Annotated in this window: 341 protein-coding genes, 2 tRNA genes and 2 pseudogenes (1 of these 345 running past the window's edge); 166 read left to right on the top strand and 179 right to left on the bottom strand. The window is 35.4% G+C overall.

The window, feature by feature from the left end; genetic code table 11:
* The 3 genes from V4538_00495 to ligA all read right to left on the bottom strand — a co-directional run.
* A protein-coding gene (locus V4538_00495) for a response regulator transcription factor (GenBank protein MES2379487.1) crosses the window boundary here: on the bottom strand, positions 1 to 225 show its 5' end (the start). It extends 456 nt beyond the left edge of the window; 225 of the gene's 681 nt are visible here — the first part of the coding sequence; it begins with the start codon at positions 223 to 225; its stop codon lies beyond the left edge, outside the window.
* A 74-nt stretch (positions 226 to 299) separates the two neighbouring features.
* The gene (locus V4538_00500; protein MES2379488.1) at positions 300 to 1,577 is read right to left on the bottom strand and encodes a hypothetical protein; all 1,278 of its coding nucleotides are present in this window, start codon (positions 1,575 to 1,577) and stop codon (positions 300 to 302) included.
* A 48-nt stretch (positions 1,578 to 1,625) separates the two neighbouring features.
* Entirely contained in the window at positions 1,626 to 3,716 is a 2,091-nt protein-coding gene (gene ligA / locus V4538_00505; GenBank protein MES2379489.1) for an NAD-dependent DNA ligase LigA, read from the bottom strand.
* 162 nt (positions 3,717 to 3,878) lie between these two features.
* Here ligA and V4538_00510 point away from each other — a divergent pair, with 162 nt between their 5' ends.
* From V4538_00510 to rfaE2, 5 genes are all read left to right on the top strand, one after another.
* Positions 3,879 to 4,358, top strand: a complete 480-nt coding sequence (locus V4538_00510; GenBank protein MES2379490.1) for a DUF2062 domain-containing protein — start codon at positions 3,879 to 3,881, stop codon at positions 4,356 to 4,358.
* A gap of 126 nt (positions 4,359 to 4,484) precedes the next feature.
* A complete protein-coding gene (locus V4538_00515; GenBank protein ID MES2379491.1) occupies positions 4,485 to 5,144 on the top strand; it encodes a DUF2461 domain-containing protein in 660 nt (219 codons plus the stop codon).
* Between the two features lie 64 nt (positions 5,145 to 5,208).
* Positions 5,209 to 5,556 (top strand): aspartate 1-decarboxylase, encoded by a 348-nt coding sequence (gene panD / locus V4538_00520; protein ID MES2379492.1) that lies wholly within the window; start codon positions 5,209 to 5,211, stop codon positions 5,554 to 5,556.
* A 1-nt stretch (position 5,557) separates the two neighbouring features.
* Positions 5,558 to 6,547 (top strand): lysylphosphatidylglycerol synthase transmembrane domain-containing protein, encoded by a 990-nt coding sequence (locus tag V4538_00525; GenBank protein ID MES2379493.1) that lies wholly within the window; start codon positions 5,558 to 5,560, stop codon positions 6,545 to 6,547.
* 30 nt (positions 6,548 to 6,577) lie between these two features.
* Positions 6,578 to 7,069 (top strand): D-glycero-beta-D-manno-heptose 1-phosphate adenylyltransferase, encoded by a 492-nt coding sequence (rfaE2, locus tag V4538_00530; protein MES2379494.1) that lies wholly within the window; start codon positions 6,578 to 6,580, stop codon positions 7,067 to 7,069.
* Positions 7,070 to 7,079: 10 nt separating this feature from the next.
* Here the strand turns inward: rfaE2 and V4538_00535 are convergent, their stop codons facing one another.
* Entirely contained in the window at positions 7,080 to 7,436 is a 357-nt protein-coding gene (locus V4538_00535; protein MES2379495.1) for a hypothetical protein, read from the bottom strand.
* 122 nt (positions 7,437 to 7,558) lie between these two features.
* On the opposite strand from V4538_00535, the gene V4538_00540 reads away from it, so the two are divergent.
* A complete protein-coding gene (locus tag V4538_00540) occupies positions 7,559 to 10,198 on the top strand; it encodes a tetratricopeptide repeat protein (GenBank protein ID MES2379496.1) in 2,640 nt (879 codons plus the stop codon).
* A gap of 32 nt (positions 10,199 to 10,230) precedes the next feature.
* Positions 10,231 to 12,411, top strand: a complete 2,181-nt coding sequence (locus V4538_00545; GenBank protein MES2379497.1) for a transglycosylase domain-containing protein — start codon at positions 10,231 to 10,233, stop codon at positions 12,409 to 12,411.
* A gap of 19 nt (positions 12,412 to 12,430) precedes the next feature.
* On the opposite strand, the gene V4538_00550 is transcribed toward V4538_00545, so the two are convergent.
* The 18 genes from V4538_00550 to V4538_00635 form a co-directional block, all read right to left on the bottom strand.
* Positions 12,431 to 13,135 carry a sulfite exporter TauE/SafE family protein gene (locus V4538_00550; GenBank protein MES2379498.1) on the bottom strand — a complete coding sequence of 235 codons (705 nt, stop codon included), beginning with the start codon at positions 13,133 to 13,135 and terminating at the stop codon, positions 12,431 to 12,433.
* Positions 13,136 to 13,141: 6 nt separating this feature from the next.
* Positions 13,142 to 13,591: a FixH family protein gene (locus V4538_00555; GenBank protein MES2379499.1), complete on the bottom strand. Its 450-nt coding sequence runs from the start codon at positions 13,589 to 13,591 to the stop codon at positions 13,142 to 13,144.
* Between the two features lie 19 nt (positions 13,592 to 13,610).
* Positions 13,611 to 15,032 carry a cytochrome c oxidase accessory protein CcoG gene (gene ccoG, locus V4538_00560; protein MES2379500.1) on the bottom strand — a complete coding sequence of 474 codons (1,422 nt, stop codon included), beginning with the start codon at positions 15,030 to 15,032 and terminating at the stop codon, positions 13,611 to 13,613.
* A 10-nt stretch (positions 15,033 to 15,042) separates the two neighbouring features.
* Positions 15,043 to 15,924, bottom strand: coding sequence for a cbb3-type cytochrome c oxidase N-terminal domain-containing protein (locus V4538_00565; protein ID MES2379501.1), 882 nt, complete (start codon positions 15,922 to 15,924; stop codon positions 15,043 to 15,045).
* A gap of 25 nt (positions 15,925 to 15,949) precedes the next feature.
* Complete coding sequence (locus V4538_00570) at positions 15,950 to 16,105, bottom strand: CcoQ/FixQ family Cbb3-type cytochrome c oxidase assembly chaperone (protein ID MES2379502.1); 156 nt, start codon at positions 16,103 to 16,105, stop codon at positions 15,950 to 15,952.
* Between the two features lie 8 nt (positions 16,106 to 16,113).
* Positions 16,114 to 18,240: a cytochrome-c oxidase, cbb3-type subunit I gene (gene ccoN, locus V4538_00575; protein MES2379503.1), complete on the bottom strand. Its 2,127-nt coding sequence runs from the start codon at positions 18,238 to 18,240 to the stop codon at positions 16,114 to 16,116.
* A 127-nt stretch (positions 18,241 to 18,367) separates the two neighbouring features.
* Complete coding sequence (ccoS, locus tag V4538_00580; GenBank protein ID MES2379504.1) at positions 18,368 to 18,532, bottom strand: cbb3-type cytochrome oxidase assembly protein CcoS; 165 nt, start codon at positions 18,530 to 18,532, stop codon at positions 18,368 to 18,370.
* A gap of 14 nt (positions 18,533 to 18,546) precedes the next feature.
* Positions 18,547 to 20,955, bottom strand: coding sequence for a heavy metal translocating P-type ATPase metal-binding domain-containing protein (locus V4538_00585; protein MES2379505.1), 2,409 nt, complete (start codon positions 20,953 to 20,955; stop codon positions 18,547 to 18,549).
* A 12-nt stretch (positions 20,956 to 20,967) separates the two neighbouring features.
* On the bottom strand, positions 20,968 to 21,846 hold the full coding sequence (locus V4538_00590) for a hypothetical protein (GenBank protein MES2379506.1): 879 nt from the start codon (positions 21,844 to 21,846) through the stop codon (positions 20,968 to 20,970).
* Positions 21,847 to 21,980: 134 nt separating this feature from the next.
* Entirely contained in the window at positions 21,981 to 23,174 is a 1,194-nt protein-coding gene (locus V4538_00595; protein MES2379507.1) for a THUMP domain-containing protein, read from the bottom strand.
* 500 nt (positions 23,175 to 23,674) lie between these two features.
* A complete protein-coding gene (locus tag V4538_00600) occupies positions 23,675 to 24,391 on the bottom strand; it encodes a DNA-deoxyinosine glycosylase (protein ID MES2379508.1) in 717 nt (238 codons plus the stop codon).
* Positions 24,392 to 24,467: 76 nt separating this feature from the next.
* Positions 24,468 to 25,835, bottom strand: a complete 1,368-nt coding sequence (locus tag V4538_00605; GenBank protein ID MES2379509.1) for a hypothetical protein — start codon at positions 25,833 to 25,835, stop codon at positions 24,468 to 24,470.
* Between the two features lie 116 nt (positions 25,836 to 25,951).
* Positions 25,952 to 26,959: an STM3941 family protein gene (locus V4538_00610; GenBank protein ID MES2379510.1), complete on the bottom strand. Its 1,008-nt coding sequence runs from the start codon at positions 26,957 to 26,959 to the stop codon at positions 25,952 to 25,954.
* Positions 26,960 to 27,154: 195 nt separating this feature from the next.
* The gene (locus V4538_00615) at positions 27,155 to 28,714 is read right to left on the bottom strand and encodes a hypothetical protein (protein ID MES2379511.1); all 1,560 of its coding nucleotides are present in this window, start codon (positions 28,712 to 28,714) and stop codon (positions 27,155 to 27,157) included.
* Positions 28,689 to 29,045 carry a hypothetical protein gene (locus tag V4538_00620; GenBank protein MES2379512.1) on the bottom strand — a complete coding sequence of 119 codons (357 nt, stop codon included), beginning with the start codon at positions 29,043 to 29,045 and terminating at the stop codon, positions 28,689 to 28,691. The genes V4538_00615 and V4538_00620 overlap by 26 nt, the downstream gene beginning before the upstream one ends.
* Positions 29,046 to 29,234: 189 nt before the next feature.
* Positions 29,235 to 29,849: a class I SAM-dependent methyltransferase gene (locus V4538_00625; protein ID MES2379513.1), complete on the bottom strand. Its 615-nt coding sequence runs from the start codon at positions 29,847 to 29,849 to the stop codon at positions 29,235 to 29,237.
* Entirely contained in the window at positions 29,846 to 30,106 is a 261-nt protein-coding gene (locus V4538_00630; protein MES2379514.1) for a hypothetical protein, read from the bottom strand. Before V4538_00630 ends, V4538_00625 begins: the two co-directional genes overlap by 4 nt.
* 4 nt (positions 30,107 to 30,110) lie before the next feature.
* Entirely contained in the window at positions 30,111 to 31,115 is a 1,005-nt protein-coding gene (locus tag V4538_00635; protein MES2379515.1) for an NAD(P)/FAD-dependent oxidoreductase, read from the bottom strand.
* Positions 31,116 to 31,229: 114 nt separating this feature from the next.
* Here V4538_00635 and V4538_00640 point away from each other — a divergent pair, with 114 nt between their 5' ends.
* Both V4538_00640 and V4538_00645 read left to right on the top strand, forming a co-directional pair.
* Entirely contained in the window at positions 31,230 to 31,604 is a 375-nt protein-coding gene (locus V4538_00640) for a transcriptional repressor (GenBank protein MES2379516.1), read from the top strand.
* 237 nt (positions 31,605 to 31,841) lie between these two features.
* Entirely contained in the window at positions 31,842 to 31,985 is a 144-nt protein-coding gene (locus tag V4538_00645) for a hypothetical protein (GenBank protein MES2379517.1), read from the top strand.
* Positions 31,986 to 32,306: 321 nt separating this feature from the next.
* On the opposite strand, the gene V4538_00650 is transcribed toward V4538_00645, so the two are convergent.
* The 26 genes and pseudogenes from V4538_00650 to xerA (V4538_00775) all read right to left on the bottom strand — a co-directional run bounded on the left by V4538_00650 (position 32,307) and on the right by xerA (V4538_00775) (position 58,197).
* On the bottom strand, positions 32,307 to 34,193 hold the full coding sequence (locus tag V4538_00650) for a cation-translocating P-type ATPase (protein MES2379518.1): 1,887 nt from the start codon (positions 34,191 to 34,193) through the stop codon (positions 32,307 to 32,309).
* Positions 34,194 to 34,205: 12 nt separating this feature from the next.
* A complete protein-coding gene (locus tag V4538_00655; protein ID MES2379519.1) occupies positions 34,206 to 34,892 on the bottom strand; it encodes a DUF1345 domain-containing protein in 687 nt (228 codons plus the stop codon).
* A gap of 38 nt (positions 34,893 to 34,930) precedes the next feature.
* Positions 34,931 to 35,314 (bottom strand): DUF3703 domain-containing protein, encoded by a 384-nt coding sequence (locus V4538_00660; protein MES2379520.1) that lies wholly within the window; start codon positions 35,312 to 35,314, stop codon positions 34,931 to 34,933.
* Positions 35,311 to 36,507, bottom strand: a complete 1,197-nt coding sequence (locus V4538_00665; protein MES2379521.1) for a M20/M25/M40 family metallo-hydrolase — start codon at positions 36,505 to 36,507, stop codon at positions 35,311 to 35,313. Before V4538_00665 ends, V4538_00660 begins: the two co-directional genes overlap by 4 nt.
* Positions 36,494 to 36,655: a hypothetical protein gene (locus V4538_00670; protein MES2379522.1), complete on the bottom strand. Its 162-nt coding sequence runs from the start codon at positions 36,653 to 36,655 to the stop codon at positions 36,494 to 36,496. The genes V4538_00665 and V4538_00670 overlap by 14 nt, the downstream gene beginning before the upstream one ends.
* 34 nt (positions 36,656 to 36,689) lie before the next feature.
* Complete coding sequence (locus tag V4538_00675; protein MES2379523.1) at positions 36,690 to 36,890, bottom strand: GDCCVxC domain-containing (seleno)protein; 201 nt, start codon at positions 36,888 to 36,890, stop codon at positions 36,690 to 36,692.
* 66 nt (positions 36,891 to 36,956) lie between these two features.
* Positions 36,957 to 37,298 (bottom strand): annotated as a pseudogene (locus V4538_00680) (MerC domain-containing protein).
* A gap of 11 nt (positions 37,299 to 37,309) precedes the next feature.
* Positions 37,310 to 38,584: an efflux RND transporter periplasmic adaptor subunit gene (locus V4538_00685; GenBank protein ID MES2379524.1), complete on the bottom strand. Its 1,275-nt coding sequence runs from the start codon at positions 38,582 to 38,584 to the stop codon at positions 37,310 to 37,312.
* Positions 38,585 to 38,595: 11 nt separating this feature from the next.
* Complete coding sequence (locus tag V4538_00690) at positions 38,596 to 42,957, bottom strand: CusA/CzcA family heavy metal efflux RND transporter (protein MES2379525.1); 4,362 nt, start codon at positions 42,955 to 42,957, stop codon at positions 38,596 to 38,598.
* A gap of 101 nt (positions 42,958 to 43,058) precedes the next feature.
* Positions 43,059 to 43,370, bottom strand: coding sequence for a DUF6660 family protein (locus V4538_00695; GenBank protein MES2379526.1), 312 nt, complete (start codon positions 43,368 to 43,370; stop codon positions 43,059 to 43,061).
* A 227-nt stretch (positions 43,371 to 43,597) separates the two neighbouring features.
* Positions 43,598 to 43,756 (bottom strand): hypothetical protein, encoded by a 159-nt coding sequence (locus V4538_00700; protein MES2379527.1) that lies wholly within the window; start codon positions 43,754 to 43,756, stop codon positions 43,598 to 43,600.
* Entirely contained in the window at positions 43,753 to 44,076 is a 324-nt protein-coding gene (locus V4538_00705; protein MES2379528.1) for a YnfA family protein, read from the bottom strand. Before V4538_00705 ends, V4538_00700 begins: the two co-directional genes overlap by 4 nt.
* Before the next feature lie 12 nt (positions 44,077 to 44,088).
* A complete protein-coding gene (locus V4538_00710) occupies positions 44,089 to 44,448 on the bottom strand; it encodes a hypothetical protein (protein ID MES2379529.1) in 360 nt (119 codons plus the stop codon).
* A 481-nt stretch (positions 44,449 to 44,929) separates the two neighbouring features.
* Positions 44,930 to 47,179, bottom strand: coding sequence for a multicopper oxidase domain-containing protein (locus tag V4538_00715; protein MES2379530.1), 2,250 nt, complete (start codon positions 47,177 to 47,179; stop codon positions 44,930 to 44,932).
* 81 nt (positions 47,180 to 47,260) lie between these two features.
* The gene (locus tag V4538_00720) at positions 47,261 to 48,070 is read right to left on the bottom strand and encodes a hypothetical protein (GenBank protein MES2379531.1); all 810 of its coding nucleotides are present in this window, start codon (positions 48,068 to 48,070) and stop codon (positions 47,261 to 47,263) included.
* The gene (locus tag V4538_00725) at positions 48,070 to 48,564 is read right to left on the bottom strand and encodes a heavy metal-associated domain-containing protein (GenBank protein MES2379532.1); all 495 of its coding nucleotides are present in this window, start codon (positions 48,562 to 48,564) and stop codon (positions 48,070 to 48,072) included. Before V4538_00725 ends, V4538_00720 begins: the two co-directional genes overlap by 1 nt.
* 20 nt (positions 48,565 to 48,584) lie before the next feature.
* Positions 48,585 to 49,293 (bottom strand): annotated as a pseudogene (locus V4538_00730) (MauE/DoxX family redox-associated membrane protein).
* A 91-nt stretch (positions 49,294 to 49,384) separates the two neighbouring features.
* Positions 49,385 to 49,945: an AraC family transcriptional regulator gene (locus V4538_00735; GenBank protein MES2379533.1), complete on the bottom strand. Its 561-nt coding sequence runs from the start codon at positions 49,943 to 49,945 to the stop codon at positions 49,385 to 49,387.
* Between the two features lie 128 nt (positions 49,946 to 50,073).
* Positions 50,074 to 51,456, bottom strand: a complete 1,383-nt coding sequence (locus V4538_00740) for a T9SS type A sorting domain-containing protein (GenBank protein ID MES2379534.1) — start codon at positions 51,454 to 51,456, stop codon at positions 50,074 to 50,076.
* Between the two features lie 28 nt (positions 51,457 to 51,484).
* Positions 51,485 to 52,588 (bottom strand): cytochrome c peroxidase, encoded by a 1,104-nt coding sequence (locus tag V4538_00745; protein ID MES2379535.1) that lies wholly within the window; start codon positions 52,586 to 52,588, stop codon positions 51,485 to 51,487.
* Positions 52,581 to 53,606, bottom strand: a complete 1,026-nt coding sequence (locus V4538_00750) for a cytochrome c peroxidase (protein MES2379536.1) — start codon at positions 53,604 to 53,606, stop codon at positions 52,581 to 52,583. Before V4538_00750 ends, V4538_00745 begins: the two co-directional genes overlap by 8 nt.
* Position 53,607: 1 nt before the next feature.
* Complete coding sequence (locus V4538_00755) at positions 53,608 to 54,558, bottom strand: MbnP family protein (protein ID MES2379537.1); 951 nt, start codon at positions 54,556 to 54,558, stop codon at positions 53,608 to 53,610.
* Positions 54,559 to 54,562: 4 nt separating this feature from the next.
* Positions 54,563 to 55,390, bottom strand: coding sequence for a choice-of-anchor V domain-containing protein (locus V4538_00760; GenBank protein ID MES2379538.1), 828 nt, complete (start codon positions 55,388 to 55,390; stop codon positions 54,563 to 54,565).
* Between the two features lie 5 nt (positions 55,391 to 55,395).
* Positions 55,396 to 56,238 (bottom strand): DUF3347 domain-containing protein, encoded by an 843-nt coding sequence (locus tag V4538_00765; protein ID MES2379539.1) that lies wholly within the window; start codon positions 56,236 to 56,238, stop codon positions 55,396 to 55,398.
* A gap of 82 nt (positions 56,239 to 56,320) precedes the next feature.
* The gene (locus V4538_00770; GenBank protein ID MES2379540.1) at positions 56,321 to 56,710 is read right to left on the bottom strand and encodes a hypothetical protein; all 390 of its coding nucleotides are present in this window, start codon (positions 56,708 to 56,710) and stop codon (positions 56,321 to 56,323) included.
* 449 nt (positions 56,711 to 57,159) lie between these two features.
* Positions 57,160 to 58,197 carry a site-specific tyrosine recombinase/integron integrase gene (gene xerA / locus V4538_00775; protein ID MES2379541.1) on the bottom strand — a complete coding sequence of 346 codons (1,038 nt, stop codon included), beginning with the start codon at positions 58,195 to 58,197 and terminating at the stop codon, positions 57,160 to 57,162.
* A gap of 2,518 nt (positions 58,198 to 60,715) precedes the next feature.
* On the opposite strand from xerA (V4538_00775), the gene V4538_00780 reads away from it, so the two are divergent.
* The 9 genes from V4538_00780 (at position 60,716) to V4538_00820 (ending at position 72,187) form a co-directional block, all read left to right on the top strand.
* Complete coding sequence (locus tag V4538_00780) at positions 60,716 to 61,105, top strand: helix-turn-helix transcriptional regulator (GenBank protein ID MES2379542.1); 390 nt, start codon at positions 60,716 to 60,718, stop codon at positions 61,103 to 61,105.
* Positions 61,106 to 61,430: 325 nt separating this feature from the next.
* Entirely contained in the window at positions 61,431 to 63,767 is a 2,337-nt protein-coding gene (locus tag V4538_00785; protein MES2379543.1) for a S8 family serine peptidase, read from the top strand.
* 12 nt (positions 63,768 to 63,779) lie between these two features.
* The gene (locus V4538_00790) at positions 63,780 to 64,748 is read left to right on the top strand and encodes a hypothetical protein (protein MES2379544.1); all 969 of its coding nucleotides are present in this window, start codon (positions 63,780 to 63,782) and stop codon (positions 64,746 to 64,748) included.
* A gap of 53 nt (positions 64,749 to 64,801) precedes the next feature.
* Positions 64,802 to 66,907 (top strand): M4 family metallopeptidase, encoded by a 2,106-nt coding sequence (locus V4538_00795; GenBank protein ID MES2379545.1) that lies wholly within the window; start codon positions 64,802 to 64,804, stop codon positions 66,905 to 66,907.
* Between the two features lie 5 nt (positions 66,908 to 66,912).
* Positions 66,913 to 67,659: a hypothetical protein gene (locus V4538_00800; GenBank protein ID MES2379546.1), complete on the top strand. Its 747-nt coding sequence runs from the start codon at positions 66,913 to 66,915 to the stop codon at positions 67,657 to 67,659.
* Positions 67,660 to 67,935: 276 nt separating this feature from the next.
* The gene (locus tag V4538_00805; GenBank protein ID MES2379547.1) at positions 67,936 to 68,934 is read left to right on the top strand and encodes a hypothetical protein; all 999 of its coding nucleotides are present in this window, start codon (positions 67,936 to 67,938) and stop codon (positions 68,932 to 68,934) included.
* 89 nt (positions 68,935 to 69,023) lie between these two features.
* Entirely contained in the window at positions 69,024 to 69,203 is a 180-nt protein-coding gene (locus V4538_00810; protein MES2379548.1) for a hypothetical protein, read from the top strand.
* The gene (locus V4538_00815) at positions 69,163 to 70,719 is read left to right on the top strand and encodes a recombinase family protein (GenBank protein ID MES2379549.1); all 1,557 of its coding nucleotides are present in this window, start codon (positions 69,163 to 69,165) and stop codon (positions 70,717 to 70,719) included. Before V4538_00810 ends, V4538_00815 begins: the two co-directional genes overlap by 41 nt.
* Before the next feature lie 178 nt (positions 70,720 to 70,897).
* Complete coding sequence (locus tag V4538_00820; GenBank protein MES2379550.1) at positions 70,898 to 72,187, top strand: tyrosine-type recombinase/integrase; 1,290 nt, start codon at positions 70,898 to 70,900, stop codon at positions 72,185 to 72,187.
* A 51-nt stretch (positions 72,188 to 72,238) separates the two neighbouring features.
* On the opposite strand, the gene V4538_00825 is transcribed toward V4538_00820, so the two are convergent.
* Together V4538_00825 and V4538_00830 are read right to left on the bottom strand one after the other, a co-directional pair.
* Positions 72,239 to 72,364 (bottom strand): hypothetical protein, encoded by a 126-nt coding sequence (locus V4538_00825; protein ID MES2379551.1) that lies wholly within the window; start codon positions 72,362 to 72,364, stop codon positions 72,239 to 72,241.
* Between the two features lies 1 nt (position 72,365).
* Complete coding sequence (locus V4538_00830; protein MES2379552.1) at positions 72,366 to 72,629, bottom strand: hypothetical protein; 264 nt, start codon at positions 72,627 to 72,629, stop codon at positions 72,366 to 72,368.
* 163 nt (positions 72,630 to 72,792) lie between these two features.
* Between V4538_00830 and V4538_00835 the strand changes: the two genes are divergently transcribed.
* Positions 72,793 to 72,951: a hypothetical protein gene (locus V4538_00835; protein MES2379553.1), complete on the top strand. Its 159-nt coding sequence runs from the start codon at positions 72,793 to 72,795 to the stop codon at positions 72,949 to 72,951.
* Complete coding sequence (locus tag V4538_00840; protein ID MES2379554.1) at positions 72,941 to 73,240, top strand: hypothetical protein; 300 nt, start codon at positions 72,941 to 72,943, stop codon at positions 73,238 to 73,240. Before V4538_00835 ends, V4538_00840 begins: the two co-directional genes overlap by 11 nt.
* Before the next feature lie 73 nt (positions 73,241 to 73,313).
* On the opposite strand, the gene V4538_00845 is transcribed toward V4538_00840, so the two are convergent.
* Positions 73,314 to 73,787 carry a hypothetical protein gene (locus tag V4538_00845; GenBank protein MES2379555.1) on the bottom strand — a complete coding sequence of 158 codons (474 nt, stop codon included), beginning with the start codon at positions 73,785 to 73,787 and terminating at the stop codon, positions 73,314 to 73,316.
* 267 nt (positions 73,788 to 74,054) lie between these two features.
* Between V4538_00845 and V4538_00850 the strand changes: the two genes are divergently transcribed.
* The gene (locus tag V4538_00850; protein MES2379556.1) at positions 74,055 to 74,471 is read left to right on the top strand and encodes a hypothetical protein; all 417 of its coding nucleotides are present in this window, start codon (positions 74,055 to 74,057) and stop codon (positions 74,469 to 74,471) included.
* Positions 74,472 to 74,473: 2 nt separating this feature from the next.
* On the opposite strand, the gene V4538_00855 is transcribed toward V4538_00850, so the two are convergent.
* A complete protein-coding gene (locus V4538_00855) occupies positions 74,474 to 75,559 on the bottom strand; it encodes a hypothetical protein (GenBank protein MES2379557.1) in 1,086 nt (361 codons plus the stop codon).
* Positions 75,560 to 76,424: 865 nt separating this feature from the next.
* Between V4538_00855 and V4538_00860 the strand changes: the two genes are divergently transcribed.
* Positions 76,425 to 76,955 carry a hypothetical protein gene (locus tag V4538_00860; protein ID MES2379558.1) on the top strand — a complete coding sequence of 177 codons (531 nt, stop codon included), beginning with the start codon at positions 76,425 to 76,427 and terminating at the stop codon, positions 76,953 to 76,955.
* Between the two features lies 1 nt (position 76,956).
* Here the strand turns inward: V4538_00860 and V4538_00865 are convergent, their stop codons facing one another.
* Both V4538_00865 and V4538_00870 read right to left on the bottom strand, forming a co-directional pair.
* Positions 76,957 to 77,793 (bottom strand): hypothetical protein, encoded by an 837-nt coding sequence (locus V4538_00865; protein MES2379559.1) that lies wholly within the window; start codon positions 77,791 to 77,793, stop codon positions 76,957 to 76,959.
* Positions 77,794 to 78,222: 429 nt separating this feature from the next.
* A tRNA-Val gene (locus V4538_00870) sits at positions 78,223 to 78,297 on the bottom strand.
* 242 nt (positions 78,298 to 78,539) lie between these two features.
* On the opposite strand from V4538_00870, the gene V4538_00875 reads away from it, so the two are divergent.
* From V4538_00875 to V4538_00900, 6 genes are all read left to right on the top strand, one after another.
* Positions 78,540 to 81,026, top strand: a complete 2,487-nt coding sequence (locus V4538_00875) for an AsmA-like C-terminal region-containing protein (GenBank protein MES2379560.1) — start codon at positions 78,540 to 78,542, stop codon at positions 81,024 to 81,026.
* Entirely contained in the window at positions 80,998 to 81,828 is an 831-nt protein-coding gene (locus tag V4538_00880) for an outer membrane beta-barrel protein (protein MES2379561.1), read from the top strand. The genes V4538_00875 and V4538_00880 overlap by 29 nt, the downstream gene beginning before the upstream one ends.
* A complete protein-coding gene (locus V4538_00885; protein MES2379562.1) occupies positions 81,825 to 82,268 on the top strand; it encodes an NUDIX domain-containing protein in 444 nt (147 codons plus the stop codon). The genes V4538_00880 and V4538_00885 overlap by 4 nt, the downstream gene beginning before the upstream one ends.
* Positions 82,269 to 82,312: 44 nt before the next feature.
* A complete protein-coding gene (locus tag V4538_00890) occupies positions 82,313 to 82,684 on the top strand; it encodes a DUF3127 domain-containing protein (protein ID MES2379563.1) in 372 nt (123 codons plus the stop codon).
* A gap of 117 nt (positions 82,685 to 82,801) precedes the next feature.
* A complete protein-coding gene (locus V4538_00895) occupies positions 82,802 to 84,046 on the top strand; it encodes a geranylgeranyl reductase family protein (protein ID MES2379564.1) in 1,245 nt (414 codons plus the stop codon).
* Positions 84,047 to 84,084: 38 nt separating this feature from the next.
* A complete protein-coding gene (locus tag V4538_00900; protein ID MES2379565.1) occupies positions 84,085 to 84,618 on the top strand; it encodes a hypothetical protein in 534 nt (177 codons plus the stop codon).
* A 2-nt stretch (positions 84,619 to 84,620) separates the two neighbouring features.
* On the opposite strand, the gene V4538_00905 is transcribed toward V4538_00900, so the two are convergent.
* The 7 genes from V4538_00905 to V4538_00935 form a co-directional block, all read right to left on the bottom strand.
* Complete coding sequence (locus V4538_00905) at positions 84,621 to 84,965, bottom strand: translation initiation factor (GenBank protein ID MES2379566.1); 345 nt, start codon at positions 84,963 to 84,965, stop codon at positions 84,621 to 84,623.
* Between the two features lie 88 nt (positions 84,966 to 85,053).
* Entirely contained in the window at positions 85,054 to 85,932 is an 879-nt protein-coding gene (locus tag V4538_00910; GenBank protein MES2379567.1) for a diacylglycerol kinase family protein, read from the bottom strand.
* A 15-nt stretch (positions 85,933 to 85,947) separates the two neighbouring features.
* Positions 85,948 to 87,288: a DNA recombination protein RmuC gene (gene rmuC, locus V4538_00915; GenBank protein MES2379568.1), complete on the bottom strand. Its 1,341-nt coding sequence runs from the start codon at positions 87,286 to 87,288 to the stop codon at positions 85,948 to 85,950.
* Positions 87,289 to 87,437: 149 nt separating this feature from the next.
* Positions 87,438 to 89,708: a DNA helicase RecQ gene (recQ, locus tag V4538_00920; protein ID MES2379569.1), complete on the bottom strand. Its 2,271-nt coding sequence runs from the start codon at positions 89,706 to 89,708 to the stop codon at positions 87,438 to 87,440.
* A 247-nt stretch (positions 89,709 to 89,955) separates the two neighbouring features.
* Complete coding sequence (locus V4538_00925; protein ID MES2379570.1) at positions 89,956 to 90,702, bottom strand: FkbM family methyltransferase; 747 nt, start codon at positions 90,700 to 90,702, stop codon at positions 89,956 to 89,958.
* Positions 90,703 to 90,705: 3 nt separating this feature from the next.
* Positions 90,706 to 90,927 carry a hypothetical protein gene (locus tag V4538_00930; protein ID MES2379571.1) on the bottom strand — a complete coding sequence of 74 codons (222 nt, stop codon included), beginning with the start codon at positions 90,925 to 90,927 and terminating at the stop codon, positions 90,706 to 90,708.
* A 160-nt stretch (positions 90,928 to 91,087) separates the two neighbouring features.
* Positions 91,088 to 91,894 carry a glycosyltransferase family 2 protein gene (locus V4538_00935; protein ID MES2379572.1) on the bottom strand — a complete coding sequence of 269 codons (807 nt, stop codon included), beginning with the start codon at positions 91,892 to 91,894 and terminating at the stop codon, positions 91,088 to 91,090.
* Between the two features lie 188 nt (positions 91,895 to 92,082).
* Here V4538_00935 and V4538_00940 point away from each other — a divergent pair, with 188 nt between their 5' ends.
* From V4538_00940 to V4538_00980, 9 genes are all read left to right on the top strand, one after another.
* Positions 92,083 to 92,316 (top strand): AtpZ/AtpI family protein, encoded by a 234-nt coding sequence (locus tag V4538_00940; GenBank protein ID MES2379573.1) that lies wholly within the window; start codon positions 92,083 to 92,085, stop codon positions 92,314 to 92,316.
* Position 92,317: 1 nt separating this feature from the next.
* Entirely contained in the window at positions 92,318 to 92,734 is a 417-nt protein-coding gene (locus V4538_00945; GenBank protein ID MES2379574.1) for a hypothetical protein, read from the top strand.
* Positions 92,718 to 93,887, top strand: coding sequence for a F0F1 ATP synthase subunit A (atpB, locus tag V4538_00950; GenBank protein MES2379575.1), 1,170 nt, complete (start codon positions 92,718 to 92,720; stop codon positions 93,885 to 93,887). Before V4538_00945 ends, atpB begins: the two co-directional genes overlap by 17 nt.
* A 45-nt stretch (positions 93,888 to 93,932) precedes the next feature.
* A complete protein-coding gene (gene atpE, locus V4538_00955; GenBank protein ID MES2379576.1) occupies positions 93,933 to 94,148 on the top strand; it encodes an ATP synthase F0 subunit C in 216 nt (71 codons plus the stop codon).
* 82 nt (positions 94,149 to 94,230) lie between these two features.
* Entirely contained in the window at positions 94,231 to 94,725 is a 495-nt protein-coding gene (atpF, locus tag V4538_00960) for a F0F1 ATP synthase subunit B (protein ID MES2379577.1), read from the top strand.
* A 4-nt stretch (positions 94,726 to 94,729) separates the two neighbouring features.
* Positions 94,730 to 95,281 (top strand): ATP synthase F1 subunit delta, encoded by a 552-nt coding sequence (gene atpH, locus V4538_00965; protein MES2379578.1) that lies wholly within the window; start codon positions 94,730 to 94,732, stop codon positions 95,279 to 95,281.
* A 15-nt stretch (positions 95,282 to 95,296) separates the two neighbouring features.
* Positions 95,297 to 96,874, top strand: a complete 1,578-nt coding sequence (gene atpA, locus V4538_00970; GenBank protein MES2379579.1) for a F0F1 ATP synthase subunit alpha — start codon at positions 95,297 to 95,299, stop codon at positions 96,872 to 96,874.
* A gap of 81 nt (positions 96,875 to 96,955) precedes the next feature.
* Positions 96,956 to 97,837 (top strand): ATP synthase F1 subunit gamma, encoded by an 882-nt coding sequence (gene atpG, locus V4538_00975; protein MES2379580.1) that lies wholly within the window; start codon positions 96,956 to 96,958, stop codon positions 97,835 to 97,837.
* A 121-nt stretch (positions 97,838 to 97,958) separates the two neighbouring features.
* Positions 97,959 to 99,224, top strand: coding sequence for a T9SS type A sorting domain-containing protein (locus V4538_00980; GenBank protein ID MES2379581.1), 1,266 nt, complete (start codon positions 97,959 to 97,961; stop codon positions 99,222 to 99,224).
* 50 nt (positions 99,225 to 99,274) lie between these two features.
* Here the strand turns inward: V4538_00980 and V4538_00985 are convergent, their stop codons facing one another.
* Together V4538_00985 and V4538_00990 are read right to left on the bottom strand one after the other, a co-directional pair.
* A complete protein-coding gene (locus tag V4538_00985; protein MES2379582.1) occupies positions 99,275 to 99,769 on the bottom strand; it encodes a hypothetical protein in 495 nt (164 codons plus the stop codon).
* Positions 99,770 to 99,857: 88 nt separating this feature from the next.
* Positions 99,858 to 100,274, bottom strand: coding sequence for an SET domain-containing protein-lysine N-methyltransferase (locus tag V4538_00990; protein ID MES2379583.1), 417 nt, complete (start codon positions 100,272 to 100,274; stop codon positions 99,858 to 99,860).
* Positions 100,275 to 100,427: 153 nt separating this feature from the next.
* On the opposite strand from V4538_00990, the gene V4538_00995 reads away from it, so the two are divergent.
* The 4 genes from V4538_00995 to V4538_01010 all read left to right on the top strand — a co-directional run bounded on the left by V4538_00995 (position 100,428) and on the right by V4538_01010 (position 104,204).
* On the top strand, positions 100,428 to 100,976 hold the full coding sequence (locus V4538_00995; GenBank protein MES2379584.1) for a sigma-70 family RNA polymerase sigma factor: 549 nt from the start codon (positions 100,428 to 100,430) through the stop codon (positions 100,974 to 100,976).
* Positions 100,963 to 101,622: a hypothetical protein gene (locus V4538_01000; protein MES2379585.1), complete on the top strand. Its 660-nt coding sequence runs from the start codon at positions 100,963 to 100,965 to the stop codon at positions 101,620 to 101,622. The genes V4538_00995 and V4538_01000 overlap by 14 nt, the downstream gene beginning before the upstream one ends.
* Positions 101,623 to 101,644: 22 nt before the next feature.
* On the top strand, positions 101,645 to 102,688 hold the full coding sequence (locus tag V4538_01005) for a hypothetical protein (GenBank protein MES2379586.1): 1,044 nt from the start codon (positions 101,645 to 101,647) through the stop codon (positions 102,686 to 102,688).
* Positions 102,689 to 102,803: 115 nt separating this feature from the next.
* Positions 102,804 to 104,204: an MBL fold metallo-hydrolase gene (locus tag V4538_01010; protein MES2379587.1), complete on the top strand. Its 1,401-nt coding sequence runs from the start codon at positions 102,804 to 102,806 to the stop codon at positions 104,202 to 104,204.
* Positions 104,205 to 104,312: 108 nt separating this feature from the next.
* Here V4538_01010 and V4538_01015 read toward each other — a convergent pair whose 3' ends face one another.
* The 19 genes from V4538_01015 to V4538_01105 all read right to left on the bottom strand — a co-directional run bounded on the left by V4538_01015 (position 104,313) and on the right by V4538_01105 (position 123,993).
* Positions 104,313 to 104,981 (bottom strand): hypothetical protein, encoded by a 669-nt coding sequence (locus tag V4538_01015; protein ID MES2379588.1) that lies wholly within the window; start codon positions 104,979 to 104,981, stop codon positions 104,313 to 104,315.
* Positions 104,902 to 105,855: a DUF4157 domain-containing protein gene (locus tag V4538_01020; protein ID MES2379589.1), complete on the bottom strand. Its 954-nt coding sequence runs from the start codon at positions 105,853 to 105,855 to the stop codon at positions 104,902 to 104,904. Before V4538_01020 ends, V4538_01015 begins: the two co-directional genes overlap by 80 nt.
* A gap of 322 nt (positions 105,856 to 106,177) precedes the next feature.
* The gene (locus tag V4538_01025; GenBank protein MES2379590.1) at positions 106,178 to 106,660 is read right to left on the bottom strand and encodes an SRPBCC domain-containing protein; all 483 of its coding nucleotides are present in this window, start codon (positions 106,658 to 106,660) and stop codon (positions 106,178 to 106,180) included.
* A 156-nt stretch (positions 106,661 to 106,816) separates the two neighbouring features.
* Positions 106,817 to 107,284: a DinB family protein gene (locus V4538_01030; GenBank protein MES2379591.1), complete on the bottom strand. Its 468-nt coding sequence runs from the start codon at positions 107,282 to 107,284 to the stop codon at positions 106,817 to 106,819.
* Positions 107,285 to 107,401: 117 nt separating this feature from the next.
* Complete coding sequence (locus tag V4538_01035; protein ID MES2379592.1) at positions 107,402 to 108,082, bottom strand: hypothetical protein; 681 nt, start codon at positions 108,080 to 108,082, stop codon at positions 107,402 to 107,404.
* A gap of 53 nt (positions 108,083 to 108,135) precedes the next feature.
* Positions 108,136 to 108,705 (bottom strand): DUF5946 family protein, encoded by a 570-nt coding sequence (locus V4538_01040; protein MES2379593.1) that lies wholly within the window; start codon positions 108,703 to 108,705, stop codon positions 108,136 to 108,138.
* A 187-nt stretch (positions 108,706 to 108,892) separates the two neighbouring features.
* Positions 108,893 to 110,035 carry a hypothetical protein gene (locus V4538_01045; protein ID MES2379594.1) on the bottom strand — a complete coding sequence of 381 codons (1,143 nt, stop codon included), beginning with the start codon at positions 110,033 to 110,035 and terminating at the stop codon, positions 108,893 to 108,895.
* A 67-nt stretch (positions 110,036 to 110,102) separates the two neighbouring features.
* Positions 110,103 to 110,198: a hypothetical protein gene (locus V4538_01050; protein MES2379595.1), complete on the bottom strand. Its 96-nt coding sequence runs from the start codon at positions 110,196 to 110,198 to the stop codon at positions 110,103 to 110,105.
* A gap of 235 nt (positions 110,199 to 110,433) precedes the next feature.
* Positions 110,434 to 110,907 carry a phage tail protein gene (locus tag V4538_01055; protein ID MES2379596.1) on the bottom strand — a complete coding sequence of 158 codons (474 nt, stop codon included), beginning with the start codon at positions 110,905 to 110,907 and terminating at the stop codon, positions 110,434 to 110,436.
* 176 nt (positions 110,908 to 111,083) lie between these two features.
* Positions 111,084 to 111,566 carry a hypothetical protein gene (locus V4538_01060; protein MES2379597.1) on the bottom strand — a complete coding sequence of 161 codons (483 nt, stop codon included), beginning with the start codon at positions 111,564 to 111,566 and terminating at the stop codon, positions 111,084 to 111,086.
* A 290-nt stretch (positions 111,567 to 111,856) separates the two neighbouring features.
* A complete protein-coding gene (locus V4538_01065) occupies positions 111,857 to 112,477 on the bottom strand; it encodes a dihydrofolate reductase family protein (GenBank protein ID MES2379598.1) in 621 nt (206 codons plus the stop codon).
* Positions 112,478 to 112,661: 184 nt separating this feature from the next.
* Positions 112,662 to 113,978, bottom strand: coding sequence for a hypothetical protein (locus V4538_01070; protein ID MES2379599.1), 1,317 nt, complete (start codon positions 113,976 to 113,978; stop codon positions 112,662 to 112,664).
* Between the two features lie 171 nt (positions 113,979 to 114,149).
* Entirely contained in the window at positions 114,150 to 115,097 is a 948-nt protein-coding gene (locus V4538_01075) for an alpha/beta hydrolase (protein ID MES2379600.1), read from the bottom strand.
* Positions 115,098 to 115,272: 175 nt separating this feature from the next.
* Entirely contained in the window at positions 115,273 to 115,731 is a 459-nt protein-coding gene (locus tag V4538_01080) for a hypothetical protein (GenBank protein MES2379601.1), read from the bottom strand.
* A 192-nt stretch (positions 115,732 to 115,923) separates the two neighbouring features.
* Positions 115,924 to 116,835, bottom strand: coding sequence for a hypothetical protein (locus V4538_01085; protein ID MES2379602.1), 912 nt, complete (start codon positions 116,833 to 116,835; stop codon positions 115,924 to 115,926).
* Positions 116,836 to 116,980: 145 nt separating this feature from the next.
* Complete coding sequence (gene xerA, locus V4538_01090; GenBank protein ID MES2379603.1) at positions 116,981 to 118,018, bottom strand: site-specific tyrosine recombinase/integron integrase; 1,038 nt, start codon at positions 118,016 to 118,018, stop codon at positions 116,981 to 116,983.
* A 474-nt stretch (positions 118,019 to 118,492) separates the two neighbouring features.
* Entirely contained in the window at positions 118,493 to 120,919 is a 2,427-nt protein-coding gene (locus V4538_01095) for a DUF5723 family protein (protein ID MES2379604.1), read from the bottom strand.
* Positions 120,920 to 120,971: 52 nt separating this feature from the next.
* Positions 120,972 to 123,041: a hypothetical protein gene (locus V4538_01100; protein ID MES2379605.1), complete on the bottom strand. Its 2,070-nt coding sequence runs from the start codon at positions 123,039 to 123,041 to the stop codon at positions 120,972 to 120,974.
* Positions 123,042 to 123,138: 97 nt separating this feature from the next.
* Positions 123,139 to 123,993 carry a UDP-2,3-diacylglucosamine diphosphatase gene (locus V4538_01105; protein ID MES2379606.1) on the bottom strand — a complete coding sequence of 285 codons (855 nt, stop codon included), beginning with the start codon at positions 123,991 to 123,993 and terminating at the stop codon, positions 123,139 to 123,141.
* 104 nt (positions 123,994 to 124,097) lie between these two features.
* On the opposite strand from V4538_01105, the gene V4538_01110 reads away from it, so the two are divergent.
* Complete coding sequence (locus tag V4538_01110) at positions 124,098 to 124,502, top strand: VanZ family protein (protein MES2379607.1); 405 nt, start codon at positions 124,098 to 124,100, stop codon at positions 124,500 to 124,502.
* A 20-nt stretch (positions 124,503 to 124,522) separates the two neighbouring features.
* Here the strand turns inward: V4538_01110 and V4538_01115 are convergent, their stop codons facing one another.
* On the bottom strand, positions 124,523 to 126,115 hold the full coding sequence (locus V4538_01115; GenBank protein ID MES2379608.1) for a S41 family peptidase: 1,593 nt from the start codon (positions 126,113 to 126,115) through the stop codon (positions 124,523 to 124,525).
* Between the two features lie 73 nt (positions 126,116 to 126,188).
* Here V4538_01115 and murQ point away from each other — a divergent pair, with 73 nt between their 5' ends.
* Positions 126,189 to 127,007 (top strand): N-acetylmuramic acid 6-phosphate etherase, encoded by an 819-nt coding sequence (murQ, locus tag V4538_01120; GenBank protein MES2379609.1) that lies wholly within the window; start codon positions 126,189 to 126,191, stop codon positions 127,005 to 127,007.
* Positions 127,008 to 127,010: 3 nt separating this feature from the next.
* On the opposite strand, the gene V4538_01125 is transcribed toward murQ, so the two are convergent.
* From V4538_01125 to V4538_01135, 3 genes are all read right to left on the bottom strand, one after another.
* On the bottom strand, positions 127,011 to 128,327 hold the full coding sequence (locus V4538_01125; GenBank protein MES2379610.1) for a saccharopine dehydrogenase C-terminal domain-containing protein: 1,317 nt from the start codon (positions 128,325 to 128,327) through the stop codon (positions 127,011 to 127,013).
* A 202-nt stretch (positions 128,328 to 128,529) separates the two neighbouring features.
* On the bottom strand, positions 128,530 to 128,664 hold the full coding sequence (locus V4538_01130) for a hypothetical protein (protein MES2379611.1): 135 nt from the start codon (positions 128,662 to 128,664) through the stop codon (positions 128,530 to 128,532).
* Positions 128,665 to 128,857: 193 nt separating this feature from the next.
* Complete coding sequence (locus V4538_01135) at positions 128,858 to 129,463, bottom strand: superoxide dismutase (GenBank protein MES2379612.1); 606 nt, start codon at positions 129,461 to 129,463, stop codon at positions 128,858 to 128,860.
* Between the two features lie 240 nt (positions 129,464 to 129,703).
* Here V4538_01135 and V4538_01140 point away from each other — a divergent pair, with 240 nt between their 5' ends.
* Positions 129,704 to 130,648, top strand: a complete 945-nt coding sequence (locus V4538_01140; protein ID MES2379613.1) for a flagellar motor protein MotB — start codon at positions 129,704 to 129,706, stop codon at positions 130,646 to 130,648.
* A gap of 7 nt (positions 130,649 to 130,655) precedes the next feature.
* On the opposite strand, the gene V4538_01145 is transcribed toward V4538_01140, so the two are convergent.
* Complete coding sequence (locus V4538_01145; protein ID MES2379614.1) at positions 130,656 to 132,104, bottom strand: hypothetical protein; 1,449 nt, start codon at positions 132,102 to 132,104, stop codon at positions 130,656 to 130,658.
* Positions 132,105 to 132,160: 56 nt separating this feature from the next.
* On the opposite strand from V4538_01145, the gene V4538_01150 reads away from it, so the two are divergent.
* The gene (locus V4538_01150) at positions 132,161 to 133,477 is read left to right on the top strand and encodes a hypothetical protein (protein ID MES2379615.1); all 1,317 of its coding nucleotides are present in this window, start codon (positions 132,161 to 132,163) and stop codon (positions 133,475 to 133,477) included.
* Entirely contained in the window at positions 133,470 to 134,336 is an 867-nt protein-coding gene (locus V4538_01155; GenBank protein ID MES2379616.1) for a pyridoxal-phosphate dependent enzyme, read from the top strand. The genes V4538_01150 and V4538_01155 overlap by 8 nt, the downstream gene beginning before the upstream one ends.
* 1 nt (position 134,337) lies before the next feature.
* Here V4538_01155 and V4538_01160 read toward each other — a convergent pair whose 3' ends face one another.
* Positions 134,338 to 136,617: a T9SS type A sorting domain-containing protein gene (locus V4538_01160; protein MES2379617.1), complete on the bottom strand. Its 2,280-nt coding sequence runs from the start codon at positions 136,615 to 136,617 to the stop codon at positions 134,338 to 134,340.
* Between the two features lie 70 nt (positions 136,618 to 136,687).
* On the opposite strand from V4538_01160, the gene murF reads away from it, so the two are divergent.
* The gene (murF, locus tag V4538_01165; GenBank protein ID MES2379618.1) at positions 136,688 to 137,992 is read left to right on the top strand and encodes a UDP-N-acetylmuramoyl-tripeptide--D-alanyl-D-alanine ligase; all 1,305 of its coding nucleotides are present in this window, start codon (positions 136,688 to 136,690) and stop codon (positions 137,990 to 137,992) included.
* Here murF and V4538_01170 read toward each other — a convergent pair.
* The 3 genes from V4538_01170 to V4538_01180 are packed head-to-tail and all read right to left on the bottom strand — an operon-like array spanning position 137,989 to position 139,974.
* Positions 137,989 to 138,807: a phosphatidate cytidylyltransferase gene (locus tag V4538_01170; GenBank protein MES2379619.1), complete on the bottom strand. Its 819-nt coding sequence runs from the start codon at positions 138,805 to 138,807 to the stop codon at positions 137,989 to 137,991. The genes murF and V4538_01170 overlap by 4 nt on opposite strands.
* Positions 138,808 to 138,815: 8 nt before the next feature.
* Positions 138,816 to 139,028, bottom strand: a complete 213-nt coding sequence (locus V4538_01175; protein MES2379620.1) for a hypothetical protein — start codon at positions 139,026 to 139,028, stop codon at positions 138,816 to 138,818.
* Complete coding sequence (locus V4538_01180) at positions 139,021 to 139,974, bottom strand: CPBP family intramembrane glutamic endopeptidase (protein ID MES2379621.1); 954 nt, start codon at positions 139,972 to 139,974, stop codon at positions 139,021 to 139,023. Before V4538_01180 ends, V4538_01175 begins: the two co-directional genes overlap by 8 nt.
* A 42-nt stretch (positions 139,975 to 140,016) precedes the next feature.
* Between V4538_01180 and dusB the strand changes: the two genes are divergently transcribed.
* The 4 genes from dusB (at position 140,017) to V4538_01200 (ending at position 145,534) form a co-directional block, all read left to right on the top strand.
* Positions 140,017 to 141,012, top strand: a complete 996-nt coding sequence (gene dusB / locus V4538_01185; protein ID MES2379622.1) for a tRNA dihydrouridine synthase DusB — start codon at positions 140,017 to 140,019, stop codon at positions 141,010 to 141,012.
* Between the two features lie 151 nt (positions 141,013 to 141,163).
* Positions 141,164 to 142,453 carry a T9SS type A sorting domain-containing protein gene (locus V4538_01190; protein ID MES2379623.1) on the top strand — a complete coding sequence of 430 codons (1,290 nt, stop codon included), beginning with the start codon at positions 141,164 to 141,166 and terminating at the stop codon, positions 142,451 to 142,453.
* Positions 142,454 to 142,515: 62 nt separating this feature from the next.
* On the top strand, positions 142,516 to 144,531 hold the full coding sequence (locus tag V4538_01195; protein ID MES2379624.1) for a TonB-dependent receptor: 2,016 nt from the start codon (positions 142,516 to 142,518) through the stop codon (positions 144,529 to 144,531).
* 4 nt (positions 144,532 to 144,535) lie between these two features.
* Positions 144,536 to 145,534: a hypothetical protein gene (locus V4538_01200; GenBank protein ID MES2379625.1), complete on the top strand. Its 999-nt coding sequence runs from the start codon at positions 144,536 to 144,538 to the stop codon at positions 145,532 to 145,534.
* Here V4538_01200 and V4538_01205 read toward each other — a convergent pair.
* From V4538_01205 to V4538_01240, 8 genes are all read right to left on the bottom strand, one after another.
* Positions 145,531 to 146,502: a hypothetical protein gene (locus V4538_01205; protein MES2379626.1), complete on the bottom strand. Its 972-nt coding sequence runs from the start codon at positions 146,500 to 146,502 to the stop codon at positions 145,531 to 145,533. The two genes, V4538_01200 and V4538_01205, sit on opposite strands and share 4 nt — an antisense overlap.
* A 10-nt stretch (positions 146,503 to 146,512) precedes the next feature.
* Positions 146,513 to 147,988 carry a P-loop NTPase fold protein gene (locus tag V4538_01210; protein MES2379627.1) on the bottom strand — a complete coding sequence of 492 codons (1,476 nt, stop codon included), beginning with the start codon at positions 147,986 to 147,988 and terminating at the stop codon, positions 146,513 to 146,515.
* 104 nt (positions 147,989 to 148,092) lie between these two features.
* Entirely contained in the window at positions 148,093 to 149,064 is a 972-nt protein-coding gene (locus V4538_01215) for a polyprenyl synthetase family protein (GenBank protein MES2379628.1), read from the bottom strand.
* A gap of 72 nt (positions 149,065 to 149,136) precedes the next feature.
* Positions 149,137 to 151,395, bottom strand: a complete 2,259-nt coding sequence (locus V4538_01220; GenBank protein ID MES2379629.1) for an NADP-dependent malic enzyme — start codon at positions 151,393 to 151,395, stop codon at positions 149,137 to 149,139.
* A 122-nt stretch (positions 151,396 to 151,517) separates the two neighbouring features.
* Entirely contained in the window at positions 151,518 to 153,467 is a 1,950-nt protein-coding gene (locus tag V4538_01225) for a response regulator (protein MES2379630.1), read from the bottom strand.
* A 25-nt stretch (positions 153,468 to 153,492) separates the two neighbouring features.
* Positions 153,493 to 153,921, bottom strand: a complete 429-nt coding sequence (locus V4538_01230; protein MES2379631.1) for a response regulator — start codon at positions 153,919 to 153,921, stop codon at positions 153,493 to 153,495.
* A gap of 88 nt (positions 153,922 to 154,009) precedes the next feature.
* A complete protein-coding gene (pnuC, locus tag V4538_01235; GenBank protein MES2379632.1) occupies positions 154,010 to 154,582 on the bottom strand; it encodes a nicotinamide riboside transporter PnuC in 573 nt (190 codons plus the stop codon).
* Entirely contained in the window at positions 154,579 to 157,044 is a 2,466-nt protein-coding gene (locus V4538_01240) for a M1 family metallopeptidase (GenBank protein ID MES2379633.1), read from the bottom strand. Before V4538_01240 ends, pnuC begins: the two co-directional genes overlap by 4 nt.
* A gap of 130 nt (positions 157,045 to 157,174) precedes the next feature.
* On the opposite strand from V4538_01240, the gene V4538_01245 reads away from it, so the two are divergent.
* The 3 genes from V4538_01245 (at position 157,175) to V4538_01255 (ending at position 163,377) form a co-directional block, all read left to right on the top strand.
* On the top strand, positions 157,175 to 161,287 hold the full coding sequence (locus V4538_01245) for an immunoglobulin-like domain-containing protein (GenBank protein ID MES2379634.1): 4,113 nt from the start codon (positions 157,175 to 157,177) through the stop codon (positions 161,285 to 161,287).
* 114 nt (positions 161,288 to 161,401) lie between these two features.
* A complete protein-coding gene (locus tag V4538_01250) occupies positions 161,402 to 162,454 on the top strand; it encodes an RluA family pseudouridine synthase (protein ID MES2379635.1) in 1,053 nt (350 codons plus the stop codon).
* Positions 162,455 to 162,456: 2 nt separating this feature from the next.
* Positions 162,457 to 163,377, top strand: a complete 921-nt coding sequence (locus tag V4538_01255; protein MES2379636.1) for a lytic transglycosylase domain-containing protein — start codon at positions 162,457 to 162,459, stop codon at positions 163,375 to 163,377.
* Between the two features lie 55 nt (positions 163,378 to 163,432).
* Here V4538_01255 and V4538_01260 read toward each other — a convergent pair whose 3' ends face one another.
* Together V4538_01260 and V4538_01265 are read right to left on the bottom strand one after the other, a co-directional pair.
* Positions 163,433 to 164,707: a pyruvate dehydrogenase complex dihydrolipoamide acetyltransferase gene (locus V4538_01260; protein ID MES2379637.1), complete on the bottom strand. Its 1,275-nt coding sequence runs from the start codon at positions 164,705 to 164,707 to the stop codon at positions 163,433 to 163,435.
* Positions 164,708 to 164,793: 86 nt separating this feature from the next.
* On the bottom strand, positions 164,794 to 165,786 hold the full coding sequence (locus V4538_01265) for an acyl transferase (protein MES2379638.1): 993 nt from the start codon (positions 165,784 to 165,786) through the stop codon (positions 164,794 to 164,796).
* Here V4538_01265 and V4538_01270 point away from each other — a divergent pair.
* The gene (locus V4538_01270; GenBank protein ID MES2379639.1) at positions 165,776 to 166,339 is read left to right on the top strand and encodes a hypothetical protein; all 564 of its coding nucleotides are present in this window, start codon (positions 165,776 to 165,778) and stop codon (positions 166,337 to 166,339) included. The two genes, V4538_01265 and V4538_01270, sit on opposite strands and share 11 nt — an antisense overlap.
* Positions 166,340 to 166,358: 19 nt before the next feature.
* On the opposite strand, the gene V4538_01275 is transcribed toward V4538_01270, so the two are convergent.
* Together V4538_01275 and V4538_01280 are read right to left on the bottom strand one after the other, a co-directional pair.
* Positions 166,359 to 166,610 carry a hypothetical protein gene (locus tag V4538_01275; protein ID MES2379640.1) on the bottom strand — a complete coding sequence of 84 codons (252 nt, stop codon included), beginning with the start codon at positions 166,608 to 166,610 and terminating at the stop codon, positions 166,359 to 166,361.
* Between the two features lie 211 nt (positions 166,611 to 166,821).
* A complete protein-coding gene (locus V4538_01280) occupies positions 166,822 to 167,727 on the bottom strand; it encodes a histone deacetylase (GenBank protein MES2379641.1) in 906 nt (301 codons plus the stop codon).
* Positions 167,728 to 167,822: 95 nt separating this feature from the next.
* On the opposite strand from V4538_01280, the gene V4538_01285 reads away from it, so the two are divergent.
* The 4 genes from V4538_01285 to V4538_01300 all read left to right on the top strand — a co-directional run bounded on the left by V4538_01285 (position 167,823) and on the right by V4538_01300 (position 172,006).
* Positions 167,823 to 168,923: a Re/Si-specific NAD(P)(+) transhydrogenase subunit alpha gene (locus V4538_01285; GenBank protein ID MES2379642.1), complete on the top strand. Its 1,101-nt coding sequence runs from the start codon at positions 167,823 to 167,825 to the stop codon at positions 168,921 to 168,923.
* Positions 168,924 to 169,010: 87 nt separating this feature from the next.
* On the top strand, positions 169,011 to 169,304 hold the full coding sequence (locus V4538_01290; protein ID MES2379643.1) for an NAD(P) transhydrogenase subunit alpha: 294 nt from the start codon (positions 169,011 to 169,013) through the stop codon (positions 169,302 to 169,304).
* 89 nt (positions 169,305 to 169,393) lie between these two features.
* Positions 169,394 to 170,812, top strand: a complete 1,419-nt coding sequence (locus V4538_01295) for an NAD(P)(+) transhydrogenase (Re/Si-specific) subunit beta (GenBank protein ID MES2379644.1) — start codon at positions 169,394 to 169,396, stop codon at positions 170,810 to 170,812.
* A 21-nt stretch (positions 170,813 to 170,833) separates the two neighbouring features.
* Entirely contained in the window at positions 170,834 to 172,006 is a 1,173-nt protein-coding gene (locus tag V4538_01300) for a hypothetical protein (protein MES2379645.1), read from the top strand.
* Positions 172,007 to 172,086: 80 nt separating this feature from the next.
* Here V4538_01300 and V4538_01305 read toward each other — a convergent pair whose 3' ends face one another.
* Positions 172,087 to 173,214: an acyloxyacyl hydrolase gene (locus V4538_01305; GenBank protein MES2379646.1), complete on the bottom strand. Its 1,128-nt coding sequence runs from the start codon at positions 173,212 to 173,214 to the stop codon at positions 172,087 to 172,089.
* Between the two features lie 379 nt (positions 173,215 to 173,593).
* On the opposite strand from V4538_01305, the gene secA reads away from it, so the two are divergent.
* Genes secA through V4538_01320 form a run of 3 tightly spaced genes read left to right on the top strand, consistent with a single transcriptional unit; the run spans position 173,594 to position 178,031 of the window.
* Complete coding sequence (secA, locus tag V4538_01310) at positions 173,594 to 176,917, top strand: preprotein translocase subunit SecA (protein MES2379647.1); 3,324 nt, start codon at positions 173,594 to 173,596, stop codon at positions 176,915 to 176,917.
* 54 nt (positions 176,918 to 176,971) lie between these two features.
* The gene (gene deoC, locus V4538_01315) at positions 176,972 to 177,619 is read left to right on the top strand and encodes a deoxyribose-phosphate aldolase (GenBank protein ID MES2379648.1); all 648 of its coding nucleotides are present in this window, start codon (positions 176,972 to 176,974) and stop codon (positions 177,617 to 177,619) included.
* A 1-nt stretch (position 177,620) separates the two neighbouring features.
* Positions 177,621 to 178,031, top strand: a complete 411-nt coding sequence (locus tag V4538_01320) for an SPOR domain-containing protein (protein ID MES2379649.1) — start codon at positions 177,621 to 177,623, stop codon at positions 178,029 to 178,031.
* Here V4538_01320 and truA read toward each other — a convergent pair.
* The 3 genes from truA to V4538_01335 all read right to left on the bottom strand — a co-directional run bounded on the left by truA (position 178,028) and on the right by V4538_01335 (position 189,199).
* Positions 178,028 to 178,759 carry a tRNA pseudouridine(38-40) synthase TruA gene (gene truA / locus V4538_01325; GenBank protein ID MES2379650.1) on the bottom strand — a complete coding sequence of 244 codons (732 nt, stop codon included), beginning with the start codon at positions 178,757 to 178,759 and terminating at the stop codon, positions 178,028 to 178,030. The two genes, V4538_01320 and truA, sit on opposite strands and share 4 nt — an antisense overlap.
* Positions 178,760 to 178,831: 72 nt before the next feature.
* Positions 178,832 to 187,582 (bottom strand): PKD domain-containing protein, encoded by an 8,751-nt coding sequence (locus V4538_01330; protein ID MES2379651.1) that lies wholly within the window; start codon positions 187,580 to 187,582, stop codon positions 178,832 to 178,834.
* Positions 187,583 to 187,681: 99 nt separating this feature from the next.
* Complete coding sequence (locus V4538_01335; GenBank protein ID MES2379652.1) at positions 187,682 to 189,199, bottom strand: OstA-like protein; 1,518 nt, start codon at positions 189,197 to 189,199, stop codon at positions 187,682 to 187,684.
* A gap of 87 nt (positions 189,200 to 189,286) precedes the next feature.
* Between V4538_01335 and tilS the strand changes: the two genes are divergently transcribed.
* Positions 189,287 to 190,615, top strand: a complete 1,329-nt coding sequence (gene tilS, locus V4538_01340; GenBank protein ID MES2379653.1) for a tRNA lysidine(34) synthetase TilS — start codon at positions 189,287 to 189,289, stop codon at positions 190,613 to 190,615.
* Here the strand turns inward: tilS and V4538_01345 are convergent.
* From V4538_01345 to V4538_01355, 3 genes are read right to left on the bottom strand one after another with little or no spacing between them, the layout of a single operon-like run.
* Entirely contained in the window at positions 190,612 to 190,884 is a 273-nt protein-coding gene (locus V4538_01345) for a hypothetical protein (GenBank protein ID MES2379654.1), read from the bottom strand. The genes tilS and V4538_01345 overlap by 4 nt on opposite strands.
* Positions 190,885 to 190,892: 8 nt before the next feature.
* Positions 190,893 to 192,020, bottom strand: coding sequence for a glycosyltransferase (locus tag V4538_01350; protein MES2379655.1), 1,128 nt, complete (start codon positions 192,018 to 192,020; stop codon positions 190,893 to 190,895).
* Positions 192,017 to 193,000: a lysylphosphatidylglycerol synthase domain-containing protein gene (locus V4538_01355; protein ID MES2379656.1), complete on the bottom strand. Its 984-nt coding sequence runs from the start codon at positions 192,998 to 193,000 to the stop codon at positions 192,017 to 192,019. Before V4538_01355 ends, V4538_01350 begins: the two co-directional genes overlap by 4 nt.
* Positions 193,001 to 193,088: 88 nt before the next feature.
* Here V4538_01355 and V4538_01360 point away from each other — a divergent pair, with 88 nt between their 5' ends.
* The 7 genes from V4538_01360 (at position 193,089) to V4538_01390 (ending at position 199,678) form a co-directional block, all read left to right on the top strand.
* Positions 193,089 to 193,487 carry a hypothetical protein gene (locus tag V4538_01360; GenBank protein ID MES2379657.1) on the top strand — a complete coding sequence of 133 codons (399 nt, stop codon included), beginning with the start codon at positions 193,089 to 193,091 and terminating at the stop codon, positions 193,485 to 193,487.
* A 1-nt stretch (position 193,488) separates the two neighbouring features.
* On the top strand, positions 193,489 to 194,097 hold the full coding sequence (ruvC, locus tag V4538_01365) for a crossover junction endodeoxyribonuclease RuvC (GenBank protein ID MES2379658.1): 609 nt from the start codon (positions 193,489 to 193,491) through the stop codon (positions 194,095 to 194,097).
* A 27-nt stretch (positions 194,098 to 194,124) separates the two neighbouring features.
* On the top strand, positions 194,125 to 195,936 hold the full coding sequence (locus V4538_01370; GenBank protein MES2379659.1) for a tetratricopeptide repeat protein: 1,812 nt from the start codon (positions 194,125 to 194,127) through the stop codon (positions 195,934 to 195,936).
* A 3-nt stretch (positions 195,937 to 195,939) separates the two neighbouring features.
* Entirely contained in the window at positions 195,940 to 196,245 is a 306-nt protein-coding gene (locus V4538_01375; GenBank protein MES2379660.1) for a DUF4286 family protein, read from the top strand.
* 157 nt (positions 196,246 to 196,402) lie between these two features.
* Positions 196,403 to 197,605 (top strand): glycosyltransferase family 2 protein, encoded by a 1,203-nt coding sequence (locus tag V4538_01380; GenBank protein ID MES2379661.1) that lies wholly within the window; start codon positions 196,403 to 196,405, stop codon positions 197,603 to 197,605.
* Between the two features lie 135 nt (positions 197,606 to 197,740).
* Complete coding sequence (locus V4538_01385; GenBank protein ID MES2379662.1) at positions 197,741 to 198,736, top strand: sugar phosphate nucleotidyltransferase; 996 nt, start codon at positions 197,741 to 197,743, stop codon at positions 198,734 to 198,736.
* Between the two features lie 3 nt (positions 198,737 to 198,739).
* Positions 198,740 to 199,678: a DUF2167 domain-containing protein gene (locus tag V4538_01390; protein MES2379663.1), complete on the top strand. Its 939-nt coding sequence runs from the start codon at positions 198,740 to 198,742 to the stop codon at positions 199,676 to 199,678.
* Between the two features lie 74 nt (positions 199,679 to 199,752).
* On the opposite strand, the gene polA is transcribed toward V4538_01390, so the two are convergent.
* Together polA and V4538_01400 are read right to left on the bottom strand one after the other, a co-directional pair.
* On the bottom strand, positions 199,753 to 202,617 hold the full coding sequence (gene polA / locus V4538_01395) for a DNA polymerase I (protein MES2379664.1): 2,865 nt from the start codon (positions 202,615 to 202,617) through the stop codon (positions 199,753 to 199,755).
* Positions 202,618 to 202,659: 42 nt separating this feature from the next.
* Complete coding sequence (locus tag V4538_01400) at positions 202,660 to 203,973, bottom strand: hypothetical protein (GenBank protein MES2379665.1); 1,314 nt, start codon at positions 203,971 to 203,973, stop codon at positions 202,660 to 202,662.
* A 266-nt stretch (positions 203,974 to 204,239) separates the two neighbouring features.
* On the opposite strand from V4538_01400, the gene V4538_01405 reads away from it, so the two are divergent.
* Entirely contained in the window at positions 204,240 to 207,227 is a 2,988-nt protein-coding gene (locus V4538_01405; GenBank protein MES2379666.1) for an amidohydrolase family protein, read from the top strand.
* A gap of 13 nt (positions 207,228 to 207,240) precedes the next feature.
* Here V4538_01405 and V4538_01410 read toward each other — a convergent pair whose 3' ends face one another.
* The 9 genes from V4538_01410 to V4538_01450 all read right to left on the bottom strand — a co-directional run bounded on the left by V4538_01410 (position 207,241) and on the right by V4538_01450 (position 218,044).
* Positions 207,241 to 209,343: a T9SS type B sorting domain-containing protein gene (locus V4538_01410; protein ID MES2379667.1), complete on the bottom strand. Its 2,103-nt coding sequence runs from the start codon at positions 209,341 to 209,343 to the stop codon at positions 207,241 to 207,243.
* A gap of 70 nt (positions 209,344 to 209,413) precedes the next feature.
* Positions 209,414 to 210,046: a carbonic anhydrase gene (locus V4538_01415; GenBank protein ID MES2379668.1), complete on the bottom strand. Its 633-nt coding sequence runs from the start codon at positions 210,044 to 210,046 to the stop codon at positions 209,414 to 209,416.
* A gap of 53 nt (positions 210,047 to 210,099) precedes the next feature.
* Positions 210,100 to 211,623: a SulP family inorganic anion transporter gene (locus V4538_01420; protein MES2379669.1), complete on the bottom strand. Its 1,524-nt coding sequence runs from the start codon at positions 211,621 to 211,623 to the stop codon at positions 210,100 to 210,102.
* Positions 211,624 to 211,687: 64 nt separating this feature from the next.
* Positions 211,688 to 211,996, bottom strand: coding sequence for a hypothetical protein (locus tag V4538_01425; protein MES2379670.1), 309 nt, complete (start codon positions 211,994 to 211,996; stop codon positions 211,688 to 211,690).
* 192 nt (positions 211,997 to 212,188) lie between these two features.
* Positions 212,189 to 213,058 carry an FKBP-type peptidyl-prolyl cis-trans isomerase gene (locus tag V4538_01430; protein ID MES2379671.1) on the bottom strand — a complete coding sequence of 290 codons (870 nt, stop codon included), beginning with the start codon at positions 213,056 to 213,058 and terminating at the stop codon, positions 212,189 to 212,191.
* Positions 213,059 to 213,112: 54 nt separating this feature from the next.
* Entirely contained in the window at positions 213,113 to 213,964 is an 852-nt protein-coding gene (locus V4538_01435; protein MES2379672.1) for an FKBP-type peptidyl-prolyl cis-trans isomerase, read from the bottom strand.
* A 4-nt stretch (positions 213,965 to 213,968) separates the two neighbouring features.
* Positions 213,969 to 214,847, bottom strand: coding sequence for an FKBP-type peptidyl-prolyl cis-trans isomerase (locus tag V4538_01440; GenBank protein MES2379673.1), 879 nt, complete (start codon positions 214,845 to 214,847; stop codon positions 213,969 to 213,971).
* A gap of 22 nt (positions 214,848 to 214,869) precedes the next feature.
* Positions 214,870 to 215,880: a DHH family phosphoesterase gene (locus tag V4538_01445; protein ID MES2379674.1), complete on the bottom strand. Its 1,011-nt coding sequence runs from the start codon at positions 215,878 to 215,880 to the stop codon at positions 214,870 to 214,872.
* A 145-nt stretch (positions 215,881 to 216,025) separates the two neighbouring features.
* Positions 216,026 to 218,044 (bottom strand): dehydrogenase E1 component subunit alpha/beta, encoded by a 2,019-nt coding sequence (locus V4538_01450; GenBank protein ID MES2379675.1) that lies wholly within the window; start codon positions 218,042 to 218,044, stop codon positions 216,026 to 216,028.
* A 193-nt stretch (positions 218,045 to 218,237) separates the two neighbouring features.
* On the opposite strand from V4538_01450, the gene miaA reads away from it, so the two are divergent.
* The 4 genes from miaA (at position 218,238) to nudK (ending at position 221,983) form a co-directional block, all read left to right on the top strand.
* On the top strand, positions 218,238 to 219,164 hold the full coding sequence (gene miaA / locus V4538_01455) for a tRNA (adenosine(37)-N6)-dimethylallyltransferase MiaA (GenBank protein MES2379676.1): 927 nt from the start codon (positions 218,238 to 218,240) through the stop codon (positions 219,162 to 219,164).
* A gap of 57 nt (positions 219,165 to 219,221) precedes the next feature.
* Positions 219,222 to 220,220, top strand: a complete 999-nt coding sequence (locus tag V4538_01460) for a zinc-binding dehydrogenase (protein MES2379677.1) — start codon at positions 219,222 to 219,224, stop codon at positions 220,218 to 220,220.
* A gap of 170 nt (positions 220,221 to 220,390) precedes the next feature.
* The gene (locus V4538_01465; GenBank protein ID MES2379678.1) at positions 220,391 to 221,368 is read left to right on the top strand and encodes a YitT family protein; all 978 of its coding nucleotides are present in this window, start codon (positions 220,391 to 220,393) and stop codon (positions 221,366 to 221,368) included.
* Between the two features lie 36 nt (positions 221,369 to 221,404).
* Complete coding sequence (gene nudK, locus V4538_01470) at positions 221,405 to 221,983, top strand: GDP-mannose pyrophosphatase NudK (protein ID MES2379679.1); 579 nt, start codon at positions 221,405 to 221,407, stop codon at positions 221,981 to 221,983.
* Here the strand turns inward: nudK and V4538_01475 are convergent.
* The 5 genes from V4538_01475 to V4538_01495 all read right to left on the bottom strand — a co-directional run bounded on the left by V4538_01475 (position 221,980) and on the right by V4538_01495 (position 227,475).
* Entirely contained in the window at positions 221,980 to 222,885 is a 906-nt protein-coding gene (locus V4538_01475; GenBank protein ID MES2379680.1) for a 1,4-dihydroxy-2-naphthoate polyprenyltransferase, read from the bottom strand. The genes nudK and V4538_01475 overlap by 4 nt on opposite strands.
* Positions 222,886 to 222,890: 5 nt before the next feature.
* Positions 222,891 to 223,577 (bottom strand): hypothetical protein, encoded by a 687-nt coding sequence (locus tag V4538_01480; protein ID MES2379681.1) that lies wholly within the window; start codon positions 223,575 to 223,577, stop codon positions 222,891 to 222,893.
* A 4-nt stretch (positions 223,578 to 223,581) separates the two neighbouring features.
* Complete coding sequence (locus V4538_01485) at positions 223,582 to 225,225, bottom strand: S8 family serine peptidase (protein MES2379682.1); 1,644 nt, start codon at positions 225,223 to 225,225, stop codon at positions 223,582 to 223,584.
* 21 nt (positions 225,226 to 225,246) lie between these two features.
* The gene (hutI, locus tag V4538_01490; GenBank protein ID MES2379683.1) at positions 225,247 to 226,500 is read right to left on the bottom strand and encodes an imidazolonepropionase; all 1,254 of its coding nucleotides are present in this window, start codon (positions 226,498 to 226,500) and stop codon (positions 225,247 to 225,249) included.
* Between the two features lie 72 nt (positions 226,501 to 226,572).
* Positions 226,573 to 227,475 (bottom strand): CorA family divalent cation transporter, encoded by a 903-nt coding sequence (locus V4538_01495; GenBank protein MES2379684.1) that lies wholly within the window; start codon positions 227,473 to 227,475, stop codon positions 226,573 to 226,575.
* Positions 227,476 to 227,550: 75 nt separating this feature from the next.
* On the opposite strand from V4538_01495, the gene V4538_01500 reads away from it, so the two are divergent.
* A complete protein-coding gene (locus V4538_01500) occupies positions 227,551 to 230,184 on the top strand; it encodes a T9SS type A sorting domain-containing protein (protein MES2379685.1) in 2,634 nt (877 codons plus the stop codon).
* A 310-nt stretch (positions 230,185 to 230,494) separates the two neighbouring features.
* Here V4538_01500 and dnaA read toward each other — a convergent pair whose 3' ends face one another.
* From dnaA to V4538_01550, 10 genes are all read right to left on the bottom strand, one after another.
* A complete protein-coding gene (gene dnaA / locus V4538_01505) occupies positions 230,495 to 231,931 on the bottom strand; it encodes a chromosomal replication initiator protein DnaA (protein MES2379686.1) in 1,437 nt (478 codons plus the stop codon).
* A 258-nt stretch (positions 231,932 to 232,189) separates the two neighbouring features.
* Entirely contained in the window at positions 232,190 to 233,137 is a 948-nt protein-coding gene (locus V4538_01510; GenBank protein ID MES2379687.1) for a metallophosphatase, read from the bottom strand.
* The gene (locus V4538_01515; protein ID MES2379688.1) at positions 233,112 to 233,768 is read right to left on the bottom strand and encodes a 5'-nucleotidase; all 657 of its coding nucleotides are present in this window, start codon (positions 233,766 to 233,768) and stop codon (positions 233,112 to 233,114) included. The genes V4538_01510 and V4538_01515 overlap by 26 nt, the downstream gene beginning before the upstream one ends.
* A gap of 158 nt (positions 233,769 to 233,926) precedes the next feature.
* Positions 233,927 to 234,646 carry a (Fe-S)-binding protein gene (locus V4538_01520; protein ID MES2379689.1) on the bottom strand — a complete coding sequence of 240 codons (720 nt, stop codon included), beginning with the start codon at positions 234,644 to 234,646 and terminating at the stop codon, positions 233,927 to 233,929.
* 16 nt (positions 234,647 to 234,662) lie between these two features.
* Positions 234,663 to 236,120 (bottom strand): MFS transporter, encoded by a 1,458-nt coding sequence (locus V4538_01525; protein MES2379690.1) that lies wholly within the window; start codon positions 236,118 to 236,120, stop codon positions 234,663 to 234,665.
* Between the two features lie 339 nt (positions 236,121 to 236,459).
* Positions 236,460 to 236,759 (bottom strand): hypothetical protein, encoded by a 300-nt coding sequence (locus V4538_01530; protein ID MES2379691.1) that lies wholly within the window; start codon positions 236,757 to 236,759, stop codon positions 236,460 to 236,462.
* Positions 236,756 to 237,484 carry a hypothetical protein gene (locus tag V4538_01535; GenBank protein MES2379692.1) on the bottom strand — a complete coding sequence of 243 codons (729 nt, stop codon included), beginning with the start codon at positions 237,482 to 237,484 and terminating at the stop codon, positions 236,756 to 236,758. The genes V4538_01530 and V4538_01535 overlap by 4 nt, the downstream gene beginning before the upstream one ends.
* Position 237,485: 1 nt before the next feature.
* The gene (locus tag V4538_01540) at positions 237,486 to 238,073 is read right to left on the bottom strand and encodes a hypothetical protein (GenBank protein ID MES2379693.1); all 588 of its coding nucleotides are present in this window, start codon (positions 238,071 to 238,073) and stop codon (positions 237,486 to 237,488) included.
* A gap of 26 nt (positions 238,074 to 238,099) precedes the next feature.
* Positions 238,100 to 238,399 carry a hypothetical protein gene (locus tag V4538_01545; GenBank protein MES2379694.1) on the bottom strand — a complete coding sequence of 100 codons (300 nt, stop codon included), beginning with the start codon at positions 238,397 to 238,399 and terminating at the stop codon, positions 238,100 to 238,102.
* A 5-nt stretch (positions 238,400 to 238,404) separates the two neighbouring features.
* On the bottom strand, positions 238,405 to 238,863 hold the full coding sequence (locus V4538_01550; protein MES2379695.1) for a helix-turn-helix transcriptional regulator: 459 nt from the start codon (positions 238,861 to 238,863) through the stop codon (positions 238,405 to 238,407).
* A 104-nt stretch (positions 238,864 to 238,967) separates the two neighbouring features.
* Between V4538_01550 and V4538_01555 the strand changes: the two genes are divergently transcribed.
* The 34 genes from V4538_01555 (at position 238,968) to V4538_01720 (ending at position 257,014) form a co-directional block, all read left to right on the top strand.
* Positions 238,968 to 239,222, top strand: coding sequence for a hypothetical protein (locus tag V4538_01555; GenBank protein ID MES2379696.1), 255 nt, complete (start codon positions 238,968 to 238,970; stop codon positions 239,220 to 239,222).
* A 40-nt stretch (positions 239,223 to 239,262) separates the two neighbouring features.
* Positions 239,263 to 239,577, top strand: coding sequence for a hypothetical protein (locus V4538_01560; GenBank protein ID MES2379697.1), 315 nt, complete (start codon positions 239,263 to 239,265; stop codon positions 239,575 to 239,577).
* A 29-nt stretch (positions 239,578 to 239,606) separates the two neighbouring features.
* On the top strand, positions 239,607 to 239,978 hold the full coding sequence (locus V4538_01565; GenBank protein MES2379698.1) for a hypothetical protein: 372 nt from the start codon (positions 239,607 to 239,609) through the stop codon (positions 239,976 to 239,978).
* 14 nt (positions 239,979 to 239,992) lie between these two features.
* The gene (locus tag V4538_01570) at positions 239,993 to 240,289 is read left to right on the top strand and encodes a hypothetical protein (GenBank protein MES2379699.1); all 297 of its coding nucleotides are present in this window, start codon (positions 239,993 to 239,995) and stop codon (positions 240,287 to 240,289) included.
* Positions 240,290 to 240,291: 2 nt separating this feature from the next.
* Positions 240,292 to 240,606: a hypothetical protein gene (locus tag V4538_01575; protein ID MES2379700.1), complete on the top strand. Its 315-nt coding sequence runs from the start codon at positions 240,292 to 240,294 to the stop codon at positions 240,604 to 240,606.
* Positions 240,593 to 241,696: a DNA (cytosine-5-)-methyltransferase gene (dcm, locus tag V4538_01580; GenBank protein MES2379701.1), complete on the top strand. Its 1,104-nt coding sequence runs from the start codon at positions 240,593 to 240,595 to the stop codon at positions 241,694 to 241,696. Before V4538_01575 ends, dcm begins: the two co-directional genes overlap by 14 nt.
* A gap of 10 nt (positions 241,697 to 241,706) precedes the next feature.
* Entirely contained in the window at positions 241,707 to 242,642 is a 936-nt protein-coding gene (locus V4538_01585; GenBank protein MES2379702.1) for a hypothetical protein, read from the top strand.
* Between the two features lie 34 nt (positions 242,643 to 242,676).
* Entirely contained in the window at positions 242,677 to 242,898 is a 222-nt protein-coding gene (locus V4538_01590; GenBank protein ID MES2379703.1) for a hypothetical protein, read from the top strand.
* Positions 242,895 to 243,338 carry a hypothetical protein gene (locus tag V4538_01595; protein ID MES2379704.1) on the top strand — a complete coding sequence of 148 codons (444 nt, stop codon included), beginning with the start codon at positions 242,895 to 242,897 and terminating at the stop codon, positions 243,336 to 243,338. Before V4538_01590 ends, V4538_01595 begins: the two co-directional genes overlap by 4 nt.
* Complete coding sequence (locus tag V4538_01600; GenBank protein MES2379705.1) at positions 243,338 to 243,994, top strand: hypothetical protein; 657 nt, start codon at positions 243,338 to 243,340, stop codon at positions 243,992 to 243,994. Before V4538_01595 ends, V4538_01600 begins: the two co-directional genes overlap by 1 nt.
* Positions 243,995 to 244,009: 15 nt before the next feature.
* A complete protein-coding gene (locus V4538_01605) occupies positions 244,010 to 244,603 on the top strand; it encodes an MT-A70 family methyltransferase (GenBank protein MES2379706.1) in 594 nt (197 codons plus the stop codon).
* Between the two features lie 30 nt (positions 244,604 to 244,633).
* Positions 244,634 to 247,201: a primase-helicase family protein gene (locus V4538_01610; GenBank protein MES2379707.1), complete on the top strand. Its 2,568-nt coding sequence runs from the start codon at positions 244,634 to 244,636 to the stop codon at positions 247,199 to 247,201.
* A gap of 44 nt (positions 247,202 to 247,245) precedes the next feature.
* Positions 247,246 to 247,449: a hypothetical protein gene (locus V4538_01615; GenBank protein MES2379708.1), complete on the top strand. Its 204-nt coding sequence runs from the start codon at positions 247,246 to 247,248 to the stop codon at positions 247,447 to 247,449.
* Between the two features lie 19 nt (positions 247,450 to 247,468).
* A complete protein-coding gene (locus V4538_01620; protein ID MES2379709.1) occupies positions 247,469 to 247,948 on the top strand; it encodes a hypothetical protein in 480 nt (159 codons plus the stop codon).
* A 3-nt stretch (positions 247,949 to 247,951) separates the two neighbouring features.
* Positions 247,952 to 248,455, top strand: a complete 504-nt coding sequence (locus V4538_01625; protein ID MES2379710.1) for a hypothetical protein — start codon at positions 247,952 to 247,954, stop codon at positions 248,453 to 248,455.
* Positions 248,452 to 248,856: a hypothetical protein gene (locus V4538_01630; protein MES2379711.1), complete on the top strand. Its 405-nt coding sequence runs from the start codon at positions 248,452 to 248,454 to the stop codon at positions 248,854 to 248,856. Before V4538_01625 ends, V4538_01630 begins: the two co-directional genes overlap by 4 nt.
* 74 nt (positions 248,857 to 248,930) lie before the next feature.
* A complete protein-coding gene (locus V4538_01635; GenBank protein MES2379712.1) occupies positions 248,931 to 249,140 on the top strand; it encodes a hypothetical protein in 210 nt (69 codons plus the stop codon).
* A 29-nt stretch (positions 249,141 to 249,169) separates the two neighbouring features.
* Positions 249,170 to 249,478, top strand: a complete 309-nt coding sequence (locus tag V4538_01640; GenBank protein MES2379713.1) for a hypothetical protein — start codon at positions 249,170 to 249,172, stop codon at positions 249,476 to 249,478.
* A 2-nt stretch (positions 249,479 to 249,480) separates the two neighbouring features.
* Entirely contained in the window at positions 249,481 to 249,735 is a 255-nt protein-coding gene (locus V4538_01645) for a hypothetical protein (GenBank protein ID MES2379714.1), read from the top strand.
* 34 nt (positions 249,736 to 249,769) lie between these two features.
* On the top strand, positions 249,770 to 250,636 hold the full coding sequence (locus V4538_01650) for a phage Gp37/Gp68 family protein (protein ID MES2379715.1): 867 nt from the start codon (positions 249,770 to 249,772) through the stop codon (positions 250,634 to 250,636).
* A 3-nt stretch (positions 250,637 to 250,639) separates the two neighbouring features.
* Positions 250,640 to 251,257, top strand: coding sequence for a DUF1643 domain-containing protein (locus tag V4538_01655; GenBank protein MES2379716.1), 618 nt, complete (start codon positions 250,640 to 250,642; stop codon positions 251,255 to 251,257).
* Between the two features lie 4 nt (positions 251,258 to 251,261).
* Positions 251,262 to 251,537 (top strand): hypothetical protein, encoded by a 276-nt coding sequence (locus tag V4538_01660; GenBank protein MES2379717.1) that lies wholly within the window; start codon positions 251,262 to 251,264, stop codon positions 251,535 to 251,537.
* 11 nt (positions 251,538 to 251,548) lie between these two features.
* Positions 251,549 to 251,731 (top strand): hypothetical protein, encoded by a 183-nt coding sequence (locus V4538_01665; protein ID MES2379718.1) that lies wholly within the window; start codon positions 251,549 to 251,551, stop codon positions 251,729 to 251,731.
* A gap of 4 nt (positions 251,732 to 251,735) precedes the next feature.
* The gene (locus V4538_01670) at positions 251,736 to 252,173 is read left to right on the top strand and encodes a hypothetical protein (protein MES2379719.1); all 438 of its coding nucleotides are present in this window, start codon (positions 251,736 to 251,738) and stop codon (positions 252,171 to 252,173) included.
* A 5-nt stretch (positions 252,174 to 252,178) separates the two neighbouring features.
* Positions 252,179 to 252,730, top strand: a complete 552-nt coding sequence (locus V4538_01675; GenBank protein ID MES2379720.1) for a hypothetical protein — start codon at positions 252,179 to 252,181, stop codon at positions 252,728 to 252,730.
* A 2-nt stretch (positions 252,731 to 252,732) separates the two neighbouring features.
* On the top strand, positions 252,733 to 253,227 hold the full coding sequence (locus tag V4538_01680; GenBank protein ID MES2379721.1) for a hypothetical protein: 495 nt from the start codon (positions 252,733 to 252,735) through the stop codon (positions 253,225 to 253,227).
* Complete coding sequence (locus V4538_01685) at positions 253,220 to 253,630, top strand: hypothetical protein (GenBank protein ID MES2379722.1); 411 nt, start codon at positions 253,220 to 253,222, stop codon at positions 253,628 to 253,630. Before V4538_01680 ends, V4538_01685 begins: the two co-directional genes overlap by 8 nt.
* Before the next feature lie 7 nt (positions 253,631 to 253,637).
* Complete coding sequence (locus V4538_01690) at positions 253,638 to 254,171, top strand: hypothetical protein (protein MES2379723.1); 534 nt, start codon at positions 253,638 to 253,640, stop codon at positions 254,169 to 254,171.
* 2 nt (positions 254,172 to 254,173) lie between these two features.
* A complete protein-coding gene (locus V4538_01695) occupies positions 254,174 to 254,452 on the top strand; it encodes a hypothetical protein (GenBank protein ID MES2379724.1) in 279 nt (92 codons plus the stop codon).
* A 23-nt stretch (positions 254,453 to 254,475) separates the two neighbouring features.
* On the top strand, positions 254,476 to 254,703 hold the full coding sequence (locus V4538_01700; protein ID MES2379725.1) for a hypothetical protein: 228 nt from the start codon (positions 254,476 to 254,478) through the stop codon (positions 254,701 to 254,703).
* Between the two features lie 27 nt (positions 254,704 to 254,730).
* The gene (locus V4538_01705) at positions 254,731 to 254,991 is read left to right on the top strand and encodes a hypothetical protein (protein MES2379726.1); all 261 of its coding nucleotides are present in this window, start codon (positions 254,731 to 254,733) and stop codon (positions 254,989 to 254,991) included.
* Positions 254,988 to 255,344, top strand: a complete 357-nt coding sequence (locus V4538_01710; GenBank protein ID MES2379727.1) for a hypothetical protein — start codon at positions 254,988 to 254,990, stop codon at positions 255,342 to 255,344. The genes V4538_01705 and V4538_01710 overlap by 4 nt, the downstream gene beginning before the upstream one ends.
* Positions 255,345 to 256,279: 935 nt before the next feature.
* Positions 256,280 to 256,504: a hypothetical protein gene (locus V4538_01715; GenBank protein MES2379728.1), complete on the top strand. Its 225-nt coding sequence runs from the start codon at positions 256,280 to 256,282 to the stop codon at positions 256,502 to 256,504.
* A 24-nt stretch (positions 256,505 to 256,528) separates the two neighbouring features.
* Complete coding sequence (locus tag V4538_01720) at positions 256,529 to 257,014, top strand: hypothetical protein (protein ID MES2379729.1); 486 nt, start codon at positions 256,529 to 256,531, stop codon at positions 257,012 to 257,014.
* 101 nt (positions 257,015 to 257,115) lie between these two features.
* Here V4538_01720 and V4538_01725 read toward each other — a convergent pair whose 3' ends face one another.
* On the bottom strand, positions 257,116 to 257,847 hold the full coding sequence (locus V4538_01725) for a hypothetical protein (protein ID MES2379730.1): 732 nt from the start codon (positions 257,845 to 257,847) through the stop codon (positions 257,116 to 257,118).
* Between the two features lie 276 nt (positions 257,848 to 258,123).
* Here V4538_01725 and V4538_01730 point away from each other — a divergent pair, with 276 nt between their 5' ends.
* From V4538_01730 to V4538_01840, 23 genes are all read left to right on the top strand, one after another.
* Complete coding sequence (locus tag V4538_01730) at positions 258,124 to 258,453, top strand: hypothetical protein (protein ID MES2379731.1); 330 nt, start codon at positions 258,124 to 258,126, stop codon at positions 258,451 to 258,453.
* A 27-nt stretch (positions 258,454 to 258,480) separates the two neighbouring features.
* Complete coding sequence (locus V4538_01735; protein ID MES2379732.1) at positions 258,481 to 259,041, top strand: hypothetical protein; 561 nt, start codon at positions 258,481 to 258,483, stop codon at positions 259,039 to 259,041.
* 19 nt (positions 259,042 to 259,060) lie between these two features.
* Positions 259,061 to 261,403 carry a hypothetical protein gene (locus V4538_01740; protein ID MES2379733.1) on the top strand — a complete coding sequence of 781 codons (2,343 nt, stop codon included), beginning with the start codon at positions 259,061 to 259,063 and terminating at the stop codon, positions 261,401 to 261,403.
* Positions 261,390 to 262,205: a hypothetical protein gene (locus V4538_01745; GenBank protein MES2379734.1), complete on the top strand. Its 816-nt coding sequence runs from the start codon at positions 261,390 to 261,392 to the stop codon at positions 262,203 to 262,205. Before V4538_01740 ends, V4538_01745 begins: the two co-directional genes overlap by 14 nt.
* 22 nt (positions 262,206 to 262,227) lie before the next feature.
* Positions 262,228 to 262,767, top strand: coding sequence for a hypothetical protein (locus V4538_01750; protein ID MES2379735.1), 540 nt, complete (start codon positions 262,228 to 262,230; stop codon positions 262,765 to 262,767).
* 136 nt (positions 262,768 to 262,903) lie between these two features.
* Positions 262,904 to 263,590: a hypothetical protein gene (locus V4538_01755; protein MES2379736.1), complete on the top strand. Its 687-nt coding sequence runs from the start codon at positions 262,904 to 262,906 to the stop codon at positions 263,588 to 263,590.
* Between the two features lie 84 nt (positions 263,591 to 263,674).
* Entirely contained in the window at positions 263,675 to 264,049 is a 375-nt protein-coding gene (locus V4538_01760; GenBank protein ID MES2379737.1) for a hypothetical protein, read from the top strand.
* A 27-nt stretch (positions 264,050 to 264,076) separates the two neighbouring features.
* Entirely contained in the window at positions 264,077 to 264,367 is a 291-nt protein-coding gene (locus V4538_01765; GenBank protein MES2379738.1) for a hypothetical protein, read from the top strand.
* A 24-nt stretch (positions 264,368 to 264,391) separates the two neighbouring features.
* Entirely contained in the window at positions 264,392 to 265,138 is a 747-nt protein-coding gene (locus V4538_01770) for a hypothetical protein (GenBank protein MES2379739.1), read from the top strand.
* Positions 265,139 to 265,160: 22 nt separating this feature from the next.
* Complete coding sequence (locus V4538_01775) at positions 265,161 to 265,454, top strand: hypothetical protein (protein MES2379740.1); 294 nt, start codon at positions 265,161 to 265,163, stop codon at positions 265,452 to 265,454.
* 12 nt (positions 265,455 to 265,466) lie between these two features.
* Entirely contained in the window at positions 265,467 to 265,649 is a 183-nt protein-coding gene (locus V4538_01780) for a hypothetical protein (GenBank protein MES2379741.1), read from the top strand.
* 63 nt (positions 265,650 to 265,712) lie between these two features.
* Entirely contained in the window at positions 265,713 to 266,516 is an 804-nt protein-coding gene (locus tag V4538_01785) for a hypothetical protein (GenBank protein ID MES2379742.1), read from the top strand.
* 4 nt (positions 266,517 to 266,520) lie between these two features.
* Positions 266,521 to 267,234, top strand: a complete 714-nt coding sequence (locus tag V4538_01790) for a putative peptidoglycan-binding domain-containing protein (protein ID MES2379743.1) — start codon at positions 266,521 to 266,523, stop codon at positions 267,232 to 267,234.
* A gap of 1 nt (position 267,235) precedes the next feature.
* A complete protein-coding gene (locus tag V4538_01795; protein ID MES2379744.1) occupies positions 267,236 to 267,427 on the top strand; it encodes a hypothetical protein in 192 nt (63 codons plus the stop codon).
* Positions 267,428 to 267,540: 113 nt separating this feature from the next.
* Positions 267,541 to 267,951 carry a hypothetical protein gene (locus tag V4538_01800; GenBank protein ID MES2379745.1) on the top strand — a complete coding sequence of 137 codons (411 nt, stop codon included), beginning with the start codon at positions 267,541 to 267,543 and terminating at the stop codon, positions 267,949 to 267,951.
* A 1-nt stretch (position 267,952) separates the two neighbouring features.
* Positions 267,953 to 268,228, top strand: a complete 276-nt coding sequence (locus tag V4538_01805) for a hypothetical protein (GenBank protein ID MES2379746.1) — start codon at positions 267,953 to 267,955, stop codon at positions 268,226 to 268,228.
* Positions 268,229 to 268,230: 2 nt separating this feature from the next.
* A complete protein-coding gene (locus tag V4538_01810) occupies positions 268,231 to 268,845 on the top strand; it encodes a hypothetical protein (protein ID MES2379747.1) in 615 nt (204 codons plus the stop codon).
* A 25-nt stretch (positions 268,846 to 268,870) separates the two neighbouring features.
* On the top strand, positions 268,871 to 269,062 hold the full coding sequence (locus V4538_01815; GenBank protein MES2379748.1) for a hypothetical protein: 192 nt from the start codon (positions 268,871 to 268,873) through the stop codon (positions 269,060 to 269,062).
* Between the two features lie 6 nt (positions 269,063 to 269,068).
* Positions 269,069 to 269,404, top strand: a complete 336-nt coding sequence (locus V4538_01820; GenBank protein MES2379749.1) for a hypothetical protein — start codon at positions 269,069 to 269,071, stop codon at positions 269,402 to 269,404.
* Between the two features lie 27 nt (positions 269,405 to 269,431).
* Positions 269,432 to 269,833: a hypothetical protein gene (locus tag V4538_01825; GenBank protein ID MES2379750.1), complete on the top strand. Its 402-nt coding sequence runs from the start codon at positions 269,432 to 269,434 to the stop codon at positions 269,831 to 269,833.
* Between the two features lie 250 nt (positions 269,834 to 270,083).
* Positions 270,084 to 272,597, top strand: a complete 2,514-nt coding sequence (locus V4538_01830) for a hypothetical protein (protein ID MES2379751.1) — start codon at positions 270,084 to 270,086, stop codon at positions 272,595 to 272,597.
* Positions 272,598 to 272,697: 100 nt separating this feature from the next.
* Complete coding sequence (locus tag V4538_01835; GenBank protein MES2379752.1) at positions 272,698 to 273,822, top strand: hypothetical protein; 1,125 nt, start codon at positions 272,698 to 272,700, stop codon at positions 273,820 to 273,822.
* Between the two features lie 30 nt (positions 273,823 to 273,852).
* Positions 273,853 to 274,227: a hypothetical protein gene (locus tag V4538_01840; protein MES2379753.1), complete on the top strand. Its 375-nt coding sequence runs from the start codon at positions 273,853 to 273,855 to the stop codon at positions 274,225 to 274,227.
* 52 nt (positions 274,228 to 274,279) lie between these two features.
* Here the strand turns inward: V4538_01840 and V4538_01845 are convergent, their stop codons facing one another.
* Both V4538_01845 and V4538_01850 read right to left on the bottom strand, forming a co-directional pair.
* Positions 274,280 to 275,473 carry a tyrosine-type recombinase/integrase gene (locus V4538_01845; protein ID MES2379754.1) on the bottom strand — a complete coding sequence of 398 codons (1,194 nt, stop codon included), beginning with the start codon at positions 275,471 to 275,473 and terminating at the stop codon, positions 274,280 to 274,282.
* A 115-nt stretch (positions 275,474 to 275,588) separates the two neighbouring features.
* Positions 275,589 to 275,660 (bottom strand) — tRNA-Met (locus V4538_01850).
* Between the two features lie 139 nt (positions 275,661 to 275,799).
* On the opposite strand from V4538_01850, the gene era reads away from it, so the two are divergent.
* Positions 275,800 to 276,687: a GTPase Era gene (gene era, locus V4538_01855; protein MES2379755.1), complete on the top strand. Its 888-nt coding sequence runs from the start codon at positions 275,800 to 275,802 to the stop codon at positions 276,685 to 276,687.
* 2 nt (positions 276,688 to 276,689) lie between these two features.
* Here the strand turns inward: era and V4538_01860 are convergent, their stop codons facing one another.
* Positions 276,690 to 277,364 carry a DUF2459 domain-containing protein gene (locus V4538_01860; protein MES2379756.1) on the bottom strand — a complete coding sequence of 225 codons (675 nt, stop codon included), beginning with the start codon at positions 277,362 to 277,364 and terminating at the stop codon, positions 276,690 to 276,692.
* Positions 277,365 to 277,469: 105 nt separating this feature from the next.
* Between V4538_01860 and V4538_01865 the strand changes: the two genes are divergently transcribed.
* Both V4538_01865 and V4538_01870 read left to right on the top strand, forming a co-directional pair.
* On the top strand, positions 277,470 to 279,212 hold the full coding sequence (locus tag V4538_01865) for a pseudouridine synthase (GenBank protein ID MES2379757.1): 1,743 nt from the start codon (positions 277,470 to 277,472) through the stop codon (positions 279,210 to 279,212).
* 10 nt (positions 279,213 to 279,222) lie between these two features.
* Positions 279,223 to 279,804, top strand: a complete 582-nt coding sequence (locus tag V4538_01870) for a tRNA-(ms[2]io[6]A)-hydroxylase (GenBank protein MES2379758.1) — start codon at positions 279,223 to 279,225, stop codon at positions 279,802 to 279,804.
* Between the two features lie 13 nt (positions 279,805 to 279,817).
* Here the strand turns inward: V4538_01870 and V4538_01875 are convergent, their stop codons facing one another.
* Positions 279,818 to 280,336 (bottom strand): GtrA family protein, encoded by a 519-nt coding sequence (locus V4538_01875; GenBank protein MES2379759.1) that lies wholly within the window; start codon positions 280,334 to 280,336, stop codon positions 279,818 to 279,820.
* Between the two features lie 53 nt (positions 280,337 to 280,389).
* Here V4538_01875 and V4538_01880 point away from each other — a divergent pair, with 53 nt between their 5' ends.
* The 3 genes from V4538_01880 (at position 280,390) to V4538_01890 (ending at position 287,358) form a co-directional block, all read left to right on the top strand.
* Positions 280,390 to 283,140 (top strand): alpha-amylase family glycosyl hydrolase, encoded by a 2,751-nt coding sequence (locus V4538_01880; GenBank protein ID MES2379760.1) that lies wholly within the window; start codon positions 280,390 to 280,392, stop codon positions 283,138 to 283,140.
* Between the two features lie 150 nt (positions 283,141 to 283,290).
* Positions 283,291 to 286,641 carry a lamin tail domain-containing protein gene (locus V4538_01885; protein ID MES2379761.1) on the top strand — a complete coding sequence of 1,117 codons (3,351 nt, stop codon included), beginning with the start codon at positions 283,291 to 283,293 and terminating at the stop codon, positions 286,639 to 286,641.
* Positions 286,642 to 286,650: 9 nt separating this feature from the next.
* Positions 286,651 to 287,358, top strand: coding sequence for a methyltransferase (locus V4538_01890; protein ID MES2379762.1), 708 nt, complete (start codon positions 286,651 to 286,653; stop codon positions 287,356 to 287,358).
* 116 nt (positions 287,359 to 287,474) lie between these two features.
* Here the strand turns inward: V4538_01890 and V4538_01895 are convergent, their stop codons facing one another.
* The 7 genes from V4538_01895 to V4538_01925 form a co-directional block, all read right to left on the bottom strand.
* Entirely contained in the window at positions 287,475 to 288,770 is a 1,296-nt protein-coding gene (locus tag V4538_01895; GenBank protein ID MES2379763.1) for a T9SS type A sorting domain-containing protein, read from the bottom strand.
* Positions 288,771 to 288,866: 96 nt separating this feature from the next.
* Positions 288,867 to 289,298 (bottom strand): hypothetical protein, encoded by a 432-nt coding sequence (locus tag V4538_01900; GenBank protein ID MES2379764.1) that lies wholly within the window; start codon positions 289,296 to 289,298, stop codon positions 288,867 to 288,869.
* 6 nt (positions 289,299 to 289,304) lie between these two features.
* Positions 289,305 to 291,233 (bottom strand): cytochrome c peroxidase, encoded by a 1,929-nt coding sequence (locus V4538_01905; protein MES2379765.1) that lies wholly within the window; start codon positions 291,231 to 291,233, stop codon positions 289,305 to 289,307.
* Between the two features lie 82 nt (positions 291,234 to 291,315).
* Positions 291,316 to 298,986 (bottom strand): choice-of-anchor I family protein, encoded by a 7,671-nt coding sequence (locus V4538_01910; protein MES2379766.1) that lies wholly within the window; start codon positions 298,984 to 298,986, stop codon positions 291,316 to 291,318.
* Between the two features lie 214 nt (positions 298,987 to 299,200).
* The gene (acs, locus tag V4538_01915) at positions 299,201 to 301,117 is read right to left on the bottom strand and encodes an acetate--CoA ligase (protein MES2379767.1); all 1,917 of its coding nucleotides are present in this window, start codon (positions 301,115 to 301,117) and stop codon (positions 299,201 to 299,203) included.
* Between the two features lie 41 nt (positions 301,118 to 301,158).
* Positions 301,159 to 301,533, bottom strand: coding sequence for a DUF779 domain-containing protein (locus V4538_01920; protein ID MES2379768.1), 375 nt, complete (start codon positions 301,531 to 301,533; stop codon positions 301,159 to 301,161).
* A 90-nt stretch (positions 301,534 to 301,623) separates the two neighbouring features.
* On the bottom strand, positions 301,624 to 303,129 hold the full coding sequence (locus tag V4538_01925) for an aldehyde dehydrogenase family protein (protein ID MES2379769.1): 1,506 nt from the start codon (positions 303,127 to 303,129) through the stop codon (positions 301,624 to 301,626).
* A 169-nt stretch (positions 303,130 to 303,298) separates the two neighbouring features.
* Between V4538_01925 and V4538_01930 the strand changes: the two genes are divergently transcribed.
* The 3 genes from V4538_01930 (at position 303,299) to V4538_01940 (ending at position 307,899) form a co-directional block, all read left to right on the top strand.
* Positions 303,299 to 304,216, top strand: a complete 918-nt coding sequence (locus V4538_01930) for an AraC family transcriptional regulator (protein MES2379770.1) — start codon at positions 303,299 to 303,301, stop codon at positions 304,214 to 304,216.
* Between the two features lie 185 nt (positions 304,217 to 304,401).
* Positions 304,402 to 306,816, top strand: coding sequence for a TonB-dependent receptor (locus V4538_01935; GenBank protein MES2379771.1), 2,415 nt, complete (start codon positions 304,402 to 304,404; stop codon positions 306,814 to 306,816).
* Between the two features lie 36 nt (positions 306,817 to 306,852).
* Positions 306,853 to 307,899, top strand: a complete 1,047-nt coding sequence (locus V4538_01940) for a DUF4249 family protein (GenBank protein MES2379772.1) — start codon at positions 306,853 to 306,855, stop codon at positions 307,897 to 307,899.
* Positions 307,900 to 307,959: 60 nt separating this feature from the next.
* On the opposite strand, the gene V4538_01945 is transcribed toward V4538_01940, so the two are convergent.
* From V4538_01945 to V4538_01955, 3 genes are all read right to left on the bottom strand, one after another.
* Positions 307,960 to 309,045, bottom strand: a complete 1,086-nt coding sequence (locus tag V4538_01945; protein ID MES2379773.1) for a BamA/TamA family outer membrane protein — start codon at positions 309,043 to 309,045, stop codon at positions 307,960 to 307,962.
* Positions 309,046 to 309,134: 89 nt separating this feature from the next.
* Positions 309,135 to 310,178, bottom strand: a complete 1,044-nt coding sequence (locus V4538_01950) for a DUF4421 family protein (GenBank protein MES2379774.1) — start codon at positions 310,176 to 310,178, stop codon at positions 309,135 to 309,137.
* A gap of 27 nt (positions 310,179 to 310,205) precedes the next feature.
* Positions 310,206 to 311,729, bottom strand: a complete 1,524-nt coding sequence (locus V4538_01955) for an amino acid--tRNA ligase-related protein (protein ID MES2379775.1) — start codon at positions 311,727 to 311,729, stop codon at positions 310,206 to 310,208.
* 177 nt (positions 311,730 to 311,906) lie between these two features.
* Between V4538_01955 and V4538_01960 the strand changes: the two genes are divergently transcribed.
* The 7 genes from V4538_01960 (at position 311,907) to V4538_01990 (ending at position 316,844) form a co-directional block, all read left to right on the top strand.
* On the top strand, positions 311,907 to 312,497 hold the full coding sequence (locus tag V4538_01960) for a LemA family protein (protein ID MES2379776.1): 591 nt from the start codon (positions 311,907 to 311,909) through the stop codon (positions 312,495 to 312,497).
* A gap of 120 nt (positions 312,498 to 312,617) precedes the next feature.
* Positions 312,618 to 313,067: a TPM domain-containing protein gene (locus tag V4538_01965; protein ID MES2379777.1), complete on the top strand. Its 450-nt coding sequence runs from the start codon at positions 312,618 to 312,620 to the stop codon at positions 313,065 to 313,067.
* Complete coding sequence (locus V4538_01970; GenBank protein MES2379778.1) at positions 313,057 to 313,824, top strand: TPM domain-containing protein; 768 nt, start codon at positions 313,057 to 313,059, stop codon at positions 313,822 to 313,824. Before V4538_01965 ends, V4538_01970 begins: the two co-directional genes overlap by 11 nt.
* Before the next feature lie 99 nt (positions 313,825 to 313,923).
* Positions 313,924 to 314,685 carry a DNA alkylation repair protein gene (locus tag V4538_01975; protein ID MES2379779.1) on the top strand — a complete coding sequence of 254 codons (762 nt, stop codon included), beginning with the start codon at positions 313,924 to 313,926 and terminating at the stop codon, positions 314,683 to 314,685.
* A 44-nt stretch (positions 314,686 to 314,729) separates the two neighbouring features.
* Positions 314,730 to 315,449 carry a 3'-5' exonuclease gene (locus tag V4538_01980; protein MES2379780.1) on the top strand — a complete coding sequence of 240 codons (720 nt, stop codon included), beginning with the start codon at positions 314,730 to 314,732 and terminating at the stop codon, positions 315,447 to 315,449.
* Between the two features lie 25 nt (positions 315,450 to 315,474).
* Complete coding sequence (locus tag V4538_01985) at positions 315,475 to 316,344, top strand: AraC family transcriptional regulator (GenBank protein MES2379781.1); 870 nt, start codon at positions 315,475 to 315,477, stop codon at positions 316,342 to 316,344.
* 80 nt (positions 316,345 to 316,424) lie between these two features.
* Positions 316,425 to 316,844, top strand: coding sequence for an ester cyclase (locus V4538_01990; protein ID MES2379782.1), 420 nt, complete (start codon positions 316,425 to 316,427; stop codon positions 316,842 to 316,844).
* Between the two features lie 315 nt (positions 316,845 to 317,159).
* Here V4538_01990 and V4538_01995 read toward each other — a convergent pair whose 3' ends face one another.
* The 5 genes from V4538_01995 to V4538_02015 form a co-directional block, all read right to left on the bottom strand.
* Complete coding sequence (locus V4538_01995) at positions 317,160 to 317,873, bottom strand: CPBP family intramembrane glutamic endopeptidase (GenBank protein ID MES2379783.1); 714 nt, start codon at positions 317,871 to 317,873, stop codon at positions 317,160 to 317,162.
* A gap of 77 nt (positions 317,874 to 317,950) precedes the next feature.
* Positions 317,951 to 318,526: a Crp/Fnr family transcriptional regulator gene (locus tag V4538_02000; protein MES2379784.1), complete on the bottom strand. Its 576-nt coding sequence runs from the start codon at positions 318,524 to 318,526 to the stop codon at positions 317,951 to 317,953.
* A gap of 400 nt (positions 318,527 to 318,926) precedes the next feature.
* Positions 318,927 to 319,856, bottom strand: a complete 930-nt coding sequence (locus tag V4538_02005; protein MES2379785.1) for a hypothetical protein — start codon at positions 319,854 to 319,856, stop codon at positions 318,927 to 318,929.
* 329 nt (positions 319,857 to 320,185) lie between these two features.
* Positions 320,186 to 320,323 carry a hypothetical protein gene (locus tag V4538_02010; GenBank protein ID MES2379786.1) on the bottom strand — a complete coding sequence of 46 codons (138 nt, stop codon included), beginning with the start codon at positions 320,321 to 320,323 and terminating at the stop codon, positions 320,186 to 320,188.
* The gene (locus tag V4538_02015; GenBank protein ID MES2379787.1) at positions 320,310 to 320,789 is read right to left on the bottom strand and encodes a hypothetical protein; all 480 of its coding nucleotides are present in this window, start codon (positions 320,787 to 320,789) and stop codon (positions 320,310 to 320,312) included. The genes V4538_02010 and V4538_02015 overlap by 14 nt, the downstream gene beginning before the upstream one ends.
* A 335-nt stretch (positions 320,790 to 321,124) precedes the next feature.
* On the opposite strand from V4538_02015, the gene V4538_02020 reads away from it, so the two are divergent.
* Both V4538_02020 and V4538_02025 read left to right on the top strand, forming a co-directional pair.
* A complete protein-coding gene (locus tag V4538_02020; GenBank protein ID MES2379788.1) occupies positions 321,125 to 321,604 on the top strand; it encodes a GyrI-like domain-containing protein in 480 nt (159 codons plus the stop codon).
* Positions 321,605 to 321,609: 5 nt separating this feature from the next.
* Positions 321,610 to 321,903 (top strand): RNA polymerase alpha subunit C-terminal domain-containing protein, encoded by a 294-nt coding sequence (locus V4538_02025; GenBank protein MES2379789.1) that lies wholly within the window; start codon positions 321,610 to 321,612, stop codon positions 321,901 to 321,903.
* A 4-nt stretch (positions 321,904 to 321,907) separates the two neighbouring features.
* Here V4538_02025 and V4538_02030 read toward each other — a convergent pair whose 3' ends face one another.
* Entirely contained in the window at positions 321,908 to 322,618 is a 711-nt protein-coding gene (locus V4538_02030) for a DUF6261 family protein (protein ID MES2379790.1), read from the bottom strand.
* 702 nt (positions 322,619 to 323,320) lie between these two features.
* Between V4538_02030 and V4538_02035 the strand changes: the two genes are divergently transcribed.
* From V4538_02035 to V4538_02070, 8 genes are all read left to right on the top strand, one after another.
* Entirely contained in the window at positions 323,321 to 323,806 is a 486-nt protein-coding gene (locus tag V4538_02035; GenBank protein MES2379791.1) for a hypothetical protein, read from the top strand.
* A gap of 54 nt (positions 323,807 to 323,860) precedes the next feature.
* The gene (locus V4538_02040) at positions 323,861 to 324,457 is read left to right on the top strand and encodes a hypothetical protein (protein MES2379792.1); all 597 of its coding nucleotides are present in this window, start codon (positions 323,861 to 323,863) and stop codon (positions 324,455 to 324,457) included.
* Between the two features lie 57 nt (positions 324,458 to 324,514).
* A complete protein-coding gene (locus tag V4538_02045) occupies positions 324,515 to 324,979 on the top strand; it encodes a DinB family protein (GenBank protein MES2379793.1) in 465 nt (154 codons plus the stop codon).
* Between the two features lie 147 nt (positions 324,980 to 325,126).
* Positions 325,127 to 325,510: a VOC family protein gene (locus tag V4538_02050; GenBank protein MES2379794.1), complete on the top strand. Its 384-nt coding sequence runs from the start codon at positions 325,127 to 325,129 to the stop codon at positions 325,508 to 325,510.
* A 12-nt stretch (positions 325,511 to 325,522) separates the two neighbouring features.
* Positions 325,523 to 325,870 carry a YciI family protein gene (locus V4538_02055; GenBank protein MES2379795.1) on the top strand — a complete coding sequence of 116 codons (348 nt, stop codon included), beginning with the start codon at positions 325,523 to 325,525 and terminating at the stop codon, positions 325,868 to 325,870.
* A gap of 57 nt (positions 325,871 to 325,927) precedes the next feature.
* Positions 325,928 to 327,163 carry a DUF6596 domain-containing protein gene (locus tag V4538_02060; GenBank protein MES2379796.1) on the top strand — a complete coding sequence of 412 codons (1,236 nt, stop codon included), beginning with the start codon at positions 325,928 to 325,930 and terminating at the stop codon, positions 327,161 to 327,163.
* A 429-nt stretch (positions 327,164 to 327,592) separates the two neighbouring features.
* The gene (locus V4538_02065) at positions 327,593 to 328,009 is read left to right on the top strand and encodes a DUF3830 family protein (protein ID MES2379797.1); all 417 of its coding nucleotides are present in this window, start codon (positions 327,593 to 327,595) and stop codon (positions 328,007 to 328,009) included.
* An 88-nt stretch (positions 328,010 to 328,097) separates the two neighbouring features.
* Positions 328,098 to 328,730, top strand: a complete 633-nt coding sequence (locus V4538_02070; protein MES2379798.1) for a uridine kinase — start codon at positions 328,098 to 328,100, stop codon at positions 328,728 to 328,730.
* Positions 328,731 to 328,745: 15 nt separating this feature from the next.
* Here the strand turns inward: V4538_02070 and V4538_02075 are convergent, their stop codons facing one another.
* Positions 328,746 to 329,147 carry a biopolymer transporter ExbD gene (locus V4538_02075; protein ID MES2379799.1) on the bottom strand — a complete coding sequence of 134 codons (402 nt, stop codon included), beginning with the start codon at positions 329,145 to 329,147 and terminating at the stop codon, positions 328,746 to 328,748.
* Positions 329,148 to 329,171: 24 nt separating this feature from the next.
* Positions 329,172 to 329,798, bottom strand: coding sequence for a MotA/TolQ/ExbB proton channel family protein (locus tag V4538_02080; GenBank protein MES2379800.1), 627 nt, complete (start codon positions 329,796 to 329,798; stop codon positions 329,172 to 329,174).
* A gap of 473 nt (positions 329,799 to 330,271) precedes the next feature.
* Here V4538_02080 and secDF point away from each other — a divergent pair, with 473 nt between their 5' ends.
* The gene (secDF, locus tag V4538_02085) at positions 330,272 to 333,217 is read left to right on the top strand and encodes a protein translocase subunit SecDF (protein MES2379801.1); all 2,946 of its coding nucleotides are present in this window, start codon (positions 330,272 to 330,274) and stop codon (positions 333,215 to 333,217) included.
* A gap of 128 nt (positions 333,218 to 333,345) precedes the next feature.
* Here the strand turns inward: secDF and V4538_02090 are convergent, their stop codons facing one another.
* The 3 genes from V4538_02090 to V4538_02100 all read right to left on the bottom strand — a co-directional run bounded on the left by V4538_02090 (position 333,346) and on the right by V4538_02100 (position 336,470).
* Positions 333,346 to 334,365, bottom strand: coding sequence for a fumarylacetoacetate hydrolase family protein (locus tag V4538_02090; protein MES2379802.1), 1,020 nt, complete (start codon positions 334,363 to 334,365; stop codon positions 333,346 to 333,348).
* 42 nt (positions 334,366 to 334,407) lie between these two features.
* The gene (locus V4538_02095) at positions 334,408 to 335,760 is read right to left on the bottom strand and encodes a deoxyguanosinetriphosphate triphosphohydrolase (GenBank protein ID MES2379803.1); all 1,353 of its coding nucleotides are present in this window, start codon (positions 335,758 to 335,760) and stop codon (positions 334,408 to 334,410) included.
* Positions 335,761 to 335,837: 77 nt separating this feature from the next.
* A complete protein-coding gene (locus V4538_02100) occupies positions 335,838 to 336,470 on the bottom strand; it encodes a methyltransferase domain-containing protein (protein ID MES2379804.1) in 633 nt (210 codons plus the stop codon).
* A gap of 100 nt (positions 336,471 to 336,570) precedes the next feature.
* On the opposite strand from V4538_02100, the gene V4538_02105 reads away from it, so the two are divergent.
* A complete protein-coding gene (locus tag V4538_02105; GenBank protein MES2379805.1) occupies positions 336,571 to 337,446 on the top strand; it encodes a lipid A biosynthesis acyltransferase in 876 nt (291 codons plus the stop codon).
* Positions 337,447 to 337,459: 13 nt separating this feature from the next.
* Here the strand turns inward: V4538_02105 and V4538_02110 are convergent, their stop codons facing one another.
* From V4538_02110 to carB, 3 genes are all read right to left on the bottom strand, one after another.
* On the bottom strand, positions 337,460 to 338,395 hold the full coding sequence (locus tag V4538_02110) for a M28 family peptidase (protein MES2379806.1): 936 nt from the start codon (positions 338,393 to 338,395) through the stop codon (positions 337,460 to 337,462).
* Between the two features lie 16 nt (positions 338,396 to 338,411).
* Positions 338,412 to 339,038, bottom strand: a complete 627-nt coding sequence (locus tag V4538_02115; protein ID MES2379807.1) for a peptidylprolyl isomerase — start codon at positions 339,036 to 339,038, stop codon at positions 338,412 to 338,414.
* Positions 339,039 to 339,112: 74 nt separating this feature from the next.
* Positions 339,113 to 341,932, bottom strand: coding sequence for a carbamoyl-phosphate synthase large subunit (gene carB / locus V4538_02120; protein ID MES2379808.1), 2,820 nt, complete (start codon positions 341,930 to 341,932; stop codon positions 339,113 to 339,115).
* Between the two features lie 189 nt (positions 341,933 to 342,121).
* Between carB and V4538_02125 the strand changes: the two genes are divergently transcribed.
* A complete protein-coding gene (locus tag V4538_02125; protein ID MES2379809.1) occupies positions 342,122 to 342,661 on the top strand; it encodes a hypothetical protein in 540 nt (179 codons plus the stop codon).
* An 11-nt stretch (positions 342,662 to 342,672) separates the two neighbouring features.
* Here V4538_02125 and V4538_02130 read toward each other — a convergent pair whose 3' ends face one another.
* The 10 genes from V4538_02130 to V4538_02175 all read right to left on the bottom strand — a co-directional run bounded on the left by V4538_02130 (position 342,673) and on the right by V4538_02175 (position 354,565).
* A complete protein-coding gene (locus V4538_02130) occupies positions 342,673 to 343,173 on the bottom strand; it encodes an energy transducer TonB (GenBank protein MES2379810.1) in 501 nt (166 codons plus the stop codon).
* A complete protein-coding gene (locus tag V4538_02135) occupies positions 343,166 to 344,104 on the bottom strand; it encodes an isoaspartyl peptidase/L-asparaginase (protein MES2379811.1) in 939 nt (312 codons plus the stop codon). The genes V4538_02130 and V4538_02135 overlap by 8 nt, the downstream gene beginning before the upstream one ends.
* 70 nt (positions 344,105 to 344,174) lie before the next feature.
* Positions 344,175 to 345,956 carry a hypothetical protein gene (locus V4538_02140; protein MES2379812.1) on the bottom strand — a complete coding sequence of 594 codons (1,782 nt, stop codon included), beginning with the start codon at positions 345,954 to 345,956 and terminating at the stop codon, positions 344,175 to 344,177.
* 9 nt (positions 345,957 to 345,965) lie between these two features.
* Positions 345,966 to 346,724 (bottom strand): LytTR family DNA-binding domain-containing protein, encoded by a 759-nt coding sequence (locus V4538_02145; protein ID MES2379813.1) that lies wholly within the window; start codon positions 346,722 to 346,724, stop codon positions 345,966 to 345,968.
* Between the two features lie 6 nt (positions 346,725 to 346,730).
* Positions 346,731 to 347,822, bottom strand: a complete 1,092-nt coding sequence (locus tag V4538_02150; protein MES2379814.1) for a histidine kinase — start codon at positions 347,820 to 347,822, stop codon at positions 346,731 to 346,733.
* A 32-nt stretch (positions 347,823 to 347,854) separates the two neighbouring features.
* Entirely contained in the window at positions 347,855 to 348,247 is a 393-nt protein-coding gene (locus V4538_02155; GenBank protein MES2379815.1) for a hypothetical protein, read from the bottom strand.
* A 169-nt stretch (positions 348,248 to 348,416) separates the two neighbouring features.
* Positions 348,417 to 349,235: a DUF4249 domain-containing protein gene (locus tag V4538_02160; protein MES2379816.1), complete on the bottom strand. Its 819-nt coding sequence runs from the start codon at positions 349,233 to 349,235 to the stop codon at positions 348,417 to 348,419.
* Positions 349,236 to 349,246: 11 nt separating this feature from the next.
* Positions 349,247 to 351,616 carry a TonB-dependent receptor gene (locus tag V4538_02165; GenBank protein ID MES2379817.1) on the bottom strand — a complete coding sequence of 790 codons (2,370 nt, stop codon included), beginning with the start codon at positions 351,614 to 351,616 and terminating at the stop codon, positions 349,247 to 349,249.
* A gap of 415 nt (positions 351,617 to 352,031) precedes the next feature.
* A complete protein-coding gene (locus tag V4538_02170) occupies positions 352,032 to 353,180 on the bottom strand; it encodes a helix-turn-helix domain-containing protein (GenBank protein ID MES2379818.1) in 1,149 nt (382 codons plus the stop codon).
* 155 nt (positions 353,181 to 353,335) lie between these two features.
* A complete protein-coding gene (locus V4538_02175; protein ID MES2379819.1) occupies positions 353,336 to 354,565 on the bottom strand; it encodes an isocitrate dehydrogenase (NADP(+)) in 1,230 nt (409 codons plus the stop codon).
* Between the two features lie 258 nt (positions 354,566 to 354,823).
* Between V4538_02175 and V4538_02180 the strand changes: the two genes are divergently transcribed.
* Complete coding sequence (locus V4538_02180) at positions 354,824 to 356,293, top strand: NADP-dependent isocitrate dehydrogenase (GenBank protein ID MES2379820.1); 1,470 nt, start codon at positions 354,824 to 354,826, stop codon at positions 356,291 to 356,293.
* 59 nt (positions 356,294 to 356,352) lie between these two features.
* Here V4538_02180 and V4538_02185 read toward each other — a convergent pair whose 3' ends face one another.
* Positions 356,353 to 356,823 carry a DUF255 domain-containing protein gene (locus V4538_02185; GenBank protein ID MES2379821.1) on the bottom strand — a complete coding sequence of 157 codons (471 nt, stop codon included), beginning with the start codon at positions 356,821 to 356,823 and terminating at the stop codon, positions 356,353 to 356,355.
* A 13-nt stretch (positions 356,824 to 356,836) separates the two neighbouring features.
* A complete protein-coding gene (locus V4538_02190) occupies positions 356,837 to 357,526 on the bottom strand; it encodes an alpha/beta hydrolase (GenBank protein MES2379822.1) in 690 nt (229 codons plus the stop codon).
* Between the two features lie 131 nt (positions 357,527 to 357,657).
* Between V4538_02190 and V4538_02195 the strand changes: the two genes are divergently transcribed.
* The 3 genes from V4538_02195 (at position 357,658) to V4538_02205 (ending at position 359,870) form a co-directional block, all read left to right on the top strand.
* A complete protein-coding gene (locus tag V4538_02195) occupies positions 357,658 to 358,344 on the top strand; it encodes a DUF4468 domain-containing protein (protein ID MES2379823.1) in 687 nt (228 codons plus the stop codon).
* A gap of 93 nt (positions 358,345 to 358,437) precedes the next feature.
* Positions 358,438 to 358,872, top strand: a complete 435-nt coding sequence (locus V4538_02200) for a hotdog fold thioesterase (protein MES2379824.1) — start codon at positions 358,438 to 358,440, stop codon at positions 358,870 to 358,872.
* The gene (locus V4538_02205; protein MES2379825.1) at positions 358,872 to 359,870 is read left to right on the top strand and encodes a chorismate-binding protein; all 999 of its coding nucleotides are present in this window, start codon (positions 358,872 to 358,874) and stop codon (positions 359,868 to 359,870) included. Before V4538_02200 ends, V4538_02205 begins: the two co-directional genes overlap by 1 nt.
* A gap of 106 nt (positions 359,871 to 359,976) precedes the next feature.
* Here the strand turns inward: V4538_02205 and V4538_02210 are convergent, their stop codons facing one another.
* Positions 359,977 to 364,071, bottom strand: a complete 4,095-nt coding sequence (locus V4538_02210; protein ID MES2379826.1) for an immunoglobulin-like domain-containing protein — start codon at positions 364,069 to 364,071, stop codon at positions 359,977 to 359,979.
* A gap of 280 nt (positions 364,072 to 364,351) precedes the next feature.
* Positions 364,352 to 365,904, bottom strand: a 1,553-nt coding sequence (locus V4538_02215) for an immunoglobulin-like domain-containing protein (GenBank protein MES2379827.1), incomplete at its 5' end; no start/stop codon positions are given.

Here is a 365,904-nt window from a genome sequence, read left to right on the forward strand (position 1 = left end):
AATGGGTGATTTTAGCCCTTCTGCTCTTAACTGTTTACACAAGTCAATTCCATTTATGTATGGAATCAATAAATCTAAAACTATTACATCGTAATAATTTTCTAAAGCCATTTTTTTACCAAAATAACCATCGTAAGCAACTGTTACTTCGTACGACTGTTCTTCAAGACCTTGCTTTAAAAAGGCCGCTACTTTTGGTTCGTCTTCTACTACTAATATTTTCATAAGGATTAATTATTTATCAAACGCTAATATTAAGAAAGAGGTAAGTTTAATATTAATACCAAATTAATATGTGATTAATTTTTATGTATCAATTGATTTAAATATTCTTCCGGGCTCATTCCGTATTTAATAACCTTGCGTCTTTTGCCTACTAATAATGTTTGCGGAAGTCCTCTTATACCAAGCCTTTTGTTAATTAGTTTATGTCCTAAAGCTACGGTATAATTTGCCTTTGACTGGCTTCCAAAAATGCGAACGGTAAAACTTTTATTGGTATACAAAAACATAATTACCCTGATATTACATGAATCAATGGCTGCTATTTGTCGGAGAATGGCGGTATCCTTCTCAAAGTTTTTAGAGGTAAGCGATGTAAAATACATAAACACTTGGTGACGGTTTAATTTCTTTAAATTTTTCTTTTCGCCTTTGTGTGTAGTAATAACAAGCTTTGGTATTTTTTTTCCTATGGCTATTTTACCAAAAAGCATATCGCTAGTCGATAAAACTATTTTAACAAAACTGCCTCCTGCATCTGCTTCTAACAAATGAAATATCTGTCCGTTTTTTTCAAAATAGTTTTGCGATTTATCCTTTGATAGTTTAACAGTAAATAAATCGTTGGTGGTATCGAAAATAGAATCGTTGTAATTAATAATAACTACTTTATCGGTATCTGCATCGTTAAACAAACCGTTTGAGTTAGCATCGTGCAAGGCTATTCTAAAGCTATCGCCATTTATTTTAACTATACCGCTTTTGGCTAAATACCTTTGTTCTCTGTAAGTAAAATCAAGGCCAATAAAACTTCTGTCTTTGTAATAATATTTATAGTACTCATCTTTATACTTGCGTAAATCTAACTTACCAAACAAAATAGTACGTGTTAATACTATTTTATTGCCCCCTTCTTTGTTGTGTTCATTGGTTAAAACAATTTCTGCTCCTTTTTGATAGTAATAAGGCAATATTTGTTTCTCATCATCAGTAAAATCAAAGTTTTGGTTTTTATCTACCCACAAGGTTGGGTTTTGGCTAAAGTAATCGCCTACTAATACGGTTACATATCCATCATTTTGGGTACTATGCGAGCCTGTAAAAAACAAAAAACCATACGCATAATTTTTATAGCCTTTTGGCTTTTTTATAATAATTGGTTTCGCTGGTTTCAGGTCTTCAAAACCTAAACTCAATATGGTATCGCCTTCTACTTTAAATAAAGCCAAAGTGTTTTCATATTTGTGAAACCTATCGTCCTTTCCCCAAGTATTTAATGGTATGGTTAAAGTATCGGCTTGCGCAAATACTGATACTAACTTGAAAGTAAATACTAGTAAAAAAAACGTTCTCATAGATAATCTGAATAAAATATAAAGTTAGGGCTTCGGTAAAACCAAATACTAAGTGGAAGCTATCATATCGTAAAATTCTTGTTCACTTATAATAGTAATATTTAATTCCGTTGCTTTTTTCAATTTTTCCGGCCCCATTTTGTCACCTGCAATTAAATAATTTAAATTCTTAGATACACCAGCAATATTTCTACCTCCGTTTATTTCTATTAATTTCTTCAAATCGTCCCTGCCAATACTGAAAGAGCCGCTTACTAAAAAAGTTTTCCCTTCCAGTTTATTGCTTCGTTCCACACCAACTTCTTCTTCCAATGCCAGCTTTAAACCATGATGCTTCAACTTCTCTATCATTTGTATGTTTTCTGCATCGCTAAAAAACTGGGTTAAATGTTCGGCTATCTTATCGCCAATTTCATAAATATGGGCTATTTGTTCTTTGCTGGCCACTATCATATTGTCGATAGTTAAAAACTGTTTTGCTAATTTTTTAGCTACGGTTTCACCTACCATTCTAATACCTAAACTAAACAGAACTCTTTCAAACGGAACTGCTTTTGATGCTTCAATTCCGTTTATAATGTTTAATGCTGACTTTTCTTTTATGGAACGTTTCTTCGTTTTTTCTTCTTCGCCCTCCTCAGCCGTTTCAATACTTAAATTTAAAATCTGCTCGTACTTTAAATCGTATAAATCAGCATAGGTTTTAATTAAACCTAATTTGTAAAATGCTGCTACGGTTTCGCCACCCAAACTATCTATATTCATGGCTTTTCGGCTCACAAAATGTTCTATGCTGCCAATAATTTGTGGCGGACAATGGTTTATATTGGGGCAATAATGTATAGCTTCTCCTTCTTTCCGTATCAGCTCCGTTTTACATTCGGGGCAATGTGTTTGGTATATTATTTTTTGTGCATCCGTACTTCGTTTACTTACATCAACACCCACAATTTTCGGAATAATTTCGCCTCCTTTTTCTACAAAAACGGTATCTAAAGCATGTAAATCTAAACGTTCTAACTCATCGGCATTATACAAACTGGCGCGCTTTACAGTTGTACCTGCCAGTTGAACCGGCTTTAAATTGGCTACGGGTGTAATAGCTCCCGTGCGGCCTACCTGATAAGTTACTTTTTCTAATTGAGTTACTGCAGTGGCTGCTTTGTATTTATAAGAAATAGCCCAACGTGGATTCTTAGCTGTAAATCCTAAATCTTCCTGTTGTAAGTAATTGTTTACTTTTATAACTATTCCATCTATTTCGTAGCTCAAATGATGACGCTCTGTTTCAAAATATTTGATGAAATCAAAAACCTCGTCAATATTGCTGCATAATTTAGAATGCTTGCTTACCTGAAAACCCCAGCTCTCCGCTAATTTTAAACTATCGTAATGGGTTTCGCTCAGTTTATTATCAGCATATAAAAAATATAGAAATGCATCCAGCGGACGTTTAGCCACTTCGTTGCTATCCTGCATTTTTAAAGTACCACTGGCAAAATTGCGGGGGTTCTTATATAGCTTTTCTAAAATTTGTGTTTCGTTATATATTTCTTTGTCTTCTAATTCTTTTCTGTAATCAGCATTGAGCTTTTCAAAGGTTTTTTTATGCATAAAAACCTCTCCGCGTATTTCAAAACTAGGCGGGTAATTATTTCCCTTTAACTGGTGTGGTATGGATTTAATGGTTTTAACATTATTGGTTACATCATCGCCTTGCGTTCCATCGCCACGGGTAACGGCACGTACCAGCTTTCCATTTTCGTAACTTAAACTAATGGCTAAACCATCAAACTTTAACTCACATACATATTCAAAATGGGTTCCAATGGCTTTTTTTATACGCTCATCAAAATCACGTAAATCTTCTTCGTTATAAGTATTACCCAAACTCATCATCGGGTATTTATGCTTTACTGTTTCAAAATCTTTGGTAATGGTTCCACCCACTTTTAAAGTAGGCGATTGGGCATTTTGCAAATGAGGAAACTGTTTTTCAAGTTCAATCAATTGTTGCAGTAATTCATCAAATGCAGTATCGCTAATAGTAGGATTAGAAAGGGTGTAATAATTATAGTTATGCTTTTCAATCTGATTGCACAAATCATCAATCAAAATTTTGGCCTCTAATTCATTCATGCTGCTAAGTAAACAGATAAATGTTTTAGTACATAATTTTTCAATAGTTTTTTATACTGCTACCAATTATTAATGAACAAGACCAAGCATTTTCAAACATTTATCATACTTAACAAACAAGTAACAGCATGCTTTTACATTTGTAGCAAAAAAATAAGCAGCGTGCGAAAATTATTGCAGTTATTTAAAACAAAGTTTTCCCAAATTTTAGCCTATGGATTAAGTCCCTTTCAACTGGCTATTACCTTAAGTTTTGGCATTACCCTAGGCTTGTTCCCTTTTATTGGCTTAACTTCCATTCTGTGTTTTGTATTTGCATTTGTATTCAGGCTCAACTTAATTGTTATTCAATTGGTAAATTGGGTAGTAGCTCCTTTACAACTTGTGTTATTGGTACCCTTTTACCAAATAGGAAATTATTTTAACAGTTACTTCTCCAACGCTTCCCTTGTTACTAATACGGCAACAGTAAACGTGATAGGATCCAACTTTTTTCAAAAAATATTGCTCTTAATCGACTCGCAAATACTGGCCATATTAGGTTGGGCTGTTATTTGTGTTCCGTTTGCACTGTCAATACATTTTATCAGCTTATTTTTCTATAAAAAGTACTTGCACAAAAAGTCAAAGATGGCTGCATAAGTGAGCTTCTATTAGATTATAAACCTTCCCGTAAAACACCTTTTTAAAATAATTTTCAGGCAGCTAAACAATTAGCCCTTTTATTGCTTTTAAGTTTTTATATAATTGTACTAAAATAATAACCTTATGGATATTCAGGCACTAACTGGTTTTTTAAAAAAACTTAGCAATAACAACAACAAAGAATGGTTTGATTTGCATAAAAAGGAGTACGATAAGCTACGTGCTGATTGGATTGAGATGGCCAGTAAAGTAATTAAACAAACGGCTGTTTTCGATGCAGGCATTGGGGATTTAGATCCTAAAAAATGTATTTTCAGAATTAACCGTGATGTACGTTTTTCGGCCAATAAAGCACCTTATAAAAACAATTTTGGAATGAGCTTAAGCAAAGGCGGCAAAGCGTCTGACTTTTGCGGTTACTATGTTCATATTCAATCAGGCGAAGCTTTTATTGCTGGAGGCTCTTACCAACCTATGCCTGATAAGTTAGCTGCCATCCGACAAGAAATCGACTACAATTTTGAGGAATTTAAAAGTATTGTAGAGCACAAAGACTTTATAAAACATTTTGGTGCACTTTCTGGCGACAAATTACAACGTCCGCCTAAAGGTTATGATGCTGAAAATCCTGCTATTGAATACATTAAACACAAAGGTTTTTTAGCGTATGCAAAAATTGACGATAAAAATTTAACCGAAAAAGAATTACTAAAACATTGTCAAAGCCTGTTTAAGGCTATGAAACCACTCAATGACTTTTTAAACAGAGCTATTTTGGCCTAAGCTAAAAACCTTATTTTTTTGCATATCAATTAAATTGATTTAGCTTCGCGCCAGTTTTATTGCTATGCAAATACAATTATTAAAATCAAAAATACATCGCGTAAAAGTTACGCAAACCGAGTTACACTATGTAGGTAGCATTACCATTGACGAAGATTTAATGGATGCCGCCAATATGATAGAAAACGAAAAAGTTCAGGTAGTGAACGTAAACAACGGAGAAAGACTTGAAACTTACATCATTAAAGGCGAAAGAGGTTCCGGAGTTATATGCCTAAATGGCCCTGCTGCACGTAAAGCGGCTGTTGGCGACCCTGTTATTGTTATATCATACTGCATTATGGATTTTGAGGAGGCAAAAAAATATACTCCTATTGCTATTTATACCGACAACAACAACAAACTAAACTAGTTTGAATACTAGCCTTAAAAAAATAATTCAATATGCAATAATCATTGCCGTTGGCGGTGGTTTTATGTATTATGTTTTTAAAAACCAAGACTGGGCAGAACTTTGGTCAAAAATAAGTTCGGCTAATTTGCTTTGGTTGGGTATTGGTATGTCGGTTTCCGTTTTTAGCCATTGGCTAAGGGCTTACAGAGCTATATTGATGTACGATGCCATGAATTACAAAATAAAAACCGACAATAGTTTTTATGCAGTAATAATTGGTTACATGATGAATTATTTTATTCCCCGTGCCGGAGAAGTGGCTCGTTGTGCTTCCCTTAACAAATCAGATAATTTACCCATTGAAAAATCGTTGGGCAGTGTAATTACCGAGCGTTTATTCGATTTACTGATTATGGTATTTCTATTAGCCCTCGTATTTTTTATTCAGTTTGATTTAATATGGGGTTTTATTCAAAAAACCATTGCCACTAACCAAACAGCCAGTACTGGCACATTGCCACTTAAATGGATTGTTTTAGGTTTATTGGTTGCAACAAGTGCTTTTATTTATTTGCTGCGTCATAAAATAAAATCTTTAGCTATTTACAATAAAATAGCCTCATTACTCAAAGGTTTTATGGATGGTTTACTCAGTATAAAAAACGTAAAACAACCTGTTTTATTTGTATTCCTTTCATTTGGTATTTGGGCTTGTTACATATTAATGATGTACTGCTGCTTTTTTGCATTAGTAAGCACTTCTTCTTTGAGTTTTACAGCCTGCTTAACGGTATTTGCCATTGGAACCATTGGTGTTGCTTTACCTGCTCCGGGAGCAGGAGCCGGCACTTACCATTATTTTATTTCGCAAAGCCTATTATTATTTGGCGTTGCTGAAGCCGATGGCGTTGCTTATGCCACCATGGTACATGGCGCACAAATGATACTGATAATTGTATTAGGACTTTTAAGTAGCTTAATTTTGTTGCTAAAGAAAAAAGCACAATAACTTTGTATAATTTTAATTTCTACCCTAACAATGACACATATTAAAGCCATTCACGATAAAATACATACTTGGGAAAGTCTTGCCGAACAAGTTAAACAATGGCAACAGGAAGGGAAAAAAGTAGTTTTTAGCAATGGCTGTTTTGATTTACTGCACAAAGGCCATGTTGATTATTTAAACCATGCGGCTGATTTGGGTGATGTATTGGTAATGGGTTTGAATACAGATGCATCGGTAAGTGAATTAAAAGGACCTCACCGCCCCATTCAAGACGAGCAATCGCGTTTATTGATTATGGCAGCTTTACAATGTGTAAGCGCGGTAACACTATTTGCAGAAGAAACCCCTTACGATTTAATAAAACTGGTACAACCTGACGTATTGGTTAAAGGAAGTGATTACAAACCGGAAGACATAGTTGGCTACGATATAGTTACCGCTAAAGGTGGCGAAGTAAAAACCGTTCCTTTTCTACCGGGCTTTTCAACCAGCGGTATCGAAAAAAAAATAAAGTTATCTTAAAGGTGAAAATTTATTGAATAGAATCGCTCAGCCCGCTTCCACCATTCAAAATATCTATCTTATTTTTCATAAAAGCATCTTTGGCTTTAATGGCCTGGCTCAATGAATCTGTTTTAAACATTAGCTCTTCCAAGTTGCGTTTACTGTCAGAATCGCTATAACCGGGTACCAACTCGCGAAAAGGTGTGGTAAAAACTAAAAAAATTATTATTACTGTAAATAACACTACAAAAGAACTCAACCCAACGAAAACGTTCATGGGAGTAAGCTTAAACGAAAACTTCTCTTCAAACGTTTCGTCATTAATTATTACTAAACGTAAGGGTAATTTTAACTTACGTAAAAACTTTTGTCGTTTTGATTCCAAATTAGCCGATAATGATTAAAATTGTAAACTCAGATTTTCGTCAAAAATATAAATTTAGATTGCTTTTGAACTATTTTAATAATAGATATTTTTATAAAACTACAAGTGCCTTATGTATAGCTATGGTATTGTTTTTTTCATGTAATCCTACTCGGGACAGATGGATTAACCGAAAATGGCACAGCATGACGGGGCATTTCAATATTTATTTTAATGGTGAACAAAAGCTAAATGATGCCATTAGCAGCTTGAAAGCAGGTCATGTTAACGACTTTAATAAAGTATTGGATGTTTTTCCTTATGGTGATGAAGCTGCGGCTAAAGGGGTAAGCAATGTGCTGGACGAGGCCATGAAAAAGTTTTCGGGCGCCATACAATTACACCAAGTTGGCTCTTATACTGATGAAGCCTGGTTTGCCATAGCTAAAACCCATTTTTTTAAACGCGATTTTTATGCAAGCCAAGAAGCTTTGCAATTTATGATTAGCAAATACCCCGCTGAATATAAAAACATTTCGACTGCGTGGTTAGCCAAAACCTATATAGGCTTAAAGAAAACACCTGAAGCGGAAGCTGTTATTGGCTTGGTGCTTTCCAATAAAAATATCCAGAAAGAAGATATAGCTGAAATATATGCTACTGCTGCCGATGTAAATATTAGATTAGAGAAATACAAATCGGCCATTGAAAATTTAAACAAAGTTTTAAATGAAGGTAAAGTAGATAAGGAAACTAAAATACGATACCGTTACATATTGGGCCAGTTGTATATTATAGCTGATGATAAAAAAAATGCACTGGTTAATTTCAATAAAGTAATTGGTTTAGTACCTGCTTACGATTTTGCCTTTAATGCTACTATTAATATTACAAAACTATACGATGTAAATGATAAGACGGCTGTAAACAAAGTAAGACGCAACTTGCGCAGAATGGCCAATGACGATAAAAATATTGATTACCTTGATCAAATTTATTTTGAGTTAGGCAAATTAGAATTATCGCAAAAAAATAACGATGCAGCTATTGCTGCTTTCAAAAAATCAACTTTCAAAAGCACCAAAAATAAAGAGCAAAAAACCAAATCGTATTACGAATTGGCTAAGCTGTATTTTGATTTAAAAAATTATAAAAATGCTAAATTGTATTACGACTCTACTGCTGCTTTAATTAGCAAAACAGATAAACAATACAATACCATTACAAGCACCAAAGCGGTATTAAGTGAGTTGATTAATAATATTACTGTTTATGAAACAGAAGATAGTTTACAAAAGCTAAGCACGCTGAGTAAAGCTGATTTAAATAAAAAAGTAACCGATTGGATAAGCAATTATAACAAACAAAGAGAACTGGCTGCCAAAGAGGCTAAAAAGAATAAATCAATTGAGTTAAGCAATCAGGCCAATCAGAATAATATAGCAAATCCAAGTACACCGGGTATTGGCGATGCTGCAAACCAATGGTACTTTTACAATACGGCTTTATTAACCAATGGCTCCGCTGAGTTTTTTAGCAATAAAAAATGGGGTCAGCGTATTAATGAAGACTTTTGGAGAATAGCTTCAAAAGAGAAAAACAATAAAGTAACTCCGGATGCAGGCAAAGACAGTAGCGATGAGAAAAAATTAAGTCCGGAGGAACAAAAGAACAAAGACAACCAACAAAAAGACATAGCGGATAAAGAAGAAAACAAACCTGTTGTTAAATTTTTTGGCGACTCGTTAAAAGATGCGTGGATACGAAATGTTCCATTCACCAAACAGGCGCTTGAAAACTCCAACTTAAATTTAATGGAGGCGTTGCATAACCTAGGCTTGATTTATTACAGTAAAATAAAAAATTATAAAGAAGCCATCGGTTACTTTAATATGTTGGAAAGTAAATTCCCTAAAAGTGATTATGAGCCTGAAGCATGGTATTATTTGCATAAGTCGCATGAGGAGTTGAAAGAAAAAAACAATGCTAAAGTTTATAAGGACGATTTGTTAAAACAATATCCTGATAATCCATACTCGTTACTATTACAAGGTAAGTCGGCCAATACAGTAGCTACTGACCAAAATAAAGACTTAGTAGCCTTATACGATCAAACGTTTGAAGCTTATAAAGCCGAACAATATGAAACCGTAAAAAAACTAAAAGCCGAAGCTGATAAAAAATATCCTGGTAATAATTTTAGGCCTAAGTTTGAGTATATAAACGCATTGGCTATTGGAAAAACTGAAAAAGTAGAAAACTTTAAACAGGCATTAACTAATATAACAACCGAGTTTGCTAAAACCGATGTGGCTGACCAAGCCAAAGAGATACTTGATATTTTAAACCGATCACAAAAACGCAATGAAATAATAGGTAAAGATTCAACGCTGGCGGAGTTCAGGGTTGAAATGGAACCGGATGCCCCGCATTATTATATCATGGCTATTAAAAACGAAAAAGCCAATTTTACCGAATACGTAGAAGCTATTTCAACCTATAATGATGCTTTTGCATCGCTTGATAATTTAAGGGTAAATGCCATAATGAGTAATGAAGGTTACCAGATTTTAATGGTAAGAGAATTCAGCACTCAGAAAAAAGCAGAAGATTATTATAAAGGTATTACAGCCAATAATGTTGTAACAGCCCGTTTAAAAGTAAAAGAACCTTATATTGACTTTATTATATCGACCAATAATTATAAAAAAATATTGCGCGATAAAGAGATTGAAAAGTACAATACATTTTATAAAAAAGCACAGCTAAAACAGACCCCATGAGTTTTCTACAATCAATTTTCGACAAAAATGCAATGAAGTATATCAAATGGCTTTGGATAGGCGCATTTGGAGGTATCGCTATTTTTGCTTTATTGGTTAGCATATTATGGTTTGACTGGGTACCCGCTACCTACAAACTACCTCCTTTGGAAGAGCTGGAAAACCCAAAAACTTTATTGGCCAGTGAAGTATATAGCAGCGATGGTGTAATGCTTGGCAAATACTATTTACAAAACAGGAGTAATGCCAGCTTTGAAGACTTAAGTCCTCAATTGGTGAATGCTTTAATTGCTACTGAAGATATTCGTTTTTTTAAGCATAGTGGTATTGACAACAACCGCTTATTTACCATTATTATTTATAATTTAATTGGCAAACGCCAGGGTGGTAGTACCATAACCCAACAGCTAGCCAAAAACTTATTTCCCCGCAAACGATTTAAACATTTTCACCAAAAGGTACTAACCAAGCTACAAGAATGGATTACCGCCATTCGTATTGAACAACGTTATACCAAAGAAGAAATTTTAACCATGTATTTTAATACGGTTGAGTTTGGGGGCAATGCTTTTGGTATACGCAGTGCGGCAAAAGTATTTTTCGGGAAATCGCCTAAAGACTTAAATGCTCCCGAAGCGGCTATGTTGGTAGGTATGTTAAAAGGTATTACCAAATTTAATCCCAATAAAAACCCGGCCAATGCTTTAAACAGACGCAATACTGTATTGAATCAAATGCTGAAAAGTAATTTTATATCAGCAGCCGATGCAGCCAAATTTAAAAAGGAAGAAATAAAACTGAACTATCAGGAAGATGACCACAATGAAGGTTTAGCTACTTATTTCAGGGAGCATTTGCGCTTGGAACTGATGGAATGGGCGGAAGAAAATGGATTTAACTTATACAAAGACGGGTTGAAAATTTATACCACCATTAATGCTAAAATGCAAGCACAAGCTGAAACAGCCGCACAAGAACATTTAAAAGTAATGCAGGCTAAATTTTATAAGCATTGGAAAGGCCGTGACCCTTGGGGTGTACATAAGGAATTATTAATAACTGCCATGAAACGCAGTGACCGTTATAGAATTTGTAAGCTGCAAAACTTAAGCGACAGCGAAATAGAAAAACAATTTAGCACACCTGTAAAAATGAGCGTTTATACTTACGAACGCGGTGTAATTGATACCACCATGACTCCTATGGACAGCATTAAGTATTATAAATATTTTATGCAATGTGGTTTGTTAAGTATGGACCCACAAACAGGGCAAATAAAAGCCTGGGTTGGCGGACATAATTATAAGTATTTTAAATACGACCACGTAAACCAAAATTCGAAACGCCAGGTAGGTTCAACTTTTAAACCTTTCGTTTATACTTTGGCTATTGATAACGGTGTTTCACCTTGTACTATTTACCCGAATAAACCTGTGCAGTTTGAAGGTTATCCTGACTACAAACCAGGCAATGCTGACGAAGCTTATACCACAGCTGAAATGACCATGTACCGTGGTTTACAGTTTTCAGTAAACTTAATTGCTTTAAATGTTTTAAAAAGCTTAGGCCCAAATGCCATTAAACAGGTAATAAACATTGCTAAAAAAATGGGTGTAGAAAGTAATATGGGCCCCTACCCGGCTACAGCATTGGGAACGGCTGATATTTCTGTTTTTGAAATGACCGGAGCCTTTAGCACTTTTGCCAATAAAGGTGTTTGGATAAAGCCACAATATTTACTGAAAATAGCCGATAAAAATGGTAATGTTATTTTTGAACAACGCCCTGAAAGCAGAGAAGCATTAAGCGAGCAAACCAGTTACGTAATGTGTAAAATGTTAGAGAAAGTTACCATGCATGGTACTGCTGCTAAAATAAAATACCAATACGGAATAAAAGGTGCAGTGGGTGGCAAAACAGGTACTACTCAAAACTATAGCGATGGCTGGTTTATTGGTATTACACCAACACTTACAACCGGTATATGGACAGGGTTTGAAGAACGTGCTATTCATTTCCGTTCTATGGATTTAGGTAGTGGCTCAGCTATGGCAATGCCTATATTTGGTAATTACATGAAAGCATTACAAGCACAAAAATTAGTAAATGTGGTGGAGTATTGGGAAAAGCCCAAAGCTGATTTAACCATTGAATTGGACTGCGATGCTTACCAGCCTGACAACAAAACAAGCGATCCTTTTACAGAAGAATAAAGCAGTAGGTTTTGTACAACTACTTTGGTGTGCAACACATTTTTACTGTTTGTGTTTCATTATCTATATGAGGACTTAAATAGGGTATACCTAAGTTCATTCCTCTTGCAATAAAAACCAAGGCTATAATAATGGCAAATACAGGTGTTAAAGCACTTGCTTTGTGCCTTATGCTTGGCTTAACTATTTGGCCAAGCATGGATATACTAAACATAATAGGGAAAGTACCCAGTCCAAATAAAACCATAAACAAGGCTCCATAAAAAACAGATTGTGTAGCCAGTGATGCTATTAAAGCTACATACACAAAACCACAAGGCAATATGCCATTGAGTGCACCAATTAAAAAAAAGGAAAATAAATGTTTACTCCTGAATAATTTTCCATACCATTTATTGCCCCAAAAATTAAACTCCAGCTTGCTTAATATTTTTGGAAGAAACAATTTCATTAACGTTACAACCAAAATTAACACACCGGCCAAAATACTGATGGACTGCTGCCATCCGGCTATTTTTAAACCAAAGCCTAATGAACCTATAATGGCTCCCAACACTGCATAAGTAAAAATTCTGCCTAAGTTATAGGTTAAGCGTGAAACGAATAAATGGCCTGTTGTACTGCTATGTTTGGGTAAAGCAAAAGCAATGGGCCCACACATACCTGCACAATGCATACTACCTACCAAGCCTGTTACAAATGCCGTTAAAAACAATAATTCCATATCCGGTTATATATGTAAATGTTCTTCTAAATAATGGATTCCTTGTTCATCATTCCATATTATTTTAGCTGTCCAATTGCCTTTTGCAAAATCAATTAAACCAACGGAGCAAGCATGCTCTTGGTTGTTCAAATCAATTGCTATCCGTTTGTCAAAAGATTTATTGGCCAGGCAATAAAATTGAATATATGCATTACTGATTTTTTTAAGTTGTGTGTTTTTAATATGTAAGACTTGAGTATTTTGGTTGTTATTTAACCATATAACTGTCACCTCTAACAAACTATCTGCTCCCTTATTGGCATCAATAGTAGTTTGGTAAGCTTCACCTTTTTCATAGTAATCATTCTCAACCAATACCACATCCTCATTTATCATTTTTACAGTCATTGTTATAATAAAAGCCATAAATAGTGCAGCTGCTACAACTAGTTTTGTTCCCCAATTCAGTTTCATGTTATTACTTTGTTTTATACTAATTAACCGGTGCTAAAAAATTCGATTTCATTTGCTCAATAATTTCACCATTGATTTTTACATTAATAAGCACTTCGTTTTGATTACTTGATATGAGTTTAGGATCTATCTCTATAAAAAAACTAGTCTTAGCTAATTCATCTTTAGGTATATTTATTTTATTACGGTCAATTAAAATAATTTTCCCTCCTATGGGCTTAATTAATTCTAACTCTATTGGTACCGCATTAAATGTTTTATTCACAACTTCTATATTGTAAAGATTACTTATATTACCATTAGTCTGTGTTTGGTATAACATACCAGCCGTTCTGTTCAGTGTAGTTTCTATTTCTTTCCTGCTTGCTACCAAATAAATTAATAGTCCAAATAATACAATCAATACTGATGAGTAACCCACATTTCGTAAGGTAAATTTAAAGGTTTCATTTTTATCAATCCCATTTTTTGAATTAAAGCCAATCAACCTTTTTGGTTTATTTATTTTTACCATTACCTCATCGCAGGCATCAATACAAGCTGTACAGTTAATGCATTCCAGTTGTGTACCATTCCTTATATCAATGCCCGTAGGACAAACCTGCACACATAATTTACAATCAATACAATCGCCTTTAAGAGTTGTTTCTGCTTGTTTTTTTACCGCCTTACCTCTTGGTTCCCCTCTTAAATAATTATAGGCCACTACAATAGAATGTTGGTCTAACATTAAACCTTGTAAGCGGCCATATGGACAAATAATTACACAAACTATTTCGCGTAAAAAGGCAAAAACAAAATAGAAAACTGTTGAAAATACTAATAAAGAAATAAGCTTACCTAAGTGAGCTATTGGACCTTCTATGATTAACAATTTCATTTCATCAATACCTATAATGTATGAAAGGAATGTATTGGCTATTAAAAATGACAACAAATAAAACACCACATGCTTAGCTGTTTTCCTTACTATTTTATTAGTTGTCCAGGTTTGTGCAGCTAACTTTTTTTGCTGGTTAAAATCGCCTTCAATTAAATACTCAACCTTACGAAAAAGCATTTCCATAAAAATGGTTTGAGGGCAGGCCCACCCGCACCATACCCTGCCAAACAATACCGTAAATACAATAATAAAAAGAATAAAAGTAAGCATGAGTAAAGCAAACAGGTTTAAATCCTGTGGCCAGAAAGGCATACCGAAAATAATAAACTTGCGCTCTAAAATATTAAATAACAACATGGGGTGTCCATGCATTTTAATAAAAGGGCTTACAAAAAACAGCGCATATAAAAACCATGCAAAAAGCGTTCTGTAGAGGTATAAACCACCTTTAGGCTTTCTTGGAAAGATCCAAAGGCGTTTACCCTCCTTATTTACATTTGACAAGCTATCCCTGTAATGGGCCTCATCTAATGCCGTAGCCGCTTCAACTTCCTGCATGATTTTAAAATTATTGTAACGCGGTTATTAAACTATCCTTTGCAATTACAGCTTGTGTTGAATCAGATTTTGTCGATTCCATTTTAGTACCTTGTGGTGCTAATGCACCCGGAGGGTTTGTACCTTGCAGTGTGGTAATATAACTTGTGAGTTCAGCCATTTGCAATCCATTTAACGACTTTTCCCAAGCTATCATACCCTTACCTGTTACACCATATTTAATGGTTTTAAAAATATTGTTTACTTCGCCTCCGTGTAACCAGTATTCATCGGTTAAGTTAGGCCCTACCTTACCTTCACCGGCAGCACCATGGCAAACAGCACACTTAGCTATAAACATTTCTTTTCCTTCATTAATTTGCTTGCTATCAGCCAATAGTTTAACATTATTCTCATCTATAGTATTGCCCACTTTTTTCAGGTATTCAACCTTGGCTATTTCTGCATCAGCTAACTGTTGCTCATACTCTGCCATTTGCAATTGACCATAACCCAAAAAGTGATACCAAAAGGCATAAATGATAGCAAAAACAATAGTGCTATAAAACATAAAGTTAAACCAGGGTGGTGTAGGATTATCTAACTCAACAATACCATCAAAACTTTCGTCCAGCATTAATTCTTTCTCATGTTTTAATGAGTGCAATGAAAATAATTTTTCAACGGTTGTTCTTTCTTCTAATGCTACCACAACAGGTTTATTAATATTCCTGACTGCTTTTAACATAATGTATGTTAAGCCTAATATAATCAGCACCAAAAGACTAATTAAAATGGCCATCACTTTTAAATACAGCATGTCAAAATCACCAAAGTTAAATGCAGACTCTGATGCCATTACTGAACCTGATAACATAACTATACTCGCGGCTACAAATATTTTTGCTTTCATTTTTCTATTGATTAAATATTAAACTTTATTGAAGTGGTTTATTACGCATTTCTTCTATGTAGCTCTTTTTAGCTTTAAACAACCAAATAGTAACCAATACAAAAAACGAGGTAAACACTAGCAGAGAAAACATTTGATAAATATTAACTCCACTTATTTCATGTAATAAATTGCGAAACATATTTTTAATTATTTAGTGGTTGTATTACTTAATTTAATATCGGTACCTAAGCGTTGTAAATAGGCTATAATAGCAATCAACTCTTTATCACTTTCCAGTTTTATTTTTTCAACAGCTAAGTTTTCACTTATTTGTTTTGCCTGATTTTGTAAATCAGCTACAGCCTGGTTTTCATAACCTTTTTCATAAGGCACGCCTAATGTGCGCATGGCATTAATTTTATCTTTGGTATTTGAAATATCCAACACTTGTTCAGCCAACCAAGGGTATGCTGGCATAATAGAACCGGGCGACATTAAACGAGGGTCAATCATATGATGATAATGCCAACTATTAGGATACTTACCACCTTCGCGTAATAAATCAGGACCGGTACGTTTTGAACCCCATAAAAATGGATGATCATATACATATTCACCAGCTTTTGCATATTCACCATAACGTTCTGTTTCACTTCTAAACGGACGAACCATTTGTGAATGACAACCTACACAACCTTCGCGTATGTACAAATCGCGACCCTGCAACTCAAGCGGAGTATAAGGTTTAACACTGGTTATAGTTGGTATATTTGATTTAATTAAAAAGGTTGGCATCATTTCCACCAGACCACCAATAGCAACCACCACAATAGCCAATACCATAAAAGTAATAGGTTTGCGTTCTAATGCTTTATGCCAATAAGAGGCATGTCCAACCGGTTGATAATTGCTTTCCAAAGCCGGGGCTTCTGCATTTTCATTGGCTACCAGTTTACCTGAAGCCATAGTTTTAACAAGGTTATAAACCATTACTAAGGTTCCTGCTAAATAAAGAGTGCCACCAATAGAACGAAATATATGTAATGATCGAATTTGTTTAGTCGTATCTATAAACTCATATTTTAATTGCCCTGCTTCTGTGAACTCTTTCCACATTAAACCTTGTGTAAATCCGCTCCAATACATAGGCACTGCATAAAATAATATACCTAATGTACCAATCCAAAAATGAAAATTTGCTAATTTACCAGAGTATATTTTGGTATTATATATTCTGGGAATTAACCAATATAAAATACCAAAAGTCATAAATCCATTCCAGCCTAAAGCTCCAACATGTACATGGGCTACTATCCAATCAGTAAAATGTGCAATAGCATTTACGTTTTTAAGCGATAACAGAGGCCCTTCAAACGTAGCCATACCGTATGCTGTAATAGCTACAGCAAAAAACTTTAAAACAGGTTCATCACGAACTTTATCCCAGGCACCTCTTAATGTCAACAATCCATTAATCATACCTCCCCACGAAGGAGCAATAAGCATAATAGAAAAAACAACACCTAATGACTGAGCCCAGTCGGGCAAAGAAGTATAAAGTAAATGATGGGGCCCTGCCCAGATATATAAAAATATTAAACTCCAAAAATGCAGGATAGACAATTTATAAGAGTAAACAGGTCTGTTAACTGCTTTAGGCAAATAATAATACATCAATCCTAAAAATGGAGTGGTTAAGAAAAAAGCCACTGCATTATGTCCGTACCACCACTGTACCAACGCATCTTGCACACCGGCATACCACGAATAGCTTTTAAATAGTGAAATAGGTAATTCAAATGAATTAACAATATGTAATACTGCTACAGTAACAAATGTGGCTATATAAAACCAAATGGCTACGTACATATGGCGCTCCCTGCGTTTAAAAATGGTACCAAACATGTTCCAGCCAAACACAACCCAAATTAAAGTAATAGCAATATCAATAGGCCACTCTAACTCTGCATACTCTTTTGATGTGGTAAGACCTAAAGGTAAAGTAAGTGCAGCAGCCACAATAATGGCCTGCCATCCCCAAAAGTGTATGCGACTTAAAACATCGCTAAACATTCTGGCTTTACATAAACGCTGTAACGAGTAATACACACCCATGAAAATAGCATTACCTACAAAAGCAAAAATGATAGCATTGGTGTGTAATGGTCTGATGCGACCAAATGAGGTATACTGATTGCCAAGATTAGCTGCCGGCTCGTATAGTTGAATAGCAACGAGCAAACCTACAATCATTCCTACAACTCCCCATAACATGGTAGCTATGGCAAAGTTTTTTACGATTCGGTTATCGTATTGAAATTTTTCTATTTGCATAAGGTGAGTATATTATTTACTCAACAAACCTACTATGCCTTTATACTATATAATATGACCAACTACAAACAATAGTGTGACATATTATATTATAAATACTGATGCATGTCATTATTACGAAGCAAAATTATTGAATGTCTTGTTCAGTTTTTGTTCCATCTTCAAAAAGCATGCGAACAGAAGGAGTATAATCATCATCAATCTGACCACTTTTCACCATCCATATAAAAGCTATTAAAAAACCAACAGCTAATACAAAACTACATCCTATTAAAATCAACATTATTTTCATGGCTTCTGGTTGCTTTATTGTTTATTCATTTTCCTTGCTAATATATAAGTAGCACAAGTGGTAAAACCTATTACTGTAAAGGAGCTTATAGGCATTAGTATAGCAGCAATTACAGGAGACAATGTGCCACTTACTGCATACGACAAACCAATAATATTATAGCTTAATGAAAGTATAAAACTTACATAAATAACTTTCATGGTGTTTCTGCAATACGTTAAATAGGAAGGCAAGTATTCAAATTGACTGGCATCCATAATTACATCGCTTGATGGAGAAAAGCTGGAAGTATCCTCACTTAAACTAATACCAACAGCAGCCGCCTTTAAAGCACCCGCATCATTTAATCCGTCACCAACCATCATCACCTTTTTATTATTATCCTGCAAACTATTTACAAATAACAATTTGTCGGATGGGCTTTGTTTAAATAATAATTGAGCCTGATCAGGAAACACCGTTTGCAGGTAAGCTTTCTCACTTTCATTATCGCCAGATAAAACACTTAGTGAAAATATATTGGCAAGCTTATCAATTACGTTTTTTAAACCGGTTCGGTATATATGATTAATTTTAAACCGCCCTTTCAACTCTTCATTTATTTTCACATAAATAAAAGTATTCAATACACTTTCATCTGTTGTGGTAATGTTTAAAAACTTAGCTGAGCCTAATTTAATTTCATTTCCTGCTACATCAGCCTGTATACCTTTTCCTATATACTCATTAAATACATTTAACGACATACTTGTATTAACCTGCAAATACGATACAATACGTTTACTTAAAGGATGTATGGAGTTTTGAGCAACTGCCACTATCAACTCCTTATCCAAATCACTTAACTCACTTCCTTCAAATACTATTTGCGACTCATTGCTTTGTGTAATGGTACCGGTTTTATCAAATACTATGGTATCTATATTGGCAATATGTTCTACCACACCTGCCGATTTCAAATAAAATTTTTGCCTGCCTAAATTACGCATGGCATTACCCAATGCAAAAGGGCTTGATAAAGCCAATGCACATGGGCATGCAATAATGAGTACAGAAGTAAAAGCATGAATTACTTTATGACTATCAAAAACCATCCAAAACAAAGCTGAAGAAACAGCTACTGCTAGTAAAACAACAGTGAAATACTTACTCACCCTGGTTTGAAAAGTTTCTACTTTACTATTAACTGCTTTGGAAAATATATCGTTATTCCATAATTGTGTTAAATAACTTTGTTCCGTTAACTTACATACCTCCAACTCCAAATTACCGCTGGTTTGTTTACCTCCTGCATAAATTATTTCACCCAATTCTTTTTTAACAGGTTCTTTCTCGCCCGAAACAAAGCTAAAATCTATATTAGCCTGTCCTTTTAGTAATATACTATCAGCAGGAATTATCTCATTGTTTCTAATTAATATTCTATCGCCTACTTTCAATTTATTAATGGCAACTGAAGCAGTAGCGCCATTGCTAATTGTCATAACTGATATGGGAAAGTATGATTGGTAATCGCGCTCAAAGGAAAGCGACTCGTATGTTTTTTGTTGAAACCATTTACCTATGAGTAAGAAGAAAACCAAACCGGCTAAAGTATCGCAATAACCTAAGCCTGTATGACTCAATATTTCATAAAAATTGCGTACAAACAAAACCACTAAACCAATGGCCAAGGGTACATCTATGGTAATTAATTTTTTACGTAATCCTTTGTAAGCTGCTATTAAATAATCTTGCCCACTGAAAGCAAAAACCGGTATGGATAATGCCAGGTTAATATAACCAAATGCAGCCGACAAATAGTTCTTAGTGGTCATATCCAGTCCAAAATACTCCGGAAAACTAATGAGCATAATATTACCAAAACAAAAACCAGCCACTCCAATTTGAAACAAAAGTTTTCTATTGGTATGATTGCGTTTCTTGTCCTTCATATCGTGCATACTTAAGGTGGGTTCATAACCTATACTGGCTAATAAAGTAACCAACTCTCGCAATGTTATTTTATGTGGATCGTATACAACGCTGGCTGTTTGTTTTAAAAAATTAACCCTTACAGCCACCACTCCAGCATGTATTTTATATAAATTCTCAAGCAAATAAATACAACTGCTGCAATGAATAGTAGGAATAGTAAATTGGAGTCTAGCTATTTTATCGTCTTTATAGTCAATCAACTTTGACTGTACTTGGTTATCGTCCAAGTAGGCAAATTTATTTTGCTGCAAACTTTTTAAAGACTTACCAGGTGTTGTTTCAATGGTATAATAATCCATTAAATTATTTTCCGACAAAAGCCTGAATACATTTTTACAACCTATACAACAAAAGCTTTTATCAGCGAATGAGATTATCCCGTCCTTACAATCATCGCCACAGTGGCAACAAGTTGTTTTAGCTTTTTCCGATTTTAATTCACCCATGTCAATCTATTATTAAGCCATAAAAACACTATTGCCTTCCTTTAAAAAGTACGATTCCTTGTCTTTCATTAAATCGTAAATAATATCCTCTTTATTATGGCCGGCTACCAGCAAAAAATGATGGTACGTATTTAACAACATCAATAAATCATGTTGAAATGCCTCTAGGTATATACGACTAATAGAAAAATGTAAACAATACGATTTAATATAAGCAATTAAATACCGCTCTTCATCCAAAGCTTGATTAGTGGCTTTAATAATTAAATGTACGGAGGCCTGCTTTATTTGCGCTCCCATTAAATAAACAAATAGTTTAATGGTTTGAAATGAATCTAACGACCCATCAAATAACAAAACAACATGCTCAATTATTAACTCCTTTGAAGGAATCAATAGTATAGGGCATTGGCAAGTGGTAAGCAATTGATAAATGTTATCAGCCCCCTCTTTGCTATCCAAATTTTTTGTTATTATTTCTTTCCCAATAATTAAGGTATCGCTGTATTTTGATTCCACCACAAAAGAGGTTGCCAGTAAATTGGCTTTTTCAAAAAACACATCAATTTTAAGCGACAGTAACTTACATTTTCTAATTACTCGCTCTATTGTTTCTTGGCTATTAAGTGGGTTATTGTGCAATATTTTTGAAATCAATTCATCATATTCATATTGCGATACTTCATTTACACTATTATTAAACAAGTTACCAATATCATGATGACTGATTCCATCAACAAAAACACCCGTTGAAGAGGTAATGGTACCAGCATTAAACATGCTCTTACTTTGCTCTATTAAAGCTTCAGTATTATCATTATCATCTAATAATATCAGTAAATTTTGGGCCATAGCATCTTTGGTAATACAATACACTTTATGTTGTACCAAAGGTATTCTTATGAATACCGCAACCCTATGACTTGACTCAATGTAAAAACTGATGATTAGGGTATTTATAACTGACAAGTGTCAGCAAACCATCATTTAACAATAAGCTATAAACAGAAAGAGTGACAAGGAAACTATTGCGCAGGTTCTTCTGCGGCAGTTCCTTTATCGGTGCGTTTAGTGCCTAAATACATTTGGTATTGGTGAAACTTACACTCCAACGGACCATTGTAAACCAGTAAGCGTTGCGATGTTTTTAAACGGATACTTTTCATGGCTTCCTGGTTTGATGAAAGTACCCATGCCTGCCAACCGTTAAAATCTTTCTTAAATTTATCGCCAATCATTTTATAAAACTCACCTGCTTCTTCCAATGAAAGTCTTTCCCCGTAAGGTGGGTTAATAACCAAAGTACCTTTATCAGCAGGCACTTTTGCATATTCAAAAGGCACTTTATCCAATCTTATTACATCACTTAAACCTGCGTTTTTTATATTTTCTCTGGCTATTTCAAGTGTGGTGCCTGATATATCCGAACCATAAATTTTCAGGTTCCTATCATGTACTATATTCGCTTTGGCTTCTTGTTTTATGCTTTGCCATAGCTGATGGTCGTAATCTAACCACGATTGAAAACCAAAACGTTTACGTAAATAATTAGCCGGAATATTTTTAGCTAACATAGCTGCTTCAATCACTATAGTTCCACTACCACACATGCCATCCATAAAAGGCTCTTTTAAATCCCAACCGCTCATTTTTACAATAGCTGCTGCGGTTACTTCATTTAAAGGCGCTCTGTTGGTTTCTTCCCTATACCCTCTTTTATGTAATGAATCGTTACTCGCATCTAATGAAAGGGTGACATCATCTTTAAAAATATGTATGTTTAAACGTAAATCCGGATTAATAATATCTACATCAGGTCTTCTGTTAAATTTTTCTCTGAACTGATCTACAATAGCATCCTTTGTTTTTAAGGCAATGTACTGCGAGTGGTTAAAAAAGTCGGAGCGTAAAAGCCCGTCAATAGCTAAAGAGCCATCAACATTCATAAATGTGGACCAATCAATTTTACCAACCGCATCGTATAGCTGTTTATCATTACGGGCTTTAAACTGGTAAAAAGGAACCAATATTTTTAAAGCTAAACGGGCATATAAATTTGCTTTGTACAATAAGGCCTTATCGCCTTCAAAGCTTACCGCTCTTTTTAAACGTTGTGTATTTTGTGCGCCTAATTGTTGTAGTTCTTTTTCTAAAAGAGGCTCTAAACCCTGTTGGGTTTTGGCAATCATTTTAAATTGCCCTTCTGTAATATTTTTCAAAACTTATTTGTATTTGCTTTACACATTGGTCATTACCAAATTAACAACCATGCATTTATGAGGGCGCAATATAACTATTTAAACAGGAAGCCCTATTCAATTATTTTTTGCATTAGTAAAACCCATCAGAAAATAGGTGGCGTGAGTACTTTCATTACCGGTAACAAAAGCCATCAAATACAGTACTATTTTAATTGCCGTGCTCGGCTAACCACTTTATGCAAATGCATGTAACAAAAAGCAGGAAAGACAAAACAAGCATTCTAGGGTTAGTGTAACTGGGTCTATATTTTTTAGCTTCCATCTGTCTATGATTTTATGGTTAACTCAAAAATAAGTTTTCGGTGCTTATATTTTCAGCAAATTGAAAAAACAGGAAAAAAGTGGGGTTTTTACTACTAATTTCCTTTAACTACATCTTAATAACTAGAGGGCTGACTACGAAAAAAGAGCATACTTATTACAAATGTACTCTGCTGACAAATAGTGATTCTCGGCCATCAGTCAATTATTAATATTTGATGCCATTGTTTACAAATATTGCCAAAGTTAATACCTGCATTTGCAGGACTTGTGCTTGGTAAAGCAATATATTTAATGCCACTTTTTTTATCAAAATACTTATTGAAAAGTGCCTGAGATTTTGCTCCATTAAAACCGATAACTTTTAAATGCTGGTGGCCATCTATAAAGCTATCCAAATCATTTGGTTCTTCGTCTTTAATTGCACTATCAAGACTACCTTTTCTATTTGCTTTATGGGCTACATCCCAAACACCAATTTTATTTTTTAGTAGCAGTTCTTTTTTATCAGCATAAGTAAGAGGCAAATCGTTGTTGGTAATTGTCGAAATAATTTTCCAAAATCGGTTTCTTGGGTGTCCATAATACTCATTAAGTTCAATTGATTTGTCGCCAGGTATTGACCCTAAAATCAAAAAGGTAGTATCAGCGTTAGCAATTGGACCGAACGACATTTTAGTATGTACCTCATCAGCTTTTGATACTTGTTTTACCCCCTTCGATTTTTCTGTTGGCATTGATTTTACTTTAGTTAAGGGTTGCCCAATTAAAGAAACTGCTGAACCATTACAACTGAAAATATTTGTATAATTTCTTGTCCTGCCATGAATTTGAAATGCTTGAATTGGAGAGCCGTCCTTTTTTTGATACCATCCATTTTTATTCAACTCATCAGCAATTTGAAGAGTCGTCATTGAATGTTTCGTTTGCTGTAAAAGTTTTTCTATTGCCTCGTGAAGCGTCATTTGTTTTTTATTATGCGTAGTATGTTTAGTTAAGCTTTTCAAGTTCTTGTTTCAGTTCCGCTAATGTCGTTTCCTTAAAAGCTAAATTTTCTAAGGGTTTGTCTGCAATAGTCAGTTTTTGAAATGCCGTCTGAAATTTTCCATCTGCGTTTTTAATAGCTACAATTGTAACTTGTCTGCCAACTGGAACTTTTGAAAAAACATGCTTGCCGTCAACCAGTTTTGCCATTAGTACACCGTCAATGTCAGTAAACACCATTTTTATTTTAGTGTCGGTGACTGTCGGTGATTGCACAATATAATCAATCAACTTTTCTGAGTCTAAAAAACGGTCACAATTTATCCAGCCTAATTTCGCTACGCTAAAAATATAATATTCAAGTTCTGCGTTGTCAATATTTTTAATTGGTTTCTTTTCAAAACATGAATATTTGTTGTCAAATGACCTCAAATATTCTTCTCTCGATTTGTATAGAGGAACAATATTTCCACCTTGGATGAAAAGCAGCCCACTTCTTTCAACGATTTCACCTTTTTTGTTCTTTCCTGGTTCCAATTGAGGAAGATTTTTTAAAAATTGAATGATTTCTTTTCTAGTCGACTGGGTAACCTTTGAATTTACACGTGGATTTTTTATAAATCCTTCTTTCGTAATAGACATTTCACATTCAATGCCGTAGTCATTCCATGAATTCAGGGTAGGGTATACCGTTTTATTCAGGTTTGATTCAATTTCTTTTTTTGTCTCATTGGAAAAATTATAGGCATTTAAATATAAATCTAATGGATTCCAGTAATAACCAGTATCAATCTGCTTTTTAGGGATAAAGTCATATGAAGTAGAGTCGTCCCACGGGTGGTGCCAAGCATACGAACCAATCTCAAGCGTTCTTTTTACAAGGTTGACCGTATCAATATCCCAATTAGTTACCGAAGAATCAGTTGCACTTTTATCTGCGAAAAATAGATTCATTTGCTTATAACTGTCTTGGGGCTTCGGAAAATGCACCACAATTCTTTTGTCTCCCTTTATTTCAATTTCTTGTCCTTTTGATGTAGCGGTAATCTTCAACATTCCTCCAGTCTCAAGAAGTTTCCCATCTGATTCAGTCGAAAGATCAGCAAGTATTATATCAGATTTTTGATAAAATTCTTTAATCTTTATTTTTATTGAATCCGTCACAGGAGTTCCGTCTGCAAATTGAAATGTGCCTTTTTCTATAAATACGCGAGTTCCTTGCTCTCCGAAGATTGTAGTATCTAATGACGCAGATATTGTAAATTCAACAGTCGGAAAATTAATTTTGCCAGAAGTTGCTTTGTCAGAACTGCAACTCGCAATAAGAGTTGCCAAAAGTCCGATGATTGTTATTCTAAAAAGTTGTAGTCTCATTTTTTTATATTACCCATAACGGTTTTTCAGATTTGCGATGGATGGAATTTTTACCACAAATATTTATGCGGAGCACTGAACCGCCACTTTTGCCAAACCCGTGTTGGCGGTAGTATTTATTTCCATTCACTGTTGTTTTTGTCATACTTTCTTCGCTTTCCGAAAAGCATATTCGCTTCTAATTCATAGTCATTGTCACGTGTCTTATAGTTAATTTGGTTAGCAAAATAGCGTTCTATGAAATTAAGCTCTAATTTTTCATTGATTGATTTAATGTCAGTCGGGAAAGTTGTATTTAGCTTTTGGAACTCTTCAATTTTAATTGTCACTTGTTCAGCCACGTCTTCTGTTATGCTGTCGTATATCTTGATTGTTCCTAAACACAAAACCATATTAATAAATCCAAGCCAAGTTGCAATGCCTGCATACTTTCTAAGAGTTGAATTGTCGGGTCTCCAACGTGCAGTTAGAGCCGAAACTCCCATTACTATCATAATTGTCATAAATGCTGCAAAACTTGATAGTGTTAAAAGTATAAGCAATACTGATATAAAAACGTAGATAATAACTTTCTGTAAATCTGTTGCAGAGAAATTGGTTTTATTGATTTTAAATGTCTTAATAAGTTTTCTTCGTTCTTCTAAACTTGCTTTGCTTACTTTATTTATAAAATTGGTCAGTTCAATTTCGTCAATATTTATTTGTCCTAAATGTAAATTGAGATTTTGTGCTCCTACAAAATCATTGATTTTTGTAGCCCATTTATATGGTTTTTTCTTGAAAACAAAAGTGTCGTCTGTTACTACTGAAATAAATTTTTGACCGTGAATGTCTATCGGATAGGCTTCAACAATTTGTTCCCATCTTACTTCGTCTTGATTTGTTGTCCTGTCCCAAATGCCGTTTTCTGTGATTACAATCTGTGGTCTTTTGTCGAACGTCTGGAAAAGTCCAACTGGAATTCCAAGCCCAAAAAAACAAGTGCCAACCCATCCCATAATATATTCAGTGGTTCCATAAGGATTGTCAGTTATCATCCATAGTCCAATTGCAACAAACGGTAAACACATACCGATAATTTTCAGTCCTTTTGTTGTAGTCTTGTATAGTTTAAATTCTGTCATTAACTATTTCTATGTCTTTACGGTCGGGTCTGTTAATATTACCGCCAACGTTTTGCAACTACAAGAAGTTGGCGATTTCGGAGACGAAAACTGTCTGCCAGCATTGCACTTGATACGAAGCACAAAGCTTCATGTAACCACAGAACCGCCAATTTCTTGTAGGTGCTGTTATGCGTTCGTCTTTATTCTGGAAGTCTAATAAAACTCGTATTTAAATAAATATTGACTCCCTTCACTCTTTTTGATTTTCCATATTAGTCCGTTTTCATAATGTGTGTAATAATTTTCAAATTTGCTCGCATTTAAATGTTCATAACCCAACCCCAAATTGTCGCTTTTGCCATAGAAGCTAAATGAATATGTGCTTAACCCAATTTCGTTAACTTTCCGAAACTTCTGGTAAAATAGCGTTCCCTCTGGGTCAATTTGACCTATTCCACAATACTCTCGATAGTCCGTTTGTTCCCCAAATTCATTGTATTCATAATAATATAATGTATCTGATATAACAACATTTTCGCTTGCTGAATTACTTCCTTTGATACAACTTAAATTACCTATTTCATCTCTGTCAATTGAAGAATTACATTGGCACTCTGAGGGATAAACTTTGAATATTTGTTTCCTCTTAAGAATACCCTTGGTATCGTATTCATAGGTTGTCCGCAAATAACAAGTCCTAAGATTATTAAAAAAAGTCTTTACTTCAATTAAACGATTATTCTTATCATAAATATTCTCATATCGGGTTTCCCTGTTTTCACCTATGACTTTATTGCGGCTGTTATTTTTGCTAATATCTCCGCTATTAAATGTAATCCTATAGGTTATTTGGTTCCGTTTGTCATATGCAAATGAATCGTCAATGAAAATTACTGAAGTAGGGTCGGTTTTCTGTCGGATAATATTTCCTGATTTGTCAAGAGTATTGTAAACTATCCATGAACAAGATGGCGATTTATTAATAATATTTTTCTTTGGAATCAATTCAACATAAACACTCCCGTCAGACCGCTTATCATTTTCTATAATTGAATCTATTTTAGGAGGAAAAACAGAACAATAGGAATTAGATGTTAACTGTCCTTTTGAATTATATGTCATAGTTTCAACCTGATATTGGTGATTTCTTATTTTGTCGAAATCTTTTAAGTGAATTTCATGATACTGCAATCCATAATTGCGGGTCTCGGTCAGCAAGTCTTGCCTAAAGATATATTCCTTAATTTCTGTTATATATCCTTCTTCGTCTATCTTATATTCAAATTTCAAATGCCCGGATGAATCGAAGATATATTGTGTCCAGGTATGATATTCATCCGACAAACTACCTAATCGGTGCAGCACTAAATGTCCGAACTTATCAAATTTATCAACTTTAAATAGTGTAGTATCGGGTTTAGGAGATTCGACTTTTTCAATTTTCCATATGGATAATTCTTTTATTGCATATTTTGAGATAATTCGCTGCGGAATTTCAAAATCATTTTCACTTTGTGCAAATGAAGTCAAAGTAAAACTTAGTGCAAACAGAAAGGATACAATATTTTTCATTAGGTCTTTTATTACAAAATCTTGTTTAAGCTGACGCATAACGTTTCGCGGCCTTGCGCTGTTGCCCACTGCGTAACGATTAATTGTCACGCTAAGATAAAAATAAAAGCGAAACGCAATGCTCAAATTTAGCGAGTTAACAGCAATAGCGCTAGACCGTTGTAAGCAGTAGCCATTATTTTTTCCATTCCACAATTTCATAACTTTTAACTACGCTATCTATCGCTAGTTCTATTTTTAAATGTTTTGAGTAAGTTGGATCAATGTCAAATCCATAATCTATTTCAATGTTATATGTCATTGTGTTATACTCTTCATCAGAATAATTTTCTGGCAAACCCAATAGTTCTATTAATTCTTTATATTTAATTCCTTTTAACTTATGATTTTCGATTAAATCATTGAGCATACTTTTTCTCTTTGGATAACTTCCTAAATCACCTTTTTCATTCCAACCAATTTTGTCAAACTTAGATTTTTCACACGATACTAATAAAATGCAAGTTGATAAAAAGATAAGTTTCAATTTCATTGTTTCTATTTTTATGCGAAGTTGAGGAATGTTTACTACTAACGGTTTGCGGCTTGGCGTAGTGGGGGCTTTTCAGCACTATACTTGATACGAAGCACACAGTTCAAATTTAGCAAAAATGTTCATACGAAGAATGTCCGCCCCCCATTACGCCAAACCGCTGTTAGGTGCAGTTTTTTTTCGGGTTCATCAATTTTCTGTCGAGTTCTTTTTGCATTTTATTAAGTGGAAAGGATAATTCTCTGTTACTTCTGTAATTTCAAAAAGTCCAAACTGTCCAAATTCTTTTTCTATGGTTTCTCTGTCGTAAAAGAATATTTTAACGCCACCAAACATTTCAAATCTGTCTTTGTCTATGGTTGTTCCTTGTCCATAGGTTACGGCTTGCTTTGTTATTGCCGTAAAAACCATAAATCCATTTTCTGTGAGTTGATTATAACAGTCTTGAATTAGTTTTGTTCTTTCGCTTTTGTCTAACAAGTAAATTAATCCGTAACAGAATATTCCGTCATACAAATTGTTGTCAAAAGGCATTTCTGTTACAGAGCCGTGATAAATTTTCATTTCGTTTCCAAAATGTTTTTTACCTAATTCAATGGCAGTTTCTGAAATTTCAATTCCTGTTACGGTCATTCCGTTGTCTCTGAAAATTTGTGCATTTCGTCCGTAACCAATGCCTGGAATTAAAACACTTTTTGCTTTTTGCTCAACAAAAAAGTCCTTTGTAATTACAGTTGATTTTGCAGGGTTTAAACCCCACATTTCTTGTTTGTCCTTAAATGCTTCTTCCCAAAATTCTGTCATAAATGCCCTGATTGTGTGCAAATTTTATCTTCTAAAATTTCACAATTAAATCCTTGATTTCTTACAGTTTCCATAATTTTATCTGAATTGATTTTATTGCCTTCAATTCTTAAAATAGTGTGTCCGCAAGGAAAAGGAAATTCAGTTTCGTTAAGGTCATAGTTAATTTTCAATTCAAGATTTTCGGTTTGAATTGTGTTTAAAATTCTTTCTGCTTGTATTGCGTACTGAATGTCTGTAATAAAAACTTCTACCATAAAATTAAAATTGTTCTTGTACTAATTCGCCATTCGCTACTGCTCCTGCTATATTTCCACTTGAAACAGCATTAGCAACAGAACGCATCATATTGGAATTGTCGCCACAAACATAAATATCTGGTACAGTTGTCTTTTGAAAAGCTACAATTTTTACATAGCCTTGTTCAGTAAGTTCGCAACCAAGTGAAACTGGAATATCAGAGTGTTGTGTAAATGGAATTGCACCATAGGCAACGTCAAAAGGGATTTTATTTCCGTCTTTAAAAATCAGATTTTTTAGTTGCCCGTTTTTGTGTTCAATTTCTGAAATTTTGGTTTCAATAATTTTTATATTGTGGTTGTTAAGTTTCTCTAATTGTTCTGAACTAAAGTCTGCTTTTCCATTGGTCAAAATCGTAACCTTGTCGCTTAGGTTATTTACCATTGATGCAAGGTGAAACGCTTTTTGTCCGTTTGCTATAATTCCTGTATTTCGGTAACGATGTTCATAACCGTGACAGTAGGGACAATGAATAATCGAAATTCCCCAACATTCCGAAAAACCTTTTATGTCTGGCATTGTGTCTTTTATGCCTGTTGCAAAAATCAATTTCTTTGCTGTGAATTTGTCGTTTGTGTCTGTTGTTATTTCAAAACCATTTTCTGTTTTTACACCACTTGTGGCAAGTCCTTTGTAAAATTTTACGGTTTCGTATCTTTCAACTTCTTGTTTGGCAAGTTCAGAAATTTCTTTTGGTGTTTTGCCGTCTTGCGTTAAAAAGTTGTGTGAATGTGGTGTTTGGATATTACAAGGTTGTCCGTTGTCAATGATTAAAACATTTCGCAAAGAACGTCCTAATGCCATTGCAGAAGAAAGCCCTGCATAACTGCCACCAATTATGATTACGTCAAAATTTTTGTTATCTGTCATTTTGTTATATTTTGTAAATGCTGTCAATGGAAAAGGCAAAGCCAAGGCAGTTAATGCCAAACTACTTTGTTGTATAAATTTTCTTCTTGAAGTCATTTTTTTGCTATTCCGTTCGGCAAAGATAGGATATTTTTTCGTTAATGCGATAAAGTCGCATTAAATTATTGCAAGTTTGTCGCATTAGTATTTTTTGACTAATTTTGTACTATGATGAAACGTAGAAATACCGAAACACAAGAGGCTGTTTTGTCTGTTTTGACAAGCAAAAGAAGGGCAATGAGCCAAGATGCTATTGTAAAGCAAATGGATGTTAATGCTGACAGGGCTACTATTTACAGAATTTTAAACCGTTTTTGTGAAGATGAGATTGTCCATAAAATTGTTGCCGATGATGGCAAACAGTATTTTGCTGTCTGTGTGAAATGTGATGAGATACCTGTTTCAGGAAATCATTTTCATTTTCGTTGCACAAAATGTGAGACTATTGAATGTCTGCCAACACTTGTAGAATTTTCTGTTCCCGAAAAATATATTGTCCAACAAATGAACTGTGTCCTTGTTGGTGTTTGTAAAGATTGTTCGTAGTAGGGTGTCGCTCTAAAATTGCACCTAACTTGCTTATATGTGTAATAAAATTACATAAAGCCTACCCATTTGTGTTGGCTTTTTATAACTGTTGTCACACGAATATAATTTTTTACACTAAAATCATCAAATGGGCTTTTATCAGTTAGCCTATGCTGGCAGGTAGCAGTTGCTTGGTTAAAGAGATAGGGGGACAAGCGTTTATGTGTATGAAGATTGTTTTTATGACAACACAATATGCATAAAACAAAAAAGGCTTCAATAAAATTATTGAAGCCTTTGAGTGTGGAGGACACGGGACAAAAGTCGAACCTTGAAACCTTGTTAAGAGACTTAAACATTATAAATGATTCCATGCACAAAGTAACTAATGTAATTTAGGTATAACGGTTTGCGGCTTGGCGAAGGTGGCGATTTTACCACTGAACTTTCATACGAAGCACACACTTCAAATTTACGATAAACTGTCATACGAAGCACTGAACCGCCACTTTTGCCAAACCGCTGTTATCAGCTGCCCTTCTGTCCGTCCGAAGTGTTGTCGGTCGTGTTTGCATGGTCTGTCTGCGGTGAACTGGTGCGGTTGCTTGCACTCTCTTTTGCTTTTGCTGCGTCTGCCCGTGCGTTGAGGCAAAAGCAAATGTGAGTGCAAATGCGTTGGCTTTAGATGCAGTCGGTTTTGAGTTTGCAGGTCTCTCCATTTTATCCTTTGTAATTCATCAGTCGTAAACTTGTCAAAATTACAATTAGTGTTACTCCTACGTCTGCTGCTATGGCGAAAACCAAATTGCTGTAACCAATAAATGCAAGTGTTATGAATATCAATTTTACCGCTATTGCTCCGATGGTGTTGAATTTTATTCTTCTCAATGTTTTTTTACTTAACTGAATGAGAAACGGAATGAGTGAAAGTTTGTCGTTCATCAATGCAATATTTGCGGTTTCTATTGCTGTGTCGCTACCTGCTGCTCCCATTGCTATTCCTACAGTGGATTGTGCTAAAGCTGGTGCATCGTTTATTCCATCGCCTACCATTGCTACGAATTTATACTCCTGTAAAAGTTCTTTGATTTTGTCGGCTTTGTTTTCGGGTAACATATTGCCGAATATTTTTTTGATGCCTACTTGCTCGGCTACATAGTTTGCTGCTTTTTCGCTGTCGCCTGTTAGCATTATGGGTTCAATATTCATTGCTTCTATTTCTTTTAATGCTGCTGCACTGTCGGGTTTTATTTCGTCCATTAAACCTATAATACCTGCCACACCATCACCAAAACTCACTACTACACTTGTTTTGCCTTGTGCTGAAAGTTCTGCTACAATTTTCTCGGCTTCTTTGTCAACGGGTTGATGTTCTTTTATGAAATCTAACTTGCCTACATAAATTGTTTCGTCTTCACACACCAAACATTTTGCAGTCGCACCTTTGCCCATAATGCTTTTGAAACCTTCGGTTTTGTGCGGTTCAAATCCTTCTTTTTTACTTGCATCAACAATGGCTTGTGCTAATGGGTGTTCTGAAAATATTTCTGCTCCTGCGGTGCAAGCCAAAAGTTCTTCACGGCTTGTTCCGTTTAAAGGAAACACATCTGATACGATTGGATTTCCGAAAGTGATGGTTCGTGTTTTATCTAATGCAATTGCTTTTATTGATGCCAATGCTTCGATGTATTTTCCGCCTTTTACTAATGCTCCTTTTGCTGATGCGTTGCCTATGGCTGCATAGATGGCAACTGGTGTAGATATAACCAATGCACAAGGACAAGCGATAACCAAAAGTGTAATTGCCTGTTGTAACCAATGATTAAAATCTAATTGCATTACAAATACTGGAATAACAAAAACTAAAATTGAGAGCAAAAGCATTACTGGTGTATAATATTTTGCAAATTGCTGAATGAATTTTTGTGTTTCGCTTTTGTTTGCCGATGCTTCAAAGGTGAGGCGAATGATTTTTGAGAAGGTGGTATCAACAGAAAGTTTGGTGGTTTCCATTTCTATGAAGCCATTCATATTAAGAGTTCCTGCAAAAAGATTGTCTCCTTTTCGTTTGTCTTTTGCAATGGGTTCGCCTGTGATGGCGGCTTCATCAACCATTGTTTCGCCTGAAATAATTTTGCCGTCAAGCGGTATCATTTCACCTGCTTTCACCTGAATGATTGTTCCGACTGCAATTTTATCAATGGTAACATTTTCATTTTGTGATTTGACAAATGCGGTCTTTGGTGCTTTGCTTACTAATTCATCTAATGCAGATTTTGAATTTTCTATTCCAATATCTTCTAAGCGTTCACCCAACACATACAACACAACCAAAACTGCTGCTTCGGGAAATTCTTTAAGATAGAATGCCCCGATTACTGCAATTAGCATGAGTAAATTGATGTTGCTGAATTGGAGTTTGAAGATTGCTTTTACTCCGTTCCATAAAACATTATAACCAATTCCTAAAATGAATATGGCGAAAACGAAAGGTGCATACGGCATTGGTATGTGTATGCCGATGATTGATAAAACTTCTAATGCAACTACTATTGTGATTGCTGAAAGAAGAAAAATAAATTTTTTGTCGTTGATGGGTAATTTCATTGTTTTGATTATTTAATTGTTTGATAAATTTGAAAGTATACTTATTGAAAGTGCCACAATAATGGTGTTAAAAAAAAATGAAATTAAACTATGCACCAATACAAATCTTCTTATTGTCTGAGAAGAAATAGTAATATCGGAAACTTGAAAAGTCATGCCGATAACAAATGAAAAATAGGCAAAGTCTAAATAATCTGGTTTTGTTTTAGTAGGAAATTCAATTCCGCCAACATTACTTCCTGTATTTAATGTATTATGGTCGTGATATAGGTGTGCATAACGAATCGTAAACATAGTATGCAATAAAAACCACGATAAAAAAACAGGAGATAGCAAAATAATAAATTGTATTATTTTGTTGGAGGAATATTCATTTTTATGAGTTACAAAAATTAGAGTGCCTAATATAGACAAGCACACTGCGATTATTACAATAAAAAATATTGTTTTAAGTCCGTCATCTTGTTTTTCTACCACCGTGCATAAATCCTCGGAAGTTGTAGAAAAAAATAATAACCACCCTAAAATAATCATTGAAAAACTAAAAGTATTCCAGCTTAGTATTATCCTAAATGGAATTTCAGTTTTAAAAAATGATAAAATTGCAAAAACAATAATTGAAGAAAGAAGACAAATGAGTAATTTTTTTAGCCCACTTAATTTTGCAATTGAAGATAACTTTTTGGGTTTATTTCTCATGAGATTAATATAAAAGTAGAAAGAGAAATTTTTTGTCGTTAATTGGTAATTTCATTGCTTGTATGTGTTTGAATAATGATTAATAAATCTTCGGGTATTTCCATTGGATGCAAAGGTGGAACATTTGCACCACCTGTATTGCCAACAGGTATTTTACCAACGAACGATTTTACTCCACCAAAAATAAGCCTTGGAATTTGCCCAATTATTTCTTTACTGTTTTTTGTTTTTATTCCAAAAAGTAACATTTTCCAGTGGATAAATGAATGTGCAAATGGGTACGGTTGACCAAGTATATGTGCTCTTTCCAAATGTTGCCAACTTTGCTGAAAATGATTTTGTTCAAAATCATTTTCAGCATCTGTTAGTTCTTTTTGGTAAAACGGTTTTAGTGCTAATGGCATTTTTGTGTAGAGTTTCATATCTTTATTATTTTAAGTGGTTTTTTTGATTGAGTACCACTAATTAAAGTTAAAAAATAGGTACCTTGATTTAGACCTGATAAATTAAGAAAAGATAGATTAGAAATATCAGTAAAATTTAAAACTTTTTTACCTGTTACATCTGTTATTATCGCAGAATTGTATTTTATTTTTGATGTACTCAAGTTAAAAAAAAGTATATCTTCAACAGGATTTGGGTAAATAAATAATGGGTCTTCATATTCGATTTCTTTAGCACTTAATATGCCATTTGAATCTAAAGCTATATCCATAAGAGTAGCTATTGATAGTTGTACCATTTTGGAGTAATAAGGTATATTGAATTTACTCAATGAGTCATTTATTTTATGCCAGTTAGGGTTAAAATCATCATTATATTCTTCATTGATTCCAATTGCTGTTAAATTTAAATCCCAAAATGATTTGTGGTCGGTTGCAGGGTCTCCTGGGTTCACAATTTTATACTGCAACCCAATATTGTATAATTTTAATACATTCATGACCCTTTCAGATAGTAGATTTGAGTTTGAAATATTACGAGTATGTATTTCAATTAAGCTATCATTGTTTCCGTCCCAAGCAATCATGTCTAAATTTATATATCCCACAAAATCTCTTACATCATCAGGTGGCCCAAATGCTCTACTCCCAAGTAAACCCTGTTCTTCTTCGTCCCAAAGTGCAAATTTAATTGTGTAAGGAAATTCAAATTGTGAAATAACTCTAGCAGCTTCTAATACTCCTGATGTTCCACTTGCATTATCATCAGCACCTGGATAATGAAATGCTGGATTTCCTGAGCCAACTGCGTCATAATGTCCACCTAAAAGTATATATTTGTTAGATTTGTAACCTTTTTTAGCAGCTAATAAATTTTTGCCAGTTATGCTAAATTGCTGTGAATCTATGTTTAAATTCCAACTTTTAAATAATTGTTTAGCATATTGAAAGGCCAGTTCGTTACCTGAGGTTCCAGATAATCTTGATTTAATTGTGTCCTTTTCGTTTATTCCTTTCATTCCAGTCAAAACTTTGGTGTAATTCACTAAAGAGTCTGAATTAAATAAATTTAAAGCCTCTTGGATTTTTGAAATTTGGCTAAAGGAGTTAACCGAGAATATGAAATTACAAATAGTTATAGCAAAAATTTGTTTAAGTTTACTTGTGGTCATGTGCTCCTCCTTTATTATTAATTCCTAATAAAACAATTGGATCATGGTGTATGTAAATGCCGATGATGGTTAAAACTTCTAAAGCTACTTTTGTTGTGATTGCGGAAAGAAGAAAAATAAATTTTTTGTCTTTGATTGGTAGTTTCATTGTTTGTAATTTTTTGTTTAACTTATAAATAATTTTAACAGCAATCTTTTCCTGTTTGAATAGAAGGACATTTTACTGTGCCATAACTGCAATAAACACAACAGTCGCCTTGTTTCGGTTTTAAAATCTTTTTACAGTTTTCACATTCATAAAAAAACTGGCAGGCATCTGTTGGCATCATTTCTTTTTTCTTGTGTCCGCAGTTTGGGCAAGTAATTTCACTTTCAAGTTCCACTGTCTTACCATCAATAACCTTGCAAGTGTCGCAAGAGCCGTGAAGTTTGTTACGTTTGTAATTCCAAAGTGTGGCGACAAACAAGCCGAACATTCCTGCATACAAAAAGTAAGTCCAGTGGTCGGAGTTGTTGAAATGATAGCCATAGAAAACTAAAAGTCCGCTTGGAATTGCAACAAACAACGGATAAGTGCAACGATGTTTGCGATACGAAAAGTAAAGCCCTGCCACGGAAACTAAAACCATTGCCTGAAAAATCCACATTGTCCATCCTCCAAAAAGTTCGGCACTTCCAAAACCTAATGCTGATGCGACAAACGCAAATAATGGAAAACAGCAAGGAGAAAGTAATGCAGTAAGAAACAGCCCTGCTGTTCCGAATTTGTCTATGTTGTTAGTAAGTTTCATTTTCGTAAATTTTAATGTGCGTGTGCTTCGCCTTTGTTATTCATTTTAGCCAAAATGAAAAATGCTCCATTTACAACTACCTTGCTGTTGGCAGGAATTTCTTTGAGCAAAGTAATTTCACTGTAACCTACATCGGTTGTGCCTTTGCGAACTGGAATTTTTTCAAAAGTTGTTCCTTCTTCTTTGTGTTTAGGTTCTTCTTTTTCACTATGCTGATGTCCGCTTTCATCGTGTTTGTGTTCGGCTGTTTCAGCTTCGCTGTGGTGTTCTTCTTCGCTATGAGCATCGGTAACAATAAAAATATAGTCCTGCCCTTCGTGGTTTACAATGGCGTTGGTAGGCACGGCATCAACGGTGGCATTTTCTAAACTTACCAATGCTGTTATGCTCATTCCGTCAATCAATCCTTGTTTGTTGCCTTTTACCATTGCGTGAACAGCAACAGCTTTGGTGTTTTGCTCAAAGGTGTTACTAATGGCGTAAACATCTGCATCATATTCTTTGCCAGGATTATTGGTAAGGGTAAAATGTATTGTTTGCCCAACTTTTAGTTTTTGCAAATCTTTTTCATACACATACAAATCCAAATGCAGTTGGCTGTTGTCCACTATTTCGGCAATGGGGTTGTTTGCATCTACATAGCTGCCGATGTTTACCATTACATTGCTTATTGTGCCGTTTATGGGGCTTGAAATATTTACAACTGATTGGATATTTTCGCTTGTGAGTGAAGCGGTTTTGATACCAATAAGTTCTAACTGCTTTTGCAAACTCGCTTTTCGGGCTTTCAAAGTTTTCAGTTCTGCATCGGCTGACTGCAAATTTTTCAATGCTCCTGCATTGCCTTGTTGCAATTCTTTTTGTCGGGCAAATTCCAATTGTGCCAACTCTGTTTTTGAAGAAACACTTAAAAATTCCTCTTGCATTGTGATAAAAGAATTGTTTGAAATGGTGGCAATGGTTTGTCCTTTGCTCACCGAATTACCTGTTTGAATCAAAATAGATTTTATTACACCGCCCAATGATGCTGTGGCGTTTGCCATGTTTTGATTTGGCACTTTTAATAATCCATTAGCTTTTAACGAAGCGGTTAATTGTTTTTTCTCGATGCTGCCCAACTCTATTTTTATAGATTTCATTTGCTCGGCTGTAAGCATTGCCGTGTTGGTGTTTTCGTGTTCATCGTGATGCTCTGTTTCTTCTTCCTTCGTTTCGGTTTTATTGCTAGTGCAGGATGCAAATACTATGGATATTGCAATGGCTGCTATGAAGATTAATTTTTTCATTTTTCTAAAATTTATTTGTTGATTAAGAAATTGATGTTGATGATTGATTGATTGATTTGATTGATGGATTGCAGATAACTTAACTGCACATCGGTAGCTGTTTGTAATGCTTGTAAATACTCAATGTAACCAATGTCGCCACTTTTAAAGCCAACCTTTGCTGTGCTGATAATTATTTCGGCATTGGGCAAAGCAGTTGATTTGTAATAGTTGTATTGCGACAAATTCTGGTTGTATTGCTGAAAGGCATTTTGCAACTGGTTTTGTAAAATCAGTTTTCCGTTGTCTGCTTCTTTCTGTAAAGCTTGTTGTTTATAATTAAGCGATTTTATTTTAGAAGCAGTATTGAAAAAAGTAAGTGGAACACTTACCCCTACATTAAAACCTTGAAAGCGTTTGCTACCGTCAAAATTTACATCTGCTCCATTGATGTTTTGCACTCCGATTAACGACTGGTTGAAATAACCCACATTAAAATCGGGCAATGTAGAAGCCGTTTCTAACTTTTTGTTTTGTTCTGCAATTACTGATTGCTGATACAATACTTTAAGCGATGGATTATTTGCAATTAGGGTTGTGTCAAACGAACTGCTTAAAACAAGCGGTTGCCAATTTTCATTTACGGTTATTGTAAAATCTTCGCTTGTATTCATTAGTGTTTTAAGGGAATTGTAAGCCGTTGCAAAATCTGTTTCGTTTTGTTTGAGCAACTGTGAAAGTTGTCCCCGCTTGGTTTCGGCTGTGGTTTTCTCCAACAAATTTGTTTCACCTGTTTTGTATCGCAATGCTGCTGCACTCACAAAATCATTATACAAACTGTCTAAAGATTGCAGTTGCTTTTTAGTTGTTTGAAAATACTGCAACTGATAAAACCAATATTGAACCTGTGCTTTTATTTCGTTGGCTGTGGCTTGCTGTTGCAATTGGCTACCTTGCAACTCTGCTTTATACAAACTTGATTTTGCGGAATAGTAAGTAGGGAATGGAATACTTTGCGAAACCTGAAAAGCCTTGTCCTGATTAATGCTGTTGTATTGCCCAAACTGGAAATTGACATTTGTTTTAGGTAATTCAAACACTGATTTTTTCAAGATGGTAGAAGATTGTACATTGAGTTGTTGCGATTGTAATTCCAAATTGTTTTTCAACGCTGTGCTTATTGCATCATCAACCGAAATGGTTTTTTCAGCAGGTGTTTGAGCATTGGCAGTATTGAATGAAAGCAACGCAAAAACTAAAATAGCTGTTGTATAAATTTTGCTTTTTGACTTTCCAATTTTAGAGAACATTAAATATAACAATGGCAAAACAAAAAGTGTAAGGAAAGTAGCTGAAAGCAAGCCCCCAATTACAACGGTTGCCAAAGGTTTTTGCACTTCTGCTCCAGCACCGTGCGAAAGTGCCATTGGCAAGAAACCAAGAGATGCAACGGTGGCAGTCATTAGCACAGGTCGCAAACGGATTTTTGTTCCTTCTTTTATGCGTTCTAAAATGTCCGTCATACCGTCTTTTTCTAATTGATTAAAAGTTCCAATCAGCACTATTCCGTTTAAGACTGCTACACCAAACAAAGCAATAAAACCGATACCTGCCGAAATGCTGAAAGGCATATCACGAATGAGCAAAGCGAATACACCACCAATTGCACTCATTGGAATGGCGGTATAAATTAGAGCTGCCTGTTTTACTGAACTGAACGTGAAATAGAGCAACATAAAAATGAGTGCTAAAGCTACTGGCAAAGCAATCATTAGTCGCTTGGATGCTGCTTGTAGGTTTTCAAATGTTCCTCCATAGGTGTAATAATAACCTTCCGGTAATTTTACTTTTTCATTCAGTTCTTTTTGTATGTCGGTAACTACACTTTCTACATCTCTGCCTTTGATGTTGAAGCCCACCACTATTCTACGTTTGCCATCTTCACGGCTAATTTGTGCAGGCCCCAATTCCATTTTGATTTCTGCAACTTGGGATAATGGAATTTGCGTTCCGTTGGTAGTTGGGATATACAAATGGCTCACATCGTCAATGTTGTTGCGGTGTGTGCTGTCAAGACGAACTACTAATTCAAATTTGCGTTCGTTTTCATATACAACTCCTGCACTTCCTCCAGCAAAAGAAGTAGAAACAATGTGGTTGATGTCCTCAATATTCAACCCGTAATTGGCAATTTGAGAACGATTGTATTTGATTACGATTTGCGGAAGTCCTGCCACTCGTTCAACACTTGGTTCTGTTGCACCGTCCACACTTTGCACAACTGAATTTACTTTATTGGCATAGTTTAAAAGTGTGTCCATATTTTCACCAAATATTTTTACTGCAACGTCTTGGCGAATACCTGTCATCAATTCATTAAACCGCATTTGTATGGGTTGGTTCTTTTCAAAGAATACCCCAGGGATTGTGTTTAATCTTTCTTCAAACTCTTCTGCCAATTCATCATAAGAAACATCACGTTTCCATTCGCTTTGTGGTTTCAAAATTATCATCATATCCGTTGCTTCGGGTGGCATTGGGTCGGTGGGAACTTCGGCAGCACCTGTTTTGCCAACTACCATTTTTACCTCGTCAAATTCTTTGATAAGTCTTGATGCTTGCATTGAGGTTTCTAAACTTTGTGAAAGTGATGTGCCTTGCGGTAATATGCAATGAAAAGCAAAATCGCCTTCCTGTAAGGTTGGGATAAATTCACCGCCCATTCTTGAAAACAGGAACACGGAAACCACAAATACGGCAACTGTTACACCTACAATTACTTTTTTGAAACGGATTGCTTTTTCCAAAAGTGGTGCATAAATGCGTTGGAAAAAGTTCATCATTCTATCGCTCAATGTTTTCTTGTGCGAAACGTTTTTAGAAAGGAACGCTGCACACATCATTGGAATATAGGTAAGTGATAAAATCAACGCCCCAATAATGGCGAAAGAAACCGTTTGAGCCATTGGGCTAAACATTTTGCCCTCGATACCTACCAAGGTAAGAATTGGAATGTAAACAATAAGGATAATTATTTCTCCAAAAGCGGCACTGCTTCGGATTTTAGATGCGGAAACGAAAACTTCATTATCCATTTCTGATTGTGAAAGTTTGCCGATGGCTTTTCGCATTCCTAAATGGTGCAAAGTGGCTTCTACAATAATTACTGCACCGTCCACAATTAGACCAAAGTCAATTGCTCCTAAGCTCATTAGGTTTGCACTTACGCCAAATACATTCATTAAGCCCAATGCAAACAACATTGATAAAGGAATGGCAGAAGCTACAATCAATCCTGCACGAAGATTTCCAAGAAACAAAACCAAAACGAAGATTACTATTAATGCTCCTTCAATCAGGTTTTTCTCAACTGTGCTGATAGCACGGTTTACCAAATCTGTTCTGTCTAAGTAGGGTTCAATTACTACATCTTTTGGCAATGATTTTTGAATGGTTGCCATTTTATCTTTAATACGGCTTACCACATCGGCACTATTTGCACCTTTCAGCATCATTACAACTCCACCTACTGCATCTACTTCACCGTTGTAAGTCATTGCACCATATCGCACGGCACTACCTAAATGCACTTCGGCAACATCTTTTATTAAAATAGGAATGCCATTAGGATTTGTCTTTACCACAATGTTTTTGATGTCGTCAAACGAACCAATCAAACCAACTCCACGAATAAAATAGGCATTTGGCTTTTTGTCAATGTAAGCCCCGCCTGTATTTTCGTTGTTCTTTTCTAAGGCGGTAAAAATCTCTGGAATGGTTATTCCCATTGCAATAAGTCTGTCGGGGTTTACGGCAACTTCATATTGTTTGAGTTGTCCGCCAAAACTATTCACCTCTGCAATACCGGGTGTTCCATAAAGTTGTCGGGCAACAATCCAGTCTTGCATTGTCCGCAAGTCCATAGCGGTATATTTGCTTTCGCTGCCTTTTTTTGGATGAATGATGTATTGATACACTTCTCCCAAACCTGTGCTAACGGGTGCTAATTCGGGTGTGCCAACACCTTTGGGGATTTTGGTTTCGGCTTCCTTTAGTCGTTCGTTAATCAGTTGTCGGGCAAAGTAGATGTCCACTTTATCGTCAAACACAACGGTAATTACAGAAAGTCCGAAACGGGAAATGCTTCGCAACTCTTCCAAGTCGGGAAGGTTTGCAATGCTTTGTTCGATGGGGTAAGTTACCAACTGTTCAACCTCTTGTCCTGCAAGGGTTGGGCAAACCGTAATGATTTGCACTTGGTTATTGGTGATGTCGGGAACTGCATCAATAGGCAGTTTTGTTGCACTCCACACTCCCCAAACAATGAGTGTAAGTGTCATCAATGCGATGAAGAATTTGTTTTTTATGCTGAACGCAATTATTTTGTCTAACATTTTTTTAATCAGTTTAATGAATGAATACACGATTACTTGCGGTGCGTTAGCACCGTAAGTAGGTTTGTTTTGTTCCGCGTTAGCGGAACATCAGAAATTCATTAACTGATTTTTGGCGGTTGCCAAATAGACAAATACACTTCTGAAACGAAGGAAGCGTTGTAAACTGGGAATTTTTCTAATGAAACAGGAACGTGAAGCGATAAGCTGTAATGCGAAAATGGACTGCTAAAAGATTGTCCGCAGCAAGCACACATACAAAAAGGTGAGCAATTCTCGGTGTCGTTGTCGTGGTCGGAATGGTCGGTTGTGGCAAATGTGGTTTGTTCTCCACTCGGATATTTACAGTCGTCCTTGTCGCTGCACGGCATAACCGCCAAAGCCAACAAGTAAAAACTAAATAAGAGTGTCAAAACTTTTTTCACGGGGCAAATGTAAGGAAAAAATTTGTCGGTTTAGCACAAAACTGTCGGGTGGCACTGGTGCGATAGGGCAAAATAAAATGTGCTGCAAAAGCGGGTCTGCTTGTGGGTGGCTTTGCAGCTCTTTTTATTTTGCGAAGGGATAGCCAAACGGCTTTGCCGAAAATTGCATTGTCGGTCAGTTTATGTCGGTCGGTTAATGGTCGCACTGTCGGGTTTTAGGGTTGCTGATAACGTTTTGCAGATTTGCGATGGGCGGGATTTTTAGCACAAATGTTTATGCGGAGCACAAAACTTTCGGCTACCACTAAACTGTCTGCGGAGAACGAAACCCCGCCTATTGCAAATGTGCTGTTATGTGCTGCCCTTCTTCTCATTGTCGTGGTGCGTAATAAATAATGCAAACACCTAACAACGCAATGGATGCTCCAATGATGTCGTATTTGTCTGGCGTGTAATTGTCAAACTTATAAGCCCAAAGCAATGACATTACAATAAAAATTCCTCCGTAAGTTGCATATACTCTTGCAAAGTTTGCTGTCTGCCAAGTCGCAACAACACCATAAAGAACAAGAATAATAGCACCTACAAGTCCATACCAAAGTGGTTTACCTTCCTTGAGCCAAAGCCACATTAAGTATCCACCACCTATTTCACAAAGGCCAGCAAGAAGAAAAATTGGGATTGATTGTATCATAGTCGTTGAATATTAAAGTCCAAGTTCAGTTGAAATAAAATCTTTTGCTCCGTCTGCACCTGTCAACTCTAACCACGCTTCACTTTTGTCGCCACTTATGGAAAGATTGAAAGTAAAGAAGTCGCAACATTCTCTTTCTGTTTTAATAAATTCGGTCAGTTCGTCAAGCATTTTGTCTGTGCCGGGAAACTTAAAAGCATAACCGTCTTTAAGTTCTTTCTTCTCCGTCATTTGTTCTTTTAAACTGGCAAGAACTGTCTCTTTACGTTTTTGAAGTTCGGGAGTTGTCAGCTTACAAGAAAGTTCGCCTGATTTACTTTTTGCTTTGCAGTCGTCTGAACAAACTGAAGTCGCTTTATTATCTGTTGTCATTTTGGTGTCTGCTGAATTGTTGCAACTTGAAATTGTCAAAGCTGTCAACGTGATTAAAATTATAGTTCGTGTCATTTGTCAAAGTTATTTTTTTCTGTCGTTCGATGTTTGCACTGTCGTCTGTTAGGGTTGCACATAACGTTTTGCAACCTTGCGCAGTTGCCGTGTACGTATCGTAAATCTGTCAACCAAGATAAAAAATAAAAGCGAAACGAAATACTGTATTTAAAGATTATAACGGCAATTGCGCAAGATTGCTGTTATAGCCAGTGGTTCTTTGCTCGAGCTTGTCACCAGTTGTCTTTGTTGAGTTGTCGTGACATTGAGTGTCGGCTGTGCGTTGCGTTTTTTATTTTTTTTGAAGCGTTGGGAATTTTTTAAAAACAATTTTTCTTTTGGTCGGCTTTGCAAGCTCTATTAAAAACTTTGGTCGTGTGTTGGTTTGTGCGGTTTTTAATTGTGCTTGCAAATTGCGTTGGGGTTAATAATTCAAAGTTAGTCCAATACCAAAACCCATGTCGCTGTCATAATGGGTTCTTACGCCCATATTTTTATTTACAATATAACGTAAGTCAAACATAAATTCTTTGTCTGTGTTTACCATAAAACCTGCTCGAAGTCGTTTCGTAATAGGTATATCTTCTCGCATTAACTGAAAACGAATATTTCCGTCTTGATACACTTCTGCCTGTGCTATTATAAGCATTGGTAAAGTGTAGTTTACACCTAAACTTACTTGTGTTCTGTTGTCTTTAGTATTGGTTTGACCAAAAAGATTTTGTTCAATTTCATTATGTCCTAATTTTCTATAACGCCAATCAAAACCGATAAACGGCATTAGCCATTGCATTTTTCCTATGTATCGTCCAATGTGAGTTTCAGTTTCGTAGCCGTGTATGTCGTGATAACCTAATCGCCATTCTGAACCGATGCTCCAACGTGTATTTTGAAGCATAAACATTCCGTCATTACCATTAGTGGCAAAGTCGTTTTCTGCCATAAAATGTGGTTTTCTATCATCGGCAAATAGTTGGCGTTGTGCTAATTTTGGATTTGGTATTAATGGATTGGGTGCTTGATTTTCGTATGTAAAAACCTTGCCCATTCCACTCATCATATGGTATAAAATATGACAATGAAAAAACCAATCGCCTTCTACATTTGCGTTAAATTCTAAAGTGTCGGTTTCCATTGGCATAATGTCCACAATATTTTTTAATGGTGCATTTTTCCCTTGTCCGTTTAACAATCGAAAGTCGTGTCCGTGCAAGTGCATGGGGTGTCGCATCATGGAGCCATTGTAAATAACAATTCGTATGTTTTCGCCTTTTTTAATGAGAATTTTATCGGTTTCTGAAACTACCTTATTGTCCAAGCTCCATACATATCGGTTCATATTTCCAGTAAGTTCAAAACGCAATTCTTTTACTGGTGCATCTTTGGGAAGTTCAGTTTTGGTTGTAGATTTTAGCATTGAGTAATTTAATGTAACAATATCAGTCAAAGCATTTGCATTGTAACGATTGGGGTCGTTATCACTTTGTTTTGGTTTGCTATTGCCTGTTATTTCAGGATACATAACCACATTCATGTCCATTTGATTTAAACTCATGAACATCCCCATATCATCAAGTTCGCCATTCATTTTCATCATGTCGTTCATCATCTTCATGCCTTCAAAATACTTTAATCTTGGTTGTGGTGATTTCAGTTGTTTGATACCGTTTCCTAAGTATAATGATGCCGAATTGGTGCGGTCTTCGGTGGTTGCTAAAAATTCAAAGGCAGTATTTTCTGCTGGAATGGTTACGATAATATCATACGTTTCAGAAACGGCAATAATTAATCTATCCACTTCCACTGGCTCTACATCGTTACCATCACTTGCAACGACTGTAATTTTACCACCTGCATAAGTAAGCCAAAAGTAGGAAGATGCACCACCGTTAGAAATACGAAGTCGAACTTTGTCGCCTGCTTTTAATTGTTCTCCACCAAAGTTTTTAATTTCAGAAATTTGCTTGCCATTAATTAAAATTTTGTCGTAGTAAACATCGCTCACGTCCATTGCCAACATCCGTTTCCATTCATTTTTGAGTTTGGTTTTAAAATGTCCTGCTTTTATTGCTTCGGCATAACTTTGAGTTGCGTTTTTTTTAATAGCGAACCAGTCTGTTGCGTTGTGCAACATTCGGTGTATGTTTTCGGGTTTGTAATCTGTCCACTCGCTTAGTACAATTGGAACAGTAGGTAAATCATCAATGCCTTTTCTGAAATTTTTATCATTTACCTTTTTAAGCATTACAAAGTTTCCATACATTCCTATTTGCTCCTGCAAGCCCGAATGACTGTGATACCAATGTGTACCGTTTTGAATAATTGGGAAACGATAAATATGTGTTGTATTTGGTTTGATGGGCATCTGTGTAAGATTAGGAACGCCATCTTCTTTGTTGGGTAAAAACAATCCATGCCAATGCAATGAGGTTTCTTCCTTTAGCAAATTGTGAACGTGTATTTCTGCCGTGTCGCCTTCGGTAAAAGTGAGGGTAGGCATCGGAATTTGACCATTTACGGCAATTGCTCGTTTTCCTTTTCCTGAAAAATTTACAATGGTGTCTTTTACATAAAGGTCGTAACGAACTATTTTTTGAGCATATATAATCTGAGTTGTTGATAGCAATAATACTATCGGCAACAGTTTTTTATAAATATTTTTTTGAAAATCCATTTTATCAGTTTCATTTTAAAAATGTACTTAATTGTTTTTGCATGTAAAGGCTTGATTAAGCATTTTAAATATTTTGGGCTATCATTTTTTTAAATTAAAAAAGGTATAGTACAGATTGAAATATACGCCATTTGGAGCTGAGCGAATCATAGAGCTAAATAGCTGTTGACGATAGGCTAAATCTACCCGAGCTTGACTATTAAAAATAAATTGTATAGCAGGAACAATATCCAAAAATGATTTCCCATTCTCGTTAATCGTTTGTCCAACAAACTCTACCATCAAGTTTATGTTTGTTTGTTTAAAACTTGTGTATTTTGGGGGATACATAAGTCTTCCAAACGATAATGTATAATTAGTTGCATTGTTTCCAATAGTATTTGGAAAGGGGTAATTCGGTTTGTTATCCTTCGCTTTTTCAAAACTTATACTTGAACTTATAGCCAGTTTCTTTATCAACTTGGTCGCAATAATTCCGCTCTCGACTCCAGTGTTGTGTCCTAAAATTTCTATTTGTTCTTGGTGAATATCAGCCCTATTAAAGCTATATCTTAAATAAGCTGCCATTCTGAAATGACTTTGCAAATCATCAGACGAAAAGAACCGATACTTTGTCATAAAACTGCCACCCTCGGTATATAATTGATTACTGCGGTTACTGATAAATGCTGACCCTCGAAACATCAAATTCTTATTAAGCCCAAAAGTTATTTCGGGCATTAAATGGTAATTATATCCAGTTTTAATTTGCTCTTTAAAAAGCAATTGCATTACATTTATCCCAAGGGAGTTAGCAGGCACATTACTAGCGGGGTCTGTAACTACAAACAACTCTTGACAGTACATATTTTGAAAACAAAATAGTAGTAATATAAAAATTACAATCTTCATTACTTCAACAGTTTAATATGAAAATCATCTTCATTACTTTCTACATATGTTAGTATATCTCTATATGTTTTTGATAATTTTTTGAATTCTTTATCTGTTATATATCCTTTGTCAAGTACTTGAAAGCGTATCGTTGCATCATTGATTGGCTTATCATTTAGCGAAACATAATTTTGTTGGTTAATCGTTTGGGGCATTGCAGTAACAATGAATAGGCCAACAAAAAATCCCGCTTTCTCCACCCTTTCTTTAAAGATTTTTGGAGTTAGATTATTTTTCTTTTTCAGTATAACAATAAAGGTATTTGTATTCAAATCCGTTTGTAAGCTATCAACCCCAGCAATTGATTGAAGTTGTTTAAAAATAGCATTTGAACACATTGAGCAAGTAAGCCCTGTTGCTCTTATTTCAATTTTTAATAGTTGAGCATTACTTTTAATTGAGAATAATAGTATAAGTGTAGATGCGAGTAATATATTTTTTATAAAATTCATTTTTAGTAGTTTATTTATTTTTAGATTAGCACAAAAAGCATTGATGCGCTCATTACAATCATCAAGGCATCTTCAATAATAGTGACAGTACTCATTGGCAAATTGAAAACTACACCCAAACAGGCACATTGTATTTTCCTTTTGTTTAAAACACTTTGTAGAACACCAATGATGCTGATGCTCATTACTATTAATGTTGTGAGGTTTGTAATGAATGGATTGAAGTTGACAGTGTAAGCAATTGCTAAACCCAACTCAACAAAAGTGTAAGCATAAGCCCAAATAGGAATACGCTTTGCCAACACATCGTACATGACATAACTTTCAGCAAAGCCGTTTAGGTTTAGCATTTTGAAAAATGAAAAAACCAAAAAGAAACCTGCCATAAAATGTCGCATCCATTGCATCAAACCTATCATTGGCGAGCTGCACCAAAACTGCATTCACTGTGATATAGAAGAATATCAACAAGATTGGCTTGTAGGTGGCTAACCAACCCATTGTTTGTTCAGCCAATTCGTTGTGATGCAATACCGAAATTTGATATTTTTCGGGCAATGCTTTTTGTAAATATGATAAAGCAATATGCTTATCCATTGTAATTATAGCAGAATTTTCATTTTTAGAAACTTCTACATTAGTTATATTTTCTACCGCTAACAAAGCTGATTTTACTTTTGCTTCGCAACTTGAACAGGTCATTCCTGTTACTTGATAAGTATGTACCATAAATTGAATTTAAAGGTTAAAAACTATGGCACAAAGTTCCGAAGCTATGAGAAAATCGTTGTTGTGTTATTTTGGGTCTGGGTTGTAACATTTATAAGTATTCAATTTGTCTTCGTTTTTTGTCTTTCAATTGTTTGTAATGCGAAGGCGAAAAACCCGTAACTTTTTTGAACTGATTGCTCAAATATGCTACACTGCTGTAATTCATCTGAAAAGCGATTTCACTCAAAGTCAATTCATCATATAGAAGCAATTCTTTTACCTTTTCAATTTTTTGGTAGATAAAGTACTTTTCAATTGTCGTATCTTCTAATTCTGAAAACAAACTGCTTAATGTTGAATAGTCTTGTACCAATTTGTTCGACAAATAATCAGAAAGATTGATAATTAGTTGCGCATTTTGTTGATGTACCAATTCAATTATTAATGTTTTAATTTTATCTATAATTCGACTTTTCTTATCATCAATTAACTCGAAACCAAATTTTTTCAGGTGCTCGCCAATGTTGCTTTTTTGTTGGGATGTAATCTGATCTATGATTTCTACTTCACCCAAATCAACCACTAGTATTTTAAATTCCAGTTTTTCCAACTCAGACTTCACCACCAACTTGCAGCGACTACACACCATATTTTTGATGTATAGTTTCATTTTATTTTTTTATCAATTAAAAGAAATGCATATGTTATTATGTTGGAAACTCTCATTAGTGTATCAAGAAAAATACAAATGAAGAAATGACAACAAAAGCTGTTTTGAATAATTTATTTCCATAATTCCTACTCCTTAATAAATTTTTGATTATAGAATTTGTTATTTGCTAGCACTTGCACAAAGTACACCCCACGGGTTAATGCTTCAACATCGAGGATTAAACTATTTGTATTATTGGCGTGTTGCTTTTTTACAGTTTCACCTAATGCATTTGTAATTATTATTTCGGCATCCTTTAATTCAATATTTGTTTGCAATGATATTTGCGAATTTGTTGGGTTTGGATAAAGCTCAAATTTATGGGTAGGTACCAAAATTGGTTTAATAGCTGTTGGGAGAACTAAACTATTATCAATCATATAAGCCATTTTATTGGCTTTATCTACAAAATAAATTTTTCCGTCAGGGCCTACCTTAACACCCAACGGGTCGGGAGAGGCAATATATTTTAATTTTATTCTTCCAACCTCTCTATAATTATTAGAAATGTTGTAAATAATAATCTCATCGGTTAAATTATCAGTTACAATTAATCTGTCACCATAAACATCTATTCCAATTGGGCTTCCTAATCCGCCAATTAATGTATCTATTTTCGTCAATCCAGAAAATGTGAAATATCCTAAACTCAAATTTTCGCCATTAATCTTAGTCCTTGCCCCACTATTTGAGCCTGTTGTTATATCAATCCGAAATACTCTTTTGCCAACAGGATCGCATCCGTATAAATATTTGCGGTTACCATCAATTACTATGTGTCCGGGAAGTGATGCGTGTTTCGTAAACTTAAAATCCGGATAAACCTGCACTCCGCCTCCGCTATGGTCATCACCTCCAGGCTGATGGGGATTACCAAAATCATATCGCTTTATATTACCCTCATAGCCATCAAGCACCCAATAAATATTATCCTTTTCAAATGCTATACCTTTACCGTATGGGGTTTGATGTATCATACTTAAATGACTTCCATTTTCTGTTTGTGTAGGAGGATTACCAACCACTCCATAAATACTTAAGTCTCCAGGCCAAAGTGTGGCTCCAGTATAAGTTCCTCCTTGTCTGTTGGCATCTACAATATCTTGGGAGGTTGCAAAATTACTTTCTCCAAAAGCCATTGCACTTGCCATTGCCATAAAATGCCAAGAGTTACCATCTTTAACATACTTGAAAGTGCGGCTGCTGCTTTTGGCATTGCTAACAATAAGAGTTGAACCACCTGTGTTATTCGTTCCTTGGTTTAAAATCCAAAGTTCGTTGGGGCGGGTGCTTTGATTTGGGTAAAAATCCAAATCAACAGGAGATACAAGTGAATTGGCTGAACCTGCAACTAAAGTAAAAACATTTTTGGTTGAATCGGTTACATAAGCATCAATGCTTTGCTGCGAAAAAGCAGCGGTGTTGCATAATCCTAACAGAACTAGGCAACTGATTTTTATCTTTTTCATGTTGAATTTGTGTTTTAAATATTAGTTATTAGAAAGGATTGCTGTATTCTTGATTACTTAATAAGGCGTCATCTGTAAGCGTGTGTAAAAATTTTATCAAAGCAGCTTTGTCCGCTTCTGTTAGCATCAACCCTTTTTCGCGCGTTTGTTCTAATGCAGGATCAAGTGTTGACGATACTTTTAAACCATTGTTATAATGATTAATTACTTGTTCTAAAGTTTTCATGCTGCCATCAGACATGTAGGGTGCGGTTAAAGCAATGTTGCGAAGTGTTGGAACTTTAAACTTTCCTTTGTCTGCTGAGTTATTGGTTACTTTTTGCCTGCCAATATCAATTATTTCACTTTCGGCTTTAGTTCCATTATTCATGTATTGATCGTTTTCAAAATTATCACCACCATGGCAATGGGCACAATCAGCCCCCGATTCTTGCGGAAAAAATGGATTATACTCTGTAAAGAATAATTTTCGTCCTCTTTCTTCTATCGAATCTAAAGTAACTTCGCCTCTCAGATATCTGTCGTACTTGGCATTGTTTGATACTATGCTGTTCATAAACTGTTCAAGCGCAAGCGATATTTTTTCAGCCGTTATTTCTGATGAACCAAAAGCACGTATAAATTGATCTTTGTACATCTGCGAAGCTTTCAATTTAACTACCACATTGTCTAAAGTTTCATCCATTTCTAATTCATCTTGTATAGGCATCAGCGATTGGTGACGCAACAAATTTGCCCGCCCATCCCAAAAAAACCCGTTGGTATTCCAAGCCATATTGAAAGCACTCATGGCATTGCGCTTACCCTGTAAGCCTTTTATTCCAATTGAAAATTGTGCAGTATCATTAAAAGCAAATTGCTGCTGATGACAACTGGCACACGATTGAGTGTTGTTTCTCGAAAGTTGTGTTTCGTAAAATAGCATACGTCCTAATTTTACCCCTTGCATGGTTAGCAAATTATCTTTGGCAATGGGTGGTTCTGGAAATTTTCCATAGTTTAAAAAATAGGGAGTTGCATCATATGTTGCTATTGGTTGTTGGTTGTCAACAGGCGTATCTTTTTTACAAGCAATTGTAAAAAGCACTACGGAAATGATGCAGGATAAGCCTACTCTGATTAATTTATTCATGTGTAAATTTTTTATTTTGTAAAAACTCGTAATCTGTTAATGTTTCTAAAAATTGAACAAGGTCATTTATTTCTTTTTCACTCAATCCTAGCGGTTTTATGAATGTGCTTTTATTGGGATGTGGCTGCCCACCGTTATTGTAATGCTCCACTACCTTAAAAAGATTTGGCATAGAGCCATCGTGCATGTATGGTGCTGTTACCGATGCGTTACGTAAACTTGGCACTTTAAATTTACCTAAATCAAAGGCATTATTGGTAAGGCGCATCCTGCCAATGTCTTTATAATTTTGGTACAAGCCATTGTTTTGAAAAGCATAATTGGTAAAATTAAAGCCAGCATGGCATGCAATACAATTTGCTTTGCCCAAAAATAAGTTTAAACCATTTAGTTGGCTTGTATTTAGGCTTGCTTGCCCATTCTTATATCTGTCATAAAGTGCGTTCCCACTCAGTAATGAGCGTTGAAAATTTGCCAATGCCCTGATAATTACATAATAATCTAAAGGTCTATCGTAGGCTGCATTACTCATTTGTTGGTAGCCTTGATTTGATTTAAGTCGCGCCTCAATTTCTACAATATTAAAATCAAACTCATTATGCTCTTGTATAGGCACTAAGGCTTGCATTTCCAATGTGGGCACACCACCCTCACGGGTAAAATAAGGATGGTATGCAATGTTGGCAAGTGATGGAGTATTTCTAGCATTTAGCCTTTTTTCAACACCTTTGCTTGTTATTTCATTATCAGCCATACTAAATGCCAACTGGTGGCACGAACCACAACTTACCTCATTGGTACGTGATAATGCCTTCTCATAAAATAACTTTTTTCCCAAGCTCCAACGCGCAAACGTGTAATAATTGTCTATTGGATAATTAATTTTTGGAAAATGTGCAGGTATTATAAAGCTGGTATCCTCCCGAACGAGTTCATTCTTTACCTCTTCACTTTTTGTGCAAGCAGTAAAGGTTGCCATCAGCAATAAAAAAATAAATGAACTTGTTCGTTGCATCATGCTACTCTACAACAAGTTTGCGAGTTCCAACTAAATTATTGTTATCAAAAAGTGAAACAATGTAAATGCCTTTAGCTGTCAAGTTAATTTCACTGGACGATTGGCTTTTTTGCTCCAAAACATTCTGACCTAAAATATTATTAACAACAATTTTGTTGACCTGCGGTAATTGGCTTAAATCAATGCTAAATTTACCTGTGCTTGGATTTGGATAAACAACAAAAGGTGTATTTAGATTTTGTTCAAACATACCCGTTACAGAGCTTGCTTTAAATACATTGGTTTTAAAATTAGTAAGTAATGTTGCTGCTTCTCCTGTTTCGCCATGAGAAATAACGCCCTGCGAAATTGCAATTCCACGTAAACTTTGCGCATAATCGGCATACACATTAATAATCCATTTTCCATTTTCTTGCGTGGCAGTTGTATTTATGGTTTGCTCAAAGTAGTTTACGTTACCCAAGGCATGTATTTCAAAAACCGTATTAAGATTAGTTCCTGTTTTACCTTCCATAGCTACAAATCGGTAACCTGCTGTCCAACCCCAATGCATAGATGGTGACTTTGGGGCAAGAGGATGTCCTGATGCCCATTGTGTTGGGTCTTGGTTGTTTTGTGGCGCGTTAACACCAATGCTAAATGCTATACCTTCAATAGTATTAACTGATAATGAACTTAGGTCAATATCAGTAGAAGTTGAATTAGCTTTTACTAAAGCATAAACATCAGTGGCATTCATAGTCATACCTCCATCATGTTTTACTTTAATAGATGATACATAATACTCTAACCTTGATAAGTTAAAACCATTCCCTAAATTGTTACTCGAAGCTTGATTAAAAGCGAATGGTTGTCCAGCTAAGAGGTGGTGTACTCTTAGTACCACATTTTTTTGTGCAAATGCAACAATAGTTGTTGCAATAAATACGATTGTTAAAATTTGTGATTTCATTTTTTTATTGAATTAAAATTTTGTGATAAATTGATGAGTTCGAATTGGTAATCTTTAAAAAATAAATACCTGCTTTGGTATTTGGTTCAAGTAAAATTGTTTGATGTCCTGATGCAAGCTGTTCATTAAATAGTTGTCCGTAATACTTACCGTCCAATCCATATAAACTTATTTCTACAATACCACTGAGTTTATTTATAAAACTTAGTTGAGTTTGGCTATTTAAAGGATTTGGAAAAACAGATACACCACTAATTACACCATTTTCTTTCACCCCAGTAAAACCTGTTTTAAAAACTCTTAGCTGTGATAAGTATGTGTTGTCACCATCTTTGTGTCCTTCAAAGTTTGAATTGAATGCACCATAAAAAATCACTTCATTTACACTATCTGGAGCAATCCAATCAAAAGACCAAGTTTTGCTATCCACGCCATCAACTCCTGCTGCCCTATAAGTAACATATTTATTATCTCCAACTAATTTTGTTGTAGTTGTATCAGAGATTATAAGGGTACCTAGCAGTTTTCCTGTGATGGATTGTGGCGAAATGGAGAAACCGAATCGAGTTCCGCCAACTTCGGTATTTTTTGCAGTAATAGTATATTTGGTATTGGGAACAAAGCCTGATACAGGTATTGTTGATGTTATCCATCCATCAACATTAGTAGCATTACCACCATGGCATACAGTACAATTTTTTAGTGAATCGCCAGGAGAACCCGTAAATCCGGGTTCTGTTCCGTCACGTTTACCAAGTATTGCTGGGCCAAATGATTGTATTAATATTACAACTGGTAATACTAAAAGGCATTTTAAAATAAGTTTTTTCATAGCTTTTATTTAATTGTTTCTACTGTTTTGCCACAAGTGAGCATTTGCGAACCGTAGTAAGGATTTTTAATGGAAATATCTTTGCTTAACCAATTTGCACCTTTACCATTGTTGTACATTGGGCAATTTTGATAGTAAATAGTCACTTCTTGCTTTGAAACTTTAATTAACAAATACATATTTTTTGAAAGTGTTGTAAAGTGATCTCTTTGGTGGCTTGCATCTTTTGTTTCTGCTATATGTTCTGTGTCGAAAGCCAAATCTTTCATTACCTTCATCCAAACAGTGTGTCCTTCTGTAGTTAGCTTATCCATCTTCACCGAATTGATACTTAAAAGTAAGTCTTTAGCTATCGAAGATGTCAATGTCCCATCTGATTTTACCAACGCATCTTTCAATAAAAAATAGTTGTCTAAAATTGCTTGTAATTGATTTGATTCTTGTTTCGTTGCCGTTTTTTCTTGGTGGTTTTGGGCTGTTTCAGGCTTAACAATAGCATTTTTTTTCACTCTATCATACTGGCAGCATTCATGCAGGTTAGCATAAGCATCGTCTGGAGCAAGAAATTTATCACTATCATAGCCTGCTAAAGCTATGCGTTTCAATATTTCATCTTGGTTGGTTAATGTGCTATCGTATGTTAGATTAGCCATTTTAGTGTCTTTGTTCCAATCAACTTTAGCCACATTTTTTACATTACCTGCAGTTTCAATTGTGGTTTCACACATGCCACAGTTTCCGTATATTTTTACTGCTTCGGATTTAGCATTTTTCACTTTTGCTTCACAACTAGTGAGCAAACTGGATGCAATGCAAAGCATCAATATTGATTTATTAAGTATTTTCATTTTTGTTATTTTCTAAATTATTGTAAAACAGAAACAGCCGAACAGTTTTAGAAACTGTCGGCAAATAAAAAGCACCTATAAATCAAATACGGAAAACTCGGTTGAGAATGTAGAGAGTTGAACTTCCTTTGTTGGGAGGATGAGCGGAGCAATCTAACACTTTTAGGCTTTGAGATGAGTAATTAGGAAGTAATAGTGGCTGCCCTAAAAGTGTAGGAAAATATGTATATTTAGCTGTATTGTTAAAGTCTTGTTTTAGTTGGATTTGTTCATCATCAATTTGCAAATAAATCGTTTCATCTTTACAACAGTCTTTTTTCATTTTCTTGCCATCACAACCACAAGAGTCTGTGTCAGCAATGGCAATTGAAATAGATGAAATCTTACCCCCACAATAATGCACAAATATATTTGCACCAAATGCAGGCACTATGTATAAGAGAAGCAATGAAATTACTTTAAACTTTTTCATTTTTCCAATATGCAATATATAATTATTTCTTTAAAAAGAAGATAATTGCAACTTTTTCTATGATTATAGGGAGAAGTGGCTCTTTTGGTTTTTACCGAAGGGTTGGCTTTGTGTGTCGGGGCAAAACCAAATGTGCCACTTGTGCGGCTGGCTAAAATTGTTTTTAAAAAAGTGCGGTGGGGAAAAAAATAAAAAACATTGGGTCGCCTGGAGTGTCGGCTTACTAGTTGTCGAGTTGAAATATGGTCTGTATGTTGGTCACCTGTCAAAATGGTTTGTCTTTGGTTTTATGTTTAAATTTTGGTCGGTCTATTGTCTTTGGAACGGTCGCCCTACCATTGGCTATAACTTACATATATGTGCCATAAAATGGCACATATCTACCCCAAATAGGTTGGATTTGTGCCATAACTAATTGTACATATTTATAATTGCAATGTATTAATAATTTATAAATCATCAAATGGACTCTTTATTTGCTGTAAACTCTTTGTACTTACGTGGGTGTATATTTCTGTTGTTTTACTGCTTTTGTGTCCTAAAATTTCTTGAATATATCTTAAGTCAGTTCCTGACTCCAACAAGTGAGTCGCATAACTATGTCTGAGCCAGTGTAAACTTACTGGTTTTGTTATCTTACATTTTTCTAGAGCTTGTTTTAATACATTTGAAAGACTTCTTTCATCATACTGTCCTTGATTATTTTGTCCCTCAAAAAGCCAATTTTTAGGCTTGTATGCTATAAAATATTCTCTTAAAATTATCAGTATTTTTTCAGATAAAGGTGCAATTCTATCTTTTTTTCCTTTTGATTGCCTAATTATGATAACACCTCTTTTGCTATCAATGTCGGCTAATCTTAAATTTATTAATTCACTCCTCCTTAAACCACAACTATAGATTAAACTTAGCATGGCTTTATGTTTAATGTTTGAATGTGCGTTTAGTATTTGTTTCACTTCTTCTTTGCTAAGTATGTTGGGTAATAACTTTTCTCTTTTGGGTCTATGCACAAAATCCACATTTATATTTGTGCTTTCAATTTGCCTAAAAAATAATTTAATTGCATTTACCACTTGGTTCTGATAGGATGAAGATAGTTTGTTTTTTAGTATAAATTCATTGTTAAAAGCAATCACATCTTCATTATTTATTAAAGTAATTTCTTTATCATTATAATGTTTTAAAAATGTATGTAATGCTTCAGTATATGTTTTTATGGTATTAGGGCTGTATCTTTTTGAACTTAGCCATCGTCTAAACTGTTCTATTTTTTGAAGCTTGGTTTCACTTATTACAACAGGTAAGTCAATTTTAAATCGCTCTCTATTTTCATTCGTATCGGGCAAATGCCAAGCCCTTAGGCTTGCACTCCAGCGGGCATCGTCTAGTTTTTTTATACGCGTTATCCATTCCGCATTTTTCTCAAAATAAACGGCAATTCTATTTTCGCCCTTATGTCTAATACATGCTGCTTTCCAAGTCATATTAATTTTAATGTTATTATTGTAGGGTAAGTTTCATATGAATATTAATGATTCAACCAACAAATCATTTTTCATGTGAAAATAGGCAGAAAATAGCACAAAATGGCAACTTGCATCTGCTAAATTATACTCCCAAACATCCGACTTTGGCGGTGCTGTGCATTAAAAACATATAGTAACTGAAATTATCACCACATCCGATATTGGTTAGGGTGGTTACATGGTTATTAACCGACAGGTCACCTATAGTTAACCAGTAGTAACCGCCAATTGTAACCGCTAACTAATACTCCACCACATCCGACTTTGGCGGTGCTGTGCATTAGAAACATATAGTAACTGAAATAACCACTATAACCGATATTGGCTAGGGTGGTTAAACGGTTTTTTTACGTGCAAAAAGCAGCAGAAAATGGCAAAAAACAGCAAATTCATACCACTAAATCATACTCCAACACATCCAACCTTGGCGGTGTTGTGCATCAAAAATATATAGTAATAAGAGTTACCAACATATCCATTATTGGCTAGGCTGGTTAAATTGGTAATTAACCGATTAGTTACCGATGGTTAACCAGTAGTAACCACCACTTGTAACCGCTTAATAATACCCCACCACATCCAACTTTGGCGGTGCTAGACATTAAAAGCATATAGTAATAAGAATAACCACCATATACGATATTGGCTAGGGTGGTTAAATGGATTTTCGATTGCAAAAAACAGCAGAAAACGGCAAAATTTGGCAAAAAACGGCAAATTCATACCGCTAAATCATACTCCAACACATCCGACTTTGGCGGTGCTGTGCATTAGAAAACATATAGTAACTGAAATTACTATCACATCCGATATTGGCTAGGGTGGTTACATTATAATTAAACTATTAATTACCTATAGTTAACCAGTAGTAACCGCCACCTGTAACCGTTAAATAATAGTCCAACACATCCAACCTTGGCGGTGTTGTGCATTAAAAGCATATAGTAACAGGAATTACCGCCACATCCGATATTGGCTAGGGTGGTTACATTATAATTAACCGATAATTAACCAGTAATAACCGCCACTTGTAACCGCCATATAATACCCTAACACATCCGACTTTGGCGGTGCTGTGAATTAGAAAACATATAATAATTGGAATAACCGCCCCATCCGATATTGGCTAAGGTGGTTACATGGTTGTTAACCGATAAATTAACCAATAGTAACCGCCACCTGTAACCGTTAAATAATAGTCCAACACATCCAACCTTGGCGGTGTTGTGCATTAAAAGCATATAGTAACAGGAATTACCGCCACATCCGATATTGGCTAGGGTGGTTACATTATAATTAACCGATAATTAACCAGTAATAACCGCCACTTGTAACCGCCATATAATACCCTAACACATCCGACTTTGGCGGTGCTGTGAATTAGAAAACATATAATAATTGGAATAACCGCCCCATCCGATATTGGCTAAGGTGGTTACATGGTTGTTAACCGATAAATTAACCAATAGTAACCGCCACCTGTAACCACTAAAATACTCCAACACATCCGACTTTGGCGGTGTTGTGCATTAAAAGCATGTAACAAGAATAACCACCATATCCGATATTGGCTAGGGCGGTTACATGATTATTAACCGATTATTTACCGATAGTTAACCAGTAATAACCGCCACCTGTAACCGCTAAATTATACCCTAACACAGCCGACTTTGGCGGTGCTGCGAATTAAAAGTATATAGTAACAGGAATTACCACCACATCCGATATTGGCTAAGGCGGTTACATGGTTATTAACCGATTAATTACCGGTAGTTAACCAATAATAACCGCCACTTGTAACCGCTAAATAATAGTCCAACACATCCAACCTTGGCGGTGTTGTGCATTAGAAAACATATAGTAACTGGAATTACCACCATATCCGATATTGGCTAGGGCGGTTAAACGAATTTTGAAAGTGCAAAAAACAGCAAATAATGGCAAAATTGTGCAAAAACGGCAAATTCATACCGCTAAATTATGCTCCAACACATCCTACTTTGGCGGTGCTGCGCATTAAAATCATATAGTAAATAGGAATAACTGCCATATCCGATATTGGCTAGGGCGGTTAAATGGATTTTCAAGTGCAAAAAACAGCAGGAAACGGCAAATTCATACCGTTAAATTAATGTCTACCATAGTCAGCTTCGGTAGTGCTAAATTTAACCAAAATTGTAATTCATCATAAAGCTATTAAATTTGTAGTATTGAAATAAAATATAGACTATAAAAAACATATAACCCGATAGCATATTTATTCTGTCTCCAAACCAGCCAAGTAAAAGAACACAGAACTAAGTAATGGCTCTCTATGCAAGATATGCGTGGGGCCTTCTTATTCTGTGTTGCGCTCTTGGCTGGGCGTGGAGAAAGGTAAGTTGGTTTCCACGCTACTTTTTTGCCCTTTATTAATCGGTATTTCTCATAAAAAATAGTGAAAACAAATGCTTGAAGTTATTAAACTCAAACAAGCATGAAACATCTTTTAGCCTACGATATCAAAACAGGTATTATCATTAGAGCATTGCGTGAAATTAAAGGTATTAAACAAAGTGAGGTAGCAGAAGCTATTCAAATGAGCCAATCTACTTATAGCAAATTAGAAAAAGGTAAAATAGCTATCAGTATAGGTCAATTACAAATAGCTGCTACCACCATTGGTTTTACCAGTTTTGAAATATTCACAATTTTATATGTGTATGATAAACCAGTAGATGAAAAATTTACTTTGTATTCATGCATTCTCCATGAGTTTAGCCAAGAAAAATATGATGTAGATGCTTTTACCTTAAATTTAAAGAAAGAAGAGTTTTACTTTATCCTATTAATCGTCCGCAATAGCCTGAAAAAACTAAGGGCTTAGTATTTTATTCCTATCGTGCATAAAATACTCTTTTATACTAAACACGTGAGAATATGGCTTATTACGTCATGTTTTAAGGGACACACACCCTATTTTTCTATCATTTAGATAATTAAACTATCAAAAAAGGCTCATAAACCATAATAAAAGCACTTGGGTTATGTTTCTCTCACTCTTGAAAAAAGAGTATTTATACTACGAAAAAAGGGTATTTCCCCTCTTGCAAGTACACCCCTAAATCTGTCTTTTTGTAATGCACCGTTTTAGTAGCTACAAAACCAAGCAGATTCAATTAGTTATTACACCTCATTAACCCCAAACATTGATGAAAAAACATTTATTATTAATGGCTGTGTTATTATTATATAACATTTTAAGCCCTCCCTTACAAGCCCAAACAAGCGACCCCTATTATGCAGTTCAATATGATGAAGCGGGTAAACCTCTACTTTTAAAACACCAGTTAATTATCGCTTTTAAACCTGAATTACTTAATAAAAGTGTTATCGACAACAAGGAAATTATAACAGGTCAGTTACAAGATTTTTTTAGCGAAGAGGGCATTTACTTAGCCCAGCAACTAGGGATATGGAATGATGATATTGCCAGTGCGCCTACTCGTAAAATATATGAGTATTTAAGTACCAAAGATTCAGTATCAATCACCCGAACAGGTGAAACAATCAACATACCTAAATATTGGGCTACTTTATTGGTGTTTTGGCCTCTAACAGAATCCAAACCAATAACCCAAGTTTGCGATTCATTGCGGAAGTTTTATCCATATATTGAGTTTGCGCACCCCAATTATTTATACAAACAAAACGGTGTGCCCAATGACCCTTATTATGCTACTGACCAATTTAACTTGCATCCTTCGGGTAACCCACAAGAGGGAAACATAGACATTGAAAATGCTTGGGATATTGAAACAGGTAGCCCAGATATAAAATTGGGAGTATTTGATAGCCCTATTATGTATAACCATGAGGATTTTGGTGGTGGTACACTAGCTACCTCCAAAATAAAAGGTGGTAAAGTATATTTTCAAACTTTTGGTATAAAGGATATTTCCTTATTTCCAATAACTACTACTATTGACAATCATGGAACTTGTGTTGCAGGTGTGGCTGCCGCTATTCGAAACAATGAAAAAGGGGTGGCAGGGGTGGCAGGGGGAGATTTTAATACAGGCAATATGGGTGTTTCCTTATATACCTTTGGTTTATTTGGCGACCCAAGACAAACCAATACGCCAAATGGTTATTGCACCGATGCAATGGCGGCAACTGCTATTACCGAGGGGGCTAATTATATACCTCAACCCAATGGGACTTATTCGGGCTATGGTTTACATATAGAAAACCATAGTTGGGGTGGCCCTGCTTTAACAGATAATGTACGCAGAGCCATTAAAGGAGCAGCTAGAAATAAATGTGTAGTGGTTTGCTCAAGGGGAAATGATGGAGATGACCTGAGCGTACCGCAAGAAGGAACGGATAATGACAATTACCCAGCCGTTTACAATGATGAATGGGTACTTAGTGTAGGTGCTAGTGGAATGAATAAAGAAAGATTAAATATTAAGGCTAATAATACAGGTATTATTTCTAATACAGGTCTTTCTCTTTGGTCTTCACAATATGGAAAAAAAATGGATGTATTGGCTCCTGCTGCTCAAGAACTAATGATAACCACCAAAGATGATAATACCGTTACTCCCATATTTACGGTTTGTCAATACCCGAATTATTGTTATTTTGTGGGTACTTCTGCGGCTGCGCCTCATGTATCAGGATTATCTGCTTTATTGTTGAGTAAATACCGCTTTCAAAATGGTTTTACCACAGTATTAGAACCCGAAGACATTGAAAATTTAATTGAACAAAATGCTTCACATAAAGCTATTCCACCTAATTTGTATGATGATAAACAAGGTTGGGGTTTAATTAACCCTGACAATACTTTAACCCAAATCAAGGATAATAGGTATAAAGTGTATCATTTTACCAATGGTGGTGGGGTTACTTATCAAAATAAAGGCAATATTACTTTAACGGTTCCAAGTACAGGTGCTTTTGGTTTGCCCAGTGGCACGTATACGGCTGAAAAATGGCAAGTTATCTATACCCAAACCAATACTTTTGCTCCAAGCGAACAAATACTTGGCTACTGGCCACGATTAAATGCTTCCGAAGGCTCTAATAGTTTTAACAGTTTACCAGTAAGCGAAGACGATTGGGCTAATTTTAGTTTTAGTGTAAGTGGCAATACATTGAATGTAACTGCTTACTCACATGCTTACTATATTCCAGCACGCAATCAATGGTTATACAAGGATAAAGTAGATATAAAAACGGCTTATAGTGTACATACATTTAATCCACTGGCAAGTGCTGTTAATGAAGTAAACATAAAATCAGCTATCCTAAAGGCTTATCCTATCCCAGCACAAAACAAAATAACCATAGAATTGGCAAATAACACTTTACAATCATTGGCAGTGTATGATATGAAAGGTAATTTAATCCCTATTGATTATACTATTTTAAGTAAAAATATAGTTTTAAACACCACAAACTTAGCCGAAGGTTTGTATGTTTGTAAGACTTACTTAAACAATGGAAGTATAGCCACTAACAAAATAATCATTAGCAAGTAGTCACTACCAAACATGAAAACAAGAAACATAATCATTTTATTATTGGGTATTGCGTTGTTTTTGGCTTGCGGTAAAGACAACCAAATAAACTTGTCGGGCTGTCCAACGGTGGAAGAAGTGGGAAAAGATATCCCTCCCTATAGGGGACCAGGTTGGGGTTTTAAATATGTGCAGTCAGATACTTTTTTGGGTTATGTGCCTTGCACCAATCCCAATAACAAAGATGAGTTTGTGTTTTGGTTAGCTACTCCTAGTTACAGTGGTATATATACCTATAATTTAAAAACAAAAATACGTTCATTGGTTTTGGCTGCTACAAACAAAAAAGGTATTCCACAAAGCCAACCACGTTGGAGTAGAAAAGGGTGGATATTGTTTGATGACCGTGACCACAATATTTACAAAATAAAAGCCAATGGAGATAGTTTAACCCAATTGACCCAGACTAGTGGCGAGTTTGTGCCTGAATGGAATTATGAGGGAACTATGTTCTGTACTGAATATTTAAGCAGAACGAATCAATATTATACCATGTTTAGGGACGAAAACGGAAACATCATTGATTCGGTGCAATATCAGGGAAGGGATTTATTCTTAGGACAACCTGACTGGCAGCATGGGCAATATATAATAGGTAATAGCAATAATGATGGTGTTTTACTATATGACTATAAAAAGAAAACTACTACTGAAATAGATAATAAAGATGTGGCATTTCCAAGATGGATAAATGAAAATGAATTTATTTATGCTGGCTTCAAGGTAATTTCAATCATGAATATCAAGAATAGACAGATAAGAATTATTCGTAAACCTAAAAATTCTTATCAAAGTTTTAATTTGCTTGATAACGGTCAAATATTATGTTGTCGTACTACTCAATACTTACAAGATTCAATCATGGAAGTTATTGCCACCAAAACAGGTGTCTTTTTAATTAACCAATGCGATACCAACACCATTGAATTAAATTTAAGGTAAAGGGTTTAGCACCCTTTGCCATTTCAAAAACAATTATTAATTACAATCAAAAAATGAAACATTATATTTCTGAATGGACTACGTCCGTTCGCAAACAAACAATCAAAAAAACAGTATTCTCCCTGTTTACAGTTGTGGCTTTACAATACAGTTTACAAGCCCAAACAACTCCGAAATTACAAGACCCAAGCAATACATTTATTGTAAACAAAGCCCTTGACATAGATGCAGGTGGAGGGGTTATTTACTTCAAAGACCATGAACTATTACAAGGTCAATTATTTTCCCAATACTTTAGTATTACTGGTTTAGGTGCTTACGATTCTATGCACTTAGTAGAAACAACCCATGATTCTATTTTAGCAGATGAAAACAGCCCTACACCTAATTTAACCCATAACCTATACCAACAATACTATAAAGGTGTGCCAGTAGAGGGTGCATTGTATACCGAACATTATGAAGCCATTGATGGCAATGTACTTTCAACAAGTGGTTTTGTAGTAGAAAACTTAAATTTAAGTGTAACACCTCAAGTAAGTGAATCAGCAGCTTTAGCTATTGCCAAATCTTACAAAGAGATTGAGCATTTATTTCAAGAAACTGCGGTAGGAAAATTAATTATTATTCCAAAAACAGGGGTATCAGAAATTACTGCGGAAGACTATGTGTTGGCATGGCAGTTTACTTTAATTGCTGATACACCTCATTGCAATACCAATGTTTATATTGATGCCACCACTGGCAGTTTTATCAAAGAAATAAACAATATGCATGCAGATAACTTTAACCACCTGTACTATGGGCGTTATTGGGATTTGGATACCTATGAAATAGCTAGCTGGCTCTTTGCAAGTAACTATTACTTATTTGCCAACGACAATGGGCGAAATATTTATACAAATAAAGATTATGGTCTTAACTATAAGACTGGTGCATGGGATATAAAAGGTATGCCTATGAATTCAGGTTCTACTTCATGGCATAGTAATGAGCAAGAAGCAACCTCCTCGCATTATTCTGCCACCAAAGCATGGGATTTTTTTAAAAACAACCCTTTTAACAGAAACGGTATAAGTGGTTGGGGTAACCATATTAGGGTTCTTTCTAGTTATGGATTTACAGATAATTTATATGAATCAGTAGGCAATGAAGATTATATTTTAGTGGGAACAACTGGAGGTAGCAGATTAGCCACCCATGATTTAATAGGGCATGAATTTACGCATGGTATTATTAATAGAACAAGACCATTGCCAACAGAAAGAACATCAGGAGCAATCAATGAATCATTTGCTGATATTTTTGGTTTTATGGTGGAGCGTTATGTATTTGGAAGTGTGCAAAACTGGACAATTGGGGAAGCGGTATCTACTTACAGAAATATGCAGTTTCCTACTACTACTGCCATACCAAGCGCATCTTATTATTTAGACAATTACTGGGTAACTCAAAATATGACTACTGTACCTACTCCAAGCAATGATTATGTAGGTATTCATAAAAACAGTGGGGTGCAAAACAAATGGTTTTATTTATTGAGTATGGGTGGTAGCCAACCTATTTATATTAATAATGTATTGCAGCCAACTAGAACGGTGAGCGGCATTGGTATTGACAAAGCAGCCCGCATTGCCTATTACGCCATGACCAATTTAACCAATTACAATGCAGCCAAAAACACTACTTTCGATGCGGTAAGAGCTAACACCATAACAGCAGCCAAAATATTATACGGCTATTGCAGCAATGAGTATATACAAACTTGCAGAGCATGGTATGCTGTTAATGTAGGTACAAGTTGTGACCCTTGTTTAATTGTTCCCAATTGGTATAGCCGTAACTTTCCTTACCAACAAGTTGGCGATTTAATGGGTACAGGTTTAAAAGAAAGAGAAAATCAAATAAGTAACTTGAGGGTATTTCCTAACCCTGCAAGCAATAAGGTAAAAATTGTGGTAGAAGAAACCAATGCAGATTTAGGGAATAACCAGTATGACATTAACATAGTAACAGTGGACGGGAAATTGGTTTATAGTCAAACGTATAATAGCTTAAATAATGTAGAATTAGATATAGCCAATTTACAGGCTGGGGTGTATTTTGTACAGGTAAAAACCGCTACATGGACAAAAAACAGTAAGTTTGTTAAGCAATAATATACATGTACGTTTTTAATAAAGTCATATTGTTTTTTTTTATTCTCCTTGGAGCATGTCAAAGCCATGCCCAAGGAGATAAAAAAAAATTTAGCTTTAAAAACCAATTGGAATATGGCACTAATTATACCCAATACTTTGGCAATAGAAGTGAGTTAAGTGGAATGGGAAATGCCTATGAGAAATCAAACACTTACAAACATTGGTACTTATACGAAAACTTTAAATTATTTTGGAGAGATAATACATATAGGTGTTATAAAGCCATTATCAATGATAAACATTTGATTAAGTTTAGCTATGAAACAAATGTTTCTAATTATATGACTATTAAGTCTAATCAAGGCATATTGGGTAATTTCTTTTACATGAAAAGCTTAGGTTACGGTTATATTATTCCTTTCAAAAAAATACATACTTCATTGATAGGGCAAATAAGCGAAAGAACAGGTGGGGAAACTGCAATAATTGGTAATTCTGGTTATCATGCTTACAAGGCTGACTTAGATTATGATTCCTATGGGTTAGGACTAGGTGCAGAATGCGAGTATTTTTTTACCAAAAATTTCTCCATAGGTGCTAATTTATATTACCATACCTTTCCGTTTGAAGATGCTAAACTATATGGTGAAGATGTTCAGTATGTAGATAAAAGTATTATAGATGCCTATAAACCCATTACCAATTTTGTCAATATCAACTTTAGGTTAGCTTATAAATTTTCGTTTCCTAGTTTTAAAAAGAAAGAATAAATACTCTCTTAATTATCTTTTGAAAATCGTTATCTAATGCAGATAGCGATTTTTTTCGTTCCGAACGGAGCGTTCGGGGTCAATTCCGAACCGTTCCGAACGGTTTATTTGTATTCATACTTTATTTTTGCTAACAGAATATTTAACGTTAATAGGTTCTACTAATTTAGTTAGCTTTTATGTTCTCTGGGCATTTAAACGAACAATAGTTTGTTTTAAATATCAAAAAAAATATAACCTATTTGTAATTTTTATAAATAATATTACATTTGAGTAATGAAAATGAACGCTGAAAATGCTAAAAAAGCTTTTAACCAATTATTTAGTAACTCAAATTTTATACATCAATTTGATTTAAATTCAATTGATTTTGAGCGGTTTCAATTGTATATGCCTAAACTAAAAGATGCGGTTGTACCTTTATCTTTTACGGGGGTATCACCCAGAAACTTTCATGCTTGGAAAGAAAATGGATTAATTGAATTAAGCATTCATGAAAATGAAGAGGATAAAAATAAAAAGGTAAAGCTAAATTTAACCGAGTTTGTTTGGGTTAAGATGATACAGGCAATGAGGAATTTTGGACTGCCTTATGATATGATTAGGCAGTTAAAATATCTTTTATATTCTGATATAATAGAACTGTTTAGGGGTTCTTGGGATTTAGTAGAACAAGAATTAATAAACTTAAATTTTGATGAAGAACAGATGTTGGCAGCAAGAATAACATTTGATGAAGTCGTTAGCGGAATGGATTCATTACGTGCCAATATAGATATGACCGAATCCGAAAAGACAATGTTATTTGCTTTGGTATTAATGGTTATTTTTACAGGTGCTACTATGGCTGTTTTGATTGAAAAAACGGAGTTTGAAGTTAAATTAGGTATAACCTCTTACAATAAAGTAGAAATGATTCATAAGGCTTCTTTACCTACTTTATTAAAACCTCATTTTCAAATACCAATTACTGGAATAATCAACGACTTTTTTAACGAACCACAAAGCGAAAAATACGCTGAAAAGTTTGGATTTTTAAATGCCAAAGAATTAAAGGTTTTGGAGGCTGTAAGGAAAAAAGATTTTTTAGAAATCAACATCAAGTTAGACAAAACCAATGAAATTAATATTGATGTGGTAAAGGACGGTACAATTACCGATGAACAGGCTAATAAGATTAGGAAAATTTTAGGTTTAAATCAGTATGAAGAAGTATTGGTAAAGTATAGAAATGATAAAAACTTATACTTTAGAAATAAAAAAAGAATACAATAAAAAAGACCCGTATTGGTTACGGCTCTAACGAAAGCAATAATTGAAACCTTGAAGCCCAAGCTTTCAGTTGCACAGCCCACAACGCTGTTATGTTAAGTTTAGAACAATGTAAAACCATTTTACAACAACAAGGAAACAAGTACACAGAAGAAGAAACAAAACAAATTAGAGATTTATTACTGGAGTTAATCGAATTCCAAAACATTCACGTAAACAAAAATTTTGACTATGATAAAGAAAGCGGCATTAATGGCGAGGGTTTCGAGTGATGAACAAGCCAAAGGATATTCATTAGATGTACAATTAGATAGCTTAAACAAGTATTGTGAACGCAATACAATAGCCATTGCCAAAGTGTTTAAAGAGGACTATTCCGCTAAAACATTTGACAGACCCGCTTTCAAGGAATTTATTACTTATTTAAAAAAGAATAAGGGTGCAATTGATGTACTCTTATTCACCTCATGGGATAGGTTCTCTCGCAATACTGCCGAGGCTTATATGATGATTAGTGAGTTAAAAAAGCTAGGAGTACAAGCACAAGCCATTGAACAACCCCTTGATATGGCTATACCCGAAAATAAAGCCCTTTTAGCTTTCTACTTAGCACTACCCGAAATTGACAATGACAGGCGTTCTATTAAAATAAACGGAGGTATCAGAGGCGCGAGAAAACAAGGGCGTATTACTTGTTCTGCACCTAGAGGGTATTCAAACAAAAGGGATGAACAGAACAAGCCTATTATTGTTCCTAATGAGGAAGCTGCACCCATTGCCAAAGCTTTTAGAGAAATAGCCAAAGGAGTGGCTATGCCAATAATAAAAGAACAGTTAAAAGAGCAAGGAGTAATTGTATCAAGAACGCAACTTTATGTAATGTTTCGTAACCCAATGTATTATGGTTATATAAAAGTCCCCGCAGGAGAAAATGAAAACGAATACCTTACAAAAGCAGTACACGAGCCTATCATATCAGAGGACGTATTTAACCAAGTACAAAACAGATTATACAAAAGGAGAATTGAAACCAATAAGCATAGTGTAATAACTCAAAAGGATGAATTACCATTAAGGGGTATTTTAGTTTGTAACCATTGCGGAGGTCATATTACAGGTAGTGCTTCACGAAGCAGAACAGGTAAAAGACATTTTTATTACCATTGTAATAGCTGCAAAAAACAAAGGTACAAAGCCGATTTAGCCAATGAAGCAATGGAGAAAATTTTAGCAGACTTTAAATTTTCAACTGACATACAAAATTTATATCAGGCATTACTCAAAGATACCATAGGTATCAATACCAATAGAGATGTAAAGAAAATAAAGGATTTAAAGGAGCAAATTAGTCAACAAGAAACACGTTTACAGAACTTACAAGATATGTTAGTAGATAACAAAATAACCCATTCGGATTATGCTAACATGAGAAAGAAATATGAGGAACTAAAAAGCGATTTAGTACAGCAACTTGATACGCTGCAACAAAACGATACTTTGCTAATTCAGAAAATAGAAAAATCAATCAAATGGGTATCGAATCTTGAAAATATCTATCAAACCTGCGATGTAAGGGGTAAAGGGCTTTTATTAGGTTCGATATTCCCCGAAAAGTTGAGTTTTGATGGTTTTAAATGTCGAACCACAAAAGTAAATGAATTTGTGAGGCAAACACTCAATATTGACAAGGGTTTCAAAGGGACAAAAAAAAGACAACTCTCAAATAATTTGGAGTTGTCCTGTCTGGTGGAGGCAACAGGATTCGAACCTGTGACCCTCTGCTTGTAAGTTGGTAATCAGATATTTATGAAAATACGGAGAAGTTTCCTAATACTCCCAATTACTAACAACCATAACTATGTTTATCATACATTTAAGCTATATGCTAGTAACTTAGTTATGACTACCTGACTTATAAAAATTATACCGGTTATCTTTTGGTTATATCAAACTTATAAACCAGAATATGAACCAATTATCGGTATTTAAAAACACAAAAGTAGGGATTAAAATAGTCCTCTACACAAGCAAGAAAAACAAGCAGAACCTTTCACCAATAATGCTTCGTTTAACTGCTGATGGAAAACAAAAATATATTTCCTTAAAACTACAAATTGAAGAAAACGATTGGGACTTTAAAAATTCTAAAGTAAAAAGTTCACACACTAATTCAAATGAATACAATGCAATTATAGCCAACGCCTATAATGATGCCGAACAGAACTATTTAAAGTTATTTAATAAAGTAGAATCAAGTTTATCAAATGTTCAAAATGCAATAAGAGTAAAAGCAGATAAAAAAACGGTAGAAGATGTAATTAAAGATAGAGTAAAACATTTTGAAAAACTATCAAAATTTAGTTCAGCAGAAATATTGAGTTACACCCTGGTAATAATGTCTAGACCATTGAGAGAATGTAAAATTGATAAAATAAGCGAAGATTGGGTAAAGAAATTTATAGAAAACATAACAACACAATATAATTTTAAAGGTAATGGTGTTTCAATCTATTTACGTTCTCTTAAAGCGTGTTTTCGTGACTACTATGGAAAAGAATCTCACTTAGTTAGTGAATACTTTAAATTTAGTAAATTAACTTCCACAGATACACCAAAACGAGCCATTACAACTGATAGAATAAAGAAATCTGTTGATTTAAAATTTGAAGCTGATACCAATTTAAATAAAAGAGGTTTAGGAATATATCAGCAAGAACTTTCATTAGCGGCTTTAGAGCGTTCAAGAAATGTTTTTATTCTATCTATATTATTAAATGGAATAAATTTTAAAGATTTAGCATTACTCAAAAAAACAGATGTTATTGATGGCAGAATAGAATGGTGCAGAAATAAAACCGGTTCAATTCATACAGTAGTAATAACAGATACGATAAAAAAATTATTAGACAAATTAAAAACTGATAATGAAATGTTGTTGCCAATTATTACTGATACAAAATATATAAATAACTTTGAAACTAAGGCATTTTACGTTTACTATAAAACTAAACTCAAAAGGCATAATGCTAATTTAAAAAAGTTAGGTAAATTAATTGAAATAGATACACCACTTACAACTTATGTAGGTCGTCATTCATTTGCTACTATGTTAAATGATAATTCGGTGAGTTTATCTGTTATACAACAAGCCTTAGGCCATTCAAATATAAAAACAACACAAGCATATCTATCAAAAATTGATAATACTAGAATGGACGAAGCAACAAATAAAATAACCGAGTTGATTGGAATGTAAATAGACTTATTAAAATAAATAACGTATAATAAATGTTGTACTGTTATTACTTTATACATTTTTGTTTATACCTAAAGTTTTTATTTCACCATCAGCATCTGTAATTATTTTTAAATCAAATTTATTTTTTGATAATTCAATTATTTCTTCAGATATATTTATTACTTCATAATTCATTTTAATTGTTCTCGCTTTCGTTTTTATTTTTTATATCATAAAGGTCTATCTGTGCTATATGAGTTTCATTATTATAGTATTCTCCTACATCTTCAAGAGATTTAATTTTACTGTTGTAAAATTTTTTTAAAGCCTCACTATATAGTTCTGATTGGCTGATTGGTTTAGAATTATTCCAACTTAAATCGTTTAACATTTTCTGTACTAAAGAATTGATATAAGCTGGAATTGATACCAATATTTTTATTTTTTTATCGTTGTTCATCTGTCATTCTCTCTCTATTTTATTTTTTTACTTCTTTATCTATCATAATTGTTATGTTGTTTTAGATATATAGTATATCTCGTATATCTCCACCCAGTAAAGCGGCTGCTTTTTATTTAAAAATATTTGCTTAGTAAAATATTATGTTGTACTTTTATGATATATGATAAAGAAAGAAACGAGCTTTGAAAAATACAAGCGTATCCAAACTAAAATGAATAGCAATAACACACCTAAAAACATTGCTAAGTGTGATAGAGGATTAAATCAATTTAGCAGGAATGATAAAATAGAAATTCTACTAGAAATAATTGAACAATAAATTTTTAAAAATAAAAACCTACCCTATGAAACCAGAAAATGCAAGACCCCAAAATTTTAAAGTTGACAAAGTAATTTACACTTCGCCTGATGGTCATTTCTCCATTGCTAAAGGAGAATGGACAGAAGATGAAATGACTCGTTTTGCTATGCGATGGAATGGAGATATAAACGACCCTGATGATAAAGGCTATCCATCAGTTTTTTCTCACCCTATGTGGTTCCAATTGCCTTACGATTTGAAAGATATGTTGACAGTGCTAACGGCACATAGTAATGTATTGATATAACAAGTTATCAATTAGATTTAAATAAAAAAGCCAACTATTAATAGTTGGCTTTTTTGTTACTTATATTTTTAATTTATATAATGATATTTTGTGTTTTAGATTCAATTATCTTGAATTTATAAAGAATACTATCCTTTATAAAATCATATTGTTCATTTTTTATTACTCTATATTTTTCTAGTTCAAATATTCCTACTTTACTTGTATTATAATTTTCATAACGAATTAAAATTTTTGTTTTATATAAAATGCAATTTTTATTAGAAAAAATATTCTTTTTAAATTGAAAATATAAAGTATCTTTTAAATCTATAACCCTGTATAGTGAGTCTACTATCATATCAGTATTCATTTTATACTCTGTTTTAGTATTCAAGTCATAATATTTATAAGTATGTGTTAGACTGTCATAACTAGCTATTGAATGGCTAAGAAAAATTTCTTCTACAGTTTGTTGTTTTTGAATTTCTTTTTCAACTGTTTCTTTTTTACAGCTACCAAATATTAAACTTGATGCGATTGCTATTACTAAAAATATTCTTTTCATAATGTTTTAATTTTATTTATATATATTAATCGTAAATATAAATAATATACTAATCCACTGGCTATTTACAGCTTATTATTCAGCGTTTTATGGCGAAAATCAGGTTTGAACTTTTACTTTTGTTTTTACAAAACATTAATAAAACTATTTATTTATTAGTTGTAGCCATTACTTACTAGCAAATCGAAAGATTTAACTGTCGTTGTTGAAAGATTTCTTTTAGTTACTTTAATGTTTTTCATAATTTTGATACATAATATTAAAAGTATGAGCACTATTATAAAATTTGGAGATTGGATTGTCGATGAAGATGGAATAAGTAATGAATTATATGATTATCACATTCCAAAAGATGATTTGTGGGACTCTAAAGAATTTGAATATACTGGCCCATTAATATGGGATTGGTTAATTCATATAACTGAAAAAGCTTGGATTACAAAAGATAATGTAAAAGATTTAAATACTGCTTTTGTTTTTGCTCAAGATTATTTCAAATCTTTGAAATTGTCTAACGTAGATGATGTGTCATTAGCACAAACATTATATATTCAACAACAAATTATTGATATAAAGGAAGATGAAACACCAAATGATAAAGGAACTAAATTAGTATCCGGTTCTCCTAATGAATCAATTAAAAAATATCTTAATGCTAGAAATAATATTAAATATTTACCGTAATTTTATTTCCAAGCATTCAAATAATCTTCTTCACTGATACCTTCTGGTAATTCATCATCAAAATCATTATCCTTAATCAATTCAATATTCAAATTGACTGTTATACTATCAATACTTTCTTTTTCCTTTTGTATTCTGTTATTAGTTATTTCATCAAACAATTCTTTTTGTTTTAATTGTTGTTCTTTTTGTTGTTCAAATCTTTCGTTGATTTCTTTCAAATTGTTATTATCACTATTGTTATTTTTAACGATATAGCTGGCTATATCAACTGTTTTCGCTTTGTTTAAGGAGTTTGTTTTGTTTTTGCGCAGTTCTATATCCTTTTCGTATTTTAATGCCTTATAATCGACATTTAATAAATCATTTTCATTATCAACTTCCATTGTATTTTCTACTTTAAATAAATCCGCTTTTGTTACTTTAATTTTCTTAGGTGAAATGGTTTTGATGCTATTGTTTTTGATTTCCTTGTTATATCTTTTTACTGTTATTTCGGATATGTTAAGTTGTTTAGCTATTTCTTTTAATTTAAGTCCTAAATTTTTAAGTTCAATTACTTTATTGATTTGACTTTGTTTAGCTATTGATTTTAAATTATTATCTACACCCAGGTTAAAGTATTTGTGTGATTTCTCTACTTGTAAAATGGTTGTAGGTTTCTCTGGATAGAATGCAAAGTTGAAGTTATTTATGTTAACCGGTTTAGTTGAATTATCATTTATATTTTTTAAATAAAAGTTGTATTCAAATGTTAATTCTATTTGTACATCTGATTTATTTACTACAGTGTATTTATTTGGTGATAAGTAAGTATTTATTGTTTCGTATTGTTTTGTTTCTATACCTTTTTTATTTACTAGGATTTCTCTTGGCCCAATATTCCTTTCGGTTTTTATAATTTGAGCAGTTTCTAAAATAGTAATGATTTCGTAATACTTTTGATAAATATTTTTTAAGTGTAGTGAATTGATTGCTACGTTTTTTGTAGCAGCTAATTCAATTAGCTTGTAAATAATAACGATGTAAGGATTTTTAAATTTTTCTTGTGTAGTTAATAGTAAGAATAGATTTTGTGGTATTTTCATTGGTTGTTTTTGTTGTGGTTTATTTTTTAAAGCTGGTGTTATAGTTTTCGAACGCTATAACACCCTAAAGAACCACTAACTTTAGTTGCTTATCTTATATACTGGATATTAAAAGGCGAGTTTTTAACTATTTGAAAAATAATTTATAACTAATACAAAATCAGTTAAATAAAATTAAAAGGTATCAAAAAGTATCACATAAAAGGTATCAGATAAATTAGTTAATTGACTTAAGTATCGGATAAACAAGAAACAAGGAAACACAATTGAAGTTAAAATTTAAAAGCGCTTGCGCAAAAAAGGTATCAGATAAATCATCTAATTAATATAATATATAAAATCAATTAGCTACTTTATGTGATACTTTTTTACAATTTAGCCCTACAGGGCACTTATGTAAATACTATCAATATTTATTTTTCGGTGTAGATGCTATTTAAATATATTTAAGCTATCAATTAGATATTCTTGCATATCATATTAAACTCATTATACATCAGCGTAAGCAATCATTTATTATAATTTTATTTTTGATTAATTTAATTGATGTATTAAGTTGATATAGCAATCTATATCTTATTTAAACTTTTAATTGATTTGATAAAATAATTGTTTAAACTATTATACATAGGCGTAAGCAATAATTTATTATGATTTGATGTATTATATTATTTAAATAGTTTATATCATTATACACCGATTAAATATATTAAGCCATTATACATCAGCGTAAGCAATAAATTATATTATCTTATTTGTTTTTGCACAAGTGCGTTTAAATTTTAACTTCAATTGTGTTTCCTTGTTTATTATTTATCTGACCCTTTATAAGTGAGATAGCATAAATATTACTATAAATAATTGTATGATTAAACGAATATCAATATTTGTTATAGCAATTGTTTTGATTTTACTTGTTATTAGTTGTCCAAACAATAAAACAAGCCGATATAACCTGTTATATCAATATAATACAAGTAATTTTAAGCAAAAAGAGCTTAAACAAACCTCACCAACTACATATACTAAGCAAATTTCGACAATAGAGGCTAAAAACGGCTCATCTGGAGCAACTTTACAAGTAAATAGTACAATAAGCTATCACAAGGTAATTAAACGCGATACGGGTCAAATAAGGCGATTTATCGATAAAAAGGCCAATTTTGAGGCTATTTTGGTCAATGATTCAACCCTAATTGTAAGCAAAATAACAGTTGATAGCTTAAATATTGAGCTCAAAAACGATGTAATAACAGTCAATACACAAGATACATCAACTGTTATCACAAAGATTGAAGGAATTGTTATTAAAAAAAGAAATAACTGGTTCCAACGTAACTCATTTTACTTAGGGTTAGTAGTTGGGCTTGTAACAACAATTATTTTAGTTAAATAAGTTATTTAATTAATGAATAGTAGTGTTCATCAATACCTATATTACTGATAGCTTCACTAAACTGTACAAATTCACATTCATCGATTTGTCCACTTTCTAATCTCCAAGCAAACCTTCCTAAATGGTTTATAAAAACTTGGTCTAATGGGTAAAAACTAAAATCTCTTGCACTCCTTGCAAGAAATACAACTAAATAAGGGAAGTTATCGTAAACACCATTTGTATAAACTAAATAATCTAGATAAGCTTTGTAAAAAGGAGCTTCCATAGTTTTACCTTCTTGTAAAGCATTAATAAAACTATTTTTTGTTTCATTTACACTTTCATTATGACTGTAAATATATTGATTATACATTTTAACTTTATCAGCTTCTGTAAAACTAGGCTTTACATAGGGTTCAGAGCCACCAAACAATGAATTAACATTAGTAGTTATAGGTTGAACAGGAACATAATTTATAACTCTATTAGCACCTTCAATAAGTTTAATTAAACCACTTCTAATACTATTATCGTAATCATCATTAACATCTTCAATTTGCCTTTTTTCTATATCAACTAAATCATCATCTTTTCTATCAGCAATTTTTAAAACTTCACTGTTTAAAAAAGCAGCACATAGGTTTAAAACTTGTCCAGGACTATATACACCTGATTTCATAAACGAAATAATAACTTTTACTTCATCGAATTTTTTTGATGCTAATATTAACTCAGTCAGTTCTTCTGTACTTTTTGTTAAATAGCTTAAATGTAAACTACTTGTTGTAACCTCACTGTTACTTTTGGTTTGAGCCGGAAATGAATCAACAGCTTTTTTTGGATTTTTATTTTCCATTTTTAAATAACCCTTATTTTATGGGTTGTGCCCGAACCAGGAACATTTAACCAGGGACGACCATTTTAATATAGTGAGTGAGCACTACAAGCAGGATGTTTATATCATAACATTTTAGAACTACAAAATTATGGTCAAGGTCTACTAGTACCAAAAATTTGTGTTGAATTGATTGCTGCATTTTTATAATTAAAGATAATCAACAGATACACTGATTATTAAAATTATCAATAAATATTTTAATCGTAAAATAGTACAGTTAACGGTAAAAAATCGTTTGAATTTATGCTAGTATTTAGAAACAGAAGTAGAGGTTAGGCGGTATATGTTTCATTTAGCCTTTCAAGTTATATGAACTAGGATATAACCAGTTAATTTTTGACATAAAAAAAGCACTTATATTTTAGTATAAGTGCTTGATTACCAAAGTGGAGGCAACAGGATTCGAACCTGTGACCCTCTGCTTGTAAGGCAGATGCTCTGAACCAGCTGAGCTATGCCTCCATTTCCGTTTGGGGAGTGCAAATATAAAATTACCCTTAAATAACACAAGTGTTTTTTTATATTTTTTCAAAAAAAGTGTTCTACTTCCTAGTAATCTTAGCAATACAATATAGTACACTTTGGTAAAAGTGTGCATTTCCTGCTAAAATTATATCAATTTAATGCTGCTATTTTGCAGGTAAACACCAAATGTATTGAAACCCGTATTTAAAATATTACTCATTTCGTCCCTCGTTATTGCTATGCTCATAACGGCTGCCGGAGCGTATTTAATCAATAACAAAAAAATACTGACTGCTTTTGTACTGGAAAAAATCAATAAAAACTTAACGGCCGAATTACAAATAGAAGGCAGTGATGTAACCATATTCAAAAACTTTCCCAATATTAGTTTGGATTTAATTGGTGTATCCATTAATGAAAACAACAAAACCCTGTTTAAGGCTAACCATGTGTATTTAGGCTTTAATATTGAAGACATTATTAATAAAAAATACCATATACAAGTTATTAAAATAGATAGTGGTTTAGCCAACCTGGCTATTGATGAAAACGGAGTTTCTAATTTCGATATTGTTAAAAAAACAGAAGCTACCGGAAGTGGAAGTAGTGATACCACTCAATTTTTATTGGAATTAGCCCAGGTAAATATGGAGAATTTTGAACTGAAGTTTCAAAACAAACAAAGCAAGCAAATAACCCATTGTTTTATTCACGAAGCCAATTTTAAAGGAAAACTAAGTGCCGATGTTTTTGAGCTACAAATAAGCTCCAAGGCTATGGTGTATAAAATAAGCAATGATGGACTTAATTTTATAAAAGATAAAAACACCGAGATAGAAGCCCGCATCAAGATAGACAATACAAAAAAAACGTATGCATTTACCGATGCTAAGCTAAAAATAGATGAACTGGACTTACTGTTAAACGGTCGTTTAAAAGAAACCGAAAAAGGCAATGATATAAGAATGGATTTCAATGCAAAAAAAATAAGCATTACCTCACTCCTATCCATTTTACCTATTCAATTACCTGCAGAGGTATTGGCTTATAAAACGAGTGGCAATGTATATTTTAAAGGTGGTATTAACGGACTGATATCAGCTACCGGTATGCCAAACATAAAGGCAAGCTTTGGTATAAGCAATGGCAAGCTGAACAACGAAAAGTTAAACATAGCCTTAAACAATATTTCGCTGGTAGGTGAGTTTAACAACGGTGCTAAACAAACCATGGAAACAAGCACCTTAACTTTAAGAAACATAAAAGCGCAATTACTCAACGACCAGTTAAGTGGCGATATAATCATTCATAACCTGAGCAAACCACAATTGGACCTCAGCTTAAACGGCAACTTAAATTTAGAAAATGTATTTAAGCTGTTACCTAACAAGAGCATTGAAAAAATTAGTGGCTCTGTTGTTTTCGACACCAAAATAAAAGCCAACTTACAAGAGACTGATGCCAGCAGAATATGGAAACAAGCAGGCAACTATGGTAAATTTGATTTAACCTTAAATGAATTAAAGCTAACCGGTCTTGATAAAACCATTAGTAACTTAAAAGCCAATTTTGCTTTAAACGGAGCTAACTTACAGGTAGAAAACTGCTCGCTTAATTTAAACCAGACTGATGTAAGTATAAAAGGAAATTTAATGAATTTCTTGGGTTATTTATTTACAGCCAACGAAACACTGAATGCAGAGATTAGCTACAAAAGCAACTATGTTGATTTAGCCCACGTGGTGTTTTTACCCACCAATAATAACAAGGATAACAAAGAGAAAACCAACACCGTTGCCAGTAAATACAACTTGCCTAAAAACATTAAACTAACGCTTACAGCCAGCATTACTAAACTTAAATACAATCAGTTTACGGCTAGTAACGTAGAAACAAAATTGCAAATTTTGCCCATGCAAATAATTATAGAAAACACAAGGTTTAATGCCTTTAACGGCACACTTAGCTTGCAAGCAAAAATTGTAAATAGCGCACAGGGCAACTATTTTATTGAAAGCAAATTTGATATAAAAAATATAAACTTAACTGAAGCTTTTAAACAATGTGATAACTTTGGGCAAAACAATATTACCCATCAAAACATAAGTGGAACTTACAGCGGAAGCATTGATATGGCCAGCGTTTGGGATGAAAACCTAAACTGCAAAAAGGATAAAATTTTAGCTTTTGTAAAAGTACAAATAAAAAATGGGCAGCTAATTAATTACAAACCAATGGAAGCGCTGAGCAAATACATAAGCCTTTCTGATTTGCAAAATTTAAAATTTGCCGACTTAAACAATACGCTGGAAATAAAAGACCAAACCATTTTGATACCTAAAATGCAAATTGATAACAATGCATTGAACATAACCTTAAGTGGCAGTCAAAACTTCGATAATTTTTTAGATTATAATTTAAAACTTAATTTAACCGAGTTATTAAAGAAAAAACTTAAGCCTAAAGACAATGCTTTTGGCGAAGAGGATGAGAAAACAAAAGGAATTAATTTGTTTCTGAATATGCGCGGACCTATTGACCAGTTAAAAATTACGTACAACAAAACGGATGTTAAAACCAATATAAAAGAGAATATAAAAAAAGAGGGACAGAGTATAAAGGAATTAATTAAAAAAGAATTTGGCACTCCTACCGACAATAAAAACACCGACAAACCAAAAGAAAAAAGCAATGACAATGATGACCTTGAATTTGAACAAGAATAAAGCCCTTTTACTCACATTATTTATAGCCAGTACCTATATAGCGCAAGCACAAAAAAACACCGTAAGCAAATACAATTTTTATGCTACCCTTGGCGCTGTATTCAATGGTTCTATTAACTCTTCAAGCAGCAGTGAAATGGCTAACCAGGGACAAACCTATAAACAATACCAGGACTCTGTAACCAAACTGGAAACATGGCGCTTAACCTTCAGCGTTTCAGCCGGTATTATTTATAAACTGAATCGTGATTTATCGTTACAGGCAGGATTAAGTTACCTGGTATTGGGCCATCAAAGACAATTAAACAATTTAAAATATTTAGATGCTACTTATCCGGGTATAGGAAGTGGTTTAGGTAATGGCCGCGTTATAGACCAAACCAATACAGAACGTAGTATTGATTTAAACTACCGTTACCAATACCTGCAAATTCCTATTATGTTTAACTACCAGTTTGATGCACGCCATTCGCATAAATTAAATACATCAATTGGTTTAGGTTTAGGTATCAATACGCTGTTAAAACACGACATCAATGCAGTATTAAGTAAAGGCTATACCATTGATTCGGAAAAGGAGTTTTTTATTGACAGCACAGGTTACAAAGCCAGTACTTTTACGGCCAATTTATTAGTAGGTATGCGTTTCGATTACAACTATACCAAAGACTTAAAATTTATGTGTCAGCCACAACTGGCTTATTACCCGGCTTCGGTTAGCAGTAATCAAATGGAAGCAAATCCTTGGTACTTTAATTTTAACGTAGGTATTATTTATACGCTTGATAATTTAAGTAAGTGATTAACCGCTTAAACATACGTGTTTATGGCCTTTTGCTCAATGACCAGCAGGAAATACTGGTTGTTGACGAACAAATAAATGATTTTAAATTTACCAAATTCCCGGGCGGAGGATTAGAGTTAGGCGAAGGTATTGCAGATTGTTTACAAAGGGAATTTATGGAAGAGTGTGAGTTGGCTATCCAAGTCGACAAGCATTTTTATACCACCGATTTTTTTCAGGTAAGTGCTTTCAGACCCACTGATCAGCTAATATCTATTTATTATTGGGTAAACCCGCAAAACAAACCTTTTCATATCAATCTCAACACCATTACTTTAAACCTGGATGGCAAAATAGAAATACTCCAGTTTAAATGGATAAAGCTGGCTGATTTAGATGAAAACATTTTCACTTTCCCAATAGATAAGCTAGTTTGCAGTATGTTAAAAAAAATGTAATAAATTATCATTAAACTAATTGGGTAAATTTGTTTATTTGCTTCATGGATTTAAAAGGAAAAATATTGCAATCATTGCCTTTAGTTACTGGGCAAGGCAAAAATGGCCCATGGCGTAAACAAGAATTTTTAATAGAAACATTAGATCAATATCCTAAAAAAGTACTTTTTAGTTTATGGTCAGATAAAATTGATCAAAACCCATTTAGTATAGGTCAGGACGTTGTTGTTTCATTCGATGCAGAGTCGAGAGAATACAATGGCCGTTATTATACTGAATTACGTGCATGGAAAGTAAGTGCAGGTGGTCCTGCTAACAGCAACCCGGCACCACAAAACACAAATACCAACGATGATATTCCGGTAGGTATGTCGTTTAGCAACGATGATAACGCAAGTGATGATTTACCTTTCTAAAAAATATTACTAATACCTTAAAAACCATTGCCCGAAAGCAATGGTTTTTTGTTGCATTTTACTTTCCATTTCAACTATTCATAATAAGCATTTAATTTTTAACTTGCACCGCATTACATGAAACCAAACGATATAGTAATTATTGGAGCAGGACCTGCAGGCTGTAGCACTTCTCTTTTCCTTGCCAAACATAAAATACCCCATACCATAATAGATAAAGCTGTTTTCCCGCGCGATAAAGTGTGTGGCGATGCCTTAAGCGGCAAAGTTGTTTACGTAATGAAACAACTTAACAATAGTATGATTTATGATTACAACAATAATCCCAACCAGTTTTTACCTAGCTGGGGAGTAAAATTTGTAGCACCCAATGGCAAGTCTATTGATATTCCTTTTAAGTCGGATGTAAGCAAAGAAACGCATGCGCCTGGTTTTATCAGTAAGCGTATGGATTTTGATGCAAGCTTATTTAATCAGTTGGATAAAGAATATGCTACTGTTATTGAAGGAGCAGAAGTAAAAGAAATAGTAAAACACAGCGATGGTATTGATATAGAATATGTAAAGGATAACTTAACCCATACTATACAAAACATAAAACTAGTTGTTGGTGCAGAAGGCGACAGATCGATAGTAGCGAAGAAACTAGCCAATATAAAAAAAGAGAATGACCATTATTGTGCAGGTATCAGGGCGTATTACACAGGTGTAACGGAACTGCATAATCAAAACTTTATTGAGTTGCATTTTTTAGAAGAATTGCTTCCCGGTTATTTCTGGATTTTCCCTTTACCTAACGGACAAGCCAATGTAGGAGCTGGTATGTTAAGCTCATCGGTAAGTGCTAAAAATGTAAATTTAAAAAAGGATATGTTACGCGCCATTGCCAACAATCCGAAAATAAAGCACCGTTTTGCCAATGCTGAATTGGTAAGCCCTATACAAGGCTGGGGATTGCCTTTAGGCAGTAAGAAACGCGTAATCAGTGGCGATAACTTTTTACTGACAGGCGATGCTGCCAGCTTAATCGACCCTTTTACTGGTGAAGGTATTGGCAACGCCATGTATAGTGGCATGTTAGCCGCAGCACAAATTAAAAACTGTATAGCACAAAATAATTTTACTGCTCAATATAACCAGGCTTACGATACTGCTTTTTACGACAGGCAATGGGATGAATTAAAGTTAAGCCATACCATGCAAAAGTTATGTAAATATCCGTGGCTGTTTAATTTTGTAGTGAACAAAGCCCATAAAAACAAAGCCTTGCGCGAAACCATCAGCTGTATGTTTGAAGATTTGGACTTGCGTGCAAAACTTCGCAATCCGCTGTTTTACGTAAAGCTGCTCATTAACGATTAATTTGTATATTTGAATACCATTTTCAATCAATACGTGCCATGTTTGAACAACTGAGAAATTATTGGGGTAAGTTTATTTTAAGACGCAACTTAAAAGCTAAACAAACGCACCATTCTTTTATGCCTTTTGACAAAGCCAACGAAATTGGTATTATTTACAATGCGGAAAACATTGCAGACGAACAAAAGGTACAACAGTTTGCCAATGATTTAAGAGGCGAAGGAAAAAAGGTGTTTTTATTGGGCTTTATCAATCAAAAAGAATTACCCGCTAAACGCAAACCTCATATCAGTTCAGAATTATTTTGGCGCGAAAATTTAAACTTTTTCAACTTACCCAATCCTGATAAAATAGGTCGTTTTATTGATACTAAATTTGATATTTTATTCAATGTGTACCACGAAGAGCTATTGGCATTACAAGGCATTTCATCGTTGAGCAAAGCCAAATACCAATTGGGTGCACAAATGAGTTTAGCTACTGATTTGTTTGATATAACTATTGACACTGGCAGCAATAAAGATTTATATTATTTAGCCAAGCAAATGGAGCATTATATTAAGTCGTTATAAAACTAACCTCCGGCCTTTTTTACTTTGTAGTTTTCTTTCATTAAGTAGGCCAATATTTTATCCCTAAAATCGCCTTGTATCAGTATTTCGCCTTCTTTTACACTGCCACCTACACCACATAACTTTTTGAGTTTAGAACCCAGTTCGTTTAAATCGTCAGCCGTACCAATAAAACCTTTTACCACTGAAACAGCTTTACCAGCACGGTTTTTCTTGTCTAAATGTATACGTAAGTCTTGTTGGTTATTAGGCAATGTTTCTGCAGCTTCCTCTTGCTCAAAATCGTAGTTAAAATTATTATCGGTACTAAATACCACACCATTTACTTTTTTGTTTTTATTGCTCATAGGTTGCTTAATAAATGAAATACTTGGGCTTTAAACTGGGAAGCAAATTTCGCAAGTAAATTTAAATTTCAAAACAGTAAATTTTAGTTTAGCCTGCTATTACTTTTAGGTTTTGTTTAAAAATTTTAAAGGTAATTTTATCATCCAGCCAAATGGCTTCACCATCAATATTGGCTACTTCGCGCTCCGGCCTGCTTATGGTAATATCGCTGGTTTTAAAGGTGCTTACAAAAGGCAAATCACTTACATCGCCTTTAAATAGTTTATAGGCTATCAGCGGTACTTGCCATAACTTAAACGAACTAAATACGACCACATCAAACAAACCATCGTTATAAATTGCTTTGGGTGCAGCATAAGCATTGTTACCAAACTGGGTGCCATTACAAACACATATCATAAAAGCAGTAGCTGTATCAGTAGTGCCATTATAACTTAATTGATAGGCCCTGTTTTTATAGCTAATAAACTCCTTTAAAGTTATTTTAGCATAGGTTTTAAATCCGCGAGAGCCGGCAGTGGCAAACAAATTAGCTATATGTGCATCAAATCCTACTCCTGCTATATTGATAAAAAACTGGTTATTGGCTTTACAGGTATCTATGCTTTTTATTTTTTGTTCATTGATTAAAGCCAATGCTTTTTCGGGATTGGTTGGTATGTTTAACTCACGTGCTAAACCATTGCCACTACCCATGGGTATTACTGCAAAAATTTTATTGGTATTGGCTACATATTGTGCCACATTGTTAATGGTGCCATCGCCACCAACAGCTACTATTACATCGGCTTCCAATGCACTGGCTGCTGCCAAATGGTGGTTGCTTTCCTGACCCTGTGTATAAAATATTTTTATATCGTACACATTCTTATCTAATATTTTAAATATTAAATCAGGAATATGGGTTTTGCTTTTTCCACCCGATATTGGATTAATGATAAAATGAATTTTTTGCTTAACTATCAAAATACAATCTATTATTTATTGCCCGGCCCTGTCAAGTAATTGTGGAGGTAATTGCTTAGAGGCTTTAGCTCCCAATTGTTTTAAAGTCTCAAAACGACTAATAATATTTCCTTTTCCATCCACCAGTTTATTCATGGCATCAGCATAACCTGCTTTTGACTGATCAATTTTTTTTCCTACTTCAATCATGTCCTTTACAAAGCCTTCAAACTTATCGTATAAATCACCTGCTTTTTGGGCTATGTCTAATGCATTAGCACTTTGCCTTTCATAACGCCAAATACTTGAAACGGTACGCAAAGTAGCCAGTAAGGTTGAAGGACTTACTATGACTATATTTTTTTCAAAGGCATCGTTAAACAAACCTGCATCGTTTTGCACCGCTAAAGCAAAAGCGGGTTCAATGGGTATAAATAACAATACAAAATCGAGTGTTTTTATCTGGTGTATGTTCTGGTATGATTTATCGCCTAAGCCTTTTATGTGGGCACGTAGTGAAAGTAAATGCTCTTTGGCTGCTACTACTCTTACTTCATCATCTTCGGCTGAATAAAATTTTTCATACGCGGTTAACGATACTTTACTATCTATAATCAATGTTTTATTATCGGGTAAACTAATAATTACATCTGGCTGTAAACGCCTGCCTTCTTCGTTGGTATAGCTTTCCTGTACTTTGTACTCGCTGCCTTTTACCAGTCCCGATTTTTCTAAAATATTTTCCAGTATAAACTCGCCCCAATTGCCTTGTGTTTTGTTTTCGCCTTTTAATGCTTTGGTTAAGTTATTGGCTTCTTTGCTCATTTGCTGGTTAAGCTGCTGCAACATTTCCAACTGGTTTTTTAACGAAGCGCGTTCTTTGCCTTCGCTTATATAAACTTCGTTTACTTTCTTCTCAAAATCTTTTATTTTTTCGCCTAAGGGGTTTAACAACTCTCCTAAATTGTTTTTGTTTTGTTCGGTAAATTTTTGGCTCTTATCGTCAAATATTCTATTGGCTAAATTTTCAAACTCTTTTGTAAAACGTTCATTTAAGGTTGTTATTTCTGCTTTATGCTCTTCTAAACGTTTGAGTAAATTATGGCTTTCACTTTTTTCTGCTGTTAATTGGTTTGACAGTACAACGAGTCTTTCCTGCGCTTCTTTATAATCCATTCGCAATCCCATCAGCTCTTGCTTCACTATATTATTTTCTGATTGTAATGATGATTTGGCATTACTTTCTGTTAATACTTGTTGTTGTAATCCACTTATTAAATCGGTATTTTCAGTAGTTTGACTGCCCTGGCTTTTTTTAAACAGCCAACCGGCAAAAAAGCCTACCAACAAACCAATCACTAAAAATATAATATCCATATGCTGCCAATTAAGAAAGGGCAAATTAAATGTTTAAAAATGGAAGTTTGTTATGCTGTATATATTTAATTATTGGTCCATTTTTATAGCATAAAAAATCCCTTTACGTTTTCACGCAAAGGGATTCTTTTTAAAATTATTGATTGAAATTAATTAGCCATTTCGCTTACAAAGTGAATATGCATTAAATGCAAATCGTTTTTGGTAAACTCATCGCCAAACTCGCCCATAGCGGCTTCCAATACGTTTTCGTTGGTTTCTTTAAAGAAATCCATTACGTAACCTACGTTTTCTTCATCGGCTAAATCGTTTACATATTTTTTCAAGCTTAGTTTGGTACCTGAATATACTATGTTTTCTATTTCTGACAGTAAATCGTCCATAGTCATGTTCTGGCTACGGGCTATATCTGACAAGGCTATTTTTTTATCGATATTGGTAATAATAACTACCTTTTTAGCTGATTTATTAACTACTGATTTGATAACTACATCTTCGGAACGTTCTATTTCATTTTCCTTCACGTATTTATCAATCATCTCTAAAAATGGCTTACCATATTTTTGAGCTTTACCAATATTAACACCGGTAATTTTGCTCATTTCATCCATGGTAATAGGATACTTAAATGCCATTTCCTGCAATGAAGTTTCCTGAAAAATAATGTATGGTGGTAAGCCTTTGGCTTTGGCTTCTTTTCTACAAAGGTCTTTCAGCATGGCTAAAAGCACTTCATCGTAAACCATTTCTATTTGCCCACTGTCATCATCGTCATCCGTGTATCTTTCAAACTTGGTATCAAGCGCTATATCAAACTTGGTTGGGTTTTTAATAAACTCTTCGCCCTTTTCGCTTACACTTAATAAACCGTAGGTTTCAATGTTTTTACTTACTTGTCCGTTTAACAACAAACCTCTTATTACCGATTTCCAGAAATTTTCTTCTTTGTCTTTTCCTTTGGCAAAATAAGGCGACTTATCTAAGCCACCCAATTGTACTTCGTGGCTTTTTTTGCCCACCAACATATCAACGGTGGTTTTAAGTATATGCTTACTTTTGGTTGAGTTAATGGTTTGTAATGCTAAAACAGCTTCTGCTCTGGCATCCGTTTTTTCTTTCGGATGTTTACAGTTATCGCAACGGCTATTGCATTTACCATCATCGTATTCTTCGCCAAAATAGTTCAGCAAAAACTTACGCCTGCAAGCGGAGGTTTCGGCAAATGCCTGCATTTCAAATATTAAAAGCTCCCCTATTTCTCTTTCGGCTACGGGTTTATCTTTTAAAAATTTTTCTAATTTTTCTGCATCGGCCGGGTTATAAAACATAACACATTCGCCATCCAAACCATCTCTACCCGCTCTTCCTGTTTCCTGGTAATAGCCTTCTATACTTTTTGGAATATCATAATGGATTACAAACCTAACATCGGGCTTGTCTATACCCATACCAAAGGCAATAGTTGCTACTATTACATCGGAGTCTTCCATCAAAAACTTATCCTGATGGCTTGCTCTTACTTTAGCGTCTAACCCGGCATGGTAAGGTAAGGCTTTGATGCCATTGGCCTGTAAAATACTCGATATTTCTTCTACCTTTTTACGGCTTAAACAATATATAATGCCTGATTTGCCTGACATACGTTGTTTAATGTAAGAAACTATTTCTTTCATTGCTTCGCCCTTTTTACCTTTTGAGCGAACATCGTAATATAGGTTATTTCTATTGAATGACGATTTAAAAACAATCGCATCAAGCATTTGCAAATTTTTCTGAATGTCTTGCTGTACTTTTGGAGTAGCTGTAGCGGTTAAAGCCATTACCGGAACATCTTTTATTTCCTTAATCATAGCCTTAATTCTGCGGTACTCCGGTCTAAAATCATGACCCCACTCTGAAATACAATGTGCCTCATCAACAGCCACAAATGATATATTGATTGATTTTAAGAAATCTATCGTTTCGTCTTTCTTTAATGTTTCGGGTGCTATATAAAGCATTTTGGTTTTACCCGCAGTAATATCGCGCTTTACGGTAGCTATTTCTGTTTTATTGAGTGATGAATTTAAAAAATGAGCTACCTGCTCGCTGCCAAGTGATCTGATTGCATCTACCTGATTTTTCATCAAAGCTATTAATGGAGAAATAATAATAGCTGTTCCTTCTTTAATTAAGGCCGGTAATTGGTAGCATAACGACTTACCGCCACCGGTTGGCATAATAACGAACACATCGTCACCATCCATTAGGGTTTGTATAATTTGTTCTTGCTCGTCTTTAAAGCCCTCAAATCCAAAATATTTTTTGAGCGCCCCTTTTAAGTCAACAGTACTTTTACTCTTACTTGCCTTTGCAGGACTTTTGGCCTCTACTTTTTTTGCACTTGTTGCCTTTTCTTTCACACTTTTCTCTGCCTTCATTTTTTGTATTATTAATTAATAAAAAAGTACGCTAATTTAATACAGGTATTTGATTTATCGAAATTATTATTGATAAAATATTTGTCATAAAAAAAACATGTCAGCACTGCCAACAAATAGCTAGTTATAAGCAAATTATGCCTTAAATTAAATGTTTACTTGAGTCAATGTTTAACCAAATTTTAAAAGGAATTATGATTGTGTTTACTATAAAGTTTATTTTGTGTGCAGTTATTTTGTAATGGGCTTATGCTTTAAAATACAAATCGCCTTGTTCGTAGCTAATGCATTCATTTTCGGTTAGTAAAGTCAATTGGTCGTTTTTTAACCCATAAGGTTTATAGTTTAACGGACTTAATAAATCAAGTATTGCTTTTCTGTTTTCGCCATTGCTTATTTCTATTTGAATAAGGGGCTTAAATTTGGCAATGGTATTCATTAAATCAGGGAACAGGTAAACTTCGTACCCTTCTACATCGCATTTTATAAAATCTAGTTTGGTAATGGAAGCAAATAACTCGTCCGGTATTTTCATTTCTGCTTCAAAGGTTTCTAAACCTGTACCATTTTCTTTTTCGGCTAAAACATGGGTTAAACCATGTCTGAAAACACCATCAATAATGGGTGTTCCCATTGTTATTTTTTTATTCTCGGCTCCTAACGCTACCTGGTGTAATTGAATATTTGGTAATGCAAACTTATGTGCATTGCGCTTAAATACATTGGCAAATAAAGGTACTGGCTCAATGGCAAATACTTTTCCTGTTTTGCCACAAAGTCTGGAAATATTGGTACTGTAATAACCAACATTGGCCCCTATATCAATACAAACCCAGCCTTCTTTCACCATTTTTTTCAAATAAAACAGCTCGGGGTACTTTGCTTTTAATAGTCCGGCATTGGTTGCTCTTAAATACACATCGCTTACAATGGAAAGGTAAGCTTCTAAACCAAGGGTTTTAAGTAAAAATGTACGGATTGTTTTTTCTATCATCTTTTATTTAATTTCTTCAAAGTCAACATACTCTCCCATATTGGAGCTATTTCCTTTAGTTTTTTTGTTGGCTGTTGAAGGTCCATTTACTTTTACTTCACTATCATCTGTATCCTGATCAAATTTGGGCGCTGCTGTATATGATTGTTTAAAATTAAACAAAGTACCAAATATAAACCTGGATGCTGCATAAAATATAAATAGATAAATAAGAAATTTAAACATGACCTTATTTTATAATAGATGAGCAAATATTATTTCAAAAATGATGCTAAAAAAGAAAAATGCTTATTAATTTAATTTGTTAGTTCACAACGCATTGATTAAAAGATAACTTAATTTCATTTAAACACTCTCTTTTATACACGTAATCGTGTCATAATTATTACACGTTATTGTTCTTAAACTTTAATTTCCGGTAATATTTAAAAATACCGGTATTGGTCAATACTCTTATTAGCTTTACTTTAGTCCATATAACCGGGTACATAGCTAAATTTTTTAATGCTATTATAAATGGAAAAGTGGTCCACCCAAAATGGATGTACTCACTGTAACCTTGCATACGCTTGTGGTAGGAGGCTCCCTGAACATCGTAATAGGCAATAATGGTATCTATATAGGTTGTTTTAGCTGCAAAGCTTTTAAAGTACTTGGCAAACCACATATTATCGGCCAGTAGTTTATATTGTGTATCGTACAAACCTATGCGTTCAAATGCTTTTTTATGGGTAAATGCCGCCTGATGGCAAATAGCGTATCTGCTAAAAAAATCGCTGTATTGTACGGGCTGTCCGTTTAAATAATTAACTCCTGTAGGTTCATTAATGGTTTGCACTTTACCATAAATAAGCTCCTTGTCAGCGTACTCTTTATTTTCGAAAATGTTTTTGAGTACGTCTTTATTGTATAATAAATCGCCTGCATTTAAAAAGTATATCCACTCGCCTTTGGCTGCTTTTATGCCTTTGTTCATGGCATCGTAAATGCCTTTATCGGGTTCTGATATAATGGTGCCTGTTTTACTTTGAAACTGTTTGGCAACGGTTAAGGTATTGTCTTTTGAGTTTCCATCAACCAACACAAACTCGAAATTCTGATAGCTTTGCTCCATGGCTGATTGCCATGTTTTAGCCAACAATTTTTCTGCATTAAAAGTAACGGTAACTAAACTAATTAAGGGGTTTGCCATTTCTTGCTCCTAGAATTTAGGGCAATTGCACTTTTTGTTACGGGCAATTCCCTTTTTACTACTGCACGATGTTACAGTGCCTAACAAGGCTATAACGACTAGTATACAAATAGTTAATTTATAATATTTCATACTGCAAATTAAAAATAATTGCTTTAACTTAAAAAAATTACTTTTGCCAATATACTATGAGTGAACAAGACGACAATAAGGAAATTCAGAAAAGTTATGCAAAATATGCAAAATTTATGGCTTTACTAGTAGGTGCTATTGTAGTAATGCTTGTATTTACTTATTTGGGTAATTGGGCTGACAAGCACTGGCAGTTTAAAAGACCCATTTTAACAATGGTTGGTTTGTTTATTGGTTTAGCCATTGGGTTTTACAATTTAATTAAGGGTATTCAAAAGGAAAGTAAGTAATATGAAAATTGTTGTGCAGTTTTGTTTGCTAAGTATTGGCATAAGTATTCTTATTGGACTGGGAACTAAATGGGCTATAAAGCAGTTTGCCATTAACTTAAATGTAAACGATGCATTGATATGTGTGAGTTTTTATTGTTTGGTTACTTGCCTAGTATTTTTCATAAGCTATTTGGGTAAAACACAAGGAAACCAACAATTTGTGCTTTTTAGCTATGCCGCTTTAGGGTTACGGTTTGTGAGCAGTTTGTTTTACGTTTTGTATTATGCGCTAACACACAAAACATACCAATTGGCTTTCATTTTTTATTTTATGCTTCTGTTTATTTTATTTATTGTGTTTGAAATTTATATCCTTACAACTAAATTGCGCTCCGATTCAGGAAGAAATGAAGCAACCGATGAACAATCTAACTAACATAAAATCAATAACTAAAAAGGCCAAAATATCTTTATTAACGATTATATTTTCATTCATTTCAGTATTTTTATTTGCTAATCATGAGCACCAAAATGCAACAAATGATACTTTAAACAGCATTTCTTCTGACTCAAACACTGCCAAAGAGGCGCAAAATGCCACACATGAGGAAAATCATGGAGCTGGACACGGAGAAGAAAAGTTTGATGCGAATAAAGCCATTATGGAACATATTGCCGATGCACACGATTGGCATTTATGGGGACATACTTCGGTTCACTTGCCTATTATATTAAAAACCGACAAAGGTTTCGAGTTTTTTTCAAGTGGTAAATTTAACCACGGACACGATGCTTACCAAGGTACGCATTACACTTATAAATTAATACACGAAAAAGTAAAAGTTGTAGATGCTACAGGTAATGTTGACGAAGCTGCTTCTAAAGGTGTGCTTGACTTTTCTATCACTAAAAATGTTTGCTCATTGCTATTATCTGTTTTGGGCTTAATGATTATATTTACAGTAGTAGCTCAAGGATATGCAAAAAGAGGTATAGGCTCGCCAAAGGGATTACAAAGCTGGTTGGAACCTATTATTATATTTGTGCGCGATGATATTGCTAAACCTAATTTAGGTGCTAAATACAGCAAATTCATGCCTTATTTACTAACCGTATTTTTCTTTATCTGGTTCAATAATATTTTAGGCTTGGTTCCCTTTTTTCCGGGTGGAGCTAATGTAACTGGTAATATAGCTTTAACAATGGTTTTAGCGGTTATTACTTTTTTAATAACAAACTTAAATGGAAACAAAAATTACTGGAGTCACATATTTTTACCGCATGTGCCTTGGTGGTTATATCCATTAATGATACCTGTAGAGATTATCGGTATCTTTACTAAACCATTTGCCCTAATGATTCGTTTGTTTGCTAACATTACCGCAGGACATATATTGGTATTAAGCTTAGTATGCTTAACCTTTATATTCAAGTCTGCTTTGGTGGGAACGGTAGCAACTCCACTAATCGTTTTCATTAGTGCCATCGAATTACTGGTTGCTTTTATTCAAGCGTTCATTTTCACCATCCTATCGGCATTGTTTATAGGTATGGCTGTTCAAGAACCTGAACATGATGCACACCATTAATAAAAAATAAAAACCATTGTTAAACTTAAAATAAACTAAACTAAAATGACAGGAAGTATCGCTGCAATCGGAGCTGGCTTAGCCGCAATTGGTGCCGGCTTAGGTATCGGAAGAATCGGGGGATCAGCCATGGAAGGTATGGCTCGTCAACCAGAAGCTGCCAACAAAATTCAAACTGCAATGCTTATTGCTGCTGCTTTCGTAGAAGCGGTTGCTTTATTCGCAGTGGTGGTAGCTTTGTTAGGTAACGGATCTAACTAATTAGCACATAGCCCGATTGGATTTACTTTAAAATCGGGCTATTTTTTAATTTTACAATTAACAACATAGCATATATAAAATAATGGAATTAGTAACCCCAAGTATTGGATTAGTTTTTTGGAGCACATTGGCTTTTGGCTTGTTATTTTTCTTTTTAGGAAAATTTGCATGGAAACCTATCATGAAAACTCTTCAAGAGAGAGAAGATAGTATAGATGAAGCTTTAAAATCAGCCGAAACTGCCCGCTTACAATTAGAGGCTTTAAAATCAGACAACCAACGTTTATTAAATGAAGCACGTGCTGAGCGTGATAAAATGTTGAAAGAAGCGAATGAAATTAAAGATCAGATTTTAGCTAAAGCAAAAAACGATGCCAAACAAGAAGGCGATAAAATGATAGCATCTGCCAAAGAAGCTATTGAAAATGAAAAAGTAAATGCCATGAACCAGTTAAAAACGCAAGTTGCTGTTTTAACTGTTGATTTAGCTGAAAAAGTGCTTCGCAAGAAAATGGAAGACAGAAGCCAACAAGAAGCTTTTATAAACGACAATTTAAAAAACATTACACTGAACTAACAATATGTCTGAATTCAGAGTATCAAGCCGCTACGCGAAATCACTAATTGATTTATCTGTTGAACAAAATAGCTTAGATGTGATTTGTTCAGATATTAAATTATTGCTTTCCACTATTCAAAACAATAGTGAGCTTTCCAACTTATTGAAAAGCCCGGTAGTAAAAGGTGATCAAAAAATGGCGGTAATGACCAAAATATTTGGTACTACTTTCAACAAGTTAACTATGTTGTTTATTGCAACAATAACACGCAAGAAACGCGAAATGTTATTGGAACCGATAGCTGAAAGTTTTGTAACTCAATACAACGAAATTAAAAAAATAGCTACTGCTACAGTTAAAACTGCGGTTGAAGCAAACGCTGAAACAATAGCCGAAATAAAAGCATTTTTAACACAACAAAGCGGTAAAAATGTTGACCTAAAATTGGAAGTTGACCCTTCGTTAATAGGAGGAGTAATGATACAAATGGAGGATCGCTTGTACGATGCAAGTATTAGCGGCAAATTGCGTAAAGCTAAACAAGAATTATTAAACACATATATCTCAAAATAAACTAAAAAAATCAGTATGGTAGAGATTAGACCTGACGAAGTATCGGCAATTATAAGAGAGCAATTGAGCAACTTTAAATCGGATGTTGAATTGCAAGAAGTAGGAACGGTGCTTCAAGTGGGCGATGGAATTGCCCGCATTTACGGATTAACTAAAGTTCAATCTGGAGAATTAATTGAATTTGCTAATGGTGTTCAAGCCATTGTATTAAACTTAGAAGAAGATAATGTAGGAGCGGTATTATTAGGCTCTAGCGATTCTATTATAGAAGGTGACACTGTAAAAAGAACAGGACGTATTGCATCTATAAAAGTAGGTGAAGGTATGGTTGGCCGTGTTGTTAATACTTTAGGATTGCCTATTGACGGTAAAGGACCTATTAGCGGTGATTTGTATGAAATGCCTCTAGAGCGTAAGGCTCCAGGTGTTATTTTCCGCGAGCCGGTTAAAGAACCTCTTCAAACTGGTATTAAAGCTATTGACGCCATGATTCCAATTGGACGTGGTCAACGTGAGTTGGTAATTGGTGACAGACAAACCGGTAAAACTGCTGTTTGTATTGATGCTATCATTAACCAAAAAGAATTTTACGAAGCTGGTAAACCAGTTTATTGTATATATGTAGCTATTGGTCAAAAAGCATCAACGGTGGCTCAGGTTGTAAAAACTTTGGAAGCTAATGGTGCTATGAAATATACTACTATTGTTACGGCTACTTCATCTGATCCGGCTCCTATGCAGTTTTATGCTCCTATGGCTGGTGCTGCAATTGGTGAGTTTTTCCGCGATTCAGGAAGACCTGCTTTGGTAGTTTATGATGATTTATCGAAACAAGCTGTAGCTTACCGCGAAGTTTCATTGTTATTACGCAGACCTCCTGGACGTGAAGCTTATCCTGGTGATGTATTTTATTTACATAGTCGTTTATTAGAGCGTGCTGCTAAAATAAATGCAACTGATTCTATTGCACAAGCAATGAATGATATTCCTGATTCAATTAAACACTTGGTTAAAGGTGGTGGATCGTTAACGGCTTTACCAATTATTGAAACGCAAGCGGGTGACGTTTCTGCTTATATTCCAACCAATGTAATTTCTATTACTGATGGCCAGATATTCTTAGAATCGAATTTATTTAATGCGGGTATTCGTCCGGCTATTAACGTAGGTATTTCGGTATCGCGTGTGGGTGGTAATGCTCAAATTAAATCAATGAAAAAGGTAGCAGGTACTTTAAAATTAGATCAAGCTCAATACCGTGAGTTAGAGGCTTTCTCTAAATTTGGTTCTGACTTGGATGCTGCTACTAAATCGGTATTGGCAAAAGGTGCCCGTAACGTGGAAATATTGAAACAAGGTCAATTCTCTCCTTTACGTGCTGACCAACAGGTTGCTATTATTTATTTAGGTACTAAAGGTTTATTATCAAAGGTGCCTGTTAATAAAGTGATTGAGTTTGAAAAAGAATATTTAAATTTCTTAGAAAGCAAACACAAATCTACTTTAGATGAATTGAAAAAAGGTTTAAGTGATGATGCTGCTGCTGTACTTGAAAAAGTTTGTAAAGAGTTATCAGCTAAATACGTAGATTAATAATAGTAAAAAGTTAATAGGTTGATTGAGGTTGTTTAGGCAATACCGCAATCAACTTATTGACCAATCAACTAAATAAAAATGGCAAATTTAAAAGAAGTAAGAATAAGGATATCGTCTGTTTCATCTACGCAACAAATAACCAAAGCCATGAAATTGGTTTCGGCTACTAAATTACGTAGAGCGCAAAATGCTATTACATTAATGCGTCCGTACGCTACTAAATTAAATGGTATTTTAGCCAACTTAACTGATAGTATTGATATTGATGCTTTGAAGGTATATTTTGATGCCCGCCCGGTTAAAAATGTATTATTGGTTGTTATTACCAGCGATAGAGGACTTTGCGGTTCGTTTAACGCTAACGTAATAAAAATGGCTAACAAGACTATCAATGAAAAATATGCCAGTCAAAAAGCTGCCGGTAATGTAACGGTATTGGGTATTGGAAAAAAAGGACATGACTTTTTCTCTAAACAAAACGTAAAATATATTGATGCTTTTAAAGATGCATTGTTAACGCCTAATGCTGAATCGAGTTTTGCAATTGGTGAGTTTATTTTAAATAGCTACACCTCTGGTAAATTTGATGCGGTAGAGATTGTATACAATCAGTTTAAAAATGCGGCTACGCAAATATTAAGTGCTGAACAGTTTTTACCTATTAACACGGCTACTTTTGCCCAAGAGTCGAACAAGAAGAGTGATTATATTTTTGAACCTAACAAGGAAGAAATTTTATTAGCATTAATTCCGCGTATTTTAAAAACGCAATTGTTCAGAAGCATGCTTGACTCATTGGCATCGGAACATGGAGCCCGAATGGTGGCCATGGACAAAGCTACTGATAATGCAGGTGAATTATTGAAAGCCTTAAAAATTGAATACAACAGGGTTCGCCAAGCTGCTATTACTACTGAAATTTCAGAAATTGTAGGTGGAGCTGCTGCTTTGAGCGCTTAACCCTAATAATAACCTATTATACAAAAACGGCCCGTAATATTAATTACAGGCCGTTTTTTTTGTAACCTTTCTTTATTGGTTGTCGTTTCATACTCAAATTTATTAAAAACAACATACCATTATGAAACAACATTTTTTACTATTATGTACGCTTACATTGTTAAACGTGTACGGTCACGCTCAATCTTTTTTTCCTTCTGTATTTGATGAACCTTTAACAGGTTTAAATTTGTTACGGGATGAAAATCCTTATATTTTAAAGCAGTTAAAAACGAGTAACCCTGCATGGACTAACAGCAAACTGTTTGTTAAGAAAAGAGCACCAAATACGAATTACCTAATACTTGACAGAACTGCCAACTGGGTAAGTGCGAATTGGAAAGATGAACAACTGACAAAGGATAGCTTTGTATTGGATAATAATAACCGCATTGCTACCATTTTTGAAGAAGCCAAAAATATTTATAATGGCACTACTTACTACAATAAAAACAAATACTTTTATAGTTACGATAGTGAGAATCGTTTGAAAAAAATCAATGTACAAACTGCCAGCTCTCCTACTTCAACTAATTACGCAGACAATTATGTGTATGTAATTAATTATACAAATGGTGTAAGAACAAGTGATAGTATTTATGTGGTAGCCAACGAAGCCAGCTATGTGCGTGCTTATTCATATAATAACACCGGTAAACTAATTACTGAATCGGGTATTCAAAGCGGTGATACGGTGGCTAGGACTGACTATAATTATGAGGCTGGTTTACTAAAATCTATCATAGCCAGTGAGTTTAGTGAAACGGCTGACGCATGGGAAATAAACCAGACTGACTCTTTTGAATACAATAGCAATAACCTGATTGTGCAGCATACTATATGGAGCAGCTATACAAGTAATAGTGTTTTTAGCCCTATAGTAAAGGAGAAATATGGGTATACAAGCAATAACAAACTGAATGAAATTATTGTACTGCTGGACACCAACAGTGTATGGAAAAACAAAAGTAAAATAGTAGTAACTTATGATAATACGAACAAGGCTACTATTGCTTATGGGTACAATGCCATTGATGAAAACACCTGGGGTACGGAAGCGACTGAAAAGTATATTTTTGATGAGGTGGCAACGGGTATTGATGTAGTTGCCAAGCCTGCTCACGTATTGAATGTATTTCCTAACCCTGCTGCCAATGAAATAAACATTGCTGCTTTACCTAACTCTATTTTATATTTATTTGATGTAAGTGGTAAACTGGTTTTATCTACCGAGGTGGGTAATAGTATAGTGGATGTATCGGGTTTGGATAATGGTATTTATACTGCTCAACTCGTTAACGCTTTATATAACACCAGTGCAGTTAGTAAGATAGTAATTAGTAAATAGGTTCATTTTATTAAAAATAAAAAAGCCAGGTCTGTATGGACTTGGCTTTTTTACTTGGCGCTTCGTATCATATAACGCACCAGATTTTTGCTTCTGCGTAAATCTCTGTTTTCCATGTTAAAGAAATAGAGTTCGTTTTCATTGGACCATAATTTTCCCCTGTTTTTTTGGTCGAACATAAAGCACTCAAACATGATGGATAAAACTTTGCCGTTATAGCCGTAACTGTTGCGATAAAAATCGCCCACATAACCCATTCCTTTTACGTAAAATGAATCGACTTTTACCACTAAGCTGAACTCGTATTTTGGATTTTTCTTGCTTACTATATAACCCAGTTTGGCAAGCTGTTGCTCGCAGGCTTTTTGTATTTGTTCTTCAAATCGCTTGGAAACAAAAAAAGGGCTTTCGTTTATTATTTTAATTTTAATGGGGTAATTGGGTTTGCTATGTGACCAAACTACTGCCCTATACCAATAGCGTTGCTGGCAAGAAACTGCCGACAATGCAAAGAGTATTAAAAGTAAGTATGCCTGTGGTTTCATTTGCGGTATAAAATTAAAACTTTTAATTTTATACTCATAGTCAAATTTATAGGTGGTATAGATGCCTGAATGGATTGTTTTTTATAAGCTACTGCTTATTGAAATGTGCCCAGTACTTTTTACCGTAACTGCAAAATATTTCCTCACCTGAGGCTATATCGCGCAGGGCTTGCAAACAAACTTTGTTATTGGAGTCGAGAGTTATTTGAGCATTGTTTTTATTTTTACTTAGGGCATCGTTGGCATACTTGGCAAAACATTTGGTGTTTCTGGAGTCCATAATACTGCCGTTTACCATATTAATAAAATAACCATCTAATTTTGCCTCGGCTAATTGCCGGGCTTGTTGGTTGGAAAGTATTTTGCCTTTGAAAATGGCTATTACTTCGTTTTTATAAATGGGCATGGCGGTAAATAAACCATTGCCTGCCTGTTGAATGGTGGAGACTTGGGTGTATAGATAGCTGGCTTCTTTTGCTTCAATTATTTCGGGTTGGCTATCCATTTTTGTTTTTATGCTTTGGGCAACATACTACTTTTAAGGTATGTGGTTAATACAATTAAATATTTTATCTATAAATCAGTTAATTACAATATAATTATAGGTGCCGGGCAACTTTACGGATGTGCTGTGCATTTAAGCATATAGAAAACCAACATGCAACTAAACGCTGTACAACTTAAACACTTAAAACAAGGTGATGCTGCTACTCAAAAGCTGGTATTTGAGCAGTTGTTCAATACCATGTTCAGGGTATGCCAGCGTTATGTAAACAGAATTGATGAAGCGGAGGATTGTGTAATGAAGGGTTTTTTAAAGGCTTTTCAGCAAATAAAGTCATTTGAAGGGGAGCATGAAAACAGTTTTATATTTTGGCTTAAACGCATTATGGTGAATGAGGCTTTAATGGCTTTACGTAAGCAAAACAATTTTAGTCTGGTAAATATTGAGGAGGTAACGGATATTGCTTTTGACGATGCTTACCTGCAACAAATAGATGCGCAATATTTATTTGATGCAATTTTGAAATTACCTACTGGTTATAGAACGGTATTAAACTTATTCATCATTGAGGGTTATAGTCACCAGGAGATTGGGAAAGAACTGGGTATTACGGAAAGCACGAGTAAAACACAATTGGCTAAGGCTAAAGCCAAGCTTAAAAATATAATTACGCATAAACAGTATGGTTATGGAAATGTATAGCAATAATATAATTAAAGCGAAAATTGATTCGGTAATTGATTTACCTGATGGCTATACTCCTAACCTGGATAATAAATGGGAGTTATTGGAGGCAGGTCTTGTAAAACAAAAGGAGAAAAAACCGGTATTGTTTTATGTGAGGCAAACGGCTTGGATTGCGGCTCTGCTTTTATTGTTTGGTGGGGTTGGTCTGTTTTTAATTAAGCAGGTGCAAACTACTCTGGTAACAAAACCGGCAAGCAGTTTTAATGTTACCAAACAAACGGAGAGAAAGGATGTGGTAAAACAAGAAACGGGTAAACAAAATACTATTACACCGGCTTCGCAAAATGACTTTCAAATTAAACCCGCTGCTGTAAAAAAGAATATGGTATTGGAACCTAAAGAGATTATAGAGGAACCTCTTATTGTTTTTATCGACTCACCAAAGGTAATACAAATAGTAGCTGTGGAACAGGTAACGGCTAAAGCCAAACGTTTTGTAGAGATTGACTTTAACGAACCTATTGTATCGGCTAAAACATCGATGGAAAATGTAGTGGCCTCACAAAAATTTAAATTTAAAATTGGCTTTTCTGCGCAGAGTAATGCAGCTGCCGCTACTAACAAAGGCTCGGGCATTGGTCTGGTAAAACAAATTAATTAAACAACAATCAAATTTTATAACTATGAAAAAATGTATGCTTTTAGCTGTGTGGCTTTTTATTGCCTCTACTCAAACGGTATTATGGGGCCAACAGGCAGCCATGTACTTTGTACACCTGAACGAAAATGAAGTAATTAAAACGGATACTTTGGTAATTAAACTAGTGGGTAACAATAAAATTTTATTTATTGGCGATGGTTTTAAAAACATGATGAAATACGCAAAGGCTGACTCGTTAAAAACGCTTTTTATTAATGATTTGGAAGCAGCAAGGGCTAATAAAACGCTGGCTATAGATGCACAGAAGGTATTCTATTTTGTTAATGAATCTGGCAAGCGAAGAATTAAAGCGGAGAATGCAGAGTATAATAATAACTCGGTAGATGTTGGGTATGAAATTAAACGCCTGCAACTGGACTTACCTAAATATGAATACCATATTTATGATTTAATAAGTGGTTACCGAATTGAAATTTATTTGAGCGACCCGCAGGAGCTAAAGAATATATTGGGTAGTATTAGCTTAAACGAGGCTATTAACTATACTTATAAAAATGCTGGTGATGAATTAAAGCGTTCGTATAAAATAAATTTAAATGCGGATAATGGTTACACTATAGCAAGTAAAACGCGTGGTCATGCGGATGCGATTGAATTGGCTCCATCGTTTGGTGTGGGTTTACTTGGTAATACTTTTGCACCTATTGTGGGTTTTGATTTATGGTTAAGGTTGACGGATAAGTATTCGGTAGCTAAATATAAAATGGGTTTGGGTTTAACGGCTTTTCCTTTTGCTAATACTAATCAAGGGGAGATAACGGGTATATCGTTGGTAAATTCGTACGAAGGGCGATTTGCTTTTAATTTGTATGCACAAAACAGGGGTAAAACAACTTGGCTTGGCTTACAGGCGGGCTTAATGAAAAGCAATGATATTAAAACTTTTGACAATGCCTTTAAGTTTGGGTTTTTGTATGAGGGTAATGGTACTTTTAATTACTCGTTTGATATTATAAAGGGTAAGGATTTGTATATATATGGCCTAACTATTAAAATGCCTTTTTAGGGGTTTAGCTCAATAACTTATCTATAACTAAGGCTACGTTTCGGTACACTGGAACGTAGCCTTCTTTTTTAATTGGTAAATAAACTTATGTTTGTTTCTAAAAGTATATTGATACATGAAGGTTAGGTTTATTGGTGCAGCGCAAACGGTTACGGGTAGCAAGCATTTGCTTACTACTGTTAACAATAATAAAATTTTATTGGATTGTGGTTTTTTTCAAGGCAAGGGAAGCGAGGGCGAGGCTTTAAACAGGCATTGGGGATTTGACCCTGCCAGCATTGATTATTTAATTCTTTCGCATGCGCATATTGACCACTCGGGTAATATTCCAGGGCTGGTTAAGGGCGGGTTTAGTGGACCTATTATTTGTACGCCTGCCACGCTTGACTTATGTAAAATAATGTTGAGTGACAGTGCGCATATTCAAATAAGTGATTTAAAGTTTGTAAATAAAAGGCGTGTTAAAAGGGGCGAAAAACCGCTTGAGCCTTTGTATGATTTAATGGATGTTGAAAAGTGTTTGCAACAATTTGTTGCGGTTCCGTATAACCATATTTATACGGTGTGTAAGGGTGTGGAATTATGTTTTACAGATAGTGGACATATATTGGGTAGTGCCGCTGTTAATTTAACTTATACGGAGGATAAACATACTAAACAGTTGTGTTATACGGGTGATATTGGTAGGTATGGTGGCTCTATTTTAAAAGACCCTGAGCCTTTTCCTCAGGCTGATTATATTATTTGTGAATCGACTTACGGGGACAGGCTGCATAGTGATAACTCGGTAAGTGAGGAGGAGCTATTGGGGGTTGTACATAATACTTGTGTTGTTAAAAAGGGTAAGTTAATTATTCCTGCATTTAGCTTGGGTCGTACGCAGGAAATTGTATATGCGCTTGACCAAATGGCTCACAAAGGGTTATTACCTAAAATTGATGTTTTTGTGGATAGTCCTTTGTCTATTAATGCTACTAATATTATGCGTAACCATCCCGAGTGCTTTAATGATGGTATTCTTGCTTATATGCAACATGATGATGATCCGTTTGGATTTGATAAACTTACTTATATTCGGGATGTGGAGGCTTCTAAAAGATTGAATGAAAGAAAGGAGCCTTGTATTATTATATCGGCTTCAGGTATGATTGAGGCTGGCAGAATAAAACACCATGTGGCTAATTCTATTGCTAACCCTAAAAATACTATATTGATAGTGGGTTATGCGGAACCGCACTCGTTGGGTGGTAAAATAAGGAATGGAGATAAGCTGGTAAAGATATTTGGCGAGGAATACGAGGTAAGGGCTGATGTAGTGGTGATGGATTCGTATAGTGCGCATGCTGATTATCAGGAAATGATTGAATACTTGAGTTGCCAGGATAAGAAGGCAGTGAAAAAAATGTTTTTGGTGCATGGCGAATACCCTACACAAGTGCATTTTAGAGATAAATTAACGGAGGCCGGTTTTAGCCATATTGTTATTCCTGCCAAAGGGGAAGAATATGTGATTTAAGATTTGTGATATTGGATTTATGAGAATTGGTACGAGCTGACGCTCGCACCAGCGCGGGTTCTCGACTGCAATAGTTTTAAGACGTTGCGTGCAACGTCTCTACGGGGTTCATTTATTTCTCTTAGGCAGGAATTTTACTTCTGAGAAGTATATATTTTTCTCTGAGAAAATATCTTCTCTTTCTTTGCTTTTACAGCTCATTCGTATATCAAGGCTCAGGCTATTTTGCTCATCTATATCGTTAAACATAAATTCAAACGAACAAGTATCAGCATTATCATTGTATTGCGGGAAAAAATTTAAATGGTTCGGGCCATTATTTTCTTTTGACAGCACATATCCTGCCTTTAAAACAGCGGTACCCTCTTTTGAGTTCACAACAATACTATCATTGTTAACTTGTATAAGCTTATAAGTAAAATTGGTATAATTGGTTCTTTTAATGGATAAAAAAAACTGCTCTTTATGACTATCTGCCATTCCCTGTAATATTAAAGCACTGTTGTTTCCCTGAAATATTATTTCTTTATTGATGGGCAATTGCTCTGGCGGATATACAGTGTCTTGTTCTACTAAAATATAATGGTGGGTTAGCTTATAGGGTTTTTCAAATACTTCATCAAGCCCGGCAATAAAACTAGAGTCGTATTGTAATTTAACGGCCGATGCATTTTGAATGGGGTCTTTAGCTTTTTGCTTACTCTTTTTTCCCGTTGTCTGAGCAGTACAAGTTATAAATCCAGCGCCTAATAGTAGTGTAAAAATTATCTGTTTCATTGTTTTTTAAAATATTAATTGGAACGAGTGGCACGCTCACACCAGCGGGGAACACCTTACCTCCCATCATATCAGCTTCTTTTTCCAAGCCACCATCATCATTTACATTCACTTTGCCATACATCTGCATAGTGGGCTTTACACGCCCTTGCTTTTGCTCCACCACATGCCAAGCTTCGTGTGGAAGATGTTTTTCCTCCCCTGGCCCTAAATGAATATCTGTTCCTTGTGCATGAGCATGTAATTGAGCAGGCTTCGAATTATAATGCACTTTTACATCATCCATTGAATAGCCGGAAAGGTTTTCCATTCCTGAATTCAAGTTATCAGGTAAGTGAGCATTATTTCTCTTTGTTTTAATAGACTTATTTTGCAATGAATAACCATTGTCAACGAATTCTTGGCTTTTATTTTCCGAGAGGTCTTCGTACTTGTAAGAGTTTGTCGTCAACGTTTTGTCTTTTAAATAGCCCCAAAATGTATCCTGACGATTGGGGTTCGTAATGTATTCTATACCACTTACACAATCATCTGTATCAAATTCAAATGTCACATTACCTTTTGCATATAATTTTAAGTCACAGGCCCCATAAGGGAAATAGATTGATGTATCAAGCCAATACTCATAACTGTCATTGTCTATGTTTTCCAGTGTCCATTCTCTTCTATATTGTATTTGTTTACCTGTTTTGTCTTTTAAAAATTCCTTGCTATCGTAAGGAGAAATGCAAATTTTACCTGCCACCACATTGTTAAATGTTAAAGTTCCGAAACCCTGAATAGTAATTTCATTACCAAACGATTTCTGTAATATTGATTTGATATAAATTTCTTTATCTAAGTCAATGTATTTAGCCCAGTCAAAATCTGGCATTAGCCCTGCGCCCCATACTTTAAATATAACTGTCGAAGGTAGAAGAGTTGTCGGGTCAAAGAATATTGTCTTACTGTCGTAAAAGCTAACACTTTTAACGTCATCAAATATTTCTCTTGTCAAGTCAATGGATATTTTCATGCGACTTCCTTTAGTTCTTCATTCCTATTAACAAAAGTATTCTATTATTTAACATCGCAAAAAATTGCTTTGGTTTTGTATACCTATTATATACTCATTTGCAAGATGCGAGCGTGTGCTAATAAAAAAAAGATGCCTCTCAGCATCTTTATATTATTTATGGTATATGTTCGTAATTTAACTACAGCGCACGTTCTAATTTATCAAAACAAGAGTTCCACCCTTGTTTACAATCATCTGCCACTTCAATGGGTAAACCTTCATGCTGCAGCTTCATTTTGGTTTTTCCATCCCATTCTTCAAATTCTACTGTTACCCTCAATTCTAAATCCCAATCTCCGGGCATTCCATAGTATGAAGCCGGGACTATATTTCCCTGCGCATCTGCAAAGCTGTCTGAATACACAATCTTTTTAAGAGGTACAATTTCTTTATAGGTACCTGTTGACCAAGTTACTTTTCCATCGGGGGCTTGCATGGAATTAAAGTATTTACCTCCAACTGTAAAATTAATGGTACTGTTTGGTGCGGTGTATTCTTCGGGACTAAACCATTTTTTAAGGCTTTCGGGTTCGCTCCATGCTTTCCATACGGCAGCAAGTGGACTATTGAAAGTCCTTTCAATGGTAATTGTCTTTTTGTTTTCTTTATTTAAATTTTCCATTGTTTTTATTCTTTAATAGTTACTATTTATAAAAGAATAAAATTCCGGATATTGAACATTAAAAGTGTATCAAAACTTTTGAAAAATTTTACAAAATTCACAGAATTGGTTTGTGTTAATTAAGTACTAATTGGAACCAGCAAAGTGGTTGCTATTTCAGTCATTTGCCAAGAACGCTTTCATTTCACTTGGTTTCGGATAGTGTCCAAGTTGTCGCCTGATGAGAACAATTTCTCCTAAATGAAATGATAAATGAACGCTTACGTCCTGAATGGTTTTTAACTTTTTTTCTATGTCCTTGTCAGTTATTGATAGCTGACTTACTTCCATTTTTATTTGTTCAATTTGTGTATGAAACAAAGCTATTCTTTCCTTTAACAATTTCTCATCGGTCACATTTTTCTCTTCTGCCCAGGTGTTAGCCTCTTGAATATCTACTGAGGCAATACCTTTTAGATTTTTTAATTGAAAGTCTTGCCAAATTGTTAAATGATTTAGTATTTGCCAGATGCTGCTTGGGGTACCGGAGCTTGTTTCGCTCGCTTGCGTTGTGCTTAAATTATTAAGCGCTTTAAAAGTGTCAAAAGAGTCTGAAAACACTTTATTAAATTCAATATTTATCATGGCTGTTTTTGTTGGTAGTTATGTTTTGATTGGCACGAGCATATGCTCGCTCCAGTGTGGCTTTTGAAACCGAAAACTGTCTGCCAGCACTAACGCAAAACCCGTGTTAGTGTTGTTTTATATTATGTTCTGCCGCCTGTTTCTACACTGATTGATTGTTTTGCTAAAATTGTCTTGAACGTCATTGCTATCGATGCTTGTCCATTGCATAATATTAAACTTGTCTTCATACATTGCTTTGCACTTGGCTAGGCTTTCAAAATGATTGTAATAAATATTTTTGTTGTACTCACCAACCAGCCAATAGTAGTCAAAATGATAGGAGTGCACGCAATAGTCGAATTCAAAAAGTTTGATATGGTAAGGCGCGGGATCTAATATATACCTGTTGTCTGCTCCAATAATTCTGTGCTGTTTGTGCTTGTTGTCTTTGGAATAATAAAAGGCAAAGTTATCAGCGGCAAGTTCTGCTACAAAAACGTTCTTTGATTTTAAAGCAATGAATTCGTCAAGTAATTCGTAAAATTTCCAAAAGGCTTTTTCTTCATCATGGTTACAGCTCTCTAAAATCGCAAGCGTCCAATTATATTTTGAACCGAATTTATTTAGTTTCCATTTTGTCCAATAGTTGAAATATTGAAATGGAATTACACTTTCTTTTTGTGAATTTAAATTAAAACTCCAAAGCATGTTGTCCAAATTGGAAAGCTTAATGTCTTTTCCAAAATACATAGAAGGTCTTGTCCTGATTTGTTGGGCAAGGTCAACTACTGATAAATTTTTAAAGTCGTTATACATTTTACTCTTGCTAATTGTGTCTTTGGGTCGTCCTTACAATGACCGCTCGTGTGTTAGTGGTTCGCTGTTTCACTGTCATGTGCTTTACGACTGCCATTATTGTCTAAAAAACCGTCTGCGATTTGTGAAACTATTAAATAATTTACAGCCCACGCCTGATAAACTTCTTCTGCCCATTTTTTTATAAGTTCAACACACTCATTTGCTGTTGTCGCCTTTATCAAATCTTTTGTAGTCATATTTCCCCTTTCGAACGGCTTCGGTGCAGTAAGACAATCGTTGGGTCTGCTTAATTTATATTGGTTCAAATAGTCGCTAAGTAGAGGTGATTTTTTGTAGTCCCATTTTAGCTTTTTGTCAAGTATTAAATTCAGCCGTGTCAAGTGAAAATGGTTACTCCACCGTCCGTGAATTTCCGGGTGTTGCAAAGCGTGAGCGTCAACGCTTAAAAACCTAAACAGGTGATTTTCCGAATTATTAAAGTCCAAAAGGTCGAGTCCATTATTGTAGTTATCCATACATTCAAATATGCCTCTCTGAAAGTCCGCACCACAAAATTGACACTTCCCTTTGTCGTAAAGTTCTATTCCATTTTTCGCTGCCTGGTCTATGAAATTTTGCATTTTTCCTTTGTCTTTCTATGGTTGCTGTGTCTTATACAGTGACCGCTAACGTTCCGCTTTGTTGTAAAGATATGTAAATTTACGGCTAAGGAAAATAAAACCAGCCATTGCGCAGAAGGGAAGGTTGAATTGAGCCACTATTTTTTTACATTACCGGAATGAGCGGACGCTCGCACCATCGGTATTTTTAATCCTCATCTTCTAAATGTTCTTTTAGTTCTGTTTCGGTAAACAGTATTTTGTGATTTGGATTTTTAGGGTAGTTGTTTTGTTTGCTTTCATAAACTTCTCCTTCATCAATCGTCCAACAAATTTGATTATACTTAATGTGATTGTTTTTCCCCTCTTCTCCTTCGTTCCATCTATTTTTATACCTTGTCCAGGTATCATTTTCACAACATTCACATTCGCCAAAATAAACAGCTTTGTAACCACAAATTTCGCAATACGCTACATTTATAAAATGCTTATCAATGTAACTGTAATCAATACTTTCAAAAGATTTTGGAAAATTATTTAATAGGTTTCCAAACCCTATAGTATTTTTTGAAACATATAATTTGTTGTCGGTCCAGCCTTGGTGATTAACTTTGGCTTTCCTGAATTCTATTGTCAAAAATTTATACCTTTCATTGGTGTCTAAATCTTCCAATGAAGCGTGTTTTATTTCTTTCCACTGATAAAAATGGCTGTTATGGTTAAAGCCTAAATCCTCAACAGTAATTACCCCCCGATTTTCTAAATAGTGTTTTCTGCATGCCACATAATCCCAGCCTGAATTGTATCTTATTTTACCTGCTGCTCCACAAGTTTCACATATATATTCAGATTTTTTTTCATATTTCTCAATAATATCGTGAATGGCATCTCCGTATTTGCAATTCGTATAAAATTTGAGTGAAGCATATTTTTCTTTAATGCACGAAACTGTTTTATCCCAACCGTTATCGTTCAACTCTTTAATAAGTTCAATAGTTAAAGGATACCAACCTTCTGAAATCTGCAATTTAATTCCGTTTATATCTGCCAATTTTCTTAAATCAAATGCGTTTATTTCATCATTAATAATAAAGTCGTCCAAACTTGTACAATGCTTATTGACAAACCGGGCATCTTTATAAAAATCCTCCTTTTGTTCGTTTTTTTCGGATAGGTTTTCAAGGGAGAATTGCTCAATCGTAGTTCCGTTGGCTTTGGCAATTCTGGACTGAATTTTATTAATTAAATCCTGGTGTTCGGATTTCTCTTTTGGCTTTAATTTATCCCAATTTAAAGTTACATATATAATAACGCATGAAATTAATAGTGCCAATATGATTGCTGTAGCCATTGTCATTTGTTTTTAAGGTTCATGGTTGGAACGAGCGAATGCTCACACCAGCAGGGCAAACCCCTTGTTAGTTGCCTTTGTTTATTAATTTGTCAATTCGTCTTTTATTCTGTTGTTGCAATAAAGATGGATTTAAATTCATCAATATATTCACTATTATCATTGTTAAGCCTAATAACCATTCGGTTTTATAAAATTTAAATTGGATAATTTCTGGTTATAAAATTTTGTTTTTTTTAAGACTGAATTAACCACCATTCCAACAATAAATGAAATGAAATGAATGTTATTGCAATACTGAATGATAAATATTTATAAGTCATTTTTGTTGGTCTGCTTTGTCTGTAGCTAACTTACTTACCTGTTTAAACGAATATAATTATTCACCATACAAATCATCAAATGGACTTTTTATTCGATATTATAAGTTGTTCGTGAGCAATCTCTAGTGTATCAACTGCTACTTCATTGCCATCAGATTTTAAATCGGTGCTTGTTATTTTTGTTGGCCATGCATTATTTAATTGCCATTGCATTGTTGCGTTACCAGTTTCATCTAATAGTTTTATTAAAACCGTTCGCCTTTTAATCGTATTCATCATTATTTCATTATGCCAATTCCAAAAGGTATTGTCATTTACAAATACACCTCTTTTCATAGTTATATTACCGTATTTAGCTATTCCCGGCATTTTTTCTGTGGAGAAAAGTGGGCTATTACTTTTACGATATTCAATAATTTGGTTTTCAACATCCATTCCAGAAACTTCTTGAAATGCAACACCTTTCATTTCTGTTCCAAGGTCTACTTCAAATCTAAATTTTGGCATTGGCCATGTTGCGTCTTCTCCGCTTCCATCATCTGTTCTCATATTTTTTAGTTAAGATTAATCTATTTTTTAATAATTACCGCTAACACCTCGCGAGCAGAACTCGTTGCGGCTTGACAACTGCGTTTTCTCCATTAGCATAAAACGAAAATAGTAAAAAAGCGCATAACTAACGGAAACTTAGCAATGAGTTTTGCTCGCTGTTAGCAGTTCGTTACTTATATTTTTTGTCCTCCCGATTTAATTTGTATAAAGTCTTCATATTTGGTAAAATACTCTAGTCCTAAAACTAATAGCATCGAGCTTATAATATATACTTTCTGTACTATTGCTGATAAACCCAAATAGCCTAAGCCATAAACGGAAAAGAAAAAGTAATAAGTCAATAAGCAAATAATACAACAGAATTTAAGAAAATGAAGTTTTGACTTTAGGACAAATACAGTAATAGTAAATAAACCAATCAATGTTAAAATGATTGATACTACCCCCAAGTCATGCAAGGGTGTTGCGATTAAGAAAATAAATATTATGTTGGTAACGCCTATAATTTTTAGAATATTAGCCCATTGTTTTGAAGATATCTTTTTTGACATATTGATAAAAAAAATGCCATAACCAACCGAGTGGAATGCCATTCCAATAGTTGCCCAAATCCTACCAAGGTTTTCTGAGCCATTTATGGCTTTTGTTGAAAACAAATTGCTAATGAAATTTTTTGACCAGTCAAACCCTATGGAATTTTTGTCAAGCAATGAGCCACCCGGATAAAATAAGGTTGCTATTATTATCAGAATAATGGAAATTAATAAACTTATTAAAACTGAATATTTCTTAATCATTTGCTTAATTGTCAAACTTTCTACACATACTCACTCGCAAGATGCGAGCGAGTGCAGGGATTTGCGATAGGCGAGCTTTTCATCACAAATGTTCATTCGAAACACTTCAGCCCCCCTATTGCCAAACCGATGTTAGCGGGTCGTTGTTTTTATTTCTTTGTCAGTTTATATCTTAAATGAGTTGTCAAGTCTGACGGTATTATTTCTTCAATTTGTATGTCATATTTATCTTTGCCAATACCCTCAAAGAGTCGGATACCGCTTCCTAAAAAAACAGGTGCAATGTGTATAAAAAACTCGTCCACAAGTCCCGCATTTAGAAACTGTTGAATAGTGTTGGCACCACCTTGTATTCTTATATCCTTTCCTTTTGCTGATTGTCTTGCTTTATCCAAGGCATTTTCTATTCCATCATTTATGAAGTAAAAAGTTGTCGTCCCTTCTTGAACCCAAGGCTCTCTCTTTTCGTGTGTCAATACATAAACGTCTGCTTTATATAGGTCATTGGGCCAACTGGCTTCGCCTTCCTCAAACATTCGTTTCCCCATAATGAATGCTCCTGTTCGTGCGATTGTCTCTCTAATGTATTTTCCGTCAGCTCCATCTTCTGTTCCTCCTTCAAACCCTAAGTATTCCCAAAAAGCTTTTTGATTAAACATCCACGAATGAATTTGTCCTGAAACTCCACCCATAGGATTTTGAGGACTTCTGTTGTCGCCTGCAAAAAATCCGTCAAGAGATATTCCGCTGTCAAAGATTATTTTGCTCATATTTTCTACTATTTTTTAGTTTAATTGTTGTGTTGTTTGGACTGTCGTTTTACAATACGCGCTAACGTTTTGCGGGTTTAAGAAGTTGGCGATTTCGAAGCACAAACTTTCAGCCTGCAATAAAATTTGATTGAAAAACCGAACTTCATTTAACCACTGAGCCACCAATTTCTTAAACCCGCTGTTAGCGGTATCTTTTTAGTTTTATGTATAATACAATGTTCAATATAACGCTAATTAAAAACAGCATATATTTTATTACTTTATAGATAATGTCCAAATTAAATTTTGGTTCATCGGCATATAAATTTGTCTTAGGTTGGATGGATGTACTATTTATTGAAACCGATAAAGTGTCATTTGAGAGGATTCCATTTATGTCAAGTGGCATTAATTTGGGGGAAGAGCATCTGGAAAAATTCCCTATACCAAGTTGTCCTGACGGATTGTCTCCAAATGTAAATATCTTGCCTAAAGAATCAACTGCAATAGATTGAAAGCACCCGCCTCCGATGTCAATAATATTTTTTAGCGATTTTATGAATACAGGGTTTGAGTGGCTAATAGTGTCTCCTGTTCCTAACATGCCGTAATGATTTTTTCCCCATCCCCAAACATTTTTGTTTTCATCAATGGCAAGTGAATGCCAACTTCCGCAAGCTATTTTTGTAAATTTAGGTAAGCCCTTTAACAGTGTTGGCTTGTTATAAAATTTTCTAGTTTCTTCTTGGAACTGAAATGCTGGGTCGGAACCCCAGACCCAGATATCTCCATTATAATCTAAAGCAACAGAGTGATGCCAACCAACTGCTATTTCTTTAATTTTTGGAATGCCTTCAACTTTAATTGCATACCGTTGAAACTCCTCTCCCTTTTTTCCAAGTTCATTAAAAGTATTTCCACCCCATCCCCACACAGAACCGTCTTTTTTTAGAGCCAAAGTGTGATACCCAACTGATGCAATACTAACAACATGACTTAATACTGAAATTTCTGAATTTGAAATTTGCATAACTTCTACTGGCCATGAACTATGTTCTCTTGATCCATTTCCCAGTTCAGCGAAATAGTTATGTCCCCAACACCAAACCGTACCGTCTTTTTTTAACCCAGCCGTATGCAAATGCCCACCTTCAACAGCAATAAAACCTGTATGATTTGGTAATTTCTGTGGCGTTAACTGGTCGTTCACTGATGGACAACCAAGCTGTCCGTAATTATTTCTGCCCCATAAGAATAAAGTTCCATTTTTGTTAAGTGCAATACTATGGTCGTAGCCACGTGATATAGCAACAATGTCACTTAGATTTTTTACTTTTTTTGGAATAGGTGAATTTTCAAGAGTACTGTCTCCTAACTGTCCGAAATTATTTCTTCCAATTGTCCAAACGTTTCCTTGTTTGTCTAAAATTAATGCGTGTCCGTTTCCTCCGTCCAGTATTTGTCCTGAAACGGTTAATGAAGAAATTGTCAATATTAGAATCGTGATAGTCTGTCTCATATAGTTACCGCTAACGTTTTGCAGATTTGCGATGGGCGGGATTTTTACCACAAATGTTTCTTCGAAGCACTAAACTGTCTGCCAGCACTGAACTTGATACAAAGTACAAAGCTTCATTTAAGCACTGAACCCGCTTTTTTGCCAAACGCCTGTTATGTGCTGCCCTTATTTTCATTCAGTCGTTACAAATTTAGTTATGTCTTTCGTCCACTCGTCTTTATATTTTGTCAAGTAATTCTCGTGACCTACGTTTTTATAAATTTTCAATTCTTTTCGTCCATTCAAATTTGCAAATATTTCATCAATTTCAGCTTTACTAACTTTCTCCTCCTGCTGTCCATACATTAAAAGCGTTGGACAGGTAATTTTCTTTGCATATTCAGTCGGATTATGTCCGAAAGCCCAAAAGCCATTTTGCAGTCCGCCCCAAAAAACTAATAGTCCAGCCATTGGAAATGTCGGTGCATTCATTGTCTTAAACCTTGCACAAACCGTTTGATACATTGAGCCAAATGGACACTCTATAATAATTCCTTTTGGTTTAATGGCTGAGTCGCAAATGGCTTTCATAATTGCAACAGAACCCATTGAAGTTCCGAAAAGGAAAATGTTTTTCTCTCCTTTTTCGGTCAAGTAGTCAAAGCAGGTTTTTACTTGTATAGATTCTAAAAATCCAATTGTTGTCTGGCTGCCTTCTGAACCTCCTGAACCCATAAAGTCAACTAAAAATGTATTGAATCCTTTTTCTCTAAACACTTCTGCTTTGTCAAGCATTGATGATTTTTGTCCACCGAAACCGTGGAAGAGAATGACTGTCCCTCTTGGTTCTGCAACTTTAATATTCCAACATTCTATTTTTTTGTTGCTTTTTAGGTTTACTATTTCAAAGTCGGATGAAGGTATTTTATCATTTTCTGGTCTTGGGTTGTTTACGCCAAAAATTATAGTTGAAAATTTTTGTCCAGTCGTGAGTTTCTTCGGGTCTTTAGTTTTTTCAGTTTTGCTGTCAACGAAGTGAGTGAATTTGTATGAATGAAAAATTGCAACAACATTCATTAGAACAAAGATGATTGTCAATGTCCAAATTAGTCGTTTTATTGTTTTTTTTCTATTACTCAAAAGTGTTAGTTTGTTTAAGGTTGTAGGGTTTGTTAGGGTTGTACATAACGTTTGTGTTTGCGCAGTGGTGGCTTCTTGAAACCGCGTCCTGTCCACGTGGGCAAACGTAATATAAAACTAAACTTCACACCTTGATGTCCCGCCACCATTGCGCAAACATTTTGTTGGCAGCTGTTTAATTTTCCAGATACTCAATCATTTGGTCTATGACTTTGTTGTCAGTGACCGTTACAGTCCCGCGTCCATTGGGAATACTTCCTAGTATAGTCGGAGCTGACATCACTTTGTCCCCAATTACAAAGCATATTTGTTTCCCAGTATTTCTCTCTGTCATTTCTTTAAATTTCAATGTCCCCGAGTCATTGAGTTTGAAGTCCAATGAATAAACCCCTTGATCAAAATCTGATTGTACTCTTGTAATCCTGTCGAAATAGACAAATGAAATATAAGTCACAGTGTCTAACTTGAATATTTCGTCACTATTATAAAAATTAAGCTGTTTCCCATTTTCATTTATTTCATAAAGTCCCCCAATTTTGTCTTTATTAATTTTAATTGCACCTGTCTGTCCGTTACAACTAGTCAAAATAAGTAGTCCCGATATAATTACTAATGTCGCGTTGAATATTCTCATAGCTGTCCAAAATTAAATTGCTGCCAACGGTTGACAGCTAAAGGAAGTGCGGAATAAATACTTCCTAACTGTCTTACCGCACTAAAGATATAAATAGTTCCGAAGTGAATTGCAAGCGCCAACAAAAAATTTATACCGCTGAAAAATTGCGCTTGCAGCTTGCACGAACTCCGCATTTTCCTTTAGGTGGTGTTATATGCCGTTTTTATTTTTTTTGGGTGTCTGTAATAAAATTGACCTGTCTCGCAGTTTAGGATTAATTTCTAAGTTTTTTAAAATATTGTCTGCTTTTCCGTGTCCTAATTCTTTCGCTTGTTTAATGAAATTTATAGCTTTATTATATTCGTCTGTCTGTGTTAAAAGTTTTACTCCATATTGAAAAATACTTTCTTTTGTTACAGGATTATATGTAATGGTGTTTGTTTCAATGTCAACCATAAAATAGTCATCAGCAACTTTTTTACTTTTGTATGACAGAATACTATTGATATGATAAACCCCAATTTTATTATTGTCAAGCCATTTTAATTTGTCAAATTTCCGGAAGTCATAGCTACCTACCAATATTGATTTTATAAGATTATTTGTTTTGTCAAACACGTCAACATACAGTTTTCTATTTTCAAAATCTTCATTATAAAATCCTTTCATTTGAACAAAATGTTTTTTGTCGGGACTTACTTTTCTTTCTTTGTAGTGCTTGTAAAAAACTATATTGTCTGCAAAGATTTTGTCTTTTATTTTTTGAAAAGTGCTGATGTCAAAATTATATTTGTCTGAACAATTCTTTATTCCTTTTACAAATAAATTCAATAGTGCTTGCTTACGTTCAAGAATATTCAAGTTTTTCAATTGGTCGTAGTCACAATAAACATAGCTGTCTAAACACAACCCTAATTCGCTTACATTGCCATCCAAACTTTTGTCAAATCCAAATTTGATTATAATTCTCCAGATATTATTTCCTACTTCAACCTTTCGTGGTAAGTATAAATTATATAGGTCTGAAATTAAATAACAAGGATCTAGTATTTTTTTTTGTTCTTCTTCTAATCCTTTTGTTAGGTCTACACGAGACATAAAGTCTTGTAAATACTTTCCCATAGTTTCAATTTTTCAGTCTATTATGGTTGTCTTGCAAAATGGCATATAACTTGTTTATATGTGTGATGAAACCACATAAAAACACCCAAAAGTGGGTAGATATGTGTAGTTTTGGTTACATAATATTATTCCAAATATAATTAATTTACAAATCATCAAAAGGGCTTTTTATGTTTTGCAGGCTTTTGGTGCTTACGTGAGTATAAATTTCAGTAGTTTTGCTACTGTTGTGCCCAAGTAATTCTTGGATGTATCGTAAATCTGTTCCACTTTCCAACAAATGTGTTGCATAACTGTGTCGCAACCAATGTAATGTTACCGGCTTGGTTATTTTACATTTTTCTAAAGCTTGCTTTAATACACTTTGTAAGCTTTCAGCTGTATACTGTTCACCCTTTTTTTGTCCTTCAAATAACCAAATTTCGGGCTTATAACTTTTATAGTAATCTCTTAACAAGGTAATTAATTTATCACTAATTGGCGTTATTCTGTCTTTCTTTCCTTTCGATTGTTTAATAATTAATAGGTTTCTTTTTGAGTTAATGTGCTCAGGTTTTAAACTCAACAGTTCGCTTCTACGCAATCCACAGGCATAAATTAAGCTCAGCATGGCTTTATGTTTTACATTTGTTGGTGCTTCTAGTATTGCTTTTATTTCTTCTTTACTCAATACATTCGGCAATAGCTTTTCTCTTTTGGGGCGGTGAACCAATTCAACGTTGATGGTAGCTCCTTGTATTTGCCTGTAAAATAATTTGACAGCATTCACTACCTGGTTTTGAAACGAAGAAGAAAACTTATTTTTTAAAATATAGTCATTATTAAATCCAATCACATCCTCATTAGTAATTTGTTCTATTGGCTTATAATGATAATATTTTAAAAATGTATGTAATGCATCCGAATATGTTTTAATGGTATTTGCACTATATCTTTTTGAACTAAGCCATCGTTTAAATTGTTCTATTTTTTGTAAATGTATATCACTTAATACAATTGGTAAATCAAGTTTAAACCTCAATCGGTTTTCTTCCGTATCAGGCAAGTGCCACGCTTTTAGCGTTTGGCTCCACCTAACCCCATCTAGCTTTTTTATGCGTGCTATCCATTCTGCATTTTTCTCAAAATAAATGGCAATTCTTTTTACGCCTTTGTGTTTTATGGGTTCTGCTTTCCAATCCATTCTACAAACATAAAAAATGTGAAATAAAAAATACTACCAAAGCTAACCCAACAATTTCACATTTGTTTAAGTAAATGTTTTAGTAAAAAATAAGTATGCTTGATTTTTTTGCTATTGTTTGACTTTTAAATACTATGATTATTTCTAATACCACAATGTGCCAAATTTGCACTTGGTTACGAAGATTTGTTGTGGTTTGCTTGACTCGAACTTGGCTATGTTTAGCCGAAGGATTTTGTATACAATCACTCACAGGATGCTAGCGAGTGCGGGAATTGGCACAAGCAAAAAATATAAAACCAGAGGCTTTTGTATATACTCACTAGCGGGACGCTAGCGAGTGCAGGGAATTGTGATTGGAGATGACACAAACCACGGACAAAAGACGTGGCGTGCAACGTCTCTACGGTTGGTTATAAAAAAACGCCATTGAATGCTTTTCAATGGCGTTTTTTTATATTATTTGAATGTGTATTACTTCACTACTTTAAACTCAACCCTGCGGTTTTTGGCCCTGCCTTCTTCGGTTTTGTTGCTGGCTACAGGTTTGGCACTTCCAAAGCCTTTGGCGGTAAGCTGTGTTTTGCTTACACCTTCGCTTATCAGGAAGTTTTTAATGGCATTGGCTCTGCCTAAGCTTAATTTTAAGTTGGCTGCTGCTGCTCCTACATTATCGGTATAACCTGAAATAGCTAGCTTATATTTCGGTTTGGTTATTAGCAGTTGTGCCAGCTCTTGCAAACTTTCAAGCGAAGTCATTTTTATTTTTGTGGTACCTGTTTCAAACTCCAGGTTGTTAAAGGCTTCTCTTAATACTTTTTTCTCTTCGGCTGTTAGCTGTTTAGTAGTATCGGCAGGTACAGGAACTACTGCTGCTTTTACAGGGCAGCCTTTATTACTAGCCGGGCCAGGAACATCTATACAGTTGTCTATTTTATCTATTACACCATCGCCATCTGCATCCGGGCAACCGTTTAGTTCTTTTGGTCCTTTGTCTAACGGGCATTCATCGCGTTTATCGGACACGCCATCGCCATCGGTATCTGGGCAACCATTGAATGTTTTTAAGCCCGGTAATAGCCTGCATGAATCCTGGTAATCAGGCACGCCATCGTTATCTATATCCGGGCAACCGTTTAGCTCGGCTCTACCTGATTCTTCCGGGCAATTATCATCCTTATCAGGTACGCCATCGCCATCTGCATCAGGGCAACCGTTTAACTTCAATGTTCCGGCTACCGTTGGGCATGAATCTTTTTTATCCGTTACGCCATCTTTATCAAAATCCGGACAACCAAATAACTTAACAGAGCCTGAATCGGTTTTGCAACTATCTTTATAATCAGGTACGCAATCTTTATCCTGATCAGGGCAACCGTAAGCGCATTTTCTGCCCGGCTCGTTTATACAAGTATCTCTGTCGTCCGGTACACCATCGCCATCTTTATCAGAGCATCCTTCTAAATCCCATGAACCGTAACGTTTTTTGCATTTGTCCAGCTTATCTATAACACCATCGCCATCTCTGTCCCTGTTGCGGCCAAAGTTCCAGTTTATACCTGTGCGTATATTAAAGTAGTTTCCATTGTCGTAAACTGCATCACTGCTTAGCGCTGTAATATAAGTTAGCGGTGCTACTATATTATCGGTAAATAAATAGGTTTGGAAAGGCCCTAAGTTAAGGGAGAAACCTAAACCTATATTGCTAATGCTTTTGTTGTAATAAGTTCCGCTTAACCTTAAATCCAATACAGTCCATGCTTTTTTGGTAAAGGCTAAGGTAGCAGCCGGGTTGAATGTATTGCTGTTGAAGTTATTGAATAATATTAAATCGAAAGTATTGTTATAATTAATGGCATATTGGCCTCCGAGGTATAACTTTCCGTTGAGTGCAGTGGTGTATGAACCTGAACTTTCGGTTGGTTTAAAGTTATAGTTTTGTAATGAGTCTACTATGTCTTTTATACGGGTATTGATTACTGAATCTGGGGTTACGCCTACTATTACATCTACCCCGGTATAACGGAATTCGGTAAAGGAGCGGGTGAGTGAGCGGGTATCGTTGTTCCAGGTTATCCAACCCATATTAATGGCACTGGCTGACACGGAGAAGTGCTGGTTGAATTTGTATTGGGCTCCTAAATCAAAGCTAAAGCCGGAACCGTTTTGTTTTAAAAAGTCGTCTGCGGCTAAACTTTTATTGTCTTTGTTTTTTTGATAGGCTGTATAAAAGCCTGCCGAATTCATTTTGTAGTCGGCTGAAAGGTATAGCTCCTGGTCGTTGCTACGTGCGTTAAAATTAGAACGCTCAGTATTCAGGTTGGCTAAACCGTATAGGTAGCTTACTCTGCCTCCTACGCTTATTTGTTTATTTATTTCGCGGGTATAACCCAAGCCAAATGAAATCCAGGTGGTGTAATCCATTTTAAGGTTTGATAAACTGATATTATCGCCTGCTAATATGCCGTAGCTTAAATTATTAAAATTACCGCGCGTACCTAAACGTATAATGTCTTTGGGTATACTGGCTGTTATTTCGGTATTTATTTGTACGCCTAATGAGAAGTAGTTTTTCTTAATGGCTATGCCTAAAAACATCAAATCCATCTGATTGGTTATGTTGATGTCGTTCAGGTTTCTATCGCTATTGCGTAAAAATATGTTTACGGATGTATCGGGCGATTCTGATTTCAGGAAAAAATCTTTGATGCCTACATTAGGTGCATTAAAATGTAAATAAGTAGCCGGAAAACCATAGGTAACATTGGCCTGCGGCCTTATACCGGGGTTCAGGTAATTGCTTTGGGCTACGTTCCTGAAGTTATATAAGTTCTGGTTGGTTTGCGCTGAAACTGCCTGAACGAATGCTATTAATAAAAGGGTATATAAAAATTTTTTCATACTTAATAAATGTTGTTTAAGGGGGGTTAGGGTTACTTTTTAATTGGCTTGTTTAAAATTTAACTTTAACATTCATACCTACTTTAACATTTATATTGTAATCGCTATATATTTTTACGTACCTGGTTCCGTTTTCGGAGGTAATAAAAAAGGGTTGTATATATATTTTTGTGGCTTTTCTAACGTGTTCTAATAAAGCTCCGCTCAGGTCTATTCTGCTTACGGTTTGGTCTGATGCTTTTACTACTTTGCCTGTAGCATCTATAGGTGCCGGAAGCAATGAGTTTTGCAGGTTAACTGAATCTAAGCGCTGACCTAATGAATCGGCAAATACCAGTTTTACGCTACCGCCAAATGGAAAGCCATTGGTTATACGTAAAATAAGTTCTGCTTTTACTACGTTGTCTAAATCGCCCGGTTTTATTCCATTGTTCACGGAATCCATTAAACCAAAACCTACGCTTGATATGCTCATGGGTAGTTCTGTTTCTATATCGAACGATATTTTACTATCGCTTCGTAAAAAATTAGCGGTTGAGTTGGGTAAACCCACATTGGTGGTAACAGCTCCCTCGTAATTAAACTTAACGGGTGGCATACCTAATACGTTTCTTATATTAGAGTTGTTTACATCGTACACGCCTGCACCTGTTTTTGTCTGGCCGGCTTCTGCTATGGTTGGGTAGGCTATATCAAACGCGGGGCCGTTAAATGGCAATGTTGCACCTACTGCGTTTTCTCCATCTACATTTAAACCGGCTCTCATTGGAATGCCCATGGAGTTATTGGTAATAAAGCTCATTTTAGGGTTTTCAAAAATCAATGTGCCGTTTAATTTTTTCAAATCGGCTAAATTTACTTCGCCTTTGTCTAATGTAATAATGCGGTTTCCAAAAAATCCTTCTACATACCTAAAGTCTAAATTGGCCATATTGAGAACTATATTGACGGCATTGCTGGAATCGAAATTAACGGTAGTTCCCGTTGCTACTAAACGGGCAGCCACTAATATTCTCAGCCTGTTGTATGGTATGGCGTTATCCTGTGTAAAGTCGAGTATGGTATTGTCTAAATTAATGGAGCCTGACACATTGGAATTGGCTGTAATATATAAGTTTTGTGCGGGTAGTGCTACTCCGTTTCTTGTAGCTCCTACAAAGTTTAACGATAGTTCTATATCCTGATTTACTGATGAGGTATAATTGTAATTGATAGAGGCTGTATTGAACTCTACTTTTCGTATTAATGTACTTGGATCGTCCGGTGTAATATCTATTAGTAAATCTTTACCTTGTAAATTCTGGTCGCTAAACTTTGAGCGGCCACCGTAGGCAACTACATGGCTTGTTTGGGCAAAGAACTTAACTGAATCGTTTGCTAAAAAAGCAACAGGCGAAGTAGTGGCTGCTGTTGTTATATTGACAAAATTATAACCTAACTCGTTTGACAATGTTTTGCCTGCTAAATCTATACTATCTACACTGATGCCTCCGGGAGGTATATTGGTGTAGGTTAGGGTACCTATTAGGGTGGCCGGTAAAAAGGCTATATCGTACAGGTTAATATCCATTGAGCTTACCGTAATTGAAAGCTTGTTTTCGAACTTTACCACAATATAACCTGAGGATATTTTGGCTTGCTCAAAACCATCAAACAAAGTAAACTGTGTAATGCTTGGTACACCATCGCTTAAGCTGGGTACGTTGGCAGGGCTATTGGCTAAAGCCTGGTCAACAGCATCTTTAGTGGTCTGGCTTTGAAAACCATTGCGCAATTGTATAAGTGAACGGCCACCAAAGGCTACAATATCGTTAATGTTTACCACACCTAACTTTTGCTCAAATGTACTGGCGGGCTGTGGCGGTATAACTAATAACTCGGGTGCTGTTACTTCTTTTATTTTGCTTTTGCGGAAAAACAAACGCATAAAACCATCGGGATCGTACACAACGGTTGAATCGCCTTTAACCATATTCATTAAGGTTAGGTCGGCATTTACCAATGGCAAACCAAACTCTGGCTCGGGTTTGTAGTTATCGTACTTTTTTAAATCAATTTCTTCTTTTTTGCAAGCTGCAACTAATAAAAGAAATAGGAACGGAATAAGTAGTTTACTTTTCATAGGCCTTTTTTGCAATTTTAACGAAAAAAAACTACTGATTTACATGTATTTTATAAACCGCGTGTTTGGCTTTGTAAATTTTTTTTAATGTGGGATATTATTGTCTTACAATATTGTTGAACAATAATTCCATATTCATTAAATTTTCAAATTGTTTATCTTCTTCGTTTTGTTCGGCTTCTTCTGCCCTATCCTCTTCTGTGGTGGTTTCGAGCGGATGGTGGTATAAACTCCATTCCTCGTTGTTGTATTCCAAGGCTGTTAAGTTTTCTACCCAATCGCCACTGTTTAAATAGGTAATTTGTCCGTATTGGGTGGTAAAGGTTTTTATACTGGGCTGGTGTATGTGCCCACATATTACGTAGTCGTATTTTTTTTCTATACCCAACTGTATGGTTGTTTCTTCAAAATCGTCAATAAACTTAATAGCACTTTTTACACCTTGCTTTACTTTTTTGGAGAATGACAAACGCCCTCTGTTTAGTATTTTTTGTGATACGAAATTGACAGCGCTGTTTAACAGGATAAGTATATCATACCCCACTCCCCCCAACTTTGCCAGCCATTTACTGTGTTTCATACTTACATCAAATACATCGCCATGGAAGAACCATGCTTTTTTCCCATCTAACTCTAAAACGAGTTTATTAAGTACTTGTAAATTGCCTAAGTTAAAATCGGTAAATTTTCGAAGCAGCTCATCGTGGTTACCTGTTAAATAGTATACTTTGGTACCGGTGCTTAGCATTTTAAAAATGCGTTGCACTACTTTCATGTGGCTTTTGGGCCAGTAGTGTTTACTAAATTGCCATATATCTATTATATCGCCATTTAACACTAAAATTTCGGGGTCTATTGATTTGAGGTATTTATTAATTGCCCTGGCCTGGCATCCGTAAGTTCCTAAGTGGGTATCGGAAATTACTGCTAACTTAATTTTGCGTTTGTTCATAAACAAAGGTTTTGCAAAGTTTGATTTTGCATGTGTGCTTATTGTAAACTAAACATTAAGTAATTGTGTATTGGGCTCTGTTTATTTTGTACTTTATTTGTGCCATGCTGATTAAGTACCTACTTCACTATAAGTTTGCTATTATATGGGCCCTTATTGTATTGGGTTTGTGCGGCATGAACGGGGCTTATATTCCGCATTTTAAACTATCAAGCTTATTCAGAATTGATAAGCTGGCACACTTGTTTTTATTTGGCTTTTTAAGTTACTTAATAGCCATGGCTTCCAGCAGGGCTTTCCCACATAAAAGCCGATTTGAATTGATATATCCTGCTTTTTTAGTTGGTACTGCTTATGGTATTTTAATTGAGGTATTACAAGCTACTGTTTTTCCTAACCGCAGTTTTGATTATATGGATATGCTGGCTAATACGATTGGCTGTGCACTGGCATGGCTGGTATTAAACAGCTACTTAAAGAGGAAAACAAAAAACGCTAAAGTTGATTAATTCTTTAGCGTTTTTATGTGTTACTTATTAAGCTCGCCTAAAGCTTTCTGTACTGTTCTATCCTGTTTGCTTATTACTGCATAATAAGCCCCATCGCGCCACATTTGGCGTGCAATGAGTGCTTTTAACTGTTGTTTTATAAATGCGCCAGATTTGCTTAGCTCGGCTGCTGTAGGTGCTGCTATTTTTTCTAAAACGGCATTGGCAATTAATGCGGCAATGAATTCATCGCTTGCATTAAACTGGGCAATGTATGCATCTACATCTTTGTATTGTTTCAGGTTGTTTCTATTTGCATCTACATATTGGTAAGCTGTTTTGTTTAACAAGCCTGCTGCTGCCACATGTGATAGAAATTTGCTGTTGAACGAGGTATCGATAGGTACTTTTACATCGGGCAAAATACCACCACCACCGTATACTACACGCTTATTTACCAAGGTATAGTATTTGGTTGTATCGTTTATGGTATTTTTATCTAAGCTTTCTAACTCACCGCTTTCGTAGCGTTGTATTATATCTTCTTCGTAACTTTCTAAACCATTGCTGTAGTTTTTTTGTATACAACGTCCGCTGGGGGTATAATACCTTGCTACGGTTAAGCGTACTGCACTACCATCGCTTAGCTGAAAGGGTTCTTGCACAAGACCTTTACCAAAACTACGCCTGCCTACTATTATACCTCTGTCCCAATCTTGTATGGCACCACTTAATATTTCGCTGGCACTGGCCGAACCTTCATCAACCAATACGGCTAACCTTCCAGTTTCAAACAAGCCGGGTTTTTCTGTTTCATAGGTTTGTTTGGGTTTGGCTCTGCCCTGGGTATATACTATCATTTTGCCTTCGTCTAACAGCTCATCCACTATTTCGGTAGCGGCATTTAAATAACCTCCCGGATTGCCTCTTAAGTCTATCACTAGGTTTTGCATGTTTTGCTTTTTCAGCTTTACCACTGCTTCTATAAACTCTTCGTGGGTTTTGGCTCCAAACCTGCTTATTTTTACGTAACCTGTTTTATCATCGAGCATAAAACTGGCATCTATGCTGTAAATGGGAATGGTATTGCGGGCAATGTTAAAATCAATTTTTTGCCTAGTGGATGGCCTGTAAATAGCTACTTTTACTTTGCTTCCTTTTTTGCCTCTCAGTGCTTTTACTACCATTTCATTGGTTACACCAATGCCTGCTAGTTTGGTGGTATCGGCTTTTAGTATTCTGTCGCCACTTAATATACCTAAATCGGCTGAAGGGCCTCCGCTAATGGCTGCAACAACCATGATGGTATCGTTTACTATATTGAACTCAACGCCTATGCCTTCAAAATTACCATCTAGGGGTTCGTTGGCTGCCTGTAAATCTTTCGCGGGAATATATACGGAGTGCGGGTCAAGCTTGGCTAACATATCGTTAAACATTACTGACTCCATTTCTTCTGTATCTACCGTATCTACGTATTCGCTTTGTATAATACTTAAAAGTTCGTTTAGTTTATTCTGACCCCCTACTAACTTAAATCCTCCTGCCGGTCGTAAAAAAATGCCAATGCCAATGCCTCCTGCCAGTAAAACTCCATATATAAATGGTTGCCATTTCTTCCAATTATCGTTCATGTATTATTATTTTATAAATTGCAGCACAAATATAAAAAGCTTAATTGCCTAACAAAGTTTAATTTTACTAATCATGTCGAAAAAGAATATTCGTACTACTGAGCAAAGTTCTAAATACAATCATTTGGAAAAAATGAGTACAGCTAAATTGATTGCCAGCATAAACAAAGAGGACCAAACGGTACCTAAAGCCATTAAAAAGGCTTTGCCTAAAATTAAAAAGGCTATTGATGCTGCTTATGCCCAAATGGAACAAGGCGGACGTTTATTTTATATGGGGGCAGGTACAAGTGGCAGGTTGGGTATTGTAGATGCCAGTGAGTGCCCCCCTACTTTTGGAGTACCTCACGGATTGGTTATTGGCTTAATAGCGGGTGGTGATACGGCTATTAGAAAAGCAGTTGAGTTTGCTGAAGATGATACGAAACAGGGTTGGCTTGATTTAAAAAAACACAAGGTAACTGCTAAGGATTTTATTATAGGTATTGCAGCGAGTGGCTCCACTCCCTATGTAATTGGTGTTTTGGAACAGGCTAATAAAAATGGCAATAAAACGGCTTGTATTGTTTGTAATAAAAACAGCGCTATTGCTGCAGTTGCTCAGTACCCTATTGAGGTAATTGTAGGACCTGAATTTGTAACTGGAAGTACGCGTATGAAAGCTGGTACTGCTCAAAAGCTGGTATTGAACATGATTAGCACAAGCTTAATGATTAAGCTGGGTAAGGTAAAGGGCAATAAAATGGTTGATATGCAACTAAGCAATAACAAGCTTATTGACAGGGGCACTAAAATGATAATGGGCGAACTGAATATTAACGAAAAGAAGGCTGCTGCTTTATTGAAAAAACATGGCAATGTGCGCAAGGCCATTGATGCTTTTGTTAAATAAAACTTAGCTAAAGCTTACTCTGTACGTTTTTAGTTCTTTTAAAATGGGTTGGTAAAACTCGGCAGTAAGCGGCATGTGTACGCCACGTGCTTTTATCTTGTTTTGCAAAATTAGCTTGGTGGCTATAGCCATAGGTAAACCTACTGTTTTGGCCATAGCAGTATATATTTTACTCTCGCCTTTTACTATTAAAGTGCTATGCTCTTTGTGTAATTTACCGTTACGTTTAAACTCAATTTCGTGCTTCATTACAATCATATCTAAATCGCTTTTTTCTAAAAACCATTTTTGCTGTAATAAATGCTGCAGTATTTGTGCAGGACTGGCGTTGTCTAAACCTATTACTTCGTTACTAAACAAACCTAACCATTTTACGCGTTTAAACTCTTTGCTGCTTTTGCTTATGTTAAGGAATGTACAAAACACTTCTTCTACATTGGTATTATTGGCTCCGCTTAAAAAGGATGCTACTAATTCTCTATAGGTTAAGTTTAGGCTATTGTGTAATTTAAAGGTATCGTCTGTTAAGCCTAGTTTTACCAATAAATTCCAACTTTGGCTATATCCTTTTTTGCGCAGGGTACCTCGCAATACGGTAGTGGCTTTTTGTAAACCATAGGGTTCTATATAACTTAAACTATCTCTGTTGGCATAGCTTTCAAACAAACCGTAATCGGCTACTTTTACTGTTTCTGTTTGTTCAAATATTCTGTTGGGTGGAATAAATTTAACCAAGCCATCTTCTAAATACTGTGCTGTTGCCTGTCCTGCTAAAACCACATTACGCGGGTTCCAGGTAAATTTATAATTCCATGGGTTGTTATCAAATTCGGGTGCTATTAATCCACCACAAAACGATTTAAAGGATGTTATTTCTCCTCCGTTGTCTTGTATCTGGTGTATCATTTCCATGGCTGATAAATGATCAATGCCGGGGTCTAATCCTATTTCGTTTAAAAACAAAACACCTGCTTTTTTTGCTGTTGCATCCAGCGCTTGCATTTCGGGGCTAATATAACTGGCGGTTACTAAATGCTTTTTAAACTCTATACAATCATGTGCAGCTACAATATGCAAAGTGGGAGGTAATAGCGAAACCACTAAATCGGCTTGCTTAATGGCTGCCTGACGTGCTGCTTTGTTATTTATATCAAATGTAATGGCTGATGCGTTTTTACTTTTCCCTATTTTTTGTTGTGCCATGGCTATGTTTTGATCGGCTATGGTTACATGCCAGTTTTCTTTTTTGGCGTGTTGCAACAAATATTTTATTAAGTACGATGAGGATAAGCCTGCACCAATTACCAATATATTTTTCATGTTTTGCTTGTGTAGTAAAGGCGCAAACTTAGTTCTACATTCAGGCAATAAAAAATAATTTTAAGCAGTAAATAACAAATCGAAACCGGAATGTAGTTAAAACAAAAAACCGACTCATCGTAAACGATTGTCGGTCCTTGTGGGCAAAAATTATTTTATGAAGAGATATTTATGTAGGAATCCACCCAAACCTACAGTATTTTTATTGTTTGCTTTTGTCTTGTTGTTCTTGCTTTGGAGTATCGTTGGTACTGCTGCTTTTTATTTTACTACAACCTTTGGTCAAACTTCCTAAGGTTAACCCTCCAAATAACAATATAATCAATTTAGTTTTCATACTTTAATTCTCTATTTGCTGCATTGAACGTTACGAAGGTGTATTTTGTTACACACATTCTAAATTTTATTTTGATGAAGTTAATTTTTCATACGTTCAAATGCATTTTTTATATGATAAAGGGATTTGAACATAAAAAAAGCGGCTTGTAGCATACACTACAAACCGCTTTAAAGTTTTATTTTACAGTTAATTAAATAGCTGCTTCGTATAATTTGCTTACTGCATTCCAATTTACCACGTTCCAGAATGCACCGATATAATCAGGTCTGCGGTTTTGGTAATGTAAATAATAGGCATGTTCCCAAACATCTAAACCTAAAATAGGTGTTCCTTTTTGTTCAGCTACATCCATTAACGGATTGTCTTGGTTTGGCGTAGATGAAATAACCAATTTACCATTGGCTACTGATAACCACGCCCAGCCTGAACCAAAACGGGTAGTAGCTGCTTTGGCAAATTCTTCTTTGAATTTTTCTAAGCCGCCTAAATCTGCGTTAATGGCATCTGCTAATTTACCTGAAGGTGAACCTCCTGCATTGGGACCTATTACTTTCCAGAATAAGCTGTGGTTAAAATGTCCACCACCATTGTTACGGATAGGTGCTGAGTATTTTGAAATATTTTTACATATTTCTTCTATACTTAATTTCTCCGCATCGGTACCTGCCACTGCATTGTTTAAATTGGTAACATATGCCTGGTGATGTTTTGAATGGTGAATTTCCATAGTGCGTGCATCAATATGAGGCTCAAGCGCAGTATAGTCGTACTCTAATTTTGGTAATTCGAATGACATAATTTTTTTTATTAAAAGTTAAAATTGGTGTGTTAAATGTTTCGCATTAATTGCAAATGCGAATGTATATTATTTAACTAAAATTGGTAAGATATTGTTTTGTTAACGGAACAAAAAAACAGAAAATTCCGTCTACTATCGTTTTATACCCACATTTGGTCTTGATAAATCGGTTATTAAAAAGTTGTTGGCTTTATTGGTTTCCATCAAATTTGTATGCTTTAAATATTTAAACCGAACATGAAAACACGTATCATATTATTTTTATTTGTATTGGGTTCTGTTAACCTGTTTGCACAGGTTGATGATCCAAAAGGGGTTATTCAAAACCCAAAGGGATTCAAAGAAAAGTCGCATAATTTTTTTATGGGCAAAAGGCTGAAAATGGCCACCGGCCAACGCGATACTTTTTATACGCTAAACGTACAGTTTAACAAGGATACTACAGAGCGTGGCATCAAATACCGTTACCTTGATTCGCTTTACAATGACTTGTTAGCACGCAATACAGAACTAAATCGTAAACACAAAGGTTTGCAGGCTGATTACGCGGAAATGAATCAACGTTATACTGATTTGTTGAAATCGTCATTAAGCAAAACGGAGCAACTGAATATGGCTTTGAAGCAAAAGGAAGACATGCTTTCGGCACGTGAAAAAAGACTGGCTGAATTAGAAGCTATTATTCGCAGACAAGATTCTATTACCAATGCTTTGAACGAAATAGTAAAACGCGCTTTGTTAAGTTTTAACAGTGATGAGTTAACGGTTGAAATGAAAAACGGAAAGGTATATGTTTCTTTAAGCGATAAATTGTTGTTTAAATCGGGCAGTGCTGATATTGAAGAAAAAGGTCAGGATGCGATTAAAAAGTTGGCTGAAGTGTTAAACAAAAACCCTGAAATAGATGTGTTAATTGAAGGCCATACTGATAATGTGCCTTTACGTAACAGCGCTAACTTTAAAGACAACTGGGAGTTGAGTACGGAACGTGCTACTAATATTGTAAGAATTTTAAGCGATGTAAGTAAAGTAAACCCTAAACGTTTAACAGCAGCCGGTCGTAGCGAATACATGCCTAAAATGACTAACGATACACCTGAAGGCAGAGCCAAAAACCGCAGGACTGAAATTATTCTGACACCTAAATTGGATGAGTTGTATAAACTGATTGATAAAAAATAAGCATTGCTTATTCCCCCCTGATTTTATATTTTAAACTTTGCAATTGCATTTCAAACCAGGATGGTTCTCTTAATTGGAACCATCCTGGTTTTTTATTATATGCAGGATTTAAAAACACATTTACATAAATAGCTCCCTGCTCGTAGGTGTGTCCGTACCAGTTTTTATACAATGAATCTCTTTGTGGTTTGGTAAACTCTGCATTTACATTTGATTGTAATAACATAGGCAAGGTGTCCATGTTTAAATCGTTTAAGGGTTGAATGTTTAACCCTTCTTGCTTGTCCAAATAACGTATATCGCCTCCTGTGCTAATGGGTGCGTAGGAGTAAAAAAGTGAATCGCCAAAATCATGCATGATGCGTTTTTCTATAGCAAAAAAACTGCGGTATTGTAAGTTGCTATCGGCAATTACTTTGCCGGGGTAATACATATAGTTGCCTATTAATAAGCTTGCCATCATGGTTATAAAAGGCCATTTTATTTTTGGCAATCCTGCAATTACCAATAACAAAACCATAAACTGGCTGATTAAAAAATACCGATGTCCTATTGTATTATACAAGAATACGGCCATGCAGATACTATTCACTAAAAGTATAATAGCTGTATATATGAATAGTTTTTTATTGATTTGTTTTTTTGCCCATACGTATATGAATAGCATGTATGGAATTAGCATACCGTTATCAACCAAGCGCCATATAATTAAAAACACGCTTTGTATAAACTGTCCTGCTCCTTTTATGTTATTGTGTTCGGTATAGTTGGGTGAAAGAAAAGCCCAGCCAAAATGCATTTGATGCGCCCACAACCATAAGGCAAGTGTAATACTTGCCGGAAGAAATAGCATAAGCCCGTTCTTTACAAAAGTCCCAAAGTTTTGTTTTGTTTCATAGCATTGGTAAGCGTAAATAAAGCCAAATGCCAACAGGAAAAAATTAGCCTGCAAATGGGTTATTTCCATTAGCACACTGCTTACTATAAACAAAACAGTACGTTTAGTAATTAAACTATACAGGCATAATAACACCCATAAAAAAAACAAAGGTGTGTTTAGCAAAAGTGCTTGTTGTGCTACAAATACTGAGTACATGCACGAAAGCAATACGGCTGTATTGGCTTTTGTTTCTGTTGTAAACAGCAAAGCTATTTTCCGCAAAACAAGTATGGTGCAAAAACCTATGAGTATAATTAAAGCATGGGCAACCCAAAGCGACTTACCGAAAATGGTCCAGCAAACAGCCAGCAAATATGGAAATAATGTTGGATGTCCGGGATCAGCCAGAGGCGGATACCAAATGGTTTGCAGGTTATTGTCGTATATATTTAAAGCTACTTTTGCGGTGGAGGTAACTGCATCGCCATGAAAAGGATCGTTTTTAACTACTAGGAAAAATATGGAACAGGCTAACGCAATGAGGTAATAAATATACTTATTGAATAACTTTTCCATAGATAGCTTTTGTGATAACGGCACGCAAAATTTATAATTAATGGTATTATTGCATTGTGATTAAAACGCTACAACAATATAAATTTTTAAGCATATTTATAGTTTGTATACATGTACTTTACTTTTTTGTAGCCCTGCACTTTAAAGGAATTTACACGGTTGACTCGGAAGGCTATTTATATTTAGCTAACAATTTAATTGAATACCAAAGTGTTTATGCGGGCAATTTGCTGCAACCTTTATTGGTTGATTATTTTGCACTGCGCCCGCCTTTGTATGGCTATTTCATTGCTTTCAGCAAAGCTATTTATGCATCGGATTTTACTGTTCTGTTTTTGCAGAATATACTTTCGCTTGGCCTATTTTTTTATTTACTAAAGCTGCTTAAGCATTTAGCCATATCCGCTAAAATTACCAATATTGTTATTCCTGTTTACCTTATTTTATATCCTGCTCATTTTGTTTATACCAATACTATTATGAGTGAAACGGTATTTGAGGTGCTAATTTTTGCCTTGTTTTACCATACTTATTTTTTCTATACAAAGCCTTCCTTATGGCGTGTGTTTGTTATTTCTCTTATTATTGGTTTGGCTATGCTTACCAAGCCTGTTGCTATTTTAATCGGGCTAATTATTATTGGTTTAATGGTATTTGTTAAACCTTTTAAAATAAGTTATGTATTGATAGGAGTTTGCATTCCGTGTATTGCGTATTTTAGTTATGGCTATGCAGTAAAAGCGGAAACGGGTTATTTTCAGTTTACTTCCATGAAATCGTTTGCTACTTTAAGGTGTTTAGTAAAGTACAGTGCGGCTGATGTATATGGAAGTGATTATGCTGACAGCTTATGTACCAGCATTTATGATGGAGGTAACAAACAGGCAACGGTAGCTGCACGGTTTAACTATATTGATAGTTGCAGCAATCAATTTTTATTTAACCATAAACTGGCTTTGGCTAAAATATACTTGAAAGGTTGTGGCGTTTATTTACTGGACCCGGGCAGGTATGATTTATATAAACTGATTAACCAAAACAATGATCACGTAAGTGGTATGTTTGAAACCTTGCATCAGCAGGGAGTTAAAGCAATGGTGAAATATCTTTTTAAAATAAACCCAATAGGCTTGTTGGTATTGGGTTTATTGTTCTGTTGGAATATAGTAGTAGTTATTGCTTTTACAGCTATGGTATTTAAGGTAAACAACCCTATTAAATGGCTGATTGTACTTTTTGTATTGTACTTTATTTTCACCACAGGTATGATGGGTATTTCCAGATACCGGGTACATATTTTCCCTTTGTTATTACTGGCTTTTTGTCTTTGGGCAAATCAATCGAACTTTATAAAAAAACACTTACATGATTAACTTTCATTCGCCACTGGAGCCTTTACAGTTTGAAGTTTTTAAAGAAAAGAACATTGAAGTTTTTTTAAAGCGCGATGATTTAATACACCCTTTTGTAAGTGGTAACAAATGGCGCAAACTAAAATATACTTTGCACGATGCTAAAGCCAATAATAAAAAACATTTGGTAAGTTTTGGTGGTGCTTATAGCAACCATTTAAATGCATTGGCTTGTGCAGCGGCTATGTTTGGATTTAAAGCAACTGCTTTTGTAAGGGGTGAAGAAGTGGACAACCACATGTTGGCTTTAAATAAACTATGGGGCATGCACTTGATATTTATTGGCCGCGATGCCTATAAGGATAAACGGGCTTTGTTTAACCAATATTTTGGTAACGATACTGATGCTTATTTTGTTGATGAGGGTGGTGCTGGGCCATTGGGAGCCAAAGGCTGCGAAGACATAGTATATGAGCAGGGACCTGAATACAACAGAATTTTTTGTGCAGTAGGTACAGCCACTACTTTACAAGGTATTACACAAGCCATACAAAAAACCAAACTGACCACAAAGGCAGAAGGTATTTGTGTGTTAAAAGGCGCAGATAATATTGATGAACCGCTACAAACACTCAAGCTAAACAAGCACTATACTATACACCATCAATTTCATGAAGGAGGCTATGCCAAAACCAATGAAGAGTTATTTGCTTTTATTAAACTTTTTGCCAGCCAAACCGGTATTTTATTAGACCCTGTTTATACTGCTAAAATGATGAAAGCCGTATTTACTTTAGCGGAACAAAACTACTTTGCTCCGCATGAAAAAATAGTATGTGTGCATACGGGTGGCTTACTGGGTTTACTTAGTAAGCTTTAGCTTATTTCTGTATTAAAATTTTACGCACCAATTGCTTGCCTGACTCTGTGTTTAGTTTTACAAAGTAAAAACCATCATTTAAATGAGTTGTGCTTAAAACAATCGGCTGGCTAGTGTTTACTGTTTTAGTTAGTACGGTTACTCCCAAAGCATTTATAATGCTTGCCTCTGCTTGTTCATTGCTTAAATTGGTTTCAATGGTTAACACATCTTTTACCGGGTTAGGATAAACGCTTGCTTCAATTTTATTATTCACTAAGTCGTCAGCAGCACCTAAACTGATTTTACCTGTTATACTGCTTTTATAAAACCTGAAACCTCCTCTTTGGTTACCAATCATTAATTCGGGTAAAGTATCACCATCAATATTGGCAACGGTAACGCTTGTATAAAAACCTTGCAATAAACTATCGGCAGGTAATGTAGTATTGTCTTTAAAAATGCTTCTGATTTTTATGGCAGGTTTTGCATTATTAGGATAGATGTCAGTATATAAAGTAACACCCGTGCTATAGCTTCCTACCAGTGCTTCGTAAATACCATCATTATCCAAATCAACAATATGTGGCGTAGCATTTCCATAGGTATCTACACGTGAGCGTACGTTTATTTTGCCCAGCGTATCAATGGTAGGGTTAGCCGTAAATGAAGCTTGTGTTGCTGTTCCATTATTCTGAAAATAAGCCAGTGTACCATTGCGCTTGCCTATTACTAAATCTAACTTTCCGTCCTTGTTTAAATCAATTAGTTGTGGTGCAGTTTCTGTTCCTGCATTTATTGCAAAATAATTGCTATCGCGTTTGGTAAAGCTAATAGTTGAACCTGTTGATGTGTTTTCGAAATAATTGATATAACCATTATACCAACCAAAAATCAAATCTTTTTTACCATCGCCTGTTAAATCGCCAAAGGTGGGTATAACACTTGATAATGCTAAACGGGTGTTGGCTTGTATATCGGCCAAATTGGTATCAACTAAATTAAAAACCGGATTGGTTTGGGTACCTATGTTTTTATATAAATACAATTGGTCAAAACCGTTTTGTGTATATAACCAATTGCCCGCAGTACTTACTACCATATCTTCATCGCCATCGTTATCAATATCAACAAATATTGGCCTTGAATTACCACCTAAGTCTATCATTTCATCCTGCAAAAAATTATTTTTTACATAACTAAAATTGGCAGGTACATTGTTGCTGGCTGCTAAGTTTTTATATAAATAAACATGCTCGTTATTTTTTACCGCAGCAGGCTCGTTGGTGGTAATAATCATATCGGTTACACCATCGTTATCAAAGTCTTTGAAATAAGGTGCAGGCCATATTAAATCCATCGGACGGAATGTGTTGCGGGGAAATATAGTGTCTTCACGTATCATACTATCGTATCCGCTTGCACTTTGTTCTTTACCGTTTTCTAAATAAATAAGTGGTGCAAAAGCACCATCACCAAAGAAAAAATCTTTATCGCCATCCGCATCCATATCAAACGTGGCAAAGGCATTGTTTACGTGCCTTGAGCTTTTACCTACCACCGTTACGTTTAAACCTAAATTAAAACCATGTGTATTTATTTTATAGCTAAAACCGCCCCAGTTTAATTGAGCCAGCTTATATTTTATCGAATCACAGAAAGCATTTCCGTTTGGTCTTGCATTTAAAAACAAATTAAAGTAATTAGAGCCTGTAGGTGATTGAATAAAATCTAATTTTCCATCGTTGTCAATGTCGTCAATTACATTCAAATCGGTTGAACTAAATTCAATACAATCATCTATATCCTGAAAATTATGGTATAGGCAATTCCCTTTTTGTTCAAACTTAAAATTACCGGCTGTAGAAATATTTTTTAAATACCTGATGCCATTAGGCTTGCCAAAGGTATTGGGTTCCACCACAAAAGTAGGACCTGTTGAAGTAAAGATATCTTCTTTACCATCGCAATTATTATCAATTATTTTTAGCCATTGAATTAATGGGGGGAACTGTTGCTCATAACTTGGCGTATATACCCAGTTATTCCCCTGCCATAAATAGGTTAAAACTTTATTCCCTACTCTGTCAAACACCACTAAATCGGGTTGTCCGTCATTGTTTAAATCCAGTTTATTAAACTGGGGGTTTTGCAAACCACCAACAAATGGCGCCTTTAAGGTGTCACTGGAATTTCTTTTTAAAAACTTAGCGTTATTGGCATAATAAAAATGGACATTTTGTGCCGATACATAACCGCTTGTGAACAATAGTACAATAAAAATTCGTAGTACTTTAATCATAATTATTTTGTTTTGTAATCAAATATACATTTTAAAGAATGTATAGCATCTTAAATTTTACTTAAACATTATGATGGCATCAATAAACGAATTATATAAAATATATTTACAATACCCATACATTTCAACTGACACAAGAAATATAAAGAAAGACAGCTTGTTTTTTGCCCTGAAAGGTGAAAAGTTTAATGCCAATGAGTTTGCTGCTGATGCATTAAAAAGCGGAGCTAAGTATGCTATTATTGATGAAGAAAAATATAAAGTTAGTGACAGCTACTTATTGGTTGATGATGTATTAGAAACGCTTCAACACCTAGCCACCCATCACAGGCAGCAATTACAAATACCTGTTATAGCCATAGTGGGTAGCAACGGTAAAACCACTACCAAAGAGTTACTCACTGCAGTGCTCAAACAAAAGTTTAATGTACTGGCTACTCCGGGTAATTTTAACAACCATATTGGCTTACCCTTAACTATACTGCAAATAACTCCCGCACACGAATTGGCTATTATTGAAATGGGCGCCAACCATGTAAACGAAAATGCTTTTTTATGTGACATTGCCTTGCCTTCGATGGGTATAGTAACCAATAACGGAAAGGACCACTTGGAGGGATTTGGAAGCATGGAAGGTGTTATTGCATCGAACATGGAATTGTTTACTTTTTTAGCAAAAAACAATGGTATTGCTTTTATTAATAAACACGATGAAAGTTTAATGCAAATGGCTGAAAATGTAAGCAACAAAAAAACATACGCGGCCAATTTTGAAGGAAGAACCATGCAAGCTGACTATGCTTGTTTTGCCAATGCAATAAGGCCCACTATTGAGTTTACTTTACCCAATGGCACTTTGCCTATTCACTCTAATTTAAGTGGCGATTATAATTTTGATAATATTATGGTAGCCGTGGCTTTTGGCTTGTATTTAAACTTAAGCGAAACGGAAATAAAAAATGGTATTGAAAGCTATCAGCCTGCCAACAACCGTTCGCAAATAGTTAAGACCAATACCAATACTATTTATATGGATGCTTACAATGCCAATCCGAGTAGTATGGAACTATCTATAAAAAACTTTGCGGCCATGCCCTTTAATGACAAAGTGCTTTTTTTAGGTGATATGTTTGAATTGGGAAAATATGCCGAGGATGAGCACCAAGCTATTGTTAACTTATGCCAAACATTGCATTTAGAGGAAGTATATTTATGTGGCCATGATTTTGCAAAAACACAAACTCATTACAAAACATTTGCTACTACAAACGATTGCTTAATATATATTCAAGCCAACCCCATTAAACATAAAAACATTTTTATGAAAGGCTCAAGAGGAATGAAGCTGGAATCGTTAGTACCTGCGCTTGATTAATTGGTAAACAGCAAATAGAAATATACCGCAGGAACTGATAAAAATAGTCCGTCAAAACGGTCTAACACACCACCATGTCCGGGTAAAATATTACCGGAGTCTTTTACATTGATATTGCGTTTTAGTAATGATTCGGTTAAGTCACCAAAGGTGCCAAACACCAGCGTTAATAAACCTACTATTATCCATTCATATACTTCTAATACATCAAAGTATTCGAAACGCACTAATACAAACGCTACAACTATTACCAAAGCAGCACCGCCTGCACTTCCCTCCCAGGTTTTTTTAGGGCTTACTCGTTCAAATAATTTTGTTTTACCAAACTTGCGACCCACTAAATAAGCACCTGTATCGCATGTCCATAACATAATAAAATATCCTATTGGCAAAGCTCCATCATAAATCATGCTGTTGAAACGACCAAAGTCGGCAAGCATACTCAATGGAAAACAAATGTATATAATACCTAATACCTGATAAGCCAATGTATCGAATTCACGTTTGGTGTTTTCGAAAAGCTTAATAATAAACATGAACAAAAACACGGGAATCAAATGGTAGAACCAACTTATATCCCACTGGTTGCGGATAATTAAAGCAAACATTAAATTGATAATACTGCCTGTAATTACACCCAGGTACTGCTCTATCCAGTTTTTATCGGGTAAAAGCAATTGGTAAAACTCCCTTAAGCATAAAAAATTAACGGTAAAGAGTAAAATATAAAACGACCACTCATTTAATACAGTGCAAAGCACAATGGTTAATACAAAAAACAAACCTGTAATGGCTCTTTGCCAAAAATTACTCATGGTATTAATTATTTATTTAAGCTATTGATATTAATTAAATGCAATGCGCTAACAGCATTTTCCTGATGGCAATATATTTCTATTTTGCCAAATAGTTGTGCGTACGAACTATCTGTTTTGTTAATTTCTGAGGTTTCAATTTCGTTGTTAAACAGCAACTGCCTTATATTTTCAGCATCAAACAGGTTGTTTGTTTCTGCTATTTTAACCCAATTACTCATGAATGTTGTTTATAAATATTTGATTGAACCTTAATTTGCTCATGCTATACAGCATAATTACCAAAGCCAATATAGCCAGGGCTGTAATGTAAAAAGGAAAAGTATATTCATCGCGTAAGAAATAAATACTCGGATCCTTTTGCAACAGGTAATTAGCAATAAGCGCAATGGCATTGTTTAAGAAATGGGCTAATACACCTACCCAAATATTACCGCTGTAAGCAAATATATAACCCAGTACTACGCCAAATAAAAAGCGGGGTAAAAAGGCATAAAACTCGCCATGAGCAGCACTAAATAGCAGGGCTGTGAATATGACTGAAACATGTAAATTATAAAAACACATGCGCACAAAATTTTGCAGGCAGCCTCTAAAAAATACTTCCTCCACTATAGCCGGTACTACGGCCACCACCAATAAATTAAATAACAATTGACCAATAGTATTGGCCCTGATAAACATTTCTGACTGTTTTTTAGCCACCTCTTCTGCGTTTCGTAAATAATGTTCCCAGTTTTCAAAATTGGCCGGAAATTTAATATTGTTGTTTAATTCCAGTAACCATGACGAAACGGGAATAGCGGCAATAATTAAGGCAATACCAAACAGGTAATTATAATATTTGGTAGGATGTAATATACGTAAAAAATGTGCCGGGTTTTGATGGAGCGATTTGCTGAAAAAATAAGCCGGTATTATAAAAGTACCTACACTGATAAGGATTTGATTTAACTTAACGGCTAATACACCCGATGGGTTTGCAGCAGGGTTATTTAATATATCATTGATGCTTGTTTGTAAATTAATATTTAAAAACAACTTGGTTAAAAGTAAGCCAACACCGCTTGCCAGTAATGTAAAGCAAATAACCATTCCGAAAAGAATAAGTATGCGCCACAAAAAAAACACAATTGGGTTGGATGCAAATGAGGGTATATTAGACATTTTCGTATTTTTGCAGGCGCAATATAATTTTTTAATAAGTAATTGGTAAAAATAAGCAATATAGAGCTGGGAGAGTTTCCTCTTTTACTGGCACCCATGGAAGACGTAAGCGATCCTCCGTTCAGAGCCGTATGCAAAGCAAATGGTGCTGACTTAATGTACACTGAATTTATTTCGACTGAGGGTTTGGTTAGGAATGCCATTAAGAGCAGGCAAAAGCTTGATATTTTTGACTACGAAAGACCTATTGGCATTCAAATATTTGGTGGTGATGAAGAGGCTATGGCTTTGGCTACGCAAATTGTAGATGCTACCAATCCTGATTTGGTTGATATTAACTTTGGCTGCCCTGTAAAAAAAGTGGTTTGCAAAGGGGCAGGTGCAGGCGTACTTAAAGATATTGAATTAATGGTACGCTTAACAGAAGCGGTAGTAAAATCGACCAAACTGCCGGTTACGGTTAAAACCCGTTTGGGTTGGGACGAAAACAGTAAAAATGTAGAAACAGTTGCCGAAAGACTACAAGATGTGGGAATAGCTGCACTCAGTATTCATGGCAGAACCAGGGCTCAAATGTATAAAGGCGAAGCTGACTGGACCTTAATTGGTAAAATAAAAAACAATCCGCGTATTCACATTCCTATATTTGGTAATGGCGATATTGATAGTCCGCAAAAAGCGGTAGCGTATAAAAACAGGTATGGAGTTGATGGTGTAATGATAGGCAGAGCGGCTATTGGTTACCCCTGGATTTTTAACGAAATAAAACATTTTATAAAAACGGGTGAATTATTGGATGCTCCTTCTGTTGAACAAAGGCTTGATGTGTGTAAAACGCACTTAACCAAAAGTATGGAGTGGAAAGGTGAAAAATTAGGCATTCTGGAAATGCGCAGGCATTACACCCACTATTTTAAAGGATTGAACCATTTTAAAGAGTACCGCACTAAACTGGTAACTCTGGATACGAAAGAAGCGTTAATGGAAGTTTTTGAAACAATCAAAGAAAACTATCTGGTAAACGAACCTTCTTTTTAATAATTTTGACATTCTCCAAACTTAAAAACTACTGATTTACAGAAGCTTTACTTGGCTTTGTAAAAATTCTGTCATAAGCATTAATGCTGAGATTCATCATGCTGTTTATAGCATAAGTGTAACGACTTTTGTCGGCTCTAAAATGAAAGAAATGAAAATAAAATTATTTACACTTATCGCACTTGCTTTTGTAACAAGTGGCACTTTTGCTCAAATTACAATAACGGATTCAGTTAGCATGCTTCCTTCAACCGTTGTTGATGTATTTTACAACCTTGAAACAGGTAAAAAAGATACTGTTAGAAACAACAACTGGCATTTAGCTTTTGCTATGCGCCATGCGCAACCACCTTTAAAAACCATGCAGGCTGCAACCGTTTTAATTAACGAAGGCAGAGGTGTTTCTTTATACAGCAGTACTCAAACTTTAACTAACTGGAGTACATTTGATACTACCAACTGGATGAGCTGGCCAAGTAACTTTAACAGCGATTCAACTTTAGAAGTTGGTGCTTTTAACAAAGGCTTAAATTCATCAAACCCGTTTGATTACGGTTGGGGACAATACAATACAACCAGCAGAGATGTAGTTGGAGCTAAAATATTTTTAGTAGCTATTGATGGTCCTTACCCGGGTGCACCTTCTTCTGGTTTCAGAAAAGTTTGTATTCAAAAAATTGCTTACGATTCGCAATGGGTATTTACAATCAGTAAATTAGACGGAACTGATAGCAATACCGTAACTATTAACAAAAGCCAGTTCAACGGTAAATTATTTGCTTATTATAACATGAACACCAATACTGTAATTGATAGAGAGCCTATTCCTTACTCACAATGGAATTTATTGTTTACCCGTTACAAAACATTGGTAACATTAGGCCCGCAAACAGTTATGTACCCGGTAATGGGTGTATTGCAAAACCCGAACACTATGGCTTATAAAGTAGCAGGTGCTACTGCCAATGCTGCTATTTATGATACGACTAAATTCAATGCAAGAGTTAGAGGTATTGACTGGGATTGGAAAGAAATTACTACAACTCCGGGTGAGTGGCCTGTAAAAGACTCGTTAGTATATTTTACCCGTGTTGACAATAAAATTAACAAAATTAAATTTACTCAATACTACGCTGCATCTGACAGACAAGTAGTTGTTTTCAGTAAAACCAGCTATGCAGGCTTATCAGTTAACGAAAACGTACATAACAATGTTACTGCTTCTGTTTACCCTAACCCGGCAACTACTGAGTTAAACATTGAGTTAAGCAACGCTAAACAAGCTAATGTAACAATCAGTAACTTAAGCGGCAAAACGATTGCTACAGGTAACTTTACTAACGCAGGTAAAGTTGATGTTAGCGGTTTACAAACCGGTATGTACTTATTAAACATTGCTACAGAAAACGGTAGCCAAACAATTAAGTTTATTAAACAATAATTATTGTTTGGGTATTTCATTCGGTGAAAAATAAACACACATATTATTTACAACATATAAGCATGGCCATTTGTGCCATGCTTATATGTTTATATGCAAGTGCCCAAACCAATACCAACCCTGTTGACTCAACAAAAAACAAAGGCCTTAACGAAATAATAATTACGGGTCAGTTAGGTGAAAACACTTTACAAAAATCGGTACTAAAAGTAAAAGTAATTGATGCTAAAAGAATTCAGTTACAAGGTGCTTTTAACTTACCCACTTTATTGGCTAACGAATTAAATGTAAGAATTAACTATGATCCAATGTTGGGTAATAGCATATCTATACAAGGCATTTCGGGTCAAAACATAAAAATACTTATTGATGGTGTGCCGGTAATAGGCCGCGAAAATGGCAATATTGATTTAACGCAAATCAATTTAGCCAATGTAGAAAGAATAGAAATGGTGGAAGGCCCCATGAGTGTAAACTTTGGTACTGATGCCTTAGGCGGGGTACTGAATATTATTACTAAAAAATCGACCAAAAACAAAGGAAGATTGAGCCTTGGCACTTACGGAGAAACCGTAGGACAATATAATTTTGATGCCCAGGCTAACTTGGGTTTTAAGAAAACCGGTTACCAAATAAACTTTCAACGTAATTTTTTTGAAGGATACAATCCTGATGGAGAATCGCGTTTTAAAACATGGAAACCCAGAACGCAATACGTTGGCGATTTTAATTTTACTTATTTTATTAAAAACGGTTCTATTAAAATTAACAACCAGTTCTTTAACGAACAAACCACTAACAAAGGAACGCCCACAGTAAACTCGTTTGAAGCCACTGCGCAGGATGAGTATTACTTTACAAGAAGATTAGGCTCCAGCTTACTTTTTGATAAAAAATTAAACAGTAAATGGCAGTTAAATATTATTGCTGCTTACCAAAACTACCAGCGTATAAGACGCTCGGTTTTTAAAGACATGGTAAGCTTACAGGAAACACTTATTGCCGATGCCAGTTTACAAGATACTACTTACTTTAACCTGTACATGAGCAGAGGAACTTTAACCAATAAAACGGTTAACAACAGAAAACTGAATTACCAGTTAGGTTATGAGGTTAATATTGACCAAACGGAAGGAACAAAAATAGCCAACCAAAAAGCACAAATTGGCGATTATGGACTGTTTGGAGGTGCTGAAATAAAATTAGGCAATCGCCTTTTAATAAGACCTGCAGCTCGTATCATATACAATACTAAATTTGATGCACCTGTTATTCCTTCGCTAAACGTTAAGTTGGATTTAAATACCAATTGGGTTTTAAGGGCTTCGTATGCCAGAGGTTTTAGAGCCCCCTCGTTAAAAGAACTTTATTTGGCTTTTGTTGACCCTAACCACAGCTTACATGGCAACCCTGATTTAAAGGCTGAAACAGGACATAATATTCAATTGGCCGTTACGCATACCAAAAAGCTCAATAAAAATTATACTTTAACGGTTGAGCCAACCGTTTTTTATAACCGCATTCACAATATGATTGATTTGGTTAGGCTTAACTCAAATACTGTGGCTGCACAATACACCAACATAAGTAGTTTTGAAAACATAGGCTTTAACATCAATACGGGTATAGCAAGTAATACTATTAATGCACAGGTTGGCTATGCTTTTAATGCGCGCCAAAACAGTATTATGCAAGCTGCAGGAACCAATACTTACTTTTACACCAACGAGTTTAGAACCAATGTAAGTTATACTTTCAGCAAAGCTTTAACTACGGTTAGTTTGTTTTATAAATACAATGGCGTATTACAATACTACCAATATAACATGACTGATAACAGTATTATACTAGGTACTATGAACGATTTTAACTTACTGGATGCTACCGTGAGTAAGTTTTTACTAAAACGTAAATTAAATGTAACGCTTGGTTGCAAAAATATTTTCAATACCATTAACATACAGGCAAACTTAATAAGCGGCCCACATGCCACAGGTAGCAATAGTGCTGCGGTAGCTATGGGTACCAGTTATTTTGCTTCTTTAAAATTTAACCTTGACTTTTTTACAACCAATTAAACCCATGCTCCTAAGCATTAAAAATATAGTATTCATTGCCATTATCGTTTTTGTATTTGCATCGTGCGAAAAGGAAGACCAACCCATTAAATTACCGCCAAGAGGTAATAGTTCATTTATGTCTATTACTTTAGGAAAAGATTTTGAAAAGCAGGCATTCCTTAATTTAAAGGATAGCCAGATTACTTTGGTTGATATTAACTCGTGGGATCTGGCTTTTGATGCTTCGCCTTTTGGTTCTGATGTGTACTTAAATGGTGGAATGGATATGTATGCTGCGGATACTAAACGCAAAAACTTTTTTATTACTAATAACACTGATACTTTTAATTATAAATGGGATAGCCCTTGCGGATGCAAAGACTCTTTGGCTTTATCGCATTGGTGTGATTTTAACAGAACCGGTAAAGGAAATCTTTATATGTTAGACCGTGGTAGTTACTATACTACCAACAGATTTATAGAATTCAGGCTTATACAAGCTACACCTTACGAGTATCTTTTTGAGTACGCTTATATTGACAACCAGCAATTGATTTACAAAGTTACCTTACCTAAAGACCCTTCTAAAACCAAAGTATATTATAGCTTTACAACACCTAACACATATATAAACTTTGAACCGCAAAAGGATAAGTGGGATTTGTGCTTTTTAAAATACCGTTATGTATTTTACGAAACGAATGTATTGACTAAATATGTGGTAAGGGGTATATTTATTAATTCATCAAAAATAAGTGTAGCTGTTGATAGTACTAATACTTTTGAATCTATTACCCCAAGTATGGCGGTTAATAATTTTCATTACAGTGACATGCGCGATGTAATTGGTTACGACTGGAAAATTTACAATTTTACCACCGGGCAATACAATACACGAGCTAATGTAAATTACATCATATACAACAAATATGACCAAGAGTTATATAAACTGCGTTTCTTAGACTTTAACTTAAACGGGGTTAAAGGCACACCTAAGTTTGAATACGTGGGGTTAAATTAACTTATTATTGCTTTTACAATAAAAACTATATTTAATAGCAGGTATAGTATTAAAAGTACTTTTGCCGACTTCTTATCAATTCTATTGGCCATTTTAAGCTTATTGGTTTTACTTAAACTGAGTGAATAAACGCTTAAAATAATGGTTATTAATATCGACACAAAAGTAAATGCATGCAATGAGTCCACTAAGGTAAATGTAGATGACTCCGGTAAAATGGAATCAATAATATATTTATTACCAACGGCTGCAAACAGGGAACCTACGCTTAACCCAAACCTTGATTCTATACTATCGGCATGGATAAAGAAACACATGTACGAAATAAAAAACGATACGTACATACATAAAAACAATTTGAAAAATAGACCCCAGGCATTGCGCTCTATATAAATATCGACTGTAAAGGAACCATAATCGGAATGAGGGCTTGGTAATGTTACATCGCCAAAAGTAGTTTCATAACCACGTAATCCCGTAATCACATCTACTTTACTTATATCCCAACCGGCTATGGTCAGTTCCGGATCAAAATGTTTACCAGAAGTATCGGCTACAAAAACCAAACTACGCGCATCGTATTGTGAGTTTTCAATATGTACTTCCAGCTTTTGTTTATCGAAGGGATAATTGTGTACCTGCCACGATTCTTTCATTACGCACTTCATCTTCATCAGGGTAAATATTTCACCATTGGAAGTATCACTGTAATTATCTGTATTTTCAATTGATTTGGCATTTGGTACTTCTACATTTTTACCAAAGTTAAACGTTTTGTTTTTGTACCTGAACCACAACCAAAACCGTACGGTATATTCTTTTTGTCTAAAATCTATATCGTGTAAGCTGATAAAATAAATACCCACTTTAACGGTGTCAGGTGGTACAACCGGTTCCTCTTCAGCTGCTTTGCTTATTTTAGCACTTAGTAATAATAAAATGGGTAAAAGAATAAGGAGTTTTTTCATGGGTAGGTCTTTAATTTTTGTATAAATAAAACTCTAATTGAAGTATTTTTAAAGTTTGATAAAGAATATCGAATGGATAAAGCACGCCTCTTTCCGCACCAGATATTATCCGAGAATGAACACCTCTTGCATATTCTCCATATCCTTGTAAAACATAACTAAATTTTAAATCATGTTTTCCTGATTTATAAAAAAAGTTAACTGGAGTATTAGAAGAAAAATCAAGACTAAGTTTATGCTTTCTTATATCTAAAAGAAATATTGTCGATTCCAATAATCGTACCATTTCTTTATTCGAATTCCTGGTGTTTATTTCAATCATAAAACTATCACTACAATCATAAAAAGCTTGCTCCATAAGATTTGCATTACCGAATACATAGCTTACAAAATCTAGAATTGGTATTATCATTATTGAACTTTTAGAATACGGATAATAATCTTTTAACTCCTCATTTTTAAAATAATAATTTCTTTCAGGTAATTTAATTAATGATCGCGTAGTAATTTTATTATTATTAATTAACCATTTTAATATTTCAATTACTAAATAATTAATTGTTCTACTTGGGTCTTCATTAAATTTATATATTGATTTTGTGTCTTCATTATTTGGCAGAACCTTATTGAAATATTTACCTACATTTTCTAAAATGCTCTTTAAATTATCATAAACAAAAACATTTAGTGAAAAGAATTTATTCAAATAACCACTAAAATCTGTTTTCTCCCCGTATTTCGTTGCAAAAATTGATTTTAAATTAGCAACATCTGTTACAAAAATTATTTTACTAAAACAGAATTTATTTTCGCTTGAATTGTGGTCGAAATGTGCAGCAAAAACATTCAGTAATCTAAAAATATGCTCCGGGTCAATCCTATCTAAGTCATCAATAATAAGGATTGTTTCTTTTCCTTTTTCATTTAACTGCTGAACTAAATTTCTAATTAACTGGGTATAGAAATCTTCCTCATAAATGGAGCCCTTTTTATTTCGAAACTTCCCTAAAAACTCAAATGCTTTTATTGTATCATTTTCTTTTACTTGTTCTTTGAACTTCAGATATTTTTCTTGAAGCTTTTGTAATGAATCAAGTATCGGAATAATGCTTTTACCTAACTCAGAAGTATTTTCTACAAATGGTTTTATAATATCAATAGCATTTTCATATAAAAAATACTGCGCTGTAAACAAATCTGAAAACTCTGTATTATCAATATCTATATCCTTTTGCAATAACTCAAACAATATATCATGTTTAATTAGCTCAAATATATCTTCATTACTTGCTACGCTATAGTTAACCGGATATAAATGAACAACTTCATACTTTAAATCATCCGCAAAAAACTCTTTTAAAAAATAGGTTTTACCTGTTCCAAAAGGCGCAGAAAATAATATTCTACTATTACCTTCAACTGACAAGTGATTTTCAAAATCCTTTTTAGGTTCTTCTATAGAAATTGGAAATGCTGATGCCGTCATAATTAAATACTAAAGTAACAAAAAAACGCGAATTCAAAAATTCGCACTTCTTTATGTATATTATACCATTTAGTTTGAATAAAGTAATTGGTATTACAATATGCTTAGTTTTTCCTGTCAATAATGTACTCTACCAACATGGCTAGTTTGTTTGCTACTTCTTTATTGTTTTGAGCAGCTAAAATGGCCAGGGCTTTTTCTTTGTATTCAATCATGGCTTTGCGTGTGTAAGCTATGCCATCGTGTTCGTTTACATACTTTATAACTTCAGCCACCCGTTTCTTTTCGGTATTGTGGTTTTTTATGGAGTTAATAATATAATTCCGTGTAGTCCTGTCAGCATTGTTAATGGTGTAAATAATAGGCAGCGTTAGTTTTTTTTCTTTTAAATCAATGCCTGTTGGCTTGCCTATATCGTCATCGCCATAATCCAGTAAATCGTCTTTTATCTGAAAGGCTATGCCTATGTATTCGCCAAACAAACGCATTTGTTCTACCTGTTCGGTATTGGCTCCGGCACTGGCAGCCCCAATGGCACAACAAGACGCAATTAAGGAGGCTGTTTTTTTGCGGATAATATCGTAGTAAACTTCTTCTGACAGGTTTAAGTTTCTGGCTTTTTCAATTTGCAGTAACTCACCTTCACTCATTTGCTCAACGGCTGTACTTACCAGCTCAAGCAATTGGAAATCTTTATTTTTAACGGCTAATAGTAATCCTTTGGACAATAAATAATCGCCAACTAAAACGGCTATTTTGTTTTTCCAAAGCGCATTGATACTAAAAAAACCTCTGCGCTCATCGCTGTCATCTACCACATCATCGTGCACCAAAGTAGCGGTGTGTAATAACTCTACCAAGCTGGCTCCTCTGTAAGTAGCATCGTTTACCTCGTTAAACAATTTAGCACAGTAAAACACAAACATGGGCCTTACTTGTTTGCCTTTGCGTTTTACTATGTATGTCATAATAGTATCAAGCAAAGCCACATTGCTTTTCATAGCCAGTTTAAATTTGTTTTCAAACAAATCTAACTCATGGGCAATGGGTTGTTTTATGATATCTATTTTACTCAATAATTTATTATTACTTACCTACAAATATTGCTATTTGTATGCAAAATGTGTTATAACTTATATTAGCTATTTTTAGCTTTTACTTTGCGCATCAACTACGGCAATAGTAACCATATTTACTATTTCGCGCACGCTGCTACCTAATTGTAATACGTGAGCCGATTTTTTCAACCCTAATAATACGGGCCCGATTGCTTCGGCCGAACCTAATTCCTGCAACATTTTATAAGTAATGTTACCTGACGAAAGGGATGGAAAAATTAAGGTATTTACGGGCTCACCATTTAACTCGCTAAATGGAAAATTAGCACTTAACAGTTTTTGATTGAGTGCTACGTTTGCCTGTATATCGCCATCAACAACCATGTTTGGATAACGCTCTTTCAGCATATTGCGCACTTTCATCATTTTCTGAGGCACTTCTCCATCTGCCGATCCAAAATTACTATAGCTTAACAGGGCAATGCGTGGTTCTATATTGAATTTTTTAACTGCTTTGTAGGTTGAATAGGTAATATCTACTAAATCATCGGTACTTGGGTAACGGTTAACGGTAGTATCTGAAAAGAATAAAGTACCTTTTTTGCTTAGCATAATATACATGCCGGCTACGTTTTTGGTTCCATCTTCTTTACCTAAAATTTGTAAGGCCGGTTTAATAGAGGTTGGATAATTTTTGGTTAGCCCACTAATCATGGCATCTGCCTCTCCCATCTCAACCATCATAGGCGCAAAATAATTTCTATCGCGCATGAGTTTACGTGCTTCGTGCAGGGTAATGCCTTTGCGTTGGCGTTTCATAAAAAACATATCAGCAAAATTATGCAATGTTCTTTCTTCTTCCATTGGGTCAATAATGGTTATATCGCCTAGCTTAATATGGTTTTCTGCTATAATAGCATTTATTTTTTCTTTGTTGCCTAATAGTATCGGAATAGCGATTCCTTCGTCTTTTACAATTTGTGCTGCACGCAATATTTTATAATTATCGGCTTCGGCAAATACTACACGTTTAGGGGCTTGTTTTGCTTTATCGGTTATAGCTCTTACAAAATTGCTTTCTTTACCTAGTCTGGCCAACAATTGGTGGTTGTATTTTTCCCAATCGGTAATCGGGTTTTTAGCTACGCCACTTTCCATTGCAGCTTTGGCTACTGCCGGAGAAACGGTAGTAATTAAACGTGGGTCAATTGGTTTTGGAATAATATAATTTTTACCAAATGTTACGTTCTTTTCGTTGTAAGCTAAGTTTACAATTTCAGGAACAGGCTCCTTGGTTAACTGGGCTAAGGCATGTACCGCAGCCAGTTTCATTTCTTCGGTAATTTTTGTGGCACGTACGTCTAAAGCACCTCTGAAAATGTAAGGAAAACCCAATACATTATTTACTTGGTTAGGATAATCGCTGCGGCCTGTTGCTAAAATAATATCAGGTCTTGAGGCTATAGCCAAATCGTATGAAATTTCGGGATTTGGGTTGGCTAAAGCAAATACTATACAATCTTTGGCCATGCTTCTTAACATATCCTGGCTTACTACATCGGCTTTTGATAAACCAACAAATACATCGGCATTAGCCATTGCATCCTGCAGTGTATGTATATCGCGTGAAGTAGCAAATTGTTTTTTTGTATCGTCTAAATTAGGGCTGTCTACTCTGATTACACCTTTGCTATCGCACATAATCAAGTTTTCTTTTTGCACGCCTAATGCTAACATAATTTTAGCACAGCTAATAGCCGAAGCTCCTGCACCATTATAAACAACTTGAACGTTATTTATATTTTTACTTACTAACTCTAATGCATTTAACAAAGCAGCTCCTGTAATAATAGCTGTTCCATGTTGGTCATCATGCATAATTGGAATATCCAATTCTTCTTTTAAGCGTCTTTCTATTTCAAAACACTCGGGAGCTTTAATATCTTCTAAGTTTATACCACCAAATGTACAGGCTATATTTTTAACGGTATTGATAAACTCTTCTGTATTTTTGGTGCTTATTTCTATATCGAAAACATCTATATCGGCAAAAATTTTAAATAAAACGCCTTTGCCTTCCATAACCGGTTTTGATGCTTCGGGGCCAATATCACCAAGACCAAGCACTGCTGTTCCATTTGAAATAACAGCTACTAAATTGCCTTTGGCTGTATATTTATATACATCGTCCGGATTTTCGGCTATGGCTAAACAGGGTTCTGCTACACCCGGTGAATAGGCTAAACTTAAATCGCGTTTGGTATTGGTTGGTTTGGTAGGTACTACAGCAATTTTACCGGGACGGCCTTTGCTATGGTATTTTAGTGCATCTTCTTTTAATTGACTCATTTTTAAAAAATTTATAGCTAAAGAAAATTTTGTTTACAGCCTCTTTTTAGCCAGATTTTAAGCAAGCGATATTAGATTTTTATTGACTAAAATAAAAAAAAATTAAACGTGGTAATACCTACTTATCGTTGGGTTACGTATTTAAGTACTTTCTGGTAAAGTTCTTCAGGGTTAAATGGCTTGGTAACAAAGTCATTCATATTGGCCTCAATCACTTTTTTGCGCGTTTCGCTAAAGGCATCGGCACTTAATGCAATAATTGGTATGTTTGAATTTTTAACGGTGGTGTTTGGGGCACGTATCATTTCGGCTGCCTGGAAACCACTCATTTCAGGCATTTGCAAGTCCATTAACACTAGGTGAAAATCATCTCTGGTAGAAAGAATTTCAATAGCTTCTACCCCATTGTTCGCAATTTCTACATCGGTATTCCAGCGTTTAAAAAACTGCTTGGCTACAAACTGGTTCATTACATTATCTTCCACAATAAGAATTTTGTAACGGCTTAAGTCGTACACTTCTTCCTTTAATTCTTCTTTCTTCAAAGCTTTTAACTTGCTAATTTCAAATGGTAACTCCACACTAAAGGTAGTACCCTGGCCTACCCTGCTTTTAATATTTATATTCCCGTTTTGTAAAAGGGTCAGGTTTTTTGTAATGGCTAAGCCTAAACCTGTTCCACCAAACTTACGGGTTGTATCGGTATATGCCTGGGTAAAACTTTCAAATATTTTTGAGTGTTTGTGCTCAGGAATACCTATTCCTGTATCGCTCACGGTAAAGGCTACTAGCGCTTTGTCCTGTTTGTTTGAAAGTAAATTTACATTTACCGTTATTGAACCTTTTGAAGTAAATTTAATAGCATTACCTACCAGGTTAAATAGTATTTGATTGAGTCGGTATGGATCGCCTTTTAAAATGTTAGGTATGGCTTCATCTATACTGATAACAAAATTTAAGTCCTTTTCTTTTGAGCGGTACTCGAAAGTTTTGTATAACTCTGACATGCGTTCACGTATGTCAAATTCTATGTTTTCAAAGGTTATTTTACCGGCTTCTATTTTACTAAAATCTAAAATATCATTTATAATAACTAATAAATTATCGGCTGAATACCTGATTGATTTTAAATTTTCGAGTATGGTGCCCTGTAAGTTTTCTTCTAAAAGTAATTCAGTTAAGCCCATAATAGCATTCATTGGAGTGCGTATTTCATGGCTCATGTTTGATAAAAATTCGGTTTTTGCTTTGGCCGAATTAATAGCATCGTTGCGGGCTTGTAATAACTCTTTTTGAAACTTTTTATTTTCAGTTATATCTTTACTAAAAATAGCAACACCTGTTACTTCTCCTTCTATTTTAATTGGGTTGTAGGTGGTTTCTAAGCAAGTGTATTCATCACTGATTGAAGGCTCTTCAATGGTGGTTATACTCTCCCCTTTTAAGCATTCTTTAAAGTGTTGTAATATTTCTATATCGTCAATAATTTCATCTATATGCTGACCTATTTGAATATCTATATTTTTATCGGCTTTTACTTTGTTTTTAAATGAACTGTTGAAGGAGATAAAGCATAAGTTTTTATCGAGCGCATAAATATAATTCTGGGTGCTTTCTACAATAGCTGTCAGGCGGCTATTGTTTTCTTTTATGGCCTGTTCAGCTTTTAATCTTTGTTGCTCAATTTCGCCAATACGAACGCCATTTAAAACTACTTTTTCAATATAATCTGGGCTGATTTCTGCTTTGGGAAAATAATCAAAAGCGCCATTCTTAATCATTTGTACGGCTAACTTTTCATCGCCTTGTGAGGTCATAACGGCTATGGGTGTAAGCACATTAAACTCTCTTATTTTTTTCAGTAATTCAAGTCCGTCAAATCCGGGAAGCAGGTAATCTAAAAAAATGCAGTCGTAATTATTACGGGTTATTTTAATTAATGTTTCTGAAGCATTTTTACATATGTCAAGCGTATAACTTAGGCCTGTTTTTTTAATAGCTCTTTCAAATGATATAATGTCCACATCATCATCGTCAACCAATAAAATTTTGTAATTACTCTCAGCGTGCATTTTTTAAGTTAGTCAAAAATAGGGATTAATTTGGAAATTCGCAAAGTTTCCAAAAGCTATTTAAGGTACTAACTACATCCATAAACTGCTCCATTGATAAAGGCTTTAATATATAGCCCGCTACGTTCAAATTAAAAGCCTCTACTTTGTCGTTGTCTTCGTTAGAAGTGGTCATCACAAAAACACTCAGATTTTTTAATTGTTCATCGTGTCGTATCTCTTTCAAAAACTCTATTCCTCCCATTTTGGGCATGTTTAAATCAAGCAAAATAATTTTGGGAACTTCGAGTGGAGTATTAGCGTGTGCATTTCTTAAATAAGCCAATGCTTCAATACCATTATTGGTTACTGCCAGACTGTGTTGAACATTATTTTTTTTGAATGCTCTTTTTACATTCATAATATCAACTTCATCATCTTCGACTAATAAAATATTGAATACAGTACCGCTCATTTTAATATAATTTTATTTCAAGTATATAAAACATTTTTTACTGCAACTAAAAAGATTATTAACTTTATGTGAATGGCTGTTTTTGTATTTATAAGTGTTGTTTTTTAAGTTCTTTTTTCCAAATTAAATACCCGTTTACTGATATGGCTGTATAAACCAACATTAATGCTGCATAAAGAAACAATTCACTTTCCCAACACAGAATAGCACTTGCAAAATTCAGTACTATCCAATAAATCCATGCCGTTACAATTTTCTGTGCTTCTTTGTAAGTAGCTATAAAACAAAAAACGGTAATGGCCACATCAAACAAAGTAGCCTTTATTTGCCATACAGGCAGCAAAAATTGATGCAATGCCAAAACAGCTAATACGCCCACCAGTAGGGAGATAGTTTGTTGTGTACTATTCCATGTTTGGAGGGGCTTGGTAGTATTATTTTTTTGCCAAACGTACCAGCCATAAATGGCCATTACTGCATAAAAAACGTGTAATACTACTTGCCCGTTTACTTCTTTATGGTTAAATATAATAGCCCCAAATACGGAAGATAAAAAACCAAAAAGCCAGCAGATTTTTTTTTGTTTAATAAGGAAATAATTATAAAGCAGTGTTGATATAATAGTACTTGCCTCTAATATATTTATGGGCGATAAAATCATTCAATCCAACTTAAATTACGTTTGATAATATCTTTTTGCCAGTTTTCAAAATGAGCTTTGCTATAGCTATCTTTTAAAAGCTGTTTGTAAATTACCTGTGTGGCAAAATAGTTAGCTAACTCATTGGCAGGGCCGGCTAATCTACTATTGCTTGACAGCATGGCATTAAAAATATTATCACTTAATTCTTTGTTTAACACATTAATTGTTTTAAAGGTACTAAAAGCTAGCAAACGGGTTCTAAACTCAAATTGGCTGGAGGCTAATTGATTCAGTTGACTGATAGCGTATTGTTTTTTCTCCGGAGCTAAAATTTGCTGCGTTGAAGCCAAGGCCATTATTTCATAATGTTTTATTTTAATAGCATTGTTCATACCCCAAATATTTTCTGTGGCCGATACTATTTTTTCTATTGTTTCTTTGTCCTGAAAATTAGTATACAGTTTATCCATCGCTGTTTTTACTACATCGTAACTGGAGTCTGATAGCGCTTGTACATAATACGGTTTCCATTCTGGTGAAATAGTATTTAATTTATTAAGCACATTTTCCCGTACAACAGATTTTTGATGTTGTAACATGGCTTGCATTGCTTTTACAGAAGCGGGCTCTTTATCGTTAATTAATTGATTGATTATTTCATTTATAATGCCATAATGTTTTTCTTTTTGAATGGCTTGTAACAAAATGTTTCTTTTTCCGCTCAGCTCAATATCTCGTAAAGCCACAATAGCATCATACCTGTCAATATAATTGGGCGCTTTTTCTATTTGCTGTTTTAACTCTTCTAGTGTTTTTTTAAATGTAACCTGTTTTATAATATTTGAGTTCGGATCAAAAAGCACAAAGGCTATTTCCTTATTAAGCGGATTGGCAATTTTTACTATTTCAAATGCCTCTTGTTGGGTTTGCGTAACGGCATCCACTGTTCCATCGGTATAATATACTTCAATAGTAACAGGCATTCTAAAATGACCAACTGTTTCATCCGTTTTATGTATTTGTTCAATGGTTACTTCTGTTGCTTTGTTTCCATTATTATTGGTTAAATCTTGGTAGTGTATGCGGTAATGAGGTTCTCCTCCTCTGTAAATCCATTGGTCAAAAAACCAATCTAAGTTTAAACCTAATTTGTCTTTTATGGCTTGTTGCATATCGTTGGTTTCAACGTTGGCATAAGCATGTGTTTTTAAATAATGGTTAAGTGCTCTTTTCCATTGGTCTTTTCCCAGTACGTATTCTAACATAGAAATAACGGCTGCTCCTTTAGGGTAAACCCTTGGGCTTCCACCGGCTGTGTTGCCTACAGGATAATTGTCTTTTTTACCAGCTTCTATTGCTGCATTTTGGTGAGCTCTTTTTTGCCAATCATATTCATCACTCCCATCTATTTCTTTGCTGAATTGTTTTGGGTAATAGGTAGCAAAACTTTCTTGCAACCAGGTTCCTCTCGGGTCTCGGGCGGTTATATAATCGCCAAACCATTGGTGAGTCATTTCATGGCAGTTTACACCAATATAATTTCTATCTAAAAAAGCTTTTTCATCCACATTGAAAAAATCGCCAAAAATAGTAGCTGTAGTATTTTCCATGGCTCCAAATATGAAATCCTGAACCATTACCTGGCTATAGCTTTCCCATGGATAACGAATACCTGTTTCTTTTTCTAAAAAATCCATCATCTGTGCAGTGTAACGGTATGTAGGAGCCATCCTGTCTGCAAATTCGGGGTAATACCAATTGTTTAATGCTACCCCATTGCTTGAAGTGGTTTTATTAATCGCATATTTACCTATAGCCAACATCAGTAAATAACCGGCATGCGGTTTACTCATCTGGTAATTCCAAGTAATCGTTTTGTCCTTATTCTCTTTTTTACTAATTAATTTTCCGTTTGACAGCACCTGATAATCTTTATTAAACGTAATAACTGTTTCGGTAATAAATTTATCATTCATATCGTCATACATAGGAATCCATTGCCTGTTATCTATTCCTTGTCCCTGAGTCCAGATTTGTTTGCGTACGGCAAAAGGATTGGGAACTTCCGGTTCTTTTTCATTCCAACCTATAAAGTAAATTCCTTTTCTTGGGTTGGCTTCGTATTCAAATTCAATAATGCCTTCCTCGTCCCATTTTAAACCTTGTTGAGGTTTAACCCAAACACCAGTTTTATTTATTGAAAACGGAACCTGTTTATTATTTAAAGTAACTGATTTAATATTAATAGCAGGAGCATCAAAAAATATAGAGTCTACTTTTTTCTGTAATACAGTAAAATGGTGCTGCACTTTTCCTATTACCAATCCTTTTTCTGCTACAAAACTTACCTCAACTCTCATTTTTGTAATATCAAGCGGGTGTTCTCTATAAGTAGTATTGTCTTTTAAGTACGCATTAAAATTTTGCTGAGCCGTTACAAGTTGACTAATAAAAGATAATACAAGAAATAATTTTTTCATTATACAATAATGCTAAAGTTAATTTTAATAAGTGTCCATTAAAAAAAGTTTGTCATAAAAATGATAAGAGTCACCAAAGTTACATTTTTTTATTATTATTGTTTTTTAACCCCTTAATAAAAAATGCATTATGAAAAAAAACTGTACTAAATTTTTATTGATTTTGGTTATGACATTTTGTTTTTTAATAAAAAACAGTAATGCCCAAACGCCCATGTTTAGTTACTCCCCAGGTATTTCTGCGGGATTAAACATTCCTTTAAATAATTATTCTTTGGGAGATTATAAAATGCAATGCATATATACCTTAGGCGATATTACTGGTGTATTTAATGGCAATATTACTGCCATCTATTTACGACCAAACTCAGCAGCTGCAGGCCCAGTAGTAACCAATTGCACTATAAAAATGGGGCAAACAAGTGCAACTTCTTATGCAAGTGCTACAGATGCTTTTATTACAGGATTAACAACTGTTTACAGCAATCCTTCTTTAACAGTTACCAATCCGGGTACTGCTAATTGGGTTAAATTTACATTACAAACACCTTTTTATTACGATCCTACTTTACCTTTAGTAGTGGAGTTTAGCAGCACCGCAGTTAGTATTGGCTTTCCGGTTAATGTTTTTCTTACGCCCACAATAAAAACACAATTAGGTACTCCAAACACAGCCACTAATGGAAATGGTGCTATTGCTGGTTCTAATTATCATATGCATTTTGGTGTTGATATGGTTGCTGGTTCTAATGTGTTACTACCTCCAATTGCTAATTTCTATACACCTGATACCGTTTGGATTAACAGTCCACAAACTTTAATAAATACTTCAAGTTTCCAAAGCCGTGTGTTCTGGAATTTACCTGATGAAAACCCGTTATACCCTGGTTATAACCGTACCACTTCAGGCGTTTATGCAGGCTATATTGATACAGCTAAATACAAAAACCACTTTACTTATACTTTTACCTCACCAGGTTTAAAACGTGTAAAATTATTGGCTGTAAACGATGCTAAACGCGATTCCTTATTAGATTCTATTGTTAAATTTATTTATGTAGACACCCCAAGCCAAAAACCCCGAGCCGATTTTATCAGTTTTAAACGTAAGCTTGGTTTTAGTGAAGAAGCACCATTGATTGATTTATCAACCAATGGTCCTAACCAGTGGGAATGGAGCTTTGATCCACCTTGTGCTACCTGTGCTACCGACCCCAATGCATTCCCTAACTATTTTAATCCGAGTAATACTGTTAGTAACCCACGTATAGCCGCTTTTGACCCCGGTACTTTCAGGGTATGTTTAAGGGTTTGGAATGACAGAGGAACCGATTCCATCTGTAAACCGGGTTATATACAAGTGTTTACCGGTATTAATATGTGTGCAGGAACTTCTTACCAAAGCAGTGAGCAGGTAGGATTCTTATATGGTGTATCAGGTCCTTATACCAGTTATGCCAGAAGTTTATGGTCACCAAGTTGTCCAGGTTTTACCATTGCACCTTGTGCAGATTCTGTTATTTTATATGTAGAAAGAATAAAAATGTTACCTGGTGATAGTATAGAAATATTCAATGGTCCGAATACCAGTGCACCACGTATAAGAGCGTTAGGAGCCAGTACTACCGGCCAATTACCTTTAACAGCAGCTCAATCTGTTATCCGTGGTGGAAGCAGCTTAAGCTTTAAATACAAACCGGGTAGTGCAAGTATTCCATCAGGCTATGATTCAGCTACTTTTGCTTTCCGTTGGGAGGCCAAAGCTGCTACTTATGGCAAACCAACAGCAAACTTTAATATTCCTGATACCTTCTATTCAAACCAACCGGTAAGTTATGTAAATACTTCAACCGGTACTTTGATGCAATATTCATGGGATACCGATGGTAATGGTTTGTTTGACTCGACTTCAGCTAACCCAACCAGAACGTTTTTGGTAACGACCCCGTTATCACGTGTGATAACTATGGTAGCTTATAACTGTGTAGGTTCAGATACCATCAGAAAAACAGTTACTTTTTTACCCATTAACAGAGCGCCAATAGCCCGTTTTACGGCTGATAAGTTTTTAGGGTTCAACACAGATACCTTCCGTTTATTAGACCAGTCAATTTATGGTGTAACCCAATGGAAATGGGTATTCAGTCCTAATGCAGTACAATTTATTAATGGAACCAGTGCTACAAGTCAAAGTCCACAAGTACGTTTAACAAGCCCTGTGGCTTATACCATCCGTTTGGTTACCACCAATAATTTTGGTATAGATTCAGTAACCAAAACAGCTTTTATACAAATAAATGCATACCAAACACCGGGAGCAGGAACCGTATTCTCAAGTGTAGCTGATGCTACCATGGGTATTACAAGAGTAAGATTGAGTAGTGTTGATTCAAGTTTTACAAACCCAACCTCACCAACTTACCAATACATCAATACCAAAACCCAGTTGGCTAATGTGAACAGAGGTGGTAAATATGCTATTGTTGTAAACAGACCAAATGCAGGCACCAATATGGATTACAAAGTATGGATAGATTTAAACTTTAATGCCAGCTTTGAAAACAATGAGTTAATATTAAACAAAATAAATAATGGTGATGCTCAGTTAACAGATACCATTATTATACCAGCCACCCAAGGCTATGGAACTACCCGTATGCGTGTAGGAACAGATTTAGCCAACTCTACCCAGTTTAATTCAGTGTATTCGGTAATAGGTATGTTTAAAGACTTTAATGTAGCTATCAACAAAGACAATGTAAAACCAAGTATTGTTTTAAATGGCACTAATATCCTACGTACTGAGATTAACAAAACCTTCAATGACCCATGGGTATTAGCTATGGATAATATAGAAGGTAATGTATCAGGCAGAGTAGAAACAATCTCTACTGTTGACACCAGCAATTTAGGGGTGTACACGGTTAAATACTTTGTAAAAGATTACTCAGGTAATGTATCAGACACCTTGGTTCGTACTGTCATTGTTGAGTTAAACAATACAGGACCTATCTTAATATTAACACCACCAACAGTAGTAACTTTAGAGGTAAACACAGATTATATAGAACCTGGTTTTATTGCTTTAGACAATACGGGTAATGATGTAAGAAACAATGTAATTATAACTACCGATTTAAATAAAACCAAAGTAGGTAATTATACGATGACTTATAGCATTACAGATGCATTTAACTTTAATAAAACCATGACCAGAACTATTGAGGTAAGAGACAGGACAGCTCCTGTTATTACCAAAAAATATGCAGGTTTGGTATACAAACACCAGATTAACTCTGTATTCAACCCATTGAACATTATTACTGCAACAGATAATTATGATAAGAGTTTAAGTGTAACCTTTAACAGTGGTGTGAACCCTAACAATATAGGCCAGTACTTTGTGGTATATAATGTAACGGATTCATCAGGCAATGCAGCGGTGACTTTCACAGCATCGGTAGAGGTGAGTGATTATATTAAACCGGGCATCAGCTTAAATGGTAACCAAACAGAAGAGGTAGAAGTATACGAAGTATTTAATGACCCTGGTGTGAGTGTGAGCGATAACTATTGCCATATAAACACATTGGTAACGGTAGTTACACCAAGCAACTTACGTACCGATTCATTAGGAACCTTTATGGTAACTTATGTGGTAACAGACTGTGTGGGTAATAAAGACAGTGTAACCAGAAATGTAAGTGTGGTGAAACACAGCTTACCTGTTATTAAACTATTGGGAACTAACCCTACCAATATGTTACGTTTCTGTGATTTTGTTGAGCCTGGCTTTACAGTAGAAGATAGATACTACAGTGGTTTAGCTAACAATGTAATCAGAGATTTATCAGCTTTACAAAATGATGTACCGGGAGTATATCCAATAAGTTATGTAGTAACAGACCCTTCTGGTAATCGCTCAGTAACTGTTATTCGTCAAGTTAGCGTATCAGAACAAGTATGTAACACCGGTTTATACGAAAATGTATTTGAGACTTACTTTAACATGTATCCATCACCAAGTAAAGGAATGGTATATGTGGAGATGAAAAACAACATAGCCATACAAGGTATAGAAGTATACACAGTAACAGGACAGTTGGTACAAAAAACAGAAGGTAATACTTTTGTTCAGGACAAAACAAGTTTAGACATGAGTAGCCAAAGCAACGGTTTATACTTTATGAGAATTGTTACTGAAAAAGGTACTTACAGTAAATCTTTTGTTATTAATAAATAAGAATTACGTAATCAATAAAACATTATAAGAAACAAAAAAGCCAACTCAAATGAGTTGGCTTTTTTGTTGTAATTACTTGAACAATGTAAAAAATACTTTCTATACCTTTGTAAAATGTATTTAAAGCCATTACAAGAGGATGACAATAATGAAGACCAAGAACTTTATGAACACCATAGGGTTGTTGTAGAAAAGGGACAGAGCCTACTTCGGATTGATAAATATTTAATGATTCGTATTCCTAATGCTACCCGTTCAAAGCTGCAACAGGCCTGCGATTTGGATTGTATTTTAGTAAACGACAAACCTATAAAATCAAGCTATAAAGTAAAACCTTTTGATGTAATTAGTATTGTATTACCTAATCCACCGGCCAATACCGAAGTAGTTCCGGAGAATATTCCGTTAAACATTATGTATGAAGACGATGATTTATTAATTATTAATAAACCGTCAGGCATGGTTGTTCACCCCGGTTACAATAACACTACAGGTACATTGGTCAATGCTTTGGCCTGGCATTTAAAAGATGTTCCATTTGCAAAGGAAAATAACATCAGACCAGGTTTGGTACATAGAATTGATAAAAATACTACCGGGTTATTGGTAGTGGCTAAAACAGAACATGCCATGACCCATTTGGCTAAACAATTTTATGAGCATAGTATTGAGAGAAGCTATAATGCAATAGCCTGGGGAGATATGCCTGAAGAGCAAGGAACTATTACCGGTTATATAGGCAGAAGTAATCACGACAGAAAAATATTTCAATTATATGATGATGCTGAAAAAGGCAAATGGAGTGTAACTCATTATAAAGTAATTGAAAGCTTAAATTATGTAAGTTTAATAGAATTAAAATTAGAAACAGGACGCACCCATCAAATAAGGGTACATTGTAAAAGTATAGGACATCCTTTATTTGGCGATACTACTTATGGTGGTGATAGAATTTTAAAAGGAACTACATTTACCAAGTACAAGCAATTTGTAGATAATTGTTTTGCTATACTACCTCGTCAGGCTTTGCATGCACGTTCTCTTGGATTTATTCATCCCACTACTAAACAGAAAATGTTTTTTGAAAGCGAGCTTCCAACAGATTTTGTACAGGTGCTTGACAAATGGAAAAACTATGCTAATTTTAAACCATACGGAGAAGAATAGATATGAAGTGGTTAAATTCTAAAAACAGTATTTTAGTTGTTTTATGTTTGCTGATAAGTGTAAGTGGATTTGTAATAAATGGTGCTTTACGCGATGACGATAAGCAGCAACAACTTTTAGAACAAAATTATAAGGTATATTCATTACCCATTCCGGAGTTTGTTACGTTTGCCAATCAAAAAATAAGTTTAAAAAGTTTTGATGTAAAAGAGCGATTTGACAGAGAATTATTGACCAATGTATACTGGCAGTCGCAAACTATTTTAATGCTTAAACGAGCCAACAGGTTCTTTCCTGTTATTGAAAAAATACTTAAAAAAGAAGGATTGCCTGATGATTTAAAATACGTAGCCCTAATTGAGAGCGGTTTGTTAAATGTAGTTTCACCGGCTGGTGCTGCCGGTTTTTGGCAGTTTATGGATAAAACTGGTAAGCAGTACGGATTACAAATTAATGAAGAAGTAGATGAACGTTATCATTTAGAAAAAGCAACCTATGCAGCCTGTAAATATTTTAAAGAAGCATATGCACAATTTAATGATTGGGGTTTAGTAGCAGCAAGCTACAACATGGGTATAGAGGGTTTGAAACGTCAAATGCAAAACCAATACGTACAAAGTTATTATGAATTGTTTTTAAATACCGAAACCTCGCGTTATGTATTCAGAATTTTAGCGATTAAAGAAATAGCTGAAAAACCGGAACATTACGGTTTCTTTTTAGCCAAAACACATTTGTATGATGTAATTCCAAGCAGAGAAATTTTAGTTACAAATTCTATTTTAGATTTAGCCAAATGGTCCATAGATCAAGGCACCAATTATAAAAATGTTAAACTACTAAATCCGTGGATCAGGAAAGGGAATTTAACGCTAAAACAAGGAGAATCATTGCAAATAAGTGTCCCACTTTCTGCAAGATAAAACGCATAAAAAAAGCCTGCTTTAGTTGACTAAAGCAGGCTTTTTTATTTATTGATTAAACCAATAGTTTAACCGGATTTTCCAATAACTCTTTCAGTGTTTTTAAGAAGGTAGAACCTATAGCCCCATCCACTAAACGGTGATCGCAACTTAAAGTTACTTTCATAATTGTAGCCACTTTCATCTGTCCATTTTCTACTATTACTGTTTCTTTACTTCCACCAACAGCTAAAATACAAGCATCAGGTGGGTTGATAATAGCAGTAAACTCTTCAATACCATACATACCTAAATTTGAGATGGTAAAAGTATTACCTTCAAACTCGTTAGGCTGCAATTTTTTATTTTTGGCTTTATCAGCTAATTGTTTTACCTCAGCACTTATGTGTGAAAGTGATTTATTGTCTGCAAATTTCACAACAGGTACTATTAAACCATCTTCAATAGCTACTGCTACACCAACATGTATGTGGTGGTTATAACGAATTTTATCGCCTAACCAGCTTGAGTTTACTTTTGGATTTTTGCGTAACGATGCAGCTACTGCTTTTACGATAAAATCGTTAACAGATATTTTCACATCGCCATCCGCATTGATAGTTTTACGGGCAGCATTTACATTATCCATATTAATTTCCATGGTAAGGAAAAAATGTGGAGCAGTAAACAAACTATCGCTTAACCTGCGGGCAATTACCTTGCGCATTTGTGAAACAGGAACCTCTTCATAACTTTCAGTTCCAACTACTGCAGGTATATTGTAAGCAGGAGCTCCGGCTGCAGAAGTTGTTGCTGCGGCTTTATTTGGTGTAAATGTTTCAACATCACGTTTTACAATTCGTCCCCCATCGCCACTTCCTGCAATTTGATTCAAAGCAATACCTTTTTCTTCTGCTATTTTTTTAGCTAATGGCGAGGCTTTTACTCTTCCATCATCCGTATTAGCAGTTGTATGTGTTTGTGGTGCTGATGAAACAGCAACGCTGGTTTCAGTTGTAGTAGTTGTTTCTGCTTTTGGTTCTTCCGTTTTAGGCTCTTCTGCTTTTGCAGGAGTACCAGCTCCTGTTTCCAATAAAGCTGAAATATCTTCACCTTTTTGTCCAACAATGGCTATCAATGCATCAACAGGAACACTTCCTCCGGCAGGAATACCTATATGCAATAAAGTTCCTTTTACAAAGTTCTCTAATTCCATGGTGGCTTTATCTGTTTCCACCTCAGCTAAAATATCACCCGATTTTATGTCATCGCCCACTTGTTTTAACCATGATACAATAACACCTTCCGTCATTGTATCACTCATTTTGGGCATGCGTATAACTTCTGCCATTTATTTTTTATGTTTTTAAGTTAAGGTTGCGAAAATAAGAATTGCCAAGCATATTTGAGCCTATTAAAATAATATTTTTTGATTACCTAAACAGTCAATAAACTACAGCCTCTTATATCGCTATTATCAAGTCTTCCAAGCACTTCAAAGTTTTTGGGGCCGGTTAATTTACCTAAGTCTTGTGTTTGAATAAAACAACAAGAGTGAATATTAGCTAAATCGATAACATTGATAACACCACTTTTATTAGCGCCTAAAAAAGTAAAAGGGTCAGTAGGGTCACTTATTTTTATTTGCATCCATTTCGGGCATTCAAAAACACCTTTTTCATGGCTATAAGCCTGGCTCAGCAGTTCAGTCATGCCATACTCGGAATGTATATTAGTAACAGCAAAAGCATTAGCTAACAAAGTATGTGTTTCGGCTCTGGTAATTTCTTTCCTACGCCCTTTCATCCCACCTGTTTCCATTACAATTAATTCAGGAAAGGAAATATTGTGCGTTTCAGCAAAATCAAGCAAAGCAAAGGTGGCTCCAATTAAAATAGTTTTTTGCTTTTTCTCTTTTAACTGTAATAATACATCCGCTAACTGGTTATGGTTGTATAAATAAAAATTGCTTAATGGATTGTTACTCGCTTTTATCAGCTCATCACACATGAGCAATAAAGAAGAACCCGTTCTTTCTAAATAAGAGGGCAACAATGCTAAAAAACAATAATCAGTAATGGGTCCGTAAAAATGTTCAAAGGCAGCAAAAAAACTTTTTGTATAAATAGTTCCATCCACAACTAGGTGTTTACTTTCTCCTTGCCCGCTGGTACTGCTACTTGTAAATTGTATTTCAGGTACTTTTGTACCCGTAACAATAGCATGCGATTTAAAAAACTGGATAGGCAAAAAAGGAATTTGTGCAACTTTTGTAACGCTTTGTTTGTCGAGTATTTTATTAAGTTTGCAATATTGTTGGTAAACAATATTATTATCGTATTGGTAAGCAAATGCTTTTAAAGCCAGCTCATCAAAATGAATTAAACTTGGGTCAAAAATGGACTTTACAAAATCATCAATGTTAAACATAAGTTACAAGGTTACCTTCGCTCTGCTTTTTTCAGGATTGCTTTTAAGCGCGTGCAAAGAAAAAGAAATATACTCAAACATTCCTCAAATTGAATATAAAACAGCTTACATACTAAGCAGTAGCGGAAAGGATTCTTTGTTAAAATTAATTTTTACTTTTAAAGATGGTGATGGCGATATTGGTTTAAACGATGGCGATACACTCCCTCCTTACAATCCAAAGTTCGATTCTATTACCAATATATCGTTAAATCCTTATTATTTTAATTGTTATGTAGAGTATAGAGAAATGGTAAATGGTGTGTTTAAACCATACATAGCTCCGGGAACTACCGATACTTTTCAATACACTTACAGAATGCCCAGTTTAACACCTGAAGGCAAGCATAAAGCCATAAGAGGTGATATTGAATTAGATGTAAAAATATCAACCAGCCAGCGCTTGTCAACCAAGCTAATTGATACCATCCAATATAGTATTTATATTTTTGACAGGGCTTTAAACAAAAGTAATAAAATAACAACGCCCCCGGTTTATTGGAGGCGTAGCTAAAATAAAATTGATTTAAATATTAAAAGTCGTCATCATCATCGTCATCATCATCATCAAAATCTTCAAATGATGCTGGCTCTTTTACATCAATAACATCATCATCGTCATCACTGTCAAAGTCATCGTCTTCGATTTTTAAATCGTCATCATCATCAAAATCATCTTCATCGTCTGATTTCTTTTTGGCTGCACGTGGTGCATTCATTACGTCCACAGCTTTACTAGCTGATGGTTTGCTTACTGAGCGGGCTGTTACTGATTGTAGTTTCATTTGAGTGAAAATTATCTATGCAAATGTTGTTTAAGTTTGGTTAAAAAGTCAAGTATTTTTTTGTTTTTTTTCAGGCAGCAAATAAATTGAGAGTTTCTATAAAATCAATAGTTGAGGAAAAATTTATAAAAATTTTTGTGTTGCGTTTATTAAAATTTTAGCAGTATGCCACAAGCAGAAAGAATAGCAGCAAATCAATGATTTTTATTAATTATTGAAAAAATATTTCGGCTGCTGCTTTAAAAGTATTACAGTGGGCATTTACAATATCGCTTATTTTAGGTGAGTAACCACCGCCCATGGCACAAGCAACAGGTATTTTATTGGCTTTGCATAATTCAAATACAAAAACATCGCGTTGTTTACAAGCCTCAGTACTTATATTTAGCTTGCCAAATTTATCAGTAGCTAAAATATCAACCCCACATAAATAAAATATAAAATCAGGGCGGTGTTTTTGTACAACCAAAGGTAAATGCTGATGTAATAAATCTAAATACATTGTATCGTTAGTACCGTCCATCAGTTCAATATCCATATCAGATTGTTCCTTATGAAAAGGATAATTGTTTTTACCATGCATACTAAAAGTAAACACCGCTGCATTATTTTGAAAAATTTGTGCCGTTCCGTTTCCCTGATGCACATCCAAGTCAACTATTAAAATACGTTCAGCTAATTTATTTGTCAATAAATAATTGGCCGCTATAGCCATATCATTTAACAAACAAAAACCCTCCCCTTTATTAGTAAAAGCATGGTGAGTACCTCCGGCTATATTCATAGCACAACCATATTTTTGTGCATACAAAGCACCATCAATAGTACCTTGCATAATGGTTATTTCACGTGTTACCAGTTCAGCCGATAAAGGAAATCCTATTCTACGCATATCGCGTTCAGATAGTAAAAGATTTTTCAAGTTATGCCAGTACCCATATTCATGCGTCAGTAAAATGGTTTGCTCATTGCACACTGTTGGTTCAAATAAATTATTTTCCTCAATAATACCTTCGTACAATAATTGTTGTGGGATTAATTCATATTTAAGCATAGGGAAACGATGCCCTTCGGGCAACGAATGCTGATATATATTGGAATAAGCTATTTTAAACAAAGTATAATTTAAAGATTGAACAGATATTTAGCAATAAAACAGTTCAACAATGAAAAAAAAAATATATTTTGCCCTTGAAAAAATAATTTTAACTAGTGAAAATATCCGTTTTAAAAGAAACCCGCGAAGGCGAAAACAGAGTAGCATTAACTCCGGCAGTTTGCACACAACTTATAAAGCAAGGTTACGAATGTTTGGTAGAAACCAACGCAGGCTATAACTCAAATTTTAATGACGATGCTTATACCCATGTTGGTTGTAAAGTTGTTTCAAAGAGCGAGGCACTGGCACAAGCTTCTATTTTAGCTAAAGTTAATGCACCAACTGATGAAGAAATAAATTTAATGCAAGCAGGCACTGCTTGCATTTCGTTTTTATATGCCAATAATAATCCGGAGCTCATTCAAAAATTAGCAGCTAAAAATATCACTGCTATCAGTATGGATGCTATACCACGTATCAGCCGTGCACAAAATATGGATGCACTTAGTTCGCAAGCTAACTTAGGCGGTTATAAAGCGGTTATTTTAGGCGCTTCACAACTAGGCAAAATATTTCCGTTGTTAATGACCTCAGCCGGAACGATTACTCCTTCAAGAGTTTTAATATACGGTGCCGGTGTAGCAGGACTACAGGCCATTGCTACTGCAAAACGTTTAGGTGCCATAGTAGAGTGTACAGACGTAAGACCCGAAACCAAAGAACAAATAGAAAGTTTAGGTGGAAAGTTTATTGAAGTAAAAGATGCAGAAGCAGCTAAAGTGGAAGGTGGTTACGCCAAAGAAGTTTCAGCAGAATATTTGCAAAAACAAAAAGAGGCCGTAAACAAAAGTTTGTTCCAAGCCGATTTAGTAATTACTACTGCATTGGTAATGGGCAAAAAAGCACCTGTTTTAATTACCGAGGAACAAGTAAAACAAATGAAATTGGGTGCTGTAATAGTTGATATGGCAGTAGAGCAAGGTGGTAATTGCGAGTTAAGCGAATTAAATAAAACAGTAATAAAACATGGTGTTACTTTAATTGGCCAAAGTAATTTGCCAAGTACATTACCACAAAACGCTAGTGAATTATATGCTAAAAATATTCAGAATTTATTAACCCATTTAGCCACTAAAGATGGTTTTAAGTATGAAATGGAAGAAGAAATTACCAAAGGAACTTTTATAACACACGAAGGGAAAATTTTGAAATAAAAAACAACCAATTATTACTCAAATTTTATTGATGTAATAATTGGTAACAAATCATAAATCTTAAGTCAAAAATCATAAATATAAAGTATGCTCGAATTTATAACACAACACATTGAAATGTTTTACCTCATTATCTTAATGATATTTGTTGGTATTGAATTAATTGGCCATGTGCCATCGGTTTTACACACCCCTTTAATGAGTGGCGCTAACGCTATACACGGTGTAGTTATTATAGGCTCTATTATTGTAATGGGACAGGCAGAACATGTTGCTTCACTTATTTTAGGTTTCTTAGCCGTGGTGCTAGGCACCTTAAACGTGGTAGGTGGTTTTGTAGTAACCGATAGAATGTTGGAGATGTTTAAAAAGAAAAAATAAGTTTAACAATTGTCAGATTGTTTAATTAAAAAATAATAATCCAACCATCTAACAATAATGATAAATCCATTAACACAAGAAATCATAACATGCAACAACATATTCTACAAATAATATACTTAATCGCTTCAGTAACTTTTATTGCAGGCTTAAAATTTTTAGGAAACCCTGCCACTGCGCGCAAGGGCAATTTAATGGCTGCCTTTGGAATGGTACTGGCCATATTCGGAACCATATTTTTATACACCAATGAAGCAGGTGAACATTTACATAACCTTGGTTTTATTTTTGGTGCGTTGTTAGTAGGTACCGTAGTAGGCTGGATAGTAGCCAAAAAAGTACAAATGACAGCCATGCCCGAAATGGTAAGTTTATTTAATGGAATGGGAGGCGCTTGTGCTATGCTTATTTCTATTATTGAGTTTAAACATTTAAGCGAAATAGATTTAAGTGCTGTAGCTGCTGGTCATTTATTAACCATTGTATTGGGTTTAATTATAGGCTCCGTTTCATTTGCCGGTAGTATTATAGCCTGGGGTAAATTAAGTGGAAACGTAAAAGACAAATCATTGGGCATGCAACAAGCAATCAATATAGGTTTGTTGTTGGTTATATTAATTCTTTCAGGTGTAATGATATTTGGAGGAACACCTTATACCATTGAAATATTCTATGCTGTATTTGCCTTATCGTTACTATACGGAGTATTATTTGTATTGCCTATTGGCGGAGCTGATATGCCGGTAGTAATATCGTTATTAAATTCATTTACGGGAGTAGCTGCAGCTTGTGGTGGATTTTTATACGATAACAAAGTAATGTTAGTAGGAGGTATTTTAGTAGGTTCGGCCGGAACATTATTAACCATCGTTATGTGTAAAGCCATGAACCGTTCATTGGTAAATGTATTAATAGGAAACTTTGGAGGTGGCGCTAAAGGAGGAGATGCAGCAACTGCATCAAACTTTGAAGGAACCATAAAAGAAGTAACCCCGAGCGATGCAGCCATACTAATGAAATATGCAAAGAAAGTAATTATAGTACCCGGTTATGGTTTAGCAGTGGCACAAGCACAACATATTGTACACGATTTAGAGCTGTTATTGGAAGCAGAAGGAATTGATGTAAAATATGCTATTCATCCTGTTGCAGGACGTATGCCGGGTCACATGAATGTGTTGTTAGCCGAAAGTAATGTAAGCTACGATAAGTTAATAGAGATGGAAGAAGTAAATCCCGAGTTTGCTACCACCGATGTAGTATTGGTTGTAGGTGCAAACGATGTGGTAAATCCGGCAGCTAAAACCGACCCAAGTTCACCTATTTACGGAATGCCAATATTAGATGTAGAAAATGCAGCCAATGTTATTGTAAACAAACGAAGCATGAAAGCTGGTTATGCTGGTATTGAAAACGAATTGTTTTACAAACCAAAAACAAGCATGTTGTTTGGTGATGCAAAAAAAGCATTGACACAACTGGTAAGTGAAATAAAAGCATTAGGATAATAAAACCAATAAAAACTAAACATGAAAAAAATTTTATTGTCAGTAGCTTTATGTATAAGCATGTTGGCAAATGCACAAGATGCAGAGAAGAGAGAAGTTAAGTATGAATACATTCAACTCCCTTCAAGGCCATTGCCTGCAAATACCATGAACTACCATGTAACGGTTGATGCTCCGTACGCGGATAAAAATGATGAAAAGAAAGAAGAGTACGAAAAAAATAAAGTAGCATTAGAAACAAGGAATAAAGAAAAAGCAGATGCCTACAAGCAAAAAACCACCATGCAAAAAATAGCCGACAGGGCATTGCTAGACGAGAAAAAGCCTGTGACAGAGCACATGAGTGAGCTTAAATTAAGCAGAACATTTGATTTAGATATGCTTGCCAATATGGTAAAACTGGAAGGCATGAACGATGTAGCTGGCAATGGTTTAAAAATTAACATCAGCCTAATGGGCTTTGAAATGTTAGAGCCTGTTGTAACCTTCGATAATATATTTAGTGGAGGACAAACAAATAAAAAGTACAAATACGAAATAAGCTATAAGCACCCCGTTGTTATTAAAGCTGAAGTAATAGGCTCCCAATTTATTTATTCAGAAACTCCTGAAAAATTAAATTCATTCAGTAAATTTTATACCGAAGTATATAATAGCGAAGCCGAACTAAAAGCAAACTATGAAAAAAACAAAGAAGCTATTCTGAGTTCGTTGGAAGAAAAAGCCGTGATGGAAAGTATAAAAGGGGCCAATTTGTTATTGAACGATTACCATGCCTTGAAAAAGGTTAAACACGAATCAGATATATGGGTAGCCGAAGGTAAAAAATATGATTATACCGATTATATAACAGCATTTGAAACAGCAAGCCAGGCTTATGTTTTATTAAAAAACGATGCAGAGAAAAAAGAATCAAAAGCTAAATTAGTACAATCTATTGCTTTGTGGCAAACTGCTTTTAGTCAAGCCGATTTAAAAGATAAAAAGGCGAGAGTAAACAGGGAAATAGCAGGCGCTACATTATTAAATATAGCAGAAGCACAAATGTGGTCAGACCAATACGATGAAGCACGAATTACTTTAACCAAATTAAATGGTATGGATATGAAAGGCAAAGAAAAAAGACAATCAGAATCCATCTCAAAAATGATTGAAGAGTTAGAACCTCGTTACAGAGTATATTTTACTAAATAGATTTTCAACCATACATTAAGTATAAAAAAAGCGCGAATTAAAAATTCGCGCTTTTTTATTGTCTTCGTTCAACAATAATGTTACTTAATAATATTTTTTATTGGAGGTTTGGGTTTAAGTCTGTAACCCAAATAACATTCAACAAAATCACCTTGAACACCCATTTTAGAGTCGAAAGTATTTTTAAAATTAATGCCCATAAAAAAATTATGCATAGGCGTATATTTTATACCAAACTTGCTGTAAATACCCCCTGTTCCTACATACTTTAAATTATATACGTAATGCATTAAATAAATAGGAATACTAATTTTTCCTATTTCAAACTCCGATGTAAAACCAATACCCGCATGAAACTTATCTATAAATTTAATATCCGACATTAATTTAGGCGATAAGGTTCTGATATTGGGTGTTGGATCAAAATACATATCCAAGGCAAAACCATAATTAAATAATTTATTATAAGCATATAAATACTGAGCGGAGAATACTCCTACCGGATAGGATACCGCAAGCGGTTTTAAGATACTTTTGTAACCACCGCCCGCAAAAGCCTGCCAATACCATATTTTAGTTAACTTACTCCTAAAAACAGTGTGCCCGCGGGTATTCATTCTATCGTAAAAAAAAGCACTTACTCCAAACTTTGCATAACCCACACTAATCATCTGGTTAGGTGCTTTGGTACCTCCATTTGAAATATTAACCATACCAACCTGAAAATCTAAATCCATATTAGGTATAATATTATGGTGTAACCCGAAACCCAGTTCGTATGCAAAATTACCGGTAGTTGATATGGAGTAATTAGAGCTATTGGTTTCCAGCTTATAATACTTATTCATATAAGCACCACCTATACCAAACCTAAAAAAGCCATAGGTTTTGGGTAAATTTAACCAGTTAAAATCAATGTAGGGTATGGCAGTAACCGCCTTACCAAAAATAGAATTCAAAGGCAGGTTCATATAAGCAAAGTTTATTCCTATACGCGGATTGTTGTAAAGCTTATTCCAATCCTTTTGTCCGTCCGTTCTGTAAACAATCCCAAATTCAGCCCCGGTTACTATTTTATTGTAGTTGCCAAACTGTGTTTCATTTGTTCTTAACGATACATCGTAACCCAAAAGTAATGATGAACTAATACCAATATTTCTTAAAAATCTTGAAGTATAAACAGTTTGCGCCAATACAAACGTTGGCATAATACTTACTAAAAATATAATTATCCTTAACCTTTTCAAACTTTTTCCAAAAGTAGTTATTCGAAATACTTAATCAATGAGATAATTTAGTATGATTAAAGATTTGATTAAAAATCACCTTTTTATCTTTGCACATAAACCAAGTACTTCACCATAACCTCCAACAACAAGACTGTTACCAATAAATACTTTAAAATAAAATACGCCACAAAAGCTATTTTAAACCATTTCTCTACACTAAACAAGCCAAAAAGTCAAATAATTGGTCTTGGATTAATTTTAGCTAAAATGAAAATGCTTAATAAATACTATCGATTGGTAGTTAAAATTATTTATTTTGCAAGCCACATAATTTTATAAATAAAACCAACATTTTCATATGTTAAATGCCATTTTAAGTAAGCTTTTTGGAAACAAATCTGACCGTGATTTAAAACCCATTTATCCTGTTGTTAAACAAGTTAATGAGGAGTATAATAAACTACAAACCCTTAGCGATGATGAGTTACGTAATAAAACAAATGAGTTTAAAGACTACATTAAATCTAAACTAAGTAGTTTAGACAGCAATATAGCTGAATTACAAGAACAAACGGAAGTTGTTGATATTGATTTAAACGATAAAGATGATTTATTTAAAGAAATTGATAAGCTAAAAAAGCAACGTGATGCAGAAATTGAAAATGCTTTAACAGAATTACTTCCACAAGCTTTTGCCGTGGTGAAAGAAACTGCACGCAGGTTTACCGAAAACAAAAAATTATCCGTTACTGCTACTGATTTTGACAGAGATTTAGCTGCACAAACAAAACCTAAAAAACCCGTTACTATTGATGGCGACAGAGCCAATTATTCAAATAGCTGGGAAGCTGCCGGTAATAATGTAGTTTGGAATATGGTACATTACGATGTACAGTTAATAGGTGGTATAGTGTTACACTCAGGCAAAATTGCCGAGATGGCAACAGGTGAAGGTAAAACATTGGTTTCTACTTTACCTGCTTACTTAAATGCATTAGCAGGCGAAGGAGTGCATATAGTTACCGTAAATGATTATTTGGCACGAAGAGATTGCGAGTGGAATGCTCCATTATTTGAATTCCATGGTTTAAGAGTGGATTGTATTGATTACCATGAGCCAAACTCAGAAGCAAGACGCAACGCTTATTTAGCCGATATTACTTATGGTACCAATAATGAATTTGGTTTTGATTATTTACGTGATAATATGGCACGTGATAAAGAAGAGCTGGTACAAAGAAAACACCATTTCGCCATGGTGGATGAGGTTGACTCTGTTTTAGTAGATGATGCAAGAACCCCTTTAATTATTTCAGGACCAGTTCCAAAAGGCGATGACCAACAGTTCTTTGCACTAAAACCACGCGTAGAAAGATTGGTTAATGCTCAAAAGCAAGTATTTAATATGGTGCTAGCCGATGCAAAAAAATTAATTGCAGCAGGCGATGAAAAAAATGGCGGATTCAAACTCCTTCAGGCACACCGTGCAATGCCTAAAAACACTGCCTTGATTAAATATTTAGGAGAGCAAGGCATTAAACAAATTTTAACTAAAACGGAAAGCCACTATATGCAGGACCAACAAAAGGAAATGCATAAAGTAGATGCCGATTTATACTTTGTAATTGAAGAAAAATTGAATTCAATAGACCTGAGTGAAAAAGGAGTTGAGTTAATTACTTCAAGTGGCGAAGACCCTCACTTTTTTATTATTCCTGATGTAGGTTCATCCATTGCACAAATTGAAAACAATGCGGATTTAAGCTCAGATGAAAAAGTAGCTTCTAAAGAGCAGTTAATGTTTGATTTCTCTATTAAATCAGAACGTATACATACCGTAAACCAACTTTTAAAAGCTTATTGTATGTTTGACAAAGACGTTGAATACATTATTAGCGATGGAAAAGTAAAAATAGTTGACGAACAAACAGGCCGTGTTTTAGATGGCAGACGTTATAGCGATGGTTTACATCAGGCTATTGAAGCAAAAGAAAATGTAAAAGTAGAAGCTGCTACACAAACCTATGCTACCGTAACACTACAAAACTTTTTCAGAATGTATCACAAGCTTTGTGGTATGACAGGTACTGCTGAAACAGAAGCTGGTGAATTATGGGAAATATACAAATTAGATGTAGTAGTAATTCCAACCAACAGGGCCATATCTCGTAAAGACGAGAATGATATTATTTATAAGACCAGACGCGAAAAATACAATGCTGTAATTGACGATGTCGTAAAACTAAGTGAAGCCGGTCGCCCTACCCTAGTTGGTACTACTTCAGTTGAAATTTCGGAACTACTTAGCCGTATGTTAAGTATGCGAAAAATTAAACACAATGTTTTAAATGCTAAACAAAATCAACGTGAAGCAGAAATTATTGCAGAAGCCGGTCAAAAATCAGCGGTAACAATAGCTACCAATATGGCTGGTCGTGGAACCGATATAAAACTAGGTGAAGGTGTTAAAGAAGTAGGCGGATTAGCGATAGTTGGAACGGAACGCCATGAATCAAGACGTGTGGACAGACAGTTAAGAGGTCGTGCAGGTCGTCAGGGAGATCCGGGTTCTTCTCGTTTCTACGTTAGTTTGGAAGATGAGTTAATGCGTTTATTTGGTAGCGAACGTATAGCAAAAGTAATGGACAGATTGGGTATGAAAGAAGGTGAAAACATAGAACATTCTTTAATTACCCGAAACATAGAAAATGCCCAACGTAAAGTAGAGCAAAACAACTTTGGTGTAAGGAAACGTTTGCTTGAGTACGATGACGTAATGAACTCGCAACGTGAAGTAATATACTCTAAACGCAGAAATGCTTTGTATGGCGATAAATTAGAGCTTGACTTAAGTAATATGTTACACGATTTAAGTTACGAGTTAGTAGAAATTTACCAAGAGACAAAAGACTATGTTGAATTTAAACTTGAATTACTTCGTTTACTTACCCACGAAACACAAATAACGGAAGATCAATTTTCAGGTAAAACAGAAAATGTAGTTGATTTATTGTTAGCCGAATTAAGTGACCATTATAAACAGAAATTAGCTAATATGGCTATTCAGGCTGCTCCGGTATTTAACCAGGTTAATACTGAAAATAACGTAGCCGATTATGAAATAATAATTGTTCCGATAACTGATGGATTCAGAAACATTCAAATACCTGTAAATATAAAAAATGCGGTCGCTAACCAAGGTCGTGAAGTAGCAAAAACTTTCGAAAAATTTGCCTCACTTTGGATGATTGATGATGAATGGAAAGAACATTTACGTGAAATGGATGATTTGAAACAATCATCACAAAATGCGGTGTTTGAACAAAAAGATCCATTGCTTATTTACAAACTAGAATCGTTTAACTTATTTAAAGGTTTACTAAGCAGAATAAACCGCGAAGTATTAGGTATGTTGTTCAGAGGACACATTGTTATTCAAAACAACCAAAATATACAAACAGTAAGTTCGGCTCCTCGTAAAGAGCCGCAACCAAAATTACAAACAAGCAGAACTGATGATTTAGCTGAAGCACAACAAAAAGCTGCTCAAGCAGGACCACCGGTTAGCGATAAGCCAAAACAACAACAAATAGTAAATGATTTAAAAATTGGCCGAAACGATTTATGCCCTTGTGGTAGCGGTAAAAAATACAAACAATGCCACGGTAAAGAAGTAGCATAAAACTAAAAAATAACTAATAAAATCCAATAACAACATTGGGTTTTATTTCATATTATGGAAGAACTAAATACCTATATAGAACATACCAACCTTAAAGCTGACTGTGTAAAAGAAGATATTATCAAGCTTTGCAACGAGGCCATTGAACACCAGTTTCATGGTATATGCGTATCGCCATACTATTTACAGTTAGCTAAAAAAACAATTGGTAAAAAACCAATAAAACTGGTAACAGTAGTTGGTTTTCCTTTAGGTTATTCAACCGTTGGTGCAAAAGTAGAAGAGGCAAAAAAAGCAATCATTGCAGGAGTTGACGAAATTGATATGGTGATGAATATTACTGCCTTTAAAAATGGTGATATGCAAACCGTTTTAAATGATATTCAATCAGTAGTTACCGTTTGCCATCTTCAAAACAAAAAAATAAAAGTTATTATTGAAACTGCTTATTTAAGCGATGAAGAAATAAAACTAGCGTGCAAAGCATGTATTGATTGCGAAGTAGATTATGTAAAAACATCAACTGGACACGCAAGCACCGGAGCTGATTTAGAAAAGGTAAAACTAATGCGTAAAACATTACCTAAAAAAATTAAGATAAAAGCAGCCGGGGGCATCAAAACAAAAAAAGAAGCCATTGCTTTTATTGAAGCTGGTGCTGATATAATAGGCTCTTCTAATAGTATTGAAATTATTAATTAACATGAATACCTATCTAAAATACTACGTCTTCGCAATCTTTCTATTTTGTAGTTATTTATCAATAGCACAAAAAAAACAGCATGGCTCCATTCAGATTAAAGGCGAAACTACTTTTTTAGATAGTTTAATAGAGAAGAATAAAACCGTTAATAGTGCCAATAAAGTAATAAAGGGATATAGAATTCAACTATTTTCGGGTACAGAAAGAAACAATGCAAATGCTGTTAAAACAAAATTCTTAAAACTTTTCCCCGATCAAACTGCTTACTTAATATATAATCAACCGTACTTTAAAATACGCGTTGGCGATTTCAGAACTAAAATTGATGCTGAAATTTTTTATAATAAAATAAAGGCCGAATTTGGAGAGTGTATTATTATAAGCGATAATATAAGCCTACCAAAACTTTAATATACTACTTTAGTTAAATACAAACCTTTAGCCGGCACAGAAGTACCCGCCTCTGATCTGTTTTTACTAGCCAGTATTTCCTCTAATTCCTTTAAAGTAGTTTGGTGCAGTCCAATTTCAATTAAGGTACCAACAATAGCTCTAACCATATTGCGTAAAAAACGGTTTGCCCTTATTGTAAAAACCAACCTCCCATCCTCCTTACTCTCCCAAAAAGCAAGCATCAAATCGCACCTAAAATTATTTACCTGCGTATGCACTTTACTAAAACATTCAAAATCTTTGTGCACTAATAGTATCTGACATGCTTCATTCATCAAAGTAATGTCTAGCTCCCGCATAAATACCCATGCCAAATCATTCATAAAAGGATTAGGTTTGGTATTAATTACATACTCATACTCTCTGTATTTTGCATCAAAACGAGCATTAAAGTTTGAATCAACAAGTGTTATGGCATAAATAGCTATATCCTTACTTATTACCTGGTTTATTTTATGAAGAATGATGGGTGTATCTATTAATTGCTCACTTTCAAAATGTGCTACAAATTGTTTTGCATGAACTCCCGTATCAGTTCTGCCACATCCAATTGTTTCAACCGGGTTACGTAATATTAAAGCTAGTTTTTCTTCCAGCTCCTGCTGTACACTTAACGCATTGGGCTGTCTTTGCCAGCCATGAAAGTGAGTGCCTTTGTACGCCAGGTCTATTGCATATTTATTCATCAATCTTTTATAAATAAACAAAACCCCCAAAAGCTAAGCTCTTGAGGGTTTTGTTTTATGGTAATTAAACGCTTATTGTTTAATTAAAGTTTTAACAATTACATCATCACCAACTTTCACTTTTATAAAGTAAGTTCCGGCTGCTGTAAATAAATTCTCTGCCAATTCTCTTTCGTGTTTACCACTCGACAATTTACCTAAATCAATATTTGAAATAGTTCTACCTAATACATCTGTAATAGAAACCGAAACATCAGTTGCTGTTTCAAGATTGAAACTGATAAATGCATTGTTTGCAAATGGATTTGGATAAGCACTTAAGTTAAATTTAGCAGCTAACTCTTCGTTTATACCAACACCAACCGATACTCTTACTGTATCATAATAAGTAACCTCACATCCTTCAGGAGTTGTTACTTTTACTCTAGCAGTGTAAACACCTTTTTTATTGTAGATGAATACAGCTGAATCAGTTTTAGTTGAAGAATAAGATGAGCTATCAGCATCACCAAAGTTCCAAGTATATTTAGTTCCTGAATTTGGAGCAGGAGCAGGAGTTACACCTGCCGTAAATGTTACTTTATTATCACTAGTAAATCTGCTTGCAGGAATAGTGCTATGTACTTTAGTATAGCTAACTGTTGGTTTAGCAACAACTGTAATATAACCTGTACTTGTTGATTGACAACCGTTAGCAGTTGCAATTAAGAAATATTGGTAACGAACAGGGCTGGCAGTGTAAGAAGAGAATGTATTACAAGCTCCGCTAGAACCAGAATTACCAAATAACCAGTTACAAGTAATACTACTTTGGTTAGGTGAGAATGATTTACTTGTAAAGAATACATTATTTCCTTCACATACTTTGTAGTCTTTTAAACCAATAGCAGTTACTCCAGATACTTCGTCAACCGCAGTTGGAGATAAATTAGCACTTACTTCTTTAGTAATAGAGTCTTTACAACCAAATAATCTGTTAGAAGCTACTAATTTAACTACAAAAGGATTATCGCTGTTGTTAGATAAGTAACGGTGTTTAGGGTCTTGTAAATTATTAATTCCGCTATTGTCACCGAAGTCCCATGCATAATCAGCATTTTGGATACCTGCACCATAAACTGTTTGATTAGTAAATTGAGCTGAATCGTTAACACAAACTGTTAATGCTTGGAAATCTGGTTTCGGTGTTTCGTAAACCGTTACAATTTGTGAAGTAGTATCCTCACAACCTGCTTGGGTTTGTGCTCTTAAGCTAACTCTGAAACTACCACTTAAAGGGAATGTGTATTCAAATGTTTTAGATACTCTCGTATCACCATTACTCATAGTCCAGAATAAACCAATATTTTCACCTGTTGATATACTTGTACTATCTAAGTAAGGTAACAATGTACCTTGACAATGGCTTGTAACAGTAAATTTAGCTTTAGGTTTAGCATATGATGGGAATATACGCTCATTGAAAGCAAAACAACCAGTAGCAGTGTTCGTAACAGTCAATGAAACTTTATAGTTTGTATCAGCTTTATCAAAAGCAAATGATGTGCTAGCAGTTGTTCTGGTAATACCACCAGGTAAGCTCCATAAGTATGATATACCGGTGCCAGTAGCTGCAGCTGTGAAATAAGTAGAATCTAATTGACAAACAATTGAATTAGAACTTACAGTATAATTTCCGGTTGGAGATTGTAATACTCTGATATCTCTTTCAACACTATCACTTAAACCAAGTCCGGTTTGAATACGCAATTTAACTCTGTAAATACCTGGAGAATTCCAAGTTTTCTTAACCGGCTCAGTAAATCCAATTCCATTACCAGTACCAAAATTAGAAGTAGTTCCGTCACCAAAGTTCCAGAAATATTGATTACCAGATGCAGCCGTTCCTGTTCCTGAAATAGTAAAGTTTAAAACGTTACCAGTACAAGCTGAATCAGTACGAGGAGCAGTTACAAAATTAATAGTTAAAGGATCTACAACTCTTACGTAACGAGTAACAGTGGTATCGCAATTAGTAGCTAAGAATCTAATAGTTGTTGTTAATGCATATAATTGGTCAACTTCTGAAGCATCAGCTGTAAATACTGCTTTAGATGGATTGCCTCCGCTTGGAGCCGTAAATGTAAAGTTTACAGCAGGTGTGCTACTGCTAAAATTAGCCATGCTTGTGTTTACAATAGTCCAAGCTGTTCCATAGCTGGCATCAGCCAAGTAAGAAACAGGAGAAAGTATATTATAGGTAATTGATCTGCCTACTTTAACTCCATCAGGTTCAAACTGTGAACCTGCGTTCGCTGAACCGTTAAATGCATTTAAAGATAAATCAGGAATGATATAACCACCATCAGCATTTTTACGAGTAAATCTATTGATAATAGCAGTAAATGGTCCACCAGGTAAGTTATTTACACATATAACAGGCTGTGTAAGAACATTAATAGGTTGGTAAGTTGCAGTATTATAATTAATAGCTGAAACAACGTAACGTAATGTATCAATTTGACGATTTGCTAAATTTAAAGTGATAGGTGAAGCACTGTTATTACCATAAGATGAATCTAATACTCCAATTGGGTTTCCAGAATTATCTAATTGAATAGCTCTGTATACAAAACGAGAATCTGTGTTCGGTATATTTACCTGAACAGGTTGGTTAAGATTACATACTGTAGTTGTTGTTGGAGTAATAACCTGATTTTGTGCTCCATCAAATATCTGAATATCATCAATCAATATGTTTTGACCTGCACCAGCACTTACTGCTTCAATTTGAATTTTATAAGTTAAACCTGCAGTTTTATAGTCTGTTAAACAAACTTCAATTGGGAAATAATCAGCAAATGGTGAATTAGCATTAGGTCTTAATGCAAATTTCAACAGATTAGAAGCAAAACCATTAACCAAAACTTTAATTGCAATTGAATCTTTTCTTGTAACACTTGTGTTACTTTGAGAGAACATAATACGCAATGTTGGGTTTTGAAGTACACTTAAATTAAAGCAAGGAGAGATTAAACGAGCAGTTGCACCTGTAGCTAAAGTACTTGAGCTGAATAATGCGTTTTTAAGACCACTGTAAGCCGATTGAGACGGGTTTGAAATTGATCCGAAAGCAGCTAAATCCCATGAAGCACCACCACTTACTGTTTGTGAAGTCCATCCGTTAGCACCATTTTCAAAGTCCATAGTGTATGGGAAAGTTGAAATTCCTGTTTGTAAAGTATCCCAAGCTTTTCCAATCGGATAAATACCATTATTAGGCGTGATATCATTAGCTGAAATTCTGTACTCAATAACACCTCCGGTAAATGCCGAAGCAGGAATTGCGTACGTTTTAACTAATAAGCCACCACTGTTAGTAGTACTTGACACAGCTTGAAGGGTGCTTATTGCTCCTCCGTTAACTCTATAATAGAAAGTATCATTTAAGTAGTTTTTATCTGCTACTATAAAATCGATTGTATTAAACAATGCATTTAAACAAGGGGCAATAGCAGATGGTACTATTCTAGGGGCAACGCTATCTAAATTGTTACCACCTGTGTACTCATGAGCTCCCATTGTAGGATTTAAGAAGTTTCTTGAAGTACCAATAACATCTGAAGTAATACCAGGGAAAGGCATTGCAGCACCATAAATTACTGAATTAATTAAAGCAGGAATAAATAAATTAGTGTCATTTGTAAAAGGCACATTGAATGATGTTGAATAAACATCATCGTTGGTAAATTTATTTAAATTATCCCAACCAGTATATCCAATAGGACTTACAGCTGCATTTGCTGTAAACTCAGCATTAGTAGCTGAAGTAGCTTGTACATAATAGTTATTATTATTTGAAACAGTAAACGGATTGATATTAGCTCCAATTAAAACACCACTTGCTCTGGTTGTTGTAGCATTACCTCCTAATCTGTTTTTAAATATATTGTTAACCATATAAAGTCCACTTCTAGAAGCCAATGTAGCAGATGTAGAAGTAAACTGGCCGGCTAATGCCACACAAGCACTTTGACCTGATGTTAAAACATTAGCTGTTCCTAAATTAATAGAGTTATAAACTATTTTGATGTTTGAATTATCAACTGTAATACCAGCATCTAAAGCTATACCATATGGATTATTAATGAAAGTACCGCTACCTAAACCAGAAATACCTGATATCATGTTATTTTGAATAGAAGTGCTGTTCCAGATATTAGCATTATCAGAACCAAAGTTCATGTAAATACCATAAGCACCACCAGCTAAAGTTGTTTGTATGTTTTTAATAATGTTGCCATTAATAACATTAGCCGAATCTAAAATGGTATTAGAACCTGCAATTGTAGCTAACTCAATACCTCTTGGAGTGGTAAATGTTCTGATATTGTTTTGGATTTGGTTTTTCTCAATAGTAGCTCTGTGTTGGCCTACTACAAAAATACCTGCAGCATTATTAATACCACCATAATAGTTAGTTGGAGTTGCACCACCCGGAGCGATATCACCACCAATAACATTTTCTCCAACGTAGGTACCGAAATCATGTTGTCCTCTAACACCGTTACCTCTTAAGTAAACACCATATTGGCAACCACCAATAAAGTTATTAGTAAATCCGTTTGCGTTATTTCCGCCTATTCCGGCAGAGTTAGAAGGTGTAGATACTATACCTCCCATATAAATAGCTGCAAATGTATTGTTGGTACTTGTTGTTGAGTTACCAATTAAATTACAGTTGTTTACAAAGTTATTGGTACTTGCCAAGTTAGTTGACAAGATAGCATCCTGCCATCCGATGATATCAATAATTTTTTGTGAAGGGTTATTCATTGATGCAGGCATAACAATAGTTAAATCTCTCGATTTAGTTCCATTGTTTGAACCATCAAAACCGAAGTAACGACCGCTTGAAACTCTAATCAAACTTGAAGTTGTTGCTGGAGCCGGAGAAGTTGAAATCAAAGTAAATTTAATAGTGTCCTGACGACCTGCAGCAACAGTTACTGTTACAGGAACATTTGCATTTGCAAAAGGATAATCTAATACAGTGATTGGACCAAAGAAAGTATCTGTTTCACCAACATAACCACTTGATAAAACTAATTTTGCAGGGTTAACACCGCTAAATGATAAACCAGTTCCAAAAGCATTCAAATATTCAACAGCTGAGCGTAAGGTTCTGAATGAACCGGTACCTGATGCTGCTAATGTAGGATAATTGTCAACACCATTAATTTGGTAAATTCCACCTGGTTGTAAAGGAGCATTGGTAACACTAAAGCTAACCGCACCTAATGATGAACCAGTAGAAGCCCTACCTATTCCATAAATATCAGTTAAAACTACCGCAACCGAACCACCTAAAGTATATCTAGAACCAGCAGAAACACTTAATAAATCAGGTAAAGTATCTGATATGAATTTAGACGGCCAAGAGAATGAACTTAAATCAGCCGTTGTTCCGGTAAATTGACGTAATGTATTAATATTAGATCTGTTTACAGTAGCTGAATTATTTGCCATTAAGAAATGATTTGTAAGTGGAGCAACTGAGTTACCTGAAACAAAATAAGCATTAAAGTCTGACGCAGGTGTTGTATAAGTAGCGCTAGCTGTAAATGGAGAACCTAAACTAGTACCAACAACAACTGCATATTTATTACCTGGTGTTGTTCTATTTCCAGAAACTCCGAATATGTTATTGATACTTGAAATACCACCTGTTACGTTTGTATTGATAAATAAAGCTGAAATTGAACTACCCGCATTTAAGTTAAGTGTTCCATTCATGTGAATAGTATTATTAACCAAAGTAACTAAATCAGCAGCTGATTGAACCTGTGTTGCATCAATTAAAACTCCTGTTGGATTTAATGCACTAAAGTTTGTGCTGGCACCTCTTGAGTCTATTCTACCAATAAAGTTATTCGCCAACATATGAGATCTTTTACCTGTAGCAGCTGTAAAATTATATCTTACACCATATATATTAGTTCCCGTAGCAGTAACTAAATTATAGATAAAGTTTTTAGTAATTGAAATACCAAAGTTAGGATAAACAATACCAGCTGAGGTACTTTCATCAATATCAATACCTCTAAAACCAGATGAAAGAGAAGTTGTTGCCACACAGTTTCTAATAACATTAGAATCAATAACGGTAGCCTCTGCTCCTTTAATGTAAATACCAGCTTGATCTGCAGCACCACCAATATAGGTAGTGTTTAAAGAACCACCCGGAGCTACTGTTCCACCTATAGTATTTCTTAAAATAGAAAGATTCTGAATTCTGTTGGTAACAAAAGAAGGTAGCGAACCAGCAAAAGCAGGAGGTGTTGCTGAAGGATTTCCTCCGGAACCTCTAACGTAAATACCATTTCTTACACCTTGAATATAATTGCTTTCAAATGTAAACCCGATATTGGCAACAGTTCTCAAGGTATCAAAATTACCAGTAGTAGGTAAAGGATTACCCATGTAAATTCCGGCAAAAGTATTAACTGCACTTGGTGAAGTACATCCAACAATATTTAAATTTCTAATTGTAATATTTTGAGATGATGTATCTGTAGGAGTAATACCAATAACTCTAGCATTTACCGCAGAAGATAAAGGTTGGAACATAACTGTTAAATTACGGCCTGTTCTACCATCTATAGTAATGTTTCTACCTCCTAATATTCTAATTACCGAAGAGTTATTTGGGTTTAATGCATTTGGAGCCCAAATAGTATCAACCCAACCTGTTTGGGTTCTGATAATTACATTGTTTGAAGGACCTGAACCTACGTAATCTACAATAGCAGGAATCCAGTTTGTTTCTCTTGGGTAATTAGCTTTAATCTCTAGAATAACATCATTTTGGTTAGCTGAAATACCATAAGCATTTAAATAAGTAATTGCTTCTGCTAAATCTTTAAAACTACCTGTATTAGGAGTTTGGCTTACTGGAGGTGCAGAGTTTCCATTTACTGAATAGGTTCTACCACCCATTAATGGAGAAGGGTTATTGGTAGAATCACCAACCCATTGGTGACATCCAATTGATGTAAATCTGCCTAAACCTGTTCTTGTATTACCTAAAATGTCTTCAGTAACTTTATTTCTTACTGAATCTGATAACCATTTAGCAAAAAAGCCCAATTGATTTAAAGAATAAGCTCTATTAAACATTCTATGGCTTACGCCTGCTGCAACTGTTAATATAGTATCTGATTGATAAGGAGGAATGGTATTGTAGCTATTCGAATCTGAAGGATTATATAGTCTATAATTTTTCAATGTTGAAATTTGTCTATAAATAGCACCTGCATTGATAGCAGCAACAAAAGCATAACCACCACCTAAAGTATTAGTATGGTAATTATTAAAGTTTGAATACGAAATAGGATTAACTGTAGAGTTTCTGATAAATACATAATTTTGGTAACCACTTGTATTGCTTACAAGTCTTCCCATTGTATTTGAAAACGAGTTATTTAATAATTTAATACCACCAGTTGTTCCTGTTCCTGTTACAAAACAAGCTGAAATGGCATTAGCGGCTAAAGTATCACCAACTAAATTAATTGAATTAAATAATACTTCAAGACCGGCATAACTGGTTGTGTTATCAACCAAAATACCTGCTGTATAGTTTAAAGAAGCAAAAGTAGCACTACCATTTATAGAAGCTACTCTACTAATAGAGTTATTTGCTATTAATATATTACGTGTAGTAGTATGTGTATTTAAACTAACTCTAATACCATAAATACCTTGACCAATTACATTACTAAATAAATTATAGATTTTGTTTTTTGTAACTCTGATATTTGAGTCAATACCAATTGAAGCAACATCAGCAACCAACCTGATACCAGCAAAACTTGCTGAAGTTAATAATGTGTTTCTAACAGTGTTATTTGAAATAGTTGAATTAGCTACTGTTTGAACATAAATACCTGATGAGTTAGTTCCACTTCCGATAAAAGCTGTATTTGCAGCATTTGTTGGATTTGAATAATCACCTATAATATTGTTAGTAATATTAATACCAGTATCTTGAGAAGCAAATGAAGTAGTATTGGTTGGAAAACCTCTATGGTAAATACCGTTTTGAACGGCCATAATTAAATTGTTGGTATATGATATATTTAAGTTGGTACCTAAAGTAGCACTTGAAGGTGTTCCTGCACTACCACCAAAATAAATACCTGCATAGGTATTAATAGTTGTTGCAGTTGAGTTACCTACTATCACACAATTTTTAATGTTTACATTTCTAACCCTGTTAGTTGCACTTGGAATAATATCAATAACTTTTGCTGAAGCCGTTGATGATAATAATTGGAAAGTAATATTTCTTTGACCGGCAGTTCCACTTCCATCAATAGTAAAATCAGTACTACCGAATATTCTGAATAAACTTCCGTTAGCAGCTATGGCTGCTGCAGTAGTAATGGTAAAGTTTAAACCCGGAGCAGGTTTTAATACAATTGGACGAGCCGCACCCATGTTTGGATAACCTGCACCAGTTGTTTTTCCCACCTGAATAGCTGTCGGCTCACTTCCTGAATAACCTGAAGCAAGTAAAATAGTAATAGTACCCGGTGCTTTTGTTACGTCAACACCACTATCAGCTAAGTATGGCATAATTCCAGCATAACTTGGATAGCCTGCACCACTTAAACTAACAAAAGTGTCACGTGGTAAAACCTGATCGGTTTGCCCGTTAACAACATATGTTTGCCCCCCGATGAGTCCATTTTGAGCATAAACACTATTGGAGCTGAGTCCAATAATCACGGCTAGATAGATAACTAACCTTAGGTAAAAATTAGTAGATTTTGAATTCATATATTTAACTTTTATTTATTTTTTTAATAACAATTGAGTTTACTAAATTAAACATTCATAGCAGTAATGCAAATAATTGCCCGAAATTTTGATTTATTTTTATTTTTTATACTGATAATAAACCTTTTGCGGTATTTCTTTCTGTCGCCAAACAAATCCGCGAAGCCTAAGTTCTTCAGGCTTTAATTCGTCTAAAGGATACATTTCTCCGTCCGGATTATTTATAAAAATAGCTTTGCTAATTTTTTTATCAGCAAAATAAAATTCCATTTCACTGCAATCTATCTTATTCACCCCAATATAATTAACGCTATCTTCTTTTTCGTAGTATATACTTTGACAGTTTCCAAACACATGAATATATTTAATGCTGTTGCTATCTAAATATCCTTTCATGTGCTTGCCTTTTCCCTGATTATAATGCGGGCCTTTTTCATTTGAAATGATAAAAGAATTGGAACGAAGGGCAAATGAATCTAACTTTCTATTGTTGATATAAAAATGAATCGTATCGGCCGTTGATTGATTTAAACCATTCCACATAACCGGACCTTGGTACATGGTCAATACTGAATCGTCTTGCAGGTAAACTAAACTATCGCAAATTCCCTGTATATCTGTTTTATAAATTTTTACTTTTTTATACGCTCTTAACTGTTGTTTTTGTTTGGTTTTAACATCGGCCTGATAAAGAAATAAGCTGTCTGCATATAAAAACAAACTATCGTTTCTATCCATTACCATTACTGCATATGGTTTTTCTGCTACAAAAGTTTTTTTTGTTTTGCCGTTAGTAAAACCGTAATCACCATAAAGTCTTATTTTCTGAATGGAATCAAACAACTCTATATTTTTAAAAGCCTTACCAATACTATTCTTTCTATCGTAATACATGCTATCAGCTTTCAGCATTTTTTTATCAGTATATAATATGGCATTTTTGCTAAACTGGCTTACTTCTCTTTTTGTATCGTACCAGCCATTTTCACAAACAATTTTATCTGTTTTACTTTGAATAGTGGTAGCTCCATAAAAATAGGCAACCTTAGTAATGGTATTATACTTTAAAGTATCGCTTTTCATGGTGTAGTCAGGGTTGGTTAGTATTACATTTTTTTTGAAGAAAAACTCTTTTGTACGGGAATGGTAATATCCGTATTGGCTTACCAGGTTATTCTTTTCGCTTATAATTAATCCGTTATTGGTATAGTAACCAACACTTGTATTCATATCAAAATTAAGCTGGCTGGTAGTAAGGGTCATGTTTTTATCAAACATTTTTACATTTCCTTCTAAAAATGCCTGTTTGGTATTACCATCATATTTCAGATACTGCCCTTCCATATTCACACTGTCGTTATGGTTTATATGTACATTGCTATATGCCTTTACCATATTGGAGTCATCGTAAAGTATAGCGGAGTCACAATACATGATGGTTCTGTCTTGTTTAAGTTGCACATGACCAATCAATTTTTTGGAATTGCCAAATTTTGTTACCTGTCCTTCTAACAAATCGGCTCCTAAAATTTCTACCTTACTTTTTTGAGCAAAAACGGAGATACCTATAAAAAGGAGAAAAAAAAGAAACTTACTTTTGTGGGCAAAATACTGCATGGGGTCAAAACTATTAAAAATTTAATAACAGAATAATTTATGTTTAGACTTATTTGCAGAAATTATTCCAAAAACCAATAAATTATTTTGTTAGACGATTTCAAAAACTTCCTATTAGTTAATAAATTAATTGACAGTAACCAAAAAGTACTGGTAACTGTTAGTGGCGGCATTGATTCAATGGTTATGGCTCATTTATTTCTAAAAAGTGGAATTGGGTTTGAAATTGCTCACTGCAACTTTAACCTTAGAGGCACTGAAAGCGATAATGATGAATTATTTGTACAAGATTTCTGCTATAACAACAATATAAAATGTCATTGCAAAAGGTTTGAGACACTTGCATACGCGGAAAAAAATAAAATTTCTACACAAATGGCAGCACGCGAATTGCGTTATACTTGGTTTAATGAGCTTTGCCAAACTAACCATATTGATTTAATAGCTACAGCTCACCATCAAAACGATGTAGCTGAAACAATGCTAATTAATATGGTAAAGGGTACGGGAATTGCGGGAATACACGGCATTTTAGCTAAACAAAGCAATATTATAAGACCATTATTGTTTAGTAATAAAAATGAAATAATAGCCTTTGCCAATACAAACCACATTAGTTACAGGGAGGATAGTAGTAATTTAAAGGATACTTATTGGCGCAACAAAATAAGGCACCACGTATTACCGATATTTCAAGAACTAAATCAAAACAGTATAAATGCGTTTTATGAGCTCAGCAAAAAAATACATGAAAATGAATTTTTATTAAATGAAAAACTAAACGAGCTAAAAGATAAATATACCAAAACTATAAATGGTGTAGTGCACATTGACAAAGTGCTTTTACAACATGTTAGTGCAAAAACAATTTTACATTTTATTATTGATGAATATGGTTTTAACGAAGCCAATATTGAACAAATTGCAGCTAGCAAACAACCAGAAATTGGCAGTTGTTTTTTAAGCCGCACTCATGAACTTTTAGTTGACAGGGATTCACTCATTATTTCAGCTAAAACAAATACTGTTATTGCTAAAAATATAACGGTAAATGAGGAAACAAATTACATCCACACTGATGCCGGTAATTTTGAGGTTACTTTGATTAATAAAGTACCGGCTATTTACGCAAAAAACTGTTTTTATATAGATGCTGATTTAGCTGGATTATCATTTACACTGAGAAATAAACTGGACGGTGATAAATTCATTCCCTTAGGAATGAAAGGTAAAAAATTAGTGAGTGATTATTTAATTGATAAAAAAATAAACAGATTTGAAAAAGACGTTTGCTTAGTGATGGAAAGCACAGATACGAATGACATTATTTGTGTATTGCCTTATCAAATAAATGATAAGTACAAACTATCCATTTCATCGAAATTAATTATTGAAATAAAATATAGACCTAACTAACGGCCATTGTGCGCTAGCAGGCCTTCTTTGGTAGCTAAATAAGAGTAGGCATGCATATCATCTGAATCGTAAATAAAGCTTTTCACGTAGTCTTGTTTTTCTTCATCAAAACGCATAGCAACTACCATTTTTTTAGCTATTAATTGTTTTAAGCAATCAGCTACTATTTTAGTAGGTGCATCTACCTCTTCTATTATTTTTTCAAATGGCTCTACAAAATAAATTGAACCTAAAATATCAAAATCTATATCGCTTAACTCGTACTGCATTCTTTTAACTATTTGTGTTGTCTATCTTTCCAGTTATAGGTTCCAAAATTAGCCCAAATTCCAATTACTATTACATACAAAATATGAAATATTTCGGCTACCGGTAATAACATAATTAACTTTGTTTTTTTATAAAGCTGTAATATTTTATATAAGAAAATACCTTCAACCAGTGTTTTAAATAGTAATTGATAAAGAGCCATTTCTCTGTCAATTACTACATTTACCAAAATACTTATATTGAAAAAATAGGCCATGGCTAATATCAAAGTAATGTACCTATTTTCATATTTAGTACTTTTACTAACCCAACGTTTGCGTTGCTGAGCAAGCTGTTGTAAGGTGCCATTAGGGCTGGTTTGTACAATGGCTTTATCGTTATACAAAAACTTAACCTCGTTTGGATATAGCTTAAATACTTTATGCATTAAAAATTCATCATCGCCACTGGCTATATGCATATTATCTTTATAGCCATCTACTTCAAAAAAAACTTGTTTTTCAAAAATTAAATTGGCTGCACTGCACATGTTCGGATTTTTTAATTCAATAGCAGCAGCACCTATTCCTACCAAGCCCGCAAACTCTAAAGCTTGTAGTTTTTCAAATATAGTATTGGCGTTAAATTCAACAGGTGCATATAACATTTTTGCATTTGTTGCGGCTATATAATTGTTAATAGTTAAAAGCCAGTTTTCACCACGTGTACAATCGGCATCAGTTAAAACAATATAATCATTCTTGGCTTCTTCAATGCCTTTTGTAATGGCTTCTTTTTTATGCTTTACGTTATCAAAACCGCTTAAATTAATAAGCCTGATTTGATGTGAACTAAACTCATTAATTAAACTACTTACTATGTTACTTGTATTGTCTATTGAATAATCGTTTAAAACAATTATTTCGAACAGTGTATTGTTATATGTTTGGTTAATGATGGAGTGTAAACAATCTGCAATTGTTTTTTCTTCATTGCGGGCAGGAACAATAATGGTAAATGTATTTTGCTTAACATTACTTGTTTCATTTTTGCGTTTTGCTTTATTGATAATGCGTAATAAACCAACTAAAAAATAGCCAATTAAAACAACATAACAAACTAATAAAACAGTTGAAAAAACGGACCAATAAATCATAAATTAGTAAAGCGTTGTTTTAAAATAAAATATAAGCCCAATAAAGCTGGAAGCATCATATTAATAATCCATAATGAATACGCGGAAAGCAAAACACCTAATTCAATTCCCTTGTCGTAATTACTCAATTCGCCAAAAATAAAGAGTGCTGAAGCCCCCCGTAAACCAATATCTAACAAAATAAAACTGGGTACAATGGATTGAATACAGAAAATAGATATTACACCTATTATACTGTTTACTACACCTATATCAACACCAAAAAAATAAAGTAATAGTACGTACTGACTTAAGAAAGCAATGTACCTGATACAGGAGAACAAAAGCAGCTTTGCTAATTGTGATTTGTTATACGCTTTGAATACCTGAATATAATGCTCGTGCTTTTTAAACCATGTATTTATATTAAGGTATTTATACAGTAAGTGTATATGAATAAATAACCAGATAACTATTACATGAATAACAAAAATAACAATGGCTATTATTTTCCATTTTAAATATATGTTGTAATCAAGTTTTGCAGCAAAAGCCAACAATGCATACATACCGAATATACCTGTTATAATAACCTGAGCGGTATGTCCAATAACGGTTACCAGCGAGCCTTTTATTTTGTTTAAAGTTTGCAAATGAATAACCCGTCCGGCAAAATCGCCTATTTGATTGGGAGTTATAATGCTTAAAGTTGCTCCTGAAAAAATAGCTTTTAAGCTGTTTGTATAACTCAGTTTTTCGTAACGGTTAACTAACAAATGCCATTTAGCGGTTTCAAACCCCCAATTTACTACCATAAGTAAAATAACGGCTAATAGTATTGCAATATTTGCAAGGGAAAAAGTAAAGCTGAAACTTGAAAATTTTTCATCAATTTTATACGCACCAAATAACTTATATACAATAAAGCCAATGGTTAACAAAGCGAGTAATGCTTTTACATAAACAATCCATTTTTTATTTTTAGTCCAAAACTGTTTCAAGCCTTCTATTTATCGAATTGGCGGCTAAGGTAATTATTTTTGTTGTATTGCTTTTTATTTAAATATATGTTTGACCTTTATTTAAACAATGACATTAGTATTTTACATAATAACCGGATTTTTAATTATGACTTTTGCCCGCATGTGGCAACAGAAGTATATTGAAAAGCTGAATGATGAATTTAAAAGTAAACTTGTTGGCTTACTGGCGACCAAACACAATTGGCTTAATTATATAAGTATTGCTTCATTGGTATTGTTTACCCTTATTAGTGTTATGAATTTAATTGAGATACGTAATGCTTTTTTTATTTTTACTATTATCAATGTATTGTCAGTAGCTGTTTCTATGAATATTAATTACAATAAGCTTGTTAAAGCTGAGTTTCCTATTGATTTTATAAACAACTACCTGATAACTGCTGCTCTACGTATTATTGGTGTTATTGTTATTTTTTCGTACATGTTTTTTCAACCAACCAATTAACTTGAGTTCCTTACCAAATACTGTTACCGATTTTGATAGAATTATATTAGGCATTGACCCCGGAACTATAGTAATGGGATATGGTATTATTGGCATTCAAAAAAAACAGGTATCGCTTATTACGTTAGGTGTATTAAAGCTTGATAAATATGACGATTACGCCTTAAAACTTAAAAAAATATTTGAACGTACGGTTGGCCTCATTGACGAATTTAAACCTGATGAATTGGCTATTGAAGCTCCATTTTTTGGTAAAAACGTACAATCTATGTTAAAACTTGGCAGGGCTCAGGGAGTAGCTATTGCTGCAGCTATGAGCAGGGAGTTAGCCGTAAATGAATATTCTCCAAAAAAAATAAAACAATCGATAACCGGAAATGGAAATGCCAGTAAAGACCAAGTTGCGGGAATGTTGCAGCATATTTTAAAATTTGAACACGATTCTAAATTTTTAGATGCTACGGATGGTTTGGCAGCAGCTTATTGCCATTTTATGCAAAAAAATTTAGGAATAGAAAAAGCCACCAAATCAAGTAAAATACCGACTAAAAAAAAGGCTAGCAGTTGGGAAACGTTTGTAAGCAATAACCCTGCTAAAATTAAAAAATAATTGCCTTAATTTGTTCAGGCGTCAACCATGAAATTATTATATAAAATTATATTTATCGTCATTACTGTTTTAATGGGTAATGCTGTTATAGCACAAAATAAAGATGAGCAATTGGCTGCTCAATTTTTTTCGAATAATGAGTATGATAAAGCGGCTGAATTGTATGAAAAATTATTATCGAAAAACTTAAGCTCTATTTACTTTTACGATAACTTACTGCAATCGTACATAAAACTTAAAAAGCTTGACGATGCGGAAAGTTTATGTAAAAAAATGTACCGCAAACTGGGAGTGGCTTATTACGGTGTTGATATTGGTTTTGTTTACAAACTTGCCAACAAACCTGAAAAAGCACAAAAGCAGTTTGAAGATATTTTAAAGAAAATAATTCCTAACCAGGATAGGATTTTTGAAACAGCTAATGCTTTTGAAAAAAGAGATGAAATTGAATTTGCTACCAGAACTTATTTACAAGGCCGTAAACTGTTAAACGACCATTTGGTTTTTAGCAATGAACTGGCCAACTTATACAGCAAAACAAAACAAACAAGTCTGATGATTGATGAGTATTTGAATTGTGTAGAGCTAAACCCCATTAACAGGGAAGAGGTGGAAGGCTTATTGCAAAATAATATTACCCAAAACAGCGATTTTGATTTATTAAAAAATGCTTTGATCAGACGTATAAAAAGCAATCAAAATTCGGACACTTATTATGAAATGCTGATTTGGTTTTATGTACAACGCAAAGATTTTGACAATGCGCTTGTGCAGGCAAAAGCAATGGATAAGCGATTAAAGGAAGAAGGAAGAAAGCTAATGGACTTAGGTTTTTTAGCTATCAGCAATGAAAAATACGATGCGGCCGTACGCCTTTTTAACGAGGTGGTTTTATTGGGTAAGGATAAAGCTTATTACTTAGCTGCACGACAAGGTGTTTTGGAAGCGAGTAATAAAAAACTATTAGCATCTGACTCTTTTTCACAAACGGATTTGCTTAACTTAGAAAAAACGTATGAAAACTTTTTGCTGGAAAATGGTAAAACATATTATACCGCTCCATGTATGCGCGATTTAGCCAAACTGAACACTTTTTATTTAAATAATTTTCCTAAAGCCATTGGCATTTATGACGAGATACTAAACTTGGCAGGTATTGACAATCAGTTTAAGGCGGAGTGTAAACTTGAGCTGGGCGATTTATACGTAATGAAAGGACAGGAATGGGAAGCCATGCTTTTATATGGTCAAGTAGATAAGGAATTTTTAGAAAATCCGTTAGGGCAAGAGGCTAAATTTAAAAATGCTAAACTAAGTTACTATTTAGGCGAATTTGAATGGGCAAAAGCACAGCTCGATATTTTAAAAACGGCTACTACGCAATTAATAGCCAATAATGCGCTGGAATTATCATTGCTTATTCAGGACAATACGGTTGACTCTATAGAAGATGCTTTGAAGTTATTTGCAAAAGCAGATTTGCTTTACCAACAAAACAAATTTAACCAAGCCATTCTGGTGTTGGATTCTATTAATTTACTTTTTCCAAAACATGCTTTAGCTGATGATATTGCTTTTAAGAAAGGGCAAATATTCCTGAAACAAAAGGACTACAACACGGCTATTAAATATTTTACTATTGTTATCAATGAACATGGCACTGATATACTAGGCGATAATGCTTTGCTTAACGTAGCCACTATTTATGACAGGTATTTGAACAACCCTGCGGAAGCTAAAAAACAATACGAGAAGTTTATTGAAACATACGGCAGTAGTATTTTTATAAACGATGTACGTAAAAGATATAGAATTTTAAGAGGTGATATAATTAATTAAAAAATGATAGTATATAACGTAACTATAAATGTGGACGCCAGTATTCATGATGCCTGGTTTAAATGGATGAAAGAAAAACATTTAGGCGATGTAATGGCAACAGGTATGTTTACCTCATACAAATTTTTAAAATTGCTTAGCAAACATGATGAAGAGCAAGGTGAAACATACGCTATACAGTACTTTGCCCCTACCATGGAAAATTACGAACGTTATCAGCAAGAGTTTGCACCGCAATTACAATTAGATGGTCGCACGCTGTTTGGTGAAAGTTTTCATGCTTTTAGAACACTATTGCAGGAAGTATAGAATGGGGCATTTCTTCCCCTTTTTGACCACTTTTATTCCATTTTAGCATATAAAATTCCCAAAAAGAAACAAAACACGAACCCGCAAATTCGTAAATATTTGATTTTATGGGTTTTAATATAATAGCACATTGTTTGTGTATGTATTACCAAACAAGATGCTTAAACTATTAATCATATTATTTGAAATAACTATTGCCTGGTTCCTGATAGCTCCATTGGCTAAGTTGTTGCTAATAGGTTTATCTAAGCTCATTTATAAACCAATGCCAGCCATTATTAACTTGGAATACAGTTATAGTTATGCTGCCATTATTACGGTACATGAAAGCACCAAGTTATTAGAAGACATCGTTGAATCGTTCAACAAACAAACTTATAAAAACTTTACTGCTTATTTTGTTTTAGACAACTGTGGCTATATCAATGTATCGCATTTAGAATCGGAAAACATTAAGTTTTTATTTCCTGAAAAACCTTTGCATTCAAAAACCCGTTCTATTGAATTTGCTTTAAATGCTTTTGATCAAGAATATGATGCCATCAGTCTTTTTGAAGATGGCAACTTATTACACCCTGACTATTTTTTAGAAATTAATAAACAATTTTGTAAAGGTTACAAAGCTGTTCAAGGTGCTATAAAAGCAAAAAACTTTAATACTATAACGGCTAATTTAGATGCTGCCAACGAAGCTTTTTATTCGTTCCACGATAAAGAAAGCCGTAATCAATTGGGCTTATCGGCCAGTATTTGGAGTTTAGGTTTTTGTATTGACAGTATTATATTTAAAAAAATAGTAAGCAAATCGTTTAAACACCATTTAATTGGTTGTGATAAAAAAATACAAGCTAAACTATTGTTATATACTAAACATGTTGCTTATGCCGGCAATGCCATTGTTTTTGACGAAAAAACAAGCAGCAGCAAAAACATGATTAAACAAAAAGCGGTTTGGTTTTTAGATTACTATAAAAATATTTTTGAGGCCTTACCTATTTTATTTAAAGGTATACAAACTTTAAGTTTTGACAGAATAAATTATGCACTAAACATTATGCGCCCACCTTTGACTTTGGTATTAAGCATGGCTTGTTTATTGTCTGTTTTTAATTGGTTCGTATTACACCAATACTATTGGTTAATGCCCATTGCCATTGCAAGCATAGCTGTTGCATTTATTAGCATTCTATTTATTAAAAAAGTGGATAGAAGAGTATGGAACGCTATGTATCAATTTCCGAGATTGTTATTGATACAGTTTCTAGCCTTATTCATATCCAATAAATCAAGTGAATCATTTTACTTTACCCGGCATGTAGTAAGCCGTAAAGTTGACGATGTGCTTTTTTTATATAAGTAACTATAACTTTCATATGTTTTAGTGTTTTAGCTTGACAATTGGAGGCTCCCTAAGGGCCTCCATTGTTATTTTATTACCCTGCTACTTGTTTCCTAAAACAAAAAATATATTTTTGAATTAAACGAAGAAACAAAAATGAAAGCAGTTATTCCTGTTGCAGGAATCGGAACGCGTTTGCGTCCACATACACATACTCAACCAAAGGCATTGATTCCAATTGCGGGTAAGCCTATATTAGCCCATATTGTCGATAGCCTAATTGATGCCGGTATTAATGATTTTGTATTTATTATTGGTTACTTAGGTGATAAAATTGAAGAGTATATTCAAAAGAATTACCCAAAAATAACAGCTAACTTTATTATTCAAACTACGGGTAAAGGAGTAGGACACGCCATTTGGCTTGCCAAAGAAAATATTTTAAAGGACGAAGACGAAATACTGATTGTTTTTGGAGATACGATAGCGGATGTGGATTTGAAAAAAATAATTGCTGAGCCGTATAATCAATTGGGTATAAAAAAAGTTGACGATCCAAGGCAATTTGGCGTAGCTGAAGTTAACAAAGAAGGTTTTATTACTAAAATGGTTGAAAAACCGGCCATTCCAAAATCGAATCTGGCTTTGGTTGGTATATATAAAATTAAGGATAGTAAAGCTTTAATTGAAGCGCTTGATTTTAATATCAGTCAGAAAAGAACTACTCACAATGAATATACTTTAACGGATGCCCTGATGGCTATGATACAGGATGGTTTTACCTTTAAAGCATTTGATGTAGCCAATTGGTTTGATTGTGGTAAAAAAGAAATTTTAATTGAAACTAACTCCACTTTATTAAAGCGCCTTAACTACGATACTAACAAGTATAAATTTAACAATACTATTATTATTCCTCCGGTTTTTATTGGTGAGAATTGTAGTATTAACAATTGTATTATAGGACCTAATGTATCTATTGGAGAAAATGCTATATTGAATTATGGTATTATTAAAGATAGTATTATTGGACCTTACGCTCAAATTGAATACGCTATATTGGAGCACTCGCTAATAGGAAACGATGCTTTTCTTTGTGGAAACAAACAAAGCTTAAATATTGGCGACAGTACTGAAATAAACTTCGGATAATATATGAAACAAAAACTACAACTCACTCTCCTACTTTGTGCCATTGCTTTGTTTACCAATGCGCAAAGTTTTATTTACGACTCTCTTTATGTTGCGGGCAGCGATGACCAAGACTCTTTAATTGTATTGAAATATACAACCTCATCTACCAGTGTTGGCAATAACTTGGCTACTATTAATGTGCCCAAAGGCTTTAAATATTTAGACGGCCCTCAAGGTAGAACGGTATTGGAATATTTTTGGGGCAATATGCCTGACCCGGATTTAATGGGTTTAATTTTACCTTTAAACTATACACCACTTGACAAGGAATGTTGGGCTGTAAGTATTAATTACGATAACTCTGGACACGTAGAAGATGATGATGCAAAAGACATTAACTACGATGAGCTATTGGCTGAAATGCAAAAAGACATTACTGAAAGTAACAAAGAAAGAATAAGCCAGGGATACCAAGCTGTAACCCTTACTGGCTGGGCAGTTAGTCCTTATTATGATTCTGAAGCTAAAAAATTGCATTGGGCTAAAAAAGTAAAATTTGATGGCGACAGTATTGAAACACTTAATTACAACATAAGGGTACTTGGACGTGGCGGTGTTTTACAGTTAAATGTAATTGCAGGCATGAACCAATTTGGCCAAGTATACAAACACGTTGATCCATTAATTTCGAGTGTTAGTTTTAATGAAGGCCAACGTTATGAAAACTTTGATAGTGGTGTAGATAAAGTAGCTGCTTACGGTATTGGTGGATTAATAGCGGGAAAAGTATTGGCTAAGGCAGGCTTTTTTGTATTGTTATTAAAGTTCTGGAAAATACTATTGTTAGCAGTAGTAGGTGGTTTTGCTGCTGTTAAAAAATTCTTCTTTAGCAAAAAATCAAATACAACTCCTGAAGACACAACACCGACAACACCCAATGAGGAAGTAACTCCTTCATAATAATTATTACAATTTATACCAACAAAAAAGTCAACTGGTTTCAGTTGACTTTTTTTATTTCTTCAATAAATGAATTAATGTGCTTCGAGCCAATTTAAACCCACTCCTACTTCTGCTTTTATAGGAACTGATAATTCCATTGCTTTTTCCATTTCTTCTATCACCAATTGCTTTAGTATTTCTACTTCGTCTTTATGTGCATCAAATAACAACTCATCATGTACTTGTAATACCATTTTTGAATGTTTAATGTTTGATGCCGGGTTTTGCATACGCTCATGAATGGAAATCATTGCAATTTTTATCATATCGGCTGCACTGCCTTGTATAGGGGCATTGATAGCATTTCGTTCAGCAAAACCACGTACGGTAAAATTAGCTGAATTGATATCACGTAAATATCTTCTACGTCCTTTTAAAGTTTCTACATAACCATACTCTTTGGCAAAATTAATGGTGTTGCTCATGTATGTTTTTATATTAGGGTATTGTTTAAAATATTCTTCAATAATGCTGGCTGCTTCTTTACGCGGAATACCTAAACTCTGGCTTAAACCAAAGGCTGACTGCCCGTATATAATTCCAAAATTAACGGCTTTGGCGTTTCTACGTTCTGCACTGGTAACCTCGCTAATTTCTTTGCCATATACTTTTGCTGCGGTGGCTATATGAATATCTAAACCTTGTTTAAATGCTTCTATCATGGCTTCTTCTTTTGCCATGGCTGCTATTATACGCAATTCAATTTGCGAGTAATCTGCACTTAACAATACATACTCTTCGCCACGCGGAATAAATGCTTTGCGTATTTCTTTTCCTTTATCAGTACGGATAGGAATATTTTGCAAGTTAGGATTGGTTGATGACAACCTGCCTGTAGCAGCTACTGCCTGGTTAAATGAGGTATGTACACGGCCTGTTTTTTTGTTAATCAAAGCAGGTAATGCATCTACATAGGTTGATTTTAATTTACTTAACTGGCGTACGTCTAATATGCAACGAACTATTTCGTGTTCGCTTAATCCTTGTAATACATCTTCGCCTGTTTGGTATTGACCTGTTTTTGTTTTTTTGGCTTTGGCATCTAAAGCTAAATGTTCAAACAATACTTCGCCTAACTGTTTTGGTGAGGCTATGTTAAAGTTCATACCTGCCAACTCGATAATGCGTTTTTCTAATAATGCTATATCGGTTTGTAATGTTACTGAATAAGCATTTAAAAATTCTTTATCTATTTTTATTCCTTCACGTTCTACATCACTTAATACGTGTACCAAAGGAATTTCAATTTCATCAAATAAAGGTTTTGCATTGCTTTCTGCTAGCTGTGGAGCCAGTTTTTCTTTCAATTGAAATGTTATATCGGCATCTTCGGCAGCGTATTCTTTTATTTTTTCAATGGCTACACTGCGCATATTTAATTGGTTTTTTCCTTTTTTACCAATTAATGTAGTAATGCTTACCGGTTCATAATCTAAATAAATACCTGCTAAATAATCCATACCGTGGCGCAAATCGGGTTCAATTAAATAATGTGCCAGCATGGTATCAAACAAAGGACCTTTTAGCGTTAAATCGTATTGTTTTAAAATGCCTAAATCATATTTTATGTTTTGGCCTATTTTAACAATTTCTTCGCTTTCAAATACGGGTTTAAAAATATGGAGAATGGCTTTTGCTTCTTCGTAGTTTTCGGGAAACGGAATGTAATAAGCCTCACTGCCTTTTATACTAAATGACAATCCAACAATTTCTGCATCCAAGGTTTCTAATGATGATGTTTCGGTATCAAAACAAACTTCTTTTGCCTGTAATAGTACTTGCAACAACTCGTTTTGTTTTTCAGTACTGTCAACCAATATATAGTTGTGGGGGGTGTTTTCTATATTGTTTCTTACAATTACGGAGTCTTCCTGTAAAACAAAATTTTCACTTTCAACTATAACACTGGTTTCTTCTTTAACTTGTACTGATTGTGGTGCCGGATTAAACAAATCGAAAGCGGTTGATGCGGCAGCTTGTTTTTTATCAGCTACAACAGTGCTTGCTGTTGAGGCTTGCTGCACATCACCAAACAATCTTTTAGCCATTGTTTTAAACTCTAACTCAGCAAACAGTGTTTCGCAAGCTTCTTTATTGGGAGGGTCAAGTATCAATGCTTTTTCGTCAAACTCAATAGGCACATTTAAATCTATAGTAGCTAAACGTTTTGAAAGGAATGCTTTTTCTTTATTGTTTTCTACGTTTTCTTTTTGTTTTCCTTTTAGTTCATGCACATGTTCGTATAAGCCTTCCATACTGCCGTATTTTTGCACTAAAACTTTGGCTGTTTTTTCGCCAATACCGGGTATGCCGGGTATATTATCAACAGCATCGCCCCACATACCTAAAATATCAATTACCTGTTTTACATCGGTAATTTCCCAACGCTTTAACACCTCGGGAACGCCCATTATTTCATAATCGTTACCCAAACGGGCAGGTTTGTATATAAATATATTTTCACTTACTAATTGACCAAAGTCTTTGTCGGGGGTCATCATATAAGTTTTAAAACCTGCTTGCTCCGCTTTTTTGGCCAATGTGCCAATAATATCATCTGCTTCGTATCCGTCTAAAATTAATATTGGAATATTTAAAGCTTCGGTTACTTTCATGATAAAAGGCAAAGCGGTTGATATACCTTCGGGCATTTCGTCTCTATGGGCCTTGTAAGCTTCATATTCAATATGCCTGGCTGTAGGAGCCGAGGTATCAAACGACACACCTATATGGGTGGGTTTTTCTTTTTTAAGTATATCTAAAACGGTATTGGTATAACCAAATATAGCTGATGTATTAAAGCCTGCGCTGGTAATACGCGGATTTTGACTGAATGCAAAATAGGCTCTATACACTAGTGCCATTCCATCTAATAAAAACAATTTTTTTTCCGACATAGTCGTCAAATGTAAAATAAAGGATTAAATAAATTTTAGGTATTATTGGTTAATTTTCGGGTTAACCAAATAGGGGTGATAAGGTACTGCAGGTAACTGAAAATAATTGCTTTTATAGCTATTGGTATGCCAGCCTGCCCACCACGTTGGGCCTAAAAACAAAGTCAAATCGTTACTGTCTATAGGAAAGGTATTTTTATTGTCAGTTAAAAAAATAGTTCTTTCTTTTTGCAATTTACATTTGGCTAAAATGTATGAATCAATGCCTGTGTTCCAATGGTTAAAAAACAAATCCTGGTTTTCAAAATCGCTATAGCTTGCTATTATTTTAGGATAAGTTTGTAAAGTCATTACTTCTTCTAATTTTTTTAAGCGCTTAACCGGGTAATTAGCTGCTTTTATAATCTGAACAAATGAAACAATAGCAATCATTAAAGTAATACTTACCATTATTTTATTCTGGAAATATTCTTTTTGAAAACACAAATAGCTAAAGGGCAAAACAATCATAAATAAACCGGGCATAAATGATTTTTCCATCATGATATCGGCATCTCCTTTTAAAAAAGTAAGCATAGCTAATAGGGTAAAACCTATAAATGCAAGCAAGCTAAATGCCAACGCCAAAAACCGTTTACTTTTTATGCTTATATATACATACACAATGAATAAAATAATACTTGAAAGGTACACGCCCGGCAAACGGGTTTTGAGATACAAAAAGGGATAAAAATCGCTTAAATGGGTAAATGATTTTAGGTTGGTAAACAAATTTTGGTACTGCTGTACATCGTAACTCTCCTTGTTTGATTGCATCATACGGAAAACAAGTGCCATTAAAATAATAGCTATTAAAACCAAGGCCATTGGTAATTTTATTTGCTTGTTTATAAACGTAAATACGGCTACAAAACCAACAGTAAATAATCCTATGGGATGTGACACAATAGCTAATATGGCTACTACCAGCAAACTGATGTATGCTATAATTTTAGGATAATTAACCCAAACGGGCGATGCTAATACGGCATATAAAAATCCTGAAAAAACCAACGCATGGTAGGTTTCGGTAACGGGATGAAAAAAACTAAAAGCTACTCCAATAATTAAACTAAAAGCTATGGCAAAAGCTGCTTCTTTTACTTTTAAAAATTTATAACAAACCCAGGCTATTAAAAAGTACTCTATTGGAAATATTATTGAATACAGATATACCATAAAATACATGGGTAATCCTATTTTGGCAGCCAGTATGATGGGTATTTGCGAAATGAAAATACCAAATCTGTTTTCGGGAAAGTAAAAATTTTGGGTATCAAGTATCTGAAAAAAAAAGTACGAATTATCTATATTCAATATTCTTTCGAAGGCGAACAGAATGGAGCATATAAAATACGTAAAGAATATATACAGAAAAATATGATCGGTTTTTTGATTTCTAAAATAAGCAAACATGTTTACTGACAAAGGATATTAAGGCGTAAATTTAAAACACCAAAACTAATCAAAAAAAGCTTAGTTTTTTGAGGCTAATATTTACCCCCCTTTCCCACTTAAATATTTGATTATTTAGTTTACTCAAAATATTTATATTGCTTACTTTTACCAAAAGCCTTTATTAAATGAAATTTAGATACTACTCTTTTTTATGCCTCTTATTATCATTCATTTTCTTATCTATTACGCTATCAGCCCAACAAACACAACCTGTTAACGGACCACGTAATATTAAAAACACCCGTTTTGCATTGGTAAATGCGACCATTTTTGTTGATGCCAATACTAAAATTGAAAATGGTACCATAATTATTAATAAGGGTAAAATTGAAAATATTGGTAAACAAATAAACATACCTAAGGACGCTGAAATCATTAATGCAAAAGGAAAATTTATTTACCCATCGTTTATAGATTTGTATGCTTCATACGGTATTAAAACAACCGGAAACTATAACTCAAACCATAATACTAACCAATATGGCTCTAATAAAAATGGTGCGTATGCCTGGAACGATGCTATTAAGGCTGATATAAATGCCATTGACTATTTTAGCTATGATGAAAATCAATCAAAACAATTATTAGCTAATGGTTTTGCCGCTACTTTATCGGGTACTCACGATGGTATTCATAGGGGTTCTGCGGCATTGGTACTAACTACTAAGGCTAATGAAAGTGAGTTAATTATTAACCGCCAAGCAGCTGCGGGGTTTAGCTTTAACAAGGGTTCATCAAGACAGGATTACCCGAACTCTTTAATGGGAAGTATTGCTTTGCTAAGGCAAACTTTTAACGATGCCAACTGGTACACTAAACAAACACAAGAGAAGAATTTAACTTTACAGGCTTTTAACGATTTAAAAATGGCACCTCAAATATTTGAAGTGGATAATAAATTGTCGGTTTTAAGGGCCAGTAAAATAGCACAAGAGTTTAATACTACTTTTATTATAAAGGGTGCGGGTGATGAGTACCAACGTATCAATGAAATTAAGGACACAAAAGCAACGCTTATTATTCCTATTAATTTTCCAAAGGCTTTTGATGTAGAAGATGTATTTGATGCCAACTTTGTTTCGACTGCTGATTTAAAACATTGGGAAATGGCCCCTGCCAATGCTCATTTACTGGCTCAGGCTAATATTAACTTTGCTATTACTTCATACGGCTGTAACGATGCCAATGAGTTTTTAAAGAACTTACGTAAAGCGGTGCAATACGGTTTAAGCGAAACGGCAGCATTAAATGCACTTACCAAAATTCCTGCTCAGTTAATAAAAGCGGATGCTATAATGGGCAGTTTACAAAAAAACATGCTGGCTAATTTCTTTATTAGCAATAAACCCATTTTTGAAAAAGAGGCTGTTATTTTAGAGCATTGGGTAAAGGGTTACAAAACGGAAATAAATGATGTACCTGAAGTGGATGTAAGGGGTAATTATACGGTTGCATTAAATGGCTTTGACAATTATGTTTTAAAAATAGATGGCGATATAAGCAAGCCGAATGCTACGCTGTTGGGTTCTGATACTTTAAAGGCTAGTTTAAGTATGCAAAACAATATGATGAATATGGTTTTTCTGGCAACGAAAAAAGGGACTGAAAATATCAGGATCAACTTTTGGGTTGATAAAACGGATAATATCAATGATACCATTCAGGCAAAAAGTTTGAGTGGACAAGCACAATTAAGTGATGGTACTTTGAATGTTTTTAAAGCTATATGGATAGAAAAAGCCAAAGCCGAAAAGAAAAAACAAGATTCAACACAAGCTATTTCATTGGGCAATATTGTTTATCCTTTTACTGATTACGGCTGGCAAAACCAACCGGTAACTGAAACCATTATTTTTAAAAATGCTACGGTTTGGAGCAATGAAAAAGAAGGTATTATACAAGAAACGGATGTGGCTATAAGCAATGGAAAAATAAAAGCCATTGGCAAGGATTTAATTGTAGCGGGTGCCCGAACAATTGATGCCAAAGGGAAACATTTAACCAACGGCATTATTGACGAACACTCGCATATTGCTATTTACCGTGGTGTAAATGAATGCTCGCAAGTAGTTACCAGTGAAGTACGTATTGGCGATGTGGTGTATAGTGAAGACATTAATATTTACAGGCAATTGGCAGGTGGCGTTACTTCTGCACAATTGCTACATGGCTCATGTAATCCTATTGGCGGGCAAAGTGCTTTGATTAAACTACGCTGGGGTGCAGCACCTGAAAAAATGAAAATTGAAGGCGCTGATGGTTTTATAAAATTTGCTTTGGGTGAAAATGTAAAACAAAGTAATTGGGGTAGTCCAACTCCGCGTTACCCGCAAACTCGTATGGGTGTTGAACAAATACTGTATGATGAATTTATAAAGGCAAAAGAATACGAAAAAGCATTGAAATTAAATACGAATACGCGTAAGGATTTGGAGTTGGATGCATTGGTAGAAATATTAAACAAAAAACGTTTTATAAGTTGCCACAGTTATGTACAAAGTGAAATAAATATGCTTATGCACGTGGCGGATAGTATGGGCTTTAAAGTAAATACATTTACCCATATTTTAGAAGGTTATAAGCTAGCTGACAAAATGAAAGCGCATGGTGTAAATGCCAGTACTTTTGCTGACTGGTGGGCTTACAAGTATGAGGTAATTGATGCCATTCCGTACAATGCTGCTATTATGCATAAAATGGGTATTAATGTGGCTATAAACAGTGACGATGCTGAAATGGGCCGCAGGTTAAACCAAGAGGCTGCAAAAATTATAAAATATGGTAATATAAGTGAAGAAGATGCGTGGAAAATGGTAACACTTAACCCGGCCAAAATGCTTCATTTGGATAATAAATTGGGTAGTATAAAAGTGGGTAAGGATGCTGATTTGGTTTTATGGAGTAATAACCCATTAAGTATTTATGCCAAACCTGAAATGACTTTTGTAGATGGTATTTGCTATTATAGTTTAAGCCAGGATGAAGTACAAAGAAAAACTAATCAAACAGAGCGTCAACGTATCATAAACAAAATGATTGCCGCCAAACAAGCTGGCGAAAAAACGGAACACAGGGTAAGTAGTCTTGATGAAAATTACCACTGCGAAGATTAGTTTTTAACCGTTACTATCTTAGCAAAGTAAGGTTTCCTTTGGTTTCAAAGTGTTGTATTTTTTTATTGATATAACCTGAATACTTTACTTCGTATATATACACATCGCTTTGTGCTAACTTTGCATTAACTGTTCCATCCCATTGCTTGCTCATGGTATTGGTAGTAAATACTAGCTCTCCCCAACGGTTATATATATTCATGTGGAATGTTTCTACATCGCTTGCTATGGGGGCATAAGTATCGTTCAATCCATCGCCATTGGGCGTAAATGCATTAGGTAAATATAAACTTACCGGACATTTGCGTTTTACTAGTGTACCATCGCTTCCATCGCAACCCCTGAAATCTTTTACTACCACAAAGTATTCGCCAACGGTTCCAACTATAATCCATTGTGTGGTATCATCTGTTGGTGTCCATTTGTAATGGGTAAATTTTTCACCCGCGTCCAGCTTTACCAATTCTTTTTCTTTGTCGCAAATAAAATACTCATCGCCTAAAGCTGTAAACAATGAGGGGTAATATTCAATATGGATTGTATCTTCATTATAGCAACCACCATTGCTTACTTTAACGCTGTATTTTCCCGGTTTATTTACTTGAATATAGGGGCTGGTATCGCCTGTATTCCATTTATAAGTATCGGCATTTTGCGTGGCTGTTAAAGTTATTTTGGAACCAAAACACAAGGTTGTATCGTTTCCTAAATTAATGGTGGGTTTTTCGCCTATTTTAATTGTATCAACTAAACTAAATTTTGTGTTACATACAAACCAGTTAAAGCTTACTATAAATTTTCCTGCTGTTTGGTAGGTATGGGTTGTTGTTATTTTTTTGGAGGTATTATTATCGCCAAAATCCCAAAACAAGGAGTCGTACAAAAGGTCGGTTGAATCTTTTAACTGAAATATGGATTGGGTTAATACGCAATTGGGTGTTATGTTTAATTGTGGTGTGCCGGTGTATTGAAACTGATTGCTCACATCCAGTACAAAATTAGGGAAATGCTCTGCGCCAATACTACCTAAAAATGGTTGTTTACGTAACTGAATGGAATTCTGTTTAAAATCGCAATTGGTGCCTTGTAGCCACGGTTGATTAATAACGGATATTTTGGAGGTAAAGGTTCTGCTCTCTGAACCGGTCAGGTATATTTTTCCATTGCTTCCTATTTGTAGGTCGCCAATTGATTCATGGGAGTTAGCTATTATAACCCTTGAACTGCTGGGGTTTGCTGTATTCATATCGTATTGGCATAAGAAGAACAGATCACTGCTCGTGTAATAGGATACATATAAAAATCTGCCCGATGAATCGTAACACACATAGCCTGATTTTGCATATATACCTCCCAGAAAATCGAAAACTGATTTACTTAATGTTATTGTTCCGCATTTTTTATCGATAGAAAACTCCTGCACAATACAAGGGTCAGCACTATTTATATCTGAGTTGCTAAATATATAAGCTAACTTATCGCCTCTTCTGTTTGTGGTTAATTTACCATATAAGTATTGGGTATTGCTATAAGTTGGTTGCCCTGCTATTGATATTACGGGTGTTTTATTGATGGTGCAATCAACAATTTTATAGCTGAAAAATCTGTTATCGCCCTTTTTATGGGTAACCAACCAATGGCCTTGGTTATTGGGTAACCTTACGGCTGTAAATTGCAAATCCATATTGGTACCCAACAAACTATCTTTATACACCACATCGCCAAATCCATTATTTAACGACATATCTACCATGGCATAGTAAATTATATTGTTCTCGTTGGTATAAAAAATAAGATGCTTTTTGTTGCTCCCTTTTACCACCATGCAGTTGGAAACGTATGGACTTGTTTTTAACTGACCATTGGGCATTGCTGTATGGGCTTTGTTAAAAACAGTTGTTCCATTGGTATAAAACAAGAGATTACCTGTTGCATTGTCTGACAAGGAAGAACTAGCCGCTGGTGAATACATAATGCTTGTATTATCAGGTATAGGGGTCATTATATTGTTAGAAAAATTCATTCCTAAATAGGTACCGAAAAACCAATTGTTATTTTGGTTTTGTGCCTGCACCCAATAGGCATTAACTAACAATATAAATAACCACTTTTTCATTTAGCTTATTTGACAACTTATGTATGCAAAACATTGCATTACAATTATATTAAAACAGCAATTATGCTTATTACATATTAAACCTGTAAATAGGATCAATATCTTCGGTTCCATCGTGTATTACACTTAAATCTGTTACCAAGCCGCTATTGATTCCATATACCCAGCCATGTAAATGTAAGGAACGTGTTTTCCACGCCTCCTGTACTATAATTGTTTTGGCCAGATTTCTTACTTGTTCTATTACGTTTAATTCGGTTAGTCTGTCCAATCGCTTATCCATGTCTTCTATTGCTTCTAAAGTATTAGCATTGTTTTTGTAAACGTCTTTTATGGCTCTAAGCCAATTATCGACAAAGCCATGTCTTTCATTACTCATAGCTGCCATAACACCTCCGCATCCATAATGTCCGCATACTATAATATGTTTTACTTTTAAATGCTTTACGGCATACTCTAATACGCTTAACAAATTCATATCGGCATGTATTACCAAATTGGCAATATTGCGGTGTACAAATATTTCACCGCTTTCTGTATTGGTTACTTCATTAGCCGGTACTCTACTATCGCTGCATCCTATCCAAAGGTACTCGGGCTTTTGCCCAATCGATAATTTTTTAAAATACAAAGGGTCTTGAAATTTCTTTGACATGGCAAATCTTTTGTTGCCTTCTATTAATTTTTTATATGAATCTTCCATCATTTGTTTTATCGGTTATAATTTATTTTAAAATTATATTTTTAATTGACTTCTTAATTTTCGTATTTAAAAAACTCTACATCTATTTTTTTGTGATGGCTGTTTGTAACAAAATCTGAGATAACATCCTGTGCATCTCTGTTGATATGCTGATTGATACTGCCATCTACTATTACTTTGCTATCAGGTGCAACTGTTTTAAAAAAGTTAATTAAATACCCTTTGTTAAAAAAGGTTACATGTTGCGGCAACTTAAGCAGGTAATATCGTTTTCCTTCTATTAACTCTGTGTTCGACTCGAATGAAAATTTTATATTATCCCTGATAATAAAAATAACAGCAATAATTAATCCGGCACAAACACCTTTTAACAAATCGGTTAAAAGCATTACAATAATAGTAATAACAAAAGGAATAAACTGCTCTAAACCGTATTTCCATTGTTCTTTAAAAATGGCTAATTTGGTTAATTTAAAACCTGTTGTAATTAATACTGCAGCTAAACAGGCATTGGGAATTAGTGCCAATAATTGAGGAAATAAAATAACACTAAACAATAATAACATTGCATGTATAATGGCTGACCATTTTGTTTTGGCTCCTGCGTTTATATTGGCAGAGCTTCTAACAATTACGGAGGTAACGGGTAAGCCACCAATAAGCCCACAAACTATATTACCTATACCCTGGGCCAATAGTTCTTTGTTTGTATTTGATTCGTTTTTTTCTGTATCTAACTTATCAATTGCTTCTATACCCAACAATGTTTCTAAACTGGCCACAATAGCTAATGTAAATACTATTATCCAAAATGCTCCAGTATGAGCAAACGAAAAATCGGGTGTGGTCAAATTAGCCTTTACATCTGAAAAAGAAGTAATGGTAGGTAAATTAACCAAATGTTGGCTTTCTATTTTTAAAAGAGGATTTGCACTAAATAAAAGGGTACATATAATACCTAAAATAACTACCAGTAATGGACCGGGTAAAATGGCCAACACTTTGTTTTTCTTATATGCTGGCTTATCGGCCAACAATAAAATAATGAACGAGATAATACCTACAATAACGGCACCGGGTGTAATGTAATTAACCATGTTTAACAACTCGGTAAATGAATTTTGTCCATCAGTTTGCATAAACTCAAAATCGCCCCCAGGGTCCTTATCGTATCCAAATAAATGGGGTATTTGTTTTATAATTAAAATAATACCAATACCGGCTAACATACCTTTTATAACGGCATTGGGAATATAGTTACCAATACTTCCTGCTTTTAAAAAGCCTAAAAGTATTTGTACTACACCTGCTAAAACTACAGCAGCAAGAAAAACTTCATAGCTGCCCAGTTGGGCTATAGCTGCTATTACAATAGCTGTTAAACCGGCTGCCGGGCCAGAAACGCTGTATTTGGAACCGCTAAATATGGTAACTATTATACCCCCGACAACACCTGCTATAATTCCTGAAAACAATGGTACCCCGCAAGCCATGGCTATACCTAAACATAATGGCAAAGCCACTAAAAACACAACAATACCCGACTTTAAATCGGATAAAATATTTTTTTTAAACATAAATACTTTTAAAATTATTTAATAATGAAAACGGTCTGCACTCAAATCAAATGCAGGCATACAATTACATAAAATAAGACTTGGGAGGGGGTTGGGGTATTTTCTTATTGCCCGCAATGCATTTCATTTCTGTACTGTTCCAAAAAACTTTTGATAGGATATGAAATGTTAAAAAGCGTGAGTCTTTAATGACGTCAAATATTTCGTCATTGGTATCGCTGTCGTGTGATTCTTCTTCTTCTGTTATTTGATTAGATAGGGTTCTAAATACCTTACTCTCTTTGCACAAACCAATAATAGTAGATTGCAGCGTTAGTGAAACAACACTGAATATGAAAAGAAAAAGAAACGTGTTACGTATGTTACTACTCACTTTTTTTTACTGGTTTGGTTAATCTACCGGCCGCAAAATATATTATTTGACACAAGATTCTATATAAATTTTATGTTAGCTTCCTTTAATGACTGTGTTTTAACAGTAAACTGTTAATTAAAAATATAATAAATGGGCATAAAAAAAGCCGGGTAAATATTACCCGGCTTTTAATTTTATCAATAGTATTTTCTATTCAAGACCTACTAATTCACAATCGAAAATTAATGTTGCATTGGGTGGAATAGCTCCCGGTGCACCTTTTTCGCCATAAGCCAACTCGCTTGGTATAATAAAACGCATTTTATCGCCTACATGCATTAATTCAATTCCTTCTTCCCAACCTTTTATAACCATGCCTCTTCCTAATTGGAATTGAATTGGTTCACCACGTTCAACTGATGAATCAAATTTTTTGCCATCCATTAAGTATCCTGTGTAATGTACTGAAACGTATTTACCTTGTTGGGCTTTTTCGCCTGTACCCGACTCTACTTTTATAAAACGTAAACCGCTTTGCATACGCACTGTATCTAAACCATCTACTACAAAAGGAACAGCCGGTTTTGGTTTTGGAGATTCTACCGCATCAACTACTTCTACATCAAAAATAAGGGTAGCTTTTGGAGGGATAACACCACCCATACCGTTTTCGCCATAAGCTAAATTATAAGGTATAGTAAATATTGCTTTATCGCCAACGTTTAACAACTGAAAACCTTCATCCCAACCCGGAATAACCTGACCGGCACCTACAGTAAATGAAAATGGTTTACCACCATCTCTTGAACTGTCAAATTTTTTACCATCAATTAATGTTCCGGTGTAATGTGCAGTTACTTTATCACCTTTCATTACTTTCCTACCACTGCCTTTTTCGGTTACTCTAACCTTTAAACCACTGGCAGTAGTTATCTCATTTGGGTCTGTCATAGTTGCTTTCATTGGTTGCGAAAATTTTTTTTGTGTTGTACCTTTTTTATTTGATTTAGGTTTTGCTTGTTGGGCAAAGTTGGCTCCAAATACAAACAACATTCCTATGGTTAATATTTTTTTAAACATCTTTTAAAATTGATAATTTCTACAATTGTATAAATAAAATTGCTGTAAAAAAACTTAATTTATTTCCAGCACCTGCACATCGAATACCAAACTTGAATAAGGTGGTATTGGACCTGTTCCATGTGTTCCATAAGCTAAATACCACGGAATAATTAAACGATAGGTTTCTCCTTTTCGCATTAATTTTAATCCTTCATCCCAACCTTTTATAACCTGATTCATACCTACCACAAACTTAAAAGGTTCTCCTTTTTCATTGGTATCAAACACATCTCCATCAACAAGCCAACCTTTGTAGGTTACTGAAACCATATTGCCCTGCGCCACTTTTGTACCTGTAGGGTTTGCCTTTATTAGTTTATAACGCAATCCGCTTTTGGTGGCTTTTACGCCTTTAATGCGTTTGCAATAATTGGCCATTTTAACAGAATCTGCTTTAATGGTTGGTGCATTTTGTTCTTTTGATTTTTGTTCAATTTCAGCAAAAGTATATGCCTCCTGAATATGGAAGAACAACTGCACCACACTATTTGGTTTAACAAAATTGGGCAATGGTGCATTGAAAGTTTTAGTGTAAAATGTATCTGCCAATACTCTTACTTCTATACTGTCGCCAACGTTTAGCTGGTAAAACACTTTTTGTAAACCCGGTTGTTCTGTAGGTATGTAGTAGGGTTTATCGCTACTGATACTATTAAACAAAATGGTATCGCGGTTTTCTTCGCCCAGTTTTTTACCAAACCCAAGCAGGTCGACCAACATAACCATTTCTGGTTTTACATTTCTGCCCTTTTCATTTCTGTTTATAAAACGAAAGGCAGTATTCTCATCAACTTTTATCCAGGTTTGTGCCTGAACAAAAGTTGATAACAACATAAAACATAAAAGTGAGATACTTAAACGCATATAATTATTTTTTAGGGTTAGCTTTTCCTGGTAATACTTTTAAAAGCTTTACGTCAAAAATCAAGGTAGAGTTTGGAGGTATTGGACCACCACCTTGTTCGCCATAAGCCAAACGAGAAGGAACGATTAATTTAGCTTCTTCACCTTCGTGCAGTAACAATATTCCTTCGTCCCAACCTTGTATAACTTGTTTAACACCAAGGGTAAATTTAAAAGGATTGGCTGCATCTTCATTTTGATCGAAAGTAACACCGCTTAATAAATAACCTTTATAAAGCATTTGTACTTCTTGTCCTGATTTTGGTTGTACACCGTTACTTGCTTTTGTTATAACATATTTTAAACCTGAAGCAGTAGTTTTTACATCTTTCAAATTGGCTACGTATTGGCTGGCAGCTATAGAATCAGTAGCAATGGCTTTTGCTTTTTCTTCTGCCTGCATTACTTTTAATTCTTCCTGGTTGTAAATGTTTTCTACTTTTACGGTAAAGCTTAACTTAGAACCTTTCTTTAAAAATGCCGGTGTTAACTGACCAAAACTTTTCATAAATAAAGTATCGGCATTTACTGTAAACTGAGCGCTATCGCCTTTATGTAACATCATAAAAACATCTTTTAAAGTAGTTTCATCAGCTGGTATATAATAAGCTTTTCCTATTTTATATGAATCAAACAAGGCTGTATCTTTACCTCCTAATGAATCGGCAGTAACACCCATTCCTATCATTTGAATCATCATTAAATCGCCTTTTGATATTAAACGCGCAGTGTCGCTTGAGGTAATAATTCTATACTCTAAACCACTTTCTGTTGTTTGCATTTTTTTACCACAACTCATGGCTAAAAGGGATAATGCTCCCATAGCTAATACTAATTTTCTCATTGTTTATTTTTCTTATTCGTTATTAATTTAAATACTCTTTATACTCTTTTAAAGCTTCTTTAAAAGTTTGTTCTACCTGTTCTAATGGTGCTTTGCTCTCGCCTCCGGCAGCACTAAAATGTCCGCCTCCGTTAAAATATTTTCTTGCAAACTCATTAGCCGGGAAATTACCTTTTGCCCTGAAACTCATTTTTCTTGCCACTGTTCTGTCAACTATCAGCACCGAAAATTTTATATCTTTAATAGACAGACCGTAATTCACCAATCCTTCTGAATCTCCTACAATAATATCATATTTCTTTAACTCCTCAGCAGTAACGCATATAAGTGCTGTTTTGTATTCGGGGAAAATTTGTAATTTTTCGTTTAAACAGTAGCCAATAAAACGGGTTCTGTTCTCTGAATAGTTATCGTAAATTTTTTCGAAAATAATATTGCTTTCCGCCCCTTTATCCAACAACTCGGCAGCTACTCTGTGTGTGTTTGAAGTAGTGCTGCTGTGTTTAAATGAAGCCGTATCGGTCATAATACCTGCGTATAAACACGAGGCAATGTCTTTATTAATTAAATGTTCGAATGAAAGTATTTTAATAAACCAATAAATTAATTCGCAAGTGCTGCTTGCATTACTGGTCCAAAGTCTGTACGAGTCAAAATTTTCCGGTTGTAAATGATGGTCTATCATTACTTTTTTAGCGGCAGCATTGGCTACAATTTCGCCCAGTTCATTAATTCTTTTCAAAGCATTAAAGTCTAAACAGAAAACAAAATCGGCTTCTTCAATTATTTGTTTAGCAATAGCAGGCTTTTCTTCAAAGTCAATAACGGTCTTTTCGCCTGGCAACCATTTTAAAAAATCGCCATAATCGGTTGGAGTTATTACCTGTGCCTCTATATTTAATTGCAATAAAAAATGGTACAAACCCAAACTTGAACCCAATGCATCTGCATCCGGCTTATGGTGTGTAGTAATTACAATTTTAGGCTTATTGGCCGCTAGTAGTAAAGGTTTTAACTCAACAATATTATTCATTGGATTTTTTTAAAGCGATGCAAATGTCGTTAAAAACCAATCAAAAACAAGTTGAAAACAAATTGTCATACAAGTATTACTTAGCGCAGCGAAATATGGGGCTGTACCACTAATTTTTGATACTTAGCAATACAAAACGCAGGAACTAAAAATTCAACAAATTATCTAAGTCGGTTTTGAAACGTTCTTTAGGTAAAAAGTTTTGCTCTAAGTCCGGATTAAAAGGTACGGGCGTATCTAAACTGGCTGTACGTATAACGGGAGCATCCAGGTATTGGAAACAGTATTGTGCAATATGGGCTGCTATTTCTGCACCTACTCCACCTGTTAAGGTATCTTCATGTAACACAATGGCTTTACCTGTTTTTTTCACACTTTTCTCTACGGCATTTTTATCCCAAGGTAAAAGTGTTCTTAAATCAATAATATCGGCATCTATATTTTTTTCCTGGCAATGTTTTATAGCCCAATGCACACCTGCACCATAGGTTATGATAGAAACTTCTTCTCCTTCTCTAACCACTCTGGCTGGGCCTATTTCCAACATATAATAATCGTCAAAAACTTCTTCTTCCAGCTCTACGCTTCTATATAAGTTTTTATGTTCAAAATATAATATTGGATTGGGATCGTTAATAGCTGCTGTTAGTAATCCTTTGGCATCGCTCGGTGTTGAAGGATATACAATTTTTAAACCAGGTACATGGAAAAACCATGCTTCGTTACTTTGTGAATGGAACGGACCAGCTCCCATACCTGCACCTGTTGGCATACGCACTACCACATCAGCCTGTTGACCCCAACGGTAATATGATTTAGCTAAATTATTTACAATCTGATTAAACCCTACGCTTACAAAATCGGCAAACTGCATTTCAACCATGGCTTTCATTTTTTTAATAGCCAAACCATAGCCTGCTCCTAAAATAGCACTTTCGCAAAGTGGTGTATTACGCACACGGTCTTTGCCAAATTGCTCCACAAAACCTTGGGTAATTTTAAAAACTCCACCATAATCGGCTATATCCTGACCCATTAAAACCAATTCGGGATGTTTTTCCATGCTTTGGCGTAAACCATCGCTAATGGCATCGACTAAACGTTTTTTTGATTTATTGGCACTTGCCGGAACGGTTACTACATGTTGTAAGTTTTCGTATGGCTGGCTGGCTGGTAAACTAATTGGTTTATATAAATCAGCTACTTCAATTTCGGTATTCGGAATAATATCCGGCTCATTCAATACTTCTTCTACTCCCCCATCTATCTCTTCTTTTATTGCCGCTCGCATTTCGTTAATGGCATCGTAAGTTAAAACCTGTTGCTCCAGTAAATAACGCTCGTAATTAACTACCGGGTCTTTTTTACCCCAAATTTCAAACAACTCCTGTGGTACATATTTAACGCCTGAAGCTTCTTCGTGTCCACGCATTCTAAAGGTTATACACTCTAATAAAATAGGGCGCGGATTTTTTCTGATTGATTCCGCTAAACCACTCATTACATCATATACTTCTAATATGTTATTGCCATCTATACGGTATGCTTCCATACCATAGCCAACACCTTTATCAACAAAGCTTTTAAACTTAAACTGCTCATTACTTGGCGTTGACAAACCATAACCATTGTTTTCAATTAAAAATATAACGGGTAAGCTCCATACTGCAGCGGTATTTAAGGCTTCGTGGAAATCACCTTCACTGGCACCACCATCGCCACTAAATACTACGGTAGCCTTTTTTTCTTTTTGCAATTTGTTAGCCAAAGCTATTCCATCAGCCACACCAAGCATAGCGCCTAGGTGCGAAATCATACCAACAATATGGTACTCATTGGTTCCGAAATGGAAAGAGCGTTCGCGCCCCTTACTAAAACCATTGGCTTTTCCCTGCCATTGGCTAAACAATTTATTAAAAGGCATATTACGACCTGTAAAAACGCCTAGATTACGGTGTAATGGTAAAATATACTCATCATCGTGCAGGGCTTTAACACAGCCTGCACTTATAGCCTCCTGACCAATACCGCTAAACCATTTACTTACTTTACCCTGACGCAATAAAATAAGCATTTTCTCCTCTATCATTCTGGGTTTCAGAATGGCTTTGTATAAATCAATTAAAAGTTCGTTGCTATAATTTTTGCGGTTATACTGTAACATAATATGCTTTGCTAAAAGTGTGGGCGAAAATAGCAATTATGTTTTTATTTGATGTGATAAAGTTTATTGATTTTAACTTCATTACTTTAATCTGGTTTTTTTATATTTTCGAATCGAAAAAGGGAAGGTTTTTGTTTGGTACGAACCACTGATTTTGCTACTAATACGCTAACTGATAAATACATTAAATTCTTTGAATAAAAACTATAACTCCATCATCATTACAGGCCCAACAGCAAGTGGTAAAACTACTTTGGCTGTGCAATTGGCTGCAAATTTACATGGAGCTATTATCAGTGCTGATTCACGACAAGTTTACAGGGATTTAAATATAGGAACAGGTAAGGATTTATTTGAATACAATGTAAATGGTAAAAACATTCCTTATCACCTTATTGATATTGCTGATGTGGGTGCGCATTTTCATTTGTATGACTTCATCACACAATTTTACCACGCCTTTCAACTGATTGAACAACAAAACCAGTTGCCCATTATATGTGGAGGAACGGGTTTGTATCTGGATGCTATTTTAAAAAAACATGAATTAGCTGCTATCCCCAATAATATGGTTTTGCGAAACGAACTTGAATTGCTAGATAATGGGCAACTCATAACAAAATTGCAAAGTTATCAAGCGCCTTTTGAACAAGTAGATTTAAACAGCCACAAACGCTTGGTTAGGGCCATTGAAATAGCTGATTATTTAAGCCAACATACAAAACCTAAGGTTAATTTTATTGATTTAAAGCCTGTTATTTTTGCACTGGATTTACCCAAGGAAACACGCAGGAGTAAAATATCCGTTCGCTTAAAACATCGACTTGAAAACGGAATGATTGAAGAAGTAAAAGCGTTATTGGAAAAAGGCATTAGCCATGAACGATTGCAATTTCTAGGATTGGAATACCAATACATTTCTAAATATTTATTACAGGAAATCAGTTATGATGACCTATTTGTAAAACTGGAAACAGCTATTCATCAATATGCTAAACGCCAAATGACCTGGTTCAGGAAAATGGAACGGGAAGGCTTTACCATTCATTGGCTTGATGCCACAAAAGATATTAACGAAAACATAGCCATTATCAAACAAATAATAAACACCATTGATTGATAATTCATTATTTTCGGCTCAAAAATTAATTACATACGGTACAAAAATATTATTTATATGAAAGCAATTCTTTTAGAAGAACTCAACCAAAAATTAAGTATACACGAAACGGAAATGCCCACTATTGAAGCACACGAGGCTTTGGTAAAAGTAAAGGCTGCTGCATTAAATCACCGCGATTTATGGATACAAAAAGGACAATATGCAGGTATACGTTTTCCTATTATTTTGGGTGCCGATGGAAGTGGTATAGTTGATAAAGTAGGCTCTGATGTAAACCCTAATTGGTTAAACAAAGAAGTAATTATAAACCCAAGTTTAAATTGGGGAAATAACCCGCGTGTACAAGCAAAAGATTATGTAATATTGGGTACTCCAAACAATGGTACTTTTGCTGAATACGTAAAAATTGATGTTCGTTTATTACACGAAAAACCAAGCCATTTAACTTTTGAACAAGCTGCTGCTTTTCCATTGGCAGGTTTAACTGCTTTTAGAGCTACGCTTAAAAGAGCTGCAGCCAAAGCAGGCGAAAATGTTTTGATAACCGGTGTTGGAGGTGGTGTAGCATTGTTTGCAGTACAGTTTGCAGTAGCCAATGGTTGCAACGTTTATGTAACCAGTGGCGATGATGAAAAAATAAATAAAGCCCTACAATTGGGAGTGAAAGGTGGTGTTAACTATAAAAATGCCAATTGGGATAAAGAACTAAAAGCATTATGTGGTGGCTTTGATGCTATAGTTGATAGCAGTGGTGGCGATACTTTTAGTAAGTTAGTTGATATGGCTAAACCTGCCGGACGTATTGCTATGTACGGTGCTACATTGGGTGCATTTAACAGTGGAGTACCTGCTAAAATATTTTGGAAACAATTGGATATTTTAGGCTCAACCATGGGCAACGATGAAGAGTTTGGTGAAATGATTTCATTTATTAATAAACACAGCATAGTACCTGTTGTAGATGAAGTATTTAATTTAGCCGATGCACAAACAGCTCTAGAAAAAATGGGCAATGGAAAACAATTTGGGAAAATTGTGTTGAAAGTATTTTAATAGTACTATCCATCAGGTTGTAAAAAACTTAGCTTTCATAAGCTACTCAAAGTACCTAATTGTTTCAATAACTTAAAACAATTAGGTACTTTGTTATATTTACACTTTATATACTGCTACGTACTTTTTAAGTATTTAGAGTACGTACTCAAAAACCATCAATTTACTATATGAAACCTATTTGGACCAAAATAATAGAACTTACCATTCTTGATAAGAAACAGGACAAAAACCATATAAAACAGGACTATTCTAATTTTGAATTAGCCAAAGGTTTTTTACACTTCAAAATTACAGCCATCAGGTACTTAAAAGATTTTTTCTTGATTACTGCCGGTATTTTTTCGGCTGCATTTGGCTTTAAAGGATTTCTGTTAACCAATCATTTTATTGATGGTGGGGCTACCGGTATTTCTTTATTGATATCGGCTTTAACATCTATTCCGCTTTACTATTTAATTCTATTCATCAATATTCCTTTTATTATTCTGGGTTATAAAGTTATTGGAAAAGGTTTTGCCATTAAAACAGCATTGGCTATTACGGGGCTGGCTGTGTGTTTGGCAACTGTTCAATTTCCTAACATAACAAACGATAATTTATTGGTGGCTATATTTGGTGGATTTTTTCTTGGAGCGGGTATCGGCTTATCGGTTAGAGGAGGTGCTGTAATTGATGGGACTGAAGTATTGGCTATATTTTTAAGTCGTAAACTGGGTACTACCATTGGCGATATTATTATTATTATCAATGTTATTATTTTCTCCATTGCCGCCTATTTGCTTTCTATGGAAATAGCCTTGTATTCCATGATTACTTATTTGGCTGCTTCAAAAACATTAGACTTTGTTATTGAAGGTATTGATGAATACATTGGTGTTACTATTATTTCGGTACACAATGAACCCATCAGGCAAATGATTATAAACGAAATGGGTAGAGGTGTTACGGTTTACAAGGGACAAAGGGGCTTTGGCAAACATGGTGAGAAAGGGGAGATTGATATTGTGTATACGGTAATAACGAGGCTTGAGTTAAACAAGCTGAATACGGAAATTGAAAAAATTGACTCGAACGCTTTTGTTGTGATGAATAGTGTAAAGGATACCAAAGGTGGTATGATAAAAAAGCGTGCACTAAAACACTAACATTATTCGTTCCCCAAAAAAACTATTTAACTTTCTATGTCGACCAACGTTAAAATATTAAATACGGAAATACTCTCCGACAACTGGTATATACTCAAAAAAATAACCTTTGAATACTTAAAAAAGGATGGCTCTTGGATAACTCAAAGCAGGGAAGCATACGACAGAGGTAACGGTGCTACTATTTTACTTTACCATAAGGAACAACAAACTGTTATTTTAACGCAACAGTTTAGGTTACCTACTTATATAAATGGAAACGAAAATGGTTTGTTAATAGAAGCTTGTGCAGGCCTGCTGGATGAAGATAATGCGGAGGATTGTATCAGGCGTGAAACGGAAGAAGAAACCGGGTACAAAATTACCGATGTAAGAAAAATATTTGAGGCTTATATGTCGCCAGGTTCTGTTACTGAAATACTACACTTTTTTATAGCTGAATATACCAAAGACATGAAGGTAAATGAAGGCGGTGGCGTTGCCCACGAAGAAGAAAATATTGAAGTGCTTGAAATACCTGTTCAGGATGCTTTACAAATGATAGAAACAGGTGAAATAAAAGATGCCAAAACAATTATGTTATTGCAGTACATAAAACTGCATAACATTATTTAAAGCCATAAGTTACCTATACCAAACAGCAAAACAAACAGCATGGTTGATATAGCCAGTTGTTTTAACAATGGATCCAATAATAATTTATCGGAAGTATTTTTAACTGTAATAAGTTGTTTTAAAAACAAAGGAAAACTAATCACAAACAACAAGTTTTTCCAGGTAGGCATGTCGTACTGAAACATAACATAAACTAAGGTACATAGCAATGCTATTACTACAATACTATAATGGTATATTTTGCTTTTATCAAAACCTAATAAAGCAGGAATACTATTTTTACCAGCTTGCCTGTCTGAATCAATATCGCGCATATTATTCAAATTAAGCACGCCTACAGAAAACAATCCGCAGCTAATAGCAGGTAAAAATATAGTGGTTGTTAACTGTCCTGTTAGCAAATAATACGTTCCGCAAACGGCTATTAATCCGAAAAAAATAAATACAGAAATATCGCCTAAACCCATATAACCATAAGGGCGTTTGCCATTGGTGTAAGCTATAGCCGCTATAATGGAACCTATACCCAATACAAAAAGGGTTATCACTCCATTTAAACCTATTACATTCATACACGAGTACAGCAATGCTATACCTGTAACTAAACTTAATACTACAAATATTTTAATACCCGTTAGCATTTGCGCAGCACTAATTTTACCTGATTGCACTGCCCGTTTAGGCCCTTTGCGTCCATCGTGGTCTGCACCATGTTTGCTATCGCCATAATCGTTGGCAAGGTTAGAAAGGATTTGCAAAAACAATGCTGTTAAAAGTGTTAGTATAACTGATGCTGTTGATACACCACTGGTATTTAATGCTGCTAAAAAAACGCCCATTAAAATACAAGCCAATGAAAGCATTAATGTTCTTAAGCGAAAAGCTTCAATCCAATTTTTCATATACCTTACATACCTATGCTTATACCTAAACGTAAACGCGGCACTTCATAAACAACAGGAGCTATACTGGTAGTTTGAAACATATCGTTTAACCTGTAATAAGCTACTATATTAATTACCTCGTAACCAATTCTTGCATAAGCATCGTAATTAAAATTTTTGATGTAATTTAAATCACGTACAAAAACTTCCACGTTGTTTCCATTGGCATCTTTGGTTTCATAGTTATACGCATTGGCAAAATTCCATTTAGCCATAGCTCCTGCTTCAGCGTAAAAACCTTTACCTAAACTTACTCTTGCACCTAAACTCAATGAAAGGGCAGTAACCATAAAACGGTCAACACTGTTATTTAAAGTACTGGGGAAACTGGTATTGGTATCGGTTTTTTTGAATGCATAATTCTCCACATTAATACCGAATTGCGAAACCAACTTTAAGTTTTTATGCAATTTATATTTTAAGTTAATAGCTGTATTTACACCCAATGAATTAGCCAATGTACCTTCTAATCCTTTTTCATTAGCACCACCATAAAAAGTAAAATCCAACATCAAACCCAAACTCACCTTATTTTGTTTATTTGTATTTACAGTATCTCTGGTAACTGTTTCCTCCACAACCACTGTTTGTGCCTTTGTATAGGCCGAACCTATGAGCATTAATCCTATAATAGTAATTATTTTTTTCATGTCTTTATTCAATTGTTTTTGAGTATGTATATCCTTCAAAATGAAAATTAAGGGTATAGTTTTTACGTACGTTTTTTGGCTTAATAATTAACTGGGTTACTTCTCTAACGGATATTACTTCGTAGTAAGTAATTTCTCCTTTTTCATTTGTTGTATTCCAATAAAAATTCAATCCTATAGGTGGCCTCCTATCATTTAAATTGGCTTTTTCTTTTTCCTGAAATTGCACAATTTTATTGGTAACCGCAGAGTCAGTGAAAGTAATTTCATACGCCTCTATTGTTTTATCATTCTGTTCTACTTTAAAATTAGCTGTCGCTTTTTTAACTGATGGGTTTGTGAAATATCCGGCCTGAGGAATACCATATCCATGCATGTAATCAAAGTATGGATATAAATGTCCTGCTTTTTGAATTTCGGCAAACAACTGCATATTGGTTAAACTCCTGTTGCCTTGCCAGGCACAAGCAGCAAAACCACTTGTTAAGGGACATGAAAAGGAAGTGCCAAAAGTTTGGCTAATGGTTCCGTTCGGATTAGCTGCCACTACATGCCCGGGAGCACTTACATTGGGCTTAACCCTATAATCGGCACTCGGACCAATGGATGAAAAGTTAATATGCCTGTCAGTATATGGGTTTGTTCCTCCCACACATAATACGCTATCGGCATCGGCCGGTGTAACAATTGTTTTCCATGAATCTTGGTATTCGTTACCGGCTGAGTTTACTATTAAAATACCTTTTTGAGCAGCCACTGTTGCTGCAAATGAAACAACACTTTTTTTGCCATCCATGTCTCTTACGGTGTACCAATCTTTACCATAACCTAACGAGCTGCTTATAATCTGGGCACCATTTTTATCAGCCCATTCAGCCGCAGCCAACCAAAAATATTCTTCCTGTTTATCTTCTTTTATAGTCCATTCGGTACGAGCCAATAAAAATTCTGCATCGGTAGCCATACCCATTTTCACGCCATCAAATACCCCTGTAATACAACTTAAAGTATTGGTTCCATGTGCACCACCTTTGTATACATTTGTTTCTTTTTCAATAAAATCGTAAGTGCCTTTTATCTGGTTATTTTTACGTAAATGCTCAAATGCCATATGCTTATCAGCTCCGCTAAAACCTACATCAAACAAAGCAATACGAATGCCTTTACCTGTTAAACCTTTTTGCTCGAACTCAGCAGCACCAAATCTTCCTGTTTGATAATCTAGGAATTGTTTATTGGGGCCACTGATAGCTGTCTGTGCATTACTACCTGCAATTATTTTTTCATCACTGTTATGGTATTCATCAATAACTTTTACAAATGCATGTTTTGTTATTTGTGCTATCTGCACAGGTGTGGCTTTAACAAACAGCGCATTTAGCCAACGGCTAGCCACTAAAACTGTATTACACGCTGCGGTTACCTGCTGCTCATAACTTTCGTTAACGGGTAAATCTCTTTCATCAAAAAGAGGTAAATGTGCTAACGCTTTACGTTCAATGTTTTTTGCATCAAAGTAAGTATAGGGGTTAAAGCCCTGCGTTGGTTTATCCTTTAAATAAATCACATAAGTTTTTACTTCCTGTGCCCAAACAAACTGGTTACTTACTAAAAGTACAATTATTATTTTTAAAAAGTTCCTCATCATTACGCTACTTATTTTCTATTGTTATAGTAACTGTCCGTTTACAATAATACGTTCTACACAATCATCACCAAAATTATAAGGTATATAAGCCAGCGATGAAATAGGTTTGGTTATAACCAAATTGGCTTTTTTACCTACTGCTATACTTCCATGTGTTTTACTTAGCTCTATAGCATAAGCACCATTAATGGTGGTTGCATTAATGGCTTCGTTAGGTGTTAGTTTCATTTGTGTACAAGCTAAACTTACTACAAAGCCCATGCGTCCGTTTGGCGAACTTCCCGGATTGTAATCTGTAGCCAAACAAACGGGTAAGCCTGCATCTATCATTTTACGGGCTGGCATATACGGAATACCCAGAAAAAAAGAACAGTTAGGCAAACCAACTGGCATGGTATTGCTGTTTTTTAAACAAGCTATTTCTTCGTCACCCGTATATTCCAAATGGTCAACACTTAATGCATTATGTTTTACAGCTACTTGTACACCACCAGTATATCCTAACTCATTGCCATGTATTTTTGCTTTTAAATTATATTTAGAGGCTACATTTAATAAAGCATCTGTTTCTTCCACACTGTAAAATCCTTTATCGCAAAACACATCAAAATAATCAGCCAATCCTTCGGCTGCTATATTGGGCATCATTTCATTTACTATTAAATCAATATAACCTTGGTGATTATTTTTGTAAGCTGTAGGAAAAGCGTGTGCGCCTAAAAAAGTTGATTTTATAGTGATGGGGGATGCTTGTTTTAAACGTGCAATTACACGCAACATTTTAAGTTCGTCTTGTACCGTTAAGCCATAACCACTTTTTATTTCAATAGCTGCGGTACCAAAACGTATTACTTGCCACAAACGCTCATAAGCTTGTTCGTACAAATCGTTTTCGCTCATGGTTTGCAAACGTTTGGCTGAGTTTAAAATACCTCCGCCTGCCTCGGCAATTTCTTCGTAGGTTTTGCCTTTTATACGCATTTCAAATTCTTCTTCGCGCCATTTGGCAAAAACAATATGGGTATGGCTATCTATAAAAGAGGGCATTACAAACCGTTGCGAAGCGTTAATTTCTTCTCCAATATTTTTATCCTGAATATGGGCCTGTAAATCTTTCATAGCACCATAACTATGAATTAAATCGTTTTCAATAAGTATAAAAGCATCGTCAATGGTGGGTAGCACATCCATCTCTTTGCCTTTTTTTAGCAAAACTGAATGCCCATCAACTCCTACTATTTGTTTAATATTTGTAATTAATTTATAACACGCCATAACGCAAACCTCTGTTAATTTGTAAAAATGCAAATGTAAATAGTTATCATAAGTTACATAAAGCAATGCTCATTAAATCCAGCCTTTTCTGCTAAACCACTGATAAATAACTATTGTAATTAAAAACATAAAAATTAATATCCCTGGATAACCATATTGATGGTTTAACTCTGGCATTATTCTAAAATTCATTCCATAAATACCTACTATAAAAGTTAATGGTAAAAAAAATGCAGAGAACACGGTAAGAATACGCATTACCTCATTGGTTTTTTGGCTCGACAGGGAAATATAAATGTTTAGTAAGCTATGAATACTTTCATATATTTCTTCTGTGATGGTTTCTTCTCTTACGTACGTATCACGCAAATCTTCGTAAATGGTATTGCGTTTATGAGAACTGCCTAGTTGGTCAATAACTGTTTTAGTCAGTGTAATTAAACGTTTTTGAACATACATTTTCCGCTTAATTAAATACAGGTTCTTCAAAAAATCGGGGATTCGGTTTTTCAAGAATATGCGTGTTTCGTATAAATCAATTTCATTGTCCAGCTTCATCAAAGGCTCTTCAAAACTTTGCAATGAGTCCTTTACTATTTTACAAATAATATCGAATGGCGATTTGCAAATGGGACTGTTAGCATATTTTTTAACTACATTATTTATAATCTTTGATTCGTGCCTGTGAATGGTCAGTAAAAAATCCTTTGCATAAAAAATAGCAATTTTGCGGGTTAGCTTCTGCATACTATCTGCGCCACCATCGCTGGTTGCATCATAGTTACGTATGATTATAAATGTTTTATCATCCAGCTGTTCAAACTTGGGTAAATGCTCCGGATCTAAACAATCCTTAATGGCCGTTTCAGGTAATCCGTACTGAATGGCTAAACTCATTAACTCCTGCTCACTTGGTTGATTTACATCAATCCAAGTAAATGAATTTTCAGCACCCGATTTTATAGTTTGTAACATAGTTTTACTGAGCGTAATAATAATTAATTTAAAAAATAGTATTTACTGCTAAATTCGTACAATTTTATACGTTATATGATTAAGCAAAAGATTTATTTACTCACTTTCTGTTTATTAACAATAAGTGCAGTCGTTCAAGCTCAAATGATTAATAAAAAAGGAGGCCTTTGTTTCAGGATAGATGATGACCAAGACCCGATTAAGCTAAAATCGATTGATTCTGTTTTTCAAAAAAATGGGGTTCATTTTGTGTACTCGCCTAACTCACAAAGGGCTAACTTTACGCAACCTGCCAGCTTTTGGCCAACAGTAAAACTTTTACAAGACCATGGACATGAAATAGCAGACCATAGCCCGAACCATTACCCACATTTTTTTGAAGTAAATGGAGCAGACACTTTACGTTTTAAAAACCGTGCAGGTGTTGATCATATTAATTTTGTGAATGAATACCCCGTTTTGGGAACGCGTATCTGTTTAAAATATTCTATTCTGAATGCAGGTGGTGCAGGTGATGAAGGTTTGGTTGATATACAAGGCAACTTGCTTATATCAAAAAATAATGGTGAATTTTCAAACAATAAGATTTATGGTGGCAGATATACTTCTCAATTTTATTTCCCAAGTTTAAACTTGTTATGCAGTTACATTCCTAATTTATACAATTTAAACAGCAATGACCCTGACACTATTGAATTGCTTTCATTTTGGAACGAAAAAATAACGATTGGCAACTATAGCAATATTGCTTACAAAAAACTAAACAACTACGATATAAGCGTAGACCCGGAAGGTTTTAAAGTAATGCAACAATTCTCACTCGATATATTTAAGAAAAATGGAATAAATGCACCCACAGTATGGATTCAACCGGGCGGACCTCATCCTTATTTATCAAAATCTTTTATTGCTGATATATGCGGACATGATTATGGATTTAAATCGGCTGCAACGTATCCCGGAGCTATTAAAGGGTTTAACGAAATTGATAACGAGCACGAAAAGCATTTCCATATGCAATGGGGCGATATGTATGAAGAAACCCAAGACTTAACTACCATGAAAGGCATTATAGCTGACAGACAGGCCCGCCATTTAATTACAATGGGCTTAAACCATTTATCTTTTTTTGGTGGTTTCCCTTACCAAACATTATTAAGCAATTTAGACTCTCTTTTACAATGGTGCAATGCCAAACAAATACCTGTTAAAACTTATAGTGAATGGGGAGCTGTATTATATGATTCAATAGCCAAACCAAGCGAAAATGTTTTTCCTTTATTAACTACTGATTTGGATGGAGACAATATGCCTGATGGTATACAAATACTACCTGCTGAGTTAGATAAAACACAAGGAGCGGGTATTACCCCGACTACCAGTATTAAAATAACCCAGACCAAACAAATATTTGGTATAAACAGGTTAAGCGGCGTGGAACGTGATAAAAATATTTTGAAATTTTATGCCAAAGGAACTCCCGGCTCTAACAACTTAGTTTCTATGTATTTTGATTATCCGGAGGTATCTAAATTCCAACAGTTCTCTATTAAATGTACCACCAGTACTTTTACTGAAACCATTTTTGAATGTGAAATTCCTGAAGGAGTAAGTTATATTAATTTATATGGTTATGCCAATATTGATGTAGGTGATATTGCAGTAAGTGGGCTTGAGTTAAGGGGTATAGCTAAACCAAGGTTTAGAACAACTACTTTTAAACGCAGTAACAATAAAACTTTTGGCGATATAAATATGCGTAACTACATAGCTGACGAAGTGTATGATGTTGCTAATCTAACTTTATCAGTATTAAATGCAGGTAACTTTAATGCCACTATAACGGGTAATCAGTTTTTAAAACTGGAGCACAAACAAAATCCTTTCTGGATAGGAAAAGATTCTGTACAGTTAATAGTAAGCAATCCGGCTAACCTTGCCGATACAGCATGGTTCTATTTTCAGTCCAACGAAACAAGTATTTGCAAAATGGAAAAAGTGCAGTTAGTCTATCCGTTTAAGAGCAGTACCGAATCAACCATAACATGGTCAGCAATACCTGCTGATACTTCTTTAACTACAAACATTTCAAACCCAACAGTACAACCACTAGCCGGTACTACTTATACGGCAACGGTTGTAGATAAAAACAGTGTTTCGAAAAATTATGTAATTACTATAAATGTTAAACCAAGTGTTATGTATACCAATGCAAACATTAACAAATACTTTTTAACTACGGATAACCAGTTGGATATTGATATTAATTTACCTTATTACAGTACTGCATTTATCAGCAATATGCCTAAACGCAACAGCCAGTTGGCAAATGGCACTTTAACGGTTCAAAAAGGAAATAACTTGGGTGTTGATACTACTACCATTATTATTTACAATAAGTCGTGTGATATAATTACGCAATATGTAATAACCAGTACTGATGCAAGTGGTATTATAGAAAGTAAATTACCGCAAGTGTTTATTTACCCGAACCCTTTCCATAACTATTTAACTATTGAGAATTTACCATACAGTAAAAACGGTTTTGAAGTAAGTATTTATAATATGGTGGGTAAAGAAATGCATAAACAACATATAGCTCCAAACCAAAATACGGTTAACACCAATTGGCTTCCAACCGGAGTTTATATTTTAAAACTAAATAATGCGGAAGGACTTCAAAGAAGTTTTAAAGTTTTGAAAAACTAAATCGCTATTTATGAAGCAACTGCATTTTATTTTGCATTGCTAAAAAACTGACTACAGAGAAATTACGTTTTTCATATAGAGTGAGTAAATTTTCATAATTAAATGAAAACGTTGGTAACAACAAGCAAAAGCCGGAGGAGTCCGGCTTTTTGCTTTTATAAGTTTGTTTAATTCATTTCTGCAAGCATTATTCACTATATACTCATATAGCTTAGCTTATCAATTAAGCTAATTCTTTATACAAATAAAAAGCTCCTTAATCAAATGTGATGGTTAAGGAGCTTTTTAGAATATCTTTTTAGTGAAACGTTTATACCAAATTCATTTTAATACGTTTACCTATTTCTTCAATATCAGCACGGAATTTTTTGTCTGTTTCCATTAAATCATTAACGGTTTGGCAAGCATGGATAACGGTAGAGTGATCTCTGCCACCAAAATGCATTCCTATTGTTTTTAACGATGATTTAGTTAAGTCCTTAGCGTAATACATGCTTATTTGACGAGCCTGTACAATTTCACGTTTACGTGTTTTTGATTTCACTTGCTCTACCGGAATAGTAAAGTAATCGCAAACTAATTTTTGAATAAACTCAATTGAAATTTCACGTGTGTTGTTCTTCACAAAGTTTTTCAATATCTGTTTAGCTAAATCAAGCGTAACTTCTTTTTTGTTTAACGATGATTGTGCCAATAAACTTACCAAAGCACCTTGTAACTCTCTTACATTGGTATTAATATTATGGGCTACATATTCTACAACGTCTCTGTGTAAATTAATACCATCGTTGTACATCATGTGCTCCAATATGGCTAAGCGTGTTTCAAAATCGGGTGATTGAATATCGGCTGAAAGCCCCCATTTAAACCTGCTTAACAAACGCTCGTCCATTCCTTTTAAGTCTTTTGGAGCTCTATCACTGGTTAAAATAAGCTGTTTACCTTGTTGGTGTAAATGGTTAAAAATGGTAAAGAATATTTCCTGTGTTTTTTGTTTGTTCTCTAAAAACTGAACATCATCTACTATTAATACATCAACTTGTTGGTAGTAATTTAAAAAATCCTGGTTAGAGTTATTTCTGATTGCCTCAACAAACTGGTTGGTGAACTTTTCAATAGGTACATACAAAACTACTTTGTTTTTGTTGTTTTGTTTTACCATGTTACCTATGGCGTGTACCAAGTGGGTTTTACCCATACCCGTTTCACCAAAAAACATCAATGGATTAAAAGCAGTACCGCCCGGCTTAGAAGCAACAGACATACCCGCAGCGCGAGCTAATCTATTATTATCGCCTTCAATATAATTATCAAAAGTTAAGTTATGGTTTAAGTTGGCATCAATATTTACCTTTTTTAAACCCGGAATAACAAATGGATTTTTAATGCTTGAATTTAAAGCTGCACCCAAACCTGCTTCCTGTACATCAATTTTTGAATTGGTGCTGCCCGGTAAGTTTACAACATAAGGATTTGAATTAGAAGTACCGTTTTCTACAATGATATTGTACTCTAAACGACTTCCTGTGCCTAGTATTTGTTTAAGTGTTTTTTTCAGTAGCGTCACATAATGCTCCTCAAGCCACTCGTAAAAAAATTGACTGGGTACTTGTATAGTCAATACTTTACTATCTAATTTTATTGGTTTGATGGGTTCAAACCAGGTTCTAAAGCTTTGGGGATTAACATTATCTTGAATTAATTTCAAGCACTCATTCCACACTGTTTCGCTAGACTGTTCACTCATGTTCATAATACCTTTTTCTGACTGTAAAAGTGTGTGAAAAAGTTTACATGTCAAAGTTTTTTCAACATCTTTTTTTTCAAAAGTCGCATTATTTTTTTTTGTATCTGATTCTAAGGTGTTAAATTTTTTTGAGGACTTTTTTATTGCATAATTTATATGCTTTTGTTAATAAATTGTGTATCATGAAGCACGGGTTTTCGAAAACATTTAATGATTATCAAACAATTGCAAAACCCTTATGGCTCTAGGTTTTCAACATCAGATGTTTGTATCTACAATATCAACATTTTGCGAAGTGTGCATAAACTCATCCCCTATTCGCTCATTAAATGTAAAATCTATCCTTCCTAAATTTAAACCGGCCCATCCAACCTGGTTCACAATTACATTTTTTTGCAGCGCGTTTTTTATAATAGTAGGTTCCTTTAAAAAAGTATGGGTATGCCCACCTAAAACCAAATCTACATGGCTGGTTAGTGGCACCATGGAAACATCACTCACTTTATCGCTATTGTATTTATAACCCAAATGCGATAAACAAATGACTAAATCGCATTTCTTTTCCAGTTTAAGGAAGGAAGCCGTTTTATTTAAACTGGTTACAGGGTCGTTGTATTTAATTTTTCCGTACAGCTTTTGAGGAACCAATCCGTCTAACTCAATTCCTACACCCGTTACCCCAATTTTTAAATTTCCTTTTTTGTATATTTTATAAGGAGCTATTTTATTTTCAATCAAGGTATCGGCAAAATCATAATTACAATTGACAAAGTCGAAATTGGCATTAGGCATTTGTTTATATAAACCTTCCAGTCCATTATCAAAATCATGGTTACCTAACGTAACACAGTCGTAACCCATTTGGCTCATCAGTTTATACTCTAACTCGCCTCCATAAAAATTAAAGTAGGGTGTACCTTGGAAAATATCGCCTGCATCAAGCAATAAAACATGTTCTTCCGTTTCGCGTATTTTTTTAATCATGGCGGCTCTCACTTCGGCACCACCCAAACCAGCATAGTTTTTATCGGTTTTATCAAATGGATCTATCCTGCTATGCCAATCGTTGGTATGTAAAATGGTTAACCTGGTTTGTTTCCCATTAGCCAGCAAACTTAGCGGACTGCTTACCAATGAAACACCCGCCAATAATAAACCTGATTGCTTTATAAACTTACGTCTATTTAACTTGTTCAATTCTTCCATCTAAAGTGCTTTTAACTGATTGACCATTTTTTCCTTTTATACGCAGATTGTTAATCAATGCATCGCGTACCATTATATTTAAATTGGTAACCGATTTGGCATTTTTCATTGGTTCTGTTTTATCGCCACCATTGGCTACATAATCATTGGTTATAATGGCATAGGTTTTATTTTCATCAAATACGGTATTATTAATAGTTGCATTCACTATTTTATTATTGCTTATGCTCAACCTCAATTCCTTTGAACAAGGCGTTCCATTGTTTTCAGCGACTAAATCAAATAACTTTTTACAGTCAGCACCACCTAATTCTACTACTACCAGATAATTGTCAAAAGGAGCCAGTTCAAATATTTTACCAACGCTTATATTTCCTTTTGCTATACTACCCACACGTAAGCCACCATGATTATATATACAAAAATCAACTGGCTTGTTATAGTTTTTGGCAGCATAATCCATTAATTCATCGCACACAAAATTACCAAGCGTACCTTCAGGCAATTGTTTATTCAGGTCTTGTTCATTGTAACAAAGTACTTCGCTCATTAAGCTATCCAACTTAATTTTATACGGAATAATTAAAGAGGCGCTTTGCGTATCAGTTAACTGCAAAGAGTCTTTATTCATTTTTAAATAGGAAACCTTTGAGTTGGAAACAACCAAAGGGGTATGACATTGACTGAATGTCAATACTATTAATAAATATAAAAATATATTTTTCACCTCCGCAATATAACCGATGAAAACGGATGGTGTATTATGAATATGTGAAAATTTACAATGCCTTATAAGCCTTGTGCCAACACATCAGCAATATGCATTACCTTTAGTGAACTTCCTTTTTTGTGTAGTATGCTGTTTAAATGTAATAAACAGCTATAATCAGTTGATATAACTATTTGTGCGCCACTTTCAATAATGGCATCTATTTTTTTATTACCCATATGAACGGATAAATCGGGATTGGTTACAGAAAAATTACCGCCAAACCCGCAACACTCATCCTGGTCTTTTATTTCAATTAACTCTAAGCCTTCTACATTGTTTAATAAAGCCCGTGGCTGGGCTTTTACATTACAGCCGTTTAAACCGGTGCAGGTATCCATAAAAGCGGCTTTAGCAAAAAACTTGGAACCTATATTGTCTTTTTTTAACACATCAACCAAAAACTCGCTTAACTCGAATGTACGTTTTTGTAGCTGACGAAACTTATTATGGTATGATGAATTTTGAAATAACAAATCATAAGAGTTTCTAATCATACCTGTGCAAGCGGTAGAAGCACAAACAAAAGTTCTGTCGGGAGTAATTTCATTCAAGAGCTTTTCGCTTACTTGTCGGGCATCGTTCCATTGGCCCGCATTAAAAGCAGGTAAGCCACAACATGTTTGTTCTATATTATAATTAACCTGGCAACCTGCTTTTTCAAGCACCTTAACCATGTTAAACCCTGTTTGCGGGTTAAACTGGTCAATAAAACAAGGTATAAATAAATCTATTTTCATTGTAATACTACTTAGGTTAATTTACGCTACTTGTATAACTCTTAAAGTTTTTTATCTGCACAATAAAAACCAATCCAATTAAAAAATAAATGGCCAATGCCACAACGGATAAACGCATGTTATGGGTAATGCCATTTAATAATCCGTAACTAAAAGTACCTAATACAATGGCGCCTTTTTCGCATACATCGTAAAAACTAAAAAAAGAGGCGTTGTCTTTTGTACCTTCTGGAATCAATTTAGCATAAGTGCTTCTAAACATAGACTGTATACCACCCATTACTATACCTACCAAAGCACCTAAACCCATAAAATGTATAATTACTTTTTTTATTTGTGTTGTACCAAATGTAAAATACGCTGGCGTATCAGTAATTAAATAGGCTAAGAAACAAATGACTATCCAAACAATGATGGTTATAATTAAAGTATAAATATTGCCAATGGCTGCTGAAATACGGGAAAAGGCCCAGGCTCCTAAAATAGCTATCAATTGAATAACCAAAATAGTTCCTATTAAAACGGAAGTATCTAAATGCAATTGTTCTTCGCCAAATAAACTAGCTACGTACATAACTGTTTGTACACCCATACTGGCAAAGAAAAAACCACATAAGTACTTTAATAAGGTAGGTTGTGTTTTTACCTGTAACCAAACCTTCTTTAATTCTTCAAATCCTTTATTTAAAATATTGCCTTCGTATTTTTTATTGGAGTGTATTTCTGGTACATTCTTAAACATAATCTGTGCAAAGCCCGCCCACCAAATACCTACCGATACAAACGATAAACGGGTAGCAATGCCTGCATAAAAACTTTCGGCTTCTTTTAAGGCTCCTTCAGCTCCCATGTAAGGGTTGGTGGTTAACAATTCTACTGCCTTGCTTTGAATAGAAAAAAACCAATGGGGCATCATAATAGTTAACAGGTTTATAATTAATAATATTACACTACCTATATAACCCATTGAAAAGCCTTTTGCACTTACTTTATCCAGCATATCCTCACTGGCTATTTCCGGTAAAAATGCATTGTAAAAAACAATACTCCCCGCAAAACCAACCAAACTAAGCATAAATAAAATAACACCAAAGCCTATGGTATCGGCTGTAAAAAAATACATGCCCATACAACTTATGGAACCTGTGTAACAAAATAGTTTCAGGAATAACTTTTTGTTCTGTTTAAAATCGGCAATACCAGAAAGCAAGGGACTTAAAAAAGCTACTATTAAGAAACCTGCTGAAACAACAAAGGAGTATAACTCTGACCCGATTACTTTTAACCCGAAAATATTTAAGTAATAAACTCCATCAACCATTGCACCTTGTTCAACAGATGCTACTTTACACATTTTATTAAAATAAATAGGGAAAATGGCGGTGGCTATGGTGAGGGAAAAAACCGAATTGGCCCAATCATACATGGCCCATGAGTTGATTACTTTCTTATTATTAAGTTCCGTTTTAAGCATGATTGGAAATACGTAAAGGCGCAAGATATTTTTTTGCCGCAATAATTATTCAATTGTTAAAGGATTATTTGTTAACAAGCTTTGTGGCATACTAGCTATGAGAACAAAGCCTCTTTTGTGCTTATATTTTTTAAAAGAAATGGTACGTTTTAAAGAAATACGTACAAGCAAAAAACGGAAAATAAAAAAACCCAGCAATTGCTGGGCTCCTAGTTGCGGAGGCAGGACTCGAACCTACGACCTTTGGGTTATGAGTTTTATTTCAGTTTTGCAGGAGTTAATGTTTACGGGGCTTTGCGGGTGCGAAGTGGTACGCATCCGTACCACTTAATCGTACCACTAATATTTAGTTAATATTTTGTCGCGCAGTTTTACGTTAATTTTTAAACTATTGGTTCCATCGGCCATCATTGGCCCCTCGTTCAGTATTAACCAATTAAGGCTAATACCGGGAAAGCCTTTGGCAAACTGCCCTATAATTCTTAGGCCCATATTGGTTTTAGCAAATTTTAAATTGCTTAATGAACTACCTGGAATGTCTAAGTACTCGGCCATTACTGCCCAGTGTTGAAATTCCCCTTTTTCAAAAAGTAACTGTATGTTTTTTGAAATATGCTTTTTTAATTGTTTAGCGTTCATTTTTTGTTCCTTTCTGTGTTTTCACTCTCATTTAAAGTAAAAAATTTTTCAGTTGGCTGGTAATTAATCTGTATGTAGTATTTGTTGTCTATGCACTCAAAATTATAGGCATCACAAATAGTTTTAATTTGCACAAGGGTGTAGGTATTCATTTTTCCAATAATTGTTAACTCCTCGTCTGTTATTTCTATTTGCGTTAACTCTTCGCTTGCCAATGATAACAGCCTTACTATTGGAAAAAGTAAATCTACCGGAATATTGTCTTCGCCTGAAATTTTGTTTACTACTATCTTATTATTATATAGTTTGTTGTGTAAAGCAATAAAGCCGGTTATAATTTTTTGGAATGACTCCCCCTCTTTTATTGGGTATAATTCATATTTAATTATATTCAGTTCTTTTTGTATAGTAGCGTACATATCTAAAAACTGTTCGCGGCTTTCATTCAAATCTTTTTGATCGTCTACAGCTTTTATTATATCTACCAAAAAAAACAAAAACGACTCTGTAAATACCGTTCTGTTTTTAAGGGAATCAAAATATTTATTTTTGATTTCATTTAATTGTATTATTACTGCTTGGTGTGCCGCCTCTTTTTTCTTCAGTTGGAAATTTGCGTTACTTACTTTCCTTTTGGCAATTACAATTATAAAAAACACGCCAGTAAAACACACCAGCATTGTGCATGTTCCTGCAATGAATACATAAGCAATTGCATTGTTCATATCAGTAGTTAGTTTTATATTGATACAAAGCCCCCAGTAATGCTGTGTTACAAAAAATATTTGCCAATTTTACGGTACTAAACACGTCAGCCTGGTAATTAATAGGTATATCTTTTGCAAAAAAGAAAGCAATCCAACTTATACTATTGTAAGCCGTTAAAGCTATTATAATAATTAGTTCATAAGTTCGTGCTCCATCTTGTTTTAGCCACTTTATGCCATGGTTTATACAAATACCCAATACGCCAATACATTGTAGCGTTCGGCCATAACGTGGAAAAACAGAATTGCTCATTAACTCATAACACAATACGCTTACTACTATTAAAAAAACAAGCATGTAGTATTTAAACAAGTGTTTGTTGGCTTTATTTAGTGTAAAATACACTATTATAAAAAGTAACTCCAGTGCACAGTAAGCACCGGTAAAATAACTATGGTTTAATTTAGCTATATAAAAACAGTAACTAATTAACTCGCTTAGTGCTTTAAAGCCAATAAAATAAACTATAACCTTTATGTTATTAGATAAAAAGAACGACTTAATACTCCCAACAGCATATAGCAGTGTTGGGAGTATTGAAAACATACTTATATAAGCGAGTATATTTAGCACTACAAGCCGTTTAAAATATTAGCTGCCCCGCAATGAGGTGGGCATGTCCAGGTATCATCAACAACTACATCAAGCATGTCGTTTTCGCTTGCATCGGCTGCTACTATTACAAGCGTTTTTTTACCATCTTTTAAAGCGTAGTACATGCGTAAGTACTTTGCGCCCTCTTGGTTTATTAAAGTTTTAATTAAATCTACATCTACCACTTGGGCTAATGTGGTTTCGCCTGTAGCGCGATAGTTAGCAGTATATTCTGCTCCTAATTCTTTGTCAATAATTTGTCCGGCTGGTGTTGGCATAATTTTTATTTTTTTATAGGGTTTGTTTTTTCAAATTTATGTTGTCTTTCTCCAAAATCTTTAACCACTTTTAGGGCTTCAGTTACTTTTTCTTCGTGTGTTAATGTACTAAGTCCGTTATCTTCGATTATTTTTTTTAAGCGGGTATTTTCGGTAGTTAATTTTACTATTTCTTTTAAGTGTTTATAGGCCTCTTTTTGCCAGTATTCAATACTCTCCTCATCATTTTTATTTTTTCCATATTTAGCCGGAGGCTCTTCTACTATTTGCGTGTCAATATCAAATACAGAAATGTCTACACTTAATTCTTTACAGGCTAATTCTAAAAAGTCTTGTTTTAAATATTTTTTATCAAACAACCGTATCAGGTAAGTCCTAGATACGGGAATACTCGCGGCAAAATCTTCCTGTCGGTAACCCTTTTCTTTTATTAGTTTTTTTAAGATTCCCCCTTGTGTTAACATTTTTTTAATGGTTTAATGTTCATAACTTTTCCGCAAAATGTGTTGACATTTTGGAAAATGTGTATACATTTGTATCAAGATTTGTAACAAATATAGCAACAAACATGAAACAAACAAGTAAAACAAAGGCAAAAGCGCGGTTATGCGATACCGTTACCGAGTTACTTTTAAGTAAAGAGGCTTATATGGGCCATTTAGCCGATGAGGTAGGAGTAGATGCATTTACCATAAAACGCCAGCTAAAAACACAGTCGCCAACACTGTGCTTACCGCAGTATTTAACTGCCATTAATAAAATTCTTAAAGAGGAGCCTAAATACCAAGCTATTGAGGCAGATGCTATAGTTATAGTTTCTTAAAACCAACCAAGCCCCACACATTTTAACCCTTATAAAAATTATGCTTAACACAATTATTGACCACGCAAAGCTTGTAATACTGCAAGAAAACACGTTTGACCTGATTATTAAATTTACCACCACCAGTAAGGGCGTAGATACCCACAAGCGCGAAAACTATTCCCTTAAAGATGCAAACCAGGAGTGGTTAGTAGGCTTGCTAAAAGAGCAAGAAACCGTATTGCTAACACCCTACAAACCCGAAAACCAGTACGCCACCTGTACTATTTATGCAGCCAATACCAAGGGTATTGAAATGTGGGGTAACCCGTTTTTAGTGAGCACCGTATTTGCGCAAAGTTTTTCGTTCGATTAATAACCCCACCATTAATAGCCTCTCACCCAATGGAAAGTATATTTTATCAGCAAAACTATAACAACAAATTAGACTGCCCAGTGCATACCACTATTAGGCTTTATAACCCAAGCAAGTTTGCAGTGGGCAAAGAGTTTAACGAGTATCTCATTTGTAAAAAAGACACACCGGACAGTTTTATGCTTGATGGCAAAAACGTTATAAAAGTAGCTACAGTAAAATGTATTGAAGTAAAGGTTTACCAGCTAAAGGACATTACAAGTTCAATGGCATGGATAGACACAGGCAAGGGCCTTGCCTATCTTAAAAGCTTGTTAGAGCATATTTATGCTAGAGAACTAAAAACTAACCCAAACCCACATTTCCATTGGGTGTTGCTTAAAAACATTAATCACCAATAACCCCATTTCCTATAATGAGCGCAGATATAGCACAAGCCGAATACAAGTTTACTACCGCACCGTTTACTTTAAAAGTAACTGCTTTTAAGCAAGGCAATACAGGTATGGTAAGCGAGTGGGTAAACACCCGCACACAAGCCAAGCAAGAGCCTAACCAGGTAGAAAGTAAAACAATGATGTACGAGTATTTAACCAAGGCTATACCTCACATATACCAGTTGCTTGCCAACAGTATTGATACACCCATAGTATACGCCATACAAGCACCCGGCTACGAAAAGTACACCAAAACATACATGCCACAAAACTAACTATGAAAGAGCTCTTTTTTAATGTAGCAATGGTAATGTACATGGGCAGGCACCAACTGCTAAGCCGCCAGGTAAGTAATGCGCTTAATAACTACCCGGGTGATTATAATAACAATGAACTAGCCAACTTAATTGAACTTAGAAATACACTTTACAGTGCCCTTTTACACTTGGTACCAGCAGACTTTTTACTGCGCCCCGAAAACGAGCCCAGCCGCTCCCTGTTTTATACTATGCTAAGCCAAAACGGTAACCATAGCCAAATAGCTATAGGCCCGCGTTTAAACATTAATAGCCAAACCAATGAGTACAAATAAGCGCAACATACTGGTTGATGTATTTAGTGGTGTGGGTGGTTTTGCCCTGGGCTTTAAAAATGCCGGAGTACCCATACATAAGCACTTTTTTAGTGAGATAGATTTACACGCAATAGCCAACTATAAATACAACTTTCGCAATGCACAATACCTCGGATCCGTTAAATATGTTCGACACATTATTAACACCATTAATGCCTACCGAAGAGCGGGCGACACCCTCATTTTCGTTTTCGGATCGCCTTGCCAGGATTTCTCAATGGCGGGAGAGCGTGCCGGCCTTGGCGGAAACAAATCAAGCCTTATCCGCTTTGCCCTCTTTCTTATCAAATGGCTTAAACCTGACCTATATACCTGGGAAAACGTTAAAGGAACATTCAGCAGCAACGCTGGCGCAGACTTTTGGACAATTATCAAAGCCTTTGCCAACTGTGGGGCATATAACATCGAATGGCAATTGCTTGATACAGCATGGGTATTACCCCAAAATAGAGAGCGGATTTATATTGTTGGACATGCTACAACAGGAAGTACCAAAAAAGTATTTCCTATCCAAGAAAATGATCGATTATTTGGAAAGACGTTCGCTACAGAAAAACGATCATCACAAGCCGAGAATTGTTCAACAATAACCCACAATTTTGGAAGTAATGCAGATAGTACTTTTATAAAAGTAGCAACTAATAATGCAAAAGGTTTTGAAGTAGCTGGCCCTGGTGATAGTATAAACTATAGCAACATAAATAGTACTACACGCAGGGGCAGAGTAGGAAAAAAACCTGCTTCCACATTAGATACCCATGCAAACTTAGCTGTAATTGATAATACAGAACAATTACGGAGGCTTACTGAAATAGAGTGCGAGCGGTTACAAGGCTTTCCTGATAACTGGACACAATACGGCTACATGCCACTAAAAAAAATAAGCCAAAACAAGTTTAACACCCTTACGGCCACGGAGCAAATAGCCGTGTTCCAAAACACCGTAAAAAAGCCCATTTCAAGCACCCAGCGTTACAAGCAAATGGGTAATGCAGTAACAGCCGAAATAGTAAAAAAAATAGCCATTAAACTAGAATTACCAGCATAAAAAATTATCGATGGGAGCCAAAAAAGTAAAAACAGTAAACAGTATAAGTGGTGGTAAAACCAGTGCTTACATAGCAGTGCACTACCCTGCCGATTACGAAGTATTTAGTGTGGTGTGTATAGACGATAAAGAATGCACCCCAACCGACAAAGCACTGATAGACTATGCCAACAACAAACTGGCCCCTTTCCATGCTGAATATGGTGATTTTATAGCCACTGCCGAGTTAGATGAAACATTGATAGCAATGATGGATTTGGAGCAATACTTAGGCCGCGAAATAATTTGGGTACGAGGTAAAAGCTTTGATAAAATACTAACCACCGCCAATACCCATGGTGGTGCTCCTAACCGCTTACCAAGTTGGGCTCGCAGGTATTGTACCGATGAAATGAAGTTAGTACCAATATTTAAATGGTGGTTAAACAACGTAGGCGAAAAAGTAAACATGCGCATAGGTTTCAGGTTTGATGAGTTTGATAGAATGGAACGCTTTTTTAACAACTCCGATCCATGCAACTTTAAAATAGCTACCAGTTGCAGCTTACGGGGCCAACGCCAACAAAAGCACACCAATTTTAATTGGAGGTTTTGCCACTTTCCATTAGTAAAAGCAGGTATTACCGAAACTATAGTAAAAGACTATTGGGCAAACAATGGGTGGTTAACTCCCAATTTATTTAACACAAACAGCCACCAAATAAACTTTCCCCCAATTAGTAATTGTGTAGGCTGTTTTCATAAAAAAGTAGAAACACTAAGCATTATGAGCCACATAGCACCAGCTAAAATGAGGTGGTTTGCTTTTAAAGAAACCCTTGGCAAAGGCACCTGGTTAGATAGCCAAATTACCTATGCTGAAATTATAGAAAATAATAAAGACTGGATACCCGAAATGTTAAGCGAAAGCTTAAGCCATTGCGATAGTGGCGGTTGCCACGATTAATAAACTAATAACTAGAACTAACCCCTTAACCAATATGTATTCAACAGAACAAATAGAAGCCCGCTTTAAATCGCTAAGCCTTGAAATAGGGCAGCTTTACAAAATTATTGATAGCGTACCCAATGTAGATTTAAAAACCAAAAACGATGCCTACAGCCTTATTGGTAACATGAGTTACGAGGCAAACAAGGTAAAGGCAATTATTAACCAGGAAGTAGCAAGAGTAGCTACCGCCATAGCTGTGCCAAAACCATGAGCCCACAATTATTTATAAACGAGCACCGCCTGGCCCGTTTAGGTTTTGCCGAGTTAAACGGTATAAACCTGCTATGCCAGGCAGTTATAGCCAAGGCCGATAACGATGCCGAAAAAGACAACTATACCCAACTGCAAAGCAATACACTGAAAGTAGTTAGGCGCAAGCTGGTAAACGAAAACATTATGAGTTACACCGGTATGGATATAACCCAGCAACTCATTTTTTCCGACACCATGCCCAACATACGCATATACACCAGCATGCAAAAATACTTTGGGCGCGAAAGCAACTTTGTTTGGCAGGACTTAAAGGAAATGTACAACGTTATTAAAAACAAACGTATGCGCAACGTAGGCGAGAAAACCCTGCGCGACATACAATACCACCTTAACGAGCATAACCTATTAGACGAACCACCACCAATAGTAATACAATAATGAGCACAGCTACAGAATACATAATTATACAGGGAGAAATGGCATTGTTTTACTCTACCACCATTGGTAAAAAAACAACCTTTTTCCAAAACATAAACATGGTTTTTAAAACCCGTAAAATACTTGTTTATAAAAACAAAGCCCAGGCGCAAAAGGTGGCCGATAAAAACAATGCCGCCCATAACACCAAATTTAAAGTAGTAGAGTTAAAGCATGTAGCCACCAAGCATATTTTAATAATAGGCTTACCCCAGTCAGGCAAAAGCACCAAGGCTTTAGCATTAGCCCAAAGCAACTGCCCGCATAATGGTAATGTATATCAGGTAATGAGCCCTACCGACTCATTTAAAAGCAAACTTGCTGGTAGTACGGCCCTGGTAATAGATGAAATACCCGCTGATGCCCACTTAACCAAGTGGATAAAACGAGCCAAAGCCATACAGAAAACTAAAATAATACTTACCTGCCAAACTACCTGCGAGGAGTTAAACCAACTCATTTACGACAAAACACTGCTTGAAAACTTTGAAATAATAGAGTGCTCAAAGCATGAGAGCACCGAGGCAAAAGCCGTAGCCGCTGTAAAACGCATGTTACAACAGCCGCCTTTAGTTGGCCCGTTTAAGCCATACCCAGGCCGTACCCGTAACCATTAATTCATAAATCAAACCATGCAAAAGTATAACGTAATAAGTATTGATCCGCCCTGGCAGCAAAAAGCCGGTCGTAAAATTGACAGCTACAAAAAAGTTGGTGGTAAACAAATTTTCAATACCAGCACCAATAAAACGCTAAACCTACCATACAACACACTAACTGTTGAGCAAATACAATCTGTTAATATTGGTGAGTTGGCTGCAGATGATTGCGATTTATACGTATGGGTAACAAACGCCTACCTGCCAAAAGTATTTGCCATAATTGAGGCCTGGGGTTTTCGTTATTCAACTACCATAGTTTGGGCCAAAAATATGTTTGGTGGTGGCCTTGGCGGTGCTTTTAAAATAAATACCGAGTTTTTAATTTATGCTAAAAAAGGCAATTTAAAAGCATTAACAACCCATAAGGGCACTTGGTTTAACATAAAGCGCACCTATGTAAATGGCTACCCCAAACACTCAACCAAGCCAACATTTTTTTACGAGTTAATAGAAAAAATTTCACCTGGTAAAAAGTTAGAAATATTTGCCCGCAATACCCGTATTGGTTGGGATTGTTTCGGCAATGAAGTTGCCAGCACAGCACCCGTAACCATTAATTCATAAATCAACATTCACAAATCAAAAATCCAATCTGTGGCTAAAAAAGATACCATACTAACCTATACCGAGGAGCGTTTAAAAGCCCTTGGCATAACACCCGAATACAATGCGGCCAGTATTGTTGTAAACGATACCAGCCAGTTTCCGCATACTACTACCACCAAAGCTGCCCAATGGTTTACCGAGTACAATCCGAATGAAAGCGATAAAATGCCAAACGATATGCTTACCGGTGCTATGCAGTTTTTATACCTTAACTTAGATGGTACCCAGCAAACCTATAGAACGACCGATAACCGCCACGAAAAAAAGTATTACATACACCGCTTACACCCTACCCAAGCCACCAAGGATCGCAAGTACTTTCAGCCAGCCAAAAGCGGTAGCCATTTGTTCCATACCCCTGGTATAATACATGCCTATACAAACCAGTTAAAAGTAAACCGCTTGTATTTAATAGAGGGGCAGTTAAAAGCCTTTGCAGCCTGGCAGGCAGGTTACATACCAGCTACCACCAAAAAAGGCAAAGGTAAAGGCGGTGTGGTGCCCGTACCCGAGCAACACACCATACAAATTATGGGTATGATGGGTATAACCCAAAGTGGCGATGCCGATTACACCAAAGAAGTAAAAAGCCGCAGTGCTATTGATAGTATAGTAACAGGCAAACGTTTTCACGATGATATAATGGAGTACATACGCGTATGCCGGCCCGATGAAATAGTAATAATATACGATGCCGATTGCAAGCAAATGGCAAGCTGGCATAAAGAAAACGAACCCAATAAGGATTTAGGCAAACGCTTTTTAGATTTTTTCAATGCCCTGCGCAACATACGTGAGTACGGCAAGGGAGTGGTTAAAGATGTATATTTTACCCATATAAAAGAAGAGTATTTACTACAAAAAATTAAACCTGGGGCTGATGATGTGGTAAAAGGGTTAGATGATTTACTAATACACACCAACCCCGATAAGGTAATAGAAGATTTACAGCAGCTAACCCAAAGCCGCACCTATTTTGAATGCATAAACCTAACCACCGAAAGCAATGCCAACATACGCAAAGCCTTTTTGCTTACCAAAAGCAAAGGCGGAGTGCCAGATATGTTTTACCGCAAGTTCGAAGCCTATATAAACAGCACCCCTTTTAAATGGTGTGGTAGTATATACATTAGCGAGGGTGGCGACCTTAAAATGCAAAAGCATGCCGACTCCGAACAGTTTAAACGCATAGGCTGCAACTACATGAAAGTAGTTTACATACCCAATAGCAAGGGAGTATTTGAGCGCAAGTACGAGCCCTGGAAAAAAACCGAAATAACCAGCGATTATGTAAACGGCCTTGGTATAAAAAACTTTTTAGATACCATAGAAAAATACGATGCCCCGTGCAATGTACCCGAGCACGATCCTGAAAAATACCAGCAAGATATAATAGGCCCCCATGGCGGCAAAACCTTTAACCTGTACTATAAGGTTGACCACGATATAGAAAAAGGCGAGTGGGCCGCTACCGAGCGTTATTTAAAACATGTGTTTCAGGATAAGTACGATGTGGCACTGGATTGGTTAACCATACTGTACCGTTACCCCAACCAAAAGTTACCCGTAGTATGTTTGGTTAGTAAAGATAAAAACACTGGTAAAAGTACCTTTTTATGGTACCTGCGCGAGTTGTTTAAAGAAAACGTAACCGTAATTGGTAATGCCGAAATACACGATAACTTTAACGATGATTATGCCAGCAAGCTGGTTATAGGTATTGATGAGGCCATATTTGATAAACAGGTAGTAATAGAGCGTATAAAAAGCTGGGTTACCAGTAACCGCATAAAAATGAATACCAAGTTTATGAGCCGCCAGGAAATAAGCTTTATAGGCAAGTTTGTAATTACCAGTAATAACGAGGATAGTTTTATACGTATTGATGATGATGAGGCCCGTTTTTGGGTAAACAAAGTACCTACCTTTCCTGATAAAGACCGCGATCCACATTTGTTAGATAAGCTAATGGGCGAAATACCCGCTTTTCTGCATTACCTAAAAAGCGAGCACACTATAAAATACGCTAATGTAGATAGGCTTTGGTTTGGTAAAGAAGTAACCAATACCGAGGCTTTAGAAAAGCTAAAAACACAAAGCGTAAGTTGGGGAGTAAGCAGTATAAGGCACTATGTACGTGAGCAATTTAAAGCCCACCAGCAAATAGACTTATACTTTACCTGCGATGATCTGTTCCAAAACTGCGACCGCAAAGGCAATAACGTAAACGCCCAATACTTTCAAAAGTGCTTAACCAAAGAAATGAATTTAGAAAGCACCTGTTGGCGTGCTCCAAAGTTTGAGGTAATAGAAGAAACCGAGAGGTTTTATGTAATAAGCCAACGCAGTAAGCCGCTTAACTTTTACCACTTTAAGGTAGAAGATTGTTTACAACCAGCCGAGTACAGCCTATGGATAAACCCCGATGAGTTAAAAGAAGTGCGCGAAGAAAAACGCAGCTTTAACAACACCAGGCGCGAACTCATTTACTTTATACCCGATGCTGATAAAAAGCCAGCCGATGATAATACCAACGCAAACGATTTACCATTTTAAAAACCAAAAACAATAACAATATGACTCATATATTTATTTTAACAATGCTCCCAAACGCTCAATTTCCTGTAAGGTTAGGCGTTTTTAGTACAATTAAAAAAACACTTAACCACACAAAAACAGGGCCGGTACTCTCGCATAAAATAACCGATAGCGATCGTGCATTTATAACGCAGTTTTTCAATGCACCTGATCAGTTTCATTATGAAACCGACATTATCAGTATAGAAAAATGTTTTGTTGATTAACCTTAATAACCCCCACCAAATGAATACAAAACTATTTACCCCAGCCGATATACCCAACGTAAGCACTGATGATAAATACAGCGTTAACGTTTTTACTATAGATGAGGATAACCACCCCGCTATAGCATACTATAATTTTGAAAATGGCCTATGGTTTTTTGTTGCTGGGGATTATGCCCCAACCTCAGAAACTAAATGGCATTGGTATTACCCACCTGTAGCCGCACACAGTGGTATAGATAACAACTACTTGTTAAACGAAACAATTTTTAGTAAAATTTTTATTGTTGATGGTAAACAGCAAGTACTTATAACTAGGGTTATTGGTAACGATGTGTTTTATGAGTTAGAAGTAAAGGCACATTTAAAAAGGACCATAGTTACAACTACAGTAAAATTTATGAGTGTAAATGAAAGAGATAATGCGTTTGACCACTACACTGCCGAAAAAGCCGGTAACTATATTAGAAACCTATTACCTAACATTTATTACCTATAAACTATGCACCCACAACTATTCCCCCCAACCCAACTGCCAAAGCCCAGCACTGATGATGCCGCTTTTAGCGATGATGTTTTTATTATAGATGAAAATAACAACCATGGCATGGCGTATTATAGTTTTCAAAATGGTAAATGGTATTTTTATACCGATACCAATGTAGATTACATTACCCCTAGGCCTGCATCAAAGTGGCTTTGGTATTACCCCACAGTTACATTTCCTAAAAGTGCTTTGGTAGATGAGGTAACTTATAATATAGTACAAAAAGGCACCATATTAATAGCCCACAATCCGCTTATTAAAGAAAATATACCCATGCTAATTGTAGGCAAGGAATATACTGTATCAACTAAAGTTAGGTCATTACCAGTTAACAGTCTTTGTTTAAAATCAGAAATGTATGAAGAGCACTACTTTGACTTTCCACACTACGAAGATTTACAAAAAGGTGCCCCCTCATTTTTAGATTATTTCACTATTAAACCGTACGAAACAACATGAAAATAACCGAACATACCCCAATTCATTACTTTATTAAAGAAGAGTATAACCATGCTTTTCATCAAATATACCTATACAGTTATTTAGAAATACCTCAACAGGATAACTATTCACGTTTTAAGCAAATGGAAAAAATACGCCTGTTTTTTAGCAAGGATTTGGATAACCATGAGGTAGGAGTTTTTGAAATTAATTTTGGTAGAAACGATTGTATGTACTCAGGGCATAAAACACTAAAAGAACTTGTTAAACAAAAAACTTCCAATTCTTCAATTGAAAACTTTAAAGTAGCTAACCAGGAGCAATATTTAGCCCTGCGCCAAAAAGCTTTCGATATTTATTTAAGCCACCCAAAAACCAATTTTGATAAACTACAAATAGGTTCAGAATATAAAAGCTAACAGCATTTTCAGGCAATTGCAGCAAACAACATTTCAAAAAACAGTAACTAAAAAAGGTAACTAAAAACTGAATTATGAATATAACACTAAACAGCTGGTGGTACATACCAAACGAAAAAAAAACATTTGTAGTAACAGATAACGGCTGCGCAGGTAGCGACATAATACTAATACTACCCCTTTACAGCGATTTGCGCGAAACCAAAAGCAAAGCCACAATGCTTGACCGTATTAACAAAAAAACAATACTACCGCTTGACAGCAACGGTAATATACCAAAGTAACTAACCCTTTAAAACAAATACATACACTCATGAACACAAACTTACAATTGAGCAAAAATTTAACGCTCGACAGCATTCAAGAAAACAACTTTAAAGCCAACTACCTAATAGCAGTTGTTTGTTACTTCACCTTTTTTGGCGAGTGCGCCACCGCTTACATTTCTATTGCCAAATTGGATGGCCCGAGCCCCTCTTATGCAATGATGGAAATGGATGAGGGCGATCTGTTTGAGTCTTTCACAGAAAAATTGGAAGACGAAGACATTTGGCAGCAAATAGTTACCGAAGTTAAAAAGTATAAAGCCGATTGGGAGGCTAAACAATTAAGCGATCAATAATTATGAAATACAACATACGCAAGCAAATACAATACACAATGTTTTTATACACCACAGCCTATTTGGTTTACTCTTTTTGCCACTGGAGTTTAATAAACCCGTTTACCATGCTTATTCAGCTTCCAACCGATAGCATTGATATACGCTCTGCCAAACTGTTTGGGTGGATAGGAATACAGTTTATTATTTACTGTGTTACGCAACCATTTGGCGATGAGGAGCAAAAGGAAAACAAAAGTAACACACCAACCAGTTAACCTATTAACCAATAAACTTTAAAACAAAAACAAAATGCAACTCTCAACAATTGAATGGACAGACCGCACCTGGAACCCCGTAAGCGGCTGTACCAAAGTAAGCCAAGGGTGTAAAAACTGTTACGCCCAAACCTTGTACGAGCGGTTTAATGGCAAAGGCAGCTTTGGCACCATAAAGCTAAACCACCACAAGCTAACCGAGCCCGTAGGCATAAAAAAGCCCAGCAAAATATTTGTTAACAGCATGAGCGACTTGTTTCATGAGCAAGTACCGTTTAGCTTTATTGATACTGTTTTTAACATTATGGGCCAATGCCATTGGCACACATTTCAGGTGTTAACCAAACGCCCCAAACGTATGTACGATTATTATTTTTCATATAGAGAGCCTTTCAACCCTATACCCGATAACGTTTGGCTGGGCGTAAGTGTAGAAGATCAGGCCACCGCTAATGAGCGTATTCCCATATTGCTAGACATACCGGCTAAAACACGCTTTATAAGTGCCGAGCCCTTGTTAGATAGTTTTAACCTGTTTTCCGCTTACGATATATGGTTAGAAAAAGGAAATAGAGTACCTGTAAGGCCCCTAAGAAAAATGTTACACTGGGTAATTGCCGGTGGCGAAAGCGGTAGCGGAGCAAGGCCCCTTTCGCACCATACAGTAATAAAACTACAGCAAGAGTGCGAAATAAATAACATTCCTTTTTTCTTTAAACAGTGGGGCGAGTATTTCCCAATAAACAGAATACTTACCAGTAAAGAGGTAAGACAACTAGGCAACATGAGCCCTAAAAAATGTATAACCATAGGCGATACCGATTTTTTAAAAGTAGGTAAAAAAGCCGCAGGTAGTACGCTAAACGGCCAAGAGTACAAACAATTTCCAACCAACATTTAAGCTATGAAAAACCAAGAAATTAATACAGCCATTACCACCAATATTAATGCGTTAAAAGAGAGCATGAAAAGCGCACCCGAAATGCTAAACACCATGCAAGATATAGCTAAGGCAGTAGGCGTAGTAACCATTAGCGGTGCCGAGTTTTCGCCTTGCCGTAAATACCGCTATGCACTTTGGCGTATTTGGGATGAAACAAAACCCTTTGTAATGTTTATAGGCCTTAACCCCTCAACGGCCGATGAAAGCAAAAACGATAGAACAATAGCCAGGGTAAAAACCATTAGTGAGCACAACGGTTATGGCGGCTTTTACATGATGAATTGTTTTCCATACATAAGCACAGATCCAAATATGCTAAATATGATGATGGCAACTATACCACACAGTAACGATGCTGTAAACGATAAATGGTTAGAGTGTGCAGCCGAAATGTGCAAAACCGTTGTGTTTGCCTGGGGAAATTTTGAAATAGTAAAAATATTGGGTAAAAATGAAACCATGCAGTTTTTATTCCCCAATGCCAAAGCTTTACACATTAACAAAAACGGTAGCCCAAAGCACCCTTTGTACTGCAATGCCAATACACTTTTTATTGACTATAACCCAACTAAAAAATAAAAATATGCTATTCAAAATACAATCAGAAAACGGTAAAACAGAGTATGCACAAGCCGAAAGCATACTACACCTGTTAAAATCTTATGCCAACGAGTTTTCGGCAGAGGACTTTCAAAACATAACAGAAGTTGATCCAATACCCGATGAGGAGGCAAAAACAATTAAGCTACACAACACATCGTATACCGAGGGCGATCTGGAAAACACCAAATACATAATGTTATACGACTTAGCAGTAGGCAATGACTTTGTAATTATAGCCTCTAACGATACATATTAACCCCCAAAGCTATGAAACACCACCGCAAACCAAAGTATAACTACCGCAAGCGTACCAATGCAAAGCTAAAAGCCCATCGCAAAAAGCGTATGAGGCGATTAGTTAGGGCGATAGGCGGAATTATTCTGTTTTCAGGAATAATTCTTTCCTTATCACAATTAGCAGGAAGAATGAATAATAATACTAAAAACTAAAAATATGAGCACAGATTTAAACCAAATACACCGTACCGATACCCCTTTGCAATATTTAGAAAATTACCACCGTAAATGGCTTGCATTAAAAAATGAGCCCACCACTGGTAACATTAATAACAATTTTGAAAACAACCAGGCACGCCAGTTATTTCTTGATGATTGCAAACACCAGCTATACCAGTTAGATGTAGCCATTACAATGCTCAAAGAGCAAGATAGGTTAAGGTCAAAACTACGTATGTGTAAACTAGAAAAGTATAAAGACAATATTTACTATTTCCATGTGTTTTTTACTAACGAGGTAGAAGATATAACGGTGCATAGCGATGAATACCCGCATAAAGTTTTTTATACCACCAAGGTAACAGCCATTGTAGAAAACAGCGAGGGTAGCTTAGTCCTGGTAGATTTTAAAGAAATACAATTTATTAACCCCTAACCACCATGCAAAGAGAACCAATAGACATATACAAGTGGAATGTACAAGTAACCACCATTGAGCAGTTTAAAGAAGTTGAGGGTTTTTGCCGTATAAGTTGGCCCAACTTAGTTTTTGATATAGAAAGCTTGCCAAAGCCCGCATATATCAATTTTGACGCCTTATACTATGGCTTAAATTGCTTTTGTTTTAATCCCTATTTAGATAGCCGTATTGATACCCGGTACACAATTACCTGGGAGCAATTTTTAACTATTAAACCAAAAGGTTTAGAAATACTTGCCAGCTTTTTACCTGAAAACAACGGTAGTGCTGCCAAGTCTATGAATGAAGCCATAGAAAAAATAAAACACCGACAATGGCAAACAAAAACACCAACTGAAGCCATTGCCGCCCTTTGTGTTGGCGATGCCGATGGTGAGCATTTTAATGGCGAAAAATATTTTACAGCCACCTATTACCCCAATACCCCGGGCATTGATCCTGGTTGGGTATGTGGTAAACAACAGTACCCGTGCGAAGTAACCAAATACATACCACTAAAAAACCTCATATAGCCATGAAACTATTTAACCGCACACGCTATGTAATTATAGCTACCGACATAATGGAGCGCACCGGGTATGTAAACTGCGACTGGTTTGGCTGGCAAACAATAAAGCCCGTTTCCAAGGGTAAACAAACCGATGCCGACCAACTGGCGTGGGCCACCCTATTTAGGTTTGAGTATTTGCCCCACTTTTTTTGTTGGCTGTTTAACCGTTATAGCACTCGTAATTTACTACTGCTAACCTTTTCCATAAAGCAGGTAACAAAGCCCCGCTACCGCTATGTAATACATTATACTACCCTGTTTACCTGGTGCACCGGTTATGTTAATCTTTTCAGCACCGAACAGCGTAACTATAACTTAAATGCCCCCTATACCCATACCCAGGCATTAGCATGGGGTACCAAGTTTAAATACAAGTGGCTGGTATACCCATATTGTTGGTACCTAAACACCTTAATAAACATGCACACCGTTGAAAAAATAACCCTGCCCAATGATTAACCACCGCAACACCCAACACCATTTTATAAACCGCAAAGGCAAGTTTGTTAAAAACTGGGCGGTTATAAAAGCACACTATTGTAACCCTGTAAAGCAACATATTTCGCTGGGTTGGCATAAGCCAAAAATTGTGTACTATAAATGCTCACGCAAAGCTTTTGAGCAAATAGTAACCTGGACAGTACAACACCCACTTATACAAGTAAACAGCATTCGCGGCTGTTCTGATATTCCTTGGCCCGATGTTGAAGAGGAGCCTTACCCAGTACCAACCCATGTACACATAAATATGGGCGGAGGTGCCGTAGCTACCTTTAGCAAAACCCCAGGCACCGATACCCTAAACATAGTTAAAGGCTTAATACAAGCCGCCAAAGAACATTTAGCAAACAACATTATATAATACCATTATGAAAAAACCAATAACATTTAAAGACGTAGCCCACCATTATTGGGGCTGTACCATATTAACCAATGCCGATGCCGGTAACAGCTTTACCCTTGATACCGCAACAATAAACTTAGTAAGAAACGAGGCAAACTTACCAAACCACCCATACAAACCAGTGCTAAGGCGCATAAACGATATTTGTTTAGAAGAGGCGGCCATGGTAATGCAAATGGTACACCACGAAGGTGTAGAGTATTCCATTTTAAACTATAAGATAAGCCACAACGAGGCCGGTACACCAATTATTACAATTAATAACGATTGGTATAAAGAAACCCTATGCTTTGGAAACCTTACCGGTGCCATTTGGAACACCAATGAAAGCGCACATTTTAGAGCCAAAGTAGGTGCCGATGTTTTCCACTTTTTATACGGCCAGTTTTTCGATATGCACGGGCTTATTGATAGCAACCAAGCCTACAATATGCGCGACTACCCACAGCTATACGAACAACATTATTACCAAAACATTGATAAATTAAAAACATGGTAACAATGCAAACAATTAAAAACTTTTACCATGTTATTGTAACCTTTCTCATGGTAGCACTAATTGCGTTTATAGGCAATAAAGCCAATAACGCTGTAAACTTTCCATTTATTACCCGGTACCAGGTAATAATACAGCGCATAAACCCAACAGCCGATAGTTGCCTGTGCAACTTTGTAACCCATTACCGCACCGATACAGACTTGCTCCCCTCTACCCTTGTAATTCCCGACTCATGCCACAAATACAAGCTGGGCGATAGCCTGGTATTTACAAAAAAATAATTAAATCATAACCCCTATAAACAATGAAAAACGTAAAACGACTATCAGTAACCGTTACCTACAGTGTAGGATTAAGCGACTTACAAATGCCCGAAAAGGTATTAAAAGAACTTACCGAGGCCGCCAATAATGGCGACACCATAGAACATGGCATGCTTAAATATAGCGAAGCTTCAGAATGGATTAATAACAATATAAAAGAGCGCGATTGCTTTGAGCATAACACAGCCATTGATGAAATAACAGAATAAGTTATACCATAACCCCCATTATAAACCATGAAAATACAATTTAAAACCTATGGAGGTAAGGAACAAACAACCTCTCTAAAGGAAATACTGGAAGATATAAACGCCATTCATAATGCAAACGATTTACAGGAGGTAATGAGCCAGTCAAATGCAATGAAAAGTACCCTTTGCAGTATGATAGAAATTTTTTACAAAAAAGGCCTCCTTACCACTGATGACATTGCCAATATATTGGAGCAATTAAGATTTAGCTTTGATGAGGACACCCTAAAAATAATAGCGGAATGAAAGCAAAACTATTAAAGCTTCCCAAAGTAAGTTTTTTGTTTGCTTGGTATGATTTATGGGTTGGCATATTTTGGGATCGTAAAAAACGCTGGCTATACATTTTACCGGTTCCATGCACCGGCATTATTGTAAAGTTTGAAAAACAAAAACCCGCTAACGAAATATCAGTAGTAAGGTACAACCTAATGAACCAAGAGGGCTATACTCCTTATTGCGGCAACGATACTTGCATTTTACTCATGCACCGCACCACATGGAACATAGACACTGCCCAGTTTGAGTGTAAATGTGGTTGGCGCTCACAGTTTCCATCGCGCTTTATTGCCAGGTATAAAGCCCGATGGAACAAGTAAAATATAGTTATATTTGTATTTGTATTGCGTTAAACAATGAGAACTCGTGTACGGGGTGACGATAAACCATAAAGCTGCACAGTTTACTACACCGTTAGTAAAAAGGTTCAGGTACGCAAGTAGTCCTGGCTTACACATTAAAAATTTCATTTGCGCACTTGCAAAAGGCAGCCCTTAAAGGCTGCTTTTTTTATGTTTTGCGCCAGCAAAACGCCTTTATTTACCCCTGTTGTGGCGTAGCCCAACAGCATTATTTTTGTTTTGCGCCAGCAAAACGCCACTTTACTCCCGTGGGGTCAGTTCAGCCCGGGTACTTCTTTGTAGAAGTAGTTTTTATTCGAAAATTTTTTTTAGTGCTGCTACTCCTACAGCCAATAATAACTACGCTTTTGGCCTGTTTTGAGGTGTATAGGGGGTATTATTGGTTACTTTTCTAATATATTTTTTAAAAAATTTACCACAACAGCCACAACAAACCACTATATAATTTAATTAATTAATTAATAATAATAGAGTTACGCTATAAATTTTTGTTGTGGCTGTTGTGGCTGTTGTGGCATTTTTCCATTTTTTAGCAGCTAAAATTTAATTTTCGGTAACTAAATAATTGGTTTTCATATAAAATTTACCACAACAGCCACAACGCTTACAACAGCCACAACGCCCACAACATAAAACACGGTTAAAAACCAGTGCTTTATGTTCTGTTGTGGCTGTTGTGGCATTTTAGTAAAAAAAGTTTTTTAAGGAAAAAATGAATTTTCGGGCAAAAAAAGGTAAAAAAACGCCATGCTATCAGTAAAAACAGGCGTTTAAATAGTACTCCATATAGTACAAATTATTATTGGTTTCAAAAAACAGTTACTAAAAACGGTAACCGTATATTGAATTTGTAATAATAAAACTTTACTTTTGAGTTTATAATTAGCTAGTTAATGAGCCACAAACCAGCGCGATTGTTTATTACCAAACAAGACATTAAAACACTGTTGGAGTGTAGCGAAAGCATGGCTACTATACACAAGCGTAAAATTTACGATTTTGTAAACAAGCCCAAAGGTACCAAGCTTACCATTGATGATGTTTGCAAATGTTTTAACATAACGTTGGATCAGGCAGTACGTGTACTTACCGACTTTGCACCACCTGGCGATAAATAACAACCCAATAAAAAAACAATAACAATGGAACACACAAACGACTTTAATGTATTGCTTCAATACTTAGCCCAGCATGGCGGTAAAATAGTTAGCAGTAACAGTTTAGATGCTGACTTAATAGCACAAGCGCAAGCCTCAAACCGCATGTATGTAGATGAAAATTCACTGGGTTATGTTTGGGAGCCACCCGTTGCCGATAAATTTCCCGTTACTGTTGATGAGGTAAAAATGTATGAATGGTGCTACCCCTTAGAGGTTCATTTACCGGAACACTTAAAAAACCTAACATTTACCGATGCAGATAACCCTGCTAACACAACCGACAGCGTACCCCGTAGGGCTAAATTATATATGCTAACAACTCCCGAAAAAGCTATATACAATGCTGTTATGGAGGTTGAAAAAATTGGTGCCGATGTTAGACTTACCAATGCTGTAAACCTTTTACAGCAAGCAAAAGAACTGGTTGCCGATTTTGTAGATGATGTACCACCAAAAGCGGCCAATTAACCAATAAAATATAGACCAAACAACATTTGTTGAGATTACAGATTACACAAAAAAAGGCTGCCTTAAAAAGCAGCCTTTTTTGTTGTTAACCGGTGTTGGTATTAATACTTAGCTATGCGTAAGCCTACACCTACACTTAGGTTATAGTTGCTTACACTTAAGCTATTATCTAACGTGGCTGGGCTGGCACCCGTTAAAGTAGCATTAGTAGTATATTTTATAGTTTGTGCCTGGCTGCTTACATCTGCCAGTAAACATACCCTGTTACTTAGGTTATACTTATAGTTAAGCCCTAAGCTAAACGATAAATTACCCCCACTACCCTCACTGTTGGTAAACCTGTCGCCACCGCTAAAGGTAGCATCGTACCCGGGTGTGGTAAAGCTGCTATAGTAAAACAAATACCTAAGCGCTAAGCTGTGTTTGTAGTTTATTTTCCAGCGTATGTTGTGGCCTAACCCAAACGAGTTAAAGTTATAAGCCCCCTTGTTTTCAGCCAATAAAACAGTACCGCCAAAAGCCGTTTCCAGTCGCTCATTATACGCTGAATTGTTTAACATATACTTTTGCCCGGTATACTGTAAAATAAGCCCGTGGCGTTGCTTTTTACCAAACTGAAAGCATACGTTTAAGTTAATAAGCGCACCGGTATTAGCATAGCCCGCGCTTTTACTGGTTTTATCCATACTGCCAAAGTCGCCATTGGGTACAGCCACACCAAGGTTTAAGCCCCAGGTGCCTATGTCGTTTTGGGTAGTATCAATGGTGTTTTGTGCGCTTACTTGTGCGCTAAGTGCGGCCACCATGGCCGTGAGTAAAATAATTCTTTTCATAGTTTGTATATGTTTTTTTAGGTGAACAATTATACCAATTACCCTATACAAAACCATGCCAACCTAACAAAACGGCCTTTTTAGTTACTTTTTTAGCTGCCAAAAACAGCTAATTAAAGCCTTTTTTAGCTACTAAAAAACAACTATAAACAGTTGTAAAGCCTAGTGTTTGCAAGGGGTTTAAAGCAGTGGTATATTTGTATAACAATTTAGGAACTGAGAGGCCTTTAATGTATTTGTGTTAAAAGTATCTCTATCCTGTTTAATAGTTTATTGATGTATACACCAAACGAACACCACTACCTGATTAACGATTTATTTCAAAAGTTAAGTAACGCAATAAATAATCATTTATTCGTAACCGGTGGTGTATTGGGTAGCATTTATAGCTGGTTAAACGGGGTTGAGGTGCTACAATTAAACCATGTAGTAATAGACTTTAACCAGTTAGCCCAGTTAGCCATTAACAGTATAACCGGTGCCGTAATAACCATAGGTGTAAAGTTTGCCTTTAATCTGTTACAAGGTGTAGGCAGTAAAATAGGATCAGGTATAAAAAATAAAAGCATTCAGCTTTATAAATACTTTTCAAAAAAAGGTAACTAAAAAAGGTAACCAAAAACAGTAACCAAAATGAGCAATACTAAACAAATAGTAAAATGGAGCCTTATAACCGGTGCTTTTGCCGCTCTTATTTTTGGTGTAAAAAAAGGTGCCAACCTGGTAACCGAAATAACTGATATAGAAGATAAGTTTAAACTATTCCCGGGCACCCCGCGCATACATGAGTTAATAAATTATGGTTTGGGTGGGGTTAAAATAGCTATAGATAGTACCCAAATAGTAAACCAAACAAGCCTGAGCGCCACCCTCGAAAATATTTACGTTACCGTTAAAAACCAAAACGCCCAGGGCGGCTGGGATGATTTGCTTATAAACAAATCGCCAATTAGCAAGTTTTTAATTACCCCCAATACCAGCAATACAATGAGCACTATTTTATTAAGTGCCGGCTTGCAGGATATTTACACCCTTATAAAAATATTTAAGGGTACGTTACCCAGCCAGCTAAAAATAGTAACCAGGTTTAATTACCTGGGCCTTAGCCAAACTATAGAAAAGCAGGTAGATGCCAACAGCTTTTTTGCACCCATTAAGGCCGCACTAAGTAAAATAGGAGTAGTAAGTTTTTAACTATAAAATCTGATTAAATATGAAAATACAGCAATTAGGTTTTGTAGCAGCCAATAAACGTACCATAAGCCCACTGGGTAAATATGCCGCTTTAATATTACCGAGTACCGGTACCAACAAAATATTAATGCCTGATGGTAATACTTTTGATACCGTTAACTACATGGTTGACTTTGTTAAAAAGTACAGCTACCAGGTAGGCCCGTTAGCCAAGCAGTTGGTTAAAGAAAGTGGGGGTAACCCCAATAGCAGGGAGTTTAAAAAGCGTGTATTCGATTGGATTTATGAGTATGTAGACTACGTACCCGACAAAGAGGGTGTAGAGCAAATACGTGAGCCCGGGCGTTGTGCCAGGGAGCAAAAAGGCGATTGCGATTGTATGGCTACCCTTGCCAATTCATTATTGGTACAAGGCGGTGCTAAAGAAGAGCCTAAGTTTAAAAAAATTGCCTTAAGCAGCGATTGGCAGCATGTATACGCTGTATCCGGCCCTTATGTAATTGATCCGGTATTGAACCACTTTAACGAGGAGGCCAAAGGTATTACCAAAAGTTACGTGCAGGGTTTAAGCGGCTTAAACGGAATGCCTATACAGCAACTAGGAGCGGTAGCAGTAACCGTAAAAAAAGATGTTGCTATAACCAGTACAGCCGCACCCGCCAATAACCAAAGCACCGGTAAAACATTTGCCCAAACCAACGAGGCCGGCCAAATAGTAATAAGCGTACAGGGTACTGGTACAGGCGGTGCCGTAACCATTACCCCAGGTGCCGGTAGTGGTGTTAATATACAAAGCCTGTTAAACAGCGATGAGTTAAAAGCAGCTTTATTAGCAGCCGGAAAAAACCCTTTTGAAGAAACCATAAAACGGGCCTTTATAGGTACCACGTTAGCCACCTTTGCCCAAACAACCCTTGCCCCGCGCAATAAAAGTTTAAATGGTTTAAGTGGTATAGAAGATATAAACCCGCTTGATGCCGGTAATTTAGATACCGTTTTAAGCAGTGGCGAGTTACAAAAGTATAGCAAAGATGTTGACAGTGCTTTAAGCAAAATGAACCTGGCCGATACCAAAAAAGTACACAGCCAGCTAAACAAAAACTATGCATACCTAAAACAAAATACCAGTAGTGCCGAGGTAAGTAAAATAGCCAGCACTCCAACCCCTATAAAAGAGTTAGCCAATAGCAGTGTAGCCAAAGGCCTTATAACAGGCGGTGCAACTACCGCAGGTGTGGCAGCCGCCATAAGTATAAGCGGGGCTACAGGTTTAGCCACAGCCACCACCGCTACTGCTTGTGTAGCAAGTTTAGTATGTGGCGCAGTAGCAGCCGGTATAGCAGCTATAGTAATAGGTTGTGTTTATATTTTTAGCGACAATGCCGATACTACCGTAAATAACTTTATAGACTGGTTAAGCGGCAAAGGGCCTAGCAGCATGTTGTTTGATAACAACGAGGGCTATAGCGTAAAGGTTGATGTAAATATATATGGTGAGTTAATACGCAACTGGCGTGCATTGGCTACCGGTAGCACCAGTGGTACCGATACCATGCAAAACCCTAACGATTACTTGCCCATACTGTTAAGCATTTACCAAAACGCACCCATTAAACCAGGCGAACAATTAATAGTTAACCCCAATAAAACAGTACTACATGCCCAGTTTGATAATGCATTGCGTACCAAGTTTGGTAACGAGTACTGGAGGCAGTTTTTTTGGATGAAAACCCGGGCATTTATGGTTACCCCCTTGTTAGCCGAAATGCTATACAACGAACCATACACCGACTATAAAGCCAACATACGCACACAGTTTGCAAACGTAAACTGGCAGTTGATAGATGATGAATATTTGAGAGAAACAAAGGACGTGTTAAAGCTTCAGTTACTAATAGCCAAACGCGATCAAATAGCACTGGAAAACAGCAAAAACCCAAACAATAAGGCTATAGATGTAAATGAGCCGGCTGTAAGCGGTGCCATACTTTGGATAGGTGGGCAATACAACGGTACCAAAACCGGTATAATGACCAACCAAAACAACCTGGCACTTAAAAAAGGCGATGTAGTGTTTTTACAGTTTAACGCTGGTACCGCAACCGAGTATACAGGTTTACACACCGTTGACAGCCTGGGTAGCGATGATGGGCAATACCCTACCAGCATGTTTGTGGTTAATACACCAAAAACAACCAGTGTAAATGGTAGCGGAGTGTTTCAGTTACAGGAGGTAGTACCCGCAAACACCGATGTTAAAACAGCCAGTGTAGGTGGTTGGATAGGAGCCCTTTTATTATTGGCTGGTATAGGTGCCGTAGTAGGCAGAAATTCAAATAAACAAGAACATGAAAAAGCTTAACAACACCATATCGTTACAAGGTTTAGGCAGTGGTAGTATTACCCTGGGTGCTATTAAAATAGATACTGCAACCATTGCCGATATAGCCCAAAAATATGCCGAGGTAACCCCTTTCGAGGATCGTATACGGTTAATAGAAGAGGATTACGACTTAGCCACTGCCAATGCTGTACGCCAGTATTATATGGAGTATGCCTCCAAAGCAGGTACACCAGCAAAGGTAAGCACCGGCATGCCCCAGTTTACCACTACTTATAGCAGTAGCCCGGGTGTAAACAATATAGGTGTACAAACCAATGGTAGCCCTGTACCCATAACCACACAGGGTAGCGATGAAAGTATAGCAAAAAGCATTTACACGCAGGCCAAACAAAACCTGGCTTTATCCGACACCGATGGTTGGACAGCCTTAAGCAAGGAAGTATACAAAACCTATGGTGCCGGTATATCAAATGCTTTTTGGCAAGCCTACCAAGACGAATTAAATTTAGAAGCAAAGTACAATGGACAAATGGTTACCAGTATGCCCCAAAGCACTACTACCGTTATAACCGAAATACCCGATGCACAACCCCAAACAGCCGATCAGGTAGCAGCCGGTAGCAGCAATAAACTATGGCTTGGTATACTAGCAGTAGCCAGTTTGGTAGGCATTGGTGCCCTGGTAAAAAACAAAGGCAAAAAAGGGCTGGGTTGCGCTTGTAACGATGATGATAAGCCCAAACCAACACCCACAACGCTAAGCGGGGTAAAACGCAAAGCAAAAAAAACAGCTAAAAAAAGTTTAGCACTTAACATGTAACCCAAAAATAACAAATAATAAAATGAAAACGCCAACAAAAAAGGAAGCAATTAGTGGTTTAGCTACTACAGGCTCCCAGTTAGCAGGTATGGCCGCACCTCACGCACTATTAAAAATAGTGAAAAAAAATGGCCTGATTTACTCTTTACTAATTACTGTCGCAGGATTGGCACTTTCCATTATGGGCCCTAAACCGGCCAACGCTGGGGAGAAAAAAGGAACCGATTACAAGCTGCGCGAATTTGGACAAGGCGTTGCTTTGTACGGTATTGTAACTACTTTAAATGAAATGGCAAAAGATACCATAAACCTTGGTTTAGGTAGCGTTACACCCATGTCGTTAAAAGGTTTAGCCTTACCACAAGGTATACGCGATGCTATTAAAAACTATGTACCTAACCTAAGTGGCTTACCGGCTATGACCATTTACCCGCCTAACTACAAAATACCTGGCGACACTACAGTTAACCCCAATTTAAAGGGAGTAAACCTACCAAGCCCTAAAGAAAACATGCCTGCTCCAACCTCTTTACAATTGGGTAGCATCAATCTTCAGTTTTAATAAATTCAAAAAACAGTTACCTTTTTTAGTTACTAAAAAAAGTAACCAAAAACTGAAACAACACTTATAACAAATATTATTTAAACCTCTCTCTCCTAGCCAACTTAAAAATTAACAATAAATAATAAATAAAGTTATGAGAAGTAATGTTTTAAACTTACAAGAGTTAGCCACTACCACAAACGTTTTTGATAGTGCACCAGCCACCTTATTGGAGGGATTAAGAAACGGTACTGCCAAGCAAAACGAAAGTATTTTGTTTGCCCGTAAACAAATGGTATTAGCCGGCACGCCCGAGTTAATTGATAACGATCAAAGCCGTGCCGATGGTGTTACCGATTTTGAAAAAGGTAAGTTACAAGGTAACCAAGCCTTTTTAGTAACCCGTATGTTTATTAAATATGCATTCGATGCATCTGACACAGTAGTATACACAAAACGTTACAGCCAGTTTATTTACGCAATTGATAGCTTTGTTTTACAAGCTACAACTATTGATACCGATGCAGGGGCTACAGGTAACCAAACCGTAGCAGTAAATGCAGCTACCATTCCGGTACAGTTAGAAAATGCAAACTTGGTTTTAAGCGTAAACAACGCTGTAAAATACCGCAACAAGGTAGGAGCCTTTTTTATAAGAGGTACCCAAACCCAAAAAGTAGCCGATCATGATGACAATTCAGTATCGTTGGGACTTGCGCCAATACTTATTTTACCTGAGTCGCCAATACAAGCACAGTTCCGTTTCAACACAGGTGTAACAACGCCAACTGGTGTGCACTTTGTTGAGTTAGGCTTAGGCGGTGTGTACGTTTACGTTTAGTAGATAAATTAACAATTCATTATAAAGCCTTGCCCACGCTGGCAAGGCTTTATTTAACTACTCAAAATTTAAACAAGCAATGCCATGTCAGAAAATAATAACATAAAGTACCAAAAACAAACCATTACCATAGCCAATGGTGCGGTTGCGGGTATACAAACCGAATCCGAAATTACGCTTGATGTTCAATATCCGCGCTGTACTGGTATTTCTATTATTGAAAAATCAAACACCGGTGCAACTACTTACGACATTGGTTTTAAACCAAATCCAAACGAGGTTATAGCCGATTATCAAGATCGTAGCTTATGGCTTATTCCTACTGGGGTAAAACGCGATGATTGTTTCCGATCATTTGATTTTGCCGTAAAAGGTGATAAAGCCTCACTCCTTATTTCAACCGATGCCATAACTACAGCGGTAATTAAACTGCAAGTCATTTATAGGCTTGAAAAATAAACCAATTAATAAAAACGCGAACCATATATGTACGAAGCTTTAAAAGACATAATTGGTGCAGGCATTAAAACAACCGGCACAAAAGATAATAGCACCAGCACTATTTACATTAAAGAAGCCTTTAAATACAGCATTAAAAACGAGGGCGATGGTATTGTTTATCTTGATGGTATGCCATTAGAACCAGGTTATACTGATAGTGCAGAGTGTAATATACCAATGTCCGGCAATATTAATATTGAATTTGCCGAGGGTGCTACTACATACAGGGTTCGCGTTTCTATTGTATCTGCTATCCGTAGTAGCAAAACATCATAATTCCCCATTTAACCCCCAATACAAATGGATCAAAATATTAACAAACCCGGGCGCAAAAAAACAGTGTTTAACCTGGAAGAGGTTAAACAAAAGTATGCTGCCTGTAATTACCAATACTATACCCTGGCACAACAGCTAAACGTAAATAAAGACACGTTACTCCAATTTTTAAAAGAGAACGGGTTGTATAAGCCCAAACCAAAAACCCAACCAGCCTTTTTAGGTAGCACGCAAAACAGCATGAGCAATTCAACAAACAATACAACCTTAATGCGCCAGTTGGCCGATGCTGATGAATATGCCTTAAAGTATAAGCGCTGGTTTGAAGAGGAGGAGCGTAAACGTAAAAAAGTGGAGGAGGATTTAGACAAAGCACTACGTAAACTAGATGCTTTTGAAGATAGAAAGCAAATTGAATTAGAACAATTGCGCTCCTCAATAAATGCCGAAAAAAATAGCGGACTTGCCGGCTTGGCAAATACCATAAACGATCCTGACAAAGTAAAAAGCCTTGCCGAGTCGTTTGCCACTGTTTATACCGCAATTAAAGCCAATAGTGGTGGTGGTAGCAATACACAAATACCCGTTAACAATGGCAAACATGCGCAAGCAATAGCCGCCATTACCGAAGTATTTAATAAACTAGATGATGAAAGCGCATTATACCTGCTTACCATTAACCAGGCGTATGGCGATCCTACCAACAAAACCTATTTAACCGATTTGTATAACAAAACCATAGCCGCCATAAACGGCAATGCAAAAGCATAAACCATAACCCCCACGTATATATATGAATTTAACAATTGTAGAATTAAACAACCTGGTACAACTAGCCTGGACAGCATTAACCGTAATATTTTTATTGGTTATTGTTTTAAAGAAAAAAAACACAAATGCCTTTTCATTTTTGGCATTAGGCAAACGATCTAAAACCCAAGTTTTAGAGGGCGAAAACGAAGAGTTAAAGAGTGATATAAGTCTTTTAGAATTAGAAATAAACAACAAAAATGCCCTGCTTAACCTGATGGATAAACAGCGCAATTTAAGCCTGAAAGAAGCAAAGAAAATATTGTACAACCATTAACCCCCCAATAACATGCCAAACTTACTAATAGCAACAAACGACACCGCAGATTTAGCCAAAAAACAAGCCTACCTGCAAACCATTGTAAATAAAACCGACAATGAAACACTCCGCATTTTATCAGAGTTAGTACAAAAGCCAACAGCTTGCGAAACACTTAAGAAAAAAGAGGGTTTTATAAAAACTTTTCTTTAATAAATTCAAAAAACAGTTACCGTTTTTGGTAACTAAAAAAGGCAACCAAAAAACAACAGCAACATGAAAAGCAGAAATAATAAACAAATTAAAATAGATGTACCAGCCGAAAAAACAAAAAGCAATGGCGGCAGTTTTGGTAAAATACTGGCCTTTGGCATTTTAGCGGGCGGTGCTATTGTTGGTTATAATTATTATGCTGGCAAAGCCGATGCCCAGGCACAAGGCGGAGCCATTCAGAACGATGTTTTTACCCAATGGGCCAGCCAGTTAAAAAACCTTATTGATGGTTGGACAAGTGCCGATGATATAAAAGAAATTATTGCCATAGCCGGTAAAATTACCGACTACACCAAAGTAAGTGCGGCTTATACCAAACTAACAAATGGCAATAACCTTACAAACGATTTAAGCGATGCTATGGGCCTACAGGAGTACCAAAACTTTGTTATAGCCCTTAACGCAAAAGGCGCAGCCGTTAACAATAAAAAAGTAGCTGTTGGCAATGGTACCAACCCTACAGGTTACACAGCAAATGTTACCAAACTTAAATTAAACACAGCAACTGCAGGTGTAAGCTTATATAAAAACCTGGCCGATTATGCGGGCGGTACTACCCGCCCCCTAACTTTTGCACAAGGTGCTAGTGTAACAGTTACTTACATAAGCGCACACACTGCTACCTATACCAATATGCAACCACCTTTAACGGTACCCGTGTATAAGGTTGCTTTATCAAACGGATCGCAGTACTACATAAGCAAAAGCATGGTACAAGCTACTCCACTTTCCGGTGTAGATGAAAACCAAGCACCAACGCCTTTATGCAATGGCATAGGCAGTTTAAAACGCATTTCAATACAGTAAGGCCATGGCAGATTATAGAATTATAATACCGCACATTAAAAAAAGCGAGGGCGGTATGAGCCGCAGAAAAGCAGATACGGCCAGTAAAAAACCTGCGCCCTACTTAACCACCGCGTATAATGCCAACACCCGTAAAACGGAAACCGCCCGCGATTGGCATACCAACAAAGGCATTACCTGGGAAACCTTTAGCACCAACGGTACCAAGCTGGGCTATGTAGTAAACCAAAAAAATTGGGAAACCATGCCCGATAGTATTTGGGTACCCATATTTAAAAAAATATACTGGGATGGTGTAGGAGGCGATCAGCTAAAAAGCCAAGCAATAGCCAACTATTTAGCCGATTGGAGTTGGGGAGCATATTACACAACAGCCGTAAAAAACTTACAGCAAGTATTAAACCGCAGTTTTGGTAATAACCTAGAAGCAAAAGGAGAAATAGGCCCACTTACCATTGCGGCCACTAATAAAGTAAACCCTGCGCAGTTGTTAGACTTGCTAAAAGCTGAACATTTAGACTTTTACGCGCAAGTAGTAAAAGCAAACCCATCGCAACAAAGTAACCTAGAGGGTTGGCAAAACCGTGTAGACGATTTATATGCCTTAAGTAAGCAATACTTAACCCCTGTTAAGGTAACCGTAGGCCTTACCGGTTTAATATTATTAAGCCTAGGTATTTGGGGTAGTTACAAACTTTTAAAACCAAGTGCCGCTTAGTATGAAACGTGTAAATAACTGGCAGTCAAAATTAGCAAGTATGTTGGGTATGGCTACAGCCATAGCCAATGCATGGATAACCATAGACTGGGAAAACTTTGATATACAAAAAGCATGGCCCAAACTGCTACTAAGCGCAATTATTGCGCTGGGTGGTTGGAAAAGCCAAATAAAAACCAAACAACAAAATTAATACCCATACCCCTCGCTGAACCTGCCTTTAAAACCTTACTACTTTAGAAAGTGCAGTTACATAAACGAGGGTATGAGTTAAACCATTTAGTAAACCATTTAACCCCCAATAAAATGAGCACAAAAACAACAACACCAAGAAAAAAGCCAGCCTTTCAAGTATTTGAAATTGAAACCCCTTTGTACGAGTACCCCATAACAATTTTTTATGGCGATGTACAGCAAAGCAATGCCGAGTTAGCCCGCGAGTTAAAAAAACGCAATATAAAAAGTGAACTTTTTGAAGCACATAAGAGCAATGGTAATGGCGGTTTTTACTGGCCCAATAATCAGTATGGGCTAGAGTTTTTTTTAGTTATACCAAATCAGATTGACGAAAGTTACCTTATACGCATTTGTTTAATGATAGCCATGCAGGTATTGGATGCATCATTTATTAAGTATAGTTCTAAGAAATTTAGTGCACTGGCCTTTTTACAAACAGGCTTGTTAACCACCATTACCAAGACTCTAAAAATTAAATAGCATGAAAGAAATAGTATTAGAAATATTACTCCAAATGCTGTTAATAATAATAGCATACAGGCCAGTTAAACACGCCCAGTTAGAGTACAAACGCCTAACCAGTGAGTTACTGTTTTGGTATAGTACCGATGGTGAGCACAAACGCAAATACCTAACCCTAAACCAAAAACCCGATTTAGAAGCTATGTATAAAAGGCAACGCTTGTTTATTATATACCTGTTGGGCCTTTTACTGCTTATAGCTTACCTGTTTTACTTAATTAAAATATTTATATAGTTATGAGCAATAATACCAATACCGGCAGCCGTACCCTGTTTATAATAGCCTTGCTAATAACTACAGTAGTTAGTTACATAGCAGGTTGCGCCCGTGGCGAAAAAACAGGCTACCAAAACAGCACTACCGATACCGTAACCGTAACCGATAGTACCTTAAAGCTTCAGTACGATAGTACCGCAAAAGTAATGAGCACCGGGCATGTGCCTGATACCGTTTACCTCACAGGCGAACCCGTTTTTATTCCGGCTCATGTAGATACAGCCGCCACATTGTACAACTACTATGCCCGTTGGGTAAATATAGATAGTATGCGCAATAACGAGTTAGCCATTTACATAACCGATACCATAAGCCGTAACAGAGTGCTTAAACGTAACTTAAACTATAAAATACTAAGGCCCGATAGTATTATAACAATAACAACCACACAAACTATAACAACCAAAGAAGCTGCAAGTGGCTTGTACGTGGGGGCACAAGTAGGGGCTAATGGTAGTAACCTACTGTTAGCACCACACTTGCTTTACACCACAAAAAACAAATGGGCTTTTAGCCTGGGTGTTTCACTTAACCAAGGTTACCCTATTGTAGGTATCTATTATAAAATTAAATAATTATTCATTTAACCAACATAGCAATATGAAAAACAACATCATTATTCCAAACGGTAGCACTTTCAAGGCAGTTTTAACAAACCAGCCAGCACAAAAAGCCGCCCCAAAAACCAAAAAGGTAGCTAAGAAAGCCGCCAAAAAAGCACCCGCAAAAGCAGCTAAGAAAGTTGCCAAAAAGGTTGTTAAGAAAGCTGTTAAGCAAGCACCAAAAAAATAAGCCGGTATGAAAAAATTAGTAATAGGTGCAAGTGTTTTAGGTTTGGTATACCTGGCATTTGCCAACCGTAATAAAGATACAATTTCGTTTTTTGGGCTTAACCCCGCAGATAACACTTTGTCTTTTACTGTTAACAACAGTAAAAACATAACCGTTAAAAAACAAAATTTTGTTAATGGCAGCATTACTATAATGCCCAACGAAACCGGTTTGCCATTTTTGGTACAGGTTACACAAGGCCCTCCCAACTATGTTTTTATAACCCTATTAAACTTTGATGGTTCAACCCGCAGGGCGGCTGAACAATATTATGAGCCACGTGTACAGGGAGTAAGTCAATAAGTAATAAAAATCTAATAATTAATCATTATGAGTAAAATAGTAGTAAAAGGAGCCGTTAAACGCAAACCTGACCACCTGTATTTTGTAACCGCTAGTGGTGATATTGGCGAGGCAAAAAGAAAAAGCGGTGGTACTAAAGGTGCCAAGCGTAAAAGCTGTAGCACTAAAGCAAAACCAGCTAAAACCCGCAAGAAAAAAGCTACCAAAAAAGCGGCTGTAAAAAAAACAGTAAGCAAAAAACGTGTAGCTAAAAAAGTAACAAAAAAGGCAGCAACCCGCAAACCCGTTACAAAAACGGTTAAAAAGAAAGTGGCTAAAAAAGCAGTAAAACGCAAAAGCACCAAAAAGCCAAGCCCTGCACAAATAGCAGCGCGTAAAAAGTTTGCAACTATGGCCCGTAACAAGGCTAAAAGTAAAAAAAAAAGATAAAACAAACGCCTGATCTTAAAAAAATAGCAAGCGATTATGCTTATGTAACATCAAGCAATTATGAGCGTGCTTTCTATCGTTTAACTGATCCTGATTTTACAAAAATATTATTGCCAAAGTATAAAAAGGCAATTAAGGATTGGGAGAAAAAAAACAAAACAAAACTTTAAGCAAACAGTGCTTAAGCAACATTATTAATTAACCACTTACACGGCCATGGCTGTGTATGTGGTTTTATTAATTTACAATTATGTTTAAAACTATTCAAACTATAGCCAATGTAAGCCAAATTTTAGGCCTGTTTAAAACAGGACTAAGCGGGGTTGCGCAAGCTGCTGGCGGCATAAACTTTGCCGTAGTTAAGCAGTGGCAAGAGTTAACCAATAGTTTTTACATACCAAAGCCGGTAAGTACCATTGGCTATAAACTTACGCCTAACGATAAAGGATTAAACACCATTGTTGCACCCTTTTTACTTAACGATAGTTTAAGGCCAAAATTAAACGGTATTTGCTTTGATGAGCACGGCATTTGTGCTACCGATACCCACCAATTAATTTTTATACCTGGTAAACATACTTACCGAGGTATTTATTTATTCCCGCAATTTGTAAAAAACAACAAAGCTTCGCGGGAGTTACATAAACAAGCATTTAAAAATAACAAACATGAGGGCGATCCATACCCCGACTACATGTCCGTTATTCCTAAAAGTAGCACCCACACTTTTAAGGTCGATATTTTAGCCCTTAAAACATTTGCAGAGGCAGTTAAAGCAACGCAACTGAATAATGCTACCATAAACCCAATAATATTACAGTACGGTAAAAGCAACGGTGTTTTTAATTTAATAGCCCTAAACTGCGATAAGCTTATACAAGTACTAACAGGCGTTTTACAGTTACACGGTACCAGTTGTTATATGCACATAAGCGCACCTAACAGGGCCGTAGTGTTTACGCCTGGCAAAAAAATTACTAAAAGTCAGTTTATTATTTTGCTCATGCCGTTAATGCTTGCCGATGATGAGTGGCCGCAAGATATAGACTTTGAAACCCAACTACAGGCTAGGTACGATGTAAGCAAAAACCAAGTTTATAGCGGCAATAAAAAATACTATACTATTAATACCATACCTGGTAAAGAACAAATAGTTTACCCTGGCAATATGAGTAAAGGCGATTTAGATTTACTCAAAAAAAATATACCGGCAAAACCTGCGCTTTACGTACTTAAATATGTTTTTGTTGAAAATAACAAAGCCTATGTTTCCAGTGATACTGAAAATTTTATTAGTGTAAAAGCCAATTTGCCAACAGGCCTATACAACCTTACAAAAGGAGGTTTAATGCTATCAGCCACTAATGCTGATGAGTACCCAAAACCACATAAAGCACAAAATAATATGGATAATTTAAAAGCTAAAAAAATAGCAACCAATAAGAAAACTAAGCCGATGAAAGCAGCTAAAAAGGTATTAAATACTAAAAAAGTAAAGCCTTTAGTGGCTGGTAAAAAAACTAACCCACCCATAGTACGTAACATAAAAAGCTTAGAAATACAGCACATAACCAAGTATGTAAACTTGAATGGTAAAAGCAAGCCGGCAGCAAGCGTAATAAACTTAGGTAAGCAGGTAGCAAAAGCCATTGCCGGTAAAAGTTATAACGAGCATACCGGTATGTTAAACGAAATACATAGCAAGCTTACCACAGCCGTAAAAGCTATTGCCAAGGCAGGTGTTGCAAAGGTTGATTTTAACATAGATAAAGACTTTAAAGCCAAGTTACAAAATGTACTTAAAAACGTAAAGGTACGTGTACAAACCAATGTGCTTGCTGGAGTTACCCCCACTCTACCTAAAACAATTAAAACCGTAGCCGATGTAAAAACTTTTTTTAAATATTTAACAGAAGTTGACAACGTTTCGTTTCACCCTGATGATGATTTTAACGATACTATAAACTTTAATACAAAAAAAAGTACTTACACAAAAGCCCAGGCCAAATTACTTAACAAACTGATGGATCAGGCATTTACTGTATGCACAAAAAACAAGGTTGATATTTATGAGATAGGTTTTGAAACAACGCCTATTGCTAAGTATAGTAAGAGTAAGGCTAAAAAAAAAAGCCTTAGCGGAGTTGGAACGGTGGATCAGGGAGGAGTTAGTGAAGTAAAGCCAATACAGACACAAAGCAACCCTATATTAAGTGCTTCGCAAATATTACAGCAAAGCTATAAAACAAATGAGTTAGGACCATACACCAAGTATTTTGGTAAAGTAGCCCACAATTTTGATTTAATGCTGCATGGAGAGCCAGGGGCCGGTAAAACATATTTTTTATTAAGGTTTGCCAATTGGTATGCTGAAAATATTGGGCCTGTACTATTTTTAAGCGATGAGGAATACGGAACAGTAACCCTACAATTAAAAATAGAAGAAACAAAAAGTACTTCGCCTAACCTATACTTTGTACAAAGTCTTAAGGGTGTAAACATTAGTAATTATGCCTTGGTTATACTTGATAGTATAACATCAACAGGGTTAACACTGGAAGACTATAAAGCCATGCGAATTGCCAACCCTGATACTGCAGTAATAGCCATTTTTCAAAAAAATAAAGATGGTAGCTTTAAAGGTGGTAAAGACTGGGAGCATGAAATAGAAATATGCGGAGAGTTGGTTTTTGATGAGAAAAACAAAAGGTGTATACGAGTTTACCGTAACCGATATGGGGTTTTAGGTAAGCAAAGAATATAACCATAATTATTATATATTTGTTTCAAAATACAGTTACCGTTTTTAGTAACTAAAAAAGGCAACCGTATTTTGAAATTTAACTTTTTAAAAGTAAAATTTTATGTCAGCAAGCACAGACGAATTACTAAGCGGCTTACCCACATGGGCCTTACTCCCAAGAATATCAGCCAATGGGCAGTTACCGTTTTGGAACAATACAACAAAAAAATGGGAAGCCGGTGATGCTCCCAGCGGTTTTAACCCTGATGCCGCCTATACATTTAACAACAGTGTGCTGTTTAACCAGGTACCGCAATACCTAGGTATTAATTTAGCCACTGTTCAGGACTTAACAAGCGCATTGGCCCCTTACAGCACTACCACGCAAATGAACGATGCTATTTCTGCCTCGTACAATATGATATTAGCCGGTGCCCCTGCTGGTTACGATACTTTGTTAGAAATAAGCAACTATATAGCCACCGATACTACCGGAGCGGCTGCCATAAATAACGCCATAGCTGCCAGGTTACTTATTACCGATGTTATTGATAACGTAACCAGCACCAATACCAATAAAGCATTAAGTGCTAACCAGGGTAAACTGCTAAACGATGCTTTAAGCGGTAAAGCCAACGTATCTACTACAAATGTTTTTTCACAAAACAATACGTTTCAGGCTAATGTATCAGTAGGCCATGCCAGTATACAAACTGATAGGTTTGCCGCTAAGTCAGATGGTACCAACCGTATAGGCCGCTTTAGCAATAGTGCCGGTACTATTTTTATGGATATTGATACCAATGCCCGGGTACTTACCATTACCGAGGGTAGTACCGTTACCACCTTACAACAAATAAGTGGTAACACCAGTTTGTTTAATAACTCAAACAGCAATTTTAATATACAAACAGGTGTAGGTGGTAATATATCTGCCGTGTTACTTTCAGCCGGTGGGGTTGATTTACGCATAAACAATGTTTCGCAATTATTGGTTGATAACAGTGGCTATGTAACTTTAAAAAGCCGCTTGCGCTGGGGTAGTAACAGTAGTACTCCGATGTTAATAGCCAATGGAGCCCAGTTAGATGTAAAACTAGCCGATAATAGTGCCTATACTTATATACGTGGCTTTTTCAGGTTTGAGCAAATGCCAACCAGCGAAGTACGCTCTAATACCCATTATTTAACAGTAAAGCTGCAAGATGGTACCGATTTTCTTTTACACGGTTCTTTAGGTGGCTAACCAATAAAATTACTTAATCCCCTATATAAAATGAAAACAGAAGTAGAAAACAAAGACTTAATAACAATAATTTCGCATTTCAACAACTTACAACGCGAAAAAATAAGCCTTGGTGTTAAAAACAGAGTTCAAAAAATAAGTAAAATGATATTGTTAGAGCACTATGAGCCCTTTAACAATTTAGTTTTAGAGTTGTGCAAAAAAAGAAACCTTATAGCTAACGATAAAGGCCAGTATGAACCACCTGAAGAGTTTTATAAATTATCCGAGTATTTAGAATTAGCACAACAAAAATGTACTTTAACGTTTGATCCAATTGATTGGTTATTGATTAAGGATATTGAAACTACCCATGTTTATGACTTTGATTTACTCAAAGCATTTTTTGAAAATTATTCCATATAGTTTAGTTTAGGTTTAACAACAAAGGGCCTCCATTTTGGGGGCTTTTTTGTGCCTAAAAACTTAAACTAAATCTTGCGCTTACATCTTCTGCAGGTTCGTCAAGGTACTTTTGTATATAATTTTGGAAAGATTGTAAACTGGTGTGGCCACTTATAGCCATTATTTCCTTGGTGTTTAAGTTGTACTTGTTTGCATTTTTTACCAAGTCAATAATAAATGTGTGGCGCAAGGCATACATGGTTTGCTCCGGTTCAATGCCCAACAGCTTTTTAATTTTGCCAAACCGCCTGGTAAAGTAATCTCTATTGGTACGTACCGGCCCTGGTTCACCCTTGCTGGTAAAAATATAATAATGGCCCGGTAAGTTGGCTATGTCTAAAGCTTCAAAATCGGCCTTGTGTACAGCAAATATGCGTTTAATTTTGCGTACCCTTTGTTTTGCTTTTACAGCCTCTAGCGTTAGTTTGTCTAACTGTAGGTCAATATCCTTTACCTGCATTTTAACTATTTCTACAGGCCTTATGCTAAAGTAAATTTCACACCTTAAAAAGTAGTAAAAATAAATATCGTACTCACGTACCCAGTCGGCTATGCGTTTAAACTCAGCCGCGCTGTATGGTTTATTGGTATGGCTTTTAGTAGGTAGTTTTTCAATATCCTCGCATGGGTTTTCTGTTACCCATGTTCTGTTTATTTTTTTCATTGAAGTAAACATACTGGTTAAATCAACCAGGTGGTTATTACGGCTGCGGGCTGCATTTTTCCGCTCTATCATTAAGTAGTCAAGGTAAGCAAATATATGCTCGCTGGTAACCTCATTGGGTTTTAAAGTACCCATGCGTTTACTAATAAGCCAGTTTTTAAAAAGGTTTACATGGCTTTTGTATACCGGCAAGGTTGTTTCTTCATCAACATACGTTTGTTTATGTTTTAAAACGGCCTCAAGCGCATCAATAATAGTGGTGTAATTAACCTTTTTTTCAGGTAAGTGTTTTAGGTCAATGCCCGGGTACGGACAAAAGCCACTTTGTAGCTGGGCCAGCATTTTAAGCCTGATTTTCTCAAACTCGGCTAGGCGTTTATCTACATCTTTAATTCTGTTGGCATTTTCCCTGGGCGCAAAAAAACGTTCTCGTTCGCCAGTTATAGGGTGGGTAAAGTAGTAGTCTACTCTCCATTTTTTTGAAATATCCAGTCCGCCATCGTAAAGTTGGGGTACTGAATAAAGCGGGCTTTCATTATCCATTGTAAGGTTGGTTAAATGTGCCCCCACATTTTAACCCCTACAAAATTGAAATAATTGTTTGTTAGCTATCGTACCACTTTCGTACCACTTAAACTAACAAACCCCCTGTTTTTAGTTGCGGAGGCAGGACTCGAACCTACGACCTTTGGGTTATGAGCCCAACGAGCTACCACTGCTCCACTCCGCGATGTATCTTTGAATGTGGTTATCGTCTTATATATCCAATAACAAAAGTTTTACTTGGCTTTTAAAAAACTATAATTCTTTTGTTTTTGGGAGTGCAAATATAAAGTTGTTTATTTGTAATCCTAATAAAAAAATAAAAAATGTCGTTTCGTGCTGGTTTTGTAAGTATTATAGGTAAGCCTAATGTTGGTAAATCTACTTTAATGAATGCCCTGTTGGGTGAAAAAATTTCTATTATAACTCCTAAGGCACAAACAACCAGGCATAGAATTCTAGGTATTTTAAACAACCCTGAATATCAAATTGTGTTTTCTGATACTCCCGGTATTATAGAGCCTAAATACAAATTACAAGGCAGCATGATGAAATTTGTAAACGAAAGTTTAGAAGGCGCTGACTTGGTTATGTTTGTAGCTGATTTTAACGAACAAAACGAAGAACCTGAATTAATTGAACGCCTTAAAGTAATTAAAGCACCTATTATTTGTGTTATTAATAAATTAGATGAAAGTGACCAAGATGGCGTAATGAAGAAAATTGACTTTTGGCGTAGTCAGGTTGATTTTCTGGAAATAGTGCCTATTTCAGCCCTCAATAAATTTAACTTGGACTTATTGTTAAAAAGTATCAAAACTTATTTACCTGAAGGACCTCCTTTTTATGAGCAAGACCAGGTAACGGATAAGTCGGAACGATTTATTGCTTCTGAAATTTTGCGCGAAAAAATATTGATGCGCTATAAAGAAGAAATTCCTTATTCGGTGCAGGTTGAAATTGAATCGTTTAAAGACGAAGAAAAATTATTACGTATTAGTGCTATTATATATGTAATGCGCGATTCGCAAAAACAAATTATGATTGGCAAAGGTGGTATAGCCATTAAAAATATGGGTATAGCTGCCAGAAGAGATTTAGAAAAATTCTTTGGTAAACAAGTTTTCTTACAAACTTTTGTAAAGGTGAAAGAAGGCTGGCGTGATAATAATAACCTATTAAAAGAATGGGGTTACGATAATGATGGTCAATAAATTTAATTGCCCGAAAATTGCTCTCTGATTCCACCTTCTAAAGCTGTCCACTTTCCTGTTCTGTAACCAATCACCTTTAAGGCATTGTTTGTCCATGTATTACAGGTATGGAAAAAACTAAACTCTCTTTGTGCCTCATAGGTAACCTCACCTTGTTTTGTGGTATTAAAAGGAGTTAACATTTGCCCATTGTTTTGCGCAAAGCTATTTTTAATAAAACTACATAATTGCAGGTACTGCTCAGGGCTTAAATATATTTTTCTAATAAACTTTCTGTTAAACGGATATTGTCCTTCGTAACTAACATGCATAACTGATTGGCCAAAACCACATAAAGAAGAAAACCCGGTTAAATAGTTCATATTATCCCAACGTTTATTTTGCTGGTAAAATTTGTTTTCGGCAAAGCCAAAGCACAACCACTCCTGGTCGGTTGCGTTAAAGTCAGCTCTGTTTATAAATGTTTCCCAATTGGTTTGTTCGTTTTTTACCGGTACTATTACTTCGCTATGCATACCATCACCAGCTACAAAAACCAATAATCCTTTATTTTTAACTAAGTAATCGCCATTTACTTCAACAAGGGGCAAAACCAAACAACATAAGTAATAAAATGATGCGATGGATAATATTCCATAGCATAGTTTAAGGCCATACTTTCCAATTTTTTGTAACATTTTATATCTGTTTTTTTATATGATAAGGTATTATAAATTAGACCTAACTCAAGTTTAGGCGAAACTTTTGTAAATTAAACTTACTTTTGCAAATATATTTATATTATGCAAAAGAGAAACGATAGCGGAAAGAGATTTGATAAAAAAGGTGGTAAAACACCTCCTTCATTTTCATCATCAAAAAAATCATATGGGAATGATGACAACAAATCAAGTCGTAAACCAAGCGGTAATAGTAACAGAAGCCAAAAAGAAGATGGTTTTAAACCCAATTCAAGGGCTAAAAGTTATGGCGACAGCTCGTTTTCTCCAAGATCAAGCAAGCCATCAGACAGAAATACATCGGATAGATTTAGTGACGATAAAAAACCTTATAACAGAGGTAAAAGTACAGGCGATGATAAATTCTCTTCAAGCTCACGCAAGCCTAGCGCAAGAGGCACATCTGATAGATTTGATGCTGACAAAAAACCTTATAGCAGAAGCAAAAATGTAGGCGAAGACAAATTCTCTTCGAGCTCGCGCAAACCTAGTGCAAGAGGTACATCTGACAGATTTGATGCTGATAAAAAACCTTATAACAGAGGTAAAAGTGTAGGGGAAGACAAATTCTCTTCGAGCTCACGCAAGCCTAGTGCAAGAGGAACTGCGGACAAATTTGATGCGGACAAAAAACCTTACAACAGAGGTAAAAGTGGTGGCGATGATAAATTCTCTTCAAGTTCACGTAAACCCAGCACAAGAACTTCGGCTGATAAATTTGATACTGACAAAAAACCTTACAACAGAGGTAAAAGTGCAGGCGAAGACAAATTCTCTTCGAGTTCACGTAAGCCAAGTACAAGAGTTACTACTGATAAAAAAGATAGCTACGGTAAAAGCACTTCATCACGCAGAACAAAAGATGAGTTTAGTGACGAACCTAAAAGATTTGCCGCTAAACCTGAGAATATTAACAGCAAAGAAAGTTTCCGTAAAAAAGGAATATCGGAAGATGCTAAACCTTTAAAAGGAAAAAGTATTAAAGAAAAAACAAAGTTTGAATTTAGAAGTGTTAGAAAAGCAAAATTTGCTGATGAGAAAAACACTAAAGTAAATAAAAAAACGGCTGAAGAGGATTTAAACTTTGGCGAAATAAGATTAAACAGATTTATAGCCAATGCGGGTATTTGTAGCCGTAGGGAAGCTGATACTTTAATAACTGCAGGTTTAGTTACTATTAACGGAGTAGCGGTAACTGAAATGGGGTATAAAGTAAAAGCGGGCGATGATATTAGATACAATGGCGAAAGGCTTTCGGTTGAAGAAAAAATCTATATTTTAATGAACAAGCCTAAAGATGCCATTACTACAGCTGTAGATCCTGAAGGCCGTAAAACTATATTTGATTTAATTGAAGGCCGATTAGCACAAAGAGTTTTTGCTGTTGGCCGTTTAGATAGAAACACTACTGGGGTACTTTTATTAACCAATGATGGTGATTTAGCACAACGCTTAATGCATCCGAAATATGAAGTAGAGAAAGTATATATAGCTACTTTAAATAAGGATTTAACTAAAAACGATTTATGGCAACTGGCAGGTGGTGTGGAGTTGGAAGATGGTATGATAAAACCTGATGCAGTGGCTTATGCTGAAGAAAGCAAAAAAGATGTAATTGGTGTGGAGATTCATAGTGGCCGTAATAGAATTGTACATAGAATGTTTGAACACATGGGTTATTTGGTTGACAAACTAGATAGAGTAGCTTATGCCGGTTTAACTAAATCGAAATTGAAACGTGGAGAGTGGAGGGAGTTAACGGAGAAAGAATTAAAAACTTTAAGACGTAACGTAAAGATAGCTTAATGCAATAAGCATGCTTGGATTAAAATTAGCCACTGACCCACGTTGGGTAAATATAGCTGAAAAACAAATTGATGAAATACTAACAGACCATGCTTACTGTGAACAAAAAGCAGCAAGCAGCGGTATTTCTTTAATCATTAATTTTCCGGAAAAAGACAGAATTGTTGATGAGATTACTTCCATTGTAGCGGAAGAATGGGGTCACTTTCGTAAGGTGTTAAAGGAGCTTGATAAGCGAGGTTATAAACTAGGCTTACAACGTAAGGATGATTACGTAATTGAGTTGAAAAAACTAATTCGTAAAGGTGGTAGCAGAAACCAGCAAATGTTGGATAAACTTTTGGTGTTTGCCATGATTGAAGCCCGCAGTTGCGAAAGATTCAGGTTGCTATCATTACATATAAATGATGCTAGTTTAAAACAGTTTTACCATGAGTTTATGGTGAGTGAAGCGGGTCATTACCGTGCCTTTATTGATTTAGCCAATCATTATTTACCTGAACAGGAAGTTAAAAACAGATGGAATGAAATATTGGAAGCGGAAGCCAATATATTAGCCGGATTAGAGCTTAGGGGTGACAGAGTACATTAAGCACTCAACTAAATTATTCAAAAATTTTATCAGGCTCTGGTACTTTAAATACTAAAAAGTTGGTACCAAAAAAATTGAGCATTACGTTTAACAGTATGGATATGATATTGGACACGAAAGGGCCATTATCGTTAAGCCAATTGGCCGATAATGTCCAACCCATAGATTCAACCAACTCTGCCAAATACTGGTGAGGTAGTAAATAATGGTCGCACAAAAAATTAAAGCCTAAGTATATAAAAAAGGTTACTGCGTATACCAGAATATATTTTACTAAATATTTTTCTCCATCGTCTGCCTGATCTACATAAGTCCATAACTTATTCAGTGTAAAGCCTACAAAAAATCCCATTATCCAACCAATGGCTTTGGTTAATAAATTTAATGCGGGAAACTGTAACGACAATAGCCAGAAAACCAATAAACTTACCAATGTACTTGATGTACCTACTATACCAAATTTAATAAATTTTTTGGCTGTAGGGTATTGGGCAAACCATTTTCTAATATGCTTAATCGTAGCTATTATCATTTTTTCGTGCGCAAATATATTGATTATCGCTTCAAATACCGATTTTCGTTTTTATGAAAAAAATAATCTTTGCCTTCATTGCTTTACTCTCCACTATTGTTTCTATAGCACAACCAAACGGCTATTCTCACAGCAACGATACGAGCACTTTTATTTTCAATGAAAATGACTATGGTATTGTGGCTAAAAACAGGGTAGTAGTTACGGGTGTGTTTAGGAACTGGAGTCAGGATATGGACGACCAACATTGGCAGCTGCAAAGACAAACTCAACGGGTATGGACATTGAAAATATACAACCCGAACTTTGAAATTATTAAACCAAGTATGGCTTTTAAATATAGAGTTGACGAAGGTAAATGGCTTGACCCACCGAAAGGGGCAGACAATACAGATGGAGGAAATCTGGTGTTTATGAAAGGGGTAGAACCGCTTGCCATAAAAGCTACTTTAGTTGCTGATAACAACATTGAAGTTTCATTAACGGGTCTGTCAAAAAAAACATTGCTTACCGTCAATGATTTTGTTTTAACGAATGCCAAGAATGAAAAAATTGATTTAAATAATTTAGCACGTTATAATAGTTCTTTTGATACGCTTACAACAAGTCCCGATAAAGACAAAGGAAACTTAATTTTTAACTTACTATCTAAGGGAGCTGTAGACAAACGCAGGGTTTACTACTTGGAAATACCTAAGCTTAAACTTAAAACTTTATGTACTTACGATGGCTGGTTTAAAGATTTAAGAAGTTTCAAAACATTGGGTGCTACTATTTCTAATGATAGCAGCTTTACGCTGTTCAGGGTTTTTGCACCAAGGGCTACGCAAGTAAAGCTTTATTTATACCAAGCTAATACTGATACTATACCTTTTTCAACTATTGATATGCAAATAGATAGACAGGGGATTTGGGAAGCTACCGTTATGCAAAATTTAGCAGGTACTTGGTATGATTATACGGTACATGGATTTGACGACCCGGGTAATTCGTTTTACGAAACCAACCCTGTTCATATTAGCGACCCTTATGCCCGTGTGAGCGATGATGGTTTTGGCAAATGTATGGTAGCTTATAAAACAAAACCTGCTAAGCCTTTAAAAATTGGTAGACCGCGTTTAGAAGAGGTAATAGCTTATGAGGTACATGTACAAGATTTTACTGACTTGTTACCTATTAACAACAAGTTACAAGGAACCATTGCTGGTATGGCTATTCCCGGTTTAAAAAACACCAAAGGCCAAGCCATTGGGTTTGATCATTTGGTAAAGCTGGGTATTAATGCTGTGCACTTAATGCCTGTACAGGAAATGTTACACTGGCCTAAAGACGAATGGGAAAAGGCATTTAACAAAGACCCTTACATGGTTGAACAAGGGGTAGCAACAGAAAATTACGACTGGGGTTACCGTACATCGCATAGTTTTGCTATCGAATCTAGGTATAGAATTAAAGGAACTAAACCGGGTGATGAACGTTTACAATTCAGGGACGTGGTTCAAAAATTCCATGACAAGAATATAGCTGTTATTGTTGATTTTGTTTTTAACCATACTGCCGAAAATATGGATGGAAGAAGTTACTTATTTCATTTCAATGCTTTTGATAAACAATATTATTACCGCACTAAAAATTTAAACCATATTGGTGAGTATGGTAACGAAACTAAAAGTGAAAACCGATATATGACACAGCGTTGGATTATTGACCAATGCAAACATTTTATTGAAGAATTTGGTGTAGATGGCTTTAGAATTGACCTAGCCGGACAAACGGATAAGGAAACGTTGTTGGCTTTAAAAGCGGCTTTACCTAAAGACATTATTATTTATGGTGAACCCTGGATTGACAGCAACGACCCTGATTATAATAAAAACCCTAACTGGCATTGGTATAAGAATGATGCACCTATTTGTTATTTCAATGACGATACACGTAACGCTTATAAAGGACCTGTTTTTGAATTGACTGATAAACTGAAACACCGTGGCTGGGCTGGTTGGAATTTGGAAGAAAGGGACAATGTAATAAAGGGTTTGAGTTGCTCTTTCAGCACGCAAAAAAATATTAACAGTGCTATTAATTATTTGGACATTCATGATAACTATGCTTTAGCTGACCAGTTTGCAACTACTGATTTTGATGGTCGCTTTGGCGTTGACGAAGCCAATTATAAAATAGCAGCTACTTTATTATTTACTACTCCGGGCCCTATTGTTTTACATGGTGGCAGTGAGTTTATGCGTAGTAAAGGCCATGCTCCTTTAAAAGAAGTGGTGAAGGAAATTCCAAGTGGTAAAATTTATTTTCATGGTAAGCGCGATACTTACAATATGCGTACAGCAAACCAATTTATTTGGGAAAATATTGGTAAGGATAAAACAAATGGTAATACATTAACCAAACCTTATCAAAACAGTAATTTTAAAAACATGCTGGCTTATTGGAAAGGATTAATGCAATTACGTACTACTATTTTGCAACCAATTATTGATACCTTTCCCAGTTTGCATCGCAATGAAAGTAGCCGTTCAATGCCTTCTGTTACTTATAAACAAGACTATATTCAATTTGTAACGCCAAATAATAAGGCCCTTTTGGCTTATTTAATAGGTGGAAAAATATTGGTGCTTATTAATAACGATGCACAAGCCAATACTTTTGATTTGAAAGAACTGCATTTAACGGGTAAATGGAAACAGGTAGCTGATATTAACGAAGTAAATATATATGGTTTAAAAATAAATAAATCGTTTAATGAACCTTTAGCACCTGGTAGTTTAGGTATTTGGGTTAAAGAATAAAGGTTCATCTTGCATGTCATATAAAATAATTGCTTAAATATTGTTAATTTTTACTTTTTTGCAATGGCTCTTATTGGGCTTTGGAACAGGTTATGTTATATGTTAGTTAGGCTTTTTGTTTTTAATTTTTTCTTTTTATTAAACGTACTTGTGCAAGCACAGGTTAATGATAATTTTAGTGATACTAACTTTACTGATAATCCTGTTTGGCTTGGCGATGATAGCCTTTGGCAGGTAAATGCAAGTTTGCAACTGCAAAGCAAAGGAACTACAGGTACTACCAAAGATATTTACCTCGTTACTCAAAATAATTTAATACAGCATATAGAATGGCGTTTACAAATCCGCTTTAACTTTAGCCCCAGTACACAAAATTTTTGCAGGTATTATTTAACGGCTGACCAAACAAATTTAAAGAGTAACTTAAATGGTTATTACTTACAATTTGGAGGTAGTACAGGCAATACTGATACCATTAGTTTATATAAACAGGAAGGAAGCAAACGTACACGTATTATTGCAGGCAGACCTGCAACTGTAGCCAAGAGTAACAATATAGTTGATATTAAAGTAAACCGGGATAGTTTAGGCAACTGGACTTTGTATAGCGATACTACAAGTAGTGGTAATTTTATATTGGAAGGAAGTGCCAATGACAATACTTTTACTACTACTGCTTATACGGGATTTTTTGCCCGGTTTACCAGCGGAAACGTTAGCAATTTTTATTTAGATAATGTTTATATAGGTGAACCTATTGTAGATATAAACCCACCTTTATTAGAAAGTTTTGCACTTATTAATGACAGCACCTTACAACTCCATTACAACGAAGCATTGGAAAGCAATGCGGTTAATGATATAGCTAATTTTGAGCTGAACAATAATTTCCCAACCATAACCCATACAAAACTGGCTGACGATTTAAAAAGTATCATTATAGCATTTGACCATTCGTTTGTTTTAACCAATAACTATGTTTTAACGATTAAAAACATACAAGACCTTCACCATAATATAGCTAATGACACAAGCATTTCATTTTTGTTTTATAAACCCGCTATTGACGATATTGTTATCAATGAAATAATGCCTGACCCATCACCAAGCAATGGTTTACCAGATGCGGAGTTTATTGAACTGTTTAACCGAAGCAACTACCCTATTGCTATTGGCAACTGGAAAATAAATGATTTAAGTACTTCGGCTACTATTCCCAGTTTTACTATTCAACCTAAAGCGTATGTAATTATTTGCAGCCCCGCTAACGAAAATTTATTTAAACCTTATGGTACTACTTTGGCTGTACCTTTTTTACCGGGTTTAAATAACGATGGCGATTTGGTACAACTAACTACTGCTAACAATACTCTTATCAATCAAATAAAGTATGATTTGAGTTGGTATACCTCAACGACTAAAAAAGAAGGTGGTTGGAGCATGGAATTAATTAATCCGTATACCTTGTGTAAAGGAACCGATAACTGGCAAGCTACTGAAAAAACAACCGGCGGTACACCAGGGCAGGTTAATTCTTTTCATAGTTTAATACCCGATACTGTTAAACCTACTATACTTAAATGGTATTATAAAAATGATAAAAACCTTGTACTTATATGCAATGAAAAAATGGATTCATTGACAATGCAACAGGTAAAACTAAATGTAACCGGAAATACTATTGCTTCTATAGCTGTTATCGGTAGTCGTTTTGATTCTATACTGATAACACTGAGCAATGTCATGGTTGACAGGCAAACTTATACACTTAAAATTGATTCGGCTTTTGATTGTTCATTGAATAAAATAGCCGACAATACAGTTATTTCTTTTACATACATTCCCATAAAGGCCGCTCAGCAAAACGACATACTGATTACTGAAATATATGCCAATCCGAAACCGAATACGGCTTTACCTGATGCGGAATATATTGAGTTATATAATCGCTCCAGCAATATTGTTTCGTTAAATCGTTTTAAAATTAAAAGCGGTTCTACTATCACAAATATTGAAAATGTACAATTATATCCCGATAGCTTTATAGCCATATGTGATGACAGCAATTTGCCTTTATTTATCAATTATAAAAATGTAATCAGTGTAGCTACATTACCTACTTTTAGTTTGGATGATGAAATTGTTTTATACAATGAAAGCAATTATATCATACACCAAATAGCGTATAAACAAAGCTGGTTTAACAACAATGTGAAAGCTGATGGCGGTTGGAGTATTGAAATGATTGACACTAAAAATCCATGTGGTTTAGCGAGTAACTGGACTGCCAGCAAAAACAACAAAGGAGGAACGGTGGGCTTTGTCAATTCTGTTAAAGGCATTAGCTTGGATAATACTAAAACTTTGGTTAACCGTATTTATCCTGCTAACTCACATACCATTGAAGTATATTTTAACAAAACACTTGATAGTACAAGTGCCTGCAATAAAAATATTTTTAGCATAAACCCTCCATTAAACGGCTCTTTTGTTTTTGATTTTAAAGATGATTATTTAAGCCAGTTGCGTATAACAACTACTGATAGTTTAAAAAAAGGTCAAGTATATTCTATTAAAACAGATAGTGCCAAAGATTGTGCAGGCAATACACTGGCTGATGAAAACCCATTCAGCTTTGCACTTTGTAAACCTGCTGACAGCAACAATTTAGCCATTAATGAATTGTTGTTTAACCCCACTATTGATGGAATTGATTTTATAGAGATTTATAACAAAAGTAATTTGTTTATTGATATTAAAGATGTTTTTATAGCCAATAGAAATGCATCGGGTTTAATAGAGAATTTTTACAACCTCGCTGACTCCGGATATATGCTTTTACCAAATAGCTATTACATAATAAGTACTGACGAAAATATTGTAAAACAACATTATCAGGTTATCAATAATAAAAACTGTATTCGGTTAAATGCTATGCCTAGTTTTAATGATGACGCAGGAACAGCTCTTTTATTCACCAAGCCCGAAAACATTTTTGATGAACTCTCTTACGATGATAAAATGCACTTTGCTTTGCTTGATAATAAGGAAGGTGTGAGTATAGAACGCATTGATTTTAACAGGAGCACTACCGACAGAAACAATTGGTCATCTGCCAGCAGCACCAGTGGATTTGCCACGCCTACTTATAAAAATTCTCAGTACTTAGTAGCTGCCAATAAAGCATTAGCATTGAATATTGAACCTGAAATTTTTACACCCAATAATGATGGTATTAACGATGTAGTTAATTTTACTTACAAGTTGGGTAAGAATAATTATTCGGGTACTATACTTGTTTATAACAGCAATGGAATATTGGTAAAAAATATTTTAAACAATGCTCCGTTAGGTGCCGAAGGTATCATCACATGGAATGGTTTAAGCGATAAAAACCAAGCTTTACCTGTTGGTATTTACATTGTATATTTTGATTATTTCAATACGGATGGCAGTTCGGACAGTATCAAAAAAACATTGATTATAGGCAAAAGTTATTAAACACAACCAATGGGAAACAACTACTTTCAGTTTAAACAGTTTTTAATTAAACAGGATAAGTGTGCTATGAAAGTAGGCACTGACAGTGTTTTATTGGCTTGTTTAACTGATGTAAGTAATTGTAAAACCGTTTTAGATATTGGCACGGGTACGGGTATTATAGCACTCATGTTGGCTCAAAAAAATACATCGCTTTTAATTGATGCTATTGAAATAGATGATGATGCTTTTATACAAGCTAAAGAAAATATAGAAACATCGGTATTTGCTCCGCAAATACAAATACACCACGGTGCTTTGCAACATTTTGAACCCAACAAAAAGTTCGATTTAATAATTAGTAATCCACCTTATTTTATTGGTAAAAATAATTTTAGCATACATAATATACAAAGGGCCAAAGCCCGCCATGATGATGATTTGCCGTTCGATGTATTGATTCAAAAAGCTAGCGACTTACTGACTAATGATGGTACATTGCGTGTAATATTACCTGCTCAGGAATCGAAGGTATTTATAAACCTAGCTTTACAAATGGGCTTGTATTTACAAGTTCAAACTTATTTAAAACCTAAGCCTGATAAATCTTATAACAGGGTTATTATCCAGTTGGGTAAAACAGAACAAACTGTTATAGAAAATGAGTTTACTATATACCATGAGGATGGAAACCAAACGGAATGGTATAAGGAAACATGTAAAGATTTTTATTTATAAATACATAAGCAATAATACTAACACCATGCAGCAGGTGTTAGTAAAATGCCTATGTTATAAAAGAATAAACCGTCTATGAATGCAGCTTATTGCCTTTATTTCTTCTTCTATGATTACTATTCTGTAATCACTAATTTTTGGGTAACCACACTGGTGTTCGTTTGTACTTTTAACATATAAACACCTTTGGCTAATAAAGCAATATCTAATGCCATTTCTTTTTGATTGCGTATAACCGGTACTGTAATATTTTCTCCTTTGGTATTTACCAATGTGATAGTTGCTTCCTGGTTTTCATTTAAAAAAGGTATATAAATATTCACATTTTTACTGGCCGGGTTCGGATAAACTGATACTTCATACTTGATAATTGCTGGCTCCGTTTTAACTCCTGTTGGTTGGCTAAACAGCAATCTAAGAATAGGATTTGCGGACCAAACATTACCCGCTGAATCAAATGTAAACATGTAACCATTTATAGGTTTATTATTATTGTAACTGAAAGTATATTTCTGAGAGTTTCTCCATCCTGAATTATCTGATGGCCAATAAGCACTTTTAACTTCAGTCAATTGATTTTGGTTATTATACTGAAGAATATCATTTGAAAGAGGCATTAATTGAAATTCCTGGCCATTAGTGGTCATACCGTGATGTATGGCACGTATAACATTTCCATTGTTATCATAATCAAATGTATCTTGAGCCGTGATACTCCAATTATTACCATTTACTCCTTCGGTATAAACTGTATGTAATTTATTATTGGTATAAGTATAAATACTATTACCTGTAATGGTATCACTTGCACTTTCTGTATAAACGGTTTGAATTAAGTTAGAAGCACCATCGTAGGTATGTGAGCTGATATAACTCTCTTGCGTTTGATACACAAACATGCTATCCTTAACTCTTTGGCCTGAACCATTATAAGCATAATGAATTTCATAATAATCAAGAAACTGATCATACGTTGGAGGGATAGCTCGCATAATTACAACTTTACTTGGTTGGTTATTAGCAGCGTAGGTAAAATTATATTTTAACACCATTGTATAGGTATAGTCCGGATAGTCATAATGCACATTTTCAATGGCTATAGCTATTCTATTCTGATTGTCTAATACAAAACTATCTGTATTAAGTTGCACATCTTTCCACTCATTATTTGTTCTTTGCGATGTTTTACTTTCTTTCCTAAATGGTTCAATAGCGGAAGGAATCCATGTATATCTGGTATTATCAATCCAGGTATCATTGGCGGCTCTTCTTTGCTCAAGCACATACGAGTTTTCACGTAGTATTTTTTCAAAACCAATAACAGGGTACTCAGGTAAAGTTGGCACAAGTGATTGCGTAAATCCTGCCATAACGCTCATCGATAATAATAGTGTGAGGTATTTTTTTTTCATGTTTTAATGTTTTTAGTAACCTTAAGTCAAACAAAAAATCATGATGGTTGCAAGGATATAATTTTACTCAGGTAACTTTACAATTGAACAATTGCTTTAAAAATGCACACCCGATTTTTTCTTATACCTTAAATAATGCACTACATAATCAAGTTCTAAAGCTGATAAATTGCTTTCTTTTAAACGGTCTCCATGCGATGGATATTGAATTCTCACTTCATAATCCATGAGTTGCGGCAATGAAAAATCCGGTACCACTGCTACTCCGTTTACCATTTTGTTATGGCATCCGGCACATATAGTATTGTAAACAATAATTCCTTTTTCATAAAAGCTAATGAACTCTGCTTTTTGCGCTTCTGTCATTGTTGCACTGTCGTAAGGCAAATCGTAAGGCGCAACTACTGGTGGTTTTTTTGTTTCTGTTTTTGCCAGCATTTCACTTTTTGAGTTGCTTTGCGAACTTGTTTTACAATTGGCTAAAACAATGGTACTTATTACTAAAACTATGATTATAGTGGTTTTCATTTGTTGTTAATACGTGCCGCCTACTTTGCGGTTATTTAAAGCGGTAATGGTTGACTTTGGTAATTTTTGCGGAGCTACTTCAAATTGTATTTGCTCGTTTAATGATTGTATAAAGGCAATCAGATATTTTTTTTCTACAGGGTTTAATTGCAATGAATCGGGTGGTAAGGTTTGATTTGGTACTTGCAAGCCTTTGCCTGCTCCGCCACCTGCATTGTAAAAATCAATTACTTGCTCCAGGTTTTTAAAAACACCATTGTGCATATAAGGTGCTGTGTATTGTGCATTGCGAATGGTTCCTGTACGGAATGCATGTAATGTTTCTTCGGCCGGATTCACTAAATACCGTCCTTTATCAGCACTTAATGAATCGTATTGTAAACTGCTTGGCACACCTAATACTTCAAACTCGGAACTTACGTAAGGTGGTTTTACACCGTTAAATTGTGGTGCAAAATGGCAAGTGCCACATTGGGCTTTGCTCATAAATAAATTAAAGCCTTTTTGTACTTCTATACCGGCTTCGGTATGCTTATTCATAGCCGCATCAAAAGGTGCAGTGTATTGACTAAACTTACTGTAGTAATAGGTAATAACTGATGCTATGTGGTCGGCTGTAATTTCTTTTTCGAGCGGTGTATAGGGTAACAATTTTTCAAATGCTTCTTTGTATTTATTGCAACTTAATACTTTTGCTACCATTTCTTTTTCATTGCTTGCCATTTCAGCCGGATTGGTTAAAACGCCTTTGGTTTGGTGTTGCAATGAAATATGTTTTCCATCTAACATAATTAAATGGTTATACGCTGCATTGATTAATGTTGGTGTGTTGCGCGTTAAAAAACTGGTTTGATCAAACTGCAAAGAAGTGGCAGTGGCGGTATCGGTAAAAAACTGTTTGGGGTTATGGCACGATGCACAACTGCGCAAATTATTGGCTGATAATATGGGGTCGTAAAACAATAATTTGCCTACGTTATCCATTGCTTCTAATACTTTTTCATCGTTTACGCGTAAAAAAATACCCTTTGCATTTTGGCCTTGGTATAGGTTTTTTGAAAAAATTGAAGTTGCCTGTTTGTTTAATGTATAATCAACAAAACTTCTGCTTACTACTTTGTATTGCAATAACATTTGTTGGTTTAATGCAAACAATGGATTTACATAATTGCGTATAAAGGCATAATGGTTAAACAAACTATAACTGGTAGCTTGTTTTTTTACAAACTGAATGGTTTGTTGGTATAAGGCTAAGTATTCCTCGCCAATGGGTGTATTTGCATAACTCTGGTTATAGGCGGTATAAATAGTGTTTACTTCATTTAACATTACGTATAACTCGGGTATTATGCTTGCCGTATCAGGGCACTCAAAACCTGAGGTATAAATGGTAGCTAAATTTAATAAGTATAATCTGTTACACAAAAAGAAATGATGGTATGCTTTTATATTTTTGGTAATAGAGTCGGCATAATAAGTTTGTATAGCGGCTATACTTTGTTGTATTAAACCGGCTAGTACTTTTTTATCAAGTTGTTCTTCGTCTTCTAAATATTGTAAGGCTAATGTTAAGCCTGCTCCTTCACGTTTGTATGGTTTTTCAAATTTTTCAAATACTTCTGTTTCCCACTCTACCGGCAATGGGCCATTTATTTTTTTTTGTGCTAATGGCTCTAAATAACGTAACCAAAAATCAACACCCTTAAGCTTATTGCGTGTTAACTGTATGTTTTGTTTTATGTTGTTTATACTACTTGCTACCTGCAAATCACTTTTATCAATACAAGTTAGTAAAACATTTTCACTGGCTTCTAATGCTTGTATTTTTTGTTGATACAATAAGCTATATGCATTTTGTTCTTCACTGTTCTGAAAAGAAAAAGTAATGCCGGTAGCTATGGCTATAAAAATAAATAGTATCGTTTTTCTTGTCATAAAAATGTGGATTTGCCAAAACCATTAAATACAAAAACGGGTACACATTTAAGTGCCCCGTTTTTTTGTATTATTTAAACTATTAATGCATTACTACTAATTTTATAGTAGTGGTTTTATTACCTGTTGTTACTCTTACAAAATAAACTCCGTTTTGTAAGTTAGCTGTTTGCAGGTTAACGTTATGCTGTCCTGCTGTTAAATCGCTTTCCAATACATTTACTACTGCTTTACCTTGTATGTCTAATAAGGAAACTACAGTATGTTCTGTTGATTGTAATTGAATAGCCAATGTAGCATCGCTGTTACTTGGATTAGGAAACACATTGATGTTTTCTACTGATGAAATGGTAGGAATACCCACGTTTTTCATACGTACCAACTTAACATTAAATGTTTCAGCTGACTGTAATGAATCGGTTGTTTCATAAGCATACACTGTCCATTTTAAGTTTAACGAATCGCCTTTGGCTATTCCGTTATTGGCAAGTATTACATCTAAAGCATTGCTGGTTAATGTTAACTTAGCATCTGCTCCTGTATTATCAGCATCCATGTTTAATAAAGGAGCTGTAAAGTTACCTGTTAGGGTAGCTGCTTTCCATTTGTATTTAGTTGCATTAGCTGAAGCTGACCATGTAATAACAATTGGAGTAGTATTGTTTTGTTCTACTTCTACCCTTGCATTGTTAGCCGGAGCTGTTAAGTTAAATGAACTTAATATACGTTTACGAATTACATTTATGTTCCAATCCTGACTTGCTTTTAATGAATCGTTAGCTGTTAAATAAGCATACACTGTCCATTTTAATACTGTTGAATCGGTACGTTTAATACTTAATGAATTCAATACATTGTCTAATGCTCCACTTGTGATGGTTAATATACTATCAGCACCAAAATTATTTGCATTTAAGCGTAACAATGGTGTAGCAAAATTGCCTGCTACAGTAGTTAAAAACCATTTGTAAGTAATTGCATTGGTCGATTTTGTCCAGTTAATATTTACTGCAGTTGTGTTTGCTTCTTCTACTACCAGTCTGGTATTGTTAGCCGGAGCTGATAAACTAAATGCACCAAGTATTGCTTTGTTACGAGCCAATGTTATATTAAATACTTGTGTAGCTTGTAATGAATCGTTCACACCTTTGTAAGCAAATACAGTCCATTTGGTTTTAATTGAATCACCTCTGCTTACACTTAAGTTAGCCAACATAGCATCTAATCCACCTGATGTTAAACTTAACAAAGTATCGGCACCTGCATTGTCAGCATTTACAACCAATAAAGGTGTATTAAAGCTACCTGTAGCTGATGTTAAGAACCATTTGTATTTAGTTGCATTTACTGAACTGTTCCAGTTTACCTGAATAGCTGAAGTATTTGCACTATCTGTATTTATTCTTGTATTGTTAGTTGGGTTCAATAAATTGAATGCTGATAAAGGTGTTTCCATGATATCTTTTTTACGCACTCCATATAATTGATAACCTAATGCACAACCGTTGGTTGGCGATGAACAGAACTGTGCTAAAATACCCTCAAAAATGAATGAACCTTTATAAACAGTTACTGCCGGTGCATCTTCTACTTCGGTATCTTGTGCAGCAATGACTCTTAGTATAGTACTGTCGCCAGTATTCGGACCATCCCAAACGGTAGTATTGCTACTTGCAGCAAAGGTAGCGGCAGTGCTGTTGGTTTTTAAACCTACTATACGTACTAATTTACTTTCATACTGCTCACCATTGGTATTTATTTGTTTTAGTGTTACTAATATTGGAGCAGGAATAGTTGCATTTGTACTTAATTTAGTTACTCTGCTATTTTCACCAAATGCACCATTTCCAACATTAATTTGAGAATAATTGTTAAAATCACCTCTTCCTCCAACTACTTCTACAAAATCGCCTTCTTTTAAACCACTGCTTAAAATGGAATCAACCATGGCACCAGAAGATTGACGAACAGCAATAGCTCCTGTTGAATCTTGAATATAAATAAATCTACCCCAAGCTCTGGTAATTATACCTCTAACTCTTACTGTGTCGTTGTTAATTGAGCGTGATGATCCAATAGAAATTAATTGTTCTCCGATAGCCGTAGCAGGATTAAACATTTTTAAAATTTGTCCACCTTCTACAAATTCAGTATTAGTAGCATAATGAGCTTGGTCAACCAATAAGAAATTACCAGCACCTAATATATCTTGTACATCAATTACTCCAGAAGCTTCTTCATCTTGTGTTAAGTAATTAGCAGCACCATTTATAAATCTAGTAGAATCGTGTGAAGCGATTAAAGTTAATTTGTCATTAGCAATAGTGTATTGCCATGTTTTACCTATATGAACATTATTTCCTACATCTTCTTGAATAATAATATGACCAAATTTATCAATACCTATATTGTCCATCATTTTAGGACCTTCAGTACCATCTAACACCGCAGTTATAGTTCCACCAGTTGTAGGGTTCTTAATATCATTAAAACGTAATCTCCACATTTTGCTTGGAGCGGTAAATGCATTGGTAGTTACAAAATAAAAGTCGTTAGGATTTGAAGGGTCAAAAGTGCCATCTTCTGGTCTTAAAAACTTAGTTACCAATAAAGCATTACTTGTATTATTTAAAGCCAAACCTGTTGAATCTTTAACTATTCCTAAATCAACCATAGTAAAGGCTGTGTTAGGAGCAGGAACAGTTGCACTTATTTCAGCAGCTAAACCTGTTACAGCTATTCCATATAATCTACCATTGGTTAAGCCGGCTTTGTCCATTTCATTTCCTGTATTGGTTTTATTACCTACATAAAAATAAACTTGTCCATCTGTTCCATCATCCATTCCGGCTACTACTGTTTTGTCACCTGAAGCAGGAGATGCTACTGAGTTTTCCCATGAGAATTTACCTAAAGAAGGTAACTCGTATGTAGTACCGGCATTCGTTCCTGTAGCAATGTGTCCAAAAGCTCTTCCCTCTGTTCCATTTTCTTCACCATTCATAAATATACGCTCTTGTGTTCCTAATCCGGTAAGTGAATTATAGAAAGCAGAAACCGAAGGTAAATCAGCGGAGCAAAAACGAGTGAACGCTTTTTTACTTGTAGTATCAGCTGGATTGTATAAAGTATACCCAATTCCTGTAGTATATAAATTTACTTTTTGAATTAAATCAGCACCACTTACAACGGATAAATCGTTTTTATTGATTACCCATTTAGAAACAAAAGCACCTTTAGCTCCATGTGCACGGTTAATACCAACTGTATTTCCCAACTCATGGTTAACTAATAATGTAAATGTTCCATTGTTATTATCCCAAGCACCTGTTCCATCAGGTATACCAACCATTTTGTAACCATTGTTAGCACTATCGCCTACAGAAAGGATGGAATTAAATTTCACTCCTGGAGCAGCCGAAGTTAAATAAGGAGTTTGTGACGAATTAGGTGAAGCACCTGCAAAAGCATTGGCCGTAGTAGGATTAAACATTTTTAAAATTTGTCCACCTTCTACAAATTCAGTATTGGTAGCATAATGAGCTTGGTCAACCAATAAGAAATTACCAGCACCTAATATATCTTGTACATCAATTACTCCAGAAGCTTCTTCATCTTGTGTTAAGTAATTAGCAGCACCATTTATAAATCTAGTAGAATCGTGTGAAGCGATTAAAGTTAATTTGTCATTAGCAATAGTGTATTGCCATGTTTTACCTATATGAACATTATTTCCTACATCTTCTTGAATAATAATATGACCAAATTTATCAATACCTATATTGTCCATCATTTTAGGACCTTCAGTACCATCTAACACCGCAGTTATAGTTCCACCAGTTGTAGGGTTCTTAATATCATTAAAACGTAATCTCCACATTTTGCTTGGAGCGGTAAATGCATTGGTAGTTACAAAATAAAAGTCGTTAGGATTTGAAGGGTCAAAAGTGCCATCTTCTGGTCTTAAAAACTTAGTTACCAATAAAGCATTACTTGTATTATTTAAAGCCAAACCTGTTGAATCTTTAACTATTCCTAAATCAACCATAGTAAAGGCTGTGTTAGGAGCAGGAACAGTTGCACTTATTTCAGCAGCTAAACCTGTTACAGCTATTCCATATAATCTACCATTGGTTAAGCCGGCTTTGTCCATTTCATTTCCTGTATTGGTTTTATTACCTACATAAAAATAAACTTGTCCATCTGTTCCATCATCCATTCCGGCTACTACTGTTTTGTCACCTGAAGCAGGAGATGCTACTGAGTTTTCCCATGAGAATTTACCTAAAGAAGGTAACTCGTATGTAGTACCGGCATTCGTTCCTGTAGCAATGTGTCCAAAAGCTCTTCCCTCTGTTCCATTTTCTTCACCATTCATAAATATACGCTCTTGTGTTCCTAATCCGGTAAGTGAATTATAGAAAGCAGAAACCGAAGGTAAATCAGCGGAGCAAAAACGAGTGAACGCTTTTTTACTTGTAGTATCAGCTGGATTGTATAAAGTATACCCAATTCCTGTAGTATATAAATTTACTTTTTGAATTAAATCAGCACCACTTACAACGGATAAATCGTTTTTATTGATTACCCATTTAGAAACAAAAGCACCTTTAGCTCCATGTGCACGGTTAATACCAACTGTATTTCCCAACTCATGGTTAACTAATAATGTAAATGTTCCATTGTTGTTATCGTAAGCTCCTGTTCCATCAGGAATACCAACCATTTTATAGCCATTTTCAGCGGCATCACCAACGGTAAGAATTGGATCTATTTTTACACCGGCTGCTGCTGGTGTTACATATGCCGATTGAGAAGATACTGATAAAACAGCCGGTTTATAATTTGCTAATTTTTTAGCACCACTTATACGGTAAGTAATTACATGACTTAGATTACCTGTTGCGGTAGCAATACCATTTGCAAGAGCAGATTTTTGTCCAAAATCATTATCGTTTCCAATAGCAATGGTGCTATCATTGATAATGGCTAAACCTTCTGCTTTATCTAAAACCGCAGGCCAGCCACTTGCTAATAAATCAATAACCAAAGTTTTGCTTACTGCTTTAATTCCATAAGCAGCTAAACCTGTTGAGTCAACTAAACCTTCTAAAGTATTTGTTCCATATAAACCTGAATGTACAGCTGTAGCCTGGTTTATATTTATCTTGTATAAACGTTTAATATCACTTGTTCCTCTTGCTGCTGCTTCTAATACTAAAAATGTACTATCGTTAATAGCAGCCATATCACCAATTTTCCAATCACTTAATCTAATTTGGTTAGCACCGCTTGCTCCTATGATACCATCATTTAAATAAACTATCATGCGTTGATTGCCGGTTGCAGGGTCAATTTCCAATATGCGATGAACCCTGCTGTTATCACCAACTGTAGCGGTTGGGTATAAAATACCACTTTGTATCATTGCATAAATTTTTCCGTTTGGAGCAATTGAAATGCCTTCAAATCCACGGTTGTTTTTGCGGTATTTAAAAACAGAATCAATTTGAACATCTACAGATTGTTTACCTGCTAAATGAGCGTAAGGAGTATATCTTTTAATTAAAACACCATTTGGATTTAACTGCCAAATAGTAGCTCCGCCTTCTTCGCATAACCAGAAGTTACCCGCTTTATCAACTACCAATCCTTCAGGGTCTATACCAAAAGTATCTTTAGGAGTTGTTTTTAAATTAAAGTTAGCACAATTCTGAACAGTATCAGTTGAAGCTACTTCGGCTGCGGTACTTCCTAATCCTGTTGGATTAATAATACCGGTAGCACCAGTTCCATTCGGACGTTTTATGGTAATACTTTGTAAAATTTGTATAGAGTCACCAACAATACGTATGCGATGAATTTTAGGCGTGTATGAAGGGAATGCATACATTTTATCGTAAGTAGGTCTGCAACTTGCTGTATTAGCATTGGCACAATCAATATTCACCCCACGGTCAGAGCAAGTCCAAAACTCTGTTCCATTGGTATTTGGAATAGGAAATAAAGTGGAGAAACCAGCTTCTTTGTAATTGATGCCTTGAAATGTTCCAATGGTAGCCGAAGTATTATTTTTATAATCTTGTAATTTGGTTATACCTTCTGTTTCCGGTGTATTTAAAGTATAAAATGCTACCGTGCCACTTACTTCGTTCGAAAGCATAATCATATTTACACCATTTGGACTTTCTGAACTAGGAATAAATGCAATTCCCTCAGGACCTAAATCGCCCACAGTAGACAAATTAGCCTGACTTGGAGTAACACTAAAATTTCTGGAATTAATATATTGTACAAAGTAAGGTGCAGTTGGATTGGTAATATTATAAATCATTATACCACCAATTCTTTCTAAAGCAACAAAAGCATAAATACTGTCTTTAATTTTTCCAACAGTTACACTTTCCGGCTCAGGTCCTTTGTTATCACTTCTATCGTCAAGAGCATTGGTAGTATGTCCTGCATTAAAATAAGCCGGGTAACTATTTTTTGTAATTTGTTCAAATTCATCTTTACTATCCCAAACCAAAGCTCCGGTAGTGCTATTCCAAATAGAAAACGAGCGACCTCCAAAAGCAAAAATACTATCAAATTTCCCATCGTTATCAAAATCGCCATAACGGTTTGTAACGGTTAAACGACCTAAAGCAGTATTGGCTTTGATAGCAGCCACTCCGGTAGCGCCACCGAATTTAGTAGTATCTAACACATAGGCAGCATCACCCACTCTATTTTCTTCAACGTTGGCAGTACCCCAATCAGCGCGGGCATCTCCCTCATTGGCTGTGATTAAATAAGTTTGGCTTCCACTTTTAAACGATGAAATTCCATCAGGTAAAAACAAACCAAAAACAGGAAAAGTATCTATTTTAGCTAAAGCACCATTTGAACCATTATCTCTGTCTGATGGGTCTAAACCGTTTCCTAAAAGTACATGGTTTTTATAGCCTAATGGTAATAAACTTGTTACTGTAGCAGTATTAATGTTTACCACTGCAATGGCATTATTTTCCTGGCAAGTAACCCATGCTGTTGAATTATCTTCAGAAATGGTTATGTATTCTGGTTCTAAATCTTCGGCAACCGTTGAATTACGCAAAAAAGTACCACCCGACTGAATTTTTCCAAAAATTCTAATCTTTGAATCAATAACAGCAGGAGAGTTAAAAGCAGTAAAACCGGCAGTTTGCACATTGGCTTGTGTTAACGAAGCCGCACCTCCGCTTAAATCAATAATTGAAATAGAACCTTCCGGGTCTATTGTATAACCTACATTGGGTTCACCTTCGTTGGCACATATTAATTTATTTCCATCTGAAGTAAATATAATATGATCAGTATTTGCACCGGCCTTTACTTTACTTATAAAGTTTCCATTAATATCGGTAAATACAATGCTACTAGCATTGGTTTTTCCATTCGAATCAACAACTGCCATAGCAATTAAACCTTTTTTATTGCAAGCAATAGAATTGATGTCAATACCATAAGGTTTAATAGAAAGTGTAGTAATTAAAACTGGATTGGCAGAGTTTGCAATGTTTACAATTTTAACTGTAGAGTCAGGTCCATTGATTACAAACATACGTTTGGAACCCGGATCGAAAGCAGAGATTTCGGCTACACCTCCATTGGAATTGTATGTTCCAATAGAATATCGCCCTAAAAACTGCGCATTAATTTGCGCTTTACCTTTTAAGTGGAATAGTACACTACAAAGAGTAAAGAGAACAAGGGTCAAATTTTTTCTCATAAAATTATTTTTTTTGATGCTGCAAATCACCCCAAGTAGTATTTTCTAATCGTATCCTATGTGTTACTAAAAAGTGACCGAATAATTATGGGAACATTTTTTCGCTTTCTTTTTTATTCGTTCTCAAACACATACGTTTATTTAAAATGATTACAAATAAAAAAGCCTTCACTTTTTCAAGTAAAGGCTTCTTGTTATTGATTTATAAAACAGTTTAAACCAAAGCACCGCTTTTTATTTCGTCCACTACCAAAGGGTCGAGTAAGGTGGATGTATCGCCTAAATTACCGGTTTCGCCTTCGGCTATTTTACGCAGTATTCTACGCATAATTTTTCCGCTGCGGGTTTTGGGCAATCCTTTTACAAATTGAATTTTATCGGGTTTGGCTATGGCTCCTATAATACGCGAAACTGTTTGCGCTATATCCTGACGGGTTAAACTTTCGTTTTCATGCATGCCATCAAATATTACATAGGCATAAATGCCTTGTCCTTTTATATCATGCGGGTAACCCACTACAGCACTTTCCACCACACCACTATGCATATTTATAGCATTTTCTACTTCGGCAGTGCCAATGCGGTGTCCGCTTACATTGAGTACATCATCTACTCTACCAGTAATTCTATAATTGCCTTCTTCATCGCGCAAGCAACCATCGCCTGTAAAGTACATATTATTATAGGTAGCAAAATAAGCTGTCCGGCAACGCTCATGGTCGTTATAAGTTGTGCGTATAATACCCGGCCACGGTTGTTTAATACATAAGTTACCACTTACGTTGTTGCCTAAAATTTCATTTCCATTTTCATCAACCAAACAAGGTAAAACTCCCGGCATAGGTAAAGTAGCATAGGTTGGTTTTTGTGGTGTTACCCCTGCAAAGTTTGAAATCATAATGCCGCCTGTTTCGGTTTGCCACCAGGTATCAACCACCGGACATTTTTCTTTACCTATATTTTTATAAAACCATTGCCATGCTTCTTCATTAATTGGTTCACCAACGGAACCCAAAACTTTTAAAGAACTTAAATCTTTGTTCTTTACATAATCCAAACCAAAGCCCATTAAACTTCTAATGGCTGTTGGTGCTGTATATAATATATCTACTTTGTGTTTATCTACTACATCCCAAAGCCTGCCTGCATCGGGCCAGGTAGGTATGCCTTCAAACATTAAGGTAGTAGCTCCTGCGCTTAAAGGTCCGTATATAATATAACTATGCCCCGTAATCCAACCAATATCAGCCGTGCAAAAATGTATTTGCCCCGTTTGGTATTGAAATACATTTACAAAAGTATAATTAGCCCAAACCATATAACCTGCAGTAGTATGCACTACGCCTTTGGGTTTACCTGTTGAGCCTGAAGTATAGAGTATGAATAAAATATCTTCGGCATCCATTTCGGCAGCAGGGTAATCAGGATTGCCTTGTGTTTCTACTTTCTTTATTTCGTCTTCCCACCATACATCACGGCCTTTAATCATACTTACCGATGTTCTGGTTCGTGTACATACTATCACGCGTTTAACAAACTTACAGGCTACCAATGCATCATCTATTACGCTTTTTAAAGGAATATCTTTATTGCCACGATAAGCACCATCGCAGGTTATTATAAATTCAGCATTGGCATCTGTTAACCTGTCGGCAATGGATTGAGCAGAGAACCCTCCGAATATAACGGAGTGAATAGCACCAATCCTTGCACAAGCTAAAACAGCTATAGCTAGCTCCGGAATCATACCCATGTATAAGCAAACACGGTCGCCTTTTTTTACACCATTGTTTTTAAGTACATGCGCAAACTGCTTTACTTTAAACAATAATTCTTTATAGGTTAAAACCCGGTGTGCTTCCTCTTGGTCATTAGGCTCCCAAATAATAGCAGGTTTATTGCCTAATTTTTCTATGTGTCTGTCTAAACAGTTTTCAGTTATATTAAGCTTAGCTCCTTCAAACCATTTAATATCTGGTTCTTTAAAATTCCAGTCCGAAACTTTATCCCATTTTTTTTGCCATTGAAAATGATCAGCAACAGAAGCCCAAAAAGCTTCCGGGTTTTCTATACTTTCTTGGTAAGCTTCTTTGTAGTCATCAAAGCTTTTTATTTGATAGGGATACGACATGTTTTTTTATTACAAATAAAATTCTTTTTTAAAATTATCAATCAGTCTTCTTTAAAAGTGACAGGCTCCAGATTTATTGCTTCATCGGCTGTAATTAAGCGCGATTGTATAATAAAGCGTAAGCCCATTGGAATTTCCAGCGAAAAACTTGAACCGTGTCCTTGTGTAATATCAACCGTTAACTGCGTATGTTGCCAATATTCAAACTGGTCTTTACTCATCCAGAATTCGCAATCTTCAATGGTACCTAAACATACATCGCTGGAGCCAATTATAAATTCGCCTTTGGCAAAACACATCGGTTGTGAACCATCGCAACAACCACCACTTTGGTGAAACATTAATGGACCCTGTATTTCTTTTAACTGCGCAATTACCTGCGCTGCTTCATTACTTACCAATATTCGTTTTACCATATTTATAAAAAGCAAGTAACCACAAAAGCACTTGGTATGTATAAGTGTTTGTGGTTACATTTTACCCTCTCTCTTTTTATTTATTGTTAACTAAAAGAACCCTAATTTTTGTTTGCTGTATGAAATAAGCATATTTTTTGTCTGGCGATAATGACCCAACATCATTTTATGTGTTTCTCTGCCAAAGCCCGATTTTTTATAGCCTCCAAATGGCGCATGCGCAGGATAAGCATGGTAGCAATTTACCCAAACACGTCCTGCCTGAATAGCGCGTGGTACCTGGTATAGCTCATGCGCATCGCGTGTCCATACACCGGCTCCCAAACCATACAAAGTATCGTTGGCTATTTCCAATGCTTCTTCGGTTGTTTTAAATGTAGTAACACATACTACAGGACCAAATATTTCTTCTTGGAACACACGCATTTTATTGTGCCCTTTTAAAATGGTTGGTTGTATATAATAACCTCCACCTTCTTCGCCACTTAGTTTTTGTAAATCACCACCCACTAATACTTCTGCGCCTTCTTCTTTTCCTATTTTAATATACGATAAAATTTTCTCGTACTGATCGTTAGAAGCTTGTGCACCCATCATAACGGTTCCGTCTAACGGGTTACCCATTTTTATGGCTTTTACTCTTTCAATAACACGGGTCATAAATTTATCGTAGATGCTTTCGTGTACCAAAATACGCGATGGGCAGGTACATACTTCACCCTGGTTTAAAGCAAACATCACAGCGCCTTCAATGGCTTTATCAAAAAAATCATCATCGGCATCGGCTACTGACGGAAAAAATATATTAGGCGATTTACCACCTAATTCCATCGTTACAGGAATAATGTTTTCCGAAGCATATTGCATAATTAAACGACCTGTAGTGGTTTCGCCTGTAAAAGCTATTTTAGCTACACGTGGTGAAGTAGCCAATGGCTTGCCTGCTTCCGGACCAAAACCTGTTACTATATTCAATACACCCGCGGGTAAAATATCGGCAATCAGTTCCATTAATACAATAATAGAAGTAGGTGTTTGCTCAGCAGGTTTAACTACTACAGTACAACCTGCAGCTAAAGCCGGAGCCATTTTCCATGAAGCCATTAACAAAGGAAAATTCCAGGGAATAATCTGGCCAACTACACCCAATGGTTCGTGCAAATTAATACTTACAGTATGTTCATCGTGTTCTGAAATAGTACCTTCTTCGGCACGTAATACACCTGCAAAATAACGGAAGTGGTCTATACACAATGGCAAATCGGCCGCACGTGTTTCGCGGATGGCTTTACCATTATCTATGGTTTCTATGGTTGCCAAATACTCTAAGTTATCTTCCATAACCTGCGCAATTTTTAACAACACACCACTGCGGCTTGCTACTGATGTTTTGCTCCATGATGGAAATGCAGCATGAGCTGCATCTAAAGCTGCATCTATATCTTCTTTTGTCCCTCGGGCAGCTTGGGTAAATACTTTTCCATCTATAGGTGAGTAGTTATCAAAATACTCTCCTTTAACAGGAGCTACAAATTTGCCACCAATGAAATGATCGTATCTGGCTTTAAATGCCGGACGTTTTGCTAATGTTGTCATAATAATTTTATGTTTATGGAACACGAACATAGAAGTTGCTCTTATACAAGTGATAGTACAATCCTATCATTTAGTAGCACAATTGTATCATACCTTTGTCATAAGCTATAAAATATTTGCACTTAGCTACTATTATGCTATGTTTGATTGAACAAATAAAAAGGCAGCAATGAAATACCATGTAAATCCGGTTGCACTATCAAACGAATCACAATTAAAAACATTGATTGAAAACCGAACAGCCTACTCATTAGCGCAATGTGAGCTGAACGTTTTTGAAACACACAGGTCTTCATTCAGTGTACCACTTACTTTTAACAGCCTTGTTATAACGAGTATGTTAAGGGGCAAAAAAATTATGCATTTGTTTGATGAAAAAGGCTTTGATTATTTACCGGGCGAAAGTGTAATTGTACCTGCTGATGTTACCATGCGTATAGACTTTCCGGAAGCAGATGCAGGTAACCCTACACAGTGTACGGCACTGGCTATTGATAGTTCACATATTGACAATACTATTCATTACTTAAACGAAAGTTTCCCAAAAGAAAACGGTTCACAGCCGTGGCAATTGAACTACAACCAATACCATTATTTTAACAACGAAGCCATTGCTTTACTCACCAATAAACTAATAGCTATTTGTACCAGCAGTAAACTGAATAAAGATATTTTTGCTGATTTAACTTTAAAAGAATTATTGGTTAGCATTATGCAGAACCAAAATTTAAACCACCTGAGCAATGCCACCTATGTTAATAATAATCCACTGGCATCTATTATGGGTTATATCAGGAATAATATTCATGAAAAATTTCAAATAGAAAATTTAAGCAGTAAAGCCTGTATGAGTAAAGCTACTTTTTACCGGGTTTTTAAAAGAGAGTTAGGTATAAGTCCGCTGGAGTATATATTTAACGAAAAGGTTAACAGAGCTAAAGAGATGCTTAAAAACCCCACCCTGAAAATTGCGACCATTAGCGATGAACTGGGATTTTCGGATGCCAATTATTTTATACGTGTATTTAAAAAAATGGAAGGTATAACACCCAACCAATATCGCTTAAATATACTTGCTGCCAACTAAACCGTTTTAGTTTTATCTCCTTGCAAGAATCCTTCCTTGCCAAAGCCAAAACCTGCCATCAGTTTTAAACGCCAACTGTTGGGTATGTAAGCCACTTGCAAAACAAATAAGGTAATTTTAATCAAATAGTTCGAATATATACTGTTGTGCACTAATATTGCAGCGCAAAACAGCAAAATCAACACATGAATTTTACTTTAAAATCAATCCTGATTTATTCCTTTCTAAGCATTGTAAGCCTTTCGGTTTTTGCCCAGCAAAAATCGGTTTTAAGCGGTTACATACGCGATAACAAAACAGGTGAAGAACTTATTGGCGTTTCGGTACTTATTAAAGAAAATGGCAAAGGGGCTATAACCAATGAGTATGGTTTTTTCTCTTTAACGTTGCCTCCGGCTACTTATACCGTAAGTGTAAAATACTTAGGCTACACTACGGTTACGCAAACCATTGACTTAAGCACCAGCCAAAAATTGAATCTGGAACTAGCTCCCCAAAACAAAGAGCTTAAAACGGTTAATATTACCAGCGAGAAAAAAGACGAGAATCTTAAAACAACCGAAATGTCTACTAACAAGTTAGACATGAAAACCATCAGCAAAATTCCTGCCTTGTTAGGCGAGGTTGATTTGGTAAGAAGCATACAGTTACTACCCGGTGTAAGTACTGTGGGCGAAGGCGCTTCCGGCTTCAATGTACGTGGTGGAAGTATTGACCAGAATTTAATTTTATTGGATGAAGCACCTGTATATAACTCATCTCATTTATTCGGTTTCTTCTCTGTATTTAATCCTGATGCGGTTAAAGATGTTAAACTATTCAAGGGCGGAATCAATGCAAAATATGGTGGACGTTTATCATCTATTTTAGATGTACGTTTAAAAGAAGGAAACAAAAAACACTTTGCCGCACAAGGTGGTATTGGCTTAATATTTTCGCGCTTAACATTAGAAGGGCCAATTAAAAAAGGCAAAGGCTCTTACATTATTGCAGGCCGCAGAAGTTATGGCGATGTATTGGCTACTCCTTTTTTAGCGGGCAATGCCGACTTTAAAGGTTTTCAGTTATACTTTTACGACTTAACCGTAAAAGGCAATTATAGCCTGAGCGAAAAAGACAAAGTATATCTTTCAGGCTATATGGGTAGGGATGTTTTTGGCGTAGCTTCATTTGGTTTTAACTGGGGTAACCAAACTTTAACTGCCCGTTGGAACCATATATTCAGCGATAAATTATTTAGCAACACAACAGCCTTTTACAGTAATTACGACTATGGAATTGGCACTGATAATATTGGCGCCAGAGAAGCTTTTAAATGGACTTCGCGTATTATTAACTACAGTTTAAAACAAGATTTTACCTGGTATCTCAACAGTAAAAACACCATTAATTTTGGCGGACAAAGTATATTCTACCAATTTCAACCGGCTAACGCAAGTTTTGTAAGTGGTGGTATCAGGCAGGATATTAATTTGCCTTACAAATACGCTTTGGAAAATGCTTTGTATGCTTCAAATGATCAGGTAATCAATAGCCGCATATCATTGAGCTATGGTTTGCGTTTTTCTACCTTCCATTACTTAGGTAAAGGCGTACGCCAAAATTATGGCGAAGGTTTTACCAGCTTCGGCCGTGAATATATCAGCAGCCAATCGTTCAACGATTTTGAATCTATTCAAAACTATTTTAACTTAGAACCAAGAGCCGCTGTAAAGTATGAGTTGAATGCAACAAGCAGCTTAAAAGCAAGCTATATGCGTACTACGCAGTATGTGCATTTAATATCAAACACAGCTGCTTCTATTCCTTTAGATGTATGGACACCAAGTACCAATAATATCAAGCCACAACTTTCTGATCAGGTAGCCATTGGTTATTTTAAAAACTTTGGCAGCACTAAAAACGATTACGAAACTTCGGTAGAGGCTTATTATAAAACCATGCAAAATCAAATTGACTATGTAGACGGAGCTGACTTATTATTAAACCCTTATTTAGAAGGGCAAATACTAAGTGGCAAAGGCAGGGCTTATGGTTTAGAGTTTTTTGTGAAGAAGAATACTGGCCGCTTAACCGGTTTTATAAGCTATACATTGGCACGTACCGAGCGCCAGGTTGATAGAATAAACAATAACGATTGGTACCCTACCCGTTTTGATAAATTACATAATTTAAACTTAGTGGTAAGTTACGATTTAACCAAACGTTGGACCATTAACACAAATCTGGTATATGGCAGTGGAACACCCGTAAACTTACCTACCAATGCGTTTGTTTTTGAAGGTTATCAGGTGCCGCATAATCCGGCAGCACCCCGAAACAATATTCGTATACCTGACTTTTTCAGAATTGATTTAACGGCTACCGTAAAAAGTAAAGACCGCAAGCAACCGGATATAATGCCTACCAACTTTTTTAAACGAATGAAATACACCTACGAGTGGGAAATAGTATTTGGGGTATATAACCTGTTGGGTAAACGAAATGCCTTTGCGGTGTATCCACGTATCAATGACAAGTCGCCAGCCATTACAGAATTGGTTCAATTCTCATTGTTTGCGGTACCTATACCGGCCTTTACTTACAATTTTAAATTTTAATATTTTATAGTTAAACCTTATTATAAAAATTAACACATGAAAACATTCCATAAAATATATATAGTGCTATTATTAACCATTACAACACTGAGCAGTTGTATTGATAAAATTGATATAGACGCAGGTAAAGGCGAAAGCCAATATGTAATAGAAGGTCAAATAATATATGACCCTTTAGACCCGGCCAAGCTGATAAAAGATACCATTAAAATAAGCAAATCGATTGGTTATACAGAGAACGGACAAGTACCAAAAATCAACAATGCAACTGTAGTTATTATTGACTCAACAGCAGGTTCGTTTTTTGTTGATACCTGTGTAAGCATTGGCAACGGTAATTATATTCCAAACAAAATAATACCACAACCTAACCACTCTTATTTGTTATTAGTTCGTTTACCTGAAGGCGATACCGTTATTTCTTATTCAAAAATTAACCGTCCTTGTGTATTTTACAAAGACAGTATTTATACTACCATATTAAATGATGAAAGCCTTGGCAGAACAGGACCTGGCGGGCCTTTAAAATCAGGCTGGGGTTATGTGGAAATGAAAGTAATTGACCCTGCAGGTTTAGGCGATAGTTACCGATTGAAATATTATGTAAAACGCAACCCGGTAGCAACCAATCCATACTTTGCTGAGAGTGGAGGTTTCACGGGTTGGACTTTTTATAACAAAGTAAATAACTTAGTTATCGTAAGTGAATCAAACAGTGCTGATAATTCGCCTAACTCGCAGTTAGAAAAAGAAGCCGTTTTCAATTTCCCTGTTGCACGTTCTATCAATACTGTTGAAGATGATGTAATGAAACGCCCAGCCTTTTACCCGGGCGACTCTATAAAGGTTGAAGTGTATAGCATTACCAAAGAAAATCTATTCTTTTATGCACGTATGAAAACAGAATTGACCAATGGAACTGGTGGCGGATTTTCAGGTTTGTTTGCTACACCGGTATCAAACGTTCCTTCCAATATATTTCCTTTCGGTCAATCAAAAATTAAAGTACTGGGTTGGTTTGGCGCATCGCATAAAGTAACGCAGGCTACGCAAATGACTAATTTCAATTTCGACATCCGGTAAACATCAAAAATACCAATAATAAAAAAGGCTATAAGTTTTACAACTTATAGCCTTTTTTATTTAAAATGCTTCGTTCATGGTAAAGTAAAAACCTTGTATATTGTTTTCTCCCCGCCCGTAATCAATACGCACGTTTACATGCTCTCGTCTGATGGCTAAAAACCGGAAACCAATTCCATAATTAGGTTTTATGTTCTCAAATAAAACAGAAGTAGTATTGCCTACATTGCCAAAGCCACCAAAAAAAGTAAGAGATATAGGACCCCATACTTTTTTGCGTAACTCCGCTTGAAAAGCCATAGAGTTTTTATCTCTGTAACGACCATTGTAATAACCCCTCATGTATGCATCGCTGCCAATAGTAGCCAATTGCTTAAAAGGAATATCGCCATCGTTAAAACTACCATAGGCCTGTAAGGCTAAAATATTTTCTTTCCATAGCTTTATATAATTACGTGCATCAATGGTTATATTGTTATAGGTATAATCACTGCCCAAAGCTTTTGCATTAAACAAATTAGTTATATCAATAAAATGGCCTTTGGTGGGGAAATATATTTTATCGCGGTTATCCAAACTCAACACCAAACCCGCACCTGAAGTAAAGCTTCCGTTGTTACCCAATATACCGGGTGAAGTGAACAAACCATTACCCTTGAAATCAAAATTATTTATCTGGTTGGCTTCGTACTGCAAGCCTACATACATACCTTTTAATACTTGCTTAGTAGCACGCAATTGCAGCCTGTTTTGTGCATAATCATACAGTGCTTTATTGGCCTCTGCGGTGTTATTACCAATGCCCCAAAAGTATTCGTTAAACTTCCTGTAAGTATAAATGGCTTTTATATTGTATCGGTTGTTTTTAGTAAAAATATCGATGTACGGACGCACACTGTATTGGCCCAACTCTGTTGTTTGCCCATTCAACCTGATTAAGGAAGGGCGCGTATTGCTATCGTTGCTATACCTGTACAAATAAACCAAACTCAGCCCCAATTGCCAACCCGTTTCAGGGTATACACCCCAAATGGGTAATGCAAAAAACGAACTTTTTTTAGGCTTGCTTGAATCGCCTTCCAACTTATCGTAAATCTTATTGATATAGTTTTCCAGCTTTGATTGCGCTTGAACAGAATGTTGCACAAACAATACAAAAAAGAGTAGAAAAATTATCCGTGAGAAACGGTTTGTATTACCTGTTTTTTTATTGACCACCAACGCAAATATAAAATTTATAACCACTTAATTTTGGGTATCAATCTGTAAAACCGATAGCCTATATTAAATCCAAAACTGGTTGATTGAAAGGCCACAAAATTAGGATAACCAAAAGCATTTAAGCTGGCATCGTAATTCACAAACACATTCCAGAAATATTGGTCGCCATTCCTACCCATCGAAAGTTTTGCGTGCGTATCCGCATCAAAGTTTATTCCTTTCTTCGTTGTGGTAGGATTCACCACCATAAAAGAGGCTAATCCCAAGCCTAAAAAAGCCGAAGGAGAAATAAACCAAGTGCCACCTTTAAAACAAAAATTATAGGCATAACCCGGCCTGAAATTAATATGCCATAAGCGCAAATGATTCATCTGGCTTAACTCGCCATAATTCTGCTTTGAGTCAATATTGGGAGGTATTAATGAGGAGTCTGCCTGGATAGATTTAAAACCCAGGTTACACATCATTAACATGGCCCCTGACGACTTACGCTGGAACTCGGCCATAGACAAAGCACTGCGGTAAGAAAACTTGCGGTGGTTAAAGTTATAAAATAAGTTTAAGCCATTTGCCAATATTTTTACATCGGGCCGTATTGATAAATTGGTATCAACCCCCAAAGTACGGTATATACCGCTAAAGGAGCGTGAGTATATTTCTCCTCCCCAGCGCGACTGGTAGTAACTGAATGAGAAGTCGTAAAAGTTGGTTCGCCCAAAAGTTTTTTCATCGCCATTGGTACCCGGTACCTGCACACCTAATGACACTGTAAAATATTTTAAACCCAAGCTCACCCCTGTTTGCCAGCTTAAGTTAGGCGACAGTTTTAACAGCTCGCGCGAGTTACTGAAGCGTGGCGGATTGATATAAAAATCGAAATTATTTAGCCAAGAGTTTAACTGAATATTATAAGGCCGATAAAACTGCGCTATATAGTTGGTGTCTTTTTTTTGCGCATAACTGTTATAGCTGCTTAGCAAACCAAACAACAAAATAAAAACCCTAAAAAGGAGTTTGAACCGGTAAATCAAAACGTAATTTTCAGGGTTTTTGTTCATGTATAAATACTAAAACTATTCAAGGTATTAAGGTAATAAACGTCCGTACATTCTAGGGAACGGAATACTTTCGCGTACATGTGGTAATTTACATACCCATGCTACTAAACGCTCCAAGCCTAAACCAAAGCCTGCATGCGGTACACTTCCGTATCTGCGTAAATCCAAATACCATTCAAATACTTCCATTGGTAATTGGTGTTCGTTTATTTTATCGGTTAATAAATTAACATCTGTTTCACGTTCGCCACCACCAACTATTTCGCCATAGCCTTCCGGAGCCAAAACATCAACCCCCCGTGCAAAATTAGCGTTGTTAGGATCGCGTTTTAAGTAAAATGCTTTTACCTCGTGAGGCCAGTTATAAACCATTACGGGTACACTGAACAAACGTGTTAATACTGTTTCATCGCTACCACCAAAATCGTTTCCATACTCAAAGTTACGTGCTGAATTTAACCAGCCCGGAATATTGCGTGCTTCTTCTTCTAAGTCTTTTAACTCTTGTTTTAGTTTATCAATTTTAGCTTGGTTAAAACCTATCTCACCCTTTTTCATACCGGGTGTTTTAATTTTTTCTTCGCGCTCTGTAATCTCTGCGTTGGCTTCTACAATTTTTGCTTCTACCGCAGCTAAGTCAGCTTCTAGGGTTTTAATAGAGTTCATGCCATCTACATCCTTTTCGCCTTTTATAATGCTTACGGCTTCATCGTATGTTAAACGTGGAAATACCTGTGTTATGTTTTTTAACACGGTGGTATCGCGGCCAATAATAGCCAACTCGTTTTCACAATTAGCTAAAACCTCACCTACTACGGTGCGTAAAAAGTCTTCAATCAAATCCATGTTCTGGAAAATATCAAAGAAAACCATCTCCGGTTCTATCATCCAAAACTCAGATAAATGCCTGCGTGTTTTCGATTTTTCCGCTCTGAATGTTGGGCCAAACGTATAAATTTTGCCCATGGCAAAAGCCATTGCCTCGCCATATAACTGGCCGCTTTGGCTCAAATAGGCAGGGTCGCCATAAAAATCGGTTTCAAATAAATTAGAAGTTCCTTCTGAAGCATTACCTGTAAACAAAGGTGCATCCATTTGTACAAAACCTTGCTTTTGGAAAAAATTATGAATGGCATAAATCAACTGATTTCTTATTTTCATAATAGCCCATTGGCGTTGGCTACGTAGCCACAAGTGGCGTTTATCCATTAAAAAATCAACCCCATGTTCTTTTTTCGAAATAGGATATTCTTCTGCTATAGCTATAATGTTTAAGTCGCTTACCTGCACTTCAAAACCACCCATTTGTTTTTCGTCCATGCGTATAGTTCCGGTTACTTCAATGGCTGTTTCCAATGTAATATTTTTACATTTTTCAAAAACCTCTGCACTTACCGTTTCTGCGCTTACCACGCATTGGCACCAACCGGTTCCATCGCGCAATACAATAAAATATATTCCTTTACTATCCCTGCGATTGCTGGCCCAGCCCTTTAATGTTACCTGTTGGCCTTCGTAGTTTTTTAAATCTTTAACTAAAAATTGCTGCATATAAAATCTTTCTACTCTCTTAAAAATTGGAACGCGAAAATACTGTTTTTAGTCCATTCACCCACACCGGCAAGCTTCTTTTTTATTTAATTTAACAAAAATCGGCATTTATGTCAGTCTTATTTCTTGGTGACTAATTTGTATATTGCCCATGGTAAATATTTTAACATTAACAACATGAAAAAAGGAACCATTATTTTATTAAGTGTAGCTGCAGTGTTTATTCTGCTTATTTTTAACGCTTGTGGAAGCTATAACAAAATGAACGAAAGACGCGCTGAAACAGAAAGTGCGTGGGCTAAAGTACAAAGTGCTTACCAACGTAGGTTAGATTTAATACCTAACTTAGTAGCTACCGTAAAAGGTGCCGCTAATTTTGAGCAAAAAACTTTAACCGATGTAATTGAAGCACGTGCAAAAGCAAGTTCAATCCAGGTTGACCCTGATAAATTAACGCCTGAAAACATTAAAAAATTCCAGGGAGCACAAGGCGAGTTAAGCCAGGCTTTAGGCCGTTTAATGGTGGTATCAGAACAATATCCGCAATTACGCGCTACGCAAAACTTTAGCGAGTTACAAAGCCAGATTGAAGGTACTGAAAACCGCATAAAAGTAGAGCGCGATAATTTTAACGATGCCGTTAAAAATTACAACGTGTATATCAGAAACTTTCCGCAAGTACTTTATAGTGGTGCGTTAGGATTTGAGAAACGTGGTTTCTTTGAAGCCGATGCTGCTGCTGAAAAAGCACCTGAAGTTAAATTTTAATATTAGCGTCATTGCGAGTAAAACACAGTCATCTGAAATACTATTTAGGTGGCTGCACCACTCGCAATGACGTTTTTTTATACTTATCAGTTAATTTAACTGATTCAATAAAAACAATTCATGTCAGAACAATTTTTTAGTAAAACAGAACAGGATAGCATTGTTTCGGCCATTCAAAAGGCCGAGTTAAATACCTCAGGCGAAATACGGGTGCATTTGGAACCCAATTGTGAAATAGATGCAGTAGAAAGAGCCAAGCAGGTTTTTGAAGAGCTGAATATGCATGCAACAGAACTAAAAAATGGCGTATTGTTTTACTTAGCTTATCAGGATAAAAAATTTGCCATTATTGGCGATAGCGGTATTCACGAGAAAGTAAGCGATGCTTTTTGGAACGAAGAAAAAGAAATACTACAAACACATTTTAAAAATAAACAATTTACCGAAGGCCTTTGCTTAGGTATAGCAAAAGCCGGTGAAAAATTGCAACAATACTTTCCTTACCAAAGTAATGACACCAATGAGTTAAGCAACGACATTTCTTTTGGAGGAGACAACAATGAAAAATAAACTACTATTGGTTTTTAGCTGTTTGCTACTGACTATACAACTTTTTGCTAAAGACATTCCACCTGCACCCAATCCACCTAGATTGGTAAACGATTATGCAGGCGCTCTATCAGGCGAAGAACAGGCCGCACTGGAAACGAAGCTGAACAGTTATTTTAAACAAACATCTACCCAAATTACCGTTGTTATAGAAAACACACTAGATGGTGATGATGCTTTCAGTTATTCGCAAAAATTAGCACAAGCCTGGGGCATTGGCGAAAAAGGAAAAAGCAATGGCATATTACTTTACTTTGCTATTGCCGACAGGAAAGTATGGTTTCAGGTAGGTTATGGCTTGGAAGGAGCCATGACAGATGCCATGTCAAAGCGTATCATTAACAACAACATAAAACCCAACTTTAAAGAGCAAGCCTATTACCAAGGTATAAACGAAGCCACCGATAATATTATAAAGGTTATAGCTGGCGAAGGTTTTACCAACGACAGGAAAGCCAAGAGGAATATTCCCTGGGGGCTTATAGGCGTTGTGGTTGTATTCATTATTATATCCTTGCTTAAAGGTAAAGGCGGACGCAGAGGTGGCGGAGGCGGTGGTGGTATAGCCGAAGCAATACTTTGGGGTACATTAGCCAGTGGTGGTTTTTCAGGCCGCAACAATGGTGGCGGTGGATTTGGTGGTGGTAGCAGCAGCGGTGGATTTGGCGGATTTGGTGGCGGTAGCTTTGGTGGTGGTGGTGCCGGTGGCGACTGGTAACACTTATTGAGTCAGGTGTGTAAAGACGTTACATGCAACGTCTTTACCAATCAATGCATACTCCATTTGTTCTAAACTATTAATCATGCAAAAATTAATATGCTCAACTACGCGCAATCACTCAGCGAAATAGAATCTGTTCTTGGTAAATTAAGCATAAACGAACAACCTTCGGGCATCAATAATTTACAAAACTATATTGGTACGCAATACCATTTTTATGCTTTAAAAAATCCTACGGTACAAGGTGTGTTTAAAACTGGCTTTTCCTTTAGCAAAGAACCCATACAAGCACAAATGGATTTGTATACGCAGCTTTGGAATAAAAGCCATTGCTATGAAATAATGTATTTAAGCCTGATGTACCTAACTGTTTATGCTAAGAAAAACAAAGGTTTAGAAGCACATACCAAAGCCAAAAGTTTCCTGCCTAAAATAGATAATTGGGCGCACAGCGATTTCCTGTCAAGCATCATAGGTCGCAATATGCTGCACGATGAAGCAGCTATTTACACCGATTTAAAATCATTGAACAATAGCGGAAACCAATGGGAAAGACGTGCTTCTTTGGTGCCTTTAATTTACAACATCAAAAACAAAAAATCAGGCCTTACACCCAATCACTTTTTCGAATTGATTAATCCGCGTATAGCAGACGATGCCTATTTTGTACAAAAAGCCATTGGCTGGTTGTTGCGCGAGTTTGGCTCTGTTTATCCGCATGAGTTGCTGGCCTTTTTATATAAGCATGCTTTTGAAATGAGCAGCACAGCCTTTGCATCGGCCAGCGAAAAAATAGATAAAACCGACAAGGAACAACTGAAACAAATACGCAGCGATTATAAGAAACTAAAAAAATAAAACTTTTAAAAACTCTGTTTATATTCGTTTAAAAACATAGTGGCATGCTCGAACAGTTAGATTTAACCAAAGTATTAATTTTAGATATAGAAACCATTCCTCAATACGCAAGCTTTGATGAGTTGCCCGACAGGTGGAAAGAATTATGGATTAAAAAGGCAGGCACTATTAACAAGGATGCTACATTGGATGCTTCATCCATCTATCCGCGGGCAGGCATTTATGCCGAGTTTGGGCAAATAGTTTGCATATCGGTTGGTTTTTTTAACAGCTCGGGGCGCTCTTACCAGTTCCGTATAAAATCGTTTTACGGCCATAACGAAGAAGAGTTGCTTATTGATTTTTGCAAAATGGTATCACGCCATTTTGATAGCCCTGACGATTTATTATGTGCACACAATGGTAAAGAGTTTGATTTCCCTTACATAGCACGCAGGTGCGTTATTCATAAAATACCTTTGCCTGATATGTTAAACATAGCAGGGAAAAAGCCTTGGGAAATTCGCCATCTCGACACGATGGACCTATGGAAGTTTGGCGACTATAAAAGCTATACTTCGCTTGATTTACTGGCAGCTGCTTTTAATATACCTACCCCTAAAGATGATATAGACGGAAGCCAGGTTTGGCAAGTATACTGGCAGGAGAAAAACTTAGAGCGCATTAAAAATTACTGCCAAAAAGATATTGTAACTGTAGCGCAACTGCTGCTTAGTTTCCGGGGCGAAAACCTGCTGAATGAAGAAGACATCATCATTGTTTAACACTACTTATTAAAAACACTACTGCATGCCTGTTGTTAATTTACCGCACGATATTGACCCCGATAAAAAACCGGAAAGCATTGTTTTTCATAATTACCTTGCTTCGTTCAACTCGTTAAAGGGCAAAAGCATTTTACATACCAATGCCATCAGTCTGGTAATGACGGGTGAAAAAACCATGCACTTTGCCGATAAAACAGTCAACATCAAAGACGATGAATTTCACTTTCTTTCCTCGGGTAATTGTTTAGCCTCGGTAAGTATATCGCCACTTAAAAAATTCAGGAGCATACTCCTGTTTTTTGACAGCAAAGTGTTAACAGATTTTTATGTAAAGTACCATGCAAAAGTGTCACCAATAAAGGCTTCGCAAAAAATTAAGTCCGAACCTTATATAGCTTTTAAGAAAGATGAATTTGTATTACACTTTATACAATCATTACAAATACTTTTTGCATCCGGCAATCCTATTTCAACAGCCATGAAGCTGCTGAAATTTGAAGAGCTGATGCTACACCTGTTAGAAAATTATCCGGAAAAATTACTCGCTTTTCAAAACGATAAGAACCATACGTTAAGCGATTTTGAAATACGAAAAGCGGTTGAAACCAATATAGTAAACAATATGAGTATTGAAGAGCTTGCCTTTTTATGCAATACCAGCTTATCAACTTTTAAAAGGCGTTTTACCCAAATATATGGCACATCGCCAAAAAAATGGATGCTGCAAAAAAGAATGGAAATGGCCAAAGACCTTTTGCATAACGAACATATAAAACCAAGCGATGTATTCCACCAGATTGGTTACGAAAACCACTCTAGCTTTAGCGAATCGTTTAAACAAAATGTGGGATTAACTCCCAAAGAATTTCAGGAACAGCTATTGAACGTATAGCCATATTTTTTGAACCAATACCCTTAGTGGGTGGCCTGCGCAGCATTGTAATATTGCATCATTATAACAAACAAAATAATATGCAATTCACCACAGAACAAAACAAACAAATCGTAACACGATTTAACAAAGAATTTATTGAACAAGGAAACATAGATGTGTTTAAAGAATTAATAGCTGACGATGTAATAAACCACAGCGCGCCCGCAGGTACTTCAAAAGGACCCGACAGCATGCTATATTTTTTACAACACATTTTAAAGGCGGGCTTCCCCGATATACAAGTGGAGATATTGGACCAGGTAGCCGAAGGCGATAAAGTAACCACACGCAAAGTATTTCATGGTACCCATACAGGCGAAATAATGGGCATAGCTCCTTCCAACAAAAAAGTAACTATTAACGTAATTGATATCATCAGGTTACGCGATGGAAAATATATAGAGCATTGGGGCGCCAGTAATTTTTCAGATATTATAAAAGAAATAAGCATGCCTTAACATGACTCCGAAGGAGTCAAATATGAATAACAGGACACTCAACAAATAACGGACTCCGAAGGAGTTCAATGTAAATAAAAAACTGTTTACATACCGGTATTCGACCCCTTCGGGGTCGCGAATTAACTCACCACATCATTAGCTATTTATATTTGACCCTTTCAGGGTCATTAGTAAGTGATATTCCATATAGATTTGCTATAACCTTATTGCCCTTGTTGGTGTTCTTCACCAACAAGTTTTTCGAAATTGCACATTAGCCTGCCTGATGCAAAACCCCTGTTACCTGCTGGACTTTTTTGAGTTAAGATTATTTTATTTCGTTGTCGCCATTAGAAAAAGTGTTCCAATTATTATTACGTCTTGTATAAAATGTATTGTCCAAGCCCAAAAGAAGCCATTTGTTTCGTAAAGCGATTTGGCTAAAACAAGTCCTAAAACTCCTGCCATAGTTGCACCTATTAATCCATTTGGCATACCTGCTAAATGTGGAATTCCAAATAAAATAGCCGAAATAATAAAAACTGTCATTGGTTGTAAAAGCCCTTTTAGCGGTGATACTATTCCCATTCTATATATCATTTCTTCTCCAAATGAATTAGTTAACGAAAAAAGTAAAATCCAAAAAATGCCACTTTGTAATAAAGTCCAATTAACCTGTGCATGTTTCAGTTGAAAATACATAAAAGTTGCTGTTGCTAAACTTATGAATATTGTCAATGAAATTCCTGTTTTCAGCCAACTGTCATTGGCTTTAATTCCAAACAATTTCAATTCATTCGCAGGCTTTGAAATGTCGCCAAATTTAAAATAGTTAAACAAATTTTCTTTGCTTAAAAAATAGGTTACAGTCAAAGAAAGTAAGGTAATAAGCAACAGCAAAAACTGGTAATTAAATTGAAAGTTTATATATTCATTTTGAGAAACTTCAAACAACTTTGAGGTTTTCAGTTGTTGAGAAACCAATAAAATCAATGCCGTAAATACTACAACAAGAATTATCGGTAATGCTATTTTAAACTTTTCCATTTTTATACTTGATTACAATTAGTGCAAAAATGAAAACATAATTTAAAAAAAACATATCGTATGGTAAGAAATGAAAATCAAGACATCTTTTTTCTTATTCGGCTAAAACTTTCTGGTGTAATTCCCAAATATGAAGCAATGTATTTGTTTGGCGTCCTCTGTATAATGTTTGGTTGCTTTTCAAACATTTCAAGATAGCGTTGTTCGGCAGTTTTTGATAATAGTTCTAACTGTTGCGTTTGTTTGTGTATGTACAAACTTTCAGATGCAATTTGGCAAATTCGTTGCCCATATTCAGTTTTCGACAATAGCTCAAAATTTTGTTTGTCTATCCTAAAAAGAGTAGAAGGTTCAAAACAAATCACTTCGAGTTCTGTCGACTGATTGGTGATAAATGAAAAATAATCGCCAAAAAAATCACCTTCGTAACACAAGTCAATGCACAGATAATTATTGTTTTGAAACAACATAATTCCACCTGAACCTTTTAAAATAAAATAAAAGTATTTTTCTCGCTCGCTATACTTTTTTAGCACTTCGTTTTTAGCAGTTTCAATTACTTGTCCACTTTCAGCAAATGTTTCCCAAATTTCTATCGGTGCATTAAAGTAAAGATCAAATGTTTGCTTAAAAGTGTCTGCTAAATTCTGCATTTTTATTTACTGTTGTTATTCAAAGGGTGTCTCGTAGCCTTGCAGGTAAATTGTATATAGGCCCCATAATAGGAGACCAATCTCTCTATTTTGGCTGGACAGGTCTCATAAATAGCCCTTTTATTTTCAAATGTATGTTTTATTCATAAATCATCCATGTACTTTTTACCCTTGTTGGTGTTCTTCACCAACAAGTTTTATAGCTTCAACTATTTACAAAATACCCAATGTAATTTAAACATAAACCACGTCAGTAAATTTAGTATTGCTAACTGTTCCACGCCTTGCGCTGGTGCCGATTTTGGAAACGTATGTGTCCACAGATATAATTTAATTAGAAAACGAAAAGCTCAATGTTAGAAGTTACCGGCACTTGCGCAAGACGTGTGTTACGCGTGGTTTAGTCGAAGGAGTCATGTTTCCAATGGTCAACTGTAATTCGATCATATTCCGACATTACGGCCAACTCTTTTAACCCGTCATAAATAGGGTCTGGGAATCGCTCTAGCGCTGCAACAATATAAATTGCATGTTCATGATTAATTTCAGTCTTCGAATCTTTTAACACTTTCTCAATCATTTGCCTTGAGGCCGAGTCTTTATATTGAACCATGGCTCTGTAAAGCATTCCTAGAATGTGGCCAGTGTTAGTTGAGACCTCTGCAAGTTCTCTCTTCTGAATGGTCTGCAAATAAGGAAAGAAGTCATTAGCCGGGAAATGTCTTACAGCCTTCAGTCCGTCAAACCACTGCCAGATACTTGTGTCCACTAATAATTTAACTATTAAATCTTTGTCGCGTTCCTTATGGAATTTGGAGAGATATACAATACACTTACCTGAGGATGTCTGAATGTAAATGGATCTTATTCGTTCATAGTGCTTTTCACTTGCAGGGGCTCTTTGGATTGCACTCCACTTGGCTGAAAGCATTATGGTAGCATCAAAAATCAATATACTGTCTATGAGGTTATTTTCTGATAAGGATAATTTATAAGCATCAGGTTCTTGATATTTGGAAGTTACCACATCCAAGAAGTAGTCACCAACCCGATACCTTGAAATTATGCAACCTTGAAAGGTTTTAACTGTTGTCGTGTCATGTAGGTGCTTGGTCAGAATTGTCAATACACTCGAGTCCTTCCTTTTGGCTAAAGCAAGAAAAGCGTAACATCTAACGGAAGCATTAGCATTGTCAGTAAGTAAAAGTAATTCTGATTTTGTCGCTATCTTGTTGAGATTCTCAAAATTGATATATTGTTTAGACCTCGCACCTCCCTCTCCAATGGCGCGACTGTGAACCTGATTGTAGTCCGCAATAGAACGAACCAAAGTTAGTACCCTTGGCCGTATATTTTGTCCCGTGGAACTAAATTGTCCGCACGTGAATAGAAAAGCTATTATAATGGATATGATTCTCATAAATCACGCATAACTTATATATATGTGCTATTTTATGGCACATATCCAACCAAAATTTGATGGATTGGTGCCATAACTAAATGCACATAATCGTATTGCAATGTATTACTATTTCATAAATCATCCATGTACTCTTTACCCTTGTTGGTATTCTTCACCAACAAGTTTTTACAGCTTACACTATTTACAAAATGCCTCATGTAATTTAAACATAAACCACGTCAGTAAATTTAGTATTTCTAACGTTTGGCAGATTTGCGATGGGCGGGATTTTTACCACTGAACTTTATGCGGAGTACAGAACTTTCGGCTAATACTAAACTGTCTGCGGAGCGCGAAACCCCACCTATTGCAAATGTGCTGTTAGTGGCTGGCATTTCTATCTTTGATTATTTTTATGTCCTGCTTTTTGTCCGTCAACCACAAATGAATTTCATAAAAGTCATCTCCATCAAGTCCATCGTCACTTATTTTGTCAAGATTACCATAATAAAGTCTTGCTCTATAAATCCCATTTTTAAGTTCAATTCTTTTTGCCTCTGGGAAATAGTCTGTGCAACCTGCTATTACAATTTTTCCTGAACTAATTTCTATGTCGCACTCGTTTATTTGTACAATTACATTTTCGTTGTCAGTCAAAAATGGTGGTTCAATGTCAAATGTTTTAATTGTTACCGGAACATACATATTCCTTACTGTTCCAACACCTATTGTTCCGTCCGCTGTCGCTAAAAGTTGTTCAACTGCTTCTGTTGTCCACTTGTCGCCCAAATCACCATCTACTTTTTCGTCTTGAATATAGAACTGAAAGTAGTCTGCAAAAAGTTCTAATTTAATTTCCATGTTCACTGTCTTATGGTTGTCTTGTATGCTTGCCACTAACTTATATATATGTGCCATAACCAAGTGCACGTAATTATATTGCAATGTATTACTATTTTATAAATCATCCATGTACTCTTTGCCCTTGTTGTTGTTCTTCACCAACAAGTTTATCGCTACTAGTCTTTTTGTGTTACCATCTTTGGTAGACTCCGAAGGAGTCAAATCTGAATAAAAAATACAACCCACCAGACACCCGACCCCGAAAGGGGTCGAATAAAGCCATAGCGTATTTACCACCCTATTATTTTGTCTTTGTTTTTTTTATTTACTTTGGGCAAAAGTTTTAACAACCTATGACCCCAAGCATCACCACAATAACAGCAAAAAAACTGGTAGGCACATCCGTTACCATGTCGTTTGCCAATAACAAAACAGGGCTTTTATGGCAAACATTTATGCCCAAGAGAAATGCAATACAGCATACTAACAACAACGATTTATACTCCCTGCAACTATACCCAAGCTCCATTATTGAAAATGGATTTAGCTTTGATACCCAATTTGAAAAATTGGCATTGAAAGAAGTAAGCAGCTTTGACAATATACCTGAAGGCATGCAACCGTTTGTTTTACCCGCTGGCTTGTATGCTGTTTTTCATTATAAAGGACTATCAACCGACACTACCATATTTGATTTTATATTTAAAACCTGGTTACCACAGTCAGGTTATGTATTAGACAACAGGCCACATTTTGAAATACTGGGTGCTTTATACAAAAACAATGACCCTGCCTCGGAAGAAGATATTTATATACCCATCAAACTAAAATAGTCAATATGCCAACTGCTCCTAAAACAGCCCGGACATGCAGTCGCGGGCACGTATATTATAAAAGCAGCGATTGTCCTACCTGCCCCATTTGCGAAAAAGAGAATAAACCGGAAAGTAGTTTCCTGGCTTTACTATCGGCACCCGCACGCAGAGCACTGCAACAAAAAGGCATTGATAGTTTAGCCCTGTTAGCTACTTATACCGAGGCCGATATTTTACAGCTGCATGGTGTAGGCAAAACTACTTTACCTGTATTGCGCAAGGTTTTACTAGCCGAAGGCTTACATTTTAAAGGATAAAAAATTATTCATCACCTCTCTGACCTTTAGGTACAGTATTATTACACTGTTTGCTCAATGCATCCATTTGTTTCATTAATTCCAAATACTCCGTTTTTTTTAAGGTTATATAAAAAGCCTCCGTAGTATGTATTAATTCCTCAAATACGGGCACGGCTTCTGCCCGTAAAGTCAATATATTTTTTTTAGGTTGTTGGGCTATATCTGCATTGCGCAACAAAAACAGTTCGTTAAAACCTATGTTGGCTTCCTTTAGCTCCGCCACCCACTCCGTAGCATGCAGTAAAGTTATAGCGGCCTGCATAGGCACATGGGTTTCGCAGTCGTTTACAATGCTGCTAATAACTTGTGTTTCGACTAAATAATTCATTTTGGCTATGCGGCTGCCAAACCTGTCCATACGCTCCAGTATTAATTGACTCGCTTCCCGGTAAGTGGCATTATAATGTGTTTCATAGCTCTCCACCAGTTTGCGTATGCCTACTATAGCCGCATCGCGCCTGGCATCCAAACTTTCAATATCATTGGTTGCTTTGTTTCTTTTATCTACCATAAAAACCGTATCCATATCGGCTATACAGTTTTCCAGCGCCACTACCAATGGCTCCAGTTGCAAAGCGCTTATATCGTATGCACGGTAGATGGCTACCGTATCAATATAATACTGCATCAATACTTTGTTGCGGTAATCTTTTAGTTTGGGTACAGTTTTCATAGCTAAGCTCCTTTACAGTTTGGCTACTACATAAAAGCAAAAAGAAAGAAAAACGTATGTGTTTTTGCCTCTTTTTTTTGTAAAAACATGCTGCCTACGTTAGCGGGAACTAAAATAAATGAATGTAAAGCTTGCTCCCCCGGGGAGGAGCAAAAACCTTGCGCGGTAAAGGCTGCTCCGCTGCGGAGCAACACTTCCCACCAAAAAGAAAAGCTGCTCCCCTGCGGAGCAACAAAAAATTCCTGCGGTAAAACGTGCTCCGCAGCGGAGCACACTTTAGCGCGTGTTTTAAAAGCCGCTCCGTTGGGGAGAAACAAAAACGGACAAGAAAAACATTTACTGACAAAATAACAATTAACTATAAATAAAGTGAAATCTTCACGATTAACGTAGTATAATCAACCCTCTTGAACACAATTTCCCAAAACTATAAAGCACAATTTAAAGCCACAAAAAAGGCAATAATGTATAATTTTTAAAGTAAACACTGAGGATGAACTGCGTCACCCAATGTTTTCAATACTTGTCATATATAACTTTTTAAATATTGATGTAGAAAATCCATATTTAATATTATTAAACGTAATTATTTTCAATAAAAGTTTTCATTTTACAACAACAAACACCCTTACATGCATCTGACAAACAAATACTTACAAAAAATATGGCATGATATTAGTGGATTCCGTATAAAAAAATTATATGATAGAAAAAGAAATAAATGAAGAGCAATTGAAACTTCTTGAGTATTTAAAAGAGTTTTACCCATCAAAAGAAATTGATATTACAAATTTCTTTAAAAAAGCAAGAGCTAAATATAATGTTAGCGATCAGTATTTATATTATAATGTTTATGCTCAAATAGAAAATAGATTCATAGATTTTCATGTTGATTCAATAAAATTGAATTTTTCAGCTGATGTCTTCCCTGTTCATGCTACACTTAAGCAAGAAGGATATGAATATTTAAATTCTATACCTGTTTCAAAACAAAATAAAAGAACTGCATTCTGGTACTATCCCTTACTAATTCTTTCTTTATTTGGAAACTTCAAAACATTTGTTCTTGATCCAAATCAGAGCCCAAAACCCATCATTATTGAACAAAAACTGCAAGAAATAGATAGTTTGATTAAAACTATTCAATCAAATATGCCGACCATATATAATAACATTTCTAAAAATTAAACTTATTGATACTTATAATTAACAATCATAACAAAATATCAAACAATAAATATAATGACAGATATAATTACAAAAACCAAAACATCAATTGAACTTCCAACTTTTAATGGGGGTTTTAATCAAAAAAACTTAAAGGAACATATAAATAATTTAAAACCAGATGTGCTTAAAGATGAGGCTGCATTAGCAGAACAATTAACTATTATAATAGACAAGTTTCACTTGGAACAAGTTCATTTCTCGGAGTGTGAAGTATTAGGTCATGAATATCTATGGAATGAAAAAGGCGAATTCACTTTTAATGTTAGAATTAATTTCAAAGGGTCTATTGAATTATTTCAATACTATGATGACAAACTAAGAAAAGAAAAAATAAGTAAAAATCCTCATGGAAAAGAACCTAACAATCTTAAAATATACCAACCAGATGATAATAAAACAATTATTTTTAACTTTAAAATAGACTCCTTAAATAATAACCTTGACTTAAATAGAAAAATTGAAGATACCTTATTTTATACTAAGGAATTGATTAATGCAAATAACCAAAAAGTAGAGGACTATAATAAAGAAATCTCCTATCAAATTAAATTAATGCTCTATGATTATCAAAAAATCATACTCAGGTTATATAATATGACTACCGATTAAAATAGTTCGAATAAATTTTACAAATCTACTTCTATATTGCCTCCTCAATATAGATACATGAAAGAATTACTATTAAAACAAATACAATTTGAACATTGGGCCAATACTACTTTGCTGGCTTCTATGAAAACCGCCAATCCATTAGATGCAAGAGCCCTCTTTTTGTTTTCGCATATTTTATCGGCCAGTAATATGTGGTTAAGCAGGGTTAATGGCACACCTATTACTACTGCCCTGTTCCAGGAAAGAGATTTAGCCGAATGTGAAGCTTTGATACACGAAAACACCAAAAACTGGATTGAGTTCATCAATAAAACGGATGAAGCTGAATTCAAAAAAATACTGGAGTTTATTTTACCTGTTGACGGAAGCCAAAGACGTATCCGTGTGCAGGATGGTATTTTGCATGTGGTGCACCACTCCTCATACCACCGTGGCCAGATTGTTACCAAACTAAAAGGTACGGTAGAAACCCTGCCACTGGTTACCTATATTATTTATGCTATTGAAAACCTTGATTAAATAGCGCACAACCAAAATTTAACTGTTTAATAATTAAAGTATTTGGGCGTTGGAAAAATATTTTTTTATCTTGTTGTCCGGTTTTAAAAAGTCAATCGTCATTAGGGTACAAATTCAATAAATTTTTACAACTTAAAAACAACAATTATGACACCAGAAGTTAATGCAATTAATTGGTTTGAAATATCGGTAAGCGATATTTCACGCGCCAAAAAGTTTTACGAAACTATTTTTGGTATTGAAATGCCTGTACAGGAAATGATGGGTATGCAAATGGCCTTTTTTCCCGGTGAAAACGGGAACGGAAAAGTGGGCGGAGCCCTGGTACAAAGCAATTCGCATAAGCCTAGCATGGATGGCGCTAAAATATATTTAAATGGGAACCCCGATTTGGATAATGCTTTAAGCAAAGTAGCAACAGCAGGCGGTAAGGTAGTAATGCCTAAAACACATATTGCCGATGATATAGGCCATATGGCATTTTTTATTGACAGTGAAGGAAACAACGTAGCTTTACATTCTAACAATTAATTAAAACCGAAGATGAAAGACTTTTTATTGATTTTTAGAATGGATGTAAATACACCACAACCGCAATTATCGCCCGATGAAATACAAGCTATGATGAAACCTTGGCAAGACTGGATGGGTAGCATAGCTGCACAAAACAAATTGGTTGACCAGGGTAATAGACTAGAGCCTAATGGCCGTGTGGTTAAACCGAATAATATAGTAACCGATGGCCCTTTTGTAGAAATAAAAGAAGCCGTAGGTGGTTATACCATTATCAAAGCAGCATCGTTTGACGAGGCGGTAGAGATTTCCAAAGGCTGCCCTATTCTGCATGTTGGCGGACACGTAGAAGTACGAGCCATTATACCGATGGATTAATTATTTGAAAACAATAAATTGCCTGCTCGTTTTAAAACAGAGCAGGCAATTTTTTTTATGCAAACAGAAACTGATTTAATACCTCACCTGTTTAGAACAGAGTTTAGCAAGCTGGTAGCGGTACTCAGTAAGCTGTTTGGTATTGAACACATAGAAACGGCTGAAGATATAGTAAGCGAAACGTTTTTACTGGCAGCCGAAACCTGGGGACAAAAAGGCTTACCACCCAATCCTACTGCCTGGCTTTATACCGTTTCAAAAAATAAAACGCTCGATTATATTAAGCGCAACAAACTGTTTTCCGATAAAATTGCGCCCGCTTTACAATCCAGTCAGGACTTCAGCATCAGCGAAAAGGAAATTGATTTATCGCCACGAAACATAAACGATAGTCAGCTGCAAATGATGTTTGCCATTTGCCACCCGGGCATACCTGTAGAAGCACAAATAGGTTTATCGCTTAATATTTTGTGTGGTTTTGGTGCGGAAGAAATAGCCGATGCATTTTTATCGAACAAAGAAACCATATACAAACGCTTGGCCCGTGCTAAGGAAAAACTAAGAACGGAAAAAGTAAAAATAGAGCTGCCTCCGCCAACGGAAATAAGCAACAGGCTGGATACCATTTTAACTACTTTGTATTTATTGTTTAATGAGGGCTATTACTCTTCCTCCCAAAATACCACCTTGCGCCAGGAGTTGTGTATAGAAGCCATGCGCTTAAACCTGATGCTTATTACCAATGCCGCTACCAATATACCCGCAGCCAATGCTTTACTGGCATTGATGTGTTTTCACTCTTCGCGCTTTGAAGCCCGCACCAACCAAAATGGCGAACTGATTTTATACGAGGAGCAGGATGAAACACTTTGGAATAAGGAATTGATAAGCAAAGGCGAATTGTATTTAAACCAGGCATCGCAAGGCAAACAATTAACAAAATACCATTTGGAAGCGGCCATCGCTTATTGGCATACGCATAAAAAAGACAGTGCTGAAAAATGGGAAAATATTTTACAGCTTTACAATAAACTATTGATAGTAGCTTATTCGCCCATAGTGGCACTGAACCGTACCTATGCCTTGGCAAAAGCCAATGGTAAAATAGCGGCTATACAAGAAGCGGAAAAGCTAAACTTACAGCACTTGCATTTATACCATTCTTTATTGGGAAACTTATATACCGAGGTAGATAATGCCAAAGCAAAAGCCCATTTCAACACCGCATTATCATTGGCCAAAACAACAGCGGATAAACAAGTTATTACAAAAAGTGCTGCGGCTTTGCAGTAATGGTTAATGACCTTGAAGATGTCAAGTATCAATAACCATTACTGCAACATACTTATTCGACCCCTTCAGGGTCGTATGTTTTCGCGGTTAACATTTTTTATTAATATTAGACTCCTTCGGAGTCTACCAAAGAAAGTAACACCAAAAGACTCGTAGCGATAAACTTGTTGGTGAAGAACACCAACAAAGGCAAAAATTGGACTCCTTCGGAGTCATTTCATACTATTGCTTGTGTTCATATAGCTGTGTTTACATGCAGGAATGAATGACCCTGAAAGGGTCAAATATAAATAGTCAATAAAATCATGAGTTGATTCGCGACCCCGAAAGGGTCGAATAGCTAGTATCAAAATCAGGTATTACAATAATAGTTTTGCTAAACAATATTTGTTTCATTTATTCGTTCAACCCTATTTACATTTAAAAAATATGAAAGGCTTTAAACTGATTACCGCTGACCAACAGGAAATACATTTTGAATATTACTTAACCGAAGCTCCAGTAACGGTCCAGGCTTTTCATACCCTATTACCTTTTACCAAAACTTTTTACCATGCCCGTGTATCGGGTCAGGAAATATGGATAGACAATGTGCCTCCTTTGGATATTATACAAGAAAATGCCTCGGTTTTTACGGAAGCCGGTGAAGTGGTTTTTGGACCTGCTAAACCCACCCGAACAAAAACGGCCAACTGCTTTGGCATTTATTATGGCGAAGGCAAAGGACTGGACGCTGCCAATATTTTTGCCAAAGTGGTGGCGGCTGATTTTCAAAAATTACAGGAATTGGGCGATAGCATCTGGAAAAACGGCTCTCAGGATTTGTTGATTGATACATGGAATTAAGCACTTAATAGTTTCCCTGTAACAGCTATTACCCATTCATTTTTAAATTTTATTTACTGCATGTATTGTACTATTTTGCAGCCCGATTATGCATAAGCAAAAACCTTATTTAGTTGGTATTACAGGCGGTAGTGCTATGGGTAAAACCTATTTTTTAAAATCGCTCAAAAAATTATTTCCCGCTAACGAGGTATGTGTGGTTAGCCAGGATAATTACTACAAACTGGTTTACGAACACCCCAAAGATGAGCAAGGTGAAACCAATTACGACTTACCTGATTGCATAGATTTAGACGATTTTGCCAACGATTTACGTAAACTGCATAACAACGAAACCATATACCGCCACGAGTATTTGTTTCAGCACGAAAACCAACAAGGCCCTTTATTGGAATTTAAACCTGCTCCCATTATAGTATGCGAAGGCTTGTTTATTTTTTATGCGGAGAACATCAGCAAACAGTTTGACTTAAAAATATATATACAAGCGGAGGAAAGTGTAGCTTTAAAACGCAGGTTAAAACGCGATATAGCAGAGCGTAATATTCCGGAAGATTTTGTGCTGTACCAATGGAAAAACCACGTAATGCCTGCTTACCAAAAATACCTGCTGCCATTTATGGCCAATGCCGATATTATTATTAATAACAATACGCATTTTGAAAACAGCTTAACCATGCTGGCTAACCATTTTAAACAAATAATTGCGGATAGTAAATAGGGTTTAAAAAGGCGTTTATTGTGCGCCTACCTGCGTAGCCATTACCACCCTAATTTTTAAGCGGGTACCAATAGAAAGTATATCAACCAAATCCTGAATATTTAACTTGGCATCCATACGCAAAACAATAGTCGGATCTTGAATGCCGGCTGTTTTTTCTTTAATTACCTGTTCCAAATTAGCCGGGTCTATTTGCTCATGTTCAAAATAATATTCTTTGCTTTCCTTAACGGTTAAAGCAAATTGTTTTTTATTTAAGGTCTGGCTTTTTTCTCCTTTAGGTAATAATACCTTTATTACATTTGGGTTAGCAATGGTTGATATAATTAAAAAGAAAAGCAACAGGAAAAACATAATATCGTTTAACGATGATGTTGATACCTCTGCCTCAAAACGTTTTCTTCTGCGTAATTTCATAATCGTTTATTGCTTTATTACTGATTAGCTGTCTAAAATATCAATAAAGTCAATGGCGGTAGCTTCTAACTTAGCATTAAATTTATCAATCATACTGTTTAATAAATGGTAACCTGTATAAGCTATTACCCCTACTATTAAACCTGAACCTGAAGTAATCATTTTTTCGTACAAACCACCGGCTATAATACCTATACTGATATTATCGCTAACTGATATGTTATAAAATATTTTAATAATACCGGCAATGGTTCCAATAAAACCAAGCATAGGCGCTATACCTGCTATAATACCTAACCAGTTTAGGTTTTTTTCTAAAATACCTGTTTCTAAACTGGCAGTACTTTCCATACTGCTTTCAATTTCGTTAATGGGTTTACCTATACGCATGACCCCTTTTTCAATTACACGGCTAATGGGTGAGTTTACTCTTTGGCAAAATGCACGGGCTGCTTTTAAATCGCCTTTGGCTAATAAATCTTTTAAATTATTTAAAAAATTGGCTTCCATTTTCGATGCATTCCTGATATAAATAAAACGCTCAATCATAATATAAATAGTAATTACTGAAAGCAATCCTATTGGAATCATAACTGCACCACCTTTAAAAATGAGCTCTAAAAAATTTAAGCCTTGTTGTGTATTTTCCATGTGTATTTATTTAAAATATTGAATAAAACGAAAGTATAGGCTGTTTGGTGCTTTCAATTGTGCAGTTATAAACAGTATGTATAAATAATCGGCTGCATTAGCCAAAAGTGTTCACATAAATGAGCAAATGAAAACGGAAAAAACGGGTACGCTTTGCTGCTGAAAATACCTTCCTGAAAACAAATGACTGTTTTAAAATGTGTTGGTCCGCCAAAAGCAGGTTTACAGCCAGTAATTTAATTGCTGTTTTTTGCCTGTTTTGTTACTTTTAAATACTTCAAATAAAATCAATCAATTAGCTAACAGGCTAATTACTAGTGGTTTTAAAAACTTTGCTTTTAAGTAGTCAAAACATATATTTGCGCTCCTTTGTAAAATTAGCAGAAATGTACATATTGCCGAGGTAAAATGTTAAACGGGTATTATGTTTAACACCATAAAAAGTACAACAAAATAGAATACATACATACAAAATGAAAATTAAAGGAGCAGTAAAGTTTTTTACCGTTGCGCTAGTGATAGTTTCCTTATTCCAACTATCATTTTCACTGGTAACTTACCGAGTAGAGCAAAAAGCAAAGGCTTTTGCAAATGGTGATTTAGAAAAAGAAAGAGCCTACATTGATTCAGTTGGCCGCGAAGTGGTTTACAATATTGGTATAAAAAAATATACCTACTTACAGTGTAAAGCACATGAGTTAAACCTTGGTTTGGACTTACAAGGCGGTATGAACGTAACTTTAGAGTTAAGTCAGGACGAGTTAATGAGAGGTTTGGCTAACAACAACCCGGATGCAAATTTTAACAAAGCCGTTAATATGGCCGCTGATGCAAGCAGAACAAGCCAAAAAGATTTTGTTACTTTATTTGGAGACGCTTACACTCAGGTTGACCCTAATGGTAGACTGGCTGCTATTTTCTCTAATGCAGGTAACCGCGATAAAATAAAATTAACTTCATCAAACAGCGAAGTAATTAATTATTTAAAAGAAGAAGCCAATTTAGCTATTGAGCGCTCATTTAAAGTATTACGTACTCGTATTGACAAGTTTGGTGTAACCCAACCTAATATTCAAAAATTAGAAGGAACAGGTCGTATTGTTATTGAATTACCTGGTGTTGACAATCCTGCCCGTGTGCGCAAATTATTACAGGGAACAGCTAAGTTGGAGTTTTACCAAACTTACGACAACCCGCAAGCATACCAATTCTTATCATTAGCTAATGATGAATTGAAAAAAAGCAAATTGCCTGCTGATAGTACTAAAACAGCCACTGATACTGCAGCCGCTAAAAGCGCTTTAGCTGATATTGGTGGTACTACAACTAAAGCTGACAGCACTAAAGCCAATAAAAAAGATACTGCTGCTAACAAGCAAATGACTCCTGAGCAATACCAAAAAGAAAATCCTTTATTGGGTATGGTAACTCCGGTAATTGACGATAAAGGACAATTACTACCTAATGGTTCATGGTGTGGTATCGCATTAATCCGCGATACAGCTAAAATTAATGCAATGTTGGCTATTCCTGCTGTTAAAGCTATTATTCCAAACGATTTAGTATTTGCATGGGAATACAAAGCCATTGGCGAAAACGGTGCTGCTGTGCGTTTACACGCTTTAAAACGTGAGCGTAATGGCGAAGCCGCTATCAGTGGAGAGCACGTAATCAGAGCTAACCGCGATATTTCGCAAACTACCGGACAAGTAGAAGTAAATATGGCTATGGATGCTATAGGAACTACTGAATGGAAAAACTTAACCAAACAAAATATTGGTCACTCTATAGCTATTGTGCTTGATAATTTAGTTTACTCATCGCCTAACGTACAAAACGAAATTCCTAACGGAAGTTCAGTAATCAGCGGTGGTTTTTCTGATGAGGAAGCAATGGATTTATCGAACGTATTAAAAAGCGGTAAATTACCTGCTACTACCCGTATAGTGGAAGAGGCAGTAGTTGGACCAACTTTAGGAGCTGAAGCTATCAGCCAAGGTTTATGGAGTATGATTATAGGTACTATAGTTATTTTAGTATTTATGGTATTGTACTACAACAACTCAGGTTACGTAGCGGATTTTGCAGTATTATTAAACGTATTCTTTATATTAGGTGTGTTGGCCTCAATGGGTGCAGCATTAACCTTACCGGGTATTGCAGGTATCGTATTAACCATTGGTATGGCGGTAGATGCAAACGTGTTGATTAACGAGCGTGTAAAAGATGAATTACATAACGCCCGTAATTTAAAAAATGCTATTGCTGACGGATATGCCCATGCAAGTTCTTCTATTATTGACTCTAACTTAACTACTTTATTGGCCGGATTTGTAATGTATGCATTCGGTACAGGTCCTGTTCAAGGTTTCGCTATCACTTTAATTATTGGTATCTTATCATCAATGTTTACTGCGGTATTGTTTACACGTGTTGTTACTGAGTGGTGGTTAGATAAAGGTAAAGAAATTAAATATGCTACTGAGAAAACAATGAGAGCATTTAAAAATTTCCATTACGACTGGGTTGGTAACCGTAGAAAATTCTATATTTTCTCAGGTACTATTATTCTTTGTGGTTTTGTTTCTATGTTTACCAAAGGCTTTACTTTAGGTGTTGATTTCAGAGGTGGTTATACTTATATAGTACAATTAAGCAAACCGGTTGAAACCCCTCAGGCACAAGAAGCATTAGCGGCTGTATTTGGTACTTCACCTGAAATAAAAACATTTGGTACTAATAATAAAGTTAAAATTACTACTACTTACCGTATTGATGATGTAACACCAACGGTAGGAGATGAAGTACAGGCTAAGTTAATAGAAGGTTTAAACAAAGTTGACGATAAAGCTGTTGTTTTAAGCTCAGCTAAAGTAGGGCCAACCGTTGCAAACGATGTAAAAACAGGTTCGTTCTGGGCAGTGCTTATTTCATTAGTTGGAATCGGGTTATACATTTTGGTTCGTTTCCGTAAATGGCAATATACTTTAGGTGCAATTGTTGCATTAACGCATGACGTATTAATGATGTTAACTTTCTACTCTATTTTTGATGGTATTTTACCATTTGCTATGGAAGTTGATCAGAATTTTATTGCAGCTATATTAACCATTATCGGTTTCTCTATTAATGATACCGTGGTTGTATTTGACCGTATTCGTGAGTTCTTAGCCATCCACAAACGTGAAGAAGACACCAAATCAATTATTAATAATGCATTGAATGATACTTTAAATAGAACCATTATTACTTCATTAACTGTATTTATGGTAACTATGGTACTATTTATATTCGGTGGTGAAGTTATTAGAGGCTTTACTTTTGCTTTGTTAATAGGTATCGTATTTGGTACTTTCTCTTCATTGGCTATTGCAACGCCAATTGTAGTTGACTTTGACACCAAAAAAGTTAAAAAATAATAAACGCATATAAATAAAAAAACCTCCAACAATTAAATTGTTGGAGGTTTTTTTATGGGTTATACTTTATAGAAATAAAAGCAATACAGGCCTTATACTTTGCTTATGTACTCTTTATTTGTTTTGTATTAAACTGTTTTTGCAGGCTTTTTCTTTAAAGCCAGTATGGAGAAATCGGTATTCTCTTTTTTAATGGTATTGCTTAATTTTCCTAAGCCTGTAATTTCCATTTCTACCACATCGCCATCTTGTAGCCATTGTGGCTTAAAGTTTTTATCGTTTAATAAACCTGTACCGTTTAGCTCTAAAAAGCATCCTGTACCTACGGTACCGCTTCCTATTACATCACCCGGTAGAATATCAACACCATAAGCGCAACGCTCTATTATCTCGGCAAATGTCCAGTCCATATCGCTTACATTGCCTTCACTTACCTGTACACCATTTACCCAGCATTTCATACCTAAGTTATAGGCATTACCTACATGGTTTGCTTTGGCCGGTACTTTAAATGGTTCTAACTCATCAGGTGTTACAAAGTATGGCCCTATTACGGTTGAAAAATCTTTGCCTTTTGCCGGCCCTAGGTTTAACAACATTTCTTCCATTTGCAAGGTACGTGCACTCATGTCGTTCATAATCATATAACCGGCTATGTATGCATCGGCCTCACTGGCTTTTATGTTGCGTCCTTTTTTACCAATAACAATAGCGGCTTCTAATTCAAAATCTAACTTTTGAAAATGATCAGGCATACATGGTATGTCGCCAGGACCCTGAATAGCATTGTGGTTGGTAAAATAAAATATCGGGTATTGATCAAACTCTTCAATCATTGGCACACCACGGTTTCTGCGTGCTGCTGCCACATGCTGCCTAAATGCATAGCCATCTCTGCACGAGGTGGGTTGCGGAACGGGTGCTTCTAATTTTACATCAGCTTCTAACACAAATGGTTTTTCTACTTTGCCTAATTTTATTTGGGCATCCCATTTTTTTGCTTTATCCATTACTTGCTCTCCGGCAAATAAAAACTTACGCATTTTATCGGGGAATGAAGCATCTAAATCTTTCAATGCCCATATTTTTCCATCGTGTATAATACCTAATTGGGTATTTTTCTGATGTGTGTAGGTAACTAATTTCATACTTTAATTTTTTAAAAAATATCGGGTCAAATATAGGTGTATTTATCCTAATTGAATGCCTTTGAGTTTGCGGTAAAAACCAATGGCTGCATTATCTGTCATACCTGAAATAAACTCACCTATTTTCATGATACGTTCGTACAAATCGTGCGAGGGTATTTTGTTTTTACCTATAAATTGTTCGGGTATTAACTCTATTACTTTTTGGCTTCGGTAATACTTAAGTGTTTTATCCTGTTGTGCCATGTAATGTTGGTTAACAGCTGAAATACATATATGCAATAGGCCGCTTATTACTTCAAAACCGGCTGCTTCTATTTCTATAACAATGCGGTTCTTATATACTTTTTCACGAGTAATGGTTTTTATTTTATCAATTAAATGGCTTTTACTGCTTAGCTTTATCAATGACTGGTTGAAGGTTCCATTTAAAATGGCTTCTTCGTTTTGCATAAATATTTGAGCCAGCTCATTGGTTAAATAATCAATGGCGGAAGCACGCAGAAAACCCACCTGTCCTTCAAAGGTCATTTGCTCAAACTTATCCGCTTTATAGTTTTCTACAAAAGGTATAAGCAGTTCTTTAGCATGGGCAAAATCTATCCATTTTAAATTTAAACCGTCTTCAAAATCAATAATGCTGTAGCATATATCGTCAGCGGCTTCTACTAAAAAGGCTAAGGGATGGCGGCACCAGTTTAAATGCCCGTCATTGCGGGTGTTTAACAAACCTAATTTGGTAGCTACATCTTCAAAATAGCTTGCTTCGCTTTGAAAAAAACCAAACTTTTTTTCATGTACCTGCTTATCGGCATAAACGGGTAAACTCTCTTTTGGGTATTTACTAAATGCTGCCAGGGTCGGATAGGTTAAACGCAAACCTTTATCGTTACCACTTGAATTGGTTACTACTTTAAATCCGTTGGCATTACCTTCAAAATTAATAAGGTCTTCCCATTTTTTATCATCGGCTATTGCTTGCTTCAATGTTCCACCCTGCCCGTTTAAAAAGTATTCGCGTATAGCATCTTCACCACTATGCCCAAAAGGCGGATTGCCAATATCGTGTGCCAAGCAGGCGGCCGCTACTATACAACCTATGTCGTAACTACTTAATGCGGTGTTTAACTCGGGGTATTTTAACAATAAAGCTTCTGCTACTTTCCTGCCTAAACTGCGCCCAACGCTGGAGGTTTCTAAACTATGGGTTAACCTGTTATGTACAAAATCGTTTTCGGGTAAGGGTATTACTTGTGTTTTATCCTGTAGTTTTCTAAATGGTTCTGAAAACACTACTCTGTCAAAATCGCGCTCAAACTCGGTTCGGCTTGTAGCGCCATCTTGTAAGGTTTGTTTGTATCTATATGGTTTTAATAATTGAAGCCAATTCATCATAAGTAGGTGCAAATAAAATAACTACAACCTAGTTATTACTATGTGTTGGTAAAAATTATATAAGTATGCTTTATAATTTAGGTTTGTACTATTAAAACCTTGTTTTCAGGAGCTATCGGGTAGGTTTTAAGGGTGCAATTGTTTTGTTTATTTTTATAAAAACTAAATAGGGTATTTAATTGAAGTAGCTGGTTTTTATTGTTACAAATAGCATTGATAATAATAGTTCCATTTGGACACATATTTAACAATTGCTCGTTAAATTCAATATTGAATACGTTCTCCACTACTTTATTGTCTTCAAATAAATCAACAATAATTAAATCGAATGTTTCTGTAGCAGCTTTTTGTTGGGCGTAAACAAAGGCATCGGCTATTACTACATTTAAATGACTGAACTGCTGTAAGCCAAAGTATTTATTGGCTATTTGTACCATTACTTCATCGTACTCAATGGCCGTAATATGGCTGTTGAGCTGTAGCTCATTTTTTATAATATGTATTATACTGCCGCCTGCCAAGCCTAAGCATAGTATTTTTTGCGGAACTACTTTTTCTAATTGTAAATCGTTAAATATGGTTTTGAATAATTGGTGTAAGCCATCAAACGACTGATTGGCATTGCGTGTATTTACCACCAGCTTATCATGCAAGCGTATTACATTTATTTTGCCATTTTTGGCGCTGTCAAAGCTTTCTACTAATTGCATGAGTCCGCAATTTTAAAGCAAGTTGGCAACAATTGAAACAATTATGTTTTTAGGTGCTATTCACATACTTTTGGATTCACTTAATTGAAGCCTGTAATTTTTGAAAAAGTTTTTATTTAACATTTATGCTATTCCATTTTATGTATTGGGTATGTTACCATATCCTATACTTTATATGTTTAGTAATTTGCTGTACTATTTGGCTTTTTATGTAATAGGTTACCGCAAAAAGGTGGTGTATGGTAATATACGCAATGCTTTCCCCACTTATACGGAGCAGCAGGTTGAAACCATTGCTAAAAAATTCTATAAACATTTGTTCGATGTATTTCTAGAAACTTTTAAACTACTTACCTGCTCCGCAAAGGAGCTTTATAAAAAGGGCGTCTATCCTAATTTTGAGGTCATACAACCTTTTATAGATAAGAAACAAAGCTTTATTATTTTAACCGGCCATATGGGCAATTGGGAATGGTTACCCAGTATATGGCATCTGGAAAAAACGGTACAAATTTGTGGTATTTACCATAAGTTAAGCAGTCCGTTTTTTGAATGGCTTACTTTTAAAATGCGTACGCGTATGGGCGTACATTTGTTTACCATGGAAAATACTTTGCGCGAAATGGTTGCGCAACGCAATGAGTTTACGGCTACCGGTTTTATTGCTGACCAAACACCCAGCGCACAAAATGCGCATTGGCTTACTTTTTTAAACCAAGACACACCTGTTTTTATTGGTGCGGAAAAAATTGCCAAAAAATTTAAATACCCTGTAGTTTACTGCCATGTAACTAAACCTCGCAGGGGCTATTACGAGTGCCGATTGGAGGTATTATGTGACGATGCCAGTACTACTGACGATTTTTATGTGACGAATATTTTCCATAAAAAACTGGAAGAGGATATTATTCACCAACCTGAAATATGGCTATGGAGTCACAGGCGCTGGAAACACAAAAGACCTGCTAAAGATTAACCCAAAGAATACATTACTGCAAATTTATAAGTGTGTTGCAAACGCTGTCTATAACCTTTGCCATTCTGTTTAAATCCAGTGTTTCTAAGGTATCAGTTGTTTCATGGTAATTGTGGTTGCGGTAAAAAGAAGTATCCGTAATCATACAGGCACTAAAACCAAATTTCCAATAGTTTAAATGGTCTGAATAATCAATGCCTGGTAAGGAAGCGGGGCCTGCAAATTTTTTTGTTATGATATATTTGGTGGCCTTAAATCCTTTACAAAATTTGCGTGTGAATTTTCCGGCTGATATTTTTTTTACGAATGTTATGTAATTACCCTTATTGCCATAAAACAAGGAGAGGATACCTAATGGATAACTTTGTGTTTTCTTTTCATCTTTAAAATAGCCTATCATTTCCAGCGAAATCATTCCATACACGCTGGCTTTGCTATCAACCAATGATTTGGCATGTATATAACTACCCATAAAATTGGTTTTAAAATAGGGTGGCTCTTCTAATGAATAGGCTACCAGATCAATTCTGTATTTTAGCTTTTGACCTTTTAACATACGGGCCAATTCGAGTAAACCAACCACACCGCTAGCATTGTCATCGGCTCCTTCCTGCCGGCTGCAAACATCGTAATGGGCTCCAATAACTATTCGTTTGCTATTTTCTGTACCAAATGAGCATATTACATTTTTATACTCCAATCCATTTGCCTGGTAGTTTTGAAAGCTTACGCTATCGCTGTATTGATTAAAAACGGATTGTATATAGTTGGCTGTTTTATTGAGCAGGTCTATATTATCGTATGTTCTATAACCATCGGTTTTTGTAATTAACGCTAAATGGTTTTTAATAATAGTGGTATCGGAAAAGGATAGTGCTTTACTGTTGTTGCCAATAATTAGCAACAACGCAATAAGTATACTTATGGGTTTATTAAACCAACTTTTCATTCATTGAATAAAAATGTTAAGGCACAAAATTGTATTCTGTCTTTAACTCATCAAGCGTTTTCTTCACTATGTTTACATCCATTACTATATTGGTGTATGGTCTGTTATTGCTTGCTTTTTGTGGCTGTACTACTATTTGTTCTGCCACTTCCATGCCTTTTATAATTTTACCAAATACGGTATATCCACCATCTAAATTGGGTGTACCTGATTTGTTTATTACTATATAAAATTGTGATCCGCTTGATGCTTTTGCGGGATTATTTGTTCTGGCAGCACCTACTGCGCCATATACATGTTTAAATTTGGTAGCATCTATTTCTGCGGGTATGGTATAAGTAGGACCTCCTGAACCGTCATTGGTTGAATCGGCATCTTTTGAATTGGGGTCGCCTCCTTGTATTACAAAGTCTTTTACACAACGATGAAAAGTAGTTCCATCTAAATAACTGGTTTGGGCTAAACTTAGGTAATTGGCCCTGTGCTGTGGGGTTTCTTTGTATAACCACATGTACATATTGCCAAAACTGGTTTTTATTTCCAGTATTTCTTCTTGAGCGGTTTCTGTTGTTTTTGATTCTTCTTTACTACAAGAAGCAAATGCAAGTGTAAGGATAAAGGTAAACAGGAATATATTTTTCATCGTAAAAACGAATATAAAAATATATTCCTATGAAACAACTTTTAAGATATTGAGTACTATAAGTTTTTACAAACCTATTTACTCAAGAACATGCTTTTCTCGCTTTTTAACTGGCGGAAATGCGGGTCGTTCAGGTCTTTTATAAAACGTATAGATTCGCCTGTCGATTTCATTTCGGGGCCTAACTCTTTGTTTACATTCGGGAATTTATTGAATGAAAACACGGGTTCTTTTATAGCGTATCCTTTTAGTTGTCTATCGAAGGTAAAGTCAGTTAACTTATTTTCGCCTAACATAATTTTGGTGGCTATATTAACGTATGCTATTCCATATGCTTTGGCTATAAATGGAACCGTTCTGCTTGAACGCGGATTGGCTTCAATTACATAAACCTTTTCGTTTTTAATGGCAAACTGCATATTCATTAATCCTCTAATGTTCATTTTAAAGGCTAGTTTGGTAGCAATGTCTTCCATTTGTTTTTGTACATTTTCGCTTAAGCTAAATGGTGGTAATACGGCACTACTATCGCCACTGTGAATACCGGCAGGCTCTATGTGTTCCATCATACCTATAATGTGAACGGTTTCGCCATCGCATATTAAATCTATTTCGGCTTCTTCTGCCCTATCTAAAAAGTGGTCAATTAATACACGGTTTCCGGGTAAATCACCTAATAAATCGATTACTGCTTTCTCCAAGTCTTCATCGTTTATTACTATTTTCATGCCTTGTCCGCCTAATACGTAACTTGGACGAACTAACACGGGATAACCTACTTTATTCGCTACTGCAATGGCTTCGTCTGCATCTTCGGCTACGCCATAATTAGGATAAGGAATATCTAATTCTTTTAGTAAATCAGAGAATGAGCCTCTGTCTTCTGATAAATCCATATCAGGGAAACTAGTTCCTATAATTTTTATACCGTGCTCGTGGAATTTACGGGCTAGTTTTAAAGCTGTTTGACCACCTAGTTGTACGATTACGCCTTCTGGTTTTTCTTTTTCAATTATTTCGCGGATGTGTTCCCAGAAAATCGGCTCAAAATATAATTTATCAGCCATATCGAAATCGGTTGAAACGGTTTCTGGATTACAATTAATCATAATGGCTTCGTAACCGCATTCTTTTGCGGCCAATAAACCGTGTACGCAACAGTAATCGAACTCTATACCCTGGCCTATTCTATTTGGACCTGAACCTAGTACAATTACTTTCTTTTTATCGGAAACGATACTTTCATCTTCCTGGTCAAAGGTTGAATAGAAATAATTGGTTGGTGAAGGAAACTCGGCTGCACAGGTATCTACCATTTTGTAAACACGCTTAATGCCCATTTTCTTTCTTAAATCCCAAACTTCGTCTTCGCTAGTATCGGCTCCCAGTAAATGGGCTATTTGTGCATCGCTGTATCCTTTTTGTTTTAAGTCTAACATTACCTCGTGGGGCATGTTATTCAGGTTAAAACGTTTGCAGGTATTTTCTAAATGTACCATATCGCTTATCTGGTTCAGGAACCAACGGCTAATACGGGTCATTTTCTCTACTGATGAAATAGGTATCCCTAAACTCAATGCATCTTTTACGGCAAATATTCTATCCCAGCTAGGGTTTTTCAGTTTTTCTACTATGTCTTCTAATTTCTTTTGCTGGTAACCATCGGCTCCTAAACCATTGCGTTTTATTTCTAGCGACTGAATGGCTTTTTGCAGGGCTTCAATAAAGGTTCTGCCTATACCCATGGTTTCGCCCACTGATTTCATTTGTAAACCAAGGGTTTTGTTAGCTCCTTTAAATTTATCGAAATTCCAGCGTGGTACTTTTACTATTACGTAATCAATAGCCGGCTCAAAAAAGGCTGAAGTGGTTTTGGTTACGGGATTTTTTAATTCATCTAAGTGATAACCTATAGCCAGCTTGGCTGCAATTTTTGCAATTGGGTACCCGGTAGCTTTACTTGCCAACGCTGATGAACGTGAAACACGTGGGTTAATCTCCACTGAAATAATTTCTTCGTCTTCAGGGTTTACGGCAAACTGTACATTACAGCCGCCTGTAAAGTTTCCAATGCTGCGCATCATGTGTATAGCCATATCGCGCATACGCTGGTAAGTGCTATCGCTCAGGGTCATAGCAGGTGCAACAGTAATTGAGTCGCCTGTGTGAATGCCCATCGGGTCAAAATTTTCGATGGTACAAATTACTGTTACGTTGTTGTTTTTATCGCGTAACAATTCTAATTCGTATTCTTGCCAACCAAATAAGGCTTTTTCTACTAATACTTCGTGTGTTGGCGAAGCTTCTAAACCTCGTTTTAAAGCAGCATCTAATTCCGATTTATCTAATACAAATCCTCCGCCTGTTCCGCCTAATGTAAATGACGGGCGTATTACCAGGGGGAAGCCTATTTCTTGTGCAATTTCTTTTCCTTCTAAAAATGAGTTGGCCACACGTGATTGTGCAACGGGTACGCCTATATCAATCATTTTCTGGCGGAAAAGCTCTCTGTTTTCAGTGGTATTAATGGCTGCAATATCAACCCCAATCATACGCACATTATATTTATCCCAAAGGCCAATTTCATCGGCTTCGATGGCTAAATTTAAAGCTGTTTGCCCGCCCATGGTTGGTAAAACAGCATCAATATGGCGCTCTTGCAGAATTTGCTCAATACTTTCTATGGTTAATGGTAAAAGGTATACATGGTCAGCCGTTACTTTATCGGTCATAATGGTAGCCGGATTTGAGTTAATTAAAGTAACTTCAATTCCTTCTTCTTTTAATGAACGGGCGGCTTGACTTCCTGAATAATCGAATTCGCATGCTTGACCAATAATAATAGGTCCACTTCCAATAATAAGTACTGATTTAAGGCTGGTATCTTTAGGCATTTTCTATAATTTGTTGATTGAATGAAACAATCTGAAGCGTGTCCGTAAATGGAACTGCTTAAAATTGGGCAAAGATAATTATTGCCAGCAAACTATAAAGGGTGTGGAAAAGAAAGTGAAACAAATTGTAGTTATACTACTCAATTATTGGATTGTTAGCTTTTTATATAAAACCAATATATTTGATTGATGAAAACAGAATTGGTTAAATTTTTATTTTTTTCACTGTTCGTTTTGTTCCTATATGGGTGCGGATGTGATTTTCCGGGCAGAACGGGAATTGACTGTACGGAATATGCTATGAGAAATGGCCTGGCTTGCAAAATGAATATGGACTCAACCACCAATGGTTTTAAGCTGCAGGAACTGAACGCTACTTATATTGTTAAATATGAGTCAGATTCGGCCAATGCATTTGCACATGTGGTTGATACTACGTATTTGTATGATGATAGAAATATTGCCTTTACTGAGCTCACGAATGCATTATACCCTTATAACTTATATGTATATGAAGGTGGCAGGAATGTAAATTACACTTCGGATTTCAGTTATAAAATTATCAATTCAAACTCACAGGTGGTAAATGAAATTACGGATATTAAAATAATTTTTATCGGTAATAACTCAAAATGTTGCAGTAAGTATGCGGCACAGGATGTAAGCAGCTATCTATTAAATGGTGCTTTAAAAAGTAATGACAAAACTATTGTAATCAATAAAAAGTAAACAAGAAATATTTACTTGAAAAACAGGGTATAAATTAATACGCCTGCTACTATACCGCAAGCTATTCCAATATATTCTGCTACTTTATCTGCATCTCCGTTTTTCGAAGGGTTATTGGGTTTATCATCGGGCATGCTAAAAGCAATAGGTATTTTATAGTAAACCTGTACTGGCTTACCATTTTGACTACCGGGTTTCCATTTGGGCATTAACTGCAATACCCTTATTACTTCTTTGTTAAATGCCTCTGGTGTTTTACTAAGTATTGTTATATTGGTAACATCGCCCGCATCGCTAATAACAAATTTGGCAATTACTTTTCCTGTAATACCATTCTTTCTTTCTTCTGCCGGGTATTTTATGTTTTCATTCAAAAATTTATACATAGCTTCTTCTCCTCCCGGATACTGAGGTGGGATTTCTATATAACCAACTGTTGAATCTTTGGTTTGTGCATTTAAAAAACAGCATGCACAAAGCATAAAAATTACTGATAAAAATAGTTTATTCATAAATGCCGATAAAGACTTGTTCTCCCTGACGCAAAAAACCCCTATACATGCCATCGGAGTTAAAACTCAATTCAATATTGCCCAATTTGTCTAAGGCTATTAAACCCCCTTCGCCACCCATTTTAACTAACTTATCTTTTACTACATAATTACACGCTTGTTGTAATGAATAGCCTTTGTATTCCATTAAGCAACTTATATCGTAAGCTACTACGGCACGCATAAAAAACTCTCCATGGCCGGTGCAACTTATAGCACAGGTATTGTTATTGGCATAAGTACCTGCACCAATTATGGGGCTATCGCCTACTCTGCCAAAACGTTTATTGGTCATACCACCGGTTGAGGTAGCGGCAGCTAAATTACCCGCTGTATCAATGGCCACTGCACCTACAGTACCAAACTTTTTTTCGCCTGTTTCCAATACGGTATGGTCTAGCTGATAGCCATCGGTATCTTTTACATCCTGCCATTGTTTATAGCGCTCTTCGGTATAAAAATATTCATCGGGTTGAAAAGGCAATTGCATGGTTTTAGCGAACTGTTCTGCATCTTTCCCCTGCAAAAAAACATGCCCTGATTTTTGCATAATAACTTTGGCTAGATGAACAGGGTTTTGTACTTGGCTGATGCCTGAAACAGCACCTGCCTGCAATGTTTTTCCTTCCATAATAGATGCATCCATTTCGTGTGTGCCTTTATTGGTAAAAACAGCACCTCTGCCTGCGTTAAACAATGGAAAGTTTTCCAGACTCATTACTGCAGCTTCTACCGCATCTAAACTGGAGCCACCTCCACTTAATATTTTACTTCCCGCTTCTAAGGCATTTTGTAAACCTTGTTTGTATTGCGCTTCTTTTTCAGGTGTCATTAATGAGCGGAGTATTGTACCTGCTCCACCATGTATAGCTATTGCGTGTTGATTTGCCATTGTCAAAAATTAATGGACAAAAAAACGGTTTTACCTATGATAATAAAAGTATGTGCAGAAATAAATAAACCTACTTTTCGTCTTTCCAGTTTGGAACGGTAAAACGGATGGTATCGTTTTTTATATACGTTCTAAAAGACATGTCAGGCAAGGCATTCCCACGTTTATTGGCAAACTCTGTATCCCAATTGCCCCGGGTTATTTTAAAGGTATTATAGTTTTTATTGAAACTGTTTATATGCAATATTCTTTTATCGTAACCTAAAAAACTAAACTTAAATCGTTCATCCTTTTCGTTCCAGTTGTTAAAATCGCCCGTTAAATAAACAGCATCGGTAGTGCCCGGTGGCAATTGTTCAATAATAAAAACTACTCTTCTTTTTAAACTATAATCTAACCAATTCACTATACGCAAGTCAACGGTATCATTATCCTGACAGCACTCAAACTTTCTATTACTTAACTTTTCTAATCTTGCATTAGCTTCTTCACTATGCCAGCCACCACGGGTAATTTTAAATTCGTGGGCTTCGTTGTCTTTTAGTTTCAGCACATATATGTATTTACCATTGCTTAGTTTTTTAAATACAAAGCGGTCATCTTTATCATTCCAGTTATTAAAATCGCCTGCCAAATATATTCTATCTGTTGGCTCGGTATACTCAGGCACTTTATGAATAATGAATATTATTTTTCTTAAACCATCACTCACTTCCATCCGTTGTGAAAAATTGATGGTTGAAGGTAATGGTGGCGGTGCGGGTTTTTCTGATACGCCCGGTAAGGTTATATCTAAAAAGTTAGCTCTTCTGCGTATAATGTTTTTATAGTTTGGTGCTTTATCAAACCAGTTCACTACTCTTAAATAAGTGGTATCGCGTTTTAATAAATTAACTGTTCTGTTGCTTAATTCCTGAAAGTTGGCATCAGCTTCCTGAAAATCCCAACCGCCACGTGTTACTTTAAACTCATGCGTTCTTCTATCGTTAAAATTCATGGTTAAAACCAACTTGCCACCAGGCAGTTTTGAAAAGGTTAAATTTTTGTCGTAAGGGTTCCAGTTATTAAAGTCACCCACTAAAAACACATCGGCACTTTTAGGTGTATTCTGTGGCACACTTTCTATTATAAAAGTATGTTTGGTTTGTGTTTGTAATGGTAAGTCGAGCCAAGCTTTAATGTTTATTTTTACGGTATCTTTTTTACCAAAATCTATTTGACGTATATTTACTTCTCTACCAAATTCATTGGCTTCAACGGTTTCATTAAAACCTCTGTTTATTTTAAACTCTACTTTATTGGCCAGCTTAAATAGGGTTAAATAGTATTTATTATTTTTAGCTTTTGTAAACTTAAACGACTCGTTAGCCAAGCCCCAGTTGTTAATATTACCCATAAAAAATATAGTGGTATTTTTAGGTGTATTAACCGGCAACGAATCAATTTCTAATACCATACGTGAGCAGTTTACGGGCTCTAAATCGTGCCAGCTAACAATGTTATTTTCTATCTGATCGCTTGAGTCGGCTGTAAGCAGTGTACGGTTTCCAAATTCACCACCACAGCTATCTGTTTCAGTTGTGGTCCAATCGCCACGCGTAAACTTATATTCTATTTTACCAAAGCCCATTGGCAAATCAACCCAATAGGTTTTATCAGCAGCGTTATACTTTAAAATATAATTGGCATCTCCCGGATTCCAATTGTTAAAGTTACCCGCTACAAATATTTGCGAACCTTTTGGTGTATTGGTTGGTACGTTGGTTATAACCAATTTTTTTCGCGTACACGCAGAGAACACCACCAACAGGCAGCTTGCTAAAAATAATATATGCTTTGGTTTATACTGCATGTTTAATTTTTACGAGTCCATCCAGGTTAAAAAATCATCAACCTTAACCCTGCTTACCAATATTTCTTCTGTGGCCTTTGGTTCTACTTCAATTAATAAGCGGCTGTTGAAATACTTATTTACTTTGCGTATACTTTTTATAGAAACAATATAGCTGCGTGTGGCTCTGAAAAATAGTTTAGGGTCAAGCTGATGTTCCAGTTCATCCAATCTGAAATCAACAATACTTTTTTGCCCTTGGCTATTGACTAAATAAATAGTGTTTCGTTCTGCATAAAAATACGCCACATCATCAATGGGTATAAACTTATACTGGTCGCCTATTTTGGTTAAAAACCTCGACTTATATGTTTTAACGGGTTGGAATAAATCTCTTAGTTTATTGGTATCTATGGTTTGGCTGGCAAACGATTCTTTTACTATGTTTAACTTATCGAGTGCTTTTTGCAGTGCTTTTTCTTCAATTGGTTTTAGTAAATAATCTATACTGTTTAATTGGAATGCCTTAATAGCATACTCATCGTATGCGGTAGTAAAAATAATAGGTTTGGTAATTTTCACGTGGTCAAATATTTCAAAACTTAAACCATCGGCCAATTGTATATCGAGAAAAATAATATCAAACTGCTGGCTACTGCTTAACCACTCCACGGCATCCTGTACACTATCAATTTCTTTTACAAATTGTATAGTGCTATCCACGTTGGTAATTAACCGCTTTAACTCGTGGCGTGCAAATGGTTCGTCTTCAATTATTACTGCTCTCATCTTAAATTAATCAATTAGTGGTACTGAAATAACAAATGACTCCTCTGTTTTATTAATCACTATCTTTCTATCGCTCACGTAATCATATCGGTTGCTGATCATTGTCAATCCCAGCCCGCTAGAGTATTCGCGCGTTTCTTTAATTTGTAAATTATTACTTACTGTTAAAGTATCGTTTTCTGTTTTTACAGTAATGTGTAGTGGCCTGTTGCTACTTATTACGTTGTGCTTAATGGCATTTTCCACCAACATTTGCAAAGTAAGTGGGATAATTTTTTTTGTAAGTGCCCTTTCTTCTACCTGTACATCAAAAAACAGCATATCCATAAAACGTACTTGCAATAAATCAGCATAGGTATTAAAAAAACTAAGCTCTTCGCTTAGTAAAATAGTTTCTTTGTTTCTATACTCTAAAATATTGCGGTACACGCCTGAAAGCTTTCTTAAAAAATCGGCTGCTTTATCTTGGTTAATATATATAAGTGAAGAAAGGGTATTTAAATTATTGAATAAAAAATGGGGGTTGATTTGTGTGCGTAACAGTTCTAAGCTAAACTGTGCCTTCTCTTTTTCAAATGCTTCTTTTTCAATTTTCGAACTATTCCATTTCTGTATTAAGTAACTACTGAAATCAAAAATCACAAACAATTCTATCACTAAAACCAAAACCAAAAATTTAATGAAAACATCAAAGAAACCAACGTAGGTATAGTTACCAAAAAAATTATAAATAAGCACTTCGCTAAATTTATCGGAATAAGGATTGCTCGTTACATCTAAAGTTAAACCAATAAAAACATAGCTTAAAACAATGTGCAGTAAAATAATAATGCCCCCGCTTACTGATACTCTTAGTATGGACTCCATGATTAACCTTTTCTTGGGGTTTACATTCCAATCATAATTTTCATTAAGCCAGTCTTTAAACTGGTAGGTAACGGTAAATGCAATAAAAAAAGACGCACTATCTAACAGGAATCTTTTAATTAAATCGTCCAAAAAAAACGGGAAGCCCCTTAAAGATTGGGTTAAAGTAAATATGAGCGTATAAATAATTACGCTTAATTGTATGCGTAATCGCCCTCTCTTATCTACCATGTTACACCTCATTGCACAATTATATCGTTTTTTTATTGCTCAAACTCTATAGCACCATCAAAAGTTTTTTCAATTTGTTTCTCAAATTTCTGGTCACCTTGTACTATCAGTATAGTGTATTTTCCTTTGGGTAGTTCACTGATATCGTATCCTTTGCTTAGTTCCAAAACATTTTTATATGAATCGGAAAATATGGTAATGCCGTTTTTAACTATGCTGATTTTTACTTTTTGGTTATCTGTTTTGCTCAAATCCAAAGTAACCATATTGGCATTGTCATAAGTAACAGAAGCTTTCATAGTTTTGGTGCTGAAAGTTGCAGTATTTTTATTGGTTCCGGACTGTGTGTCGGTTTTAGTCGGGTTAGCAGCCAATACATTTAAGCCGTATATAACCAGGGCGATTGAAATAATTATTGCTTTCATATTGTTTGGTTTTTAAATTTAACGAAACAAAGATGCTTTGAATAATGACTCCTATAAAGTATATAAGTACGAAATTAAGATTTAAGTGTACGAAGTGATTGTTTACGTTATCCAACTGTAACTAGTCTTTGTATAAAATAAAAAGGCGCTTTGAAGCGCCTTTTTATTTTTATTGTATTACTACACTATCTCTAATAATATAATTGGTTTGAAACAATCCCATTGCACCGGGTATGTTTCCTTTTATATTAGCAGGTGGGCCACTAAACATACCTCCATCGTTGTTTACCTGGTTTTGCCAGCCTGTATAAAAATCAAATGATTCTTTGCTTATCGAGAAAAACTCGCATTTTATTTCATCACCTTTTTTATAATCACTTAACAATTCAATACCAGGTATTCTTCCGTTCAATCCGCTGTTTGATGCTACAAATATATCAGTCGGTTGATTTTGTAAAGTATCATTTCTATAAAACCTGAACACATAATACTCATCAAAAGTGGTGTGTACATTGGCATATAATTTACCTACGTATTTACCAGGCTTATCCTCGTTTGGTTCTGCTCTTATACTATCAATAGGTAATGGTGTAACGGGTATTTTGGAAAGCGATTCGTATATTTTTCCATCAACAGTTACCTGTAGCTTATATACTCTGCCATCGTTAATACCCGGAAAACTGTTGGTTTCATATCGGCCATTACCAACAAAAGTTAAGTTAGCAGTATTTCCTTTATCGTCACTGTAAACTACTGTTGCATTGTTTACATAATTACGGCCTCCATTGTTAATGGCTACAGGTTTTGATACTATTACATATTGTGTTTCGCTTCCATTTAACAACCATGCTTCAATTACCACGGGTGGCACTTTTCCGCTGTTTTTATTTACATCGTAATCGGCTGTTATATCTACCGGTTCACCACACGAAGCCATTAAAAAGCTAAGTGACAGTAATGCTATTATTAATTTATTTATATTTTTCATCGAACTATTTATTAAAAGGTAATATTATAAGTAACTGAAGGTATTAAAGGGAATAACCACGACATGACTATTTGTTTATCATTGGATGTTTTATCATCATCAATTTTTACGTTTTGGCTATACACTGAAAATGGGTTTTGTCTGTTGTACACATTATAGATGGAGAAGTTCCACATACCTTCCCATTTTCTGCCTTCTTTTTTCTTGCTTTTTAGGTTAGCCGAAATATCTAAACGGTGGAAATCGGGAGTACGTTCGCCATTGCGCTCGCTATAATATACTGCCGAACCGTAATCAAAATAATACTTAGCAGCTGGCAATGTTACCGGGCGACCTGAGCCATAAGTCCAGTTAGCACCAAAACTCCAACGCTCGTTTAATTCATGTGTTACACCTATGTTTATATTGTGTCTTCTGTCCCAAGGAGCATAGTATGCTTTGCCATTGTTTATACCATCAATTTGCAACTCGGTAACTGACCATGTATAACTGATTGAACCTTGCGTTTTACCAACTGATTTTTTAGCATAAAACTCTAATCCGTAACTCCAGCCTTTTCCTCTTAAAATATCGGTTTCAATAGCCGGGTTTAACAACAACTGGGCGTTGTCTTTAAAATCAATGGCATTGTTCATCCATTTATAATAACCCTCTACTGATACTTCTACTTTATCATCAAACAGGTTTTTAAAATAACCTAAGCCTACCTGATCTGCCGATTGCGGGTCTACATAACGTGAGCTTGGTACCCACATGGTAATAGGTAATGGAGCTGTTGAGTTGCTTAACATATGCATATACTGGTATGTGCGGCTATACGATGCTTTGATTGAACTTGTTGTATTTAACATGTAACGCATACCAAAACGTGGTTCTAAACCCATAAAGGTTTTATCTACATCAAAAAAGCCATTGTTTATTGTGTCTGTTATTTCTTTAACATCCTTTTTGGCATTGTTAGCATAGGTATAAATAGTAGCTCCGTTGTTTTGAAAAGCTGATAGCCTAAGTCCGTATTGCAAACTAATACGCGAGGTTGCTTTTTGCTCATTGCTTGCATACAATCCATACTCTAACGAATAATTTTTAGGAACAATTAAATCTTTAAAAATAGAGTTCTTGTCATTGGGTTTTACTTCGCCCGGTTGAAAAGTTCTGCTGCTTATTTGCCCGCCAAATTTTAAATCGTTTTTGTTGTTTAATGCGTAACTAAAATCTTGCTTAATGCTATACTCGGTAATATTAGCCTTCCAGTCAAACCCTTGTACACCGCTGTTTACGCCTAAACCATAATTAAAATCGCTAAAAATACCTGTTGTGTTTGAAAACAAACGGTTGTTAAATACATGGTTCCATCTTACTGTTCCGGTAGCATTACCCCAGTTTAAACCAAAACCGCTTGAGCCAAAAACATCTTTACCAAAATAACCGGCCACAAACAATCTGTCTTTATCGCCCAGTTTAAAATTTATTTTGGCGTTTACATCATAAAAATAAAGTTTGGTACTACTCACATCTTTATCGCTCGAGCCCATTAAAAACAAATCAAAATAGGTTCTTCTGCCTGATATAATATAAGAGCCTACATCTTTTTTAATAGGTCCTTCAAAAGTTGCCTTGGCTGATAGTAAACCAATAGAAGCAGAACCTGCTCTTTTCTTTAAATTTCCATCGCGGCTTCTTATATCAACTACGGATGATAAACGGCCTCCAAATTGTGCCGGAATGGCTCCTTTGTAAACCTCAGCACTTTTAATAGCATCTGCATTAAATACGGAGAAAATTCCTACTAAATGGGATGGATTGTAAACGGGTGCTTCATCTAATAAAATTAAATTCTGGTCTGAACTTCCGCCTCGCACAAAAAACGCACTGGTTCCTTCACCTGCACTTTGAATACCAGGCAATTGTTGAATATTTTTAATTAAATCAACCTCACCAAATAAGGCTGGCGATTTTTTTAACTGCTCCATACTAATGGTATTTGTACTCATTTGTACCGTTTGTATGTTCTGGTCTTTCTTTTTAGAGTTTACCTGAATTTCATTCAATTTTTTTCCAACTACTTCCATGTTTATATTCTTGGTAGTATTTGACTGTAAATCAACCTCCAAATCATATAATTGATAACCTAAATATTTAAAACTAAATACATGTTTACCTTTGGTAGTAGTAATGGAATAAAATCCGTAAGCGTTGGTGCTTACTGCTACATTACTTGCTTTTTCATAAACGGTTACACCTATTAAATCCTCTCCTGTTTTTGAGTCTTTAACGTAACCGCTAATACTTACTTTGTCTGCATTATTATCGGCTAACAGTGCTTTAAAACTGAATAGTTGTAATAGGATAATAAAATAAATTGTTTTTTTCTGTTTCATACTTTTTTCGGCCCGCAAATTTGTTCAATCATTACCACTCGAACAGCATTATTAATGATGAACTTTAAAATTTAGCTGTTTAACTTTAAAATTTTCATGCTGAACGGTATTAAAGACTTATTAAATCGGGGTAGGTTTACTGCTTTTTACTTCGTTACTTAATTTTACTGTTTTCCTTTGTGTAATCTTTGATTAGGTGATTTTGTGCTGTTCATTCGATTTTTACTTTACGCGATAAATTAAAAATGAATTAATAAACGTTGTCGTCTCCATTTTATTTTATTGTAAAATTCAACGCAGCAAAAATGTGGTGATTGCACAAGTCAATCGCCCCAACTTATAAGTTGAACCCTTTTTTCAATAAATATAAATTTTTGTTTTTCAGCTGTTTATTACAACGCCATAAGATTTACAACTACTCACTTAAGGTAATATGGTTTTGTTTTAAATAATGTGTTGGGGTAATGCCCATCACTTTTTTGAAGTTTCTATTAAATGAGGTTTTTGAATTAAAACCACATTCTAAGGCTATTGACAGGAGTGTGAACTTTTTATTTTTTTCGAGTAAAGCCTGTTTTTTAAATTCATCAATTCTTAGATCATTGATAAAGTCGTAAAAGTTTTTATTTTCATACGAATTGATGACCTGTGATAAAATATTGGAATGCACATTTAAATGAATAGCCAGTGTTGTAAGTGTCAATTCAGCATCTTTATACAGTTCTTCATCATGCATTAGTTGTGTTAGTTTTTTATGAATTGCCATTGCTGTTTCTTCGTCCAACGATGATTTTCTATACTTTACATTCTCTGTTTCTTGGCTTGGCTCTTCTGGTAATGTATCTAATGTCATTGCTAATGCCAATGGGGCTTTTTCTTTCTTTTCGGATGAGGTGAGCCTATTGTTAAATATACCAACTTGTTTTATACCAAAATACCCCAATAGTATAACATACACAACTGTTGCATTAAATATTACTGGGTCACTGTCAATAAGCACTACAATTAACCATATAACACCTAATCCCATGATTAAATACCTTAGCCAATCTAATTTTATTTTTTCGGTGTAGGAGAATTCTTGTAATAAGTGTTTTTTATGGGTATTTAGTTTTAAAAAGGCAAGTATCACATACACTACTCCAGAAATCATAATTGCTATAGTCTGAATTTTCATTTGCAATTCAAATCCTGCTCCTTGATTTAAGAACACATCAATTTTAGCCAGATTGGACATTAGAAAAAAATGGATAAAGAAAATATGGCTTAATAAATAAGGAATAAAATGGAGTAAATCTGTTTTATAATGAAAACGATTACTGATGAGGGTACTTGTATACAAGTATAAAAATGGGCCATGCACAAGTGGTAAAGGGAAATTAAAGCCTAGCAAGTATGGGTAATTGTATAGTGCTTTTGTTAAAAACGCATAATAAAAAGCTAAATGAATGCCAATAAATAGCAACCAAATAGCCAATATAATATCGGCTTTTGACTTATTCCTTTTGGTTAAAAGAATGATTGATAAAAAGAAAGTAATGGTTAAACCTACTATATAAAACATGCAATTACTATTGATAAATAAAAGTTTCAAATATGCCATTATAAACATTAATACGCCCAAATAAATGCTAAACTTATTTCTGTAAAGCAAAAAGAGCTGTTTCAAAACAAATTTGAAACAGCTCTTTATTATAACTAATGATTATTTAACTTAAACTATGCTAACTTAGCTTTTAAGTTAGTATCAATCGCATCTAAAAAGTCTTGTGTATTTAAATAATGCTCTCCTAAAGTAACTTTATTACCATGAATACACACGGCTAAGTCTTTGGTCATTTTACCGCTCTCAACCGTTTCAATACAAACAGCTTCTAAAGCAGCGCAAAAGTTAATTAACTCCTGATTATTGTCTAACTTACCTCTAAACTCTAATCCACGGGTCCATGCAAAAATACTTGCAATTGGGTTGGTGCTAGTTGGTTTACCTTCCTGGTGGTCGCGGTAATGGCGGGTAACTGTTCCATGAGCAGCTTCTGCTTCCATTGTTTTGCCATCAGGTGTAACTAAAGTTGAAGTCATTAAACCTAATGAACCAAAACCTTGTGCTACTGTGTCTGATTGCACATCGCCATCGTAGTTTTTACATGCCCAAACAAAGTTTCCGTTCCATTTTAAAGCTGAGGCTACCATGTCGTCAATTAAACGATGTTCGTAAACAATACCTGCTGCTGCAAATTTTGCTTTGTAATCTGCCTGATAAATTTCTTCGAAAATATCTTTAAATCTACCATCGTACTTTTTCAAAATAGTATTTTTGGTTGATAGGTATAAAGGCCATTTTTTGCTTAATGCTTGGTTAAAGCATGAATGTGCAAAACCACGGATACTCTCATCGGTATTATACATAGCCAAAGCTACGCCATCGCTTTTAAAGTTAAATACTTCAAAGCTTTGTACTTCGCCACCTTCTTCGGGTGTAAAAGTTATGGTTAGTTTACCTTTTCCTTTGGTTACAAAATCTGTTGCGCGGTACTGGTCACCGAATGCATGGCGGCCAATACAAATAGGTGCAGTCCAGTTAGGTACTAAACGAGGTACGTTTTTACAAACAATTGGTTCGCGAAATACGGTTCCGTCTAATATATTTCTAATAGTTCCGTTAGGGCTTTTCCACATTTGTTTTAAGTTAAACTCTTTTACACGCGCTTCGTCAGGTGTAATAGTAGCACACTTAATACCAACTCCGTATTTTTTAATGGCTTCTGCAGCATCAATAGTTACCTGGTCATTGGTTTCATCTCTATATTCCATTCCTAAATCGTAGTATTTAATATCTAAATCTAGGTACGGTAAAATCAATTTATCTTTGATAAATTTCCATATAATACGGGTCATTTCATCGCCATCTAACTCTACAACAGGATTGGCTACTTTTATTTTTGTCATATATTTTAAATTAATTTTCTGAATGATTGTTGGCGAAAATAATCAGTTTTAGTTAGCATACCAATTGTAGGGGTACAACTTTTATCATATTAGTTAAAACTTAAATGGCGCAAAATGAGGTGTTCCATGTCCATCGATATTCTCTTCCATTCTATCCATCATGAATCTATTTTATTGAGAAATATCTATTAATTAACCCTACAAAACATTTCATAATGTGTAAATTCGCAGCCAAATTTTTAACAACCGAGTATATAAATGAGTAATAATCCTATTAAAGTATCTGTTGCAAAAGGTGATGGTATCGGTCCTGAAATAATGGACGCTGTATTAAATATTTTTGAGGCAGCACAAGTTCCCCTTCAATATGAATTTATTGATATGGGCAAAAGCTTTTATGACAAGGGCTTTAGCACAGGAATGACCCCTGAAGCTAAAGAGAGTGTAGAAACCAACGGCTTGCTTTTTAAAGGGCCAATGGAAACGCCTAAAGGAAAAGGAGTAAAAAGTATAAACGTAACGGCCCGTAAAACCTGGAGCACTTTTGCTAACAGACGTCATTTTAAATCATTGAATGGTGTTGGAACTGTTTTCTCGCAAGCGGGTATTCCAATAGATATTACTATTGTTCGTGAAAATATTGAAGGTACTTATGGTGGTATAGAGCATATGCTTACACAAGATGTAGCTTTATGCCGCAGGTTTATTACCCGCCCGGGCAGCATTCAGGTACACCGTTTTGCTTTTGAAATGGCACGCAAGGAAGGCTTTAAAAAAGTTACCTGTGCACACAAAGCCAATATTATGAAGTTAACCGATGGTTTGTTTTTAGAAACTTTTTATGAAGTGGCTAAAGATTACCCGGAAATTGAAGCAAACGATGTAATTGTTGATGATTTGGCTATGAAACTGGTAGCTAAACCACAAACCTTTGAGGTGGTGGTATTAACCAACCTGCAAGGCGATATTATGAGCGATTTATGTGCAGGATTGGTAGGAGGTTTAGGCTTTGCCCCTTCAGCTAATATTGGCGAAAACATTTCTATTTTTGAAGCGGTACATGGTACTGCTCCTGATATTACCGGTAAAAACATTGCTAATCCAACTGCATTATTGTTAAGCGGATTAATGATGTTACGTTTTTTAGGTTTAATGGAATATGCTACTAAAATAGAAAATGCATTATTGGTTACGCTTGAAAACGGCTCGCATACGGGTGACTTTGGTGACAAATCAACGCCTGCTTTAAACACTACTGAATTTGCTCAAACCATTATTAATAATTTTGGTAAAGAGCCTAAAGAAGGGAAAGCAAGAGAAAGTAATATTAAATCAACTTTCCATTTACCAACACGCCCTGCTACACAAAAAGTAATGGTTAGCCCAAAAGCAGCTACTACGGAAACGGTAGTAGGTGTTGATTTATTTTTTGAAAGTGAACAAACTGCCGACTTGTTGGCTCCTGTTATTCAAAAACATTTACAAAGTGGCTTAAAACTAATTATGATTTCGAACCGCGGTACGCAAGTATGGCCAACAGGAAGTGTATTTACCGAGTGTGTTGACCAATACCGTGCTAGGATTGAAGCCGTAGATGGTTACCAAACCAATTTAGGCGAAATGCTTGAAATGGGCAGAAAAGTAAGCGATGATTTATTTGTATCATCAATAGAAATATTAAGAAAATTTGGCGAAAAAGCCGGATACTCACTGGCACAGGGTCAGTAATAAAACAAAAAAGGGTTTGCGTTAAACGTAAACCCTTTTTTGTTTATCAGCATTCAGTTTTACTTCATACTTTGTACCGTTTGCTCCAATACCTTTTTAAATTCCGCAGGGGCTAAATAACCTGCGGTTATTTGTATTTGTTTTTTATTGGGATGAATAAAGTAAGTGGTTGGAAAGCCTGTTGACTTGCCTTGCGTCAATTGGGTATATAATTCTCTTCCTGTTAGCTTTTGTCCTTCCAATTCATACTCCATATCGGTAAGCTCAGGGTTAAACTTAATAATAACAAAATCCTTATTGAGTAAGTTTATTACTTCTCCATCGGTATAGGTATCTCTATCCATTTTTTTACACCAGCCACACCAGTCGGTATAGGCATCTACCAATATTATTTTGTTTTGTTTTTTGGCCAACGGATAACCTGTATTCCAATCTAGCCATTTTAATTCTTTGGTGCTTTTGTTGATAGTGAATGAGGCAAATAAGCCTATGCAAACAGTAAAAAGCAGTGTTGTTCTTAATATTTTCATACTCGTATAATTTTTAATTCATAAAAAATCGCTGAACCTGTAAAGCGATTAGGTCTGTATCAATTTTGTTAAATTCATGTGGCGCATTTGGCATCACTAATAACTCGGCCGTTGGAATTCTCTTATATACATCCAGCGTATCATTTAAGCTGGCTGTTTTATCCCTGTCGCCAATGGCTAATAAAACATGTTTGCTTATTTTAGTAAAATCTTCATCGGTTAATAGTTGCCCATTCGCCAAATCCATCATCATATCGCTGGTACTTTTTAATAGATTTTTCCATAAGTTTATACCGTGCGTAAGCATTAAATTATTGGCAAATGCCGGAACCTTTTCTGCTATTTTATCTGCATTAAGCATTTCCGATTCTTTAACAGCCGAAGCCAAGTCCCATTTCAACTTTACACTACAAGTAAAAATTTTCTCTACGCGCTCCGGGTATTTTAAAGCAAACATTAAAGCAGCGTAACCGCCCATACTGTATCCAAACAAATTTATTTTTTCAATTTTATTGCTGTCTAAAAACTTCAAAATATCGTCAACAAAAACAGTAAAATTTAAACCACTAATAGGTAACATCTGTCCGCCATGTCCACTAAAATTAAGTGCATAGGTTTTATACTGACCTTCCATTTTAGCCCTTAATGTATCAAATTGATTGGATGATGCTAATGCCCCATGGAGAAATAATATTGAGTTCATAGATATAGTTTATTGCAATGTTAATAATATTTAAAACAGAATATATTATTTTTAAACCCATCTTTTGTTAAAAAAATGAAAAAATAAGTTTAATTATTGATAGCTTTTTATATTTTTGACATCCAACAATCATGATAAACAGAATTAAAATTAAAACAATACGCAGCTTGCTTGCGTTTTTTTTAGTAGTTGTAGCACAGTATTCTTTTGCCCAAGTGCAGGATCCAACTTCACCTGGTTATGACTATGGCTCTACAGATTCTACTACTCAAACTCCGGAAAGTACAACAGACTCATCTGCTCAAACCGGAGCTAAACCATATGAAAGAATTGTATTAGAAATAGACTCTAACACAAATCTTATTACATACGGAGCCGTAGTTGAACAAGAAGAAAGCGGAAGTGATTCCTTATATACACGAGCCAAAAAATTTGCAGAAAAAGTATTTGGCAAGGATAAATCTATTTTTGAAGTGCAAAAAAACGGACAAAAATTGGTAATGAATGCTTCTATTCCTGCCTATTCTTATGCCAATAAATTTAATAAAAGATTAATTGGAAAGTATGAGTTTAAAATGACCGTTCTGGTAAAAGAAGGTCGTTATAAATACACTATTACTAATCTAGTACACCAAGGCAATCAACCTAATATTGGTAAACCATTTAGAAATTATTTCGAATACTATTATAACTCTACTATCAACGTAAAAATGTACGATACCATTTTACGCTACGCTGATAGAGAAATCAAAGAAACAATGGTTCGTTTTCAAACATCCATGAAAGAGCCTAAGTTAATTGATGAAGACGAATGGTAAACATTTAAAAATAAATAAGGCTATTGAAATTTCAATAGCCTTATTTATTACTACACTAAATAAACGTAAATAATAAATTCAAGTTTTATTCTTATGTCAATAATACTAACACCTGAGGTTACTTTAGCGGCATTACAAAAGCGTAATGCCAATACCATGAGCGAATGGCTCGGAATTGAATTTATAGAACTTACAGCAGATTACTTAATAGCTAAAATGCCTGTTGACCATAGAACAATACAACCTTTGGGTGTTGTAAACGGTGGTGCTTTTTGTGCCTTATCAGAAACAGTGGGTAGCATGGCTGCCAATTTGTGTATTGACAGGGAAAAATATGTAGCGGTAGGCTTGGATATTAATGCCAACCATGTGCGTTCAGCCCATAAAGGATGGGTGTATGGCAAAGCCACACCTATACATATTGGCCGCAGCACTCATGTTTGGGAAATAAAAATTACCAATGATGAAGGCAAATTATGTTGCATTAGCCGATTAACCATGAGTGTAATTGACCTTAAAAGCAATTAATGAAACAACACAAAGCAACTGTATTTTATAAGTTACCGGGCCAGAATCCAATAGTAAAAAAATCGGCTTCGGTAATGGATGAATTAGTGGAGGTTGATTTTAATGCAGACAATACCTTTTATTTTTCTCCTTATAATAAGGGCTCAAAAGCTTACCAATTCAACTTAGAAAAAGACATTAAGCTTTTTGAAGTAATGGCCTTTAGCCAGTATCATCAAGCTCATTACGATAACCAGTCTGATTTTATACATAAAGTACAGGTAGCTGTTGATACCATGAAAAATAACAACAGTATGAGTAAAGTGGTATTGGCAAGATGCAGCAAAATAAATATTGATGATAGCTTTAACGTCAATGCTTACTTTTTAAACTTATGTACTACCTACCCTAATGCTTTTGTATATGCAGTTTCAAGTAGTGTTACGGGTACATGGATAGCAGCTACTCCTGAATTGTTAATGGGTATAGACAACCAAACGGTTAAAACAACTGCTTTAGCCGGCACAAGGCTCAGTAGCAACGACCAATTAAGTTGGGGAGAAAAAGAAATAACCGAACATTATAAAGTTGAATATTACATTGAACAGCTTTTAGCTAAATATCCTTTTAAACAAGTCAGTAAACAAGGCCCCGTAACTATTAATGCAGGTCATTTGGAACATATTTTTTCTGCTTACCTTTTTCAAAACGATCCACAATATATCTCACAGTTCTTATCTGACCTTAACCCAACTCCTGCCGTTGGTGGTTTACCAAAAGAAACTGCTCTTTCATTTATCAATGAACAAGAAAACTTAGCAAGAAAATTTTATACCGGCTTTGCGGGTGTAAGCAATAATAATCAACTACAGTTATTTGTAAATTTACGCTGTATGGAATTGTTTAAAAAATTTGCTGTGCTATATGCAGGTGGTGGTATTACTGCCGATTCTAATGCAGCTCAAGAATGGATAGAAACGGAAAATAAATTAGCCATACTTGCCAAATTTATTGCCTAAGCTTTTATCACCCTATTTACTACAACAAAAAAGCCAACTCAAATGAGTTGGCTTTTTTGTTTCTTACTAATGTTTTATTAATTCATTAGTTAAACGAACGTAATTCTTATTTGTTAATAACAAACGATTTGCTGTAAGTACCTTTTTCAGTAACAATTCTCATAAAGTACAATCCATTGCTTTGGCTACTCATGTCTAAACTTGTTTTGTCTTGAACAAAAGTGTTACCTTCTGTTTTTTGTACCAACTGTCCTGTTACTGTGTATACTTCTATACCTTGTATGGCTATGTTGTTTTTCATCTCCACATATACCATTCCTTTACTTGGTGATGGATACATGTTAAAGTAAGTCTCAAATACATTTTCGTATAAACCGGTGTTACATACTTGTTCTGATACGCTAACTTGACGAATAACAGTTACTGAGCGATTACCAGAAGGGTCTGTTACTACATAACTTATTGGATATACTCCCGGTACATCATTTTGTAAAGCTGATAAATCTCTGATTACATTGTTAGCTAAACCACTGTAGTATCTATCTTCTACTGTAAAGCCAGGCTCAACAAAATCACAGAAACGTAACATATTGGTAGGGTTAGTTCCCAATAGTTTAATAACAGGTAAGCTGTGTTTCACCACACTTACATTTCTGGTTACACTGTCTTTATTACCCACACAGTCTGTTACCACATAAGTTACCATAAAGGTTCCTAATGAATCGGTACGTAAGTTGCTTGGTGTAACTACCGTTACCAATGTGTTTATATGGCAATAGTTATCGCTCACACTCACACCAGGGTCATTAAATACTTCGTATACTTCTACCTCTTCTGTTTGGTTACCATTTAAGCTGATGCCCGGTTTAATATAATCACTCACCTCTACCGATGCTGTGAAAGTCACCGCTGCATTGCCTGATGAATCCGTTACATTATATACCACAAAGTACTGGCCTATATTGTTAGGGTTCACACCACTGTTAAAGGTTACACTTAAACTCTTATCATAATTATCTGTTGCAGTAATAATGTTCAATGGGTTGAATACAGAGTTAATCTGGTGTTTGTATACCAAACCTGCATATTTTTTGGTAATAACAGGAGCTGTCCTGTCTCTTACCTCAATAGTTCTGGTCATGGTTTTATTAAAGTTAAATGCATCTGTAATGCTATAAGTCATCGTATAATTACCTACTTTGGTTTTATTTAAATCGGTAGTTATAATTACATTGTTTCTTACATCATTACCCGTATTGTCTAAAGCAATAAAACCAGGTTCTATATAATCTGTGTTTACCTCTAAAGTTACTACTGTTGGTGGTGTTAATATTAAGATAGGTCCTGTATTGTTTAACTCAACAATGACAGTACGAACCAAGGTGTCTGATACATTACCTGAGTAATCTTTTACAAAGTATTTAACCGTGTACACCCCTAAATTGCTGGTGTCAACAGTAGAGATTGTTTCTACTCTGCCTGATACATTACCTTCTATATTATCCATAGCTAATACCCATGGGTCATTGAAGGTTTTGTTAATCTCAGTACGTAGGATATTAGTGCCATTTAAAACAATACTTGGTTTTACATTGTCTTTGTTGATAGCTACATTAAAGTCTTTAAACATACCTATTACCGAATACACTGAATTAAACTGGGTAGAGTTGGCTAAATCTGTTCCTACACGCATACGGGTAGTTCCATAGCCTTGGGTGGCTGGTATAATAATGGTATCTGTTAACTGAGCATCACCATTATTTATTTTGTTTAATATTAACTCATTGTTTTCAAAGCTGGCATTAAAGTTTAAATCTATCCATACTTTGTAATCCATATTGGTGCCTGCATTTGGTCTGTTTACAACAATAGCATATTTACCACCTCTGTTCACATTAGCCAACTGGGTTTTGGTATTGATGTATTGGTAAGTTGGTGAGGTTGGGTTTGTAAAACTTGAATCAACACTACTCAATCTTACTCTTGTAATACCCATGGTAGCATCAGCTACACTTGAGAATACGGTTCCTGCTCCCGGTGTTTGGTATGCATTTATTTGTATAAAAGCTGTTTTGGTTACTGAATCTATACCAAAATTATTGGTGGTAACCAAACGGATGGTATAAGCCACAGGGCTTGTTAAACGTACTTGTGGACTTTGACTTGTAGCACTGGTTCCATTAATAAATTGTACTGCATTAGGACTGAATACCCATTTCCATTGGGTTACACCATAAATTGACTGGTCTAATAAACGGAAGGTATCTGTGTTGAATCCTAAAAACTTATCAGCCGTAAAACGGGCTATTGGTGCTCTGTTAATGGGTAAGAAAGTAACTGTTTTTCTGATGGTATCTGAACCTACACAGTTATAAGCTACCATGCTTATCACACGAGATAAAGGGGTAGTTATCAAAAAGGTTCTGGTTGGGTTAGCTGAAGTGGAATCAAACAATCCATTACCATCTGTATCCCATGAATATTGCATCAAAGTACCTGTTGAAGTATTTACATAACTTACCGGTTGGTTTGAATAGAAGGTATCAGGAATATTAAAGTTTGCTGTTGGTTTGCCATAAGTAGCAGCTTTGGCCTCCCAACGGAAAGCAAAAGTAGCTGAATCATAGCCTGATGGAATACTTGCACTACCCGGTTTGTATTTAAAGCTTAAGCTGCTTCCACCACGGATAACAGATTGAGCTGCTGTTAAAGGTAATTGGCCGGTAGTACTGGCTCCTAACGCTCTTATACGTGGTGCACTGGTATTCGGACCATTGAATATTTCTATACTATCACCAGGTAACATTTTTATTCTTTCTACATATAAAATAACAGAATCTGCACAAGGTGCAATGGTAAAACCTGGACAACTTGGTGACCATAAACTTCTGGCATAACTGGTATAAGGACCTGATACACCATATAAGAATCCTACCTGCTCACTGCTTTGGTAAGAAGTTCCTGCACACATATTAATACCGGTAAACACTTGTATATAACCCGGTTTACAGATGGAATCGGTTCCTCTGTCATTCCAAACCCTTAAACATACCCTGAAAGTACCGGGGTCAAAAGCGGCTATACGTGGGTTACTAACAGTATTACTCGGATTAAAATAGTTAGGGAATGCATTGGGGTCGGTAGCACAGGTAGCACAAGGTGGATCAAAGCTCCATTCCCACTGGTTAGGACCATTGGTTGATAAATCAATCAATGGTGCTTCTTCACTAAAACCAAGCTTACGTTTAAAACTGATAAAATCGGCTCGGGGTTTTTGGCTTGGGGTGTCTACATAAATAAATTTAACAATAGAATCTAATAAGGAATCGCGTTTAGCATTGTTTACAGCCAATAATTTTACACGTTTTAAACCCGGTGAGGTAAAAGTATAAGTAAAGTGGTTGCTGTATTTAGCTGTATCAATATAACCTGCATAAATACCCGCTGTAGTACGGTTGTAACCGGGGTATAATGGGTTTTCATCAGGTAAATTCCAGAACACACGGCTTTGGAAACTTGAAGTGTTTAATAAAGTTTGTGGGCTGTTTATCCAAACGGTATCAGGTGTGTAAAAATTAGCAATAGGAGGTAGTAATGAGCTAGAGCCGCCTGCAATAAATGTAATACCTCCATGTAAACCACGGGGATAATTAACAGGAGTTGCCGGAGGAATACCCCCCCCCCAACTTATATTATCACCAGTTAAGATATCTACTCCTCCACCTGAAAAAACATTAACACTACCGGCTGTTAGAGTCATATAACTAACAGTAGTACCTCCAACACACATACCATATGTTGAATTTGCAGGTATAACAATTGTCAACGTATTACCTGAAATAGCAGTTACTACTCCTGTAGTAGAAAGCGTACCCGTAAATGCAGAAACCCATCCATTTTGTCCAGCACCAACAGTTCCTTGATTCCAAGTAGCCCCTGCTGACATAATAGGGGTTGGGTTATAAAGTATTTCAATGGCATTGGCAGCATTAGCACCCAAAAAACAATTAACTTCTGTAATAATTATTGGAAAGTTATTGTTGTTGCGCACATTAAATGTAATCATTGATGCTCCATTATTTTGCGTATGTGTAGTATTAATGGTTGTTTGTGCACTTACTTGAGTAGATACACAAAACAACATAACCGAAATAAGGCTAAATAAAAGTTTAAGCCGTGCATTAATGTAAAGTTTATTCATAATCATTTGTTCGTTTTAAATGTAATACGTATTACAACTTTGAAAAGTTTGTAGTTTTCGAATTTAAATTATTTTTTTTATATGTTCATTATAATGTATCTTAATATCTCCTTAAATGTAACATTTATTACTGATAAACAGGTAATAACACATAAAACCAGAAAACAAATTGGCCGTTTTTTTACACCCTATTTACAACAAAAAAGCCAACTCAAATGAGTTGGCTTTTTTGTTTCTTACTAATTGTTTTATTGATTCGCTAGTTAAACGAACGTAATTCTTATTTGTTAATAACAAATGATTTACTGTAAGTACCTTTTTCAGTAACAATTCTCATAAAGTATAAACCATTGCTTTGGCTACTCATGTCTAAACTTGTTTTGTCTTGAACAAAAGTGTTACCTTCTGTTTTTTGTACCAACTGTCCTGTTACTGTGTATACTTCTATACCTTGTATGGCTATGTTGTTTTTCATCTCCACATATACCATTCCTTTACTTGGTGATGGATACATGTTAAAGTAAGTCTCAAATACATTTTCGTATAAACCGGTGTTACATACTTGTTCTGATACGCTAACTTGACGAATAACAGTTACTGAGCGATTACCAGAAGGGTCTGTTACTACATAACTTATTGGATATACTCCCGGTACATCATTTTGTAAAGCTGATAAATCTCTGATTACATTGTTAGCTAAACCACTGTAGTATCTATCTTCTACTGTAAAGCCAGGCTCAACAAAATCACAGAAACGTAACATATTGGTAGGGTTAGTTCCCAATAGTTTAATAACAGGTAAGCTGTGTTTCACCACACTTACATTTCTGGTTACACTGTCTTTATTACCCACACAGTCTGTTACCACATAAGTTACCATAAAGGTTCCTAATGAATCGGTACGTAAGTTGCTTGGTGTAACTACCGTTACCAATGTGTTTATATGGCAATAGTTATCGCTCACACTCACACCAGGGTCATTAAATACTTCGTATACTTCTACCTCTTCTGTTTGGTTACCATTTAAGCTGATGCCCGGTTTAATATAATCACTCACCTCTACCGATGCTGTGAAAGTCACCGCTGCATTGCCTGATGAATCCGTTACATTATATACCACAAAGTACTGGCCTATATTGTTAGGGTTCACACCACTGTTAAAGGTTACACTTAAACTCTTATCATAATTATCTGTTGCAGTAATAATGTTCAATGGGTTGAATACAGAGTTAATCTGGTGTTTGTATACCAAACCTGCATATTTTTTGGTAATAACAGGAGCTGTCCTGTCTCTTACCTCAATAGTTCTGGTCATGGTTTTATTAAAGTTAAATGCATCTGTAATGCTATAAGTCATCGTATAATTACCTACTTTGGTTTTATTTAAATCGGTAGTTATAATTACATTGTTTCTTACATCATTACCCGTATTGTCTAAAGCAATAAAACCAGGTTCTATATAATCTGTGTTTACCTCTAAAGTTACTACTGTTGGTGGTGTTAATATTAAGATAGGTCCTGTATTGTTTAACTCAACAATGACAGTACGAACCAAGGTGTCTGATACATTACCTGAGTAATCTTTTACAAAGTATTTAACCGTGTACACCCCTAAATTGCTGGTGTCAACAGTAGAAATTGTTTCTACTCTGCCTGATACGTTACCTTCTATATTATCCATAGCTAATACCCAAGGGTCATTGAAAGTTTTATGGATTTCAGTGCGTAGGATATTAGTGCCATTTAAAGCAATACTTGGTTTTACATTGTCTTTATTGATAGCTACATTAAAGTCTTTAAACATACCTATTACCGAGTACACTGAATTAAACT

Source organism: Bacteroidota bacterium, from assembly GCA_040388375.1.
In the GTDB taxonomy this organism is placed as follows: domain Bacteria; phylum Bacteroidota; class Bacteroidia; order UKL13-3; family UKL13-3; genus JAAFJM01.

Bases quoted from the DNA above. Each gene is read 5' to 3' on its own strand.
- V4538_00500 (MES2379488.1), bottom strand. From the start codon at position 1,577: ATGAGAACGTTTTTTTTACTAGTATTTACTTTCAAGTTAGTATCAGTA.
- ligA (MES2379489.1), bottom strand. From the start codon at position 3,716: ATGAATGAATTAGAGGCCAAAATTTTGATTGATGATTTGTGCAATCAG.
- V4538_00515 (MES2379491.1), top strand. From the start codon at position 4,485: ATGGATATTCAGGCACTAACTGGTTTTTTAAAAAAACTTAGCAATAAC.
- panD (MES2379492.1), top strand. From the start codon at position 5,209: ATGCAAATACAATTATTAAAATCAAAAATACATCGCGTAAAAGTTACG.
- rfaE2 (MES2379494.1), top strand. From the start codon at position 6,578: ATGACACATATTAAAGCCATTCACGATAAAATACATACTTGGGAAAGT.
- V4538_00540 (MES2379496.1), top strand. From the start codon at position 7,559: ATGGTATTGTTTTTTTCATGTAATCCTACTCGGGACAGATGGATTAAC.
- V4538_00545 (MES2379497.1), top strand. From the start codon at position 10,231: ATGAAGTATATCAAATGGCTTTGGATAGGCGCATTTGGAGGTATCGCT.
- V4538_00550 (MES2379498.1), bottom strand. From the start codon at position 13,135: ATGGAATTATTGTTTTTAACGGCATTTGTAACAGGCTTGGTAGGTAGT.
- V4538_00555 (MES2379499.1), bottom strand. From the start codon at position 13,591: ATGAAACTGAATTGGGGAACAAAACTAGTTGTAGCAGCTGCACTATTT.
- ccoG (MES2379500.1), bottom strand. From the start codon at position 15,032: ATGCAGGAAGTTGAAGCGGCTACGGCATTAGATGAGGCCCATTACAGG.
- V4538_00565 (MES2379501.1), bottom strand. From the start codon at position 15,924: ATGAAAGCAAAAATATTTGTAGCCGCGAGTATAGTTATGTTATCAGGT.
- V4538_00570 (MES2379502.1), bottom strand. From the start codon at position 16,105: ATGTTTCGCAATTTATTACATGAAATAAGTGGAGTTAATATTTATCAA.
- ccoN (MES2379503.1), bottom strand. From the start codon at position 18,240: ATGCAAATAGAAAAATTTCAATACGATAACCGAATCGTAAAAAACTTT.
- ccoS (MES2379504.1), bottom strand. From the start codon at position 18,532: ATGAAAATAATGTTGATTTTAATAGGATGTAGTTTTGTATTAGCTGTT.
- V4538_00585 (MES2379505.1), bottom strand. From the start codon at position 20,955: ATGGGTGAATTAAAATCGGAAAAAGCTAAAACAACTTGTTGCCACTGT.
- V4538_00600 (MES2379508.1), bottom strand. From the start codon at position 24,391: ATGACGACTCTTCAAATTGCTGATGAGTTGAATAAAAATGGATGGTAT.
- V4538_00605 (MES2379509.1), bottom strand. From the start codon at position 25,835: ATGAGACTACAACTTTTTAGAATAACAATCATCGGACTTTTGGCAACT.
- V4538_00610 (MES2379510.1), bottom strand. From the start codon at position 26,959: ATGACAGAATTTAAACTATACAAGACTACAACAAAAGGACTGAAAATT.
- V4538_00615 (MES2379511.1), bottom strand. From the start codon at position 28,714: ATGAAATTGTGGAATGGAAAAAATAATGGCTACTGCTTACAACGGTCT.
- V4538_00620 (MES2379512.1), bottom strand. From the start codon at position 29,045: ATGAAATTGAAACTTATCTTTTTATCAACTTGCATTTTATTAGTATCG.
- V4538_00625 (MES2379513.1), bottom strand. From the start codon at position 29,849: ATGACAGAATTTTGGGAAGAAGCATTTAAGGACAAACAAGAAATGTGG.
- V4538_00630 (MES2379514.1), bottom strand. From the start codon at position 30,106: ATGGTAGAAGTTTTTATTACAGACATTCAGTACGCAATACAAGCAGAA.
- V4538_00635 (MES2379515.1), bottom strand. From the start codon at position 31,115: ATGACTTCAAGAAGAAAATTTATACAACAAAGTAGTTTGGCATTAACT.
- V4538_00640 (MES2379516.1), top strand. From the start codon at position 31,230: ATGAAACGTAGAAATACCGAAACACAAGAGGCTGTTTTGTCTGTTTTG.
- V4538_00645 (MES2379517.1), top strand. From the start codon at position 31,842: ATGCATAAAACAAAAAAGGCTTCAATAAAATTATTGAAGCCTTTGAGT.
- V4538_00650 (MES2379518.1), bottom strand. From the start codon at position 34,193: ATGAAATTACCCATCAACGACAAAAAATTTATTTTTCTTCTTTCAGCA.
- V4538_00655 (MES2379519.1), bottom strand. From the start codon at position 34,892: ATGAGAAATAAACCCAAAAAGTTATCTTCAATTGCAAAATTAAGTGGG.
- V4538_00660 (MES2379520.1), bottom strand. From the start codon at position 35,314: ATGAAACTCTACACAAAAATGCCATTAGCACTAAAACCGTTTTACCAA.
- V4538_00665 (MES2379521.1), bottom strand. From the start codon at position 36,507: ATGACCACAAGTAAACTTAAACAAATTTTTGCTATAACTATTTGTAAT.
- V4538_00670 (MES2379522.1), bottom strand. From the start codon at position 36,655: ATGAAACTACCAATCAAAGACAAAAAATTTATTTTTCTTCTTTCCGCA.
- V4538_00685 (MES2379524.1), bottom strand. From the start codon at position 38,584: ATGAAAAAATTAATCTTCATAGCAGCCATTGCAATATCCATAGTATTT.
- V4538_00690 (MES2379525.1), bottom strand. From the start codon at position 42,957: ATGTTAGACAAAATAATTGCGTTCAGCATAAAAAACAAATTCTTCATC.
- V4538_00700 (MES2379527.1), bottom strand. From the start codon at position 43,756: ATGAGAAGAAGGGCAGCACATAACAGCACATTTGCAATAGGCGGGGTT.
- V4538_00705 (MES2379528.1), bottom strand. From the start codon at position 44,076: ATGATACAATCAATCCCAATTTTTCTTCTTGCTGGCCTTTGTGAAATA.
- V4538_00710 (MES2379529.1), bottom strand. From the start codon at position 44,448: ATGACAACAGATAATAAAGCGACTTCAGTTTGTTCAGACGACTGCAAA.
- V4538_00715 (MES2379530.1), bottom strand. From the start codon at position 47,179: ATGGATTTTCAAAAAAATATTTATAAAAAACTGTTGCCGATAGTATTA.
- V4538_00720 (MES2379531.1), bottom strand. From the start codon at position 48,070: ATGAAGATTGTAATTTTTATATTACTACTATTTTGTTTTCAAAATATG.
- V4538_00725 (MES2379532.1), bottom strand. From the start codon at position 48,564: ATGAATTTTATAAAAAATATATTACTCGCATCTACACTTATACTATTA.
- V4538_00735 (MES2379533.1), bottom strand. From the start codon at position 49,945: ATGAAACTATACATCAAAAATATGGTGTGTAGTCGCTGCAAGTTGGTG.
- V4538_00740 (MES2379534.1), bottom strand. From the start codon at position 51,456: ATGAAAAAGATAAAAATCAGTTGCCTAGTTCTGTTAGGATTATGCAAC.
- V4538_00745 (MES2379535.1), bottom strand. From the start codon at position 52,588: ATGAATAAATTAATCAGAGTAGGCTTATCCTGCATCATTTCCGTAGTG.
- V4538_00750 (MES2379536.1), bottom strand. From the start codon at position 53,606: ATGATGCAACGAACAAGTTCATTTATTTTTTTATTGCTGATGGCAACC.
- V4538_00755 (MES2379537.1), bottom strand. From the start codon at position 54,558: ATGAAATCACAAATTTTAACAATCGTATTTATTGCAACAACTATTGTT.
- V4538_00760 (MES2379538.1), bottom strand. From the start codon at position 55,390: ATGAAAAAACTTATTTTAAAATGCCTTTTAGTATTACCAGTTGTAATA.
- V4538_00765 (MES2379539.1), bottom strand. From the start codon at position 56,238: ATGAAAATACTTAATAAATCAATATTGATGCTTTGCATTGCATCCAGT.
- V4538_00770 (MES2379540.1), bottom strand. From the start codon at position 56,710: ATGAAAAAGTTTAAAGTAATTTCATTGCTTCTCTTATACATAGTGCCT.
- xerA (MES2379541.1), bottom strand. From the start codon at position 58,197: ATGACTTGGAAAGCAGCATGTATTAGACATAAGGGCGAAAATAGAATT.
- V4538_00780 (MES2379542.1), top strand. From the start codon at position 60,716: ATGAAACATCTTTTAGCCTACGATATCAAAACAGGTATTATCATTAGA.
- V4538_00785 (MES2379543.1), top strand. From the start codon at position 61,431: ATGAAAAAACATTTATTATTAATGGCTGTGTTATTATTATATAACATT.
- V4538_00790 (MES2379544.1), top strand. From the start codon at position 63,780: ATGAAAACAAGAAACATAATCATTTTATTATTGGGTATTGCGTTGTTT.
- V4538_00795 (MES2379545.1), top strand. From the start codon at position 64,802: ATGAAACATTATATTTCTGAATGGACTACGTCCGTTCGCAAACAAACA.
- V4538_00800 (MES2379546.1), top strand. From the start codon at position 66,913: ATGTACGTTTTTAATAAAGTCATATTGTTTTTTTTTATTCTCCTTGGA.
- V4538_00805 (MES2379547.1), top strand. From the start codon at position 67,936: ATGAAAATGAACGCTGAAAATGCTAAAAAAGCTTTTAACCAATTATTT.
- V4538_00810 (MES2379548.1), top strand. From the start codon at position 69,024: ATGTTAAGTTTAGAACAATGTAAAACCATTTTACAACAACAAGGAAAC.
- V4538_00815 (MES2379549.1), top strand. From the start codon at position 69,163: ATGATAAAGAAAGCGGCATTAATGGCGAGGGTTTCGAGTGATGAACAA.
- V4538_00820 (MES2379550.1), top strand. From the start codon at position 70,898: ATGAACCAATTATCGGTATTTAAAAACACAAAAGTAGGGATTAAAATA.
- V4538_00825 (MES2379551.1), bottom strand. From the start codon at position 72,364: ATGAATTATGAAGTAATAAATATATCTGAAGAAATAATTGAATTATCA.
- V4538_00830 (MES2379552.1), bottom strand. From the start codon at position 72,629: ATGAACAACGATAAAAAAATAAAAATATTGGTATCAATTCCAGCTTAT.
- V4538_00835 (MES2379553.1), top strand. From the start codon at position 72,793: ATGATAAAGAAAGAAACGAGCTTTGAAAAATACAAGCGTATCCAAACT.
- V4538_00845 (MES2379555.1), bottom strand. From the start codon at position 73,787: ATGAAAAGAATATTTTTAGTAATAGCAATCGCATCAAGTTTAATATTT.
- V4538_00850 (MES2379556.1), top strand. From the start codon at position 74,055: ATGAGCACTATTATAAAATTTGGAGATTGGATTGTCGATGAAGATGGA.
- V4538_00855 (MES2379557.1), bottom strand. From the start codon at position 75,559: ATGAAAATACCACAAAATCTATTCTTACTATTAACTACACAAGAAAAA.
- V4538_00860 (MES2379558.1), top strand. From the start codon at position 76,425: ATGATTAAACGAATATCAATATTTGTTATAGCAATTGTTTTGATTTTA.
- V4538_00865 (MES2379559.1), bottom strand. From the start codon at position 77,793: ATGGAAAATAAAAATCCAAAAAAAGCTGTTGATTCATTTCCGGCTCAA.
- V4538_00875 (MES2379560.1), top strand. From the start codon at position 78,540: ATGCTCATAACGGCTGCCGGAGCGTATTTAATCAATAACAAAAAAATA.
- V4538_00880 (MES2379561.1), top strand. From the start codon at position 80,998: ATGATGACCTTGAATTTGAACAAGAATAAAGCCCTTTTACTCACATTA.
- V4538_00890 (MES2379563.1), top strand. From the start codon at position 82,313: ATGGATTTAAAAGGAAAAATATTGCAATCATTGCCTTTAGTTACTGGG.
- V4538_00895 (MES2379564.1), top strand. From the start codon at position 82,802: ATGAAACCAAACGATATAGTAATTATTGGAGCAGGACCTGCAGGCTGT.
- V4538_00900 (MES2379565.1), top strand. From the start codon at position 84,085: ATGTTTGAACAACTGAGAAATTATTGGGGTAAGTTTATTTTAAGACGC.
- V4538_00905 (MES2379566.1), bottom strand. From the start codon at position 84,965: ATGAGCAATAAAAACAAAAAAGTAAATGGTGTGGTATTTAGTACCGAT.
- rmuC (MES2379568.1), bottom strand. From the start codon at position 87,288: ATGGATATTATATTTTTAGTGATTGGTTTGTTGGTAGGCTTTTTTGCC.
- recQ (MES2379569.1), bottom strand. From the start codon at position 89,708: ATGAAGGCAGAGAAAAGTGTGAAAGAAAAGGCAACAAGTGCAAAAAAA.
- V4538_00925 (MES2379570.1), bottom strand. From the start codon at position 90,702: ATGATAGAAAAAACAATCCGTACATTTTTACTTAAAACCCTTGGTTTA.
- V4538_00930 (MES2379571.1), bottom strand. From the start codon at position 90,927: ATGTTTAAATTTCTTATTTATCTATTTATATTTTATGCAGCATCCAGG.
- V4538_00935 (MES2379572.1), bottom strand. From the start codon at position 91,894: ATGGCAAACCCCTTAATTAGTTTAGTTACCGTTACTTTTAATGCAGAA.
- V4538_00940 (MES2379573.1), top strand. From the start codon at position 92,083: ATGAGTGAACAAGACGACAATAAGGAAATTCAGAAAAGTTATGCAAAA.
- V4538_00945 (MES2379574.1), top strand. From the start codon at position 92,318: ATGAAAATTGTTGTGCAGTTTTGTTTGCTAAGTATTGGCATAAGTATT.
- atpB (MES2379575.1), top strand. From the start codon at position 92,718: ATGAACAATCTAACTAACATAAAATCAATAACTAAAAAGGCCAAAATA.
- atpE (MES2379576.1), top strand. From the start codon at position 93,933: ATGACAGGAAGTATCGCTGCAATCGGAGCTGGCTTAGCCGCAATTGGT.
- atpF (MES2379577.1), top strand. From the start codon at position 94,231: ATGGAATTAGTAACCCCAAGTATTGGATTAGTTTTTTGGAGCACATTG.
- atpH (MES2379578.1), top strand. From the start codon at position 94,730: ATGTCTGAATTCAGAGTATCAAGCCGCTACGCGAAATCACTAATTGAT.
- atpA (MES2379579.1), top strand. From the start codon at position 95,297: ATGGTAGAGATTAGACCTGACGAAGTATCGGCAATTATAAGAGAGCAA.
- atpG (MES2379580.1), top strand. From the start codon at position 96,956: ATGGCAAATTTAAAAGAAGTAAGAATAAGGATATCGTCTGTTTCATCT.
- V4538_00980 (MES2379581.1), top strand. From the start codon at position 97,959: ATGAAACAACATTTTTTACTATTATGTACGCTTACATTGTTAAACGTG.
- V4538_00985 (MES2379582.1), bottom strand. From the start codon at position 99,769: ATGAAACCACAGGCATACTTACTTTTAATACTCTTTGCATTGTCGGCA.
- V4538_00990 (MES2379583.1), bottom strand. From the start codon at position 100,274: ATGGATAGCCAACCCGAAATAATTGAAGCAAAAGAAGCCAGCTATCTA.
- V4538_00995 (MES2379584.1), top strand. From the start codon at position 100,428: ATGCAACTAAACGCTGTACAACTTAAACACTTAAAACAAGGTGATGCT.
- V4538_01000 (MES2379585.1), top strand. From the start codon at position 100,963: ATGGAAATGTATAGCAATAATATAATTAAAGCGAAAATTGATTCGGTA.
- V4538_01005 (MES2379586.1), top strand. From the start codon at position 101,645: ATGAAAAAATGTATGCTTTTAGCTGTGTGGCTTTTTATTGCCTCTACT.
- V4538_01010 (MES2379587.1), top strand. From the start codon at position 102,804: ATGAAGGTTAGGTTTATTGGTGCAGCGCAAACGGTTACGGGTAGCAAG.
- V4538_01015 (MES2379588.1), bottom strand. From the start codon at position 104,981: ATGAAACAGATAATTTTTACACTACTATTAGGCGCTGGATTTATAACT.
- V4538_01020 (MES2379589.1), bottom strand. From the start codon at position 105,855: ATGCCAGATTTTGACTGGGCTAAATACATTGACTTAGATAAAGAAATT.
- V4538_01025 (MES2379590.1), bottom strand. From the start codon at position 106,660: ATGGAAAATTTAAATAAAGAAAACAAAAAGACAATTACCATTGAAAGG.
- V4538_01030 (MES2379591.1), bottom strand. From the start codon at position 107,284: ATGATAAATATTGAATTTAATAAAGTGTTTTCAGACTCTTTTGACACT.
- V4538_01035 (MES2379592.1), bottom strand. From the start codon at position 108,082: ATGTATAACGACTTTAAAAATTTATCAGTAGTTGACCTTGCCCAACAA.
- V4538_01040 (MES2379593.1), bottom strand. From the start codon at position 108,705: ATGCAAAATTTCATAGACCAGGCAGCGAAAAATGGAATAGAACTTTAC.
- V4538_01045 (MES2379594.1), bottom strand. From the start codon at position 110,035: ATGGCTACAGCAATCATATTGGCACTATTAATTTCATGCGTTATTATA.
- V4538_01050 (MES2379595.1), bottom strand. From the start codon at position 110,198: ATGATAATAGTGAATATATTGATGAATTTAAATCCATCTTTATTGCAA.
- V4538_01055 (MES2379596.1), bottom strand. From the start codon at position 110,907: ATGAGAACAGATGATGGAAGCGGAGAAGACGCAACATGGCCAATGCCA.
- V4538_01065 (MES2379598.1), bottom strand. From the start codon at position 112,477: ATGAGCAAAATAATCTTTGACAGCGGAATATCTCTTGACGGATTTTTT.
- V4538_01070 (MES2379599.1), bottom strand. From the start codon at position 113,978: ATGAGACAGACTATCACGATTCTAATATTGACAATTTCTTCATTAACC.
- V4538_01080 (MES2379601.1), bottom strand. From the start codon at position 115,731: ATGAGAATATTCAACGCGACATTAGTAATTATATCGGGACTACTTATT.
- V4538_01085 (MES2379602.1), bottom strand. From the start codon at position 116,835: ATGGGAAAGTATTTACAAGACTTTATGTCTCGTGTAGACCTAACAAAA.
- xerA (MES2379603.1), bottom strand. From the start codon at position 118,018: ATGGATTGGAAAGCAGAACCCATAAAACACAAAGGCGTAAAAAGAATT.
- V4538_01095 (MES2379604.1), bottom strand. From the start codon at position 120,919: ATGAAAAAATTTTTATATACCCTTTTATTAATAGCATTCGTTCAGGCA.
- V4538_01100 (MES2379605.1), bottom strand. From the start codon at position 123,041: ATGAAAAGTAAACTACTTATTCCGTTCCTATTTCTTTTATTAGTTGCA.
- V4538_01105 (MES2379606.1), bottom strand. From the start codon at position 123,993: ATGAACAAACGCAAAATTAAGTTAGCAGTAATTTCCGATACCCACTTA.
- V4538_01110 (MES2379607.1), top strand. From the start codon at position 124,098: ATGCTGATTAAGTACCTACTTCACTATAAGTTTGCTATTATATGGGCC.
- V4538_01115 (MES2379608.1), bottom strand. From the start codon at position 126,115: ATGAACGATAATTGGAAGAAATGGCAACCATTTATATATGGAGTTTTA.
- murQ (MES2379609.1), top strand. From the start codon at position 126,189: ATGTCGAAAAAGAATATTCGTACTACTGAGCAAAGTTCTAAATACAAT.
- V4538_01125 (MES2379610.1), bottom strand. From the start codon at position 128,327: ATGAAAAATATATTGGTAATTGGTGCAGGCTTATCCTCATCGTACTTA.
- V4538_01130 (MES2379611.1), bottom strand. From the start codon at position 128,664: ATGAAAACTAAATTGATTATATTGTTATTTGGAGGGTTAACCTTAGGA.
- V4538_01135 (MES2379612.1), bottom strand. From the start codon at position 129,463: ATGTCATTCGAATTACCAAAATTAGAGTACGACTATACTGCGCTTGAG.
- V4538_01140 (MES2379613.1), top strand. From the start codon at position 129,704: ATGAAAACACGTATCATATTATTTTTATTTGTATTGGGTTCTGTTAAC.
- V4538_01145 (MES2379614.1), bottom strand. From the start codon at position 132,104: ATGGAAAAGTTATTCAATAAGTATATTTATTACCTCATTGCGTTAGCC.
- V4538_01155 (MES2379616.1), top strand. From the start codon at position 133,470: ATGATTAACTTTCATTCGCCACTGGAGCCTTTACAGTTTGAAGTTTTT.
- V4538_01160 (MES2379617.1), bottom strand. From the start codon at position 136,617: ATGATTAAAGTACTACGAATTTTTATTGTACTATTGTTCACAAGCGGT.
- murF (MES2379618.1), top strand. From the start codon at position 136,688: ATGATGGCATCAATAAACGAATTATATAAAATATATTTACAATACCCA.
- V4538_01170 (MES2379619.1), bottom strand. From the start codon at position 138,807: ATGAGTAATTTTTGGCAAAGAGCCATTACAGGTTTGTTTTTTGTATTA.
- V4538_01175 (MES2379620.1), bottom strand. From the start codon at position 139,028: ATGAGTAATTGGGTTAAAATAGCAGAAACAAACAACCTGTTTGATGCT.
- V4538_01180 (MES2379621.1), bottom strand. From the start codon at position 139,974: ATGTCTAATATACCCTCATTTGCATCCAACCCAATTGTGTTTTTTTTG.
- V4538_01190 (MES2379623.1), top strand. From the start codon at position 141,164: ATGAAAATAAAATTATTTACACTTATCGCACTTGCTTTTGTAACAAGT.
- V4538_01195 (MES2379624.1), top strand. From the start codon at position 142,516: ATGGCCATTTGTGCCATGCTTATATGTTTATATGCAAGTGCCCAAACC.
- V4538_01200 (MES2379625.1), top strand. From the start codon at position 144,536: ATGCTCCTAAGCATTAAAAATATAGTATTCATTGCCATTATCGTTTTT.
- V4538_01205 (MES2379626.1), bottom strand. From the start codon at position 146,502: ATGAAAAAACTCCTTATTCTTTTACCCATTTTATTATTACTAAGTGCT.
- V4538_01210 (MES2379627.1), bottom strand. From the start codon at position 147,988: ATGACGGCATCAGCATTTCCAATTTCTATAGAAGAACCTAAAAAGGAT.
- V4538_01220 (MES2379629.1), bottom strand. From the start codon at position 151,395: ATGAGTCAATTAAAAGAAGATGCACTAAAATACCATAGCAAAGGCCGT.
- V4538_01225 (MES2379630.1), bottom strand. From the start codon at position 153,467: ATGCACGCTGAGAGTAATTACAAAATTTTATTGGTTGACGATGATGAT.
- V4538_01230 (MES2379631.1), bottom strand. From the start codon at position 153,921: ATGAGCGGTACTGTATTCAATATTTTATTAGTCGAAGATGATGAAGTT.
- pnuC (MES2379632.1), bottom strand. From the start codon at position 154,582: ATGATTTTATCGCCCATAAATATATTAGAGGCAAGTACTATTATATCA.
- V4538_01240 (MES2379633.1), bottom strand. From the start codon at position 157,044: ATGAAAAAATTATTTCTTGTATTATCTTTTATTAGTCAACTTGTAACG.
- V4538_01245 (MES2379634.1), top strand. From the start codon at position 157,175: ATGAAAAAAAACTGTACTAAATTTTTATTGATTTTGGTTATGACATTT.
- V4538_01250 (MES2379635.1), top strand. From the start codon at position 161,402: ATGTATTTAAAGCCATTACAAGAGGATGACAATAATGAAGACCAAGAA.
- V4538_01255 (MES2379636.1), top strand. From the start codon at position 162,457: ATGAAGTGGTTAAATTCTAAAAACAGTATTTTAGTTGTTTTATGTTTG.
- V4538_01260 (MES2379637.1), bottom strand. From the start codon at position 164,707: ATGGCAGAAGTTATACGCATGCCCAAAATGAGTGATACAATGACGGAA.
- V4538_01270 (MES2379639.1), top strand. From the start codon at position 165,776: ATGTTAAACATAAGTTACAAGGTTACCTTCGCTCTGCTTTTTTCAGGA.
- V4538_01265 (MES2379638.1), bottom strand. From the start codon at position 165,786: ATGTTTAACATTGATGATTTTGTAAAGTCCATTTTTGACCCAAGTTTA.
- V4538_01275 (MES2379640.1), bottom strand. From the start codon at position 166,610: ATGAAACTACAATCAGTAACAGCCCGCTCAGTAAGCAAACCATCAGCT.
- V4538_01290 (MES2379643.1), top strand. From the start codon at position 169,011: ATGCTCGAATTTATAACACAACACATTGAAATGTTTTACCTCATTATC.
- V4538_01295 (MES2379644.1), top strand. From the start codon at position 169,394: ATGCAACAACATATTCTACAAATAATATACTTAATCGCTTCAGTAACT.
- V4538_01300 (MES2379645.1), top strand. From the start codon at position 170,834: ATGAAAAAAATTTTATTGTCAGTAGCTTTATGTATAAGCATGTTGGCA.
- V4538_01305 (MES2379646.1), bottom strand. From the start codon at position 173,214: ATGCCAACGTTTGTATTGGCGCAAACTGTTTATACTTCAAGATTTTTA.
- secA (MES2379647.1), top strand. From the start codon at position 173,594: ATGTTAAATGCCATTTTAAGTAAGCTTTTTGGAAACAAATCTGACCGT.
- deoC (MES2379648.1), top strand. From the start codon at position 176,972: ATGGAAGAACTAAATACCTATATAGAACATACCAACCTTAAAGCTGAC.
- V4538_01320 (MES2379649.1), top strand. From the start codon at position 177,621: ATGAATACCTATCTAAAATACTACGTCTTCGCAATCTTTCTATTTTGT.
- truA (MES2379650.1), bottom strand. From the start codon at position 178,759: ATGAATAAATATGCAATAGACCTGGCGTACAAAGGCACTCACTTTCAT.
- V4538_01330 (MES2379651.1), bottom strand. From the start codon at position 187,582: ATGAATTCAAAATCTACTAATTTTTACCTAAGGTTAGTTATCTATCTA.
- V4538_01335 (MES2379652.1), bottom strand. From the start codon at position 189,199: ATGCAGTATTTTGCCCACAAAAGTAAGTTTCTTTTTTTTCTCCTTTTT.
- V4538_01345 (MES2379654.1), bottom strand. From the start codon at position 190,884: ATGCAGTACGAGTTAAGCGATATAGATTTTGATATTTTAGGTTCAATT.
- V4538_01350 (MES2379655.1), bottom strand. From the start codon at position 192,020: ATGATTTATTGGTCCGTTTTTTCAACTGTTTTATTAGTTTGTTATGTT.
- V4538_01360 (MES2379657.1), top strand. From the start codon at position 193,089: ATGACATTAGTATTTTACATAATAACCGGATTTTTAATTATGACTTTT.
- V4538_01370 (MES2379659.1), top strand. From the start codon at position 194,125: ATGAAATTATTATATAAAATTATATTTATCGTCATTACTGTTTTAATG.
- V4538_01375 (MES2379660.1), top strand. From the start codon at position 195,940: ATGATAGTATATAACGTAACTATAAATGTGGACGCCAGTATTCATGAT.
- V4538_01380 (MES2379661.1), top strand. From the start codon at position 196,403: ATGCTTAAACTATTAATCATATTATTTGAAATAACTATTGCCTGGTTC.
- V4538_01385 (MES2379662.1), top strand. From the start codon at position 197,741: ATGAAAGCAGTTATTCCTGTTGCAGGAATCGGAACGCGTTTGCGTCCA.
- V4538_01390 (MES2379663.1), top strand. From the start codon at position 198,740: ATGAAACAAAAACTACAACTCACTCTCCTACTTTGTGCCATTGCTTTG.
- polA (MES2379664.1), bottom strand. From the start codon at position 202,617: ATGTCGGAAAAAAAATTGTTTTTATTAGATGGAATGGCACTAGTGTAT.
- V4538_01405 (MES2379666.1), top strand. From the start codon at position 204,240: ATGAAATTTAGATACTACTCTTTTTTATGCCTCTTATTATCATTCATT.
- V4538_01410 (MES2379667.1), bottom strand. From the start codon at position 209,343: ATGAAAAAGTGGTTATTTATATTGTTAGTTAATGCCTATTGGGTGCAG.
- V4538_01415 (MES2379668.1), bottom strand. From the start codon at position 210,046: ATGGAAGATTCATATAAAAAATTAATAGAAGGCAACAAAAGATTTGCC.
- V4538_01420 (MES2379669.1), bottom strand. From the start codon at position 211,623: ATGTTTAAAAAAAATATTTTATCCGATTTAAAGTCGGGTATTGTTGTG.
- V4538_01430 (MES2379671.1), bottom strand. From the start codon at position 213,058: ATGTTTAAAAAAATATTAACCATAGGAATGTTGTTTGTATTTGGAGCC.
- V4538_01435 (MES2379672.1), bottom strand. From the start codon at position 213,964: ATGCGTTTAAGTATCTCACTTTTATGTTTTATGTTGTTATCAACTTTT.
- V4538_01440 (MES2379673.1), bottom strand. From the start codon at position 214,847: ATGAGAAAATTAGTATTAGCTATGGGAGCATTATCCCTTTTAGCCATG.
- V4538_01445 (MES2379674.1), bottom strand. From the start codon at position 215,880: ATGAATAATATTGTTGAGTTAAAACCTTTACTACTAGCGGCCAATAAG.
- V4538_01450 (MES2379675.1), bottom strand. From the start codon at position 218,044: ATGTTACAGTATAACCGCAAAAATTATAGCAACGAACTTTTAATTGAT.
- V4538_01460 (MES2379677.1), top strand. From the start codon at position 219,222: ATGAAAGCAATTCTTTTAGAAGAACTCAACCAAAAATTAAGTATACAC.
- V4538_01465 (MES2379678.1), top strand. From the start codon at position 220,391: ATGAAACCTATTTGGACCAAAATAATAGAACTTACCATTCTTGATAAG.
- nudK (MES2379679.1), top strand. From the start codon at position 221,405: ATGTCGACCAACGTTAAAATATTAAATACGGAAATACTCTCCGACAAC.
- V4538_01475 (MES2379680.1), bottom strand. From the start codon at position 222,885: ATGAAAAATTGGATTGAAGCTTTTCGCTTAAGAACATTAATGCTTTCA.
- V4538_01480 (MES2379681.1), bottom strand. From the start codon at position 223,577: ATGAAAAAAATAATTACTATTATAGGATTAATGCTCATAGGTTCGGCC.
- V4538_01485 (MES2379682.1), bottom strand. From the start codon at position 225,225: ATGATGAGGAACTTTTTAAAAATAATAATTGTACTTTTAGTAAGTAAC.
- hutI (MES2379683.1), bottom strand. From the start codon at position 226,500: ATGGCGTGTTATAAATTAATTACAAATATTAAACAAATAGTAGGAGTT.
- V4538_01495 (MES2379684.1), bottom strand. From the start codon at position 227,475: ATGTTACAAACTATAAAATCGGGTGCTGAAAATTCATTTACTTGGATT.
- V4538_01500 (MES2379685.1), top strand. From the start codon at position 227,551: ATGATTAAGCAAAAGATTTATTTACTCACTTTCTGTTTATTAACAATA.
- dnaA (MES2379686.1), bottom strand. From the start codon at position 231,931: ATGAGTGAACAGTCTAGCGAAACAGTGTGGAATGAGTGCTTGAAATTA.
- V4538_01510 (MES2379687.1), bottom strand. From the start codon at position 233,137: ATGGAAGAATTGAACAAGTTAAATAGACGTAAGTTTATAAAGCAATCA.
- V4538_01515 (MES2379688.1), bottom strand. From the start codon at position 233,768: ATGAATAAAGACTCTTTGCAGTTAACTGATACGCAAAGCGCCTCTTTA.
- V4538_01520 (MES2379689.1), bottom strand. From the start codon at position 234,646: ATGAAAATAGATTTATTTATACCTTGTTTTATTGACCAGTTTAACCCG.
- V4538_01525 (MES2379690.1), bottom strand. From the start codon at position 236,120: ATGCTTAAAACGGAACTTAATAATAAGAAAGTAATCAACTCATGGGCC.
- V4538_01530 (MES2379691.1), bottom strand. From the start codon at position 236,759: ATGAACGCTAAACAATTAAAAAAGCATATTTCAAAAAACATACAGTTA.
- V4538_01535 (MES2379692.1), bottom strand. From the start codon at position 237,484: ATGAACAATGCAATTGCTTATGTATTCATTGCAGGAACATGCACAATG.
- V4538_01540 (MES2379693.1), bottom strand. From the start codon at position 238,073: ATGTTTTCAATACTCCCAACACTGCTATATGCTGTTGGGAGTATTAAG.
- V4538_01545 (MES2379694.1), bottom strand. From the start codon at position 238,399: ATGCCAACACCAGCCGGACAAATTATTGACAAAGAATTAGGAGCAGAA.
- V4538_01550 (MES2379695.1), bottom strand. From the start codon at position 238,863: ATGTTAACACAAGGGGGAATCTTAAAAAAACTAATAAAAGAAAAGGGT.
- V4538_01555 (MES2379696.1), top strand. From the start codon at position 238,968: ATGAAACAAACAAGTAAAACAAAGGCAAAAGCGCGGTTATGCGATACC.
- V4538_01560 (MES2379697.1), top strand. From the start codon at position 239,263: ATGCTTAACACAATTATTGACCACGCAAAGCTTGTAATACTGCAAGAA.
- V4538_01565 (MES2379698.1), top strand. From the start codon at position 239,607: ATGGAAAGTATATTTTATCAGCAAAACTATAACAACAAATTAGACTGC.
- V4538_01570 (MES2379699.1), top strand. From the start codon at position 239,993: ATGAGCGCAGATATAGCACAAGCCGAATACAAGTTTACTACCGCACCG.
- V4538_01575 (MES2379700.1), top strand. From the start codon at position 240,292: ATGAAAGAGCTCTTTTTTAATGTAGCAATGGTAATGTACATGGGCAGG.
- dcm (MES2379701.1), top strand. From the start codon at position 240,593: ATGAGTACAAATAAGCGCAACATACTGGTTGATGTATTTAGTGGTGTG.
- V4538_01585 (MES2379702.1), top strand. From the start codon at position 241,707: ATGGGAGCCAAAAAAGTAAAAACAGTAAACAGTATAAGTGGTGGTAAA.
- V4538_01590 (MES2379703.1), top strand. From the start codon at position 242,677: ATGTATTCAACAGAACAAATAGAAGCCCGCTTTAAATCGCTAAGCCTT.
- V4538_01595 (MES2379704.1), top strand. From the start codon at position 242,895: ATGAGCCCACAATTATTTATAAACGAGCACCGCCTGGCCCGTTTAGGT.
- V4538_01600 (MES2379705.1), top strand. From the start codon at position 243,338: ATGAGCACAGCTACAGAATACATAATTATACAGGGAGAAATGGCATTG.
- V4538_01605 (MES2379706.1), top strand. From the start codon at position 244,010: ATGCAAAAGTATAACGTAATAAGTATTGATCCGCCCTGGCAGCAAAAA.
- V4538_01615 (MES2379708.1), top strand. From the start codon at position 247,246: ATGCTCCCAAACGCTCAATTTCCTGTAAGGTTAGGCGTTTTTAGTACA.
- V4538_01620 (MES2379709.1), top strand. From the start codon at position 247,469: ATGAATACAAAACTATTTACCCCAGCCGATATACCCAACGTAAGCACT.
- V4538_01625 (MES2379710.1), top strand. From the start codon at position 247,952: ATGCACCCACAACTATTCCCCCCAACCCAACTGCCAAAGCCCAGCACT.
- V4538_01630 (MES2379711.1), top strand. From the start codon at position 248,452: ATGAAAATAACCGAACATACCCCAATTCATTACTTTATTAAAGAAGAG.
- V4538_01635 (MES2379712.1), top strand. From the start codon at position 248,931: ATGAATATAACACTAAACAGCTGGTGGTACATACCAAACGAAAAAAAA.
- V4538_01640 (MES2379713.1), top strand. From the start codon at position 249,170: ATGAACACAAACTTACAATTGAGCAAAAATTTAACGCTCGACAGCATT.
- V4538_01645 (MES2379714.1), top strand. From the start codon at position 249,481: ATGAAATACAACATACGCAAGCAAATACAATACACAATGTTTTTATAC.
- V4538_01650 (MES2379715.1), top strand. From the start codon at position 249,770: ATGCAACTCTCAACAATTGAATGGACAGACCGCACCTGGAACCCCGTA.
- V4538_01655 (MES2379716.1), top strand. From the start codon at position 250,640: ATGAAAAACCAAGAAATTAATACAGCCATTACCACCAATATTAATGCG.
- V4538_01660 (MES2379717.1), top strand. From the start codon at position 251,262: ATGCTATTCAAAATACAATCAGAAAACGGTAAAACAGAGTATGCACAA.
- V4538_01665 (MES2379718.1), top strand. From the start codon at position 251,549: ATGAAACACCACCGCAAACCAAAGTATAACTACCGCAAGCGTACCAAT.
- V4538_01670 (MES2379719.1), top strand. From the start codon at position 251,736: ATGAGCACAGATTTAAACCAAATACACCGTACCGATACCCCTTTGCAA.
- V4538_01675 (MES2379720.1), top strand. From the start codon at position 252,179: ATGCAAAGAGAACCAATAGACATATACAAGTGGAATGTACAAGTAACC.
- V4538_01680 (MES2379721.1), top strand. From the start codon at position 252,733: ATGAAACTATTTAACCGCACACGCTATGTAATTATAGCTACCGACATA.
- V4538_01685 (MES2379722.1), top strand. From the start codon at position 253,220: ATGATTAACCACCGCAACACCCAACACCATTTTATAAACCGCAAAGGC.
- V4538_01690 (MES2379723.1), top strand. From the start codon at position 253,638: ATGAAAAAACCAATAACATTTAAAGACGTAGCCCACCATTATTGGGGC.
- V4538_01695 (MES2379724.1), top strand. From the start codon at position 254,174: ATGCAAACAATTAAAAACTTTTACCATGTTATTGTAACCTTTCTCATG.
- V4538_01700 (MES2379725.1), top strand. From the start codon at position 254,476: ATGAAAAACGTAAAACGACTATCAGTAACCGTTACCTACAGTGTAGGA.
- V4538_01705 (MES2379726.1), top strand. From the start codon at position 254,731: ATGAAAATACAATTTAAAACCTATGGAGGTAAGGAACAAACAACCTCT.
- V4538_01710 (MES2379727.1), top strand. From the start codon at position 254,988: ATGAAAGCAAAACTATTAAAGCTTCCCAAAGTAAGTTTTTTGTTTGCT.
- V4538_01715 (MES2379728.1), top strand. From the start codon at position 256,280: ATGAGCCACAAACCAGCGCGATTGTTTATTACCAAACAAGACATTAAA.
- V4538_01720 (MES2379729.1), top strand. From the start codon at position 256,529: ATGGAACACACAAACGACTTTAATGTATTGCTTCAATACTTAGCCCAG.
- V4538_01725 (MES2379730.1), bottom strand. From the start codon at position 257,847: ATGAAAAGAATTATTTTACTCACGGCCATGGTGGCCGCACTTAGCGCA.
- V4538_01730 (MES2379731.1), top strand. From the start codon at position 258,124: ATGTATACACCAAACGAACACCACTACCTGATTAACGATTTATTTCAA.
- V4538_01735 (MES2379732.1), top strand. From the start codon at position 258,481: ATGAGCAATACTAAACAAATAGTAAAATGGAGCCTTATAACCGGTGCT.
- V4538_01740 (MES2379733.1), top strand. From the start codon at position 259,061: ATGAAAATACAGCAATTAGGTTTTGTAGCAGCCAATAAACGTACCATA.
- V4538_01745 (MES2379734.1), top strand. From the start codon at position 261,390: ATGAAAAAGCTTAACAACACCATATCGTTACAAGGTTTAGGCAGTGGT.
- V4538_01750 (MES2379735.1), top strand. From the start codon at position 262,228: ATGAAAACGCCAACAAAAAAGGAAGCAATTAGTGGTTTAGCTACTACA.
- V4538_01755 (MES2379736.1), top strand. From the start codon at position 262,904: ATGAGAAGTAATGTTTTAAACTTACAAGAGTTAGCCACTACCACAAAC.
- V4538_01760 (MES2379737.1), top strand. From the start codon at position 263,675: ATGTCAGAAAATAATAACATAAAGTACCAAAAACAAACCATTACCATA.
- V4538_01765 (MES2379738.1), top strand. From the start codon at position 264,077: ATGTACGAAGCTTTAAAAGACATAATTGGTGCAGGCATTAAAACAACC.
- V4538_01770 (MES2379739.1), top strand. From the start codon at position 264,392: ATGGATCAAAATATTAACAAACCCGGGCGCAAAAAAACAGTGTTTAAC.
- V4538_01775 (MES2379740.1), top strand. From the start codon at position 265,161: ATGAATTTAACAATTGTAGAATTAAACAACCTGGTACAACTAGCCTGG.
- V4538_01780 (MES2379741.1), top strand. From the start codon at position 265,467: ATGCCAAACTTACTAATAGCAACAAACGACACCGCAGATTTAGCCAAA.
- V4538_01785 (MES2379742.1), top strand. From the start codon at position 265,713: ATGAAAAGCAGAAATAATAAACAAATTAAAATAGATGTACCAGCCGAA.
- V4538_01790 (MES2379743.1), top strand. From the start codon at position 266,521: ATGGCAGATTATAGAATTATAATACCGCACATTAAAAAAAGCGAGGGC.
- V4538_01795 (MES2379744.1), top strand. From the start codon at position 267,236: ATGAAACGTGTAAATAACTGGCAGTCAAAATTAGCAAGTATGTTGGGT.
- V4538_01800 (MES2379745.1), top strand. From the start codon at position 267,541: ATGAGCACAAAAACAACAACACCAAGAAAAAAGCCAGCCTTTCAAGTA.
- V4538_01805 (MES2379746.1), top strand. From the start codon at position 267,953: ATGAAAGAAATAGTATTAGAAATATTACTCCAAATGCTGTTAATAATA.
- V4538_01810 (MES2379747.1), top strand. From the start codon at position 268,231: ATGAGCAATAATACCAATACCGGCAGCCGTACCCTGTTTATAATAGCC.
- V4538_01815 (MES2379748.1), top strand. From the start codon at position 268,871: ATGAAAAACAACATCATTATTCCAAACGGTAGCACTTTCAAGGCAGTT.
- V4538_01820 (MES2379749.1), top strand. From the start codon at position 269,069: ATGAAAAAATTAGTAATAGGTGCAAGTGTTTTAGGTTTGGTATACCTG.
- V4538_01825 (MES2379750.1), top strand. From the start codon at position 269,432: ATGAGTAAAATAGTAGTAAAAGGAGCCGTTAAACGCAAACCTGACCAC.
- V4538_01830 (MES2379751.1), top strand. From the start codon at position 270,084: ATGTTTAAAACTATTCAAACTATAGCCAATGTAAGCCAAATTTTAGGC.
- V4538_01835 (MES2379752.1), top strand. From the start codon at position 272,698: ATGTCAGCAAGCACAGACGAATTACTAAGCGGCTTACCCACATGGGCC.
- V4538_01840 (MES2379753.1), top strand. From the start codon at position 273,853: ATGAAAACAGAAGTAGAAAACAAAGACTTAATAACAATAATTTCGCAT.
- V4538_01845 (MES2379754.1), bottom strand. From the start codon at position 275,473: ATGGATAATGAAAGCCCGCTTTATTCAGTACCCCAACTTTACGATGGC.
- era (MES2379755.1), top strand. From the start codon at position 275,800: ATGTCGTTTCGTGCTGGTTTTGTAAGTATTATAGGTAAGCCTAATGTT.
- V4538_01860 (MES2379756.1), bottom strand. From the start codon at position 277,364: ATGTTACAAAAAATTGGAAAGTATGGCCTTAAACTATGCTATGGAATA.
- V4538_01865 (MES2379757.1), top strand. From the start codon at position 277,470: ATGCAAAAGAGAAACGATAGCGGAAAGAGATTTGATAAAAAAGGTGGT.
- V4538_01870 (MES2379758.1), top strand. From the start codon at position 279,223: ATGCTTGGATTAAAATTAGCCACTGACCCACGTTGGGTAAATATAGCT.
- V4538_01875 (MES2379759.1), bottom strand. From the start codon at position 280,336: ATGATAATAGCTACGATTAAGCATATTAGAAAATGGTTTGCCCAATAC.
- V4538_01880 (MES2379760.1), top strand. From the start codon at position 280,390: ATGAAAAAAATAATCTTTGCCTTCATTGCTTTACTCTCCACTATTGTT.
- V4538_01890 (MES2379762.1), top strand. From the start codon at position 286,651: ATGGGAAACAACTACTTTCAGTTTAAACAGTTTTTAATTAAACAGGAT.
- V4538_01895 (MES2379763.1), bottom strand. From the start codon at position 288,770: ATGAAAAAAAAATACCTCACACTATTATTATCGATGAGCGTTATGGCA.
- V4538_01900 (MES2379764.1), bottom strand. From the start codon at position 289,298: ATGAAAACCACTATAATCATAGTTTTAGTAATAAGTACCATTGTTTTA.
- V4538_01905 (MES2379765.1), bottom strand. From the start codon at position 291,233: ATGACAAGAAAAACGATACTATTTATTTTTATAGCCATAGCTACCGGC.
- V4538_01910 (MES2379766.1), bottom strand. From the start codon at position 298,986: ATGAGAAAAAATTTGACCCTTGTTCTCTTTACTCTTTGTAGTGTACTA.
- acs (MES2379767.1), bottom strand. From the start codon at position 301,117: ATGTCGTATCCCTATCAAATAAAAAGCTTTGATGACTACAAAGAAGCT.
- V4538_01920 (MES2379768.1), bottom strand. From the start codon at position 301,533: ATGGTAAAACGAATATTGGTAAGTAATGAAGCAGCGCAGGTAATTGCG.
- V4538_01925 (MES2379769.1), bottom strand. From the start codon at position 303,129: ATGACAACATTAGCAAAACGTCCGGCATTTAAAGCCAGATACGATCAT.
- V4538_01930 (MES2379770.1), top strand. From the start codon at position 303,299: ATGAAATACCATGTAAATCCGGTTGCACTATCAAACGAATCACAATTA.
- V4538_01935 (MES2379771.1), top strand. From the start codon at position 304,402: ATGAATTTTACTTTAAAATCAATCCTGATTTATTCCTTTCTAAGCATT.
- V4538_01940 (MES2379772.1), top strand. From the start codon at position 306,853: ATGAAAACATTCCATAAAATATATATAGTGCTATTATTAACCATTACA.
- V4538_01950 (MES2379774.1), bottom strand. From the start codon at position 310,178: ATGAACAAAAACCCTGAAAATTACGTTTTGATTTACCGGTTCAAACTC.
- V4538_01955 (MES2379775.1), bottom strand. From the start codon at position 311,729: ATGCAGCAATTTTTAGTTAAAGATTTAAAAAACTACGAAGGCCAACAG.
- V4538_01960 (MES2379776.1), top strand. From the start codon at position 311,907: ATGAAAAAAGGAACCATTATTTTATTAAGTGTAGCTGCAGTGTTTATT.
- V4538_01965 (MES2379777.1), top strand. From the start codon at position 312,618: ATGTCAGAACAATTTTTTAGTAAAACAGAACAGGATAGCATTGTTTCG.
- V4538_01970 (MES2379778.1), top strand. From the start codon at position 313,057: ATGAAAAATAAACTACTATTGGTTTTTAGCTGTTTGCTACTGACTATA.
- V4538_01975 (MES2379779.1), top strand. From the start codon at position 313,924: ATGCTCAACTACGCGCAATCACTCAGCGAAATAGAATCTGTTCTTGGT.
- V4538_01980 (MES2379780.1), top strand. From the start codon at position 314,730: ATGCTCGAACAGTTAGATTTAACCAAAGTATTAATTTTAGATATAGAA.
- V4538_01985 (MES2379781.1), top strand. From the start codon at position 315,475: ATGCCTGTTGTTAATTTACCGCACGATATTGACCCCGATAAAAAACCG.
- V4538_01990 (MES2379782.1), top strand. From the start codon at position 316,425: ATGCAATTCACCACAGAACAAAACAAACAAATCGTAACACGATTTAAC.
- V4538_01995 (MES2379783.1), bottom strand. From the start codon at position 317,873: ATGGAAAAGTTTAAAATAGCATTACCGATAATTCTTGTTGTAGTATTT.
- V4538_02000 (MES2379784.1), bottom strand. From the start codon at position 318,526: ATGCAGAATTTAGCAGACACTTTTAAGCAAACATTTGATCTTTACTTT.
- V4538_02010 (MES2379786.1), bottom strand. From the start codon at position 320,323: ATGCCAGCCACTAACAGCACATTTGCAATAGGTGGGGTTTCGCGCTCC.
- V4538_02015 (MES2379787.1), bottom strand. From the start codon at position 320,789: ATGGAAATTAAATTAGAACTTTTTGCAGACTACTTTCAGTTCTATATT.
- V4538_02020 (MES2379788.1), top strand. From the start codon at position 321,125: ATGACCCCAAGCATCACCACAATAACAGCAAAAAAACTGGTAGGCACA.
- V4538_02025 (MES2379789.1), top strand. From the start codon at position 321,610: ATGCCAACTGCTCCTAAAACAGCCCGGACATGCAGTCGCGGGCACGTA.
- V4538_02030 (MES2379790.1), bottom strand. From the start codon at position 322,618: ATGAAAACTGTACCCAAACTAAAAGATTACCGCAACAAAGTATTGATG.
- V4538_02035 (MES2379791.1), top strand. From the start codon at position 323,321: ATGATAGAAAAAGAAATAAATGAAGAGCAATTGAAACTTCTTGAGTAT.
- V4538_02040 (MES2379792.1), top strand. From the start codon at position 323,861: ATGACAGATATAATTACAAAAACCAAAACATCAATTGAACTTCCAACT.
- V4538_02045 (MES2379793.1), top strand. From the start codon at position 324,515: ATGAAAGAATTACTATTAAAACAAATACAATTTGAACATTGGGCCAAT.
- V4538_02050 (MES2379794.1), top strand. From the start codon at position 325,127: ATGACACCAGAAGTTAATGCAATTAATTGGTTTGAAATATCGGTAAGC.
- V4538_02055 (MES2379795.1), top strand. From the start codon at position 325,523: ATGAAAGACTTTTTATTGATTTTTAGAATGGATGTAAATACACCACAA.
- V4538_02060 (MES2379796.1), top strand. From the start codon at position 325,928: ATGCAAACAGAAACTGATTTAATACCTCACCTGTTTAGAACAGAGTTT.
- V4538_02065 (MES2379797.1), top strand. From the start codon at position 327,593: ATGAAAGGCTTTAAACTGATTACCGCTGACCAACAGGAAATACATTTT.
- V4538_02070 (MES2379798.1), top strand. From the start codon at position 328,098: ATGCATAAGCAAAAACCTTATTTAGTTGGTATTACAGGCGGTAGTGCT.
- V4538_02075 (MES2379799.1), bottom strand. From the start codon at position 329,147: ATGAAATTACGCAGAAGAAAACGTTTTGAGGCAGAGGTATCAACATCA.
- V4538_02080 (MES2379800.1), bottom strand. From the start codon at position 329,798: ATGGAAAATACACAACAAGGCTTAAATTTTTTAGAGCTCATTTTTAAA.
- secDF (MES2379801.1), top strand. From the start codon at position 330,272: ATGAAAATTAAAGGAGCAGTAAAGTTTTTTACCGTTGCGCTAGTGATA.
- V4538_02090 (MES2379802.1), bottom strand. From the start codon at position 334,365: ATGAAATTAGTTACCTACACACATCAGAAAAATACCCAATTAGGTATT.
- V4538_02095 (MES2379803.1), bottom strand. From the start codon at position 335,760: ATGATGAATTGGCTTCAATTATTAAAACCATATAGATACAAACAAACC.
- V4538_02100 (MES2379804.1), bottom strand. From the start codon at position 336,470: ATGCAATTAGTAGAAAGCTTTGACAGCGCCAAAAATGGCAAAATAAAT.
- V4538_02110 (MES2379806.1), bottom strand. From the start codon at position 338,395: ATGAAAAGTTGGTTTAATAAACCCATAAGTATACTTATTGCGTTGTTG.
- V4538_02115 (MES2379807.1), bottom strand. From the start codon at position 339,038: ATGAAAAATATATTCCTGTTTACCTTTATCCTTACACTTGCATTTGCT.
- carB (MES2379808.1), bottom strand. From the start codon at position 341,932: ATGCCTAAAGATACCAGCCTTAAATCAGTACTTATTATTGGAAGTGGA.
- V4538_02125 (MES2379809.1), top strand. From the start codon at position 342,122: ATGAAAACAGAATTGGTTAAATTTTTATTTTTTTCACTGTTCGTTTTG.
- V4538_02130 (MES2379810.1), bottom strand. From the start codon at position 343,173: ATGAATAAACTATTTTTATCAGTAATTTTTATGCTTTGTGCATGCTGT.
- V4538_02135 (MES2379811.1), bottom strand. From the start codon at position 344,104: ATGGCAAATCAACACGCAATAGCTATACATGGTGGAGCAGGTACAATA.
- V4538_02140 (MES2379812.1), bottom strand. From the start codon at position 345,956: ATGCAGTATAAACCAAAGCATATATTATTTTTAGCAAGCTGCCTGTTG.
- V4538_02145 (MES2379813.1), bottom strand. From the start codon at position 346,724: ATGAGAGCAGTAATAATTGAAGACGAACCATTTGCACGCCACGAGTTA.
- V4538_02150 (MES2379814.1), bottom strand. From the start codon at position 347,822: ATGGTAGATAAGAGAGGGCGATTACGCATACAATTAAGCGTAATTATT.
- V4538_02155 (MES2379815.1), bottom strand. From the start codon at position 348,247: ATGAAAGCAATAATTATTTCAATCGCCCTGGTTATATACGGCTTAAAT.
- V4538_02160 (MES2379816.1), bottom strand. From the start codon at position 349,235: ATGAAAAATATAAATAAATTAATAATAGCATTACTGTCACTTAGCTTT.
- V4538_02165 (MES2379817.1), bottom strand. From the start codon at position 351,616: ATGAAACAGAAAAAAACAATTTATTTTATTATCCTATTACAACTATTC.
- V4538_02170 (MES2379818.1), bottom strand. From the start codon at position 353,180: ATGTTTTATATAGTAGGTTTAACCATTACTTTCTTTTTATCAATCATT.
- V4538_02175 (MES2379819.1), bottom strand. From the start codon at position 354,565: ATGACAAAAATAAAAGTAGCCAATCCTGTTGTAGAGTTAGATGGCGAT.
- V4538_02180 (MES2379820.1), top strand. From the start codon at position 354,824: ATGAGTAATAATCCTATTAAAGTATCTGTTGCAAAAGGTGATGGTATC.
- V4538_02185 (MES2379821.1), bottom strand. From the start codon at position 356,823: ATGAAAATATTAAGAACAACACTGCTTTTTACTGTTTGCATAGGCTTA.
- V4538_02190 (MES2379822.1), bottom strand. From the start codon at position 357,526: ATGAACTCAATATTATTTCTCCATGGGGCATTAGCATCATCCAATCAA.
- V4538_02195 (MES2379823.1), top strand. From the start codon at position 357,658: ATGATAAACAGAATTAAAATTAAAACAATACGCAGCTTGCTTGCGTTT.
- V4538_02200 (MES2379824.1), top strand. From the start codon at position 358,438: ATGTCAATAATACTAACACCTGAGGTTACTTTAGCGGCATTACAAAAG.
- V4538_02205 (MES2379825.1), top strand. From the start codon at position 358,872: ATGAAACAACACAAAGCAACTGTATTTTATAAGTTACCGGGCCAGAAT.
- V4538_02210 (MES2379826.1), bottom strand. From the start codon at position 364,071: ATGAATAAACTTTACATTAATGCACGGCTTAAACTTTTATTTAGCCTT.